Consider the following 461,373-nt stretch of genomic DNA (forward strand, 5'->3'; position numbering starts at 1 on the left):
GCGTAGCGGGTATCGAGTTGAGAGTTGAGAGTTGAGAGTTGAGAGTTGAGAGCAGGAGCCGGTTGTCGCTCTTACTCGTTACTCGTTACGCTCAACTCGTTACACCCCCACCAGCCTCCATTCGCGCGCAGGCGCGCTCCTACAACATCAACAGCGCGTGTGGATGGAGGTTCGATGACGACGCCTTTCGCCGAACAGTCCCTGCCTCCCTGGCGGCGTGCGGTCCTGAAGGTCGGTAGCAGCCTGCTTACGAACGCCGATGGCGCGTTGAGCGGTGAGCACGCCGAAGCGCTCGCGGACTTCGTGACCGCGAGTCGCCGGGCGGGCAGGGAAGTGATCATCGTCTCGTCGGGGGCCGTCGCCGCGGGACGCGGCCTGGCGTTGCCGGCGGGTGGCAGTGGTCTCACTGGTCGCCAGGCCCTTGCCGCGCTCGGCCAGACCCGTCTCGTCGCGCTGTGGCAGGGTTTCTTCGACGCGCCGGTGGCCCAGGTCCTGCTCACCCACGACGACCTGCGCAACCGCCGTCGCTACCTCAACGCCCGTGCGACGCTGCGCGAACTGCTGACGCTGGGGGCGATCCCGGTCATCAACGAAAACGACACCGTCGCCGTCGACGAGCTGAAGCTCGGCGATAACGACAACCTGGCCGCGATCGTCGCGGCACTGGTCGATGCCGACGTGCTGTTCATCGCCTCGGATATCGCCGGCCTGTACACGGCCAATCCCCGGCTGGATCCGCTCGCCGCACCCGTGCACGAGGTCCTCGAGGTGACGCCGGCGCACATGGCGAGCGCCGGCGGGGCCGGCAGCGCGGCCGGCACGGGTGGGATGCAGACCAAGCTGGAGGCGGCGATCAAGGCAGCGGCCGCCGGGATCGAGACCCTGCTGTTCGACGGGCGCGATTCGGCAAGCATCGCCCGACTCGCCGACGGCTACCTCACCGGGACCCGGCTGCACGCCCCGCGGTCGCGCCTTGCCGCGCGGAAGTATTGGCTGCGTCACGCCCCGGCCCTGGGCAGCGTCAGCGTCGACCCGGGCGCGGTGGCGGCGCTGCTCGAACGGGGTGCGTCATTGCTGCCCGGTGGGGTTCTGGGGGCGGTGGGGGAGTTCGCCCGCGGCGACGTCGTCGACGTCGCTGTGGATGGCCGGGCGGTCGCGCGTGGCATCGCCCAGTACGCCGCCGCGGACGTCCGTCGCATCGCCCGTCGGCATACACGTGACATCGAGGCCACGCTCGGTTACAGCTATGGGGAGAACGTCATCCACCGCGATGACCTGGTCGTCCTGCCCACAACATGAGGTCCTGATGAGCGCGCTTCGAGACCATGCCCTGGCTTGCCGCGACGCGGCGCCGGCGATCGCCGCGCTGGATACGGCCGCCAAGCAACGCCTGCTCCACCGCATGGCCGATTACCTGGCCGCCGACGCGGCCGTGGTTCTGGAGGCGAACGCGCGCGACATGGACGCGGCACGCGAGGGCGGTACCGGCGCGGCGATGCTCGATCGCCTTCGCCTCGACGGCCAGCGACTGGCTGGCGTCGTCGCCGCCATCCGCCAGGTGGCGGGCTTGCCCGACCCGGTAGGGCAAGTGACCCGCAGCGAAACGCGACCCAACGGTATCCGGGTGGAGCGCGTGCGGATCCCGCTCGGCGTGATCGCGATGATTTACGAGGCGCGGCCCAACGTGACCGCGGACGCCGCTGCGCTCTGCCTGATGGCCGGCAACGCGGCCATCCTGCGCGGTGGGTCGGACGCCATGCATTCGAACCTGGCCATCGCCGCGTCGTTGCGTCGTGCCCTGCGTGACGAGGGCTTGCCCGAGGCCGCGGTCACGGTGATCGACGACACCAGCCGCGAGGCGATGGTCGAGCTGCTCCAGCTCACCGATATCGTCGACCTGGCCATCCCGCGCGGCGGCGAGGGGTTGATCCGGTTCGTCGCCGAACATGCGCGCGTGCCGGTCATCAAGCACTACAAGGGCGTCTGCCACCTGTACGTCGACAGGGACGTGGACGACACGCTGGCCATCGACCTGCTCATCGACGGCAAGACCAGCCGACCCGGCGTCTGCAATGCGCTGGAAACGCTGCTGGTCCACCACGACATCGCGCCATCGTTCATTCCGAAAGCCGTCGCGGCGCTGCATGCGCGTGGGGTGGAAGTGCGTGGCGACCACCTGACCCGCATGCTCGCCCGCGATGTCGTGCCGGCCTCGGATGAGGACTACGCGGCGGAGTTCCTCGATCTGGTGATCGCCGTACGCGTCGTCGCCGATATCGACGAGGGCATCGCCCATATCCGGCGCTACGGCTCGGACCACACCGAAGTCATCGCGACGACGGACACCGTCGCCGCCGATCGCTTCGTCAAGGCACTGCGCTCGGCCGTGGTCATGGTCAACGCGTCATCGCGCTTCAGCGACGGTGGCGAACTCGGCCTCGGCACGGAGATCGGCATCTCCACGACGCGCCTGCATGCCTACGGCCCCATGGGTGCGGAATCGCTCACGGTGGAACGCTTCGTCGTGCGCGGGAAGGGGCAGACGCGCCACCTGGCGTGAGTCGCGTGGGTTCGCGCCTACGCGGATTCGCGACGTATCCTGATTTCGACCTGGCCTCGACCTGCCGAACATGGCGGGACGTCGGGATGAGGCCAGGAAAGGACCGTGCACATCAGAGCCACGATCACCGCGCTCGCGCTCGCGGTGCTCCCTTGCGCAACACGAGCAGGCGGCAAGTCCGTTGATGGCTATCGTCACGCGGCAACGGACCCCGCCGTCACGCGCGCGGAAGCCGGACTCCGAGCCGCTCGGGAAGACGTGGTACAGGCCGAGGCACGACGCCTTCCCACGATCGGGTGGCGCGCCGGTTGGTCACACAAGCTCGTCCACGACCATGCCCTGGCGTGGGATCGGCTGCGCCGTGGCGACGTCGGCGAGGCACCATCGGTCGCCGCCTCCCATGGGCTTACCACCCGCACGATGTCCCTGCATGTTGCCGTGCCGGTCTGGAACGAAGAAGCGCGACAGGACGTCCTGGCCTCCCGGGCCGCCCTGGCGGCACGCCATGCCCGGTTGGAAGCCGAAGGGCTAGCGGCAGCGGCACGCTTCGCTCGTGCCCGCCTGACGGTCGAGGTGGCCCGGGAGCGACAGCGCATCGCCTCGGACAGCGAACGGAACCTGCAAGCCGTGGCCCGGCTGGCCCGCCTGCGTGGCGAGGTCGGCACGCTCGGTTTCGGTGGCGTGGCGGAAGCCGCAGCGCGCCACGCCAGCTCGGTGAACGACCTCGCCGATGCATCCGTCCGCCTCGCCGACGCCCTTGTCGCGCTCGGTCTCCTCGGTGGCGCTGGTTCGACGCGCGGTGCACCCGGGGCAGCCGGCTCGGTCATGCCCGCAGCGTGCGTCTCGACGGGAGAGCAGGCGTCCCGGATGTCGCTTTCGCATCCCCGCGTCGAAGCGGCGCGCCACGACATAGCAACCGCCCACCACCGCGTGGCATCCATGCGAGCGGCCCTGCTTCCGACCGTAACGCTGCAGGCCGCCTACGCGACGACGACCTCATGGGCGCTGCATGGTGGACGCTCGGCGGCACGCGTGCCGAACAATGGCCGGCCGGTGGCATCGGTGGCGATCACGTTCGCGATGCCGTTGGGCGAGTCGCTGAGGGGCTCATCGCGCCTACGGCAGGCCATCCATCGTCTCGACCAGAGGCAGGACGACATGGCGATCGTCCGTACCGAAGTGGACGTCGCTGCGCGTAGGGCACTCAGGAGGGTGCAGTCATCGGTACGCATCGTTCGGGCACAACGCGATGCGCTGGAGGCCGTCAACGGGTCGACGGCTGCCGCAACCGCGGGCCTGTCCGTGGGGCTGCGGAGCATGTCGGATCTCCTTGCCGCAGAGACGCGGGTCGTGAGCCAGCGACTGGCGTATCTTGGCGCACGCGAAGTGCATGAGGGGAACGCGATTTCGTTATGGGAAGCGATCGGCGGCTGCTGGTCGCCGCGCGTGCCTGGGGTCGAGAAGCATCTCGAGCGTCGAAGCACGCCTGGATGGTTGAGACATTTCTCGGCGAACACGGCCGCGCGGCAAGCGACCGATCGCCAGTGATGGGCGCCGAGCCGCTGATATTGACGGTGAGGATGGGCCATTCCGGGTGGCGAGCCTCATTCGTGTATGGTCTGGCGTCCGTTCCAGGTTGCCCGGTTCCTCCCCTATGACCTTGCGTTCCCCACCTACCGGCGCGAGCGGCCCCGCCGCCAGCAAGAATCGCCTCAAGTCCATCATCGGCGGTTCCACCGGCAACCTGGTCGAGTGGTTCGACTGGTACGTGTACGCCGCGTTTACCCTTTACTTCGCACCGCACTTTTTTCCGAAAGGCGACCAGACAGCGCAGCTGTTGAGCGCCGCCGCAGTGTTCGCCGTGGGCTTCGTGATGCGCCCGATCGGTGCGTGGATCATGGGCGTCTACGCCGATCGACGCGGGCGCAAGGCCGGCCTCACGGTGTCGGTTACCCTGATGTGCGTCGGCTCGCTGATCATTGCCTGCACACCGTCGTATGCAACGATCGGCATCGCCGCACCGGCCCTGCTGGTACTGGCGCGCATGATGCAGGGGCTGTCGGTCGGTGGCGAGTACGGTGCCAGCGCGACCTACCTGTCCGAGATGGCGGGCAAGGACCGCCGCGGCTTCTTCTCCGCGTTCCAGTACGTCACCCTGATCTCCGGACAACTGCTCGCCATCCTCCTGCTACTGGTCCTGCAGACCGTCATGGCCAGGGAGACGCTGAACGATTGGGGCTGGCGCATCCCCTTCGCGATCGGTGCCGTGCTCGCGATCGTCGTGTTCCGCATTCGTCGCGGCCTGGCCGAAACCGACAGCTTCAAGAACGCGCAGGGAACGACCGCACCGAAGTCGGGTTTCCTCGTTCTGTTCCGTGAGCACCCGAAAGAGACCCTCCTGGTCATGCTGCTCACCGCCGGCGGCACGCTGGCGTTCTACGCCTACTCCATCTACATGCAGAAGTTCCTGGTCAACACCAGCGGCTTTAGTCGGGAGACGGCAAGCCAGATCAATGCGGTAACGCTGTTCGTCTTCATGCTGCTGCAACCCGTCGCCGGCGCACTCAGCGACCGCATCGGCCGCAAGCCCTTGATGATCGCCTTCGGCATCCTCGGCGTGCTCGGCACCTATCCCATCTTCAGCACCCTGGAGACCACCCGCGATCCGGTCATCGCAGGCCTGCTGGTGATGGCAGCCCTGGTCATCGTGACCGGGTACACCTCGATCAATGCGGTGGTGAAAGCCGAACTGTTCCCGGCACACATCCGCGCGCTGGGCGTCGCCCTACCGTATGCGCTAGCCAATACGATCTTCGGTGGCACGGCCGAGTACGTCGCGCTAAGCCTCAAGGACGCCGGATGGGAGCAGGGCTTCTACTGGTATGTCACCGCGATGATCGGTATATCGCTCCTGGTGTACCTGCGCATGCGCGATACACGAACGCAAAGCCTCATCGTCGAAGATTGACCGGGACCTCCTAGCAGAGGCATTCGTAGGAGCGCGCCTGCGCGCGAATGAAACGCATGGCGGCAAAGCCGCAGGGGCTATCCTCTGCCATGGCCCGAGCGCTGCGAGGACGGCCAATCGCGCGCAGGCGCGCTCCTACAAGAGCCGTCGCTGCGTCGGGATTGCCCGTGCGTCGGCTGTCCCACCCAGCTCGCGACACGGATGAAGAGAGCCCTCGGTGCCTACCCTCGAGGCGAGTTCCGCACAAGTGAGCGCCCGTAGGGCAATAAGTACATGGGCCGCGGCTGCGGCCAACCTTGTCGAGCGCGGAGGACCTGTCTGAGCAGCGAGGGTAGGCACCGAGGGCTGTCCTGCGGCCACGCATGAGCGCCGCGCGGACGGCCATCGCGCGCAGGCGCGCTCCTACAGGGGGGCGGTTCGGCCGGAGGCCGGGAGGCATGCGCCGCAACGCGGCGAACCGCATTGGCGACGCGTTACAGCGCGCCGCGCAGGATCGCCCGGATGCGTGCGGCGACCTCGGCCATGGCCGGCCAGCAGCGTTCCAGCGCCGCGAGGAACTGCCCGCGATCGATGGCCACGGTCTCTGCGCGGCCGCCTTCCTCCGGCGGAAATTCGATCAGCAGGCGGCGGCCGTCGATCCACGACTGCGTGCCGGCGAGGAAATCCGGATCTTCGTAGCGCGAGGAGCCTGCCGCCGGCGGCATCGCAAACGCGGTGCGGCCCTCGGCGGGCGCATGCTTCAGCAAGTCGATGGCGATCGCATACGAGCCGTCATTGTCTTCCAGGTCCAGGTTCACCCGATCCAGGTTCGGACCGAGGAACAGATCCATCGTGCCGTTCAGCGCCACGTGCTTCGTGTAGCCGTCCAGCCGGGCACGCCGGTCGGTCAGGACCGGGCGCAACAGCGCCGCGTAGCGATCGGTCAACTCGGCATGGTCGCGCAGCCAATCGCTGCTGACATCGATCACGCCAACCTGATGGTCACCCCGGCTCACCTCCAGCCCGCGATGGCGGACGGCGTCGGGCAGGTCCGGCAGCGACACCGGCAGGCCGCCGGCCTTCATGCAGAACAGCGTGCGCCCCGGCACCAGGCGCAGCCAGTGCGTGGTCGCCTGCATGGCAAAGCCATCGCCGCGCTCCACGTGCGCCGCCGGATAAAGATCGCCGATGCTCATGCGTGCTTCGCGCGCCAGGCTTCGATCGCTTCCACGGCGCCCAGGCAATCGGCGAAGCGGTTGTAAAGCGGGGTAGGCGACAGGCGGATGACGTCGGGTTCGCGCCAGTCGCCGATCACGCCGCTCGTTTCGAGGTGGGCGAACAGCGCACGGCCCGCCTCGCGTCCGGCGCGCACGCGCACCGAAAGCTGTGCGCCGCGCTGCGCTGGATCGCTGGGCGTGACGATGTCCAGCGTGTCGTCCAGGCGCGTGCGGATCAGCCAGTCGAGGTACGCGGTGAGGCGCCGGCTCTTCTCGACCAGGCGTGGCATGCCGGCACGCACGAAGATATCGAGCGAAGCCCGCAGCGGCGCCAGCGCGAGGATCGGAGGATTCGACAGCTGCCAGCCGTCCGCGCCCGGGGTCGGCACGAAGTCCGGGCCCATCTGGAACCTGGTGGTCTTGTCGTGGCCCCACCAGCCGGCGAAGCGCGGCACGTCCGCGTGTGCGTGGCGTTCGTGGACGAACGCCCCGGCGACCGCGCCCGGGCCGGCGTTGAGGTATTTGTAGGTGCACCACACCGCGAAGTCCGGGCCCGTCGCATGCAGGGACAGCGGCAGGTTCCCCGCGGCGTGGGCAAGGTCGAACCCGACCATGCAGCCGGCGGCGTGGCCCAGCTCGACGATCCGGGCAAGGTCGAACACCTGGCCCGTGCGGTACTGGATGCCCGGCAGCAGGATCAACGCCACGCGATGGCCATGCTCGGCGATCGCCGCCTCGATGGCATCCATCGACAGCGTGCCGCCGGGGCCGTCGGGCTTCAGTTCGATCAGGTCGGTCGCCGGGTCGAAGCCGTGGAAGCGCACCTGCGATTCCAGCGCGTAGCGGTCGGTCGGGAACGCACCGGCTTCCATCAGGATCGCCGGACGCGAGGCGGTCGGCCGATAGAAGCTCACCATCATCAGGTGCAGGTTCACGCCCAGCGTATTCATCGCGACCACTTCATGCGGCTTCGCGCCGACCACGTCGGCCATCGCGTCGCGTACATACTCGTGGTAGTGCATCCATGGCGAGCGGCCGCGGAAATGCGCCTCGACGGCGAGCTCGGCCCAATCGTGCAGCTCCGCTTCGATCGCCGCACGCACGCTCTTCGGCTGCAGGCCCAGCGAATTGCCGCAGAAATACAGCGTCTCGGCACCTTCGTGCGGCGGGATGTGGAACTCGTCGCGGAAGCGGCGGAGCGGATCGTCGGCGTCCTGGGCTTCGGCCCAGGCGCGCGTTGCTTCAAAACCGGTCATGACGAAAACCTGATGGATCAGTTGGGCATGGAGCTGGCGACGGATGCGCAAGCTTTGTCGAACGTGGCAGCGAATTTGGCATCGGCGGCAGGGCGCACGCAGCGCAACTGCACGGCGTATCCGCTGGTGAAGAAATAGCGCTCGTAGTAATCGAGCTTCACCGTGCCTTCCTTCGCGGTGTAGACATTTTCGGTCGGTGCCTTCGGCTTGCCGGCCGCGTATTCCTTCAGGTTCGTGGCGCGATTGCGCAACTCCCCGGAGAACTGCTGGAACGCGACGAGGTTCGCCGCCGGCTTCATGGTGATGGTGACGCGCGCGAGGGTCGCGTCCGCATTGCTGGCGCCCGGTACTTCGAACACCTGCGATTCGCCGTCACCGTTGGACTGCATGATCAGCGTCCAGTTGTCCGGCACCGTGAAATGGACATTGCCGCCACCCATGGCGACATCGGTCGCCCCGATGGCCGGCGCGGCCAGGGCAAGGGCAAGCGGAAGGGCGCGCAACTTGCGAAGCATCGGACGTGTTCCCCCGTGAAGATTCGCCATTCTGGCACAGGCATCGCGGCGTGGCCGCGACGCGGGTGTGCGCCAGGTCACGCCACGGCGGCGACGGGCTGGAAGCGCGAGAGCGGGACGCCCAGCCAGTCCAGCGCGGTGCCGTGGAACAGGCGGGCACGCGTGGTCTCGTCCAGGCCCAGCGCGTCGATGCCGCTGCCCGGTTCCTGCTCGCCGAGCGGGAAGGGGTAGTCGGTACCGAGCATCACCCGGTCCGTGCCCACCGTGTCCAGCAGGTAGCGCAGGGCGGCGTCGTCGTGCACGCAGGAATCAAAGAACAGCCGCTTGAAATAGTCGCGCGGGTTACGCGCGTTGTCGGTCGCGACCAGGTCGGGGCGCATGCGGAACCCGTGCTCGATGCGGCCGATGGAGTAGGGGAAGCTGCCGCCACCATGGGCGAGCATTACCTTCAGGTCGGGCAGGCGTTCGAGGACGCCACCGAAGATCAGCGAACACGCCGCGCGCGACTGCTCGGCGGGCATGCCAACCAGCCAGGGCAGCCAGTACTTCGGCATGGAATCGGTGCCCATCATGTCCCACGGATGGACCAGCACCGCGGCACCGAGGTCGGCGGCCGCTTCGAAGAACGGGAACAGTTCCGGCGCGTCGAGGTTCCAGTCGTTGCAGTGCGAACCGACCTGCACGCCCTGCAGGCCCAGCTCGCCGATGCAGCGCTCCATCTCGCGGATCGCCAGGTCGGGCGACTGCAGCGGCACCGTACCGATGCCTGCGTAGTGCCGCGGGCGCGCCTCGCAGACCTCGGCCATGGCGTCGTTGAGATGGGTATGCAGCTCGAGCGCCTGGTAGCCCTTAGCCCAGTACGAGAACATCACGGGCACCGTCGACACCACCTGGACGCCCACCCCGAAGCGGGCGTAGTCGGCGATCCGGTGATCCATGTCGAAGGCGGATTCCCACACTTCGCGGAAGAACTTGCCGCCGCGATAGATGCGGTGGTGGCCGCCGCTGTGGGTCATGACCGGGAAACGATCGTCGCCGAAGCGCGAGGCCAGGTCCGGCCAGTCCTTCGGGAGGATGTGCGCGTGGGTGTCGATCTTCAGCATGGCCCGAGTGTAGGGCCGGCACGGGCCGGGCGCCTCTGGCGGTGCAGCAAACCCACCGCGGGCGTGCGCTGGCGCCCGCTCAGGCCGGTGCGGTGCTGCGCCGGTTCACCACGTGGGCGATGGTGTCGACGTTGTCGGTCAGGCGGTCGGTGAGGCGTGCGACGGCATCGGCGAACTCGCGATCGGGATGGCGCGACAGGGCCTCCACCAGGGCGCGTTGCTGGTCGCGCAGGCCGGGTGGCAGCTCGACCGGCTCGGCGAGGGTGAGAGCTTCGCCCTGGCGGCGAAGCTCGGAGGCGGCCTCGCGGATGAAGGGCCCGACGTGTTCCCAGCCATCCGGCACCTCGCCGACGTCGATCAGCGCTTCCAGGGTCATCCCGGTGCGCGCGACACGGTTGCCGTTGGCGAACAGGGTCTCCGCCAGCTCCTGCAGCAACACAGGCGTGCCCGGTTCGGCGCGCATGCGATCGACCGAGGCCTGCGCGTTGGTGCGGGCGGTACGCACGGTGGTGCGCACCTGGTGGCGGGTGGCGCGGTCGTCGGGCTTCACCAGCGCGTCGAGGTAATCGCCGTAGGCGCAGAGCATTTCCGACAGTGCGGTGCGTGCACGGTGGCGTTCCCAGGAAGGCCATAGCACGTAGGCAAGCAGGGCCATCGCACTGCCCAGCGCCGTGTTGAGCACGCGGTCGGACATCGCATTGAACGGGTCGACGCCTTCGAACGAGAGCAGCACGACCACGGTGCCGGTCAACGCGGCGACGGCGATGCCGTAATGCGCACCGGCCAGGTAACGGAAGCCGACGCAAAGCACCGCCATCACCGCGATGTGCGCCCAGGCGACGTCCGGCGAAAGGCGCAGGACGAAGGTGGTCAGCATCAGGCCCAGCACGGTGCCGACGACGCGGAGCAGGCCGAAATTGAACGTGGCGGCGAAGTCGGGCCGCAGCACGATGGCGGCGGTCATCGGCAGCCAGTAACCATGGGGCAAGTGGAAGTACCGCGACACGACGAAGGCCAAAGTGAGCACGACCGCACAGCGCACCGCGTGGCGGAACGCCACCGATTGCGGGGTGATGTTCGCGCGTAGCGTGGCCCACGGCGAGGTGCTGCGCAGTGTTTCGGGCAGGGCGGTTTCCTCGCGCTGGGCACGCAGTTCACCGCGGCTGCCGGCCCAGTTGGTATTACGCACCACGGCGGCCAGCTGGCCGGACAGGGCCTGGATGTGTGCGGTGAGGCCCATGCCCGTGGCACCGGCGGAGAGCAGGGCGCGCTCGCTGGCCTGCAGGGTGGCCAGTGCACGCTGCGCGCGCTCGGGCGGCTCGGCGGCATCGAGGGCCGCGGCGGTGGCCGCGAGCACCCGGGCGGCGTCCTGGCGGAACATCTCGCCCATGCCGTCGCGACGAGTCTCCAGCTCGGCCATGGCGACCAGCTCGAGGCGGATGCGCTCGGCCAGCTCGAGCAGGACGCGGAACGCTTCCATCGCGCGGCCGCGCGCATGGTGGCGGCCCAGCAGGAAGTTCTGCAGGTCGTTCATGCCGTCGGACAGGCCCGGCGCTTCGCCGTCCTTCTGCGGTTTGCGCGCGAGTTCGGCCAGGCCGCGATACACCGTCGCCAGCGCGCGGCGTTCGGGCAGGTAGCGCTGCAGTGGCCATGCGGCCACCGAAAAAAGCGCGAGCAACATGCCGCCGGCGAAGATCAGGCTGCCACCGGCCAGTGCATCGCGCCAGTCCTTCGGTACCGCGGCGCAGATCACCAACAGCAGCATGCTGGTCATGCCGACGCGGGCGATGTCCGGGCCGAACACGACCAGCAGGCCGCCGAAGAAGCCGCAGGCGATGCAGGCGATCGCCATCAGCGCGACCTGGTCGCCGATCATGAAGCCGACGAGGCCGGCCAGGCCGGCGGACAGCGCGGCGAGGAACAGCCGGCTCAGGCGCTGCTGGTACGGTCCCGGCTGGTCCGAGAACATCGTATCCAGCGCGCCCGCGGCAATGCCGATGCCGACCTGTGGATAGCCGGCGTAGAGGCCGAGGATGAGGGGAAGGATGACCGCCGCCGTGTTGCGCAGCGCGACCCGCATCGGTACGTCGGGCCGCTTCGTCCGGATCAGCGTCTGGACGACGCTCGCACGAAGCGAGTAGGTCGGTGATCCCATCCCGCCACTGCTCCCGGTTAGGACGCGCGCCCCGCGAATTCACCCGTGAGGGTATTCACCGTGACCTTCTCGCCGTTGGTGATGTACTCGGGCACCTGCACTTCGATGCCGGTGTTGAGCTTCGCCGGCTTGTTGCGCTTGGTTGCGCTGGAGCCCTTCAGTTCCGGGGCGGTGTCGACCACGGTGAGCACGACGCTGCTGGGCACCTGCAGGCCGACCGGCGCATCGTCGATCACCTGGATGTAGTAACCCTCGGCGTCCTCGACGATGTAGCCGGCGTTGTCGCCGACGGTGGACGCATCCAGCGTGTACTGGGTGTAGTCCTCGTCGTCCATGAACACGAACGCGTCGCCGTCCATGTACGAGAACTTCGCCTGGCGGCGGGCGAGGTCGACTTCCTTCAGCTCGTCGTCGGCGCGCACGCTGAGGTCGAACTTGCGGTTGCCGGGGATCGAATACAGCGTGAAACGGTAGGTGACGTTGCCGCCGCGCGCCGAGGGCGAGCTGCGTTCGATGTCGCGGACCTGGTACACGGTGCCGTCGTTCTCGACGACGTTACCCTTCTTCACTTCGGATGCTTTCATGGCGTTGGCGTTGTCAGGTGGTGATTATTTCGGGGCGAGGCGCACGGCGCCGTCGAGGCGGATCGTCTCGCCGTTGATGTAGCGACTGGACACGATGAAGGCCACCGTATCGGCGAACTCTTCCGGCTTGCCCAGGCGCGACGGGAACGGAATGGAAGCGGACAGCGATTCCTGCACCTGCGGCGGCATGCCGTCGACCATCGGGGTCCAGAAGATGCCCGGGGCAATGGTGTTCACGCGGATGCCGAAGCGGGCCAGTTCGCGGGCCATCGGCAGGGTCATGCCGACCACGCCGCCCTTCGAGGCGGAGTAGGCGGCCTGGCCGATCTGGCCTTCGTACGCGGCCACCGATGCGGTGTTGATGATGACGCCGCGTTCGCCGTCGTCGCCGGCGTGGTTGGCCTGCATGAGCTGCGCCGCGGCCTTGGCCACGTTGAAGCTGCCGATAAGGTTCACCATCACGGTGGTGCTGAAGGTGGAGAGCGGCATCGGGCCTTCCTTGCCGAGCACGCGGCCCGCGCCGAGGATACCGGCGCAGTTGACGACGACGTTCAGGCCGCCCATCGCCTTCGCGGCAGCGGCGATGTTCGCGACCACGCCGTCTTCGGAGGTGACGTCGGTGCGCTGGAAGCTTGCGTGGGAACCGAGCGTGGCAGCGGCGGCATGGCCCTTCTCTTCGTTGACGTCGAAGAGGGCGACCTTCGCGCCGGCCGCGACGAGGCGCTGCGCGACGGCGTGGCCGAGACCGGATGCGCCGCCGGTGATGACGGCCCTGACCTGTTCGAGCTGCATGGAAAACTCCGGGGATAGCGGGGTAAAGACACGCAGTTTAGCCGAGCGCGGCAGCGTGGATGTGTCGCGCTGCCGCAAAAGGCGGCAATGGATCGACCGGCTTTCGCGCGCAGGCGCGCTCCTACAGGAGCAGGTCGTCGAGTTTTGCGCTGGCTGCCAGCGTGGCGAAGGGGATCACCGGGACGGGAGGCACGGCGGGTTCGCCCATGAACTTGCTCCACACACCGACGTCCCACCACTGGCCGAGTTTGTAGCCGGCCTTCGGCCACACGCCGGCGGGGGCGAAACCCATCGCTTCGTGCATGGCGACGCTGGTGTCGCCGGGCAGCGTGATCACGCCGACGGCCTGGTTGATGCCCTGGCGGTGCATGGTTTCCAGCAGCACGCCGTACAGGCGGCGGGCGATGCCGCGGCGACGTGCCTTTTCATGGACGTAGATGGATGTCTCGGCGATCCAGTCGTAGGCCGCGCGTTCGCGGAAGCGGCCACCATAGGCATAGGCGATCACTTCGCCGGCGTCTTCCCAGACCAGCCACGGATGCGTGCGCAGGCGGGTCGCGATGCGCTCGGCCATGACCGCGTCGCCGGGCAGGTCGGTTTCGAAGGTAATGGCGCTGCTTTCGACGATCGGGGCGTAGATGGCGTGGCAGGCGGCGGCGTCGGCGATGGTGGCGATGCGGATCAAAGCGGCTTTTCCATGAAGATGCTGGCGGGGCTGGCGCGATGATCGCCGAACGGCGGGCAGCGGCGATAGCCGGCGCGCTCGTAGAGTTCGATCGATTCCGTCTGCGCCGTGCCGGTTTCGAGCCGGACCAGCCGGCTTCCGGTGCCGCGCACCTGCGTTTCCAGCGCTTCCAGCATCTGCTTGCCCAGGCCCATGCCGCGGCAGGCGGGCAGCACGTACATGTAGTTCAGTTCCACGTAATCGCCGTGGTCGAGGCTGGCGCCGCAGGCCAGCGGGGTGCCGTCCACGCGCGCCGTCATGAACGTCACGTGCGGCCGTTGCAGGCTGTCGACGGTGACCGAGGCCGGCACGGCGGGGTGCCGGTCCAGGTCGGACAGGTAGCCATGCAATTGCTCGATCAGGGCGAGCACGTCGGGCTTGCCGGGATCGTCGATGGCAAAGGCAAGCGAAGGCGGCTTCGGCGCGACGATGAGGTCGCCGTCGTTGAGCCCGCGCAGGAAGAAACGATCGCAGCTGAAATGGCCGGTGCCGCCCATCGGTGCATCGATGCGGGTGAAGCCGTGGCGCATGTACACCGCCTGCGCCGCATCCATGCCGGTCAGGGTTTCCAGGTAGCAGCGCGTGAAGCCTTCGCGCCGCGCGGCGTCCAGGCACAGCCGCATCAACCGCGACGCTGCCCCGGTACCGCGTGCCTGCGGAAGGAAATACATCTTGCGCAGCTCGCAGGTTTCGTCGTCACCGCCTTCCAGCGGCGCGATGCCTGCGCCACCGACCACGCGGCCGTCGATTTCCACCACGAAGTACGCCTTGCGATGCCCCCGGTACGCGGCGGTCATGCTGTCGACCTCCGCGTCGTGGATCGCAAAACCGGGGCCGTCGGCGCCGAATTCAGGCATGACGGCACGGATTACCGCGGCGACCTGGGCGTCGTCACGCGGCTCGATGGGGCGGAGGATGGGGTCGGGGGTCGGCATGGGGTTGGTCGCGGTGACGTCGGGGCGATGGGGAGGAGCGTTGAGAGTACCGGGTTGAGAGTACCGAGTTAGAGCCGGAGGCGGGCGGCCCCGCTTTTCACCCGGTACTCTCAACTCGATACTCGATACGCTCCTACTTCGCCGTCCGGGCCCGCGTCACCCGGCTGGCCGTCTCCTTGCCCAGTTGGGCTGCCAGCCACGCGCCGACCTGGACGAGCTTGTCGAGGTCGACGCCGGTGGCCATGCCCATGCCGTGCAGCATGTAGGCGACGTCTTCGCTGGCGACGTTGCCGGTGGCGCCCTTCGCATACGGGCAGCCGCCGGTGCCGGATACGGCGCTGTCGACGACGCGTACGCCTTCCTCGAGGCAGGCGAGGATGTTGGCGAGGGCCTGGCCATAGGTGTCGTGGAAGTGCACGGCGAGGGCGGCCATCGGCACCTCGGACGCGACCGCGTGCAGCATCGCGCGGGCCTTCGCGGGGGTGCCGACGCCGATGGTGTCGCCCAGCGATACCTCGTGGCAGCCCAACTCGTGCAGGCGCTTCGCCACGCGGACCACGTCGGCGACGGGGACCTCGCCCTGGTAAGGGCAGCCGAGCACCGTCGACACGTAGCCGCGTACGGCGACGCCATCGGCGCGTGCCCGTTCCATCACCGGGACGAAGCGGTCAATCGATGCGTCGATGCTGGCGTTGATGTTCTTCTGGTTGAACGCCTCGGAGGCGGCCGTGAACACGGCGACCTCGCTGGCGCCGACCTCGCGGGCACGCTCATAGCCCTGCAGGTTGGGCACGAGCACGGGATAGACGACGTCGGGCGCCTTGCGGATGGCGCGGAAGACCTCGGCGGCATCGGCCAGCTGCGGCACCCACTTCGGGCTGACGAAACTGGTGGCCTCGATCGTCTGCAGGCCGGTGTCGGAAAGGCGGTCGATCAGCTCGATCTTCACCGCCGCGGGCAGCATCGCCTTTTCGTTCTGCAAGCCATCGCGCGGGCCGACTTCGACGATGCGGACATGGTTGGACGGGGACATGCGTAGCTCCGGTCAGGCCGATTCGGCGAAGCGGACGAGGACGCTGTCGGCGTCCACGAAATCGCCTTGCACGGCCGAGATGGACTCGATGAGGCCGGCACGCGGCGCCTTCAAGGCTAGTTCCATCTTCATCGCTTCCATCACCAGCAGTTCCTGGCCTTCCTCGACGGTGTCGCCCACGGCGGCGCGGACCAGCACGATGCGTCCGGGCATGGGTGCCACGACCTGGCGGGCATGGCTGCCGGCGGTGCCCGCCCAGGCAAACGCGGGCGCGCGCTCGAACAGCCAGCGGCGGCCTTCGGCGTCGTGCACGCGAACCCGCGGGCCGTCGGCCTGGAGGGGGATGCGCCGGGCCTGCCCGTCGAAACGCGCCGACAGGGCGCCGTCGGCAAGCCGCGCACCGTCGACGGTGCAGGTCGCGTCGCCGTGGCGGAGCACGTAATGGCCGGCATGGCCGTGCGCGTCCACCTCGTGGCGCACGTCGCCTTCCTGCAGCGCCATCACGCGCTTGCCGGGATGGCCCAGTCGCCACGCATCGGCGCCGCCCCAGGGAGAATGCGGGTCGCTGGCGACGTTAAGCGGCGTGGCTTCGTCGGCCATCAGCAGGGCGACGGCGGCGGCGAAGCGCTCGGTATCGCCGGCCTTCGTGTTGCCCGCAAGGAATTCTTCGAGATGGCGATCGAGGTAGCCCGTGTCGATGCGGCCTTCGACCACCACCGGATGGCGGACCAGGCGCTCGAGGAAGGCGACATTGGACTTCGGGCCCACGATGTTGACCTGGGCCAGCGCCGCGCGCAGTCGCTCCAGCGCATCGACACGGTCTTCGCCGTAGACGATCAGCTTGGCGATCATCGGGTCGTAGAAGATCGTCACGGTGTCGCCGGCGACCACGCCACCGTCGAGCCGGACATGCCGTGAAGGAGTGGGCAGCGACAGCGACAGCAGCTTGCCGGAGCCGGGCAGGAAGTTGGCTTCCGGGTCTTCCGCGTAGAGGCGAACCTCGATGGCGTGGCCGTGCGCCTTGACCTGCTCCTGCACCAGCGGCAGGGCTTCGCCGGCGGCGACGCGCAGCTGCCATTCGACCAGATCGAGCCCCAGCGTCTCCTCGGTCACCGGGTGTTCCACCTGCAGGCGCGTGTTCATCTCCATGAAGAAGAACTCGCCGTCCTGGCCGACGATGAATTCGACGGTGCCGGCGCCGACGTAGTCCACCGCGCGTGCGGCGGCGACGGCCGCGTCGCCCATGCGGGCGCGGCGCGTGGCATCGAGGAAGGGCGAGGGCGTTTCCTCCAGCACCTTCTGGTAACGGCGCTGGGCGGAGCACTCGCGTTCGTTGAGGTGGATGATGTTGCCGTGAGTGTCGCCGAACACCTGGAATTCGATGTGTCGCGGATGCTCGACGTAGCGTTCGAGGATCACCCGCGTGTCGCCGAACGCGTTCGCCGCTTCGCGCTGGGCCGATGCCAGCGCCTCGGCGAAGCCCGCCGCATCGCGGACGATGCGCATCCCCTTGCCGCCGCCGCCCGAGGCGGCCTTGATCATCAGCGGGAAGCCCGTTCGCGCAGCCTCCGCGGCGAGCGTCGCCGGATCCTGGTCGGCACCGTGATAGCCCGGCACCAGCGGCACCGCGTGCTGCTCCATCAGCGCCTTCGCCGCGGCCTTGGAGCCCATGGCGTCGATGCTCTCCGGGCGCGGCCCGATGAAGGCGATGCCGGCGGCGGTGCAGGCGCGTGCGAATTCAGTGTTTTCGGAGAGGAACCCGTAGCCCGGATGGATGGCCTGGGCGCCCGTCTTCAGCGCGACCTCGATGATCGCCTCGCCGCGCAGGTAGGACTCGGCGGGGCGGGGGCCGCCGATGGGCCAGGCCTCGTCGGCCAGCCGCACGTGCTGGGCGTCGGCGTCCGCGGTGGAATAGACGGCGACGGTGCGGATGCCCAGGCGGCGGCAGGTCCGGATCACGCGGCAGGCAATTTCGCCGCGGTTGGCGATCAGAATGCAGTCGAACATGGGGCTCCCGGCGGGACGGCGATGGGGTGGGGAAAAGCGAGAAAACTAGCAGATCCGGGCCGACTGGCGGGTTGCGGCGCAGCATCCGGAGGCCTCCGGATTTGCACCGCGGCGGCGCCTCCCCTAGCCTTGGAACCACGCCGGGGACGCCCTATGTCTCCCATCCCCCTCCCAGAACGAGATTTTTTCATGCAGATCGGCAATCGCAACGTCGTTTCCTTCCACTACACGCTGACCGACGACCAGGGCAACGTCATCGACAGCTCGGAAGGTCGCGAGCCGCTGGCCTACATCCATGGCGAAGGCCATATCGTCCCGGGCCTCGAAAAGGCGCTCGAAGGCCGCCAGGCTGGCGACCAGTTCAAGGTCGACGTGACCCCGGAAGAAGGCTACGGCCTGCGCCATGACGAACTGATCCAGGTCGTGCCGCGCGCCGCCTTCCAGGGCGTCGAAAACCTCGAGCCGGGCATGCAGTTCCAGGGCCGCAACGACCAGGGCAGCATCAACGTCACCGTGTCGAAGATCGAAGGCGACAACGTCACCGTCGACGGCAACCACCCGCTCGCCGGCCAGACCCTGCACTTCGCCGTGGAAATCACCAACGTCCGCGAAGCGTCGGAAGAAGAGCTGTCGCACGGCCACGTGCACGGCGAGGGTGGGCATCACCACTAAGAGTAGAGCGTACCGGGTACCGGGTATCGAGAAGCGGGTAAGAGCGAACAAACGTCGCTCTTCGCTCCCACTCGATACCCGGTACTCGAAACTCGAAACGCTCTAAGACGCTCTCAGTACCAATCAAGCAACGACACACCCACGCCCAAATACGTGGCCCGGTGGTTGTAATCGATCATGCTTTCGCCGTAGCCGTTGAACACTTCCAGGTAGCCGCGGAGGTTGTTGACGACGGGGAAGCTCCACGTGCCGCGTAGCGAGCCGTGGGAACGGTCGCCGCTGCGGAACGAATGGCGTGCCGTGAGGCCGAATTCGTTGCTGCCCATCTCGTGCACGACCTGGATTTCGCCGCGACCCATGTAGTCCTGGATATCCGGGTTGTCGTCGTCCTTGCGGGCTTCGGGAATGCGCCACCACGGGCGCAGCATCACCGTCCAGCCTTCGCGTTCGAAGCCAAAGTCAGCCACGACGCGGTTCCAGCTGCGCGAGAGCGGATCGGGGCGGCCGTTGGACTGGTGGTTGATGCCGATGTCGACCATCCGGCCATTCCAGCCGAAGATATCGTAATGCGTGGCGAACACGAGCAGTGCTTCCGGCTCGTAGTTGGTTTCGCGGAACGGGCGCGAATTGTCCTTGTTGTAGACCTGCCAGCGGGACGACTGGGTGTAGCCCACCCACAGGTCGCCGTTGTCGCCGAACAGGTTTTCGATCGCCTTGGTTTTCAGGCTGATCTGGAACTTTGCCTCGACATTGTCCAGCTGCTGCGGAGCCGGCACCGTGTGGTCGGGCGCGGGGCTGTGCGGCGTGTTGTTCTGGTTGGTCGTGCCAAAGAAGGGCAGAACGTACGTCGGCTTGTAGCCGCGCAGGTTGAGCGTGCCCAGCTTGGATTCGGGCGACAGCTCCCAGCGGCTATCGAGCAGCGATAGCGGACGCGCGACATTGCCCGATTCACGGGTGGCGAGGTCGACGCTGACCGAATTACCCTTGGCATCCTCTTTTTTCACAGCCTGCGGCATCTGCGTCCGGCCGACGGCCTTGTCGTAGCAGAGCAGGCGCTGCGAGTCCGTTTCGATCGCCGAGCACGCGCGGATATCGGTCGGGCTCGGATTCTGCGCCAGCGCGGCGCCGGCGTGCAGACACGCCAAGGCGCCCAGCGCGCCCATGGCATAGGTACGTTTCATGCGGTGTTACTCCTTCAAGCCCCTGCTTGGACGAAGGAGTTTATCTGCCGCAAATGTGTGAAAAACGTGTTTAGCGCAACTTCGTGCGACGCGGGCCCAGGATCGGGCCCGCGCCGGGGGTGAAGCGTTCAGTCGTTACTCACCGCCACCTGCACCCGAGTGGGCAACCCACTTGGTGTACTCGGCCTTGCTGATCCGGCCGTCGCGGTTGCTGTCGGCGTACTGGAAGTCGTTCGCCAGCAACGGATAGGCCGAAGCCTGTTCAGGCGTGATCGACGCCTTGCCGCCGGAAAGCGTCTTGAAGTCCGGCGCCGGGCCGGCCGGCTTGGCCGCTGCCGGACCACTGTTCACCGAGACCTGGCCCTGCGGCGTGGGCATGCTCGTGCCGCTGGTCATGCCGGTATCGCCCGGCGGCGGGGGAGGCGTCGGCGGGCCAGGCGGCATGGGTGCCGGCGGGCCGGGCGGCGGCGGGGGCGGCGGCGGTGCATCGCCGGCCGGGGGCGGCATCGCCGGATCCGGAGCCTGGGTGGTGGTCGGCGTATCGCTCGGCGGCGGCGGGGGCGTGGCTTCACCCGGCGGCGGAGGCGGCACGGTCTGGCCCGCGGGCGGAGGCGGCAACGGCGGGTTGTTAGGCATGGTGGACTGTGCGAACGCAGTGCCTGCCAGGAGCAATGATGCGCCGAAGGCAACGGCGCGTACTTGCATCTTCATCGAAAAGCCTCCTCTCGTGGACGTGGTGGGGCATCGCGAGGCGGTGCTTCGCGACATCATTGCCGACGCTAGCAAGGGGCGATTTAATGGCTGCCCAACTGCTGGAAGGCCTCCACCGTGGCATCACGCGTATCCGACGGCACCTCCACGGGGAGCGTGGTCCGGCTTTCGCCGCGCTCCGCGCAACTGCTGCACCTTGCCGCGCAAGGCCTGTTGAAACGCGCGACGCGCAAGGCGCGCAGGCCCGACGTGCCGGCCACCATCGCCCGGATGGGCATGCTGCAGATCGACACCATCCATGTCGTCGCCCGCAGCCCGTACATGGTGCTGTTTTCCCGACTGGGTGCCTACCAGGCCGACTGGCTGGACGAAGCGCTCGCGGACGGCCTCCTCGCCGAAGCCTGGGCCCACGAAGCCTCGTTCGTGCCCTCGGCGGACTACCACTTCCATCGTGACTACCGGCGCGGGCGGGCAGGACACTGGGCGCACAAGATGGCCGAGCGCACGCATGCCGAGGCGCGCGCCGACATGGACGGCTTGCTCGATCGCATCCGCAGGGAAGGTCCCCTGCGTGCCGTGGACTTCGAACGCGATGCGCCGTCCAGCAAGGGCTGGTGGGGATGGAAGCCGGAGAAGCGCTGGCTGGAGGCGTGGTTCGCCCTGGGCGACCTGATGGTGCTTCGCCGCGACCGCTTCCAGCGTGTGTACGACCTGGCCGAGCGTGTCGTGGCGCGCTGGCCGGAGCCGATGCCCTCCGGCCAGCAGGACGAAGCCGCGGTACGCACCCATTTCATCGAGCGCAGCGTGCATGCGCTCGGCATCGCGCGTGCGCGCTGGATCGCGGACTATTACCGGCTCAAGCCGCGGGTCACCGACGACGAACTGCTGCCGCTGGTTGCCGATGGCACGCTCATCCGTGTCGACGTGGAGGGGTGGGACGAACCCGGGTATGTGCACGCCGACCATGCCGGCCTGCTTGACCAGGCCGTGGGCAACACGTTGCGGGCCACGCGCACGACGCTGCTGTCGCCGTTCGATCCGGTCGTCTGGGATCGCGCACGCGCCATCGACCTGTTCGACTTTGAGTACACGCTGGAATGCTATACGCCGGCGCCGAAGCGGCGGTACGGCTATTACGTGCTGCCGATCCTGCATCGCGGCCGCCTGGTCGGGCGGCTCGACGCCAAGGCGCACCGCAGCGCCGGGCTGTTCCAGGTGTTGGGCGTCTGGCTGGAGGAGGGCGTCGCGCCGACGCCGGCGGTGATCTCGGGCATCGCATCGGCGATCTGCGAATGCGCGACGTGGCATGGCACGCCGCGGGTTGCCGTGGAAGGTGCGCAACCGCGCGGGCTGGCTGCCCAGCTCAACCGGGCGTGCAAGGGCTGAGCGACCGGGAGGCCCGGCCGCTCACGGTGCGCAGGTCAGCGGGTCGACGCAGGCGCCGGAGTGTCGGCGCACGACTTACCGTGCAGCGCATCCTTCAGCTGGCTAGCCAGCGAGACGCAGCGGTTCTGCAACTGGTCGCGCATGTCCGGGTCCTGCGACTGGCGGAGCAGGCTGGTGCGCATCATTTCGTAGCGCGGTTCGATCTGGTCGCGGGCAAAGATGCCAGCGGCGAGATGGCAGCTCTTGTAGCTGGCGAGGTATTCGTCGCACGAGGCAATGCCGGTGCTATCCGGCAGCGGACCGGCCTTCGCGGCGGCGGCAGCCGTGGTGCCGGTCTTCTTCGCGGCCGGCGTGCTCGTGACCGAGGTGGTCGCCGTGCGCGGCTTCGCGGTGCTGGACGGGGCAGCCGTCACGGTCTGGGTGGCGGTCGGCTTCGGCTTGTTGTCCGAACAGCCAGCGAGCGCGATGGCGGCGAAGGCCAGCGGAGCGAGGTATTGAATGGCGGTTTTCATGGCAGGTCGGTCCCCCTTGTGGATCCTGGCTCGTAGTGTGCGTCAAATCGCACCGGGGGGTGCGACGCGACCAACGATTTGCCTGAACAGGGGTGAACGTGGCGTTATCGAACCACGACGAAAAACCCGGCATCGCTATTTCTCGCTGGTGAGGGTATGATCCGCCCGCTGTGTTTGCCGGGGTCATAGAGTTACGTTGACCCGATGCCGCTGATCACGGATCTGCCACATCGCTTCGCTCCTCGCGTTTCCTTGCACACCAGTAAGCGGCAGCTTATTCCTAAGTTGCTGGTTCAATTAGTTATTTCGTTTGGAGTGTTACTATGTCGGATCGTGAGATCGGCACCGTTAAGTGGTTCAACGACGCGAAGGGCTTCGGCTTCATCTCGCGCGAGAACGGCCCGGACGTTTTCGTCCATTTCCGCGCTATCCAGGGCAACGGCTTCAAGTCGCTGGCCGAAGGCGAGAAGGTTTCCTTCAAGGTCGTGAACGGCCAGAAGGGTCTGCAGGCTGAGGAAGTCCAGAAGGCGTAAGCCCTCGGATATCCGAACCGCATGGAAGAAGCCCGGCATCCGCCGGGCTTTTTTTATGCCCGGCCCCCAGGCCGATCGCGGCGCGCCTAGGTAGAAATTCCTAAGAAAACGACCGATTTCGCGTTTCCTTCACGTATTTCGACGTGATGGGCGTCAAAAATTCGTCCTATGTAGGCCTTCCCCTACAGAAACCTCGCCGAATGTGGTTATCATCGATCGTACTGTGTCTGCGCGGTCACGCGAGTGACCCGATGTGCGCGCGTTTGCTCACGCTCCATCGCCTCACCCGGTCCTGCATTCCCAGTAAGTCGCCGGCTCGCGAGCCGGGTTTTCGAGTGTGAGTCTAGAGGTGTGTGTGATGGCAACTGGTACGGTTAAGTGGTTCAACGATGCGAAGGGCTTCGGCTTCATCACCCAGGACGGCGGTGGCCCCGACGTTTTCGTGCATTTCCGTTCTATCCAGGGCAATGGGTTCAAGTCCCTCCAGGAAGGCCAGAAGGTCGAGTACGAAGTGACCCAGGGCCAGAAGGGCCCGCAGGCTGACAACGTCGTTCCGAAGTAACGACTTTGCGGCTGGCACAGCCAGTCGCTTTGCAGGAACCTTGGCTCCGCCGGCGCCCCTGTCGCCGGCGGAGCCTTTCCATGTCTGGACCCCGGTAAATGCATGAGCGAACCTGTCCCTGGCGGCATGCGGACGACGCTGCCGTTGCGCATGGCCGATGGGGCCCGCGCCGACCTTCTCCTGTTCCAGCCCGTGGGCCCCGCTCGCGCCGTGCTGCTCTGGGTCCCTGCGCTGGGCGTCGCCGCGCGCCACTACGAGCCGTACGCGCAGGCCCTGGCCGCCCTCGGTGTCGCCGTGGCCGTCCACGAGTGGCGTGGGCATGGTTCGAGCGATCGCCGCGCCGGCCGTCGTAGCAACTGGGGCTACCGCACCCTGCTCACCGACGACCTGCCGGCTAGCCTGGCCGCGCTGGTCGCCGCCTGCCCGGGGCTGCCGACCTACCTCGGTGGCCATAGCCTGGGAGGGCAACTGTCCTGCCTGCTGGCCGCCGCCACGAAGGTGCCGCTCGCCGGCATCGTACTGGTGGCCAGCGGTGCACCGTACTGGCGTCGCTTCCATCCCTGGGTAGGCCTCGCCTACGTGGCCGCGCCCCTGCTTGCCCACGTCGTCGGTCGGCTGCCGGGCCGGCAGATCGGCTTCGGTGGTAACGAAGCGCGTGGGGTCATCGCCGACTGGGCGCGGACGGGTCGTACGGGCCGCTATGCAGCCCGCGGCTTGCCCGCCGACCTTGAGGCAAATCTGAGGCGTCAGCATGCCCCCGTGCTGGCGCTGCGCCTGCGCGACGACTGGCTCGGCCCCGAGCCATCCTTGCTGTACCTGCTGGACAAGATGCCGGATGCCCCGCGTACGCTCGGTGTCGTGGCGCCGGAGGACCTCGCCGGCAGCAAGGCCGACCACTTCGCGTGGATGCGCGTGCCGTCGCGAATCGCCGCGCGGGTCGCCGCATGGATCGAGCAGGCCTGATCGGCTGCCGGTCGTCGGCCGGCGGTCATCGGCCAGCGGTGATCGCCCCGCCATCGGTTAGGCTTGGCGCATGAGCACCGACTTCATCGATGGCAAGCAGCGCGACCTGGGCGATGGCTTCACCGTGCGGCGCATGCTGCCGCACCTGAAAGCCCGCCACGTGGGTCCCTTCGTCTTCTTCGACATGATGGGCCCGGCCCACTTCGGCGAGGACAGCGGCATGGACGTGCGTCCGCACCCACACATCGGCCTGGCCACGGTCACGTGGTTGTTCAGTGGTGCGATCCGCCATCGCGACAGCCTTGGCAGCAACGTCGACATCCACCCGGGCGACGTGAACTGGATGACTGCCGGGCGCGGCATCGTGCATTCCGAGCGGACGCCGCCGGACGAGCGTCACCACGGACAGGACCTGCACGGGATCCAGGTCTGGGTAGCCCTGCCGAAGAGCCACGAAGACATCGCCCCCGAATTCCACCACCATCCGGCCGCTTCGCTACCGACGGTCGAGGTGGAGGGCGGGCGACTGGTGGTGATCGCCGGCGATGCCTTTGGCGTGACATCGCCTGTGCGGGTGTTCGCGCCGATGTTTTTCGTCGAGGCCCGGCTGGAAGCGGGCGTGCAACTGCCGATGCCCGTACAGCACGCGGAGTGGGGCGCCTACGTGGTCGAAGGCGCGGCGCGCTTCGGCGGCCTCGCGCTGCAGGCGCTGGACATGGCCGTGGCGCACGACGGCGAACCGCCCGTGCTGGAGACCACCGAACCGTCGCTGGTGATGTTGTTCGGCGGCGCGCCACTCGATGGCGAGCGGCACCTGTGGTGGAATTTCGTGGCGAGCTCAAAAGAGCTGATCGAGGCGGCGAAAGCCGACTGGACCGAACAGGCCGGACGCTTTCCCATCGTGCCCGGCGACGAGCACGAACGGATCCCGCTACCCACCTACTGACGCGGAGTTGTGCATGGCCCGGTTCGCCACGTTTCGCGACTTCTATCCCTTTTACCTCGGCGAGCACGCGGAAGTGCGCTGCAGGCGCCTGCATTTCGCCGGCAGCCTGCTGGTGATCCTGGCGATCGCCCTTGCCATCGCCACCGGCCACCTGGCGTGGCTATGGCTGGCGCCGGTGGGCGGCTATGGCTTCGCGTGGATCGGCCACTTTGTTTTCGAAAAGAATCGCCCAGCCACCTTCCAGCATCCGCTCTACAGCCTCATGGGTGACTGGGTCATGTTCTGGGACATCCTGCGCGGGCGCGTCACGCTTCGCTGAGTGCAACGGACGCGCGCCGCGCCTCGTCAGGCCACTTCGAACGATGCGTTGCGCGGTTCACTGCGCATGCGTCGACGGCTGGCGCTCCATGCCGGCAGGTCGAGTTCGTCGCGCGCACGACGGCACGCGCTGAGCAGGTGTTCCACGTCCTCGTCGTCCATGCCCGCATTCAGGGTCAGGCGCAGCAACGACCGGTTCACCGTGGTCGCCGGTGCGCTGAACACTGAGCCGAACACGCCATGGTTTTCCATGATGTCGCGGACGCGGCCGGTCAGGATTTCCTGGCCCGCCTCGAAGGCGATGATCTGCTCGGTGCCGTCACCGATCGGGAAACCCAGGGCGGTCAGTTCCGCGCGTACATGGCGGGTCACTTCGCGCAGGCGCTCGCGGCGCCAGCCTTCCGACTGGATCACCTGGTGCGAGGCCGACAGCCCGGCCAGCTCGAACGGCAACAGCGACGAACTGAAGATCGCCGGTAGCGCTTCGCAGCCGAAGTAGTCCTTGAAGCGGGTGGTGCAGGCGATGAAGCCGGCGCGCGAGCAATAGGCCTTGGCCAGGCTCGCCGTGATGAAGTGCACGCGGTCGTTCAGGCCGAGGCTGGCGACGAGGCCTTCGCCACGCGCGCCGTGCGTTCCCAGCGAGTGGGATTCGTCGACGACCAGCACGCAACCGTTGGCTTCGGACAGGTCGGCGATGTCCTCCAGCGGCGAGAGGCTGCCGTTGGTGCTGTACACGCTGTCGACCACGATCACGCCCGGGCCATGGCGCAGGATCTGTCGCGCCAGGTGCTGCACGTCGTTGTGCAGGATCGACACGGCCTTTGCCCCGGCGCTGCGAATACCCTCCCAGAGCGAAGCATGCGCAAGCATGTCGACGTAGACCGGCACGCGCTCGCCGGCGATGGACTGGATCAGCCCCACGTTCGCGGCGAACCCGGATTGGGCGAGGATGCCGTCCTCGCTACCCACGGCACGGGCCAGCTCGGCTTCCACGCGATGCAGTGGCTGGTCGGCGTCCTGCTGGAACAGCGCCGACATCATCATGCCCAGGCCGCCGGATGCCAGCGCCTCGCGTTGGGCTTCGACGATCGCCGGATGCCCGGCGATGGCGAGGTAATCGTTGCTCTGCAGCATCAGGTCGCCTGCGCGGGATGTGCGACCGCGCAAAATGTGACGACCACCCCAGTCAATGGCGACCCGTTCTTGGTGAAATCGCTCCACCCGGCGCTGCACGAAATCGGGAAGCGTCGGTGCCCTGGCGATGCGCTGCGCCGCAATAACATGGTCCATGTTTTATCTCTCTCTCGTTGGGGGAATGTCGGGCGATATCGACGGCGCCGCCCGATGGACGACGCGCGCACGCCTGCCTCGCCCAGGCCGGCGCGTGAAATCGAGAGAGGCGATCCGCTCCGGCCCTGGACGTCAGGCGCGGCACGTGCCTGCTGTGAGAGAGGTCGCGCGGATGAGGCGGTCGCAGCGACGACAGCCCGAGCATACGGCCACGCACGCCCGACGGGGCCAGTGAATCCGGCAGCCCCGGGGCGTCAGTGCAGGCAGGTTTGGCTTAGGGTCAGATAAAGCGCGGGCGGCTGTCGGCGGACAGGCTCAGGTCCTGTTCGCGAAGCCAGCTGCGGTACGACTTGACGTGCTGGAGGCGGAAACGCTCCACGTCATCGATGAGGGCGTAGTAATACCACTGCTCGCCGGACACGGCCGTGGCCGCGTACATGTGCGCCTCGGGATTCTCGACGCCCTTGTGGTAGAAACCGTCGCGGGAGTTGAACCAGGGCAGGGCCTCGCCGCTGCGCAGGGCCTCGAGCACGCCCGTGGGAGCACCCAGGTCGGAGGCGATCTCGTAGTGGGTGCGCAGGTCTTCGTCGGTCTGCACCAGCAGGAATCGGCCGATGCCCCACGCATCCACCAGCAGCAGGCCCGTGGGGTTGCAGTGCACGTAGCACTCCACCGGCTGGAACGTGGCGGTGACGCTCTGCAGGACGTCGCGGAAGGCCGGGTCGCGCAGGAAGCGGAAATTGCCCAGGGCGAGCGTTTCCGCCACGAAGGCGCTGGCCCGCTCGAAATAGCGCCGCTGCAACTCGACGATCGCGGTCTGCAGCTTTTCGATCGCCAGGGGATCGTTCTTGCGGATGAAACGGTCGATCACGCCCGAGTTGAAGGCATCGATCGCCGTCGCGTCGTCGGCCCGGCCGGTCAGCAGGATCTTGCCGATATGCGGGTTGGGCAGCCGCTTGCAGAAGGTGATGCCGTCCATTTCGGGCATCGCCTGGTCCACGACCACGACCGAGATCTCGGCGAACCGCTCCGGGTCGTAGACCACCCGGTGGATCGAGTCGATGTCCAGCGCCACCAGTTCCTGGGTTTCGGACGGGCGGTCTTTCCAGCGGTAGAGCCAGCCACCGCCCGGCACCGGGCGGCTGCCATTGTTGCCCATCATCGCCAGCGCGCTGCGTGGCGAACTGAAGGTGCGGACCCGGACCATGGGGTCGAGCAGCAACGGGACGACGTCGAGGTATTCCTCGTGGTCGTCCACGAGGACCGTGGTCGTCGGGAAATGGAAGGGCTGGATATCACCCTGCGAATTCAGCGTCATCACTGCCGGACCCCGGTCTCCGTGCGCGGAAAGGTGAGGGTGAACTCCGTGAATTCACCCAGGTTGGTACGGCAAACGATGCCACCGCCCATATGCTCCATCGCCGCGCGACAAAAAGCGAGTCCTATCCCAAGGCCGGTGATGTTCCCGGTACCCGCGCTGTCGCTGGAATACGAGTAAAAACGGTTGAAAATCCGGGGTAGTACGTCCGGGGGGATGCCCGGGCCGGTGTCGTGCACCGTGATGTGATTGCCGTTTTCGCCTGCTTCTATGAACACCCGGATATCGCCCTTGCCGGCGCGATCGGTATGGAAAAGCGCATTGCGCAGCAAATTGAACAGGACGTGGACCACCAGGGTCTCCTCGCCCATCATCGGGAAATCGCCCGTGGAGGAGAGCGTGATCCGCTCGCGCTCGGCCCGCGAGCCGTAGGGGAACCGGCGCAGGGCCTGCTCGACGCAGTCGCGCGCGCCCAGCAGGGTGAGCGGCACTTCGCCGATCGGCCGGGCCGACAGCAGCAACATGTCGATGATGGTGTTGGCGTAGGTCACCTCGCGTTCCATTACGCCGATGCTGCGCTCCAGGGCATGCAGGTTCTGGGTCCGCATCTCGGGCACGGCCAGGCCTTCGCCCTCGGCCAGGCGATGGCTGCGGATCAGGTCGGGCATGTAGCGGGCGACCGCGCGGGCGGCGATGCGCAGGGAGCCCAGCGGGGTGCGCAGCTCATGGGCGATGTTGTTCGAGGCGGCGGTGAGCGCGTCGATCCGGCTCTGTTCGGCCATGTTGGAGGACACCGTGCAGGTGGCACCGCCGACCATGCCGAACAGCAGCAGCGGGATGTATTCGAGCATCGTGCGCGTGTGCAGCACGGCGTCGGGGGATAGGGCGAAGGCGATGCCGGCCAGGATCGACCCGGTGGTGAACACCAGCAGGAAACTGGTCAGGTCGAACAGCATCATCAGCAGCATGACGCAGGCCATGTGGGTCATGAGCCACGGCGGCGTGGCGTTGCGCAGGGTCATGTAGCCGACGAAGAACGGCATCGCGACGGTCATCGCGAAATACCAGTACGTGGGCAGGTAGGCGCGCAGCCGGCGTGGCCACCACGGCAACAGGGCCAGCGGTATGAAAGTGGCACTGCAGGCCAGCCGCATCGGCAGGTTTTCGTAGGGCTGCGGGAACAGGTAAGCCCACACCGGGTAGTACACCGCCAGGCAGAAGCTGCCGACCACGCCGATCGCGACCATCTTCGGCTGCGAGTAGCGCGTACGCAGCCACATCGTGGTCTCGAACCGGGCCAGCGCGCGCAGCAACAGCCACAGCTGCAGCCGCAGGAACGGCAGGCGGGGCGTGGGCTGGTCGTCCGGAGGGAGCGGGGACATGGGTGGCGTGCGCAGCGTCAGCGGTATTGCTGGTGGCAGGACGAGCAGGCGTCGCCGACCGGCTTGAGCGCCGTGGCGAGGGCCTCGCACGTCGCCGGGGCAGCCGCGATGGCGCCGTCCAGGGCCTGGGTCAGCTTGCCCGCCGCCTCGCCGAAGCCGGCGTCGGTACCCGGGAAAGCCTCGCCGATGTCGCCGGCGTCCTGGCGCATGCGGGCCAGGTGCAGGGCCGATGCCTTGCCATCGCACTGCTTCGCCCGCACGTTGCCCCGGAGCGCGCCCATGTGATGCTGCATTACGGCCATCACGCCGTCATGGAACGGCGTGGCCTGGCGCAGGGCGGAGATCGCGAAGGTGGCGCCCAGCGCGCCTACGACAAGGCCCAGCACGACGAGGAGCAGCGCGCGCATCGGTATTCCATGGCTTGAGACGCAGCCAGCATAGCGGACAAACCCGTTGTTTCAATATGAGATAATGCACATCGAACCCCAGACAGAGACTCAAGTGAGCACGGCCCAGGCCGAACGTTTCGCCGGCATCGAGCGGCTGTATGGCCGCGGCACCCTGGACCGCCTTGCCCACGCGCATGTCTGCGTCATCGGCGTGGGTGGCGTTGGCTCGTGGGCGGCCGAGGCGCTGGCCCGCAGTGGCATTGGCCGGCTGACCCTGATCGACGGCGACGACGTCTGCCTGTCGAACACCAACCGCCAGATGCATGCCCTGGATGGCCAGTACGGCAAACCCAAGGTGGGCGTCGTGGCCGAGCGCGCGCATGCGATCAACCCGACCTTGCGGATGGAGGCGATGGAGCGTTTCCTGACCCCCTCCAGCCTGGACGAGTTGCTGGACCGCAATTACGACGTCGTGATCGACGCCTGCGATGCGATGAAGGTGAAGCTGGAGACGATCGTCTGGTGCCGTCGGCGCAAGGTGCCGCTGGTGACCGTGGGCGCCGCGGGCGGACGTACCGATCCGACGCTGATCCGCGTGCGCGACCTGTCGCGCACGGAGCACGACGCGATGCTGAGCACGATCCGCAAGCGGCTGCGCCAGGAGTACAACTTCCCGCGTAACCCGGATCGGTTCTTCGGCGTGTCGGCGGTGTATTCGTTGCAGAACGTGCAGTATCCGCAGGCGGATGGCAGCGTCTGTGGCGTGCGCCCGCCGGGTAGCGATGCGTTGAAGCTGGATTGCGGCGGCGGCCTCGGTGCCGCGACGCATGTGACCGGTGCGTTCGCCTTCGCCGCCGTTGGCAAGGCCCTCGAGAAGCTCACCACGCGGCCCTGATCGCGCGCAGGCGCGCTCCTACCGGGGGCGGGGCGGGGTGGTGATCGCGCGCGGGCGCGCTCCTACAGGAGGGTGGCGAGTATCTGGAGCGCTTGCGCCAGCCGTTCGGGGCTTTCCTCGGCGGCGAGGCAGAGGCGAAGGCCGCGGCCGGCCTTCGTGTCGTCGGCGTTGAGCGGCACGGGCGGGGTGACGCGAACGCCTGCGGCGAGCGCACGGGCGTAGGCACCGTCGGCATCGGGATGGGGCAGCCATGCATGCAGCCCGCCGGCGGTTTGTAGCGCCGGGCCCAGCGCCTCGCGGGCTTGCGCATGGCGTTCGCGAATCGCCTCGATGAGCGCATCCAGTAACGCGTCGGCCGTGCCATCGGCCATCCAACCGCCGACGATCGCGGGGAGCAGGGCGGGCAGGCCATCGGTGTCCACGCGGATCGACTCGGCGACGTGGTGGTGGATGGTGTCGTCCGGGGAAAGCAGCCAGCCGATGCGCAGGCCGGGGCCCAGGATCTTGCCGATACCACCGGCATGGAGCACCCGTTCCGGGGCAAGGTCGGCCAGCGCGGGCAGGTGGGTGTCGTCATGCGTGCGCAGCGCGCCGTAGACATCCCCCTCGATCAGGGTCAGGTGGTTGCGCCGGGCGACATCGACGATCGCTTCGCGGCGTGCGGGCGACATCGTCGCCGTGGTCGGGTTGTGCAGGGTGGGATGGACGTAGGCGACCCTGGCGCCGGTCCGGCGTGCCGCGGCCTCGAGCGCGTCGGGGAGCATGCCTTCGCCGTCGATCGCCACCGGCACCGGGCGTGCGCCATGGGCGATGACGGCCTGGCGGTAGCCGGCGTAGGTCAGCTCTTCCATCAAAAGCGCGTCGCCGGGGGCGCAGGATTGTGCGAGGGCGAGCACCAGGGCGTGGCGGGCGCCGTTGGTCAAAACCAGGCGGCGCGGATCGACTGCGCTGAAGCCGTGGTGGCGGCGCAGCCACGCGGCGATGGCTTCGCGGACGGCGAGGCTTCCTTCGGCGGCCGGGTAGCCGAGCAGGCTGGTATCCACGGGAAGATTGGCGAGGGCGTCGCGCAAGCGGGCGGCGGGCGCGGCGCGCAGCGGAAGGTTCACGGCGAGGTCGTAGCTCATGGCCGCATTATGCTGTGCGCATGTGGTACGTCTATCTCATCGAATGCCGGAACGGCGCCTGGTACGCCGGGATCACTAATGACCTGGAGGCCCGGTACGCCGCGCATGCCGCCGGCCGGGGTGCGCGATTCACCCGCGCCAATCCGCCGGTTCGCCTGCTCGGCGCGCGGGCATTCCCCGATCGTTCGGCCGCCTCGAAGGCCGAGCACGCGGTGAAAAAGCTGCCACGGGGCAAGAAGCTGGCGTGGCTGGCCGAGGTTTCCCTACCGCCCAGCCCAACCGATGCAGGGGTTCAGTCCGGCAGCGTGTAGGCCAGGTCGTAGGCGTGTGCGCCATCGGGGCGGACGTCGATGCTGAACGTACCGGCGATCCCCTTCAGTTCGTCCGACCCGGAATCCGGGACGATCGTGATCAGGAGCTCGCGCTTGCCGCCAGCCTGGATACCGCGATGGACGAGCGCGAAGCTGCCCTTGCGGCCGTCCACGGTGCCGGAGAAGCGTTCCACGGCGACGTAGGCGGCCGAGTCGGCCTTGTCGGTGCTGGATGCGGTGAGCATCGTGCCCTTCGAGTTGCCGAGCATCGCGCCCTGGAAGGTCTTGTCGAGGGACAGCTGGCCGAGTGCCGAGCCAGCACCGGTGTCCGGCTGGCCCGTCGGGGCGATTTTTACGTCGAAATGGCCTCTGGCATGGTGCGTCACGGTGGCTCCCCAGGCGATGGTGGCAAAGGCTGCCAGGCCGACCAGCGCCGGCACGCGTACCTTCAATGACATACGACCCCCCGGTCGTTGCACAATGGCGCCATGCACGCACGCCGACATACCAAGGTTACCCCGGATTGGCATCGCTGGATCGGCGAGGCGCTGGCCGGGGGCAATGCGCCCGCTGACCTGCTGGCGACGATGAAAGAGCACCATTTCGACGAACGCACGGCGCGCGATGCGATCGCCGACGCGGTGTTCGGTGGCACGGCGCCGCCGGCCGTGGCGTCGGTGGACATGGTGCCGTTCGCCAGCCGGCTGCAGGCAGGCCACGTCATCCGTGCCCCCGATCGGGAGGTCCGCGTGCTGGTCCGTGTGGCCCGCCCGGTCATCGCCGTGCTGGACAACGTGCTGTCGGCGGAAGAGTGTGACGCGCTGCGCAGCATGGCGGCGACCCGGCTCGCCCGCTCCGCGGTAGTCTCGCCGGACTCCGGCAAGAACACCGTGATGTCGATCCGGACCAGCGAAGGTGCCTATTTCCAGCGGGCCGAGAACGCGCTGGTCCAGCGCATCGATGCGCGCACCGCGGCGATCATGGGGTTGCCCGAGGAACATGGCGAGGGCCTGCAGGTGATGCGCTACGGCGTGGGCGGCGAGTACATGCCGCACTTCGATTACTTCGCCCCCGATGAAAAGGGCAGCGCGCCGCACATCGCCTCCGGCGGCCAGCGCGTCTCGACCCTGATCATGTACCTCGAGGACGCGGCGGCCGGCGGCGAAACGATTTTCCCGCGGATCGATTTCAGCTACGTACCGCGCAAGGGCCAGGGCCTGTACTTCGAATACGCGGCCGCCGATGGGTCGCTCGATCCACTGTCGCTGCACGGCGGTGCGCCGGTGTTGTCGGGCGAGAAGTGGATCCTCACCAAGTGGATGCGCGAGCGTGCCTTCGCCGGCTAGAGGCTTGACGGCCACCCGTGACCTCTGGCCTATATCAGCTGCATGACGCGTCCAGCAATCTCGCTGGATCATTGGGGGAGATAAGCAATGCGCCGCAAGGCAGCCAGGGTCGTACTTGTCGTCATCGCGGGGGCACTCAGCTGCGCCACCGGCGCATGGGCCCAGAGCCCGCCACCCAGCGTCCCGGCGCCCGCACCCGCCGCAACGGTCGCCGCGCCCGCCGTCCCGGTGGAGATTCCGTTCGCATCGCCGCATGCCGCCTTCGTTCGTACGCCAAGCGCGCCCGATGCATGGGGTGGCCCGCGTACCGGCAACGAAGCGACCCTGTCCGACCGCGTGGTCTCCTATCGCATCCAGGCGAAGCTCGACCCGGAAAAGCACACCGTGGACGGCCAGCAGCAGCTGACCTGGCGTAACCGGAGCAGCCAGCCGGTCTCGTCCATCTACATGCACCTCTACCTCAATGCCTTCGAAAGCGAGGGCAGCACGTTCTTCACCGAGCGCAACGTGCTCGCGCCGCATGGTGGCTCGCGTGGCATCGGCAAGGTCAAGAAGGGCGAATGGGGTTACATCGACCTGGGCAAGGTCGAGCAGGACGGCGCCGCCCTGAAGTGGTCCTACGTGCATCCCGACGGCGGCCCGGCGACCGACCACACGGTGGTCCGCGTCGACCTGGCCCAGCCGGTCCCGGCAGGTGGCAGCGTCACCCTCGACATGGATTTCCACAGCCAGTTGCCGCGCGTGATCGAGCGCACCGGCTATGTCGGCAAGTTCCATCTCGTCGCCCAGTGGTTCCCGAAGATCGGTGTGCTCGAACTGCCGGGTGAGCGCGGGGCGACGGCGCCGCGCTGGAACGTCCACGAATTTCATTTCAACAGCGAGTTCTACGCCGACTTCGGCGAGTTCGACGTGCACATGTCGGTGCCGAAGGACTACACCGTGGCGGCCGTCGGCGAGCAGCAGGGCGAGCCCGTCGCCGAGGGCAATGACCTCAACTGGCACTTCACCCAGGCCGACGTGCACGACTTCGCCTGGATGGCCGCGCCCGGCTTCAAGACGGTCGAAACCACCTGGTCGCACCCGGGCAGCCCGACCGTGAAGGTCAAGGTGCTTTACCCGCCGGAATACGAAGTCGATGCCCAGCCGGTGCTGAAGGCGACGACCGACTCGCTTACGTATTTCTCCGACACGCTCGGTCCATACCCCTACAAGACGATCACCGGCGTGGTCCCGCCGTTCAACGCCAGCGAAGCCGGTGGCATGGAATACCCGACCTTCTTCACCGCGGATAACGCGGCGGTGATCAAGGCGAAGACGCTCGCGGTCTGGTTGATCGACTTCGTCACCATCCACGAGTTCGGCCATGGCTACTTCTACGGCCTGCTTGCGTCCAACGAGTTCGAAGAGCCCATGCTGGACGAGGGCCTGAACGAGTACTGGGACGAGCGCATGCTGCGCGAGCGCAAGCAGGACGTGTACCTGACCAAGCCGTTGTGGCAGTTCTTCGGCGTGGAACCCGCCGTCGGCGTGTTCGCGCTCGAGCGCCTGATGGCGTCGCTGGCGAAGCCTGCCGACCCGCTGGGCGAGAACTCGTGGGACCGTTTTTCCAGCGAACAGTACGGCACGGTCTATTCGCGCACGGCCACGGCCATGCACGATCTCGAAGAGCGCCTCGGTAAGGACGTCACCGAGAAGGCCTTCCGCCAGTACTACGCGACATGGCATTTCCGTCACCCGTCGATCGCCGACCTGCAGGCGTCCATCGCCGAGTCGTCCGGCAAGCCCGACGTCGTCGCCCAGGTGTTCGAGCAGTATGTCTACGGCACCCAGCGCATCGACGACCAGGTCAAGGACATCACCAGTGACGAAGTGCTTCCGCTGGCGGGTTCATCGACGAAGGACGGCAAGCGCGTCGAGCTGAGCAGCGACGATAACGACGACGCGGTCGACAAGCAGCGCGACGCGTGGAAGAAAGCAAACCCGAATGCGAAGCCGGGCACCGGTCCGTTCCCCTACCGCACGACGGTGACGGTGTGGCGCGATGGCTCGCCCGTGCCGCAGGTACTGAAGGTGACCTTCGCCGACGACTCGGTGAAGACCGTGCGCTGGGACGACCAGCGGCGCTGGGCGCGCTTTACCTTCACGACACCGGTGCAGGCGAAGTTCGCCGAACTGGATCCGGAAAAGAAGATCTATCTCGATCACAACAAGCTCAACGACAGCCGCACGGTGGAAGCGAACCACGCCGCCACGAATCGCTGGACGTCCGACTTCGCCGCCCTGTTCCAGGGCATCTACAGCATGCTGGTGACCCTATGAACGGCCAGGTCAAACGTTCCGCTCTCTCTGCGCTGGGCATGGGTGCGCTAGGCGGCGTGCAGTGGCGCGTCATGTTGCTGTGGATCCTGGTGACCCTGCTGCCCACCGCCGTGGTGGCGCTGCCGATGTGGTCGTTGCTGGACGGCATGCTTGGTTACAGCGCGCATGCCGATAGCTACGCGGCGCACTTCGACGGGCTGATGTTCGGCGACGTGATGCAGGGCCTTGGCCGCGATAGCAGCGTCACCGGCATGGCGTTTTTCGCGGGGATCATCCTCACGCTGGCCATCTCGCCGTTCCTCACCGGCATGGTGGTGGCCACGGGCCGGGCAGGGCGTTCGCTGAGCTTCGGCGCGCTGCTGCAGGGCGGCGCGACGGAATACGGCCGGATGCTGCGCCTGTTGCTCCTGTCGCTGGTGCCTTATGCGATTTTCGCCGCGGCGGCGCATGGCATGTCGTCGTTCGCAAGCGACAAGGCCGACGCGGCGTTGCTCGAGTCGAGCGCCGATACCTACGCGCACATCGCCCTTGGCGTTAGCTTGCTGGTGTTTGTGATCGCGCAGTGCATCGTGGAGTCGGCGCGCGCGGCGTATATCGCGGACATCACCTTGCGTTCGGCGTTTCGCGCGCTGGGCCGTGGCTTCCTGCAGTTCATCCGCCGGCCGTTCGCGACCTTGCTGGTGTACGTGGTGATCACGCTGGTAGGCGCCGTGCTTGCGGTGTTGATTGCGTCGTGGCGTGGGCATACGACGGCGACGGGTAGCGGTGCGCTGGTGGCGTTCCTGATCGTGCAGCTGGGCGTGGTCGTGGTGGCCTGGATGCGCACGGCGCGCCTGCTGGCGCTGTCGCGCCTGGCCGCCGTGAACCCCCACCGCCGCCGCCGCACCGACTTCGCCCCCGCCCTGTAGGAGCGCGCCTGCGCGCGATTGGATGTGCCGTCGAATCCAATCTCCGCGCGGCGTTCGTACGTGGTCGCAGGAAGAGCCCTCGGCGCCTACCCTCGCTGCTCAGACAGCGTTCTGGCGTGCGAAAAGGCGGGGCTGCTCCGCAGCCCGTTTATCTATTGGCCTACGGCCGCGCACCGGGTGCCGGGCGGAGGTTTCTGACTCGACATCCTGTCTCGGCAGAAACGGCCGGCCATCCTGGCCGGCCCCCTGCGGGCTTTTCCCGCCCGCCACCCTCGCCGCCACGAACTCGCCTCGAGGGTAGGCGCCGAGGGCTCTTCCTCCACGTTCCCGCACGCTGGGTTGGACGGCCCGACGCGACGGCCGCTCTTGTAGGAGCGCGCCTGCGCGCGAATTGAGACTGCCCAACGACATCAAATTCCAGAGCCCAGGATCATCATTTCAAAGTGATTCGAAGGCGTTCCACGAGTCTTTGAATCGGTTCCATCGTCCCCGCCCCGTTGGATTTTCGCGCGCAGGCGCGCTCCTACACGCAAATCTCGCGCGGGCTGCAAGAACAGACCTCGGCGCCCACCCTCGAGGCGAGTTCCGCACAAGCGAGCGGCCGTAGGCCGATCAAGTACATGGGCCGCGGCTGCGGCCACCCTTGTCGAGCGCGGAGGACCTGTCTGAGCAGCGAGGGTGGGCGCCGAGGGCTGGTCCTGCGAGAACGCCCGAGCGCTGCGCCTGCGACCACGTCCGAGCGCCGCCGTCCCGCGGCCACGCCCGAGCGCCGCGCGGTTTAGCCGGCGCGGCGGACTTCGCGGTGTGGGGGGTAGTAGGCGAAGAGGTGGGTCGCGCCGCCGAGGAAATCGATGTTATCGATGTGCTCGCCACCGAGGCGCTCGGCGACGTGGTCGGACGCCTCGTTACCGATGCGGACCAGGCTGATCACGCGCTGGGCGTGCATCTCATTCCATGCGAAGTCGAGGATCGCATTGCCCGCCTCGGTCGCATAACCGTGGTGGCGGTGCTCCGGCTTCAGCATCCAGCCCAGTTCCAGGTCCGGCCAACCCTCGGGCTTCATCAGGCCGGCGCGGCCGATGAATTCGCCGGTGTCCTTCAGTTCGATCGCCCACATGCCACAGCCACGCAACGCCCAATGGCCCAGCAGCATGGCCATCGAGCGCCACGCATTCATGCGGTCGAGGGGCTGGCCGTCGCCGATCCAGCGCGTGCTTTCGGCATCGGCCAGCATGCTGGCGTAATCGTCGAAATGGCGTTCGGTGAGCGCGGTGAGTCGCAGTCGCGACGTTTCCAGGACAGGGATATCTGAGTTTGCCATCGAGGTGACCAAAGGTTTCAACCGAGCAGGGCAGCCAGAGCGTGTGTGCTCAGCCGAAGGCTTTCCTGCCAGGACAAGCCGGTTATTTTCTCACCAGTTGCGGCGTCTTCAAAGGCTTCTTCCTGCCCCGGCGCCAGCAAATGCCGGTAATCGACTGTAATTTCAGTGCCTTGCGGCAAGTCTTTGAGAGCGAAAATAAATCCCAGGTGCCAGAGGCCCGTGGGCTGGAAGCTGTGGTTCACGTAACACTCGTCCGGCCAGTCGGGCGACAGCGTGTAGCGGTCCTCGAACCAGCGCGCGGCGGCGTGGAGGTCGGGGGAGCCCTGGATATCGTGCCAGGCGTGGGTCGAGTCGATGGCGTCGGGTGCCGTGACGATGCGCCCCGCGGCGACGGATTCCTCGACGAACAAACCCTTGCCGGCCCCCGGTATGGAGGACTCGGCGATGCGGTAACGCGGAAGGATCATTGGATCTTCAGGCCCCTGTGTCCTGCGCGCGGGCGATTGGCCCCGGCATGGGGCGCGAGTGTAGCGCTTCCACCGCCCAGTGGAAGAGGCCGTCCCGCCCATGCCGGCCTCTCCACCGGACGCCCGGCTCAGCCGCCGGTGCCCGCGGCGGCGGCCTTTTTCGGTTTCGGCGCCGCCGGGGCCTTGGTGGGGGCGGCTTTCGCCGTCGCCTTGCCGCCGTCGACCTGGATCGCATCGCGGTTGCGCTCGACCAGTGAGGGGCCGATGCCCTTCACCTCGGTGAGCTGGTCGGCCGAGTCGAACGGCCCGTTCGCTTCGCGCCACGCGATGATGGCCTGCGCCTTGGCCAGGCCGACGCCATCGAGTGACTGGGCAAGCGTGCCGGCATCGGCGGTGTTGATGTTCACCGGCGTGGACGCGAAGGCGGGCGCGGCGAGGAGGGTGGCAGCGAGGACGAGAGATCGCACGATCATGGAAGAAGCTCCTTCATAGGCTTGGCGCCGGATGGCGCAGGAGAACTTTGCAACCGTGCCAGCCGTGGCATAACCAGCGCCCACGGTAGCGGCGTGTGCGCCGCGGTCGCCGCGCCACGCAGGCCCCGGCCGACATCCCGAAGGCCGCCGCCGTCGGCGCTGCTACAATCGTCCTTTGCCCCACTGAGCAAGGCGTGCCATGGATACCTCTCGCATCAACTCCTTCGTCAGCGGCCTCTGGGACGCGGAAATCGTCCCGCAGCTGGTCGAATACATCCGCATCCCGAACAAGTCGCCGATGTTCGACGCGCAGTGGCGTGAGCACGGCTACATGGAGCAGGCGGTGACGCTGATGGAGACCTGGGCGCGCAGCAAGCTGCCCGCGTTCGACGGCGCCACGCTGGAAGTGGTGCGCCTCGAAGGCCGCACCCCGCTGATCTACATCGACGTGCCCGCACAGGGCATCAACGGCAAGGGCACCGACGAGACCGTCGTGCTCTATGGCCACCTGGACAAGCAGCCGGAGATGACCGGCTGGGCCGACGACCTCGGCCCGTGGACGCCGGTGATCAAGGGCGACAAGCTCTACGGCCGCGGTGGCGCCGACGACGGTTACGCCATCTTCGGATCGCTCGCCGCCTTGCTGGCGCTGCGCGACCAGGGCGTGCCGCACGCACGCTGCGTGATCATGATCGAGGCCTGCGAAGAGTCGGGTAGCTACGACCTGCCGTACTACGTCGACCACCTGGCCGAGCGCATCGGCAACCCCGCCCTGGTCGTTTGCCTGGACTCGGGCTGCGGCAACTACGACCAGCTGTGGCTGACCACGTCGCTGCGCGGCATGACCGGCGGTAACCTCACCGTGCAGGTCCTGGACGAGGGCGTGCACTCAGGCGACGCATCGGGCGTGGTGCCGTCGAGCTTCCGCATCCTGCGTGACCTGCTCAGCCGCCTCGAAGACCAGGAGACCGGCCGGATCGTACCGAAGGAACTGTACGTCGACATCCCGGAGCAGCGCGTGGCCCAGGCCCGCAAGTCGGCCGAGGTGCTGGGCACCGACATCTATGACAAGTTCCCGTTCGTCGAGGGCATGAAGCCGGCCGCCGACGACCTGACCGAACTGGTCCTCAACCGGACCTGGCGTCCGCAGCTGGCCGTGACCGGCGTGGGTGGCATGCCGCCGCTGGAAAGCGCCGGCAACGTGCTGCGCCCGAAGACGTCGGTGAAGCTCAGCCTGCGCGTGCCACCGACGCTGAACGGCGCCGAGGCCGGCAAGTTCCTCAAGCAGTTGCTCGAAAAGGATCCGCCCTATGGCGCGAAGGTCACTTTCGCGCTGGAAAAGGACGGCAGCGGCTGGAACGCCCCGGCGCTCTCGGCGTGGCTGGAAGAAACCGTGGCGCAGGCTTCGCAGGATTACTTCGGCCAGCCTGCCGCGTACATGGGTGAGGGTGGCAGCATCCCGTTCATGGGCATGCTGGGCGAGAAGTTCCCGCAGGCCCAGTTCCTGATCACCGGCGTGCTCGGCCCGCATTCCAACGCCCACGGCCCGAACGAATTCCTGCACATCCCGACCGGCAAGCGCGTGAGCATGGTCGTGGCGAGCGTGGTTGCCCGCCACTTCCAGGAAGCGGCCGGCGCATGACCGACGGCCTCGACACGCTCGCTGGCCGCCTGGCGGCCGTGCGGGCGGGGATCGACGCGGCCTGCCACGCGGCAGGCCGCGACCCGGCCGGGGTCACCCTCTTGCCGGTCAGCAAGACGTTCGACGCCGGCGTGGTCCGCGAGGCCAACGGCCTTGGCCTGCGCCGGTTCGGCGAGAACCGGGTGCAGGAGATCCAGTCCAAGGCGGCCGAGCTGGACGCCCCTGGCCTTGAATGGGTGGTCATCGGCCACCTGCAGACGAACAAGGCGAAGGCCGTCGCCGCGCTCGCCAGCGAGGTGCAGTCGCTGGATCGCCTTGACCTCGCCGTCGCCCTGGACAAGGCACTGCAGGCCCAGGGCAGGGCGATCGACGTGCTGGTGCAGCTGAAGACTTCCGGCGAAGAGAGCAAGACCGGGTTGCCGCCGGGTGACCTGCTGGGCTTCCTGGCCGAGCTCAAGGCCTTCCATTCGTTACGCGTCCGCGGCCTGATGACGATCGCCGAGCATTCCGACGACGAAGCGTTGGTCCGGGCCAATTTCCGCAGTGTGTATCAGTGGCGTAACAGCGCCCGCGACGCCGGTTTCGAGCTCGAGCGGCTGTCCATGGGGATGAGCGGCGATTACGCCCTGGCGATCGCCGAAGGCAGCACGGAAGTTCGCATTGGCAGCTCAATATTCGGGGCGCGGAATTACAAGTACTAATCAGTTCAATTAATCCGTTCCGGCAATCGAGCGCCTGTGACAGGCCCTTTATTCGCTCACATACGTGAAGCAAGTGCCTAAATCTGTTCAGTATTGTGAGTGAATCCGCGTTATTTATTGCGGATTCTCTGAATATTTCCTAGGAATGGCCGTTTTTAACTTTATGCCAACAACAGGGGGGAAGGGGTTTGCTAACTTCACCACTCGTTCACGGTCGTCTCACCTAAACGGCGGCTTAACTTTCACGATGACAGGCCTTCTCGCTCATGCATTTCAAGCGACTGACCGCTCTCGCGCTAGCTACCTGCTGTATCGGTGCCGTTACACCTGCTTTTGCTGACAACGTCCAGGCTCCACAAGGCCTTGACCAATCCGCGACGCTTTTGCTGACCGACCTCCCGGTGTTTGCCCCGGCCACTGGCCTGGCGCAGTCGATCATCCCGGACGTCACCTCCCTGACCGCGCCGAAGCCCAGCACCACGGTGGCTGCGGCCCAGGCTGAACAGGAAGCCGACGCCGTCGACGGCGACGATGACGACGATAGCCTCGTCGCTGCCGCCACCGCCCGCCTCGCCGGCCACGTCGACGGGCATGCCCGCGAAGCGCTGCTCACCTTCGCCATGAAGCTGCGCGACATCCGTTACCACCGCGGCGGCCGTACGCCCACCGCCGGTTTTGATTGCAGCGGCTTCGTCCGCTACGTGTTTGCCCACAGCATCGGCCTCGACCTGCCGGCCAACTCGGCCAGCCAGTTCCTCGCCGGTCTGTCGGTGAAGCGCAACGACATGAAGACGGGCGACCTGGTTTTCTTCCGCACCCGCGGCAAGGCCATCTCGCACGTCGGCATTTACATCGACAACGGCCAGTTCATCCACTCCCCGTCGGCTGGCAAGACGGTGCGCGTGGATAGCCTCAACGAGGCTTACTGGTCGAAGCACTTCGCGGGCGCCAAGCGTCCCGAAGGTATCGCCAAGATCTGACGGGTCCCTTCAACGACTTTTCCGAAACGGCATGCCCAGGCATGCCGTTTTTTTTTGGCCTCCGCTAACGCGGTAGAAATCCACCGACGATGAGCCACTGCTCGAGCAGGTCCGGCCACGTCCGCAGGGCGCGCTTGTCGGCGGCCAGGCCGGTGCCGTGCACGCCCTTCTCGTACACGTGCAGCTCGGCTGGTACACCGGCGCGCTTCAGCGCGAGGAAGTACTCGACGCTGCCTTCGACCGGAATCGTGTCGTCGTCGGCCGTGTGGTAGATGAAGGTCGGCGGCGTTTTCGCCGTGATGTGCCGGATCGGCTGGTAACGCTCCAGGTACGCCGACGTGCAGGTCGACGCGGGGATCTTCAGCGCCTTGCAGTACGCAAGGCCCTTCTGCGCACTGTCGAACATGGAGAAGGCGGGGTAACCGAGGATCACGAAATCCGGCCGCGGGCTTTGCCGGGCGATGGCGTCGTCAGGGCCGCCCGGCACCGGGCCGTCGGCGGTCTCCAGCACGCCGCCCAGGTGGCCGCCCGCCGAGAAACCGATGTAGCCCACCTTGTCCGTTGCGACGCCGTAGTCCTTCGCGTGGGCGCGGACGTACTGCACGGCGCGTTGCGCATCCATGAGTGGCGTGGGCATGGGGTACGTGTTGCCCAGGCGGTAGCGCAGCACGAAGGCGGTGACACCGCGGCTGGCAAACCAGTCCGCCACTTCGCGGCCTTCGAGATCGCCGGCGAGCCCGAGGTACGAGCCGCCGGGTGCGACGATGACTGCCGTGCCGTTGGGCGTGCCGAACGGCGGGAAGATCGAAAGCGACGGGATGTCTTCAACGGCGTGGCCCTTCGCGCCCGGGGGCGTGCCGTTGTAGAGGGGCACCGTGGCCAGGTGCAGCATGGGATCGCCCAGGGGCGTGGCGTCCTGCGCATGGGCGCAGGCGCCGGCGAGGAGGGCGGTCATGGCAAGCAGGCGTGCTTTCACTGGCGTGGGATCCTTCTCGCGGGTCGCCATGCGCGGCGTGGACCGTCGAGGGTACGGTAAAATCGGTCCACGATGCCCAAGCCCACCCACACACCCACCTTCGGCCTTGCGCGGGTCCTCTCCAAACGCGGAATCTGTTCACGCAGCCAGGCCGAAAAGCTGGCGCGGGAGGGCAAGGTGCGCGTGGATGGCAAGGTCGTGCGCGATCCCGAGTTCCGCATTCGTGGACCCGAGCGCATCGAGATCGATGGCGCTGGCGCTACGGAGGCGGCGGCGACGGTCTACCTGGCAATGAACAAGCCGCGCGGCATCGTGGTGTCGGCATCCGACGAGCGCGGGCGCGACACCGTGTATTCCCTGCTGGAAGGCGCGGGGTTGCCGTGGCTGGGGCCGGTCGGACGCCTCGACAAGGCGAGCGAGGGCTTGTTGCTGTTGTCCAACGACACGGTGTGGGCGGCGGGCATCACCGACCCGGCGACGCACGTGCCGAAGACATACCACGTACAGGTCGCCGGCCATCCGGGCGCATCGACGATCGACGCGATGCTCGCGGGCATCGTCGACGAAGGCGAGTGGCTCAAGGCGGGCGCTGCGTCGTTGCTGCGGCAGGGCGAGAAGAACGCCTGGCTGGAGGTGACGCTGGACGAAGGGCGCAACCGACACATCCGCCGGCTGATGTCGGTGCTCGGCTTCGAGGTGCAGCGCCTGGTGCGCGTGGCCATCGGTGGGCTGCCGATGGGCGAGTTAGCCAAGGGTACGTGGCGGCACCTGACGGCAACGGAAGTCGAGGCGCTCCGCCGCCGCTAAAGGCATCTGTAGGAGCGCGCCTGCACGCGATGGGGGATAACGCGACCACCCATCGCGCGCAGGCGCGATCCAACAGCGCCAGTTTTATCAGGCCTTGAGAATGCCGAGCTTCTTGCCAACCCGGGTGAACGCGGCAATCGCCTTGTCCAGGTGTTCGCGGGTGTGGGCAGCGCTCATCTGGGTTCGGATGCGTGCCTTGCCCTGCGGTACCACGGGGAAGAAGAAGCCGGTGACGTAGATGCCTTCATCGAGCAGTTCGCTGGCCATGGCCTGGGCCTGCTTCGCGTCGTAGATCATCACCGGGACGATCGGGTGCACGCCAGGGCGGATGTCGAAGCCGGCCTCGGTCATCTTCTCGCGGAAATAACGGGTATTTTCCTTCACCTTGTCGCGCAGGTCGCCGGCGGCGGCGAGCATGTCGAACACCTTGCTGCCCGCGGCGACCACGTGGGGCGGCAGCGAGTTGGAGAACAGGTACGGGCGCGAGCGCTGCCGCAGCATCTCGATGACTTCGCGTCGGCCGGTGGTGAAGCCGCCGAGCGCACCGCCAAGTGCCTTGCCCAGGGTGCCGGTGACGATGTCGATCTTGTCGAGCACGCCATGGAATTCCGCCGAGCCGCGGCCGGTATCGCCGAGGAAGCCGGTGCAATGGCATTCGTCGATATGGACCAGGGCGTTGTACTTCTTCGCCAGCGCGGTGATCTCATCCAGCGGCGCGATGAAGCCATCCATCGAGAACGCACCGTCGGTGGTGATCAGCTTGGTCCGCGCGCCGGCGGCGTCGGCAGCCTGCAGCTGCGCTTCCAGGTCGGCCATGTCGCAGTTGGCGTAGCGGAATCGCTTGGCCTTGCACAGGCGGATGCCATCGATGATCGAGGCGTGGTTCAGCGCGTCGGAGATGATCGCGTCTTCTTCGCCGAGCAGCGGCTCGAACAGGCCGCCGTTGGCATCGAAGCAGGCCGCGTAAAGGATGGTGTCTTCCGTGCCGAAGAAGTCGGCGATCTTCGCCTCCAGTTCCTTGTGCAGGTCCTGCGTGCCGCAGATGAAGCGCACGCTGGCCATGCCGAAGCCGTGGGTGTCGAGGGCGTTCTTCGCGGCGGCGATCACTTCCGGGTGGTCGGCCAGGCCCAGGTAGTTGTTCGCGCAGAAGTTGAGCACCTTGCGGCCGCCTTCGAGCTCGATCTCGGCGGACTGCGGGGAAACGATGATGCGCTCGGCCTTGAACAGGCCCTGCTCGCGGATGGAGGCGAGCTCGGCGGCAAAGCGTTCCTGGGCGGGATAGGTCATGGGGGCGGCGTCCAGTCGATTGGCGAAAGTCGGATTGTAGCGTGGCCGCCCGGCCAGGCGGCCTTTCCCGATCAATGGAGGCCGAAGTCGACGCGGGTGGTCTTGCCGGGGTCGTCGATGCCCTTGGGATCCAGCTTGGGCGCCTGGACGAAGACGCGTTTATCGTCGACCTTGCCTTGCAGCCACTGGCGCACGGCGTTTGCGCGGCGTTCGGCGAGGTGGCGCAGGGCGTCTGCGTCCACCGGCATGTTGGTTTCCATCAGCGTGCGCATTTCTTCCGGCGGTTGCGACTTCGTCAGGCCGATGATGTTCTTCGGCTTGGGGAACGACGCATGGCGGTAGGCGCGTTCGAGGTACTTGTCCTGCTGTTCCGGCGTGGGCGGGGTGGTGTCGTCGCCCTTGTCGTTGACCTGTTCCTGGTGGACCAGGTCGTCGACCATCACCTTGCGCAGGCCGGCTTCGTCCTTGCTCGCGTCGACGCGGCCGATGATGTCGAGGTTGATCGACGGTTTGTTGGTAAGCACCTTGGCCAGTTCGCCGAGCTTGGTCGCGGCCGCGGGGTCCAGCGCGTCGGAGCCTGGCGCGAACTCCACGTAGCCGAGGTCTTCGCGGCCGCCGCCGGCGGAGGCGAGCAGGCGGAACGGCGAGGTCACGGCCTTGACGATCAGGTTGCCGATGGCGCGCCACACCAGGCCGCCGACGCTGAAGTGCGGATCGTCGAGCGAGCCGGTGACCGGCACGTGGACGTCGATGCGACCTTCGCTGTCGCGCAGGAGGGCGACGGCGAGCTTCACCGGCAAATGGCTGATGCCTTCGCCCTCGATGCGGTCGCCGAAGGTCAGTTGGTCGATGAAGATGTGGTTGTCGGCGTTGAGCTTGCGTTGGTCCAGCGCGTAGTGCACGTCGACGTTGAGCCGTCCCTGCGTGATCGGGTAACCCGCGTAGCGGCCGGAATACGGCGACAGGTTGGTCAGCTGGATGCCTTCCGCCTTCGCGGTGATGTCGAGGAAGGCCACCGGTGCGAGCGGATTGATCGTGCCTTCGATGTCGACCGGGGCATTGCCGTCGAGCCGGCCTTGCAGCGTGAGCGCGGCCGGCGGGGCACCGGCGACGGTGCCGAACGCGCCGATCTTGCCGGTGAGGTCCGTGACGTCGGCGGTGTAATTCGGCTTGATGAAGTTATCGGTGTAGTTGAGCCGGCCCTTGGTGAGGGTGACCTGGCCAATGCGGATGTCGGCTTCCGGCCCCGCGGCGGCCGGTACGGCGACGGGCTCGTCGGTCTTTTTCGGCGCGGGGTTGGCTTGCGCCTGTGTCACGGAGACGGCACCCGGCGCTTCCGGGCTGGCGACGACGTCCTGCAGGTTGAGGCGGCCGGTCGCGTTGACGATGACGCGGGCATAGAAGTCGTCGAGCGCCAGGCCGCCGATGTCGACCCGTGGCACGCCTTCACCCAGCGCAAGCGCCATGTTCGTTGCGCTCAGGGAATTCCAGCGCAGGAAGTCGTCGTTGGTGACCTTGTCCTGCACGCGCACGCGGCCGAGCGTGGCCTTGCCGCGATAACCGATGCGCGCGGCATCCTTCCCGCGATCCGTGTAACGCGCCTGCCCGTCGAGGCTGAGCAGGCCACTGGCCACCGTGACGTTCAGCGGTACGGTGACAAGGGTCTGCAACGGCGCGATATCCAGTTGCGTGGCCTGCAGCGTCAGGTCCGCGTCGAGCGGCGCGGGGCGGACCTTGCCGGTGACGGCGAATGTCCCGTCACCCAGCGCGCCCTTCAGGTCCAGCGCGATGGGCTTGCGCAGGTCGTCGGAAAGGCCGTCTATCCCGAAGGCGCTGGCGGTGAGGTTGATGCCGTTGCGCTTGCCCGGTGCCTTAGCATCGCGCAGCGTCACCCTGCTGTTGCCCAGTCCGACATGGCCGACGCTCCAATGCCAGCCCTGGCCCGCGGGATGCGCCGCACTCGCGTTGGCGGGGAGCAGGCTGAGGATATCGACGTTGCCGTTGGCGAGGCGCTTCACGTCGAGTGCGAGCCCTTCAAGCAGCAACGTATCGATGCGCGCTTCACTCGTGGCCATGTCGACCGTGGCGATCGTGGCCGTGAGCGACTTCCACGTGATGGGCGAGGCCCGGCCGCCATGCGGCACCAGGTTGAAGCCATCGAGCCGGGCTTTCGCCCGTTCCAGCCGTACCGTGGCGGCCTCATGCCAGTCGGCCTTCAACGCGCCATCGGCCGTGAAGCTGCCGCCGGTGATATCGGCGTCGAGCATGGGCGGCGTGAGCGGCATCAGCGGCGCCAGCGACACCTGCCTGACCTCCACCTTGCCGTCGTAGTGGCTTGCAGCCAGGTCAAACGCGCCGACGGTCGACAGCGAGCCACTGGCCAGGCTGGCGGAGACGTGGAGTGCGGCCGGCGGTGCCTTCACGGTGCTCAGCCCGCGCAACGTACCCGTCAGGTTCTCAAGGGTGAGGTGCGCCGGCGCGGGCGCGGCGAGGTCGGCGTAGTCGATGCGCGTGCTTGCGAGCGTCAACGTGTCGATGCGCACGTCCGTCGGCACGGCCTTGGGTTCCGGCTTCTCCGGGCCACCCATCAGCGCGTCAAGGTTGCTCTTGCCGCCGGGCAGCCGCGCGTAGCGCAGGGCGGCATCCTTGATGGTGACCGCACCGAGCCGATAGCGCGAGGTGATCGGGTCCAGCACGGCAAGTTCGGCCTCGCCGCGCCCGATCGCGAGCAGCGCACCGCCATCCTTGCCGGTGACCTTGAGCCCATCCAGCCCCAGCCGACCCTTGATGCGCACGATCGGCTGCTTCTCGCCCATGGCGAAATCCACCACGAGCACGCCGGACAACTTGCCCTCGGGGACGCTGACCGGCAGCGGCGTGGGGATGAAGCCGATGTAGCGGGGCAGGTCGAGCTGGTCGAGGTGGAAGGTGATGGTCGACTCGTGGCTGTTTGCGAAGGGCTTGGTCTGGCCCTGCGCCCTGAACGGGCTTCCGTCGATGGTCATGGCCAGCAGGGGCTGGACGAAAATATCGGTGTCGCTGGGCAGGCTGGCGATGAACGGAATGCCGAGTTCGAAGTGATCCACGCGGTGCTGCGCGTTGAGCACGCGGTCGTCGAAATCGATCTGTCCGCCGTGGATGGCGATGTTGGACAGCGCGAAGCGGGCAGGGCCGGTATCGGGCGCGGCAGGCTCGCTATTGAGGCGCTGGAGAATGTCGGTGAAGTTGAACTGTTGCGGCGCGGTGCGCTGCAGGTGCACCTGCGGGTTGTCGATCCGCAACTCGTCGAGGATCGGCGCCGCGCGGAACAGTGACGCCCACGACGCGTCCGCAATGATCCGCCCGACATCGACGAAAGCCGTCTTGCCGTCCGCTTCGGCCACGTGCACGCGTTCGAGGGTGAGCCGCAGGGTGAAGGGGTTGAAACGTGCGTCGCCCACGCTGACCGGGCGGCCCAGGGCGGCGCTGGCGCGCGTAGCGATCTGGGAACGGATGATCGAGGGGGCGGCGAGGAAGCCGAGCAATGCGAAAAGGACCAGGGCGATACCCAGGCCGAGGGCGATGCGCCGGGCCCGGCGCGACCGGTAGGTAGCGAGGGCGCGGTCGCGTGCGTCCCCCCAGGGGAGGTTCCGCCAGCCTTTGCGAGTGTCCATGCCGACGACCTCTTTCTACGCGTTACCCCCGGCGGAAAGTGTACTCGCCGGGGGTGCGCATGGAATGGGGCGAACTCCTAAAAGCTGCCGCTCCCGTAGGAGCGCGCCTGCGCGCGATCGCGCGCAAGCGAGCTCCTACGGGGATGGGGTCAGGTCCAGCTGCAGACGACCTTGCCGCAGACGCCGGCGTCCATCAGGTCGAAGCCCTTCTGGAAGTCGTCGATCGCGATCTGGTGGGTGAGCACCTTCTGCAGCGGGAAGCCGGTGAGCACCATCTGGGTCATCTTGTACCAGGTCTCGTACATCTTCCGGCCGTAGATACCCTGCAGGGTCAGGCCCTTGAAGATCACCTTGTCCCAGTCGATGCCGGCGCCGCGCGGCATGATGCCGAGCATGGCGACCTTGCCGCCGTGGTACATGCACTCGAGCATGTCGTTGAAGGCGCGCGGGTTGCCGCTCATCTCCAGGCCCACGTCGAAGCCTTCGATGTGCAGGTCCTTGACCACGTCCTTCAGCGACTGGTTGGCGACGTTGACCACGCGGGTGGCGCCCATGTCGGCGGCCAGCTTGAGGCGGTAGTCGTTGACGTCGGTGACGACGACGTTGCGGGCGCCCACGTGCTTGGCGATGCCGGCGGCGATGATGCCGATCGGGCCGGCGCCGGTGATCAGGACGTCCTCACCGATCAGGTCGAATTCGAGCGCGCAATGCGCGGCGTTGCCGTACGGGTCGAAGAACGCGGCCAGTTCCGACGGGATCTGGTCCGGGATCGGCCACAGGTTCGAGGCCGGCATGGTCATGTATTCGGCGAAGGCGCCGTTGCGGTTCACGCCGATGCCGACGGTGTTCGGGCACAGGTGCTGGCGCCCGGCACGGCAGTTGCGGCAATGCCCGCAGACGATGTGGCCTTCGGCGGACACGCGGTCGCCGATCTTGTAGCCGGTGACGCCCGGGCCGATCTCGGCGATGCGGCCGACGAATTCGTGGCCGATGGTGAGGCCGGGGGTGATGGTGCGCTGCGACCACTCGTCCCACTTGTAGATGTGCAGGTCGGTGCCGCAGATCGCGGTTTTTTCGACCTTGATCAGCACTTCGTTCGGGCCCGGGGTGGGGACCGGCACTTCTTCCATCCAGATGCCTTGTTCGGCGTGGCGCTTGACCAGCGCTTTCATCGTCTGCTGCATGGGCTTTCAGGTTCTCGTGGGGGAGGGGCCGCGGGGGCAGGCCAAACCCCGATTATAAGTCCTCCCGCCCCGGCCTGCTGGCTCGACTGGCCTGGCTCCCAGCGGCGCTCGGGCGTTCGGGCACGAAGAGCCCTCGGCGCCTACCCTCGCTGCTCAGACAGCGTTCTGGCGTGCGAAAAGGAGGGGCTGCTCCGCAGCCCGTTTTCCTATTGGCCTTCGGCCGCGCACCGGCTGCCGGGCGGCGGTTCTTGATTCGGCATCCTGCCTCAACAAGAACGGCCGGCCATCGTGGCCGGCCCCCTGCGGGCTTCTTCCGCCCGGCCCCCTCGCCGCCACGAACTCGCCTCGAGGGTAGGCGCCGAGGGCTCTTCCTCCACGTACCCGCACGCTGGGTTGGACGACCCGACGCTACGGCGGCGGCTCGTGTAGGAACGCGCCTGCGCGCGAATGGGATTGCCTAAACACAGCAGGTACCAGAGCCCACGATCATCATTTCCATGTGATTCGATCGCGTTCGCATCATTCGATGAATCAGGTTCCAGCATCCCCGCCCTGTCGCCCAATCGCGCGCAGGCGCGCTCCTACAGACAAGGCTTGCGGCGGGCTGCAAGAACAGACCTCGGCGCCCACCCTCGAGGCGAGTTCCGCACAAGCGAGCAGCCGAAGGCTAATCAAATACATGGGCCGCGGCTGCGGCCACCCTTGTCGAGCGCGGAGGACCTGTCTGAGCAGCGAGGGTGGGCGCCGAGGGCTGGTCCTGCGACCACGTCCGAGCGCTGCTCCTGCGACCACGCCCGAGCGTCGCGCAGAGGTCGGACCCCGAGGCAGGCGCAGGGCGTTGCCAGCGGATGGCGGGCCCCTCTAGGGTGGGCCAGCTTTGGAACCGACGGGACAGGTGAGACGATGCGAATCCGAACCATGATGCTGGGAGCCGCCATGGCTTTGGCGCTGGAAGCAAAGGCAGACGAAGGCATGTGGATGCCCTCGCAACTGCCTTCGATTGCGAAAAACCTCAAGGCTGCGGGCTACAAAGGCAACGCCGCCGACCTCGCCGACCTGACGAAAGCACCCCTCAACGCCGTCGTCCGCGTTGGCGGCGGCACCGGCTCCTTCGTCTCCGCCGACGGCCTGCTGGTCACCAACCACCACGTCGCCTTCGGCGTCATCCAGTACAACTCCAAACCCGACCGCGACCTCATCACCAACGGCTACGTCGCCGCCGACCGTGCCGGCGAACTGCCCGCCAATCCGGACTACCGCGCCCGCGTCACCGTCGGTTTCGACAAGGTCACCGATCGCATCCTCGCCGACGCGAAGGGCAAGACGGGCAGGGCGTACTACGACGCCATCGACGCCGCCAGCAAGGCGCTGGTCGCCGAGTGCGAAAAGGAAGACGGCATCAAATGCAGCGTGGCCAACATGTTCTACGGCCGCGACTTCTACCTCGTGAAACAGATGGAGCTGCGCGACCTTCGCCTGGTCTACGCCCCGCCGCGCGCCATCGGTAACTACGGCGACGAAACCGATAACTTCATGTGGCCGCGCCACGCCGGCGACTTCACCATCCTGCGCGCCTACGTCGGGCCGGACGGCAAGCCGGCCGACTACTCGCCGGACAACAAGCCCTACCACCCGCCGTCGCACCTGCAGATCGCCACCGAAGGCGTGGCCGAGGGCGACTTCGTGATGCTGGCGGGTTACCCGGGCATCACCTATCGCCATCGCACCGCGGCGGAATTCGCCGACCAGGTGGAGTGGCGCCTGCCGACCTCGGTCGCCGTGCTGAAGGCGCTTCAGGACGTGATCGAAGCACAGGGCAGGAACGACAAGGACGCCGCGATCCGCTACGCCTCGCAGCTGCAGTCGCTGAAGAACGGCATCAAGCGCTTCAGCGGTGAGCTGGAAGGCCTCCAGCGCAGCAACGCCGTGGCCACGCGTCGCGACGACGAAGCCGCGATGCTGGCCTGGCTGGCCACCCAGCCGGAGGCGGCGACGCTGAAGCCGCGGATCGACCAGGTCGTCGCGTTGATCGCCCAGGGCAAGGACGTGCGCGAGCGCGACCTGCTGCTCGGCTTGCTGTCGAGCCAGACCCAGTTGATGCGTGGTGCCCTGAACGTCGATCGCCTCGCCGTGGAGCGGCCGAAGGCCGACGCGGCCCGCGAGAGCGGCTACCAGAAACGCGACGAGGAACTGATCCAGAGCCAGCTGAAGCAGATCCAGCGCCGCTATGACCCGACCGTCGAGAAGGCCCTGGTCACCTCGTTGCTCACCCGCTACCAGAAGCTTCCGGCCGCGCAGCACGTGGCCGAGGTGGACGCGGTGTTCGGCACGACGCCGGCCGCGCTCGCCCGAGCGCTGGAGCACATCTATGGCGCGACGAAGTTCGGCGACGAAGCCGAACGGAACCGCCTGTTCGCGGCGAGCCCGGCCGAGGTGGAAAAGAGCGATGACGCGTTGCTCGTCGCCGCCCGTGCCCTGCGCCCGGCGTTGCTGCGCATCGAGGACGAGAAGAAGGGTCGCGATGGCGACCTGATGCGCCTGCGCCCCGCCTACATGCAGGCGTTGATCGGCTATCGCGAGAAGCAGGGCAAGGCCGTCTATCCCGACGCCAACTCGACGCTGCGCGTCAGCTACGGCAAGGTCACGCCGCTGGCGGCACGCGATGCGGTGAGCTACGCGCCGCTGACCACCGTGCAGGGCATCGTCGAGAAGAACACCGGCGTCGCGCCGTTCGACGCGCCGAAGCCCCTGCTCGACGCCATCGCAAAGGGTGACTTCAAGGGCTACGCCGATCCGGCGTCGGGCGCCATGCCGGTCGACTTCCTCTCCAACCTCGACACCACGGGCGGCAACTCCGGCTCGCCGGTGCTCAACGCGAAGGGTGAGCTGGTCGGGCTGAACTTCGACAGCAACTGGGAGGCGGTCAGTGCCAGCTGGATGTACGACCCGCGCTACAAGCGGGCCATCCACGTCGACATGCGCTACATGCGCTGGCTGATGGACAAGGTTTACCCGTCCCCCGCGCTGCTCAGGGAACTGGGCGTGCCCGCACGCTGAAACGCGGACCCATGACCTCCGGCACATAGGCGCCGGAGGCCGTGGCCTGCGATTGTTATGTTGTAACGTTTTTCAGGAGGAATACCCATGCGTCGCCTTGCCCTCGCCGCGGCCCTTGCCGCCGGCCTCGTTCCTGCCGCCCACGCCGTCGAAGGCATGTGGCAGCCCGCGCAGTTGCCGAAGATCGCCGGCATGCTCAAGCAGCATGGCCTGAAGCTCGATCCGGCCACGCTGACCGACCTGACCGCCTACCCGATGGGCGCGATCGTCAGCCTCGGCGGCTGCACGGCGTCGTTCGTGTCGCCGGACGGCCTGGTGGTCACCAACCACCATTGCGGGTACGGCGCACTGCAGTACAACTCGACCAAGGAGAAGAACCTGATCGAGCAGGGCTTCCTAGCGAAGACCCTCGCCGACGAGCTGCCGGGCTCCCCGGACATGCGCGTGTTCGTCACCGAAGAAATCCGCGACGTGACGAAGGACGTCAACGCGAAGCTCACCGCCGGCATGAGCGGCAAGCAGCGCTTCGACGCCATCGAATTGGCGAAGAAAGAGCTGGTGAAGGGCTGCGAAACCGACGGTTATCGTTGCGACGTCTACACGTTCCATGGCGGCTACAGCTACCAGCTGATCAAGCAGCTGGAGATCAGGGACGTGCGCCTCGTCTACGCGCCGCCCGAGTCGATCGGCAAGTTCGGCGGCGACGTCGACAACTGGATGTGGCCGCGCCACACCGGCGACTTCAGCTACCTGCGCGCGTACGTCTCGAAGGACGGCAAGTCGGCCACGTATTCGAAGGACAACGTGCCCTACCACCCGAAGCACGTGATCAAGGTCAACGCCGACGGGCTGGACGAAGGCGACTACGTGATGGTCGTGGGCTACCCGGGCCGGACCAACCGCTATCGCCTCGCCCAGGAAGTGCAGGGCTCGATCGACTTCACGTATCCGACCCAGATCAAGCTCTACCAGGAGCAGCTCGACACGATCGCGGCGAACGGGAAGACGAACCCCGACGTGACGGTGAAGTACGCCAGCCTCGTCGCCGGCCTCAACAATTACCTGAAGAACTTCGGCGGCCAGCTCGAAGGCCTGCGCCGTGCCGACGCGGTGGCCGTGAAGCAGAAGCAGGAAGCCGACCTCGACGCCTGGCTGGCGAAGCAGGGTGGCGCGGAGAACCAGTCGCTGCAGCAGGACATCGCCGCGCTGAAGGCGAAGCTGAAGGAAGGCGATGCGACGCGTGCCCGCGATACCGACCTCGCATTGATCGCGCGCACCCAGCTCCTCTCCAGCGGCATTCGCCTTGCGCGCCTGGCCCACGAGCGGACCAAGCCGGACATGGAGCGCGAATCCGGCTACCAGCAGCGTGACGAAGTACGCATCGAGGGCGCGCTGAAGCAGATGGAGCGCCGCTACGACGCGAAGACCGACCAGGACCTGTTGACCAACGCGCTGGTTCACTACGCCAGCCTGCCGAAGGAGCAGCGCCTGCCGTCGCTCGACCAGTGGCTGGGTGGCGCGAGCACGCGACCGGCGATCCAGGCCAAAGTCGTCGCGCTGTACAAGGGCAGCAAGCTGGGCGACACCGCGGAACGCATGAAGTGGTTCAAGGCCGATGAAAAGACCCTGGCCGCGAGCAACGACAGCGCGCTCAAGCTGGCCACCGCCGTGTTGCCGGACCTGAAGAAGATCGAAGACGCCGACGACGCCCGCGATGGCGAACTGGCGAAGCTTCGTCCGCGCTACATGCAGGCGATCATCGCGTGGAAGGAATCGCAGGGCCTGCCGGTGTATCCGGATGCGAACAGCTCGCTGCGCGTGACCTTCGGCAACGTGCAGGGCGTGGCACCACGCGATGGCGTGGCCTACGCCCCGTTCACCACGGCGGAAGGCATCGTCCAGAAAAACACGGGCGAAGATCCGTTCAACGCGCCGAAGGCCGAGATCGAGGCGATCAAGGCCAAGGCGTTCGATGGCTACGCGTCGAAGAAGCTCGGCACGCTGCCGGTCGACTTCCTGGCGGACCTGGACATCACCGGCGGCAACTCCGGCTCCCCGGCGCTCGATGCGCAGGGCCGCCTCGTCGGCCTCGCCTTCGACGGCAACTGGGAATCGGTGAGCGGCGACTGGCTGTTCAACCCGAAGCTCAACCGCTCGATCCAGGTCGACGTCCGCTACATGCTCTGGGTCATGCACCACCTCGACCACGCCGATAACCTGCTCAAGGAAATGGGCGTTCCCGCGAAGTAATACGCGACGCCGGTGCCCTCCCACGGTCCCTCGGTCCGTGGGAGGGCATTCTGCCGGCGACTGACACGTCCGGCTGCTGGTCTCACCCGAAAACCTCAGTCAGCTTCAAAAGCGCAAACGCGGCAGCATAAAATCCTGCCGATGCCACGAACGGATACCAGCGCGCTTCTGCGTTGATTTTCGACGTCTCGGCAAGGATCTTGAACATTTCCGCGCGGATCTTCTCGCGATCTTCTTCGTCGCGTGCGGCATAACGTGATTCGAATGGAGTGGACATGGACGCTCCGGATGCGTGGATGGGGCTTGACGGCAGTTTGCCGTTACCAACGCGCCGAAGATGTAGGCGAATGACGATCCGGCTTGTCATCCCGCCTTGGGAGTACGGACTTTCGGCAGGTGCCGCCGACCCCTGGGCGGCCTAGGATGGAAGCTGAACGGGGAAGTGACCATGGAAGACATACTCAAGGGCGCGATCAGCGCATGCTGGTTATTCCTCCTTGCTTGGTGGGCCATCAGCGCGTGGGGAAACAAATCTGCCGTGCGCGGCGAACCGTGGCTCACCCGGGTTGTCCTCTACTGGCTCCCGCTCGCGTTGGCGTTCGCACTGCTTGGGCCGAATGCCTGGTTTCGCGGCACCTGGCTCGTCGAGGCATTCGTCCCGCATACCGATCCGGTGTTTGCTTTGTCGCTGGTCCTGGTTGCCTCCGGCGTGGCGCTGGCGTGCTGGGCGCGCTACCTGCTGGGAAAAAACTGGAGCAGCGTGGTGCAGATCAAGCAGGGGCACGAGCTGATCGAGGCCGGGCCGTATCGTTACATTCGCCATCCGATCTACACGGGTTTGTTGCTGGCCTTCGTCGGGTCGGCGCTGAAGGTGGGTGACGTGCGCGGGATTATTGCCGTGGCGATCGTCTTCGTGTCGTTCTGGCGGAAGCTGCGGATGGAGGAGCGGATGCTGGGGGAGACGTTTGGGGACGCGTACGTTGCATATCGGGGGCGTACGAAGGCGTTGATTCCCGGGGTGCTCTGAATGGTGAGGGGTGGGGTAACCTTGTGCGGATGAGTCGTGATCTTCGTCCGCTTGCCATCTTTCTCATGGGCCCGACGGCGTCGGGGAAGACGGCGCTTGCCTGTGAACTGTCCGATCGCTTCCCGTTGGGATTGATCAGCGTCGACTCGGCGCTGGTGTATACGGGGCTCGACATCGGTTCGGCCAAGCCGGACAAGGCGACGCTGGCGCGCTATCCGCATGAACTGATCGATATCCGCGACCCGGCCCTGCCGTATTCGGCCGCGGATTTCGCCGCGGACGCCACGGCGGCCATGCAGCGCGTCGCCGAACGGGGCCAGGTGCCCTTGCTGGTCGGCGGCACCGGCCTGTACTTCCGCTCGCTCCAGCGTGGTCTGTCCGACTTGCCGGAGGCGGACCCGGCCGTGCGCGAGCGGCTTGCCGCCGAAGCGGCCGCCATCGGCTGGACGGCGATGCATGCCCGCATGGCCGCGATCGACCCCGCGGCGGGCGAACGGATCCGGCCGGGCGATGCGCAGCGGATCCAGCGCGCGCTCGAAGTCTTCGAACTCACCGGCCGGCCGATCAGCGAGCTTCAGAACGCGCCGCGCAAACCGTTTCCCTGGCGGGTGCTGAAGCTGGCCCTGCTGCCGGCGGATCGCAAAAGCCTGCATGAGCGGATCGCGCTGCGCTTCGACGCGATGCTGGCCGACGGCTTCCTCGACGAGGTGCGCGGCCTGAAAGCCCGTGGCGACCTCCACCCCGACCTGCCCGCGATCCGCGCCGTGGGCTACCGACAGGGTTGGGAATTCCTTGACGGACAAGGAGATGCCGCAAGCTTCCGTGAGCGTGGTATCTATGCCACGCGGCAGCTCGCAAAACGCCAGGTCACCTGGCTGCGGAGCGAGCTCGACGCACGAACGTTCGATCCGGATCAGGGGGATTCGTTGCCGGAAGCGGGCAGGGCGGTTGGGCAGTTCCTCGGAATGCCGACGTCGTCACGCTGACCGCTTCCAGCAGGCGTTTAAAAGCAGTTAAGATTCAAGGCACTTGGGCCGGGGCGCCGTTTGGCGTTTTTTTACCCGGACCCGTACGAGAAGCGTAGGGGAGAAGAAGAAATGTCCAAAGGGCAATCGTTGCAAGATCCGTTTCTGAATGCGCTGCGGCGCGAGCGCGTGCCGGTCGCCATCTACCTGGTGAACGGCATCAAGCTGCAGGGCACGATCGAGTCGTTCGACCAGTTCGTGGTGCTGCTGCGTAACCAGGTGAGCCAGATGGTTTACAAGCACGCCATCTCCACCGTGGTGCCGAGCCGGAATGTCCGGGTCGGCGGGCACGAGAGCCACGTCGAAACGGCGGGTGGCGACATCGAGGGTTGAGGGGCCCTCGGGCGGAACCCATATAGATACGGAAGGATGCGTGTGGGCCAGCCGGCCCGCACGCAATCCTTCTCCATCCATGAGGTCAATCCCCTAAGTGTTCGATAGGCAAAAGAAAGGCGATCGCGCCGTGCTGGTGCTCCCGCATTCCCGGGGCGAAGGCGATGCGATCCGCCGTGGCGAAGAATTCGCCGAACTGGTGTCCTCGGCTGGTGCCGAGATCCTCACCAGCATCTCAGCGCGCGTCGCTGACCCCAATCCGCGTTTCTACATCGGTACCGGCAAGGCCGACGAGGTCGCCGAGGCCGTGCGCGCGCTCGAAGCCGACGTGGTGCTGGTCGACCACGTGCTCACGCCCGTGCAGGAACGCAACCTCGAAAAGCACCTGAAGACCCGCGTGGTCGACCGCGCCGGGCTGATCCTCGACATCTTTGCCCAGCGCGCCCGCTCGCACGAAGGCAAGCTGGAAGTCGAACTGGCCCAGCTCAAGCACCTGGCCACGCGGCTGGTCCGCGGCTGGACCCATCTCGACGCCCAGCGCGGCGGTGCCATCGGCAACCGTGGCCCGGGTGAAACCCAGCTGGAAACCGATCGCCGCCTGCTCGCCGAGCGGGTGAAGATGCTGAGCAAGCGCCTCGAAAAGGTGCAGGTGCAGCGCGACCAGCAGCGGCGTTCGCGGCTGCGTAACACCGTGCCGCGCGTGGCCCTGGTCGGCTACACCAATGCCGGCAAGTCCACCCTGTTCAATGCGCTCACCACCGGTGGCGTCTACGCGGCGGACCAGTTGTTCGCCACGCTGGACCCCACCGTGCGCAAGATCGACGGCCTCAGCTGCGGCCCGGCCGTGGTCGCCGACACCGTCGGATTCATTCGCGAGCTGCCGCATGACCTGGTCGCCGCCTTCCGCGCCACCCTGGCCGAGGCGCGCGATGCCGACCTGCTGATCCATGTCAGCGACGCGGCCGACGAAGAGCGCGACCTGCTCCGCCGGGTGGTGAACTCGGTGCTGGAGGAGATCGGGGCAGGGGACGTTCCCCAGCTTTCGATCATGAATAAGATTGATCTCATCGAAGGGCTCGAACCTCGGGTGGATCGCGACGACGAGGGCAAGCCGCGCACGGTGTGGGTATCGGCCCACTCCGGGGCCGGCATCGACGGGCTGCGCGACGTGCTCGGCGAGCTGCTCGGCGGCGACCGGATCCGGGCGGAAATCCGCCTGCCGCTGACCGCAGGCCGCCTGCACGCCCGCCTCAGGGCCGCCGGGGCCATCGCGGGCGAGGCGGTCGACGAGAACGGCTGGCAGCTGGATATCGACGCCCCGCGGTCGGTGCTGGCGCCGCTGGTGGGTGACGATGCGCATGGCTTGCCGTTGCGCGAGCTGATCGATGCCCCGCTTGCCGAGCATTGATCGGCGAGCATCTGGTAGAATTCACGGCGTTTGCGTGCCCGTTTAGGCGCGATGACGGGCGTTTGCGCGCCCGTTGCCGTTCCCCCCGCCACGGCGGGTACGCCCTGAGCCTTTCCGGCCGCCCACCCCCAGTCCCCGAAGGAGACTGCCGACCATGCCCTGGAATGAACCCGGCAACGGCCAGAAGGACCCCTGGAACCGCAACCGGCCCGGTCGAAGCAAGTTCGACCTGGACAGCCTGCTGAAGCAGCTCACCTCCCGGCTCGGCCGGTTCGGTGCGGGCAGCGGTGGCGTGCTGGCCATCCTGCTGGTTTTCCTGGTGGCCTGGCTGGGCGTCTCGAGCGTCACCGTGATCGACGCGCGCCAGGTCGGCGTGGTGCTGCGCTTTGGCCAGTTTGCCCGCGTGCTCACGCCCGGCTTCCACCTCAAGGCGCCCAGCCCGATCGAGACGGTCACCAAGGTGGAAACCACCCAGGTGCGCACGGTCTCGGACACGGTGTCCATGCTGACCCGCGACGAAAACATCATCTCGATCGATTTCAACGTGCAGTACCAGGTCTCCGACGCCCGCAAGTTCCTGTATTCGAACGCGGATAACGCCGAGAACATGCTGAAGAACGCCGCCGAGGCGGCCGTTCGCTCGGTGGTCGGCGCGAATGCGATGGACAACATCCTCACCACCCCGTCGGCCGACGCGCCGGTCGCGCCGACCCAGGCGCCGGGTGCGGACGCGTCGCCCGAGGCGAAGGAAACCCTGCAGCAGCAGACCCGCGACATCCTGCAGTCCACGCTGGACATGTACGACTCGGGCATCGCCATCACCGGCGTGAGCTTCCAGAGCGTGTCGCCGCCGCGCGAGGTGAAGGACGCCTTCGACGACGTCAACGCCGCCCGCGAAGATCGCCAGCGCAGCGAAAACGAAGCCCGTGCCTACCAGAGCAAGCTGCTGCCCGATGCGCGTGGCCAGGCCGCCATCATCGCGGCCGAAGCCGAGGCCGACCGCGTCGATCGCGTGGCCCGCGCCAATGGCGACGCCGAGCGCTTCAACCTGCTGCTGAAGGAATACCGTGCCGCGCCGGACGTGACCCGCCGCCGGCTGTGGCTGGAAACCGTCGAGGACGTGATGAGCCGTAACCAGAAGATCATCGACGGGAGCAACGGCAAGAACCTGATCCAGGTGCCCGTGGAAGGCGGCAACACCAGCGTGCGCAACGTGCCGGGCGTCGGCACCGTGGTCCAGTCCGCGACCACCGATGCCACGCCGGCGCCGCAGGGAGGTGCCCAGTGAAGATCATCTCCGGCCTCGTCGTCGTCGCCCTGGTCCTGCTCGGCTTCAACAGCGTGTTCGTCGTCAGGGAAGGCGAGAACGCGTTGCTGCTGCAGTTCGGCCGCATCGTCCGCTCGGATTACCAGCCGGGCCTGCACTTCAAGGTGCCGCTCGCCCAGCAGGCGGTGCTGTTCGACAGCCGCATCCTCGGCCTGGATGCGCCGCCCGAGCGCTATTTCACCCAGGAGAAGAAGAGCGTCACGGTCGACTTCTACGTGAAGTGGCGCATCGCCGACAGCGCGGCGTACTACCGCGCCACGTCGGGTGATCCGACCGCCGCCATCGGCCGCCTCACCCCGGTGGTGAAGGACGCGCTGCGCGACGAGTTCAACGCCCGCCCGCTGGAAGAACTGATCAGCGGTGGCCGCAAGAACATCACCGAGCGCGTGCGCCAGCGCACCGATGCCATCGCACGCAAGACGCTGGGCATCAGCGTGGTCGACGTGCGGATCAAGCGCATCGACCTGCCCGAAGAAGTGAGCACGTCGGTCTTCAAGCGCATGCGCACCGAACGGACGCGCCTGGCCAACGACCTGCGCTCCACCGGCAAGGAGAACGCCCAGCGGATCCAGGCCGACGCCGATCGCGAGCGTGCCGTGATCCTCGCCAACGCCAACCGCGATGCGACCACCGTGCGCGGCGACGGCGATGCGAAGGCAGCCGCCATCTACGCATCGGCGTATGGCCAGGACCCCGAGTTCTTCGCCTTCTACCGCAGCATGCAGGCCTACAAGAAGGCCTTCAACGACGGCAAGGCCACGCTCGTGCTCAAGCCCGATTCCGAATTCCTGCGCTACCTCAACGACGGCCCCGGCCGCCAGCGCTAAACACCGCCTCCACATCGCCCTCGCGGGCAACGCAACCTAAGAGAACCACCACCATGGGTAAGTCAGTAGTTATTCTCGGCGCGCAATGGGGCGACGAAGGCAAGGGCAAGATCGTCGATCTGCTCACCGAGCGCGTCGGCGCCGTCGCGCGCTTCCAGGGCGGCCACAATGCCGGCCACACGCTGGTGATCAAGGGCAAGAAGACTGTCCTGCACCTCATTCCCTCGGGCATCCTGCGCGACGACGCGCTGTGCCTGATCGGCAACGGCGTGGTGCTCTCGCCGGCCGCGCTGATGAGCGAGATTGCCGAGCTCGAGGCCCAGGGCGTCGACGTGCGTCCGCGCCTGAAGATCTCGCCGGCCACCCCGCTGATCATGCCGTACCACATCGCCGTCGATAAGGCGCGCGAAGTGGCGTCCGGTGCGAAGGCGATCGGCACGACCGGTCGTGGCATCGGCCCGGCCTACGAAGACAAGGTCGCCCGCCGTTCCATCCGCGTCGCTGACCTGATGTACCCGCACGAGCTGCCGGAGAAGGTGCAGGCCGCCGTCGAGTACCACAACTTCGTGCTCACCCAGTGGCTGAAGGCCGAGCCGGTCGACTACCAGACCGTGCTGGACGAAGCACTGACCTGGGGTGAATACCTGCGTCCGATGGTCGACGACGTCGCCACCATCCTGCACGACGTGCGCCGCGAAGGCGGCAACATCCTGTTCGAAGGCGCGCAGGGCGCACTGCTCGACATCGACCACGGCACCTACCCGTACGTCACCTCGTCGAACACCACCGTTGGCGGCGCACTGGCCGGCACCGGCGTGGGCGCGCGCGACATCGACTACGTGCTGGGCATCTGCAAGGCCTACGCCACGCGCGTCGGTGGCGGTCCGTTCCCGACCGAACTGAACGACGAGATGGGCGAGCTGCTGCGCAAGAAGGGCAACGAGTTCGGCGCCAGCACCGGCCGTCCGCGCCGCTGCGGCTGGATCGACCTGGTGGCGCTCAAGCGCGCCGTGCAGATCAACGGCATCGACGGCCTGGCCATCACCAAGCTCGACGTGCTCGACGGCCTGGAAAGCATCAAGGTCTGCATCGCGTACGAATACCGCGGCAAGCGTCGCGAGCTCGCGCCGCTCGACGCCGACGGCTGGGCCGAGTGCAAGCCGGTCTACCTCGAGTTCCCGGGTTGGGAAGAGTCCACCGCGGGCATCCGCGACTGGAACAAGCTGCCGCCGGCGGCGCGCGCCTACCTGCGTGCCGTGGAAGAACTCTCCGGCTGCAAGCTGGCCCTCGTGGCCACCGGTGCCGACCGCGACGACACGATCATCCTCGACGATCCGTTCGGCGGCGCCGACTGCTAAGCCCCCCGCAGCGCGCTCCTAGCTACCCATGTAGGAGCGCGCCTGCGCGCGATCGACCTGCCCATCGCGCCCATCCCCTGCGGCACCCCGCGCATCCCCCGCACCCGCATGCAACGCATGCAAGTCAATCTCCGCCACGGAGATCGGCCGGAAATCCTCCCCGAACGCCACCTCGCCCAGCCGCCAGCCGGCCCTGCAGGTAACCGCCCCCCAGAACCGCCGGAACGCCGCCCAGTGCAGGCCCACCAGGTGCTTCTCGTTATCCGAGTCAACCATTGGATCGCCCACGCCCGTGGGACGGATCGGCTCGCCGTGCAAGGCGGTGCCGAACAACGAATCCCAGAGCGAAAACACCTGGCCGAAGTTGCAGTTGTGCAGGGTAGGGCGATCGGGGTCCACCAGCATGTGGTGCAGGCGGTGGAACGTCGGTGAGACCAGCAGGCGGTCGAACACCGGCCCGAATCGAACGCGCACGTTCGCATGCGAGAAGTTCTGTACCAGCTCGCCGAGCAGCACCAGCCACGCGAAATCCGTTGGCGCCACGCCGATGACTACGCCCACGCCGGCCAGCACCATCGACTGCAGGAAGCCATCGACCAGGCTGCCCCGGTCGTTGGTCCAGCAGCTCATCTGCCGCGTGCTGTGGTGCATGCTGTGCAACGCCCACCACCACGGCAACGCGTGCTGCAGCCGGTGCATCCAGTAATAGACCAGATCGTAGATGACGTAGTAGACGACGAAGAGCGCGAAGGGATGGCTGCGTAGCGCCGGCAGCCAATGAACGATGCCCAGCAGCGAGTCGTCGCCCGGCCCGGTGTCGGGACCACCGAAGTAATTGCTGATCGGGGTCAGCACCAGGTAGCTGAACAGGGGAAAGATGCCGACCAGCATCATCAGCGTGTATTGCCAATCGACCCGGGTGAGTTTGCGATCGGTCCAGCGTTCGGCCGGGATCACGGCCTCGAGCGGACGGAACAGCAGCCCGATGATGGCCACCTGCAGCAGGGAGATAAGGATTGCTTCGGCGATCTCGCGCGGGTCGCCCGCCAGGCCACCCAGGCGTAGCCAGGTGAGCAGCGGCACGATGGCGTGGACGCTGGTCCAGTCGACCAGGTGGGACCATGGGGCGAACATGGGTTCCTCGGGCCTCGCAACATGACGCCGTGCAGGTGCGCACGAGCGGCCCGGCTATTAAGCTTCACGCCTCTTTCGTAAGGCTTTCCGGCATGCGCGCTATCCCCGGCATCGAGATCACCGTGCACGCAGGGCAGGCCATCCTCCCCGTGGTGGACGAGCTTGCCGGCCTGCGTATCGCCGTGTTCCGCGACTGGCCCTATCTGTACGACGGTGACCGCGACTACGAACGCGACTACCTCGCCGCCTACGCGGCCTCGACGCGCAGTGTCTGCGTGGTCGCCCGCAGCGTGGCCGGGGAGGTCGTCGGTGCGTCCACCGGGATGCCGCTCGCCGAAGACAGCGATGCCTTCCAGCAGCCCTTCCTCGACCGCGGCATGCCTCTCGACGACGTCTTCTACTTCGGCGAATCGGTGCTGCTCGCGCCGTGGCGCGGGCGTGGCATCGGACACGCGTTTTTCGACGCACGCGAGGCGCATGCGCGTGGCGCGGGCGGATTCCGTTCGACCGCGTTCTGCTCCGTCCGGCGCGACCCCCGCGATCCCCGCGCACCGGCGGGCCATCGGGCCAACGATGCGTTCTGGCGCGGTCGCGGCTACGCGCCCGTGGCCGGGATGCATTGCACGTTGTCGTGGAAAGAACGTGGCGACGATGCCGCTTCGCCACACCTACTGGATTTCTGGATGCGCGACCTTCACCGCGCGGAGGCTGGCGCATGACCCGCACGCTCGACGAATGGCTGGCGTACCAGGAAAAGACCCATCCGCGCGACATCGAGCTGGGCCTCGACCGCGTCCGCGCCGTATGGGAGTCGATGGGCGCGCCACGCCCGGCGCCCCTGGTGATCACCGTGGGCGGCACCAACGGCAAGGGCTCCACGGTGGCCTTGCTCGAAGGCATGTTGCGCGCGGCGGGCTATCGCACCGGTTGCTACACCTCGCCGCACCTGCTCCGGTACAACGAGCGCGTGCGGATCGACGGCATCGACGTGGCTGACGACGCCTTCGTCGCCTCGTTCGAACGGATCGAGGCGGCGCGTGGAAGCATTCCGCAAACCTATTTCGAGTTCGGCACGCTCGCCGCGATCGACCTGATGGCGCGGGCGTCGGTGGACGTGGCCATCCTCGAAGTGGGCCTGGGCGGCCGCCTCGACGCGGTCAACATCATCGATGCCGACCTGGCCATCGTGACGACGATCGGCCTCGACCACCAGGACTGGCTGGGCGGCGACCGCGACAGCATCGGGCGGGAGAAGGCCGGGATCGCACGGGCCGCGCGGCCGGTGGTGGTCGGCGAGCTGGATCCGCCGGAGGGGTTGCTGGAGGCGTTGCGTGGGCTGGGGGCGGTGGTGGAGCGGGCGGGGTCGGTGTTTTGGTGGGAGGTTGAGGGCCTGGGGCCTTCGCGCGCGGGCGCGCTCCTACAGGGGCTGAGCACGGGGCGGTGGCGGTGGACGCATCAGGACGGGGCGGCGTTCGACTTGCCGCGGCCGGCGCTGGCGGCGCCGGTGCAGTTCGCGAATGCGTCGGCGGCGATCGCCGCGCTGCATGCGCTGCGCGACCGCGTGCAGGTGCCACAGGCGGCCATCGCCCACGCGCTGGAGACGGTCCGCGTCGGTGGACGCCTGCAGCGTATCGGCGAGCACCCGCTCACCCTGGTCGACGTGGGCCACAACCCGCAGGCGGCGCGCGCGCTGGCCGCCTGGCTGGATGCACGTGCGCCGGGCGGTCGTGTCCTGGCCGTCTACGGTGCATTGGCCGACAAGGACGTCGCCGGCGTCATCGCCGCGCTGGGTTCGCGGGTGGACCACTGGTTCCTCGCCGGGCTGGAGCGCGACACGCCGCGCGGGCTGCCTGCCGAGGCGCTCGCGCAGGCGCTTGCAGCCACCTTGCCCGATGCGCCGCATGACGCGTTTCCGGACGTGGCCTCGGCCTGGCAGGCCGCGAGCGCCCTCGCTGGCGAGGCCGACACGCTGCTGCTGTTCGGCTCGTTCTTCGTGGCCAGCGCGGCGCTTTCGACGCCGAGGTGAACGTCGCGACGGGCAGGGCATCGAGCCCCGCCCAATGCCGGTTATAATCGCCGCGATCCGCAATGCGCCGGTCGAATGGAGCTCTCCTTGAAAACACGCCTGCTGGGTGCCGCCGTCCTCATCGCCTTGCTCGTCTTGTTCGTGCCGATGCTGTTTTCCAACGCGCCGCCCAAGAGCGATGCCGACCAGACCGTAAGCCTCGAGATCCCGCCTGCACCGGATCGCGAGCTGCAGTCGCGCACCCTGGACGTGTCCCCGAACGGCAGTGCCACCCCGGCCAACGCGCAGGCGCCCGCCGCCGCCGCGCCAGGCCCGGCGGGTTCGCCGTCGGCCACCCCGAATGCCGCGCCGGCCGCCGTGGCACCGACCGCGCCGACCCCGCCGCCTGCCGCGGTGACCCCGGGTAGCGGCAGCCGCCTTGCCTCGGTGGACATCGCCTCGCGCAAGCCGGCCGATGCGCTGCCGGAAGATTTCGCCAAGCCGGCCGCCACGCCGACGGCCAGCAAGCCCGCGAAGCCGACCCCGGCTCCCGCGCTGGCCACCCCGGCGCCGGCGGAAACGCCCGTCGCCCAGCCGGCCGGTGCCGCCGCGCGAGGCAGCTATTCGATCAACCTCAGCGCCTATGCCGACCACAGCAAGGCCGATGCGCTGGTGCAGAAGGTCCGTGCCCTGGGTTACCCGGTATCCACCACCGCTGCCAACCAGGCCGGCAAGGCCCTGACCCGGGTGAGCGCCGGACCGTTCGAGACCCGTGCGGCGGCCGAGGCCGCGCGCCTGAAGATCACCGCCGCGGTGCCGGGTGCGCCGGCCTCGCTCTCGTCGAAGCCGGAAACCCAGACCGCCGACGTGCCGGCCCCGCCGAAGCCGGCCGCCGCCGCGCCGGCAGCCCAGGCCGCTGCCGTGCCGACCGCCGCGCCCCGCGCCGGTGGCTTCGCCGTGCAGGTGGCTGCGGTCAGCAGCGAGGCCGAAGCGACCCGCCTGCGCGACAAGCTGCGTGGCGCGGGCATCCCGGGCTACGTCGACAGCATGGCCTCCAGCAGCGGCGCGAAACTCTGGCGCGTGCGGGCTGGCCCGCAGACCCAGCGTGACGACGCCGTGCGCCTGAAAGACCAGATCAAGGCCAAGGTTGGCCTGGACGGCGTCGTGGTCTCGGCCCCGTAAGGGGGCGGGCCGGGCGCGGGTCGGCATATGGGAAACTTCGACGTGAACTGGGCCGACTACGCCATCCTGGCCGTGCTCTTCATCTCGGTCTTGATCGGCCTTGCGCGCGGCCTCATTTCAGAGGTGTTGTCGCTGGTGATCTGGGTCGCGGCGTTCTGGCTGGCCTGGGCGCTGGGTCCCCACGTGGCGGAGATGTTGTCCGGCTCGGTGTCCAACGGCACGGCGCGCGCCGCGATCGGTTATGGCGTCGTTTTCGTCTCGGTGCTGGTCATCGGCGGTATCATTCGCTTCCTGATTTCACGCCTTGTGGCGAGCACGGGCCTTGGTGGCACCGATCGCCTCTTCGGCATGCTGTTTGGCCTGCTGCGCGGCGTGCTCATCGTCAGCCTGGTGGTGTTCATGCTCGGCTTCACGCCGTTGCCGAACGACCCCTGGTGGCGTGAATCGGCCATGCTGCGCCAGTTCAGCGGTCCGGCCGAATGGATCGGCCAGCAGATCCCGGCGAACGTGCGCGATTACATGCACCCGCCGGCCGCGTTGAAAGACATGAAAATGCCGGACGTCAACCTGCCAAGCCGCGACGATCTCATGAAGCTGCGCGACCTGCCGATCCCCGGGCAATCGCGCGACAATAACCAGGCTCACCCTGCTGCCGCCTCCACGGCAGCCTCTTCGTAGAAGGCAACACCATGTGCGGAATCATCGGCATCGTCGGTACCACGGAAGTGGCATCGGCCCTGTATGACGGCCTGACCGTCCTGCAACATCGTGGCCAGGATGCCGCCGGTATCGCCACCGTGGATGGCGCCCGCCTGCGCCTGCACAAGGGCAATGGCCTGGTCCGCGACGTCTTCAACTCGGCGGGCGTGGGCAAGCTGCGCGGCCGCATCGGCATCGGCCACTGCCGTTACCCCACGGCCGGTTCCGAAGGCACCGAAGAGGCCCAGCCGTTCTACGTCAACTCGCCCTACGGCATCGCTTTCGCGCACAACGGCAACCTGGTCAACACCGAACAGCTGCGCAAGGAGATGTTCGAGGACGACCGTCGCCACATCGATACGGACTCCGACTCCGAAGTGCTGCTCAACGTGCTCGCCCACGAGCTGCAGCTGGACGACCGCGGTGACCTGAATCCGGAGCACGTGTTCGAAGCCGTGTCGCGCGTGCATGCCCGTGCCCGCGGCGGCTACGCCTGCATCGCGCTGGTGCTCGGCTACGGCCTCATCGCTTTCCGCGATCCCAACGGCATCCGTCCGCTGGTGCTGGGCGAGCGTGCGACCGCCTCCGGTCGCGAGTACGCCGTGGCCTCCGAGTCGGTGGCCCTCGACGTGCTCGGTTTCACCCGCGTGCGTGACATCGAGCCGGGCGAAGCCGTGATCATCACCGATGGCGGCGAACTGCATGCCAAGCGTTGCGCCGAGGGCGCGGTGCATGCTCCGTGCATCTTCGAGTACGTGTACCTGGCCCGTCCGGACTCGATGATCGAAGACGTCTCGGTGTACAAGGCGCGCCTGCGGATGGGCGAGAAACTCGCCGAGAAGATCCTGCGCGAGCGCGGCCCGGACCACGGCATCGATGCGGTGATCCCGATTCCCGACACGTCGCGCACGGCGGCCAGCTCGCTGGCCCAGGCGCTCGGCGTGCCGATGCGCGAAGGCCTGGTCAAGAACCGTTACATCGGCCGCACCTTCATCATGCCGGGGCAGGGTGAGCGGGTGAAATCCGTGCGTCGCAAGCTCAACGCCATCGACCTGGAATTCCGTAAGAAGAACGTGCTGCTCGTCGACGATTCCATCGTCCGCGGCACCACCTCCAAGCAGATCATCCAGATGGCCCGCGACGCGGGTGCGAAGAATGTTTACTTCGCTTCGGCCGCGCCGCCGGTGCGCTTCCCCAACGTGTACGGCATCGACATGCCGGCGGCGTCGGAGCTGGTGGCCGCTGGCCGCACGGTGCAGGAAGTCGAGAAGATCCTCGGCGCCGACTGGCTGGTCTACCAGGATCTGGAAGACCTGGTCTGGGCCGTCAATGACGGCAACGAAGAGCTGACCCGTTTCGACACGTCGTGCTTCTCCGGCGAATACGTCACCGGCGTGGATTCCGCATTCCTCGAGCAGCAGGAAGCCCTGCGTTCGGACAATGCCAAGTCCGAGCGCCGCACGGCCTGACCGGTTGCGCGGCACGCCTCGCGCGTGCCGCGCCCGTTGACCGATGGACGACCTGCACGCTGCCGCCCGCCGCTGCCTCGACGCAGCCGATCCGGCGGAAAAAGTACGCCTCACCTTCGACACGTTCGCCCGGCTGGGCGAAGGCACGCTCGTGCCCGATCCGGCCTCGCCGGCGGCCGAGCCGATCGCATTGCCGGGGCGCCCCGAGCGACCCCGCCTGGTGTCGTCGCGCGAGCTTGCACAGCGCGGCCTGGGCTCGCTGGAAGGGCGCATCGCGCTGGTGCATGCCATCGCGCACATCGAGTTCAACGCCATCGACCTCGCGTGGGACGCGGTCTATCGCTTCCGCGGCAAGCCCGACGCGTATTACCGCGACTGGGCCTCGTGCGCCAACGACGAGGCGCGGCATTTCATGATGCTGCAGGGGCGGCTCGGCGAGCTCGGCCATGCCTACGGCGACTTCGATGCGCACAACGGCCTGTGGGAAATGGCCGAGAAGACCGCGCATAGCGATACCGCACGCATGGCGCTGGTGCCGCGCGTGCTCGAAGCACGCGGGCTGGACGTCACGCCTGGCATGATGGAGCGATTGCGCCGCCAGGGCGACGAACGCACGGTGGCGGTGCTGGAAGTGATCCTGCGCGAGGAAGTCGCCCACGTTGCCGCCGGCACCCGCTGGTTCCACTGGTGCTGCGCGCGCGACGGCATCGAGCCGGAAGCCACCTTCGCCACGCTGCTCAACGACTACATGAACGGGTCGCTGCGCGGGCCGTTCAACCTGGAGGCACGCCGCGAAGCCGGTTTCTCCGAAAGCGAACTCACCTGGTTGCAGAACCTCAACGCCCTGTAGGAGCGCGCCTGCGCGCGATGGTTTCCAGGGCCAGCGTCAGGCGCTGAGGCCGCGCAGGGCGACGCCGTCGGGATCGACGACCAGCACCGAGCCATGTTCGTACCAGTCGCCCAGCACGATGCGCTGCGCCGCCGTGCCGTCGAGCGTGAAGTCGTGGATGGCGGGGCGGTGGGTGTGTCCGTGGACCAGGCGCGTCACGCCGGCCTGGCGCATGGCGTCTTCAACCGCGCCCTGGTTCACGTCCATGATGGTCTCGTCGATCCGACCCGTGCGTGACTTGCTGTCGTTGCGCGCCTGGGCGGCGAACGCGCGGCGCGCGGCCAGCGGCATCGAGAGGATCTGCTGCTTCCAGGCATCGGTGCGCACCTGCTTGCGCACGGCCTGGTATTCGACGTCGTCCGTGCAGAGCACGTCGCCGTGCATCAGCAAGGTAGGCACGCCTTCGATCTCGTGCACGGTGCCGTCGTCGAGCAAGGTCATGCCCGCACGCCCGGCGAACGATTCGCCCAGCAGGAAGTCGCGGTTGCCGACCATGAAGTACACCGGCACGCCGGCATCGCCGAGGCCCTTCGTCGCCGCCGCGATGCGGTTGGGCAACTCGGCATCGTCGTCGTCGCCGATCCATGCTTCGACCAGGTCGCCGAGGATGTAGAACGCCCGCGCGGCGCGGGCCTCGTCCGAGGCGAGGAACCGTTCGAACAGGGTGGTGATGTCGGGGCGGGCGTCGTCGAGGTGGAGATCGGCGATGAACAGCGTGGTCATGGCGTGGTCTTGGCGGCCGGCTTCTTCGCTGCCTTCTTCGGCGCGGTGGCGGGCGTGGTCGCCGGTGCGGCGGCGGCTGGCGCCGTGCTGGCCGCCGGTTTCGCGGCCGTCGCCGACGGCGCGGGCACCGCCTTTTCTTCGCCGACGACCTGGGCCGAATTGATGATGACCAGCGGGTTCGGCACGTCACCCACGAACGGGCCCTGCGCGCGGGTCGGCAGCTTGGCGATCTTGTCGACCGTGTCCATGCCCTGCACGACCTTGCCGAACACCGCGAAACCCCAGGTCAGGCCGCTCTGGTTGCTCACGTAGTCCAGTCGACGGTTGTCGACCAGGTTCACGAAGAACTGCGACGTGCCCGAGTTGGCATCGGCACCACGCGCCACCGCGACGGTGCCGCGCAGGTTGGAGAGGCCGTTGTCGGCTTCGCTGGGAATCGGGGCGCGCGTGCGGCGCTGGGTCAGGTCGCGGCTGTAGAGGCCGCCCTGGACCATGTAGCCGTCGACGACGCGATGGAACACGGTGCCGTCGTAGAAGCCGTCACGCACGTACTGCAGGAAGTTGGCGACGCTCTTGGGCGCCTTTTCCGGGAACAGCTCCAGGGTGACGTCGCCCTGGCTGGTGTGCACGATCACGCGCGGGTGGTCCATGGGACCCGGCGCGGGGGCCGCCGGCTTGGCCTGCGGCTGCGCCAGGGACGCGGCGGGCAGGACGAGGAGGAGGCTGGCGAGGACGGCTTTCAGCATGGTTTGCAGGTCGTGGCGGCGGACAACCCCACCATGATACCCCCCTTGGCGGCGGGGATCGCCTTCATTCCGTAACGATCTCGAGCTCGAGGCCGAGTTCGGCCAGCGGTTCACGCTCTTGCTCAAGGTCGGCCTCGGTCAGCGGATGCTGGTCGAGCCAGTCGGCCGGCACGGTCAGCCGCAGGCGCTGGCGCGTCGCGGCGACGCGGATGCGCGGCAGCGATTCGGCACGGCGTGCGCGACGGAACAGCACGGCGAGGCGGAGCAGGGTGGTGATGTGCCGGGCCAGCGGGCGGTAGCGCACCGGCAGCGCGCTGATGACCGGTTTCTCGGGCTTGCGGCGGTGCGATTCGACGATGGCCGCGAGCAGCTGCTGTTCCTGCCGGGAGAAGCCCGCCATATCGGCATGGCGCAGGATGTAGGCCCCGTGGCGCTGGTGCTGGCTGTGCGCGATGGCCAGGCCCAGCTCATGCACCCGGCAAGCCCAGGAGAGCCATTCACGCGCATCGTCGTCGAGCTTCCACACCTTGGCCAGCTGGTCGAAGAGCGACAGCGCGGTGGTTTCGACGCGACGGGCCTGGGCACGATCGACGCCATAGCGGTTGGCGAGCGAGTCGACGCTGGCCATGCGCGGGTCCGTGCCGGCAGAACGGCCGAGCAGGTCCCACAACAGGCCTTCGCGCATCGAGCTTTCGGATATGCGCAGGCGTTCGATGCCGAGGGCTTCGAACGCGGCCTCGAAGATCGCCACGCCACCGGCGAACACTTCGGCGCGGTCTTCGGCAAGGCCCGGCAGTTTCAGCGGCGCACCGGCGGCGCCCTGTTCGATCAGGGCTTCGCGCACCGCCGCCAGCGCATCGGGCGTCACGCCGTCGTCGGACAGCTTCATCGCGCGGACCACCGAACCGATCGCCTTGGCCGTACCTGACGAGCCGTACGCATCGGCCCAGCCGGCCTCGCGGTAATCCTCGGAGAACTGTTGCAGTAGCACGCCGATTTCGCGACGCGCCTTCTGCCAGCGCTTGCGGGTGATCTTGCCGCCCGGGAAGAAGCGCAGCGTGGAGGCGATGCAGCCCACCTGCACGCTTTCGGTCAGCAGCGGCGAGGTACCGCGGCCAATGATGAATTCCGTGCTGCCGCCGCCGATGTCGATCACCAGCCGGTGGTCGCGCGACGCCGGCAGGTCATGTGCGGCGCCCAGGAAGATCAGGCGGCCTTCTTCACGACCCGACACGATTTCCACGGGATGGCCGAGCGCGGCCTCCGCGGCCGACAGGAAGGCGTGCGGTGACGCGAGCCGGCGCACGGTATTGGTCGCCACGGCGCGCACGTGCAGCGCCGGGATGCCGGCGATGCGCTGGCCGAAGCGAGCGAGGCTGGCGAGGGCGGCGGCACGATGCGCGGTGTCGAGCGTGCCGTCCGGGCGCAGGCCCACGGCCATGCGCACGGAATCACGGAGACGGTCGACCACGCGGGGTTCGCCGTGCTCGTAACGCGCCACCACCATGTGGAAGCTGTTGGAGCCGAGGTCGACGGCGGCGAGGAATTCGCCATCGTTGATCTGCGATTTTGCTGATGAGGCCAAGGGAGATGTCCGCAGCGGCGTATCGGGGAATTCTGGCACGGGTGGGACCGGTATGTCGCGGACGTTGCCGCCGTCACGCTTTCCTTACGCGCGATTTGGGCATCGCGGATAGCGCGAAAAGGAGGATGCAGAGGAAGCCGAATACCCAGTAATCGGTGGGGGCCGGTCCCCACCAGTGCCTGTGCCACGGCACGTTTTCGGGGTTGAAGCGGGCCAGCCCGAAGGCGGGGTTCAATACGAACCACAGCCCGTCTTCGGCGACCCAGAACAGCATGATGCAGGCGATGATCCGCACCTGTGCACGCCAGCTCCAGAACCCGCGGAATACCATGGGGAAATGGAAGCACAGCGCGATGAAGGGGAACACCCAGGCGTGGTAACCCGTCATCGGACGGCCGCCCCAGAGCAGGTCGAGCAGCCAGTGGTTCTCGACGCGCCAGGTCGGCAGGCTGGTCGCCCAGCCGTGCGACCCTTCGATCTCCACCTCGACATGGGCGAAGAAGAACGCCATCAGGAAGGTGAAGCAGAACGTCGCCAGCACCGAGGCGACGCGTCGACCGGGTGAATGGCTCATCGATGGCCCAGTTGTGCGAGCACGATGTCGATGACGTCGCGCGCGGCATGTGGCCGGCCGATCGCCCGTGCGTTCGCGGCCATGCTGGCCAGGTGCGCGGGATCGTCGCGTAGCGCGCCGACCCGCCAGGCCAGCGCCACGGCGTCGATCGCCTTCCACGCCGCGCCCTGTTCGAGCAGGTAATCCGCGTTGCGTTCTTCCTGGCCGGGGATCGGTGCGTTGACGATCATCGGCAAACCCATCGCAAGGCATTCGGACGTGGTCAGGCCACCGGGCTTGGTGATCGCGAGGTCGCAGCACGCCATCAGCCGCTCGACATTTTTCGTGTAACCCTGCGGGAACAGCCGGCCCGCGTGCTTGCCGGCGGCGAGCGCGCGCAGGCGCTCGAGCATCTCGGCATTGCGCCCGGCGAGCACCACCAGCTGGAAATCGCCGCCAGCGGAGAGCAGCGTGTCGGCCAGTTCGTCCAGCGCGCCGACGCCCGCGCCGCCACCCATCACGAGGTAAGCGGGACGCGATGGGTCCATCCCGAACCCCCGCGCCAGCGCCTCGCGATCATGTGGCTCGGCGAAGGCCGGCATCACCGGGATGCCGGTGACGTGGACCCGGGCCGGCGCAAGGCCTACCGCGTGCATGCGATGGGCGATCTCCGGACTGGCGGCGAAATAGCCTGCCATCTCCGGGATCACCCACATGCGGTGCAGGTCGAAATCGGTGACCTGGAGATACACCGGTGCCGTGACCCGACCCTTGCGGATCTGCCGCATCAGCATCTCGGCGGGCAGGAAGTGCGTGCAGACGATCGCGTCGGGCGCGAACGCCGTGATGGCCGCGCGCAGGCGACGCGTGTTCAGCCGCTCGATCGTCCGGCGCATGCGCTGGGTCACCGCGTCGGGGCGGGCATCGCCGGTGATGCGATAGAGCATGCCCCACAGGCGCGGGTAGCGCGTGATCAGGCTCAGGTAGAAGTCGGCGTAGATGCGCCGGAAGCTCGAGGGCACGAAGTCCATGACATCGAGGTGCTTCGCCTCGACCTCGCCACCGGCGGCGGCGAGCGACGTGACGGTGGCCTCCAGCGCGTCCGCGGCACGCACATGGCCCGCACCGGCGGACACCGACAGGAGCAGGATGCGCCGCTTCACCCGCAGTAACTTGCCAGGAGGGCCTGCTGCGCGGAATGCGGCAGTTCGCCCTTTGCGGGATGGCGGCGGGTGTAGCGGCCGTCGGCGCCAAGCATCCACGCCTGGGTGTTGTCGCGCAGGTAGTTATCCAGGGTTTCGTCATAGACGCGCTGGAACAGCGCGGGTTCGAGGATGGGCACGCCCACTTCGATGCGACGCATCAGGTTGCGCTCCATCCAGTCGGCGCTGGCACAGTAGAGCTCCGGCTCACCGTCGTTGCCGAACCAGTAGACGCGGCTGTGCTCGAGGAAGCGACCGATGATCGAGCGCACGCGGATGTTCTCCGACACGCCCTTGATGCCCGGGCGCAAGGTGCATGCGCCGCGGATGATGAGGTCGATCTGCACGCCGGCGATCGAGGCGCGGTAAAGCGCTTCCACCACGTGCGCTTCGTTCAGCGCATTGAGCTTGGCGACGATGCGGGCGGGGCGGCCGTTCTTCGCGTGTTCGATCTCGCGTTCGATCTTGCCCATCACGCTGCTGTAGAGCGTGAACGGCGAATGCAGCAGGCGCTTGAGCTGGATCATCGGGCCCAGGCCCGACAGCTGCTGGAACACCTTGTGGATGTCTTCGCCGATTTCCGGGTTGGAGGTCATCAGGCCGATGTCGGTATAGCCGCGGCTGTTGCCCTGGTGGTAGTTGCCCGTGGACAGGTGCACATAGCGGCGCAGGCCGCTGCTTTCGCGGCGCACGATCAGCAGCATCTTCGCGTGGGTCTTGTAGCCGACCACGCCGTAGACGACCTGCACGCCGGCTTCCTGCAGGCGATTGGCCAGGCCGATGTTTGCTTCTTCGTCGAAGCGCGCGCGCAGCTCGATCACCACGGTGACGTCCTTGCCGTTGCGCGCCGCGTCGACCAGCAGGTCGACCAGCGGCGAATCCTTGCCCGCGCGGTAGAGGGTCTGCTTGATCGCCAGCACGCCAGGGTCCTGCGATGCCCGGCGCAGCAGTTCGACCACCGACGCGAACGATTCGTAGGGATGGTGCAGGAGCACGTCGCGCTCGCCAAGCACGTCGAACTCGTTCACGCCCTTGGCGAACGCAGGGGTCAGGCGCGGGGTGAAATGCGGGAATTTCAGTTCCGGCCGGTCGAGCTGGTCGTAGATCACGCCAGCGCGGATGATGTTGACCGGGCCATCGCAACGGTAGATGTCGGCATCTTCCAGCTGGAAGTTCGCCTTGAGCATGTCGGTGATCGCGCGGGGGCAGTCGGCACCGACTTCGAGGCGCACCGGGCGGGCGTAACCGCGGCCGGCGAGCTCTTCGCTCAGGGCGCGAGCAAGGTTTTCGACCTCGGCTTCCTCGACCACCAGTTCGCTGTTGCGGGTCACCCGGAACTGGTACGCGGCGCAGACCTGGAAGCCCGGGAAAATTTCATCGGCGAAGCTTTGCAGCACTTCGGCCAGGAAGACGAAATCGCCATCGCCACCGGACACTTCGGCGGGAAGGCGGATGATCCGCGGCAGCGAGCGCGGCGCACGTACGAGCGCCATGTGGCCCTCGCGACCGAACGCATCACGGCCGTTGAGGACGACGGCGAGGTTGAGCGTCTTGTTGAGGATGCGCGGGAACGGATGGGCCGGGTCCAGGCCCAGCGGCGACAGCACCGGCATGACCTCGTTCTGGAAATAACCCTGCAGCCAGCGGCGCTGTTTTTCCGACCAGTCGTCGCGCTTGAGGAAGCGGATGCCGGCGTCGTTCAGTGCCGGGCCCAGTTCGTCGCGCCAGATCCGGAAGATCTCGCCGACCAGCTCGAGCGCGCGCTCGCGGATGCGGCCCAGGATCTCGCCGGAGCCGAGGCCGTCGGCGCCAGGCCGTGCCGCGCCCAGGGCGTGCTTGTGCTTGAGCACGGCGACGCGCACCTCGAAGAATTCGTCGAGGTTGTTGCTGACGATGGTCAGGTAGCGCAGGCGTTCCAGCACGGGAACGTCGGGATCGTTCGCCTGGGCCAGCACGCGGAAGTTGAATTCCAGCGCGGCCAGCTCGCGGTTGATATACAGCTCGGGCGCGCCGAGATCGACCTGCTCGCGCCTGGATTCGACGATTCGTTTCATAGCCGCCGATGGTGGACCATCGCTGGCTGCCGCGGAAAGAGGCAACGCAGCAACCGGTGGGCGGCGGGAAGCCATGCGTTCAGGCCGGCGCCCCGGCCACGTCGTGCAGGCGGGCGCCGTCGAGCAGGCGGTCGCTGCCGAAAACGCAGGCGAACGTGGAGCCCTTGCCCGGCTCGCTGTCGATCGTCAGGCGAGCCTGGTGCAGGTTGAGCACGTGCTTGACGATGGACAGGCCAAGGCCGGTGCCGCCGGAATCCCGCGAACGGCTCGACGAGACGCGGTAGAAACGTTCGGTCAGTCGCGCGATGTGCGCAGCCGGGATGCCGAAGCCGGAATCCTGCACCGAGAAGCGGGCACCGCCTTCTTCCTCGGCCCAGCGAATGGCGATCTTGCCGCCCGTGGGCGTGTAGCGCACGGCGTTGCTGACGAGGTTGGAAAACGCGCTGTGCAGGTCCTTCGGCGAACCCAGCAGGTCGTAGCCGGTCGCGACGTCCAGGCTCACCACGTGGCGACCCTGGCTGAGCGCCTCGGCTTCCTTGCGCAGGCTGGCCAGCATCGGCGCCATCTGCACGTGTTCTTCGGCGACATGGTCCTGGGTTTCCAGGCGCGACAGGGTCAGCAGGTCTTCGACGATCTGGCCCATGCGCTTGGACTGCGCGCGCATCTCGTCGAGCACGGGCGCCAGTTCGGGCACGTCTTCCGGGTCCAGCAGTTCGAGGTAGCCGTGGATCACCGTGAGCGGCGTGCGCAGTTCGTGCGACACGTTGGCGACGAAGTCGCGGCGGATCTGCTCGAGCCGGGTCAGGTGGCTGGTGTCGCGGGCAAGCAGGACGCGCTGGCGGCTGCCAAACGGAAGCAGGGTGGCCGTGACGTGGCGATTCGGGTGGCCCGGGGCCGCCGCGTCGGTAAGCGGTTCGCGCGCGCCGTCGTCGAGCCATTCCGACAGCTCGCTGTTGCGCAGCACGTCGGCAAGGAAGCGGCCGCGGTCGCGCTGGCGCTTCAGGCCAAGCAATTCTTCCGCCGCGTGGTTGAACCAGCGGATGTGCTGCGCGTGGTCCAGCAGGACCACGCCATCGGGAAGGGAACCCGCCGCGCTGCGCAGGTCGCGAAGGCGGGAGGCAATACGGCGGGTGCGAGTCATGAGACGGTCATGTTCAGGGCGGGTCGACACAGGCGGTTGCAACATTGGCCCCGACTTGTGACGGAACAACGACAGGAACACGACGATTTCCAGCAGCGCGACGAGCAGCACGCCAGCGGTCGCCGCGCCCACGAGCGCACCCACCACGCCACCCGCGACAAGCAGGGCAGCGCAGGTGGCGGGCAGTCGCCAGGAGGTGAGGAAACGGGTGGGCATGACGAGGGTGGCCGGCGTGGTCTGGTGGCTTGCACCTTAACGCGGCAACCCCGCGTTAGCCTAGGTACTTGCGGAGAAGCGATAGCCCGCGCCGCGTACGGTCTGCACCATATCGTCGAGCTTCCACGGTTCCAGCGTCTTGCGCAGGCGGCGGATATGCACGTCCACAGTGCGCTCTTCCACGTACACACTGCCGCCCCACACGTGGTCGAGCAGCTGGGCGCGGGAATAGACGCGCTCCGGGTGGGTCATGAAGAAGAACAGGAGGCGGTATTCGGTCGGGCCGATCGGCACGGCGTCCTCGCCCGCGAACACGCGGTGGGCCGGGCCGTCGATGCGCAGGCCGCCCAGTTCCACGATGCCCGAACCGTCGTCGCCCTGGCTGCGGCGCAGCACCGCCTTGATCCGGGCGATGAGTTCGCGGGTGGAGAAGGGCTTGATCACGTAGTCGTCCACGCCGGCCTCCAGGCCGTTCACGCGGTCCATCTCCTCACCGCGGGCGGTGAGCATGATGATCGGGATCTCGCGGGACAGTTCCTCGCGCCGCAGGCGCCGGGCCAGTTCCAGGCCGCTGGTGCCCGGCAGCATCCAGTCCAGCAGGATCAGGTCGGGCACGCGTTCGGAGATCGCCATCTGTGCGGCGCGGGCATCCGCGGCGTGAGCCGCATCCATGCCTGCCTTGCGAAGCGCGAACGCGACCATGTCACGAATCGATGCCTCGTCTTCCACGATAAGGATGCGCTTATGCACGCTGGGGGACCGCCGTTGGCTGAGACCGTCATATTGCAGCCTTGTAGTGTTACAGGGCAATGACAGGGGCGGGAGGAGCGTATCGGGTTGAGAGTTGAGAGTTGAGAGTTGAGAGTGTCGAGGGAGGAGCAGCGCGACCGGCCCGCTCTCAACCCGAAACGCTCAACTCGGTACCCGAAACGCTCTTATCTTTGGGTTCTTCCGTCCGGATTGTCGTCCGTGGCCACGCGGCGCTTGCGCAATTCCAGCAACAAAGGCGTCAAATCGGCAATCCGGGCCTGGATGCGCGAACGTTGGTAATAGTCGAGGTCGTCGCGCTTTAGCAGGCGGCGCAGCTGTTCCATGGCGTCGAACGGGCGGCCTGCGAGGTAGGCGCTGTCGGCGTAGGCCTCGGCGGAGCGGACGCCGTCGCCGGCGCGTTCGCTGGCCTGGGCGTACGTGCGGAAGATTTCGGGGTCGTCGCTGTTGTCGAGCATGGGCCGGAGCAGGCTGGCGGCCTGGCGGGCGTTGTCGATGTTGCCGGTGCCTGCGAGGGCTTTGGCGTAGCCGAGCGTCACCGCGACGTTGCGCGGCGAGTTCGCGTGCAGCGCCTTATAGATGGCCATGGCGTCGCCCGAGCGGCCGGCGTCCACGTAGGCGTCGGCCATGGCGAGGCGGAGGACGACGCTGCCGGGCTGGCTGTCGAGCAGGCCTTGCAACTGTTCCACGGCCTGGCTGCCCTTGTTCGTGCGGATCAGCGCCACGGCGTAACCGTAGTGGTTGGCCGCCGTGTCGAAATCCTTTCGTTTGAGGTTCGTGGCGTAGTACGTGGCCAGCTTCGCCGCGTCGCCGGAGAGCACGCGCACGCGCTCACGCATCAGCGCGTAGGTATCGCTGGCGCTGTCTTTTGGCGGGTTGCTGCCGACGGTAACGAGCGAGGTGGGGTCCTTGACGTAAAGCACGGGCGCCGTGCTCTTCTCCCACGCGGCCTTGTCCAGCGTCGGCAGCTTCGGCCGGTTTTTCGCCTGGGCTTCGAGGCCGTGGGCGCGGGCACGCGCATCGCTGATGCGGTCGAGGGTCACCGGATGGGTCTGCAACAGAGCGGGCAAGGCATCTTCGCCTTCGCCCACGCGCAGGGTGTCCTGCATGCGGCCGAAGAAATCGGCCATGGCCTCGGGATCGTAGCCGGCCCGCGACAGGGTCTGGATGCCGACGCGGTCGGCCTCGATTTCGTCCTTGCGGGTGAAGTTGATCTGCCGCTGCATCAGCAGGCTCTGGCCGCCGACGAGGACGCCGGCCGCGGCGTCGCCACCGGCGCCGCCCGCCGCGATCGCGCCGAGCAGCACGAGGGCCAGCAGCGGCGCGTCCTTCTTCGAGGCCTCGAAGGCGCGGTAGAGGTGGTTCTGGGTGATATGGCCGATTTCGTGGGCGATGACGCCGGCCAGTTCGCTCTCGGTCTGGGTGATGTTGATCAGGCCGGCGTTGACGCCGATGTAGCCGCCCGGCGCGGCGAACGCGTTGATCTGCGTGTCGCGCACGATGAAGAACTGGAAGTGGTCTTTCGGGCGGTCGCTGGCGGCCACCAGGCGAAAGCCCAGGTCGTTGATGTACTGGTCGAGCAGGGCATCGTCCAGGGTCAGGTCCAGCGCGTGCATCTGGCGGAGCATCTGCGCCCCGTAGTCGTCGGCCTCGCGCGGGCTGATCAGGGCGTTGGCCGAGCTGCCCAGGTCGGGCAGGCGGACGGCGTCCTGGGCGCCGATCGCGAAGGTGGCGGCGGCCGTGGAGGCGAGGAGCAGCAGGCGGGGAAAGGGCAGGCGCATAGGTACGGCGACGATACCACCAGGGGCTTGTGAAGGGCTTGGACCACGGCCGGGGGCGCCGGGTTCGCGGGGTTGTAGAATGTGGGGGTGGCCGCCATCTTGCGGTTATCCGGAGTCTGGAGACACCTGTTCCATGAACACCCCCGATATCACCATTTATTCGACCGCCGTCTGCCCGTACTGCGTCGCCGCCAAGAACCTGCTCAAGGCCAAGGGCCTGGGCTGGAACGAGGTGCGCATCGACATGGATCCGGTCCAGCGCGACATCATGCTGGAGAAGAGCGGTGGCCGTCGCACGGTGCCGCAGATCTTCATCAACGGCACGCACGTGGGCGGTTTCGACGACCTCGCCGCGGCCGACCGCAGCGGTCGCCTGGCCGAAATCCTCGAGGCGGCGCACTGATGGCTGGCGATACCACCCGCGTGGAAGAGTTCACCGCGTTCCGCAAGCGGATGAACGAGCGCATCCTGTCGGAAGACAACCAGGTCGTGCGCCGTTTCTTCGCCCTGGATACGCAGACCTATCGCGAGGGTGCGCTCGACGTCAAAACCAAGGAGATGCTGGGCCTGGTCGCGTCGATGGTGCTGCGCTGCGACGATTGCATCAGCTATCACGTGGCCCAGTGCAAGGAAGCGGGCGTCAACCGGGACGAGTTCTTCGAGGTGTTCAGCGTCGGGCTGGTGGTCGGCGGATCGATCGTGATCCCGCACCTGCGCCGGGCGGTGGATTTCCTCGACACGCTGGAAGGCGAGGGCGAAACGGCCGACGCCGCGGCGTGTGGAGACCACGCGGGCGGCTGAGCGGCCGATCCTTGATGGATGTGGGCAAAATCGCCGATAATTGGGCGATTTTTCTTCCCCGGCACGCCGTTCGCGTGCGTGCCACGCCCCGCTTCCTCCAGGAGTATTCCCCATGAGCAAAACCATTGCCGTGATCCCCGGCGACGGTATCGGTCCCGAGATCATGGACGCGACCATCCGCGTCCTCGATGCCCTCGATTGTGGCCTGACCTACGATTACGTGGACGCGGGCATGGTAGCCCTCGAGAAGCACGGTGACCTGCTGCCGCAGGCGACGATCGACGCGATCGCGAAGCACACCGTGGCGCTCAAGGGCCCGCTCACCACCCCGATCGGCGGTGGCTTCACCTCGATCAACGTCACCCTGCGCCGCAAGTTCGACCTGTACGCCAACGTGCGTCCGGCGATCAGCTTCCCGGGCACCAAGGCGCGCTACGACAACATCGACATCATCACGGTGCGTGAAAACACCATGGGTGCGTACATGGCCGAAGGCCAGACGCGCGAAGGCACCGGTGCCGACGAGGTGGCCGTTTCGGTTATCCGCAACACCCGCCCGGGCATGGAGCGGATCTGCCGCTACGGCTTCGAAATGGCCCGCCAGAAGGGTCGCAAGAAGGTCACGGCCGTGCACAAGGCCAACATCATGAAGACTTCGTCGGGCCTGTTCCTCGACGTGGCGCGCGAAGTGGCGAAGGATTTCCCGGACCTCGAGTTCCAGGAAATGATCGTCGACAACGCCTGCATGCAGCTGGTGATGAATCCGTACCAGTTCGATGTGATCGTGACGACGAACCTGTTCGGCGACATCCTCTCCGACCTCTGCGCCGGCCTCGTCGGCGGCCTGGGCCTTGCCCCGGGTGCGAACATCGGCAAGGACGCGGCGATCTTCGAAGCCGTGCACGGCTCGGCACCGGACATCGCAGGCCAGAAGAAGGCCAACCCGTGCGCGCTGCTGCTGGCCGCGGCCGACATGCTCGACCACCTCGACATGGTGACCAAGGCGACCCGCCTGCGCGCCGCCATCAGCGACACGATGAACGCCCGCGACCGCACCACGCCGGACGTCGGCGGCACCGGCACCACCGACACCTTCGGCGACGCCATCGTCGAGCGGATCAAAGCCACCGCCTGATAGCCAGTAACACCCTGTAGGAGCGCACCCGTGCGCGAAACAACCCGCCGCAGTGCACGAGGCCCAACCTCGTCCACCCGGCGGGTTTTTTGTTTCCCGTTTCCCTTTTCCATCCCCCGCCTCCCATCCCCCATCCCACCCAAAACGCCCCCCGCGAAGACCACCACCCCACCAACTTCACACCATCCCAATGGACACGCGGCGACGCTGTCGGCATGTCGCCAACCGGGGAGAGGGGTCATGGCCAGCGCAAACACACACAGCCACGTCAGCACCATCGGTGCCATGGCCGCAGGCAAGCTGCTGGCCAAGGCGACTGGCGGGCGCTGGGGCCCGGCCATCCTGATCCTCGCAGGCATCGTCCTGCTGCGGCGAGCGGCCGCTGCGCACGCGGCGAAGAAGGCGCGCAGCCGCGTCGCGTTGAACGGCCCGGGATGAGAACCGCCTCAGACTGTGTCTAGTGCAAGCGGGGCTTCCTGCGTCGCTGCGCGTGGACGACGGGCGTCTGCATCTCGCCCGATAACAACGGTGTCACGATCGCCATCCACCCTTCGGCGAACGCCTGGATATCGGAGGGTCGGCGCGTGGGGTGGTAACTCGCCATCGCTTCGCACAGCGCGACGGCGAGCGCCGCCGGCTCCGGATGGGTCGAGATCGCGGCTTCCAGCGCGGATTCGAGGGCGGCAAGCTTGCCGAGCAGGTACGTACGATCGTCCATGATGCTTCCTTGGCCTACAACGTTACACGCCAGGCGATGACACGAAGAGCAGGAAATGCCGCCTCGCTCAGCGCGAATCCCGCCGCTATCCGAAGCGCGGGCACTGCCCGATCATAGGCCCTGCGCTGGTTGTCCCGCCTGCACATCTGGCATTGTATGCACCCGCAGGCCGTGCGCAGAGTCGCGCACAGAAGTACAGTCGGCCCAGGGAGGGCAAAGAATGATTAGTGTTGTATTGGTCGACGACCACGAGCTGGTCAGGACCGGCTTCCGGATGATCCTGCAGCAACAGGCGGATATCCGGATCAGGGGAGAAGCTGGCTCGGCGGAAGAGGGCCTGCGGCTCATCCGTTCACAGTCGCCGGATATCGCCCTGGTCGACGTGCACATGCCGGGCATGAGTGGCGTGGAACTCACCGAACGCGTCATCCGCGCGAAGCTTCGCACCAACATCGTCATCCTGACGGTGGTGGACGACGCACGCTTTCCGAAGCGCCTGCTCGATGCCGGTGCGCTGGGCTACCTGACCAAGGGTTGCTCGGCTGAGGAACTGCTCAGCGCAGTGCGCTCCGTGGCGTCCGGACGTCGCTATCTCGCGCCGACGGTGGCGCAGCAGCTTGCCCTGGCCACGCTCGATGGATCGGATTCGCCGTTCGATACGTTGTCCACGCGCGAGATGGAAGTGTCCATGATGCTCGTGCGCGGCATGCCACTGACGAGCATCGGCGAACGCCTGAACCTCAGTCCGAAGACGGTCTCGACCTACAAGCAGCGGCTGATGGAAAAACTGCACGTCGACCACGTGGTGGGGCTGGCCCACCTCATGACGGTGCATGGCCTTCTCGATACGCATAACCATCAGGTCGGTAGCTGACGGCGCGCCATCGACCTTGCGTCGCTGGCGATAATTCGGTGACCTGAACGAAGTGGGGAGGCCGAAGCCTCCCCACTTTTTTAGTGCTTACTGCTGGCCGTCGTGCGGCTCCTGCCGCGGGCGGGTGAGCAGGTCGCCCTGGGTCGGCGGCGTCCAGCCCGGCTGCTCGACCGGCGGTGCCGGCGTATGCGAGACCGGCGAGACGTTGGAAGCCTCGGGCGACTTCGGCGTCACCGGCTCGGTGGCGACCGGCTTCGGCGCGTCGACCTTCGCGGCGTCAACCGGCTTCGGTGCTTCGACAGCCTTCGGAGCTTCGGCAGCCTTCGGAGCTTCGACAACCTTCGGCGCTTCGACAACCTTCGGAGCTTCCTCGGCCTTCGGCGCTTCGACAACCTTCGGGGCTTCGACAACCGCCGGGGCTTCGACAACCTTCGGGGCGTCCGGGAGGATGCCACGCGCCGGCGCATCGAGCGGCGACTCGTGCTGCTCGGTAGCCACCGGGGTGGCGGGCTGCAGGGTGTCCTGCGGCTCGACGGCCTTCGGCGCGGCTTCCACCGGCGCGGCGTGGGCCGGCTCGGCGTGCACCGGTTCGACGTGCGCAGCGGCCGGGACCGGCGCGTGAGCCGAGGCCACCGGCGCGGTCTTCAGCGGTGCGTCGGATTCGGTCTGGCGACGTTCGCTGGTGCGGACATCGACCGAATCGGCCGGGCTCACGGTGTCGTGCTGCTTCACGTGGGTGTCCGCATGCGCGGAGGCACCGGGGATCGGCGGCAGCTTGGGCAGGGAGGGCAGGGTGAGGGCCGACGGGACGTCGTCTTCATCGCTGCTTTCGGCGGGGATCGTGGCTTCGGTACGCGGCGGCGTCAGCTTCACGGCGTTCGCGGCGGCTTCCGGGGTGTCGAGGATCGGCGGCACGCTGGCGCTGTCGCGACCGGTACCGATGTCTTCGTCACCCTCTTCGTCGTCGAGATCGCCTTCGATCGCAGCGCCGGAGGCATCGACCTGGCCACCGTCTTCCTGGCGACGGCGGCGACGGCCACCACGACGGCCGCGACGACGGCGCTGGCCGCCTTCACCGGCCTCGCGGGTGCCTTCACCCGGCGCGGTGTCGTCACCGGCCAGCGACTGTGCGTCACCGTTGGCCAGCGACGCGTCGTCGGCGGACGCCGGCGTCGTGGTCAGCAGGGTTTCGTCGGCCAGCACGGCAGCGGCAGCGACCGGCTTCTCACCGGAGGTGCGCGGTGCCTGGGCGACGACGGCCTTGTCGGCCTTCTCGACGCGCTCGGCCTTCTCGCCCTGTGGCTGGCGTTCGCCACGCGGCTGCTGCTGGCGGCGGTTCTCATTGCCGGCCTGCGCCTTGTCCTGCGGCTCCTGGCGACCACCCTGGCGGCCACCCTGGGCCGGCTGGGCGTCTTTCTGGCGCTGCTGCTTTTCTTCGCCCTGGCGCTGCGGCTTGTCCTGTTTCGGCGCCTTCGGTTGCTGCTGGCGTCCCTGGGCGTTGTCCTTGTCCTTGCGCTGGCCCTGGCGGCCTTCGCCCTTGCCACGACCTTCGCCGCGGCCTTCGCCACGACGCTCGTCGCGGCGGTTGCCGTTGCGGTCGTTGCGATCGTTACGCTCGCTACGGCCACCCGGGCGCGACTCTTCGCGACGGGCCGGAGCCGGCTGGGCGGCGGCCGGGGCCGGCTGCGTGCCGCCACCGAACAGGCTGCCGAACAGGCGCGAGAAGAACCCGCCGGTGGGTGCGGCCGGGGCGGCCGGGCGTGCCTGCTGGACCGGGGCGGCAACCGCTTCCGGTTCCTCGTCACGGATCGGCGCCGGCGAGGCCGGGACGACACCGGTGACCAGCGGCTGTTCGCCGCTACCCAGCATCTGGCCCATCTTCGGCAGGGCCGTGGCGACCACCGGGGTGGTGCGCTCGTAGCTCGGCTTGCTGTGCTCGCCCATGTCCGCTTCGCGGATGCGGGTGATCTCAAGGTGCGGCGTCTCCAGCTTGTCGTCGGCGACGACCACGACGTGGACGCTATGGCGCAGCTCGATTTCGACGACGCTGGCACGCTTCTCGTTGAGCATGAAGTTGGCGACCGCCGGGGGCGCCTGCACCAGGACCTGCCCGGTGTTTTCCTTCATGGCGTGCTCTTCGATCAGGCGCAGTGTGCTCAGGCCCAGCGACTCGACGCTGCGGATGTGGCCGTGGCCTTCGCAACGCGGGCAGACGTTCTGGGTGGCTTCGCCAAGGCTCGGGCGCAGGCGCTGGCGGGACATCTCCAGCAGGCCGAAGCGGCTGATGCGGCCGATCTGGACACGGGCACGGTCGGCCTTGAGGGCGTCTTTCAGGCGCTCCTCGACCTCGCGCTGGTGGCGCGGGCTGTCCATGTCGATGAAGTCGATGACGATCAGGCCGCCGGCGTCGCGGATGCGCAGCTGGCGGGCGATTTCGGTCGCCGCTTCAAGGTTGGTGTTGAACGCCGTCTCTTCGATGTCGCTGCCCTTGGTCGCCTTCGACGAGTTGATGTCGATGGCGGTGAGGGCTTCGGTCTGGTCGATCACGATGGAACCGCCCGAGGGAAGGCGGACATTGCGCTCGAAGATGGACTCGATCTGCGTCTCGATCTGGTAGCGCGAGAACAGCGGGGTCGGGTCCTGGTAAAGCTTCAGCTTCCGCAGGTTGTTCGGCATCACCTGCTGGACGAAGTCACGGGCATCCTGGAACAGGGATTCCTCGTCGACCAGGATTTCGCCGATGTCGTTGCGCAGGTAATCGCGCAGGGCGCGGATGAACAGCTTCGATTCCTGGTAGATCAGGAACGGCGCCTTCTGCGAATTGGCCGCGGAGGAAATCGACTTCCACAGCTGGAGCAGGTAATCCAGGTCCCACTGCAGCTCTTCGGCGTCGCGGCCCATGCCGGCGGTACGCACGATCAGGCCCATCTCATCGGGCACTGAGAGGTGCTCGAGGGCTTCCTTGAGTGCCTGGCGGTCTTCGCCTTCGATGCGACGCGAAACACCACCCGCACGCGGGTTGTTCGGCATCAGCACCATGTAACGGCCGGCGAGGCTGATGAACGTGGTCAGGGCGGCGCCCTTGTTGCCACGCTCTTCCTTCTCGACCTGGACAATGATCTCCTGGCCTTCCTTCAGCAGTTCGCGGATGTTGGATTTACCTTCCGCGTTCGGATTGAAGTAATCGCGGGAGACTTCCTTGAGCGGCAGGAAGCCGTGGCGCTCGGCACCGTAATCAACGAAGCAGGCTTCGAGGGAAGGTTCGACGCGGGTAATGCGTCCCTTATAGATATTGGCTTTTTTCTGTTCCCGGGACGGGATTTCAATGTCGAGGTCGTAAAGGTTCTGGCCGTCGACGATAGCAACGCGCAACTCTTCTCGCTGAGTCGCGTTGATCAACATACGCTTCATTGTGGGTTCCTCGGCCTTGCCGCGCGGCCGCGCGCCGCGGTGGCGCCCGAATGGCGGCCTGCCGGGGATCGCGCCGCAGCGGTGAGGCTTCTAGCGGCATGGTTTCCGGGGCCGATATTTGGTCCCGGCGTGATTCGTGATAAGCGCCTTGCAACCGGCCCGTTTCTTACGGACAACCGGACAACTGCAACCCGAACCGTTACGATGTGGGGTGTCGCAACCTTCCGACCCCTCGGACGGAATGGCGCGACACTCGCCTTGCGCGACGGAACCGGCACCCCGCGAGAGATTAAGTCTCAGCGAAGCCTGGCGCTCGCCGAGTATCCTATCAATAACGAGTTTTATCAATGCAGACGGCAACTTCCCTCGACGGCGGCCAAGGTGTGCGCCAGGTCGAAATCGGGCCCGAGAGGGACGGCCAGCGCGTGGACAACGCGCTGATGACCCTGTGCAAGGGCGTCCCGCGCAGCCTGGTCTACCGGATCCTGAGAACGGGGCAGGTGCGTATCAATGGCAAGCGCGCCAAGCCGGACACCCGGCTGGCCTTGGGCGACATGCTGCGGATCCCGCCGATCCGCATCGCGGAGCGCGAGGAAACCGTCGCACCGTCGGGCATGGTCAAGGCCGTGGCCGACTCGGTCATCTTCGAAGACAAGCACTTCCTGGTCATCGACAAGCCCGTGGGCATCGCCGCCCATGGCGGCAGCGGGGTCAGCCACGGTGCGATCGAGCTGCTGCGCGCCGCGCGCCCCCACGAGCACCTGGAACTGGTCCACCGCCTGGATCGGGACACCAGTGGCGTGCTCGTCCTGGCCAGGAGCCGCTCCGGCCTGACCGGCCTGCAGGCGCTGATCCGCGAGAACCAGGTGGTCAAGCAGTACCTCTGCCTGATGACCGGCACCCCGCGGAAGGCCAAATTCGACGTGAATGCGCCGCTGCTGAAGTCGGTGATGCAGGGCGGCGAGCGCCTGGTCCGGGTCGACGACGCGGGCAAGCCCTCGCTTACCTTCTTCCAGGAAGTGGAGCAGTACCCTGCGTCCCGCCTGATGCGCGCGACCCTGGGCACGGGCCGGACCCACCAGATCCGCGTGCACGCCCAGTACGTCGGGCATCCGCTGGCGGGCGACCCGAAGTACGGCGATCCGGAGGCCAACAAGCGGTTCCGCGCGAAGGGGCTGAAGCGGATGTTCCTGCATGCGTCGCGGATGAGCTTCGACCTGGACGGCAAGAATTACGACTTTTCGGTGCCGTTGCCGGATGATCTGAAGGTTTTCCTGGATAATCTGCGCGGTTAGGCGCGCTTTCGTGTTTTGGGTCGCGCGCAGGCGCGCTCCTACATCAGGTTAGGTAGCGGGCGCTGACTTCTAGGGAGCGCAGGACGTCGCCGGCCAGGCAGGCCTGAAGGATGACGGCGCAGGCTGCGTGGGCCAGCGCCACGGGTAGCAGCGAGCGGTGGTGCAGGTACCACCAGGCCCAGCCCAGCTCGGCGACGAAGCACAATTGCATCAACAACCCGTTGGGCGTGTGCAGTAGGGCAAACGCCAGTGCGATAAGCAGCACCGCGAGCGGGCGTGGCAGGGCGCGGGCCAACAGGCCACCGACCACGGCCAGCATCAGCCATTGCTGGAACAGGGCCCAGCCGACATAGAGAAGCGCACGCCCCACGGGGGGCCACGCTGGCGCATGCCCCGCCACGACAGCGAGGGCGAGGGCGACGGGAATCGCCAGCAGCGGCCATCCCGCCATCCGCCATCCACCGCGCCAGTGCCAGTGGGGCAGGGCTCGAATCCAGGTGAGGAAGACGCCGTAAGCCACCCCGCCGGCGAACATGGCGATCCCGCTGGCGGTAGGTCGTGCGGTCAGGCCGAGGCCGGCGATGAACCACAAGGGACCCAGCAGGGTAAGGGCGGCGTGGGCGAGGTTGGTCGCGGGCGTCGCCGGGTTCGGGGCATGGCTCGGGGCCTGGGCTGGCGCTGAGTCTGCGGCTATGACTGCGGCTGGGACTGCGGCCGGCGCGCTGGTGGTGCGCCGACGCAGGAAGACGCCGCCGGCCAGCAGCGTGGCGTAAACCGCGGGGGCCAGCCAGCCACGCCAGGGCGGCACCGCTTCGGGTGCCGCCGCGTTGCCCAGGGTCACCAGCGGATTGCGACTGCGCTGGCGATCGCGCCACTGGAGCAGGGCTTCGCCGGTCAGTCCGCCGGGGATGGCGACGCCGGACACCGGCAGTGTCGCGCCCGTCCGGGCCAGGCCGGCACCGCGCAGGAGCAGCGTCGCGCCATCGGGCAGGTCGAAGCCCAGCCGCAGCATCGCCGCCCGGCCCGGTGCCGCGACGGGGTGGCCCGCCGCATCGTGCCAGGCCAGTTCGTCCAGGGAGATGGTCGGGGGCAGCACGTCGCCGGGCAGGTCCGCCCGGACAAGCGGTGACGTGAGGGTCGGCCGGACCGACAGCGCGTAGCGGGCGGCGGGACTCGCGGCGTCGACATGTAGCTGGTCCAACTGGCGAAGGTCGGCCTGTCGGCTCAGGGGCAAGCCCACCTCGCCATGCCCGGTGAGCGCCAGGCCGCCGTCGGCGGGCTTCAGCGACGCCGGGCCGAACGCCTTGCCCGCCACCACGTCGTCCGCGCGACGGAAGCGCCACGACCACGGCGAGTCGCCGCGGGCATAGGCCGCGCGATCGGAGGCACCGCCCGCTTCCAGCGCGCCACGAACCACCGTGGCCGCCAGCTGCGGCAGCACGAAAAAGGCGGCGAGTGCCAGCAAGGCGCTTGCCAGCGCCCACGCGCGGTAGGGGCGGCCAGGCACGATCAGCGGTCGAGCAGGGCCTCGACCCGCGCGGCGCAGATCATGTCGTTCAGCGACAGGCCGCCGACGTCGTGGGTGGACCACAACACCTGGCAGTGCCCGTAGCCGGCTTCCAGGTCGGGGTGGTGGTCTTCCTGGTTCGCCATGAACCCCACGGCGTTGATGAAGCCCAGGGTGTGGTGGAAGTCCTTGAAGCTGAAGTCCTTCACGATGGCCTTGCCGTCGGCGCTCACGGTCCAGCCCGGCAGCGAAGCGAGGTGGCCATCGATGGCGGCACGGTCGAGGGCGTGTTCCGCACCCTTGCGCGGCTGGCAGTGCTGGGTGGCGAGCGGGGAAAGGGTCATGTCGGCTGGTCCATCCGGGGAAAGGACGGAAGCCTCCGTGGTCGCGGTTGAATTGTCCAGAGGACGCGCCCAGATCGAAACCGTACTAAAATGGTCTTCTTTCCGGCGATCCCCACGCCGGGCATGGCTCCGGAGCAAGCATGATCGACATCTCGGAACGCGCACAGGCGCATTTCCAGCGCCTGATTGCCCAGCAGGGCGAAGACAGCCTCGGCGTGCGCCTGCGCGTCGTCGCGGCCGGCACGCCCTCGGCCCAGTGCGAACTGGAGTTCTGCTCCACCACCGAACTCACCGGCGACGAGTGGACCATCGAGTGCACCGGCTTCAACCTCTATGTCGACGGCGAAAGCATGCGCTGGCTCGATCCGGCCACCATCGACTACGAGATGACGCCCACGGGCAGCCAGCTCAACATCCGCGCGCCGAAGATCAAGGGTGAAGCGCCGGGCGAGGGTGCCGGCCTGGTAGAGCGGGTGAAGTACGTGCTGGAGACCGAGGTCGCGCCGGGCATCGCGTCGCACGGCGGGCGCATCTCGCTGGTCGAGGTCACCGCCGAGGGTGTGGTCGTGCTGCGCTTTGGCGGCGGCTGCCACGGCTGCGGGATGGTCGACGTCACCTTGAAGAATGGGGTGGAGAAGACCTTGCGCGAGCGCATTCCGGAAGTCACCGAAGTGCGGGATGTGACGGATCACGAAACGGGCGAGAAGCCTTATTTCGAGAGGAAGGCCGGTTAAAGGTCAACATGCGGGGCGCGCTTGCGTGCAATCGCGCGCAGGCGCGCTCCTACATGGGCGATCGGGTGCGGGGCGCGCGTGCATGCGATCGCACGCGGGCGCGGTCATGCAGGGAGTGGGTTAGTCGCCCTGGACGTGGCCTTCGAGACCGCTGAGGCGGGTCGGCATGGTGTGGAAGTAGGCCGAGATGTCTTCGATGTCCTGGTCGGACAGCGTGGCGGCGAAGCCCTTCATGATCGCGTTGTCGCGCTTGCCGTTCTTGTACTCGTGCAGGGCCTGGCCGAGGTAGTCGGCGTACTGGCCCGCGAGGCGCGGATACTGCGGATCGACGGAGTTGCCGTCCTTGCCATGGCAGGACACGCACGTCGCCACTTTCTTCGCGCCCGCGGCGGGATCGCCCGAGGCCATGGAAGCAGTCGAGACGAGCGCCAGGGCGGCGGCGATGGAAATCAGGGAGAACCCACGGGTCATCATTCGTCCTCGGCGGCTTACTTGGCGAGACTGGAAAGGTAGGCGGCGATGTCGGCGATGTCCTGGTCCGACAGACTCTCGGCCTGGGCACCCATCGTCGGGTGCGAGCGGCCGGAGCCGGGCGCCTTGAAGCCCTTCTGGTAGTCCTTCAGCGCGTTGACGATGTACTGCTCGTTCTGCCCGGCGATGTGCGGCACGTGGTACGACGGGTACACGTTGGAGTAGCCCGGCACGCCGTGGCAACCCTGGCAGGTGTAAACGAGCTGGCGTCCCCTGGATTTATCCCCTTCGGCGTGCACCGCGGTGGCGGCGCACATGGCTACAGCGATCAGACCTGACAGATACAGACGCTTCATCAATGATTCCCTGGGTGCCGGGCGGGGCCGGGGGTGAAAGCAGCCGTTGGAGTATAGAGGCGGCTTCCGGCGGCCGACAACCGGGGGTCAGAGCAAGCTGCGGATGATGTGGATCCCGGCGATGTACTCGCCAGCGATGGTGCCGATGCAGACCAGGAAGAAATTCAGCAGCGTGCGCGCCACGCGATTCTTCCACCAGCCGGTCCAGTGGGTGATGTCGTCGCGCAGCTGTTCGAAGTCGACGACGCGCGGCTTGCGGATCCAAGCCTCGACCATCGCACTGACCGCGCCGGAGGGAATGCCCGGCCGGAAAGGCTTGACCGGGCCGGCGATGAATGCCGCGAGGATGCTCAGCGGATGACCGCCTGCGATGAGTGCGCCCAGGGCGGAAAGACCGCCGGTCAGCAGCACCCAGTTGAGCAACGCGTCCTTGCCCAGGCTCGGGTTGCGGTAGAAGGCGTAGCCGATCACCGCGAAGATCGCGAGGACGACGCCGACCGCCAGGTACTTCGGCCACTTCGCCGCCGGCGGCGTCACCGCCAGCTCGTCGGACAGCGCGCGGGCATCGCCGTGCTGGCTGGCCAGCTCCGCGCTCATGCCCTTGAGGTGGCCGGCACCGATCACTACCAGCACCTTGCGGCTGGGTGCCGACGGGTCCATGCGGTCGCCGTGCTCGCGCAGCTTCGCGGCCATGAATTCGTCGCGCTCGGCGATCAGCGCGCGATACAGCGGCGCCGAGCCTTTCGCAAAATCGCTGAAAGCGCTTTCGAGCAGGTCGGACTGCTTGAGCTTCTCGATGTCTTCCTCGGCGATGTCCTCGCGCTCGAACACGCTGCCGAGCATGCCGGCCATCAGGCCGAAACGCTGGAAGAAGCCTACGCTGCGCCACGCACGCTTGAGCGTGGTGCCCACTTCGCGATCGACCAGCCACACGGGGATGTCGCGTGCATCCGCGCCATCCATCGCCGCCTTCATCTCCGCGCCCGGCTCGATGCCGTACTGCGCGGCAAGCCGCTTCTGGAACGAGCCCAGCACGAGGCTCGCGGCCACCATGCCGGCCTTGCCCTGGCGGATCACCTGGAACAGGTCCATCTGCTTGAACGCTTCCGGATCGCGGATGCCATGCGCACGGCTCGCGCACAACTCCACCGCCACGGCATCGAAGTGCTCGGTCGCCAGCAAGGCATCCACCGCATCCACGCTCGCCCGCGAGACGTGCGCCGTGCCGAGGATGACGTAGTCCACGCCGTCGCGTGTCATGCGCGTGATCGGCTGGCCGGTGAGGGCGGTCGCTTCGTTGTGGGTGGTCTCGTCCGGGAGCATGGGGGCCTTGGGGTGGGGTGGGAGGAGCGTTTCGAGTACCGGGTATCGAATAGAAGCAACCGCACGGGGCGTGGGCGCTCCTACTCGGTACCCTGAACTCTCAACTCGTTACGCTTCACTCAATCACGATAGCGCTTCACGAGATCCCCATACGCATCAATCCGCCGATCCCTAAGGAACGGCCAGATCCGGCGTACGTGTTCGCTGCGTTCCATGTCGACGTCGACGATCAGCAGTTCGCGCTGGTCGGTGCCGGCCTGGGCGAGGAATTCGCCCTGCGGGCCGGCGACGAAGCTGGAGCCCCAGAACTGGATGCCGCTGCCCACGCCCGACGGGTCGGCTTCGTAGCCGGTGCGGTTGCAGGACAGCAGGGGCAGGCCGTTGGCGACGGCGTGGCCGCGCTGCACGGTGATCCATGCTTCGCGCTGGCGGGCCTTCTCGGCGTCGTCGTCGTTGGGATCCCAGCCGATGGCGGTCGGATAGAACAGGATGTCGGCGCCGGCGAGCGCCATCAGGCGCGCGGCTTCCGGATACCACTGGTCCCAGCAGACCAGCACGCCGAGCTTGCCGACCGAGGTCTGGATCGGGTCGAAGCCGAGGTCGCCGGGCGTGAAGTAGAACTTCTCGTAGAAGGCCGGGTCGTCGGGGATGTGCATCTTGCGGTACTTGCCCGCGATGACGGCCGAGCGATCGAAGACCACGGCGGTGTTGTGGTACAGGCCGGTGGCGCGCTTCTCGAAGATCGACGCCACGATCACCAGCCTGAGTTCCTCGGCGAGCTTGCCGATGCGCTCGGTGCCCGGGCCAGGGATCGTCTCGGCGCGATCGAACTCGGCCACGCTCTCGTGCTGGCAGAAGTACGGGCCGTTGTGCAGTTCCTGCAGCAACACCAGCTCGACGCCGGCCTGCGCGGCTTCGCGGATGCCTGCCTCGATCGCATCGAGGTTGGCGTCGCGGCTGCCGCGGTCGGTGTCCTGGAGGAGGGCGACCTTGAGGGTCTTGCGGGTCATGGCGATGTGTCCTGGAGGATTACTTGGCGATGTCGGCGGGCAACTGCATGGTGATGCAGTGCAGGCTGCCGTTCTGCCAGATCAGCGGGCGGCACGGCACCTGCACCACTTCACGGCCCGGGTGGGCCATCCCGATGATCCGGGCCGCTTCCGCGTCGACGCGGTCGCCATAGGCCGGCACCAGCACGGCGCCGTTGACGATCAGGTAATTCGCGTAGGAAGCCGCGAGGCGGCGCCCTTCGTCGAGGATCGGCTGGGCCCACGGCAGCGGGTGCAACGGGTATGGCTTGCCTTCCGGCGAGCGCAGTTCGGCGAGCTCCGCGGCCATCTGGCCCAGTTCGGCGAAATGCGGATCGCTGGCGTCGTCGCAGGCCTGGTAGACGATGCCGCCATCCGGGCTGAAGCGCGCGAGCGTATCGATATGGGCGTCGGTGTCGTCGCCTTCAAGGTAACCGTGCTCCAGCCACAGCACGCGGTCGGCATGCAGGGTGGTGGCGAGCGTATCGGTCATCGATTCGCGCGACAGGTCCGGATGGCGCTGGACCAGGCACTTCCAGGTGGTGAGGATGGTGCCGCGGCCGTCGCTTTCGATACCGCCGCCTTCCAGTGCCCAGTCGATGCGCTTGTGCGGCAGGCCGCTCAGCACGCCGCGCTGGAGCAGGCCGGCGATGATCGCGTCGTCCTGCTCGGCGCCGAACTTGCCGCCCCAGCCGGTGAAGCGGTAATCGTTCAACAGCACGCCGTCGGGGCCGGTCAGGGTGATCGGACCCGAGTCACGCAGCCAGGTGTCGTCGTAGGGCAGCTCGATGAAGTGCACCCGCGACATGTCCGCGCCGGCTTCTTCGATCGCCAGCCGGGCGCGCTCGCGCAGCGTGGCATCGGCCACGATGATGTGCAGCGGTTCGAAGCGGGTGACGGCGGCGGCCAGGGCGACGTAGGTCGTCTCGACCTCGGCCAGGCGCTCGGCCCAGTCGGTATCCGCGTGCGGCCACGCGATCAGGACGCCCGCCTGCGGTTCCCATTCGGCGGGCAGGCGGTAGGAGGCGGTGTGGGTCATGGCGGGCAAGGCAGTCCGGGGAAGCCGCCTATTGTAGGGGTTCCCGATGACCAATGCCCGCGCGGGTTATTGGGCGCCCTGCGGATTCGTGTTGTTGCCCGCCGGGGTGTTCAGCACCGTGTGGATCACATGGCTGTGCTCGAAATAAACGATGTAGCCGGGATAGGTCCAGCGGTTGATCGTCGGCTGCTTCGCGCTGCCGCCACCGCGGGGATCCAGCTTCGACGACGGCGCACCGAAGCGGCGCTCGACCTCGGCCATGGTCATGCCTTTCTTAGGCAGGTTCATGCCCTTTTCCTGCTGCACGCGCTGCATCAGGAGGCTGTCCGCGCGGGCGGACGGTGCGGCGGCAACGGCCACGATGGCCAGGGCGATCGCGGTGAAAACAGGCTTGAAGGTGTTCATGATGGCTCCGTCGCGCTCCCCATGCGGCGCAGGACAGCGTTTTAACAGATCGCCCGATCCGGCGCCATGGGCGGTGCGTGGCGGCCTTCACGGCTGTGCCCTGCGTCGCATTCGGGCGACGCGGGTGGGGTAGGGCGGCTATCATGCGCAGTCGCCTTTCGCCTTTTCTGGCCCGCCATGATCTCGTTTCGAAACCTCGCCCTGCGTCGGGGCACCCGCACCCTGCTCGATAACATGGACCTGACCATCCAGACCGGGTGGAGCCTGGCCGTCATCGGCCGCAACGGCTGCGGCAAGTCCACACTGTTCGCCGCCCTCAAGGGCGAGCTCGAGCCGGAGAAGGGCGACCTCGACATGCCCTCGAAGGTGCGCATGGCGTCCGTGGCGCAGGAAACCCCGGCGCTCCCGGATGCCGCCATCGACTACGTCCTGGGTGGCGATGTCGAAGTCGCCGCCGCGCTCAAGGCCGAGCAGGACGCCTACGACGCCGAAGACATGGAAGCCGTGGCCATGGCCCACCTGCGCATCGAGGAAGTGAACGGCTACGACGGCCGCGCCCGCGCCGGCCGGCTGCTGCACGGCCTGGGCTTCTCGCCGGAAACCCATGAACAGGCCGTTGCCTCGTTCTCGGGTGGCTGGCGCGTGCGCCTCAACCTGGCCCGCGCGCTGATGGCCCCGTCCGACCTGCTGCTGCTCGATGAGCCGACCAACCATCTCGACCTGGATGCCGTGCTCTGGCTGGAAGAATGGCTGCGCCGCTACCAGGGCACGCTGCTGATCATTTCGCATGACCGTGAGTTCCTCGACGCGGTCACCACGCACACGATGCACCTGCACGACGGCACCGCGAAGCTATACACGGGCAACTACTCGCAGTTCGAACGCCAGCGCGCCGAGCACCTGCGCCAGCAGCAGATCGCGCACGTGCGCGAACAGGCCGAGCGTGCGCACCTGCAGTCCTTCATCGACCGCTTCAAGGCCAAGGCCAGCAAGGCCAAGCAGGCGCAGTCGCGGATGAAGCGCCTGGAGAAGATGAGTGGTACCGAGGCGGTCCGCGCCGAGCGCCCCTTCAGCTTCAGCTTCCCCAAGCCCGAGCGCCTGCCCACCTCGATGCTGCGCCTTGACCACGTGGATGCCGGCTACGGCGATCGCGTGGTGCTCAAGGACATCGCCTTTGGCCTGGAAGCCGGCGACCGCATCGGCCTGCTCGGCCCCAACGGCGCGGGTAAGTCGACCATGGTGAAGTCGCTGGTCGGCGAGCTCGAGCCGATGAGCGGCGAGCGTCCGTTCCATAAGGACATGAAGATCGGTTACTTCGCGCAGCACACGGTGGAGAGCCTGCACGATGGCTGGAGCGCCTTCGACCACCTGCAGGAAAAGGCGCCGAACGCCGGCCAGCAGGTCTTGCGCGACTACCTCGGTACCTGGAATTTCCCGGCCGATCGCGTGTTCGAACACGTCGACGCGTTCTCCGGCGGCGAGCGCGCGCGCCTGGCGCTGGCGCTGATCGCGTGGGACAAGCCCAACCTGCTGCTGCTCGACGAACCGACCAACCATCTCGACCTCGACATGCGCGAGGCGCTGGCCGATGCGCTGTCGGACTTCGACGGTGCGCTGGTGCTGGTCTCGCATGACCGCCACCTGCTCGGCATGGTCTGCGACGAATTCTGGCGCGTGGCCGATGGCGACGTCAGCCCGTTCGACGGCGATCTCGACGACTATGCCAAGTGGCTGCGCACGCGTGCCACCACGCGCAAGACGGCCGCCGTCGCCTCCGCCCCGGCCGATGCGCCGGTGAAGGACAAGCCGAAGGAAAAGCGCAAGCAGACCGCGGAAGATCGCGAGAAGGAAAAGCCGCTGCGCGCCCGGGTGAAGAAGATCGAGGCGCTGGTGGAGGGCATGGACAAGGAGCTGACCAGCATCGAGACGAAGCTCGCCGATCCCGCCGTTTACGAGGGTCCCACCGCCGAGATGAAGCGTCTCGGCCAGCGCCAGGCCGAACTGCGCGGCGAAAAGGAAACGCTCGAGTTCGAGTGGATGGAACTGCTCGAACAGATCGAGGACTGAGCATGTCGGCGACGCTCAACGTCCTGCTGCCCGGTTACGACAAGCTGCGCTTCCTCGATGTGTTCGCGCAGTGGGTCGCGCGCGGCACCGAGCGCCCCGCGGCGCCACCGGGTTACCTGCACGCGCTGGCGGAGCACTTCCGCTGGCCGGCTGGCCCGCTGCCGGTGGCCGCGCTGATCCGCCAGTCCGTGGCGGGCGACGCCGGCGATGCGCTGTGGGTCTGTGCCGATCCGGCATGGGTGCAGCCCGAATTGAGCGGCGCGCGGCTGCTGGCGTGTGGCAACCTCGCCGTCAGCGCCGCGGATGCCGCGAGCATGGTCGACGCGCTCGGCGAGACGTTCGCCGAAGAGGGCATGGCCCTGTTCGTCGGCGACCCGCAGCACTGGCAACTCAAGGTGCCCAGCTACGTGCAGGTGCCCGCGTTCCCGGAGCCGGAAGAAGCGCTCGGCGCCGACCTGTTCGAACAGCTGCCCAAGGGCGACGACGGCCGCCGCTGGCGCGCCCTGATCAACGAAGCGCAGGTGGTGCTGCACAACCACCCCGCCAACGCCGACCGCCAGTACAACGGCCTGCCGCCGGTCAACAGCATCTGGCTGTGGGGCGCAGGCGCGTTGCCCGACTGGGTCGAATGCGGCCAGTCGCACATCTACAGCGACGACCTGCTGGTCTGGGCCCTAGGCCAGAAATCCGGCACCGACGTCCAAGGCAGGTCAGCCCTTGTAGGAGCGCGCCCCGCGCGCGACCCCCGCCCGCCCCAAACGCCATCTCCAACGAACACCCCCTCCACCGTAACCCTCCTCGATCTCCAGGACATCCAGCCCGGCGACTTCGCCCAGACCTGGTGGCCCTTTCTGGAAGCCCGCCTCGAAGCCGGCAGCGAACTCTGCCTCTCCTTCGCCGACGGCCGCCGCACCGTCGTGCACAAACGCCATCGCCTGCGCTTCTGGCGCAAGGCGAAAACGTGAAAACCTGGCGCCAGCGCAGCGCCGCCGACGCGCCCAGCGGTTGGCCGAACCACGTCCATCCGGTGATCCAGCGCGTCTATGCGGCCCGCGGCGTCAGCACGCCCGACGGTGCCGAGCACAAGCTGGCCCGCCTGCACCCGCCCGCCTTGCTCGGTGGCATGGACAAGGCGGTGGCCTTGCTGCTCGACGCGATCGACCGCGGACAGCACATCGTCATCGCCGGCGACTACGACTGTGATGGCGCCACCGGCGCGGCGGTCGCCGAGCGCGGCCTGCGCCTGCTGGGCGCGCAGCATGTGCGGCACGTGGTACCCAACCGCTTCATCCACGGCTATGGCCTCAGCGAAGCGCTGGTCGCTTCGCTGGAGCCCGCGCCGGACCTGATCGTCACCGTCGACAACGGCGTCGCCAGCGTCGCCGGCATCGCCGCGGCGCATGCGCGCGGCATCCGCGTGCTGGTCACCGACCATCACCTGCCGGGCGACACGCTGCCAGACGCCGACGCGATGGTGAATCCCAACCTGGCCGGCGACGGCTTCCCGAGCAAGGCGCTCGCCGGTGTCGGGGTGATGTTCTACCTGTTGCTGGCGCTGCGGGCGGCCATGCGTGACGCCGGTCGTTTCGAACACGGCGAGCCCGACCTGGCCACGCTGCTCGACCTGGTGGCGCTGGGTACGGTGGCCGACCTGGTCCCGCTCGACTTCAACAACCGCGTGCTGGTCGACGCCGGCCTGAAGCGCATGCGCGCGGGCAGGGCATGCGCGGGGATCACCGCACTGATCGAGGCGAGCAATCGCTCGGTCGCTACCGTGACAGCCACCGACCTCGCCTTCGCCATCGGCCCGCGTCTGAACGCGGCAGGGCGCCTGGAGGACATGTCGCTCGGCGTCGGCTGCCTGCTCACCGACGACGTCGGCATCGCGCGGCGCTACGCCGAACAACTCAGTGCCATCAACCAGGAACGCCGCGAGATGCAGGCGGGCATGGTCGAGGAAGCCGAGGCGATGGTGTCGCGCGCGGCGCACGTCGATGCCGTTGGCGTCGCCTTGTTCGATCCGGGCTGGCACGCCGGCATCGTCGGCCTGGTCGCCTCGAAGCTGAAAGAAAAGCTGCACCGCCCGGTGATGGCCTTCGCGCCGGCCGGCGACGACACGGGCGAGCTGCGTGGCTCGGCCCGCTCTATCCCCGGTTTCCATATCCGCGATGCGCTGGCGGAGATCGATGCGAAGCATCCCGGGCTGATCCTGCGCTTCGGCGGCCACGCCATGGCCGCGGGGCTCAGCATGCACGGCCACGATTTCGAGCGGTTCGCCGCGATCTTCGACGCCGTGGCACGGGCACACCTCGACGAAGAGCGCCTGCAGGCGGTGGTCCACACCGACGGCGAGCTCGACTACCGCGACCACACCCTGGACCTCGCCCGGCAGCTGCGCCATGCCGGCCCATGGGGCCAGGCCTTCCCCTCGCCGTTGTTCGAGAACATCTTCGAATGCGCGTCGTGGAAACCGATGGGCAGCAAGCACCTGCGCTTCCAGCTACGCCACGGGCAGGGCGGTGCACCGCTCGATGCCGTGATGTTCGGCTGCTACGACGGCACCCCGCCACCGCAGCGCTTCCGCGCCGCCTACGAACTCACGGTCAACGACTGGCAAGGCCGCGAAAGCCTCCGCCTGCTCATCACCCACCTCGAACCCCTCTAAGCCTCGTAAAGGCGCCCCCCCTGTAGGAGCGCACCTGTGCGCGACCCAAGGTCATGCGCAACCAACCGTTGTGCGCGACCCATAGTCGTGCCCGATCCACAATCCAATGAGATCGATCTCACATAGCCATCCAAACGCCCATCCAACGGCAAGCCCAAACCCAACACCACCGTGAACCCCCATTCAGTGTGAAATCCCCACACCGCACGTCGCCCACACCCATTGCGACGCAACAATTCCGCCTGTGAAGGCCCGAATATTCTGAGCACTTTCCGCGTGTATCGCGTGACATTCCACCGCCTACGAATGTCCTGAAAAGCTTGCCACCGACATCACATCCGTCGCAGTTTTTTGCCTCGACGCAACAAAACGGGCAGAACCTCATGGCAACCGATACCCACGACGCGGTCCTCCGGGAACGCTTCTTCATGCACTTTCGCAACCACGCGATCGTCGCCGCCGTTGTCGCGGCGAGCGCCGTCGGCGTGGTCTGCATCGACCCTCCGCATCGCCTGGATTTGTGGGTCGCCGAATTCGTCGGCACGGCCCTGGTCATCGGCGCGATGCCGTTGATCCTCGCGCGACTTTTCCGGGTGCGCGACGCGAACGTGATGCTTGGCTCGGCCATCGTTGCCGCCTTGCTGGTGGCCTCGCCCGACCTTCGCCGGGATGCACAGGCGCGCGAACCGGTGCGCGGTGCGGATGGCAAGCCACTACCCACGGCCTCCGACGGCTTCGGTGCCTACATCCGCGCATCGTCCGATCCGCAGCAGCCCCTCACGCATTCGCTCTAGGAGACACGGACATGCTGGTACCCGGCCACGCGCACGCAAGCCATCTCTGGCGCTACATCAGCGGCCCCCTCGTCGTGCTTTTCTGCTGGGACGTCCTCATCACGGCGGTGTGGTGTTACACCGAATCATCCTGGGAATGGTTTCCCGCGCTGCCGGTGACGCTGTTCGGCACGGCGGTCGCGATCTACCTCAGCTTCCGCAACGCCACGGCCTATTCGCGCTGGTGGGAGGCACGCATCCTGTGGGGTGCCATGGTCAACTGCTCGCGTACGTTGGTGCGCGATGCGGAGACGCTACTGAACGACAAGGTGCTGGCCCGGGATATCTCGTACCGGCAGATCGCCTACGTGCATTCGCTGCGGCTGCACCTGCGCCGGCAGAAGAACTGGGACGAACTGTCTGGCCTGTTGCCGGACGACGAACTCGCCCACCTGCGTACCGTGGCGAACGCACCCAATGCCATCGCGCTGCGGACGGGTTCGCTGCTGAGCGAAGGCTCGCCGGACTCGATCATCCGCGCCACGTTCGCCAAGACGCTTGCCGAGATCTCGAACGCTCAGGGCGGCATGGAACGCATCAAGAACACGCCGCTGCCGCAGCAGTATTCGGTGTATCCGGTGGTGTTCACCCACGTGTTCTGCGCGCTGCTGCCGTTCGGCCTGGTCGAGCAACTCGGCATCTACACGCCGCTGGGTTCGACGGTCGCCGGCATCCTCTTCCTTGGCTTGCTGCAATCGGGCAACGACCTGCAGGATCCGTTCGAAGACAAGGTGAACGACGTCCCGATGAGCGCCGTCACCCGCGGCATCGAGATCGACCTGCGCGACGGCCTGCGCGAACAACACCAACTCCGCCCCTTCCCCATCGAAGCCGGCGTCCTCAAGTAAGCCCCTGTAGGAGCGCGCCCGCGCGCGAAAATCCTCCGCGATAACCCATCCAAAAAACCAGAAACCAACCCCTAAACCACCACCCCCAAAAACCGAGCCGGCACCCCCTGCACAAGCCAAACCAGGTTATCCGCCCGATAGAAAACGAACCCCTGCGCATGCATCGCACCCGCATCCACGGAAAGCACCACTGGCCTCCCATGCCTCTGCCCCACGGCCACCGCCGTTTCGACGTTGGCCGACAGATGCACGTGGTGGCGCTTTCCGGCCTTCAGGCCTTCTGCCTGGATCGCATCGAGGAAGCGCGTCGCCGTGCCATGGAACAGCCGATCCGGCGGCACCACCGGCTCGTACGCGATGGCCACGGAAGCGGTGGTGTGGCCTTGTGCGGCACGGATGCGCCGTCCGTCATCCGAGATCGAAAAGCGTTTCTTGTCGTTCTGCGCCGTGATCGTCTCGATGATCTCGCGATCGATGGCACGGCCGTGGCGGCTGGCTCCAGCGATCAAGGCATCGATGTCGGCCCAGCCTTCGGTGTCGAGATCGAGTTCGATCGACTGCGGCTCGTGGCGCAGCACATAGCTTAAAAATTTGCTCGCTTCGGTAAGTTTCTTGTCCATCGCTAGTCCTCCATGTCGTACGACGCCGGCGTGTACGGGCGCTCGGCCGGTAACAACGCCGCCGCTGCCGCAAGATCGCCGGTATCGACGAGCGCCTTGATCGCCTGCGCGTCCGTCGTGATGTCGGTGATCCGCCGGATCCACTCGTTGACGTAGCGTTTCACGGCGTCACCGCCGATGCCCATTTGCAGGGAACGATGGTCGAGCGGATTCAGGCGAAGATCCCGCTCCGGGTCCCACTGGATGCGCACCGGGCAGCGAGCTTTCTTCGCCCCCCATGCGTCGGCCGGCATGCCCGGCTCGGGGTGGCTGGCGCAGCTGTTTTCCAGGGCCCATTCGAAGCCCGCGCGATCGATATCGATGGCGAGGATTCGTCGTTGGCCATCGTCTTTTTCGCCCCAGCCTGAGCGATACATCATCCACAGGAACGAGGGCTTGACCCAGGTCATGCGCGACATGCTGAAAGGCGGGGAAACGAAGGTCTGGTGTGCCAGGGCGGCATCGGCGATCGGGTGGCTGTAAGCCTGGTAAACCCGGATCGTGGCGTCGTCATAGACGGCGCGAATCTGTCTCTTGGGGACAGTCTTTTCGGTTGTCATTGGCGCGGATCATACACGGAATGCAGGGCTGCACCCCGCCTCGCAGCCGCGCCCGACGTCCGATCGTTGCCCCAGCCCCGCCCGCAAACGGCCATCCCCGGGCGTCCCGTCACCCGCTAAGATCCACGGCACGGGACAAGGGGGCAGGGAATGATGGATCGATGGCGCAGGACGCTGGCGTGCCTCGCGGGCTTGCTGGGCACGACGACCGCATGGGCCGACGTACAGGCCCAGTTCGAGTCGCCGTTGCCCGGCCTCGCGATCGGTTACATCGCCGACGATGGCCACGGCTTGTATGCCTGGCTCGCCACGCGCCACCGGGAAGGCGGCGTAGCGTGGTCCGGTGACGTCGAGAAGGCGTGCGCAGCACATGGCTCGCTGTGGATGTTCGATGCCGCGACGCCGGTGGTTTGCGGTGAAGCCAGGTTCGCGGACGAAGACGGCGCCACCTATCGGATCAAAGGCAGCCATGGCGTGGCCGCTTCAGGCCTGGTGCTTTTCTCGATCCGGCCGCTGCAATCGGTCGCGCCGCTGGAATCCGACGCCCCCCGTCCAGCCGGCGTCGATGCTGTGCTGCCGCCGAACCTGCGCAGCGTCCGGCACAGCGCGATCTTCACCGTGCCGGGCCGGATCTTCTATGCAGTGTCCCCGGTGATCAGCAACTACCGTGAGCCTCCCGAATGGACTGCGGCGACGATCGTCGAATGGACGGCCGGCAAGGCGACCCGGCTTGGCGAGGTGGGAACCATGCCGTCGCGCATCATCGAAAACGCCGATACGCCCGGTCCGGTCGCGTGGGTGCCGGGCGGCTGCGGCCTCAGCGCCACGCTGGTGACGCTCAACCCCGGCCTTAAGACCGTTGCGACATACGACGGGCCCGTGGAATGCGAAGGCAACGACGGCACGCCCGAGGCCATCCCCGGCACGATCCGCTGCGACAGGGCAGGCGCGGGCGTCGACGCGGTGATTTGTTCCCGCGACATCCTCGTCGCGGTCGATCGCAGCGTCGCCCGGTCGTATGGCCAGCAACGCGATACCCACGAAGGCGCGGCGCGCGACGCCATCGTCGCGTCGCAGAAAGCCTGGATCAGGCAACGCAATGCGTGCGCGGATCCGGCCGTCGCCGCGCGATACACGGATGGCGAGGTCGGTTGCCTCGGCACCGTGATGTCCGAGCGGGTCGAGGGCCTGCAGGGCGCCAGCCACGCGACAAACGATCGATAGTCATACCTGCCCGAAGGGGCCAAAGGGAGTAACACATGGCAAGCAGTGCGCAGGAACTGGAACGTTTCGTTTACGCCGCCCTCAAGCGTGGCAAGACACGGCAGGAGATCGAGCAGGCACTAAGCACGGCGGGTTGGTCCGCCGAGCAGGTGCGGCCGGCGCTGGCCGCGTACGCCGACACGGACTTCGCGATCCCCGTGCCACGCCCGCGTCCGTACCTGTCGGCCCGCGAGGCATTCATCTACCTGGTGATTTTCACCACCCTCTACCTCAGCGCCTTCCACCTGGGCTCGCTACTGTTCAGCCTGATCAATCGCGCGTTCCCCGATCCCACGGACACGTATGGCTATCTTCGCCTCGGCCCCGACCTGCGCTGGTCGCTGGCGTCGATCATCATCGCTTTCCCCGTGTTCCTCTGGCTCACCGCGCGTAACGAGCATGAGCTCGCCCGGCAGCCGGCGAAGCGCCAGTCGGCGGTGCGGCGGTGGCTGACCTACCTGACCCTGTTCGTCGCTTCGGTCGCCCTGATCTGCGACCTCACCACGCTTGCCGACCACCTGTTGGGCGGCGAGATGACGATACGCTTCGCGTTGAAGGTGCTGGTCGCCGGCGTGATCGCGGTGGTCGGTTTCATGTACTACCTGCGCGACCTGCGTCGCGACGAGGTGAAGGCATGAGCGGGCGGCGGAGCCTGGGCATCGCCGTCAGCGTGGTGATGGCGGTGGCGGTCGGCGCGGGCCTGTGGGTGAACGGCACGCCGATGCATCAACGCCGGCTGGCACAGGACACGATGCGCGAAAGGGCATTGACCAACCTGGCGACCCGGATCGATTTCTATGGCGACAAGCACAAGGTGGTGCCTGCCACGCTGGCGGAGATCGCGCCGGCCGCTGGCGACCGAATGGACCCGGTGACACAGGTGCCCTTTACCTACGAGGGCCACGCCAGGGAATACACCCTCTGCGCGACGTTCGAGGCGGCGGGCATGGAGGCACCGCCCACGTCGGGTGAACGGTTTGCGCAGCATCCGCAAGGCCGGGCGTGTTTCCATCGCTCGCTCGATGGCGCGGACGATGCACCGACGCCCTACACCGGCGAGGGTGATCCCTGATCCCTGATCCGGATCAGGAGCTTGCAGGTGTTTCTTCAGGCTAGCCGCGCACGGCGTCCACATATCTGAGACTGGCCCGGCGTAGCGTCTGGCCCATGGCGATGGTGCACTGGGTCCAGATGGGCGAACGGCAATACGCGATCCTGGAAGGGACGTCGCGGGCGTTTGCCCGCGTCAGCCCGGAGGGCGACCGTTGGGTGGTGCGCTGGCGGTATGGGCCGAAGGCAGGGCAGGGCCTTACCCTGCGCGGCGTGTCGCTGATGCAGCGGATGATCATGCGCTGGGCGGAGCACAACGAGGCCGCCTTGCGGAAGCGCATTCCCGCAGCGAGCAAGCCCTACGAGCCGCCGAACGCGCAGGAGCGGTATTTCTACGATGCGGTCTGGCCCGGCTACGTACCGGCTTCGCGGCGGCCTCGCCGCATGGTGCGTGAAAACCACTGATCCGGCGGGGGATTGAGCCCGGGGCGGGCGACACCATCTATGGGGCATCCCCCATTCCCCGGTAACACTCCCATGAATGCCGAACGTTTCGTTCAGGCCCTGCAGGATGCCGTGGTTCGCGACAACCTCGCGGTCTACGCGGATCTGTTCAGGATGTCGCCCGAGCAAGCCGTGGACCCGCACTGGGTCCGCGCCCTGTCGCTGTTCCAGAACCTGGACGCGGAGGGAAAGGCCACCCTGATGGACATCGTCTGCCAGGTGATGGTCGAGACCACCGCGAACCTGCTGGGCATTGCCGATGGCTGCTGCCCGGTAGCGGGTGTGAAGGGCTCGGTCGGGCTGGTGGTCGACGGCATGTCGATGGGTGGCGAACTGCAGGAGCTGTTCCTGGAACTCAACGAAGCGGCTGACGCCCCGCCTGCGCGACTGGCATAGTCGGGGTTCGTTTCCCCGTAAGGTTTGCCATGCGTTCCACTGCCCTGAAGGCTGTGGCGATCGCGCTGCTGTCGGCGCTGTTCTTCACGTTCACCTACGTACTTAACCGTGCCGTCGTCAGCGGTGGCGGCCACTGGCAGTGGGCGGTGGTCCTGCGCTACCTGTTTACCCTGCCGTTGCTGGCCATCGTGTTGCCGTTCCAGGGTGGCCTGGGCCGGCTTCCTGCTGAACTGCGCGCGCACCCGCGGGCGTGGCTGGGCTGGAGTTCGGTCGGCTTCGTGCTGTTCGGCGTTCCGCTGACCTGGGCGGCAAGCAGTGGGCCGTCGTGGCTGGTGGCCGGCAGTTTCCAGATGACCGTGCTGGCGGGGCCGTTGATGGCACCTTTCATCTATCGGGACGAACGCGCCCGCTGGCATGTCGGTGCGCTGGGCATCGGTGCCCTGATCGTGCTGGGCGTGATGCTGTTGCAGTTCGGTCATGCGCGCGGCTCGCTCGACGCCGCGGCATGGCTGGCCGTGGGTGCGGTGGTGTTCGCAGCCTTCGCCTATCCGCTGGGTAACCGGAAGATACTCCTGCACCTGGAGCGTACCGGGACGAAGCTCGGCCCGGTGCAGCGGGTGTTCGGCATGACTTTGGCGAGCTGGCCGCTGTGGCTGGTGTTAGCCGCCGGCAGCTGGGCGACGATCGGTCCGCCGTCGTGGCGCGAAGTGGTGCTTGCCGCGGGCGTCGCCTTGTCGTCGGGAGTGATCGCCACCGTGTTGTTCTTCCACGCCACCGAGATGGTCGGCCGCCAGCCCACCGCGCTTGCGGCGGTCGAAGCGATGCAGGCGGCGGAGCTGCTGTTCGCCACGATCATCGGCGTGACCTTCCTCGGCGAGTCGTGGCCAGACGCCCTGTCCGGCCTGGGCGCCATCGCCATCGTCGTGGGCATCGCGCTGTTCGCCTGGGTGAGCGGACGCGAGGGTGGGGGCGAGGAAGCGGGGGATCGCGGGGCTTGACGCTGCGCCGACGGTGGCAACGCGTACGCTGCGTGCATCTTCGGGAGTCCACCATGAAAACCGCCGCGCTTGCCCTTCTCCTCGCGTTGCCCCTTGCCGGCCATGCCATGCCTCCGCCGGGTACGCACGGCGAGCCTGCGCCGGCCGCCGAGCCGATGAAACGATTCGCGTGGCGCGACGAAGCCGCCGGTTATACGTTCGTCGCGCCGCCGCGTTGGGCGGGCAAGGTGAAGGCCGTGCCGCTCACCTCGGCCGCGTTGGCGAAATCCGGCGCGACCAGTGGCGTGACCTTTGTCGCGGGGTCGAAGACGCTGCTGGTGCTGCTGGCTTCGGACGACGAGCGGGCCAAGTCGGTCACCGACGCAGGCAACCGGGAGCTGTCGCGGCATGACGGGCACATCGTTGCCGTGCATGCCGAAGCCGACGCGGGAGCGCTGGCGCTGACCGACGAAGAGCTGGCCAATGCCGTGCAGTGGGATGGTGCGGCCGAGGGCGCGGCAGCTCGCTGAGCGTGGGCGCTGCCGCGGAATCATTTGCCAAAGCTATCGAACCACACATTTAGCGGTATCGATTCGACTCAATTCAGGGGCTAGCCTACGCACATCGGCTAACTCCCTGGAGGTCCCTCGTGGACGGCTCGTCCCCCACCGCGCCCGTGGCCATCGACCGGCGCATCCGTCACGGCACACCGGCCTTCCGGCGTACCAACCTCGCGCTCTTCTCGTCAGGTTTCGCGACCTTCGGCCTGTTGTACTGCGTACAGCCGCTGATGCCCGCGTTCTCCGCCGACTTCGGCGTGGATGCGGCGACCAGTTCACTGTCGCTCTCGCTGACCACGGCGGTGATGGCGGTGGGCATGTTGTTCGCCGGGGCGATCTCGGATGCGCTGGGTCGCAAGCCGGTGATGTTGTTCTCGCTCCTGTCGTCATCCGTGCTGGTGTTGCTCACGGCGGTGTCGCCGAGCTGGACGTTGTTGCTGGTCGCGCGCGCCTTGCTCGGCGTGACGCTGGCCGGCTTGCCTGCGGTGGCGATGACCTACCTGAGCGAGGAGGTGCATGGTGAGTCGCTGGGTTTCGCCATGGGCCTCTACATCGGCGGTAACGCCATCGGTGGCATGAGCGGTCGCCTCATCTCGGGCTTCACCGCCGACCACGCTTCATGGCGTGTCGCGGTGGGCGTCATCGGAGCGCTTGGCCTGATCGCAGCCTTCCTCGTGGCAAAGGGCCTGCCGCCGTCGCTTCACTTCGAGAAGCGTGCGGCGCGTCCTCGCGCACTGATCGCATCGTTTGGCGAATTGCTCAGGGACAAGGGCTTGCCGTGGCTGTTCGCCGAAGGCTTCCTGCTCATGGGCGCCTTCGTCACGATCTACAACTATGTCTCGTTCCGCCTGCTCGCCCCGCCGTTCTCACTATCGCAGTCGCACGTCGGCGCCATCTTCATGGTGTACCTGATCGGCGTGGGCGCGTCCGCGTGGATGGGCTCGCTGGCCGGAAAGCTTGGCCGGGGCAGGGTGATGTGGACGAGCTTCGTCATCATGCTCGTCGGCGTCGCACTGACGTCGAGCTCGGCGATCTGGGCGATCGTCCTGGGTATCGCCATGCTGACCTTCGGTTTCTTTGGCGGCCATTCGATCGCCAGCGGGTGGGTCGGCATGCGCGCGAAGACGGCAAAGGCACACGCGTCGTCGATGTACCTGTTCTCGTACTACATGGGCTCGAGCATCGCCGGCTCACTCGGAGGCGTCGCCTGGGTACACGCCGGATGGCCGGGCGTCGCCATCTACGTCGCCATTCTTGTCCTGGCTGGCCTGGTTATCGCGTTGAAGCTGCGTGCGATCAAGCCTTCAGCATCAACCGCATGAATGACTTCACCAGTGGCGAGGCATCGCCGCTGCGATGCACGAGGTACAGCGCGCTTGCTGCGTCCGGCGAATCGATCGGGACGTAGGCGACGCCTTCGACGTGTACGTGGCTCATCGACTGCGGCAGCACGGCAACGCCGAGGCCCGCGGCGACCAGGCCGACCATGGTCGCGGATTCGCCCGCTTCCTGCGCAATGCGTGGCGCGAAGCCGGCGTTACGGCACATGGCCTGCACCTGCGACGCGACGCCCGTGCCAGCATTGCGACTGAAGACGACGAAGGGCTCGCCTGCGAGGTCGTCGACCTTCAGGCGAGTCTTGCGACGTTTCACCAGCGGATGGTCTGCGCGCATCACGGCGACGAGTGGATCGTCGACCAGCTTGCGGGCGACGAGGGTCGGTGGCAGGTCGGTGCCACGGATCAGGCCGACCTGCTGGCTGCCGTCGAGCAGGCGCTCGATCTGCGCGAGCGTGTTGTTCTCTTTCAACACCAGGCGCACCGCGGGATACGCTTCGCGGAACGCGCGCACGGCGCGAGGGAACAGCGCGATCAGCGGCGTGCTCTGGGTGAACCCGACATGTAGTTCGCCGATCTCGCCGCGCTCGGCTCGGCGCGCCATGTCGCCGGCTTCGTCGACGCGCGAGATGATGTCGCGCGCCGCATCGAGGTAAACACGCCCCGCATCGGTCAGCTCGACACGGCGGTTGGTGCGCCGGAGAAGGCGCACGCCAAGCTGCGCTTCGAGGTCGCGGATCTGCTGGCTGAGCGGCGGCTGGGACATGCCCAGCCGCTCGGCGGCACGACTGAAATGCAGCTCATCGGCCACGGCGATGAAGTAACGCAGGTGCCGCAGCTCGATGTTCATCGGCTTAGTCGGGACGAACGCGGATCAGGCCTTCCTGCGCGGTGCTGGCGATCAGCCGGCCGTCGCGCGTGTAGATCATGCCTCGGGCCAGGCCGCGGCCACCCTGCGAGGTCGGGCTGTCGAACGAGTAGAGCAGCCAGTCGTCGATGCGGAACGCGCGATGGAACCACAGCGCATGGTCCAGGCTGGCCATCTGCATGTTGCGGGTGAGGTAGGAAATCCCGTGCGGCAGCGTCGCCGTGCCGATCAGGTGGAAGTCGGAGGCGTAGGCCAGCAGGGCCTGGTGCAAGGAAAGCGTGTCGGCGATCGGTGCGGTCAGGCGGAACCAGATGTGCTGGTACGGCGGACGCTTCGCCGGGCGCAGTTCATCGCGCGGCCACACATGGCGGAACTCGAACGGACCATCCTTGCCGAGCCAGCGCTGGGTCTTTTCCGGCAGGCGAGCGAGCTGCTCGTCGGACATCGCCGGCATCGGCTCGACATCTTCCGGCGCCGGCACTTCGGGCATCGACATCTGGTGTTCGTAGCCGTCTTCCGGCACCTGGAACGAGATGGAGCCATTGAGGATCGGCTGGCCGTGCTGGATGGCGACGACGCGGCGTGCGGAGAACGAGCCGCCATCGCGGGTCCGTTCCACGCTGTAGACGATCGGCGCATCGATATCGCCGGCGCGCAAGAAGTAGGCATGCAACGAGTGCGCGACGCGGTCGGGCGCGACGGTGCGCTGAGCGGCGGACAGGGCCTGGCCAAGCACCTGGCCACCGAAGACGAACTTCGTGCCGATGTCGCGGCTCTGGCCGCGGAACAGGTTGTCTTCGAGGCGTTCGAGTTCGAGCAGTTCGACGAGTTCGCCGACGTGGTTGTCCTGCATGGGTATCCCTTCGGAAGAACGGTGCGCGATGGACGCCAAGTGTAAAAGAATCAGGCCCTGATCCGGCCAAGCCGGCCGGCGTCGAAGGCACGGGCCCACGGGAACTGCGGGCCGGGGTCGCGCTTGCGCGGCACTTCGTTCTCCGGGTCGTCGCTGGACGGCACCATGGCGGTGTCCAGGTCTTCATGGCCGGCGATGTGGCGCAGGGACGGGAAGCGTGCCACCAGCTCGTCCAGCAGGCCGCGCAGGGCGGTGACCTGGGCCGCGGGATAGGGTTCGGTCATTTCCTGGTTGGCGGAGTGGAACCAGTCCGGGTAACGGCCCAGGTTGACCAGTTCGATGCCGATCGAGCGCGGGTTGTAGCCACGGGTGTGGTTGGCCACGCGCAGCGGGTCCACGTAGCACAGGACCGAACCGTCGCGATCGATGTAGTAATGCCCGCTGGCGCCCGTGCCGCGGTCTTCGTACAGCACCCGCTCGCCGTATTCCCGGGCCATGGCCAGGTCGGGCAGTTCGGTGCAATGGATGACCACCAGGTCGATGGTGTCGCCCTCGCGCACGGGCAGGCGGGATTCGTAGGGCAGGGGGGCGTGAAGGATGTCGATCATCCCGCTTTGATAACATAGCCAGTCGATCCGCGTACGGAGACCGCCATGCGCGGACACATCATTCTTTCCCACGGGTCCGATTCCGGTCCCGATGCCACCAAGGTCAGTGCCCTGGCCGCCCTGGCCGAGTCCCTCGGCTGGTCCACGCAGCGCCCGGACTACCGCGAGGACGACCTGAACGGCCATGCCGGTTCGGTCGCCCCGCGCCTTGCCCGCCTTGGCGCCGCCATCGCCGCCTCGCCGGTGCCGCCCGTGCTGGTCGGCTCGAGCATGGGCGCGTTCGCCTCGGGGCTGGCCTCGCTGGACGCCCCGGTGGCCGGCCTGTTCCTGCTGGCGCTGCCGGCGGCCATCCCGGGTTATCCGCGTGACTTCGCCGCCGCGACTGGCGTGCCGACCTTCCTCGTCCATGGCTACGCCGACGACGTCTGCCCGGTGGAGGGCGCCATCGCCTTCGCCCGCGGCCAGGGCGCGCCGCTGTTGCTGGTACGGGACGACCACCGCCTCGGGGCTGCGTTGCCCGCGATCGAGGCCGAATTCCGCCACTTCCTGGAAGGCCTGGCATGAACTTCTTCGCCACCTGCCCGAAGGGCCTGGAATACCTCCTCAAGGACGAACTGGTCGCCATGGGCGCCGAGGACGTGAAGGAGTCGCTCGCCGGCGTCGCCTTCGGCGGCGGCATGGAGATCGCCTACCGCGCCTGCCTGTGGTCGCGCATGGCCAGCCGCGTGCTGCTGCCGCTGGCGGAGTTCGATGCCGCCACGCCGGAAGACCTGTACCAGGGCGTGCAGTCGATCGACTGGTCCGAACACCTCGCGCCGCACGGCACGCTGGCCGTCGGCGCCAACACGGCGCTGAGCAAGCTCACCCACAGCCAGTTCATCGCGCTGAAGACCAAGGACGCCATCGTCGACCAGTTCCGCACGGCAAGCGGTTCGCGTCCTGACGTCGATCCCGAGGAGCCGGACGTGCAGGTGAACGTCCGCGTGCGCCGCGACCGGGCCACGCTGTCGATCGACCTGTCGGGCTCGCCCCTGCATCGGCGCGGCTGGCGCGAGCGCCAGGGCGAGGCGCCGCTGAAGGAGAACCTGGCCTCGGCCATGCTGATGCGCGCCCAGTGGCCGCGCATCTACGCCGAGGGCGGCGCCCTGGTCGATCCGATGTGCGGCTCGGGCACCCTGCTGATCGAAGGCGCGCTGATCGCCGCGGGCGCGGCCCCGGGCCTGCGGCGCGGTTACTTCGGCTTCCTTGGCTGGCGCAAGCACGACTACACCCTGTGGAAGTCGCTGTGGGAAGAGGCCAAGGCGCGAACCGACGAAGGCATGCGCAACCTGCGCCCGGTCTTCTTCGGCAGCGACTCCGACGCCAACATGGTCCAGACCGCCAAGCGCAATGCGCAGACGGCGGGCGTGGCCGGCTTCATCCACCTGGACCGTCGCGATGCGATCCATGTCGAGCCGCCGCCGGAAACCCCGCTGGGCCTGGTCATCACCAACCCGCCCTACGGCGAGCGCCTGGGCGACCGTGCCGAGCTGCCACAGCTGTACCGCCAGCTGGGCCAGGCGCTGAAAGACCGCTTCCCCGGCTGGCGCGCGGCCGTGCTTGCCGGCGACGAGGAACTGGGCAGGGCCATGCGGCTTTCCCCGGACAAGCGCTACGCGCTGTACAACGGCGCGCTTGAGACACCGCTGCTGACCTTCAGCCTGCGTGCGCAGGGCGAGGCCCCGGCCCGCGAGGCGAAGCCGTTGTCCGACGGCGCGCAGATGCTGAAGAACCGGCTGGAAAAGAACGTCCGCCACCTGCGCAAGCGGCTGGCGCGCGAAGGCATCACCTGCTGGCGCGCCTACGACCAGGACCTGCCGGAATACGCCGCCGCCATCGACGTCTACGAAGACTGGCTGCACATCCAGGAATACAAGGCGCCGCAGGAGATCCCGGTCGACGTGGCGCGCAATCGCCTGCGTGAAGTGGGTCGGGTGGCCTCGGAAGTGTTCGGCATCCCCCGCGAGCGCATTTCGGTGAAAACGCGCGAGCGCGGCAAGGGCGGCTCCAAATATGGCCAGTTCGACCAGCAGGGCCAGTTCGTCGAGGTGCACGAGGGCGGATTGAAGTTCCTGATCAATCCGACGGATTACCTCGATACCGGCCTGTTCCTCGACCACCGGCTGGTTCGCGCGAAGATCCGGGAACTTGCCGCCGGCAAGCATTTCCTGAACCTGTTCGCCTACACCGGCACGGCCAGCGTGTACGCGGCGGCGGGCGGGGCTCGCGACACCACCACCGTCGACCTGTCGGCCACCTACCTGGACTGGGCGTCGAAAAACCTCGCCCTGAACGGCTTCACCGGCAACCGCCACCGGCTGGTGCAGGAAGACGCCGTGTCGTTCCTCGAGAAGCGCTCGATGCAGTACGGCGTGATCTACGTCGATCCGCCGACCTTCTCCAACTCCAAGCGGGCCGACGACTTCGACGTGCAGCGCGACCACGTGAAGCTGCTGCTGGCCTGCGCCGACCGACTGCTACCTGAAGGGGTGATTGTTTTCTCGAACAATTTCCGCCGCTTCCAGCTTGATCGGGTGGCCCTCGAACCCCATCTTTCCATTGAAGACTGGAGCGCGCCGAGCATTCCGTTCGACTTTGCCCGCCGGCACGATATCCACGGTTGCTGGCTGCTTCGCAAGCCGTTCGTGAACCCGTGGAAAACGTGAACGGCCGGTGCAGAAAACTTCAGTCCGGATTCAGTGGCCGGGCGCGAATCTGCGCTCACCTGAGGAGGTAACTGTCATGAAAGCCAAGTTCGTCAAGTCCGCCATCGCCCTCGCTGCCGTGGGTCTCATGGCGTTCGCACCGGTCACGTTTGCACGCGGCTGGGGCCACGGTGGTGGGTACTACCACGGTGGTGGCGGGTATTACGGCGGTTACCACGGCGGTTATCACCGCGGTGGGTATTACGACCACAGCGGCCGCTGGATCGCCGGCGCCATCGTTGCCGGTACCGTCGGCGCGCTGGTCTACAACGCCACGCAGCCGCGCACCGTCGTCTATGACAACGGCCCGGCCTACTACGCGCCGTCGCGCACGGTGGTCTACGACGATGGCCCGGTGGTCACCCGCCGCGTCACCACGACGACCACCACGTATGACGATGGGTATTCCAGCACCCGTTATGTCCGCGACGACGGTTATTGATCGATCGCAGCGTTGAGTGACGAAAAGCCCGGCTTATAGCCGGGCTTTTTTTGTGCCTCGCTTGCGCGCCGCGGTGCGAGTCGCCATCGCTTGCGCGTTACCTGACGGCACCGCTCGTGCCCGGGCCTGCGCCCTTGTGCTTCGCGCTTTTTTCCAGCTGCTGGTAGGTCGCCTTGTCGATCACCTGCACCGTATCGATCTGGCACGGCGGGTCGTCGCGACGGACGATCTGTTCGTTGATGCTGTTGCAGATGCGCATCGGCGCCACGGCCTGGATGTTGGCGGCGGCCTTGAAACGGATGCCGCCACCCAGGTCCATCCGCGGGCAATCGACGTTGGTGGTGATCTTGTAGAAGGTCGGGCCGTTGGCCACGATCACCGTGCGGTTATCCACCATGGCCCAGTTCGAAATCCGGTCGGTGCGCATGCAGTCGTTGATGGGCAGCTCGTGGCGCTCCGGGGGAGGGGCGTCGGCGGCCGAGGCCGCGGCTGAGATGAGGAGCAAACAGGCAGCGGTCAGGCAACGCGCGTTCATGGTGAAACCCTCCGTCATGGGGAATACCACGTTAAGCCGACTGGCGAAGAAAAACGAGAGGGGGCGAGGGTTTGGTCCACCTGCCGTTAAGGCCGTGGACGCAACCACTCACGTTCGTTGAACGTTTCCTCGGGCATCGTCATGCGTCATGGCTGACGGACCCGTCGGCCGTTGCAGGAACCACGCGCATGACCGCAAGACCGCTCGGCATCGTCCCCTCCACGACCGTGGCCACGGCCCTCGCCGAACGTTTCCTCCGTATCCGCCAGCGCACCCTTGGCCTGGCCAGCCGGCTGAAGCCCGAAGACACCGTGATCCAGTCCATGCCGGACGCCAGCCCGACCAAGTGGCACCTGGCGCACACGACCTGGTTCTTCGAGCAGTTCATCCTCGGCCGCGACGACGCGTACGTCTCGCCCAACCCCGAATGGTTCTACCTGTTCAACAGCTACTACCAGTCGGTGGGACCGATGCACGCGCGCCCGTCGCGCGGGATGATCACGCGGCCGACGCTCGATGATGTGCTGGGTTATCGCGCGCGCGTGGACGACGCGGTGGCCGAGCGCATCGCACGCGGATCGGACGAGGCATTGTCCACGCTGGTCGAGCTGGGGCTGCAACATGAGCAGCAACACCAGGAACTGCTGCTGACCGACATCAAGCACGCGTTCGCGCAGAACCCGCTGGAGCCCGCCTACGCCTCCGACGCGCCACGTGCGCTGTCGATGGCCGCGCCGGCGCTGCGCTTCGTGCCGTTCGACGAGGGCATCGTCGAGGTCGGTCATGCGGGCGACGGATTCCACTTCGATAACGAAGGGCCGCGCCATCGCACCTATCGGCAGGCGGGTTCGCTTGCCAATCGTCCTGTCACGAACGCGGAGTACCGTGCGTTCGTCGACGATGGCGGCTACCGCACGCCGACCCTGTGGTTGTCCGATGGCTGGGCAACCGTGCAGGCCGAAGGCTGGCAGCGTCCGCTGTACTGGGACGACGCCTGCGAGACCGAATTCACCTTGCAGGGCCGGCATGCCATCGACCCGCATGCGCCGGTGTGCCACGTCAGCTATTTCGAAGCCGATGCGTTCGCCCGCTGGGCCGGTGCGCGGCTGCCCACCGAAGTGGAATGGGAAACGATGGCAGCGGATGTGCCGGTCCGCGGGAACCTCCAGGAGAGCGGCGTGTTCCAACCGCGTGCCTCAACCTTTGAGACAGACCTCGGGCAACTTTACGGCGACTGTTGGGAATGGACGATGAGCCCCTATGTCAGTTATCCCGGGTTTCGTCCGCTCGAAGGCGCACTCGGTGAATACAACGGAAAGTTCATGAATGGGCAATGGATCCTCCGCGGAGGTTCCTGCGCCACACCTGCAGATCACGTGCGTGCGACGTATCGCAATTTTTTCCCGCCCCACGCCCGTTGGCAGTTTTCGGGGCTACGACTTGGAAACGATCGATGAGCGCTCAACCGAAAGACATCCGCCTGGATGATCGCCACCCGGATGTCGAAGACACCCTGGACACCGTGCGCCGCGGCCTTGCCGCGAAGCCGAAGAAGCTGCCGTCGCGGCTGTTTTACGACGAGCGCGGTTCCGCGCTGTTCGAGGCCATCTGCGACCAGCCGGAGTACTACCTGACCCGCACCGAGATCGGGATCATGCGTGACCATGCCGGCGACATCGCCGACGCGCTGGGTCCGGATGTCCGCCTCGTCGAGTACGGCAGCGGCAGCGGCATCAAGACGCGCATGCTGCTCGAACACCTGCAGACGCCGGTGGCCTACGTGCCGGTGGAGATCTCGCGCACCGCGCTGATGGAAAGCGTCGCCGAACTCGCCACGCGTTTCCCCGACGTGCCGATGCAGCCGGTCTGCGCTGACTTCACCCAGCCGCTGCGCCTGCCGGTGTCGTCGCGTTCGCCGCGACGCACCGCGATCTACTTTCCCGGTTCCACCATCGGCAATTTCGAAACGAAGGATGCGATCAAGATCCTTCGCCAGATGCGCACCGAGATGAGCGACGGCGGCGCCATCATCGTCGGCGTGGACCTGAAGAAGGATCCCGCGCAGATCGAAGCTGCGTATAACGATGCCGCAGGCGTGACGCGTGATTTCACCCTGAACATGCTGGTGCGCCTGAATCGCGAAGTCGGCACGGATTTCGACGTCGATGCCTTCCGCCACCGTGCGCGCTACAACGCGCTGGCGGGTCGTATCGAGACGACGCTGGTCAGCACCAAGCGACAGGAAGTGCATGTCGGCAACGATGTGTACGGCTTCCGCGAAGACGAAGCGATGCAGGTGGAATACAGCTGCAAGTATTCGCTGGACGACTTCGCGCAGATGGCGGCGAAAGCCGGCCTGTCGGTCGAGAAGGTCTGGATGGACGCCGACGAGCGCTTCAGCGTGCAATACCTCGTGCGCTCCAACCCCTCAGCCTAAAAACCGCGACCGTAGGAGCGCGCCTGCGCGCGATGGGTGGTGTGGTAATCCCCCATCGTGCGCAGGCGTGTGCATATATGGTTTGGCGCAGGCGCGTACATATATGGTTTGGCGCAGGCACGTCCGTATACGGTTTGGCGCAGGCGCGTCCGTATACGGTTTTGCGGGTGCAGGGGTGTCGTAACCCCAATCGCGCGCAGGCGCGCTCCTACAGGGTCAGGTGGGGCGGCGGGCGCCTAGCGCGACCAGCGTCTCCTGCGCCGTCCTGATCCGCTCGGCGCTCCCGGGCAGTTCCATGATCACGCGCAGCTTGTCCTGCCCGTCCAGCTTGAACACACGCGGCTGTTGCTGGATCAGCTTGATCAGCGCCATTGGATCGATGTCGGGCTTCTCGCGGAAGGTGATGCGGCCGCCGGCCGGTCCGAAGTCCACCTTGCGGATACCGAGCGGGGTGGCCATCAGCTTCAGCTGGGCCACGGCGAACAGGCACTTGGCCTGGTCGGGCAGCAGGCCGAAGCGATCGATCATTTCCACCTGGAGTTCGCGCAGGCCGTCGTCGTCGCGTGCGCTGGCGATGCGCTTGTACAGGGTCAGGCGGGTGTGGACATCGGGCAGGTAATCGTCGGGGATCAGCGCGGGCAGGTGCAGTTCTACCTCGGTCTCGTGTTCGGAGGTGAGGTCGAAGTCCGGGATCTTGCCCGAGCGCAGCGCGCGCACGGCGCGATCCAGCAGCTCCGTATAGAGCCCGAAGCCGATCTCCTGGATCTGGCCTGACTGTTCTTCGCCGAGCATTTCGCCGGCGCCACGAATCTCCAGGTCATGGGTCGCGAGGGTGAAGCCCGCGCCCAGTTCTTCCAGCGACGCCAGCGCCTCGAGGCGCTTTTCCGCATCGGCGGTCATGACCTTGCGGTCGGGCACGATCAGGTAGGCATACGCGCGATGATGCGAGCGGCCCACGCGGCCACGCAGCTGGTGCAACTGCGCGAGGCCGAAGCGGTCCGCGCGATTGACCACGATGGTGTTGGCCGTGGGGATGTCGATGCCCGATTCGATGATCGTCGTCGACACGAGCACGTTGAAGCGCTGGCGGTGGAAGTCCGCCATCACCTGCTCGAGTTCACGCTCGGGCATCTGGCCGTGCGCCACGCGGATGCGCGCTTCCGGGATCAAGTCGCCCAGCTCGCGGGCCTGGCGTTCGATCGATTCCACTTCGTTGTGCAGGAAGTAGACCTGGCCGCCACGAGCCAGCTCACGCTGGATGGCTTCGCGGATCAGCGCCGGCTGCCAGGACGAGATCAGCGTACGCACCGCCGTACGGTGCGCAGGCGGGGTCGCGATGATCGACAGGTCGCGCAGGCCGCTCATCGCCATGTTCAGCGTGCGCGGGATGGGCGTGGCGGTGAGCGTGAGCAGGTCGACCTCGGCGCGCAGCTTCTTCAGCTGTTCCTTCTGGCGCACGCCGAAACGCTGTTCTTCGTCGACGATCACCAGGCCCAGGTTCTTGAAGCGGATATCCGGCTGCAACAGCTTGTGCGTGCCGACCATGACATCGACCTGGCCATCGGCCAGTCGCTCCAGTGCGTTGTCGACTTCCTTCTTCGATTTGAAGCGTGACAGCACCTCGACGCGCACCGGCCAGTCGGCGAAGCGATCGGCGAAGTTACGGTAGTGCTGCTGGGCGAGCAGCGTGGTCGGCACGAGGACGGCGACCTGCTTGCCGGCCGTCGCGGCGGCGAAGGCGGCACGCAGGGCGACCTCGGTCTTGCCGAAGCCGACGTCGCCGCAGACCACGCGATCCATCGCACGCGGCGCCGCGAGGTCGACGATCACCGCATCGATGGCGCGCTGCTGGTCGAGCGTTTCCTCGAAGGGGAATGTGGCGGCGAATTCCTCGAGCATCTGCCGGTCGACCGGCAAGGCTTCGCCCTGTTTCGCTTCGCGCTGTGCATAGATCGCGAGCAACTCCGCGGCCACGTCGCGGACCTTCTCGGCGGCCTTCTTGCGCGCGCGTTCCCAGGCGTCGCCACCCAGCGAATGCAGCGGGGCCAGTTCGGGCGCCGTGCCGGTGTAACGGCTGACCAGGCCGAGCTGCGCCACCGGCACGTAGAGCTTGTCGCCCTTGGCATACTCGATGGTCAGGAACTCGCCGGGCATGTCGCCGACGTCCAGGCTCACCAGGCCCTGGTAGCGGCCCACGCCATGGTCGATGTGGACGATGGGCGACCCGATCTGCAGCTCGGTCAGGTCCTTGATGATGCTTTCCGGATCGCGCGCGGCACCCGCGCGGCGCCGCCGGTCGGTGCGCACGCGCTCGCCGAACAGTTCGCGTTCGGTCAACACGGTCAGCGCTGGCTTCGTAAGCGCGAAGCCCTGTTCGAGCGAGGCGACGGTGATGGCCAGGGTGTCGTCGCTGGCGAGGAAGGCCTTCCAGTTGTCGACGTTGACCGGCTTCATGCCGGCACCGGCGAGCTGTTCGATCAGGGCCTCGCGGCGTCCGGCCGAATCGGCGGCGACCAGCGTGCGCCCTGGGTAGTGCGCAAGGAAGTGGCGCATGGCCGTTCCCGGTTCCTCGCCCTTGCGGTTGAGCGGCAGTTCGGGCGCGGGCTGGGTGCCGAGGTCGACCGCGTGCTCGTGGCCCTTTTCCACCACGTCGACGCGGACCTGCCTGTTGAGCTGTTCGCGCAGGTGTTCGGGCGGAAGATAGATCTCGGCGGGCGGCAGCACGGGGCGTTCGATGTCGTGCGCGCGCTGGTCGTAGCGGTCGCCGACCTGCTGCCAGAACGCCGCGGCGGATTCGAGCACGCCTTCGCCAAGGACGAACATGGCGTTGCTGGCGATGTAGTCGAACAGCGTTTCGGTCTTCGCGAAGAACAGCGGCAGGTAGTACTCGATGCCGCCGGGAGTCACGCCTTCCTTCATGTCCTGGTACAGCGGGCAGCGACGCACGTCGATCGGGAAGCGATCGCGCAAGGCGGTGCGGAAGGCCTTGGCGGCTTCGTCGGTGACCGGGAATTCGCGGGCCGGGAGCAGGTCCACGCCTTCGACCTGGTGCTGGGAACGCTGCGTCTCGGTGTCGAACGTGCGGATCGATTCGATCTCGTCGTCGAACAGTTCGATGCGGTAGGGCTCGCTGGCGCCCATGGCGTAGATGTCGATGAGCGCGCCACGTACGGCGAAGTCGCCCGGTTCGGTGACCTGGGGCACGTTGCGGTAGCCGGCCGCTTCGAGGCGTCGCTGTTCGGCGCCGATGTCGAGTTTCTGTCCCTTGCGCAGGACCAGCCCGGAGCCGGTGATGTGCGTGCGCGGGGCGATCCGCTGCATGAGGGTGGCGACCGGCACGACGAGCACGCCGCGCTTGACCGTGGGCAGGCGGTAGAGGGTGGCGATGCGTTGGGAGACGACTTCGGGGTGGGGGCTGAAGACGTCGTAGGGCAGGGTTTCCCAGTCGGGGAAGTGGAGTACCGGGAGTTCGCCGGCGAAGACGGCCAGTTCGCTTTCGAGGTTGTCGGCGCTGCGGGTGTCGCGCGCGACGACGACGAGGAGGCCGTCGTGTGCCCGGGCGGCTTCGGCGACTTCGAGGGCCCAGGCGGAGCCGTGGGGCGTGGCCCAGTAGCGGCGGGTCTTGGCGTTGGCGGGAAGCGGCGGGCTGGGGAGCACTACGGGCATCGGTCTGACGGAGCCTAAGGGCGGGTGAGCCGCCTATTGTACAACCGGCACGTATGCACCCTGTCCCCGGCCTCTGCGCGGCGCTCGGGCGTGGTCGCAGGACAGCCCTCGGTGCCTACCCTCGCTGCTCAGACAGGTCCTCCGCGCTCGATAAGGTTGGCCGCAGCCGCGGCCCATGTACCTATCGGCCTACGGCCGCTCGCTTGTGCGGAACTCGCCTCGAGGGTAGGCACCGAGGGCTCTCTTCATCACTGGGGCAAGCTGGGTGGGACAGCCGTGGCACCGGCATTCCCCACGCACCGGCGGCTCGTGTAGGAGCGCGCCTGCGCGCGAATCGAAAACATGGCGGCGCAGCCGCAGCTTGGGCGCACGGGGCGCCCGATCACGTTACAGCCCTGGTGCGATCAATCGGTGTAATCAGGTTCGAAGAAGCTCCAGCGCACGTCTTTGAAGTGGGCTTTGAAATCGGCTTCGACGATGTTGATTGCTTCGATCATGGCGCGGGGGGTGGGGGTGGCGGCCATCCTGGCTTTGGTCGCGACCATGACGTCGGTGCCCATTTGCAGGGTGAGCAGGTTGTAGACCTGGTCGATTTCCGGGCGTGCCTCGAGGAAGGCGACCATTTCGGCGCGGCGTTTGGGTTCGACGCCCTGGCCGATGAGGAGTGCCTTGACTTCGCGGGCGACGGCGACGGCGACGACGATCAGCAGTACGCCGATGCAGATGGTGCCGATGGCGTCGAAGACCAGGTTGCCGGTGAGCATGGTCAGGCCGACGGCGAGCAGGGCGAGGCACAGGCCGACCAGGGCGGCGAGGTCTTCGCCGAAGATCACCAGCAGTTCGCTGGCGCGGGTTTCGCGGAACCAGGTCCACAGCGGCTGGTCGCCGCGGGCTTTGTTTACTTCCTGCATGCAGCCGTGCATCGACACGCCTTCGGTGACGATGGAGAACGCCAGCACGCCGACGGCGAGCCATGGCCAGCTCAAAGGCTCGGGGTGGGTGAGTTTGTGGATGCCTTCGTACATTGAAAACATGCCGCCCACGCTGAACAGCAGGATGGCGACGAGGAAGGACCAGAAGTACAGCGCGCGGCCCCAGCCCAGGGGGTAATCCGGGGATGGCGGGCGCTTGGCCTGCTTCATGCCGAGCAGCAGCAGGCCCTGGTTGCCGCAGTCGGCGAGCGAATGGACCGCTTCGGCCAGCATCGCGCCGGAGCCGGTGAAGATCGCCGCGACCAGCTTGGCGACGAAGATCGCGAAATTGGCGCCGAGGGCGAGGAAAATGGCGCGTTTGGAGTCCGCGTGACCTGACATGTGTGTCCCTACGCCCGATGGAATCGCAAGATCTTAGCGGATGACGCCGACGCCCAGGCCAAAACTGATGTTCGGATGCCCGCCCTGCATCTCCTTCGCGGTCCACACGTGCGACTGGTTCACCGACACGAGCGGGAAGGTGTAGGTGGCCTGGCCGACATTGCCCGTGCGGGTGCCGTTGAGGCGGCCGGAGACGGTGACCAGCGATCCGGCGGGGAAGTCGAGGCTTTCGACGTAGCCGGGCATGGCGGCGATGAAGCGGCCGTTGCCGGTGTCGTCGGCCTTCGGCCGCTGCGAGCTGTCCAGCGGGTAGGCCAGCACTTCCACTTCGCTGTGGTCGGCGAAGTTACGCACCTGGACGATACGGCCACCCCAGATCACGTCCGAGGAGCCGTAGCGTTCCGGCTCACGCGCGACCTGGGCGGGCGGCACGGCGAGGTTGTTCGCCGTGGGCTTGTAGATGGGCGACGGTGCGCAGCCGGCGAGGGCGAGGGTCAGGAGGGCGGCGGGGGCGGCGAGACGGGTGATTGACTGGCGCATGGGTCGACTCCTGGCGTGTAGCGTGACTTTATCGCCTTGGTAGCGAACGCGGTGGATGCGCGATGTGTAGGGCAGCCGGATCCTTGCCTTCCTCGACCAGCCAGGTCAGCCGGTATTCGGCTTCGCCCGGCTCACCCAGTAGTTTGGGCAGGGCCTTCAGGCCGTCGCGCAGGGCGTCATCCAGCTTCCACGGCGCGTTGACGATGACCATTCCGCTGCCGTTGAGGCGTAGCGGGGAGTCGTCCTTGTGCAGCAGCAGTTCGGCGGCGAGCACGCGCTTGGCGCCACTCTTCACCGACAGCCAGCGGTGGAATGGCTGCACGTGGCTGCGTAGCTTGATCGGGTACCACACGGCGAAGATGCCGGTGGGCCACTTTTCCATGGCCGCCTTGAGTGCTTTCTCAATGACGCGGAATTCGTTGTCCTGCTGTTCGAACGGCGGGTCGATCAGCACCAGCCCGCGCTTTTCCTTCGGCGGCACGAGGGCGCCGAGCGCTTCGTAACCGTCGCGGTGGTGCACATGCACGCGCTTGTCGTTGTGGAACAGCTGGCGCAGTTCGCCGGCTTCCTGCGCCTGCAGTTCACACAGCTGGGCCGAATCGTTCTCGCGCATCTGGTGGGCGGCGAACCACGGCGAGCCCGGGTAGAAACGGAAGGTGTCGTCGCCTTCGTTGCAGGCACGCACGGCCTCCAGCCACTTCCAGGCCAGCGGAGGCAGGCCGGTGGCGGTTTTCAGCGCGCTGACGCCGTCGTCTGCCTCGCCGGTCTTGCGGGCTTCGCGGCTACGCAGGTCGTAGCGGCCGCTTCCGGCGTGCGTCTCGATGTAGCAGAACGGTGTCGGCTTCTGCTTCATCGAGTCGATCAGGGCCACGAGCACCATGTGCTTCATGACATCGGCAAAGTTGCCGGCGTGGTATGCGTGGCGATAGTTCATCAGCGCAGTATAGCCGGTGCAGCCCGGCGGCCCGTTCAGAACCGCGTGTAGGAGCGCGCCTGCGCGCGATGGGGGCCAGAAGCCAGCTAGGAGCGCGCCTGCGCGATGGAGGCCAGAAGCCAGCCTGGGTCGCGCGCAGGCGCGCTCCTACACCTCAATACGCCAGCGTAATCCGCTTGCGGGCGGCATCGCCCTTCTCGATGCGGTCGAGCAGGCCGATGGCGTAGTCGGCCTGGGAGATGTGGCTGTTGCCCTGGGCATCGACCAGCAGCTGGTCGCCGCCGACGCGATAGGTACCGGTGCGCTCGCCCGGGGCGATCATCGCGGCGGGGCTGATGAAGGTCCAGTCGATGTCGGCCTTGCTGTTCCGGAACACGTCCAGCGCCCTGACCATGCCCATGGCCGAGTCTTTCCACTCGGCGGGGAAGTGCGGGTCGTCGATGACGCGGACGCCCGGCGCCACTTCCAGCGAGCCGGCGCCGCCGACCCAGGCAAAACGGCGCACGCCGGCCTTCGACAGGGTGTCCAGCAGCACTTCGGCCTGCTTCGGCACGTTGTCCGGGTTGGGATCGTTGACGCTGGCGACCGCGGCATCCTGGCCGGCGAGGGCGGCGACGTAGGTCGACGGCGTGAGCAGGTCGCCCTTGGTGACGGTCAGCTGCGGGTGGGTCACGCCGAGCTTCGCCGGGTCGCGAACGATGGCGGTGACGTGGTGGCCACGGGCGAGGGCCTCGTCGAGGATGACCTTGCCGATATTGCCGGTGGCGCCGAACAGGACGATTTTCATGCGGGATCCCAGGGGGTGAGGGCAACGAGGTGATGGCGGGCAGGATGCGCCATGGATCGTTGCGTGGGAATGGACTTTTCGGCGATTCATTGTGTAGTTTAGGTTTACAATCGCTGGCAAGCTATCCGAAGCCAGGGCGAGGTGACCGCGTGGAAGTGAATCTGAACCGGCTGGGGGTGTTCGTCGCGCTGGTGCGCGCGGGCTCGTTCACGGCCGCCGCGGAGCAACTGGGTACGACCAAGGCCATGGTGAGCCAGCATCTCGCCCGGCTGGAAGCCGAGGTGGGTATGACCCTGGTGCTGCGAAGCACGCGGAAGATGTCGCTGACCGACGCCGGTGAACGGTTCTACGAGGACTGCGCGCGCGTCGTCGCCGACGCCGAAGCCGCCGTCACCCGGCTGGGCGAATGCCGCGACACCCCGATGGGTAGCCTGCGCGTGGCCGCCTCGGGCGACCACGGCCCGGCGATCGTCGCGCCGGCGCTGGCCGAATACGTTCGCCGCTTTCCACAGATCCGGCCGGAGCTGGTGGTGAGCGATGCACTGGTCGACCTCATCGCGGACCGCATCGACGTCGCCATCCGCGTCGGCTTCCTGCGCGATTCCGCGCTGCGTTCGGCGAAACTGTCCGACATGTGGCAGTGCCTGGTGGCGTCGCCCGCGTACCTCGCCGAACACGGCACGCCCGTCGCGCCGGAAGACCTCGCCGCCCATCGCTGGGTCGCACACACGATGCTGCCGTCGCCCACGCGCTGGACCTTCAGCGATGGCAGCGGCATGAAGCGCGCCGTGCAGGTCGACGCGGTGGCCAGTGCGAACAACACCCGTGCCGTGCATGCGCTCGTGCTCGAAGGCATGGGGCTGTCGGTATTGCCCGATTACGTGGTCGACGACGACCTCAAGGCTGGGCGCCTCGTCGCCTTGCTCCCCGGCCACGCCTTGCCGGTCGCTGGCGTCTACGCGGTGTATGCAGGGCAAGCGACGGTCAAGGTCCGCGCCTTCATCGATATCCTCAAGGAACGTACGGCGCAGCCAGGCTAGCGGCGATTCCGTCCAAGCCACGACCACGCTCCCGGTGGAACCCTTCGCGCACCACACCGGCGCAGGGCCAGCCCATGAAAGCAGCCTGGATTTCCGACGCGAAAGCGGGCGACCTCTCCATCACGGTCGGTGAAACGGCGGCCCCGGCGGACGCCGATGACCGGCTGCTGATCGACGTGGAGGCGGTGGGCCTGACCTTCGCCGAGCCGACCTGGGTGACCAACGGGACGATGCCCGTGCAGGACGGCAGCTGGCGCTCGCTGCCGGTGATCATCGGCCACGAGTTTGCCGGCCGCGTGGTGGGCGCGGGTCGCGCGACGCACGGCTTCAGCCCGGGTGATCGCGTGGTTGGCCTGATCGACTTCTGGCGCAATGGCGCCGCGGCGGAACAGGCCAGTGCGCTGCCCGCCGAGGTCGCGCGGCTGCCCGACGGCGTGACGTCGATCGAAGCCAGCACGCTGCCGATCGGTGCGCTGACGGCGTGGCAGGCCTTCTTCGACCACGCCCGGCTGGTGCGAGGCGAGACGGTGCTGATCCACGGTGGTGCTGGCGCCGTGGGTACGTTCGCCATCCAGATTGCCAGGGGTGCCGGTGCGCGGGTGATCGCGACGGCGCGCGGCAGCGACGCCGTGCAACTCTGCCTCGCGCTGGGCGCCGACGTCGCGATCGACACCCAGGACGCTCGGTTCGAAGAACACGCCGGGCACGTGGACGTGGTGTTCGACACGGTGGGCCACGACCTGCTCGAACGCAGCTGGCGGTTCGTCGAGCCGAAGGCGCGCCTCGTCACGATCTCGGGCGAGGCGGAAGACGCGCCGTCGCCGGAACGGGCGCGGCAGCTCGGCATCGAAGCTTTCTGGTTCATCGTGCGGCCGGACGCGGCGCAGCTGGCCGAGATCGTCGGCTGGGTCGCCGACGGCCGGATCAAGCCCCAGGTCGATCGGCTGTACCCGCTGGAGGATGCCGCGCGTGCCTACGCCGAAGCGCCCGCCAGGCAGAAGAAGGGCAAGACCGTGCTGACCCTGTGACGGCCTTGCCGGGCGTTACATCACCTGGTTGCCGAGCCGCAGGTTGATGCCGAGCGCCGTGGCCAGCACGCGCATCTGCTCGTCATCGCGCGACGAAGTGATCCAGCCCGCATAGGCATCGTCTTCGTCGGCCTCGCGCGACCACAGCGTGTAGCCGCGCTCGTTCAGTGCGTCGTAGGCACGCGAGAAGATCTCCGGCCCATCGATGTCGTCATGGAACTCGTCTTCGTCCGGATCGCCGCCCCAGTCGATCTGCAGGTTCCAGCGCACCACCAGTTCGTTGATCGCCTCGACCAGCGCACGCGTATCGTCGGCTTCCACCTCGAAGGCGGAACGCCAGTCGGTCACCTGCGTGACGATGCGCAGCGGATCGTCCTCGCCTTCCTGCTCCACGGCGTCGCGATACGCGGTGAACTGCTGCAGGGCGGCGTCTTCGTCACCCGGGTTGATCAGCAACAACAGGTGCCAGACTTGCGATTCGACGCTGTCCTCTTCGTCGTCGTCGCCGTGCTCGCGCTCGTATTCGTAATCGTCGTCGTAATCGCTCATGGGGATGGGCCTCGGATGTCGGTGCGAATGATGACATAGGCACTCGTCGGCATGACGGCAAGACGCATGAAGTTGACAAATGCACGACGCGGTGCAACAAATGGCGTGCGGTACGTGCTCCATCGACCGCGGCCCACTGCCAACCGCCGCCCTCGGGCGGCAACAGCCAGGCGACATCCTCTCCCAGTGAACATCATCGACCACAGCACGCCCGATTCCCCGACGACGTCCGCGGCCATGCCGCGATGTTTCGTGGTGCGCGCGTGTTGTTGTTGCCTGGGCTGATCCAGCGCCTCTTCGCGCCTTTGCCACGTTGACGCATCACTGACCGCGGGTTCGCCCCGCGGCTTGCGTCGCCGTCCGCCTTTTTCGTCCATACCGTCCCGTTGCCGGCTGCGCCCATGCGTTGCCGCGGGCGGCCATTCGCCTCGACCAGGCTCTCCCCAGGGGAAGTACAGCTCATGTCCCACCGTTTCATCCGCCATCGCTCGCCTTTGTTCCTCGCCGTGTCGCTCGCACTCGCCAGCGCCGCCACCGCCACCCATGCGCAGGACGCATCGAGCCAGTCGCCGGAGGCCGCGAAGGCCAGCAAGCTCGACACCGTGATCGTGACCGGCACCCGCAGCACAGAGCGCACCGTGTCCAGTTCGTTGCAGCCGATCGACGTCATCACGCCCCAGCAGCTGCAGCAGACCGGTGCCACCCAGCTCACCGCCGCGCTGGCCCGGCTCGTGCCCTCGCTCAACTTCCCGCAGCCGACGACGATCAGCGGCGCGGAAGTGGCACGCCCGGTGACCCTGCGTGGGCTGAGCCCGGACCAGGTCCTCGTGCTGATCGACGGCAAGCGACAGCACGCAGGCGCGTTCCTCAACCTCGGTGGCGCCGTCGGCCGCGGTTCCAACCCGGTCGACCTCAACGCGATTCCCATCTCGGCCATCGAGCGCATCGAAGTGCTGCGCGATGGCCAGTCGGCGCGCTACGGTTCCGATGCGATCGGCGGCGTCATCAACGTGATCCTGAAGAAAGGCGGGGAGGGCGGCCAGGTCACGGCGAAGTTCGGTGGCTATTCCGCTGGCGATGGCCTGCAGCGACAGCTGAGCGCGGACACCGGCTTCCGCCTGGGTGACAAGGGCTCGATCCACGTCGCGATCGATACGCAGAACAACGACGGAACCAATCGCGCGGGCCGCGACCAGACCGCTGCTTCGGTGGGCACGACCTACGGCAGGAAGGTGTACTGGCTGGGCGATCCCGCCGTGCAGTCGAACAAGGTCTCGCTGACCGGCCAGTACGAGTTCAACAAGGCGGCCGAGGTGTACTTCACGGCGATCTACCGGCGCGACCGCGACGAAACCGCCAGCCTTTACCGCCATCGTGGCGACTCGACCAACGTGGCGTCGATCTATCCGCAGGGCTACCTGCCGGTCAGCATCCCGATCGTCAACGACACCACGCTCACCGCCGGCCTGCGCGGCGAGCTGGGCGATGGCTGGCACTACGATGTCTCGGCGACGCACGGTTCCAACGAATACGACCAGCGCAGCCATGCGATCAACGCCGACTGGTACAAGGCCTACGGCTACACCCCGTTCTTCATCCAGGGGGCCGATTACAAGACCCAGCAGCAGACCGGCAACGTGGACATCAGCAAGGAGTTCACTCCGTCCTGGCTGCCCAATTCGGTGAGCGTATCGTTCGGGCTGGAATACCTGCGCCAGGCGTACAAGGTGACGCCGGGCGATGCGGTGTCGCAGTACGGCGCGAACGGCGGCATCACCGGCGACCTGCAAGGCAACTGGCAGCGGCACGACGTGTCCGAGTACATCGACCTGGAGACCAACCTGACCGATCGGTTCGCCGTGTCGCTGGCTGGTCGCCACGAGCACTACAGCGACTTCGGCGGGACCACGTCGGGCTCGTTGTCGGGTCGCTTCGACTTCACCCCACGGGTCGCCTTGCGTGGCAGCGTCGGCACCGGCTTCCGCGCGCCCACCCTCGTCCAGCAGCATTACGCCGACATCTCCTCGCAGCTGCAGGACCTCGGCCAGGGCCAGGTGCTGGTGCAGTCGGGCACGTTCCCGGTCGACGCGCCGGCGGCGTCGCTGCTGGGCGCGCAGGCGCTGAAGCCGGAGAAGTCGCGCAGTGCCACCGTGGGCCTGGTGCTCGAGCCGCTGGATGGCTGGAACCTCAGCGCCGATGCGTACTGGATCAAGATCAGCAATCGCATCAACCTGTCGTCGAACATCCCGGTGAACACGCCGGCGGTGGCGGCGTACCTCGCGGCGAACGGCGTCGATGCGAACTACCAGTCGATCCGTTACTTCACCAACGCCGTCGACACGCGTACGCGCGGCCTCGACCTGGTCAGCCAGTATGGCTTCGACTTCGACAACGGCGACCGCCTGAACAGCACCGTGAGCTGGGCGTACAACGAGAACAAGGTGACGAAGGTGAAGCCGAACCCGGCCATCCTCGATGAACTGGGCGTCGCCGTGCAGCGCGTCGAACGCCGCGAACGGCTGGGCTTGCTGGGTGATACCAACCCGCGCACGAAGCTCGACGTCGGTTTCGATTACCTGCATGGGCGGTGGGCGGGACATGCCAACGTGCAGCGCTTCGGCAGCTACACGGTATTCAGCAACAGCGGCGTCGCCCTGGACCAGGACTTCGACCATCGCTGGACGCTCGACCTTTCCGCGGACTACACGCTGGATAACTGGACCTTCGCGGTCGGCTCGGACAACGTTACCAACGCACGCCCGGAGCAGGTGAAATACGCCAACTCCACGAGCGGTAACTTCAAATACAGCCTGTTCTCGCCGATGAGCTGGAACGGCCGGTACGTCTACGGCAGCGTGACCTACCGATGGAAGTGATGCCGATGCGTAGCGTGCTTGCCGCGTTCCTGTTTACCGCCGTCCCCGGCGCCGCCATGGCGCAGGAGACTCCCCTCATCGGTTTCGGCCCGGCCTCATCGACCAGCGAACGCGATGTCGAAAAACGCGTGGACGCGTCGATCGACCGCGCCGACCTCGACGGCTGGCTGAAGCGCCTGGCCTCGGCACCGAACCAGGTCGGTTCGCCGCACGACAAGGCGAATGCCGATTTCATCGCCGCCAGCCTGCGCCAGTGGGGCTGGGACGTCTCGATCGAACCGGTGCGGGTGCTGGTCGCCTATCCGACGACCCAGCAGCTCGCATTGACCTCGGCGGACCGATACGCGGCGGACTTCAGCGAGCCGGCGGTGGCCGGCGACCCGGACACCTCGCGGCGCGAGGGCGTGCTGCCGGGCATGGAGGCCTACAGCCCGGATGGCCGCGTCGATGCGCCGCTGGTCTTCGTCAACGAAGGGCTGGCCCGCGACTACGACGAGCTGGAGCAGCTGGGCGAATCGGTGAAGGGCAAGGTGGTGATCGTAAAATCCAGCGGGGCAGGCCGCTGGGTCAAGCCACGCCTGGCGCAACAGCATGGCGCGCTGGGCGTGGTGATCTATTCGGATCCGTCGGAGGATGGCTACCCCAAGGGCGACGTCTATCCGGCTGGCGCATGGCGCACCGAGCGCACCGTGCAGCGCGGCACGCTGGGCATCGATAGCGTGCTCGACGCGGCCACGGCGAAACAATTGCAGGCCGCGCACCGCACCGCCGATCTGTCGATTCCCGTCGTCACCATCGGCTACGGCGATGCGACGCACTTCCTGCAGGCACTCGGCGGCAAGCCGGTACCGCTACGCTGGCAGGGCGGGTTGCCGTTCACCTACCACGTCGGCGGCGATGCCCCGGTGCATCTCGAGGTGCGCTCGCCGTGGGAGTGGCAGACGCTCTACAACGTCATTGCCACGCTGCGCGGTAGCACCTGGCCCGACGAGTGGGTGATCCGTGGCGTACACCACGATGCCTGGGTATATGGCGCGTGGGATCCACTGGCGGGCACGACGGCGCTGTTGGCGGAAGCGAAGGCCGTGGGCGAGCTGGCACGTGCGGGCCAACGGCCGAAGCGGACGCTGGTGTTCGCCAGCTGGGATGGCGAGGAGCTCGGTATCCTCGGTTCGAAGGCGTGGGCGGAGCGACACGCCGCCGACCTGGCGAAACACGCGGTGTTCTACCTCAACAACGACACCACCGGGCGTGGCTTCCTTGCCGCCGGTGGCGATCCGTCGCTGGCCAGCCTGGTCGACGGCGTCGCCGCCGACCTGCGCGATCCGGAGACCGGTGCCAGCGTGCAGGCGCGACGCCTGGCCAAGCGGGCGGTGGATGCGGCGGCGAAGGGCAAGGATGCCGATGCGGCGATCGTGCCGACGCGGCTCGGCACAGGTTCGGACTACCTGCCGTTCGCCCATCGCTTCGGCGTGCCTTCGCTGCACGTGCGCTACGGCTACGACCGCGATGGCGACGAGGAAAGCGTGCCGGTGTACCACTCGCTGTACGACACCTACACGCACTACCAGCGCTTCGGCGACCCCGGGCTCGCCTACGTCGGCCTGCTGGCGAAAACCAATGCGCGGCTTGCGTTGCGCACGGCGAACGCGGACGTGCTGCCCTGGCGCTACACGGCATTCGCGCAGGCGTTGGGCAAGGACATCGATCGCCTGCAGGCCGGCGCGGAAGCGGCGCATCGCGATGCACAGCGACACAACACGCTGCTGGCGTCGGATGCCTACCGGCTGGCTTCGGTGGCGTACCGGGAGGTGAAACCACCGGTGCGGGTGGACGATGCGTGGGAGCCGGTCGACCTCGCATCCTTGCGCGGGGCACAGAAGGATCTGCTCGACGCGGCGCAGGCGTTCGACGCGAAGGCGTCGGCGGCAGGCGACCTGCCGGCGGCGAAGGCCGCGGTGGTGAATGCGAAGCTGCGTGCGTTCGCCGTGGCGTGGCTGCAGCCGGCGGGCCTGCCGCAGCGGCCGTGGTACCGGCACCTGCTGCAAGCTCCGAGCAAGAAGGAGGGCGAGGACGTCGCGCCCTTGCCGGGTATCGGCGATGCGCTGGACACGAAGGACTGGGTGCAGGCGCGGGCCGAAGTCGCCGCCACCGCGGAGGCAACGACGAAGGCCGCCAGGATCTTGCGAGAGGCGACGGCCGGGCTTTGATGGCTCGATGGGAACGCAGCTATAGTCCGCGCCATGACGACCAAGCCGCGTTCCCACATCGCCTGGCCCCGGCGCTACATCCATGCCCGGCCGCGTTTCCTCGTTGGCGCGCTGGTCGCCGCGGTGTCGGTCGCGGGGCTCGCCGCCTGCGGCGTACCGCTGCGGCTGTCCTTCCTGCTCGGCTTCGACATCGGCACCGTGGTCTACCTCGGGCTGATCCTCGGGATCTTCCTGCACGCCAACACCGCGACGATGCGGCGACAGGCAAGGCAGCAGGACGTCGGCCGATGGACCACCCTGATGGCCGGCACCGTATTGTCGTCGGTGGTGCTGGTCGCGGTCAGTACGGAGCTGCAGTCGTCGGACAAGGGCGGGGCGGCGGCGATCGCCATCGCTGCCTCAACCATCATCCTGGCCTGGGCGTTCATGAACTCGCTGTTCGCCCTGCACTATGCGCACGGTTTCTACGGTGAGTTCGGCAAGGACCACCAGGGCCTGGATTTCCCCGGTAACGAAGACCCCGATTACTGGGACTTCGCGTATTTCTCCTTCACCATCGGCATGACCTTCCAGGTCTCCGACGTCCAGATCACCACCCGTTACCTGCGCCGCATCGCGCTGATGCACAGCGCCATCGCGTTCTTCTTCAACGTCTTCATCATCGCCATCAGCGTGAACATCGCGGCGGGCAAGGCATAGCCGGGCGCTACGCGCGCGCCGGCCGGTGGGCGTGGAGGCAGGTCACCACGCTCAGGCCCACGCATGCCATCGCCACCCATTCGGTGGCCGCGGGCCAGCGGCCTTCCCACAGGAACCCGTAGAGCAGGGCGAACAGGGTTTCGAAGAGGATCATCTGCCCGACGAGGGTTAGCGGAAGCAGGCGGCTCATCCGGTTCCAGAAGCCGTTGCCGAGGATGGAGGCGAATACCGCCATGCCGGCGCTGATCCCGGCGAAGCGGGTCCACGCAGCCATCGTGTGCGTGCCGCCGTCGAAGTACATCGCCGCGGGGACCAGCAGCAGCGACAGCGCGCCGGTGACCAGCCCGGTCAGCAGGTTCCAGTCGTGGGCTGACACGTGCGGCAGCCGGTGCAGCCAGCGTGCGTTGCGCAGCGCATAGATCGTCCACGAGACCAGCGCCGCGATCGCGCACAGGAACCCGGCCACGCCGCGCCATTCGACGCGCCCCGTGCCATCGCCGGCCAGGGCCTGCCAGCCGATGCAGGTGATCGCGACGGCGCTGAAACACAGCGACGGGACCAGCCGGCGCAAGGGCACGGCGCCGACGGCGCGGCTACCGACCACGGTAACGACGACCGGCAGGAAGCCGATCACCAGCGACGCCATCGCCACGCCACCCCATTGCACGGCCGTGGCCAGGGCGACGTAGTAGACGATATTGGCCAGCAAGCTGAGGCCGACCAGGGCGCGCCAGTGACGGGCTTCGAGCCAGCCACGCAGCATCGGCCAGCGCGGCACCAGCAGCATCGCCGAGATGGCGCCATAGACGAGGTAACGGCCGGCTGCCAGTTGCAGCCCGGTGAAGTCGTGGGCGAGTTGTGGTGCTACGAATACCGTGCCCCAGAGCGCGCCGGCTACGATGCCAAAGGCGATGCCCAGGGGGATGTTGGCCTTGCCGTCCATGCGGACTCCCCGAACGACCGTCCGTGATCCCGGGCGGCCAAAGGCCCATTCTAAGGCCACCCGCATGCGTATTTTTCTTATTGACGCGCTGCGGCAGCCGCGCGATCTTCCGTTCAGCCGTCCATACGGCAGGCCCTTCCGGGGCTAGTGACAGGGGGATACCAGCATGAACGTGCAGACTTTCATCCGGGCGACGGGGGTCGTCCTGGCCGTCGCGTCCGTCAGCGGACCGGCTTTCGCGCGTGGCGACGAATCGCCGCCAGACAGCATCTGTACCGTGCTCGGCACGGCGCAGCGCTACGTCGGCACCACCGTCACCGTGCGTGGCATCGCATCCAGCGAGGGCAAGATCACCACGCTGGCCGATGCGCAGTGCAAGGGTGGCGTGGCGCTGACCATCGACGAAAGCACGAGCCACAAGCGCGACGTCTCCGCTTTCCGGCGAGCCATGGCGTCGAAGAGCGCCCGGGCCGACGCCACCATCTTCGGTCGTTTCACCGCGACCGGCGATACGACGTCGCCCTACGCGATCGACGTCTACAGCGTGCGCGACGTGGTCGAAGCGCCCGCCGACGGTACCTGACGGCGTCGCGTCACACGGCCGGCCGGCGCCATGCCGCCGGCCGCCACGCCGTGGCCAGTGCCAGGGCCAGCAGCGGCAGGATGCTCCACGCCAGCGCGCCCGCGCCGGCGTGGTCCAGCACGGCACCGCCGAGCATGCCGCCGAGGGCGAGCGCGACATTCCACCCGGTGACCAGCAACGACTGCGCGACGTCGGCCGACTCGCCGGCGTTGCGCGCCAGCGCGGTCTGCAGCAGCGTGGGCGTCGCACCGAAGCCAAGTCCCCACACCGCCAGCGCGATGGTGAGTACCGGCAGCCGGGTTGCGAACAGCGCGATCGACAGCGCGGCGACGAGGAACGCCACCACGCCACCGACCACCAGCGCACGCATGTGCCGGTCGCCGAACGCTCCGGCTAGCCAGATCCCGCCGACCGAGGCCAGCCCGAAGACCAGCAGGTAGCGGTCGACCGCGGCACCGGCACCGGCAGTGGCCAGCAGCGGCGCGATGTACGTGTAGACCACGTTGTGGGCGAGCACGAAGACCAGCAGGGTGCCGAGCACCTGGGCGACGCTGGGTAGCGCGATCACCTTGCGCAGGCGCAGCGGGCCCGGGTTGGCCAGGCCGGGGAAGTCGGGCAGCGCGAAGCGCGCCCAGGCGAACAGCAGCACGCTGAAGCCGGACATGATGCCGAACGTGGCGCGCCAGCCGATCGCATTGCCGAGCCAGGTGCCGGCGGGAATGCCGAGCGAAAGCGCGAGCGGCGCACCGACCAGCGCCACCGCCATGGCCCGGCCCTGGCGTTCGCCCGGCACCATGCGCAGGGCATGGCCGGCCACCAGTGCCCAGAGCAGGCCGCCGCTGACGCCGCCGATGAGGCGTGCCACGAGGATAAGGACGTAGGCGTTCGACAGCGCGGTGACGGTGTTGGCCACGGCGAAGCCGGCAATCGCCGTCAGCAGCAGGGGGCGTCGGTTGAACCGGCGCGTGTACGCCACGACGGGTATCGCTGCCAGCACCGAGCCCAGCGCGTACACCGTCACCAGCTGGCCGATCAGTGCCTCGCTCACCCCCAGGCCGGCGCTCATCGTAGGCAACAGCCCGGCAGGCAGGGCCTCGGTGATGATCGTGATGAAGCCCGCTGCGGCGAGGCAGAGCAGGCCGGTCCAGGGGAAGGTCAGGGGCACGGCAACGGCGTCCCGATGCATCCGGGTCATGTCGGAATTCCTTTGCAAATCAATGTTCGCCAGTCTAGGTGGCTCGCGATAAAGGATAAAGAAGGGTAGAGTTCGGCGCATACGGGACAAAAACGTCCGCAATGGAATGAGCACGTGGAAAGCCTCGGCAGCCTCTACACCTTTGTCCGCGTGGCGGAGACCCGCAGCTTCGTCGACGCCGGCAGGGCGCTTGGCGTCTCGGCGGCGGCGGTCGGCAAAAGCGTGGCGCGGCTGGAAGCGTCGATGGGCGTGCGCCTGTTCCACCGCAGCACCCGCAGCATCACGCTCACCGCGGAAGGCCACCTCTTCCTGGTCCGTTGCCGGCGGATCCTCGCCGAAGCAGAAGCGGCCAAAACGGAACTGTCCGAACGCGTGGGTAATCCGCAGGGGCGGCTGCGGGTCAGCCTGCCGACGGTGAACGACCTGGTCCTGCCGGTGCTGGCCGACTTCGTCGCCACCTATCCCGACATCGCACTGGACCTCGACTTCACCGATCGGATGGTCGACGTCATCGAAGAAGGCTTCGACGCCGTGCTTCGCGTGGGCGAACCGGCAGATTCGCGGCTGGCCGGACGCTACCTGGGCAGCTTCAACCGCTATCTCATCGCGTCGCCGGCCTACCTGCGCGAGCACGGCACGCCGCGCACGCCGGGCGACCTGCTCACGCACAAGTGCATGCATTACCGCTATCCGAGCACGGGCCGGCTGGAGACGTGGCCCCTGCGTGACGCAGCGGATCTGCGGTTACCCGAATCGCTGGTCTGCAACGACATCCTCAGCCGCGTGCACTTCGCCTCGCGCGGCCATGGCATCGCCTTCGTCCCCGACCACTCGGCACGCCAGGCGCTGGCCAGCGGCGCCGTCGTGACCCTCCTCGAAGATCATCTCGACGCTGCCAGCAGCTTCCACCTGCTGTGGCCATCGGGCCGGCACGTCCTGCCCAAGCTCAGGGTGTTCATCGATTTCTTCAGCGAACACATGTTCCCGGATGGCGCGTTGCGCCGCGATTCGCGATAAGTTACGCCCCGGGGATGCCACGGACGGGGAACGGATGAAGCTCGGATCGATTGCCATGCTGGCCGCCATGCTGGCCGGGACCGCGACAGCGGCCGACGCACCGTCGGAGGTGTACAAGCCCACGGCCGCACAGATCGCGCTGGCCGACCAGCTGCGCATGCCGCCGCAGCCACCAGGGCGCAATGCCTACCCCTTGCTGTGGTCGTTCGATTACGACCTGGCTCCGGGGCAGGTCGATGCGGCCTACGAAGCCGACCGGAAGAAAGCCGCCGCGTGGGCGAGCGAAGCCTATGCGACGTTCGAGCGGACGGATCACTTGCCGCCGTTTCCGCACAGCGCCGCGTCGATGGCCGCGCCGTTTGCCAGGGTAACGCGCGAGGAATACGCAGCGCTTTGTGGCAAGGAAACGCCCTCGTGCCTCGGGCACGTACGTGGCCACGTGGCCGACGTGCGCACGATCCTGGGCAAACACGCCGCGCTGCTTGCGCGTGTTCGCAGCCTGGCCTCGTACGACACATGGTGGAACACGATGCCGGCCGACGTGGCCCTGCCGATGCCGCGCGTGCAACCCGCATTGCAGTTCTGGACGTCAGCCGCCGCGCTCCGCGTAGTCGACGGCGACGTGGTCGGTGGACTCGACGAGGCGTGCACCGCAGCGGGTACCTTTCGCCGGTTGCGCGCCCACGCGAACACCCTCGTCGATGCCATCCTTGCCGAAGCGGGAGCGCGGCGGGGCATGCACCTGGTCGTCGAAATCCTCGCGATGGCGCCGGCGGGCGTACCTGTCCCGCAGAGCTGCCGCGACGCGGTCGCCGCCCCGACGCTTGCCGACGTCGACACGCGAGGCATGGCCGCGTACGAACACCAGTTCCTGAATCGCACGAGCGAAAGGAGCGGCATGGGCGGCATGGACTACGCGATGGTCGGTTTCCACGCCGCGCTCGCCAGTGAGGCAACGCAGCGCGCCATGCTCGACGATGCTGTCCTGCCGGATGCCGTGCTGGCAAAGGTGCGCCGCGACCTGCCTGCGATGCAGGGTGTGGAGTCGCCGAAGGAGATACGCGAATACCTGGTCAGCTCCCTCAACGGCCAGGTCGATCGCGAGGCGGACTATCTCTCCACGATACGGATCGCCGGGCTTGCCCTGTGGTTGCGCGAACACCCATCCGACAAACCACTGGACGCGCGGATCGCCGCGGCGCCCGCCGGCTCGCTCGCGAAGCGCCTCACGGTTGCCTGCGAAGGCAAGTGCATCGAGATGTCGGAGCGCTGGAGACCGGTGCAGGGCAAGACATGGTCCGTCCACGAATGAGGGTCAGGATGAACCCCGGATCGATCGCCATGCTGGCCGCCATGCTGGCCGGGACCGTGATGGCGGCCGATGCGCCGCCGCAGGGGTACAAGCCGTCGGCCGCGCAGATCGCGCTGGCCGGGCAGCTGCGCATGCCGCCGCAGCCGCCGGGACGCAATGCCTATCCGTTGCTTTGGTCGTTTGGTTTCGATCTTTCGACGACGCAGGTTGACGCTGCGTACAAGGCCGATCGGGCCATTGCCCTGCGCTGGACGGACGGCGCGCACGCGGAGCACGAGCGCACCGGGGCGTGGCCACGCTTCCCGTACGCCGCGGCGACGGTGGGCAAGCCCTCCAGGTCGGTGCCTGACGGCGACTACGCCCTCTTATGTGGTCTCGCCGTTTCTTCCTGCCTCGACCAGGTCCGCGCACGGCGCGAGGCGATCCGCGCGGTGCTGGTACGCAACGCGGTCCTGCTCGCCCGCGTGCAGTCCCTCGCCGGCTACGACACGTGGTGGAACACCATGCCCGCGGATTCCATGTTGCCCGTGGCCGGGGCCTTGCCCGCACTGAAGTTCTGGGCGAGCGCCGCCGCGCTCCGCTTCGTCGATGGCGATGCCGTCGGTGGCCTGGACATGGCATGCACCGCCGCGGCGACGTTCCGCCGCCTGCATGCCCACGCGAACACGGTGCTCGATACCGCGTTCACCGAAACGGGTGCACGAAGCCAGGTCCATCTGGCCGCGGAGATGATGGCCGCGCTGCCGGAGGGCGCCCAGGTGCCCGACGCATGCCAGGTCGCGATGGCGCCGGTTGTGGCGGCGGATGTTGATTATCGTGGCGCGGCGGCATTCGAGTGGGCTTTCGCCGTCCGGTCGAACGAGGTCGGTGGCCATCCGGACGACGCCTTCGCGGTTCTCGGTTACATCGTTGCCCTGGGCGGGGTGCCAGGACAGAAGGCCATGCTCGACGATACCGCGGTGCCGACGGTAGATCCTGCGAGCGTGACCTTCGACCAGAACTATGCCGACCTCCTCTCGGGCCGGATCGCGCGTGGCGCCGATTACATCGCGACGCTCCGCATGGGCGCGTTGGCACTGTGGCTGCAGGCGCATCCCAGCCACGACCCGCTCGAACGGCGGCTAGCCACGGCACCGGTGGGCGCGTTGGCAAAGCGGCTGACCGTGGCGTGCGCAGGGCACTGCCTGCGGATGGAACATCGCAGCGAAGGGTTCGCGTCCGGGAGGACCTGGCCGATCGCGACGCCTTAGCCCGATCAGACCAGCTGCACTTCCACGCCCTGCTCGCGCAGGGAGTCCACCGCGCCCTTCGGGGCGCTGGTATCGGTGATCACGACGTTCAGGCCCGCGATCGGGGTGATCACGGCGAGGCTGCGCTGGCCGATCTTGCTGGCGTCGAGCACGGCCACCACCTCGCGCGAACACTTCACCATCATCGCGTTGAGGCTGGCTTCCTGCGGGTCGGGCGTGGTGACGCCGACCACGGTGTCCAGGCCGTCCACGCCGAGGAACAGCCGGTCGGCGGAAAGCCGGGCGAGGGCGCGCTCGGCGTCCATCCCGACCAGCGAGTACGAGGTCTGTCGCAGCATGCCGCCGAGCATCATCACCCGCACGGTGGACAGCCCGCTGAGTTCGAGGGCGATGTTCAGCGCATTGGTGATGACGGTGAGCGACTGCCACTTGCGCTGGCGGATGCAGCGCGCGATTTCCACCGTGGTGGAGCCGGAGTCGAGGATGATCGTCTCGCCGTCGGCCACCATGCGTGCGGCGGCTTCGCCGATGCGGCGCTTCTCCGCGAGGCGACGGGCTTCCTTGATCGGCAGCGGCACGTCCTGGGGCGATGGCTCGGCGGGCACCGCGCCACCGTGCGAACGCTTCGCCGAGCCAGACAACTCCAGTGCCTCGAGGTCGCCGCGGATGGTCACGGCCGACACGCCGTAACGCACCACGAGATCGTCGACGGTGACCCGGCCCTCGTCGCGCAACAGGTCGACGATGGCGCGCCGGCGCTCTTCGATCAGCAGTTTCTTCGGCGGCGTTTTCGCGCGTCGTTCGCTCATGTGTTCGCTTATCAGGCCAGGTGCAGCAGGCGCGCCGCGTTGTCGTGGTAGACCTTGCGCAGGATAGCCGAAGACAGGCCCAGGCCGTAGATCGACCAGCGCCCCTGGGGCGGGGTTTCCGCCGGCGCGTAGTCGAAGTATTCGTCCTCGGTCTCGAGGAAGCGGTAATAGATCTCGTAAAGCTCGTCGCACAGCAGCTGCTGGGGCACGGCATTGCCAAACGGCGGCGGCACCGCATCGGTGCCGAACAGCACGCGGTCCTGGAAGCGTTCGATGAAGGCCCGGCTGCGGCGGGGCTGGCGGCCCAGCTCGCCGATCCGTGCGCTGATGTCGATCATCGTGTTGGGGTAGGCCGCCAGCGTCTGCGCGAGGTCGTCCAGTCGCTCGCCCTGGTTGCCGACGTGGAGCAGGACGAAGGTCGTGCGCGGATGCCGTGCGATCACCCGGTCGCGCGCCTGCATCAACGCGGCGTGGCTGGGGTAGTCGGCGCCGTAGAAGGACCAGTCCGGGTGGTGGGCGAGCTCTTCGTAACGCTCGTTGTGCCGGTCGGTGGGCTGGAAGAACGCCAGTGGATCGGCCGTGTGCAGGAACACCGGCAGGCCGTGCGCGGCGCAGGTCTCCCACATCGGATCGAAGCGTGGATCGTCGAGGCCGACCAGCGCGCCGCTGTCGATGCCTTCGCGCAGGTAGAGCCCGAGCGTCTTCAGCAGCTTCAGCCCACGCGCGCCCAGCCGCGCCGCCGCGGCCAGCGCATCGGCCTGGCGGGCAGGGTAGTCGGGCTCGCCGAACAGATGGAACGAGGGCTCGGTCAGGGTCAGGAAGCGGCCCGGCGCGGCCTGGTCGAAACGCGCGATGGAATCTTCCAGCCCGCGACCGACGCCGCCGGTGAGGTTCACCATGCAGCGGATGCCCTTGCGATCCATCAAGGGCAGCAGGTCGGAAGGGCTGGTGAACTGCACCATCTCCTCGCCCAGCGACACACCGCCGCGGGTGTGCTTCATCCACGTCAGGTGGGTGTGCATGTCGATCACCGGGAAGCGCGGCGTTTCGATCCGCGTCGCGCCCGCGGCGAGCATGCTGCGCGGGGCGAAGTCGACCAGGCGCAGGCTGGCATCGACCGGTGCCGTCTCCAGCGGATTCTTGCCGGCCTCGCCGCCACCCGCGGCACGCGCGGCGGGCGGCGAACAGCACAGGCAGCCGGCCCAGCTTTCGTCGTGGCGGTCGTCGGTCATCCGATAGCCTTTCAGCGCGAATAGCGCTGCATGATCCCATGGACCTGGCGGGTCAAGGCCACGGCCTGCTCGAACGGACGCAGCCACATGTTGCGGCCGAACATCACGCCCGTGGCGCCCTGCTGCATGTAGAACTCGACCTTGCGCAGCACCGCGTCGTCGTCGTCGTTCTTCTCGCCACCGGAGAACAGCACGATGGTGCGGCCAGCGGACCGCACGACGCGCGACGTGCGGCCGGCGGCGTCTTCGTCCAGTGAGGCATAGGGGCCGGGCACGCCGTCGCGGCGATCGTCCGGCTCGTGCAGCTTCACGATGTCGGCGCCGACTTCCAGCGCGACGCGCGCGGCGTAATCCTGCGCATACAGCGAGCCCTTGCCACCGCGCGTATCGATCGCCGCGCCGCGCGGATAGGCCCACAGCACCAGCGGCATGCCGAAGCGATCGCAATCCTCGCGCACCTGGCGCAACTGGCGCAGTTCGTCGTGCTGGCGCGGCGAACCGACGTAAAGCGTGTAGCCGACGGCATCGGCGCCCAGGCGCACGGCATCTTCCACCGAGGCGAACTGCGGCGAGGTCGCGTCGCCGTCGTCGGGGATGTTGGTCTTGCCGTTGAGCTTGAGGATCAGCGGCACGCGGCCGGCGTATTCGCCGATGTACTTCTGGGCAAGGCCGATGCCGAGCGCGATCGCGGAGAACCCGCCGGCCTCTGCCAGGCGGAACTGGTAGCTGGGGTCGAGCGCCGGCGGATGCGGGAAGAAATCCGTGGGGCCGTGCTCGAGGCCCTGGTCCAGCGGCAGGACAAGCAGGGTGCCGTTGCCCGGGCCGTGGCCGTAAAGCATCCGTTGCAGGCGCGTACGCTTGCCGGGCGGGAGGTCCAGGGTGGCGAGCGTGGGGGCTTCAATCGTCGGGGCTTGCATGTCGTGATTCCTCGGGGCTACTCTGCAATCGAAAGTTTCGTTATCTTTCGTTTTCAACCTATCGTAAGTCAAGCCCCACGATGACCCTTCCGTCCAACGATTCCCTTCCGACCCTCGCCAGCCTGCGCGGGATGACCGCAGCCCAGCAGCAAGCCCTGGGCTGCGCCGACACCCTGCGCGAGATCCTGCAGCAGCCTGCCACGTGGCGGGCGACGGCCGGATCGCAGGGCGCCCTGCATCGCGCCGCCCTCGATCATGCGCTTGCCGCGCGTCCGGCGCAGATCGCGATCACCGGCTCGGGCAGCTCGGTGTACGTGGGCGAGGCGCTTGCCCCGGTCCTGCAGGCCGAGCTGGGCATCCCGGTGCGTGCCGTCGCGGCGGGAGACCTGCTGACCCACCTGCAGGGGAGCCTGCCCATGGCGTCGGCCGGCGGGCGCAGCGGGGCGGTCGATGGCGCCGATGGCCTGCTCATTTCCATCGCGCGCTCCGGTGACAGCCCGGAAAGCGTCGGTGCCGTGGATGCCGTGCTGGCGCGTGCGCCGGGCTGGCGCCACCTGGTGATCACCTGCCATGTGCAGGGCCGGCTGGCCACGCGCTATCGCGACGAACCGCGGGTGGGCGTGGTGGTGCTGGATCCGCGGACGAACGATCGCAGCCTGGTCATGACCAGCAGCTTCACCAACATGTTGCTGGCCGGTAGTGCACTGGGCGCGACACGGCCCGCCGATGGCGCCGCGGCGCTGGTGGAACGGGTCTTCGATCTCTACGCCGACGCGCTGGCCGCGATGGCCGCGGGCGAGCGCGATACGGCGGTGTACCTCGGCAGCGCCGGCGCCTATGGCGCGGCGCGCGAGTCGGCGCTGAAGATGCTGGAGATGAGCGGCGGCGACACGGTGACGCTGGCGGAAACCTTCCTCGGTTTCCGCCACGGGCCGATGGCCTGGTTGAACCGCGGCGGCGTGCTCGTCGCGTACCTGTCCGGCGATGCCGGCATCCGCGCTTACGAGGCCGACCTGCTACGCGAACTGGATGCGAAATCGCTCGGTGCCACGCGCATCGTCGTCGGCGAAGACGTCGGCGCGGACCTTGCCGGTCCGCACGGGCTGGCCATCGAGCTGCCCGGTCTTTACGCGTTGCCGCCGGCCCAGCAGTTGCTGGTGCATACCGTGGTCGGCCAGCTGTTCGCGTTTTTCCGCTGCCTGCAGCTGGGCCATCGCCCGGATACGCCGTCCGAAGGCGTGCTGACCCGCGTGGTCGGCGAGTTCACGCTGCATGACGGGGGAGCCGCCGCGTGAGCACCGTCGTCGTCGCCGGCGAAATCAATGTCGACCTGATCCTGACCGGGATCGAGCGCTTGCCGACCTTCGGCACGGAGATGCTCGCGACGGGCGCCGCCCAGGTGCCGGGCAGCTCGTCGATGATCTGTGCGTTTGGCCTGGCCCGCCTCGGCAACACCGTGCGTTTCGCCGGTCGGGTCGGCGACGACGAGCGCGGCCGCTTCTGCGTGGACGCCATGCGCGCCGCCGGCATCGATACCACCGGCGTCGTGATCGATGCGCTGCACGAGACCGGCCTCACCGTCGCCTTGTCGGGCCCGTCGGATCGCGCCCTGGTGACGTTCCCCGGTGCGATCGCCGAACTGCGTGGCGCGGACATCGCCGACGCCACCCTGCACGGCGCCGACCACCTGCACATCTCCTCGTATTTCCTGCAGACCCACCTGCATGCGGACATCGCTGGCCTGGTCACGCGCGCACGCGCCGCTGGCCTAACGGTGTCGCTGGATCCGGGTTTCGATCCGCGCGGCGAGTGGGATGCCGGGCTGCGCGAAGCCCTGCCGCTGGTCGACGTCTTCCTGCCCAACGCCGTCGAGGCGTGTGCGCTTGCCGGCACGGACGAAGTGGAGACGGCCTTGCGTCGCCTCGCCGTGCGCGGGCCGATGGTCGTGGTCAAGCACGGGCGCGATGGCTGCCTCACCCTGGAGGGCGACAGCGTGCTGCGCATGCCCTCGTTCCCCGTGGACAGCGTGGATACCACCGGCGCGGGCGACAGCTTCGACGCTGGCTTCCTGCACGCCTGGCTGCGCCACCAGCCGATGCGCAGCTGTATGCGCTGGGGCGCGGCATGCGGTGCGCTGTCGACCCGCTCGCTTGGCGGCACCGGTGCGCAGGCGACCGCCGCCGACGTCTTCGCCCTGATCGGCCACGACGCATGATTACCGTCGCCGGCTACAACAGCGCCATCGATCGCCTCGTCGACGTGGAGTCGTTGCAGCCCGGCGAGGCCAACCGTGCCGGTGGTGCCGACGAGCGCCCAGGCGGGAAGGGCGTGCACGTGGCCCAGGCCATCGCGGTGCTGGGCATGCCGGTCACCCTGGTGGGCCTGACCGACGATGCGCACGCCGACGAATTCGCCGAACGCCTGCGCCTGCGCGGCGTCGATTTCCGCGCCGTGCGTTCGCCGGTGCCGCTGCGCCAGTGCCTGGCGATTCGCGAAGCCGACGGTCGCATCACCGAGATCCTCGAACGCAGCGAAGATCCCGGTGAAGACACGCGCTTCGTGCTGGACCAGGTCCTTCGCCACTGGGTGGACGAGAGCGACGCGCTGGTCTGCACGGGCAGCCTTCCACCTGGCTTCGACGACGATTACTACGCGCGGCTCGCGACCGAAGTCCGCGTGCCGTGTGCGATCGATGCCAGCGGCAACGCCCTGCGCGCGGCCGCCCTGGCCTCGCCGTGGCTGCTCAAGCCCAATGCGGCCGAAGCGGCCGACCTGCTCGGTACGCCGCTGGCGGACGTGGCGGATGCCGCCGCGCTGGCGCGCCGCCTGCATGACGCCGGCGTGGCGAACGCGGTGCTGACCCTGGGCGGCCTCGGTGCCGTCGGCTGCGACGCGCAGGGCGCGTGGCACGCCGCGCTACAGGTCACCGGGGTCCGCAACACCGTCGGCTCGGGCGATTGCTTCCTCGCCGGCCTCGTCGTGGCCCTGACCCGCGGCGAAGCCCTCGGCGATGCGCTGCGCCTGGCGGTGGCATGCGGCGCCGCGAACGCACTCGGTGAAGAAACCGGATTTATACGGCGTGACACGGTGGATGGCCTGCGGCCGCTCGTCCGCGTCACGTCTCTGGACGTCTAGCAAGCTCGGGAGAAAACGAATGGGGAAGGCAGGACTTCGGATGCGCATGTTGGTGGGTGCCTGCGCGATGACGCTGGCGCCACTGGCCGCGGCGGACGACTTCGGCAAGGGCGCGATGACCCTCGCGTGGAAGGTAGCGGACGGCAAGGTGACCGATGTCGTCGCCACCGACCACATCAACCAGCGCGAGCTGCCGATCGCCGTGCCCTTCCAGCTGACCCTGGCCGACGATAGCGTGCTCGGTCCGAACGACTTCCGCCTCGACGGCAAGCTGCGCACCGAAACGCTGAAGGCCGACCCGAAGGCCTCGCGCGCCGCCGAGCGCCTGCCCGGCAAGGCCCTGGACGCGCGCTATGTCGACAAGGACCAGCGTTTCCGCGTCGAGGTCCGTTGGGTGCAGCGCGAGGGTTCCGATTACCTGCGCGAAATCGTCACGCTCACCGCGCTGAAGGCCGACGAGCCGGTGCGCCGCGTGGACCTGCTCCAGGCGAAGCTGCCCGACTCGGAAGTGGTCGGCAGCGTCGACGGGTCACCGGTGGTTTCGCAGCACGACTGGCTCGGGCTCGAGAACCCCTTGTCGAAGACCCTGGTCAGCGGCGGCACGAAGGTGCAGATGTGGGTCGAACGCGAGCTGCCGCTGCGCAAGGGCACCTCGGTGACCTATTCGGCGGCGATCGGCGCGACCCACGATAACCAGTTGCGCCGTGACTTCCTGACCTACATCGAGCGTGAGCGCGCGCATCCCTATCGCACCTTCCTGCACTACAACTCGTGGTACGACATCGGTTACTTCACGCCGTACACCGAGCAGCAGGCACTCGAACGCATCCACCACATCGGCGACGAGCTGGCGACCAAGCGCGGCGTGACGCTGGACTCGTTCCTGTTCGACGACGGCTGGGACGATTACAGCGGCAGCTGGGCCTTCAGCAAGGACTTCCCGCGCGGCTTCAAGCCGCTGGCCGATGCCGCGAAAGCCTACGGCGCGGCGCCGGGCATGTGGCTGTCGCCCTGGGGTGGCTACGGTCCGCCATCGAAAGAGCGGGCGCGGCGTGCCGGCGAAGCGGGCTATGAGATCGTCGACAAGGGCATGGCTCTTTCCGGTCCGAAGTACTACCAGCGTTTCCACGACGTGACCATGGCGCTGGTGAAGGACAACGGCGTCAACCAGTTCAAGTTCGACGGCACCGGCAACGCCAACAAGGTGTTCCCCGGCAGCGTGTTCGACTCCGATTTCGATGCCGCGATCCACCTGATCGACGACCTGCGCACGGCCAAGCCCGACCTCTTCATCAACCTCACCACGGGCACGCTGGCGTCGCCGTTCTGGCTGATGTACGCCGACTCGATCTGGCGCGACGGCGAAGACGACGAACTGGTGGGCGTGGGTAGCAAGCGCGAACGCTGGATCACCTACCGCGACCGCGAGACGTACCACAACATCGTCGAGAAGGGCCCGTTGTTCCCGCTGAACTCGCTGATGCTGCACGGGATCATCTACGCCCGCGAGAACCGCAAGCTGAATACCGATCCGGGCCACGATTTCGCCAACGAAGTGCATTCGTACTTCGGCAGCGGCACGGCCTTGCAGGAGCTGTACATCACGCCGGAGCTGCTCTCCACCGGCGACTGGGACACCCTGGCTGAGGCCGCGCGCTGGTCGCGTACGAACGCGAACGTGTTGCGCGATACGCACTGGGTTGGTGGCGATCCGGGCCGGCTGGATGTCTATGGCTGGGCATCGTGGACGCCGGCGAAAGCGATTCTCACCCTGCGTAACCCTTCGGACAAGGCCCAGGCCTTCGTCGTGGACCTCGACCGCCAGCTCGAGCTGCCGCCGGGCGCACCGCGCCGGTTCAAGGCGCGGAGCCCGTGGAAGGCCGATGCAGCGGTGCCGGCGCAGACGCTCGATGCGGACGCGCCGACCACGCTGACCTTGCAGCCGTTCCAGGTCATGACTCTTGAACTGACGCCTTAACCACACGCGCCCCCGTGCCGTGGGGGCGTTCGACAAAGCCGGTCCATAGCGAACGCGGGGGCTCCATCGCGAGGGACGGGTGTTGCCGCCATTCCGGGAAATGCCGGGTGGCTCATTGCACGGGGAGAGCAGGGCATGAGGTATCGCAAGCGCGTTCTGGCCGCGGTGATCGCGGCGGGCCTGGCCAGCGGGGGAGTGCTGGCACAGTCGACCACCGGCACGATCAGTGGCCAGGTGGCGGCAGGCACGGGTGATTCCGTGCACATCGAAAGCGGCACCGGATTCCAGCGCGACGTACCCGTCGATGCACGTGGCCGTTACGCCATCGCCCAGCTGCCGCTGGGCACCTACACGGTGACGCTGCGCAAGGCGGGCGCCGCGGTGCAGAGCCACGAAGGCGTCGCGCTTCGGGTCGGGGTGGCGACGGACGTGTCGTTCGCGGCACCGGCTGCTGCCGCCGCGTCCAGTACGCAGGACCTGGAAGGCGTGTCGGTGTCGGCCAATACCTTGCCGCCGATCGACGTCGCCAGCGTGTCCTCGCGCACCGTGATCACCTCGCAGCAGCTGGCCAAGCTGCCGCTCGGCTTCAGTGCCGAGGCGGCGGCGCGGCTGGCGCCGGGCGTGGTCGGAAACGCGGGTGGCTTCACCGGTCCCACGGGGCAGTCACTGATCAGCTTCGGTGGCTCGGCCGCCAATGAAAACGCGTACTACATCAACGGATTCAACACCACCGATCCGTTGCAGTCCGCGGGTGGCCTGACCCTGCCGTACGGATCGATCGACCAGGAAGAGGTGTACACCGGCGGCTACAGCGCCCAGTACGGCCGCTCGGACGGCGGCGTGCTCAACATGGTCGGCAAGCGCGGCACCAACGACTGGCACTTCGGCGGCAAGCTGAGCTGGGATCCCGCGTCGCTGCGCTCGTCCTACGACAACACCTACTACCAGAATGGCCTGCCGCCGGTGCCGGTCGCGGGCAACCTCTACGTGCCGCGTAGCAAGAACAGCAGCTGGAACACGGTGTACGACGCTTACGTGGGCGGCCCGCTGGTCAAGGACAAGCTGTTCTTCTTCGCCTCGGGCGAGTGGGCGAAAAGCGAGGGCGACCGCCTGGGCGCGGTGACCTCGACCAGCCCATACACCTCGTATTCGTACAACATGCCGAAGTGGTACGCGAAGCTCGACTGGAACATCAGCGACAGCAACATCCTCGAGCTGACCGGTGCGTCGAATACGCGCGAAACCCGTGGCGACATCTACAAGTACGATTTCAACGCGTTGCAGCGTGGCGAGGAGATCGGGCACGCCGACACGATCAAGACCGGCGGCAACCTGTGGACTGCGAAATACACCGGTTACCTGACCGATACGCTGACGCTGAGCGCGCAGTACGGCAAGATGCACACGCGCAATTTCGAAGCGCCGGTCGGTTACGACGACGCGCTGACCTATGTGAGTGGCACGGAGAACCAGAACCCGGCCGTGACGGGCGGATCCCCGCGGACGGCCGGGCAGACCGTGTCCAGCATCTACGATCCCAACCAGGGCAATCGTTCGAACAATCTCCGCGTGAGCCTCGCCTGGCAGCTGGGTGACCACACGATCACCGCGGGTATCGATAACCTCACCGCCACGGCCGAAGACCAGGGGGCACGTACGTCGGGTCCGGGCTATTCGTGGTCGTACGGCTTCACCACCCGGCCGGGCAACAGCCCCGCGCCCAGCCTCGGCGTCGCCGCGCCGAACAGCACGGCCGACGGGGCGGGCGGCTATTACGTGATGAAGAACGTGTCCTCCGCCGTGGCGACCGTTCGTAGCACCGAGCGTGCCCAGTACCTGGAAGACCAGTGGCAGGTGAGCGATCGGCTGTTGCTGTCGCTCGGCCTGCGCAACGACCAGTTCACCAACTACAACAGCGACAGCCAGCCGTACATCACGCAGACGAAGCCGCAATGGGCGCCGAGGCTGGGCTTCAGCTGGGACGTGGAGGGCGATGCGTCGTTCAAGGTGTACGGCAACGCCGGTCGGTATTACCTCGGCTCGCCGCTCGCGCCGGCCCTCAGTGCGGCGGCGGGCTACACCAGCACGACGCAGTACTTCACTTACTCCGGCATCGGCGCGGATGGCACGCCGACCGGCCTGACGGCCTTGTCGGGGCCGGTGTCGGCCAACAACGCCTTCGGCGTGCCGCCCGACCCGCGCACGGTCACGGCCAAGGGGCTGAAGTCCGAATACCAGGACGAGTACATGCTCGGCTTCAGCAAGAGCATCGCCAACGAGTGGGTCTACGGCGCCAAGCTGTCGCGTCGCGTGTTGCGCACCGGCATCGATGATTTCTGCGACGTGGACCGGATCACCGATGCCGCCGCCGCCCAGGGCATCACCGTGGGCTCGGTGAACAGCTGCTACCTGATCAATCCGGGCAAGGCGAACACGTTCGTGGTGCTCGACGACGCCGGCCAGGCGCACGACGTGAAGCTCAGCAACGCCGAGATGGGCTTTCCACGGATCAAGCGCAATTACTACGCGCTGGACAGCTTCTTCGAGCATCCGTTCGACGGCACCTGGTACGGCCGCGTCGATTACACCTACTCGCGCAGCTACGGCAACACCGAAGGGCTGACCCAGTCGAACGTGCAGTCCGACGGCCCGTCGCAGTCGGAAGACTGGGATTTCCCGGCGCTGATGGTCTACAGCAACGGCCTGCAGGGTAACAACCACAAGCATCAGCTGAAGCTGTACGGCTATTGGCAGCTCACGCCGGAATGGATGGTCTCCGGCAACCTGTCGCTGATCTCGGGCAGCCCGTCGACCTGCCTGGGCCTGTTCGGCGACGACAACTCCGATCCGGCAGGCTACAACTCGAACTACCACTTCTGCGATGGCCGCCCCGCACCGCCGGGATCGACGGGCAACATGCCCTGGCAACGCCAGCTCGACCTCGGCCTGCATTGGACGCCCGCGTTCGCACAGCACAAGCTGGGCCTGAACCTGGACGTGTTCAACGTCACCAACGAGCAGGCGGAGTTGAGCATCAACCCGCATTACTACCTGGATGCGACCGGTTCGCCCAACCCTCTCTACCGCACGCCGCTGGTGCTGCAGGATCCGAGGTACGTACGTTTTTCGATTACTTACGACTACTGAATGCCACCGAAGCGGTGGCCGGGAAGCCCGGCCACCCGTTGAGTTCGCAGAATCGATCGAGCTCGATGACCAGCCTGTCGACCACGCGACTCGCATGCAAGGACATGATCCTGGAGGAATCGTGTTTCGCACTCCAGTAGCGGCCGTGCGCGATCCAGTGTCTGATAGCCAGCCACGGAGCATATGACCCTATGGCGCGGCACACGGATGCCTCGCCGAGCGACCACGCCTCATGTTTCCACGCGTCAAGGATTCCGTTCTCGTATAGGGGGACGGCCCAGTCCTTTCGGGCAAGGGAGTAGAGATGTTTCAGGCGCACACCAACGGGGCCGCTCGATGCGGCTGTGGATGCTCTCTGCATCGCGTCGAGACGCAATTTACCCTCCATGGCGGCGGTAATCGAAAACGCACTCGAGAGTTCGAGCTCCCACTGGGATGACCTGAAATACTCTCCGATGTCCTGGCACGGACTCGTTGCCAGTGCGGCGCGAATCAAGTCGCCGGGCAACGCGCCGCGGTCACCTGCATTCACCGCCTCCGCCAGTTCGCGGTCCAGTCCGGCGGCGCAAAGCTCCCGCCAGTGAAGGACTTCGATGGGCCGAAACGCCAATGGATCGGAAAAAAGCATCGTCAGTAACCGAGGCCGAGGAGGTCGAGGAGAACACGTTGAAACGTGTCGCGATCTAGCGGAGCAAGCGGGCTTCCGCTGGAGGCATGGACGAGATACCACGTCGCATTTTTCCAGGGGTCGGCGGCCTGGGTGCCGGTAAGGTTCAAGAGCCGAAATGATGCCGTCCCCAAAGGGGTCTCCAGCTCAGCGCAGCCGAAGCCTCCAACGATGAGCGTTCCTTTCGGGACGACTTTCACCGATGCCCTTCCTAACTGGATGTTGGCCTGTGCTACGCAATAAATGCCCACGGAGCCCTCTTCGAGGCAAACGGCCGTTTTTTCGAAGCCGACCGCGCCTTCGGCGATGAGCGGCGACAGCCAGTTCGCGATGGATTCCGTCAACTCATCCATTTTTCCGATCCACCAATCGCGGCGGGGCGCCCACTCGTACCAGGGATCCTCGCGATTCGAATTGATGAACCAGCGGATGCTTTCTTCAAAGCCGTCTGAACACACTTCTGAATAGTCCATGGCAATCCTGTCCAGTGGCGGAGTCTAGTGAGGCAGGATCAGTCTAGGTTTCACGTACGCTCCGGCACAGTCGGCGAGCGCCGACGAACGATGTAGTCCGCCTAGAAGCCTGAGGCGATTCGTAAGCCAGGGCCGCCGACCACACAGGGCCGCCGTCCTCGCATCGCCGGCCCGCGTGGGTTATGCTCCGGGCCCTTCGACCCATCCCGAGACCGTCCCGGTGCTTACGCCACCCTGAGACATCGCCGTTCACGATATGACGGCCGCGGCCACCCGCCGCGGGGTTGACGCTTGCCGGCGTGGCGCCGGCGCACATGGACAACATCATGCATACCACTCGTTGGAACCAGCAATGGTTCTTCAACGTGCGTGGCGACGTGCTTTCGGGCCTCGTCGTCGCGCTCGCGCTCATTCCCGAAGCGATCGCCTTTTCCATCATCGCCGGCGTCGATCCCAAGGTCGGCCTGTACGCCTCGTTTTCGATGGCGGTGGTCATCGCCTTCGCCGGCGGCCGTCCCGCCATGATTTCGGCGGCCACGGGCGCCATGGCGCTCCTCATGGTCGGCCTGGTGAAGGAACACGGGCTGCAGTACCTGTTCCTCACCACCATCTGCACCGGCGTGATCCAGATGGCGATCGGCGCCCTGAAGCTCGGCTCGCTGATGCGTTTCGTGTCGCGCTCGGTGGTCACCGGCTTCGTTAACGCGCTGGCGATCCTTATTTTCCTTGCGCAGCTGCCCGAGCTGATCGGCGTGCCCTGGCTGGTCTACCCGATGTGCGCGGCGGGGCTGGCGATCATCTACCTGTTCCCGTATGTCACCCGGGCGGTACCGTCGCCGCTGGTCGCGATCGTCGTGCTGACCATCGTCGCGATCGTTTTCCGCATGGACATCCACCGCGTCGGCGACATGGGTGCACTGCCGGATTCCCTGCCACGTTTCCTCTGGCCCGACGTGCCGCTCAACCTCGAGACCTTGAAAATCGTGCTGCCGCACGCGCTGACGATGGCGGTGGTCGGCTTGCTCGAATCGATGATGACGCTGCAGATCGTCAACGACATGACCGACACGCGCGCCGACAAGAACCGCGAATGCATGGGCCAGGGTCTGGCCAACGTGGCGACCGGCTTCCTTGGTGGCATGGCCGGCTGCGCGATGATCGGGCAGTCGGTGATCAACGTGAAATCCGGTGGCCGCGGCCGCCTCTCCACCCTGGTCGCCGGCGTCGTCCTGCTGGTGCTGGTGGTGTTCGGCACGCCGTGGGTCAGGCAGATCCCGATGGCCGCGCTGGTCGCGGTGATGATCATGGTTTCGCTCAGCACCTTCAGCTGGCGCTCGCTCGCCGCGCTGCGGTCGCATCCCTCGTCGTCGAGCGTGGTCATGCTGGCGACCGTGGTGGTGACGGTGTGGACGCATGACCTGGCCCGCGGCGTGCTCACCGGCGTCCTGCTTTCGGCGGTGTTCTTCGCGACCAAGGTCGGCCGGATGCTCGACATCGACAGCTCGCTGTCCGACGACGGCGTACGCACGTATTCGGTCAGGGGGCAGGTGTTCTTCGCGTCGGCGGATGCCTTCACCGAAGCCTTCGACGTGCGTGAGGACGGGCTGGCGAGCGTGGTCATCGACGTCGAGGACGCGCACGTGTGGGACCTGACCGCGGTGGGGGCGCTCGATCGGGTGCTTCAGAAGTTCCGCGAAAACGGCGTCGCGGTGGAACTGCGCGGGCTCAACCAGGCCAGCGGTGCGCTGGTCGACCGGCTCGGCGCCCGCGACCCGGACGGGGCGCCCGGCACGGCCGCCCATTAGCGGGCGCTTCGCCTTTGACGCGAGTCGTGCAAAATGGGGCCCACGCAGAACCTGGAGCTCCCCCGTGAACATCATCGTGGTCGAGGACGACGAGCAGCTTGGCGCCGCCATCAAGCGGGCGCTGGAGCGGCTTACCCACGCGGTTACCTGGCTGCGGACGGGCAACGAAGCGCTCGAGGCGCTGCGCCAGGAGAACGTGGACCTGGTGCTGCTGGACCTGGGCCTGCCCAACAAGGACGGCATCCAGGTGCTGCGCGAAGCCCGCCGGGCCGGCGTGCGCACGCCGGTGCTGGTGATGACCGCACGTGACAGCGTCGAATCGCGGGTCGAAGGCCTGGACGCCGGTGCCGACGATTACCTGGTCAAACCGTTCCACCTCGATGAGCTGGCGGCGCGGATCCGTTCGCTCGCCCGCCGTGCGCAGGGCCTCGCCGACAACTTGCTCGAAGCCGGGCCCGTACGGCTCGATGTCGGGCGCATGGAGGTGTCGCTCGCGGGGGAGCGCATCGAGCTTACCCGGCGTGAATTCGCGCTGCTGCACGTGTTGCTGGAGCGGGCCGGGCGCATTGTCCGCCGGGAAACCATCGAGCGCTCCGTCTACGGCAATGAGTCCGACGTCGGCCCCAACGCGCTGGAAGTGCTGGTCCACTCGCTGCGCCGCAAGCTCGGCCAGGACACGGTTCGCACGGTGCGCGGCTTCGGCTACATGGTGCCGCTGGAACCGGTGTGAGCACGCCCACGCTCCAGCACTCCCTGCGTCGCCGCGTCGGCCTCGCCGTCGTGCTGGTGCTGCTGCCGTTGGGGATCCTGGGTGCGTTCCGCACCCTGTCCGAACTCAACGAACTCTCCGACGTACGCCTGCGCCAGACGGCGGAGACGCTGGACGCGCTGGTCCGACAGACCGGGGTCACCGCGTCGCCCAACGAACCACGGCTGGAAGCCTTGCCCTCGGTGCCGGTGGTCGCGAACGGTGCGGGGCCGGTGTCGACCTACGAAGCGGAGGTCGGCTATCGGGTCACCAATCGGGACGGCGACATCCTGCTGGTCACCGACAACATGCATGCCCTGCCACGCGACCTGCCCACCGACGGGCGGATCGTGTCGCTGCAGTTGCGGCGCCGGCGCTGGCATGTGTACACGCAGGTCGACCCGACCCTGGGCGTGACGATCACCGTGGCCGAGCGGCACGATACCCGGCGCGACGTGACGAATGCCGTGGCGCTGGAGCGCACGCTGCCGATCCTGCTCGGCCTGCCGCTGTTGTTCCTGGCGTTGCGCTGGGCCGTGCGTCGTGGCGTGCGACCGCTGGCGACGCTGGCGGACCTGCTCGCCGCCCGCCGCGCCGGATCGCACGAACGCATCGAGCTGGCTAATCCGCCGCGCGAGATCCGGCCCATCGTCGATGCGTTGAATACCCAGATCGAAGCGATCGAAGGCGCGCTGGAACGCGAGCGACGTTACAGCTCCGACGTCGCCCACGAACTGCGTACGCCGATCGCCGCCACGATGATCAACCTCGACAGCGCCTTCGCCTTCGGTACGGCCGACGCCTGCGCCGCGTCGCTCTCCGACGCGCTCGACAGCCTGCGCGTGCTGGCTCGCCGTACCGACCAGCTGCTGGTGCTGGCCCGCCTGGACGACCATGCACGCGTGCCGCTGGTGCGGGTCGACCTGGTCGGAGTGGTGCACGAGGTGGTCGGGGAGTGGTCGCCCACGGTCGACCTGAGACGCTTCGACCTGCAGGTCGACGTGCCCGAGGAGCCGATGCGTGTCGTCGGGTATCCGGCGGCGCTGGCCGCGATGCTGCGCAACCTGCTGGAGAATGCCAGCCGCCATGTCCCTGATGGTGGTTGCGTGCGCGTGATGGTGCGTGCGGACGACGACGTGGCGGTGCTCGACGTCGACGACGATGGCCCCGGCATAGCGCCGGCGCAGCGCGCTGACGTCTTCACCCGTTTCCACCGCGAATCGACCAGCCTGGGCGATGGCTTTGGTGTCGGCCTCTCGATCGTGCAGCGCGTAGCGCAGTTGCACGAAGCGTCAGTCAGCCTCGAGGACGCGCCGTGGGGGAAGGGCCTGCGTGTGCGTGTGCGCATCCCGCTGGCGATCGAGGTGCTAAGGGACGTCTAAGCCCCGCCGGCTACCGTCCGCGCATGCCTGGATTTGCCCTCGACTATCCGCTCTTCGCGTTCGTGCTCTTTGCCTGCACGGTGGTCGCCTTCGCGATCAGCGCCGTAAGCGGCGGTGGCGCCGGCCTTGTCCTCATGCCTGTGCTGAGGACCGGACTTGCGATGGCCCAGGTTCCCGTTGCCTTATCGCTGGGTAGCGCCATCAGTTCGCTGGCACGCATCGGGGTCTTCCTGCGGCACATCGACCTCGCCATCGTTCGCTGGTTCGTGCCGTTCTCGCTGCCCGGCGCCGTGGCCGGCGCATGGACGCTGCAACACGCAAGTCCTGTATACGCCGAGTGCGTGGTCGGTCTCTTCCTCGTGGCGAACCTGCAGATGCTGTGGCGAAAGCCACGCGCGGCCAATATGGTGCACAGGCCGTCGCGCATCGGCCTCGCAGCGATCGGTGTGCTTGCGGGTGCCGTTTCGGGCTTCACCGGCGCGGTTGGCCTGCTGTTCAACGGCTTCTACGCTAGACAGGGCTTATCCGGTGAGCGAATGGTCGCGACGCGCGCGGCCAATGAAGCGCTTCTCCATATGGCCAAGCTCGCCCTGTACGCATACTTCGGCCTGCTGACGCGCGATGCGGTCGTCGCGGGCGCCATCGTCGGCGCCGCCGCCGTGTTGGCGACGTTCGTTGTCCGTCGCGTCTTGCCCTACCTGCGCGCATCGCTCTTCCGCCGTGCGGGGTATGCGTCGATGACCGTGGCAGGCATCGTCATGCTGGGCGGCTCCGTGCCCGATATCGCGCAACGCCACGACATCGCCCTCGGTGCCCAGCGCGTCAGTGGCGGGTTCGATGCGCGTCTCGCCGGTTTCGGCGGCGGCGCCACCCTGCGCTTCCGCCACCTCAGGCCGATGAAGGTCGCTTACGCGGTGCAAATCGACGACCTTCCGCGGCGCGCCAGGCGACGTGCGGAGCGCCTCTCCGCCGGTGCGGACCGCGTTGCGCTCGAAGCGGTCCAGTCGCTGACGCGCCGCACGTTTCGGCTACAGCTGTGGCGTGGCGACGCCATGGAAACGCACGTGCTTTAGCATCACCCATCAACCTCCACGAGCACCTCCAGTTCGACCGGCACGCCCAGCGGCAGGCTGGCCACGCCGAGCACCACGCGCGGTGACAGCTTGTCGTCACCGAAGACCTTTGCGAACAGTTCCGATGCGCCGTCGGCTATCGCCGGGTGTTCGCGGAAATCGCCGACCGTGGCGATGTAGATGCCTAGCTTCGCGACCGCCACGACCTTGTCCAGCGAACCGAGGAACGCCCGGGCGGCGGCAAGTGCGCTCAACGCCGCCATCTCGGCGGCCTGCCGTCCGTCCGCCACGCCCAGCGTCTCACCGATGCGACCGAGCAACGGCAGGTCGTGGCCCACGGCGGGCAACATCCCGCTGAAGTACACCATCCTGCCGATCTGCACGGCTTCCACGTACGCGCCGAAGGGCGAAGGCGGCGGGGGCAGGGTGATGCCCAGCTCCCGCAACCGCTGCTCCGCGCCGGTCGCTACTACCTGCGCGGCGCCCATCACCACTTGCCCACGTGCGCGCCGCCGTCCACGCGGAGGTGTTCACCGGTGATGCGCGGCGCTTCGGTGAGGAACAGCACGGCATCTGCGATTTCCTGGATGCTCGAGATGCCATGGATCGGCGACAGCGTGGCGAGCACATCCTTCGGCCCGTTCGCGTGCATCGGCGTGTCGACGATGCCGGGGCCGACGGTGTTCACGCGGATGCCTTGTGCCGCGTATTCCATGGCCAGGTTCAGCGAGGCTGATTCGATGCCGCCCTTGGTGATCATGGCGATGCTGGCGGGGACGCCGGCGATCGGATGGTCGGCGAGTGGCGAGGTGATGCTGGTGATGGCGCCACCCGTGCCCTGCGCGAGCATCTGCTTCACGACGCGCTGGGTCATGTAGACGAAACCGTCGAGGTTGATCGAGACCAGCGATCGGTAGTCTGCTTCGGTGGTATCGACGAAGGGCTTGGCGACGAAGACGCCCGCGTTGTTGACCAGTCCGTCGACCGAGCCGAAGGCTTCCAGGGCTGAGGCGACGACGGCGTCGGCCGTCGCCGCGCTGGCGACATCGCCATCGACACGTACCAGGCGGTCGGAAACGGGCAGGTCGGTCGACTGGCTGACGCTGCGCGAGGTGGCGACGACGTTGTAACCGCGGTCGAGGAAGCTCTTCGCGATGCCTGCGCCGATGCCCTGCGAGGCGCCCGTGACGATGATGGTTTTGCGGTTCATGAGGACTCCGGATCGATGGGGAAGGTGTCTTGCTGGAGCGATAGCTTCCGCCGATCCGGATTGATTTATTAGACGGAAAAGTGTGGAATCTCTTTTCCATCGGTGCAAAAGTACGCCTATGCTCGATCTCAACGACATCGGCATCTTCGTCCGGGTGGCCCAGCTCGGCAGCTTCAGCCGCGCGGCCCAGGTGCTGGGCATGCCCGTATCCACCGTCAGCCGGCGGATCACGGCGCTGGAAGACGCGCTGGGCGTGACCCTGCTCCAGCGCACCACGCGCAAGCTGAGCCTGACCGTGCAGGGGCGGGCGTACTACGACCACTGCAGCGAGCCGCTCGCCGAACTGAACGACGCGGAGCGCGCGTTGACCCAGGCGCAGAAGGCGCCGGAAGGGCTGTTGCGCGTGTCGGTACCGGTCATCCTGGGCCAGCCGGCGTTCTTCGCCTTCGTGTCCGATTTCATGCGCGACTACCCGCGCGTGCAGGTCGACCTGTTCATCACCAATGCCTTCCTCGACCTGATCGGGGAAAACGTTGACGTCGCGATCCGCTACGGCGAACTCAACGACTCGTCGCTGGTGGCGCGGCCGATCGGCAGCAGCGTGCGCTATCTCGTCGCCACCCCTGGCTATCTCGCCGGACGCCCGCTGCCGACGAAGCCGCGGGACCTTGCCGGGCATGCGTGCGTGATGATCAACGCGCGGAACAACCAGTCGGAATGGCTGATGGTGAAGGGCGGCAAGACCGAGCGCGTGCACGTCACCGGACCGCTATCCAGTCGCGATTTCAATTCGGTCAGTGCGTTCGTGTATCGCGGCCACGGCATCGGCTTCCTGCCGTCGGCGTATTGCGACGAGCAGATCGGGAAGGGCGAGCTGGTGCGATTGCTACCGGAGTGGGCGTCGCCCGAATTCCCCGTGCACGCGGTCTATCCCACGCGACGCTACATGCCGCAACGCCTCCAGGTGTTCCTGGAAGCGCTTGCGGCATGGCAAAGCCCGTCATGGCGACGGGACTGAAAGCCCGGGCGGGCGGTGCGGCTGGATGGGATCAGCGCAGCCGGCGTTCGGTGCGGCGTGCCACGACGCGGACCGGCCGCGGCTTGCGCATCACGGAAATCCAGAACGCGCCTTCGAACAACGCACCCGCGGCAAACAGCGCCATGGCGCCGGTCACAAGGCCAGCCATGTAGAAGGCGATGGCCAGGGCAAGGATGGCGACCAGGATCGTGTAACGCTTCATCGCAGATTCCTTAGGTGTTTGCGCTTGTGCTCAAACTTGGGGTCAGCATGGCACGAAAGCGAGCCCCCGAACTGAATGGCCCGGAAAGGCCCTGCTTGAGACGATAGCGCCAGATCATGCGCTAAGAGCCTCTAAAACTCCCATCTCGACCGGCAGACCATAGGCACCAGTCAGGGCGAACCCGCCCGCCATCCCTGGAGCCCCCATGAACACCGTGTTCCGTTCCGCGCTGGAACGCTTCGTCCGCCTCGAATCGCTGGGCCCGAGCCTCGTCCGTGTCGCCATCGCCATCGTCTTCATCTGGATCGGCGCGCTGAAGTTCGTCCCCTACGAGGCCGACAGCATCACCCCCTTCGTCGCCAACAGCCCCGTGATGTCGTTCTTCTACGACCACCCAACCGAGTACAAGGCGCACCTCACCCATGAAGGCCAGCTCGTTCCCGAGCAGCGCGCATGGCAGGTGCAGAACAACACCTACGGCTTCTCGCACGGCCTCGGCATCGTCGAACTCAGCATCGCCGTCCTCGTGCTTTCGTTTCCGTTCTCGAAGCGGCTGGGCCTGCTCGGCGCCTTCCTTTCCTTCGGCACGACCCTGGTGACCCTGTCCTTCCTGTTCACCACGCCGGAGGCCTGGGTGCCCGCGCTGGGCGATGCGCAACACGGCTTCCCGTATCTCTCGGGCGCCGGACGGCTGGTGATCAAGGACACCCTGATGCTCGCCGGTGCATGGGTCATCGGCATCGATGCGGCGAAGCGGATCCTCACTGAGTGAAGCGTTGGGTGACGTCGAAAGGTCGGGCGCTGAGCCCCACCGAGCGCTCGCTTGGATGCCGGTCGGCCTCGATCCGAAAAGAAACCGCGGAAATATCTTGCGGCAGGCCACGATGGTTGACACCTCTGATAGCCGACGGCGGTTCTTCAGTCCAGGCGCTTGCCGTCGAAACGTTTCAGCTTAAGGAGCCGTTCGTCGTCGGAGAAATCGCGAGACCGGTGTAATCCTTTTCCCGATCTACCGTCGCTTCGCGCCTACTTGGCTGTCACGCCACGATTGTCGGCGACCTCACAACCCACTGATTTCGAGACGAATAGTTCTCGACGAATCCGATTCTTCTCGACCATTCGAGGCATTGGGATCAGCGAGACGACGAGACGAGCATGCTCCTCTAGCTCGGTAGATATTGCGAAATATCGGATCGACTGCGCGTGGGCCTCACGGAAGAATTTTTCCACGTCGTGACCACCTGTGGGGGGAGTGGGCGGCGTCCTCGGTAGAAGGGGTCTACTCCGCAGAACTGGAAGAAGAGATGGATGAGTACGATTTTGAGAAGTCACTCGAAGGGTGCCAAGAGATACGCAAGAAAAGTGCATGTTCGGTTCGCATGTGCATTCCCGGCGATGGACAGGTGGAGGGCGGATGGATGGACCGCTGGCTCAGTACCTTTTTTCGATCCGGTATCTGATCTCGTCACCTGAAAGTAGTGCGCGCACCGCGCGGTGCGCGCACTTGGACCGCCGATCTGTTGGGATAGAAAGTATGGTGTACGAGGGTTTCGCTAAGCCTTATCTCGAAAGTTGGCTTCCTTGGCTCTACGTGGAATCTATCGGCTGGACGTGCGTGGGTTTGGTTGGTGCGTGTCTCTTCACTAGTCGGTTCCTGGTTCAGTGGTTCCTGTCAGAGCGACGGGGAAAGCTTGTCGTTCCCCCACTGTTCTGGCACCTGAGCTTCTGGGGCAGCCTGGTCAGCCTCGTCTATGCCCTGCACCTGGATAAAACACCCATAATTCTTAGCTACGCCTTCCTTCCCGTTCTCTACGGTCGCAACCTGTGGCTGCTTCGCCGTGAACGCCGCGAGACGCCTGCTTAGAAGCGCATCGCCATGTCGTCAAGCGCTGCCGTCACGGCGTTCCGTGACCTTCGTCCAGGCGTGACTTCCGGCGCACGCGCGCAGTGACAGTCACCGCTACGTTGCGTACCGGGCATGCGCCCGTTCTGGAAGCGATGGCATGGAAGAGGCAGTGGATACGTCCGCGGTGCGCCTGGCGCTGCTCGAGAAGAAGCTCGCGCGTGCCGATATCTCGATCAAGTTGCTGGGGATCGCCGTGCTCGCCCTGGCCGGGCTTGCCTTCATGCGTACGCGATCGGCGACGGTCGACTCGCTTGAAGTGCACCGATTGGTCATGCGCGACGACCACGGCGTGAAGCGCGTTGAGATTGCGCAGGACGACACGGCATGGCGCCGTGCCATGTCGGCGGGCGTTCGCATTTTCGATGCGAAGGGCGACGAGCGAGGCGGCATGTCGACCTTCGCGGACGGCTCGGTAACGCTGTCGCTGGACGCGCCCAAGGGCGTCGGCGCATCGATGTCGGATCGTGGCGGCCTCGTGGTCGATGCGGATGGCTCGGCGAAGTTGCAGCTCCTGGCCAACGACACCGGTGCCGTCGTGAGCCTGGCCACCGATGGCAACAAGGGTGGGCTGGAGCTTTATCGCTTCGACAAGACGGCGAACGCCGCTTACATCCGTCGCGTGACCTATGCCGGCGAGGAGCAGGAGAAGTTCGACCTCCCGGCAAACCAGTAACCGGATCCGGGTCTATACACCCGGGTAAAACGTAATAAATTGTGACCGGCATCACATTTTGGTGCTAGGTTAAACGCTCGCCTGCCCGGATATCGAAGCAGGCGCGTGCCTTGTCCCGGCGGGGGTGGATGGGGTGCCCTCCGCTTTGCCGTGGGGACTGCACGCGTGCTTGGGGAAGGTTCGCCGCCGGCGCTGCGCTATCGCGCCTTCATCAGCTACAGCCACCGGGACAAAGCCTGGGCGGCATGGCTGCATCGCGCGCTCGAAACCTATGCGATCCCGCGACGCCTCGTCGGCGAGGAGACGCCCGCGGGCATCGTGCCACGCCGGCTTGCACCGATCTTCCGCGACACCGACGAACTGGCCACCGCGCGCGACCTCGGCCAGAAGGTCGACGAAGCCCTTGCCCAGTCGGCCTGCCTGCTGGTGGTCTGTTCGCCTGACGCGGCCCGCTCGCGTTGGGTCGACGAGGAGGTGCGCAGCTACCAGCGCATGGGCGGCAGCGAGCGAATTTTCTGCCTCGTCGTCGGCGGCGTGCCCAATGCGAGCCAGGCGTCCGATCGCGCGCTGGACGAATGCTTTCCACCATCGTTGCGCCGGCGTTGCGACGCGCAGGGCAACCTGGTCGACGACGTGATCGAACCGCTGGCCGCCGACGTGCGCCCGGGCGGCGACGGCAAGCTCGGTGCCCGGCACAAACTCGTCGCCGGGATGCTCGGCATCGAGTTGGACACGCTACGACGCCGCGACCTGCAGCGTCGTGCCCGGCGTGCCATGGCCCTGTCGGCCGTGGCCGTCGCGGTGATGGTCGTGACCACCGGCCTGGCGATCAACGCCACCATCGCCCGTCGCGCAGCGGTGCAGGCAAGCCACGTCGCGGAACGCCGGCAGAAGGATGCCGAAGACCTCGTCGCCTTCATGCTTGGCGACCTCAACGACCGGCTGGCACAGGTCTCCCGGCGGGACATCATGGAAAGCGTGGACGACCGCGCCATGGCGTATTTCGAAGCGCAGCCCACTGATGAAACCAGCGACCGCGCGCTGGCCCAGCGGGTGACGGCGCTGCAGCGGATCGGCAGCGTGCGGCTCGACCAGGGCCGGCTGGACGCGGCCATGGCCTCGTACCAGGCCGCGCGCGTGGTGGCTGCACGGCTTGCCGCTTCGTCACCCCGGGACCTGCGCCGGCAGATCGCGCTGGGCGAGGTGGAGTCGTTCATCGGCATGGTGTACTGGCGGCAGGGCAGCCTGGACCACGCGCAGGCGTCCTTCATGCAGGCGCAGTCGGTGCTCGGGCACGCAGGCAGCATCGCGCCGCAGGACCATGCGCTGGGTTTCCAGCTGGCGATGCTCGACAACAACATCGGCCATGTGATGGAAGCGCGCGGCGAGCTGGAAACGGCGGCCCTGCAATACCACGCGATGCTCGCGCTGATGCAGGTGCTGGTCGCGGCAGAACCTGCGAACGGAGACTGGGCCGAATCGCTCGGCTCGGCCTACAACAACCTTGGCAAGCTGGCCCTGCTGCGCGGCGAACTCGCCACCGCGGTGTCGAACTATGCGGCCGAAGAAAACATCCTCGCCAGGCTGGCGCAGGTCGATCCCAAGGATGCGAACCTGCGCGACAGCCTGTTGACCATCCACGCCATCCTCGGTCGCACGCAAGCGCTGGCCGGTGACGTGCAACAGGGTGTCGAGCGCCTGCAGCGCGCCGTCGACATGGCCGGTGAGCTGGCGCTGCTGGACCCGAGCAACACCGAAGCGCAGGAACACCTCGCGCTGTATGCCACCCAGCTGGCTCGCCTGCGCCGGTTGCAAGGTGATCTTCCCGCGGCGGCCGCGTTATCCGGCAGGGCGTTGCCGATCTTCGCCACGCTGCGCAAGCACGAACCCGATAACACGGCATGGCAGCGCGAAGACGCCGAGGCGCGCATCGAACACGCGGCCCAGGCTCGCGCACGCCGAGAAATGGCGACGGCACTGGCGTCGGCGAACGAGGCGCGGCGTGCGCTCGAACCCTTGCTCGCCGGACAGCCGGACGACCGCGCGACACTGCTCGCCACGCTGGCGGCGCGACTGGCCGTCGCCGCGGCGACGCCGGACCCACTGGCGGCGCAGTCCCTGCGCGAGGCCGTGGTCCACGACGTAGCCGGCGTGAAGAGCGGGCAGGGCGATCCGCGCCTGCTCGCCCTGCAGGTCGAGGCTCTGCTGGGCCTGGGCCGTCATCGTGAAGCCGACCCGCCGGTACGCCAGCTCTGGAACGCCGGCTACCGCGACCTGGCGCTGGTCCAGCGGCTGGCCTCCGCACGCATCGATTACCCCGTCAACACCGCCTTCCAGCGTGAGCTGGTCGCGGCCACGGCGGGAGGAAACCGCTAGCACGGAGCGCTTCCGATCCACCCACCGCTGCAGGAGACGATCATGGCGAACAACCCCAACGACGCACCGACCAACGAAGACGATAGCCGCCGGCTTCGTGAGGACGAAAACGGCCCGGACCTGGAGCGCGACATCGCCAGGCCCGGCGATCCGTCGTCCAACGTGACCACGTCGCCCCGGATCAAGAACAACTGAACGATCGCGCCGGCGCCACGGGGATCGGCAGGCTCCCCGCGGTGTCGTGCGGCTGATTTTTAACGCTTGCGGACATCGATGCATGATCCCCCTGGTCGTCGGCGTCACCAGTCACCGCGATATCGCGGCCAGCGACAGCGAGGTCGTGCGCGAACGCGTGCGCACGTTCTTCGCCACGCTGCGCGATACGTTTCCCAACCTGCCGCTGCTCGTGCTGTCCGCCCTGGCCGAAGGCGGCGACCAGCTGGTGGCCGAAGAAGCGCTGGCGATCGGTGCGCGGCTGGTGGCGCCGTTGCCGCTTCCCCCCGATCTCTACATCGACGACTTCGACGACGCCGGTGTGCGCGCGACGTTCGAGTCGCTGAGCAAACGCTCGGAAGTCGTCCTGCTGCCGCGCCTGATGGAGGCGCCACGCCACGTCGTCGGGCTACCCGGCGCGGGGCGTGACCGGCAGTACGCGAAGGCGGGTGTCTACATCGCCAGCCACTGCCACGTGTTGCTGGCGCTGTGGGACGGCAAGGAAGCCAACGGCGTGGGCGGTACGGCGCAGATCGTCCATTACCATCTCACCGGCGCCTTGCCCGGGCCGAGCCTGCGCCATGCGCACGCCCGGCATATCCTCGGCGGGGGCGACGAAAGTCTGCTGTATCACGTCGTTTGCCCGCGTGCGGGCGAGCCGGTCGCCGATGGCCTGCAGGCGGGCGAGGCCGGATGGCGCAGCGTCGAGGACATGGCGTTCCGGGCCGACTTGCCGGACGACTTCCGGCTGATGTTCGAGCGCATGGCGGAGTTCAACGTGGATGTGCAGCGGCACGCGGCGGAGATCGCCGATGCGCCGCGCAGCCTGCACGGCAGCCCCTGTGGCGCCACCGCGACCATCGAAGCGGTGTTCCATGCCGCCGACTGGCTGGCGGTGCACTTCCGCAAGCGGGTGGTGCTCGCCTTGCGCGGCACCTATACGGTGGCCGCATTGATGGGCATCGCGTTCACCTTCTACGCGCACCTGCCCGGGAATAACTCGCTGATCTATTTTTTCCTGCTGCTCTTTGCCACCGGCGGCTTCGTGGCCATGCTCGCGGGCCGGCGTGGCTGGCATCGCAAATACCTGGACTACCGGGCGCTGGCCGAAGGTTTGCGTATCCAGTCGTGCTGGCGGCGGGCGGGCATCGCCACCAGCGCCGACCACGAGTTCGCGCACGACAACTTCCTGCAGAAGCAGAACATCGAGCTGGGCTGGATCCGCAACGTGATGCGCGCGGCTAGCCTGTACCCTTCGACCCACCCGGAAGAGCCTGACGAAACCAGCCTGCGCGAAGTGATCGCCGAATGGGTTGGCGAATCAGGCCGTTCCGGGCAGTTGCACTACTACGAGAGCAAGACCGCGGAACGTACCGGCCTGCACCACCTCACCGAAACCATCGGGCGGATCAGCCTGTGGGGCGGTATCGCGATCAGCGCCTTCCTCGCGGTGTTTGCGCTGCGCCTTGAAGAGGGCACGAAGGTCACGCTGGTGACGGTCATGGCGGTGTTGTCGATCGTCGCCGCGGTGCGCGAGGCCTACGCGTATCGCAAGGCCGACCGTGAACTGATCCGTCAGTACTGCTTCATGCAGCACATCTTCACCCGCGCCCGCACGGCACTGGACCGGACCCACGACCCGGCGCAGCAGCGGGCGATCCTGCTGGCCCTCGGCGACGCCGCCCTCACCGAGCACGCCGAATGGACCCTCATGCAACGCGAACGCCAGGTCGAGCACAGCAAACTGTAGGAGCGCGCCTGCGCGCGAAAGGACTACACATCCACCCATCGCCCCCAATACCCACCAACCCACCCATCGCCCCCCCGATACCCCCAAACCCGCCAACTACACCCCTGCGTCCGCCCCACGGTCCACCGCCTAAGTGAAGCGTAAGCCTCCCCGTCTAAAGTAACCCCGACGCCCCCTGCCACCGTCAGCGCGGCGCCCATCCCCGGTTTCCAAGGACGTTCCCGCGAATGCTTCACGCGAAGGCGCCGCTAGCCGCCGCATGCTTCTCCAGCCTGCTGCTGTCCGCATGCGCGCATTACACCCGCTTGCCGCTGGACACCCATGCGCACTACGCACCCAGCGTAGCCGCGCTGCATGGTGCGCCCGCGCAGGCCGCGCCCCTCGACGAAGCCGACGTCGTCCGGCTCGTCCTGCAAAACAACCCCTCGCTGCAAACCTCGGCGCTGCGCACGCAAGAGGCACGCATGCAGGGCGACGCGGCGGCGCGGCCGCCCAACCCGTCGTTCGCCGGCAGCCTTGGTTACCTGATATCCGGCGCGGGTAACGCCACGGCGTGGACGGCCGCGCTCTCGCAACCGGTGAATGGCTGGATCACGCTACGCGCGCGTCGCGACGAAGCGCGGGCGAGCGTGGCCGAGGTCGACGCGACGCTGGCATGGGAAGCATGGCAAGCCGTGGCGAAGGCCCGGCAACTCTATGCGAGCATCCTGTTGAACGAGACGTTGCAAGCCGTGCAGATCGACACGGCGGCTATCCTGCAGCGGCAGGCGCAGGCGATGCAGGCGGCGCTCGCGCGTGGCGACGTGGACATGGCGTCGGTCGCACCGATCGCGCTGGCCACGAGCGAAGCAACGCTCGCACGCGACGAGACCGGCCGGACCTTGCTCGCGCAACAGCGCGAATTGCATGCATTGCTTGGCCTGTCATCCAGCGCGCCGCTCGAACTCGGTCCGCTGCCCACGCTTGCGCCGCTGGACGCCGCCGCGATGGCACAGGCGATCGACGACCTGCCGCGTCATCGGCCCGACCTGGTCGCCCTCGCCATGGGCTACGACGCGCAGGATGCCCGCTTTCGCGCGGCGGTGCTCAGTCAGTTCCCCGCGTTGACGCTCGGCTACGACGCATCCCAGGACAACAGCAAGGTGAGGAACGGTGGCCCGGCGGCCAGCATCGACCTGCCCGTGTTCGATACCGGCCGTGCCGGTGCCGCCGCGAGCGAGGCGACGCGGCAGCGCCTGCACGACGAATACGCGGCGCGCATCGCCGATGCGACCGACGAAGCGGCGGCGTTGCTGCGCGCGAACCACGCCGATGCGTCGCCGGAGGCGGCAGATACATCGCAGCCCAGCGCGCCGACCACGACTGCGTTTTCGCTAAACGATCCATCGACGCCGGCAGCGCGTGCGCTCGCCCGTGGCGACATCGATCGGGCGGCCTACACCGACCTGGCCATCGCATCGCTTGCGCGGCGTGCCGCCGTGGTTCGCACGGAACTCGCGCTGCGTGAGCAGCGCATCGGGCTCGAAGCCCTGCTGGGCATCGGCATGCCCGCGTTCGACATCGACACGAAGGTTCACTGATGGATAGCCGTCTTACCGCCATCGCCATGGCCGCCTGCCTGCTACTGGGCGCATGCCGCGACGACAGCACCGACGAGGTGGCCCACGAGGTCGCCTCCGCCGCCGTGCGCCTGGACACGGTGCGCCAGGGCAGCCTGCCGCGCACGGTGCTGGCGTGGGGCGACGCCGGCACGGGAGCCACGCTGCAGCACGCCGTTGCGCTGGGCGTCGACGGCGCGTTCGTGTCGTTCGCCGTCAGCCCGGGCGATGCCGTGCACCGGCAGCAGCTGCTGGGGACCTTCCAGCTCACGGCGAACGCGCTGGCGGCCCTGCGCCAGGCCCGCTCGGCGCTCGACGCTGCCGTGCAGTCGCGCGATCGGCTGCTTCGGCTGCGCCAGGACAACCTGGCGACCGACGAACAGGTGGCGCAAGCGGGGAAGGGCGTCGACGATGCCCGGGCGACGCTGGCGACGTTCCCCGCGGGCATGGGCAAGGATGGCCGCCTGGCGCTTCGCGCGCCGGAGGACGGCACGGTCGCCTCCATCGCCGTGGCCACCGGCCAGTCGGTGCCCGCGAACGCGCCGCTGTTGATGATCAGTCCCAGCCAGGGTGTCGAGGTGGTCGGCAGCATCGAGCCAGCGAGCGCCGGCCTCGCCGCGCCGGGCATGCCGGCGCGGCTGACCCCGGTCGCCGGCGGTGAGGTCACGGAAGGACGCGTCACCCACGTCGGGCGCGCCATCGATCCATCGACGCGCGGCGTCCCCGTGCAGGTTCAACCAGCGCAGCCGGTGATGCCAGGCAGCACGTGGCGCATCGAGATCGTCGTCGGCCACGCCGACGGATGGCTGGTGCCCGCCGACGCGCTGGTCGACGAAGGCGCCGGCCGGGCCTTGTTCCAGGTACGCCGCGGCAAGGCCCATCGGGTGCCCGTGCACGTCGTGTTCGAAGAGGCGGGACAGGCTATCGTCAGCGGTGACGTCGATCCGTCGGAAGCGCTGGTCACGGTCGGTGCGCCGCAGCTGGCCGAAGGCATGACCGTCGTGTCGACCAGCGAGGCACGTCGATGATGGTGTCGCTGCTCGGGCGCCACGCCCGCGCCTTGCTGGTGATCGCGTTGCTGCTGGCGGCGATGGGTGCGGTGGCCGCGATGGGTTTGCCGGTCGGCCTGTTCCCGCAGGTCTCGTTTCCACGCATCGTCGTCGACCTGTCGGCCGGCGACCGTCCCGCGGACACGACCTCGCTGCTGCTGACCCGGCCGGTGGAGGATGCCATCCGTTCGGTGCCCGGGGTCGAAAGCGTGCGCTCGGAGACCTCGCGTGGCGAGGCGCAGGTTTCGGTCGACTTCGGCTGGGGCCGGGACATGATCGCGTCGACCCTGCTGGTGGACGCGGCACTCGCGCGTGCGCTGCCCGATCTTCCCGCGGGCACGCGCTACGACGTGCGGCGGATGGACCCGACGGTGTTCCCGATCATTTCCTATGCGCTGCGCTCGGACACCCTGTCGCCCGTCGCGCTGCGCGACCTCGCGCAATACCGCATCGCTCCGCTGCTCGCTTCGATCCCCGGCCTGGCCCGCGTCGGTGTCCAGGGCGGCGACACGGCCGAGATCCAGGTCGAGGCCGATCCGCATGCACTCGCCGCGCACGGCCTGGCGATGCCGGATCTGGTCGCGGCGATCGGCGCGGCGAACACCATCCAGTCGGTGGGACGCCTGCAGGATCGACACAAGCTCTACCTCGTCGTCGCCAACGACCCGCTGAAGGATGCACGGGACGTTGCCGCGATCACCCTGCGCAACACCGCTGGCGGCCGTGTCACGCTGGGCGACGTGGCCAGCGTGAGCATGGGCGTGGCGCCGCAGTGGACACGCGTCGTGGAAGATGGCCGTCCAGCCGTGCTGTTGAACGTCTACGAGCAACCCGACGGTAACGCGGTGAAGATTGCCGCTGCCGTGCGCGCCACGCTCGCCCGCATGCCCCTGCCACCCGGCGTCGGCCTGAAAAAATGGTATGACCAGAGCGAACTGGTGACAGCGTCGGCGGCCAGCGTACGCGACGCGATCGCCGTCGGCATGCTGCTGGCGGCTGCGGTGCTGTTTGCGTTCCTGCGTAGCTTCCGGCTCGTCGTCATCGTGCTCGTGGTTGTGCCGGCAATCCTCTGCGCCACCGTGCTGTGCCTGCGCGTGGCCGGGCTTGGTTTCAATATCATGACGCTGGGCGGGATGGCCGCGGCGGTGGGCCTGGTCATCGACGACGTGATGGTGATGGTCGAGCACGTCGCGCGCCGGGTCGTGGCAAGCAAGCATCCCACGGACGCGCGGCCGATCATCCACGCCGCGGCGCGCGAGTTCCTGGTGCCTCTGTCCGGGTCCAGCCTGGCCACGCTGATCGTATTCGTGCCGCTCGCCTTCCTCGATGGCGTCACCGGTGCGTTCTCGCGCGCGCTGTCGGTCACGATGGGCGCGGCACTGATCGTGTCATGGCTGATGACGGCACTGGTGGTGCCGGTGCTGGCGGGACGCATCGCGCGGCCGGACAGCTGGCAACACGAACCGCGCCGCTGGGAACGCGCACTGGAGGCCGGCCACGGCAAGATGTTCGACCTGGCGTTGCGACGTCCGTGGCTGGCCGCGTTGGCCGTGCTCGTCGTGCTGGTGCTGGGTGGCATCGGCTACCAGCACGTGCCGACGGGTTTCATGCCCGAGACCGACGAGGGCGGCTTCGTCCTCGACTACTACACCGCGCCGGGTACCTCGCTGGTGGAAACCGAGCGCGAGGTGGCGCAGATCGAATCGCTATTGCGCATGGACCACGACGTGGAGACGTTCTCGCGGCGACTGGGTACCGGTCTCGGCGGCGACCTTGGCCAGTCCTACCACGGCGATTTCTTTGTCCGCCTGGTTGCAGGCCATGCGCGGCACACGGTGGACGCCATGAGCGACGTACGCGATCGCATCCTGCACAACGTGCCGGGCGTGCAGGTCGAAGTGGCCCAGCTCACCGAAGACCTGATCGGTGACCTCACCGCGGTGCCACAACCGATCGAAGTAAAGCTCTATGCCGACGACGTGGGCGCGCTCGTGCCGCTGGCGGAGAAGGTCTCGGCGTTGCTGGCCAAGGTGCCTGGGCTGGTCGACGTGAAGAGCGGGGCGCAGGTGGCTGGCGATGCGCTGGACGTGCACGTCAACCCGGATGCCGCGCTGGCCGAGGGACTCAGCGTGCAGGCGATCAGCCAGGCGATCGCCGACAGCCTGACCGGCGTGATCGCGACGGAACTTCCCGGTGCGACCAAGGCCGTCGGTGTCCGCGTTGCCGCGCAGGGTGCGCGGAACTGGGGGATCGAAGATCTCGACGCGCTGCCGATCCGGTCACCGGACGGACATCTGTTCCCGCTGTCGCGCGTGGCGACGCTGACGCCGGTGGCTGGCCAACCGCAGATCACCCGGGAAAACCTGCAGGACATGGTGCCGGTCACCGCGCGCATCGAACATGGCGGCATCGCGGCGGCCGTGGCCCGCGTGCGTGCGGCGCTGGCCAAACCAGGGGTCCTGCCGCCGGGAGTCCGCTACGAACTCGACGGCCTGTACAAACAGCAGCAGGTGGCGTTCGCCGGCCTGCGCAACGTCTTCGCCGCCGCGCTCGCCGCCGAATTCATCCTGCTGATGTTCCTCTATCGGCGGATCGGGGTCGCGTTGCTGGTGATGGCCACGTCGCTGATCTCCGCCTGCGGCGTGTTCTTTGCGCTGTGGATCGCAGGGGTGGACCTGAACATCACGGCGATGATGGGCCTGGTAATGGTGCTCGGCATCGGTACGGAGATGGCGATCTTCCTGGTCTCCGAATACATGGCCGTGGGCGTGCGCTGGGGCTGGCGCTCGGCCATGCGCCGCGCGGTACGCAATCGCCTGCGTCCGATCACGATGACCACGCTGGCGGCGATCCTGACGCTGCTGCCCCTGGCGCTTGCGCTGGGCCAGGGTGCCGACATGCAGCAGCCGCTGGCCGTGGCTATCGTGGCGGGATTGCTCGTGCAGTTCCCGATGGTGCTGGTGGTCTTGCCGGTGGCGCTGCGCCTGCTCGATGGCCCGCGGCGGCCGACGCCCGGCTAGCGGGCGTTGCGCTGCTTGAGCACGTGCGAGGCGACCCGGTGCGCCGAGGTGGCCGCATCGTCGTCACCGGTCCACACCGCGGCATTGGCGCCGCCATACGGTGCGTAACGTTTCGGATCGGTGCGCGCGAACAGGCCGATCGTGTGCGCACGGGTGGCCGCGGCGAGATGCATCACGCCGCAGTCGGCGCTGACGTAAAGCCCCGCGGCGTCGATGAAGGCGGCGAGCTTGCGCGGATCGCTGGTGAAGAAGGTCGGGTAGCGGTTGCCCACCCGCGACACGCCGTCGGCGGCAACCAGTTCGACGATGCGGAACTGGCCCGCGCTGCGTTCGAGCTCGGCAAGGAAGGTGGTCCACCAGGCTTCGTCGTAACGCTTCGCGCCGGTGGCGTTGGGGAAGATTGCCAGCACGGGGCCATGCGCGACGCTGCCGGCACCGAGCACGCGCTCGAGCTTCGCGCTGCCGCAGGCGCGTTCTGCGTCGGACAGGCGCAGGTCCATCGCCGGGACCGGTTCGGCGTCGTCGACGCCCAGCGCCCAACGCAGGGCGTGCACGGGACGAGCGGCGAAATGTGCCGGTGCGCCCTGGCGGGCGGCGTCGGCACTGAGATGGAAGCGGGAGCGCGCCATGGAAGCGACGAAGCGGCCCGACGACGAACCCGACGCCGCGTCGATCACCAGGTCGTAGCGCTTTTTACGCAGCGCACCGAGCAATTGCAGGGTCGCCAGCGGATGGCGCACCGCGCGCCGGTCGAGCACGTGCAGGTCACCGAGCGCGACGAAGCCGCCGTATACGCTGGAGGCTGCGGCACCCGCGCTGAGCACGTCGATTTCGGCACCGGGATAACGTCGCTCCAGTTCCACCATCAACGGCGTGGTCAGCACGGTGTTGCCCAGCCGATGGTTCGGCCGGCAGACGAGGATGCGCTGGATGCCCGCAACGGGAAGGGTGCCTTCACGCACTTCATTGGAGGATGGCGGGAGGAAGCGCCGTACCATCCAGCTCGCGAGCTGTCGCCGGAACGCTTGCAGCTTGCCGTGGCGGGGTGCCCGGGCCGGCGTGAGGGACACTGTGCGTGCGGGGGCGTGCGCGCTCGACATGATTCACCATGGTTCACCCGGACCGTCCGGGCGCTGGCGGTACGATGCATCGGCGACCTTAGTCGTTGCTGACGGCGGTGTGACGAAACGAAGTCCTGTTCATCGGGCCGTTCATCCAGGCATCCGGCTCAGCGCGGCATAAGGTAGCCCATGCCGCGGATCGTCTTGATGCTGTCCGGCCCCACCTTGCGGCGCACGCCATGCACCAGCACTTCCAGCGCGTTCGGGCTCACGTCCTTGTCGTGGCCGTAGACGAGTGTCTCGAGGATGTCACGATGCACGATGCGGCCGGCGCGTTGCATCAGCGCCTGCAGCAGGTCGAATTCGCGCGGGGTCATGTCGATGCGCGTGCCGAGCACCTGGACATCGAAGGTGTCGAGGTTGATCCGTACGCTTCCGGATTCGACCACGTGGTCGACATGGTCACGCGTGCGCCGGGCGACCGAGCGGATCCGCGCACCCAGTTCATCGAGGTGGAAGGGCTTGCCGAGGTAATCGTCGGCGCCCGCATCCAGGCCGCCGATCTTCGAGGCGATGTCGTCGCGAGCGGTCATGATGATGACCGGCAGCGTGACGCGTGCGGCACGCGCCTGGCGCAGTACGTCCATGCCGTCCATGTCGGGCAGGCCAAGGTCGACCAGCGCCACGCCGTCTTCCTGCTGTTTCAGGCGCGCAAGCGCCTGTGCCCCGGTGCGCTCCCAGGTCACCGCGTGGCCCATGTTTTCCAGCGCACGCATGATGGCCTGGCCCAGGGCGACATCGTCCTCGACGACAAGGATTTGCACGAGGAAAACCTCCGGGGATGGCGTGCGGCAGGCGGATTTTCCGCCGCACGCCTTAGCCCGCCCTTTCGCGGCCGGATGGCTCAGGAACGCTTGCGTGGTGCCTTCTGCGCGGGCGCCGCGTTAGCGCCGGCATCGATGATGCTGCGCGTCGCATGCAGCACTTCCCTGGACAGGGCGCCGTCATGCGTCGCGACCGCGCGTGCCACCGCGAGCGCACCGATCTGCGCGGCGAGGGTCGCAAGTGCAGCCTGCCGGCGATGGGCGGCAGGCAGTGCGGGATCGAGCGACGCCTCGATCAAGGCCACCTCCGTCGCAAACGCGCTGGCGAAGTTCTCGCTCATGGCGGGACCGTGGCGCGACGCTTCGCTGGCGGACGCGACCATCGGGCAACCTTCGCCTACGCGGTCGCGCGCGCGTTCCGAGAACAACGCGTCGAGGTAATCGCCGAACGATGGCTGGCGGCCCGCCGCCCAGGCCCCGATCGCCGCAAGGTTGCCAGCGAATCCTTCGGAGAACGCCGCCGCGGCCAGCGCGTCCTTCGAAGGGAAGTGGGCGTACAGGGCGCCGTGGGTCAGCCCGGCTTCCTTCGCCACCTCGGCGACGCCGACGCCGTCGACGCCCTTTTCACGAAACAGGCGGCTGGCCGCTTGCAGCAGCTTGCCGCGGTTTTCTTCGGCTTTTTCTTTCGAAACACGCACAGCTGAATTCCTTCCAAACGACGGCGGGATTATACGTTGCGATCGCCATCAAAATAATTATAGTTATGGTCGCAATCAAAAGCGAGTGCCGGTCCGGCCTCGCGCTTGCCTCGCTCGCACCTCAACCGATCAAGGAGATTACCGATGTCCAAGGTTTCCCACACGCTCGGCGCCGCCGCCCTCGCCATCGGGCTCGCGCTCGCCGGGCAGCGTGCCCACGCCGCCGATGCCGTTGCGAAAAGCAGCGCCCCGATCAGGAACGTGGTCCTCGTCCACGGCGCCTTCGCAGACGGGTCCGGCTGGCGTCCCGTGTATGACCTGCTGGTGAAGAAGGGCTACAAGGTCAGCATCGTGCAGGAGCCCGAGACCAGCCTGGAGGCGGATGTCGCCGCCACGCGTCGCGTCATCGACATGCAGGACGGGCCCGTGGTGCTGGTCGGGCATAGCTGGGGTGGCCAGGTCATCACCGATGCGGGTGCCGATCCCAAGGTGAAAGCTTTGGTGTACCTCGCCGCGCTGATGCCGGACGTGGGCGAGAGCACGGAAACCCTGGAGACCAAGCCGCAGTTCCCCGCGCCGAACAGCGACGTGAAGGCCACGGCCGATGGGTTCTACTACATGGACCCGGCGAAGTTCCACGAGAACTTCGCTGCCGATTCACCGGCCGAGCTCGCCGACTTCATGGCGGCGTCGCAGGTGCTGCTGTCGGTCAAGGCGTTCAAGACGCCGGCGAAGGCCGCGCCGTGGAAGACCAAGCCGACGTATGCCGTGGTCCCCACCGCGGACAAGACCATCAACCCCGACCTCGAGCGCTGGATGTACAAGCGCGCGAAGGCGAAGGTCACCGAAGTGCCGGGCTCGAGCCACACCGTGTTCCTCTCGCACCCGGACCTGGTGGTGTCGGTCATCGAACAGGCCGCGGGCCAGTGAGCCGCGGGGAGGACAGGGGCATGCGTTATCGCGTCCTGGGAGAACACACCGGCCTGCGCGTATCCGAGCTGGTGCTCGGCACGGGTAACTTCGGCACGCGCTGGGGCCATGGTGCGGAACCCGCCGAAGCACGGCGCATCTTCGATGCGTATGCCGACGCGGGCGGCAACTTCATCGATACGGCGGACACCTATCAATTCGGCGAATCCGAAGAGATCCTTGGCGAGCTCCTGCAAGGCCGTCGCGACGATTTCGTGCTTGCGACGAAATACACACAGGCAGGCGGGCAGGGTGCAGGCATCCTCGCGACCGGTAACAGCCGGCGTGCGATGGTGACCTCGGTCGAAGCGAGCCTGCGCCGGCTGCAGACCGACCGCATCGACCTGTATTGGGTGCATTTCCCCGACCAGGTGACGCCCGTCGAAGAAATCCTGCGTGGATTCGATGACCTGGCCCGTGCCGGCAAGATCCTCTACGCGGGGCTATCGGACTTTCCTGCGTGGCGCGTGGCGCGTGCGGTGACGCTGGCCGAAGTGCGCGGGTCGTTGCCGATCGCGGCATTGCAGGTCGAACACAGCCTCGTCGAACGCACCACCGAGCAGGAGCTTTTGCCCGCGGCCGCCGCGCTTGGGCTCGGTGTCGTCGCGTGGTCGCCGCTCGGCGGCGGCCTGCTCACCGGCAAGTACCGGCGTGGCGAAACCGGGCGCAAGGAAGGATTCGGCGGCCGCGTGTTCCAGGACGAAGACAGCAGCCAGCGCACGCGGATCGTCGATACCCTGCTGGCCATGGCCGACGAGACCGGCATCGCGCCCGGCGAATTGGCCATCGCCTGGGTGGCGGCGAAAGGCCCGCTGCCGATTATCGGGCCGCGTTCGGTGGCGCAACTGGATGGCAACCTGCGTGCGGCATCGGTGCGCTTGTCCGAAGCGCAGGTGGCCCGCCTCGACGAAGCCAGTGCATTGCCTCGCGTATTCCCGCACAGCCTCATCGAAGATCCGGCCAACCAGCAGGCCGCCACGGGTGGCCAGTGGGATGCGCTGGTGCGACCGAATACGCCGGTCGCGTGACCCCAGTCAGGCGAAGGGGATCATCGGGCGCGCGCGGGGGGCTGGAAAAGCCGCCCCGCCGCACCCATGACGCAACGATACCCGCCTGCTGAGGATCCCCATGACCGCTTACGTCGTATTTACCCGCCTTGCCACCAAGGACAAGGCCGAGATGGAAACTTACGCATCGATCGCCAAACAGGCGGGCGAAGGCCATCCGATCACCCGGCTGGCGTTCTACGGCCCGATCGAAACCCTGGAAGGGCCGGAGCTGGAAGGTTCGGTGATCCTCTCGTTCCCCACGGCCGACGAAGCACGCGCCTGGTACAACAGCCCGCTTTACCAGGAAGCCAGGACCCATCGCCTGAAGGGCGCCGACTACCACGTGTTCATCGCCGAAGGCATCTGATCGGCCCTGGCGTCCGGCACGGCGTTCGTGCCGGACGCGCTCCCGCGTGATCCGGTATGGTGGGGGCAGGACGCAGGGAGGCTCATGTGCGATGGCGCTGATACAGGGCGTTTTCTGGCTGGCGATGCTTGTGCCCGTGGCCATCGCCGAGCCGATCGGCGCGATCAGGCTACGTGCGGATGCGATCAACGACTCCCGGTCGCTGGAGCCCGCCGCGAAGGCGCGCGAGCTTTCCTCGCTGTATGCCAGGGATGTCCGGCCGTTGCAGCATGGCCTTGCCGACCGCGCGTCGCCCGAACTGCACGCGCTCTTTTACCTGGCGCAGCTCACCTTGTTCTATGCGAGGTTCGGCGGGGAAGTAAGCGCGGCAGACGCGTTCAGCGCGTCTCGCGACGACTATGCGGAACTCGAACGGCGACACGCAGTGACGCGCGATGAGACGGGGCAGGTCTACGACGGCCTGGTCAGCGAACGCGACTTCGTCGCAGCGAACGCATTCCGTGCGCGGCATCCGGAAGCGAAGCTCGATCCCTTGCCGCCGATATCCGTCTCGCCGTCGTTCCGTCGTGACCGCCCTGCGGTATTCAGCCTCGGCAGCGACGGCAGGACGCTCGACCTGCACAACGTCAGCCTGGACCACGAGGCCCAGGTCGTCGTGGTGGCACAGTGTCATTTTGCGCGCGATGCCGCGCGGGACATTGCGAACGATCCCGAGCTCGCCGAAGCCTTCGCGAAGGGGCACGCCGTCTGGGTGGAGGACACCACCGCCCCGCTCAGCGCTGGCGAGCTCGCCGAATGGAACGCGTCGTTCCCTCGCCAACCGCTGGCCATCGTCTACGACGGCGCCGCCTGGCAGGGCGTCGATTTCGCGTCCAGTCCCACCTTCCACTTCTTCAAGGCAGGGAAACTGGCCGCCCGGCAGGTTGGCTTTTCCCGAAATGAAGCCTTTCGCAGCGAGCTGAAAGCCTCGCTGCGCGCGTTGGGCGCGATGGACTGAGCCGTGCGCCAGTTAGGGGTACCCCGATTCTTCCGGTATAAACGGCTAAAGGGCACCGTCCCCCTGCCGTTACAGCAGTTTGCTTGCGTGTTTCCGGGAGGCACGGAGCCTGACGCCGCCGCAAGCCGTGACCTGGGGAGGGCACATACGATCCATGGTTAGCGTGCTGCCCATCCGTCGGATCGGCCGTGTGGCCGTCGCCCTCGGGCTGATGCTGTGTGTTGCATGCCCTGCCGTGGACGCGGCGGGGCTCGTGCCGGCCACCGCCGGCACCGCCGGGCCCTCGCAACGGCTGGTCCAGGTCAACGCGATCCGCACGAAGGACCACCCGCGCTTCGTCGAGCAACTGGCCGAACTGCATCGCGACGAGGCCTCGCTGGGCCCGGCCGACCGCTGGTACCTGCGTTTCCTCGACGGCTGGCAGGTGAACTGGGACGGAGGCTATCCCGAGGCCGAGGCGATCCTGCGCGACGTGATGGCGCATGCCGACAGCGACGTACTGCGTACGCGAGCCACCGCCTTGCTGATGAACAACCTGAGCGCGCAGGGCAAATACGCCGACGCCTATGCGATCTCGACCCGCGCCGTGGAGTCGCTGCCGCACGTCACCGACCCGGATGCGCGGTTTGGCCTCCTGGCCAACTTGTCGCTGATGCTGACCTTCGCCGGCCAGCCCGAGCTCGGCCTCAAGTACGCCGACATGATGCTGCGGGCCACGCCGCCGGGCGAGTCCGCCTGCCAGGCGATGGTGCAGCGGGTGACGGCGCTGGAGGGATCGCGCCGGCTGACCTCGAACAGCCCCGACCTGCTGCGGACCATCGACATCTGCATGGCGGATCGCCAGCTGGTGTTCACCAACACGATGGAGCTGGTGCTGGTCGACCGCCTGCTGGACGAGCACAAGCTGACGGAGGCACTCGCGGCAAACCAGCGCCTTGCGCCCGCCGTGAAGGCTACCGAGTATTTCCCGCATATCGTCGCGCTGAGCAGCCAGCGCGCACGCATCTACGAGCAGATGGGTGACCTGGTACAGGCGCGCAAGGCCGCGCTGGACGCCGTTGCCTTGAGCCACCCGGGCGACATGAACGAGTCGCTGCGCTTCGCCTACCGGATCCTGTACACGATCGACAAGGCGAAGGGGCATGCGGCCAGCGCGCTGGACTACTACGAACACTACGTCGTGCAGGACCTGGGCTACCTGCGCGACTCCGACGTACGCAACGCCGCCTACCAGGCGTCAAGCCAGCACTTCGTCGCGGAGAAGCTCGAAGCGGAAGGGCTGAGCAAGGAGAACCGCATCCTGCGCCTGCAGCAGGCGCTCGACAGCAAGGCCGTCGAGACCAGCCGGCTGTATATCCTGATGATGGCCCTGGTCCTGCTCTCGATCGTGTTCTGGCTGGTCCGGATCAAGCGTTCGCAGCTGCGCTTCAAGCGACTGTCGTCCTATGACGGGCTCACCGCGACGTTCCATCACCAGCACTTCCTCAGCGAAGCCGACCGCGCGCTACGCTTTCTGGAAAAACGCAGCGGCGAAGCATGCCTGGTCTTCCTCGACCTCGATCACTTCAAGCAGGTCAACGATATGCACGGGCACGCCGTGGGCGATGCCGTGCTGAAGCATGCGGTGGCGATCTTCAGGGAACAGCTGCGCAAGGCCGATTTGCTCGGCCGGCTCGGCGGCGAAGAGTTCGGCATGCTGTTGATGGACACCTCGCGGCGGCAGGGCGGCATCGTCGCCGAGCGCATACGCACGGCACTGGAAGCCTCGCCGCTGGGCGTGGAAGGCGCGTTCGTGAACATCACCGCCAGCATCGGCGTGGCATCGGTCGACGGGGTGGGCTACGACGTGCAGCGGCTATGCCGCGCGGCCGACGCGGCGCTTTACGAGGCCAAGCATCGCGGCAGGAACCGCGTCGTCGTCGACGACGGCGATGGACTGGCACTGGTGGTGTTGTAGGAGCGCGCCTGCGCGCGATGGGGGATTGCTGGAAATTCCAATGGGTTGCGATTGCGATTGCGGTTTTGATCGCTTTCCATTGGAAGTTTCGGCACCTTCCATCGCGCGCAGGCGCGCTCCTACATCGGCCTGCCGGGTTACTTCGGGTCGCTGGCGGCGCGGATCGTGGCTTCGTTGATGGCGCGCACCTTCGCTTCGTCGACCTTTTCGACCTTGCGGTCGTAGGTGTAGAGGCCGTTGTGTTCGCCTTCGACGTCGGTGATCTGGGTGTAGACGCTGCCCGAGACGCCGATGCCTGCCGCCTTGTCGCGAAGCACGGCCGTGTTGGCGACGTAACCTGCGTTGAGCGCGTCGTTGTCCTTCACGTCGCCGTACGGGTTGATCGCCGTGTTCGGCCACACGTGGCCGGGAACGCCGAGGGTCAGGCCACCATGCTCGCCATCCATGGACGCACGCTGCGCATCCGGGGCGGGCAGGCCCGGTCCCTGGTAATCATGGATGTCGATCATGTCGCCCGCATGCGGGTCGCCCTTGGTATCGCAGCAGTTCGCGCCGCTGCGTGCGTTGACCAGGCGGGACGGATCCAGCTTCTTGATCTGGCTGGCCAGTTCGCCGGCGGCAGGGATGCTCCACTGGCCCCAGCCTTCGTTGAACGGGATCCAGCCGATGATCGAGGTCTCGCCCTTGAGCTGGTTGACGATGGCGGTGACGTCCTTGCGGAAGCCGGCCTTGGCAGCGTCGTTGAGCTTCTCGTTACGGCCGTTGGGCAGCGAGGGCATGTCCTGCCACACCATCACGCCGATGCGGTCGGCCCAGTAGAACCAGCGTGCGGGTTCGACCTTGATGTGCTTGCGGATGGTGTTGAAGCCGAAGTCGCGGGTCTTCTGGATATCGAACTTGAGCGCGGCGTCGGTCGGTGCAGTGTAGATGCCGTCCGGCCAGAAGCCCTGGTCCAGCGTGCCGAGCAGGAAGGTGGTCTTGCCGTTGAGCACCACGCGGTTCAGCCCGTTGACCTTCTTGATGCCGATGGTGCGCAGGCCCGCGTAGCTGGTCACTTCATCGTGCTGCTTGCCCTGTGACAGGGTGGCCTTGAAGGTGTACAGGAACGGGTCGTCCGGGCTCCACGTGCGCGGATCCCTGATCGCGATGCGCAATGGCTTGCCGGCCGGGCCGTTGGCCTCGCCGACCGGCTTGCCGTCCGCATAGGCGGTGACGTGCAGGGTGGCGTTCGCCGCGCTGCCGCGCAGCGACGAGGTGACGGTAAACGCGTCCAGCGTCGTCGCCGGGGTGAAGTCCAGCTGCGCAAGGCTGGTCGCCGGCACCGGCTCCAGCCACACCGACTGCCAGATGCCCGAGGCGGCGGTGTAGAAAATGCCGTCCGGCTTCAGGCGCTGCTTGCCGACCATGACGTCGACGCTGTCGACCGGTGCGTGCACGGCGACGACGATCTCCTGCGGACCGCTCGGCTTCAGCGCCTGGGTGATGTCGGCACTGAACGACGTATAGCCGCCCGTATGCTTCGCCACCTGCTTGCCGTTGACGTAGACCACCGCATCCTGCGCCACGGCGCCGAAGTTGAGCAGCACATGCTTGCCCTGCGCGGTGAAGTCGGCGGGGACGTCCACCTCGCGGCGGTAGAACATGTCGTCCGCGTGCTTCTGCACGCCCGACAGCACGGACTCGATCGGGAAGGGGACCAGCACCTTTTCCTTCAGCGTCTGGCCGAACGGCGGCGCGGCGTGGCCGTCGGCCGCCTGGAACTGCCACAGGCCGTTGAGGTTCATCCACTGCGGATGGTCAAGCGACGGGCGGGCAAGCTTCGGGCGCGGGTATTCGGGGAGCGCGTTGGTCGGGCTGACTTCGGCGGTCCACGGCGTGGCCAGCGGGGCGGGTTTGCCGCTCCAGGTGGCGTTGGAGTCGGTGGCGGCGATGGCCAAGGGGGTGGCGCCGAGGGCGAGGGCCAGGGCTAGCCAGGTGCGGGTGCGGGGGAGGGGGGACGGTCGGGGGCGGGTGATGGGGGTGGTGATGGGCATGCGATGTCCTTTGGGGCGTGTCGCGGGGTGTGGTCGCGCGCGGGCGCGCTCCTACAGGGGGGTGGAGTGGGATGTGGGAGCGCGGCGCCGGGGAGGGCGCCGCGTTCGGTCAGGGGGTGGCGGCGGTCATCGACGGCGGGGCGTCGCTGGCGCTGGTGGCCCAGGTCTTGCTCGGCTGCGGGCCCATGGTCAGTTCCAGCGTGGCGCCGTTGGCGATGTCGGCGTGGCTGAACCATGCCTTGTTCCACGGCTTGCCGTTGAGCTTCGCCGACTGGATGTACTTGTTCGCCTCGGAATTGTTGCGCGCGACGATCTCGAACACCTTGCCGTTACCCATCGTCAGCCGGACACGGTCGAACAGCGGGCTGCCGATGATGTATTCCGGGCGCGACGGATCCACGGGGTAGAAACCCATGGCGCTGAGCACGTACCACGACGAGGTCGAGCCCTGGTCGTCCATGCCGGGGAAACCGTAGCCAGTGGCATCGCTGCCGTACATGTCGGCGAGGATGCGCCGGACCAGCGTCTGCGTCTTCCACGGCTGGCCGCTCCACGCATACAGGTAGGCCGCCTGCTGGTCGGGCTGGTTGCCCTGCACGTACTGGCCGACCAGGCCGGTGCAGTCGCGGCACACACCCTTGGCGGTGTACGGCGTGGAGAAGAACGCATCGAGCTTGGCGTTGAAGGCGTCGCGGCCACCGAGCAGGTTCATCAGGCCCTGCACGTCGTGCGGTACCAGCCACAGCGTGGACCAGCCCGAACCTTCCTTCATCATGAAGTTGTAGTAGGGCTCGCCCGGGTCGAACGGCGAGATCCACTTGCCGTCTTCGGTGTGGCCGCGGAAGAAACCGACCGAGGGATCGAACACGTTGCGGTAGTTCGCGGCGCGCTTTTCGAACATCGCCGCGTCGTCGGTCTTGCCCAGGCGGCGGGCGAAGTCGGCGAGGGCATGGTCATCCCAGGCGTATTCCAGCGTGGTCGCCACGCCGGCCTTGCCGCCTGCGTACGGCGGGCTCGGGTTGCCGTCCGGCACGATGTCGGAGATCCAGCCACGCTTGTCGTACTCGGCAAGGTAACCACGCGGGCCCTTCGGGTCGGTGGCGTTCTTGCGCAGGTACTCGTAGGCCGCGGCGTAGTCGAAGTCGATCCCACGCTGCCACGCGCCGTCGTACATGAACACGGCATGGTCACCGTGGAACGACGTGTTCATGTAGCCGCGTTCGCGCGCGCGGTCCAGTTCGGAACGCATGATGTCCTTCACGACATCCGGTTCCATCAGCATCAGCAGGGCGATCTGGTTGCGGCCGGTGTCCCAGAACGGCACGGGGCCGTAGTGGTCGTAGTCCGCGACCTGGTCGTGCCCGTCACCATCGGTGTAGTGCTCACCCTTGCGGGCGATCATCCGCGGGCTGGCGAACGAGTGGTACAGCGTGGAGTAGAACAGCATGCGCTGCTTCTGCGTGCCACCGGTGACGTCGACGCGGGCGAACAGCTTCGCCCATGCCTCGCGTGCCTTCGCATGCACGCGGTCGAAGTCGGCGTCGCTGTCCTGCGCGCGCAGGCGTTGGTCGGCTTCCTCGGCGCTGTGGCCGTGGGCGATGCGCACGGTGACCTGGTCGCCGGCCTTTGTGTCGAAGGTGAGGTAGGCACCGGCGTAGTCACCGGAGATCTTCCGGCGGCCCGCCTGCACGTCTTCCCGGCCGAGGCCTTCGCCCTTCTCGGTGACCTCGGAATGGAACGTGCCGAAGCTGGCGAACGGACGCGAGAACTCCGCGACGAAGAACGGGCCGTCGGCATCGCGATCGCGGCGCCCGGCGGTGGCCACGCCACGCACGGTGCGATCGCCGACCACTTCCATGTCACCACCGGCGCGACGCAGGTTGATCACGACGTTGGAGCGGTGGCTGGCCGGGAAGGTGAAGCGCATCAGGCTGGTCCACTGCGTGGCGGTCAGCTCGGCCTTCGTGTGGAACGTGGCGAGGTCCACGGCGTAGTAGCCGGGCGAGGCCTTCTCGGTGGCCTTGTCGTAGTACGACACCGCGTAATCCGGCGGCACCGTCCAGTCGCCGACCACTGGCATCACCAGCGGTGCGCCACGCGCGCCGTAAGTGGAACCACCGCCACTGAAACCGAGCATGGTCGGGCGGCGATAGTCGTAGGCGACCGGCACGCCGGTGGCGAAACTGAGGTCGGCGTTGATGTTGACCGGCGCGGCTTCGGTGGCGCTCTGCGGCAGGCTGGCGCCGGGCGTGGTCATGCCCGTGTACAGGGGTTCGCCGGGCGGCGGCGAATTGCCGATCAGTTCCTGGCGATCGAGGGGTGCGGTGCCGACCAGCGGATTGGCCAGGTCGACGCTCGAGGTGGCGGTAGCGGCAGGCTTGCCGTCTTTCGCATGGATCGCACCGAGCGTGCCGATCGCGGCCATGGACAGCGCAACGACGAGAGCACGGCGGGGTACGCGTGCCTTGGATGAATTCATGAGGGATTCCTGCGACGGAGTGGGGATGCATCCGTTGGAACGAAGATGGGGCCAGGCTTTCGCCTGGCCCCATCGGTTTGCTTACTTCTTGTCGCTGTCGCCACCGAACTTGTAGGTCACGCCTACGTAGTACTGGCGGCCCGGGTACATCAGCTGGACCAGGCGGGAGCGGGTGTCGCCACCCAGGTACGTGTGCGGCGTGGACTTCGTCAGGTTGATCACCGAGGCGGTGACCATGAAGTGCTTGCCGAACTCGTAGTCACCGTTCAGGTCGATCTGGTGGTACGGCTGCGCGTAGACCGGGAGGCCCGAGGCCAGGCCGGTCATGGTGCGGCCGGTCCAGTTGTCGCTGGCGCGGAGCAGCAGGCCATCCTTTTCGTAGAACACCGACACGTTGGCGGCGTACTTGGCGCTGCCGATCAGCTCGGCCTTGCCCACCTGCGTGTCGCCGAGGGAGACCGCCGTTTCGTTGGTCTTGTTCAGCGTGTAGTTGAGGATGTAGCCGAAGCCGTTATCCCAGGTCTGCTGGTTGTAGATTTCCACGCCCTTCGAGGTGCCCGAACGGCCGTTGGCGTTGGTGCTGTACTGCAGGAAGTTGGTCTGGGTACCGCCCACGTCGACATTGATGTTGTTGACGGTGACCGGGACGACGAAGTTCTTCACTTTCTTCTGGAAGAGATCGACGCCGACGACCGAATGCTGCATGTAGTACCACTCGCCGGCCAGGTCGAACTGGGTGGCCGTGAACGGCTTCAGGTCGGCGTTGGCGCCGCTGCCGTACCAACCGGGCAGGGGAGCACCGAACTGCTTGCGGTCGTTGTAGTAGTCCTGCGTGTTGTTGGTCAGCTGGCCGAGCTGGGCCAGGTCGGTGTAGTTCGCGCGAGCCATCGCCTGCGAACCGGCGGCGCGGAGGATGAAGTCATCCGCGATGGTCCAGGCAATGTTGAAGCTCGGCAGGAACTTGTTGTAGCGCTTGGTCGTCGTCGAGTTGGTGAAGTTCTCGACCACGGCCACTTCGCGCGGCAGGTACTGGAAGTCACCCGGGGCGCAGGCACCGCCGCCGGCGTTCACGCCAGAAGCCGGGCAGATCAGGATGTTGCCCGAGGCGTCGTGGTAGTACACCGCGTTGTTGGTGGTGACCTGGTTGGCGACGGTCAGGTCCTGCTTCGTGGTCACGAAGCGCACGCCGACGTTACCGCGGACGACGCCCGTGTCGAAGTTGGCCTGCACGTAGGCCGCGGCGATCTTCTCGCCGATCGACGACTTGTTCTGCGGCTTGTTGTAGAGCACGCGGTCATAGGTGTCGTTGAGGTGCTGGTAGTAGGCCGGGAAGTTGATCGCCGGGAAGATGCTGTCGTCGTAGGCCTTGTTGGTACCGTCGAGGTAGCCCGGGAGCAGGAAGCCCGGCGGCAGCTGGCCGGCGTTTGGATCGCAGGTCTGGAACTGCAGCTCGGTGCCCTTGCAGTACCAGCGCACTTCGTTGCTCTGCTGTTCGGCATTGGCATCGGTGTACTTGCCACCGAACTGGATCGACTGCAGCCAGGTGGAATCGAGCGACCAGGTGAAGTCGGCCTGCGCGAAGTTCTGCGAGTTGGTCGTGTTGACCATGTTCGAACCGGTGGAGCCGAGGTCGACCTGGCCGGCGCCGGCGAGCATGTTCTGCAGCACGGAGTCTTCGGCGGTGATGCCCGGCTTGCCGCTCAGGTTCCACGCCGCGCCGTTGCTGCCATCGACCCACTGGCCGTTGACGAAGTTACGCGGCTTGGCAGCCATGCCCAGTTCGATCGACGGACCGCCCTTGGCCCACGTGCGGCCGACGTTGAACGAGCCGCTGAGCGAACCGCCGTTGTCCCACTCGCCTTCAAGGTTGAGGGTCTGCGAGGTGGCCTTCTCGACGGAGTAGTTACCGTTGAGCCACGGGATTTCCGTGGAGCAGACGTCGACTGCCTGGCGCGCCGCGCCGGTGACCGGGTTGACCTGCGAGTTACAACCCGTGCCTGCCGGCGGCAGCACGTAGTTCGCACCGGTGACGATGGAACCGGACTTGTCGAAGGTCAGGCCGTTCGGGGCAAGCAGGCGACCGTTCTGGTCGGCGAAGTTGCTGTTGTTCGGCAGGCCCCACTCGGGGATTTCCAGCGTGTTGGTGATCTGGGTCTGCTGGCGCTCGAAGCGGAAGTAGTTACCCGTCAGCAGGAAGTGGTCGCTGGGCTTGAACTGCATCGTGGCCTGGGCGCCCTTGGTCTTCAGGCTCAGGTCGTTGCGGCTGGTGGCGAACTGCTGCGGCATCCAGAAACCGTTGGAGACATTGCCGGCCTGGTCGACTACGCCGTTGCCCCACAGGTCGATGTTGTTGTTGACCGCGGCGTCGTAGCCGTTGCCCTTCACGTCGACCGGCGGCTGGGTGCAGGTGGTGTGGTCCTTACAGGCGTCCGACCACCAGTGCCAGCTGGAGGCGTCCGACTCGTAGGTCGTCGCCTGGCGCTTCTGGTACGAACCGGCGACGAGCACGCCGAACGTCTCGTCCTTGTTCTTCCACGACCACAGTGCCGAACCCTGCGGCTCGATCTTGCCGCTGGTGTCCGAGCCCGCGCCGGTGGCGGTGACGAAGCCTTCGTTCACGCCCATTTCGAGCGGACGGCGGGTACGCAGGTCGACGTTACCGCCGATGCCGCCTTCGTCCAGGCGTGCCTCAAGGCTCTTGTAGAGCTTGATGTCGGAGAACATGTTCGCCGGGAACAGCGTGTAGTTGAACGAACGGGTCAGGCCGGCCGAGGTATCGGCCGAGGCGACGTAGTTGCCGTTCAACTCGGTGTAGGTCAGTTCTGGCGCGAGGCCGCGGATGCTGACGGTCTTGCCTTCGCCGGATTCGCGGCTGATGACCACGCCGGGCACGTGGGCGAGGGCGTCCGCGATGTTCTTCGCCGGGAACTGCGCGATGTTCTGCGCGTTGATCACTTCGACGATGGAGTTCGCGTCGCGCTTGTCCTGCACGTTCTGGTCGATCGACTGGCGATAGCTCGTCACCACCACGGTATCGAGGTTGATGGTGCTCTGTTCGCCGTTCTTATCTGCCTTCCTGGTTTTCTGGTTTTGACGTGCCGTGGCGCTGTCGGTCGTCGGCGCGGCATTGGAGGTCTGAGCATTGGGTGCGGCCGTCTGGGCAGAGGCGGACGCGGGCACGCCCACGTAGCCTGCGAGCGACAGGGTGGCCGTGGCGAGCGCAGCGTACAGCGGCTTGCGCTTGAGCAGATAAGGCAGATAAGTCATTGCTTTGTACTTCCCTCAGTGGTGTTGCGCCCTTGTGGAGTCGGCGCGGAGATCCCCCGTTTCATCACTTCAGATGCCCGGTTTATCGCTGCACGCGTCCCCCTTCTCCACGAATTGGATCGATCTAAATTTCAGGTTGCCGAATGGCCCCGCGCGCGAAGGCGACGGATGGTTCCAGTGTCAAAGGGACTAGCGGAGAAGGGCGGTGGTCACACCGTCGGAAGGTCGCCTCGAACGAACGGCAGCGGTCTGCACGAACGCCGGCATGCAAGCCGGTTTCATGGACATACGGTCGGATATCGAATTCACGTGGCGACTCCCCATTCCCCTCGGTTGGCCTGGTGGAAGGTAGCCATCAGCCGGGCCACGCATGACGCGCAGAACCCGTGACTCTCCCCACCTCGACAAGCCTGCGCACGACAGCCAATGGAATGCCTGACATGACACTTGCTTGGATCGATCTAACTCCCCGGGGCGAATTAAGACGCCGAAGTGACAAGGTGTCACGCTGCGCCGCAAAAAATCTCAAGCCATCCGGTGAAAAACTGAGTCCTATCAATACGAAAGATCTCAAAACCCGTAGCAACCTGCGGGGCTGAAAACGTCTTTCTAACGGGCGATGTTGCAGGGCAAGCGGATACGGATGACCATGCAGGCCCCTCGGGACCCCCCGGACAGAAGCGAATCCCCGTGACACAGGACCATCGGCCGACCGCCGTTTTCGACCTCGATGGCACCTTGCTGTCCGCCGACTCGACGGCCGAATGGCTGAAGTGGCTGTTGCGTGAGTCGTTACTGAAAGGACTTGCCGGCCTGGCCGTCCTTCCGTTCGCGCTGCCTCTGGTGACCGTCGCACCCCTGCGCCGGCATGGCGGTTCCCTGCTGCTCTGGATCGCGTCGCACGGGTTCGACGAAGGGCGGCTCAAGGCGAGCATGGATGCGTTCGTGCGCCGCTTCGAAGCAGGCGAGGCGTCGTTCCGCTGGTATGCCGAGGGCATCGCCACGCTGGATCAGCACCTTGCGGCGGGGCACCGGGTCGTGGTGGTCACGGCTGCGCCGCAGTGGCTGGCCGAGCGGCTCCTTGCGCCGTGGCTGGAGCGCCTGACAGTGATCGGATCGAGCCTGCGCCGGGTGGGCCGTGGGTGGGTCGTCGACCAGCACGTGCGCGGTGCGCTCAAGGCGCAGCGGCTCGCGGAAGAAGGCTTCGGCAAACGCTGGTCGTGGGCTTACAGCGACAGCGACGACGATGCGCCAATGCTCGCGCCCGCGGAACAGGCGTTCCTGGTGAATGCCGGCGCGGGGAAGCACCGGCGCACCGCGGCAAGGGGGTGTGGGCATGCCGTGGGTTTGCGTTGGCGGTAGGGCCGGACTTTCGGACGGCATCGAAAGACCCTTTGCACGGTGGTTGGCGCGAGCATGCATGCGTACCTCCATCACGGCAAAGGGAGCGACACCATGGCGATGCTCAACGATTACGAATTCGTGGTGGCGGAGCGAGAGCGACGGGAACTCGCCTTCCTCCGCTGGGCCCTGGTCGTCGTCTTCCTGTGGTTCGGGGGCATGAAGTTCACGGCCTACGAGGCAGGGGGCATCGCGCCCTTCATCGGTAACAGTCCGATCATGAGTTGGCTCGGCACGTTCGGCATCCAGGGCCAGAGCCATGTGATCGGCGTCATCGAGTTGTGCACCGCCGCGGCGCTGATCATCGGCGCTTTCCTTCCGTTCTTCTCCACCCTGGGCGCGGCGATGTCGATCGCTACCTACGCGATCACCCTGACGTTCTTCGCGTCGACACCGGGCGTGGCCGAAGCCACGGCAGGCGGCTTCCCGGCCATATCGGCTGCCCCCGGGCAGTTCCTCTTGAAGGATCTCGTCCTGCTCGCGGCGTCGGTGGTGCTGTTCGTCAACTCAATAAGGCGGAAGCGCGGCGCGGCGCGCTGAAATCGCGGTGTTCGGGGCGGAGGCAGCCGGGCCCCCGGCAACCGGGCACCTGCCGCTTGACTCTGGACCTAGATAAAGGGTCTAGACTTGCCCGCATGACCACCCAAGCCTCCCTCACCATCGGCCGCATCGCCCAGACGGCGGGCGTCGCCATCGACACCATCCGGTTCTACGAGCGCGAAGGGCTGCTGCCCGAGCCACGCCGCCGGCCGTCCGGTTACCGCGAATACGACGCTTCGGCCGTTTCCCGCCTGCGCTTCATCCGCCGGGCGAAGGACCTGGGTTTCACCCTCGAAGAGATCCGCGAGCTGCTGGCCCTGTCCGCCGACCGCCACGGCGGCGTCGAGGGCGTGCGCGAGCGCGCTGCCGCGCGCCTGACCGCGATCGACGAGCGGATCACCGAGCTGCAGCGGGTCCGCGATGGCCTGGCCGAACTGGTCGAGGCCTGCCCGGGCCACGGTGCCCCGGAGGATTGCCCGATCCTCAAGGCCCTGGGGGAGCCGACGGCATGAGCCACGCCTGCTGCTCGCACGGCGCCGCACCGGAAGCGGTCGCCGCGCTGGATCCCGTGTGTGGCATGACCGTCGATCCGGCGAAGACCGCGCACCACGCCACCCGCGACGGCCACGACTACCACTTCTGCTGCGCCGGCTGCCGGACGAAGTTCATCGCCGATCCGGCGAAATACCTCGGCCCGAAGGAACCCGAAGCGCCGATGCCGCCGGGGACAATCTACACCTGCCCGATGCATCCGGACGTGCGCCAGGAAGGCCCGGGGTCGTGTCCGAAGTGCGGCATGGCGCTGGAACCGGCGATGCCGTCGCTCGACGATGACGACGGCGAAGTGCGCGGCATGGCCCGCCGTTTCGCCAGCTTGCTCGCGCTGACGCTGCCGGTGTTCCTCGTGGCGATGGGTCCGCATCTGTTCGGCTGGACGTGGCCCTCGCCGTGGGACGCGATCGCCCGTTGGGGCGAGGCGTCGTTCGCCACGGTCGTCGTGCTGTGGGGTGGGGCGCCGTTCTTCGCGCGTGGCTGGCGCTCGCTGCGACCCTGGTCGCCGAACATGTACACCCTGATCGCGCTGGGCACCGGCGTGGCATGGATCTATAGCGTGGTGGCGCTGCTGGTACCCGGCCTGTTCCCGCCGGGCATGCGCGACATGCATGGGCATGTGGACGTCTATTTCGAATCGGCGGCGGTGATCGTCACGCTGGTGACGCTCGGCGACTTCCTCGAGCTACGTGCCCGCCGGCAGACCGGTGAAGCCCTGCGTGGCCTGCTCGGCCTGGTGCCGAAGACGGCCCGGCGCATCGACAGGGATGGCCGCGAAGACGATATCCCGCTCGACCACCTGCGCAAGGGTGACCACCTGCGCGTGCGTCCCGGCGAGAAGGTGCCGGTGGATGGCACCGTCCTCGATGGCGAAAGCCATGTCGACGAGTCCATGCTCACGGGCGAGTCCATGCCCGTGGTCAAGCGCGCGCACGACCGTCTCACCGGCGGCACGCTCAACCAGCACGGCGCGCTGACCATGCGCGTGGACCACATGGGCGCGGATACGGTGTTGTCGCGCATCGTGGCGATGGTCGCCGAGGCGCAGCGTTCGCGTGCACCGTCGCAGCGCCTGGCCGACCGTGTCGCCGCATGGTTCGTGCCGGCGGTGGTCGCCGCCGCGCTGCTCGCGTTCGGTGCGTGGTGGCTGGTGGGCCCCGAGCCGGTGCTCGGCCACGCACTGGTCGCCGCCGTGTCGGTGCTGATCATCGCGTGTCCGTGTGCGCTGGGACTGGCCACGCCGATGTCGATCATGGTCGCCAGCGGAAAGGGGGCGCAGGCCGGCGTGCTGTTCCGCGATGCGGCCGCGATCGAACGCCTGCGCGACGTCGATACCCTGGTGTTCGACAAGACCGGCACCCTGACCGAGGGCAAGCCTGCCCTCGTCGATGTGCGCGTGTTCGGTCGCGAGCGTGCCGAGGTGCTGGCCTACGCGGCCGCCGTAGAGCGGCCAAGCGAGCATCCGCTGGCCGCCGCGGTGGTTGCAGCCGCAGACGCCGAAGGCCTCGCGACGCCGAAGGTGGCCGGCTTCCGCATGATGGTCGGCAAGGGCGTGGCAGGGCGTGTCGACGGCCACGACGTCGCCGTCGGCAATGGCCGCCTGATGGACGACGAGCGCGTGGATGCCGCCGCGGGTCGCGACATCGCCGAGAAGTGGCGGGCGAAGGGCGCGACGGCGATGTATGTGGCGATCGACGGTCGGCTCGCGGCCGTGCTGTCGTTTGCCGACCGGATCAAGGCGTCGACCAGGCCCGCCCTGGACGCGCTGCACGAAGCGGGCGTGCACCTGGTGATGCTGACCGGCGACAACGCGGCCACGGCGAAGGCGGTGGCCTCCACCTTGCCGATCGACGATGTCCACGCTGGCGCGACGCCCGAAGACAAGGCACGCATCGTCGCCGGGTTGAAGGCCGGGGGCAGGGTGGTCGCCATGGCCGGCGACGGCGTCAACGATGCACCGGCGCTCGCTGCCGCCGATATCGGCATCGGCATGGGCAACGGCAGCGACATCGCGATCCAGAGCGCGTCCGTGACCCTGCTCAAGGGCGACCTTGCCGGCATCGCCCGCGCTCGCGCCCTGTCGGAAGCGACGGTGAAGAACATCCGGCAGAACCTGTTCTTCGCCTTCGTCTACAACGCCGTCGGCGTCCCGCTGGCCGCGGGCGTGCTCTATCCGATCCTGGGCATCACGCTGTCGCCGATGGTGGCGGCGCTGGCGATGAGCCTCAGCTCGGTGTCGGTGGTGGGCAATGCACTGCGGCTAAGGAAAGCGGCGATCTGACACCGACCATGTATGTAGGAGCGCGCCTGCGCGCGATGGCCAACGAAGCGACGATGCGAAAAGCCATCGAATCAACGATCCGAAAAGCCATCGAATCAACGATCCGAAAAGCCATCGAATCAACGCTGCCAAAAACCATCGCGCGCAGGCGCGCTCCTACATTTGCCCAGGCGTACCGGATTATTTGTGATCGAACGACGGCGGTGCGTCCTTCGCCTTGCTTGCCCAGGCCTTGTTCGGCTTGTCGGACAGGTCGAACTCCAGCGTGCCGCCCTTGGTCGCAAAGCTTTCCGGCAGCCACGAACGGTCGCTCGCCTTGCCGTCGACTTTCAGCCCCTGCACATAGGGTTTCCCGGCACCGGCGTTCGGCGCGAGGATGGTCACGTCGCCGCCTTCGCGGTGGATCGTGGCTTTGCTGAAGATCGGGCTACCGACGATGAACTCGGCACGTCCGGGAATGTTCGGGTAGATGCCGAGCGAAGCGAACACGTACCACGAGGACATCTCGCCCAGGTCGTCGTTACCCGGGATGCCGTTGGGTGCATTGACCCAGATCGTGTCGAGCACGCGGCGCACCAGCTCCTGGGTCTTCCACGGCTGGCCGGCGTAGTTGTAGAGCCACGGGCCACCGATCGACGGTTCGTTGTCGAGCTCGGCGTGCAGCGGGCCGGACTTGGTGACGGCGAACTTGCCGTCCGGCTGGTAGAAATAGCCGTCCAGGCGCTTGCGTGCCTTGTCCATGCCACCCATCGCCTCGAACAGGCCGTGAACGTTGAACGGCACCATCCACACGTACTGCGCGGCGCTGCCTTCGACGAAGCCGTCGCCGGTGGACGGCGTGAACGCATGGGCTTCCTTGTCGTCGTCGTCCTTCACCAGCGCCCAGCTACCGTCGGCGTTGCGATTGCGGATGTAGCCACCTTCCGGCGTGGCCTTCGGATCCCACAGGTTGCGCCAGTACTGCGCGCGGCCGAGGAAGCGATCGGCGGTGGCCTTGTCGCCGAGGCGATCGGACAGCGCGCTCAGCGCGAACTCGGCGGCGACGATCTCCAGCGTGTCGGCCGCGGGGCCCCACGCCGGTGCGCCGACCGGGATGTAATGCAGCTTCAGCCACTGTTCGAGGCCGGGACGCTGGCCGACGCATTCCACCGGGCAGCCATCCATCGACTTGTCGAGGTCGGTCGGGTTGTCGGCGGCATGGACCAGCGAGGCGAACGCACCCTTGACGTCGAAGTCCCTGCCGCCGAACGCATAGATGCCTGCGATCGACGGGGCAGCCGGATCGCCGTTCATCACGTGCGTGGCGCCGTTGTTATGCGTCCAGCGATCCCACACGCCCTTGTTCTGCTGGGCCTGGTTGTACAGGCTCTGCGCGATGTCGCTGCCGGTCTTCGGGTCGAGCCAGGTCACCATCGGCAGCTGTGAGCGATACACGTCCCAGCCGGAGAAGTTCGCGTACTGCGCCTTCTGTGTGCCGGATACCTTATGCACCTGCTGGTCGAAGCCCATGTATTCGCCGTTGACGTCGCTGAAGACGTTCGGCGTCATCGAGGCGTGGTACAGCGCGGTGTAGAACACCGTGCGCTGGTCCGGCGTGCCGCCTTCCACCTCGATGCGGTTCAGCTGCTTGTTCCACGCGGCGACGGCGTTGTCGCGCACGGTCTCGAACGCCGTGCCCCTGGGCACTTCGGCGTCGAGGTTGGCCTGCGCATTAGCGGCGCTGGTGTACGAGATGCCGACGCGGATGTTCACGTCCTTCGTACCCTTGGCGAAGCCGACCCAGGCGCCCGAGCCGTTACCTTCCTTCGGCCAGCCCTTGTCGCCGTAGCCAGAACCGCCTTCGCTCTTCGTGCCGCCCTTCGTGACGGTCGTGTCCTTCCACGTGCCCGTGCTGGCGAACGGTTGGTCGAACTCGATGACGTAGTGGACGGTGTAGTAGCTATGCCGGTCGGCCTTGTCGATGTAGCCGCAGAAGTTGCCGCTGGTGACCGAGCCGCTGATGCGGTGGTTGGCCTTGTCGACGTTGACGGTGGCGTTTTCCGAGCCGACTTCCGAATCGGAGGCGCGGACGAGGATATTCGCGGGCTTGCCGGCGGGGAACGCGAAGCGCGCGGCGCCGCTGTGCAGGGCGGCGGTGAGGTCGGCGGTGACGCCGTTCTCCAGCGCGACCTGGTAATGCCCGGCCTTCGCGGTTTCCTTGTCGTGGCTGAACTTCGATGCGTAGGCATGGCGGAAGTCGGAGCTGGGCGACACGCTGACGTCTTCGGTGATCGGCATGATCGGTACATCGCCCGAGCCGCCACCGCAGCCCCAGCCTTCGACGTTGGTGAGGGCGAAGCCGCGGATGGCGTCGGCGCGGTATTCGTAGCCGCCCGGCGCGGCGATCGGCGATTTCTTGCCCGGTAGCGGCGAGGCTTCGGGGGTGAACTGGAACATGCCAAAGGGCACCACGGCTCCCGGGAAGACGTTGCCCCCGTTGGTCGTGCCGATCATCGGATTGACCGCGTCGGCGGGCGCGGTAGCGGCGCCGGCCAGGGCGGGGAACAGGGCGGCGGCAAGGACGATCGGCTGGAACGCGCGCAAGGGGTAGCCTCCACGGCAACGGGATTTATATCGATTGAAATCGCTGGGGCACCCGGTGTCGTGTCCCAAAGGTCATAGCTGCGCCGCAACATCCCGGGCCTTGCGTGGGGGCGCGCGGCGCTCGGGCGTGGTCGCGGACACCCTCGGCGCTCGTACGTGGTCGCAGGACCAGCCCTCGGCGCCCACCCTCGCTGCTCAGACAGGTCCTCCGCGCTCGATAAGGTTGGCCGCAGCCGCGGCCCATGTACTTATTGCCCTACGGGCGCTCTCTTGTGCGGAACTCGCCTCGAGGGTGGGCGCCGAGGGCTGTTCTTGCAGGTCGTGGCGGGTGGGGTGCGGTGCTCGAACGTTCGTTGGTGTTGCTGACTTTGAATTGTCCGGATTTCTCATCCCTGGTCGGTCAGGACTGTGGAATCATGCGCGCCCTTTTTTCGATGTGAAGGTGCGTCTTGCTGAACTGTCGTTTTTCTCTCAATGGCCTCGACATGAGCACACTGGTGGTGGGGTCGAACAGCTTTCCAGCGTTCTCCGGAAACGGCAATTACATCAACAAATGGTCTGCACAATGCCTTCCCGGGTTGGGCCCAATCCCCGTCGGGACGTATTACACCGTTGATCGGCTTTCGGGAGGTCTATCCGCAGCGCTTGATCCGTATCTCAAGAAGGACGTGTGGTTTGCGCTGTATCCCGCGGACGACGCGATCGACGATGAAATGTTTTGCGATCAGATCATGCGCGGGCGTTTCCGCCTGCACCCGGCAACGGGCTCTGGCGGCAGCATCGGCTGCGTGACCCTGCCGTTCTTCATGGATTTCGTGCGCCTTCGAAAAATCATCCTGGACGCGAAAGTCCATCCGATCCCCGGTAGCGACGTGACGACGTACGGGCGGCTGATCGTCTCGTGAAACGGTGCATACGCGGCGTTTTGCTGGTCCTCTGGTGCGGTTGCTTCGCTGCGGCGATGCTCATCGTGCGAGAGATACTCGGTCCATGGCCGCCCATGCGACTGGAGCTTGTTGGACTCGTCACTGAAACCCTTTGGCCAGTCTCTGCCGGCGCGGGGGAGGACTTGCATCTGATCGCGTGGGCGATTGGCTGGACGATTGTCTTCCACGTCTCCGTCGGCGTTGCCTGGTGGGCCTTCAGGTACGCATTCCTTCGATGATCCCGTCGTCTGGCGAATTCGGTCGCGCGCAGGCGCGCTCCTACACACAAGACTTCCGGCAACGTTGGAGAACAGCCCTCGGCGGCCACCCTCGAGGCGAGTTCCGCACAAGAGAGCGCCCGTAGGGCAATCAAATACATGGGCCGCGGCTGCGGCCAACCTTGTCGAACGCGGAGGACCTGTCTGAGCAGCGAGGGTGGCCGCCGAGGGCTGGTCCTGCGACCACGCCCGAGCGCCGCGGGAAATTCGGATGGAACAGCAGGACCCAATCGCGCGCAGGCGCGCTCCTACGAGAGGATGCCGTCGGTGGGTTGGACGGGGGAGAGGCCGTGCGGCTCGCCGAGTGCGTCGCGCAGGTCGATCTCGATCGCGCGGGTGAGGGTCGTCATCGGCACGTCGTCGTCGAGGTTCTCGAACGGATTCTGCATATCGTTGCCGATCTGCAGCAACGCGAGGAACAGGAAACCGGCCACCGTCGAGCCCAGCGGTGTCCACAAGCCCAGCGTCTCGACCAGGCTCACCGGCAGCAGCAGGCAGAAACCATGGGTGAAGATCGCCGGATAGGTCGCGTACTGTTGCGGCAACGGCGTGTTCTTGATCCGCTCCATGCCGCCCTGCGCATTGGAGATATCGGCCATCGTGCGGGTGAGCGCGGGCATCAGCACCGGCTCGGGCTTCGCCGCAGCGATCAGCTCGCCAGTGCGGCCGTGGATCGCGTTGGGAATATTGGCCACCCGGCGCAGGCGTTCCACCTCGTCGGCCGGCAGGCGCGCGGACAGCTCGTCCCAAGGGGCCTGGCGGCGCAGGTGCAGGCGCAGGGCGTGCACGTAGGCGACCTGGCGATGGACGATGGCGACGGCCTGTTCGCGCTCGGGCAGCAGGGTGAGCACCTCGCGCGCCAGCGTACGCGAGGCGTTGACCATCGCGCCCCACAAGGTCCGAGCTTCCCACCAGCGCGCGTAGGCCGTGGTGTTGCGGAAGCTCAGGTAGACGGCGATGGCCGAGCCGAGCAGGGTGATCGGCAGGGCGGGGAACTCGGCGGTCCAGCGCGGGTGCGCGTAGAGCCAGAAGGCGGTCACCGCGACGTCCCACGCGAACAGCAGGCCCAGCGGCCTGCCGACGTAACGCAGGATGTGGCCGACGTGTGCCCGCCCCGGCAGGATCACGCCTTGTGCTCTCGCTTGATCGCCTCGGCTAGCGGGATGAACGCGTCGTGGGCCTGGTCGAGCACCGCGACGGTGCCGTCGCCGATGTCGTACACCCAGCCCTGCAGCGTGATGGCCTTGTTGGCCAGCGCGGCGGTGACGGCCGGATGGGTGCGCAGGTGGGCGAGCTGCAGGCGGACGTTTTCCTGGGTTACCGCTTTCAGCAGCTCCGGGCCTTCGACCTTGCGTGCGAAGACCGCGCTCTTGGCGGCCGCGGCGTTGCGCAGCCAGGCTTCGACCGTCGGCAGGGCCTTGGTCGATTCCGGGTTGAGCAGCCCCTTCATGGCACCGCAATCGCTGTGGCCGCAGATGACCACGTGGCGCACGTGCAGCACGGCGACCGCGAATTCGACCACGGCGGACACGCCACCGAGCATCTCGCCATAGCCCGGCACGATGTTGCCGATGTTGCGGCAGACGAACAGGTCGCCCGGCTGGGTCTGGGTGATCATCTCCGGCACCACGCGGGAATCCGCGCAGGTGATGAAGAGGGTATGCGGACTCTGGCCTTCGGCCAGCTCGCTGAAGAGTTCCTGCGTCTCGGGGAAGACGTTGGCGCTGAAGTCCTCGACGCCCTTGAGCAAGCCCAGCAGGCTGTCGTCGCGCGGGGTTTCCTGGGTCATGTGCTCACCTTGGAATATGCCGCCAGCAAGGCGCCGGGCGGTCTTAAGGGGAGCAGTTTATGCCAAACGGGGGCGGGGGGAATGCGCGGCGGTATGGAATGGCGGGGCGGCCTGCGCGCGATGGGGCGGTGCGGGGACCGGGCCATCGCGCGCGGGCGCGCTCCTACAGGGTCGAGGGGGATCAGGCCTCGGCGTCTTCCTTGTAGGCGTCGATCGGGATGCAGGCGCACATCACGTTCTTGTCGCCGTAGACGTTGTCGACGCGGGAGACTGGCGGCCAGTACTTGGCGAGCTTGAGCGACGGCAGCGGGAAGGCGGCCAGTTCACGCGGGTAGGCGTGGTTCCACTCGGTGCCGGTCACCATGGTCGCGGTGTGCGGGGCGTTGCGCAGCGGGTTGTCTTCGCGGTCGAGGCGGCCATCTTCCACCGCCGCGATTTCCTCGCGGATCTGGATCATGGCGTCGATGAAGCGGTCCAGCTCGTGCTGCGATTCGCTTTCGGTCGGCTCGACCATCAGCGTGCCGGCCACCGGGAACGACAGCGTCGGTGCGTGGAAGCCGAAGTCGATCAGGCGCTTGGCGACGTCTTCCGCGCCCACGCCGGTGGCGTCCTTGAGCGGGCGCAGGTCGAGGATGCACTCGTGCGCCACCAGGCTGTTACGGCCGGTGTACAGCGTCTCGTAATGCGGGGCGAGGCGCTTGGCGATGTAGTTGGCGTTGAGCAGGGCGACCTGGGTCGCCTTGCGCAGGCCTTCGGTGCCCATCAGCGTGATGTACATCCACGAGATCGGCAGGATCGAGGCCGAGCCGAACGAGGCCGCGCTGACCATGCCCACCTCGCCTTCGCCGCCGAAGGTGCGCGGCAGGAACGGTGCCAGGTGCGACTTCACGGCGCACGGGCCGACGCCCGGGCCACCACCGCCGTGCGGGATGCAGAAGGTCTTGTGCAGGTTGAGGTGGGAGACGTCCGAACCCCACTTGCCCGGCTTGGCGACGCCGACCAGCGCATTCATGTTCGCGCCGTCGGTGTACACCTGGCCGCCGTGCTTGTGCACGATGTCGCAGATGGCGACCACGTCTTCCTCGAACACGCCGTGCGTGGAGGGGTAGGTGATCATGATCGCGGCGAGGCGATCGGCGTACTTCTCCGCCTTCGCGCGGATGTCGTCGACGTCCACGTTGCCGTTCGCATCGCAACGGGTGACCACGACCGTCATGCCGCACATCTGCGCGGAAGCCGGGTTGGTGCCGTGCGCCGATTCCGGGATCAGGCAGATGTCGCGATGGCCTTCGTTGCGCGAGCGGTGGTAGGCGCGGATCGCCAGCAGGCCGGCGTATTCACCCTGGGCGCCCGAGTTGGGTTGCAGGCTGACCGAGTCATAGCCGGTGCACTCGACCAGCATCGCTTCGAGTTCGTCGATCAGCTGCTTGTAGCCCTGGGCCTGGTCGGCCGGGGCCAGCGGATGGATGTTGGCGAATTCCGGCCACGTCACCGGGATCATCTCCGCGGTGGCGTTGAGCTTCATGGTGCACGAACCGAGCGGGATCATCGTGCGGTCGAGCGCGAGGTCCTTGTCGGCGAGGCCACGCAGGTAGCGCAGCAGTTCGTGCTCGCTGTGGTGCGTGTTGAACACCGGGTGCTGGAGGAAGTCGATCGCGCGCACGAGCGACGACGGCAGGGCGTCGGCGGTAGCCGCGTCCAGTGCGTCGATGTCGCTGGCGTCGGCGCCGAACAGCGTGGCCAGCGCGGCGATGTCGGCACGCGTGGTGGTTTCGTCCAGGCTGATGCCGACCGACGACGCGTCGATCGCACGCAGGTTGATCGACGCGGCGGCCGCACTGGCGTGCAGCGCCTTCGCATCGACGCCGGTGACGTGCAGCGTGTCGAAGTACTGGTTGCCGACGGCGACGCCGGCCTTGCCCAGCGCGCCGGCGAGGATCGCCGTCATGCGGTGGACGCGACGGGCGATGCGGACCAGGCCTTCCGGACCGTGGTAGACGGCATACATGCTGGCCATGACGGCGAGCAGCACCTGCGCGGTGCAGATGTTCGAGGTCGCCTTCTCGCGGCGGATGTGCTGCTCGCGGGTCTGCAGGGTGAGGCGGTAGGCTGGCTTGCCCTCGGTGTCGATGGACACGCCGATCAGGCGGCCCGGCATCGAGCGCTTATAGGCGTCGCGGCAGGCAAGGTAGGCGGCGTGCGGGCCACCAAAGCCGTAGGGCACGCCGAAACGCTGCGTGTTGCCGACGACGATGTCCGCGCCCCAGCTGCCCGGCGAGGCGATCAGGGTGAGCGCGAGCAGGTCGGTCGCGACGCAGACGATGCCGCCACGGGCATGGGTCGCGTCGGCGAGTGCCTTGTAGTCGTTGATCCGGCCGAAGGTGTTCGGGTACTGCAGCAGCACACCGAAGCTGTCGACGTTGCCGGCATCGGCGTCGTCGCCGACATGGACTTCGATGTCCACGCCATCGGCGCGCGTGCGCAGCACTTCGATGGTCTGCGGATGGACGTCCTTCGAGACGAAGAACACCTTCGACTTCGACTTGGCCGAACGCTTGGCCAGGGTCATCGCTTCGGCGGCGGCGGTGGCTTCGTCCAGCAGCGACGCGTTGGAGATGTCCATGCCGGTCAGGTCGGTGACCATGGTCTGGAAATTGATCAGCGCTTCCATGCGGCCCTGCGAGATCTCCGCCTGGTACGGCGTGTACGCCGTGTACCACGCCGGGTTCTCGAGCACGTTGCGCAGGATGACGTTCGGCGTGAGCGTGCCGTAGTAGCCCTGGCCGATGAAGCTGCGGAACACCTGGTTGCGGTCGGCCACCTTGCGGATCTTGGCCAGCGCCTCTTCCTCGGTCACCGCGCGGGGCAGCGCGAGCGGGGCCGGCGACTTGATCGAGCCGGGGACGATGGCGTCGGTCAGCGCATCGAGCGAGCCGTGGCCGACGACGGTGAGCATCTCGGCGATCTCGGCGTCATTCGGGCCGATGTGGCGCTCGATGAACGCGCCGTGGTTCTCGAGATCACGCAGCGAGGGGGTGGTTTTCATGGCGTAGAGGCGTCCGGAAATACGTGCCGTGCCGGCACGTGGGGCGCCCCTCTGTCCTTTTGCCTGAGAGTTTGGGGGTGGGGTACCCCTTGCACCTTCGGCGCCGGATCGAACCGGTCTCTCCAGAGTGATGTCTCGCGCGGTGGTATGGGAGCCTGAGCGATTACGGGCGTTGCGCCTTCGGCAGCGGGTCCATCCGCTTCTCCCACCGTACGGTAGGGCGTCGATTATACAGGCCATGCCAGCGCTGTGTAGGCGCCCATCCTTGGGCACCGGTACACAAAATCGCGCGCAGGCGCGCTCCTACAGGGGGGTTACCAGGGGGCGGGGCCTTCGCGGCCGGTGAACGAGCCGCTCGGCGCCGGGTTGGCGGTCGAGGCCAGGCGGACGATCTCCTCGGCGCCTTCTTCCACGGTCTGCGGGCCGCTGTTGCCGTTGAGATCGGTGGCGGTGTAGCCCGGGCAGGCGACGTGGACGGTGATGCCGGTGTCCTTCAGCTCGTCGGCGAGGATCACGCTGAACATGTTCAGGGCGGCCTTGGAGGCGTTGTAGCCGATCATCTTCACCGCGGCGTATTCCCAGGCCGGATCGGCGTTGTAGGTGATCGAGCCGAGCCGGCTGGAGACGTTGATGACGCGGCCGGACGAGGCTCTCTTCACCAGCGGCAGCAGGGCCTGGGTGACGGCCACCGTGCCGAAGTAATTGGTGTCGAAGGTGCGCTTGACCGCATCCAGGTTGGCGCCGGAGGCATTGCCGTCGCCTTCCAGCGCGACGCCCGCATTGTTGATCAGGACGTCGATGCGGCCTTCGTTGGCCTCGATGTCGGCCGCGGCTTTCGCCAGCGAGGCCGTGTCGGCAAGGTCCAGCGGGATGAAGCGAACGTCGAGGCCCTCGCCGCGCAGCGTGGCTTCCGCGGCCTGGCCGCGACCGGCGTCGCGGGCGCCGAGCAGCACGCGATGGCCGGCCTTGCCCAGCTGGCGGGCCACTTCCAGGCCGATGCCCTTGTTGGCACCGGTGATGAGGGTGACGTGGTCTGGCTGATTCATGGCGGTTCCTTGTTGAATAAGAGAGGGGTAGCCCCATCCCTTGATCTAGGTACCCCCATTGGCCTTTTACATTCGCATATGCCGGTAGCCCCTACAGACGCGCTAAAACCCCGGAAAACCCCACGCCAGGCCCGCTCGGCGGCCACGGTTGAGGCGATTTTCGAGGCAACGATTCAGGTTTTGCGCGCCGATGGCGTCGCCGGCCTTACCACCACGCGGGTGGCCAGCCGGGCCGGCGTCTCCGTGGGCACGATGTACCAGTACTTCCCGCACAAGGAAGCCTTGCTCTACGCAGTGCTGGAGGATTATCTGGAGGATGTCGCCGTGGCGATCGAGGCGGCGGCCGAGCGCTTCCGTGGCGCGCCGCTGGCCGGGATGGCCGATGGCCTCAGCAAGGCGTACCTCGATGCCAAGATGCGCCACCTTCCCGGTTCCCAGGCGCTTTACATCGTCGCCGCGGAACTGGAGACCTCCCGCCTCATCGACGACATCGTCCGCCGCTGCGACGACGCCATCGCGCGCCTGCTCGCCACGGCGGCCGACGCACGCTTCGACGACGTCGGCCACGTGACCCTCGCGCTGCGCACGATGCTCACCGGCACCGTGCGTGCCGTCCTCGAAAACGATGCGTCGCCCAAGTCACTCGCGATGCTCCGCGCCGAACTGCCGGTGATGTGCCGCGCTTACCTGCTGGCGGCGTCGCGTCAGGTCGGCGTGTCGACCTGATCCCAGTCGGCGTCCTCGAAGCGGACCAGCCAGTTCAATGCATGGTGCCGTTCGACCACCACGCCGGGGATCACGCCAGGGACCGGTTCGCGACGCCCCAGTTCCGCCTCGCGCGTGGCCCAGTGCAGGCGATAGATCCTGTCCAGCGCGTCGAGGATCTCGCCGGCAGGGCGTAGCCGGGCCTGCCGTTGCCACTCAGGCGTCACGGTATCGAGCACGGTGCCGCTGAGCGTGGCCACGTCGCAGATCGCATCGGCGCCGCCCAGCGTGGGCCAGATGCCCGCCGCCCAGGCAAGCAGGGCGAGGCTTTCGTAACGCCAGCCGAACTGGTTCACCGCGTTGTCGTCGGGCTCGGCGGCTTCCAGGAAAGCGAGCTCATCCGTCGAAAGGTGGTCGAAGGCCATGGGCAGGCGCTCGCGTACCATGCCGAGGTCGAGCCGTTCGTTTTCGCGCACGCTTTCGGCGTAAGTGCTGACGACGAGCAGGGCAGCGATGCGGCCGGCCACCTCGGCGGCCGAACGCCAGCGCACTTCGTCGCCACCGATCACCGGCGGCAGGCTCTCGGGCACGCGAATGCCCTGGCCGGCCAGCCACGCATCGCCGGCGGCCTTGCGCTGCCACGCATCGGCCGGATGGGGCACGCTCGCGCCGTCGTCGCCGGCACCCTGGCCATCGATCAACACCCGCCCAAACGCATCGCGCACGCTACCGTCTTCGACGAAGACCACGGCGTTGGCCTGCGCCGCCCACGCCGCGAAGGCGTCCATCGACGCATCGGGAACGCGCAGGCTGACGTGGTGGCGCACGCGCTGGAGATGGCGCATCAGGTGATAGCGCGTGCGCGTCATCTGGCCGTCGCCGCGGCTCAACACGTAGCCGATGAAGCCACCGAGGTGTTCGCGCAGTGCGGGGTCGTCGAGGTCGCGCTGGCCAGCGATCGCATGCGTGAACGCAAGGGCTGGCAGGGGGCTGGTCGTAGCGTAGACGTTGTAGAGGCCGCCGCCGTTGCCAGGCGTATCCTCGGTGCCCGCCGCGGGCGCGTTGCCGCGAAGAAGGGATTTCAGGCGATTGAACATGGCGTCCTGCACTGTTTGCGCGAGATTTGCGCGATGATACACGGGCGTGTGACATCCACCATGGGAGGGGAGATGGGTAAGCTTTGGAACAAGCTGCGCTCGGCGCTGGGAAAAAACGGGGACGGGTCGCCGTCGGCGGCAACGACGCCCGCCGTGGATCCCGCCGAGGCACGTTGGCAGGAGGTCTATGCGGCGCGTGCGCGCTTCTATGAAGACCATGTCGGACCCTTGCCGGACGACATCCTGAAGATCGGACACATGTTCGGCGTGTGGCCCGGGGGCGGTCTCTTCGTCATCCCCGCCGAACGGCTCGCACCCGGCGCATGGGCCTACACCACGTTTGGTTTCACCAACCCCGACATGCCGACGGAAGTCGCGGCATCCAACGTGGCCGTCAACCATGACGACCAGGGCAGGGTGACGCAGTCGTCGGCCGCGCTCGTCGCCAAGGTGCGCGCCGAGGCACCGGAGGGCAGCGCCGGTTATGGCTATGAGTTGCTGGTGCTGGCCCGCGAGAACGCGCAGTGGCCGCTGTGGATCCTGCAGTGGGCCGCCCAGGCCGAACTCGCCGGCGATGCGGGCATCCTCGCTCGCGTGCGCCAGTACGACGGCCTGACGGTGGAAAGCGTGCGCATCGGCACCCACGACTACGGCCACCTGCTGTTCTCGAAGGCCGTGTTGCCACTTCCGGACGGCGTCGCGCTGCCCAACGGACGCATGGAGCTGATCGTGGCCACCGTGATCACCGAAGAAGAAATGCTGTGGTCGAAGGAGCACGGGCGCGGCGCGCTGCTGGATCGCCTCGTGGCCGCAGGGGTAGGGCAATTCAGCGAACGCGCACGCGCGTCCGTCATCTGACCAGGGAGAGGAACATGACAAACGCATTTCGCACGGGCGCGTGGATCGTCGGCGTGGGCCTGGCCGGCGCGTGGCCTGGCATGGCGGCGGCAGCCACGGCGGCGCCGGGCCTTTCCGCGGACGCCTACGCCGTGGCGGCAGCGGTGCTGCGCGATACGTACCCATCCGACGCGAAGAAAATCGTCCTGCTCGGGACGCGCACGGCCACGTTTGCCTGCAACCCGTCCGCCGACATCGGATTCGATGTCGGCGGTTGCAGTGGCATGCGCGTGGCCAGCGCTACGGCCGACGAGGTGATGGATGCTGTGCAGGCCCAATTGCCCACGGTGGCGGGTGAGCTAAGGCAGAAGCTGATGCGGGAGGTGGCGGTCTCGTCGCCGATCGACCAGGCGCTGCCGACCGACGTACCGCAATACGTCGCCGCCGCACCTGGCGGCAAGAAGACATCGGGAGATCCCGAATTCGCCTTCTACATGTCGCGCCCCGCCATCTCGGCCGACGGCAAGCGGGCCCTGATCTACGTAGGCATCGTCCGCTGGAACGCCAACCTGGAGGGTTCGGAAGGGCGGTATGTCTACCTTGAGAAGGGCAAGGCCTGGACGGTGAAGGGCTCGGCGCGGGTCTGGCGGATGTAACGGCTGGCAGCATCGCGGGTCGCCGATTACCCGAATCCGTGTAGGTGTACGCCGCGTCGCCGTGTCGGAATGGGACGTCATGGCGACGCCATGCGCGCGGTTCCACCTGCGCATGTTCGGCCAACGGCACGCAACGTCGCTGCATCCCACACCGCGCCCACCCGGGCGCGGTGAGTTTCGTCTCAGTGCATCGCTGTCAGCGATCGGTATGTTTCGCCCCGGACATACCAACAAGGAGACGTTATGAAGTCCGACGCACTGAAGCGCCATGCCCTGACCGCCGCCGTCAGCTTTTGCCTGGTATGCGCCACCGCGCATGCGACGACGGCACCGCCCAACGAGAGCGCGCACCTGATGCAGGTGGATGCCGCCGACCTTGCCGCTACCACCGAGCGGCGCGCCGAGGCCATGCAGCATTTCGCCGCCGGGCGACCCCTGCTGGTTCGTATCGGCGAGGGCGATCGCGCCGCGGTGACCCGCGCGTTCGGCGCGGCTCCGGCCATCGGCGATGCGATTTTCATGCGGGGTAGCGAGGGTGCCCTGACCATCCTTCGCCAGCCCGAGGGCAGCACGGGCTGGACACCTCGTTGGACGGCGGCGACGCAACGCGCCTTCGGTGCCTTCGAGCGGCAAGCTGCCGCCATTGTCGGCACGCGCGCCATCGCGGGTGCCGCCAACGGCGACGAGCTACCCGCAGGCCTGCCCATGCTGCGCGTCCACGAGGGTACGCTCGCCTCGGGCTCCGACGAGATGACCGGCACGTGGACGGTCACCGTCTACCGCTCGTCGACCGTGAACGAAGACGACAAGGAAATCCATGTCGAGGCATGGCCGGTGATCCGTCCCGCGGGTGCCGGCATCGATAACGGGCATGCCGAGGGACGGAACCTGTCCGCGGCCTACCTGCCGTGGCGCTATGTCGTCAGGCACGCGGTTACCACGGACGATACCGCGCCGGCTCTCGTCAGCTTCCTGCCCAAGAGCGACCAGCGCACGGAATTCGAGAAAACCGAGACCAACCGCAGCAAAGTGACCTTCGGTGGCAGCCTTGGCAACGCGGTTTCCGAAGACGGCAATCCGGATGCCGGGCTCGCGGCGAAGCTGCCTTTCAACCTGTCCGCGTCGTTCGAGCGCGAGGTGGGCGAGGAACTGAAATTCCGCTTCCACGACTACAGCCTCGACGCCTCGACCAACGCGCAAGGGTCGCACGTGGTATGGAGCGCGCTGATCGATCCCAGCCTGAAGCACGTCCTGGTCGAACGGCCCCGTGTGGATGGCGTCGACCTGACCGAAAAGAAGATGACCCCGATGATGCGCAGCGCGAGCCTGGCGACCTCGTCGACGTGGGAGCTGCCCGGCGACTACGAAGGCATGGCACGGGTCACCGTCAGCGGTGGATACGATTTGAACGAAAAAAAATGGTGGTGGGACGCCACCGAGTGGAAACACGCGGAGACCCAGCGCGAGACGTCACACCAGGCGTCGATCGACATCGACCTGGGCCATCCCTTCCTTACCCGCGAGACGACGGTGTTGCTGCGCTCGGCGGACGCCGCGGGCGCCTGCCTCGCGCAACGCGAGGGCGAGGTCGTCATGGCACGTTGCGACCAGGCCGATCGCGGGCAGATGTGGGGGCTCGACAGCGAGGGGCGTTACATGAATCGCGCCGACGGTCGTTGCCTCGAAGCCAATGTGGATAGCAAGCGTCTCGGCATGGCCCGGTGCTCGCTGGACAATACCCAGGTGTGGGAATGGCGGGCGGACCGTATCCACAGCGGCTATGGCGACAAACGCCATCGGCTGCACGTCGATGGCAACGGGGCGCGTTTCTTCGTCGAGTCCGCCCAGTTCGACGACGTGCCGGTGAACCCGCACCATCCCGCGCTGAAGCCGTGGGCAGGCTATCCGAAGGCACCGATCGAAGGCGAGCTGGTACCCGCCCCGTTCGGACGCCAGGCCGGACACGTTCCCCGCCAGTGGTCGGATGACTTCGGCGCCGTGGGCACGACCCAGCGCTGGACCCCGGTGATCCTGCGTGCCGGCATCTGACGCATCGTCCGATCGCGCGGGTGCTTGAATCCAAACACCCGCGTCACCGCATCCAAGCCCCTGAGACCGGGATCGCCGCCCTTCGGTGGCGTCCCGGCACAGCCACGTTGGAACAGGGGCAGGATCCATGAATCGTTCGTATCGCGCACCACGCAAAAGAAGGCCGCTGGCACTAGCCGCCATGGCGCTGGCGGCCTGTTGTGCATCGTCGGCAGCATTCGCCACCAGCACTGCGCTGCCCGCCACCCCGGTGGGCAGCATCGCCGGCGAGCTCGTCCAGCACCTGAATACCGATAACCCGACGCAGATGCAGCAGTGGCTGTCAGGCGTCCTCGCAGCGTCCCTGTCCAGGGAGGATCGCGATGACCTCGTGGCAAACCTGGTCAAGGCGGTCGGCCGTGGCGAGCACTACGACGTGTTCGACGTGCAGACCGATCCACGGCGACCTGGCCTGCTCGAACTCGTCGTCAGGGCAGGGCATGCGAACAAGCTCGGCCTGTTCTTCCTGATGGCCGATCCGTCCCACCCTGGCCAGCTGGGCCAGGCCGGCGTCGCCCCGATGGACGATCCGGCGCTGTACGCGGGTTGGCCCAAACAGGTCGATTCGCCCGCGGCCATCGCGCCGTTGCTGCACGCGACGTTGGAAAAGCTCGTTGCCACGGCGGATTTTTCCGGCTGCGTCACCGTGGTGCAGGCCGGCAACACGGTCTTCAACGCGTGCCGCGGCCTCGCCGAACGAAACTTCGCCGTTCCGATCGATGCCACGACGCGCTTCCACGTCGGATCGCTGGACAAGATGTTCACCGCCGTGGCGATCGCCCAGCTGGTCGAGGCGGGCAAGCTGTCGTGGGACGCGACGCTGGCGGAGCTGGTCCCGGAGTATCCGGATCAAGTCGCGGCGCGGCACATCACCGTATGGCAGTTGCTCCACCACACCGCCGGCCTGGGCGACTTCCTCGTGCCTGGGTATCTGCAGCACAGCGAGGCCTACCTGGAACCGCGCGACTACCTTGGCCTGATCGCGAAGCAACCCGTGCAGGCCGCGCCCGGCAAGCAATGGATCTACAGCAATGCGGGCTACATGCTGCTGGGGCGCATCGTCGAGAACGTATCCGGCGAGCGCTACGAAGACTATGTGCAACGACACGTGTTCACGCCGGCGGGGATGCACGACACCGGCTTCGATCGCCTCGACGAAGTGACCCCGAAGCTTGCCGTGGGCTACTACCGCGACGGCGTGTTCGCGTCGCAGTGGAAACCCGCCTGGTCGAAGCTGGGCGTGAAGGGCGGCCCGGCCGGTGGCGGATATGCCACCAATGCCGATCTCCTGCGTTTCGCCGGCGCGCTGCGCGACGGCAGGCTGGTCAAGGGCGCGACCCTCGATAAGATGTTCGCCGACGAAGTGCCGGCGGGTCCGGGTGCGTATGCTGCCGGCTTTGGCGATCGCCCATCGCACGGCGATCACGTGCGTGGCCATGCCGGCGGCATCGAGGGGACCACGGCTAGCCTGCAGATGGTGTGGAATGCCCACGCCGCGATCGCCATCACCAGTAACGAAGGGCCGTCGGAAACCTGGATGCTCGCCGAACACATCGCCGACCTGCTCGCGAGCCTGCCCCCGGCTTCCACCCCTACCCAGACGCCTTGAACGGAGCACGACCATGGAAGCTTTCCTGATCATTCCCCTCATCACGATGGCCGCGCCGGTGCTCATCGTCCTGATCGCCATGCGTTACCGCTATGTGCAGACCCAGGCGCGCTATCGCACCTTGCTGGCACTCGCCGACAAGGGTGTCGCCTTGCCGCCGGAATTGGTGACGGAAGCCAGTGCGCCGTTCTCCGAACGCCGCCGGGCGCTTGTGCTGATCGGTGCCGGTGTCGGCATCAGTCTTACCGTGCTCGTGCTTCCCGGCCACTTCGACAACGGCCAGGCGTTGAGCAGCTTGTGGGGCCTGGGCCTGCTGCCCTTGATGACGGGACTTGGCTACCTCGCCAGCTGGTGGCTGAACTGGCGCGGCAACGCGCGTGGCTGACAGCGACGCCGGGTCGCGCATCGACCAGGCGCTCGTCGCCCGCGTGCTGCTGGGCGACGACCGTCGCGCGTTCGAGCAACTGGTGCGACGCCACCAGGGCATGGTCCGCGCGCAGCTCGGCCGGCTATGCCACGGTGACATGGCCGCGGCCGACGACATCGCACAGGAGACCTTCCTGCTGGTGTGGCGCAAGCTCGACCAGTTCCGCCAGCAGGCGAAGTTTTCCACGTGGGTGTATCGCGTTGCGTATACCTGTTTCCTGCAGTCGCGCAGGAAGTCATCGGTGGTGGATCCCGACGCCTCCGACGCGGCGATGGAGCATGCACAGGCGCCCGCGCATGACCTCGACCTGCGACTCGACCTGGCCCGGGCCATGCGTCACCTGTCCGCGCCGGAGCAGGCCGTGTTGGTGCATTGCGTGCAAATGGGACTTAGCCATGACGAAGCGGCGTATGTGCTCGACTTGCCGCTCGGCACGGTGAAAACCCATGTGTTGCGCGGCAAGGCCAGGCTCAGGGAGCACCTTGCCGCATGGCGTCCGAATGAAAGCGAGGAGTCTTCACCATGAATCACCCTGACGATTCGATTGATGCCCTGCTGCGGCAGGCGTTCGATGGCCCCGTGGCGGACGACGGCTTCGTCGACCGGCTGATGCCGCGCATCCCTACGCGGAAACCACGCCGCGCGGCATGGCCGCTGCTGGCCGGTGTCGCTGGTGGTGGGGTAGCCTGCTTCCTCAGCTTGCAGCAGGTGCCGCTGTGGCGGGGCGCCTGGCACGACCTCATGGCCGGCCGGCTCTCGGCGGGCGTCGTGGTGGTGGCGGGATGCATGGTCGTGATGGCGGTGCTTGCGATGACGTGGTCGTTGTTCGAGCTGGAGGACCGCTGAGGTTTCCTCGTCGCCGGGCGCCGCGTGGATGGGCCGGGCCCGGGGCAGGCTAGCCAGCAAGCATGCGCCATGGCATCGTGCGGTCAACCAAGGGGAGTCAGGGAATGATGAAGCGCTGGATCGTTTGGACGATGGTTGCCGCGATGGCGCTGGCGGGATGCTCGAAGCACCCCCCGATGAGCAGCGCCCCGATGGCCGGGCAGAAGGCGAAGCAGGAAGCGCTGCTGGCGTATTCGCACTGGATGGACGTGCGATTGCCGGCGGAAGCGATCCCGGCACGCATCGATGCGGTGCGCAAAGCCTGTCTCGATGCGACCTTCGGCGCATGCAACCTGCTCGCGGTGGACGAAAGCGACGCTAGTGGCTCGATCACCGTGCGGATCGTCCCCGACGGCGTCGAGGGGTTGACGTCCCTTGGCTCGAAGGGCGGCAAGGTCGCCTCGCGCCGTACCTCGGCGGAAGACATTTCCCAGGCCGTCCACGATACACAGCGTGATCGGGATCAACTGGAAGCGTACGCGAAGCGGCTCGACGACATTGCCGCGCGCAAGGATCTCGGTGTCAGCGACCTGCTGACGGTCAGCCACGAGCAGGCTGAGGTGGCGCAGAAACGCCGTGCGCTGGAAAACACTGCCGCCGAACAGAAACATCGCCTCGATACCAACGAGCTGCGCATCAGTTACAGCGATCCGCGTGTCCATGCAAACCGCCTCGGCTTCTCCGACCTCGGCGACTCCTTGCTGGACGACATGATCGAAGGCCTGCAGGGCGCGCTGTCCGCGCTCGCCCAAGGCCTGCCGTTCCTGATCCTGGGATTCCCGCTCGCCCTGCTGTGGTACTGGCTGTGGCGCAAGGCGACGCGCCGGTGGCGAACGCCGCGGTGATGGATCAGGGCGGGAAGTGCACCTCTTCGAAGTCATGGATGATGTCGAAGAGCGTCGCATAAAGGCTGTTGCTGGGGTGCGCCTCGTGCATGGCACCGTGCTCGATCAGATTATCCATGACGCTCATGGCGAGGTCGTATTCGGCATGCGTCGAAAGCGGTCGCCGGTCGGCGAGGAAATCGGGTTGAACCCAGGTGTCCACGGGCGCCTCCTTGATCATGGCCTGCTTCATCCACTGTCTCCGGTCGTATTGAGCGTGCGTGAGGACGGCTTTGACGCAGCAACATTGTCGTGTGAAATCAATGCCGGTGATAAGTCGATACCGGTTGCCACGGATATCGAATACGAAACGATTGCCAACGACATCGACGCTTCCGAACATGGAGCGAAGATCGGAGAAGCTGGTGAACGGGCGCGATCGCATATGCTCTCGCCACGTTTCCAGTGCCGCGTTAGCGTCGGGATAACTCTGCGAAAAAGCCTTTAGCAGGCCACTTCCTGTCACACGCACATGCTGCTCCCGCCGTTAGGAGCGTTAATGTGCCGTGTGGCTCTGCTGGCGAATATCGGCGGACGCCGAAGGTGGGCGTAGGAGTCCGCTGACGATATGCGGTTTGCGTGTGAGCTATTGCCCACGCTATGTCAGATCCGTATACGATGGACACTCACTCCACGCGCGTGAGGCCAGCCATGGCGTTCCGGGTTCTGATCATCGGTGGCACGGGGCAGGTGGGCGCCGCCGTGATGCGGGCGCTGGTTGCCGATTCGGCCTGCGTGGAAGCGGTCATGGTCAACCGGCGCGACATTCCGGTCTTTGGCGACGACCGGATCCGCCAGGTCACGCTGGATACGTCGGCGCCAGGATTCCCCGACGAGATCGCCACGATCGCGAAAGCCATGCTCGCCCACGGCGACCCGGTGTACGCCGCCTCATGCGTTGGGGTGGGCGCAGGCAGCATGAAATGGAGCGAAGACGAGCTGAAGGCGCTGGAAATCGGCGTCGTCGGTGGATTCGCCCGGGGGTGCCACGCCGGTGGCATCACCCACTTCTCGCTACTCTCGGCCGTCGGCTCGACGTCGAAGAGCCGCTTCCGCTACGTGCGCGTCATGGGCCTGAAGGAAGAGGCGATCGAAGCCGTCGGCTTCAAGCGGGTGGCGATATTCCGGCCGGGCATCATCGCGGGCAACATCCACACGCCGGGTTACGTCGCATGGCTGGGCAAGCTGGTGCCTGGCCGGTTCGGCACGATCGAGCAGGACGATATCGGGCGCGCGTTCCTGGCTGAATTCAGGCGCGGGTTGGCGGGCAGTGGCGTCGAATACTTCGAGAACGCCGACATGCGTCGCCTGTCGCGGCAGGGCTAGCCGGCGCTGTCGGACGCGGGGACGCCGAGGCGTTCGATCCATCCGAGCACGAAGCCCTCGAGCGTGACGCGCGGTGGGACCAGCTGGCCGCTTGCGTGGACGAAACCTTGCGCGGCTTTCAGGAAGGCCTGCTTTGCCCTGGCGGAGTCGATCCGCGCCGTCGCCTGACGCTGGCGCAACTGGACGATGTGGGCCGATGGCTGGCCCGGCTTCGAGAACTTGGCGTAACGCCGCAGCTCGTCGGCTGCCGTGGTGGTGTCGCGCGCGGCGCGATCCATGGCGGCGCGGGCCGTCGCCGCCTGGCCCAGTAGCGCAAAGGCCTCGGCGCTGAGCTCGGGCGGCGTATCGTGCGTGTCGGGGGCGTTGGGCTCGGTCATCCGCCCATAATAGCGATGTGGCGGTATCGCTGGCCTTATCCGGCGCAGGCGCGGGGCGGTAGAACAGGAAGTAAGCGGCCGGCACGTAGTAGAACAGCATCCAGTGGCCCGAGAACGCGCGCAACTGGGTAGCGTTGAATGCGCTGAACTCGGCTTGCGTCAGCTTGCGCACGACGTGGCCGTGGTCGAGCAGCACGAACTCGTTGCCCTGTGCCGTCGCATGGCCTCCCTGCATGGCAATCATCGACACGGCGAAGTTCACCAGCGCGTAGACGAAGACGCCAGCCCCTACCGTGGCGACCCACGGGGGCAGGGCACGCGCAATGGTGAGCAGCGAGAAACTGGCCGCCTGTTCCTTCCTGACGATGAACACGAAGGGAAGGAAGACGACGAAGATGCCGATGTGCAGTCCCCATACGGCAGGAAACCGGCTGGCGACATCGATGCCTGCGAGCGCGGCGACGTGCACGGCCACGGCGGCGACGAAGCCTGCGCCGGCAACGGCGCCGACCAGCTCACGAGCAGTTCTTGCCACGGTCATCGAGTGCATCCTTGCGAGTGGGTATGGGCGGCATTGTCGGGGACGGGGTGCTGGATTGCACCGACTCAATCGACCGATCCGTGACCGATTCCGGCTTTCAAACCCCGGAAACAACAAAGCCCCGCATCGCTGCGAGGCTTTGTCTTATAATTGGTGCCCAAGAGAGGACTCGAACCTCCACGGTTTTACCCGCTAGTACCTGAAACTAGTGCGTCTACCAATTCCGCCACCTGGGCAGGTGTCCCGGTAGCAGAAATGACTGCCCCGTGAGCCGCGTAGATTAGGCAGGTCGGCTACACTTGTCAACGATTTTTCAAAACGGGAGTGAAATATTTCACTTCCCCCTTCCAAGGTCCTTACGTGACGAAGAAAAACAAAGGTTCCGGTGATCGCAACGGTCCCCGTAAACCCAAGGCGAGCCGCCCCGGCAAGGCGCTGGCCAAGTTCAACGACCGCATGCCGCAGGCAGTGGTCGACCCGCACGCCGCGCGCGAAGCGCAGCGCTATGACACCCCCATCCCCAGCCGCGAGGCGATCCTGGCCCTGCTGGAAGAACGCGGCGAGCTGATGTCCGCGGAGGACATCGCCCGCGCACTGCGCCTGTTCACCGATTACGAGATCAACGCGCTGGACAAGCGCCTCGGCGCGATGGTTCGCGACGGCCAGTTGCTGCGCAACCGCCGCAACGGCTACGCCCCCGCGCAGAAGCTCAACCTGATCCCCGGCCGCGTCATCGCGAACGCCGAGGGCTACGGCTTCCTGCGCCCGGACGAGGGTGGCGACGACCTCTACCTGTCACCGTCGCAGATGCGCAGCGTGCTGCATGGCGACCGCGTGCTGGCCAGCGTCGTCGGCATCGACCGCCGTGGCCGCCGCCAGGGCGCCATCGTGGAAGTGCTGGAGCGCCGCTCGCCGCGCCTGGTCGGTCGCGTGGTGGTCGAGAACGGCGTGATCCTGGTCGAACCGGATGACCGCCGCCTGCACCAGAACATCATGATCCCCGCCGGCCGCGAGTCCGGTGCCCGCTCGGGCGAGATCGTGGTGGTCGAGATCACCGATCCGCCGACCCCGCACCGCGGACCCCTCGGCACCATCCGCGCCACGCTGGGCGAACGCCTGCAGCCGTCGCTGGTGGTCGAGATGGCCATCGCCAGCCACGACCTGCCACACGAATTCCCGCCGCAGGTGGTCCGCCAGGCCGAGGAAGTCGAACCGAAGGTCACGGCCAACGAGCGTAAGGGCCGCACCGACATCCGCCACCTGCCGCTGGTCACGATCGATGGCGAGGATGCCCGCGACTTCGACGACGCGGTGTATGCGGAGCCGTTGAAGCAGGGCGGTTTCCGCCTGATCGTCGCCATCGCCGACGTCTCGCACTACGTGCCGGTCGGCACGGCGCTCGACGTCGAAGCCTACGAGCGCAGCACCTCGACCTACTTCCCGGGCTTCGTCGTGCCGATGCTGCCCGAGACGCTGTCCAACGGCATCTGCTCGCTGATGCCCCGGGTGGATCGCCTGTGCATGGTCTGCGACATGGAGATCGATGCCGAGGGCGAGGTGCAGCACGCGAAGTTCTACGACGCGGTGATGCATTCGCACGCGCGCCTCACCTACAACAAGGTGTGGCAGGCGGTGGGCGAGCGTAACGCCGACGTCCGCGACGAGATCGCCGACGTGCTGCCGCAGGTGGAGAACCTGCATCGCCTGTACAAGGCGATGGCCAAGGCGCGCAAGCGTCGCGGTGCGATCGACTTCGAAACCCCGGAAGTGAAGTTCCGCCTCACCCCGTCTGGCGACGTGGTGTCGATGGGCGCGAGCGACCGCAACGACGCGCACAAGCTCATCGAAGAATGCATGATCGCCGCCAACGTGCAGGCGGCGAAGTACCTGTCCAAGCGCAAGATCCCCGCGCTGTACCGCGTGCACGCGCCGCCGCCGCTGGAGAAGTACGAAGACCTCCTGCAGTTCCTGCGCGAGTTCAAGCTGAAGATGCCGCCGAACGATGAAGTGACGCCGGCCGACTTCTCCGCGCTGCTGAAGAAGGTGCACGATCGCCCCGAGGCCGAGCTGATCCAGTCGGTGCTGCTGCGCGCGCAGAGCATGGCCGTGTACCACCCGGAGAACCAGGGCCACTTCGGCCTGGCACTGGATGCGTACGCGCACTTCACCTCGCCGATCCGTCGCTATCCCGACCTGCTGGTGCACCGTGCTATCCGTTACGCCCTGACCAAGGGCAAGCCGTCGGAGTACGTGTATTCCGAAGCGCAGATGGAAAAGATGGCCGTGCATTGCTCGCAGCGCGAGCGCCGTGCCGAGGAAGCCGAGCGCGACGTCGACGAGCGCTTCAAGTGCGCGTGGATGGAGAAGCACGTTGGCGAGGAGTTCGCCGGCACCATCACCGGCGTCACCTCGTTTGGCCTGTTCGTCGAACTGGCGGCGTCGCGTGTGTCGGGGCTGGTCCATGTCTCACAGTTGCCCAACGACTATTACAAGTTCGATCCGGTCCGCCACCTGATGAAGGGCGAGCGCACCGGTGCCAGCTATCGCCTGGGTGACTACGTGAGCGTGCAGGTGCTGCGCGCGAGCATGGAAGACCGCAAGATCGACTTCCGCCTCGTCGCCCGCCTGCAGTCGCTGCCCAAGCCGGTGGCCCCGCCGGTGGTTGCGCCGACGGCAAAGCCGGCGAAGAAGACCGGCACGGTGGCCGGCGTCGGCAAGGCGTTCGGCCGGATGGTGAAGAAGGCCGCGGAGAAGCTGACAGGCGGCAAGCGCACGAAGAAGGTTGCCGAAGCGGTGCCGGTCGCGGATCATCCGCTGCCGTCGCTTCCGCCGGTGCCTTCCGAGCGTCGCCCGGCGGCGAAGAAATCCGCTGGCAAGCGCGTCGCCGAAGCCGCACCGGCACCCGCGCCGGCGCCGGCGGCAAAGGGCGGCTCGCGTCGCTCCGGGCCGCGGCGCGGCGGTGCCGACGACGCCGGGTCGAAGCAGTCCGCGCCGAAGCCGTCGTCGGGTTCCGCGCAGCCGTCCTCGTCGCGTCGTTCCGCCCAGGAACCTGCGGCGCCGGTGAAGCCCACGGCGAAGAAAGGTGCCGCCCCGCAGCAGGCGGCGGTGAAGAAGGTGGCCGCGAAGCAGGCTCCCGCGAAAAAGGCCACGGCGAAGAAAGCCGCGGCGCGTCCCCCCAGGAGCAGGTCGTAAGTCATGACAGAGACGTGGATCGTTGGCATCAATCCGGTCGAAGGCGCCCTCGCCAACGATCCGGAGCGTGTCCGTGAATTGCTGGTTGAGCAGAACTCGAAAAACGCACGCGTAAACGAGATCGTCGCGCTGGCGCGCAAGCGTGGCATCCAGGTGCGCACGATGGGCAAGGAACAGCTCGAGAAGACGAGTGGCGAAGCCCGCCACCAGGGCGTCGTCGCGCGCTACGAAACCCCGCCGATGCTCGGCGAGAACGATCTGGACGGCCTGGTCGAGGCAGCCGGTCCGGATGCGCTGGTGCTGGTGCTGGATGGCGTGACCGATCCGCACAACCTGGGCGCGTGCCTGCGCAGCGCGGCGGCGGCGAAAGTCACTGCCGTGGTGGTGCCGAAGGATCGCGCCGTGGGCCTCACGCCCACGGTGCGCCGTGCGTCGGCGGGCGGCGCGGATCTCGTGCCGATGGTCGCCGTCACCAACCTGGCCCGCGCCCTGCGCGCGTTGAAAGATGCCGGTGTGTGGATCACCGGCCTCGCCGGCGAAACCGACAAGTCGATCTACCAGATCGACTTCAAGGGGCCGGTGGCGCTGGTGCTCGGCAGCGAGGGCGATGGCATGCGCCATCTCACCCAGGAAACCTGCGACTTCGTCGCGAAGATCCCGATGCCGGGCAGCATGGAGAGCCTCAACGTCTCCGTGGCCACCGGCATCGTCCTGTTCGAAGCCCTGCGCCAGCGAGGTGTGAAGAAATGAGCAGCCTTCTGTGGCACGACTGGTGTGGCCTGGTCGGCGTGGCGCTGGTGCTGGTCGCGTTCTTCCTGCTCCAGGCGCACAAGCTGTCGGGGCAGGGCTATCCGTACCAGGTGATGAACCTGGTCGGCGCCTTCGGCATCCTGCTCTCGCTGATCTTCGGCATGTTCAACCTGTCGGCGTTCCTGCAGGAAATGGCGTGGTTCCTGATCAGCGTCTACGGCATCGTCCGTGGCGTAAGGGCACGCAAGGCCGCGCAGATCATTCCTTGAGATAACCGTGTAGGAGCGCGCCTGCGCGCGATGGGTTATTGCGCAGGCACGGCATCACCGCTGTGTTGGCTTTCGCGCGCAGGCGCGCTCCTACATCGGTCGTGGGCGTGGGCAATGGGGTTACACCGGGGTCAGCTTCGTTTGGTAAAATGCCCATCGACCCTGCGCAATGCGGGGTTCCGCCCGGGGACGACCCCTGGCCGGCTTTCGACTTCGCGGGGACGACCCCGCCCTGGCGGAGCCTTTTTATGTACTGGACGATGCTACTTCTGGCCGGTCTGTTCGAGATCGCCTGGGCCGTTGGCCTGAAATATTCCGAGGGTTTCACCCGGCTCTGGCCCAGCGTGCTCACGCTGGGCGCGATGCTGGTCAGCATCGTGTTGCTGGCCATGGCGGCGAAGAAGCTGCCGTTGGGCACCGCGTATGCGATCTGGACCGGCATCGGCGCCGTGGGTGCCGTGACGCTGGGGATCGTGCTGTTTGGTGAATCGGCACAGCCGCTGAGGCTGGTGTGCGTTGGGTTGATTGTTCTGGGGATCGTGGGGTTGAAGGTGACGGCTGGCTGAGCTGGCAACGAAAGAGGCCGTGCGCGACATCTGGGTTGATGTTGGGCACGGCCTCTTTTGTTTTTTACGTCCTTGGGGGGTCGCGCGCGGGCGCGCTCCTACAGGGGGGTGGGGATTACGGTTTGGCGGTGAAGTCGGGGCTGGCGGTGTCGTCACGCTTGAGGCGCGGCGCGACCAGCGGTTCGCCGTGGACGACGAACCAGACGTTTTCCGCGATGTTGGTCGCGTGGTCGCCGATGCGTTCGATGTTCTTGGCCATGAACAGCAGGTGGGTGCAGGGCGTGATGTTGCGCGGGTCTTCCATCATGTAGGTAAGCAGGGCGCGGAACACGACGGTATAGGCTTCGTCGAGGTCGGCGTCGGCTTTCCACACTTCGTAGGCCGCTTCGGCGTCCTGGTCGTGGTAGGCCTTGAGCACGTTGCGCAGCTGCTCGGCAGCCAGTTCGGCCAGGTTGGCCAGGCCGCCGGCGGCGGTGATCGGGGCGACGCGGCTGAGCGGGATCGAGCGCTTGGCCACGTTGGCGGCGTAGTCGCCGATGCGCTCGATGTCCGCGGCGATGCGCAAGGCGGCGAACACGTTGCGCAGGTCGCCGGCGATCGGCGCGCGCAGGGCGAGCAGGCGGACCACGTCCTGGCTGATGTCGTGCTCGAGCGCGTCGAGCGCGTCGTCGTTGTCGACCACGCGCTGGGCGGCACGCTCGTCGCGGCGCTGGACCACGTCGATGGCGGCTTCGAGCTGCGTCACCGCCAGCTCGCCCATCCTCACGATTTCGCCGGTCAGGCGCTTCAGCTCGTCGTCGTAGCTCTTGATGATGTGCTGGTGCGGGGTGTTCATCGATTGCCTCGGAATAGGGTGGCTTAGCCGAAACGGCCGGTGATGTAGTCTTCGGTCTGCTTCTTGTCCGGCTTCGTGAAGATCTTCTCGGTCTTGTCGAACTCGATCAGCTCGCCCATGTACATGAACGCGGTCATGTCCGAGCAACGTGCCGCCTGCTGCATGTTGTGCGTCACGATCACGATCGTAAAGTCTTTCTTGAGTTCTTCCACCAGCTGCTCGATGCGGCTGGTCGCGATCGGGTCGAGCGCCGAGGTCGGCTCGTCGAGCAGCAACACTTCGGGCTTCAGCGCGATGCCGCGGGCGATGCACAGGCGCTGCTGCTGACCGCCGGAGAGGCCCAGCGCGCTCTGCTTGAGCTTGTCCTTCACCTCGTCCCACAGCGCGGCGCCGCGCAGGGCCTGCTCCACGCGCTCTTCCATCGTCGAGCGGTTGAGCTTCTCGTGGTGGCGGATGCCGTAGGCCACGTTTTCGAAGATGGTCATCGGGAACGGGACCGGCTTCTGGAACACCATGCCGACCTTGCTGCGCAGGCGGTTCATGGAGTACTTCGGGTCCAGGATGTTCTCGCCGTCCAGCACGATCTCGCCCTCGGCACGCATGCCCGGGTAGATCGCATAGATGCGGTTGAAGATGCGCAGCAGGGTGGACTTGCCGCAGCCCGAGGGACCGATGATGGCGGTGACCTTCTTCTCCGGCACGTCCAGCGCGATGTGCTTCAGCGCGTGGAATTCGCCGTAGTAGAAGTTCAGGTCACGCACGGTCATCTTCGGCGGAACCTGGCCCAGGTCCATGCCACCGTGGTGCGGCGACGTACCGAAGCCCGGCTGGGAAGCGACTTGGTTCATGTTAGTCATGGGACACCTTGGAGCGGAAGGCGAAGCGGGCGATGAGGCTGAGCGCGAGCACGAACATGGTCAGCACGAAGGCACCGGCCCAGGCCAGGACGTTGATGTCCGGGCTCGGATCCTTGGTGTATTCGTAGATGACCTGCGGCAGGCTCGGCATCTTGTCGATCGGATTGAACGTCATGAAGTTGTTGCCGAAGGCCGTGAACAGCAGCGGGGCGGTTTCGCCGCTGATGCGGGCCAGGGCCAGCAGGATGCCGGTGACGATGCCCGAGCGCGCCGAGCGCACCAGGATCTGCATCGTCAGCTTCCACTGCGGCACGCCCAGCGAGAGCGCCGCTTCGCGCAGCGTACCCGGCACCAGGCGGAGCATTTCGTCGGTGGTGCGGACGATGACGGGCAGGGCGATCAGGGCCAGCGCGATGCCGCCGGCGATGCCTGAGAACGTGACGTCACCGTTGGTGAGCCACTTCGAGGGCAGCACCACGATGGTGTACACGAACAGGCCGAGCACGATCGACGGTGCGGACAGCAGGATGTCGTTGAGGAAGCGGATCGTCGGGCCCAGCTTCGAGCGCAACGAGTACTCCGCCAGCCACGTGCCCGCGGCCACGCCGATCGGGGTGGCGATCAGGATGCCGAGCACGTTGAGGATCAGGCTGCCGACCATCGCGTTGGCGAGGCCGCCTTCTTCGCGATAGGCGGTGATCTTGGTGAACAGCTGCGGCTTGAGGCCCGCGATGCCCTGGCTCAGGGTTTCCCACAGGATCCAGGTCAGGAACAGCAGGCCGATCACGGTGGCCAGCATGCTCATCGCCATCGCCAGGATGTTCTTGATCCGGCGCTTGGTGTAGAGGGACGTCGACATTTACTTGCCCTCCCTGGTCTTCAGCCGGCGCAGCATGAGGCGGGCGATCAGCAGCACGATGAAGGTCACCACGAAGAGCAGGAAGGCGATGGCCATCAGTGCCGAACGCTGCAGGCCCTGTGCTTCGCCGAACTGGTTGGCGATGGTGGAGGCGATCGAGCTGCCCGTTTCGAGGAACGACAGCGAGAACTTGAAGGTGTTGCCCAGCACGAACGCCACCGCCATGGTTTCACCCAGGGCGCGGCCAAGGCCGAGGAAGATGCCACCGATGACCGCGGTGCGGGTGTAGGGCACCACGATGTCCCAGACCACTTCCCACGTGCTGGAGCCCAGCGCGTAGGCCGACTCCTTCAGCCGGGTCGGCACGGTCTGGAACACTTCGCGCATCACCGAGGAGATGAACGGGATGATCATCACGGCGAGCACCAGGCCCGCGGTGAACACGCCCGCGCCGAAGAACGGGTATTCGCTGGAGAAGAACTTCGCGATGCCCGGCACGTGCTGGACCAGCCACGAGACCTTGCCGTCCGGCGGGTCCGCGCTGAAGTTGTTCATCAGCCAGGGCTTGATGTGCTCGGCCACGAACGGGGCGAAGATGAAGAGGCCCCACATGCCGTAGATGATCGACGGGATGCCGGCGAGCAGTTCGATGGCGGAGCTGACCGGACCCCGCAGCCACTGCGGCGCGATCTCGGTAAGGAAGAGGGCGATGCCGAAGCTCACCGGGACGGCGAACAGCAGCGCGATGAATGCGGTACCGACGGTACCCATGACCGGCACGAGCGCGCCGTACTGGTCGTTGCTCGGATCCCACGTGGCGCTGGTGAGGAAGCCGAAGCCGAAGGTGCGGAACGCGTCCATGCCCAGCCACAGCGTGGAGCCGGCGGCACCCACGAGGGAAAGCAGGACGATGAGGGCGCAGGCCTTGAGGACCCAGCCGAAGATGCGGTCGTCGCGCGTATCCTTCGCGTTGCGCGCCGCTTCTACGGTGCGGTCGGCGCTCGGAACGTCGGTGCTGACGGAGGCTTGCATGCGGAAGAGGTTTCCTGGGGCCTGTGCAAACTCATGGGCCGCCGCCCCCTAAGGGACGGCGACCCGCTTGGGTTGATACTGGCCGCCCAATGTGTCAACCGGGCGGCAGTGTCAGCCGGTCTTACTTGTTGCCGAAGTCCGAAGCCCAGTAGCCTTCGATCTGCTTGACCAGCGTGTCCGGGAGGGCAACGTAGTCCAGCGAGGCAGCCTGCGACTGGCCCTGCTCGAGCGACCACTTGAAGAAGTCGAACGCGACCTTGGTGTGCGAGGCGTTCTTCGGCTTCTTGTACATGATGACCCACGTGGTGGCGGTGATCGGCCACGCGTTGGCGCCCGGGGCGTTGGTCATGATGACGTTGAAGTCCTTGGCCGACTTCCAGTCAGCCGTGCCAGCGGCAGCGGCGAAGGTCTCGGCGGTCGGCTGCACCCATGCACCCGAAGCGTTCTGCAGCTGGGTATAGGAGATGCTGTTCTTCTTGGCGTAGGCGTATTCGACGTAACCGATCGAGCCCGGGATCTGGCGCACGTACTGCGACACGCCTTCGTTACCCTTGCCACCCACGCCAGCCGGCCACTCGACAGCCGTGCCGAACTTCACCTTCGACGCCCACTCCGGGCTGACCTTCGACAGGTAGTTGGTGAAGTTGAACGAGGTGCCCGAACCGTCCGAACGATGCACGACGGTGACCTTCACGTCGGGGATCTTCACGCCCGGGTTCAGGGCGGCGATGGCCGGATCGCTCCAGCGGGCGATCTTGCCCATGTAGATGTCGGCGAGCAGCTTGCCGTCCAGCTTCAGCTGGCCAGCCTGGACGCCCTGCAGGTTGACGATCGGCACGATGCCGCCGACCACGACCGGGAACTGGCCCAGGCCGAACTTGGTGAGGTCTTCACCGCTCATCGGGGCGTCGGACGCGCCGAAGTCGATGGTGCCTTCCTTGATCTGGGCGATACCGGCACCCGAACCGACGGACTGGTAGTTCAGCTTGTTGCCCGTCTTTTCGGCGTAGGTAGCCGACCACTTCGACAGGACAGGGTAGACGAAGCTCGAGCCAGCGCCGGTGATATCGGTGGCCTGGGCGGCACCCATGCCGAACAGGGATGCGGCCACCAGGGCGGCGATGCGGAGTTTGCGTGTCAACACGGTGTAGTCCTCGGAAGAATGAGTGTCGGGCGTGGCCCGCCCGGGGCCGTATTCCAGCCCTGCCGTGTTGCAATGAAATGTGCCGAATGTTTCAGAGGTATGACAGCAGCCAATTTGCTGTCATATTCAAAAGCTTACGAAATGGCTCAAACTGCGACGGACGTCACGCCATCGCGCTCGGCAAGCTCCAGCCGACGCCAGCGGTTCACGATTTCGCAGAACAGCTCGGCCGTGCGCTCGGCATCGTAGATGGCGGAATGCGCCTCGCGCGTATCGAAGCTTAGCCCGGCGGCGATGACAGCCTTGCTAAGCACCGTCTGGCCGTAGGCGAGCCCGCCCAGGGTGGCGGTGTCGAAGCAGCTGAAGGGGTGGAACGGATTGCGCTTGTGCCCGACCCGGCGCACGGCCGCATTAAGGAAGGCGAGATCGAAGGCGGCGTTGTGGCCGACCAGCACCGCCCGCTGGCACTCCGCGGCCTTCACCGCGTCGCGCACGGCGTTGAAGACGTGGTCCAGCGCCTGGCGCTCGGGCAGGGCGCCGCGGAACGGGTGGTCCGGGTCGATCCCGGTGACCTCGAGCGAGCGCGGATCGATGTTGGCGCCCGGGAAGGGCTCCACGTTGGCGAAGACCGGGGGCTGCGGCACCAGCAGGCCGTGCTCGTCCATCTTGACGGCCACCACCGCGATCTCAAGGAGGGCATCCCGCTCCGAATCGAACCCGCCGGTTTCGACGTCCACGATGACGGGCAGGAACCCCCGGAAGCGCTGGGCCATCGCCAAAGCGGTGCTGTTACTCGTCGTATCCATGATGTGAAGGATACCAGCCCGGGCCGAAACCGGCACCGGAAGTTAAGGCCGTGTGCGGCTGTAAGCATCCTGTAACAAAAAAACCATCGAACCGTAAAACCCTTCACCCATCCTTCGCGCCGTTGGCCCCGCTTGAGGAATTTCGGACAGAAATAACTCAGCCGGGGGCACAGGGGTCCACACACACATCCTTATCTAGCGGAGAAATCCCATGCGTTCCAAGTTGCTCACGGTGGCCATCGCTGCCGGTCTGGGCGTGACGAGCCTCTCGGCGATGGCGGCTACCAAGTCGTCGCAGCCGGCTCGCGTCACGGTCGACGCCGCCACCCTCCAGCAGCTCCAGGCTCAGCTGGCTGCCCTCCAGGCACAGGTCGCCGACCTGCAGGCCAAGCAGGAAGCCCAGGCTGACGCGCAGATCGAAACCGCCAAGTCGGTCAACGATGTGCAGGTCGCTGCCGCCAAGCCGGCCGACGAGCTGGCGAAGAAGCTCGACGCGCTGAACAAGCTGGTCGACAACACGCACATCGGCGGCACGATGTTCTTCGACGTGACCAACCAGGATCACAAGGAAGGCACCGGCGCGAACCCGGTCGTGAAGAAGGACGGCCACGGCTCGACCAACGGCACCGGCTTCGACGTCAAGCGCTTCTACCTGACCGTCGACCACAAGTTCGACGATGTCTGGTCGGCCAACCTGACCACCGACTTCAGCTACCAGTCGTCGCTGTCGTCCACCAGCCTCTTCGTCAAGAAGGCCTACGTGCAGGGCAAGTTCGATCCGCTCTTCACCGTCCGCTTCGGTGCGGCCGACATGCCGTGGATCCCGTTCGTCGAGAAGTGGTACGGCTACCGCTACGTCGAGAACACCATCACCGACCGTTCGTTTGAAGGCGGCCGTAGCGGTGGTACCGCAACCGCCGGCGGCGTTGGCGCGTTCGGCAACTCGTCCGACTGGGGTATCCACGCCCTCGGCGCGACGACCGGCGACAACTCGGTCAACTACCAGGTGTCCGTCGTCAATGGTCGCGGCTACCGCAACCTGAGCCGTTCGAAGACGGTCGACGCCGAAGCCCGCTTCGGTTACTCGCCGATCGAGCAGATGGTGATCGCGGTCGGCGGCTACAGCGGCAAGCGCGGCAACGAAGTCGAAGCCGGCGCCGACACCCGCACCGCGACCCGCGGCGACGCGATGATCGCCTGGCGCGACAAGACCTGGGGCGCGGGCGTGGAATACTTCCACACCGAGAACTGGGACGACATCCTGAAGTACCAGGGCGTTGGCAACGGCGTCGGTGCCGCTGCCGGCACGACCAAGGACAAGGCCGACGGTTACTCCGCGTGGGCTGACTGGAAGTTCATGGACCAGTGGGCTGTCTTCGCCCGCTACGACAACCTGGACTACAAGTACAACAACCTGGTCAACGCCGAAGAGAAGATCAAGGACAAGTACTACAACGGCGGCGTGTCGTACGACGTCCTCAAGAACCTGAAGCTGGCGCTCGTCTACAAGCACAACAAGCTCGACGGCCCGATCGCAACCCCGTACCACTACAAGACGAACGAAGTGGGCGTCTGGGGCATGCTGAGCTTCTAATCGGTATCGCAACGGAGTTCTACTCAGGGACGAACCAAACGGCGGGCGCAAGCCCGCCGTTTTTCTTTTCGTGAAAACGCAACACCCGCCCCCTGTAGGAGCGCGCCCGCGCGCGAACCCTCAACGCCGCAACCGCGAACGATGCCATGCCCCACATCGTTTTCTGTCCACGCTCAGAATCGTCTCACTATTCCCAGCCCCATTGGGACGTCCAAATCCTGAACCATCCGCGCGCGTTTTCATGTCGCTCGTCGCGCCAAGCCCCTGTTTTTAAGATCTTTAGAAGACCTCAGTCCCCACACCCTGAACCTCCCGCACCGCAACACTTGCAACTGTCACACACGCTGGCTAGGTTCGCCCCATGGGTCTTTCCTTCGCCACCGCCATGCGCCGCGCCGCCAGCACCTGCCTCGTGCTGCTGGCGCTTTTCGTCGCATGCGTGCCGGCGTCGGCGATGACGCAGGCCTCGCACCACGCCGGTGACGAGATGCACGCCGTCCACGTGATGGCCGCCGCCGACGAGCTTGCGGCGGCCGACGAGATCGACCCGTCGCCCTCGATCGAGGACAACACGGTCAACCTCGACGACACCTTCGATGTTCCCCGCGAGCACGTCGTCCCGCTCGCCCGCGTCGCCGCGCCCACGCCAGCCAGCCTGGATCCGGCCCCGCACGCGCACCACCACAGCTTCGAGCTGCGCCCCCCGATCGCCCTGTAGGAGCGCGCCTGCGCGCGAACGCTCCTGGCGAATCCATCGGGAATCTCCGAGGCTAACTCCCCCTCCGCCCTGGTTTTCCTTGTCTGGCTTGGCTTGTCTGGCTTCGCTTGTCGTGTGACGTTCCGCCAATAGCGGTCGCGCACGGGTGCGCTCCTACACCTCACGTTTCCCCTTTGCCGTTCCCTTGGCATGGCGCCTGGCGCCATGCCCGCGGCCCCGCGTGGCCGCGAATCCCCTATCCCCCGAAAGAGAGAGAACCATCATGGATCGTCTTATCCAGGGCTTCGACCAGTTCCGCCGTGAAATGACCACCGAGCAGCGCGAGACCTTCGCGCGCCTCGCCAACGGCCAGACCCCGCACACCATGTTTATCACCTGCGCCGATTCGCGGGTGATGCCCGAACTGATGTTCAACGCGCAGCCGGGTGACCTGTTCGTCTACCGCAACGTGGGCAACATCGTGCCGCCGTACGCCCAGCACGTCAGCGGTGTCGTCGCCGCCATCGAATACGCCGTCACGGCGCTGAAGGTGCAGCACATCGTCATCTGCGGCCACTCCGACTGCGGTGCGATGAAGGCCCTGCAGAACCCGGCCGCCCTGAAGGGCAAGCCGTCGGTGGAGCAGTGGCTGAAGCACGCGGACGTGGCGCGCTACGTGGTCGCCGAAAACCGTCCCACCATCCAGGGTGAGGAGGGCTTGCGCTACCTCACCGAAGAAAACGTCGTGGGCCAGCTGGAGCACATGCGCACGCTGCCGGCCGTCGCCGCCGCCATGGCCAATGGCAGCCTGCGTATCCACGGCTGGATCTACGACATCGCGAAGACGGAGATCACCGCCTTCGATCCGTCCGAGGGCCGCTTCCGTCAGCTTGCGACGGATCCGGCCGATGTTCGCGACGCTACGCCGCACGCCCGGTTCTCGATGCCGGTGTCGGTGGCGTCTGCCGCTTAAAAGGAAGTCTCACATGCGCGCTTATTTTTCCCAGGGCCTGTTTGGCCGCGACCTCCTCGGATCGGTGGTCGTTTTTCTTGTCGCACTGCCATTGTGCATGGGTATCGCCATCGCATCGGGCATGCCGCCCAGCGCGGGCCTGATCACCGGCATCGTGGGCGGTCTCGTCGTAGGCGCCATCGCCGGTTCGCCGCTGCAGGTCAGCGGACCGGCGGCGGGCCTTGCGGTCCTGGTGTTTGAACTGGTGCGCGAGCACGGCGTGGCCGCCCTTGGCCCCGTCGTGCTGCTTGCCGGCCTGATCCAGGTCGTGGCTGGCCTGTGCAAGGTAGGCGTGTGGTTCCGGATGACGTCGCCGGCCGTCGTGGCCGGCATGTTGTCGGGTATCGGCATCCTGATCGTGGCATCGCAGTCGCATGTGCTGATGGATGCGTTGCCGAAGGCACGCGGCCTGGAGAACTTTGCCGCGTTGCCGGGTGCCGCCCTCGAAGCCGTCACTGGCGCCGGTGAAGGGCAGGGCGTCGCCGCGCTGATAGTCGGCCTCGGCACCATCGCGATCATGCTGGGCTGGGAGAAGCTTCGCCCGGCCAAACTGCGTTTCGTCCCGGGCGCGCTGCTCGCGGTCGTGGCGATGACGCTGATCGCGCAGTTCGGTGCGCTCGACGTCAAGCGCGTGGACGTGCCGGCCAACCTGTTCTCGGCCGTGACCCTGCCGAGCTTCGGTAGCCTGTTCGGCCTGTTCGACAGTTCGCTGCTGGTGGCGGCCGCCACCTTCGCCTTCATCGCCAGTGCGGAAACGCTGCTGTCGGCGGCGGCGGTGGATCGCATGCACGATGGCGTGCGCACCCAGTACGACCGCGAACTGACCGCCCAGGGCGTGGGCAACATGGTCTGCGGCTTCCTCGGCGCCTTGCCGATGACCGGCGTGATCGTGCGCAGCGCCGCCAACGTGCAGGCCGGTTCGGCCACGCGCATGGCGACGATCTTCCACGGTACGTGGCTGCTGGCCTTCGTGATGCTGCTGCCGTGGCTGATGCGGATGACCCCGGTCTCCTGCCTCGCCGGCATCCTGGTGTTCACCGGCGTGAAGATGGTCAACCCGAAGCAGATCAAGGAACTGGCTGCCTACGGCAAGGGCACGGCCGCGGTGTATGTCGCGACGACGGTTGCCATCGTCGCCACCGACCTGCTCACCGGCGTGATCCTCGGCTTCGGCCTGTCGCTGTTCCGCCTCGCGCTGCTGTCGTCGAAGCTGAAGATGGACGTGAAGCACCACGACGAACCGGGCCATGCGACGCTGCACCTCGAAGGCTCGGCCACGTTCCTGAAGGTGCCGACCATGGCCCGCACCCTCGAAGGCGTGCCGCCGAACACGCGCCTCAACGTGGCGATGGACGGCCTGCAACACGTCGACCAGGCCTCGCTGGAACTCCTGCGCGAATGGGGGCGGAACGCCTCGAAACGCGGCTGCGAACTGGTCGTGGACTGGCAGGAGCTGGATCGCCGGGTGGAAGGCAACCGCCAGGCCGCCTAGCGACTTTGTAGGAGCGCGCCTGCGCGCGAATGGGTTCGCGGCACCACCCATTCGCGCGCAGGCGCGCTCCTACATTTCTGCCTTGGTTTTGTGTTTGTACTTGCACAGGTCGGCAATCGCGCAGGTCGGGCATTCCGGCTTGCGTGCCTTGCACACGTAGCGGCCGTGCAGGATCAGCCAGTGGTGGGCGTCCTGGATGAATTCCTTCGGGATGACCTTTTCCAGCTTGTCTTCGACCTTGCGGACGTCGGCGCCGGGGGCGAGGCCGGTGCGGTTGGCGACGCGGAAAATGTGCGTGTCCACGGCGATCGTGGGCTGGCCGAAGGCGGTGTTGAGCACGACGTTCGCCGTCTTGCGACCGACGCCCGGCAGCGACTCCAGCGCTTCGCGTGACTCGGGCACCTCGCCGCCGTACTGGTCGACGAGGATCTGGCTCATGGCGATGAGGTTCTTCGCCTTGTTGTTATAAAGACCGATGGTGCTGATGTAGGTCTTCAGCTTCTCAAGGCCCAGGTCGAGGATCTTCCGCGGCGTGTTCGCCACCGGGAACAGCTTGCGCGTGGCCTTGTTCACGCCGACGTCGGTCGACTGCGCGGACAGCGCCACCGCCGCGAGCAGTTCGAACGGCGTGGTGTATTCCAGTTCGGTCTTCGGGTGCGGGTTGAGCTCGCGCAGCCGCGTGAACAGGTCGACGATGTCGGCCTTCTTCATGGCCCATCCTTTTTCTTGGCCCTGGCCCGCGCCAGTGCGTCGAGCACGGCATTGCGTGCCTTGGGCGTGGCGACATCGCGCTTGCTGGCGGCCAGCTGTTCTTCGCGCACGCTGCGTTCGCGCGCCAGCCGCGCTTCGCGACGCTGGAAGCGCAGCCGCGCGCTGTCGGCATGCGCGCGGTCGTCGGCCTGGGCGAGCGGCATCGGATCCAGCGTGATGCAGTCCACCGGGCACGCCGGCACGCACAGCTCGCAACCGGTGCACAGGTCGCTCAGCACGGTATGCATGACCTTGGCGGCACCGAGGATCGCGTCCACAGGGCAGGCCTGGATGCACTTGGTGCAGCCGATGCAGTCGGCCTCGATGACTCGGGCCAGCGTGCGTGGCTTTTCCACGCCGCGCGAGGTATCCAGCGGAACGACCGGCTGGTCGAGCAGCGCGGCCAGCCGTTCGATGCCCAGCGCGCCGCCGGGCGGGCAGCGATTGATGGGGGCATCACCACCGGCGATGGCCACCGCGTACGGGCGGCAGCCATGGAATCCGCACTGCTCGCATTGGGTCTGCGGCAGCAGGTCGTCGATGCGGTCGGCAAGCGTTGGCGTCATGGCTGGCGCAAGGCCGAGGCGGTTTAGCGGACGGTGGCGCCCGGCGCCGCGCCCTGGTCGGCGTCCAGCAGGAACAGGTCCGCGCCACCGTCACCGGCGGAGAGGATCATTCCCTCGGACAGGCCAAAGCGCATCTTGCGCGGGGCGAGGTTGGCGATGAACACCACGTTGCGACCGACCAGCGTCTCCGGCTCGGCGTAGGCCGCGCGGATGCCGGAGAAGATCTGGCGCTTGCCCAGCGGACCGGCGTCCAGTTCGAAGCGCAGCAGCTTGTCCGAACCCTCGACGAACTCGCAGGCCAGCACCTTGCCCACGCGCAGGTCGAGTTTGGCGAAGTCGTCGATGCCGATCGTCGGGGTGGCCGTCGTGGCGGATTCGGTCGGGGCGTTGGCGTCGGTCATGGCTTTGGGTGCTTCTTTGGGCTTGGTTTTCTTGCCTTCCGCCACGGCCGCTTCGCGGGCCTGCTCGGCGGGGCTCAGGGATTCCTTCGACGCGTCGACCATGGCCTCGATTTTCTTCGGATCCAGGCGGCTGAACAGCGGCGAGAAGGCATTGACGGTGTGGCCGAACAGCTCGCGACGGGCGTCGGCGAACGTGGCGATCGGCGCGCCAAGGAACGCTTCGGCGGCGGCGACGGTCACCGGGATGATCGGCTTGAGCAGGCCCGAGAGCAGGCGGAACGCGTTCAGCGCGAAGGTGCAGACCTGCTGCAGCTCGTCGCGGCGCGCGTCGTCCTTCGCGATGACCCACGGCGCCTTCGCCGCGATGTAGCCGTTCACGCTGTCGGACATGGCGACGAAGCGACGGGTCGCCTCGGCGTATTCGTCGGCTTCGTAGAGGCCTTCGATGCCTTCGTACTGGGCGAGCAGGCCCTGCCACAGCGCGGTGGCCTCGTCGTCGAAACGATCGGCCAGCTTGCCGGCGAAATGGGTGTGCACGAAGCCCGCGGTGCGGCTGGCGATGTTCGCCCACTTGCCGACCAGGTGCGAGTTGACCCGCTCCTCGAACGACTTCAGGTCGAGGTCCACGTCCACCGGCGTCGGGCCGAGCATGGTCGCGAAGTAATAACGAAGCGCTTCCGGATCCAGCCCGGCATCGAGGAACGTGCGCGCCTGGATGAAGGTGCCGCGCGACTTGGACATCTTCGCGCCGTTCACCGTCAGGTAGCCGTTGACGTGCAGGGCAGTCGGCACGCGCAGGTTCGCGCCATGCAGCATCGCCGGCCAGAACAGACCGTGGAAGTTGATGATGTCCTTGCCGATGAAGTGGTGCATCTCGGCCGTGCTGTCGGCACCGAGGAAATCATCGAAGGCCAGGCCCTTGCGCTCGCACAACGCCTTGAACGAGGCGAGGTAGCCCACGGGCGCGTCCAGCCACACGTAGAAGAACTTGCCCGGCGCATCGGGGATCGGGAAGCCGAAGTAGGGCGCGTCGCGGGAGATATCCCAGTCGCGCAGCCCGCCATCGATCCACTCCGCGAGCTTGGCCGCGACGCTGCTGTCGGCGACCAGCTTGCCGTCGGTGAGCTTGCCGGCGAACCAGTCGCGCAGCAGCTGTTCGAACTTGCCCAGCTCGAAGAAGTAATGCTCGGAGTCACGCAGGATCGGCGTGGCACCCGACATTACCGAGTAGGGGGTCAGCAGCTCGGTCGGCGCGTAGGTCGCGCCGCAGTTCTCGCAGTTGTCGCCGTACTGGTCGGGCGTGCCGCACACCGGGCAGGTGCCCTTGATGTAACGGTCCGGCAGGAACATGTCGCGCGTGGGGTCGTACAGCTGCTGGATGTCGCGCCGGGCGATGTAGCCGCCGTCGCGCAGCTTCAGGTAAATCGCAGTGGCGATTTCCTGGTTCTCGGGAGAATGCGTGGTGTGGTACTGGTCGTAGCTGAAGTGGAAATCGGTGAAGTCCGCTTCGTGGCTCGCGCGGATGCCGTCGATGTATTCCTCGGCGGATTTCCCGACCTTCTCGGCGGCGAGCATGATCGGCGTGCCGTGGGCGTCTTCACCCGCGACGTACCAGACCTCGTTGCCCTGCATGCGCTGCGCCCGGGCCCAGATGTCGGCTTCGATATAGCCCAGCATATGGCCAAGATGGAGCGGGCCATTGGCGTAGGGGAGGGCGTTGGTAACGAGGATGCGGCGGGCCATGGTCAGCACGGTCGGCGGTAGGACCGGCGATTATGGCATGGCGGTGAGTCGCCCGCTTTCGCGGACGACTCGTGGCATTACTCGGCGCGGAGCCATTCCTGGCTGCGGCCGATCAGCGAAAAGCCGATATAGCCGTGGACGTCGAGCTTCTTGCCGCCGTCGACCAGTTTCAGGGTCACCTTGTAGATCTTGCCCTTGGCCGGGTCGAGGATCTGGCCGCCGGACCACTCGTCGTCGTCCTTCTTCAGGCCCCACATGATGGTCATGCCTTCGATGGGCTTGTTCTTGCGCTCACCGTCGCACTCGTCACAGACCGGGTGCGGACCCTTGTCGGACTTCAGCACCTCGAGCACCTTGCCCTCGAGCAAGCCGTTGTGTTCGGTGATCTCCACGATGGACTTCACTTCGTGGGTCTTGTCGTCGATGGTCTTCCACTTGCCCACCGGCGTATCGGTGGCCGCGAAGGCGGGAACGGCGGCCAGGGCGAAGGCGAGGGCGGTGGCGGTGCGGATCAGGTGCTTCATGGACTGGTTGACTCCCCATACGGTCAGGTACGGCCCGAGCCTGACGAAACCGGCATCCGCACGTCAAGCTGCAACGCGCCACCCGGCGCGCGCCCATGCGGGGGTGGGGGTGTCATAATTGGCCATCTTAAGGATCTCCTCATCCCCATGTCCCAGCCCACCGAAACCCTCGTACGCGGCGTGCTCGACCGCGTCGTCGATCCCCATTCCGGCCAGCCGCTGGGCGCCTCCGTGCGCGCCGTGGGCGTGGACGGCGACCGTGTGTCGGTCGATATCCAGCTCGGCTACCCGGCCGAAGGCTACGTGGCCCAGGCCGCGGCCGACGCGAAGGCCGCCCTCGAAGCCGAGCCGGGCATCGCCGCGGCTGCCGTCTCGGTGACCTGGCGCGTGCATGCGCACAAGGTCCAGGGCCAGCTGGCGCCGATGCCGGGGGTGAAGAACATCATCGCCGTGGCCTCGGGCAAGGGCGGCGTGGGCAAGTCCACGGTGTCGGTGAACCTGGCCCTGGCGCTGGTCGCCGAGGGCGCCAGGGTAGGCATCCTGGATGCCGACATCTACGGTCCCAGCCAGCCGCGCATGCTCGGCCTCACCGGCAAGCCGGTGTCGCCCGACGGCAAGAGCATCGAGCCCATGCGCGCCCACGGCCTGCAGGCCATGTCCATCGGCGTGCTGATCGAGGAAGACACCCCGATGATCTGGCGCGGTCCGATGGTCACCCAGGCCCTGATGCAGCTACTCAACGACACCCGCTGGGAAGAGCTCGATTACCTGATCATCGACCTGCCGCCGGGCACGGGCGACATCCAGCTGACCCTGTCGCAGAAGGTGCCGGTCTCCGGCGCGGTGATCGTCACCACGCCGCAGGACATCGCCTTGCTGGACGCCCGCAAGGCCTTGGGCATGTTCCGCAAGGTGGAAGTGCCGGTGCTGGGCGTGATCGAGAACATGGCCACCCACGTCTGCACGAACTGCGGCCACGAGGAGCACATCTTCGGCCACGGCGGCGGTGCGCGCATGGCCGAAGAGGCCGGGATCGCCTTCCTGGGCGAGCTGCCGCTGGATATCCGCATCCGCCAGCAGGCCGACGAGGGCAAGCCCACCGTGGCCGCCATCCCGGATTCCGACCTGGCCCAGCGCTATCGGGCCATCGCCCGTTCCACGGCCGCGAAGCTGTCGCTGCAGGCCCGGAACAAGGCCATCACGTTCCCGAAGATCGTTATCCAGAACACCTGATTGGTGGCGTGTTCGCCGCCGTTCCGATACCTTTCCCGCTTCAGCGAGGGAGACCGTTAGTGAGCATCAAGTCCGACAAGTGGATCCGCCGCATGGCCGAGCAGCACGGCATGATCGAGCCGTACGAACCCGGCCAGGTCAGGGAGCGCGACGGCCACCGCCTCGTGTCGTATGGCACGTCCAGCTATGGCTACGACGTTCGCTGCGCCGACGAGTTCAAGGTGTTCACCAACATCAACTCCACCATCGTCGACCCCAAGGCCTTCGACAAGGGCAGCTTCGTCGACATCAAGTCGGACGTCTGCATCATCCCGCCCAATTCGTTCGCGCTGGCCCGCACCGTTGAGTACTTCCGCATCCCGCGCAACGTGCTCACCATCTGCCTGGGCAAGAGCACCTACGCGCGCTGCGGCATCATCGTGAACGTCACCCCGCTCGAGCCCGAGTGGGAAGGCCATGTCACGCTGGAATTTTCGAACACCACGCCGCTGCCCGCGAAAATCTACGCCAACGAAGGCGTGGCGCAGATGCTGTTCCTGGAGTCCGACGAGGTCTGCGAAGTGTCCTACGCCGACCGGGGTGGCAAGTACCAGGGCCAGCGTGGCGTGACCCTGCCGAGCACCTGAACGCTTTTTCGTGTCGCATCCGCGCCCGACACGACGGCGCGGTAGACTTTCCTTTTCCGCCGTTCCACCGATCCACGGAGACACGCATGATCCGAGTTCCCACCCTGATGGCCCGCGCCGCCGCGGCGATCCTCCTCGCCAGCATGCTGGTGCTTGCCGGCTGCCATCGTGGCTCCTCGAAGACGGACCACGTCAGCACCGCGCAGGGCCAGTTCGACTACACGATCGAGGCCTACAAGAGCGGCCAGTTCAAGGTCGACGGTGCCGTGCTGTCGGCATCCGACACCGGTAGCCACTTCGCCTACATGAAGGACCAGGGCAAGCTGCCGAAGACGGTGCTGCTGCTGCCCAGCGACGACTCCAAGATCCGCGACAACCACCTGGGCTTCATGGCCCGCATGGCGCTGGATTACGGCTTCGCCGTGTACTACGACAAGAAGGGCGAACTCGTCCGCCTGAACGCCGTCGAAAGCGAAGCCCGCCAGCTGGAAGACACCCCGCACAAGGCCGACCTGCCCGACCGCATGAAGGGCAAGGACGCGTCCAGCGGCGCCTACGACCCGCAGACGCAGCAGTAAGCGAAAAGGCCGGCGCAAGCCGGCCTTTTTCATTTCAGTCGATGTGCAGGGCCGCCTTCAACGTCGCGGCCACGCGATCGATATCCTCATAGGCCCCGGCCTTTCCGGACCCCCACACCGGCCCCGGCCACGCCGCATCGCCCTCGACGCGCGCCACCACGTGCACGTGCAGCTGGCGGACGATGTTCCCCAGCGCACCGATATTGAGCTTGTCGCAGGGCCCGGTCGCACGCAGCGCGGCGCCGGCGAGGTCGACCTCGCGCCACAGCGTGGCCCGGTCTGCCTCGGCCAGGTCGGCCACTTCGACCAGCCCCGCCTGGCGCGGTACCAGCACCAGCCAGGCAAACCGGCTATCGCGCATCAGCAATACGCGGCATAGCGGCAGGTCGCCGACGACGACCGTGTCGCCGGCAAGCCGTGGATCCAGTTCGAACGACGCGCTCACGCCAGTTCGCGGGCGAAGAAGGCGAGGGTGCGTTCCCAGGCGAGCGTCGCGCTGGGTTCGTCGTAGCTGCCGCGCACGTCGCAATTGAAGCCGTGGTCGGCCGGGTAGACCCAGGTGTCCATTTCCGGCTTGAGCTCGCGGTGCTTTTCCACCATCTCCGGCGGGATGGAGTGGTCGCGTTCGCCGAAGTGGAAGATCACGTTGGCCTTGGCCGGTTCGCTGAGGAACGGCACGTCGCGCGAGCCGTAGTAGCTGGACGAGGGCAGGGCCAGGCGCAGCGCGGCGAGCATGGCGACGGTGCCGCCCCAGCAGTAGCCGACGGTGCCGACCTTTACCTTGTAGGTGTCGGCGAGGTAGGCGGCGGCGATGCCGACGTCCTGCTGGGGGCGGAGCAGGCCGAGTTCGGCGACCTTTTTCACGCCCTTGGTCATGCCTTCCTGGTCGTAGCCGGTTTCGACGCCTTTCTCGACCGGGTCGAACAGGGCTGGGGCGAGGGCGACGTAGCCTTCGGCGGCGAAGCGGTCGGCGATGCTGCGGATGTGGGCGTTGACGCCGAAGATTTCCTGGATGACGACGATGGCGCCGCGCGGGGTGCCGGTGGGTTCGGCGAGGTAGGCGTCCATGCTTTCGTGCGGGCGGGAGGTGTCGAGGATCAGGGTGTGACCCATGGGGGAATCTCCGGATTGGTTGAGAGCGATCCCGCAAGCGTACCAAGCCAGACCGGTTGCCGCTTCGCGGCCGTGCCTCACGGCCTCCGGCCGAACCTCGGCCCTGTAGGAGCGCGCCTGCGCGCGATGTCGTCCCCGCGGCGCTCGAACGTGGCCGCAGGATAGCCCTCGGTGCCTACCCTCGCTGCTCAGACAGGTCCTCCGCGCTCGACAAGGGTGGCCGCAGCCGCGGCCCATGTACCTAATCAGCCTTCGGCTGCTCGCTTGTGCGGAACTCGCCTCGAGGGTAGGCACCGAGGGCTCTCCTCATCCTTGCCGCGAACGGGGTGTGACAGCCGCGGTATCGGCATCCCCGACGCAGCGGCAGCTCTCGTAGATACTCTCTTCCCGGTCAACCCTGCCTAAGGTGCTCTGGGCTAAAAAGCTTGGTGACGTCGAAGTTTTCGTTGTCGCGCAGGCAAGCCCAGAGCCCGGTGAGGTATTTGCGCATGACTGCCGCGAGGGCCTGGCGCTTGGCCTTTCCGCGACGAAGCAGCTGTTCGTAGAAGGCTTTGACCAAGGGGTCGTAGCGCACGGCAACCAGCGCAGGCATGTACATGCCTGCGCGCAGGTAGGTGTTTCCGCCCTTGCTTAGCCGCGGCCGTCCGTGGACGCTCGTGCCCGATTGGGTGTGACAAACGTCCAGGCCCGCATGGCGGCTGACCTGCGGCGCTTTCATAGTGCTGGGAAGCATGGCCAGTTCAGCGAGTACCGCCATCGCCGAGACCTCGGCGATGCCCGGGGCTGCGGTCATGTGGCGAAGCTGGGCTTGGCGCACCGGATCGGTGTCGATCTGCTGGCGCATCGCACCGCGCAGGCGTTCGATGCGCCGATCGAGGGTGGCGACGGCCTCGGTTTCGTCCTCGAGCAGCAGCACATGCGTGCCCTTCTTGGCAGTCAGGGCGTGCAGGCGGTTCTTCGCGCGGACCCGCTCCCCCAACAGCCGGTTCACCTGCCGTCCCAGGTCCCGCAGGGCCAGGTCCGCCTGCTCCGGTGCGATCCAGCGTGCCGGCTTGAGCGCCTCGCCATACTCGGCAAGCAACCCCGCATCGATCGTGTCGGTCTTGGTGCCCTTGAGCTTGAGCTGGGCGAACCGCTTGGCACTGCGCGGGTTGATGACCGAGACCGGCAATCCAGCCCGATCCAGCGCGATGGCCAGGTCCAGGTGATAGATCCCGGTCGCTTCCATCACCACCCAGGAAGGCCGTAAATCCAGAAGCTTCCTGGCCAGCCGTGCATGTCCTGCCGGGGTTTGCTCGAACTTCCCCAGCGCAACACCCTTGCCGTTGTCATACGAGGCCACGGCGCAGTCGCGCGCGCTGACGTCCAATCCGATCGACATGACCATCCCTTACATCCTCCGCGAGTTAGCGTGAGAATGGATCCGGCTCCCCGACCCCGCATTTTTTGCCCCTGCAACCTTGTATGCGAAGTCCCTCGCGGGCTTCTGGATACTCTCCGCAGTTGGCAATGGGGCGGGGGCCACTCTACAGGCGAAGTCAGGAACATCCTGCTTCAAGGAGCGCGCGGCCTCCCCGGAATCCTTCGCACACCCCCCGGATGGGAGGCACCGCCAAGATACAAGGAGCGCGCCTGCGCGCGAACAGCCGACGGAGCGGTTTAGCCGGAATGTTTGTAACTGACTCGCCGGAGCGTTCTGAACTTCAGTCGAAACGATGGTTTTGGCTTCACAGTCGAATGCTACCGAATCCGCGTTCGCGCGCAGGCGCGCTCCTACAAAGCCGTCGGGTCGCCAGGCAGGGCCACGGTGCGCCACTCCACCCGTCGCGGCAGGCGCGCTCCTGCAGACAAGGCTTGCGGCGGGCTGCAAGAACAGACCTTGGCGCCCACCCTCGAGGCGAGTTCCGCACAAGTGAGCGGCCGCAGGCCGATAGATGCATGGGCCGCGGCTGCGGCCACCCTTATCGAGCGCGGAGGACCTGTCTGAGCAGCGAGGGTGGGCGCCGAGGGCTGGTCCTGCGACCACGCCCGAGCGCCGCGGGTCCTGCGACCACGCCCGAGCGCCGCGGGTCCCGCGACCACGCCCGAGCGAGGAGGGGCTATAATGTTGGGTTTCCCCTCTCGGTACCCAGGCAATGGCTCAGGCCGCACAGACCCAGAAGATCGGATTCGTCAGCCTTGGCTGCCCGAAGGCGCTCGTCGATTCCGAACGCATCCTCACCCAGCTCAAGGTCGAGGGCTACGAAATCGTACCCAGCTACGACGCGGCCGACGCCGTGGTCGTCAACACCTGTGGTTTCATCGACTCGGCGGTGCAGGAGTCGCTCGATGCCATCGGCGAGGCGCTGCATGAGAACGGCAAGGTCATCGTCACCGGTTGCCTGGGCAAGCGTTCGGAGCTGATTCGCGATAGCTATCCGGAAGTGCTGTCGATCAGTGGCCCGGCGGACTATGCCTCGGTGATGAGCGCGGTGCACACGGCGCTGCCGCCGGCGCGTAACAAGTTCCTCGACCTGGTGCCGGATACCGGCATCAAGCTCACCCCGAAGCACTACGCGTACCTGAAGATTTCCGAGGGCTGCAACCATCGTTGCAGCTTCTGCATCATCCCGTCGATGCGTGGCGACCTCGTCAGCCGTCCGGTTGACCAGGTGCTGATGGAAGCGGAGAAGCTGGTCCGCGGTGGCGTGAAGGAATTGCTCGTCATCTCGCAGGACACCAGTGCCTACGGTGTCGACATGCGTTACGCCGAGCGTGAGTGGCGTGGCAAGTCGTACCGCACGCGCATGACCGAACTGTGCGAAGGGCTTTCCGAGCTTGGCGTGTGGACGCGCCTGCACTACGTGTACCCGTACCCGCACGTCGACGAAGTCATGCCGCTGATGGCGGAGGGCAAGATCCTTCCGTACCTCGACATCCCGTTCCAGCACGCCAGCCCGCGCCTGCTGAAGCTGATGAAGCGTCCGGGCAACGTGGACAAGACCCTCGAGCGCATCCAGAACTGGCGTCGCCAGGTGCCGGACCTGACCCTGCGCAGCACCTTCATCGTGGGCTTCCCGGGCGAGACCGACGCCGAGTTCAACGAGCTGCTCGACTTCCTGCGTGCCGCCGAACTCGATCGCGTGGGTGCGTTTGCCTACTCGCCGGTCGACGGTGCGAAGGCCAACGAGCTGCCGGGCCAGGTCGACGAAGAGCTCAAGGAAGATCGCCTGGAGCAGTTCATGGCGGTGCAGGCCGAGATTTCCGCGGCGAAGCTGCAGCGCAAGGTCGGTAAGACCGTGAAGGTGCTGGTCGATGAAATCGACGCCGATGGTGCGTGGGGCCGTTCCAGCGCGGATGCGCCGGAGATCGACGGTGCCGTGCGCATCGACGACGGCCAGCTGCTCAAGCCGGGCCAGTTCGTCGACGTGATCGTCGAAGAAGCCGACGCCCACGACCTCTACGGTCGCCTGGCGTAACGTCCATGCGGTACGTGGCGCCCACGCGCGACGCGTTCGATCGTCGCGTGCTCGCGGCGCCACCGTTGTCGCACTGGGGCGAGTTCTCAAGCTATATCGACGGTGATGCGTGGCCGGATGCGGCCGCGCTGAATGCGCTGTGGCCGGCCGATGCCGGCGTGCGCTTCGCCACCCAGGACAAGGCGTTGCTCGACGATGGTCTGCACTACGAAGAGCGCATCGCCCGTGGTGCCATCGCCACGCGTCCGGAGAACTGGCACGACCTGTTCAATGCGTTTGCCTGGTTGCGCTATCCGACCTTGAAGCGCGCGTTGAATGCGCGGCAGGTCGCGGAGATCGGACGGATGGGTCCGCGCGAGCGTTCGCGCGCGCAGTGTGCGCTGACCCACTTCGACGAAGCCGGCATCCTGGTCACGCTGCGCGATGCGGCGATGGTCGCGGCCTGGGATCGGCACGACTGGCATGCGCTGTTCTGGACACATCGCGAGGCCTGGCTACGTGGCGAGGCACGCGTTGAGATCTTTGGTCATGCCTTGCTGGAACACGCCCTTACGCCCGACAAGCTGCTGGTTGGCAAGGCGCTGGTGGTGCTCGACGAGGGCGATGGCGTCGGCGTTGACGTCGGCGTCGGTGGTGGTGGCACTGGTACTGGCAGTCGCGGGCACGCAGACATCGTGACGATATGCGCCGAGGCGATCGCGAGCGGCGCCATTCTCAACGACCCGCAGGAATTGCGTCCGCTACCCGTATCGGGCGTGCCGGGCTGGCACGAGGGCACCGGTGATGCCTCGTTCTATCTCAGCGCCCCGTGCTTCCAGCCGGTAAGGGAAGGGCGGGTTTACCCGCCCGCCCTGGTGGCTTGTCAGAGCAAGCCGTGATCGCGCACGTAGTCGCCTAGCAGGCTGTCGTGGTCGACGCCGAGCTTGCGCATCGCATCACGCTTCTGCCGGCTGATGGTCTTCACCGACTTGCCTTCGCGGTCGGCGATCTGCTGGAGCGACATACCGGCGACGAAGGCCTTGATGACTTCCTTCTCACGCGGCGACAGCGGTGCGCCCGGCATCGCGACGGAGTTGTCGTCGGCTTCGTTGAGAATATCCAGCAGGGTTTCGCTGAGATAAGTCTCACCGTCGCGCACCGCTTTCGCGGCGACCGCCAGTTCGTCCATCGGCGCGCGTTTGTCGACGATGCCGCGTGCCCCGCGGGCCAACATCGACTGTAGGGCCGCGGGCCGGTTGATCATCGTGAGGACGATGACGGCGAGGTGCGGATATTTCTCAGCAATGGTGTCGAGCAGGGCGAATCCGTCGTCCTGTCGATCGCTCGGCATGAGAAAATCCGTAATCACCACGTCGCAGGGACGGTCCGCCAGCATGGCGAGCAGTTCGTCCGCGGCTTTCGCCTCACCCACGACATCGATGTGTGCGTTACGCAGCGCGAGGGCGCCGCCTACGAGCACCAGTGGATGATCGTCTGCCAGAATCACGTTCAGTGGCATGCCTTGTGTTCTCCTTCGTTCTGAGCGACGCCCGTGCGTTTCGATCCGATTATGCCCATGATGGTTCCCCCGACGAAGCCCGCCTGTGACCCGATACCTGCTTCCGTTAATCCTTCTCTTCCTGTCGGCGTTCGCCTACGCCACGCCGGAGACGCCTTTGGGCAAGGAAGACGAGGCCTGGCTTCGGCACCATCCGGTCCTGACAGTGGGAGCCTACCGCGAAGGCTACCCGCCGTTCGAAGAGGTCCGTGACGGCGAACTGGAGGGCCTGGGCCCGGATTACCTGCGCCAGATCGCCGGCGAGCTGGGCCTCACCCTGCAAACCCGGGTGTTCGACACCTGGCCGCAGCTGCTGGCGGCCCTGTCCCGGGGCGAGATCGACGTCGCCACCAGCGTGACCCCGCTGGAGCAGGGGATGCCGGGCATCCGCGTGGGCGCGACCTACTTCGAATCGCTCCCCGCGCTGGTCCAGCGGATCGACACACCGATCATCCATCGCCCGGGTGAGCTGGCCGGCAAGCGCCTGGCCGTGCATGCCGGCTATTTCGACACCGTGGCCCTGCGCCGGGAGCTTCCGAAGACCACCCTGGTCGAGGTCGCTTCCACCGCCGACGCGCTGCAGCGCGTCCGCACGGGCGATGCCGCGGCTTACATCGACAATCCGTATTCCGCCCGCGAGTTCGTCGGCCGGCTGGGCGAGGAGCACGCCCTGCGCGTCGGCGACCCGCTGGCCCTGCCGATCAGCGCGCTGGCCTTCGCCGTGCCGGCCAGCGAGGCGCCGCTGGGCCGGGCGATCGACCACGCCCTGGGCGAGCTCACCGCCGCCGACCACGGCCGCCTGCGTGCGCCCTGGGTGGGCCGGGACATCGCCCCGCGGCCGCGCCAGTTCGCCATTCCCATCAGCGAGCGCGAAAAAGCCTGGCTGCGTGGCCTGCCGCCCCTGCGCCTCGGGGTCGACCCCAGCTACGCGCCTTTCAGCCTGATCACCGAGAAGGGCCAGGCCGAAGGGCTCGCCCTGGATTACGTCCGCGAGATTGCCGCCGAGCTCGGCCTGCGGGTGACCCAGGTGCCCAGCGCCAACTGGACCGGCACCGTGGAAGACGTGAAGCGCGGCGACGTCGACCTGGTCGCCGCGATCAATCCGCAGAGCGCCACCTGGCCGTGGCTGGAGCCGAGCACCGCCTACCTCGACTTCCCGATCATGATCGTGACGCGCGAAGGCGCGCCGACCATCGCCGGTCGCGACGACCTCGCCGGCAAGCGCGTGCTGGCCAATACCACCCGCGAACCGATCCGCCGCCTGCTCGCGCGCGTGCCCGGCGCGCTGGTCGTGCCGGTGGATACCGAGGTCGAGGGCTTGCGACGGCTGGCGGCGGGAGAGGGCGATGCCTTCGTCGGCAACCTCGCCTCGGTCGATTACCTCATCCGCGAGCAGTTCCTCGGCCAGCTGAAGGTGGCCGCGCCGACCGGCGACAGCGAAGCGATCGCCATCGGTGTCCGCCGCGAACTGGCGCCGCTGCTGCCGCTGATCAATCGCGTACTGGTCAACCTGCCGACGCATCGCCAGCAGGAAATCCGCAACACGTGGTTCGCCTCGCATTACGTGGTCGGGCCGACCTGGCGCGAGATCGCCAGCCGCGTGCTCCCCTTCGTCGCCGTGCTGCTCGGCTCGCTGATCGCGATCAGCTACGCCTACCTCAACCTGCGTCGCGAAACGCGGCGGCGCGAACGCACCGAGCGACGGCTGGCCGAAGTCACGGCCCACGTGCCGGCGGTGGTCTACGAAGCCGTGCGCGACACCGCGGGCGAATACAGCCTCGCCTACGTCGGCGGCGATCCGCAGACCCTGCTCGGCATGCAGCCCAACGAGCTGCTGGCCGGTGGCGACAGCCTGCTCGCGCCGGTGGCGCCGGAAGATCGCGAAGCCCTGCGCCAGGCCTTCGAGCGTTCCGCGCGTGACACCTCGCCGCTGCACGTCACCGTGCGCGCACAGGTCGGTGAGCGGGTGCGTTACCTCAGCTCCGACGCGGTACCGCTGGCGGCCGCCGACGGCAGCGTGCGCTGGAACGGCTACTGGGTGGACGTCACCACCCAGGAACTCGCGTCGCGCAACCTGTCGCGCGCACGCGACGACGCCGAAGCCGCGACGCGTGCGAAGAGCGATTTCCTGGCCACGATCAGCCACGAGATCCGCACGCCGATGAATGGCGTGATCGGCCTGCTCGACGTGCTCGAACGCACGCCGCTGGATGGCGAGCAGCGCAAGATGGTGTCGACCATCGAACACTCTGCCGAAGCGCTGCTGCACATCCTCGACGACGTGCTCGACTTCTCCAAGATCGAGGCAGGCCATCTCGCCCTGGATCCGCGACCGACCGATCCGCGTGCGATCGTCGAAGAAGCCGTGGCGATCATGTCCGCGCAGGCGGAGGCGAAGGGGCTGCGCATCGACGTGCACATCGACGAGGCGATCGCCGCGGCGGTGCTGGTCGACGACGGCCGCCTGCGCCAGGTGCTGCTGAACCTGCTCGGCAACGCGATCAAGTTCACCGCCAGCGGCGGGGTGCGGGTCGATGTCCACGTGGACCAGGAGCACGCCGGTCGCCAGCGCCTGCGCTTCGTCGTCACTGACACCGGCATCGGCATCCATGCGGCGAAGCTGCGCCATGTGTTCGCGCCCTTCAGCCAGGCCGAGTCGTCGACGACGCGTCGCTTCGGCGGCACCGGGCTGGGCCTGAGCATCTCGCGACGCCTGATCGAACGCATGGGCGGGCACATCGTCATCCAGAGCGAGCCCGGCAACGGCACCGTGGTGACGGCGACGGTGGAATTGCCCATGGTCGACCCGGCGACGGTCGTTCGCGGCGAGGATGGCGGTGTCCACGCGGCCGCGTTGCCGCACCGCCGCGCCGTGCGCATCCTCGTCGCCGAAGACCATCCGGTGAACCAGCAACTGGTCCGCGCCCAGCTCGCGCTGCATGGCCTGGATTGCGACATCGTCGACGATGGCGAAGCCGCGATGGCCGCACTCGAACGGGTCGACTACGACCTGCTGCTGGTCGACTGCCACATGCCGCGGAAGGACGGCTATGCCGTCGCCCGCGAGGTGCGCCGGCGCGAGGCGGGCAGCGACCGGCACCTGCCGATCGTCGCGATGACCGCCGACGCACGCGCCGACCAGCGCGAGCGCTGCCTGGACGCCGGGATGGACGACCTGTTGCGCAAGCCGATCCGGCTCGAGGCGTTCCACGCGGCCGTGTCGAACTGGCTGGGCCGGGCCGGCGACCTCGAAGGCGCTGGAGGTGACGAGCCGGGCTCCGGTAGTGATTCGGACACCGGCACCGATACCGACACCGACTCCGACTCCGGCACCGGCACGGAAGCAGGCGCGGGCATCGACATCGAGCGCCTGCGCCGCGCCTTCGGTTCCGACGACAACGTCGCGACCGTTATCCGCGCAGGCGTCGATGCCACGCGCGACGCGCTGGCCCGATTCGACGGCGTCTTGGCCACCGGCGACACCGAGCGCGTGGCAGGCTGGATCCACCACGTGCTGGGCGGGGTCAACGTGTTTGGTGAATCGGCCGTCGCCCGCGAGGGCGAGTCACTGGAGCGGGCGTTGCGCGAAGGCGCGCCGCTGGAGGAAGGCGCCGTGCGCGCGTTCGCGGCGAACGTCGATGCGTTCACAACGAACCTCGCGCGACTGGCTCACGCGTAGCTGACGGCGACCACCGCGAAGCGGGTCGGTCCACCCGGCAACACGGCTTCGAACTCGTCGTCCACGCGTTTCTTCAGCACCGCGCGGGCCAGTGGCGAATCGATGCTGATCCAGCCCAGCTTCGCATCGGTCTCGTCGGGGCCGACGATGCGGTAACGAAGCATGTCGCCGCTGTCGACGTTCTCCAGCTCGATCGTCGCGCCGAAGAACACCGCATCGGCGTTCGACGGCGTGGCCTCGACCACCTTCAGCACGGGGATCCGCTTGCTGAGGTAACGCACGCGGCGATCGATCTCGCCGAGTTGCTTCTTGCGGTAGGTGTATTCCGCGTTTTCCGAGCGATCGCCTTCGGCGGCGGCCGCGGCGAGGGCCTTCACCACTTCCGGGCGCACCGTATGCCACAGGTGGTCGAGCTCGGTCTTCAGCCGTTCGAAACCCTCGCGGGTGATGATCGCGGTGGACGAGGGCGCCGGTGGACGCCAGCGGCTCATGGCGCCACCTTGCGCGCCGGATCCAGCGTGTCGAGCAGGGCGTTGATGTCCTGGGTCAGCGGATGCCCCTCGTAGGACGCCAGCAACGAACGGGCGAGATGTGCCGCCTTGTCGCGCTCTTCCAGCTGCAGGTGCATGCGTACGGCGAGCAGGCCGTAGTGCGGCGCGCCCATGTCGCCCGGCCACAGGCGCAGGTAACCGAGGGCGAGCTGCAGGGCCAGCCGCGGCATGCCGGCGTGGGCGGCGGTATCGGCGAGCGGTCCGCAGGTGTTCGACGCGTCCGGCACGAAGGCCGGGTCCACGCCAAGGCAGTCCTGCACCACGCCCAGCGCGCGGCGGGTTTCGCCGCCGGCGACCAGCGCAGCGATCCAGATCTGCCCGTGCACGAGCAGCTCGGGCAGGCGGCCCTGCGCACGCAGCAGTTCCCGGTAGCGGGTGTGCATCGGTGCTGGCGTGATGCCTTCGCGGATGCGTTCGGTAAGGATGTCGGTCGCCGCGGGCACGTCGTCGCGCGCGATCTGGTTCACGTGGTCGAGCAGGGCGACGTCGTCCGCCGGGTTGGCCATCTCCGCCAGCACCTCGGCCTCGGGGCGATAGCCGAGCTTTTCATGGTGGTGGTGGATCAGCGCGCCCATCAGGTGGAAGTTATAGATCGCGAGGTAGTTGGCCACGAGGTAGTACGCCGCGGTGCCGAGGAACAGCGGGCCGCGTTGCTGCATCGCGTACTGCGCGCCGGTCTGCAACAGGCTGGTGGCCAGCATCACGCCGAACAGCTTGAAATAATCGCCACCGATGCGGCCGATCGCTGCCACCCAGGTCAACGGGTTCAACGCCGCGCCGACGCCGTCGAAGGTCAGCGACATCGTCACCACCGGCAGCACGAGGGCCACTGCGACCGAGACCAGCAGGCCCGGCACGCCGAAGAACAGCGGCGCAAGCAAGGCCATCGCATTGCCGAACAGCTGGATGATGATCAGCGCCCGTGCCGCCTGGTCTTCCGAGTTCATCGCCATCTCGGGCGGGTTCTCGAAGCCGTCGGCGGTATGCCGCAGGCAGGCAAAGGCGTAGGTGTACAGCGCGACCCAGCCGAGGCCGATCACCAGCAGGCGCAAACCCATCATCGGGATATAGGCGAGCAGGTCGAACGCGGCGACGGCGAGGATGGTGATCGGCGCCGAACCGCGCATCGGGTAGCGAAAGCCACTGACGATGCGCTGGTTGAACGGGATCGATGCATCGGCGAGGGCGACACGCGGCATGCTCAGCGCTTCCCGCCGAAGATGCTGCCGAGGATGCCGCGGACGATCTGCTGGCCCGCGCGCGATCCGGCGGTGCGCACCATCGACTTGGCCATCGTTTCCAGCATGCCCTGGCGGCGGCTGGTGCCGAGCACGGCGTCGCGCACCGTGTTGCCCCAGCCCGAACCCTGGTCGTCGCCCTTGCGCGCGTCCTTCACCGGCGGCGCATCGTCGGCGTTTTTCGCCGTCGCACGTGCGGCCAGCATTTCCTCGGCCGATTCGCGATTCACCGCGGCGTCGTACTTCGCACCCACCGGCGAGCGCGAACGGATGGTCGTGCGCTCGTCCAGCGTGAGCGCGCCGATGCGGCAGGTCGGTGTCGACACCAGGATCTTCTGCACCGGGCTGGGCACGCCGCCATCGCCGAGCGTGGACGCCAGCGCTTCACCGGTACCCAGCGTGCCGATCGTTTCCACGACGTCGAGCTTCGGGTTCTTCGCGAAGGTTTCCGCCGCGGCCTTCACCGCCTTCTGGTCGCGCGGGGTGAACGCACGCAGCGCATGCTGCACGCGGTTGCCGAGCTGGCCGAGGATTTCGCCGGGCACGTCGTCGGGATTCTGCGAGCAGAAATACACGCCCACGCCCTTGGAGCGGACCAGTCGCACCACTTGTTCCACCCGCTGGCGCAAGGCGGCCGGGGCGTCGTCGAACAGCAGGTGCGCCTCGTCGAAGAAGAACACCATCTTCGGCACGTCCAGGTCGCCGACTTCCGGCAACTGCTCGAACAGCTCGGAGAGCAGCCAGAGCAGGAAGGTGGAATACAGGCGTGGCTTCAGGATCAGCGTGTCGGCGGCCAGCACGTTGATGACGCCGCGGCCGCTCATGTCCTGGCGGATCAGGTCGCTGAGTTCGAGCGCGGGTTCGCCGAAGAAATGGTCGGCGCCGTCCTGCTCCAGCTTCAGCAGCGCGCGCTGGATCGCCGCGACGCTCTGCGCGCTGATCAGCCCGTAGCGTGCCGAAATGTCCTTGGCATGTTCGGCGGCGAAGCCGAGCATCGCGCGCAGGTCGGGAAGGTCGAGCAGCAGCAGGCCTTCGTCGTCGGCGACGCGGAAGACCACCTCGAGCACGCCTTCCTGGGTGTCGTTGAGTTCGAGGATGCGGGCGAGCAGGGTGGGTCCCATCTCCGACACGGTGGCGCGCACGGGGTGGCCGAGCTTGTCGTAGATGTCCCAGAACACCACCGGGTTGGCCTGCGGCGCCCAGCCGGTCAGCCCGAGCCTGGCCAGGCGATCCTTCAGCTTGTCCGAGGGCGCGGCGGCCGCCTGCGCGAGGCCGGCGAGGTCGCCCTTGGCGTCGGCGAGGAAACACGGCACCCCGAGCCGGGAAAACCCTTCGGCCAGCAGCATCAGGGTCACCGACTTACCGGTGCCGGTGGCGCCGGCGATCATGCCGTGGCGATTGCCATAGCGCGGATCCAGTTCAACGGCGGTGTCGTCGCTGCGGCCGATCAAGATGCCTGGCATGGGTCTGTCCTTAAGGATGTCCTGAACAAGTTTACGCAAGGATGCGCCACTACGGAGATTTTTCCGCGGGAGCGCTTGAGTCACGTAGGCTTACGGCGTAATGTCGCCGGCATTGCCTGATCTGGTCCACTGCATGTCGCTGCGCGTTTCCCACGCCCTTTTCCTGCTTCCCCTCGCGGTCCTCGCCGGCTGCGCTTCCGGTGGTTCCACCCGTCCCGGCAAGGCATCACCGCAAGTGAATGCGTTGTACGACCGGATGAACCAGGCGAGCAAGGGGTATGAGTCGGCGATCGACCAGGCCCGTCGCGGCGATACCGCCCAGGCCGCGAAGACCCGCAAGCAGTCACTGGACCAGCTCAAGGACGCCTCGGCGCGCTGTGGGCTGACCCCCGGCTGCGACCCGCAGCGTTTCGCCGCCGTGTTCGACCGCCTGCTGCGTCTTAAGGATGGCAGCTTCATCGAAGGCGAAGATGCCGACGATACCGAGCAGACCGCCGAAGTGGGCGCCCAGCCCGGCGATGCCGCCGGCTCGGTCGTGGTCAATGCGCTTCCGCAGGCCCAGCGCAGCGTCACGCTGCTGAAGGGCCAGCAGTTTTCCGACCTGATGGTGATGAACGGCCCGGTCAAGGCCGCGCTGGAGATGTGGCTGACCCAGCTGCGCCCGAACCTGATGGATGCGTACGTCAATTACCAGATGATGCGCTACAAGATGTGGCCGGCGTACCAGAAGGGCGACCTGCCCGAGGCGCTGCTTTTCGGCATCATGGCCAAGGAATCCGGCGGCAAGGTGCATGCCGTGTCGCGTTCGGGTGCCTCCGGCCCCTTGCAGTTCATGTACGCCACCGGCCTGCGCTTCGGCCTGTCCAGCGACAGCGGCTTCGACCAGCGCTTCGACCCGACCATGGCTGCCCAGGCCAACGCCGAATACATCAACGAACAGCTGGGCGCCTTCAACAACAACCTCGAGATGACCCTGGCCGCCTATAACGGTGGCGAAGGGCGCATGCGCCGCATCGCCGCGGCAAGCCCGGGCGCCGGCTTCTACGATCCGGCCATTTACGGGCAGATGTCCGCCGAAACGCGCGACTACGTGCCGATGGTGCTTGCCGCCGCATGGCTGTTCCTGCATCCGGACAGCTACCACCTGAAGTTTCCGAAGGTGGATGGCGTGCCCGGTTCGATCACGCTGACCCGCCCGGCGTCGCTCAGCGAACTGACGGTGTGCCTTGGCTCGGTCGACGAGATGCCGCAAGGCTGGTTCCGTACCTTGCGCAACCTCAACCCGCGGCTCGATCCGCAGGTAAGCCAGCCGGCGGGAACCCGCCTTGACGTACCCAAGCAGCTTGAAAAAGCCTACATGGCCAGCTGCGCGGATGGTCCCTGGCCGATCCTCGCCAGCGACCTGCACAACGCGGTGAAGATCATCGCCCCGCCGCCGCCGGCTGCGACCTCGGCCGCACTGGCCAGTGGTGGTGGCAGTGGTGGCGGTGCGAACGGACCGAACGGCCCGGGCCCGCAGTACAGCTACGGCAGCGGCGGTGGTTCGTCGTCGTCGTCGTCGAAGGGCTCGTCCGGCGCGAAGAGCTACACCGTGCGCAAGGGCGACACGCTGGTCAGCATCGCGCGCAAGAGCAGCTGCGCCGACGTGGAAGACATTGCAAAGATGAATGGCCTCAAGGGCCATGCCCTCAAGGTGGGGCAGTCGCTGAAGGTGCCGGTCTGCCGCTGAGGCAGGGGCTCAGGCGAGGGCGGAGGGTTCCATCCAGTCGGTGGTGCCCAGCTCGCGGCGATCGGGAGCGGAAAGCTCCTTGATCTGGCGCATCAGGCGCAGCACCTGGCGGTGCAGTTCTTCCATGCCCGGGCGACGCGAATCCAGCGTCTCGTGGTACACGGCGGCGATCCACAGGGCGACGCCACGGGTGGCGATCAGCGGATTTTCCGAGCGCGCCTTGCCCAGGCCCAGGTCGGGGCCGTGGCCATACGTGCTGTAACGCTCTTCGGGGGGCGTGCCGTAGAGGTGCGGGAAATCACATGCGGCGGCCTGTTCCATCTCACGGCGAACCAGTTGCTGCAGGTCCGCATGGGTGCGAACGGGCAGCGCAAGCACCACGCGCTCGATGTCGGCCAGCTGGCGACGGAGGCGGATCTCGCGGTTGACGGCGATGAGATGTGTGACCAGACGCATGACGGCTCCCCTATACGACGACTGCGTACGACGACTGCGTGTCGGACGTGGCCATGAGCCCCCTTGCGTCCGAGGAAGGGAGCATACGCCGGCGATGCGTCAAATGTAAGACGTTTTCGTCACAAAGTGACGCGTAAGGTCATGCGGCCGTGCCGCCCCGCGCCCAGCGCCCGATCCGCTGTCCAACCGTAACTTGTTGTTGCGACTGGAGATCGTCGAATTCGTAGCCTTCGGGGAGCAGTAGAATTACGGTAGAGCCCATGTTGAAACGGGCCATTTCGGCAAAGCGCTCGAGCGTGAGACCGCGGCCGCGACAATCGCTGCGAATGATCTCAGATGCGTAAGGCGGAATCGCCAGGCCGTCCCACACAGTGGCGACGCTGGAGACCAGGATCGCGCCGACCATCACCGACACGAACGGACCGTGCTCGCCATCGAAATGGCAGACCAGGCGTTCATTGCGGGCGAACAGGCGCGGGATCGCCTCGACCGCGAACGGCGCGACGCTGAAGATGCGACCGGGCACATGGGTGGTGCCGGTCAGGGTGCCGGCCAGCGGCATGTGCACGCGGTGGTAATCGCGCGGCGACAGGTAGATGGTCGCGAAGCTGCCGTTGCGGAACGGCACGGCGGCTTCTTCGCTGCCCAGCAGTTCGGCCGCGGTGTACTCCTGGCCCTTGGCCTGGAAGATCCGGCCGTCGCGGATCGGCCCTAGCTGGCTGATCCGGCCGTCGGCGGGCGAGAGGATCGCCTGCGGGTCGGGATCGGCCACGCGCGCGCCCGGCTTCAGCTTTCGGGTGAAGAACGCATTGAAATGCGGGTAGGCCAGCGGGTCCGGTTGCGCGGCCTGGGCCATGTCCACGTGGTAGCGCTGGACGATCTCCCGGATCAGGAAGTTCTTCCACGGGACCCACTCCCAGCGCGTCGCCTGGTAGACGATCCGCGACAGGAAGCGGTGCGGGAGGATGTACTGCAACAGGACGCTGGGTTTCATCGGCGGGAGTATAGGGGAGTCGCGCCGATCGGCCACCATCCGGCAAACGCTTGCATCCGGCCCGGTGAATGCACGTTTTCTTCATCCCGGCCCTCCTATAGACCGTAGCCGGAGACGAAGCGCAGGCAAAACCTGCGCTTCGTCGCTCTGCACGGAAGGCCCTGGCGCCGGGAGTGGGAGCGAAGGAGGGGGCCTTTCGCCGTACCCGGGCAGTGATTGCCAACTGTGTGCCTAGCCGCTCCGGACGGCGGCGCCAGCGGGGATATGGATCATGAAAACCTGTGCTGCGCTCCACCGTCGCCCGGTCATGGGTGGCTGCCGCCACGCCGTGCTCTTCGCCTGCATCGCCGCCGTGCTGGCCCCCTGGCCCGCCGCCCATGCGCAGGCCGTGCTCGCTCCCTATAACCCGGTGGACAACGATGCCGAGGTCGGCCGCCTCGACGTGCCCGCCGGCACCACGCTCACGCTGACCGGGCCGCAGCAGTTCGCCGCGGGGCAGACCGGGGCCCAGGACACCACGCTGCAACAGCTCAGCGACGAAGGCCGGCTGGTCTCCGGCCAGCAGTGGATCGGCGCCGGGCGGCTCAATCCGGGAAGCCAGAACCTGGGGATCACGGTGAAGGATCCGATCACCGGGACCAACCGGGTGGTCTCGGTCTATAACAACAACAACCTGTTCGCGCTGCCGCCAGTGGCTTACTCGACGGTCGTGCCCGACCTGGTCAACGTCGGCGACAACCAGTACATCGACGCGCGCGTGGGCCAGGTCGGCCCGGGTGGCGGCACGCTGGACGTGGCCATCGGCACGGGCGCGAACAGCCAGGCGCCGACCAACGCGTGGACCATGGCGGCCAAGCAGACCGACCTGTTCTATGCCGACGGCACCGGCACGGCGGCAAGCAACCTCAACTGGCAGGGACAGAACCGGATCACCTTCAACGGCGAAGTCGCCGACCCGACCCAGCCACGCAGTTTCGGCGTGAGCTTCGTGGCGCACTACGGCGGGACGTTCAATGTCACCACCGCAGATGGCACGGCCGCGCACACCGTGACCAACGATGCGCAGCTGCGCGACTACAACAGCTTCCTGATCGCCCAGATCCAGGCCGGCAAGCTCGACCCGGCACAGTACGTGACGCTGTTTGCGCTGGCCTATACGTCGACCACCGAGCAGATCGTCTACGGGATCACGGCGGACAGCCCACCCGACGATGTCGCCCAGCCGATCGGCGATCGCATCGCGATGCGCCTGGTCGGGCCGAACGCGCACGGCAGCATCGCCCAAGGCGCCGTGCTCGAGGTGGTCAACGCCAATGGCGGCGCCGTGCGTGCCGACGGCGGTGCGACCTTCATCAACCAGGGGTCGCTCGGCAGCCAGCGCAGCAGCGGCGACGGATCGGCACTGGTCCTTACCGGTGCGAGCAGTGGCAGCAACGCCGGGGTGATCAACGGCAACTTCTTCCCGAACGCCGGTGGCGGCATCAGCAGCGGTTCGCTGGGCGCGAACATCGTCGACGTGCAGTCGGGCAGCCGTTTCGACAACGCGGCGAACGGCATCATCAACCTGTCGCTCGGCATCACCAACGGCGCGGGCAAGTCCACGGGGATCCGCGTCGGCGCGGGCGCGGTCGCGACGAACGAGGGCACGGTGAATGTCGGCGTCACCGGCTCGCGTTCGAACGGTTCGGCCGACGGCGTCTACCTCAACGATGCCACGGCGAGCTTCACCAACGGCGCGGATGGCATGATCTATATCGGCCGCGGCCCGCAGTACACGCCCGGCGCGGTAGCCGCCGACGTGGCGCTCAACCAGGGCACGATCACCACGGGCATCAACGTGCCCACCGCGGCGACCGTGCTCAACCAGGGCACCATCACCATCGGCACGCTGACGCAGAACGCGGCTGCGATCCTGGTGACGGCACCGGCCGCGAATGTCACCAACGCCGGCACGATCAACATCACCGGGCGCGCGGCGGCGGTGCCGCGCGAGAACATCGGCATCTCCGTGATGAACGCGGGCGCGACCGGCCCGGGCATCCGCAACACCGGCACGATCAACGTCACCGGTGTGAATGGCACCGGCATCAAGGCGGTGTCCACCGCGGGGACGCCGTCGCTGGTCCATTCCACCGGCACGATCAACGTGGCCGGCGGTGCGGATCCGGCGAGCGGCACGCGCAATTATGGCGTATGGGTCGAGGGGCAGGGCAGCGCCACCGCCACGGGCGATATCCAGGGCGCGGTGAACCTGCAGGGCGACGGTGCCATCGGCATCCACGCCCGCGGCCGGGCGACGGTGAATGTCGCCGCGGGCGCGGCGCCGAGTTTCCAGGCCGGCAGCAAGCAGATCGGCTTCTTCGCGTTCGGCGACAACGCGAAGATCAACGTCGCAGCGGGCTCCGTGCTCGACGTGTCGACCGCGCAATCCACGCTGTTCCGGCTCGATAGCGGCGCCGACTTCGACGGTACCGGCCTCACGCTCGGCGTCTCCGGTGCCGGGGCCACGGGCGTGCTCGGCTCGGGCACGGGCTCGGTGCTGAGCACCCGCAACGCGAACATCGCCGTCACCGGTGCCGGTGCGCAAGGCGTCGTGGCCGAAGGTGGGGCGAAGGGAACGATCGATGCCGCCACCACGATGTCGCTGACCGGCGCCGGTGCGGTGGCAGGCGTCGCGGACGGACAGAAGCACGACCTCACCGGTGCCGCGACGGGTGCGGTGTCCACCGCGACCTCGTTGAACAGCCTGGCGACGTTGAGCTCGTCGTCCGATGGTGTGATCGGACTGATCGGCCGCAATCGCGCGACACTGGTCAATGCCGGGACCCTGGATTTCAGCGGCGCGAACACCACCGGCCTGATCGTCGAGAGCAATGCGATCGCGACGAACAGTGGCGTCGTCAACCTTGGCGGACCCGAGGCCACCGGTGCGATCCTGCGCACGGGCGGCACGCTGGCGAACACCGGCAGCATCCACGTCGCGAACGGCACCGGCGTGCGCATCGAAGGCACCGGCACGCAGCGACTGAATCCCGCCGGGACGATCGACGTCGACGACGGACATGCCGGCGTGTTGCTCACGGCCGGTGCGGGCCTGGTGCTCGGTAGCGGCGATTCGGCGATCACGACCCGGGGCAGTGCACACGGTATCCTGCTCGACGTGGGCGCGACGTCGCTGGCTGCGACGGGCACGACGATCACCACGCTGGGCACGGGCAACGCCATCGAAAACACCGCGGAAATCGGCGCGATCACGTTGTCCGGCGTCACCCTGCATTCCGGTGACGGCGCAGGCCTGCGCACGGCCACCGCGATCGACCCCGCGTCGACGGCGACCTTCGAGGTGGATGGCGCGGGGGTGGGCTACGCCTTCCGTCGCGCCGACGGATCGGCGACCAACGGCGACCTGCTCATCGGCAGTGGTTACACGATCCACGGCAATGCGGCGGGTAGCACGGGGATCCAGGCGCTGACCACCGGCGCGGTCAGTGTCGGTGCCAGCGTCGACATCCTCGATCCCGCCGGTGGATCGGCGTTGATTGCCGGTACGGCATCCTCCGTGGCGAACACCGGCACGCTCACGTCGGCAAGCACGGTCGCACCCGTCGTCGACCTCGCCGACGGCACGGGTACCACGCTGGTCAACAACGGCAGCATCACCGCGGCCTCGCCGGGCGCGATCGCCGTGCGCGGCAGCGCGGGCAGCGATGCGCTGACGCTCGCCTCGGGCAGTGTCCGTGGGGAGATCGCGTCGGGTGAAGGCGGCGATACCTTCGACTGGACCGGCGGATCGCTCGACGGCGGCCTGGTCATGGGAAGTGCGAACAACACCGCCACGCTGGGCGCGGTCGATACCTCGACGACGTACCACCTGCTGGCCGGCAGCGGCGGCAACAATACGCTGACCTTCGATGGCACCGAGGCCCGCGGTGGCACGTTCGCCGTCGACGACCTCGGTAAAGGCATTAACGTGCAGGGCTGGAACAGCTTCAACCTCGTGCATGGCGCGGCCTTCACCCTGACCGACAACCTGCTCCTGGCCGGTAGCGACGTCAACATCGATCCCGCGTCGACGCTGTTCGCCGGCGATGGCGTGCATCCGGTCATTTCGGCGGCGACACCGGGTGGCGCCAGCGTGACCAACGCCGGCACGATCGACCTGACCAACGGCAGCGGCTCGCCAGGCAACACGCTGACGGTGGATGGCGACTACACGGGCAACAACGGCACGGTGAAACTGGTCACCACGCTCAACGCCGGTGGCGCGCTCGCGGTGCAGGCGACCGACCGCCTGCTGGTGCAGGGCAATGCCAGCGGCCAGACCGTGCTCGACATCACGCCGTCTTCGCTCAGCACGGGCGCGCTGACCGACCTCAATCGCAATGGCTATGTCGGCCCGGACGAGGGCATCTCGGTGGTCCAGGTCGCGGGCAGTTCCAGCGGCGATGCGTTCCGCGTCAACGGTGGTTACGTCGCGTTCGGTCCCTTTCAGTACGGGCTGTACGCGTTCCAGCCGGGCTCGAGCAACGCGGCGCAGCGCGTCGTCGGCGGGACCACGACGGGGAACACCTTCTGGGATTACCGGCTGGCCAACGTGCTGGTGTGCAACGGGCCATGCCCGGCACCGACGACCGACACGCCCGCGCCGACCCCGCCGCCGGGCGAACCCTATGTGCCGCCACCGCCGCCGGCCACGCCATCCACGGGCGGCGACCTGCCGGTGGCGAGCGTGCCCGCGGCCGAAGCACGCCCGGCCGTCGTGCCGCAGGTACCCGCATCGATCGTGTCGCCCTCGGCGATCGCGTTCTTTGGCTATCGGTCGCTGGACAACCTGCATCGCCGGCTGGGCGAGGTGCGCGACATGGATGACCTCGGCGAGGGCCTCGGCGGCGAACCGTTCGTCCGTTACTTCGGCGGCGACTACCACTATTCGACGAACCGGTCGTTCCAGGATTATGGCTACGACTACGACGTGGAAACGCGCGCCGTGCAGGTCGGCGTGAACCTGTTCGCACTGGACGCCGACCGGTCGACGCTACGCGCCGGTGTCGCCTATACGCACGGCACCACCCGGCTGGATCCGAAGGCGGCCGACGGCTACAGCCACGTGAAGCTGGACAGCAACAGCATCGCGATGTTCGTGACCTGGCAGCACGTGAGCGGCTTCTATGTCGACCTGATCGCCTCGGGCGACCGGCATGCCGGCGACATCGACACACTGCGCGAGCGCGGTACGGCGCGCGTGCGGGGGTCGGGTTGGGAGGGTTCGGTGGAGGCGGGTTATCCGTTCCGTTTCGACGGTGGCTGGGAGCTCGAGCCGCAGTTGCAGCTGGTCCGCCAGCATGTCGCGTTGCGCGACCAGGTCGACGTGGATGCGGTGACGACGCATTACGAGCCGCTGGAGCAGACGGTCGGTCGCGCGGGCCTGCGTTTCGATCGCACGTGGACGACGGCGGCGGGGAGCAGGTTCACGCCGTATGCGCGGGCGAATTACATCAAGGGCTGGGGTGGGGTGTCGAAGGTGGACGTGGGGGCGGAGGGTTTCGATGTGTCGCAGCAGTTTGCGGGTGGGAAGTTTGGGCAGATGGTGGAGCTGGGCCTGGGTGGGACGTGGGCGTGGCGGAATAAGGTGTCGATTTACGGCGAGGGTGACTGGCAAAACAGCGTAGGCTCCGCTGGCGCCCGCGGCTGGTCGGCGAACGTCGGCCTCCGCTGGGACTTCTGAACCGGTTCGCCGCAGCTGCGGCGCGTGCCTCACTCACGGCCTCCGGCCGAACCTCGGCCCTGTAGGAGCGCGCCTGCGCGCGATTGGGTCGACGCGGCGCTCATGCGTGGTCGCAGAAGAGCCCTCGCTGCCCACCCTCGCTGCTCAGACAGGTCCTCCGCGCTCGATAAGGTTGGCCGCAGCCGCGGCCCATGTACTTATTGGCCTGCGGCCGCTCGCTTGTGCGGAACTCGCCTCGAGGGTGGGCACCGAGGGCTCTCTTCATTGTCGTCGCGATCGGGTCGGAGCACCGCTGTAGGAATGCGCCTACAAGTGTTGGGGGATTGGTGACGTGCTTCGTCGGGTTTTCTGCGTGCACCGCTCAGCGTGGGGACGCGTTCGTGCTGCGAGCCGGGTTTGGGCTAGCGCGACACAATGATTTCGAGGAGTGGCGATGGTGTTCTTGCTGGTCGCGTTCGTTGTGTTTCTGATCCTGGGAATGACGTGCTGGTTCGCCGTGGTTGTGTCGCTGATCGGCGTTTTTCCGCAATTTCGAAAATAACTCCGATCGCTTCTCCGCCCGCACGATGTGGAATCCACTGAATGCGCTTTTGAATCCGGTGCTTCTCACCGAGCGAGGATTGCTATGGCGGCAGCGTGCCATTCGAGGCGCGATTGGTTTCGTCATCTTCTGTGGAATGGGGGCGCTTATGGGGCTTTGCGCGAAGCTCTTGTACGCGAGATGAAGCCACAAGTTGCGAGGGATGGAAACGAGTAGCCGCGATGAAGGACCCGATGCAGCGGAAGGCAATGTCGATATGGAAAGTGGCGGAGCTTTCGGCGGTTCGGTTGCAGGGGAAGGTCCGGAACGTGTGAGGTTGCGCGGGGGGGCGTTGAACGCAGTCGGGTTCGGCGGTGCGGTCTGATTTTTCTGGAATGCCGCGGTTGTGGTTGCGTTGCCGTGGTTTCCGGTCGCGCGCAGGCGCGCTCCTACAGGAGCTGTGCGGCGTGCAAGAACAGCCCTGGGCGCCCACCCTCGAGGCGAGTTCCGCACAAGCGAGCGGCCGAAGGCCGATTAGGTACACGGGCCGCGGCTGCGGCCAACCTTATCGAGCGCGGAGGACCTGTCTGAGCAGCGAGGGTGGGCGCCCAGGGCTGGTCCTGCGACCACGCCCGAGCGCCGCGCAGAGCAGCGAGGGTGGGCGCCCAGGGCTGGTCCTGCGACCACGCGCGAGCGCCGAGCGTGTCCGCGACCACGCCCGAGCGCCGCGCAGAGGTTCAGGGTGCAGAAGTGACCGGCAACTCCAGGTACGTGCCGTTGGTGCCGTCACGGAGGATGGACTGGGTTGCCTTCACGTAATCGGCGGGCTTGGCGTTGAAGATGTTCGGTACGAACGTCTGCGGATTACGGTCGTAGAGCGGGAACCAGCTCGACTGGATCTGCACCATCACCCGGTGGCCCGGCTGGAACACATGGTTCACCGTCGGCAACGGAAAGCTGTACGCCAACGCCTTGCCCGCCTCGATCGCCTTCGGCTTGTCGTAGCCCTCGCGATAGCGGCCGCGGAAAATCTCCATCGCCACCGGCAACTGGTAACCGCCCATCGACGGCTTCTCCTCCACCTCGTCCGGATACACGTCGATCAGCTTCACCACCCAATCGCTATCCGTACCCGTGGTCGACGCCAGCAAGTGCGCCAGCGGCTCGCCGGCCACGCCCATCGGCTTGTCCAGCACCGGCGACACATAGGTCAGCACGTCGGTGCGGGTCGCGAACTGGCGCTGGTCGTCGACCAGCCATTCCGGCCACGAATCCTCGCGATCGGCGACGCCGTGCGACCACGACTGGATCGGGCGCACGCGGTACGGCACCGGCTTGGCGGGGTCGGACACGTAGTCATCCGCGCCCTGCGTCGGCACGGTCGTGCCGAAGCGGCCGTCGGCTTCGGCGTACCAGCGCTGCGTGGTCGGCGTGCAGCCGTTCGTGCACGACGACGGCCAGGTATCGAGCTTGCGCCAGGTGTTCTCGCCGGTGACGAAGGCGTTGACCGGGGCGATGTTCGCCTTCGGTGCGTCGTCCTTCAGGTACTGGGCGAGGAACGGGCGCAGCATGGTCTGGCGGAAGGTGGTGCCGGTGTTGCTGCCCAGGTCGATCGCGCCGATGGTGTTGCCGGCTTCCCAGGTCTTCGCGTGGCGCCACGGGCCGAGCACGAGCCACAGCTTTTCGTGGGATGGGTCGCGTGGGGCGAGGGCGCGGTACACGGCCATGTCGCCGTAGTTGTCTTCCTGGTCCCACAGGCTGTGCACGAGCATGGTCGGCACGGTCATCGGTTCCTTCGCCGCGATCCGGTCCAGCGCCTGGTCGGACCAGAAGCTGTCGTAGGCGGGGTGGGCGAGCAGCTTCTGCCAGAAACCGAGTGCTTCCATGCCGTAGGCACGGCCGATGTCGCCGGCCGAGCCGCCGTGCAGGTAAAGGTCGTAGTCGTCGCGGTAGCCGGAGGTCCAGCCGATGTTGCTCTGGCGCGAGTTCACCATGCCGTAGATGTAGGGGATCATCTGCTGGCGGAAGGCGCCGCGGTGGAACCAGTCGTCGCCCATCCAGCCGTCGATCATCGGGTTGATCGGCACGGCGACCTTGAGCGCAGGATGCGGATGGATCGTGGCGATCATCGCTTCGAAGCCGTCGTACGAGATGCCGATGATGCCGACCTTGCCGTTGGATTCGGGGACGTGCTTCACCAGCCAGTCGATGCTGTCGTAGATATCGCTGGATTCGTCGATCTTCGTGGGATTGCCGTGGCCGATCGGTGGGCGGTTCATCACGAAGTCGCCTTCGGAGCCGTTCTTGCCGCGGATGTCCTGGATGACCCGGATATAGCCGTCCTGGACGACGATGTCGGCGGGGTTGTCGTAGCCGCGCAGGGTGGGCCCGAGGTGCGGGCTGTCGGCGCGGTGGCCCATCCCGTCGGCGCCGTAGGGCGTGCGGGTGAGCAGGATGCCGGCGTGCGTGGCGCCCCTGGGCACCAGGATCACGGTGTGCAGCTTCACGCCGTCACGCATCGGGATGTCGACGGTGCGGCGCTCGTAATCGAAGCCCTGGTTGGCCGGCGTGAACTTCGCCGGGATTTCCGTGGGCAGGTCTTTGTAGGTCTTCTCGCCGCCGACCGCCGGGGTCGCGAGGACCCCGGCGGCGAGCGCGACGATACCCAGTCGCAGGAGTGGATGCATGGACGCTCCGATCAGAAGTCGTAGGTGATGCCGAAGCGGGCGTAGCGCGGCTGGGTGTAGCTGATCACCTGCTGGTAGCCATCGTTCACCGAGTTGGTGCTACCCGAGACCGGGTTGGTCCGCTGCGAACGCTGCTGGTTGAGGATGTTGAACACCGACACGCTGAAGGCCAGCTTCTTGTCGGCCCAGAGCGGACGGTACTCCGTGCTCACGTCGACCAGCTCTTCCCACGGTTCGCGGCCCTTGGCGCCATACGCCGACGGGACGCCGAAGCAGAAGTGGTAGTAGCTGCCGTAACCGGACGGATCGCCCTCGTCGGCGCCGTAACGGCCCAGGCACGACTTCGGCAGGCCCGACTGGATCAGGATGTTGGCCGAGACCAGCCATTCCGGGGCGACCTGGTAGGAGCCGTAGATCTTCAGCTGGTGCTTGCGGTCGTTGCCGAGGTCGCCGTTGGCGTAGTTCATCAGCGTGGCGTAATCCCAGTCACGCGATGCCGCGACCGAGCCCTGGCCCACGTCCGAACGGACCTGGCCTTCGGTGTTGCCGTAGCTACGCGAGTAGAGGTAATCCACCTTGCCCGACCACTTGCCGTCGAACGGATGCGACAGGTACATGTCGAGGCCGTAGTAGTTGCGCTTGAGGTGCGGGAAGCCGAAGTCGGCGTTGGTCACGGTCACGTTGGTGTAGCCACCGTTCGCGTTGGCCAGCTGGTAGACGTTGGCGCGGCCCGGGTTGGACAGGTAGCAGCTGCCCACCGTCACCGCGTCGATGTCGGCGCCCTGGGCGATCGCGGCGCGGGTGATCGCACCGTTGTCGCAGACGTCGTCCAGCGCGTTGCGCAGGTGGCGGACCGTGGCCTTCGCACCGGCCACCCAGTCGGCGTTGATCTGCTTGTCCGCGCCCAGGATGTACTCGTCCTGGTACTCCGACTTGATGTTTTTCGCGCTGACGGTCTTCGGATCGGGCGGCTGGCCGTATTCACCGTTGGGTGATACGGCGCCACCGGTGGCGGAGTTGACGAAGGTCACGCCGGTCGGCATGCCGCTACCGTCGATGCCGGTGTAGGTGAAGTACTGGTTGGTGGCGAGCGAGCCGGCCGAGGTACGCAATGCCACGGAGGCCGGCATGGCGAGGAAGTAGCGGCCGGCGTTGCCGTAGATCTTCAGCGACGAGTCGCCTGCGACGTCCCAGCTGAAGGCCAGGCGCGGTGCCCACTGCGGGGTGGTGAGCCGCAGGTACGGCTGGCCCGAGGGGTTGTAGTTGGTGAACTGGTCGTTGCGGATGCCCAGCGACAGCAACAGGCGGTCGGAGACCTGCCAGTCGTCCATCACGTACTGGGCGCGCTGCTTCACGCGCACCGAGGCCAGCGTGTTGTAGTGGCGGTAGTAGCCGTAATAGCCGGTCTGGCCGCCCGGGTAGTTCGCCGGCTTGTCGACGAACGGGCTGTCGCTGATGTTGAGGTTCGGATCCTGCTTGCCGTACCAAAGCTCGTAACCGACGCCGCCGATGGTGGTGCCGTCCTGGATGTCATGCGAATCCTGGTTATCGATACCGGCGGTGATCGAGTGGTTGCCGATCTTGTAGTTCAGGTCGACGCGCAGGTTGCGGTTGGTCGACTCGTGGTCCGGGTTGTCCACGGTGTCCAGCGTCTGGCCGTTGCTGATCGGCGTGCCGCCGTTGAGCGCCGGGTTCTGCCCGCTCAGGTTGCCGATGAACGGGCCGACGATGCCGGTGTCCGGGGCTTCGTTGTAATAGGTGAGCTTGGACTTGCCGTACAGCGCCGTGAGGGTGAGGTCGTCGGTGATGTAGCTGGTGTACTTGGCCACGTAGACCATCGCCTTGGTCTTGTACGTGGTGTCCTGGCTGGTGTAATCGCCGACGCTGTCGGTGTCGTAATCGTAGGCGTACTTGTTGCCGTTGGAACGGTGGGTCTGGTTGACCCCGGTCAGCTCGAGGATGTTGCTGTCATTGATGTTCCAGTCGAGCTTGCCGTACCACTTCGGATCCTTGTACGTGTACTTGGTGTCGTAGGCGTGGTTCACGTCGCCGATGCTGTTGCCCTGGCTGCGTTCCATCTCCACCGCGGCGAAGGCATAGAGCTTGTCCTTGATCAGCGGGCCGCCGGCGTAGGCGCTGATCGTCGAGGTCCACTCGTGGTTCTCGTCGTTGCGCTGGTTGATCGAGCCCGGGGGCGCCGGGTTGTCGTGGCCGTAGGTGATGTTGCGCGCGCTGGCGCGGGCGAAGTCCGGCTCCCACAGCACCTGCGCACCGAAGTGCCATTCATTGGTGCCGCGCTTGCCGACCTGGCTGATCACACCGCCATCGGAACGGCCGTACATCGCGGAGTAACCGCCGCTCAGGATTTCCTGCTGGTCGATCGCGCCGTAGGGCAGGGTCACGCCGCCGAAGCCGCTGAGCGGGTCGGTCGTGTTCATGCCGTTGATGTAGTACGCGTTCTCGGTGACCGCGGAGCCGGCGAAGCTGACCGTGCTGCCGCCGAAGGCGTTCTTGAAACCGGTGTAGCCCGGCGACGCGCCCGGGGCGAGCAGCGCGACCGCTTCGGCGGAGCGCTGCAGCGGCAGGCGGGCGAGGTCGGCCGAGGTGATCACGGTGCTGGAGGCGACCGTGGCCACGTCGATCTTCGGCAGCTGGTTGGCCGATACGGTGACCTGGCCGAGGTCCTGCGCATCCGCGCTGGAGGCGGCGGCACTGCCGGCGAACGATACGTCGGTGGCGGCACCCACGCGCAGGGTGATGTTGTCGCGCGACTCGACGGCGGCGCCGTTGGCCTTCAGCGTGACCTTGTAGGTGGCGAGCGGCAGCGACTCGGCGCTGTAGCGGCCACGCGAATCGACGGCGACTTCGCGGGTCAGGCCGTTGCTGCCTTCGATCAGGACTGTTTCGCCGGCCGTGGCGGGGGCGCTACCGGCGATGCGGCCGGTGGTGGCCTGGCCAAAGGCCACCCCACTGAAGGTCGCCGCGACGGCGGCGCACAGCAGGGTACGGCGGAGGATGGGAAGCGAACTCATGGTGATGCTCCGGAAAGGCTCTGTCTGTGTTTGGGAGGTTTTGATCGATTTAAGCAACAGGCGAAAAGCGGCCTTCCTGGCGCGTTCTTGTGTGTGGATCAGGCCAGCGCGACCTCGCCGACGGCCTTGCGGACCGCGGCGAACGCGCGTGATTTTTCAGATTTGCGATCGGTGACGAGCACGTCGATGCGATCGGGGTCGCACCAGTTCACGCGGCTGCGTACGCCGATCTTCGAGTGGTCGGCGGCGATGACGATGCGACGGGCGTTCGCACACATCGCGCGTGCCACCTCCACTTCGTCGAGTTCAAAGCTGCTCGCGCCGGCCTTCGCGTCCACGCCGACTGGCGAGAGGATGGCGACGTGGGCCTGGTAGCGATGGATCTCGGCGATCGTGCCCGCGCCGTTGGTGCAGCCGATCTGCGCGTTGAAGCGTCCGCCGAGCAGGTGGACCTCGTTGTCCGGGCGCGCGGCAAAACGCGCGGCGACGTCAACGGCGTTGGTGACGATGGTGAGCCCGCTGCGCGTGGCCAGCGCTTCGGCCACGAGGTTCATCGTGCTGCCGGCGTCCATGAAGATGGTCTGGCCGCTTTCGACCAGGCTGGCGACGACCTTGGCGATCGCCCGCTTTTCGCGGACGCGGGTGGCGTGGCGCACGTCGATCGGCGGTTCGTCCGAGGTCAGCACGGCGCCGCCGTGCACGCGGCGGATCTCGCCGCGCTCGGCCAGTTCGACCAGGTCGCGGCGGATGGTCTCGCGCGATACACCCAGTTCGGTGACGATCCGTTCCACGGACACCTGGCCGCTGGTGCGCAGCAGGTCGCGGATGCGGGTGTGTCGTTCTTCATGCCACATGGCGTCGTTCCTTGATGATGTGCAGGAGCAGGCGCATCGCGCCCAGGGCGAGGGCACCAGCGACCACGACGCACATGGCGTATGCGGCGGCCTGGGCCAGGAATCCGTTTTCGTCCAGGCGCATCACGGTGACCGAGGCCAGGCCCGTGTCGGCGGTGACCAGGAAGATCACGCCGGACAGCGTCACCATCGAGCGCATGAACAGGTAGAAGAAGGTGGCGATGGCGGCGGGTGCCACGAACGGCAGCACCGCGTCGCGGAGCACGTGGCGCGTGCTGCCACCGAAGGCGGCGACCGCGTCGTCCAGCGCATCGGGCACGTCACGCATGCCGGTCTGCATCGTGAGGAAGGCCTGTGCGTGGTAGTGGTAGAGGCTGCACGCGGCGATCACCCACAGGCTGCCGTGCAACCAGCCCGACCACGGGCCATGGTTGAAGGCCAGCACATAGCCCAGGCCAATGACCATGCCGGGCACGGCGGCCGGCAGCGTGGCGATGAATTGCAGCGGCCTGGCCAGCAGGGGCGGGGCCTTGCGCAGCGCCGCGGCCAGCGCGAACACCAGTACGGTGCCGGCCACGGCGGCCATCAACGACATGCCGAGCGAGGCCAGCACCGGGCGGAAGCCTTCGGTCATGCCAGTGTAGTTATCGAGGGTCAGCGCGGTCTGGTACGGCCACAGCTTCACCAGTGAGACGTAGGCGACGGTGCCGACCACGGCGAGCATCGGCAACAGCGCGAGCCATGTGACGATGCCGAGGCAGGCGTCGCGCACGGCGTTCGGCGTGGCGACCAGTCCACGGCCGGGGCTGGCGTCGCCGCTGTCCTGGCGACGGCGTGCCATCCGCGCGACCCAGACCGAGAGGATGGCGGGCAGCAGCAACACCATGCCGAGCGTCGCGCCCATGGCGAAGTCGAGCTGGCCGACCACTTCGCTGTAGATCTCCATCGCTAGCACGCGGTAGTTGCCGCCGACGATCACCGCGCTGCCGAAGTCGGTGAGCGTTTCGGTGAAGACCAGGAAGGCCGCGGCCAGCAAGGCGAAGCGCAGCCGGGGCAGGGTGACGTCGACGAACTGCCGCCACGAGGTCGCGCCCATCGATGCGGCGGCGTCGTAATGGCGGGCCGGCGTGCGGGCCAGCGCGGCCGACACGATCAGCACCACCTGCGGCAGGCCGTAGAGCGTGTTGGCGATCACCAGCCCGGGGAACCCGTAGATATCGGTGGGCAGGCCGGTCAGGCGATGGACCAGGCCGTTGCGGCCGAGCAGCAGGACCAGGCCAAGGCCGAGCACCAGCGACGGTGCCAGCATCGGCAGCAACAGCGTGGCGCGGATCAGTGCCTTGCCCGGCAGGCGTGAGCGGTGCAATGCCATCGCGATGCACAGGCCGAGCGAGACCGTCGCCAGCGTGGTGGCGATGCCGGTCACGATGCTGTGCCACGCGGCGCGCGGCAGGCCGGGATCGTCCAGCAGCCGCGCGTAGTTGCCGAGCGTGGGCACGCCCGAGGCGTCGCTCAGGCTGCGCCATGCCACGGTGAGCAGCGGGAACAGGAAGAACACCGCCAGACCCACGCAGGGCACCGCCGCCAGCAGCCACGCGGCGTAGCGCGTCCGTGGCCGTGCGCGTGGGATGGCGATGCTGTTCACGCGCTCACCCAGGCGCCGTGCGTGGCGTCGATCGCGACTGTCTCGCCCGGCAGCAGCGTGCTGCGCCCGTGCAGCTCGGCGACGACCCGCTGGCCACGCCAGTCGATCGCCGCGCGGGTCAGGTTGCCGAGGAAGGTGGTGTCGGTGACCACGCCGTGGCCGCGCGGATCCGGCTGCACCACCAGGTCTTCCGGGCGCAGGCACAGGTCCCACGTCGCGTCGGCACCGGGTGGGCGGCGTTCGAGGAAGCCGGGCATCGCGTCGCGCACGAAGGCGGTCGGCAACAGGTTGGCGCGGCCGATGAATTCGGCGACGAAGCGCGACGCGGGCCGTTCGTAGAGGTCACGCGGGGAGCCGATCTGTTCGATCCGGCCCGCGCGCATGCAGACGATGGTGTCGGCCAGCGCGAGCGCTTCGTCCTGGTCGTGGGTGACCATGATGGTGGGGATCGCCAGCGAACGCTGCAGCGAGCGGATCTCGCCGCGCAGTTGCGCGCGGATGGCCGGGTCCAGCGCCGACAGCGGTTCGTCCAGCAACAACAAGGCGGGTTCGGCGGCGAGGGCGCGGGCCAGCGCGACACGCTGCTGCTGGCCACCGGACAGCTCGTCGGGAAAGCGTGCGCCGAGCGAACCCAGGCCGACCCGGGCCAGCAACTCGGTGCTGCGCGCGGCCATCGTGGCCGAGGGCACGCCGCGCAGGCGCATGGGGTAACCGATGTTTGCCGCGGCGGTGAGGTCGGGGAACAGCGAGTACGACTGGAACACGATGCCCATGCCGCGTTCGCGCGCGGGCAGGCGGGTGATGTCGCGGCCGTCCAGCACGATGCGTCCGGCGTCGGGCGTGGTCAGGCCGGCCACCGTGCGCAACAGCGTGGTCTTGCCGCAGCCGCTGGGGCCGAGCAGGCAGACGAAGTCGCTGGCGCCGGCATGGAACGACACACGGTCAAGCACCGTATGCCCGTTCCAGGCCTTGCTGATCTCTTCGATGCGAAGATGCATGTACCCCGTTACTCCCCAACGACGCGCGCGTCAGCGCGTCATTCGCTTGAATCGTGCGATGAGCGCGGCGCGTTCGCGCGCCGCCGCGTCGAAGTCGCGGGCGGGAAGGCCTGCGACCACGTTGGCTGGCAAGCCAGCGCGTCGTTGTTCGTCGGTCGGCACGCTGCCGGGCGCGGCGACGATTTCCTTGTAGCCGCGATACAGCGCGGCGGCGGCCGGCGAGGCCGTCCAGTCGAGGAAACGCTTCGCGTCGGCGCTGTTGGTCGCGCCCTTCATCAGTGCCGAGCCTTCCAGTTCGTAGCCGGTGCCGTCGCTGGGCAGGACCATCGTCACCGGGTAGCCCTGGCGGATCGATTGCATCGCCGAGAAGGCGAACGACACGCCGATCGGGAATTCGCCGATCCGGGCCAGCTTGCACGGCGCCGAACCCGACAGGGTTTCCTGGCCGACGTTGGCGGCGATCGCGGCGACCAGCTGCATGCCTTGCGCGCTGCGCCCGGCGTCGCTGAGCGAGGACAGCACCATGTAGCCGGTGCCGGACGAGGCCGGGTCGGGCATCGCCAGCTGGCCGCGATACTTCGGCGAGGCCAGGTCGCGCCACGTCCGCGGCATCGGGAGCCCCCGTTCGGCGAGAGCTTCGCGGTTCACGCACAGCGCGGCGAGGTAGCCGGTCGGCGCGAACCAGCGGCCGTCGCGGCCACGGAAGCGCGCGGGCAGGGCATCGATGGCCGGGCTGTGCACGGGCTGGAGCAGGGCGGCGATCCGAGCGTCGAGCAGGTCGGTGGCGGCCATGCCCCAGACCACGTCGTTGCGCGGCTCGGCCGATTCGGCGATCAGGCGCGCGGCGAGGTCGCCGCTGGACAGCCGCAGCACATGGATGTCGACCCCCGGCAAGGCCTGGCGCGCGCCTTCCAGGTACGTCGCGATCTCGTCGCTTTCCAGCGCCGAATACACCGTGAGCGTGCCGGCCTGTGCACTGGTGCACACGGCGAGCAACGCGATGACGCTGGCGATGTGTCGTTCTGGACGCACGGGCTGCCCTGGGTTATCACGGTGCGGAACACGAGGGGACAGTACACCCATTCGTGTGGCGATTTGGGTATATTTGCAAACGTGTGGCGTCTTCGTCCACAGGAATATTTGCGTTTTTGTCATTAATCCGAAACGTGCGAACGCTAGTCAGCGCGCGTTTCCGCCGGAGTTCCCAGTGACCCTCAGTGCCACGTTGTCCGCCGCCGAGCGGATCGAATTCGAAGCGTTTGCCGTCGGCATCGCCAACAATGCCCGCGCTTTGTCACTGCCACGTTTCCGTCGGCCGGTGGACGTGCTGCTCAAGGGCGACATGAGCCCGGTGACCGCGGTCGACCGCGGGGTGGAGTCGATGCTGCGCGAGCGGATCGGCCTGGCCTGGCCCGGCCACGGGCTGCTCGGCGAGGAATACGGCGCCACCGACGTGGATGCGGAGTTCGTCTGGTCGATCGACCCGATCGACGGCACCCGCAGCTTCATTTCCGGCTGGCCCCTGTGGGGCACGCTGATCGCGCTGCTGCGCAACGGTCGCCCGGTGCTGGGCGTGCTCGACATGCCGGTGCTGGATGAGCGCTGGATCGCCCATGCCGGCGTGGAAACCCGCATGAACGGCATCCCGTGCAGCACCAGCGGTTGCACCCGCCTGGCCGAGGCGACCCTCTACACGACCACGCCGGACATGTTCACGCCCGACGAGTGGACCCGTTTCGACCGCACCAGCCGTGCCGCGCACGCGCGCCGCTTCGGCGGGGACTGCTACGGTTACGGCATGCTGGCGTCCGGTCACATCGATGCGGTGATCGAGTCCAACCTCATGCCCTACGATTACCTCGCCATCGCACCCGTGGTGGAGGCCGCCGGTGGCGTGATGACCGACTGGGAAGGCCGCGCGCTTGGCCTGGACAGCGGTGGCCGGGTCGTCGCCGCGGCCACGCCCGCCCTGCATGCCGAACTGATTGCTTCGCTGAAGGACTGAACGCCATGTTTTCCCGCGATCGCCGTCGCTTCCTGCAAGGTGCCGGCGGCACCGTCGCCGCTTCGCTGATCGCGCAGGGCTTCCCGGCGTCGATCGCGCGGGCCCTGGCCACGGCGCCGGACCGGCGCACGGGCAGCATCGCCGACGTCGGCCACGTGGTGATCCTCATGCAGGAAAACCGTTCGTTCGACCACTATTTCGGCAGCCTGCGCGGCGTGCGTGGGTTCAACGATCCGCGCGTGCTGGAACTCGGCAACGGCGACCCGGTGTGGAAGCAGCCAACGACCGCGGCGCATACCAAATTCTGGAAGCCGCGTGGCACCGGCGCCGACACGGCGTGGGTCTACCCGTTCCACCTGGATACGCGGACGAGCGGCGACCACCACGAAGGCACCGACCACGGCTGGAGCACCGGCCACGGCGCATGGAACCTCGGCCGCAACGATCGCTGGATCGAGCAGAAGCAGGACGTGCTCACCATGGCCTACCTGCGTCGCGACGACGCGGCGTTCCACTACGCGCTGGCCGATGCGTTCACCGTGTGCGACGCGTACCACGCCTCCGCCCTCGCCGATACCGCGATCAACCGCATCTATCTGTGGAGCGGCACGTCCGATCCGTCCGGCCGCCTCGGCACGAAGCCGAACGGCCCGGGTAGCGAGGAGCGTGCGAATACCAATGGCTATACGTGGACGACGTACCCGGAGCGGCTGGAACAGGCCGGCGTCAGCTGGCGTGTGTACCAGGGTGGCACCGGCGAGCCTGGCTCGCCGACCGACAACTACACCGACAATTCGCTGGAATTCTTCGCCGCCTACCAGGTGAAGGAAGGCGCCGACCCGGCAAGCGCGCTGGTGCGCAACGGCGTATCCACGCACACGCTGCGCGACCTGCACGACGACGTCGTGCACGACCGCCTGCCGCAGGTCAGCTGGATCGTCGCGCCGTACAAATACAGCGAACATCCGACCTCGTCGCCTGCCGATGGCGCCTTCTATATCCGTGCCGTGCTCGATGCACTCACGGCGAACAGCAAGGTCTGGAGCCGCACCGTGCTGTTCCTCAATTACGACGAGAACGACGGTTTCTTCGACCACGTCGTGCCACCCGCGCCGCCACTGGCGAACGGGGAGGGCGGAAAAGTCTCCGACGCACTCGTGGCGAGCCTGCGCGACGAAGTGATGGACCTGGACGCACATCCGCGCATCTCCAGCCCGCTGGTGCCCGGCAGCGATCCGAAGGGGCTGCAGCCGGTCGGCCTCGGCAACCGGGTACCGATGATCGTGGTCTCGCCGTGGACCCGCGGCGGCTGGCTCTGCTCGGAAACCTTCGACCACACTTCGGTGCTGCGCTTTCTCGAAACCCGCTTCGGCGTGCATGAGCCGAACATCAGCGACTGGCGCCGCGCCATCTGTGGCGACCTCACCAGCTGCTTCGACTTCGCCGGTCGCCACGACGACCACGTGCCCACCATCGCCGTACCACGCGGCTCGGACGGCAAGGCGCCGATCGCGGTGCCCGCCGCGCAGGCGATGCCGACGCAGGAACCCGGCCAGCGTCCCGCGCGTGCGCTCGGCTACGGCTTCAGCGTCGAGCATCGACTGGAAGGCGGCGCAAGCCACCTGGCCTTCGCCAACACCGGCACGCTCGGCACCGCCTTCATGGTCTACGACGGCCTCGACCGCGACGCACCGCCACGCCGCTATGCCGTAGCGGCCGGCGATCGGCTGGAGGATGCGTGGAAGGTGCGGGAGAAGGGCGACGGCTATAGCCGGCGTATCCACGGGCCGAATGGCTACTTCGCCGCGCTGCGAGGATTCGCCGACGACACCCTGGAAGTCGTGGTCCGCGGCGTGCCCGGCGAGCGACGGGTCGAAGTCGCTATCACCAGCACGGCGGCCGTCCGCACCGCATGTCGCGTGGCGCAGGCCTATGCCGAGCCCAGCGCCGAACCCAACGCCGAACCGCAACACGTCAACGTCGACCCCGGCAGCACGGCGAAGGTCACGTTCGACCTTACCCAGGCAGCGGGTTGGTACGACATCACGGTCACTACGCCGGAAGCACCGCGCTATCTGCGTCGCTTTGCCGGGCACCATGAGGATGGCCGGCCTTCGATGAGCGATCCGGGGTGAAAGCGGTTTGCGATTCGTGTCCCGGCATTCCAGTCTACAGCCGGGCCGACACTCACATGGTATTCACGGGCTGGCGCGCTCAGGTTCGACCGATGCCGAGAAATAGCTGACCACATCCTTGCTGAGATACAGGTAGCCAGCAATAGCCGCAGTCAACAAGGCTACGAATAGAGATGTGGGTACGGACAGCGGCACGTCGATGTGTAGCAGTCGGGGCCCTACGTAAACGGCGGTAGCCATGAGCACCCATCCCGCGACATGGACGGAGCGCCCGTTGCGGGATCGCAGCAAGAACTGGACGGAAGACACGCCAAGGGCGATGGCGCTCGGGATAAGGATTGCGGCGAGACCACTCTGCCAGAGGATGCCTGGACGAATCGTCTGGCCAAAAACGTCTACGCCGCCCGACAACATCTGGCTCAAGGGGATCAGGCAACCTGCCAGGCCGCCAAGGGTCAGCAGTCGAAGGATTCGGGGCATCGAGGAAAAGCGATCCATCATTTCCAGCTCCTGAATGGGCTTGATGCCCCAGCAATTCAGCTTTCACCGACCGGGTCAACGGCAGTCACTGAAGCAAGTGCCGGTATTAGAGATCCCGGCAGTGCTAATTTCAACGATGCGCCACCTGCGCCTCCGCCGCCGAAACACCCCGTAGCGCCCCTGCGCGCCCCGGCGCCTGTTCCAGCGATGCACGGAACGCCACCAACGCAAGCGCGGGCTGCTTCTGTTCCAGCAAGAGCTCGCCCAGCTGCTCGCGTGCCGGCACGATCGGCCCCGGCGTGACCGGACGCTTTTCCACGGCATCTTCGGCATCCGCGGCGCGCGTCAACATCGCCTTCGCCGCCGAAGCGTTCCCCGCGGCCTGGTCAGTCCAGGCGGTAACTTCCATGCCCAGAACCCGTGTCTGGGTCGCCCAGTAGTCATCCCCGGCGGCCGTGAGTTGAGCCGCGATCGCGTCGAGCTTCGCGGCCTGAGCACGCGCGTCGTCCGCGTGGCCGCCCCGTGCCAGGCCCAGGCCTTTCGACCACACGGCAATCGCGACCACCGAGGAAGGCGCGCCCGCGAGCGGCTCGATGGACGCTGCCGCCGACCAGTCCTGCTGCTCGACCGCGACCCGGATCGGCATGGCCATCGCCGCGTACGCGATGGCGAAGTTGTCCATATCCAGGTTGGGCAGCGCTTTAGCCGCCGTGACGACACCACGCGCCTCGGCGACATGGCCCGTCTGCAGGTAGGCATAGACGAGGTAGTCCATAGCATGCAGCTCGCCCATCGCGTCGCCGTGCGTCTGCGCCGCCTTCTCCGACGCGAGGTTCGAGCGGATCGAGTCATCCCACAGCCCCAGCCGCGTGAAGATATGCGAAGGCATGTGCAGCGCATGCGGCGCCGACGGCGCGATGCTCGCGTACTTCCGCGCCGCGGGCAGTCCCCGCTGGGCCAGCTCCGCGCTGTCGCACGCGTGGATCAGGTAATGGGCGATACCCGGATGATCGGGCCAGCGCGCGAACAGCGGCTCCAGGATCGCCACCGCCTGCTTCTGCCGCGCATGGGTCTTATCCGACATCGGCGCATCCGCCAACAACGCCACCGTGTAAAACACCTGCGCCTCGACATCCTGCGGATAAGCCTTCGCCACCTGCGCCATCGCCTGCTCGTAAGCCAGCGTCCGCTGCCCCGGCTTCAACGCCGGATCCACCTTGAACAATTGCGACAACGCCTGGATATAACCCCGCTCCCGTGCATCGCCCCCTGCAAGCCGCAGGGCCTCCTGCATCTCCTTCTGCCCCTCCGCAAACGTCTCCGGCGGCAACGCCGGCTGCCACACCGGATGGAAATACGTCATCGCGACCCCCCAATGCGCCATCGCACAGGACGGATCCTTCGCCGCCACCTCCCTGAACGCCTGCGTCGCCGGCCCATAGGCAAACGAATGCAACAACGCCACCGCCCGATCAAACGACGCCTGCGAGCCCGCCGCACACGAAATCGGAAACGACACCTTCCCCAGCTTCTCCGGCACCCCATGGTCATGCATATCCATGTCCATCCCCCGCGCAGGACACGAATTGGCAGCACCCACGAGACAGGCAGCGAGCAACAGGGGGCGAAGGCGATAGGGCATGTCTGGATCCTTCAGGTGGGCAGGCTTGCGGGCCGTAGAACCTTACGCCGGGGTGGAGGGGGTGGGTATTTGTCTTATGGCTATGGGTGCGGGATGAAGTTCGATGGGATGGAATTGGATGGGTCGCGTGGCTTGGACGCGGTTCGGCGGGCGGCTGCGTTCCGGTGTCGCCCGTTCGCGCGCAGGCGCGCTCCTACATGGGCTGGGCGGGGTGCGAGAGCAGGCCTCGGGGGCCACCCTCGAGGCGAGTTCCGCACAAGCGAGCGCCCGTAGGGCAATAAGTACATGGGCCGCGGCTGCGGCCACCCTTATCGAGCGCGGAGGACCTGTCTGAGCAGCGAGGGTGGCCGCCGAGGCCTGATCCTGCGACCACGCCCGCGCGCCGCGCAGAGGTCGTCCCCCGAAGCCCCAGCAGATCGCAGGCGGTAACGGGTAAGCGAGGCTATACTCCACGGTCAGTCCTAGAAAAGCACCGCGCCGTGACCAGCGAACTCACCTCCATCATCGATTTCATCCGATACGGCGCCAGCCGCTTCTCGGCCGCCGGGCTCACCTTCGGGCACAGCCACGACAATCCGATCGACGAGGCCACCCACCTGGTCCTGGCCGTACTACACCTCCCGCCCGACCTGCCGCCCGCCTACGGCGCCGGCAAACTGGTCGCCGAAGAACGCGAAAAAGTCCTCGCGCTCATCGAAAAACGCATCGTCGAACGCGTCCCGGTCGCCTACCTCGTCGGCGAAACCTGGTTCGCCGGACTCAAGTTCAAGAGCGACCGCCGCGCCCTCGTGCCGCGCTCGCCCATCGCCGAACTGATCGAAAGCGGCTTCAACCCCTGGCTCGACGACCGCCACGTCGAACGCGCCCTCGACCTGTGCACCGGCTCCGGCTGCATCGGCATCGCCATGGCCGAGTACAACCCGCACTGGCAGGTCGACATCGTCGACATCAGCGACGACGCCCTGGCCCTCGCCAACGAAAACATCGCCTACCAGCACGTCGAAGAGCGCGTCCGCGCCGTCAAGTCCGACCTGTTCTCCGGCGTCAAGGGCGAGGTCTACGACCTCATCGTGTCCAACCCGCCGTACGTCACCAACGACGAATACGCCGCGATGCCGGCCGAATATAGCCATGAACCGGTCCTCGGCCTGACATCCGGCGATGATGGACTGGACATCACGCTGCGCATCCTGGACGAAGCCGCCGACCACCTCAGCGAAGATGGCTTGCTGATCGTCGAGGTGGGCGACAGCGAACATGCCCTGGTCAACCTGCTGCCGCGCCTGCCGTTCGTGTGGCTGGAATTCAAGGTCGGCCAGATGGGCATCTTCGCCCTCGAACGCCGCGACCTGGTCGAGCACGCAGCGGACATCGCCGCCGCGCGCGCCGCGAGAAACTAAAACCCAACGGAAGTACCGTGTCCTCCAATACGTTCGGCAAGCTTCTCTCCGTCACAACCTTCGGCGAAAGCCACGGCCCCGCGATCGGGTGCGTGGTCGACGGTTGTCCCCCCGGCCTGCCGCTGGACGCGGACGAGTTCCGCGCCGACCTCGAGCGGCGCGCCACCGGCCGCTCGCGACACACCTCGCAGCGCCGCGAGGCGGACGAGATCGAGATCCTCTCGGGCGTGTACGAGGGTGTCACCACCGGTACGCCCATCGCGTTGCTGATCCGCAACACCGATGCGCGGTCGAAGGACTACGGCAACATCCTCGACACGTTCCGCCCCGGCCACGCCGACTACACCTACTGGCAGAAGTACGGCGTGCGCGACCCCCGCGGTGGCGGCCGCTCGTCGGCCCGCGAAACCACCATGCGCGTGGCCGCCGGCGTGATCGCCAAGAAGTGGCTGGCCCAGCGCCACGGCGTCACCGTGCAGGGCCACGTCAGCCAGATCGGCGAGGTCACCCCGCGTGGCTTCGACCCCGGCGCCATCGAAACCAGCCCGTTCTTCTGGCCGGATGCCGCCCAGGTGCCCGAGCTCGAGGCCTACATGGATGCCCTGCGCAAGTCGGGCGATTCGGTGGGCGCGAAGGTCACCGTGGTCGCCGACGGCGTGCCGGCAGGGTGGGGCGAGCCGATCTACGGCAAGCTCGACGGCGAACTGGCCGCGGCGATGATGTCGATCAACGCGGTCAAGGGCGTCGAGATCGGCGACGGCTTCGCCGCCGTGGCCCAGCGCGGCACCCAGCACCGCGACGAGATCACCGCGCAGGGTTTCCTTTCCAACCACGCCGGCGGCATCCTCGGTGGCATCGCCACGGGCCAGCCCGTCGTCGTCTCCATGGCCTTCAAGCCCACCTCCAGCGTGCTGATCCCCGGTCGCAGCGTCGACCGCGCGGGCCAGGCCACCGAAGTGGTCACGAAAGGCCGGCATGATCCGTGTGTCGGGATCCGCGCCGTGCCCATCGCCGAGGCCATGCTGGCCATCGTGCTGATGGACCAGGCCCTGCGCCACCAGGCCCAGTGCGGCGACGTGGGGCCGGTCGCCCCGCGCATCCCCGGCACGGTCCAGGAGTAAATGATGAGCAAGCCGAAGGTCTGGGTCTCCCGGCCATTCTTCCCCGACATCGTCGACCGCCTGCGCGAGCATTTCGACGTCAGCGCCGAAGCGACCGAGCGGCCGTTCTCGGCCGAGGAACTGAGCGCCCGCCTGGCCGATGCCGACGCCGCGATCGTCGGCCTGGCCGACCGGATCGACGCCAGCGTGCTGGCGAAGGCGCCGAAGCTGCGCTTCGTGGCCAACCTCGGGGTGGGCTACAACAACCTCGACCTCGATGCCCTCACCGAAGCCGGTGTCGGCGCGTCGAACACCCCGGACGTCCTCAACGAAACCGTCGCCGACTACGCCTGGGCGCTGATGCTGGCCGCCGCGCGCCGGGTCGGCGAAGCCGAGCGCTGGCTGCGCGACGGGCAGTGGAAGGGCTCGCGCTTCGAAGGCTGGCTGGGCGCCGACGTGCACGGCAAGACCATCGGCATCCTCGGCATGGGCCGGATCGGCCAGGCCATCGCCCGGCGTGCGCTGGGCTTCCGCGCGACCGTGATCTACCACAACCGTTCGCGGCTGGACGCGGCGATCGAACGGGAATGCGGTGCCAGCTACGTCGACAAGGCCACGCTGCTCGCCCAGTCCGACCACCTGGTGCTGGTGCTGCCGTTCACCCCGGCCAACCGCCACGCGATCGGCGAAGCCGAACTCGCGGCGATGAAGCGGACGGCCACGCTGACCAATATCGCCCGCGGTGGCATCGTCGACGACGCGGCCCTGGCCCGCGCCCTGGCCGCCGGGACCATCGCGTCCGCGGCGCTGGATGTGTTCGAAGGCGAGCCGCAGGTGCACCCGGCCCTGCTCGAACTCGAAAATATCGTGCTCAGTCCGCACATCGCAAGCGCAAGTCGCGACACACGTCGCGATATGGCGGCGCTGGCTGTGGACAATGTGCTGGCGGCGTTCGGGCATGGTCCTCACGCCGGCCAGCCACCCTCGATCCTCAATCCGGGTGTGCTGGCCGACGCCAGCTGACCCTCTACCCACGTCAACAAGAGCGAAGATGAGCAAGAAGACGAGTTACAAGGTGGCCATGGTGGGTGCGACCGGCGCGGTCGGCGAAACCCTCCTTTCGATCCTGGCCGAGCGGGACTTCCCCGTCAGCGAACTGATTCCCCTGGCGAGCGAGCGCTCGGCGGGCGGCACGGTCGACTTCGCCGGAAAACCTTGTGTCGTCAAAGACCTGGCCAAATTCGACTTTGACGGCGTCGACATCGCGTTCTTCTCCGCCGGCGGTTCGGTCAGCCGCGAGCACGCCCCGCGCGCCGCCGCGGCCGGTGCCGTGGTCATCGATAACACCTCGGAATTCCGCTACCAGGACGACATCCCGCTGGTGGTGTCCGAGGTCAATCCGCACGCCATCGCCGACTACACCGTGCGCGGCATCATCGCCAACCCGAACTGCTCGACGATGGGCATGCTGGTGGCGCTGGCGCCGATCTACCGCGAAGTGGGCATCGAGCGGATCAACGTCGCCACCTACCAGTCGGTGTCCGGTGCCGGCCGCAGCGGCCTGGAAGAACTGGGCAAGCAGACCGCGCAGATGCTGAACTTCCAGGACGTCGAGACGGCCAAGTTCCCGAAACAGATCGCCTTCAACGTCATCCCGCACATCGACGACTTCCAGGCCAACGGCTACACCAAGGAAGAAATGAAGATGGTCTGGGAGACCCGGAAGATCCTCGAGGATCCATCGATCCAGGTGAACCCGACGGCCGTGCGCGTGCCGGTGTTCTACGGCCATTCCGAGGCCGTGCACATCGAGACCCGCGACAAGATCACCGCCGAGCGTGCCCGCGAACTGCTGGAGCAGGCCGAAGGCGTGGTGGTGATCGACGAGCGCGCCGCGGGCGGCTACCCGACCCCGGTGAGCGACGCCGCGGGCAAGGACCCGGTGTTCGTCGGCCGCATCCGCGAGGACATCTCTCACGAGCACGGCCTCGACCTCTGGGTGGTCTCGGACAATATCCGCAAGGGCGCGGCGCTGAATGCCGTGCAGATCGCGGAGATCCTGATCCGGGACTACCTGTAATGAACCGCCGCGCCGTCCTCGCTTGGCTGTGCCTGCTGCTGTCGCCCCTGGCGTCGGCGGCGGGGCAGGTCGGTGCGAAGGCGGCGCGGGCCGATACACCCGAGGTGGCCCGCGCGAAGCTCGACGCGACGCAAGGGCAGGCCCAGGCCGAAGGCCGCAACGTGCAGGACCTGAAAAAACGGGTCGACACGCTGGAGACCCATTCGAAGGCCTCGAAGAAAGCCCTCGAGGAACGCGACCGGAAGATCGCGGAGCTGGAACGGCAGCTGGAAGCCGAGCAACACCCGTAGCGGCCCCTGGCCTCTATGGAACATGTAAGGGGGGCGTGTACAGGCCTCGCGACGGAATCAAGCTTGTCGCGTAAATGCCCGTAGGCGCTATTGTTAGTTGTTGCTGGGGTGCTTTACAGTGGCGCCTTCGCGGCTGACCGTCCGGCAGAGGCGGGCCGCCAGCATGATTTGTTCGGGGGATGCCACTGATGAACCGTACTTTGAAGTTGTCGATCATGCTGGCGCTCACGATGGGGGGCAGCCAGGTCCTCGCCCAGAGCCTGGGTGCCGTGCAGGTCCACTCCACCATGGACCAGCCGCTCTCGGCCGACATCCCGCTCACGGGCGTGTCAGGCAACCCGAACGATATCCATGTCGCGCTGGCCTCCGATGAAGCCTTCTCGCGCGCCGGGCTGAACAAGTCCGGCATGCCGGTCCCGCTGTCTTTCAGCGTGGGCAAGAACGCCAGCGGCCAGCCGGTGATCCACGTTTCCAGCAGCGCGCCGATCCGCGATACCTACCTCGACTTCCTGGTCGAAGTCGGTGCCAGCGGCCAGACCGCGATCCGCGAAGTGACCATGCTGCTCGACCCGCCGGGCACCCCGGCCAGCGCGCCTGCCGTGCCGGCCGCCCGTCCGTCGCGCACGTCCGACGTGCCCTCGCGCGTGCCCGCCAAGGCGGAAAGCCGCGCCGAGCGGACCGAGCGCGCGCCGCCGGCCAAGCCCGCACGCAGCACGGCCGCCGCCGCACCGGCACCGTCGGGCGGCAGCAACATCGGCCCCGTGCAGCGTGGCCAGACGCTGTCGACCATCGCCCGCGAAAACGCCGGCAGCAACGATTTCAACCAGGTGCTGGTGGCCTTGCACAAGGCCAACCCGGACGCCTTCTACCGCGACAACATCAATGCGCTGAAGACCGGCGCGGTGTTGCGCATGCCCTCGCAGGACGACATCCAGGCGCAGACGGCCGCGGCCGCGCTGGCCGAAGTCCGTCGCCAGAACGAAGCCTGGCGCACCGGTGCCGCCCGCACGCCGGCCACCGTCGCCGACGGCGCCGCCACCAGTACATCGTCGTCCACGCCGGGCAAGGCCGCGGCCGCGAAGAGCGACCGGCTTGCCCTCGTCCCGGCGAAGGAAGGTGGCGATGCCGCGTCAACCCGCGCCGGCGTCAAGGGCGGCACGGGCGATGCCCAGGTCGCCGGCCTGAAGCAGGAACTGGCCACTTCGCAGGAGTCGGTCGCCTCGCTCAAGCAGCAGGGCGCCGAACTGAAGTCGCGCGTGGGCGACCTCGAAGCGATCAACACCAAGAACGAGCGCTTGCTGAGCCTGAAGGACAGCGAGATCGCCGAGCTGCAGCACAAGCTCGCCGAGGCACGCAAGGCGAAGGGTCAGCCGGCCGCGTCGTCCAGCGCACCGGGCGCCGCCGCGGCGGCAACGCCGACGCCGGCCGCTTCGACGCCGGTCGCCGCCGCACCGGTGGCTGCACCGGCCGCCGCCGCTTCGGTAGCCACGCCGGCTCCGGCACCCGCCGCCAGCGTCGCGGCCGTGCATGCGGCCAGCGCATCGACCGCCGCGGCACCGGCATCCTCGGCCACCGTGGCGACCACGCCGCTGGCGAGCCCGGCCAGCACGCCGGCGCAGGCGGCCTCGACGCCGCACGCGAAGCCGGCCACGCCGCATGCCGCGCCGACCCCGGCCAGCACCGAGGAAGATCCCTGGTTCATGCAGCCGTGGGCGTGGGGTGGCGGCGCGGTCGTCATCCTGCTGCTCGTCGCCGCCGTGTTCGGTCGTCGCAAGAAGGCCACGGCCGCCGTGCCGCCGAGCTCGCTGGCCGATCGCTTCGGCCAGGAACCGACCTTCGGCAACTTCGATCCGGACCATCTGGACCATACCGAAAGCATGGACCAGGACCAGCGCGAGATCATCGACGCGCTGTCCGAGCACCCGGACGACATCGGCCTGCACCTGGAGCTGGTGAGCCTGTATTACGGCCGCCGCGACGTCGATCATTTCGAAGCCGCCGCGGAAGCCATGTTCGCCCACGTCGCCGATCCGGACCAGCCGGAGTGGCGCGAGGTGGTGATGATGGGCGAAGACCTCGCCCCGACCCATCCGCTGTTCGGCGGCCAGCCGGGCGACGTGTTCGACGAACCGTACGAAGGCGATACCTATCATCCTGCGCATGGCGAGCCGGTCCACGGCGATGCGCTGGAAGAGTTCGACCTCGGCACCTACGTGACCAGCCCGGACGACGAGGTCAAGCCGGCGCCGCAGAAGCACAGCGAATACCACTTCAATTTCGACCTGACCCCGTCGCAGCGCAGCGAAGCCGAGCATCGCCCGCACGCGCCGGAAGTGTTCGACGTGGACGCGCCGGAATCGCCGTACACCGAAGCCCGCGCCAGCGACGAGCCGCTCGCCTTCGGCGATATCCTCGCCGGGGAAAAGGCGCCGACCGAAGAGCGTTCCACCTGGTCGTTCGACGACGAAGACGAGCACGCCACGCCGGCGACCCCGGCCGAGCCGCCGCACTTCGACGAACCGCCGCGCTTCGATGAGCCGCCGCGTTTCGACGAAGTCCCGCGCTTCGACGAACCGACGTTCCCGGATGAAGAGCCGGCGATCGACCACACCGGCCCGGAAAGCTTCAGCGACGACCCGGTCGACACCAAGCTGGACCTGGCCCGCGCCTACCTCGACATGGGCGACGCCGAAGGCGCCCGCCTGATGCTCGACGAGGTGATCAGCGAAGGCACCCAGATGCAGAAGGACACCGCGCGGCGGATCCTCGACGGCATCGTCTGACCCGGCGGGAGCGGGTTGGCGCGTGGGGCCCGGGAGACCGGGCCGGCATGTGCGAACTCGCTCCCACGGTCGTTACGGGGTAACCTTCCCGGTTTCCCCCGCCCAGATTCCCCATGCGCATCGCCCTAGGCGTCGAATACGACGGCACCGACTTCTTTGGCTGGCAGAAGCTCAGCCATGCGAAGACCGTGCAGGGTGCGCTGGAACAGGCGCTGTCCTTCGTCGCGCACACCCCGATCGAAGTCACCGCGGCCGGTCGCACCGACGCCGGCGTGCATGGCCGTGGCCAGGTGGTGCATTTCGACACCGACGTGGTCCGCGACATGCGCGGCTGGATCCTCGGCGCCTGTTCGAACCTGCCGCGCAGCGTCGCGGTGACCTGGGCGCAGCCCGTGTCCGAGGAATTCCACGCGCGCTTCTCCGCCCGTATGCGCCGCTACCGCTACCGGTTGCTGCCGCGTTTCGTACGGCCGGCGCTGGATGCGCGCTTCGTGGCCTGGGAAAAGAAGGCGCTGGATGCCAGCCGCATGCATGCGGGGGCGCAGGCGATCGTCGGCGAGCATGATTTCTCCGCGTTCCGCGCGATCTCCTGCCAGGCCGCGCATGCGCGGCGCAACGTGCGTGCCATCCGCGTGTTCCAGGACGACATCCACGTCGTCGTCGAGATCGAAGCGAACGCCTTCCTCCACCACATGGTGCGCAACATCGTCGGCTCGCTGATCCCGATCGGCCGCGGCGAGCAGCCGGTCGAATGGATGGCTGAACTGCTGGAAGGCCGTGACCGCGACGTGGCGGGCGCGACCGCGCCGGCCGAGGGCCTGACCTTCCTCGGTCCGCTGTACGAAGCCCACTGGGGCCTGCCGCCGGAGGTGACGTTGTGACCCGCGTGAAATTCTGCGGCTTCACCCGGGTGGACGACATGCTGGCCGCCGCGCGGATGGGCGTCGATGCGGTGGGTTTCGTCATGACCCGCAAGAGCAAGCGCTTCGTCGACATCGGGCAGGCCGTGGCGCTGCGCGATGCCGTGCCGCCCTTCGTCAGCAGCGTGGTGCTGGTGATGGATGACGATCCGGCGTATGTCGACGAGATCGTCCGTCGCGTACGCCCGGACATGCTCCAGTTCCACGGCAACGAGACCGACGAGGCCTGCGCCGCGCACGGCGTGCGCTACCTGAAGGCCATCGCGATGGGCGAAGGGGAGGGTGCCTTGCCGCGCCTGCGTGCCTACCCGCGAGCGGCTGGCCTCTTGCTCGACGGCCACGGCCTGGGTGAGACCGGCGGCAGTGGCCAGCGTTTCGACTGGTCGCGGATGCCGCGCGACCTGGCGCAACCGCTGGTGCTCGCCGGCGGACTCACCGCCGATAACGTCGCCGAGGCCATCGCCACGGCACGGCCCTGGGGCGTAGACCTCTCCAGCGGCATCGAGACATCGCCCGGCATCAAGGATCGGGCTAAGATGGAACGCTTCCTCGCCGCCGTGCGCGCTATCCCCAGCGCCTGAGCGGCCTTTCGCACCTACCGGTACCGCAATGACCCAGATCACGGATTTCCACGCCTTCCCCGACGCCCACGGGCGCTTCGGCGACTACGGCGGCATCTACGTGGCCGAAACGCTCATGGAGCCGCTGGCCGAACTCACCGCCGCCTACGAGCGCCTGCGCCAGGATCCGGCCTTCATCGCCGAGCTCGACCGCGACCTCAAGCATTACGTGGGCCGGCCCAGCCCGGTCTACCTCGCCGAGCGCCTGACGAAGCATGTCGGCGGCGCACGCATCGTGCTCAAGCGCGAAGACCTGAACCATACGGGCGCGCACAAGATCAACAACACCGTGGGCCAGGCGCTGGTCGCCCGGCACATGGGCAAGTCGCGGATCATCGCCGAGACCGGCGCCGGCCAGCACGGCGTGGCCAGCGCCACCGTCGCGGCGCGCATGGGCCTGAAGTGCGTCGTCTACATGGGCGCCGTCGACATCGAGCGGCAGAAGATCAACGTCTACCGCATGCGCCTGCTCGGTGCCGAGGTCATCCCGGTGACCTCCGGTTCGAAGACCCTGAAGGACGCGCTGAACGAAGCGATGCGCGACTGGGTCACCAACGTCAACGACACCTTCTACATCATCGGCACCGTGGCCGGCCCGCACCCGTATCCGCAGATGGTGCGTGACTTCAACGCCATCGTCGGCCGCGAAGCACGCGAGCAGACGCTGGAGCAGTTCGGTCGCCTGCCCGACGTGATCACCGCCTGCGTCGGCGGCGGTTCCAACGCCATCGGCCTGTTCCATGCCTTCCTCAACGACCGCGACGTGCGCATCGTCGGTGCGGAAGCCGCGGGCGACGGCATCGAGACCGGCCGCCACGCGGCGTCGCTGGCCGCCGGCAAGCCGGGCGTGCTGCACGGCAACCGCACCTACGTGCTGTCCGACGCGAACGGTCAGATCATCGAGACCCACTCGGTGTCGGCCGGCCTGGATTACCCGGGCGTCGGTCCCGAGCACGCGTTCCTGAAGGACGCGCGCCGTGCCGAGTACGTCGGCGTCACCGACGACGAAGCCCTCGAAGCCTTCCACCTGCTGGCGCGCACCGAGGGCATCCTCGCCGCGCTGGAGTCGAGCCATGCGATCGCCCAGGCGATCAAGCTGGCCCGCGAGCTGCCGAAGGACGGCCTGGTCCTGGCCAACCTGTCCGGCCGCGGCGACAAGGACGTGCACACCATTGCTGCCCGCGAAGGGATCGAACTCTGATGAGCCGCATCGAAAGCCGCTTCGCGGCCCTGAAGTCCGCCGGCCGTACCGGGCTCGTCACCTTCATCACCGCGGGCGACCCGTCGCCGGAAGACGTGGTCTCCCTGCTGCACGGCCTGGTCGCCGCCGGCGCCGACGTCATCGAGCTGGGCGTGCCGTTTTCCGATCCGATGGCCGACGGCCCGGTGATCCAGCATGCGTCCGAGCGGGCGATCGCCAAAGGCGTGGGCCTGGCCAACGTGCTGGCCTGGGTCGCGGCCTTCCGTGAGACGGACAACGAGACGCCGATCGTCCTGATGGGTTACCTCAACCCCGTCGAGATGTACGGTTACGCGTCGTTCGCCGAAGATGCGGTCGAAGCCGGGGTCGATGGCGTCCTGATGGTGGATTGCCCGCTGGAGGAATCGCATGTCCTGCAGCCGCTGCGCGACGCCGGCATCGACCAGATCCTGCTCGCCTCGCCGACCACGGCCGACGCCCGCCTGGGCAAGCTGTGCGAGGCCGCATCGGGCTTCCTGTATTATGTGTCGTTCGCTGGCATCACCGGCGCGGCCCAGCTGAGCACCGGCCAGATCGCCGAGCGCGTCGCCGGGATCCGCGCCCGCTCGAAGGCACCGGTCGCAGTCGGCTTCGGCGTCCGCGATGCCGCCTCGGCCCGGGCCATCGGCGAATTCGCCGACGCCGTGGTCATTGGCAGCGCGCTGGTCGAGACGCTGTCCGCAGCCACCTCGGCCGACGACGCCGTGGCCAGGGCACATGCTTTCCTGGCCCCGATCCGCGCAGCCCTCGACGCCGCCTGATCGAACCAGCTGTTACATGTAGGAGCGCGCCCGCGCGCGACCGCACCACCATCCGTAGCAACGCGCCCACGCGCGACCAGCACCACCATCGGGAGACACACATGAACTGGCTGCAAAAAATCATGACGCCGAAGACCCGCGCACCTGCCGCGGCCGGTGGCAAGGGCAAGGTCCCCGAGGGTGTGTGGGAGAAGTGCGCTGGCTGCGGCACCGTGCTGTACAAGCCGGAGCTCGAGAAGTCGCTGATGGTCTGCCCCAAGTGCGGCCATCACCACGCGATCCGTGCCCGTGCGCGCCTCGATGCGTTCTTCGACCAGGGCACCACGACCGAGCTGTGGGCGAAGATGGAAGCCGTCGACGCCCTGAAGTTCAAGGACCAGAAGAAGTACAAGGACCGCGTCGCGGCCGCGCAGAAGTCGACCGGCGAGAAGGACGCACTGATCGCGATGTCCGGCAAGCTGCTGGGTCGTCCGCTGGTGTCGGTGGCCTTCGAGTTCTCGTTCATGGGCGGCTCGATGGGCTCGGTGGTGGGCGAGAAGTTCACCCGTGCCGCGGAAAAGGCGCTGGCGGAGAAGAGCGCGCTGGTGTGCTTCTCGGCGACCGGTGGCGCGCGCATGCAGGAAGGCCTGTTTTCGCTGATGCAGATGGCGAAGACGTCGGCGGCGCTGGCGCGCATGCGCGATGCGGGCGTGCCGTACATTTCGGTGCTGACCCATCCGACCACGGGTGGCGTGTCGGCGTCGCTGGGCATGCTGGGCGATCTGAACGTGGCGGAGCCGAAGGCGTTGATCGGCTTTGCCGGTCCGCGCGTGATCGAGCAGACGGTGCGTGAGACGTTGCCGGAGGGTTTCCAGCGTCCGGATTTCCTGGTCGATCACGGTGCGATCGATATGATCGTGGACCGTCGCGAGATGCGCGACAAGCTGGGCGCGATGCTCGGCATCCTCGAAAAGATGCCCCGCGTCGACGCAGCATGATCGGAGGGCCGCCCAAGGGCGGCCTTCTTCTTTACGGCCTCCGGCCGAACCGCCGCCCTGTAGGAGCGCGCCTGCGCGCGAATGCCGTCCGCGCGGCGCCCGGGCGTGGTCGCAGGACCAGCCCTCGGCGCCCACCCTCGCTGCTCAGACAGCGTTCTGGCGTGCGACAGGGAGGGGCTGCTCCGCAGCCCGTTTTCTTATGGGCCTACGGCCGCGCACCGGGTGCCGGGCGGCGGTTTCTGACTCGACTCCTGTCTCGGCAGAAACGGCCGGCCATCGTGGCCGGCCCCCTTCGGGCTTTTCCCGCCCGGCCCCCTCGCCGCCACGAACTCGCCTCGAGGGTGGGCGCCGAGGCCTGTTCTTGCAGCCCGCACAGCTCGTGTAGGAGCGCGCCTGCGCGCGATGGCCAACAACGCGGCGATGCAGCTAACCCGAATGCCCTCAATTCGCATCGAATGAAGGTCCAGGCATCATCGCTTCGTGGCCTCGTAGGCGATGATTTCGATCAACGTCGAGGGTGCTGGCAATGACGAATGAACAACCGTGTCGTTGCGTGAACCGCTGGCCTGCATCAACGCATAGCCTCATTCGCCCGAATCGAGGTTGACGGTTCGCGCGCAGGCGCGCTCCTACGCCTGATGCCGATGCCAGCCCATGCCAGTGTGCTGGCGTTTGGCCGTCCGCCCACGTCGCGGCAAGGATGAAGAGAGCCCTCGGTGCCTACCCTCGAGGCGAGTTCCGCACAAGCGAGCGGCCGAAGGCTAATCGAATACACGGGCCGCGGCTGCGGCCAACCTTATCGAGCGCGGAGGACCTGTCTGAGCAGCGAGGGTAGGCACCGAGGGCTGTCCTGCGACCAAGCCCGAGCGCCGCGCACAGCCCGATGACGCCGAACCCCGGATCAGCGCGCAGCAGCGACGACGGTCGACGGCAGCTGCGGTGCGCTGGTGGTCACGAAGGCACCCATCGTCAGGACACAGGTGAACACGACGACGGCGAAGAGGGACTTCAGCAGGATGGTTTCAGCTTTCATGGTGGTTCTCCTCGTTTTGGCGGGTGGGCCTCAGGGCCCTTCGCTTGAGAGGTTGCATCGGGCGTGCCAACGTCGTTGGAGCGCCTGGAATGGCGGTTTTGGGCCATTTCTTGGGGTGCGGGATGTGCTTTGAATCGTGTCCGCGGACAGGGGGTGTCCGAGGCGGTGTGCGGGCGTGCGGACACAAAGTATCGGACGGTATCGCGGGGTGGGGTCGCGCGCGGGCGCGCTCCTACAGGGGCGGGGCTGTGCGTCGGGGTCTGGAGTGGGGCGGGGTTAGAAGATGATGCGTTCGATCCAGAGCGACAGGGTGCCGAGCAGGCCGCCGATGGCGGTGGCGGCGAGGACGTCGCTGGGGTAGTGCAGGCCGAGGATGACGCGCGATGCGCCGATCAGTGCGGCGAAGCCGATCAGGAACGGGGCGAGCACCGGGTAGTGGGCGACGGCGACGACGGTGAAGGCGACGGCCTGCAGGGTGTGGCCGGAGGGGAAGCTGAATTCATCCAGCGGCGGCACGTGGGCGATCACGCCGGGGCATGAGCGGAATGGGCGCGGGCGCTTCGTCCAGCGCTTCAGCACGCGGTACAGCATCAAGGCGGTCAGGCCGGTGAGGGCCATCTGCACCGCGACGGCCAGGCCATGCAGGCCGCCGACCAGTGCCATCACCGTCATCAACGCATACCAGAACACGCCGTCGCCGAGCCGGCTGACCAGGCCGAAGAAGATGCCGATGGCGCGGCGTGCGCCCCAGCGGTTGGCGGCGACGCACATGCGGCGGTCGAGGTTAGCCCTACGCGGCGATCGCGGTGCTGCGTTCATGGAGCTTCTCCTCGGCGAGCGAGTGCATGATGGATTCGAATTCCGACACGACCGACTCCGGCGACAGGCCGGCGACGGAAGCGCGGGCGGCACGGCCCATGGCGACGAGCGCCGTGGGATCCGCGCCGAGGGTGGCGGCGCGTTCGACGAGGCCTCCTTCGTTGCCCGGTGCGACGCGGATGCCGTTCTGGCCGTTGCGGATGAACTCGCGTGCGGCGGCTTCGGCGTAGGCGACCACGGGGATGCCCGAGGACATCGCTTCGAGCACCACGTTGCCGAAGGTTTCGGTGAGGCTGGGGAACACGAAGAGGTCGGCGCTGGCGTAGAACGCGGCGAGGTCGTCGCCGCGGCGGGTGCCGGCGAAGATCACGTCCGGGTGCGCGGCTTCCAGCGCGGCGCGGCCGGGGCCGTCGCCGACGATGACGCAGCGTGCGCCGGGGACGCGGCGTTCGAGCGCGCGCCAGGCGTCGATGACGACGTCGAGGTTCTTTTCCGGGGCGACGCGACCGACGCTCAGCACCACCGGCGTATCCGCATCGACGCCCCACGAGGCGCGCAGTTCGTCGCTGCGGCGTTCCGGATGGAAACGCTGCGTGTCGACGGCACGGCGCAGCACGCGCACGTCGTGCACGCCGAGGTCGTTCAGTTCGCCGGCGAGCTGGCCGGTCGGCACCAGGGTGGTGTGGGCGCGGCGGTGGAAGCGGGCAAGGTAACGGCGGACCAGCGGCGTGAGTGCGCCGAAGCCGTAATGGCCAACGTAGAAATCGAAGCGCGTATGGAAGCCGGTCGCGACCGGGATGCCGAGGCGGCGGGCGGCGCTCACCGCGCTCCAGCCCAGCGGGCCTTCGGTCGCCACGTAGATCGCATCCGGCCGCTCGGCTCGCCAGCGGCGTTCGATGCGGAAGCGGGCGGGCAGGCCGAAGCGCAGGCCGGCGTAGCGGGGGACGGAAGCGCCTTCCACCTCGAGGACATCCATGCCCGCATCGGCCAGCGGCGGCGTGGCGCCATGGATCGGACGAATGAGGTCGACGGCGTGGCCGCGACGGACAAGGCCGCGAGCGAGGGACTGGACGGTCAGCGCAACCCCGTTCACGTCCGGTGCGTAGGTCTCGGTGACGATGCCGACTCGCATGGCGGTGCCCCTTCTGGCCTCTTTGACGCATGGTTGCGCGCGGGCGTGTCGGGCGGGTTATTCGGGGATGACAGGGGCATGACACGGAGGTGGGGGATGGGAAGTGGGGGCGCACGATTGGCGGCGCCGGGGGGCCTTCAGTGCTTATCCGGCAACGTCGCACGGCGATGCGACGTCTCGTGCTAGCGCCCCCACTTCCCATCCCCCACCTCCCGCACCGCCCCTTACGCTAAAATCCCCCTCTTGCCCCAACCCGCGATCACTCCCCATGCCCGTCCGCACCCGTTTCGCCCCCAGCCCCACCGGCTACCTCCACATCGGCGGTGCCCGCACCGCGTTGTATTGCTGGCTGGAGGCGCGTCGCCGTGGTGGCGAGTTCATCCTGCGGATCGAGGACACGGATCGCGAGCGTTCGACCCAGGAAGCCGTGCAGGCGATCCTCGACGGCATGAACTGGCTGGGCCTGACCCATGACGAGGGTCCGTATTACCAGACCCTGCGCATGGACCGGTACCGCGAGGTGGCGGACCAGCTGCTGCGCGAGGGCAAGGCGTATTACGCCTACGAGACGAAGGAAGAGATCGAGGCCATGCGCAACGCCGCGATGGCCGCCGGTGAGAAGCCGCGTTACAACGGCTATTACCGCGATCGCAACGAGCCGTTGCGCGACGATCCGAACCGGGTGATCCGCTTCAAGAACCCGACCTCGGGCAGCGTCGTGTTCGACGACAAGGTGAAGGGCCGCATCGAGTGGGCGAACACCGAGCTCGACGACCTGGTGATCTTCCGTTCGGACGGGTTCCCGACCTACAACTTCGCGGTCGTGGTCGACGATATCGACATGGGCATCACCGAGGTGATCCGCGGCGACGACCACGTCAACAACACCCCGCGCCAGATCAACATCTACAAGGCGCTGGGCGCGCCGGTGCCGGAATTCGCGCACCTGCCGATGATCCTCGGCCCGGACGGCCAGAAGCTGTCCAAGCGGCATGGCGCGGTCAGCGTGATGCAGTACCGCGAAGACGGCTTCCTGCCGCACGCGCTGCTCAACTACCTCGTCCGCCTGGGCTGGTCGCACGGCGACCAGGAGATCTTCTCCGTGGGCGAGATGATCGAGCTGTTCGACGCGGCCGACGTGAACAAGGCGGCGTCGCGTTTCGACGTCACCAAGCTGTCGTGGCTGAACCAGCATTACCTGAAGACCGACGATCCGGCCACGCTCGGCAACGAGCTGGCGTATCACCTGCAGCGCATCGGCATCGACCCGGCGACCGGCCCGAACCCGGCTGACGTCGTCGTCGCGCTGCGCGATCGCGTGCAGACCTTCGTCGAGATGGCCCAGCGCGCGGCGCTCTGGTACGGCCCGATCGTCGAATGGGATCCGAAGGCGATCGACAAGCACCTGCGCACCGAAACGGCCCCGGCCGTGCTCGCCCGTGCGAAGGAAGAGCTTGCCGCGCTGCCGGAGTGGACCCCGGAAGCCGTGCACGGTGCCGTCGAGCGCACCGCCGCCGCGCTGGAGCTGGGCATGGGCAAGGTCGCCGCGCCGCTGCGCGTGGCGATGACCGGCACCCAGGTCTCGCCGTCGATCGAACACACCATCTACCTGTGCGGCCGCGACGTCGCCCTGGCCCGCATCGACGACGCCGTCGCCAAAGCCGCCTAAGCACCCTTGGACGAACTGCTCGCCAAAGCCACCGCCGGCGTCGACCCCCAGGCGCCGGGCGCGTTCATGGTGATCTTCATGAACCTGATGCGGCTCGTCCCGTGGGGCGAGCTGATCCTCTGGCAGGTGGTTTTCATCGTGGTCGGCGCCCTGCTGGGCTGGTGGCGCGGGCGTTTCACCGCCACCGTGGTGGCCTCGCTGGTCCTTGGGCCGTTCGGCTGGGTCGTGCCGTTCCTGCCGCGGAAGCCAGCCGGGCCACCGCCCTTGCCGCCGCCGTTGCCGGGCTCGAAAAAACGCTGACGGGCCCTCATGTTAGAATGATGACCATGAGCTCCCACGCCGGCCACCTTCATCCGCACAACCACCAAAACGATGCCCGTGGCTTCGTCGAAGCGGTTGAGCACGCCTCCAACGAGCGTGGCCTGCGGCTGACGCCGCTGCGTCGCGAAGTGCTCGAGCTGGTCGCCGACGCCGGCAAGCCGGTCAAGGCCTACGACCTGCTGGACCGCCTGCGCGAAAAGCACGGCAACGCCGCGCCGCCGACGGTGTATCGCGCCCTGGATTTCCTGCTCGAGAACGGCTTCATCCACAAGCTGGAATCGATCAACGCCTACGTCTCCTGCCACCATCCGGCGGAGTTCCACCAGGTGCCGTTCCTCATCTGCGACAAGTGCCAGTGCGCGCAGGAAGTCTGCGATGTGCGGGTCGCCGAGCTGATCGAGGCACAGGCGCAGGCGCTGGGCTTCCGGCCGCAGGCGCAGACGCTGGAAGTGCACGGGATCTGCAAGAACTGCCGCGAGTCCTGAGGTCGGCGGCATCGCGCTGCTGCTAGGGCCTGATCGGGCCGGTCGATATCTTCACCTAAAAAAACGGGGCACCGCATCACTGCGGTGCCCCGTGCTGTTTCCGGCACCTGCCGGGGAGGGAGGCGGGGGCTCAGGGGCCGGGAACGGGGGTAGGAGCATCGCGGTTGGGCGTGGTCCTGGTGGGTGTTGTAAGGGCATCGCGCGCAGGCGCGCTCCTACGTGGGGTGGGAAGGGGTTAGAAGTAGGCGCGGATGCCTACGGAGACGTTGCGGCCGGGCATGGGGGCGACGTCCTTGAATAGCGACGTGGCGGGCCGGGCGGTCTGGTTGGTGAGGTTGTTGCCGTCGACGAAGGCTTCCCACTGGCTGCGGTCGTCGTTGACGAACTGCCAGGCGAAGTGGGCGTTGACCAGCGTGTAGCCGGCGGTGTCGGTTTCGAAGGCGGCGATCTTGTCCTGTTTCATGTAGCGCACGGCACCCAGGCTGGCGCGCAGGCTGTCGGCGCTCCAGCTGAGCGTCGAGCCGACGCGGCCGGCGGGGATGCGCGGCACGTTGCCGCCACCGTCGGAGAGCGTCGCGCGCACCGTGTCGCCGAACACGCGCAGGTCCCAGTGGCCCGACGGTGCTTCGGAGAGATGGAAGGTCGCTTCGGCTTCCGCGCCGCGGAACGTCGCGTCGTTCTGCGACCAGGTACGCACGGGCAGGTCGTCTTCGATCTCGCCGGTGTCGGCGAGGTAAATGAAGTTCTTGTACTTGTTGTAGTACACGGCGACATTGCCCTCGACGACATCGCCGTGGAAGTGCAGGCCGAGTTCGGCCTGGTTGGACTTTTCCTTGCCCAGGTCGCTGCCGATTTCAAAGGTGTTCGAGGCTTCGTGCGGGCCGTTGGCGAAGAGTTCTTCTTCGGACGGTGCGCGTTCGGCGTGGTCGAGGTTCAACGACACATGCCACTGGTCGGCGAAGCGGTAGGCGAAGCCGGCGGAGAAGCTGTTCGGAGAGTAATTGCGCTTCGCGCCATCGATCGGCTGCACGCTCTGCTTGTCGTGGCGCGCACCGAGTTCGACCTTGAGCGGACCGAAGTCGCGGGTTTCGGTGAGGAATGCGCCGACGCCCTTGGTGGTCGTCGCCGGCACGAAGGTTTCCTCACCGACGGCGGCGAACTGGCGATGCTGGGTCTGCACGCCGAACGCACCGACCCATCCGGCCAGTTCGTCGTGGGTCACCACCATGCGACCCTGGTTGCTCTGCGTGGTGAAGGTCGTGCCGGGTTCGTCGCCTTCGTATTCCACGTGCTGGTAATCGCCGTGGCCGAGGCTGAATTCGACCTTGCTGATGCCGTCGATCGGCTGCACCAGGCCACCCTTCAGGGTGTAGTTGGTCTGCGCCATCTTGATGTGCACCGGCGCTTCGCCTTCGGCCGGGTCACCCGGTTCGGCGGGGCTGCCGTACAGGTCCATGAAGCGCGAGATCGACAGGCCGACGTAACCCCACGAACCGAGCACGGAGGCACCGACGGCGCCGGAGGTGGTCTTCACCGCGCTGTTGGCGAGCGTGCCGCCGGGGATGTCGTAGTCCTTGTTGTCGCGGTGCATGCCGTCGACGTGGATGGCGAACTGGTCGTTGCCGGCGTCCATGCGCAGCAGGCCGGTCTTGCCGTCGGAGACGGAGTCGGTGCGCACTTCGGCGCGGCCGTCGAAGCCATTGGTCGGCGCCTTCTCCGGCACGCGGCCATCGACGACGTTGACCACGCCGCCGATCGCGCCGGAGCCGTAGAGCAGGGTCGCCGGGCCCTTGAGGACTTCGATCTGATCGGCGAGGAACGGCTCGAGCGTGACGGCGTGGTCCTGGCTGACGTTGGAGACGTCCTGCGAGGACAGGCCATTCTCGAGCACGGCCACGCGCGGGCCGTCGAGGCCGCGGATTACCGGGCGGCCGACGGCGGTGCCGAGGGCCGAGGTCTGCACGCCGGGGATCGAGGAGACGGTTTCGCCCAGCGACTCGCCCTTGGCGTCGTCGAGGGCCGAGCCGGCCAGCACGGCCACCGGGGCGACGATCTGGTCGGCGTTGCGGCCGCCGGGCACGGCGCTGACGACGATGCCTTCCAGCTTGTCGACATGCTTGCCGCGGGCCTTGCCCTTGGCGTCGGGGGCGTTCCCTTCAGGGGCCGTGGCGTCCTGGGGCGCGTCGTCGGCCATGGCGGGCATGGCGTTGCCGAACGTCGCGGCAAGGGTCAGGGCGAAAAGGGTTCTACGCATCGGGTGGAGCTCCATCGGTTGGACTTTGCAATGTTATAAAGTATCATCACTTGCCTCGACCTGTGCAAAAAGTCACGCTATGCACTCCATGACCGACACATCGCTTCCGCCTGAAACCCGCCGCCGCTGGTGGCACGTCGCCGACAGGCTGGGAGCGACCGCTTCCTTCCTCTGCGCCGTGCACTGCGCGGTGCTGCCGTTCGTGCTGGCGCTGCTGCCGTTCATCGGCCTCGGCTTCCTCGCCTCGCATGCGTTCGAAGGCGTGTTCGTGAGCTGTGCGACCGTGCTGGCGAGCTTCGCGCTGGTCTCCGGGTATCGCCGGCACCACCACGTGCTGCCGCTGCTGCTGGCGGGTCCCGGCCTGGTCCTGCTGATCCTGGGTGTCACCGTGCTGCACGATCGCTCGTTGTTCGTCCACGCCCTGGTCGTCACCTGCGGCGGCCTGCTGGTCGCCACCTCGCATTTCATCAACCTGCGCGTCGACCGCAGCGGCCACGCCGGGCATATCCACGGCCCCACCTGTGCCCACCCGTGATTGTGTAACCGCACGCGCTGCACCTAGCCTTCGCCCCATGGCACACGACCACGCACACGCGCACGGCCACTCCCACGGCCACGCGCACGATCATCCGCACGACCATGCGCACTTCGAAGGAAGCAGCGAGCGGAAGCTTTTGTTCGCCTTCGTCCTGACCCTGGTCATGCTGCTGGTGGAAGCCGCGGGGGGCCTTGTTTCAGGCTCGCTGGCGCTGCTGGCGGATGCGGGCCACATGCTGGTGGATGCGCTGGCGTTGCTGCTGGCCTTCCTCGGTGCGCGTTTCGCTGCGCGTCCGGCGGATGCGCAGCGTACGTACGGCTATGGCCGCATCGAGGTGTTGGCCGGCTTCGTCAATGCGCTGACCCAGTTCGCGCTGGTGGCTTTCATCGTCTACGAGGCAGCCCAGCGACTGTTCCATCCGGAGCCGATCCTGTCGGGGATCATGTTCGTCGTGGCGCTGGTGGGCCTGGTGGCGAACGTGGTGGTGTTGCGCACGCTGCATGGGCACGACCCGGACGACGTGAACATCGCTGGCGCGAGCCTGCATGTGCTGGGTGACCTGCTGGGCTCGGTGGCGGCCGTGCTGGCGGCGCTGGCGGTGCGCTGGATGGGCTGGCTGTGGGCCGATCCGGTGTTGTCGATCCTGGTGTCGCTGTTGATCCTGCGCAGCGCGTGGTCGCTGCTGCGGCGGTCGGGGCACATCCTGCTGGAGGGCACGCCGGATGGGGTGCACCTGGATGAGGTGACCCGGACGCTGCGTGAGTGCGATCCGGCGATCGTGGATATCCACCATGTGCATGTCTGGCAGGTGACGGCGGGGTCGCGGATGGCGACGTTGCATGCGGGCCTGGCGGAGGGGGCGGACCAGGGTCGCGTTCTCACGGCGATCAAGACGGTGCTGAGCGAGCGCTGGCAGGTGGGTCACGCGACGATCCAATTTGATCCGGGTCCGTGTCCGGATGAGCTGGAGGGTTGTGCCCAGGATGGCCGGCATGGCCATTGATGGGGCTTCCTGAACGGGGAGGCTTGCCATTTGCGCGGCCGCTGATACGATGATCGGCCGTTTCCCTCTACTTTTTTCAGAATCAAGGAGTTTCCCATGGGCAAGGGCGATCGTCGCACCCGTCGCGGCAAGATCTACCGTTCCAGCTATGGCAATGCCCGTCCGCACGTCGACGTCGTCACTGGCGCCGCTGTTGCCAAGTCGGCTGCCGCCAAGCCGGCTGCTGCCAAGAAGGCTGCCGCTCCGCGCAAGAAGGCCTAAAGCCTCCGCTGCGTGAGATGAAGAGCCCCGCATCCGCGGGGCTTTTTGTTATGTGGGTCGCCGCTTTGCGGCGCATGTCTCTCGGCCTCCGGCCGAACCGCCGCCCTGTAGGAGCGCGCCTGCGCGCGAATGCCGTCCCCGCGGCGCTCGGACCCGCCCGCAGGACAGCCCTCGGTGCCTACCCTCGCTGCTCAGACAGGTCCTCCGCGCTCGATAAGGTTGGCCGCAGCCGCGGCCCATGTATTTGATTGCCCTACGGGCGCTCGCTTGTGCGGAACTCGCCTCGAGGGTAGGCACCGAGGGCTCTCCTCATCCGTGTCGCGAACTGGGTAGGACAGCCGCGCCACCGGCATCCCCGACGCAACGGGGCTCTTGTAGGAGCGCGCCTGCGCGCGAAAAGCCAACGAAGCGGTTTAGCGGAAGGATCTGTAACCGACTCGTCCGAACGCCCTCTACTTACATCGAAGCGCACTGTCCCCTGCCAGCCCATGGCGGCCACTGCCAAAGACCTCTTAAGATGACTGGCTCCCCCTCGACAAGGAACGATGAGTGGTGAATGACCTGATCGATGCGCTTCTTGCGTATCCGTGGATCGCGCTGGATCCGCCACCGACTCCGGCCGAGCGTTCGTTGCTGGAAAGGCGCGTCCCCGTTCCTTTGCCTGCCGATGTCGACGCGTTGCTTGCCGTGGCGAGGGGGTTTTCGTCGCCGTCGCTGGGGCGGATCGACGTTGCTGGCGCTTCGCACGATTTCGAGTTCCTTGATGTCTTTCCGCATGGCGTGCCTGTCGCCGCCTGTGATGGGAATTTCTGGGTCGTTGACGTGCGCGATGACGGTAGCTGGGGGCAGGTATTTTTTGTTTGCCATGACCCCGCGGTTGTCGTGGTGCAGTGTCTTTCGCTGCGCGATTTCCTGTTGCGCTTGCTGGATGGCGATGCGCTGGGCGACGAGGCCCTGGCACTGGCCATGGCCGTGTGGGACCGCGATCCGGTGTCGTTTTCGGGAACCGATGCGCTTGCTTCGGGCGATGTCGAACTTGCGGCATTCGCCGGGTCGCTCGATGAGTCGTTCGACATCGTGGATTTGCGTGCGGCTGGCGTGGGCGATGGATTTGCCTGGGGTCGGGCTGGGCCGACGACCTCCTGCAGGCGTCATGCGTCGAACATGCTGTTCGGCGTGGAGCGGCCCCGTGCGCGTACCGGTTGGCTCAGTCGGCTGCGCGGAAGGTTTCGCCTCAGGGACTCGGCATGAGCGGTCGTCGGATCGCTTTCGGCTTGTATGGCGTGGTGAGTGCGCTGGTTTGTGCCTATTTCATTTACGTCTGGAAGCCGCTCTGGATCCTGTTCGGCGGCATGGCGGCGTACTTCGTGTTTCGTGCGTTTCGACCCAGTCCAGCGCAGGGGCGTCGGGTGGTAGAGGCGGGAGAGCCTGCGGTAGTGGCGTTCGGGCGGCTGGGCATGTACGCGGTCGATGGCGACCGGGAGCAAGCGCTCGGCATGTACATTCGTCTTGGTGGCCGAGCCGTGTTCATTGATATCGCGCAGGACGGCTTGTTGGATGGGCGGATCGCGTATGCGCATCGCTTGTATGCGGCGACCGATGTGCTGGAAGCGGGGCTCGGCGCATTCGTGCAAGCGAACCGCGAGTTCGCAGGCCGGCGGGTGGGGACAATCGGTTTGCATTCGCGCAAGGATGCGGAGCAGGGCGAAGTGTTCTGGGATCCGGATGGGTATACGTTGCTGAAGGGTACGACCTTCGTCAGCTAGCTTTACCGATGTTGTTTGTAGGAGCGCGCCTGCGCGCGAAATGGCGGAGCCTGTATTTTCGATTTGTGTGGATGTCCTCTGTTTGGAACGAGGGCATATCTTTGTTTTTTAGTTCAAAGCCTCATTCGCCCGATGCGATGTTGAGGGTTCGCGCACAGGTGCGCTCCTACACGGGAACGAACACGGGTGCTGTTGCGGGTTAGGGGGCGTAGGTGAGGCGGACGATGCCTTCGCAGATGTCTTCGCTGCCGAGGAATCGGAGTGGGGGTACGGGGCCGGCGAAGTAGGGTTTGCCGCTGCCTAGCACGACGGGGTGTAGGTACATGCGGTAGGTGTCGATGAGGCCGCTGGTGGCTAGGCTTTGCGCGAGGACGGTGCCGCCGAGTTCGAGTTCGCCGGTGAGGCCGGCTTTGAGTTGGCGCAGGGTGGCTTCGATATCGTCGCGCAGCAGGGTGGCGTTGGGGCCGACCGACGTGAGCGTTCGCGATACGACCCATTTCGGTTTGCTGCGCCAGGCCTCGGCATAGGCGCGTTCGGGCTCGCCCCAGTCGGGCTGGTCGTCGTCCCAGTAGCGCATGATCTCGTAGAGGGTCCGGCCGTAGACCATGCCCGCGGCGCAGCGTACTTCGTCGATGAAATGCTGGAAGAGCGCGGGTGGCGGGGCGAAGCGGTCGTGGTCGACGTAGCCGTCGAGGGACTGGTTCAGGGCGTAGACGAGGCTGGCCATGGCGGGTGTCCGCTGCGGGGGCAGGCACCCATCCTATCCCTGGTGGCGGCGGTCGCGCTGCATCGCCACCGCCATCAGCTCGGTAGCCATGCCGAGAACCACGGGATGGCGACATCGAACGCGCGTTCAACGAACCATCCCGCGGCGATGGCGACGATCAGCCACGAGCCCCAGCGCACGACGCCGACCTGGTAGAAGCGTGTGCGGCGCAGCGCGAACGCGAAGGGCAGGAAGGCGAGCACGATGGCTTCCTGGCCGACCTCGACGCCGACGCTGAAGCCACCGAGCGAGGCGGCCATGGCGCCGGCGGGTAGCTGCAGGCCGGTGAGCGCGCTGGCGAAGCCGAGGCCGTGGATGAGGCCGAACGCGAAGGCGATGAGCCACACGCGGCGATGCACCAGTGGGAACACGTTGTTGAGCGCGGCGACGAGCACGGAGAGCGCGATGCCCGATTCGACCAGTCGGCTCGGCACGTGCACGATGCCGAGGACGGCCAGCGACAGCATGATGGAGTGCGAGATGCTGAAGGCCGTGACGATCTTGATGACATCCAGGCAGGCCGACCAGAAACGCGTGACCGGCACGCGGTGGCGGCCTGTCGTGACGCTGGTGGCCAGCACCGCCGGGAACAGCAGCGAAAGCAGGAACAGGATGTGGTCGATGCCCGTCCAGATGTGCCAGATGCCGTCGACGAGGAAGCTTTTGAACTCGCCCCAGCGGTCGGGCTCGCGCAGTTCGAGGCTGGCTTCCGGCTGGGTGGGGCCGAGGGCGGCGCCGGCCGTCCGGTCGCCGGCGTGGATCGTCACAATGCCGCGGTGGTAGGGGTCGATGTCGTACATCAGCGTGTAGACGACGGTGAGCTTGCTGGGGATGTTCTTGTCGCAGGTGGCGTCGAAGAGGATCACGGCGTAGCTGCCGTCGGTGTGTTCGTCGATGGCCTGGCCAGTGGCGGTGAGCTCGCAGGTCAGTCCGTCGCCTTTCACGACGAGCCGGGGCAATGCGTAGGCCTCGATGGCCTGCCGGTGGGCTTTGACTTCGCCCCACGTGATCGCGCCGTCGTGGTTGCTGTCGATGCCGATGGCGTAATCGAGGTCACGCAGGGCGATATCCCACTGGCCATGCATGCGATGATCGTCGGTCGCATCCGTGCGCAGCGTGAGATACGCGTCGCTTTCCTTGTGCGCGAGGACAGGCGATGCGACGAGCATGCCGAGCCAGCCTACGATGACGAGGACCCAGCGCTTCATGGCTGCACGCGGGGCAGTAGCGCATCGACGGCGGGGTCGCGCATCCCGCTGGCCTTGACGAAGGCCAGCACGGGAGCGGCCGCGCCTGGCTTGCCGGCGGCGATCGCGGCTTCGAGGTAGATCCGTGCATCCTTTGGTGCGCGCTGCGTTGTCCAGTTCAACGCGGCTAGGCGGAGTGCCTCGTTGGCATCGTGGTGGATGTGCAGCACGAAGGCGGCTTGTTCGCGCAGGAACAGGTGGTCGCCGCGTTGTTCCATCGCGGCAAAGCGGGCATCCATCGCCTTGATGTCAGCGTCCGCATGGGCATCGCCGAGCGCGACCTCGGCGGCGACGCGGATGAGGAACGAGGTGTCCGACTGCGTCTCCGCCGCGACCAGCGCGAGGGCGTCGGCGGGGCGTCCCGTGTCGAGCAGGAACTCGCCGTAGTCTGCGAGCAGGAAATTGTCGCCGGGCGTCCAGCGCAATGCTTCGCGGAAATGCGCGTCGGCGAGATCGGCCCGGCCGGTGCGTATCGCGGTGTCGGCCATCAGCCCCTCGATCCACGCGCGGATATCGGCGGGTGCCTTCGGGCCGGGGTCTTCGATGAGCCCGAGCAGGGCGTAGGCCTGGGTGGCGTGGCCATCGAGCGAGCGCAGCGATGACGTGCAGGCCATGCCCATGAAACCGCCACCGGCGTTGGTCAGCTGTACGCAGGCACGGTTCGCCGTGGGGTAATCGCCTTGCACCATCGCGACGCTGGCCAGCGTGAGCCATGCCTGTGCGCTGTCGGGATCGCGGCGGAGGATGGCCTCCAGTTCGCTGCGCGATGCATCGAACGCGTGCCGGCTCTGCAGGATCGTGGCGTGGGCCAGGGCGACGGGTATCGGTGGCGATGCCGTTGCCATGAACGGGCTGATCACCGCCATGGCGCGACCGAGGTAGCGTGCATCGCCGGTCGAGCGACCGTAGTTGATATAGGCCTCGGCGAGCGCGACGGCACGCGCGGGGTCCGTGGGATGCGCGGCGGCGTCGGTGCGTAGTACGTCGAACTGGCGCACCCGTGGATCGGTGTGCGGTGGTACGTGCTGCAGGACAACGTCGTCGCGGTCGGGGATGTAGGGCGTGCTGCGTTGCGCGGCGACCGGGCCGCAGGCGAACGACACGATGAAGAGGCACGACAGGACCCACCATGCCGCGGGGCCTGCCGTGCGTGGGCTAATCGGGCCGGTGGTGGGCATGTTTACCATCCGGCCTGGGCGCCCCAAGACTTACTGTGCTGCCACGGCGGGGTTCACCGAGCCGGGGACTGGTGTGTTGAGGTACGGGAAGTGGTCCAGGTAGGTATCCGCAGCCGACTCGCTTCCGGTCGCGGGTGAACTGGTCGCCGTCGCGCCTGCCGCGCGTGCGCCGTCAGTGAAGGGTGCGCCGTTGTTGGGGTCCGCGGTCTGGTCGCCACAGGTGCCGATCGCGGTGCTGCACAACGCACCTTCTTCGGCACGCAGTGCGATGTCGACCACGTCGTCGTACGGACGCCGGCCGTTCGGGAAGCCGGCCAGGTCGTTGCCGAGCACGCCCAGGTCGTTCTGTGCGGTTGGCGGCGTGGCTGCGATCGAGGTGTTGAGGCGCAGCTCCTCGGCGGGCACCACGTTGGCAGGCTGGTTGAGGCCGGCGACACCGGTGAGGAAGACGCTGACCAGATCGTTGCGTGGCGTGTGTGGCACGTTGACGCCGAACAGCGCGTTGAGCAGGACCGGCACGGTCGGCTTGGTCACGTAGCTGAGGAATTGTTTGTCGGCGGAAGGCTGGCTGCCGTTGAAGCGGTCCTTGTCCTTCAGGCCGATGACCAGTTCGTTCACGAGCGGCGAGCCCAGGCGCGAGACCTGGACGAAGTCGGCGAAGCTGTAGGGCACGTCGGCGTTGTTCAGCACGCGGTAGCGCGGCTGGCTGGCGGTGGTCCAGCCGCCCACGATGGGCTGCCTTGCGGTCGCGCCGAGACAGGATGCCGGCACTTCGAGGGCGAGCGTGGTGACGTTCTTGCGCGTGAGCGCGTTGGGCGTGCCGTCGCGTGGGCCGAGCGGATTGAGGTTGACCAGGTCGAAGATGGCGCCGAGGTCGGCGACGAAACCATCCTTGCGCTGGCCGGCGAAGACACGGCCGGTGGCGGGGCAATTGGGGATCCTGACCTCGTAGACGTAGTGGCTGGCGTAATCCTCGTAGTTAGCGATGGATTTGTTGCCGATGTTGTCGACAGGCTTGGTGAAGACGTTGCCGCCCTTGACGTTGCTGAGCGGTTGTCCGCGCCAGACCGGGCTGTCGCCCTTCATCACTTCCACGGAATAGGTTTCGAGGCGGTTGAGGTTGCTCTGGTCGGCGGCGGTCACCGGCCCGATGTTGAGCAGCGGCTGTGACTGGTTGACGCCACCGGCGGGCACGGTGAGGTTCTTGTCGTGGTTGTTAAAGCGGAAGCGGAAGGTGAGGTCGGGCTTGCCCCGGCCGCTGCTGTCGATGTGGAAATCGTAGACGGCGTTTTCGTCGAGGAAGTGGAAGTTGGGGCCGCTGTAGGCGTCCTGCAGGGGATCGTAGTTGGCGATCAGCGTCACGTAGCCGGCCCGGTTGGCCTCGTAGCTCATGAACATGTAGAAATCGCTGGCGTCGACCTGGGGCTGGGTCGCGATGAAGGGTGCTTCGCGGTGGCTGGACGCCGTGGCGAGTGCGGGCGCGAGCGCCGCCAGCACGGCAAGGCAGGTCAGGGTGATCTTCACGGTAGGTACCTCACGTCGTTACGGTGGACCGGTCCCGGTCGGGACGCGGCCGTACTGGCACGGAAGTGCTCCCGGTTATCCGTCGTGGGCAGCCAGCAAGCCGTCGTCGCCCCTGCCGGTGCGGCGGCGGCTCGTGAGCCCTGGCGTCCTGCGACCCCCCTGGTCGGTCTGCCTGTTTCCGTGGCGGACTCTGGTGGTTACGGCCCCGACTGGCCCCCGGATGCAAAAACTACCTAGGCCAAACGATATAGACCGCCTCCCTCCATACACGCCCCCCCCCCTGTAGGAGCGCGCCCGCGCGCGAAAGCCAACGAAGCGGCGGAGCCGAAAACCCGCCACCGCCCAACCTCAAACCTCCACCAACCCCTCAAACTCCACCCCACTAGCCGCACTCGCCGCAATCACATTCGACGCGACGATGCCGGGGAAGATGTTCCTCGCGGCCCCCGCATGGTTGTCGGCGTTGTAAAGCATCGGCGCATGCGACCACACGCGATAATCCAGCGCCTTCAACGCGGCCACTTCGCTTTCCGCCTCCGTGGGACCGCTCAATCGCGCATACACCAGCGGCGCATGTGTCTTGATTACCTGGCTCGCGCTGACCAGCGCATCGACCAATGCGTTCGCCAGGTTGACCTTGAGCAGGTGCAGCGCCGGTAGCGCGAGATCATCGATCGCGAGGCAGCGCACGGGCGCGCCGTCGGCTTCGATGCCGTGCTTCGCGCGTCCCGCCCACGCCTGGTGTGCATGAACGTTCGGCAGCTGGTTCAGCGCCACGTTCGCGCAAAGTTGCTGGAATCCGAGGCGGCTTGGCTCGAACGCATGCACGGCACCGCTGTCGCCGACCGCGCGTGCGAGCCATAGCGTGTGTGCGCCGTGGTCGCCGCCGATTTCGACGACGTGGTGGCCGTCGGTCACCAGCCCACTGAGCAGGTCGGTTTCGCGTTCGGCCCATTCGCCGTAAAGCGCGAGCGAGCGGGCGACGAGCGCGTTGCCGGGAGCGGGGGCGGCGATGCCGTAGCGGGTGGTGAGCAGCGGGGAAGCGGTGGCGCGGGTCATGGGGATCCTGGGGAGCGGAGGGAGTGACGGGTGTCGGCGAGTTCGCGACGCAGGGTGGCGACGATGTCGGTCGCCGGGTGTTGCCCGGGGAGTGCGTCGTGGGTGAGCTGGATGGCCAGGCGGGCTTCGAGCGAGGCGAGCCGCCAGGCGGGGTGTTGTCCGGCCGCGAACGCGTGTGCGAGGGCGAGCGAGCAGGCTTCGACTGCGGCGTCGTTGACAGTGGTGGTACCCGCGTCGCCATGTGAAGCAAGCAGCGGTGCCCGCTGGTGGGCGCAGGCGGCGATGGCGAGGGACAGCGACGGGTCGCCGTCGGCGTTTGCGGCGGTGTGGTAGGCCGCGAGTGCGCTGTCGAGATGGGCGAGCCTTGCGTCGGCCCTGGCGATCGCTGCGCGCTGCATCGCCACGTCGCCGCGGCGACGCGTGGCGCGCGTGCCGTCGCCTGCGGCGGCCAGCCGGTCGCAAAGCGCATCGGCCGTGCCGAGCCGGGCCTGGGCGGCGCCGCCGATGAGCCAGCCGGCCCAGGCGATGTGGATGTCGATCCATGCGTCGAGTGGCGCGGCGGATCGCTCCTCGGCGTCGCTGCCGAGGTCGCGCAGGGCGAGCAGGCGGGTGGCGCCGGCGAGGCGGGACAGCCGCGCGAGTTCAACGCGCAGGCGCTGCGCTCGCCAGTGTGCCTGGTCGATCGGCGCTGCCGATGCCAACGCGGCCTCGCAGCATGCGATCGCTTCGGCGAAGCAGCCATCCGCCGCTGCCTTGTCGAGATACGGCGCACGCAGGCAGAGCAACGCGGGCAGCAGCCAGCGGGCGAGCGCACCGTCGGCGTCGTCCTGCGCGTATGCGTCGCGCAGGATCGCTTCCCATGCGTTGAAGTCGTCGGCGTGCTGGCCGACATGGCGGAGAGTGGGGTGCCGTTCGTCGCCGCTCAGGAAAAGCACGCGCGGTAGCTCGGGTGCATGCAGGCGCGACACCAGCGATACCGTTTCCACGCGCACGGTTCGTGGCAGAAGGTCGACCGGCTCGAGGTTGAGCTGCAACGGGGGCGTCTCGTAGGCGCTGCTTTCGTACTTCCAGTCAGGCATGGGTGGCTCGGGTGCCTCAAGTGGCGATGGGGGAAGAGGCTGCTGAACCGGAGGAGTCGTCGGCGTCGTCGAAACCGTCGGTGCCGTCGGTGTCGTCGTAAGCGTGGGAGGTGTGGGATCGGCCTGCGTTGAAGCGTCCGCAGGGTCGGCAGCCAGCAGCTCCGGCGCTGGCTGCACTTCGACCGGTGCCTCAATGAACGCCACGTCCACATCTGCATCTGCATTCGCGTCGGCGGCGGCGTCAGGAGCCACCGCAGCGGCCGCAGCAGCCGTTGCCTCCGCAGCCGCGGATGCATCCGCCGGCGCGAAGCAGTCAGCGATCGAGACCGCAGGCTTCGCCGGGGCCGAAGCCTTCCGGCGTCGCAAGCGGCGCACGAACAGCGCGCACACCAACCCGATCGAGAGCACGCCGACTGCGATCGCCAGCGCCGTCTTCCACGCCTTAGCGAGGTAACCGCCCGGCCCGCGCGTAGCCTCGGCCTGCACCACATCCGCCGATGCGCTGCCGCCCGCTGCCGTCGACACGCTGGTCGCAGCCGCCGCGCGCGCTACTGGCGGCAACGGCAACAACGGCATCGCTGCCGCATCCGCGTCGCCCTCGGGTGCGGTTTCCATGGCATCGAGCATGCGTGAGACGTCGCGCATCTGGCGTGCGCGAGTGGCCGCTTCGGCCTTGTCGTCGGTGTCGTCGGCGCAACCGGTCGCGAAGGCGCAGGTGCTTAGCAGGGACACGATGAAGCTGGCGCGGGGCAGAGCCCTGCGATATGGCGTTGGGACGTTCAAAACCCTTCCTGGCGACGCGCGGTGGCGAAGGCGCGGCTACGTCCGGCGATGTTAGGAAGGGAACGTCGTCAAATCGATGGAAGGATTCGGAAAGTGGTTGCGATGTTTCTCAGCCGATCCGTTCTCCGCCGACCCAGGTCTCGCGTAGCAGGCCGCCACCGATCCAGTAGCAAAGCTCCGGCAGGTGCTGGATGTTCCACACCGCGAGGTCGGCGCGCTGGCCGACGGCGAGCGTGCCGCGGTCGTCGAGGCCGAGCGCCTTCGCGCCGTGCAGCGTGGCACCGCGCAGCGCTTCTTCCGGGGTCAGGCGGAACAGGGTGCAGGCCATGCCCATGGCAAGGCGCAGCGAAAGCAGCGGCGACGTCCCCGGATTGAGGTCGGTGGCGACCGCCATCGCGACGCCGTGTTCGCGGAACGAGGCGACCGGGGGCGGCCGGGTGTCGCGCAGTGCGTAGTACGCGCCGGGCAGCAGCACGGCGACCGTGCCAGCCGCCGCCATCGCCTTGACCCCTTCCTCGCTGGTCCACTCCAGGTGATCGGCGGACAGGCCGTTGAAACGAGCCACGAGTGCGGCGCCACCGAGGTCGGACAACTGCTCGGCATGCAGTTTCACTGGCAGGCCGAGCGAGGTGGCCTTCGCGAACAACCGCTCGGTTTCCGCATGCGAAAAGCCGATGCCTTCGCAGAAGGCGTCCACGGCATCGACGAGTTCTTCCTCGGCCAGCGAGGGCAGCATCGTGTCGCAGACCAGCGACACATACTCGTCGCGGCGACCGGCGTATTCCGGCGGAAGCGCGTGCATGCCGAGGAAACTGGTGCGCACGTCGATGCCCAGCTCGACGCCGATGCGCCGGGCCACGCGCAGCATGCGTCGCTCGGCGTCGGGCTCGAGGCCGTAGCCGGACTTGATTTCCAGCGTGGTCACGCCGTCGGCGAGCAGGGCGCGCGCACGTGGCAGCGACTGCCGGAACAGTTCGTCTTCCGAGGCGATGCGCGTGGCGCGCACGCTGGAGACGATGCCGCCGCCGGCACGGGCGATCTCTTCGTAGGTGGCGCCTTCCAGGCGCATCTCGAATTCCTTCGCGCGATCGCCACCGAACACCAGGTGGGTATGGCAATCGACCAGGCCCGGGGTGATCCACGTGCCCTGCAGGGATTCCACACGGTGCGCCACGCTATGCGGATCGCCGGGCAGGTCGCTGCGCGCACCGGCGAAGGCGATGCGGCCGTCCTTGATGCCCAGCGCGCCGTCGGCGATGGCCCCGTAAGGCTCGCCGTTGTCGGTGAGCGTCGCGAGACCGGCGTCGAGCAGCAGGTAGTCCCAGCGGGTGTCGGTGGTCATGGCGTGGCAGGTTCCTGCGCGGGTGCCGCCTCGCGCCTCAGGCGTTCGTCTTCGTATTGCGCCATCAGCACGTCGGCCAGCGCCTTGTAGACCGGCACGCGGCAGACCAGGCCCGAGGCGCCGCGCGCGAGCAGGCAGGCGGCCATGATCGGCAGGGCCATCTGGTGGTTGGCGGTGAGTTCGAGGGAAATCACGGCGGCGGTCAGCGGGGCCTGGGTCACGCCCGCAAGGTACGCCGCCATGCCGAGCAGGACCACGGCGGAGACATCGGCGCCGGGCAGCAGGTGGGCGATGTTGCCGCCCAGTCCCGCACCGACCGCCAGGGCCGGCGAGAAGATGCCGCCGGGGATACCGGCCCACGAGGAGGCGATGTTGCCGAGGAACTTCAGCACGCCGAACAGCGGGCCGGTGTCGGAATGGCCTTCTAGGATGGCGCGGGCCTGGGCGTAACCGGTGCCGTACAGGCCGTTCGCGCTCATCAGGCTGAGCAGCACGAGGGCGAGGCCGCAGAAGGCCGCGAACACCACCGGCTGGCGGCCGCGCAGGCGGGCCAGGGCACCACGGAAACCGACGGCGGAAGGAATGATCAAACGTGCAAACAGGCCACCGGCGAGGCCGCCGACGATGCCGGTGAGCAGCACCGCGAGCCACGCCTTGCCCAACGGCAGGGAAGCGGTGATGTCGCCGAAGTAAGCGTAGTTGCCGACGATGCCGAGCGAGACCACGCCGGCGACGATCACGGCGGTGAGCAGGGTGCCGCTCATGCGGTGTTCGAAGGTGCCGGACATTTCCTCGATGGCGAAGACCACGCCGGCGAGCGGCGTGTTGAAGGCGGCGGCGAGGCCGGCGGCGGAACCGGCGAGAATGAAGCGGCCGGCCGCGGTGGGGTCGTCGAAGCCGAAGCGTTTGCCCATCGAATACAGCAGCCCCGCGCCGACGTGCACGGTCGGTCCTTCGCGGCCGACCGATGCGCCGCCGAGCAGGGCGGCGAGGGTGAGTGCCATCTTGCCGCCGGCGACCTTCAGCGAGAGCAGGCGCGTGCGGAAGCCGTCGTCTTCGATCTTCAGCGCGGCGATCGCCTGCGGGATGCCCGAGCCGCGGGTGGCCTTCAGCGCGCCCTGGGTGAGCCAGCAGAGCAGGGCGAAGGTCGGCGGCGTGATCAGCAGCGGCACCCACCAGCCGTGGCTGGCAACGCCGTGGAACAGCTCGAACGCGTAGTCGGCCGCCTTGGCGAAGAACACCGCGGCGAGGCCGACGATGATCGCGCCGGACCAGAACAGGATCCGCCGCCGCCATTGCTGCGGCGACAGCCACTGGTGCTGGCGCAGGCGAGTGAACCGCGAGTGTGGGGCACCGTCTCCGGGAACGGCGCTCATCGGCTGTCCGGCGTCCGTGCCCAGCGCACCTGGTAGAGGTCGTAGCGACGATCCTTCAGGTTCTGCACGGCGCCCGAGTTGCGCGCCTTCGCGAGGTTTTCCAGGCGCAGGTCGGCGAACAGCACGGTTTCGATGTTCGGCGTGGAATCCGCGGCGATGCCGTCACGCGCGAACGGGAAGTCGCTCGGGGTGAGGATGCAGCTCTGGCCGTACTGGATATCGAAGTTGTTCACGCCGGGCAGGTTGCCGACGTTGCCGGAGAGCACCACGTAGCACTGGTTTTCGATGGCGCGGGCCTGCGAGCAGTAACGCACGCGCAGGTAGCCTTCGCGCACGTCGGTGCAGAACGGCACGAACAGGATCAGCGCGCCCTGGTCGGTGAGGTGGCGGGCCACTTCGGGGAATTCCGAGTCGTAGCAGATCATCACGCCGATCGGGCCGCAGTCGGTCTGGATCGTCGCCGCGCTGTCGCCGCCGGTGATGTTCCAGACGTTCTTCTCGCTCGGCGTCGGGTGCAGCTTTTCGCGCTCGTGGATCGAGCCGTCGCGCAGGCACACGTAGCAGACGTTGTGGATATCGCCGTTGGGCTGGCGGGTGGGATGCGAGCCACCGATGATGTTGATGTTGTAGTGCACGGCCAGGCGGTGGAACAGCGCCTTCACTTCGTCGGTGTACTCGGACAGTCGCCGGATCGAGTCCACCGGCGAGAGCTCGGCGTTTTCGATCGACAGCAGCTGCAGCGTGATCAGCTCGGGGAAGGCAACGAAGTCGGCGTCGTAGTCCGCGGCGATGTCGACGAAGTATTCGACCTGGGTGGCGAATTCGGCGAACGAGGTGATCCGGCGCTGCTGGTACTGCACCGAGGCGACGCGCACGGAGTCGGGCAGCCGGTGGCTGTGCGAGACGCGCGGGGTGTCGGGGTGGTTGAGCAGGTGCGGGTTGCGCCAGACCAGGTGGGCGGCGTAACCGAGCGATTCGTGGTCGGAGGGCACGTATTCGCGGAGCAGGCCGATCACTTCGAAGCCGTTGCGTAGCTGGAAGCTCAGGGTCGGGTCGCGGCGGCTGCCGTCGACCACGGCCTGCACGTAGGCTTCCGCGCTGCCGTAGCGGCTGACGGCGCGGGACAGCCCGGGCATGCGCCCGCCGAAGACGATGCCGCGCAGCTTCAGGTCGGTGCACAGGCGCTTGCGGGCCATGTACAGGCGCTGGCCGATGCGCATGCCGCGGTAATCCGGGTGGACCACCACTTCCATGCCGTAGAGCCAGTCGCCCTTGGGATCGTGCCGGGCGGCAAAGCCACCGCCGGTGATCTGCATCCACGTGTGCGGCGCGAGGGCGAGTGCTTCGTTGATGCGAAAGGTGGCGCAAAATCCGACGATATGGCCTTCGTATTCGACGACGAACTGGCCTTCGGGGAAGTTGTTCTGCTGGCCCTGCAGCATTTCAGCCGAATGACCCCATTCCGCGGTGTAGACCCGGGCGGTCAGCGCGACCAGCTCGGGGACATCGGCGGGGCGCGCCAGGCGCAGGGTCAGCTTGGGATTCTGGGCGGGGGTCGTCTCGGTCATGCCCCTTATTATGCCCGGCCAGCGTGAAGCCATTCATAAGGGCACGCTATGCTGTGTGGGCGCGCCTGTCTTTGCTGTAGGAGCGCGCCTGCGCGCGAATGGGTCTCGCCAGGCCTGATTCGCGCGCAGGCGCGCTCCTACATGGTTGTTTACCCAAGGTGCCCGTGATGACCTCGACCGATTTCACCGCCGATTTCCTCTGGTCCGATGGCGCCTGGGCCGAGGCGGGCCTCACGGTACGCGATGGCCGTTTCGGCGCACCGGGCAGTTCCGGTGGTGACCGCATCGGTCGCTTCGTGCTGCCGGGCATGCCGAACCTGCATTCGCACGCGTTCCAGCGCGCCATGGCCGGCCTGGCCGAGCGTCGCGGCCCGGGCGAGGACAGCTTCTGGACCTGGCGCGAAACCATGTATGCCTTCGCCGAGGCGATCGATCCGGATGACCTGAAGGCGATCGCCACCCAGCTCTACGTCGAGATGGTAAAGGCGGGCTACACCCAGGTCTGCGAATTCCACTACCTGCACCACGGTCCGCGCGGCGTGCACTACGACGACAAGGCGGCGATGTCGCTTGCCCTGATCGAAGCGGCGAGGGATGCAGGTATCGGCCTGACGCTGTTGCCGGTGCTGTACATGACCGGTGGCTTCGATGGCCGGCCGCTGACCGAACGCCAGCAGCGTTTCCGCCATGACGTCGGCCAGTACGTGTCGTTGCTGGAACGCCTGGTGCCGATGCAGGACGACATGCTGAAGATCGGCATCGCCCTGCATTCGTTGCGTGCGGTGCCGGAAGAGGCGATGCGTTCGGTGCTTGCCACCGGCGTCGCGCGTGACCTGCCGATCCACATCCACATCGCCGAGCAGATCGGCGAAGTGCAGGATTGCCTCGCCGTGCGGGGTGCGCGTCCGGTGGAATGGCTGCTCGACCATGCGGACGTGGACCAGCGCTGGACCTTGATCCACGCGACCCACCTGACCGGTCAGGAAACCCAGCGCATCGCGAAGAGCGGTGCCGTCGCGGGCCTCTGCCCGACGACGGAGGCGAACCTGGGCGATGGCCTGTTCCCGCTGGCCGACTTCATCGATGCCGGCGGCACGCTGGGCATCGGTTCGGACTCGCATATTTCCGTGTCGCCGGTGGAAGAACTGCGCTGGCTGGAATACGGCCAGCGCCTGGTCACCCGGCATCGCAACGTCGCTGCCCGGCAGCCCGAGGAAAGCGTCGGCACCGCGCTGTGGCAGCGCGCCCTCGACGGCGGTGCACGTGCATCCGGTGCGGATATCGCACGGCTGGGGCAGGGCGCACGTGCCGATCTCCTCGTGCTCGACGATCGCTCGCCCTTGCTCGCGGCACGCGACGAAGCGGATGTGCTGGATAGCTTCCTGTTCGCCGGCAACACGCCGCTGGTGCGGGACGTGATGGTGGGTGGTCAGTGGCGGGTGCGTGGGTTTGCCCACCATGCGGAGCAGGCGGCGGCGGATGCCTATCGGAGGGTGGTGGAGAGGCTTGCGGCCAGTTGAGGGCAAGTTGGCCCGCTGAGGACGTGTTGAAAGGTCCGGGAAAGATTCGACGGGACTAAATGCCACGGCAGACGGAGCGGCACCGACGATTCGCCGGATCGCGCACCAGTACTTGCCAGGGGGCAGAACAGGGATGTTCGATCGTAAGGGTGATATCGCAGCGCGGCACTATCATGCCGCACCTCGGAAGGTGGCACTGTTCCTCCGTCGTGCCTTCGTAAAGGCTCTTCTGCTTTCTATGCCGTTCTCCGCGACCGTCGTGGCGGGCTCGGTAACGATGCGGACAGTTACGAATCTCAATGGTCCTGTATGTGCGGCGCTCAAACGCATGATCGTCGGTGCGAATATCCAGCGTATGTCCGATCAGGACTTGTGCACGTTTCGATTCTCGAAGCTGCCGCCATCGAAAACGGAAGGTTTCGTATTTCCCCGATGGAGTGAATTTACGGTTTCGGACCCTGTCGCCACATTCACGACGTTCCTCAAGGGCGATCGATGGTCGAGCAGCGGCGAAACATCGCCAATGGACTTCACCGCCCCGAATAGATCTGTCTCGCCGTCGCAACTGGCCGTCTTACGTGGTCTTACGTTTTCCAGGACGCAGGTGAGGCTGTTGGGAGCGAAAGAGGAGATGACCCTCGTATCGGTTGATGTGCCCGGCTGTCGGAATGCTGCGATCGAAAACGACATTGCCGTGCCAGCGATCTTCGCGTTCCGCGATGATGGCCGGGTATATCAAGAGCAGACGCGGCCTACATCTCGCGAGACTGGTGGCGAAGAAATAGCTTTTTGGAAAGGTAACATTCCCGTTCGCCTGAGCATCTTCAATGCCTGGGTCCGCCCGAAAAACCTGGATACTTCGGGAGTTGTGATTGAGCTCATGGAGCTATCACGTCGAGGGGATTCCTCGCAGGGTGAATACTTATTTGCCTACCCGACCTGCGCATTCAGCTTAGAGAAGAAGGTTTGAGCCTTTCAGGCGCGCCTGCGCCTGGGTTGACGTGCAAGGACTCGCAGGGCGCGATAGGGAGGTTTGAGTCCTGCGGTATGGTGTCGGGATACCTGCCGTGTCGAATGCCCGTCACCTCGTCATCGCTGCATGGCTGATGCCATGCCGGTTCAGTGCTTCCCCGCAGGCATAACGACCGGCGCGGTAGCCGCCGGCCCCGACGCACACTTCGTCTTCCCATAGAGCCCCTCGGCCGACGGCTCGTTCCGCTTCATCGCATCCGGCGACGAGTAAATCGACACGCCGAGATCGCAGCCGTTTTCGCGCAGCGTGAAACGCACCGTATCCATCCGCGTGCGCGGCTGGTCGCCGAGGTTGCACATGCTTTGCTTCGCAAGGCGGATCACCAGCGTGTTGCCGCTGGCTTCAACGACGTCGAAATGCGCGGCCTTGCATTCGCTCCAGTCGAGCGATCCCTGCCTGGCGGTCAGCATGCCCAGGCCCTGGAAAGCATTGCTGTAGGGCTCCCAGTCGCCTGGGAACCACGTGGGCATGGGCTGCGCCGTCGACAGGAGCATGAGCGCGAGGATGGGTTGCATGGGGCGTCCTCCGGTGATCGATGGATCGGATTCTAGGGGTGTTGCATCGCAGCGCGAATCATGATCTAGTCGAGCCATGATTCGCATCGCCGCCAATAACGCCAATACCAATAATGCCCGGAACCTCGGGAGGGTCGGCGTGTAGGCGGTTGCAAGCGAAACCACCGGATACACGAAAGGCCCGCCCTCACCAGGCGGGCCTTTTTCTTTGCGCGTTTTCTCATCCAGCGATCCAGGAGCAAGGCATATGTGTTCGATCTTCGGGATGTTCGGCCTCGCCGCCGGCGACGACCTCCAGGCACTGCGCACCCACGCCATGGAACTCTCCCAGCGGCAGCGCCACCGTGGCCCGGACTGGAGCGGTGTCTACGTCGACGACGGCGCGATCCTCGTCCACGAGCGCCTGGCCATCGTCGATCCGGCCAGCGGCGCGCAACCGCTGCGCTCGAAGGAGGGCGACCTCGCCCTGGCCGTCAACGGCGAGATCTACAACCACCGCGAACTGCGTGCCGCCAGCGACTATGCCTTCACCACCGGCTCGGACTGCGAGGTGATCAACGCGCTGTACCGCGAACACGGTGCCGACTTCCTCGGCCAGCTCAACGGCATCTTCGCCTTCGCCCTGTGGGACGCCGGCCAGCGCCGCTTCCTCATCGCCCGCGATCCGGTCGGGGTCTGCCCGTTGTACTGGGGGCATGACCGGGCAGGGCGCCTGTGCGTCGCCTCGGAAATGAAATCCCTCGTCGGGGTCTGCGCGGACGTCGCGCCGTTCCCGCCCGGCCACGTCTACGACAGCGCCACGGGTGAAGCCGTGCGCTACTGGACACCGGGCTGGCGCGACTACGACGCCACCGAAGGCAAGACGATCGAGCCCGCGGCACTGCGCGGGGCCTTCGAAGCCGCGGTGCACCGCCAGATGATGACCGACGTGCCCTACGGCGTCCTGCTCTCCGGCGGACTGGACTCTTCGCTGGTCGCCGCCGTCGCGGCCCAGTTCGCCCGCCGCCGCATCGAAGACGACGACCGCGACGAAGCCTGGTGGCCGCGCCTGCATTCCTTCGCCATCGGCCTGGACGGCTCGCCCGACCTGAAGGCCGCGGAAGTGGCGGCGGAAGCACTCGGCACGGTCCACCACGGCTTCGTCTACACCTTCGAAGAAGGCCTGGATGCCTTGCCCGAAGTGATCCGCCACATTGAAACCTACGACGTCACCACCATCCGCGCCTCCACGCCGATGTTCCTGCTCGCCCGCCGGATCAAGGCGATGGGCGTGAAGATGGTCCTGTCCGGCGAGGGTTCGGACGAAATCTTCGGCGGTTACCTGTATTTCCACAAAGCGCCCGACGCCCGCTCGTTCCACGAAGAAACCGTGCGCAAGCTGGATGCCTTGCACTATTACGACTGCCTGCGCGCGAACAAGTCGATGGCGGCATGGGGCGTGGAAGCCCGCGTACCCTTCCTCGACACCGAATTCCTCGATGCCGCGATGGCCTTCGACGCCGAGGCCAAGATGGTCGCCCGCAAGGGCATCGAGAAGGGCATCCTGCGCGAAGCCTTCGACGGGGCCCTCCCCGAATCGATCCTGTGGCGGCAGAAGGAGCAGTTCAGCGACGGCGTCGGCTACGGCTGGATCGACGGCCTGAAGGCCCACGCCGAGGCCATGGTCAGCGACCGCGAGTTCGCCGCCGCGGCCGCCCGCTTCCCGCACAACACCCCGGCCACCAAGGAAGCCTACTTCTACCGCACCGTCTTCGAACGCCATTTCCCCGGCGAGGCCTGCGCCGCGACCGTCCCCGGCGGCAAATCGATCGCCTGCTCCTCCCCGGCCGCCCTAGCCTGGGATCCGTCGTTCGCCGCCGCCGCCGACCCCTCCGGCCGCGCCGTGCGCGGCGTGCACCGCGAGGCCCTGGCCTGAGAGCGGAGGTGGGGGATGGGAAATGGGGGCGCTTGTGCGACCGCTTGCGGGGCCTGGATGCGTTGTGAGGGTTTCATGCAGGCACCCCCATTTCCCACCCCCCACCCCCGCTTTTGCTACACTCACCTGTTGACGCCGACGCACTCCGCCAGGCTAAGACAGGCAAAAGAATCATGATCGAGACGAATCCGATCCTTGCGCAGATCGCGGACCTCAAGGGCCGCGTCGAGTCGCTTAGGGGGTATCTTTGACTACGCCGTCAAGAAAGAACGGCTAGAGGAAGTCAACCGCGAGCTGGAAAATCCCAAGGTCTGGGATGATCCCAAGCGCGCGCAGGACCTGGGTCGCGAGCGTGCCCAGCTCGACACGATCGTCACCGGCATCGAAGAGATGACCGCGTCGCTGGACGATGCGAGGGAACTCCTCGACATGGCCGCGGCCGATGGCGACGAAGAGACCGTGATGTCCGTCGTCGACGACGTGAACAAGGTCGACGCACGCATCAGCAAGCTCGAATTCCAGCGCATGTTCTCCGGCAAGCTCGACGCCGCCCCGGCGTTCGTCGACATCCAGGCCGGCGCCGGCGGTACCGAAGCCCAGGACTGGGCCGAAATCCTGCTGCGCATGTACCTGCGCTGGGCCGAATCGCGTGGCTGGAAGGCCGAGCTGATGGAAGTCTCCGGCGGCGAAGTCGCGGGCATCAAGTCGGCCACCTTCCGCGTGGAAGGCGACTACGCCTATGGCTGGCTGAAGACCGAGATCGGCGTGCACCGCCTGGTCCGCAAGAGCCCGTTCGACTCCGACAACCGTCGCCACACCAGCTTCACCTCGGTGTTCGTGTCGCCGGAAGTCGACGACGACATCGAGATCGACATCAACCCGGCCGACCTGCGCACGGACGTTTACCGCTCCTCGGGCGCCGGTGGCCAGCACGTCAACAAGACCGAATCGGCGGTGCGTATCACGCATATCCCGACCAATACGGTCGTGGCCTGCCAGACCGAACGCAGCCAGCATGCCAACCGCGACCGCGCGATGAAGATGCTGAAAGCCAAGCTCTACGAGCTGGAAGTGCAGAAGCGCAACGCCGAAAAGGATGCCCTGGAAGCCACCAAGTCCGACATCGGCTGGGGCAGCCAGATCCGCAACTACGTGCTCGACCAGTCCCGCATCAAGGACCTGCGCACCGGCATCGAACGCTCCGACACCCAGAAGGTGCTCGACGGCGACCTCGACGAATTCGTCGAAGCCAGCCTGAAGGCCGGGCTCGAGGCCGGTTCCAAGCGCGTCGACGCGTGATGAAGTGGCGGCGTCCAGGAGGGCGCCGCCTGTTTTGTACTGAGGAATCACACGGAGGTGGGAGATGGGAAGTGGGCGCGCTGCGTTCGCGAGTTTCCGTGATCTGGAGGCTTGGCAGGAAGCTATGCAACTCGTGGTTTGCGTGTATCGGTTGGCGGATCGGTTTCCGGTCACCGAGCGATTTGGTTTGATTTCCCAGGTCAGGCGCGCTGCCGTATCCATTCCCTCGAATCTCGCGGAAGGACATGCCCGAGGTGCGACGCGGGACTTCGTGCGGTTCATCGGCATAGCGCGTGGATCGTTAGCCGAGGTTGAAACCCAGGTTCACCTTGCGGCCCGTCTGGGGTACATCGATAAGTCTGAAGAAAGCACCACCATCGCTCGCTGTGACAAACTCGGAAGAATCATGCGAGGCCTGCGCAAATCGCTGGAGCAAAAGTTGCAGAACCAGTGATCCATGCGCCCCCACTTCCCACCCCCCACTTCCAAACGCATCCCAATGACCGAACAGCCCATTTCCGCCCAGACGCCCAAAGAAGCCGCAGCTGAGGAAAACCGCCTCATTGCCGAGCGCCGCGAGAAACTCAAGGCGCTGCGCGAGCAGGGCATCGCGTATCCGAACGACTTCAAGATCGACAGCTTCGCCGGCGACCTGCAGGCCGAGTTCGAAGACAAGGAAACCTGGACCGCGGAAGCCATCGAGGCCTCGCCGCGCCAGGTCGCCGTGGCCGGCCGCATCATGCTCAACCGCGGCCAGGGCAAGGTCAGCTTCGTCTCCATGCAGGACGGCACCGGCCGCATCCAGCTGTTCATCCACCAGGGCACGCTGGGCGAAGAGGCCTACAACGCGTTCAAGCGCTGGGACCTCGGCGACATCGTCGGCGCCACCGGCATGCTGATGCGGACCAAGACCGGCGAGCTGTCGGTCAAGGTCGAAAGCATCCGCCTGCTGACCAAGTCCCTGCGTGGCCTGCCGGACAAGCACCACGGGATGGCCGACGTCGAGCAGCGTTATCGCCAGCGCTACGTCGACCTGATCGTCACCGAAGAGGCGCGCCGCACCTTCGCGCTGCGTTCGAAGATCGTCAGCCACGTGCGCCGCTGGCTCGAAGCCGAGCCGCGCCGCTTCATGGAAGTCGAGACGCCGATGATGCACGTGATCCCCGGCGGCGCCACCGCGCGGCCGTTCACGACGCACCACAACGCGCTGGATATCCCGCTGTACCTGCGCGTGGCGCCGGAGCTTTACCTGAAGCGCCTGGTCGTCGGCGGCTTCGACCGCGTCTACGAAATCAACCGCAATTTCCGCAACGAGGGCGTGTCCACCCGGCACAACCCCGAGTTCACGATGCTCGAGCTGTACCAGGCCTACGCCACGTACCACGAGATCATGGACATCACCGAAGGCCTGATCCGCACCGCCGCCACCGACGTGGTCGGCAGCACCGTCATCGAATGGGATGGCGCGCAGGTCGACCTCGGCCCGGCGTTCCGTCGCTGGCGCATGGAAGACGCGGTGCTCGAGCTCAACCCGGAAATCAAGGCCGGCGAGCTGCGCGACCGCGAGGCCATGGCCGCGCACGCGAAGCGCCTGGGCATCCAGGTCAAGCCGTCGTACGGCTGGGGCAAGCTGCTGCTGGAGATCTTCGAAGCCACGGTGGAGCACACCCTGGTCCAGCCGACCTTCATCACCGACCACCCGGTGGAAGTCTCGCCGCTGGCCCGCGAGAGCGACACCGACAAGGGCATCACCGACCGCTTCGAGCTGTTCATCAACGGCAAGGAACTGGCCAACGGCTTCTCCGAGCTCAACGACTCGGAAGACCAGGCCGCGCGCTTCCAGGCCCAGGTGGACGCGAAGGACGCCGGTGACGACGAAGCCATGCACTTCGACGCCGACTACATCCGCGCGCTGGAAGTCGGCCTGCCGCCGACCGGTGGCCTGGGCGTCGGCATCGACCGCCTGGTGATGCTGCTGACCGGTTCGTCGTCGATCCGCGACGTGCTGCTGTTCCCGACCATGCGCCCGGAGGCCTGAGCCATGTATTACGCCATCACCGGCATCGACCACCCGGATTCGCTGGAAAAGCGCCTCTCGGTGCGCCCGGCCCACGTCGCCCGCCTGTCGGCGCTGAAGGAAGAGGGCCGCCTGAAGCTGGCCGGCCCGTTCCCGGCGATCGACAGCGAAGACCCGGGCGAGGCCGGTTTCACCGGCAGCCTGATCGTCGCCGAGTTCGAAAGCCTGCAGGCCGCCCAGGCCTGGGCCGATGCCGACCCGTACATCGGCGCCGGCGTCTATAAGGAAGTGACGGTCCGCCCGTTCAAAGTGGTCCTGCCGTGACCGCCGAGAAGGTCGCGATGATCCGCCAGCGCCTGACCGAGGCGCTGGTACCGCTGGAGCTGGACGTGATCGACGAGGGGCACAAGCACGCCGGTCACTCGGGCGAGGGCAAGGGGCATTTCTTCGCCCGGATCGTCAGCGCCGCGTTCGCCGGGAAGAATCCGATCCAGCGGCACCGGATGGTGTATGAGGCGTTGGGGGACATGATGCCTGGCGGGATCCATGCGCTTTCGATTGAGGCTCGGGCGCCTGGGGAGTAAGCGGGTATCTTGCTTCGCGCGCGGGCGCGCTCCTACATTTCAATAGCTTACCTTCGCTTCTTCGCGTACTTTCGCGTATTGCGCCGCGACCCCCTCACTGGCAAAGTGACCGATCAGCCAAGGGGTGGCTGCCGCTTTCCTCACGGAACCCAACATGCGTCTGACCACGATCAAGCTGGCGGGGTTCAAGTCCTTCGTGGACCCGACCACGCTGCACCTGCCCACCAACATGACCGGCGTCGTCGGTCCGAATGGCTGTGGCAAGTCGAACATCATCGACGCCATCCGCTGGGTCATGGGCGAATCCGCGGCCAGCCGCCTGCGTGGCGACTCGCTCACCGACGTGATCTTTTCCGGCTCCAGCGCGCGCAAGCCGGTCGGCCAGGCCGCGGTCGAGCTGATCTTCGATAACGGCGACGGCACCATCCAGGGCGAATACGCCAGCTTCGCCGAGATCTCGGTCAAGCGCATCGTCAGCCGCGACGGCCAGTCGTCCTATTACCTCAATGGCGCGCGCTGCCGCCGCCGCGACATCACCGACCTGTTCCTCGGCACCGGCCTGGGCCCGCGTTCCTACTCGATCATCGAGCAGGGCATGATCAGCCAGATCATCGAGGCGGCCCCGGAAGAACTGCGCACCCACCTGGAAGAGGCCGCCGGCATCTCCAAGTACAAGGAGCGCCGCAAGGAAACCGAGAGCCGGATCAAATCCACCCGCGAAAACCTCGACCGCGTGCGCGACGTGCGCGACGAGGTGGAAAAGCAGCTGGACCACCTCAACCGCCAGGCCCGCGCCGCCGAACGCTGGAAGGCCTTCAAGGAAGAGCAGACCCGCCGCGAAGCCGAGCTGCGCGCCCTCGAATACCGCACGCTGGATCGCCAGCGGCAGGGCGAAGGCTCCGGCCTGCGCGAGTTCGAGCTGGAGATCGAAAAACACACGGCCACCCAGCGCCAGGTCGAAGCGCAGATGGAGACGGTGCGCGAGCGCCACCAGGGCGCGAGCGAACACCTCAACCAGGTCCAGGCCGAGGTCTACAAGGTCGGCGCCGAGATCGCCCGCGTCGAGCAGCAGGTGCGGCACAACCGTGACCTGGCCGAGCGCCTGACCCGGTCCAAGGCGGAGACCGAGCGCGAGTTGGGCGAGCTGCAAGGCCACATCAGCACCGACCGCGAGCAGATCGAGACGCTGCGCATGGCGCTGGCCGAGGGCGAACCGAAGCTCGAAGCGCTGCAGCAGGTCCAGGAAGAAACCGGCGAGCAGCAGCGCGCCACCGAATCGCGGCTGGCCGACTGGCAGCAGCGCTGGGACACCCACACCCGCGGTGCGTCCGAATCCACCCGCGCCGCCGAAGTGGAGCGGACCAAGCTCGCCTACCTCGACCGCCAGGCGGTCGACCTGGCCCGTCGTCGCGAGGCGCTGGAAACCGAGCAGCGGGCGACCGACGTCGCCGCGCTCGACGCCGCCGCCGAACAGCTCGATATCGAACACGACACCCAGCGCGAACGCGTGGAGCAGATGGGCGGCGTGCTCGACCAGCACAAGGTCGCCTACGAGCGCGTGCTCGACGACGAACGCCAGGTGCAGTCGGCGTTGAACGACGCCCGCCAGCAGCTGCAGACCGCACGCGGCCGCCAGGCCTCGCTCGAAGCCCTGCAGACCGCCGCGCTGGGCCAGGAAGAATCCGCCGCGACTGGCTGGCTGAAACGCCTCGGCCTGGCCAGCGCGCGCCGCCTCGGCGAAGCGTTGCAGGTCGACGCCGGTTACGAATCGGCCGTGGAAACCGTGCTGGCCGGCGTGCTCGACGGCGTGCTGGTCGATGCGCCCGCCGCGCTCGTCCCCGAGTTCCCGAGCCTCGGCGACGCCGACGTCGCCCTGTTCGCCAGCGAGAAGGGTGGCCCCGGTGCCGCCGGTACGCTGGCCGGCTATGTGCGCGGCCCCGCCGCCGCCGTGGCGCTGCTCTCCAACGTGTTCGTCGCCGACTCGGTCGACGACGCCGCGGCGCGCGTGTCGTCGTTGTCGCCGGGCCAGTCGGTGATCACCCGCGACGGCGCCTGGATGGGCCCGGGCTGGACCCGCGTGCTGCGCGCGCAGGGCAACCAGGTCGGCGTGCTCGCCCGCGAGCGCGATATCCGCCAGCTCGCCGAACAGATCGAAAGCCTCGAAGCGACCATCGAGGAACGCACCGAACAGCTCGAAGACCTGCGCACGCGCAAGTTCGAAACCGAACGCCAGCGCGACGACGCGCAGCGTGAGCTGTATGCGGCGCACCGTCGCCTCTCCGAACTGGCCGGCCAGCTGCAGAGCCAGCGCGGCAAGATGGAGACCGCGCGTGCGCGCGCCGAGAAAGTCGGTGGCGAAATCAGCACGCTGGTCGACCAGCTCGACGAACTGGAAGGGCAGACCCGCGAGGCGCGTGCGCGCCTGGACGAAGCCGTCGGCCACATGGGCGATCGCGAAGACGAACGCCGCGGCCTGGAGAACGAGCGCCGCGACCTGCTCGAGGCCCGCGAAGAAGCCCGCATGAATGCCCGCGAGGCCGCGGACCAGTCGCACCAGCTGGCGCTCGGCATCGAATCCAAGCGCTCCGCGCTCAGCTCGCTCGAACAGGCCCTCGGCCGCCTCGACACCCAGCTGCGCCAGGTGACGATGCGCCTGGACGAGATCGAAGACCAGCTGGCCGCCGGCTCCGATCCCATCGTCGAGCTGGAAGCAGAACGCCAGACCTACCTCGACCAGCGCCTGCTGGTCGATCGCCAGCTGGTGGAAGCACGCCGCGCGGTGGAAGACTGCGACGCCGAATTCCGCCGGCTCGAACAGGAACGCCAGCGCGTCGAACACGTGCTCGGCCAGGTCCGCGAAAGCGTGGCCGAGAAGCGCCTCGCCGCACAGGCGCTGCAGTTGCGCGCCGAACAGCTGGCCCAGGCGATCGCGGCCTCCGGCCTGGAACTGGAGGCGCTGCTGGCCGAACTGGCCGAAGACGCCGAGCCCTCGCAGTGGCAGGGACAGCTGTCCGACCTCGCCTCGAAGATCGCACGCCTGGAGCCGGTCAACCTCGCGGCGATCCAGGAACACGCCGAGCAGTCGCAGCGCAAGGAGTACCTGGATTCGCAGCTGCTCGACCTGACCAGCGCGATGGAAACCCTGGAGGGCGCGATCAAGAAGATCGATCGCGAGACCCGCCAGCGCTTCAAGGAAACCTTCGACCGCGTGAATGCCGGCGTGCAGGAGCTGTTCCCGCGCCTGTTCGGTGGCGGCCATGCCTACCTCGAACTCACCGGCGAAGACCTGCTCGACACCGGCGTGGCGATCATGGCGCGCCCGCCGGGCAAGCGTGTATCCAACATCAACCTGCTATCCGGCGGCGAGAAAGCGCTCACCGCCGTGTCGCTGGTGTTCGCCATCTTCGGCCTCAATCCCGCCCCGTTCTGCCTGCTGGACGAGGTGGACGCACCGCTGGACGAAGCGAACGTCGGTCGCTTCTCCGCCATGGTGCGCGAGATGAGCGAGAAGGTGCAGTTCATCTTCGTCAGCCACAACAAGGCCACGATGGAAGCCGCACATCAGCTGTGTGGCGTTACCATGCGTGAGCCGGGCGTGTCGCGCCTGGTCCAGGTCGACCTGGCCGAGGCATCCAAGCTCGCCGGCGTTGCCTGAGCACTACCAAAGGAATCACTGCTCCCATGAATCCCGCCATCGGCCTCGCCTGGAACCCTGCCGTCGGCATCCCGATGCTCTTCGTCGGCATCGTCGTGCTCGTGCTGCTCTGGCTGTTTGGCCAGCCGCGCAAGGAGCAGGGCCGGCGCAAGCCGATGCCCGAACAGCCCGAGCGCGCGCGCGAACGCCGCGAACCCTCGTTCGGTGGCGATGAGCGCCAGGGCGACGACAACCTGTCGTTCAGCGCCCGCGACGACGCCTTCGACGCGCGCGACTACGACAGCCGCGAGCCGCTGGCCCGCGACGACGACGCCAACGACCCGCTGTTCCGTCCGTCGCCGAAGCAGGGCGAGCTGGACGTCGACCTGCGCGCCGAACTCGAACGCCTCGGCGCCTCGCTCAGCGACCAGCGCAACCCGGCCGCCGATCCGCGCACGCCGATCACCGACCCACGCAGCTCCTCGGCTGCCGACATGGATCCGTACGAGCCGGCCCCGCGCGCTGGCCAGCGCACCGAACCGCGGATCGACTTCGACCTGCCGTTCGACCTCGACGAACCGGCCGGCGGCGCCCGCGCCCCAGCCCAGCCGGCCGGCGGCCCCCGCGCACCGGCTTCGGCCCAACCGACGGGCGGCGCCCGCGCACCGGATCCGACCCAGTCGACCGGCCACGCACCCACGCCGCCGCCCGTGCAGCCGCCGGTGACCCAGGCCGCCGCACCGGCCCCGGTCCCGATGCCGCCCAAGCCGACGCCGGCGCCGGTGAAGACCCCGCCGCGCTCGGACCTCGGCCGCCGGCCGCCCAGCGCCCCGGTCGAACGCATCGTCAGCCTGTATGTCGTCTCGCGCGAAGGCCAGCGCTTCCAGGGCTCCGACCTGGTGGTCGCCGCCGAGAAGGCCGGCCTGGAATTCGGCGACATGGGCATCTACCACCGGCTGGTCGATGGCCACCCGGAAAAGGGCCCGATCTTCAGCGTGGCGAACCTGGTGAAGCCGGGTAACTTCGACATGGCGCGCATCGCGACCCTGCAGACGCCGGGCCTGTCGTTCTTCATGGCCCTGCCGGGCCCGATCGCTGCGCTGGATGCCTGGGATGCGATGCTGCCGACCGCGCAGCGCCTGGCGGAGCTGCTTGATGGCCTGGTGCTGGACGAGGAGCGCAATGCGCTCGGTCGCCAGCGCATCGCGCATATCCGCGATGAGCTCCGCGGCTGGGACCGCGGCCACGAAGGCGAAGAAATCAAATTCGGGCAGTAACACGACGGCCGTCGGGCCGGCCTCTGCGCGGCGCTCGGGCGTGGTTGCGGGAAGAGCCCTCGGCGCCTACCCTCGCTGCTCAGACAGCGTTCTGGCGTGCGATAGGGAGGGGCTGCTCCGCAGCCCATCTTCTTATTGGCCTGCGGCCGCGCACCGGGTGCCGGGCGGAGGTTCTTGATTCGGCATCCTGCCTCAACAAGAACGGCCGGCCATCGTGGCCGGCCCCCTGCGGGCTTCTTCCGCCCGGCCCCCTCGCCGCCACGAACTCGCCTCGAGGGTAGGCGCCGAGGGCTCTTCCTCCACGTTCCCGCAAGCTGGTCTGGACGGCCGAGGCACCGCGGCAGCTCTTGTAGGAGCGCGCCTGCGCGCGATTCAACGATACAGCGGCATATCAACGATACGGCAGCGTAGAACCACACGAGAAATGCGCCTGCGTTCGCATAGCCAACGACGTGATGACGTTGGCGCCTGTCGCTCCGACTCGTACGAACGTACTCGACGTACATCGAATGAATATTCCTACATCGAATGGATATTTCGATGTACTCGTCGCCGTCGTCGCACACCCCAATCGCGCGCAGGCGCGCTCCTACAACAGCTGGTGCGTGGTGGCGTGGCCGTCCAAACCGGATCGCGGGAAGGGTGAGGAGAGTCCTCGGTGCCTACCCTCGAGGCGAGTTCCGCACAAGCGAACGGCCGCAGGCCAATAAATACATGGGCCGCGGCTGCGGCCACCCTTATCGAGCGCGGAGGACCTGTCTGAGCAGCGAGGGTAGGCACCGAGGGCTCTCGCACCGTAGCGCCCGAGCGCCGCGCAGACCCACACCGTGCCGACACCTCCGGCCACGCCACAGGCCAATTCACGAAACGGCAACACCCCCATGCGCCAATGTGAGTGCTCCGCGTGCCCGGGTCATTGGCACGATGCACACATCCGGCCCGGCATGCTTGTGTCCAATCCCCGAGGGAACACGAGGCAATGTCGTCGAGCATGCGTGCGCCTTTCTGCATTTACTACCTGCACCCACTCATCGCCGGCCCGATGACGGCCTGGAATGCGTGGATCGACCACGCGGCTAGCCTCGGCTTCCGCCAACTCCTGATCGCACCCCCGTTCGAACCCTCCGCCACCGGTGACGTTTTCGTCACGCGCGACTTCGACCGGATGAACCCCGCGCTGGGTAACGACGGCGATGCCACCACGCGCCTGGAACAGCTTGCCAAGGCCTGTCGTGCGCGTAACCTCGAGCTCTGGCTCGACCTGCCGCTGGACGAACTGGCTTCGGATGCGCCCGTGCGGGCGCAGAATCCCGAGTGGTTTCGCGCCGTCGCCACCGAGCACGGCACGCCCGATCCGCGCTGGACGCCGAGTGAGAGCGATAGCGCGCGCTGGCGCCTGAACGATCCCGATGTCGCCGTGGCCGCCACGACCTGGTGGACCGAACGCCTGCTGCGCTGGGCGAAGGCTGGCGTGCTGGGTTTCCGCCTCATGCATCCGCAGCGGCTGAAGGCGAGTGCGTGGAAGACGCTGATCGATGCCGTGCATGCCGAATCGCCGGGCGTTGGCTTCGTCGCATGGACCCCCGGCAGCTCGCCGGAGGATCTTGCGGCGCTGGTTGGGTCGGGTGTCGATGCGGTGGTCAACTCGGCGGCGTGGTGGGACTTCCGTTCGCCGTGGTTCGCCGACGAGGCCGCGCGGCTGCAGGCGATCGCACCGGCGATGGCCTGCACCGAGGAGCCGTTCGCTGCGCGCCTCGGCGATGAGCTTGGCGAAGAGAACCAGCTCGACCATGCCTACCGGCGCGCCATCGCCTTCGCGGCCACCGCGCCGGCGGGCTGGCTGATGCCGATGGGTTTCGAATATGCCGCGCACGATCCGCTCGATCCGCGTCGTGGCCGTTCGCTGACGCCGACGGAGCTTGCCGCCAATGCACCGGACGACCTGACCGACACCGTGAAGGCGGCGAACCAGGCCGTCGGCGAAGACGTGCCGGGCTTGCCGACGATCCATGCGCACGGCGGCGTTGCCTCGTTCCTCAGCGTGGCGGGTGCCGATCCGCGCACGGCCGCGCAGGCGACGCTCACGTTGGTCAATGCCTCGCTCGATCGCGACGTGCTGGTCCGCGCGGGCGACGCGCTGGCCGGCGCCGCCAGTCATTTCGCGCCCTGGACGAGTCCGGATGGGCGCAAGGTTTTCGACCAGGGAGACGATGTGTTACTTGAACCCGGCGCAGTACTCACGCTTACCGGCACGCCGGGTAGCCACGTGAAGCGCAAGCTTGGCGCCTCGGCGCAGAAGGAATGGCTGGCCGCATCCACCAGTGCGCCGCGCGTGGTGATCGAAGCGGTGCAGCCGACCGTCGATGGTGGCCAGTTCCCCGCCAAGCGCGTGGTCGGCCAGCCGGTAGTCGTCACCGCCGACATCTACATCGATGGCCACGAAGTGCTGGCTGCCCGGCTGCGTTATCGCACCCAGGACGAGAAGGCCTGGCGCGAAGTGGTGATGGAGCCGGTCAACAACGACATCCACACGGCGACCTTCACGCCCACTCGGATTGGCCGTTACGAGTTCCAGGTGGAAGCCTGGCGCGATCCTTACGGCAGCTACCACCACGAACTGGAAGTGAAGCATGCCGCGGGCGTGCCGATCGCGCTGGAGCTGGAAGAGGGCAGGTTGCTGGTCGAGGCCCGTGCGAAGGATGCATCGGGGCCGAAGGCCAAGGCGCTGCGCACGCTGGCCAGCAGCGTCGCCAAAGCGCAGGGCGAGGAGCGTGTCGAGCTGTTGCTGGCCGACAGCACCGTCGAACTGATGGCCGCGACCGACCCGCGCACGCGGATGACCCGCACCGATGCCTACCTGGTCGAGGTGGATCGCCGCGAGGCGATGTTCGCCAGCTGGTACGAGCTGTTCCCGCGCTCGATGACCGACGACAAGAAGAAGCACGGCACCTTCCGCAACACCATCGCGCGCCTGCCTGCGGTGCGCGACATGGGTTTCGACGTGCTGTATTTCCCGCCGATCCACCCGATCGGCACCGCGTTCCGCAAGGGACCGAACAACACGCTCACGCCGGGCCCGGACGATCCCGGCAGCCCGTACGCGATCGGCTCACCCGACGGCGGCCACACCGCGCTGCATCCGCAGCTGGGGACCATGGACGACTTCCGCGCGCTGCGCGATGCCGCCCGCGACCACGGCCTCGAGCTGGCGATGGACTTCGCGATCCAGTGCTCGCAGGACCATCCCTGGCTGAAGGAACACCCGGAATGGTTCGACTGGCGCCCGGACGGCAGCATCAAGTACGCCGAAAACCCACCGAAGAAATACCAGGACATCGTCAACGTCGACTTCTATGCCGACGGTGCGATCCCGTCGCTGTGGCAGGCGCTGTGCGACGCGGTGTTGTTCTGGGCCGCCGAGGGCGTGCGCACCTTCCGCGTCGATAACCCGCATACCAAGCCGTTTCCGTTCTGGGAATGGATGATCGGGCGCGTCCGCGCGAAGTACCCCGACACGCTGTTCCTCTCCGAGGCATTCACCCGGCCCAAGCCGATGTATCGCCTGGCCAAGGTCGGCTTCAGCCAGTCGTATACGTACTTCACCTGGCGCAACTCGAAGCAGGAATTCGTCGACTACCTCACCGAACTGACGACCACGCCGCCGAAGGATTTCTTCCGGCCGAACTTCTTCGTCAACACACCCGACATCGATCCGTATTTCCTGCAGACCTCCGGCCGGCCGGGCTTCCTGATCCGTGCCGCGCTGGCGACGACGCTGTCCGGCCTGTGGGGCATGTATTCCGGATTCGAGATCTGCGAATCCGCACCGATGCCGGGCAAGGAGGAGTACCTGGATTCGGAGAAGTACGAAATCCGCATCCGCGACTTCGACGCGCCCGGCAACATCGTCGCCGAGATCACCCAGCTCAACCAGATCCGCCGCGCGCATCCCGCGCTGCAAAGCCACCTGGGCGTTCGCTTCCTTCCCGCGAACAACGACCAGGTGCTGTTCTTCGAAAAGCGCTCGGGCGACGACGTCGTGCTGGTAGCCATCAGCATGGACCCGCACAACGCCCAGTCCGCCGACCTCACCTTGCCGCTGGGCGACTGGGGTTACGCAGGCGACGCGACGCTCGACATCCACGACCTCCTCCACACCCAACCCATCGCCTGGCGCGGGCCGGTACAGCATGTGTGGCTTGGCCTCGGCCAGCCTTATGCGATCTGGCATGTGCGGCTACCCGGAGTCTGATCCATGGCAACACGCGGCAAAGCCCCCAAGCAGGCCAAGGCACCTGAGTTCTCGAAGGATCCGCTCTGGTACAAGGACGCGATCATCTACCAGGTGCACCTCAAGTCGTACTTCGACTCCAACGATGATGGTGTCGGCGACTTCCAGGGCCTGATCGACAAACTGGACTACATCGCCGACCTGGGCGTGAATACGCTCTGGCTGTTGCCGTTCTATCCCAGCCCGCGCCGGGACGACGGCTACGACATCGCCGAGTACAAGGCGGTGCACGAGGACTACGGCAAGCTGGCCGACGCGAAGCGCTTCATCGCCGAAGCGCACAAGCGTGGCCTGCGCGTCATCACCGAGCTGGTCATCAACCACACCTCGGACCAGCACGTGTGGTTCCAGCGTGCGCGGCATGCGAAGAAAGGCTCGGCGGCGCGCAACTTCTACGTCTGGTCGGACACCGACCAGGCCTACGACGGCACGCGCATCATCTTCCTGGATACCGAGAAGTCCAACTGGACCTGGGATCCGGTGGCCGGCCAGTATTTCTGGCATCGCTTCTTCTCGCACCAGCCCGACCTGAACTTCGATAACCCGGCCGTGCTCAAGGCGGTGCTCGAAGTGATGCGTTTCTGGCTCGACATGGGCGTGGACGGCCTGCGCCTGGATGCCGTGCCGTACCTGATCGAGCGCGAGGGCACCAACAACGAGAACCTGCCCGAGACCCACCACATCCTCAAGCTGATGCGGGCGGAGATCGACCAGCACTATCCCGACCGCATGCTGCTGGCGGAAGCCAACCAGTGGCCTGAAGACACCCAGGATTATTTCGGCAAGGGCGACGAATGCCACATGGCATTCCACTTCCCGCTGATGCCGCGCATGTACATGGCGATCGCGCGCGAAGACCGCTTCCCGATCACCGACATCATGCGGCAGACCCCGGCGATCCCGGAGAACTGCCAGTGGGCGATCTTCCTGCGTAACCACGACGAGCTCACCCTCGAGATGGTCACCGATAACGAGCGCGACTACCTGTGGCAGACCTATGCCGCCGACCGGCGCGCGCGCATCAACCTCGGCATCCGTCGCCGCCTGGCGCCGCTGCTCGAGCGTGACCGTCGCCGTATCGAACTGATGAACTCGCTGCTGCTGACGATGCCGGGCACGCCCGTGCTGTACTACGGCGACGAGATCGGCATGGGCGATAACATCCACCTCGGCGATCGCGACGGCGTGCGTACGCCGATGCAGTGGTCGGTCGACCGCAACGGTGGTTTCTCGCGTGCCGATCCGGCCAGCCTGGTGCTGCCGCCGATCATGGATCCGCTGTACGGCTTCCAGGCGATCAACGTCGAGGCCCAGCAGCGCGACCCGCATTCGCTGCTGAACTGGACCCGGCGCATGCTCTCGGTGCGTAACCGCTACAAGGCGTTCGGCCGCGGCACGCTGAAGTTCCTCTACCCGGGTAACCGCAAGGTGCTGGCGTACCTGCGTGAGTTCGGTGGCGAGCACGTGCTCTGCGTGGCGAACATGTCGCGCACGCTGCAGGCGGTGGAGCTGGACCTGGCCTCGTTCGACGGCCAGGTGCCGGTCGACATCGTCGGTGGCACCTCGTTCCCGCCGGTCGGCCAGTTGCCCTACCTGCTCACCGTGCCGCCGTACGGCTTCTATGCCTTCCAGCTCTGCCCGAACGCGCAGATGCCGGAGTGGCACGAAGTGCCGGCCGAGCCGCTGCCCGATTACGAAACCCTGGTCGTGCGCGGCCCGCTGATCGAAGGTCCGGTGATGGAACACCATCGCGGCGTGATCGAGCGGCAGGTGCTGCCGGGTTACCTGGGCGTGCGTCGCTGGTTCGCCGCCAAGGACCGCGGAATCGAATCCGTGCACGTGCTGTACGCGGTGCCGTGGCCGGATCGCGGCGACGACCTGATCCTCACCGAGGTCGAAGCCACGCTCGCCGACGGTGGCAAGGAGCGCTACAGCCTGCCCGTGGGCATCGTCTGGGAAGAAGACAACCCGACCGCGCGTGCCCAGCAGCTTGCGCTGGCCCGCGTGCGCCGTGGCCGTCGCGTCGGCCTGCTCACCGATGGCTTCGCGCTGGAAGAGTTCGCCTCCGGCCTGCTGATCGGCCTGCGCAACGGCACCGAACTGCCGGTCGATGGCGCCGTGGTGCGCTTCGAAAAGACCGAGGCGTTCGACACCACGCAGTTCGACCCGGCGATCGAAAACCGCTGGATGACCGCGGAGCAGTCGAACAGCTCGATGATCCTGCACGACTCCGGCGTGGTGAAGCTGTTCCGCCGCACTTCGGCGGGGATCAACCCCGAGGTGGAAATGGGCCGGTTCCTCACCGAACACGGCTACGCCAACACCTCGCCGTTGCTCGGCGAAGTGGTGCGGGTCGGTGCGCAGGGCGAGCGGACCACGCTGGCCGTGTTGCAGGGCTTCCTGCGTAACCAGGGCGATGCATGGCGCTGGACGCTGGATTACCTGCGCCGCAGCTACGACGAGTACAGCCATTCCTCCGACGACGAGCGCAAGGCCGAGATCGAAGCCGGCTACGACGCGTTCGCCGCGGCGGTGGGTACCCGCCTGGGCGAACTGCATGCCTTGCTGGCCACCCCGTCCGGTATCCCGGCGTTCGAGCCTGAAGTCGCGGATGCGGCGACGGACGATGCATGGGCCGCCGGCGTGCGTGCCCAGGTCGGACGTGCCTTGCTCGCCGTCGACAACGTGCGCGAGCTCAGCGACGAGCTGCGCGCCGACGTCGAGGCTCTGCGTGGGCTGGCCGGCGCGATGGAAGATCGCATCGGCCGTCTGGCGAAGGCAGGGAAGGGCGCCGTGCTGACCCGTATGCATGGCGACTTCCACCTCGGCCAGGTGCTGGTCGTGCAGGACGACGCGTACATCATCGACTTCGAAGGTGAGCCGGCGCGGACGCTGGAAGAACGCCGGGCGAAGAGCACGCCGCTGCGCGACGTGGCCGGCTTCCTGCGCTCGCTCGACTACGCGGCCGCCATGGCGCGTCGTGGCGAAGACGGGCTGGCCCCGGTCGAGGATCCGGGCTTCGGCGACTACCTGGCCCGCTTCCGCGAGCGTGCCTCGCTGGTCTTCCTGCGCGCCTACCGTGGCGTGCTGGACGCGGCGAAGCACCGCTGGGTCAGCGCCGATGCGCTGGCACCGCTGATCGAGCTGTTCGTGATCGAAAAGGCCGCCTACGAAGTGAACTACGAAGCGGCTAACCGTCCGGCGTGGCTGGACGTGCCCTTGCGCGGCCTGCTGCATGCCGCGCAGGGCGACACCGCACAGGAACTGGAGGAAGACACGTGATCGATCCGCGCACCCATGGCCTCGGCGACACCGCCGCGGTCGACGCCCTGGTTGAAGGCCGTCACGGCGACCCGTTCGCCCTGCTTGGGCCACACACCGTGGAGGGGCGTCGTTCCGTGCGCACGCTGCAGCCGGGGGCGCTGGGTGTCGAGGCGATCGATCCGGCCGGCAAGGTCATCGCCGAGCTGACCCGGATCCACGATGGTGGGCTGTTCGTCGGCTTCGTCGACGGCGATACGCCGTATCGCCTGCGGATCCGCTGGCCGTCGGCGTCGCACGACACGCATGATCCCTACGGGTTCGGCGTGTTGCTCGGCGACGACGACCTCGGCCGGCTCTCCGATGGCACCCACATCGAACTGTTCCGCTGCCTCGGCGCGCACCCGACCACCCGCGATGGCGTGAATGGCGTGCGCTTCGCGGTGTGGGCGCCGAACGCGCAACGGGTCAGCGTCGTCGGTGACTTCAACAGCTGGGACGGTCGCCGCCTGCCGATGCGCAAGCGCGTGCCGGCCGGCGTATGGGAGCTGTTCGTCCCCGGCCTGTTGCCCGGCGCACGTTACAAGTACGAGATCTGGGGTGCCGACGGATCGCTGACCCAACGCGCCGATCCGGTGGCGCTGGCCGCGGAACTGCCGCCGGCGACGGCGTCGATCGTCGCCGACCCGCAGGCCTTCCGCTGGACCGACGACGAGTGGCTGCGCCACCGCGGCAACCTGCATCACGCCGGTGCGCCGATCTCGATCTACGAGTTGCATCCCGGTTCCTGGCTGCGCGGCAAGGATGGCGCCGACCTGCACTGGGACGAGATCGGCGAGCGGCTGATTCCCTACGTCGCCGGCATGGGCTTCTCGCACATCGAGCTGTTGCCAGTGTCCGAGCATCCCTTCGGTGGTTCGTGGGGCTACCAGCCGCTGGGCCAGTTCGCGCCCGCCTCGCGATTCGGCACGCCGGAGGCATTCGCGCGCTTCGTCGACCGCTGCCACGAGGCCGGCGTCGGCGTCATCGTCGACTGGGTGCCGGCGCATTTCCCGACCGACATCCACGGTCTGGCCCACTTCGATGGCACGCCGCTGTATGAGCATGCCGATCCGCGCGAAGGCTTCCACCAGGACTGGAACACGCTGATCTACAACCTCGGCCGCAACGAGGTGTCGGCGTTCCTGGTCGCCAGCGCGCTGGCCTGGCTGGAGCGCTTCCACATCGACGGCCTGCGCGTGGACGCGGTGGCCTCGATGCTCTACCGCGACTACTCGCGCAAGCACGGCGAATGGGTGCCGAACATCCATGGTGGCCGCGAGAACCTGGAATCGATCGCCTTCCTGCGCCGGGTCAACCAGCTGATCGCCGAGCGCCATCCGGACTGCATGACTATCGCCGAGGAATCCACGGCATGGCCGGGGGTTACCCGGCCGGTCAACGAAGGCGGGCTGGGTTTCACCTTCAAGTGGAACATGGGCTGGATGCACGACTCGCTGGAATACATGTCGCGCGATCCGATCCACCGTCGCTGGCACCACGGCGAGATGACCTTCAGCATGGTCTACGCGTACTCCGAGAAGTACGTGTTGCCGCTGTCCCACGACGAAGTGGTGCACGGCAAGCGCTCGCTGCTGGGACGCATGCCGGGCGATGAGTGGCAGCGCTTCGCCAACCTGCGCGCGTACTACGGCTTCATGTGGGCGCACCCGGGCAAGAAGCTGTTGTTCACCGGCGGCGAGATCGCCCAGCCGCACGAGTGGAACCACGACGCGCAGATCGCGTGGGAACTGCTCGATGCGCCCCTGCACCTGGGCGTGCAGAAGCTGGTGCGCGACCTCAACCGCTTCTACGCCGCCACCCCGGCGATGCACGGCTGGGATAGCGACGACCGTGGCTTCCGCTGGGTGATCGGCGACGGCGCCGAGCACAGCGTATTTGCCTGGCTGCGTTACGCCGAGGGCGGCAGGCCGGTGCTGGTGGTCTGCAACATGACGCCGACGCCCAGCCACGGCTTCCGCATCGGCGTGCCCGAAGGCGGTCGCTGGCGTGAAGCGATTAACTCCGACGCCACCGAGTACGGTGGATCCGGCGTCGGCAACGAAGGCGAGCGCCATGCCCAGGGCGTGGCCTCGCACGGTTTCGACCAATCCCTGGTGCTTAGCCTGCCACCCCTGTCCACGCTGATGTTCGTGGCCGACTGAAGAGGATCTAGATGCCCGCACTTCCCGAACGCATGCAATCCGGATCGCCGTATCCGCTCGGCGCCACCTGCGATGGCATGGGTACGAACTTCGCCGTGTTCTCCGCCCACGCGGAGCGCATCGAGCTATGCCTGTTCGACCCGTCCGGCAAGCGCGAAATCGCGCGTTACGACCTGCCCGAATGCACCGACGAGGTCTTCCACGGTTACCTGCCGCGCGTGCGTGGCGGGACGCTGTACGGCTTGCGGGCGCATGGCCCGTACGTGCCGGAGGAGGGCCACCGCTTCAACCCGAACAAGCTCCTGCTCGATCCCTACGCACGCCTGCTGCACGGTCAGGTGCGCTGGAGCGACGCCTTGCACGGTTATCGCGTCGCCTCGCCACGCGCCGACCTTTCGTTCGACCGCCGCGACAGCGCGGCGGCGATGCCCAAGGCGGTGGTGGTCGACGAGCCGATGCACTGGACCCAGGGCAACCGGCCGCACACGCCGTGGAACGAAACGGTGATCTACGAAACCCACCTGCGTGGGTTCACCCGTACGCTGAAGCGGATCCGCCAGCACGAACGGGGCACCTTCATCGCCCTGGCCGATCCGTATGTCATCGACTACCTGGTCAAGCTCGGCGTCACGGCGGTGGAACTGCTTCCCGTGCACGCGTTCCTGCAGGACCGCCGCCTTGCCGAGATGAAGCTGCGCAACTACTGGGGCTACAACACCCTGGCGTTCTTCGCGCCCGAACCGGCTTACCTGGCCGAAGGCGCGCTCAACGAGATCCGTGCCGCGGTGCAGGCCCTGCATGCCGCCGGCATCGAAGTGATCCTCGACGTGGTCTACAACCACACCTGCGAAGGCAGCGAGCTGGGCACGACGATGTCGTTCCGCGGCCTGGACAACAAGAGCTACTACCGCCTGATGGCGGACAACCCGCGCTACTGCATCAACGACACCGGCACCGGCAACACGGTGAACACGGCCCACCCGCGCGTGCTGCAGCTGGTGATGGATTCCCTGCGCTACTGGGCGAACACCTTCCACGTGGACGGCTTCCGCTTCGATCTCGGCGTGAGCCTGGGCCGCGAGGAACACGGTTTCGATCCCAACTGCGGCCTGTTCGACGCGATGCGCCAGGATCCGGTGCTGGCCAACGTCAAGCTGATCTCCGAGCCGTGGGACATCGGCCCGGGTGGCTACCAGCTGGGTAACCACCCGCCGGGCTTCGCCGAATGGAACGGCAAGTTCCGCGACGACGTACGCAAGGTCTGGAAGGGCGACTCCAACATGCGCGGCGTCCTCGCCGGACGCCTGCAGGCCTCGGGCGAATTGTTCGACCACCAGAAGCGCAAGCCGTGGGCGTCGGTGAACTTCATCACCGCGCACGACGGCTTCACCCTCGAAGACCTGGTCAGCTACAACGACAAGCACAACCTTGCCAACGGCGAAGACAACCGCGATGGCGGCAACGACAACGAGAGCTTCAACCACGGTGTCGAAGGCCCCAGCGACGATCCGGCGGTGCGCACCGCGCGCGACCGGGTCAAGCGCGCGATGCTGTCGACGATGTTCTTCTCGCACGGCACGCCGATGCTGCTGGGCGGCGACGAGTTCGGCCGCACCCAGGATGGCAACAACAATGCCTACTGCCAGGACAACGAGCTGTCCTGGTACGACTGGAAGCGCGCGAACTCGGACGCGGGCAGGGAACTGACCGACTTCGTCGGACGCCTGGTCCGCCTGCGCCAGCAACACCCGACCCTGCGTGCCGCGCACTTCCTGCGTGGCGACACCGAGGTCGTGCCGGGCATGCGCGAGGTGGCCTGGTTCGACGAGAGCGGCTCGGAGATGACCCTGGATACCTGGGGCTACACCGAGGGCCGCCTGCTCGCGCTGCGCCGCGCCCAGGCCTATGGCGAGCGCCGCGCCGACGTCACCCTGGTGATGATCAACGCGACGGCCGAGATGCACGTGTTCCACCTGCCGCAGCCCGCGGCCAGCTGGCGGCTACGCTGCAACAGCGCGCAGCCGACGACGGCCGAAGTCGCCTGGAGCGAACCGACGATCGAAGTGGAAGGGCATAGCGTGGTCCTGCTCGCCGCGACGGTGCGGATGGACCCGGCATGATCGGCAAGTTCCATCACGCCATGCCGTACGGTGCGCGCCTGCTCGCGGATGGCAACACCCGCTTCCGCCTGTGGGCACCCGACGTGGACAGCGTCTCGCTGGAATGCGCCGACGGCCATGTCGCCGAGATGCGTGCGCTCGACGACGGCTGGTTCGAATGCATCTGCCCGCGCGGCGTCGATTGCGCCTACCGCTTCCGCATCGGCGCCGACCTCGCCGTACCCGATCCGGCCTCGCGGCGTCAGCGCGACGGCGACGTGCACGGCTACAGCGTCGTCGTCGATCCCGGCGCCTACACCTGGCGTCACGCAGGCTGGCAGGGCAGGCCGTGGCGCGACACCGTGCTTTACGAATTACACGTCGGCGCCTTCGGTGGCTTCGCCGGCGTGGAGAAGGCCTTGCCCGGCCTCGCCGCGCTCGGTGTCACCGCGGTGGAGCTGATGCCGATCGCCGAGTTCGCCGGCTCGCGCAACTGGGGCTATGACGGCGTGCTGCCGTATGCACCGGCCGCGGCCTACGGGACCCCCGACGAACTGAAGTCGATGGTCGATACGGCGCATGGGCTGGGCCTGATGGTCTTCCTCGACGTGGTCTACAACCACTTCGGTCCCGACGGTAATTACCTGCACGCCTACGCGTCGGGCTTCTTCGACGAGGGCGCGGACACCCCGTGGGGTTCCGCGATCGGCGTCGCCACGCCGCAGGTCGGCGACTACTTCGTCCACAACGCGCTGTACTGGATCGAGGAATACCAGCTCGACGGCCTGCGCTTCGACGCCGTCCATGCGATCGGCAATCCCGGCTGGCTGTCGTCGCTGGCCTCGCGCGTGCACGCCGCGGTCGGTGGCGAGCGGCACGTGCACCTGGTGCTCGAGAATGAAGCCAACCAGGCTAACCTGCTGGGCCGCGGCCGCTTCGACGCGCAGTGGAACGACGACTTCCACAATGCGTTGCATGTGCTGCTCACCGGTGAGCAGGAGGGCTACTACGCCCACTACCTGCCGCCGATGCCGCGCCTGTTGCGGACCCTGCGCGAAGGCTTCGCCTTCCAGGGCGAGCCGATGGGTGGCAAGCGTCGCGGCGAACCCAGCGGCCATCTGTCGCCGCTGCGCTTCGTCAACTTCCTGCAGAACCACGACCAGGTCGGCAACCGCGCCTTCGGCGACCGGCTGACCACGCTGGTCGAGCCGGCGGTGGTCGAAGCCGCGCTGGCCTTGCTCCTGCTCGCACCGTTCGTGCCGATGCTGTTCATGGGCGAGGAGCACGGCAGCCGCACGCCGTTCCTGTTCTTCACCGACTTCCCCGGGGAAGACCTGCGCAAGGCCGTGCGTGACGGTCGCCGTCGCGAGTTCGCCGCGTTCACGCAGTTTGGTGGCGAAGAGATCCCCGATCCGAACGAACACGATACCTTCGGCCGTTCCGTCCCCGAGCCCGACGCGGCGCTGGGCGCTGCGCGGAATGAACTGGTGAAGCGCCTGATCGCGCTGCGCTCGAAACATATTGCGCCACACCTCGACGACGCGACGAGCCGCGGCGCGGAGGCGCTGGGCGAGAAGGCGCTGCGTGCAGCGTGGACGCTCGGCGGCGGCACGCTGTCCCTGTACGTCAATCTCGGCGACGTCGACGTCACGGTCGCCCAACCACCATCCCCCGCGGCGGCGTGGCTACACGGCGACGCGGCCGACATTGCTTCCCTTTCGCGCGGCCTGCTCCCCGCCCGTCGCGCGCTTGCCTGCCTGGAGTCCTGAGCCGTGAACGCCCCCCTCGACGATCGCCTCGCCCTGCTGGCCGAACAAGCGGGCGTGGACGTGCACTGGCGCGATGCGCTGGATCGTCCGCAATCCACGCCTGCGAATACGTTGCGCGCCGTGCTGCGCGCCCTCGACCTGCCGGCGGACAACGCCGACGACGTCGAGGAAAGCCTGCGTCGGCTCGAGCAGGAACGCTCGGGCAGCCGCCTGCCGCGCATGCTGACGGCCGATGCTGGCAGCGAACTCGAGGTGCCTCCCGCGCCGCGTGGCCGCGCGTGGAAGATCGCGCGCGAAGATGGCAGCCTGGTCAGCGAAGGCGAACTGCCATCCAGCGAAGTGCGCCTGCGCGCGCCGGCCGAGCCGGGCTACTACACGCTGTTCCTCGACGAAGCCGATGTCACGCTGGCGGTCGCGCCGCCGCGTGCGTTCGGCGTCGGCGACATCGCCGGCTTGCACCGCCCGTGGGGCGTCGCCGTGCAGGTATCCGGACTGCGCCGGCCCGGCGATGGCGGCATCGGCGACTTCACCGCGCTGTCGTTGTGCGCACGTGCGGCGGCCGAGAAGGGCGCCGACGCGCTGGCGATCAGCCCTGTGCATGCCCTGTTCGCCGCCGCGCCGGAACGCTATAGCCCCTACGCGCCGTCGAGCCGGTTGTTCCTCAACGGCCTGTATGTCGACCCGGTGCAGACCAGCGGCGAGCAGACCGTGCGTGCGGTGATCGACACGCACAACCTGCGCCAGGAGCTGGCCGAGCTGGAGTGGCTGGACCTGATCGACTGGCCGCGTGCGGCGCGCGCGCGGATGACCATCCTGCGTTCGGTGTTCGAATGGGCATCGGTCGACCTCGCGCACGCCGATCGCTTCGCCACGTTCCGCCGCGAACAGGGCGAACCGCTGGAGCGCCACGCACGTTTCGAAGCCCTGCATGCGGACTTCACCGCGCACGGCCGTCCCGGCGGCTGGCAAGGCTGGCCGAGCGGCTTCCACGACCCGGCCAGCGCCGACGTCGCCGCGTTCGCCCGCGAGCACGCGCGCGAGGTGAGCTTCCACGCCTGGCTGCAGTGGCTCGCCGCGCGCGGCCTGTCGGCCGTGCAGAAGGACGCCCGCGACGCCGGCATGAAGATCGGCCTGATCGCCGACCTCGCCGTCGGCGCCGACTCCGGCGGCAGCCATGCATGGGCGCACCAGTCCGAGATGCTCAGTGGGCTGTCGGTCGGCGCGCCGCCGGATGCGCTCAACCGCCTCGGCCAGGACTGGGGCCTCACCACCTTCTCGCCGCGCGGCCTGCGCGAGACCGGCTTCCGCGGCTTCATCGGCATGCTGCGCGCCGCGCTGGCGTATGCCGGCGGCGTGCGCATCGACCATATCCTTGGGCTGAAGCGCCTGTGGATGGTCCCGCACGGCGCGGGCGCCACCGAAGGCGCCTATGTCCGCTATCCGATGCACGACCTGCTGCGCCTGATCGCGCTGGAAAGCCACCTGCATCGCGCGGTGATCATCGGCGAAGACCTCGGCACCGTCCCCGCCGACTTCCGCAAGGCGATCGGCGACAAGGGCGTGCTCGGCATCCGCGTACTCTGGTTCGAACGTGCCGCCGATGGCGGTTTCGTCTCTCCAAGCGAATGGTCGGACAACGCCATGGCGACCACCAGCACGCACGACATCCCCACCGTGGCTGGCTGGTGGAGCGGGCGCGACATCGCCTGGCGCAAGCAGACCGGGCTGGACGACCCCAGCGTGGATGAAGTCGCCCAGCGCGAAGTCGACCGGGCGCGCCTGTGGCGTGCGATGTACGCCTCCGGTTCGGCCTGGAACGAGGATGCACCGCCGGCGCCGGACGATATCTCGCCGGTGGTGGTCGCCGCGGCGAAACATGTCGCGCTGGCACCGGCACCGATCGCGATCTTCCCCGTCGAAGACGTGCTTGGCCTGCATGAGCAACCCAACCTGCCCGGGCCGACCGACGCGATCCATCCCAACTGGCGCCGGCGCATGCCCGATTCGTCGGCGCGCCTGTTCGACGGCCCGATCGCGCATGCCGTGAGCGGCGCGATCGACCAGACCCGGAACCGCTCGTGAGCCCACCGCGTTCGCTCGCCCGCCTGCAGTTCCACGCGGGCTTTACCCTCGACGATGCCGTCGGCGTGGTCGGTTACTACGCGCGGATGGGCGTCAGCCACCTGTACGCCTCGCCGATCCTGCGCGCCCGGCGCGGTTCCACCCACGGCTACGACGTGGTGGACTGCAACGAGGTCAATCCCGAGATCGGCGGCGAAGACGCACTGCGTCGGCTGGTGGCCCGGCTGCGCGAACACGGCATGAGCCTCATCGTCGACATCGTGCCCAACCACATGGGCATCGGCAGCGAAAACGCGTGGTGGATGGATGTCCTGCAAAACGGCCGCGACAGCCGCTACGCGAACCATTTCGACATCGACTGGACGGCGCCCGATCCGCTCGTGCGCGGCCGCGTGCTGCTGCCGATCCTCGGCGCGGGTTACGAGGAGACGCTCGAATCCGGCCAGCTACGGCTCGGCAAGCGCAAGGACGCATGGGTGCTGCGCCTGTACGACGACTTCCTGCCGCTGTCGCCCGCCTCGGTGGCGACGCTCGGCGACGATGCGGAGCGCTCGCACGATCCGAAGGACGACAAGGGCAGGGCGCGCCTGCATGCGCTGATCGAGAAGCAGCATTACCGGCTGGCCTTCTGGAAGCTGGCCAGCGACATGGTCAACTACCGTCGCTTCTTCGACATCAACGAACTCGCCGGCCTGCGCATCGAGCGCACCGCGGTGTTCGAAGACACCCATCGCACGATCTTCCGCCTGTATGCCGAAGGCCTCATCGATGGGGTGCGTTGCGACCATGTCGACGGGCTGGCCGACCCACGTCGTTACTGCCGACAGCTGCGCCATCGCCTGGAACGCCTGCGCACGCAGCGTCCGCCGGGCGCGCCGCGCGACGGTGCCTACCTCGTCGTCGAAAAGATCCTCGCCGACGACGAAACCCTGCGCCTGGACTGGCGCACGGATGGCACCACCGGTTACGAGTTCATGGCCCAGGTTTCCGCCGTGCTGCACGACGAGCGCGGCGAACCGCCGTTGACCGACCTGTGGCGGCGGCTCACCGGCGACGCGAGCGACTTCGCCACGCAGGCCGTGCAGGCGCGCCGGCAGATCCTCGTCGACAGCTTCGAAGCCGAACTGGATCGCACCGCGCGTGCGCTGTTCGCCGCCGCCCGTGCCGACGTCGCCACGCGCGACGTATCGCAGGCGGCGATCCGCCGCGTGCTGACCGAGCTGCTCGTGCATTTCCCGGTCTACCGCACCTATGCGGGCGGGGCAGGGCGCGACGCCTTCGACGAAAGCGTGTTCGCCCGCGCGGTGGAAGGCGCCTTGCGCACGCTGCGCATGGAAGACGCCGACCTGCTGCACCTGGTCGCCCGCTGGCTGGGCGGCGAAGCGCCGCGCAGCCTTCCGCCGGGAACGGTGCGGCGCGCCCGCGAGCGTGCCATCGCGAGTTTCCAGCAGGCGACCTCGCCGGTCGCGGCGAAAGCAGTCGAAGACACCGCCGGTTATCGCTACGGACGCCTGCTCTCGCGCAACGAAGTGGGCGTAGACGCGGCGCGGATGGCGATCCCGCCGACCGCCTTCCACGTGCACTGCCACGACCGCCAGGCCACGCTGCCGCACAACCTGTTGGCCACGGCCACCCACGACCACAAGCGCGGCGAAGACCTGCGCGCCCGCCTGGCCGTGCTGTCCGAGGTGGCCGAGCGCTGGGTGATCACCGTGGAGCGCTGGCGGGTCCGCCATGCCGACCTGCGCCAGCGCGTGACCGATGGACGCATGGCGCCGTCGGCCCCCGACGAAGCGATGCTCTACCAGATGCTGGTCGGGGCCTGGCCGCTGGGCCTGGCACCCGACGACGACGAGGGCCTGGAGCTGTACGCGACCCGCATCGCGGCCTGGCAACGCAAGGCCTTGCGCGAGGCCAAGCGCTGGACGCGGTGGACCTCGCCGAACGAGCCGTACGAAGACGCGTGTGAGGATTTCCTGAGGGCGATGCTGTCCGGCGAGTCCGCGGCCGAGCTGCACGCCTTCGCCGAATACATCGCCACCCCGGGCGCGGCGAACGGCCTGGCGCAGACCGTATTGCGGCTGACCACGCCGGGCGTGCCGGACCTTTATCAGGGCACCGACTACTGGGATTTCAGCCTGGTCGACCCGGACAACCGGCGGCCGGTGGATTTCGTCGCCCGCTCGGCCTCGCTCGAACGGGCCGCTTCGCCCACCGACTGCCTCGCCACGTGGCGGGACGGCGCGGTGAAGCAGGCGGTGATCTTCCGGCTGCTCTGCGCACGCAAGGCCCACCCGGAACTGTTCGCCCGCGGCAGCTATCGGCCGCTGGAAGCCACCGGGCCGGCTGCGGAGAAGGTGCTGGCGTTCGTCCGCGAGCATCGCGGGCAGCGGCTGGTGGTCGCCGTGGGGCGGCACCTGGCGCCATGGATCGCCGGGTCGTCGGCGCCGGCGATCCGGGCAGGGCACTGGGAGGGCACGTCGCTGGCCTTGCCGGCGGGGAAGTGGTCGAGCCTGCTGACCGACCGGAAGCTGGACGGGGGCGAGGTGGGGGTGGCGGAGGTGTTCGGGGAGTTGCCGGTGGCGGCGTGGGTTTCGGGGCGGTGAGTGGTCGCGGCGCGATGATTGGTCGCGGGCGTAGGTTTTGACGTGGTGATCGGTCGCGGGCGTGGGGCGCGTGGTGTCACCGATCGCGCGCAGGCGCGCTCCTACAGGGGTGTCGCGGGCCCCTAACCCCCCAACGCCCGCACCAACCGGACGTAATCCCGCATGGCGTCTTCGCGCGACGTCCCCCGCAACTTCGCCCACGCCTCGTACTTCGCCGTGCCCACGAAATCGAAGAACCCCGGCTTGTCCCCCGTGACGTCGCCTTCCGCGCCCTGCTTGTAAAGGGCGTAGATGCGCAGCAGGGTGTCGTTGTCCGGCCGGTGGCCCAGCCGGGTGATGTCCAGCGAGGCCTGTTCGAACTGGCTCTGGAGATCGTCGGACATGGGGATGCGTGCTGCCCGTGGCGCGGAGGTTGGGGGCTTGTAGCATGGGGCCGGGGGGCTGTCCATCCGAAGAATGGCGGGCGCCGACGCGCTATCATGCCGGTTTCGTGACTCAAGGTTTCCCCATGGCCCACCCGCCGGTCGTCCCCGTCCTCACCATCGACGGCCCCTCTGGTTCCGGCAAGGGCACCATCAGCCGGCTGGTCGCCGACCAACTGGGCTGGCGCATGCTCGATTCGGGCGCCCTGTACCGCGCCGTGGGCTATGCCGCGGGCGCCGAAGGCATCGACCTGTCCGACGTGGACGCCGTCACCCGCTGCGCCCAGCACATCAGGATCCGCTTCCAGGCCAGTGCCGACGGCGGTGAGACGCATGTGCTGGTCAACGGCCACGACGCCACGGACGAGTTGCGCACGGAAACGGCAGGGGCCGCCGCCTCGGCGATCGCCGTGATCCCGGCCGTCCGGCAGGCCCTGGTCGACCTCCAGCTGGCTTTCCGCAAGGCCCCGGGCCTGGTGGCCGACGGCCGCGACATGGGTACGGTGATTTTCCCCGACGCCCCGTTCAAGGTCTTCCTCACCGCCAGCGCGGGCGAACGCGCGAAAAGGCGCTATAAGCAGTTGAAGGATAAGGGCCTGAGCGTTACACTTGCAGGCCTGCAACGGGAAATCGAGGCCCGCGACCAGCGTGATGCGTCGCGGCCTGTTGCCCCGTTGAAGCCCGCCGAGGGCGCCGTCGTCATCGATACGACCGGCATGCCCATCGAGGTGGTGGTGGCAAAAGTTTTCGCCGTGGTGCGCCCGTAGGGCGCATTCGGCATAGCGCTCGCGCAGTGTGCGCGGGTTCTTGGCAACGGTGCCGGGCGGCTGCATATCGCATCCCTCCGTCGCACCCACAACCGGTGGGTCCCCTGACCGCTCGCGTTCACTGATGCACGCTTGCGCCGGGTACGGCCTTTCATAACCCTGGAATCAACATGACTGAAAGTTTTGCCGAACTGTTTGAACAGAGCCAGCAGGCCATTTCGAAGCTGAAGCCCGGCTCCATCGTCACCGGTATCGTTGTGGAAATCCGCAATGACGTGGTGGTGATCAACGCCGGCCTGAAGAGCGAAGGCATCGTTCCGATCGAGCAGTTCAAGGACGAGAACGGCGCCCTCGAAGTGGAAGTTGGTGACGAAGTCAAGGTCGCGCTCGACGCGCTCGAAGACGGCTTCGGCGAGACCAAGCTCTCCCGCGAGAAGGCCAAGCGTTCGATGGTGTGGGACGACCTCGAGCAGGCGTTCGACAAGGAAGAGACCATCACCGGCAAGATCTCCGGCAAGGTCAAGGGCGGCTTCACCGTCGACATCAAGGACGTCCGCGCATTCCTGCCGGGCTCGCTGGTCGACGTGCGTCCGGTCCGTGACCCGGTCTACCTCGAAGGCAAAGACCTCGAGTTCAAGATCATCAAGCTCGACCGCAAGCGTAACAACGTGGTCGTCAGCCGCCGCGCCGTCGTCGAGACCGAGTTCTCCGAAGAGCGCGAGAAGCTGCTCGAGCGCCTCACCGAGGGTGCGGTCGTCAAGGGTGTGGTCAAGAACCTCACCGATTACGGCGCATTCGTGGACCTCGGCGGCATCGATGGCCTGCTGCACATCACCGACATGGCGTGGAAGCGCGTCCGTCACCCGTCGGAAGTCGTCAACGTCGGCGACGAGCTCGACGTCCGCGTGCTGAAGTACGACCGCGAGCGCAACCGCGTCTCGCTCGGCCTGAAGCAGCTCGGCGACGACCCGTGGGTTGCCATCGCCCGCCGTTACCCGGTCGGCAGCCGCCTGTTCGGCAAGGTTTCGAACGTGACCGACTACGGTTGCTTCGTCGAGATCGAGCCGGGCGTGGAAGGCCTGGTGCACGTTTCCGAAATGGACTGGACCAACAAGAACGTCAACCCGGCCAAGGTGGTTCAGGTCGGTGACGAGACGGAAGTCATGGTCCTGGACGTGGACGAGGAGCGTCGCCGCATCTCGCTGGGTATCAAGCAGACCCGCTCGAACCCGTGGGAAGCCTTCGCCGCCATGCACAAGAAGGGCGACAAGGTCTCCGGCCAGATCAAGTCGATCACCGACTTCGGCATCTTCATCGGCCTGGAAGGCGGTATCGATGGTCTCGTCCACCTGTCCGACATCTCGTGGCAGGCCTCGGGTGAAGACCTCGTCCGCAACTTCAAGAAGGGCGACGAAGTCGAAGCCGTGGTCCTGGCGGTCGATCCGGAGCGCGAGCGCATCTCCCTCGGCATCAAGCAGATGGAGCAGGATCCGTTCGGCCAGTTCATGGCCACGAATCCGCGCGGCACCGTTCTGAACGGCACCGTGAAGGAAGTCGACGCGAAGGGTGCGATCATCGACCTGGGCGAAGGCGTCGAGGGCTACATCCGTGCCAACGACATCGCCAAGGAACGCGTGGAAGATGCCACGCAGCACCTGAAGGTCGGCGATGCCGTCGAGGCGAAGTTCACCGGTATGGATCGCAAGGGCCGTCAGCTGCAGCTGTCGATCCGCGCGAAGGACGAGGAAGACCTGGCCGATACCATGGCCGACTACCAGTCCGCTGCCGGCGGCACGACGAAGCTCGGCGCGCTCCTCAAGGAGCAGATGAACAAGGCCGACTAAAGTCGGAGCGAGGGGCGGTGATCCCGCCCCTCGTTGTTGTTGTAACCTGTTGTTTGCGTCAGCTTTATCGAAGAACCAGGGGACCCATGACAAAGTCGGAACTGATCGAGGCGCTGGCGCGGCGCCAGACCCACCTTGCCTTCAGCGATGTGGAACTCGCCGTCAAGAGCGTGCTCGAGCAGATGAGCCATGCCCTTTCGACGGGTGAGCGCATCGAGATCCGCGGCTTCGGCAGCTTTGCTCTGCACTTCCGTCCGCCGCGCATGGGGCGCAACCCCAAGACCGGCGAAGCGGTTGCCTTGCCGGGCAAGCACGTGCCTCATTTCAAACCTGGCAAGGAATTACGCGAACGCGTAAACCTCGCCCTGGAGAACGCCGCATCCTGATGCGGCGTTTTTTTTTGGCCGTTGCGCGGGATCCGACCTCCGCGCGGCGCTCGGGCGTGGTCGCGAACTCCCGCGGCGCTCGGGCGTGGTCGCAGGACCAGCCCTCGGCGCCCACCCTCGCTGCTCAGACAGGTCCTCCGCGCTCGATAAGGGTGGCCGCAGCCGCGGCCCATGTATTTGATTAGCCTTCGGCTGCTCGCTTGTGCGGAACTCGCCTCGAGGGTGGGCGCCGAGGGCTGTTCTTGCCGGCCGCGCGCGACATGCGGGAGAGCAGGCCTGCTGCCTCGCCCGACACTGCCATGTTGTTGTAGGAGCGCGCCTGCGCGCGATTGATGGTGCCAAATGGCGGCCAACGCCAAAGCCGAAAGCATCAGCCAAAGCCCAAGGCATCGTTCTCGACGTGAGTCGACGCTCATCGAGCGGGTCGGTTCAACAGCGTCCGCCTACACCGCGCCTTCGCCCATTACACGCAACCGCATTTCCATACGACCGCAACGCCGCCGTATCGTCGATTCGCGCGCAAGCACGCTCCTACACGCAAATCTCGCGGCAGACTGCAAGAACAGCCCTCGGCGCCTACCCTCGAGGCGAGTTCGTGGCGGCGAGGGGGCCGGGCGGAAGAAGCCCGCAGGGGGCCGGCCACGACGGCCGGCCGTTTCTGCCGAGACAGGATGTCGAGTCAGAAACCTCCGCCCGGCACCCGGTGCGCGGCCATAGGCCAATAAGGAAACGGGCTGCGGAGCAGCCCCTCCCTGTCGCACGCCAGAACGCTGTCTGAGCAGCGAGGGTAGGCGCCGAGGGCTGGTCCTGCGACCAAGCCCGAGCGCCGCGCAGAGTCCGAGGTTACTGCACCCGCTGGACGTTGCCCTTTTCGTCGATGATCACGATGTCGCCCGTGCGGATCGCCGAGGCATCGGCCACGGTCACGTTCGTATAGCCACCCGAACCCATCTTCACCCGCAGCGTATAGTTCTCACCGCCGCCGCCCTTGCCGATCGCGTTACCGGCAAAACCGCCGCCGACCGCACCGGCCACCGTCGCCACCTTGCGGCCATTGCCGCGGCCCACCTGGTTACCCAGCACACCGCCGGCAATCGCACCGATCACCGCACCCGCCGTACCGTGGTCACGGCCCTGGGTCACGTTCGTCTCGATGCTCTGCACCACGCCACACTGGTCACAGCGCACGTAGATGCCATCCGGGCGGGTCATGGTCGCCGCAGCGGCCGGGAGGGCGAAGGCCGAAGCCAGCAGGGCGGCCATGGGAATGGCGAGGAACGACTTGGTATTCATGGAATCTCCTATGGCGTGCGGCGGAGCAATGGGGCCGCGCGTAGTGACAGTCTAAGCATTCCATCTGAACGGAATTAGATCGGTATTCGCATTTCACGCACGGCGTGGATACTAGGTGCATGACTACCGCCATCCTCTGGTTCCGCCGCGACCTGCGTCTTGCAGATAATCCCGCCCTCGTGGCTGCCCTGGAGGCCCACGAGCGGGTCATCCCGCTGTATATCCACGCCCCGGACGAAGAGGGTGAGTGGGCGCCGGGGGCGGCTAGCCGGTGGTGGCTGCATCATTCGCTGGAGGCGTTGGATAAGCGCCTGGGGCGGCACAGGGGGCGGTTGCAGGTGGGGGTCGCGCGCGGGCGCGCTCCTACAGGGGAACAAGGCAGCCTTGCCGTCCTCAGGGCGGCGGTGGAGGCGACGGGGGCGGTGGCGGTTTACTTCAACCTGCTTTACGACCCGCTGATCCGCAAGCGCGACGAGCAGGTGCGCAAGGGCCTGGAAGCCGACGGGATCGACGTCGCGTCGTACAACGGGTCGCTATGGTGCAACCCGTGGGAAATCGCCACGCAGGAAAACCAGCCGTATCGCGTGTTCACCCCGTTCTGGCGCAACCTGCGCACCCGGATCGACGACCAGGCGCCGTTGCCGGAGCCGGTGTCGCTGCCGCTGGAAAGCCTTCCGAGCAGCGCGACCATCGCCTCGCTCGACCTTCTGCCGAGCCTGGACTGGGCGAAGGGTTTCGACGAGTGGACCCCGGGCGAAGCCGGCGCGCACGAGATGGTCGACCTGTTCGCCGACGATGCCGCCAGCCACTACGTGGAAAGCCGCGACATCCCCTCGCGCCACGGCACCTCGCGGCTGTCGCCGCACCTGCATTTCGGCGAGATCTCGCCGCGCCAGGTCGCCGACCACCTGCATCGGCGTTTCGCCCGGCGCAAGAACGCCGCCGACATCGAACCCTACCTGCGCCAGCTTGGCTGGCGTGAGTTCGGCCACCACCTGCTCTGGCATTTCCCGGACACGCCGAAGAAGAACTTCAACAGGAAGTTCGACACCTTCCGCTGGGAGAAGCGCGACGCGCACGCGTTGCGTCGCTGGAAACAGGGCAAGACCGGCATCCCCATCGTCGATGCCGGCATGCGCGAGCTGTGGGCGACCGGCTGGATGCACAACCGCGTGCGCATGCTGGTCGCCAGCCTGCTCACCAAGAACCTCCGCCAGCACTGGCTGCTGGGCGAGAAGTGGTTCTGGGACACCCTGGTCGACGCCGACCTGGCCAACAACGCGATGGGCTGGCAGTGGGTCGCCGGCAGCGGTGCCGATGCCGCGCCGTACTTCCGCATCTTCAACCCGGTCACCCAGTCGGAAAAATTCGATCCGCAGGGCGCGTACATCCGCCGCTGGGTACCTGAACTGAAAGACGCCCCGGGCCGCCTGGTCCACGCCCCGTGGGAAGATGCGGCCTTCCTGAAACGCTCCGGTTACCCAGCGCCCATCGTCGACCTGAAGGACAGCCGCGAGGACGCGCTCACGGCGTACCAGGCGTCGAAGACGGCGACCTGAGCAGCAGGGACAGGATCGGTGGCGTGACCATGGCGGTGAGCAAGGACATCGCCACGATCACCGCGTAGATCGTTTCGTCGAACACGCCGGCGGCGAGTCCCAGGCTGGCGATCACCACGCCGACCTCGCCGCGCGGGACCATGCCGAAGCCAACGATCAGCGCGCTACGCTGGCCGAGCTTGCCGGCACCGACGATCGCACCGAGGTAACCGCCCGCCAGCTTCGAGACGATGGCGATGACCGTCACCACGGCCAGCGTCAGCAAGGCGCTGCCGCTGCCCAGCGCGGCGAGGTTCACCTTCGCGCCGGTGACGACGAAGAAGAACGGGGTCAGGAAGGCGAGCAGGGGCGCCGTCTGTTCTTCCAGCTGATGGCGCTGCCGGGTTTCCGAGGCGATCATGCCGGCGAGGAAGGCACCGATGATCGCGGCCAGGTGGAAGCGCATCGACAGGTAGGCGAGGCCCAGGCACAGCGCGAGCACGATCGCCAGCGGCGACATCGGATGGCTCGGCTTGTCCAGCCAGCCCGAGCCGCGCCGCATCACCCGCGTGCCACCCCAGCCGATCACGGCGACGAAACCCACCGCGCCGAGCAACGTGCCGAGCAGGCCGCCGACGTCCACGTCGCCACCACCCTGCAGCGATGAGACCACGCCGAGCAGCAACATGGCGAGGATGTCGTCGATCACGGCGGCGCCGAGGATGATCCGCGCCTCGCGACGTTGCAGCACGCCCAGCTCCTGCAACACGCGGGCGGTGATGCCGGCCGAGGTGGCGACGAAGGCCGCGGCGACGAACATCGAGCGGATCCAGTCGAAGCCTGAGCCATGCGCCCACACCGCGCCGAGCGCGAAGGGGACGAGCACGCCGAGCACGCCGACGAGGACCGCGCTGGTGCCGACCTTCTTCAGGTCGTCGAGTCGCGTTTCCAAACCCACTGAGAAAAGGAGCAGGATGACGCCGATTTCGGCGAGCACATCCAGCGGCGTCCCGGTGGCGATATCGGGCAGCGCGACCCAGCCCAGCGCGCTCGGGCCGATCACGCAGCCGGCGGCGATTTCGCCGACGACAGCCGGTAATTTAAGCCGTTGCGCGAGTTCGCCACCGACCTGCGCGGCGACAAAAATGAGGAAAAGCGAAAGCAGGATGGCGGCGGAGTCGTGCATGGCGATCGTTCCTGATCAAAGCCGCGCAGGAGTGCACGGTGTCCCGAGCGTACCCGCTAGTCGGCGGCGTTGGCGACCGCCGGTTCACGCGTATCGCGCAGGCGGCTGAAGATCCAGCTCGCGGCCAGCGTGATCAGCCCGAGCACGATCACCGACCAGCGGAACGCCCACACATACGGATGCCGGTCGGACGAGCCGAGGAAGCCGGCCATCAGCAGGGTGGCCAGGGCGATGCCGAAGCTCATCGACAGGTATTGCGCCGTGGAGGCCATCGACGAGGCCATCGAGGCCTGCTTCACGTCCACATCCACGTAGGCCAGCGTGTTCATCGAGGTGTACTGCACCGACATCACCGCGCCGTAGACGTAGACGAAGCCGGCGATCAGCCAGGTCGGCGAATCGGTATCCAGCAGCGCGAAAGAACACAGCACCACGCTCACCGTGATGGTGTTGCCGAGCAACAGCTTGCGGTAACCGAAATGGGTCAGCAGGCGATGGATGAAGGGTTTGACCGTGATCGAACCCAGTGCCTGCGGCACCATCATCAGGCCGGCCACCAGCGGCGACCAGCCGCAACCGATCTGCAGGAACAGCACCAGCAGCAGGTACATGCCGGACACGCCGAGCCGGGTGAACAGGTTGCCGGCCAGCGACACCCACACGCTGCGCACCTTCAGCAGCGACAGGTCGCTGACCGGGAACGGCGTGCGCCTGCTGTGCCGCACGTAAAGCGTGGCCAGCGCGAACGCGCCCAGCACGTAACCGACGATGGCCAGCACGCCGCCGTGGCCACCGAGCGTTTCGGCGGCGAGCAGGGCCAGCGCCGAGGCGCCGGCGAACAGCAGGAAGCCGGTGGTATCGAACGGATTGGCGCGGTCCGGCCGGTAGTCCGGCATCTCGCGACGATTCAGCAGCAGGCCGACGATGCCGACCGGCACGTTGATCAGGAAGATCAGCCGCCAGTGGGTGAACTCGACGATCGCACCGCCGAGCAGGGGCCCGAATACCGAACCGAGCAGGCCGAAGGTGGCCACCGTGCTCATCGAGCTGACGAAGTCGCGGCGGTCGATGCTGCGTACCAGCACGTAGCGGCCGACCGGCATCAGCGCCGCGCCACCCAGGCCCTGGACGATGCGCGAGGCGACCAGCTGGGGCAGCGACTGGGCGATGCCGCACAGCAGCGAGCCCAGCGCGAAGACCATGATCGCACCGCCGAACACACGGCGCGTGCCGAAGCGGTCGCACAGCCACGGGCTCATCGGGATGAAGATCGCCAGGGTCAGCACGTAGCTGGTCAGCGCCGTGCGCATGCTCAGCGGGGTGACGTCCAGCGCGTGCGCGATCGACGGCACCGCCGTGTTCACGATCGTCGAATCGAGCGCCTGCATGAAGAAACCCGCCGCCACCAGCCAGATCAGGCCGCGGTAACGCGCCTTGCTGGAGGGTTCCGCCGGGGCCAGGGCCGGCCGGTCGGAGGGGAGGGCATGCGCGTCGGCGTCGGTGGGGGTGGGAAGGACGTCATCAGCGGGCATGGCCGGTGCATTATAGCGGAAGCGGGTTCTTGCTTTTGGCGCGCCTTCGGCCGAAAGTCCCCTGTTGCCTACGCCACGTGTGTTCATCACGGACCTTGCACATGCCCCAAGCCATCGCCCCCGTCGACGCCGTCGAACGCGCCACCGAACTGCGCAAGCGCATCGAGGACGCCAACTACCGTTACCACGTGCTCGACAACCCGGAAATCCCGGATGCCGACTACGACCGGATGATGCGTGAGCTGGAAGCACTCGAAGGCCAGTACGCGGACCTCGCGGCTGCCGACTCGCCGACCCGCCGCGTCGGCGCGCGTGCGCACGGTGGCTTCGCCGAGGTCACCCATGCGGTGCCGATGCTGTCGCTGGGCAACGCCTTCGAACAGGACGGCGAGAACGATCGCGAGAAGTATCGCGAAGTGGCGGATTTCGAACGCCGGATCGAACAGACCCTCGGTCGTCGCCAGCCGGTGTTCTCGGTGGAACCGAAGCTGGATGGCCTGGCAATCAGCCTGCGCTACGAAGACGGCGTGTTCGTGCAGGGCGCGACCCGTGGCGACGGTTCGGTCGGTGAAGATGTCACCGCGAACCTGCGCACGGTGAAGGCGATCCCGCTGCGCCTGCGCGGCGAAGGCTGGCCGCGCGTGCTGGAAGTGCGTGGCGAGGTGATCATGCCGCGCGCCGCCTTCGAAGCCTTCAACGAACGCGCCCGCGCCGCCGGCGACAAGCCGCTGGCCAACCCGCGCAACGGTGCCGCCGGTTCGCTCCGCCAGCTGGATCCCGCGGTGACGGCGAAGCGGCCGCTGGCGTTCTTCGCCTATGCCGTCGGCCGGGTCGAGGATGGCGAACTGCCCGACACGCATTCCGCCACGCTGGCGAAACTGCGCGAGTGGGGCTTCCCGGTCTCGCCGGAAGTGTCGACCGCGAAGGGCTTCGAGGGGCTGATCGCCTACTTTCGCAGGATCGGCGAAAAGCGCGACAGCCTGCCGTACGACATCGACGGCGTGGTCTACAAGCTCGACGATTACGATGGCCAGCGCGAGATGGGCTTCGTCTCGCGCGCACCGCGCTGGGCGATCGCACACAAATACCCGGCGCAGGAACAGATGACCACGGTGGAGGCGATCGAGATCCAGATCGGTCGCACCGGCGCGGCGACGCCCGTGGCCCGGCTCACGCCGGTATCGGTGGGCGGCGTCACCGTGACCAATGCCACCCTGCACAACGCCGACCAGGTCGCGCGCCTCGACGTCCGCGTCGGCGATACCGTGATCGTGCGCCGTGCGGGCGATGTCATTCCCGAAGTGGCCCGCGTGGTCGAAGAGCATCGCCCGCCGAACACCACGCCCTGGCACATGCCGGCGACATGCCCTGTGTGCAACTCCGAGCTGGTCCGCGAAGAAGGCGCCGCGGCCTACCGCTGTTCCGGCGGACTGATCTGCGCTGCGCAGCGCAAGGAAGCGGTCATCCACTTTGCCTCGCGCCGTGCGATGGACATCGATGGCCTGGGCGATCGCTTCGTCGACGCGCTGGTCGACCTGGACATGGTCAAGACACCGGCCGACCTGTACGGCCTCACGGTGGAACGCTTCGTCGAGATGAAGCGCCGCGCGGATGAACGCGACGGCACCACGCCGGAGACGGTGAAGCAGGGCAAGGTCGCCACGAAGTGGGCGGAGAACCTCGTCGAGTCGATCGAGGCGAGCAAGCGTTCCACGCTGCCGCGCTTCCTGTTCGGCCTGGGCATCATGCACATCGGCGAAAGCACGGCGAAGACGCTGGCCGCGTGGCTGGGTTCGCTGGCGATGGTCCGGCGCACCCCAGCACCGGTGCTACGCGTGTTGCCGGACATCGGTGACGAAGTGGCGACCTCGATCGCCGCCTTCTTCGAACAGGAAGGTAACGAGGCCGTGGTCGACGCGCTGCTCGCCGCCGGCATCCAGTTCGCCGACGAAGGCGCGCCGTCGCCGAAGCTGCGCGAACGCCTCGGCCTCGACGTGTTGCTGGATTCGGCGAAGGTCGCGAAGCTCGGCCCGAAGAGCACCGCCTTGCTGGCGAAGCAGTATCCGTCGCTGGAAGCGCTGGTCACCGCGGGCGAGCACCAGTGGATCGTCGCGGGCGTCCCGCAGGCCGCGGCGTCGAACCTGAGCCTGTACCTGTCCAACCGCGAACATGCCGCTTCGCTGGCGCGCAGCGACTGGGCGATGCGCAGCCTGCTGGACGCCTTGCCGGCGAAGGCCGCCGCGGCGCTGCCGCTGGAAGGGCAGACCTACGTGATCACCGGCACGATGGAGACGCTGAAGCGCGACGACGCCACCGAGCGTCTGGAATCGCTCGGCGCGAAGGTCGCCGGCTCGGTGTCGAAGAAAACCACCGGCGTGTTCGCGGGCGAGGCGGCCGGGTCCAAGCTGGACAAGGCCAACGAACTCGGCGTGCCCGTGCATACCGAGGCCGAGCTCATCGCGCTGCTCGCCGAACACGGAGTGGCACCTTGATCGGCGAACTCATCAAGCAGCTGCAATTGCGCGCGGCGACGTATGCGCGCATCCGCCGCTTCTTCGCCGATCGCGGCGTGCTGGAAGTGGAAACGCCGATGCTGTCGGCGGCTGGCAACACCGATCCGAACATCCAGAGTTTCCACACGCGCTTCAGTGGCCACGTCGACGCCGGCAACCCACAGCGCTGGATGCGCACGTCGCCGGAGTTCCCGCTCAAGCGGCTGCTCGCCGCGGGCGTCGGTGACTGCTACGAGCTGGGCCGCGTGTTCCGCGACGGCGAAGCCGGTGGCCGGCACAACCCCGAATTCACCATGCTGGAGTGGTACCGGGTGGGCTGGGACGACAGCAAGCTCGCCCGCGAAGTGCTCGACCTGCTGGAACAGCTGATGGTCCAGGCAGGCCGCACCATCGACATGGTCGAAACCACCTACCAGGGCCTGTTCCGTGACGCACTCGGCGTCGACGCCTTGAACGACCCGGTGGAAACCCTGCAGGCCGCGCTGGGCGACGTCGGCCTGGATGGCGAAGGGCTCACCCGCGACGACTGGCTCGACCTGCTGATGACCCATCGCATCCAGCCGGGCTTCACCCGCGACCGGATCACCGTCGTTTCGGACTTCCCGGCAACGCAGTGCGCGCTCGCACGGATCCGCACGGGCGAGCCGCCCGTGGCCGAGCGCTTCGAGGTGTACATGGGGCCGTACGAAGTCGCCAACGGTTACCACGAACTCAACGACCCGGTGGAACAGCGCGCGCGCTTCGAACGCGACAACGCGGTCCGCCGCGAACGGGGTGCGCCGGAAGTGCCGCTGGATGAAAACCTGCTCGCCGTGCTGGGCGACATGCCCGATTGCGCGGGCGTGGCCCTGGGCATCGAGCGACTGCTGATGGTGCTCGCCGACACCGACCGGATCGCCGACGTACTGGCGTTCCCGTTCAACGAGGCCTGAGCCCCATGCTGACGTCGATCCACCACGTCGCGATCATCTGCTCGGACTACCCGCGTTCGCGCGCGTTCTACACCGAGGTGCTCGGCCTGCGCATCGTCCACGAGGTGTACCGCGAGGCACGCGACTCGTGGAAGCTCGACCTCGAGGTCCGCCCCGGCGTGCAGATCGAGCTGTTCTCGTTCCCCTCGCCACCGCCCCGCGTGTCGCGCCCGGAGGCACAGGGCCTGCGCCATATCGCGTTCGCGGTCGACGACCTCGATGCCGCCGTCGCACGGGTAAGCGGGCACGGCGTCTCCTGCGAACCGATCCGCGTCGACGAATACACCGGCAAGCGCTTCACCTTCTTCGCCGACCCCGACGACCAGCCGATCGAGCTCTACGAAACCTGACGCCACCACCCGGCCAACCGCGGCCACCTGACCAAACGCGGCCGGGTCAGAACTCCAGCTCTTGCGCGGCGCAGAGGTAGTCGACCATCGGCGCGAGGCGTTTGAAGTTGTCGACGATGAACGGCAGCAGCTCGGTGGAGCACGCCATCGCTTCGTCGAAATCCCGCCCGGCGGCGTAGTTCTTCCGCTTCAGGTCTTCGATCAGCTCGTGGTTCGGATCGTAGCCACGCGGCGGCCGGACGAGGCTTTCGCCCCACCAGCCAAAGCGTTCCTGGAAGGCCTTCGTATGCGTCGCGCGCTTCCACGCATCCGGGTTATCCGACAGGAACTCGCGCAGCTTCTTCAGCACCGGCGGTTCCGGGTGCCACATGCCGCCGCCGACGAAGCAACCTTCGGGCTGGATGTGCAGGTAGAAGCCGGGCGCCTGGATCTCGTGGCGGCGCTCATGGAAGAAGCGCGAGCCCTGCCAGTTCTTGTACGGCTGCTTGTCGTTGGCGAAGCGCGTATCGCGGTGCAGCCGATAGAGCGAGCCACCGACCTTGCGCGGGTCGGCGCGGTAGTGCGGGCTGATCTTCGCCAGCGGCGCCTGCAAGTCGGTGATCAGCGCGATGAACGGATCGCGCACGTGGCGTTCGTAGTCGGCCTTGTGATCGTGGAACCACTCGCGGTTGTTGTTGCGCGCGAGCGACTTGAAGAACTTGAAGGTAGCGGGCGAAAAGTAGGCGGTGTGCGGCATCGTTGGGCTCAGAGCAGGGTTTCGCCCCACGCATCCAGCTGGTCGAGCAGGGCGAGCGGGGCATCGGGCATGAGGCGCAGGGCGGCCAGTTCGGTGCGGTAATCGGCGAGGGTCAGGGTGGTCAGCGGGCCCTGCCGGGTCAGGCGGTCGACCCGGAACGCTTCCCAGCGCGCGTGTTCGTCCACGCTCAGGGTGTCCGGCCAGTTGCGCGCGCGATAGCGGAACAACAGCTCCGCGTAACGCGGGTCGCGGAAGGTGAAGCGGCCGCTACCCAGCTGTCCGGGTGGGGTCGCGCGGACCTCGGCCAGCAGGCGGCGGTCGGCGTCGGGCAGGAAGCCACCGTACAGGGCCAGCTCCGGGTCCTCGGCGGGCGGCATGCCGGCGGCCTGGCCGTAGATCCGGCGCAGCTTCTCGGCCAGCCCCGGCGCGTCGCGCAGCGCGGCCAGGTGTCTGTCGACGAGGGCCATGTCCAGGCCCAGCCGCGCGTGGTCGGCGCCCTTCAGCACGGACAGCGGGGCCAGCGCCGGCGCGTGGTTGGCGCGCACGGTGCGCAGCGCGATCCGCTCCACGCCCTCGGGCAGGTCGGCGCGCGAGGTGAAGACACGGTCGGCCACGTCCTCGTCGGCCAGGCTCAGCAGGTCGGTCGGGTCGGCGGTGAGGTCGTACACGATGATCTCGCCCTGCCGGGTCGGATGCGCCGACAACGGCACGATCACGGTGAGGCACTGCCGGCTGGCTGGGTAACGCGACGAGACGTGCACCACCGGCGTCATCGCCGCCACGTCGAGCAGTTCGAACACGCGCTGCTTGCGGCGCAGGGCGAAATACCAGTCCCACAGCTTCGGCTGGTGGGTGCGGATCAGCCGGGCCAGCCCGATCAGCGCCTCCACGTCGGACAACGCGTCGTGCGCGCGGTCCTGCTTCAGGTGATTGGCCCTGGCCAGGTGCTCGAGCTTGAAGCTCGGCGTGCCGTCCTCGCGGGTCGGCCAGGCGATGCCCTCCGGGCGAAGGGCCTGGCACAGCCGGACCAGGTCGATCAGGTCCCAGCGCGAATTGCCGTTTTCCCACTCGCGGCCGTAGGGCTCGTAGAAATTGCGGTACAGCAGGTGCCGGGTGAACTCGTCGTCGAAGCGCAGCGAGTTGTAGCCGACCCCGCAGGTGCCCGGCAGGCCGAGCTGCTCGTGCACCACCGCGGCAAATTCTGCCTCGGACAGGCCTTCACGTTCGGTCAGCTGCGGGGCGATCCCGGTGATCAGGCAGGCGGCCGGCTGCGGGGGCATGTCCCGCGGCGGCTTGCAGTAGACCATCACCGGCTCGCCGACGATCTCCAGGTTGGCATCGGTGCGGATGCCTGCGAACTGGCTGGGGCGGTCCCTGCGCGGGTCGGCCCCGAAGGTTTCGTAGTCGTGCCAGAAAAAGGTCGGTTCGGCCATCTGGCCATGATCGCATGCAGGGGGAGGGCGAGGTAGACTGCCCGGTACTCAAAGGAATCCCCATGACGCGAGCGCACGACGATAACCTCATCTGGATCGATCTCGAGATGACCGGGCTGGACACGGACAACGACTCCATCCTGGAGATCGCCACGATCGTGACGGACAAGGATCTGAACGTGCTCGCCGAGGGTCCGGTCTTCGCCATCAGCCACGCCGACGCCCGCCTGCAACAGATGGACGCCTGGAACCGCAACCAACATGGCCGCTCCGGCCTCTGGCAGCGCGTGGTGGAATCGGACGACAGCGTTGAGCTCGCCGAGCAGTCCACCATCGACTTCCTCGCGCACTGGGTGCACCCGGGCAAGTCGCCGATGTGCGGTAACTCGATCTGCCAGGACCGTCGCTTCCTGCATCGCGAGATGCCGAAGCTGGAACGCTTCTTCCATTACCGCAACCTCGACGTGTCCACGCTGAAGGAACTCTCGCGCCGCTGGTCGCCGGATATCGCGCGCGGTTTCTCGAAGGACTCGGCGCACACCGCGCTGTCCGACATCCGCGATTCGATCGACGAGCTGCGTTACTACCGTCGCTTCATGGGCCCGATGGCCGGCACGATCCCGGGCTGAGCCGATGAGCTTCGATCCCTTCGCCATCTCGCTGGATTGCAACGGCCGCGCCCTGGTCCTAGACCGCCCGCGCGTGGCTGGCATCGTCAACGTCACCCCGGATTCGTTCTCCGACGGCGGCCAGCACGCGTCGCTGGAAGCGGCCTATGCGCATGCGATGCGGCTGGCGGAGGAGGGCGCGGACATGCTCGACGTCGGCGGCGAATCGACCCGCCCCGGCGCGGACGATGTGTCGGCGGAGCAGGAGATCCGCCGCGTGGTGCCGTTGATCGAGCGTCTTGCGGCGGCGACCACGCTGCCGATCTCGGTGGATACCTCGAAGCCGGAAGTGATGCGTGCGGCCGTGGCCGCGGGCGCCGGCATGATCAACGATGTGTTCGCGCTGCGCCGCGACGGTGCGCTGGACGCGGCGGCGGAGTTGCGCGTGCCGGTCTGCCTGATGCATATGCAGGGCGAGCCGCGTGTCATGCAGGACGATCCGAGCTATGACGACGTGGTGGGCGAGGTGCATCGGTTCCTGACCGATCGCCTGTTTGCCTGTGAGTTGTCCGGCATCGATCGGCGCAAGGTGTTGGTCGACCCGGGTTTCGGCTTCGGCAAGAACCTGGAGCACAACCTGGCGTTGCTGCGTGCGACGGCGCGCTTCGCGGAGCTTGGCGCGGGTGTTTACATCGGCCTGTCGCGGAAGAGCATGATCGGCCAGCTGACCGGTCGCACGGAGCCGGCGGCCCGCGGTGCGGGTTCGGCGGCGGCGGCGTTGATCGCGGTGCAGCGTGGCGCGGTGATCGTGCGTGTGCACGACGTGGCGATGACCGTGGACACTCTGGCGGTCTGGCAGGCCGTGAAGTCCGGCGACTCGGCCCCCCGCATCGACAAGCCCGCCACCCCCCGCTGGCCCGACGACGAATAGCCCGGCCCTGTAGGAGCGCGCCTGCGCGCGATGGCCGTCCGCGCGGCGCTCGGGCTCGGTCGCAGGACAGCCCTCGGTGCCTACCCTCGCTGCTCAGACAGGTCCTCCGCGCTCGATAAGGATGGCCGCAGCCGCGGCCCATGTATTTATTGCCCTACGGGCGCTCGCTTGTGCGGAACTCGCCTCGAGGGTAGGCACCGAGGGCTCTCTTCATCCGTGTCGTGAGCTGGGTGGGACAGCAGTGGCAACGGCATCCCCCACGCAGCTTCAGCTCGTGTAGGAGCGCGCCTGCGCGCGAAAAGCCGACGAAGCGGCGTAGTCGGGATACTTCCACCATCGCGCCCGGCAGCCCGGCAGCCCGGCAGCCCTCAGCACACATCGACCCAGTTTGCTCACACAACCCGTGACTTGCGGATGGCCGCGGTAGGCAGCACGCGATGCACACGCACGTCAGGCGCGTGCCACGTGATGATCGCGAGCTCCGAATAGAGGATCGGCACGGTCAGGCCTTCCTGGCGTCTGCTTCAAGCTCAGCCCAGGTGTCGTCATGGTCTTTCCAGTTGGAACGGCCCTCGGCTTCGTCCTGAAAGGCCTCTTGGACGCGCGACCGGAACCATTCGTCGTATTCCAACACGTTGATACCAAGTGACATTCATTGGGCCTCTGGGCAGTGCCAACCCATTGAGCCACGTAAGCAAATCCGGATCTGTCGGCCCCCACCAGTCATCCACGTCATCCAACCCCCATCCGTGTAGGAGCGCGCCTGCGCGCGATTGGCGTGGCTGGGCATTGGCGATAACCAAGGCCCAGGGAATCGTTTCGATCTGATTTAGGCGCGATCATTCGGGGCGGTCACACAGGTTTCTGCATCGCCGCGTTGTCGGCAAATCGCGCGCAGGCGCGCTCCTACGGGAGCCGACGCGGCGTCGGGATGCCCGCGGCGCGGCCGTCCCAGCCAGCTCGCGACACGGTTAAAGACAGCCCTCGGTGCCTACCCTCGAGGCGAGTTCGTGGCGGCGAGGGGGCCGGGCGGAAGAAGCCCGAAGGGGGCCGGCCACGATGGCCGGCCGTTCTTGTTGAGGCAGGATGCCGAATCAAGAACCTCCGCCCGGCACCCGGTGCGCGGCCGCAGGCCAATAAGTAGATGGGCTGCGGAGCAGCCCCTCCCTGTCGCACGCCAGAACGCTGTCTGAGCAGCGAGGGTAGGCACCGAGGGCTGTCCTGCGACCACGCCCGAGCGCCGAGCCCCTATGCCCTCCGCCCAGTCCCTCCGCCCAGCTATCCAGTCAGTCGGGCCGGGGTATGATTCCCGTCCCAGGAAGGATTTAGAACCATGAGCGAACGTAAATACTTCGGAACCGACGGTATCCGTGGACAGGTTGGCAGCTACCCCATCAGCGCCGATTTCATCCTCCGCCTCGGTCGTGCCGCCGGTGCGGTGCTGGCCCGTCGCCGGGCGGCGGACAAGCGCACCGTCCATTCCAACGGCGAGCGCCGCGATCCCGCGCGCAAGATCATGGTCGTGATCGGCAAGGACACCCGCGTCTCCGGCTACATGTTCGAATCCGCCCTGGAAGCGGGCCTGGTCGCGTCCGGCGCCGACGTCCGCCTGCTTGGCCCCATGCCGACCCCGGGCGTCGCCTACCTGACCCGCTCGCTGCGTGCCGACGCCGGCATCGTCATCAGCGCCTCGCACAACCCGCACCAGGACAACGGCATCAAGTTTTTTTCGGGGCAGGGCGAGAAGCTCGACGACGAACTGGAAGCCGAGATCGAGGCCGAGCTGGAAGCCGACTTCGCCACGGTCGCCTCCGAAGCGCTGGGCAAGGCCAAGCGCGTGGACGACGCGGTGACCCGCTACGCCGAATTCTGCAAGTCGACCGTGGCCGACGATTTTTCGCTGGCCGGCATGCACATCGTGCTCGACTGCGCCCATGGCGCGACCTACCAGGTCGCCCCGATGGTCTTCCGCGACCTGGGTGCGGACGTGACCACCATCGGCGCCGAGCCCGACGGCCTCAACATCAACCGCGGCGTGGGTTCCACGGCCCCGGAAGCGCTGGCCCGTGCGGTGGTGGAACGCGGCGCCGACCTCGGCATCGCCTTCGACGGCGATGGCGACCGCGTCCGTATCGTCGACAAGGACGGGACCGTGACCGATGGCGACGACATGCTCTTCGTCATCGCCCGCCACTGGAAGCGCAAGGCGACCCTGCCGGGCCCGGTGGTCGGCACCCTGATGAGCAATTACGGCCTGCAGCGCGCGCTGAAGCAGATGGAGATCCCCTTCGTCCGCGCCAACGTGGGCGACCGCTATGTGTTGCAGCAGCTGAAGGAACACGGCGGCGTGCTCGGCGGCGAGACCTCCGGCCACGTGCTGTGCCTGGACCGTTTCACCACCGGCGACGGCATCGTCGCCGCGCTGGCCCTGCTGGAGACCCTGGCCGAGGCCGGGGAGACCTTCGCCGACGCCCGTGCCGGCCTGGTCAAGCTGCCGCAGACGATGCTCAACGTCCGTGTCGAAGGGGCCAAGGCCGCGCTGGGCACGGAGACGGTCAAACAGGCCCTGGCCGAGGTGGAGGCTGCCCTGGAGGGCCGTGGCCGCGTCGTCCTGCGCGCTTCCGGTACCGAGCCGCTGGTAAGGGTCACGATCGAGGCCGCCGATGCCGCCGAAGTCGAACGACTGGCGGGGCAGCTGGCAGACGCCGTAAAATCAGCGGCCCAGGCTGTCGCCTGAGTCAATTGACGCCTCCGGCCGGCGCGGTCACCCCGCGCCGGCTTTTTCATGCCCGCAAGCAGGTCTTACGATGAAGAAGGTTCCCACCCTCGATATCCGCCGCTACGACACCGATCGCGACGCCTTCGTCGCCGAGCTCGGCGCCGCGTATCGTGAATTCGGTTTCTGCTGCATCAGCGGCCACGGCATCCCCAAGGACGCCGTCGACGGTGCCTACGACGCCTTCAAGGCGTTCTTCGCACTGCCGGACGAGACCAAGCGCCAGTACCACGTCGCCGGTGGCGGCGGTGCGCGCGGCTACACCCCGTTCAAGGTCGAGACCGCGAAGGACTCGAAGTTCGCCGACCTCAAGGAGTTCTGGCACGTCGGTCGCGAGATCCCGCGCGACTCGAAGTACGCCGACGTGATGCCGCCGAACGTGTGGCCCAGCGAGATCCCCGGCTTCAAGGACCAGGGCTACGGCCTCTACCAGGCGCTGGATGACCTCGGCAGCCGCGTCCTCCGCGCGCTCGCCCTGCACATCGACCTGCCGGAGAACTTCTTCGACGACAAGGTCAACGTCGGCAACTCGATCCTGCGGCCGATCCACTACCCGCCGATCACCCAGACCGACGTGCCCAACGTCCGCGCCGGCGCGCACGAGGACATCAACTTCATCACCCTGCTGGTCGGCGCAAGCACGGCGGGCCTGGAAGTCCTCACGCGTGAAGGCGAGTGGCTACCGATCACCAGCGAAGGCGACGCCATCGTGGTCAACATCGGCGACATGCTCCAGCGCCTGACCAACCACGTGTACCCGTCGACCACCCACCGGGTCACCAACCCGCAGGGCGACGCCGCCCGCCAGCCACGCTACTCGGTGCCGTTCTTCCTGCACCCGAACCCGGACGTCGTACTCGACGTGCTGCCCTCTTGCGTCACGCCGGACAATCCGAAGCGCTATGAGACGCCGATCACGGCACACGAATACCTGCAGGAACGCCTGCGCGAGATCAAACTGATCTGACACCGCGTTAGCGGGTTTTTCACCGGGAGGGTCGCAGAGTCGATCCTCCCGGCCGTCGTTCCCCCGGAGATACCCGCCATGACTTCCCGCCCGCGAGCGCAGGCCAAGCGCGCTGCACCCCGCAAAAAGACCACCACCCGCTCACCCGCCGCCCGCGCCCGCCGCCTGCGCACCGTAAAAGCCCGCGGCCGCGGTTAACAGCACATCGGCCAACCACGCTCCCACACCCCTGTAGGAGCGCGCCTGCGCGCGAACGAACGTGGCCGCACAACTTCCAGCGTTTGCTCAACCGCTCAAAGCGCCACAAGATCCTCAAGGCGCCACAATATCCGAAGCCCCAGCCCGCTCCCCCCGGTGCAGCCAAGGATGCGCAAACACCGCCGCCAAAATAACGGCCACCCCCAGGTAAAACGTCCAGCCCAGCTCCCGCTGCTCCCCCAGCAGCGGAATCGCCAGCACGATCGCGTAAACCGGCTCGAGGTTCGTCACCATCTGCGTCGCAAACGCCGACAGATGCCGTAACGCCGACAACGCCAGCGCAAACGGCAGCAACGTACAACCAAACGCCAACACCACCAGCAACAGCGCGTCATGCCCATCGGGCAACACGAACGCCGCCCCCGGCAACAACGGCGCCGCCAACGTCAGGAACACCGTCCCCGCACCCAGCTCGACGAACGTCACCGTCAGCGAATCCGCGTGCTCGATATACCGCTTGTTCAACGCCCCAAAGAACGCAACGAACAACGCCGACAACACACCCACCGCCAGGCCCACCCGCATATCCCCCGGCAAACCACCCGCCACCAACGCCACCCCCGGGATCACCGCCGCACCCAGCAACAACTCACGCAACTCAAACGGCCGCCGCGCAATCCACGGCTCCACCACGGAAAGAAACGCCGGACACATCGCAATACACGTCGCCGCCACCGACGCATTCGCCAGCTTGATCGCCCCGTAAAACGTCAACCAATGCAACGCCACCACCACGCCAATGCCAGCGTAGATCAGCAACAACCGCGGCGACGTCGAACGCAACCCCCGCCACACCCGCGGCACACAAAGCAACGCCACAGACACCAACAACATCCTCCACCACACCAACGGCAACGCAGACAGCGTGATCAGCTTGCCCAGGATGGCCGTAAAGCCCCACAGCAAGACACAGAAGTGAATCTGGAAAAGAGCTTTACGGGCAGGAAGAGACATGCGGCAACTTTAGCCGCAAAGCTCGCGGCAGCCTACATGGGCTCAGGGCGAACGGACCTCTTCGCAGCATCGGCCAATCGCGCGCAGGCGCGCTCCTACACGGGCCACTGCTGCGTCGGCGCGGTGCCGACGCTTTCCCACCCAGCTCGCCGCAAGAATGAAGAGAGCCCTCGGTGCCTACCCTCGAGGCGAGTTCCGCACAAGCGAGCAGCCGAAGGCTAATCAAATACATGGGCCGCGGCTGCGGCCAACCCTGTCGAGCGCGGAGGACCTGTCTGAGCAGCGAGGGTAGGCACCGAGGGCTGTCCTGCGACCAGGCCCGAGCGCTGCGGGGACGTCAATCGCGCGCAGGCGCGCTCCTACAGGGCCGAGGTTCGGCCGGAGGCCGTGAAGGCATGCGTCGCGAAGCGGCGAACCGCTTCACTTGCTGTTGCTCTTGCCCGGCGGCGGGGCCTTGGGCGGGGCGCTCTTCAGGTCATCCAGCAACGGCTGGCACGTCACCGCGCTCGCCTTGCCACTCTCCGGCACCATCAGCGGCGCCAACGCCGCCACCGGCGCCGCAAAGAACAACGCCACCGCACCACCGCCACGCAGGATCAACGGACCCGCATGCACGCCCGGCGACGGATTTGCAAACGTGCCATGCACGTACAGCGGCGAACGCAGCGAAAACACCCGGAAACCCTTCGTATGCGGCACGATATCCAGGTTCAGCTTCTCATCCTTGAAATTGATATCGCCATTGACGTTGATCAGCGCCTTCTCCGTGTCCAGCGCGAACACCTTCGATTCCATAACGCCGTCGGTGGCGACCAGATCCGCCGCCATGCAGTTGATCTTCACCACGTCATCGCCGAAGAAACGATTCACGACGTAGCTACCCACGTTAAGACCGGCCAGCTCCAGCAGCGACGAACTCACCGCACCGTCGTTGATCAGCAGCTTCAGCTCGCCATTCGACGTGCCCAGCAACGCCGCCGGTGAATTGCCCACGGCGGTGAACGACGCATCGCCATTCAACTCGCCGAACGCCGTCTGCATCGGCGCGAAGGTCGGGAACAACTCCTTGAGCTTCAGGTGACGGGCACCGAGGTTGAAGCGACCCTTCAGCGGTTCCTTCGAACCATCCAGGCGCAGGTTGCTGCCCACGGTGCCACCGGCCACGCCGAACTTCAGCGGGTCGAGCGTCAGCACCGCGTCCTTCATGATCAGGTGCGTCTCGACGTTCTTGATCGGCAGTTTTTCACCGTGGACGATGTTCGCGCCGACGAAGCGCACGTCGGCATCCATCGCGTTCCAGCGATCGGTCTTGAACGGTTCGACCGGCAGGACCTTGCCGTTCGGCTGCGCCTTTGCATCGCCACGCTCGGCCTTCTCCTTGTCGGTACCACCACCGATCAGCGGCGCGAGGTCGCTGAACAGCAACTGGTTGGACTTCAGGTCGCCGGTAAGGCTCGGCCGTGCGCCGCCGGTGCGGAAGGCGAGGGTGCCGCCCAGGTCGCTGCTACCGACCTTGCCGGTGAAGTTCTCGTAGGTGAAGGTGCTGTCGCCCTTCTTCAGGTTCGCCTTGAGGTGACCCTCGGTCGCGAAAGGCGGGGTGTCGGGCAGGGTCACGCCGGTGAGGTCATACAGGTGCGACATGCTCGTACCCGAGAACCACAGGCGCACGTCGAGCGCACCGAGGTTGATCGGATCGGTCAGCGTGCCGACGAAGGCGATATGCGTGTCGCCGAAGCGAGCATTGGCCTGGACGGGGAAGGGACGGTTGCCATCGCGCAAGGCCAGCACGCCACCGGTCTTGGCCGAGGCCTGCACCGTGGACTTCTTGTACGTGCCCTTGGCCTCCCACGCGAACATGTAGACCTGCTTGCGCTTGGTGTCGTCCTGGCGGTCCTTCTCGTCGGCATCGCTTTTCGCCATGGTCTTCGCGCTGGCGCCGGTGGTTTCCTTCGCCTGTGCGCGTGAGTCCTTCTCCTGCTGCGCCATGATCTCGTCGAACGGGATGCCCTTGCCCAGCGGCGTCACGTCGATGCCCATGTTGACCTGCACCTGGGCGTCGTCGAAGTCGATATGGCCCTTGTCGAAGGCAATCGCGTTGAGTTCCAGCTGCCATTCCGACGGGCCGCTGCTTTCCGGCAGCTTGAAGGTCCAGGTGTTGGTGCCGTCCTTCTGGCGCTGCAGGGCGATGGTCGGATGGCCGAGGCGGATCTCGGGGATGACGATGCGGTGGGCGATCAGCGGGAAGGGCGCAAGGCGGAAGTCGATCGAGTCCAGGTGCGCGAAGCGCCCGTTCTTCGCCCAGCTCGGGTTCGTCACCACCACGTCGCGGGCGGTGAAGTGCGGCCACGGGATCAGGCTGACCAGGCCGCCCTGGCCCGGTTCGCGTGCCCAATGGGCAGTGATGTCGCCCTGGATCGCGAAGGGACGGCCGATCGCCTCGGTCACTTTCTCGTTGATGGTTGGCTTCAGCCGGTTCCAGTCGAAGAAGGCGATGAACAAGATGACGGCCACGACCAGCACCACCAGGACGCCGATCACCCATGCCAGGATTTTCCTGCCTCGCCGCATCGCCTCTCTCCCATCACCTTTTGACATGAAGAGGTATCGCGGGGGGCGACAACGTTATGTGTTCAAGGGGTCCTTCGGTTAAGCAACGTGTGTGCCCCGTGACGGTCAGGCAAAAAATTCCTGCCTAATACGCTTAGTCAGTTGCTGCATTCGTGCAGTCGTACCGCAGGCGCTTTGCCACTCTGCCAGCCAACCATGGACATGGCAGGGGTAATTCCAATGAACAAGCGCGCGACGACCGTACCTTCTCTTCCACGCCGCAAAGGTATCTACCTCGCGCTGGCTTCCCTCATGGGTTCCGCGGTCCTGCCGAGCGTCGCGTCCGCGAATTGCACCCAGGTCACGACGACGGTGACCTGCTCCGGCTTCTCGGCCATCTCGTACTCGATACCCACCAATAACGTCGTGGTGAGCATCGACGGCACCGGCCAGCTGGCGGCGCCGTTACTTGGCGGCCCGGTGCTCACCCTGAGCGGCAACAACGTCACGGTGAACAACCAGGGCCAGATCGACCCGAACCTCGGTGGCGCGCTCAGCGTGGTGTCCGGTGGCCTGGTGGTCGGCAACGGCAACGCCAGCACGATCAACATCAATAACCTGCCGGTTAACGGGGTGACGCCGGCCGGCTCGATCAAGGGCCTGGTCAACCTCGGTTCGCTGCTTGGCATCGGTGGCCAGGCGATCCTCGCCCAGAACGGCACCGGTGGCACGACCAACATCACCAACAACGGCACGATCGACATGAACGTGCTGGGGTTGGGCTTGCTCAACACCTCCGACGCGCCGGCGGTCGTCTCCTACGGTGGTGCGCGGACCAACATGGTCAACACCGGTTATATCCGTGGCCGGATCGGTTTTGCGCCTTCGCTGACCGCAGGGCAGGGCAACACGTTCGTCAACTCGGGCCTGATCAGCGGTAGCGTCAACCTCGGCGATACGGCGACCGGCAATACGTTTACCGCCGTCTCCGGTTCGAGCGTCGCCGCGGACGGCCTGTCGCTCAACGTCCTCAACCTCATCGGTGTGAGCGTCAACCTCAGCGGCAAGGGCATCGTCGATGGTGGCTCGGGCACGGGCCTGAACAATTTCCTCGTCCTGCAAAACGACGTGCAGACGGCGGGATCGGGTACGGGTGGTGCCGTCACCACCATCGATGGCGCGCAATACATCCATTTCCAGCACCTGCGGGTGAACAGCGGTACGTGGAACCTGCTCGGTCCGGTGGCGCTCGCCGACACGACGATCAACGACGGCCTGGTCAACTTCAACAACAACGCCGTGTTCGGCCCGGGCACGCTCAGCGCCAACGGCGGCGCCATCGCGGCATCGACCGCCGGCCTCGCACTGGCCAACAACGTCTCGCTCAATACCGGCCGGCTCAACCTCACCGGCACCAACGCTTTCGCGCTCAATGGCGTGATCTCGGGGGCGGGTGGCCTGACCGTCACCAATACCGCGGTCACCACGCTGGGCGGGGCGAACCTGTTCAGCGGTGGCGTGAACCTCAACGCGGGCGGCCTGCTGCTCGGTAACGCGGGTGCGCTGGGCACCGGTGCGTTGACGGTCGGCGGCAACGCGACACTGAACACCACGGGTGCGTTCAACCTCGCCAACAACATCGTCGTGAACGGCGGTAGCACGTTCAACCTGCTCGGCGGCCAGGCGCTCGGCCTCAACGGGTCGCTGTCGGGCGCGGGTAACGTCGTCAAGAGCGGGGCGGGGACGCTCACCCTCAACGGCGCCAATACGCTCACCGGCGCCTTCAGCGTCACTGGTGGCGCGCTGGCGGTGGGTGCCGGTGGCTCGCTCTCGCCGACGGGTGCGCTCGTGCTCGGCGCAGGCACAAGCATGGATCTCTCGGCCGCCGCGAACCAGGCGACCGGCTCGCTTGCAGGCACCGGCAACATCAACCTGGGCGCGCAGACGCTTACCCTCAACGGCCTGGGCAACACCGTGTACGGCGGCGTCGTCTCGGGCACGGGTGGCCTGGTCAAGCAGGGCGCCGGCGTGCAGACGCTCGCGGGTAGCAGCGTGTTTACCGGCGGCGTGGCACTCAACGGCGGTGGCCTGTTGCTGGGCAACAACAACGCGCTGGGCACGGGCGCACTGTCGGTGGGTGGCGTCGGCGTCACGCTGGACGGCACTGCCGCGCTCACCCTGGGCAACGCGGTCAACCTTGGCACCGGTGCGTCGCTCAACCTGCTGGGCGGCCAGCCGCTGGTCTTCAACGGTCCCATCGTCGGCGCCGGCGCGCTGGTCAAGAACGGTGCTTCGCTGCTGACCCTCAACGGCGCGAACACCTTCAGCGGCGGCGTCACCGCCAACGCCGGTGGTCTGCTGATCGGTAACGACGCGGCGCTGGGCACGGGCACGCTGGCGGTGAACGGTGCGGTGACCGTGGACGGTTCGGCGGCGCATACGCTCGCCAACAACGTCAGCCTCGGTGCCGGCGCTTCGCTCAACGTCCTCGGCGGGCAACCGCTGACCTTCGGTGGGGCCATCGGTGGCACCGGCAGCCTGGTGAAGAGCGGCGCATCGACGCTGACGCTCACCGGCGCGAACACCTTCACCGGCGGCCTCAACATCAATGCCGGCACCGTGGCGATCGGCGCGGGCGGCAGCCTGGCCGCCAACGGTGGCGTCACGCTCAATGGCCTCGGCAGCATCTTCGACATCTCGGGCGCGGGCAACCAGACCATCGGTGCGCTGTCCGGCATCACCGGCACGGGTGTCACGCTCGGCGCCAACACGCTGACCTTCGGCGGCGACAACAGCAACCAGGCCTTCGCTGGCGTCATCTCCGGCACGGGTGGCCTGGTCAAGACCGGCACGGGCACGCAGGCGCTGACCGGCGTGAACACCTTCACTGGCGGGATGAACCTCGCCGCGGGCGGCTTGCTGCTCGGCAACGCGAACGCGCTGGGCACGGGCCTGTTCACGGTCAGCGGCGCGGGCCAGCTCGACAGCGCCACCGCGCTGGCACTCGCCAACAACATCAACCTCACCAACACCGGCAACCTCACCCTCGTGGGCAGCCAGGCGACCACGCTGGGCGGCGTGATTTCCGGTGCCGGCAGCCTGACCAAGAACGGCGCGAGCCAGCTCACGCTCACCGGCGCGAACACCTTCACCGGTGGCGTCAACCTCAACGCCGGCAGCCTGTCGATCAACAACGGCAGTGCCCTCGGCGCCGGTGCGCTGAACGTCGGTGGCGCCGCGACGCTCACCAACAGCGCCGCGCTGAACCTCGCCAACGCGATCAACCTCGGCAACACGCTCACCCTCACCGGCGGACAGAACCTCGGCCTCGGCGGCGTGATCAACGGCAGCGGCGCGCTGGTCAAGAACGGCGCGGGCGTGCTCACGCTCAGCGGCAACAACAACTTCACCGGCGGTGTCGCGCTCAACGCCGGGACCCTGGTCGCAGGCAACGACAACGCGCTTGGCGTCGGCGCCCTGTCGGTCAACGCCGCGGCAACTCTCGACAGCACGGCGGCGGTGAACCTCGCCAACGCCGTGCAGCTCAACGCCGGTTCGGCGCTGACCCTTGCCGGCAGCCAGAACCTCGGCCTCGGCGGCACGATCTCGGGCACCGGCGCGCTGGTGAAGAACGGCGGATCCGTGCTGACCCTCGGCGGCGCGAACACTTTCACCGGCGGCGTGAACCTCAACGCGGGCGGCCTGGTCCTCGGCAACAACGGTGCACTCGGCACGGGCGTACTGAATGTCGCCGCGGGTACCACGCTGGATACCAATACCGCGGTCACGGCGGCGAACAACGTGAACCTCGCCGCCGGCGCGAACCTCAACGTGCTCGGCAGCAACGGACTGACCCTCGGTGGCGTCGTCGCCGGCACGGGCGGCCTGGTCAAGAACGGCACGGCCACGCTGACCCTCACCGGCGCGAACACGTACACCGGCGGCACGATCATCAACGGCGGCACCGTGGCCATCGGCCTCGGCGGCAGCCTGTTCAACACCGGCGACGTGAACCTCGCCACGGCCGGTGCGGCGTTCGACATCTCCGGTGCCGGCAGCAACCAGACCATCGGTTCGCTCAGCGGCGTCGCCGGTACCAATGTCCTGCTCGGTGCCAATTACCTAACGTTCGGCAACGCCACGAACCGCACCTTCGACGGCATCGTCAGCGGCACCGGCGGCCTGGTGAAAGCCGGCGCGGGCGTCGAGACGTTCAACGGTGCAAACACCTACAGCGGCGGTACGACACTCACCGGCGGCGGCTTCATCGTCGGCAACAACAGCGCACTCGGCACGGGCACGCTCACCGTCGCCAACGCGGGCACGCTGGACAGCAACGGGCCGATCGCGCTGGCCAACGCCATCGCGCTCAACGCCGGCCTGACCGTGCTGGGCAGCAACGCGCTGACCCTGAATGGCGCGATCAGCGGCGTGGGCGGCCTCACCAAGAACGGCGCCGCCGTGCTTACGCTCAATGGCGTGAACACCTACACCGGTGGCACCAACGTCAACGCCGGCACGCTCGCGCTCGGCGCGGGCGCCAGCCTGGCCTCGACCGGCACGGTCAACCTCGGGGCGGGCACCACGCTGGATCTCTCCGCGGGTAACGGTGCGCAGCAGATCGGCACGCTGACCGGCACCGGTGCGGTCAACATCGGCGCGAATGCGATCACCCTGGGCGGACCGACCAACGGCACCTTCGGTGGCGGCATCGCCGGCAGCGGCAGCGTGATCAAGCAGGGCACCGGCACCGAAACGCTGACCGGCACGAACACCTACACCGGTGGTACGACGATCAACGCAGGCACGCTGGCGATCGGTGCCGGTGGCAGCCTCGCCGCGACTGGCGCGGTGAACGTCGCCGCCCCGGGCGCCAGCTTCGATATCAGCGCGGGCGGAAACCAGACCATCGGATCGCTCAATGGCGTCGCCGGCGGCAACGTCTCGCTCGGCGCCAATGCGCTGACGATTGGCGGCAATGCAAACGGTGTCTACAACGGCCTGATCGCGGGCACCGGCAGCGTGATCAAGAACGGTCCGTCCAGCCAGACGCTGGGTGGCGCGAACACCTTCAGCGGCGGCGTCGCGCTCAATGGTGGCACCCTCGTCGTCGGCAACAATGCGGCGCTCGGCACGGGCGCGCTGACCGTCGGCGGCAATGCCGCGCTGGACAGCAACGCGCCGGTCACCCTCGGCAATGCCGTCGCCCTCACGGGGGGACATACGCTCGACGTGCTCGGCAGCAACGCGCTCACGTTGAACGGTCCGATCGCCGGCGCGGGCGGCCTGGTCAAGGATGGCGCCGCGACGCTCACCCTGGGCGGCCCGAACACCTACACCGGTGGCACCACCGTCAACGCCGGCACGCTCGCGCTCGGCGCGGGTGGCAGCCTTGCGGCAACCGGCGACGTCAACCTCGCCAACGCCGGCGCGGCGTTCGACATCGCCGCCGCGGGTAACCAGACCATCGGCTCGATCAGTGGCGTGGGCGGCAGCAACGTCAACCTCGGCGCGAACAGCCTCACGTTTGGCAATGGGTCGAACCACGTTTTCAACGGCGCGTTCAACGGTAGCGGCGGCCTGGTCAAGGTCGGCGCGGGCGTCGACACCCTGGGTGGCGCAAGCACCTATAGCGGCGGCACCACGCTGAATGCCGGTGGCCTGGTCGTCGGCAACGATGCCGCGCTGGGTAGCGGCACGCTCACGGTCGGTGGGGCTTCCACGCTCGACAGCACCGGTTCGGTCACGCTCGCGAACAGCATCGCGCTCAACGCCGGCCTCACCGTGCTGGGCACCAACAACCTTACGTTCAACGGGGCACTCACCGGCACGGGCAGCCTGACCAAGGAAGGCCTGGCCATCCTTACGCTCAACGGCGTCAACACCTATACCGGCGGCACCAACATCAACGCGGGCACCCTCGCGCTCGGTGCCGGCGCGAGCCTGTATGCCGGCGGCATCGTCAACCTGGCCACCAACGCGACGCTGGACCTGTCCGCCGGCAACGGTACGCAGCAGATCGGCACGCTGGTCGGCAATGGCACGGTCAACCTCGGCGCCAACTGGATCACCCTCGGTGGCCCCACCGACGGCACCTTCAGTGGCTCCATCGCCGGCACCGGTGGCCTGGTCAAGGAAGGCACGGGCACGGAAACGCTCACCGGCAGCAACACCTACACGGGCGGCACGCTGATCAACGCAGGCGTCCTCGCGATCGGCCCCGGCGGCAGCCTCTCGGCTACGGGCCCGGTCACGCTGACCGCGGCGGGCACGGGCTTCGACATCAGCAGCGGCGGCAACCAGGCGATCGGCACGCTCAATGGCGTGGCGGGCAGCACGGTCACGCTCGGCGGCAACGCACTCACGCTCAATGCCACCACCGATGGCACCTATGACGGTGTCATCGCGGGCACCGGCAGCCTGGTGAAGAACGGCGCGAGCGCCATGGAGCTCGGCGGCGCGAACACCTTCAGTGGCGGCATCACCCTCAACGCAGGCACGCTGGTCGCCGGCAACGACGGCGCGCTGGGCACCGGCGCCCTCACGGTCGCGGGCAACGGCGCACTGGACAGCAACTCGGCCGTCAACCTCGGCAACGACATCGGCATCAACGCCGGCATCAACCTCGACCTGCTCGGCAGCAATGCGCTGACCCTCGGCGGCACGATAAGTGGCGGGGGTGGCCTGGTGAAGGACGGTGCGAGCACGGTCACGCTCACCGGCGCGAACACCTATACCGGTGGCACTACGATCAACGCGGGCACCCTGGCGCTCGCGGCGGGCGGCAGCCTGGCCCCGACCGGCACCGTCAATCTCGCCGGTCCCGGCGCGTTCGACATCAGCGGTGGCGGTAACCAGACGATCGGCCTGCTCACCGGCGTCGCTGGAAGCGGCGTCTCGCTCGGCGGCAACACGCTCACCCTCGGTACGGCCGCCGATGGCGAGTTCGACGGCACGATCGGCGGTGGTGGCGGCCTTATCAAGAACGGCTCGGGCGTGCAGACGCTCGGCGGCGCGAGCACCTTCGCCGGCGGCACCCAGCTCAACGCGGGTGGCCTCGTCGTCGGCAACGACGCCGCGCTGGGCCTGGGCGACCTGACCGTCGCCGGCGCCAGCACGCTCGATAGCAACGGCCCCGTGACGCTGGCCAACAACGGCGTGCTCAACGCCGGCCTCACCGTGCTCGGCAGCAACAACCTCACCCTCAACGGCAATTTCTCCGGCACGGGCAGCCTGACCAAGGAAGGCAACGCCACGCTGACCTTGAACGGCATCAACACCTACACCGGCGGGACCAACATCAACACCGGCACGCTGGCGCTCGGCGCGGGCGCGAGCCTGGCCGCATCGGGCATCGTCTTCGTCAACAACGGCGCGATGTTCGACCTGTCCGCCGGCAACGGCAACCAGCAGTTCGGCACGCTGACGGGTTCCGGCACGGTCTTCCTGGGCAACAACAACATCGAGGTGGGCGGCCCCGCCGACGGCACCTTCAGCGGTTCTATCGACGGCACCGGCGCGCTGACCAAGGTCGGCACCGGCACGGAGACGCTGACCGGGAGCAACACCTACACCGGCGGTACCTTCATCGATGCCGGCATCCTTGCCATCGGCGCGGGCGGCAGCCTGTCGCCCACCGGTGGCGTCACCCTCAACGGCGTGGGTAGTGGCTTCGACATCAGCACCGGTGGCAACCAGGCCATCGGCGCACTCAATGGCGTCGCCGGCAGCAACGTCACGCTCGGCGGCAACGCGCTGACGATCAACGGCAATGCCGACAGCGTGGTCGACAGCACCATCAGCGGCACGGGCAGCCTGGTCAAGAACGGCGTCTTCCGGCTTGCGTTGCGCAGTGCCAACACCTTCAGCGGTGGCGTCACGCTCAACCAGGGCACGCTGGCGGTCAGCAACAACGACGCGCTGGGCACGGGTGCCCTCACCGTCGGCGGCGCATCGACGATCGATGCCGATGCAGATACGACGCTGACCAACGACGTCATCCTCAACGCCGGCCTGACCTTCGCCGGCAGCAACCCGCTGACCCTTGGCGGCATGGTCTCCGGCGCGGGTGGCCTGACCAAGGACGGCGCGGCGACGCTCACGCTCACCGGCGCGAACAGCTATACCGGTGGCACGACGATCAATGCCGGCACGCTGGCGATCGGTGCGGGCGGCAGCCTGTCGAACACCGGCAACGTGAACCTCGCCAACGCAGGCGCCGGCTTCGACATCTCGGCCGGCGGCAACCAGGCGATCGGTTCGCTCACCGGCGTCGCTGGCAGCAACGTTGCGCTCGGTGGCAACACGCTGGCGCTTGGCGGTGCGACGGATGCGAGCTACGACGGCAGCATCGGCGGCAGCGGCGGCCTGGTGAAGAACGGCGCGGGCGTGCAGACGCTCAACGGCGCGAACACCTTCAGCGGCGGCGTGGCGCTCAACGCTGGCGGCCTCGTCGTCGGCAACGACGCCGCGCTCGGCACGGGTGCGCTTACCGTGGCGGGTGCATCGACGCTCGACAGCAACACCGCGGTGGCGCTTGGCAACGACATCAACCTCAACGCCGGGCTCGACGTGCTCGGCAGCAACGACCTGGTCCTCAACGGCAACCTGTCGGGCGCCGGCAGCCTGACCAAGGATGGCGCGGCGACGCTGACCCTCAACGGCAGGAACACTTACACCGGCGGCACCTACATCAACAGCGGCACGCTGGCGCTCGGCGCGGGCGCGAGCCTCTATGCCGACGGCGTGGTCAACCTGGCGACAGGCGCGACCTTCGATCTCTCGGCAGGCAACGGCAACCAGCAGTTCGGCACGCTGGTCGGCAGCGGTACGGTCAACCTCGGCGGCAACGACCTCACGGTCGGCGGCGCGGCGGACGGTACGTACAGCGGTTCCATCGCCGGCACTGGCAGCCTGACCAAGGTCGGCACGGGCATCGAGACGCTTACCGGTGGCAACACCTATACCGGCGGTACGTACATCAACGACGGCACGCTGGCGATCGGTGCGGGCGGCAGCCTGGCACCGACCGGCGTGGTCTCGCTGACCGGAGCCGGTGCGACGTTCGACATCGCCGGCGGCGGCAACCAGCAGATCGGTTCGCTCAGCGGCGTGGCCGGCAGCAACGTGACGCTCGGCGCGAACGCACTGACCATCAATGGCAATGCCAACGGCACGGTCGACAGCACGATCAGCGGGGCAGGCGGCAAGCTGATCAAGAACGGCGCGAGCACGCTCGCGCTGCATGGCGCCAACACCTTCAGCGGCGGCGTCGACCTCAACCAGGGCACCCTGGTGGTCGGCAACGACGCGGCGCTCGGCACCGGCGTGCTCGCGGTGAACGGCGCGGCGACGCTGGATGCCGATGCACCGGCGACGCTCGGCAACGCGGTGACGCTCAACGCCGGCCTCACCGTGGCCGGCACTGACGACCTCACGCTCGCCGGCAACGTCAGCGGGGCAGGCGGCCTGACCAAGGACGGCGCAGCGACGCTGACGCTGTCCGGTGCCAACAGCTACACCGGCGGCACCACGATCAACGCCGGCACGCTGGCGATCGGCGCGGGTGGCAGCCTCGCACCGGATGCGGCGGTGAACCTCGCCGGCACCGGCACCTTCGACATCGGCGCCGCGGGCAACCAGGCCCTCGGTTCGCTCACCGGCGTCGCCGGCAGCACCGTGAACCTCGGCGGCAACGCGCTGACCCTCGCCGGTGCCACGGATGACACACTCGACAGCACGATCGTCGGCGCGGGCAGCCTGGTGAAGAACGGCGCAGGCGTCCTCGAACTCGGTGGCGCGAACACCTTCGGTGGCGGCGTGACGATCAACGCCGGTGGCCTGCTCGCCGGCAACGACGCGGCACTCGGCACCGGCACGCTCACCGTCGCCGGTGACGCCACGCTGGACAGCACGGCGCCGCTCACCCTCGCCAACAACGTCACCCTCGGTGCGAACCTCACCGCGCTGGGCAACCAGGACCTCACGCTCAACGGCAGCATCGGCGGCGCGGGTCGCCTGTTCAAGATCAACGTCGCCCGCCTCACCCTCAACGGCAACAACACCTACACCGGTGGCACCACGGTCACCGGCGGCACGGTGGTCGTCGGCAACAACAATGGCCTTGGCACGGGTGACCTCGCCATCGACGGCGCGACGCTGGAAGCGGGCACCACGGTGACGATCCCGAACAACGTCAGCGTCGGCAGCAACGGCGTCACCGTGGACGGTGCGCAGGACCTGACCGTGAACGGTGCGCTCTCCGGCACGGGTGGCCTGGACAAGGAAGGCACCGGCACGCTCACCCTCGGCGGCTCGCTGGCGGACTACACCGGTGGCCTGACGGTCAACGGCGGCACGCTCAGCGCGACCGGCAACTACACCGGCGGCCTCACGGTCGGCAGCGGCGGCACCGCCACGCTCAACGGTGGCGACAACAACGTTACCGTCGCCGGCCCGATCGCTGGCACGGTGAACCTCGGCGGCGGCGACCTCAACGTCAGCTACGGCAACCTGCCGGGCGTGACCGGCACGGTCAACGGCACGCCGGGCACCACGCTCAACGTCACCGGCGATGGCGAAGGCACGCTGCCGAACGGCGTGTTCAACAACGTCGGCAACCTCACCACGACGGCGGGCACCTTGTCGGTCGGCGCGGGCACCTCGGTGACCTTCGCCGGCGGCAGCACGATCGGCGGCAACCTCGCCGTGAATGGCACGCTGGGTGGCCCGGTGACGATTGGCAGCGGCGGCGGTCTCGTCGGCGGTGGCACGATCACCGGCCCGGTGACGGTCGGCGGCACCATCGCGCCGAGCGGCATCGACGGTGCGACGGGCGCCGCTGCAGGGTCGGGCACGGCGGGCACCACGCTCACCACCGGTGGCCTCACCCTGGGCGCCGGTTCCACCACCGCCGTGCGGATCACGCCGGACGGCACCAGCGACAGCATCGTTTCCAACGGCACCACCACCCTCGGTGGCACGCTGGCGACGAAGCCGACCGGTAAGGGTACGTTCAAGCCGGTCACGCGTTACGCCATCGTGCGCTCCAACGGCGGCCTTGCCGGCACCTACGCCAGCATCGACAAGGGCGACCTGCCGTTCCTCGACGCGGGCGTGACCGAAGAAAACGGCGTTGCCTACCTGACCCTGAGCCAGGCCGGCACTGGTGGCCCGACGACGCCGGGTGGCGAAGGCGTCGCCTTCAACGACCTGCCGGGCCTCACCGGCAACCAGGTCAACGTCGCGACGACGCTGCAGGCCATCGCGGGCTCGGGTGGCGATCCGCTGCCGACCCTGCTCGGCACGCTGCGTGGCCTCGACGCCGCGCAGGCCAGGCACGCGTTCGACACACTCACCGGCGAAACCTACACGTCGGCTGCGCAGGCCGAGCTCACCGGCCAGCAGGCTTACCAGGATTCGTTGTTCGAACGCCTGCGCCTGGCCCGCGACACCGGCGAGCAGGGCGTGGCCGCCTTCGCGGTCCCGTACACCTCGTCCAGCGACCTCTCGCGCAGCGCCGACGTGGCTCGCTCGGACTACCGCATCCACGGCCTGATCGTCGGCGTCGACAGCAACGTGTCGCCGGACCTGCGCCTGGGCGTCCACGCCAACTTCGCCAACTCGCGCAACGAAGTGCATAGCCGCGGCGATTACACCGACGTGGACCAGGCGGCGATCGGCCTGCATGCGGCGTACTCGAACGACAAGCACTGGTGGGCCGAAGCCATGGCGTCGTACGGCTGGTTGAACGGCAACAGCACGCGGCACATCGCCGTGGGCGACTACACGCCGTCGGCCTCGGGCGATAACGATGGCAAGACCACCAACGCGGCACTCCAGGGCGGCTACCGCTTCGACATCGGCCAGGGCATGCACCTGGAACCGTTCGTCGGTGCGTACTACACGAAGGTGAAGTACGACGCCTTCACCGAGAAGGACGCCGGCGACGCCAACCTCCGCGTTGGCGGCACCACGGCACGCGCCGTGCAGTACGGTGGCGGCCTGCGCCTCACCGGCGACGTCGACCTCGGTGCGAACAACGGCACGAAGCTGCATCCGATCGTGGTGGTGCGCTACCTGCACAACACCAAGGACGACTAGGTCACCAGCACCAATGCCTTCGCCGCCGAACCGGGCGACACCTTCACCGTGCAGGGCTCACGCCCGTCGAAGAACACCTGGCAGGCCGGCGTCGGCGCCAGCTTCGACATCACCCCGAAGGCCAGCGTCTTCGTCTACTACAACAAGGACATCGCCGAGCACACCAAGAGCGACGCCGTGAACCTCGGCGCCCGCTGGAACTTCTGAGTTCGTAATGCGTGAATCGTAAATCGTAAATCGTCAGGCGTTCGCGCGGCCCCCTGTAGGAGCGCGCCTGCGCGCGACCGTAACCCCCATCGCATGGCACCCCATGCCATGCGATGGGGCGCCAGGTTCGCCCAATCAGCAATCACAGCGACCTCAGATGCTCGCCAGCGCGGCCTCGACGCAGCTACGAAGCTGCGGATCCATGGTCGCATCGCGCTGTGCTTTCAGCTGGGTCAGTGCGCGATGCTGCCGCGGGTCGGGCTTCCACCATGCCTTGCCATCGCGCGACATCCGCAGCAACGCGTGGTCCACCCATGCGCGCTGCCCCTCCGTCAGCGGCACCGCTGCGCAGAGCAGGTCGAGCCGCTGGTTCGGCCCGACGGTGAACATCACCCGGTCGCGCAGTTGATCGCGCACGGGCAAGGTAAGTCGCATCAGCCGCGGTGCGTCGAGGGGAAGCACGTCGCGATGGGCGATACGCAACCATGCGTCGACGACGCGGTTGCTCGGATCGGTCAGCGCCTTCAGGGCGAGTGCTTCGTCGATCGGCAGGCCGATCCGCGCGATGGCTTGCAGCGCGCTGGCGCGAACGATGCCGCGCGGACTGTCGAGCATGGCGGTCAACATCGCCGCGTCGTCCGCGGTGGCCGTTTCGCTGAAACCCTGGTTCACCGGAGGCAACGCACCCAGTTCCGACGCCATCCATTCGCGGTAGATGCCCACGGCGTCGATGCCGTGGCGGGTGCGCAGCAGGTAGATGGCGGCAGCACGCATGCCGCCGGAGCGGTCGCCGAGGGCGAGGGTGAGATCGTCTTTCGAAAGCAGGCCTTGCGCATCCAGCGTACGCATCGCGGCGAGGCGTACGGTCGGGTGTGCTGCCATGAAGGCGCGACGCAGCCACGGCATGCGTTCGTAGTCGGCGAGTGCCGTCGTTTCCTGCAGGCCGCGCAGCGCGACCGCGGGATCCGCATCGGCGAGGGCGCGCGGCACGAGGTCGGCGTGGTCGATGCCTGGCAGCGCGAACGCCCCGTCGTACGCCCACTGGCGTACGGGACCCGAAGGATGGCCCAGCGCCGCGTCAAGGTTGCCCGGCTGCTTCAGCCAGGCGAGAAGGGCCTGGGCGATGGCGGCCTGGTCGACGCGGCTACGCAGGCGCAGGCGCAGCAGCAGGGGCAACACTTCCACGACGCCGTCGACGGGCGCGCCGGGCAACGACGTGACCAGCGACTCGGTCGCAAGCGCGCGCACTTCCGGCACCCAGTCGGACAGGCGCAGGATCGTCGCGATCAACTGCAGGCGTGACGGATACGACCGCGACTCACGCAGCGCACGCTCGCGGACGTGGCCATGGCGGCTGGTCGATTGCACGAACAGCGCCGCGTCGCGTAGCGCGGGTGGGGCGCCAAGCGCCGTATCGATGAAGGCATGCCGGATGTCGAATGGGATCCCGCTGTCCCAGTGGCGCACACGCTCGTCCAGGGCCAGCAGGTTGGCAGGGGTCATCCGCGCCAGCAGCTCGACGACCGACAGGGGGCCTTTCGCCCCCTCGGGCCATTCGGTGACGCCGACGGCCATCGCGTGGCGCGTCAGCGGCTCGATGTCGCCGGGGGCGACGAACGCTTGCGCATTCGGGTCGCGGCGCATCCACGCGGTCAAACGGTCGGTCCATGAACTCACTCGCGCAATCCTTGCTATGGAGATGGTGGCGCGAGTCTACCGAAGTTCAGGCCTGCCAGTAGCCCGTGGCCTTGACCCAGTCCTTGTCGATGCCGCGCTGCTCTACCAGCAGCGAGCGCAGGTTGCGGGCCCGCTTCGATTCGGTGGCGACCCACCAGAAGGTATCGCCGGGCGGCAACGGCAGGGCGGCCAGTGCCTCGTCGAGCGAGGGCGAGGCGCCGCGGATGAACCACTGCACCTCGCGGGCGAGGTCCTGCTTTTCGTCCGCCGAGGCGATCTCCGCGAGCACGGTGACCGGGGTATCCGCCGGCATCTCTTCCAGCCAGCGGCCGATGGCGGGCAGGGCGGTTTCATCGCCGACCAGCACGTAGTGGTCGTAGTCCGCCGGCACGATCATCGAGCCACGCGGGCCGCCCACGCCGAGGGTGTCGCCGACCTTCGCCTGCTCCGCCCAGGTGGAGGCGGGGCCGTCGCCGTGGATGACAAAGTCGAGGTCAAGCTCGAGCGTGTCGGCGCGGAACTGGCGCGGGGTGTAATCGCGCGCCGGGGACGGTTCCTTGCCTTCCGGATAGACCGGGCCGTCCGGCGTCATCGTCGGCAGGTTGAACTCGCCGCTGGACGTGGGCAGGAACACCTTGACGTGGTCGTCGGGCGAGGCGGAAGGAAAGCCTTCCAGCTCCGGGCCCTGCACCGTGATGCGGACCATGTGCGGGGTGAGCGATCGCACGTTCACCACGGTGAGCATGCGCATGCGCACCTGGTGGCGCACGCGCTGGATCAGGTGCTTTTCGCTCATGCCTGGCGCTCCGCGATCTGCTTCGCCGCGGCGGCGACGATGGCGGCGACGCGCAGCGTTTCGGCCTCGTCCCACGCCTTGTGGTGGTTCATCAGCTGGTGCTTCAGCACGTGCATCGCGTCGCGCACGCCGTCGGGCACGGTCATCCGGCGCATGTGCCGCGACATCACCTGCAGGCGTTCGGTCAGCGCATCGAGCGTGTCGCGATTCTCGGTGAGGAAGGCACGGCCTTCGTCGGTGATCGCGTAGAGCTTCTTGCCGCCGGTCTCGGCCTCGACGCGCGCGTAGCCCAGCTCTTCGAGCATGGTCAGGGTCGGGTAGATGGCGCCCGGGCTCGGGCTGTACTGGCCGTTGAACATCTCTTCGATGGTGCGGATCAGCTCGTAGCCGTGGCGCGGCTGCTCTTCGATGAGGGCGAGCAGCAGCAGGCGCAGGTCGCCAGTGCCGAACATCCGGCCGCCGCCGAAACGACCGCCGCCGCGGCCGCCGCGACCGCCTTCGCGATCGTCGAAGCCGAACGGGCCGCCGCCGCTGAACCGACCACCGCCCCGGCCGATGCCGAACATCGTCCAGCGGCCGTGGTGGTGATCGCCGTGGTGGCCATGGTGGCCGCCGTGATGGCCGTGCTGCCCGTGATCGCGCTCGCCGCAGCGCCCACGGCCGAACTCGGCCTGGGCGCGGGTGTCGTCGCCGAACAGCTCATCGAGGTGGCGGGCGTCGTGGCGGCCGTGGTGGGCGTGGAGGTGGTCGCGGAAGTGGCGCCTGGCGTGGTGGAAAAAGTGCATGGGGGTTCTCCGATATATCGTACGTAGTGGTCGTACGATATATCGTGAGATACGGTCTTAGCAAGCCCGTCGTTTCGCTGGGGCGGGGCGTTGTAGGAGCGCGCCTGCGCGCGATGGGCCCGCATCGCCGTCCGATGGATCGCCGTCCGATGGCTGGCCCAGACGTTTTCGCGGAGTGTCTTCGCGCGCAGGCGCGCTCCTACGGGGGCAGTGGTGGGATTTAGCCGAAGGTGAAAGTAAAGGCGTGGAAGTTGGCTTTCGGGATCTTGATGGTGAGGACGTGGTCCTTGTAGCCGTCGCCGTCGAACAGGGTGTAGAGCTGGGATTTCTGCACGGTGACGGGGGCCATGGGCTTACCGTCGACGGCGATCTCCAGCGTGACCGGGTCGTTGGCGCTGGCGACCATGTGGACCTTCTTCGCCTTGAAGTGCAGGCGGATTTCGCCGTTGGCGCTGTCCAGGGTGGCGTTCTGCCGGCCGATCTCCCAGCGTCCGACCAGGGCGAACTGGTTCAGCTCCAGCCGCGAGGGCGCGGTGAAGTCGCGGGTGCCGGTGCGGTCGCCTTCGGGGCTTGCGTTGTTCTTGCTGCGGTCGCTGCCGAAATACATCTCCGGCGAGCCCAGCTGGTTGAAGTCCGGCGCGTCCTTGTCGGTTTCGGCCTTGTCGTCGGCGAGGCGCGGCAGGCCAAGCAGGGTGCGGATGGCGTTCTCCATCTCGGCGTAGTTGCCTTCGCCGAAGTGGTGGGCGATGACGTTGCCGCGCTGGTCCACCAGGTATTCGGCCGGCCAGTACTGGTTATCCCACGCGTCCCAGGTCTCCAGATCGTTGTCCTGCGCCACCGGGTAATGGATGTTGTACTTCTGGATCGCGTCGCGGACGTTGCCTTCCTGCTTTTCGAAGGGGAATTCCGGCGAATGCACGCCGATCACCACCAGGCCCTTGTCCTTGTACTGGTCGTACCAGCGGGTGACGTGGGGCAGGGTGCGCAGGCAGTTGATGCAGGAATACGCCCAGAAATCGATCAGCACGACCTTGCCGCGCAACTGCTTCATGGTCAGCGGCTTCGAGTTCTGCCACGCGGCGATGCCGGCGAATTCAGGGGCGACCTGCGCGGCGGCGGCCGGCCGGGCGAGGCCCGCGACGGCGGCCACGAGGGCCAGGGCGAACAGGGCGGTGCGGAAGCTGGAACGCATGGGAACTCCGTTGGGCGGGGGTGCCTGGACATAGACCGGGGAGGGCCCGGTCACCTTACACCGCCGTGGTGCGCTAAAATTGGCGTTTGCCAGCCCACAGCGAGCCAGCGGTAGCACCATGACCTCGATCAAGCAGGACGACCTCATCCAGAGCGTCGCTGACGCCCTCCAGTACATCTCGTACTACCACCCGGTCGACTACATCCGGAACCTCACCGCCGCCTACGAGCGCGAAGAGTCGGCCGCGGCGAAGGACGCCATCGCCCAGATCCTCATCAACTCGCGCATGTGCGCCGAGGGCCACCGGCCGATCTGCCAGGACACCGGCATCGTCACCGTGTTCCTCAAGGTCGGCATGAACGTGCGTTGGGACGATGCCACGATGAGCGTGGAAGACATGGTGAACGAAGGTGTTCGCCGTGCCTACAACCACCCGGACAACAAGCTGCGCGCATCGGTGCTGGCGGATCCCGCCGGCAAGCGCACGAACACGCGCGACAACACGCCGGCGGTCATCAACGTGTCGATCGTGCCGGGCGACAAGCTCGACGTCACCGTCGCCGCGAAGGGTGGCGGTTCGGAAGCGAAGTCCAAGTTCGCGATGCTCAACCCGTCCGACTCCATCGTCGACTGGGTGCTGAAGACCGTGCCGACCATGGGCGCCGGCTGGTGCCCGCCGGGCATGCTCGGCATCGGCATCGGTGGCACCGCCGAAAAGGCGATGCTGCTGGCGAAGGAATCGCTGATGGAGCCGATCGACATCACCGAGCTGCAGGCCCGTGGCGCATCCAACCGCGCCGAAGAACTGCGCCTGGAGCTGTACGAGAAGGTCAACGCGCTGGGTATCGGCGCCCAGGGCCTCGGTGGCCTGACCACCGTGCTCGACGTCAAGGTCAGCGACTACCCGACCCACGCCGCGAACCTGCCGGTGGCGATCATCCCCAACTGCGCCGCCACCCGCCACGCGCATTTCGTGATGGACGGTTCGGGCCCGGTGATGCTCGATCCGCCGTCGCTGGAAGACTGGCCGAAGCTCACCTACGACGCGTCCAAGGGCCGCCGGGTGAACCTCGACACGATCACCCGCGAAGAAGTGAACAGCTGGCAGCCGGGCGAGACGATCCTGCTCAACGGCAAGCTGCTCACCGGCCGCGATGCCGCGCACAAGCGGATGATCGACATGTTGAACCGCGGCGAGACGCTGCCGGTCGACTTCACCAACCGCTTCATCTACTACGTCGGCCCGGTCGATCCGGTGCGCGATGAAGTGGTCGGCCCCGCTGGCCCGACCACGGCGACGCGAATGGACAAGTTCACCCGGCAGATGCTGGAGACCACGGGCCTGCTCGGCATGGTCGGCAAGAGCGAGCGTGGCCCCACCGCCATCGACGCGATCCGCGACAACAAGGCCGTCTACCTGATGGCCGTTGGCGGCGCGGCGTACCTGGTCTCCAAGGCGATCAAGTCGTCGCGCGTGCTCGCCTTCGACGACCTCGGCATGGAAGCGATCTACGAGTTCGACGTGCAGGACATGCCGGTCACCGTCGCCGTCGACAGTGCGGGTACCTCGGTGCACCAGACTGGGCCGAGGGAATGGCGTTCGAAGATCGGGAAGATTCCTGTGGTCGTCGAGTAAGACTGGGCTTGCGTGCGGTGGGGGTTGATGCGACCCCCATCGCGCGCAGGCGCGCTCCTACAGGGGGGTGCGAGGTGGGCGGTGTGGCGGGCGATCTGCGCGTCTTCTTCGGTGGGGATGACGCGGCTGGCAAAGTCGCCCATCCACTGCAGCCCGGCAAGGATCGCATCGCGGGTTACCGCATCGTTTTCACCGATGCCGCCGGTGAACACCAGCAGGTCCACGCCGCCCAGCGACGCCACCATCGCGGCGATATGCTTGCGCGCCACGTGGACGAACACATCCTGCGCCAGCCGCGAGGCGGCGTTGTCCATCGCATGCAGCTTGCGCATGTCGCTGGTTCCGCCGGATAGCCCCTTGAGCCCGGACTCCCGGTCGACCAGCGTCTCCAGCCGCTCCGCGTCGTAACCCTTCTCGCGCATCAGGTACAACAGCACGCCCGGGTCGAGGTCGCCCGGCCGCGTACCCATGACGATGCCGCCCGTCGGTGTCAGGCCCATGGTCGTATCGATCGACTTGCCATCGCGCACGGCGCACAGGCTCGCGCCGTTGCCGAGGTGGGCGATCACCACGCGCGAAGGGATCGCCGCGCCGAGCTGGCGGACGATCGACTCGTACGACAGCCCGTGGAAGCCGTAGCGTTCGATCCCGCCCTCGCGCAGCGCCGCAGGCAGCGGCAGGGTTTTCGCCACGGCGGGCATCGTCGCGTGGAACGCGGTGTCGAAGCAGGCGACCTGCGGCGCATCCGGGAAGGCCTTGCGTGCGCGCTTCACCATCTCCACGGCGGGCGGCACGTGCAACGGCGCGAACGCCTTGGCTTCTTCCAGGTGCGCCATCAGGGCATCGTCGATCAAGGCATGCGCGCGCACGTTCGGGCCACCGTGGACGATGCGGTGGCCGATCGCATCGGGCATCGGCAAACCCTTCCCGCGCAGCGCCGCGGTGATCGCGGCGACCGGGTCGGCATCCTTGCCGGGGGCATCGGTCTGGTCGGAGAGCAGGGTGTCGACCTGGTCGCCGTCGACGGCGTATAGGCCGTATTTGAGGGAGGAGGAGCCGGTATTGAGGGCGAGGATGTGCATGAAGATCCGTGTCTGTTTTGTAGGAGCGCGCCTGCGCGCGAATTAGCTCACCGCAAGCCTCATCGCGCGCAGGCGCGCTCCTACTATTCGGCTTGCCACTGCCAGTCGCGGACGTCGGGCAGGTCCTGGCCGTGTTCGCTGACGTAGAGCTTGTGCCGCTGGATATCGGCCCAGTAACGCTGCGTGGCTTTTTCCCGTTCACCGGCGAAGCGTGGCACGCGGTTGATCACGTCGAGGGCCAGCTGGAAGCGGTCCATGTTGTTCAGCACCATCATGTCCAGCGCCGTGGTGGTCGTGCCTTCTTCCTTGTAGCCACGCACGTGGATGTTGTCGTGGTTGTGCCGGCGGTAGGTCAGCTTGTGGATGATCCCGGGGTAGCCGTGGAAGGCGAAGATCACCGGCTTGTCCTTGGTGAACAGGTCGTCGAACACGTCGTCGTCCATGCCGTGCGGATGTTCGTCCGGCGTTTCCAGCGACATCAGGTCGACCACGTTGACCACGCGGATGCGGATGTCGGGCACGTACTCGCGCAACAGCATCACCGCGGCGAGGGTCTCCACGGTGGGTGCGTCGCCCGCGCTGGCCATCACCACGTCCGGATCGTCGCCACCGCGCCCGGCCCATTCCCAGATGCCGGCACCGGCGGTGCAGTGGCGCACGGCGGATTCGATATCCAGCCACTGCCAGTCCGGCTGCTTGCCGGCGATGATCACGTTGACGTACTGCCGGCTGCGCAGGCAATGGTCGGCCACCGAGAGCAGGCAGTTGGTATCCGGCGGCAGGTAGATCCGCACGATCTCCGACTTCTTGTTCGCCACGTGGTCGATGAAGCCCGGATCCTGGTGCGAGAAGCCGTTGTGGTCCTGGTGCCACACGTGTGAGCTCAGCAGGTAGTTAAGCGACGCGATCGGCGGACGCCACTCCATCTTGCGCGTGGTTTTCAGCCACTTCGCGTGCTGGTTGAACATCGAATCGATGATGTGGATGAAGGCTTCGTAGCAGGAGAAGAAGCCGTGGCGGCCGGTGAGCAGGTAGCCTTCCAGCCAGCCCTGACACTGGTGTTCGCTAAGCATCTCCATCACCCGGCCATCCGGCGCGAGGTCTTCGTCGACGGCCTCGTACTCGCCCAGCCAGGTCTTCGGGCTCGCCTCGTAGATCGCTTCGAGCCGGTTGGACGCGGTCTCGTCCGGCCCGAACACGCGGAAGGTGCGCATGTTCTGCCGCATCACCTCGCGCAGGAAACGACCCAGCACGCGGGTCGCCTCGGCCTTATGGTCGCCCGGCGTCTTCACCTCTTCGGAGAATTGCGCGAAGTGCGGCATATGCAGCTGCTTGAGCAACAGGCCGCCGTTGGCGTGCGGGTTCATGCCCATCCGGCGCTGGCCTTTCGGCGCAAGCGAAGCGAACTCTTCGCGGAACGCACCACGTTCGTCGAACAGCTCGTGCGCGTCGTAGCTCTTCATCCAGTCTTCGAGCAGCTTCAGGTGTTCGTCGTTCTCGAACTTCGACAGCGGCACCTGGTGCGCGCGCCACGTACCTTCCACCGGCTTGCCGTCGACCACCTTCGGCCCGGTCCAGCCCTTCGGGCTGCGGAACACGATCATCGGCCAGCGCGGACGCTTGGCGTTGTCGGCGCTTTCCTCGCGCGCTTCCTTCTGGATCCGGCGGATTTCGTCCAGGCAGGTATCCAGCGCAGCGGCGAAGGCCTGGTGCATCGGCTCGGGCTCGTGGCCTTCGACGAAGTGCGGCTCGTAACCGTAGCCACGCATCAGGTCGCGCAATTCCTCCGGCTCGATGCGCGCAAGCACCGTGGGATTGGCGATCTTGAATCCGTTGAGGTGCAGGATCGGCAGCACCGCGCCATCGCGCACGGGGTTGAGGAACTTGTTCGAATGCCAGCTCGTGGCCAGCGCGCCGGTCTCGGCTTCGCCATCGCCGACCACGCAGGCGACGATCAGGTCCGGGTTGTCGAAGGCGGCGCCATAGGCATGCGACAGCGAATAGCCGAGTTCACCGCCTTCGTGGATCGAGCCCGGGGTCTCCGGCGCGACGTGGCTGGGGATGCCATAAGGCCACGAAAACTGGCGGAACAGTTCGCGCATGCCGGCCTTGCTGCGGTCGATGCGCGGATAGATCTCGGTGTAGGAACCTTCGAGGTACGTATGGGCCACGGGGCCGGGGCCGCCGTGGCCGGGGCCCATCACGTAGATCATGTTGAGGTCGCGCTCGACGATCGCGCGGTTGAGATGGGTGTAGATGAAGTTGAGGCCCGTGGTGGTGCCCCAGTGGCCGAGCAGGCGGTGCTTGATGTGCTCTTTCTTCAGCGGCTCTTCGAGCAGCGGGTTGTCGCGCAGGTAGATCTGGCCAACGGTAAGGTAGTTCGCGGCGCGCCAGTAAGCGTGCATGCGACGAAGGAGGTCGGCATCGAGCGGCTCGGTCATGGGCTAGGTCCGGGGTGGGCAGGGTCTCGCCCCAGCCTAGGCCCGCCGTGATGGCAAAGGCGTGAACGTACGTGCCTTGCCTAGTAGCCGCCGACCTCGCGCGTGTTGCGCTCCATCACTTTCAGCGCATCCTCGTTTTTCTTGCGACTGGCGCTCTCGTCCTGCTTGCTCAGGCGTTCGCGCTCCGCCAGCTCGCGAACGAGGCTGGGCGACATCGCCGGTTCGCGCGAACGCGGCAGGATGATCCGCGTACCGGGTGCGACCGTGACCCCCACCGATGCGGTGGGGGCGGGCGCCAGCGCGGGTGTCTCGGCGACGACCGCCTGGGTCGAGGCCGGGGCCGGCGCAACGACCGAGGCGGTCGATGCGACGGGCGCCGGGGGGGCGGCGGCCGGGGCCGGCGTCGTCACCGGGGCGGCGGCGATCGCCTGCGGCGTGTCATGGGTGCCCACGGCGCGCCAGATGAATAGCCCGAACAGCGCCACGACCACCACGCCGATGGCGATGGGCATGGCCCTCGGCCGGTCCTTGCGGGCGCGGCGGCGGGCCACCGCGGCCTTCTTCGCGACCTTCTCGGCCGGACGGGAGCCGGGCGGGGCGACGTCAAGGTGGTCGGGCAGCTTCAGCAGCACCCGCAGCACGTCGCCATCGACCAGCTGGATCCGCGGCTGGCGGCGCACGGCGGCCTGGGCGGCCGGGGTGAAACGACCGCGGGTGACCAGCACGCCGCGCGAGGCCGCCTCGTTCAGCATGTCGCTGATCAGCGTGTTGACCTCGTCGACGTCGACCTCGATGGCATCCCAGTGGCCACACTGGACGATGCTGGTCTCGCTGCCACGGCGCAGGCGCAGGTCCATCCCGGCGTGGGAAAGCGCCTTCAGGTCATGAGCCGTCACGCGTTCCACGCGGAAACCCTGCTCGCGGTAATACTCCGCGAGCAGATGCTCGAAGTCTTGCCAGCTCAGCCGCGCAAGGGCATCACCGGCTTCGCTGGGGCGTGCCGAAAAGACCAAACCAGGGAATCCTGCCAGGGATTAGAACGTCGATATCATACACTTAACTGGCTATTTGCCGGAAATCCGGCCGCCCTGGGCCGCCTCGACCATGCAGTCGATCGCGTTTTCGATCTGCTCGTCACGCGCCTCCGGGTGGACCACCACGCAGAACGCCGTGTCGCCGAGGGCGCGCATGGCCACGGGGCAGCAGACGAGCCCGTCCGCCGCGCGCATGGGCGGCGGGGAAGCGCGTGCGATGTCGAAGGCCCGGCTGAACTGCTGGCCGTCCTGCGGGCCGCCGGCCATCAGGGTGATCCACTTGTGCATGAAGATCACTATCGGCGGTGTCCGGGCGCCGCGTAGGGCGTTTCCGGCACTTTCACTATGGCGTTTTCGGCAGATTGTGCAGGCCGGCACCGGGGCCGCCGACAGGCTTCGCCGCCGGCCGCCTTGCAGGTACAGTACGCGGCTCGTTACAGGGGACCCAGGGGTTAATGCACGTGATGAAATATGTAGTGGCCGCCGCCGCGGCCGTGATGCTGTCCGGCTGCGGCGGCAAGACGATGATCGAAGCCGATGCCAGCCGGATGGTTGCCGCGAGCCCTTCCTCGCCGTGGCTTACCGTGGAAAACAAGCTCGGCAGCGTGGTGACCGTGAAGGGGCTGGAAACCAGGGCCCACGTCGAAGTGACCCCGGACACCGTCTCGGTGATCCAGGCCCAGCTGCGCACCTCGCTGCAGCCGAAGTACTTCACTGACCTGATCATCGGCTGCCGCAACCTGGGCCTGTCGGTGACGGCCACGCCCAAGGCGGACGAGCCGGCGACCACCATCGACCTGCAGGCCGACTGCCGGATCGTGGCGCGCGGCAAGATCGTCGTGAAGGGTTATCGCGTGCAGAAGGCGGTACCGCTGCAGGCGGACGAGCCGCATCTGGCGACGGTGGTGCCGGGCCTGCTGCAGGCGGCGTCGGCCGACCTGGCGACCCAGGTCTGGGCCGACGTGGTCGCGACCGGGGCCGCGCGCTGACCTGACGCCCTAGGCTTCCGCGGTGGCGGGGGCGCGCAGGTCGTTGCGGGCGGCGAGCAGGCGTTCCTGGCTGAAGCCCTGCGCCGGCGTGGCGAGCAACACGCTCTCCGCGTCGGCGACGCCTTGCTCGACCAGCACATCCAGCATGGCCGTACGGCTGGCCGCGAGCAGCGACCGGCCCAGCGGCGTGCGCGCGCCGGCATCGGCGGGGTCCGCGCGCTCGGCCAGAGCCTGCACGACGCGGGACGGGAATTCCCAATGGCGCGCGGCATGCAACGACAGCCGCTCGACCTGTTGGCCCACGGCGGCGACGAACGGCCGGCTCAGGCTTTCCTGGGCCAGGCCCGCGGCGTCGAGCTCGAGCAGGATCGTCTGCGCACCGGCCTGGCTGACCAGTCCGGCGAGGAAGGCTTCGAACGGATCGGCGGCCGGACGGCTGAGGAACACGCAGGTGCGGGCGCAGCGCTCGGCGTGCTCCCACAGGCGTTCGCCGGCGGCGCGGCTGACAGGGTCGGTGTCCGTGCGCAGGATCGGCCGCATCACCAGCTGCATCACCACCCGGCGCAGGCCGGTCTGGCCGAGCAGGGTGATCGCCTGGGGCAGGCCGGTAACCGGACGCGAGGTACGGAAATAGGCGCTGTTCGCGACGCGGATGATTTCACCGACCAGCACGGTGTCACGCGCGATCAGCTCGGCCAGCGTGCGGCTGCTGCTCTCGTCGTTGCGGAGCTGGCGCATCAGCTGCGGCACCACCGCCGGCAGGCGCGGCAGCGTGCCGACGTCGAAACGCTCGGCGCCGAAGGCATCGCGCAGGCGGCGCAGCGCGGCCTGCTCGGTCGCGCTCATCGCCGGCTCGCTCGACGGCGCCAGGCCCATCAACAGCCGATAGAAGCGATCTTCGATCTCTTCGGCGACGATCGCATTGGAAGCCTCGACCGGCGACGGCACGGCCACGGCGACGAACGCGTGCTCCGGCTCAACGGCAGCAGGCGCGGGCGTGCCGGCGCCGAACAGCTTCCTGAAAAACTGGCCGATCACGGGCGCAGCGACCTCAAAACGGGGTGGGGATGTAGGGATGAGTATATGCCCATGCCAGCCACCGCGGCGTCTTGCGCGTGCCGACCTTTTCGTGCGTTTCGCCGTGCACGGGCATCCGGCGTTCGCCCACGCGCGCCGCGGCAGGCAAACTACCCGCCATGCACCCGCTCCCCGCCAGCCGCGTCGTCCTGCCATCCACGGGTTGGCACAGCGTGCTCGACTTCCTCTGCGAACGCTTCCCCGCGATCGATCGCGCCACCTGGCAGTCGCGCATGGCACGCGGCCTGGTCGAAGGCCCGGACGGCCCACTCGACGCCGACGCGCCCTTCGTCCCGGGCCTGCCGCTGACCTACCGTCGCGAAGTCGCCGCCGAACCACGCATCCCGTTCGAGGAAACCCTGGTCTACGTCGACGACGACCTCGTCGTCGCCGACAAGCCGCATTTCCTCCCGGTGATGCCCGCCGGCGCGTACGTCGAGGAAACCCTGTCCGTGCGACTCGCCCGCCGGCTCGGCAACCCCGACCTCGTCGCGCTACACCGACTCGACCGCGCCACCGCCGGCCTCGTGGTGTTCTCCGCACGCCCCTCCAGTCGCGACGCCTACACCCGGCTGTTCCGCGAACGACGCATCGAAAAGACCTACGAAGCCCTCGCGCCACCGCTGCCGGGCATCACGTTCCCCCATGTCCGCGAAAGCCGCCTCGACCGCGGCGAACCGTTCTTCCGCATGCAGGAAGTACCCGGCGAAGCCAACGCACGCACCCTCATCGACGTGATCGAACGCGGGGCAGGGCAGTGGCTCTACCGACTGAATCCCGTGACCGGGCGCAAGCACCAGCTACGCGTGCACATGGCCTCGCTCGGCGCACCCATCGTGGGGGATGTGATGTATCCGGTGTTGCGCGAGGAGGCACCCGGCTTCACCGAACCGCTCGGCCTGCTGGCCCGCGAACTACGCTTCGTCGATCCGTTGTCGGGGCATGAACAAGTCTTTAGAAGCGAACGCACGTTGCACGGCTCTGCTAAAATGCGCGTTCCCCCGCCGCCTCCGCCCGGATGACCACCGCCCCTGGCTTTCGTACCGTTGCCCTGATCATCGCAAGCGCGATGTTCATGGAGCAGTTGGACGGCACGATCCTGGCGACCGCGCTGCCGGCGATGGCGGAATCGTTCGACGTCTCGCCGCTGCACATGAGCGTGGCGCTGACGTCCTACATGCTGAGCCTGGCCGTGTTCATCCCGGCCAGCGGCGCGATCGCCGACCGTTACGGTTCGCGCAACGTCTTCCGCGCAGCGATCGCCCTGTTCACCGTCGGCTCGATTCTGTGTGGTGTCGCCGGAAGCCTTCCGCTGCTGGTGTTGTCGCGCCTGTTGCAAGGCATCGGCGGCGCGATGATGGTACCGGTCGGGCGCCTGGTGTTGTTGCGCTCGGTGCCCAAGTCGGAACTGGTCAGCGCCATGTCCTGGCTGCTCGTCCCCGCGCTGATCGGCCCCGTCGTCGGCCCGCCGCTCGGCGGCTTCATCGTCACCTGGGTCTCGTGGCGCTGGATCTTCTACATCAACGTCCCGATCGGCCTCGCCGGCATGTGGCTCGCGACGAAGTACGTGCCCGACGTGCGCCTCACCGAACGCGTACCGTTCGACCGGATCGGCTTCGTCCTGTCCGGCATCTCGCTCTCGTGCCTGGTCTTCGGCCTGGAAATGGCCAGCCGCGGATCGTCGACGTTCTTCGGCTCCACCGGCCTGATCATCGCCGGCATGCTCGCGGGCGCCGGGTACCTGATGTACTCGCGACGCATCGCCAACCCCATCCTCGACATGTCGCTGATGCGCTTCACCACCTTCCGCCTCTCGGTGATCGCCGGCTCACTCACCCGCATCACCGCCGGCGCCGTACCCTTCCTGCTGCCACTGATGATGCAGCTCGGCTTCGGCCTGTCCGCCGCACACAGCGGCGTGATCACCTTCGTCTCCGCCCTCGGCGCCATGCTCATGAAAGCCACGGCCGCCCCCGTCCTGCGCCGCTGGGGCTTCCGCGCCACCCTGGTCTGGAACGGCGTCTTCTCGATGATCTGCGTCGCCCTCTGCGCGCTATTCCGCCCCGACTGGCCCCTGTGGATCATCTACGCCGTACTGCTGCTCTCCGGCTTCTTCCAGTCACTACAGTTCAGCGCCTACAACACAGTCGCCTACGCCGACGTACCCAGCGAACGCTTCTCCAGCGCCACCAGCTTCTACACCACCTTCCAGCAACTCATGCTCTCGCTAGGCATCTGCGTCGCCGCCGCCGCCCTCCACGTCTCCGTCGTCTGGCACGGCCGCGAACACGCCGCGCTACCCGACTTCAGCCTAGCCTTCCTCGTCGTCACCTTCATCTCGCTGATCGCCGCCCCGGTATGCGCCTTGCTGCCGAAAAACGCCGGCGCCGAAATGAGCGGGCATCGCGGGCGGTAAGCCATGCGCGATGCCATCGCGAAAACAATCGCGATGTCTGTTGGCTGTTCGCGCGGGTATTTCCAGGTTGCGGCTGCGCCGCCGTGTTTTGGTTCGCGCGCAGGCGCGCTCCTACAGGAGCCCGCCGCCGGTGCCGTGGCTGTCCAACCCAGCCCGCGGCACGGATGAGGAGAGCCCTCGGTGCCTACCCTCGAGGCGAGTTCCGCACAAGCGAGTGCCCGTAGGGCAATAGGTACATGGGCCGCGGCTGCGGCCAACCTTGTCGAGCGCGGAGGACCTGTCTGAGCAGCGAGGGTAGGCAGCGAGGGCTGTCCTGCGGCAAGGCCCGAGCGCCGCGGGGACGGCATTCGCGCGCAGGCGCGCTCCTACAGGGGCGGCGGTTCGGCCGGAGGCCGCGGGGCATGCGCCGCAACGCGGCGAACCGCTTAGATCGACGGCAGCGGCACCGCCGCCTTGATCCACGAACCCGGCGCGCCCGGCATCGCCGCCAGGCGACGCGCCTGCGCCACGAACTGACGACGCGGCACCTCGACCGCACCCATCGACAACAAATGCGAATTCGTCACCTGCGCATCCATCAGCGGAAAACCCCAGCCATGCAACAGCTGGCACAACCCCGCCAACGCCACCTTCGACCCCCCCGGCTGCGCACTGAACATCGACTCACCACAAAACAACCGACCCACCGCCACGCCGTAGATACCACCCACCAGCGAGCCGCGATCCCACACCTCCACGCTATGCGCATGCCCCAGCCGATGCAGCTCCTGGTAGGCAGCCATCATCTCCTCGGTGATCCACGTCCCCGGCTGGCCATTGCGCGGCGCCGCGCACGCACGCATCACCCGCGAAAACGACGTATCGGCCGTCAGCCGCCACGACGACTTCGCCAGCTGCTTACGCATGCTCCGGCTCAGGTGCACGCCATCGGTACGGAACACGCAACGCGGATCCGGCGACCACCACAGGATCGGCTCGTCCTCGTTGAACCACGGGAACACCCCCTGCGCATACGCGGCCAGCAGGCGTTCGGCCGACAGGTCGCCGCCCCACGCGAGCAGGCCATTGGGTTCCTCCAGAGCCTGTTCGGCATCCGGGAACAGGTGGGGGCGGGCAGGGTGGAGCTGGGGCAGGCGAATCATCGTTCCGCGTAAGGCGAATGAGTCAGCAACTCGGCGCGGTAAGCCTCGCGGTGTTCGGCCTCATGTTCAAGCGCCTCGGCCACGGCACGGCGAAAACCGTCGTGGGCGATGTAGTGGCGCGAATGGGTCAGCGTTGGCAGGAAGCCACGGGCCAGCTTGTGCTCGCCCTGCGCGCCGGGTTCGAAACGGGACAGCCCTTCGGCGATGGCGTACTCGATGCCGCGGTAGTAACACAGCTCGAAATGCAGGCCGGAGACCTCGACGCTCGCGCCCCAGTAACGCCCGTACAACGCATCGCCGCCGCGCATGAACAGCGCCATGGCGACGATATCGCGATCGTCGCGCGCCATCGCCACCTGCACCTGGTTGCCCATGCTGCGGCCGAGGTACTGGAAGAAGCGGGCGGTCAGCGCCGCGTGGTTGCCCTTCATGTCGAAGGTCAGCTCGTACAAGCCGTGGATCTGCCGCCATTCGGCATCCGACAACGTATCGCCCGCGCGCATCTCCAGGGTCAAGCCGGAGGCCTGGGCATAGCCGCGTTCCTGGCGGATGTTCTTCCGCTTCTTCGCGGTCAGCGCGGCGAGGAAATCGTCGAAGCCCGTGTAGCCGCGGTTATGCCAGTGGAACTGATAGTCGGCCCGGACCAGCCAGCGGTCGTCGAAGGCGTGCAGGTCGGCTTCGGGCAGGAAATTGGCGTGGATCGAGGACAGCCCAAGGCGGTCGGCCTCGTCGACCAGGGCGGCCGTGAGCTGGTTACGCAGGATGTCGGCGGCGACGCCTTCGCGCACCAGCAGGCGCGGCCCGGGCACGGGTGAGTAGGGCGAGGCGACCAGCATCTTCGGGTAGTACTGGCCGCCGGCGCGTTCCCACGCGGCCGCCCAGCTCCAGTCAAAGACGAACTCGCCGTGCGAATTGCCCTTCAGGTAGGTCGGGGCGGCGGCGACCAGCCGGCCCTGCTCGTAAATGGCCAGGTGGTAGGGCGCCCAGCCGTAGTCCTCGCGCAGGCAACCCTTCGACTCCATCCCGTGCAGGAAGGCGTGCGACACGAACGGGTTGCCGTCCGGGACGAGCGCGTCCCAGTCGGCGGCGGGGACGCTGCCCAGGCCTCGCAGGAAACGGACGTCGGTCATGGCAGGCAGCCCCGCGCGGCGGGGCGCGCGGGGCCGGGGCCCATCAGTCGAGCTTGTGGTTCTGGTCGAGCCAGCGCTCGGCGTCCAGCGCGGCCATGCAGCCGAAGCCGGCCGAGGTGATCGCCTGGCGGTAGACGTGGTCGGCCACGTCGCCGGCGGCGAACACGCCCGGGACCGAGGTCGCCGTGGCCATGCCGGCCAGGCCGGACTGGATCTGGATGTACCCGTCCTTCATGTCCAGCTGGCCGTCGAAGATGCCGGTGTTCGGGGTGTGGCCGATGGCGACGAAGAAGCCCTGTACTTCGAGGTCGCGCTTCGCGCCGGTGTTCACGTCCTTCACCCGCACGCCGTTCACGCCGGAGTCGTCGCCCAGCACTTCGTCGATCGCGTGGTTCCACAGCAGCTCGATCTTGCCGGCCGCGGCCTTCTCGAAGACCTTGTCCTGCATGATCTTTTCGGCGCGGAGCTTGTCGCGGCGGTGGACCAGGTAGACCTTGCGCGCGATGTTGGAGAGGTACAGGGCCTCTTCCACGGCGGTGTTGCCGCCGCCGACCACGACCACGTCCTGGTCGCGGAAGAAGAAACCGTCGCAGGTGGCGCAGGCGGAGACGCCGCGGCCCTTGAACTTCTCTTCCGAGGCGATGCCCAGGTACTTGGCGGTGGCGCCGGTGGTGATGATCAGTGCGTCACAGGTGTACTCGCCGCCGTCGCCCTTCAGGCGGAACGGGCGGTTCTGCAGGTCCACGTTGTGGATGTGGTCGAACACCATCTCGGTCTCGAAGCGCTCGGCGTGCTCGGCCATGCGGCGCATCAGTTCCGGGCCCTGGACGCCCTTTTCGTCACCCGGCCAGTTGTCCACCTCGGTGGTGGTCATCAGCTGGCCACCCTGCTGCAGGCCGGTCACCATCGTCGGCTTGAGGTTCGCACGGGCCGCGTAGACGGCGGCGGTGTAGCCGGCGGGGCCGGAGCCGAGGATCAGCAGGCGGCTGTGCTTGGGGGTGCTCATGTATAATCCTTGAGGTTTGCTGCGGCTGTTTCAGTCGTACCGCTCGCCTCTTGCGGCAGGAAGCTAACGCCGTGTCGAGGTTCCGCGAGATTGCGTCGACCCGGAAGAATGGGGAAGACGAGTGTGCGATTCAAGACATTCCGCTTTATGCCGGTGGCCACCATGTCCCCACATGGGGGCTTAATTCTGTACTTTCAGGATCTTCCTCAAGATGCGCATTGGTATCCCCTCCGAAACCAAGACCCTCGAAGGCCGCGTGGCCCTCATTCCCGCCGCCGCGGCCGACCTGGTCCATCGTGGCCATGAGGTCTTCATCCAGTCCGGCGCCGGCACCAAGAGCGGCTACGCGGACAGCGACTATTCGGCCCTCGGCGTCACCGTGGTGCCCGACGCCGCCGCCCTGTACGAAAAGGGCGAGCTGATCGTCAAGGTCAAGGAGCCGATCGAAGGCGATCTCAAGCTGCTCAAGAAGCACCACCTGCTGTTCTGCTACCTGCACCTGGCCGCCGAGCCGGCGCTCACCAAGAGCCTGCTGGACATCGGCCTGACCGGCATCGCCTTCGAGTCGGTGGACGAAAACGGCCTGCTGCCCCTGCTGCTGCCGATGTCGGTCATCGCCGGCCGCATCGCCACCCAGATCGGCACGACCCTCCTGCACCAGCCCAACGGTGGCAAGGGCAAGCTGCTCGGCGGCATGGCCTCCACCCCGCGTGGCAAGGTCGTGGTGCTCGGCGCCGGCGCCGCCGGTGGCAACGCTGCCGCCCTGGCCGCCCAGGCCGGTGCCAACGTGGTGGTGTTCGACAAGCGCCAGGACCGCCTCGCCGAGATGATGGCGATGGGCCCGAACGTCACCGCGCTGTACCCGTACGAGTCGTCGGTGGCCGAGGAAGTGCGTACCGCCGACATCGTCGTCGGCGCCGTGCTGATCCCGTCCGCCAAGGCCCCGCGCGTGGTCACCGAAGCCATGGTCAAGACGATGGAGAAGGGCTCGGTGCTCGTCGACATCTCGATCGACCAGGGCGGCTGCTTCGAAACCTCGCGTCCGACCACCTGGAAGGAACCGACCTACGAAGTGCACGGCGTGACGCATTTCTGCGTGACCAACATGCCGGGCGCCGTGCCGCAGACCTCGTCCACCGCCATCTCGGCGGCCATCCTGCCGTACGTGCAGCGCCTGGCGTCGGGCAACGAGTGGCGCGACTACGCCCCGCTGGCCGCCGGCATCAATATCGAAGGCGGCAAGCTGATGCACCCGGCGCTTCAGGGCATGGCATGATGCCCCGGTCCAAGACCGAAGTGGTTCGCTAAGTGGCGCGCAGCGCGAAAGTAGTAAAAAAACAGGCCCGGGCGAAGGCCCAGGCACAGCAGGAGGGCTTGAGCGAGGAGCTCAAGCGCCGCCTGCGCGAAGCGGGGGCACTCTTGCTGCTCCCGCTCGCGCTGTACCTGCTGGTGTGCCTGCTCAGCTATAACGACCAGGATCCCAGCTGGGGTCACATGGGCGTGGCTGAGCACGCCACCAACTTCGGTGGCGCGGTGGGGGCGAACATCGCCAACCTGCTGCGCTACATCTTCGGCCTGGTCTCTTATTTCTTTCCGCTGCTGCTGCTTGCCCTGGGCATCCAGGTCATCCGCCACCGCGGCGAGCGCGTGGTCCAGCCCTGGGAACCTTCCCTGCGGCTGATCGGCTTCGTGTTCTTCTTCATCACGGCGCCGGCCCTGGTCTACCTGAATGTCGATTCGCCGATCCTGCCGGAAGGCCCGGGCGGCATCGTCGGCAAATGGGTAGGCAACGGCCTGCATCGTGCGTTTGGCGATAAGGGTGCACCGCTGCTGTTGCTGGCGGTGTGCCTGATCGCGATCACGCTGGCCACCGGCCTGTCGTGGTTCAAACTGATGGATTCAACCGGCGAGCTGGTCATGAAGATCGGCGGCTGGTTCGGCGGCAAGGTGCGCCAGGCCCCCGAGGTCATGGCGGCCCGTTCCGCCCGCGCCGAGCGCGAGGTGGTGAAGAAGGCCGAGGCGGTCAAGCAGGCCAGGCGCGAGCCCGTCCGCATCGAGACCCCGGCGCCGATGGTCGTAAAGAGCGACCGTGCCGTCCGCGAAAACCAGATTCCCCTGTTCACCGGCGCGTCGATGGATGGCGAGATTCCGCCGTTGTCGCTGCTGGACGAAGCCCCGCCGCAGGGCCCGGGCTATTCGGAAGAAACCCTCGAGGTGCTCTCGCGCCAAGTCGAGCTGAAGCTGCGCGACTTCCGCGTGGAAGCCCGCGTGGCCGGCGTCTACCCGGGCCCGGTGATCACCCGTTTCGAGCTGGAGCCCGCCGCCGGCGTCCGCGGCAGCCAGGTCTCCAGCCTGGACAAGGACATCGCCCGCGGCCTGTCCGTGGTCAGCGTGCGCGTGGTCGACGTCATTCCCGGCAAGAACGTCATCGGCCTGGAAATCCCCAACACCAAGAAGCAGATCGTCTACCTCTCGGAGATCCTCAAGTCCGAGCGCTACGACCAGGTGAAGTCGCCGCTGGCGCTGGCCCTGGGCAAGGACATCGGCGGCAAGGCGGTGGTCACCGACCTCGCCAAGATGCCCCACCTGCTGGTCGCCGGTACCACCGGTTCGGGTAAGTCCGTGGCGGTGAACGCCATGGTGCTGAGCCTGCTCTACAAGAGCAGCCCGAAAGACGTGCGCATGATCATGATCGACCCGAAGATGCTGGAGCTCTCCGTTTACGAGGGCATCCCGCACCTGCTCGCGCCGGTCGTCACCGACATGAAGGAAGCCGCCAACGCGCTGCGCTGGTGCGTGGCCGAGATGGAGCGCCGCTACAAGCTGATGGCCGCGGTGGGCGTGCGTAACCTCGGCGGCTTCAACAAGAAGGTGCAGGAAGCGGAGAAGGGCGGCCAGCCGTTGCTGGATCCGCTGTTCCGCGCCAACCCGGACATGCCGGGCATGGTCGCCGAACCGCTCGAGCCGCTGCCGCACATCGTCATCATCATCGACGAATTCGCCGACATGATGATGATCGTCGGCAAGAAGGTCGAAGAGCTGATCGCCCGCCTCGCGCAGAAGGCGCGTGCGGCCGGCGTGCACCTGATCCTGGCCACCCAGCGTCCGTCCGTGGACGTCATCACCGGCCTGATCAAGGCGAACATCCCCACCCGCATCGCGTTCCAGGTGTCGTCGAAGATCGATTCGCGGACCATCCTAGACCAGTCCGGCGCGGAAGCCCTGCTCGGCCACGGCGACATGCTCTACCTGCCGCCGGGCACGGCCACGCCCGAACGCGTGCACGGTGCCTTCGTGGACGACCACGAGGTGCACAACGTCGTCGAGTGGCTGCGTGCGCAGGGTGCGCCGAACTATATCGAAGGCGTGCTGGAGGAAGTGCAGAGCACCTCCGACGGCAAGATCATCAACGACGCCGGCCTGCCGCAGGAAGCCGACGGCGATGGCGACAGCGACAACGCGTTGTACGACCGCGCCGTGCGCGTGGTGACCGAGACGCGCCGCGCCTCCATCTCCGGCGTGCAACGCCACCTGCGCATCGGCTACAACCGCGCCGCCCGCCTCGTCGAACAGATGGAGCAGGACGGCATCGTCAGCGCGCCCCAGCACAACGGCAATCGCGAAGTGCTGGCACCGCCGCCCCCGAAGGACTGACCCATGAATGCCCTGAAGCCGGGTGCGCTGCGCCAGCGCCCCTGGAGCCTGCTCGTCACCGGTGACCTCAAACCCACCCGTGAAGTGCTGGACGAGGTCGAAAACGTGTTCGAGCTGAACCCGTCGATCCCCGGCCTCGAGCTGCGCGGCGCCGACGGTACCACCTGCACCCTGGTCCGCGAATACCCCGCCGGCCACACCGCCGAAGTCGACGACGCGCTGGAAGTGATCTTCGCCGAGCAGGGCGAGATCGCCGAAATCGTCGTGCTCGGCCAGGAAGCCCGCCCCGCCCACGTCGCCACCCGCAGCGCGCCTTACTGGCACCGCGACGGCAAGGCCATCGCGGACATCAGCGAGAAGATGGAGGCGGGGGAGATCTCGCCGGCTGAGGCTATTGATATGTTGAAGTCGTTGTTTGAGGTGGGTGGGTGAAGCGTCAATGGTTAAGCGTTAGCTGTGTAGGCTGGCGCCGGACCGTATGCTCCGCTCCGTTCGCCGGCGGTTACTGACGATTGACCATTTACGCTTTACCGAGCCACTCTCCGCACGAATCCTCGAGACTGCCCCCCATGAAACGTTTCCTGCTTGCCGCTTCCCTTTCCCTGCTTGCCTTGCCTGCGTTTGCGGCGGGTCCGGCGCGTGAGCGGCTGGATGCGTTTGCGAAGGGGCTGCATTCGTTGACGGGGCGGTTTAGCCAGACCTTGTTCGACGTGAATGGTGGGCCGGGGAAGACCTCGACGGGCGTGGTGTCGCTGGAGGCGCCGCGGCAGTTCCGTTGGGAGGTGTTGTCGCCGAGCAAGCAGACGATCGTCGCGGACGGTAGCCGGGTGTGGCTGTATGACCCGGACCTGGACCAGGTGACGGTGCGTAAGCAGAGCACGGAGGAGGCGCAGAGTCCGCTGACGGTGCTGACGGATCTGTCGCAGCTGGACAAGGGTTTCTTCAAGGTGGCGGAGCAGGGCGAGCACGACGGGATGCAGTGGCTGCGTCTGTCGTCGACGTCGAAGGATCCGGCGTTCGATTACGCGGATCTTGGTTTCGATGCGGGTGGCCTGGCGCGGATGGAGTTCAAGGATCAGCTGGGTAATACGACGCGGATTCTGTTCACGGGCTGGCAGAAGAATGTGGCGCTTCCGGCGGAGACGTTCAATTTCGTGCCGCCGAAGGGTGCCGACGTGATCGGCGACGCCCCCGTCCTCCAGACCCAACCCGTCCACTAACCGCCCTGGCGCTCTGTAGGAGCGCGCCTGCGCGCGAATGCCGTCCGCGCGGCGCTCGGGCCTGCACGCAGGACAGCCCTCGCTGCCTACCCTCGCTGCTCAGACAGGTCCTCCGCGCTCGACAAGGTTGGCCGCAGCCGCGGCCCATGTACTTATTGCCCTACGGGCGCTCGCTTGTGCGGAACTCGCCTCGAGGGTAGGCACCGAGGGCTCTCCTCCATCTTGCCGCGAACTGGGTTGGACAGCTGCCAGGCGGCCCCTGTAGGAGCGCGCCTGCGCGCGAATGGAGGTCACGGCGGCGTAGCCGCAACTCCGAGACGCATCTTCGCGCTATCAAATCCATCGCTACGCAGCCTGGCCCGAATCCCAACCGCAAACCAAACCCACCCCCCACTGTGCAGCTTGCCCGCGCCCGGTTATAAAGCTCGCCTTGGACAGGGGGATAGCGGATGTCGTTTTGTGTCGTGATCGCTGGGTCGTTGCCTGGCGCCGTGGACGAGCTTGCTGTGTGGGCGGCTGTCGCGAGGGGTTTTCGGATTGACGTGGCGGAGTTCGAGCAGCGGATGCTGCCGCGTTTGCCGTTGGTGGTGAAGCAGGGGTTGGATGAGGCGGCTGCGCGGGCGATGGCTGACGGCCTGGTTCGTTCGCATATCGATGCGCGTGTGGTGGCCGACGACGGTGTGCTGGCGGTGTTCGAGCGGGCGGGGTCGACCCGTGGGCCGGTGCCGTTGGCGGGCCTGGGTGAGTTCATCCTCAATGGCGAGCGGTATCGGCGGCAGGGTGACAGGGAGTGGTCGGTGTGGGTTGAGCCCGTATCGACGGCTGTCGAGGAACCGGTTGTCGAGGACCGCGTCGAAGTGCCGGTTGGCCTTGTGCTGGAACCCATGACGCCTGCGGTAGAGCCCGACGCTTCTGAGCCGGGTATCTGGATTGCGCGGCAGGGTGAGCCGCATGGGCCGTATCCGGCGTCGACGATCCGGCATTGGCTGAAGGACGGCAGTATTTCGCTGGATACGCTTGCGTGGCGTTCGGGGTTGCCGGCTTGGGTGGCGCTGGCTGCGGTGTTGGGTGAGCCGTTGCCGGCGGGTGGGTCGGTGCCGCCGCCGTGGGCGGGTGGGATGGAGGGGTTTTCGGCGGGGCCGCGGCATGGGTCTTCGCCGATGGATGGTCGGCGTGCCTTCCCGCGCCCGCCGGCCTTGCATTGGTTCGTGGTGGCGTTGCTGTCGACGGTGTCGTTCGGTCTGTTTATCTGGGTCTGGGTCTTCGTGCAGTCGACCTGGGTGAAGAAGATCGACCGCACCAGTAGCGCGACGACCCTGTTGCTCATCGCGTTGGGGACGGCGTTCTTCGGCGGCGTGCTCGCCGGTGGCATGGGTGGCACGGCCGGGGCATCGGTCCAGTCGCTGTTTTCGCTGGCCGCCGGCATCCTGATGATCATCGCGAGCTTCCTGATGGCGAATTCGGTGGCGTCCGAAGCCAAACGGCTGGGCCTCGACGTGGGCTTCGGCGGCATCACGCTGTTCTTCTTCAACGTCTTCTACCTGCAGGGCACGCTGACCTGGCTTGCCCGCTGGAAGGACACCGGCCAGACGACGCCGAAGCCGCCCAAGGCGGTGTTGTGGTGGCTGTTTGCCGTGCCCTTCGTCGTGGCGGTTGCCGCGGCGATCGCGATCCCGCAGTACCAGGGTTATGTGATCCGTAGCCAGGTGGCCGAGGGCGTCACGCTGGCGGGTGAGTTGAGGACGCCTGTGCTGACCTACCGCGCGCAGCACGGGACGTTCCCGGCGGACAACGCGGCGCTTGGGATGAAGGATCCGGAAGCTATCCATGGCAGGTACACGGAGAGCGTCAGGGTGTCGGCAGGCACGCTCTACGTGACGTATGGCGATCAGGCCAACATCAAGATCCGTGGGCGGTCGCTTTCCCTCAGCCCCGTGCAGCGGCCTGACGGGGTGACCTGGCAGTGCGCTTCCAACGATATCCCGATGGCGTACCTCCCGCCGTTGTGCCGCTGACGCCACGGCCAGGGCGCCAGGCCATGTCTCCCAGCGGCATGGCCATAACGGCACGAGCGACTTTCGTGCAAGACTCCGCACCACGACATCGGACGTGTTGAGGTAGCAAGGGCATGTACGTGGTGTGGGCTATCGTGGGGGCCATCGTCGGCGGGTTGATCGGAGAGGGCATCCCTGGTGCCTGCGCCGGCTTCGCCATCGGTCTGCTTTGGGGACGGTTGTCGCTGACCCGGCGTGAGCTGGACGAGCTGAAGGCGCGTGTCGGCCTCCTGCCGGAGCCGGCGACCTCGTCGTCGGTAGCCCGCGACGCCCGCGATCCGGCCGCATGGCCGGCTGCCGATGCGGCCACCCGTACCGCGCCGCGTCCTGCCGACGTGTCGCCCGTCGCTGCCCCGCAAGCCACCCAGCGGCCGCCAGGCTTCCCGGCGCAAACATCCGACCTTCCGCCTTCCGCGGGACCGGTCAGCGCGCCTGGCGACGGCCCGTTGCCGCCGCCGATGCCGGGCGGCACGGCGCCTTCCATTCCTCCGTATGCGCGTCCCGCGGCCCACGCCGCATCGGTCTCTGCATCGCAAGGCGCCATGCCGCCTCCACCGCCTGCGCAGCGCCCGATCCCGTTCGAACCGGCTGGTCCCTCGGCCATCGAGCGCTTCTTCGACACCGCCAAACGCTGGTTCACCGAAGGCAATGTCCCGGTGAAGGTCGGCATGCTGGTGTTGTTCGCTGGTGTTGCCGCGTTCCTCAAATACGCCTCCGACCAGGGCTTGCTGCACGTGCCGGTGTCGGTGCGCCTGAGTGTCGTCGCGCTCGCGGCGATCGCCGGCGTGGCCTTCGGCTGGTGGCAGCGCGATACGCGCCGGGCGTTCGCCTTGTCCTTGCAGGGCGGTGCGCTGGGCGTGCTGGTGATGACGGTGTTCGCGGCCTATCGCCTCTACGGGCTGATCGACGCGTTGCCGACCTTCGTGTTGCTGGTGATCTTCGTCGGATCGCTTGGCGTCCTCGCCGTGTTGCAGGATTCGCTGGCGCTGGCGGTGCTCGGCCTCATCGCGGGGTTCGCCGCACCGATCCTCGCGTCGAGCGGGCACGGCAACCATGTCGCCCTGTTCTCGTACTACGCGGTGCTCAACCTCGGCATCTTCGCCATCGCGTGGAAGCGCGCGTGGCGGGTACTCAACGTGCTCGGTTTCGTCGCGACGTTCGGCGTCGGCACGGCGTGGGGCGTGCTCGGTTACCGCCCGGAATTCTTCAACAGCACCGAACCGTTCCTGGTCCTGTTCTTCCTGCTCTACGTCGCGGTGCCGTGGCTGCACGTGTTGCGTTCGCCGCGTCGCGACCGCGCGATCCTCGATGGCTGCCTGATGTTCGGCACGCCGATCGTGAGCCTGTTGCTGCAGGGTGCGTTGCTCGACTGGAAACCGATGCCGATCGCGATGTCGGCACTGGTCGCGGCCGCGCTGTACGTCGCCATCGCCTTCGCCGTGCGCAAGCGCGAGGACATGGGCCTGCTGCGCGAAACCTGGGCCGTGCTGGCCGTGGCCTTCGCAACCACCGCGATCCCGCTGGCGCTCAGTGCCAGCGTCACCGCGTGCATCTTCGCGCTGGAAGGCGCGGGGCTGGTCTGGCTGGGCTTCCGCCAGCAGCGCCGCCTGCCGCGCTGGTCGGGCATCTTCCTGCAGCTGGCCTCCGGCGTCGCGTGGACGCTCGCCGACTTCCCGCATGCGGCGCTACGCGACATCCCCTTCGTCAACGCGTACTTCGTCGGCGCCATGCTGATCACCGCCGGCGGCGTCGCCTGCCTGTGGCAGTACGACCGGCACAGCGCGTCCAAGGGCATCGGCAGCCTGGCCCGCGGCGGTTTGCTGCTTTGGAGCGTGGCGTGGTGGCTGCTCGGCTTCGGTAGCGAGGTCGATCATTTCGTCCTCGCCGACGCGCCGCGCTGGGCCGCGTTCATGGCCTTGTTCGGCGTCACCGGCTGGGTGCTGGCCGTGGCGACGCGCTACGTGCGCAAGCTGGACCTGGGCGTGATGCTCGCCGGTGCGGTGCCGCTCGCCTTCGTGGCGATGATCGCGCAGGCGCTTTACGCGGACAGCGACAGCATCCAGGTCTTCATGGGCTGGCCGTTGCTCGCGGTAGCTGTTGCGGGCGTGTCGGCGTGGTTCTCCCTGCGTGCGCTGGTGACCCAGGGCGTGGTCGCGCATGGGATCACCGCGGTGGCGGCCGAGACGCTGTGGTGGGGTATCTGGCTGGCTCTGGCTTACGTGGGCACGCATCAGGCGTTTGGGTATCGGCCCGGTGTGGGCGATGGGTGGCAGGTGTTGGCGTATGTGGCGCCGGTGCTGCTGCTGACGAAGCTGGCGTTTTGGGTGCCTTCGGTGGCTACCGTGCCGTTGTCGGTGGGGCTTTCGCGCGCGGGGCGCGCTCCTACAGAGAGCGGTGGTGGCGCGCATGTGCATGGCATGAACCTCGGCGATGCGGTGGCGATGGCGCGGCGGGTGATCGCGTTGGGCGGGTTGTCGGCCAGCGTGGTGATCGGCGTGATGGCCGCCTGCGTGGATGGCAGCGCGCAGCCGTTGCCGTTCATTCCCGTGTTGAATCCGCTGGAGCTCGTGCTGGTCGCCGTGTTCGGTCTGATCGCGCGGGCCTTGTGGGATGCGGAGACGCCGGTGGCGTTCCGTCGCGTGCGTCCGGCGATCCTCGCCGTGGCGTTCTTCGTTATCGCCACCAGCATGACCCTGCGCGCCGTGCATCACCTGGGCGGCGTGCCGTGGGACGAGCGCATGGGTAACTCCAGCCTCGCCGAGCTGTCGCTGACCATCGTCTGGAGCGTCATCGGCGTGGTCGCCTGGGTGCTCGGCTCGCGTCGTGGCCAGCGCCTGCTGTGGATCGCCGGCGCCGCCTGCATGGGCATCGTTTTGGCCAAGCTTCTTCTCGTCGACCGTGGCCATCTGGGCAACCTGTTCGGCATCGCTTCGTTCATCGCCTATGGCCTGCTCTGCACGGTCATCGGTTACCTCGCACCCGCTCCGCCAAGGCAGGCACCTGTTGAACCCGAAGAGTCTCCCCATGCGTCGTGATGGCCGGATCGGCCTGTTCGTGATCTACGTGACCGCGCTGGGCGCGGTGCTTTCCCCGGCGCAGGCCGATAGCGTGCCGTCTTACGCGTATGCGTGGCCGGTGCAGGCGACGCCGGGCGCGCATGCCAGCGCCTACGTGCTGGAACTGCCGCGCGAGGCCTATGCGTGGGCCGAGCCCGATGCCGGGCTCGCCGACGTGGTGGTGGTCGATGCGAAGGGCCGCGAGGTTGCCTCCGGGCCGTACACGCCGGCGGCGCCGACCTCGCACCCGGTCACCCTCGATGCACCGCTGTTGCCCGTGCCCAACGGCAGCGATGGCGTGGCCGGGCCGAGCATCCGCCGCAGCACCAACGGCGACATCGTGATCGAGCCGGGCGCGGCGCCGGCCAGCGGCCATGTGCACGAATGGCTGTTCGACGCACGCAACGCGATCGCCCCCGAGCGGCTCGAATTCCCGCCGACGCAGCGCGACGTGAAGCTCAGCGTCGACATCGACGCGAGCAGCAACCTGCAGGACTGGCGTCCGCTGGTCGCCGGCGCGTCGATCGTCGTGCTCGGCCATGGCGACGGTGCGGTCGATGCGCGCGTGGTCAAGCTCGATGGCGGCCCGGCGCGGTATTACCGCGTGCGGACCAGCAGCGACGATGCGCCGTGGGGCGCGTCGACGACGGACGAGGCCACCGCGAAAGTCACCTTGTCCGGCAGTGTCATCGACGCTGCGGCGCGTGACGACGCGAAGCGACAGTGGCTCGACGTCACCGGGACCCAGGCGGCGACCAGCGGCACGGGCGTCGACTACGACTACAAACTCCCGGCGGCCCTCCCGGTCGACGGCATCCGCGTGACCCTGGGCGCGGGCGATAGCGTCGCCCGGCTGGAAGCGGTGGCCGTGAACGGGCCGATGAGCGGGGAATCGCTGGGGACGATCGTGGTGACCCCGGGCCAGGACGACACCCGGCCGCTGGGCGTCGCGGCCACTCGCCGTGACCTGATCCGGCTGCACTCGGCCACGCCGCTGCGCAACCCGCCGAAGCTCAGCGTCGGCTGGCGTCCGGACCGCATGGTCTTCCTACCCGAGGGCGATGCGCCGTACCGGCTGCAGGTGGGCAGTGCCAGCGCCCGCCGGGCGGCCTGGCCGATCGGCGACGCCATCGCCGCGCTGCGTACCCGCAACGGCCCGGCCTGGCGCCCTGACGGGGTGACCCTGGGCGAGGCCGTGCTGCTGGATGGGAAGAAGGCCCTGACCACCCGGGCACCGTTCGACTGGACCCGGCCGATCCTGTGGATCGTGCTGTTGCTGGGCGCGGCGCTGGTCGTCGGCATGGCGGCCACCCTCCTGCGCAAGCCGCCGCCGGCCGATCCGGACGCCCATTGAGGCAGCGTGCACGGGGAAGGGCGATAATGGTCGTTCCCCGCACGTATCGTGAGCCATGCCGTCCTACCAGACCCCCGGCCTGTTCGCCGAACCCGAAGCCCTGAAGCCCCTCGCCGAGCGGATGCGCCCGCGCAGCCTCGACGAGATCGTGGGCCAGCAGCGCGTGGTGGGCGCGGATAAACCGCTGCGCCGCGCACTGGAAGCCGGCAAGGTCCACTCGATGATCCTGTGGGGTCCGCCCGGTTGCGGCAAGACCACGCTGGCGCTGCTGGTGGCGCGCTATGCCGACGCCGACTTCCGGGCGATCTCCGCCGTTATGAGTGGGCTGCCCGACGTACGCAAGGCGCTGGCCGAGGCCGAGGGCAACTTCGCCCAGGGCCGCCGCACGGTGTTGTTCGTCGACGAGGTGCACCGCTTCAACAAGGCGCAGCAGGATGCGTTCCTGCCGTACATCGAACGCGGTGTGATCATCTTCATCGGCGCGACCACGGAGAACCCGTCGTTCGAGCTGAACTCCGCGTTGCTCTCACGCTGCCGCGTGCACGTGCTCGATGCGGTCAGTGCGGACGACATCGTCGCCGCGCTGCGCCGTGCGCTCGGGGATAGCGAGCGGGGCATCGGTGATCTGCACCTGGACGTCGACGATGCGACCCTGAAGCTGATCGCTTCGGCCGCCGATGGCGACGTGCGTCGCGCGCTGACGCTGCTGGAGATCGCCAGCGAACTGGCCGACGGCGGGCGCATTGACGACGCCACGCTCGAACAGGTGCTGGCCGATCGCACGCGCCGTTTCGACAAGAGCGGCGAGCAGTTCTACGACCAGATTTCCGCGCTGCATAAGTCGGTGCGTTCGTCCGATCCCGATGCCGCGGTGTACTGGCTGACCCGCATGCTGGATGGTGGCTGCGATCCGCTCTACCTGGCCCGGCGGATGACCCGCATGGCGGTGGAAGACGTCGGCCTCGCCGAACCCCGCGCGTGGCGCATGGCGCTGGATGCGTGGGACACCTTCGAACGCCTCGGCAGCCCCGAAGGCGAACTCGGCCTCGCCCAGCTCGCCATCTGGCTGGCCATCGCCCCGAAGAGCAACGCCGCCTACATGGCCTTCAACAAGGCCAAGGCCACGGTGAAGCAGATGGGCACGCTCGACGTGCCGATGCACCTGCGCAATGCGCCGACCAAGCTGATGAAGGGGTTGGGCTATGGCACGGGGTATCAGTACGACCATGACGCCGAGGGTGGTGTCGCGCTCGACCAGGTGTGTTTGCCGGATGAGCTGGTCGGGACGACGTTCTACGAACCGGTGGATCGTGGGCTGGAGCTGAAGCTGCGCGAGAAGTTGAATGCGTTGCGTGCGGCTCGCGCTGCTGCGCGCGGCGACGGGTAACCTCGCCCTCGTACATGGTCGCGAAAAACGGTCGCGCGCGGGCGCGCTCCTACATTTGGGATTGGGCGGGGACAGGGAAACGGAATGGGGTCTTACAGGGGTATGGGGCTGGTGGCTGGGCTTGTGTTGGCGGTGGCGGGTTGCGCCACGGCGCCGGTAGTCACCGATCCGATGGCGGCGAAGGTCAGGCGGCTGGTCGACGACACCACCCATGAACGCCGCGAGGCACAAGCGTTCGCTTCGCTGGAACAGCTTGGCCCTCCCGCCGTGCCTTACATCGTCGGGCAGCTGGGTGACATGCGGAAACTACCGATCGAGCAGATTGACCTGGCCAATCACGCGCCGGATGCCTTCGAAAGCATTCGCCACTACGGGCCCCAGGTCGTGCACGACGCATTGGCAGCCATCCTCAACCAGGTTACCGGGCAACACTTCGGCTTCGTCTACAACGGCGCGACCGATGCGCAGCGCGCCGACAACCGCCAGCAATGGGTCACGTGGTGCGTGGCAACCTACCCAGCCCAAGCCACCACCTGCCGCGGCATGTAGGAGCGCGCCCGCGCGCGACATCTGTTCGCGATCATGTCCCAGGGTTATTTTTTTCACGCCTCAGGTTTAGTGTTTTCACGCCCAGGTTCGTTGTTTTTCTGGTGTGCCGCCGGGCGATAAAAAACCATCGCGCGCAGGCGCGCTCCTACAGGGGTGACGCAATGTTCAGCGTGCGGCAGTGTTGCGGCGGTAAAGCTTCGCCAACTCCCCCACCTTCCCGCGTATCACCTCCATATCCGCCCCGACCAGCTCGGCGGGCGTCAACTCCCGCCCAAAGAAGTGCTTCAACAATTCCTTAGGCGGTGCATCGAACCCCTCAGCCATCATCGCCGCATAGCGCTTCTGGAAATCCGCCGGGTCTTTCGTCGCCATCGCGAACATCTTCGTCGCCCATAGGCCGGCGTAGAGGTAGTTGGCGAGGTAGAGCGGATCCTGGTACATCAGCCGCTTGCCGATCCATGCGTGGGATAGCTGGGGATCGATCGCCGGCCAGATCTCGAATTTCTTCGTGATCTCCAGCGTCAGCGCATCCATCCCGGCGGCGTTCTTGATCTTCCCCGCGACGACGCCATCGTAGATGCCTTCTTCCAGCTGCGCTTCCTCGGCGGAGGTGAAGATCTCGAAGGTCATCTCGTCGAGCTGGGCCTGCAGGTAATAGGCCTTCGCCGCCGGGTCGTCGGTGTGGCGGTAGAGGTATTCGTAGAACAGCATCTCGTTGAGGATGGCGATGCCTTCGTGCATCCAGCTCGGGCCGTGGTTCAACAAGGGTGACACGCCGTGTTCGTTCATCAGCTGCGAGTGGATCGCGTGGCCGCCTTCGTGGGCGACGATGCTGGCGGCCTTCACCGTCGGCTGCCAGGTGCCGAGGAACAGCGTCCCGGGTGCGCCCGGTGCCGTGAGCGAGAAGTTGTCGTCCTCGCGGTTGCCCTGGGTGGTGGAGAGGTCGGTGCGCTTATTCGCCGGATCGAGCAGGGCACGGAAGCGCGCGGTGTAGTCGCTGCCGAGCGGTGCCAGCGCGGCGGGAATCACCGTGCGCAGCTTCGCCTCGTCGAAGGCCGGCACGGTGAAACCGGGCAGGGGCACCGACAGGTCCCAGCTGTGCGCCTGGTCGATGCCGAGGCGCGTCGCCGTCTGTGCGGCACGCAGCTTCTGGTAGTCCTGCAACACCGACGCCTGCGCCTCGACCGCCTTCGCCGTCGCATCCACGTCGGCGCGATCGAACAGCCGATGGAAATACTCCGCCTCCGGCGCATCCTTGAAATGCTCCAGCTTCGCCACGCGGTCGCCGAGCCGGACGATGCCGATCAGCGTCGCCGCATACGTCTCCGCCTGCGCGGACAAGGCGTCCTGGCGTTGCTTCCACGCCTGCTCGCGTACATGCCGATCCGGATCCTTCGCCAGCGCGTCGGCGTCCTTGTTCGCGTCGAGGTCACCCTTCGCGGTGTGCACCGTGCCGTAAGGCGCCGCGCGGCGGGTCTTCTGGTAGATCGCCCAGAACGAGGCCGCATCCTGGCCGGAGAGCGACGACAGCACCGCCTGTTCGCCCTCCGGCAGTTCATGCGGCAGCACGCGGGTCGCGCGTTCCAGCAACCAGCGGTACTTACCCAGCGCAGGCACGGCGGCGACGTCGGAGGCGAAGCCCGCGTCGCCCACGCTGCGCAGGGTCTTGCGGGTGCGTTCGGCCAGGGTGCCGGCCGCGTCGGACATCGCCGAGCTGACGTCGTCGGCCACGTGGTCGTCGATGTCCAGCGCCGTGCGCAGGTGCAGGTAGACCTCATGCTGCTGGCTACGCGCGGTGAGTGCTTCCACGCGATGCAGGTAGTCGAGCAGTTCAGTTGCGCCGGGCTTGTCCAGCACCGGCAGCGCATCGATGTCCGCGATCAGCTGCGTGCGATCGGTGGCCTCCACGGCCGGCGTGGCGAACCACGGGCTGGGATCGATGCGCTGGTCGTCGGCATGGGTCGGGGCGATGGCGAGGGCGAGCAGGCAGGCGAGGGTGCGTTTCTTCATGGGTGGCACCGTAACAGCCACCCGGCGCCGACGCTTTACACGGATTAGCGCGACGCGCGGAAGGCCGACGGCGTGGTCGCGTGCACCGCGCGGAACGAACGCGAGAACTGCGCCGCACCGGCGAAACCGCATTCCAGCGCGATCTCAAGCAAGGGCCGGCGGGTGTTGCGCAGGAGCACCGCGGCACGCTCCACGCGCAGGCGGCGCAGGTAATCGCCGGGCGTGCAGTGGTGGAACAGGCGAAAGCTGCGGGCCAGGTGCACGGGGTGGCGGCCCGCGACCACGGCAAGGTCGGCGAGGGTGACCTCGCGTGCCGGGTCTTCGTGCAGGTATTCGCGGACCCGACGCAGCCAGCCCGGTTCCATCAGCGTGAGCTCGGACAGGCCGCGGGCGGTCTCGGCGAGCACGTCCAGGGCGAGCGATTCGGCGCTGAGCGCGGCGTGGTCGTCGTCGACGGCCAGGGCATGGATGATCCGCCGGCCCATCGCGCGCAGGCTCGCCGAACGCTGGACCAGCGGCCGGCCGTCGAGGCGGGCGCGGTGCTCGGCGAGCAGGTCGTGCACGGTGTCGTCGGGGGCGAAGATCACCTTGCGTGCGCCTTCCCGGCCAAACCGCTGGCCATGGCTCGCATGGGCGGGGCAGAACAGCAGGTCGCCCGGGCCGTGCTCGTTGCGCATGCCGAGGATGCTCTCCTCGTAGGTGCCGTCGACCACCAGGCAGAACCACGCCTCGTCGTGCCGGTGCATGGCCATCTGGCCACCGGGGCGGTATTCGGAGATGTGCAGGTCGGTCAGGCTTTCCACGACGCAGTCCTTCGCTGTGTGGGTCGATCATAGCCTGACCCCAGCCAAACGGCCGATTCCCTAAAGCCACCGGCCGCCTTACCCTCCCCATGGCACCCCCACGGGAGACTTCGCCATGCGCCTTGTCATCGCCGCCGTGATCGGCGGGTTGCTGATGTTCCTCTGGGGTGCGTTCGCGCACATGGTGCTACCGCTGGGCGAGTTGTCGATGAAGGCGCCGCTGGACGAGACGCGGATGCTCGACACCCTGCGCACCGCGCTACCGCCACAGCCGGGCATCTACGTGGTGCCGCACTTCGACATGGCCATGCGCAACGACGACAAGGCCGTGCAGGCCTACATCGCGAAGACCGAAGCCAATCCCTACGCCTTCATCGTCTACCAGCCGCAGGGCCGCAACCCGATGGACATGGGCCACAACCTGTTCCACCAGTGGTTCAGCGACACGCTCGCGGCGTTGATCCTTGCGCTGGTGCTGATGACCGCCGGTGCCGGCGTACGCCGCGGCCTCGTCTTTGGGCTGGGCTTCGGCGTGTTCGCGTGGCTGAGCATCAGCGTGCCGTACTGGAACTGGTACCGCTTCCCGATGCCGTTTACCTTTGGGTACCTGGCCGAACAAGGCATCGGTTGGCTGATCGCCGGCGCCGCGATGGGTGGCTGGCTGGCGCGGAAGAAACGGATCTGAACAGGCCTGGTTCCCTGGGCCCTCGCCGGAGGTGAACCATGCACGACGTGCTGATCGCAGGTGCGGGCCCCACGGGCCTGGTCCTCGCCCTCTGGCTCACGGCCCAGGGCGTCAAGGTGCGGATCGTCGACCGCAAGGACGGTCCCGGCGATACCTCGCGCGCCATGGTGGTGCAGGCGCGCACGCTGGAGCTCTACCGCCAGCTGGGCCTGGCCGATCGCGTGATCGCCGACGGCCATCCGATGGTGGCGATGAACATGTGGACACGCGGCCGGCATGCGGCACGCGTCGCCTTGAACGACGGCGGCAAGGGCATCTCGCCGTATCCGTACGCGCTGGTCTATCCGCAGGACCACCACGAGCGCCTGCTCGGCGAACGCCTCGAAGCCATGGGCGTCTCGATCGAACGCAGCACCGAAGTCGTCTGGATGGAACAGGCCGGCGACGCGGTGAACGTGCGCCTGCGCAAGGCGGACGGTAGCGAGGAAACGACCAGCGCGCGTTACCTCGCCGGTTGCGACGGTGCGCGTTCATTCGTGCGCGAAGCGCTGGGGATCGGTTTCGAAGGCGGGACGTATCGTTCGCTGTTCTACGTCGCCGATGTGAAACTCGCGGGACTTGAGCAGCCCACTGAAGGCCATGTGTCGATCGAAGGCGGCGACTTCGTGCTGGTGCTGTCGTACGGCAAGAGCGGACGCTCGCGGCTGATCGGCAATGTCGCCGGCGAGCTTTCCGACCGCAGCGACGCCGTGGAGAAGCTGACGTTCGACGACGTGAGCCAGGACGCACTGCGGCGCCTGGGGGCCACGGTGGAAGACGTCAGCTGGTTCTCGACCTATCGCGTGCATCACCGCGTCGCCGACAGCTTCCGCAAGGGCCGCGTGTTCCTGCTCGGCGATGCCGCCCATGTGCATAGCCCGGCGGGCGGGCAGGGCATGAATACCGGCATCCTCGACGCGATCAACCTCGCCTGGAAGCTGGCCGCGGTGTTGCGTGGCGATGCGCCGGATGCCTTGCTCGACACCTTCGTGCACGAGCGCCAGGGTTTCGCGCGGCAGCTGGTGCAGACCACCGATCGCGCCTTCACCTTCATGACCGCCGGCGGCACGCTAGCCAATTTCCTGCGTGTCTACGCGATGCCGCACGCGGCCAGCGCCGCGTCGCGTTTCGGCAAGGCGCGGCAGATGGCGTTCAAAACGATTTCGCAGACCTCGCTGGCCTACCACGACAGCCCGCTGAGCGAAGGCGAGGCCGGCCACGTACGCGGCGGCGACCGCCTGCCGTGGGTCGATGCCGACGGCGCCGACAACTTCGCCCCGCTGCCGAACATCGCATGGCAGCTGCAGGTCTATGGCAAGGCCACCCCGGAACTGACGGCCTGGTGCCTGCAGCGCGGCGTCGCCCTGCGCGTGATCGAGTGGCAGGCCGTGCACGGGGAGGCGGGGCTCAGCGAAGGCGCGGCGTACCTGCTGCGGCCGGATACGTGGGTGGCGCTGGTGGAGCCGAACGCGGACGTCGCCGTGCTGGACGCGTACTTCGCGCGCCGTTTCGGGCCACACGCCTGATCATGGCCGCTCAGGCCGTCGCCAGCGCGCTACGCAGCACTTCCTTCAACGTGGTCGGCCCCTGGTAGATCCGCCCTGCGCCGGGCTCGACATCGACCAGGCCGCCTTCGTTCTTCGCGTCGTTCGCGCGGATCAGCAATCCGGCAAGGGATGCTGGCATCGCCTGTTCCAGCACGGCGTTCCATTGCCTGCGCGGGATCGCCTGCGCCGTGATCTCGCGACCGGTGAGCTCGCGCAAGGCGCTGGCCACGTCGCTGGCGCTGTAACGCCGCGGCCCTTCGGCATGGATCACGTGCTGGCCGTCTTCGCCCCGTGGTCGCAACAGGAGGTCGGCGGCGATCGCGCCAAGGTCGGACGCGGCGATGGTCGGATGTGCCGTGTCGACCGGATCCTGGAACGTGTGCAGGATGCCCGTGTCGATGGCATCGCGTGCGGCGCGCAGCCAGTTGTGCATGTGCTCGGCCGAGCGGAGCACCAGCCTTTCGCCGTCGAGGCTGCGCAGGCGGGTTTCCATGTCGTGGAACAGCGTCGGCATGCCGATATCGTGCGGCACGTGCGCGCCATAGTCGGAAATCGCGAGGATTCGACCAGGACGCGCCCACGCCAGCGCCTTGGCCAGCTGGAAGATGGTCTCGCGCAAGGCCGCCGCGGGATCCGCCGCCGAAGGCGTCAACGGCGCGATGACCTGCACGGCGTCGGCACCGTCGATGGCATCAGCGAGGCCGGCGGCGTCGTCGATGTCGGCCGTGGCGATCTCGCAGCCGAGCTCGACGAGGGGCGCGGCTTTCGCGGGGTTCCTGACGATGGCGCGGACGGGTGCGCCGGCGTGGCGTAGCGCCCTGGCAGTGGCAAGGCCGACTTGGCCGGTGGCGCCGATGATGGCGATCATGGGGATGGCTCCGTACGAAGATTGCCTGGCAACGTACGGGAAGGCCTTCGATGGATCGCTCAGGTTCGGACCGGTTTTTGCGGATTCGGGCGGAATTCGTCTTACGGGCGGGCGATGACGCCCGGCGTGTGGCCGAGGATCCGACGCATGGTCGTCGCCATGTGGCTCTGGTGGGCGAAGCCGACGGCGAGCGCGACCTCGCTGATCGGCATCCGGGTGGATGCGATCATGGCGCGGGCGCACTCGATCCGACGGCGCAACACGTACTGATGCACCGGCATGCCCGTGCTGTTGCGGAAGACCATCTTGAAGCGGGTGACGCTCATGCCTGCGATCGACGCAAGGTCGGCGAGGTGGAGTTTCTGGTGGAGGTTGGCTTCGATGTACTCGACCAGCAGCGCCAGCTGGCGACGCGACATCGTCGGCGCACGCTCAGCATCCGGGCGGGGGCGCGGCGCAGTGGTGGTCTCGATGACACGGACGGCGAGGGCGTGGGTCAGGTGCTCGATGTACAGCGGATCGGACGGGTCGTCGGCCTCGAGGTCGGCCTTGATCGCCCAGCCGATCGCTTCCAGGCGTGCATCGCGCAGCTGCAGTTGGGGCAGGAGGTCAAGCGTCGCCGGGTTCCGGCCCAGCTCGGTGGCGACGCTGTCGACCAGCGTGGCGGAGAGGCCGAGGCGCAGCAGCCGGCACGACCGGTCGTCTTCCCACGTGCTTTCCGCACCGGCGGGGACGAAGCCGATGTCGCCCGGTCGCTGGATGCGCTTCAGGCGCAGGCCATCGCACGAGCAGTCGGCCTTCACCGGCGGCCCGAAGTGCATCCCGAGGACATGCTGGGCCGGGGCCTGCACGCGGGCGAGACCGCGCGGAATCTCGACGAAGGCCGCATCCAGGTGCATCCAGCCGCGCCCGGCGCTGGAGGCGAGGATCCGTGGGTGCGGGTTCGAGGATGGCGTCATGGGGTGGAGTGGCCCGAGCGGGTAGGTGTGGGGCGGCCGGTGGCGACCATTGCCCGTGCGGCCATCATGGGCGTGCGGGCTGGGCGATGTCCAATGCGGGCCTGCGCGGGGGTCTGCGCCGCCCCGATGGCGCTTTTTTGCCATAATCCCCCTTCGCCATCGAAGGAAAGCCCCACCATGCTGGACCCCGCCCTCCTGCGCGGCCGCCTCGCCGAAACGGCCGAGCGCCTGCGTACCGCCCGCCATTTCGACCTCGACGTTGCCACCATCGAGCGCCTGGAATCGGAGCGCAAGTCTCTGGCGACCGAGACCCAGGAGCTGCAGAACCTGCGGAACACCCGTTCGAAGGCCATCGGCCAGGCCAAGGCCAAGGGTGAGGACGTTGCGCCGCTGATGGCGGAAGTGTCCGGCATCGGCGACAAGCTGAAGGCCAACGAGCAGGCGCTGTCGGACGTGCAGGCCCAGCTGGCCGACATCTCCCTGGGCCTGCCGAACCTGCCGGACGCGAGCGTCTCGATCGGCAAGGACGAGAGCGAGAACGTCGAGATCCTCCGATGGGGCCACCCGCGCGCGTTCGATTTCCCGGTGCAGGACCACGTCGACCTCGGCGGCCGCCATGGCTGGCTGGACGCGGACGCCGGCGCGAAGCTGAGCGGTGCGCGTTTCACCGTGCTGCGCGGCCAGCTTGCCCACCTGCATCGTGCGCTCGCCCAGTTCATGCTGGACCTGCACACCACCCAGCACGGTTACCTGGAACACAACATCCCGCTGATCGTGAATGCGGACGCGATGCTGGGCACCAGCCAGCTGCCGAAGTTCGCGGATGACCTGTTCGCGACCGAAGTGGGCGAGACGAAGCGTTACCTGATCCCGACCGCGGAAGTGGCGCTGACCAACCTGGTCCAGGACACGATCGTCGAGGCCGACCAGCTGCCGATGCGGATGACCGCGCACTCGATGTGTTTCCGTGCCGAGGCCGGCAGCTACGGCCGCGATACGCGCGGCATGATCCGCCAGCACCAGTTCGAGAAGGTGGAGATGGTGCAGATCGCCTCGCCGGAGACGAGCTTCCAGCAGCTGGAAGAGATGGTCGGCCATGCCGAGGCCGTGCTGAAGGCGCTGGAACTGCCGTACCGCAAGGTGATGCTGTGCACCGGCGACATGGGTTTCGCGGCGGCGAAGACCTATGACCTGGAAGTGTGGCTGCCCAGCCAGAACACCTACCGCGAGATCAGCAGCTGCTCCAACTGCACCGATTTCCAGGCCCGCCGCATGCAGGCCCGCTGGCGCAACCCGGCCACGGGCAAGCCGGAACTGGTCCACACCCTCAACGGCTCGGGCCTGGCCGTCGGCCGCTGCCTGGTCGCGGTGATGGAGAACTACCAGCAAAAGGACGGCAGCATCGCCGTGCCGGACGTACTGCGTAAGTACATGGCCGGTATCGAAGCCATCGCCTGAGGGCTTCGGGTACAATCGTCGCGCTGGGTTCGCCCGGCGCGCCGGTGTGACAAGCCTCGACTGCAAGGGTCGGGGTGCAGGAAATCCGGAGGGATGGCCGAGTGGTTTAAGGCAGCAGTCTTGAAAACTGCCGTAGGTGAAAGCCTAGCGTGGGTTCGACAAGGCGGCGCAGCCGCCGCAGGACGCCCGAAGGGCGGTCCCGACCAACGGGAGGGATTCGTCGCGAAGCGGCGAACAATCCCACACGGCGTCCGAGCCACCTCGACGGCGATCGGAGCAAGCGTAGAATGCGGGGTGCGCAAAGCGCCTCAGACAATACGGAGAGATGGCCGAGTGGTTTAAGGCAGCAGTCTTGAAAACTGCCGTAGGTGAAAGCCTACCGTGGGTTCGAATCCCACTCTCTCCGCCAACGCTCGCTAACAGCGTTTTGTCGAGCCCTTGAATTCCCACACTGCTTGCTCAGCCGCACTTTGCTCGGGACCCCAATTCTTCAACGCCTCCCGTTCTTGGGCGCACGCGGTGGCATCAACGTGCCGGGGTCGCAGTAGGGCAACATCGCTTTCCGTCTGTTCGAACACCATCCGATCTGCGTTCTCCACCAAGATACGCCGGATGGATTGAGCGGCGGGCTCAGGCATGACGCTGCCGCGCCGTGGCGGACGCTCGCCGACCTTGGTGTAGAGGAGGGTGGTTGGACTCAAGGGCATAAGGATCTCGCCGTTGGGCCGTCCCCAGCCTCCCTTCAGGTCGTAGTGACCGGGCCCGTAATAATTCAACCGCACCACCGGATTGTCCGAGGTTGGCCACGTGATTCCGGGTGGCGCGCGCCAGATGGTCCAACGGTGGCGCATCAATCGCTGGACGGTGGAGGTGAGCAGCATCCGGCAGCATTCGATCCACATGCGTCGTCCAATGGTGGTCTCTACGCTGACCGTAGCCATGTCCTCTCCGGTGTCCGTGATCCTGACCTGAAATAAGTCAGGGGCGAGGGCCAACTGTGGATGAGGCGGCTCCGCATGGTCCCTCCAGGATCCACCTTGGAACTTCCGTACACCCTCAGCCAGCGTGCGCTCCATCAACTGAGGCAGCGATTGCGCCTGACGATCGATGAATTCTTTGAGTCGTCGCGGCGTGCGAACGTCCTGAGCTGCCGTGAATCGTACGAGGGTTTGCCAATCCGCGACCGACATCGGCGCGCCACGGAGAGCCCGCGCGATCACCGGCTCAGCGGGGGCCTCAAACGTCCGGTCGAGCCACGTTTCGAACTCATCTGTTTCACCGCTCTCGCCAACATATGTGTAGAGGTTCCGGTGATGCGCGATCCCCTTCAGTGATACGGACTTCCACAGATGGACTCGTTCGTGAGGGACCAGCAATCGATAGGTCTGCACCATGCCATTGGTCGCCCACTGCTTGAGGTAGACCGATGGGACGTAATGGTTGTTACGCTTGATGGGGCGGCTATTCGGCATCTGCGAAATTGAATTGCTGTCGAGCTTACGTTACAGCTAGGCCGGGCTCTCGTCCGATGAGTTTTTTTTGCAATATCAAGCCAAGACCCTGGCGGCGTTGCAACTTGGGGTCGGATCACTGCGGCACACTAGGCTAGTCAACAATTTGCCTGAATTGCACATGCGCCAGATCGGCGTTGACCTTCAGGGTTGCGGCGTAGCCGGAAGCGTGGACCACGGTGTCGCAAAAGTGGTTGTGGTACAACGCAAGCCAAGCGTACTTGGCAAACACATGGGCGTTACCCTCGAACGTCTTCAAGGCAGTTTCGATGTGGTCGCGGTGGCTGGCAAGTCCACGGCTTTCGCGTTGGCAGGTAACTTGAACATGCCGACAAGCTGGATGGCATGCGTCGTCCCGCCACCGCTGTTGGAGTAATCAACGCGGCCGGTGACAACGCCGCAAAAGGCACCTGAGCTTCCCTGTACGAGGTCGCCCGTAGAACCGACAGCGGCGAAGCGATAAATCGTGCCAGACTTGTCGACGAGGCCGCCGAGATAAATCTTCCCCGCATCAGAGCGCTCGGCCGTGATTTCGACAATTTCCCCTGCGGCACAGAGGAGCTTGCCGCGCTGCTCGTCAGGGTCCTTGAACACCAGCGGCGCCTTGGTCCGGGTCAGTCCCATAAGCTCGTTCCATTTCATGGGCGCGGCAGTGGCCCAGAATGCGAAAGCTGCCGTGCCAGGGCTGGTGTCATCGACCGTGTCAGTCATGGCCGGACGCGTGGTCTCGATGGCTTCAGTGAGGTCCATTTTCCTGGCAATATCTATGTTGGACTCCGGGGTGGCCCCGGTCGGGGCTGACTCGGGCTTCGCCGTCTCCGCAACCTCAGCAGTCGGCGTGCTGGCGCGTGCAGCAGGGTTCTCGTCCGAGTGCGCAGCCATGAACCAGATTGCGCCCATACCTATAGCGAATAAGCCTATCGACTGGCCTTTGGTGAGCTTCTTTGCCATTCCGTTGCCCTGTTTGTCTGAATGTTCTGGCCATCCCGGTCTGCGCCTGACGTCGGCAAAACGGTCGCGGCGCGGAGTATAGCGGGAGTACGAAACGCGTCATACGTTGACGGTAGGGCAGGTGGCTCGGTTAGTAGTGGCTGAGCCTCAACCGATTCACGTGCTTGTCCAGGAACGAGGTCCCCTCACTCAGCAAGCATGCACGGACCGCTCGCCTCTGGATCCACAGATCGACCGCACCAAAGGCTGGCGTGCGGGCCAGATTCGACTGGGACAGGGCGATGTCGCGAAGCGACGCAGATACGTGAAGCCGCCTTACGCACGATGCGATACCAAAATCAGGCGTTAAAGCCCGTTAGCCGCTAAGCTGTTCCAGCGGTAGTTGTTCGACGCCATTAGCGCCGAATAGTTTAACTGCTGTCTTCAGGGCATTTTCTGAAAGCGTTTGAGTAGCAAGAACGGCCAGTTTCTTTCTCGGCCGAGAAATAGCGACGTAGAAGAGATTACGAGCTCTAAGGAAGCCGTTGGTGTTCTTGTTGTCCAAGGCTTTTGTCTCAACCAACTCTAAGAAGCGCGGCCAATTGTAATGGTTCCAACCGCCTCCAAGAACGACCAGCACATTATCGAATTCTGCGCCTTTGACGCTGTGCTGAGTTGCAAAAGGCGTTGACCCCTCAATGAATTTCAGAAGCTCAGTCACCTCGGTGTAGGGGACCTCTCGAAGCCTCTGGTGCCGCTGCAAGGACTCGTTTTCCTCAGGGACAGGATTCCCTTTCAAAGCGATAAGGTCTTCCTCGCGCTTGAGCACGCGAGAGGAGAGTGGAGGCCGACAGGTCGCCTTCAAGTGGTCAATCACGTTACCGATGTTGCCCTCTAGACGTAGCTTCAGCAACCCATCCATATCGGTCCGCCACGAGACCTTATCTTCATGAGCGCGCAGGGTAGGACCCTCACCATAGGCGGCAAACATCTCGCCATAGTTTGAAGCGGTGTATGCCGCACACATGGGCTCGACAGTTTCGGCGAACATCTTAAGTGCGGGGTCTTCCAGTTTGACGAACTGATCATTCCACCCGGCGGCTGCTGCAGCGATCCCTGGGTAGCCTTGCTCTGCCGCAAGGACATTGTGGGTGAGCATCAAGATTTTGGTTCGAGAGCGATCCCAGCCTTCACGTTCGAGTCGCGCCATGAGCTTTTCGCGAACCACGCGCGCCTGATCTGGTAGCAAGTCCTGTTTGGAATGAGAGGTGTTTGTCCGCTCGCCGACAAAGGCGTTCGCATGGAAAAACCTTGCTTCGCCGGGTGCCCTCGGATCGCTGACCACCTGCTCAAGTTCGGGTCTTAGTACGTTTAGAACGTTGACGATGGGCTGCACCGACCGGAAGTTTGAGCCCTTGTCAATGGCTTGGATCGGATAGTCCGCCAGATCGTATTCGCTGCGGTGAATCGTCTGCCAGTGATCCCCAAATAGTCCGACAAGCGGTGAGCCTTCGGTGCCGAACATGTAGGTGTTGATCGCCTCCATAAACTCACGGTTCGTGTCCTGGTATTCGTCGATGAAGATTACTGGAAACTTCTGGGTAAGGAGCCGGCGAAACTTCGGCAATGCGATCAGTTTCGCCATGAAGACCGGCACGTCGTCGTGGTGCAGCGTTATCTCGTCGTCACGAACGTTGAAGTGACCAAAATCGTATTGGACGGGCTTTTCTCCGACGCCACCACCGGCTTCGATTTTATCGACGGCTTTGCCGCCCTTGGCGGCGACCAACTCTCTCAAGGCTGGCTGGAACGGAGCCATGAAGGCCCAACAGAAGGCGTGGATGGTCTGGACGAGGATCGCCGGGTGGTCTTCAACCTCTTGGGCGATCTCATTGCGCGCCACCTCCGTGAAGGTAATGCAGGCTACCTGTTGACCCGCCTGGAGGAGCGATGGACCGCGTTCGGCGATGAGTTTTTTCAAAGCCTCCACCAGTGAGTACGTCTTGCCGGCGCCGGCGCCTGCTTCCAGCCGAAAGCTCTGGCGGGCGTCCAGACACGCCTCCACCTTGGCCTGGGCCTCTTCGGCGGCCTGAAGCGCTGGGGTGCTCATTCGGTATCCTCAGAACTCTCATGCACCTCTTCGTCCGCCGAACTTTCTTCGTCGGCGACGCCTTCAATAAGAGGCGGAGGGGCGGTCGGCGGAGGGGGGGGGTCTGACAACCAGGTCAGCCCTTCGCGAATGTATCTCGGAACGGCCCACTCCTTTTCGTTGATCGCATAGCGCAGGGCGATGTCGGCCTTGGATTCGGCGCTCGCCAAATCTTCGGCCTTTTCCCAGGCCGAGCCGGCATCGACATCCTGCGGCAGTCCGAAGCGTTCAGGGTTGGCGAGAATAAGTGCGTCTTCGAAACTGCGAGCGCAGTGACCGGGATCTTCAAGCTCGGGGACCTGATAAGCGATGCGGCGTGAGCCCCTAATTTTTTGGTTTGCGTTTAGCTTAAGCAGCTCCTTGGGTTTGAACTGCGGCAGCTCGTCTTCGCCGTCCTCCCTGAAGAAGTGACGAATGGCGCTGTTGGCGGTTCGCTCTCCTTCAATGACCGGGCATTTAACGTATCGAATTGCGTCCTTGCCGTTCTTGTCGGGCTTGGCGACGCCTTTAGTAGAGTCCAGGTCAGTAATGATCAGTGTCTTGAGCTCGAGGAAATCGACAAGGGGATATAGCAGGTGAGCGAAGGCTCCCCCGACCTCGATCGTCGTCACATACTGCCTCGCAAGCTTGCGGCCATCCTGCAAGGTCTCGTCCACGAGTTCGCGTAAGCGCGGCATCAAGATTCGCTCGGTGGCGCCCTCCACCATGATGGCCTTGTCCGCGAAGTAGAGGTCGCATTTGGTCAGCGTCATATATTGGTGCAGAAACCCCTTGTCGGGGGCGGGAATCAAGGCTGCACCCTTCTTGAAATCTTTCACCGTCGTGTGGCGAAGTTCGCCTGCGTCGGGTGGATTGTTCAAGAAATAACGGACGGCCTCGAAGGTCGCGGCGTTCGCGACATGCGGTGAATGGGTCGTGATGACGAACTGAACCTTCCATTCTGGCTGGTCCGGGTATTCTTTGGACAGTTCCTTCACCGCCTTCTGCAGCTGGGCAATGAACACCTCTTGCATCTGAGGATGGAGATGAGCTTCAGGCTCTTCCACGAAGATGAGATGACTCGTCGGTCGCGGCTCCTTGGTTCGATACTCCTTGTGGAAGCTCTGGAGCTGCAACAGCATATAGATGAGATTGCGGGTGCCGAGGCCGTTGTAGCCCTCGGGCAGATGAACCCCATCCATGCTCCTATATACGACCCTTGTATGGTCGTTCAGCAACGCCTCGACCTTCAGGGACGTCTCGGGCATGAGTCTGGCGTCGTTGGCACCAGGAAAGCCGACAATATCCATCGCTGGCAGCAACTGATCCAGCAGCTGGTCGAAGTCCTTCTGAACACCACGCTCAATAGATTCAACGGAAAGCCTCAATCTATCCGCGAGCTGCCGGTCGGAAACTGCGGCCGAGGGTGATTTGGCTGTCTTGTAGAGCGCGCTAAGTAGCTTGCCGATAACATCGGCATCGCCTTGGTTCGCGTGATCTAGTGTACGTTGAGCGCGTACGAAATTGGTCTGAAGTAGAGCGGAAAATTTAGCCTCATCAAGCTGACGGCGATTATCGGAGTTGGTCGGGTCTATCGCCCAAACTTGCACTCCATAGGCAGCCGGAATTACGTCGTTCAAGTGCCTGAAGAACGCGTCCTTCCAAGACGGTGCTAGATCACTGGGGGCGACGTCTGCTTCTACGGCGTCCACAGGCTGGAGTGCCGGCAGTTCCTCCGCTGCGAGGGGCACGGGTTCACCTTTCCCATCGGTTGCGGCCTCGCCCTCACCTGGCAGCTCTAGCAGGGCTGCTAAGGTCTTGAGTGACGGCGCATATTCAAGACGCGCTATGACCGACGTCGATTCCGTATCGAGGTCGATAAGGAAGGGTGATAGGGGCCCAACGTCTTTCGCTTGCTTGTCGTAAGCGAAGGTTAGGGTGACCGCTATGCGAGGAAGCATCGCCAGCACGACGGCCGGAGCCTTGCCGGCCAATCGCGCCTCTCTGGCATCCACGAACAGACCGCGATTGGCTGCGGAAAAGTCTTGGAAGCGAAATGACGGGCCATTGGGTGTAAAACGGTCAAAGACGTCAGTGAGCGAAGTCTTTCCGCTATTGTTGCGGCCGACGATTACCGTCGATGAAGGCTCCATTAGAATTTCGATGTTCCGCAGAAGACGAAATCCCTCGACCTGAATCTTGGCAGCACGCATGCTTCTTCCCCCTGGACGTCCACTGGTCCTTGGTCCGATGATAGCGCGACGCGGCACAAATATTACCTGTGGAGCTGACTGCTCCTCCATGGACGGCACGTGAGTGAGGGCGCTGCCCAATTGAACTTGGCCGAGCTTGTAGTCTTGGACATCTAGGTTTTGTTACGCAGGAGCACGCGCGACCATCCTAGGAATGACGACTAGATAGCGGACATTGTTTTCCCCGAGATGGCCGCGCTTGATTTCAAGGGACCACACTTGAGCGCAGATGCAAACCTTCAACCGCAATTGCGGCAATTGATCCTCGGGGCATACGAGGAAGTCGAAGCCGCGATCGGGGAGCGGCTGGCCGCCGGTAACCGGCCCTCGCGTCTTCACAGATTTCCGCGGCTTTCGTTGCGTATAAACGGCATACCGTCCCTGGACGACGGTGCTTGGAGTGGCGATGGACCGCTAGAATACTCCTCATTGCTTGAGCCGCCCTACGGCGACGATGAAGCGCGAAAGCTTGGCAAATTTCCCCCGGCCCGCTTTCCCGCCGTGGCGGCTTTGGTTTCCTTCGCCCTTGCGCACCCTAGTATCGTTCGCATGGATCAAGAATACAGCGGGCCTGAAGACATTTTTACTAAGATCGGCATTGATCTTCTGATCGCGCGTGCGGTGGACTTTCGATATCTGCGTTACGGCGAGGCGCCAGTATCCCACGACGTCCGCGAAGCAGTGCTAAGGCCGATTTTCAAAGGGCTCTTCGCAGACCGATTGAACTTTGCGGTGCTGGCGCCGATCGCACTTGTGCACTTCGACTTTGATCGAATGCGTATCGCGCCCGATGCTTATCTAATCCGTATGTCGCCAGATCTCCAGCGTGCGCGCTGGAGTGCGAAAGCGTACGGGTTGGCGGGCCACGAGCAAGTTTTGGCTGCGGCTACGCACACGTTCGTGCTCACCGGGTGGGGTATCGACAACGGCGACTCTTTCGGCCTTTACAACTCACTTTCCAACTTCAATCCCGAGGCAAGAGAACGAATTAACGCTCTCTTCGCGGCGCTGCGCATCGCGACGGGGGTGGAGACGGGTTACGCGCAAGAGGTTCGTCTTTCGCGTGGTTGGCGGCACCGACACAACTACGGACTTCCAGATGTTCACGCAGCCGGTGCGCGTCTATATCCGGAGCACTTCGACGACTTTGGGTGGAATCGGAACGATCTGCCTCGAGTCGTAAGAGACCAAATGCGGAGCGTACCGGCTCTGTTCGCAGCGCTGACTACGTCAAGCAATGACCGGCTGGAACTAGCACTTCGTCGGCTCAACGCCGCCATGACCAGAAGTGATGTCGCTGACGCGATCTTGGACGCAACGATCGCACTGGAAATCCTACTCGGCGACGGGGACGGACAAGCAATCAACTGGAAGCTTAGGATGCGCGGGGCCGCGCTCGCCGGGCTTGACGGCGACCAAAATGCGGGTGAGGCGATGCATGTCGCTATAGGCAAGGTATATAGCGCTCGCTCATCGATCGTGCATGGGGGCAGGAGGCGCAGCGATGGGCTGGACGAAGGAAGCGCCCGCCAACTCGCCATCGAGACCTTGCGCACGATCCTTAGCATTGTCGCCCGCCGTAGCGAATATCTCGATCCGCTTCGGATCGACGCTGAGCTATTGCGGGCGCCACCCTTCCAGACCAAAGTTCAAATCCCAGCATCGCGTGCGGACTAGGCAGGGCGCTCGCATGCGTCAGTTCAGATTTCCGGCGCAGCCTAACGATGTGCGAGGAATTCGGCGAGCTGTTGGCTGTCAGGTTCCTTGTGCTGGAACTGCAGTTCGCCGCTGATCGCGGTACCGTCGAACCGATAGATTCCCCAGTATTCGAGTTGGCCACCCCAGCCGCTGCGATGTGGACGACCACCATGGGCACTCTTCTCGCCTGTGAGGACCCAGATCAGCTCCATATCTTCTCGCGCTAAGAACGCTGCCAAGGCAGCGCGATCGACAACGGCAGCACTGTGTCCTGGAGTATCTGCGGACGGGTCCTTGAATAGTACGTGGCCACCGGCATCGCAATAGGAAAGCGAGAGGCCCTCGGCCAGGCGCAAGTCAAGCCCGAGCATGAGACGCGGTCCGGGGATGGTCAAGTTGAAACTTTCGACGACCGCGTAATTATGGCCGGAGCGCTCGACGTAGCGGTCAGCGACGGTCGCGAATGCCTCGATCTTGCTGCGGCCAATCTCCCATTCATCGCGAATATCATCATAAGCCGGATGCCAGCGGTACTCACCCAAGTAGGCTCGCCAAGGCAGATCGATCTCGGGCAGATGATCGCGGTCGCGCTCGCATCGGCGCAACAGCCTGATCAGGCGATCAGCGTCGCCGCTCGGGACGAGCAGGGAGTGAATCTTGTGCCACGTCATGCGCAGCATGACATTTTCGCCTTCTTCGATCACCGATTGATTGCGGCCTGCGGAAAGGTCGAGCATCAGCCAGCGTCTGCCATGGGGATCAGTGACATCCAGCTGAGCCAAAGCATCCGGGATGTCGCGGCTTTCGTCCCTCATCCAGGCGATGCGAGCCTGTGGCGGATCTTCGCGCCATCGCGGCGCATGGGGTGACCACCAGGTGGGAGGCTGCTTGCTCGAGTCCAGGGCCTCGGTGCGGGTAACCAGAATTGTCGGGTCCATCTCACGAGTATCGACCTGCCAGGGCCCCCGATAAGGCTGCGGCTCGTCGCGATAGCTGCCATCGACAGCATAAAGGTCTGACAGCCGGCCGGTTAGTTCGTGGAACGCGATCCACTGATATTTCTTGCCGACCCGCTCGATAAGATGATCCCCGCGGTCGCGGCCCCGCATGTTGCGCTCGAGCAGCGCAAAGCGTTCGGGTGTCCACCCTAGGTCATGCGCCCGCCATCCCACCCAGCGCCGCGCCATGTCATGGCAAATATTGGGATGGTGTGGCGGAGCGCCGGAATCCGACATCGCGCGTTCTATCCACCCTTCGGCGTAGATTTCGAAGTCGCGCCGTTCGGCTTCGTCGAGCAACAACCTGAACGCCGAGGCGGCCGCATCGCGCTCCGCTTTCACTTCGTCGCGGGTCGGTCCATCATTGCATGAAGCATTGGTGCCCGAAGGGTTCCGCCAATCGTCGTGATGGAGGTTGAAGTCATGCGGCATGGCGTTCAGCCGGCTCGAAAGACTGATCAGCTCGCCGAGTGCATCCTCGCGCTCCTTATTTCTTACGATCGCTCGCGCATGCCATTCATCGTAGCGCGTCTCGTTCGATCGTCCGACTTCCTCTCGCGGAAGTTTCAAGAACCGGTTGGCGAGTGGATCGATTTCATACCGCGCAAAATCTCCGTCCTCGACCGCGGACCCTATGATGTCGTCGCTGTAGGACGATCCGCCCTGGTAGGTCTGTACGTAGCCAGCGAGCGTGACATCGTCGATAAACTCGATGGGAGCGCCGGCCGGATAAGGCGGGCGAGCACGGTCGAGCGAAACCGATGCCGGCAAGACGCCGCGATGGGCGGCAAACTCGATAATGCCGCGGGCATGATCTCGGACTAGTGCGTGTGGCGGGATCGGGTCATCCGCGAAGATTGCGGCATATGCAGCCTCCGCCAGCGCGGCGAGGCCTTCGTCGCTATCACTGCGCGTTGCCGCGCCATAACTGGCAGCCAGTACTCGATCGATGACATAAGGATCGTTCAGACCGCCAAATTCGTTAATGAGCTCCCTTGCCAACTCGCGGCGCCTGACGAGTAGAACGGCCAGCGCCTTCGTCGCCAAGTCTCGAACGGCGCGGTGACTAAGGGTCGTGAGCCACGCCAGCGTGATCCCTGCCAGCCGGGCGCGCGCTTCTTCGATAGGCTTCAATCCGTTGACCAGCACCCATTGGATCAGGGTGTCGATCGCGTTTCCCTCGTCCTGTGCATGATAGGTGGCGCGCACAGACCAGAGCTCATCGCGCTCCGGCAGCGTCATCGGGCGCAACCAACCATCCAGATGGTCGGCGTTGAACGCATTGGCAGGCTCGGTCGCAACAGCAATCATTGTGTCCAGCCAGAGGTCGCCCTTCAGGTGATCAGCATTCTCTTCAAGCAATTCGACCGTGCGGGCGTTGAAGGCATCCTGGCGCCGCCACAACAGGCTGGCGCGAAAGCCCGGCAAGTGATCATATGCCGCGCATTCGTCGTCGATCAGATCGAGAAGCTCGGTCCCGTATCGCTCCGGTAGCTGGACGGCGAAGGCCTCGGCGATCCCGGCGTAGCGATACGCATCTTGGCCCGTAACATAGTCGCGAAGCGCGCCGCCAGGTGCGAAGGCGAGTGCCGGATCGGCGCCGGTGATCTCGGACTCCAACAATGCCTGCGCGATGCGGTGATCGCTCAGCCGCTCGAAGGTGAAACGAACCATCTCTGTGGTCATATGACCCTCGACCACCGGTTCGACGGTTAGCACACCTTCATTCTCGAGTTGGAAGAAGAGGCTTTGCTCTGTGTGGTTACTTGATGCGTGTAGGCCTTCGAAAAGTGCGACTGCGTCGTCGATCGGCAAATAGCCGCTGCGAGCAGTAACCATTGCGGAAGTTATTGCCTTCAGGGCCCGTTCGACGATCCCCATGCGTGGGAACAGCTGCATTCTTGCCGTGACGGCTTCCGAAACGGCGCCGAAATAAAAGTCGAAAACACCTGAGACCCCGGCGAACCCGCGTGGGAGCTCAGTCTCGCCTCGCCGTTCCAGCGCATCGCAGCAAGTCCGAAGGAAGAGGGGATTTTCGAACTCGGACGAGAGATTCGGCGCTGCCATGCGTACGATCCCGCGCTGGTCGAGATAAAGCTGTGCAGCTTCCGCAGCTCGCCCGGCAAAGCCCGGATGAGAGAGTCGCGGCAGTACGCTCTCATCGATATCGGCGACAATGTAAGGCAGGAAGGTCGTGCGGCAGGACAGGACCACCGCCACATGCTGGAACCGGTCCGCAGTTGCCAGAAAAGCGGTCAGACGCTCCTTCCAGATCGCGATCCCCCCGCGCTCATTGATCGCATCGATAATGATCAGTGCGCGTGTACCCGCAGCTTCACCCGCAGCATCAAGAGCGCCAAGAAGCTCGTCCGGTCTGACATTGGTCAGCCCGAGCTGATCGCCGACCTGAGGCCAAATTTCGCCATCGACAAAGCTCCCGCCGAGCACCATTACCGCCGGATAGTTATGAGTAATATGGTGCTTCGCCACATCCGCCAGCAGGTGCGACTTTCCTATACCTGCCTCGCCCGTCACGAGCAGGCGATGCGCATTCGCTAGCCGCGCCTCGTGGCGGCTTACCGAGTCGGAGACGGCGTGAAGCGCCTCGTAGAGCTGATTTACGTAGTAATGCCCGCGTTGGATGGATTCTCGGTCACCTGAACTCTCGCTGCGCAAACTCCAGACCTCAGCTGCACAGTTCTCCAAAATCGTGCTGGCTTGATCGATTGTCCGCAACCACCGGTCGAACGGTATGATATCGGCCGGGCCCATCGCGCTCGTCCGGATGTCGCGACTGATCGCGCGAAAAGCGGCATCGAGCCCAGAGGCGGAACCATTCGAAAGCAATTTAGCGATAGCGCCGGCGCCGCGGTGCCGGGCCGCATCTACATCGTCGGCGAGCGCGCAGAGGCCCTCGACAAAGGTAGGATCGCGCGCGATTGCGAGCAGCCCGCGCCGAACCGGTAGCTCGATATTGAGTTCTGGAGTATATCGCTTACCGAGCGCGGCGCGGGTGATTCCGAAACGAGTCTGAAACCAGTCTGGCGTAAAATGTAGCAGATCGAACCAGTAGCGGCGCCGACCGGCATGGCGTGCATCGGTGCGCGTCAGGCGCTCGATCAGCTGGGTCTCATCCCATAGCTCGATAGTGATGATGCGCGGAAAGATGGCCCCGGCGCGCGCCGCTACCCAATCGTTCCAGCGATCTTTTTGCGACTTGCGGTTTGCCGCCCGCCCATCCGGAAGGTTGAACGGCATGCTGACGATGAAGCGTGAAAGACCAGGATGATGGAGAGCCGCGCGATCGAACGACTCTCTCAGCTGCGATCCTTCGTCGCTTCCAAATTCGAAGAAATATTTTGCCTGCCAGCCAGTTTCCGAGCCATCGGCCTCTGTACGGTAGCATTCTAGTCCCGCATCGGCGCCTTCCCCCTTGCGGTAGAAGGCGAGGCCAGGAAGCGTCTCTAACGCTGCCAATTGACAGGTCAGCTCTTCGAAGCCGCTATGCTGGCTCCCGTGATGTGGTCGAATTGTACGGAAGTCTATCGTGGGTGATGGCATCGTTTCTATCTTCGAATAGGTTAGCGCTTTGGTTCTGCGGATGGCCGTAGGAATTAGCCGTCTGGCAGCGTAGCGACCTGTTTGCGCAGGGCTGAGGGTACTCCGAAATTGTCCTTCATCTCGTCGACGAAACTGCCGGCGGCTTCACGAGTACTCTCTCTACGTTTGCCTCTCAAGATTGCCCGGCGAATGGATTCAGGCGTTGCTTCATCGTTCCCGAATCTGATGAGAACCTGGTCGTTGTAAGCCACGACCCGTCCCTCGAACTCAGCCTGGAGTGACTCAACCTCGCTCGGAATGGCGAAGGCGTGAGGTACGACCAGCGTCAGGCGATTGTCCCAGGCAAGCGTTGCGGCAAGCCTCGTCGCAACCGCCGCGCCGACGACCATGGCTCCCGTCATTACGGTCACGTCACCGTCAGCTCCCTGCAAGGTAGGGGTGTCCGCAAGTGCATGGCTGAGTTCCTGCTCGACGGGCGGCTGGACAGAGCGATGCACGATGAGTTCGACAGCCGCGAAATCAGCGGACGGCGACAGCGCATACCCAAGCTGGCGTCGAGCAAGATCCTCCATGATCATGTCGACTATGGAATCTCGCTGGGACGCACTTGGGTGCAGGACTTGAATCAACGCGCGTCCACTCGCTCCAGCGTAAAAACAAACCGCTCGAAGTCGGGCTCAGGCCCCGTATCCGTACAGTGATGCCGGAGCCCGCCAGGAATCTTTTCGATTCGCATCCCACTCATCCGAAGCTGCGACCGACGCCTGCCGTCTACCTCCCACACGTTGTACAGGTGTAGGAGTCCGTCAGAACTCTCGCAGGAGAGAGTGACGTCATGCGGTGCGTCGTGAAAGATGAGCGTCTGCTGAGTTGATCTTTTGTCACCCACTTCGACCGCGACATTTGCACACAGCCAGATGCCCTGCGGACGCAGTGGGGTCACCTTCTCGATCCTCAGGCGGAACGACGCACGCTGACCCATCTCGATGACATGCCAAAGAACAACGTCCGCTTGCCCCAATTCTGCGAAATAGGGGCTCGGTGCCGACGAGGTAGGGAAGAGGGAAGTATCAGAGGTCATTGGCACTCCCGGGCGTGTACGGCGGAGTGTACCCGGCAGCGGACGCCCCTTGGTATGAAGGCGATGGGACCTTTGACACGACCTCGCGACCCGCTACGATCCCGCAAAGCCGCCAGGTACACACCGAGCGCTCTCCAGGGACAGGACGATGAACCAACGCAGCCTTCGACGGATCGGCATGGCATGGATGGCCGCCTTCGGCCTCCTGGCCGGGTGCTCCGGCCATCCCGACGGCACTCCTGAAAGATCAGGCAAAGACACGGCAGATCGCGAAGCGCTCAAACGCGCGGTGATTACCCGCATCGCCAACGACCATCTCTTCATCCCAGCGGACATCACCGCGTCGTCGGCCGACGTGACCGACCTCGGGCCGCAGGGTGGGTACACATCGGCAGCCTACCGCGTCACGGGCACCTTCAGCGTCGACTCGACCACGCCGTCAACGATCGCCGAGGCAGCCACACAGCGCGTCGAAGCCCACCAATGCCTCGTTACCCCCGATCACTGCCAGCACACCCACTTCCACCACACGGCGCGTTTCGACGTCACCGCACGGCGGGTAAATGCCCCCGACGGGTCGGTGAAGCTGACAGTCGACGGTCCAGTGTTCATCGACGAGAAATCGGGTGAAGGGCAGGCGGCCGACACCCCGCCACGCCCTCGTAGGGTCAACACGGCGGTCTCCACCGCCGATGCCCATCCCCTCGTCCCTGCGGCCCCCGTGGTGCAGGCCGCGATCGTCGACCGGCCCGTGCCCCCTTATCCGCCCCAGGCCATCCGCCAGCACCACACCGGCACCGTGACCTTAGCGATCACCATCGATGCGAATGGCCAGATCGTCAACGTCGATGTCGTCCAAAGCAGCGGCTTTCGCGAACTCGACCACGCCGCGCAAATGGGCGTGATGCACTGGACCTTCCGGGCAGCCACGCAGGGTGGTATCGGGGTGGGATCCATCCTGCGAGTGCCGGTGACCTTTGATCTCGGTGGCTTGCCTTCCGCGCCCGCGGCAAGTACCGCGGCCGAGGACCGGCCCTAACCGGAATACGCCGATGCGGTCCGCAAGGAGAGCGTCGAACCACTCAAGGAAGAAAAATGAGCTACAAGACAATCTCTCTGCTGGTCATCGCCTTGCTGCTGCTCGGCCTGGGCTACGTAACCGAAAAATGGCTGGATATGTCCGTGTCCTACGGCTACACCTCAGCGGAAGAGAAAGATCTCTTGGCCGAAAACAAGCGGTTCAGACGGATGTTGCTCACTGCACTTAGCGGTCAGGAGAAGGGGCGTTTAGTCTCGCTCTTGAACGAGGATGCCAGGGCGCATCCCGAAGAACACAGCGTCATCAAGGACGAGGGACGTTTGGTGTTCTACGACGACCAGGACTTCCGATTCAGCGAGAAGGGCCTGCTGGAAGGCATCGGGCGAGGCGTAGGCGTCCCGTCACCCAGCGCTTGCGGCGGCCCCGAGGCGCCGAAGAACGCGCCCTGCCTGGCGCCTTAGTCGAGCGTTCAGTGACGGCCCCCGGGCCAGGCACGCCGGCGTGGACGTGGCGCCTGGTTCCTTCTCTTGCGTAAGGGGCGTCCAGGGTGCGGCGGCGTAGACCGTTACGGTGTACCTATCCTTGTCCATGTGCGTTTCTCCATTATTCGCCGGTGTTGTAATAGTCGTCTACGCGTACCGTGGTGGCGACACCCTTGAAAGCGGGCATCGGCTCGATCGTCGAGATCTCGGCGATGTAATGACCATCGCGCGTGGCGTAGAAACCACAGGCCGAGAGATTCGACTGGTCATCGGCCCCTGCGTAGAGATGGAGGCGGCACACGGACGGGTCAGCGCGCGGGCGTGGCTTATCCGTGTTCCCGGCGATGATCGTTTCAGTGTCTTCGGTCTCGATCGGCACATGGGTACCGTGGTCGTCGTAGACGATGCGGACACGGAGGAGCCGGGCATGGAGTCGGACGTCGTCCACGGCCGGGAAGTCCGGCGCATGGGGCACATCCACACCGATCATAAGATGCCGCTTGGCATCCACATGGCCACTACGGACGTCGAACGGGATAGTGATGCTGTTGCCCGAGGCATCGAGCGCAAACGGGACTGCCACGGGAAACGTACCCTGCGCGCTGCGAGATTCAGACGTGGCATGGGCTCCCGCTCCGATGCTTATGGCACAGGCGAACAGCAGGCCAATAGCGGCTCTGTTACGCATTTTCGGCGACCTCTATCCTGTGATACTGAGTGGATACTCGCATACCTGACCGACGGGAACTCGGGTTCGACGAGGTGGCCGTTGACACTCGAACCAACAAAACGCCGGACAGAGCATCTCCGCCCGGCGCCAGTCCCATCGCGAAACGAATGAACCTTACTTCCCCGCAGCAGCCTCGATAATCGAAGCCACCTCGCCCGGATGACTGATCATCACCGCGTGTGACCCACCGGGCACAACCACCGTCTTCTTGGCCCCCGCGCGTTCCGCCATGAAAGCCAGCGTCTTCGGCGGAATCATCTTGTCGGCGTCGCCGTAGATGTGCCAGGAGGGGATGTGCTTCCACGCCGGCGCGGACGCCGGTTCACCGAAGGCCGCGTCCTTGATCGGGCGCTGGTTCACGGCCATGAAGGTCGCTTCGTTGTTCGGCACGTCCGCCGCGAACTGCACCGGAAACTTCGCCTGGTCGATATAGAGATCATTGCCGCCATCGGCGAGCGGCACCGGCTGCGCCAGCGTGGGCCCAACGGTGCTCCCCGGGAACTTCGCGGTCAGCGCGGCGGCGCTCTCGCCTTCATCGGGCGAGAAGGCAGAGACGTAGACGAGGCTGGTGACATTCGGCTGGCCTTCGGCCGCTTCGGTGATCACCGCACCGCCGTAGGAGTGGCCAACCAGGACGACCGGGCCCTTGATGCTCTTGACGAGGCTGCTGACCGCCGCGGCATCGGTCTTGACGCTGCGCAGCGGGTTGGCGGCCGCGATGACGTGGTAGCCGTCCTTGTGCAGCCTGGCGGTCACGCCATCCCAGCCGCTGGCATCAGCGAAGGCACCGTGCACGAGCACGATGGTGGGACGTTCGGCAGCGCTGGCGGCGCCGGAGAAGCTGACCGCAGTGGCCAGCACGGTGCTAAGTAGCGAACGAATCATGGTGGGTCCTTGGAGGGTTCATTGCACGGCACGCGTCGCGGCTGCGCCGCGTGGACACCGTGAGCTTGCGGGCGAAGGAGGCGCCACGCTTGTCACCTTTCGCGTCACGTGCGCAAACCGGCAGCGCCGTCAGTCGCCTGCCGGAAACAGTCATCACCGGCTGAAACGGACAAGCATGCGTGCCGGCCGCGGGGGACCTTGTCCTGGACAACGGAGGACGAACCATGGCACTGACAGTAAACGGCATCTCCATCCCCGACAGCCAGCTGGCACGGGAAATCACCGAGCTCGTGCGCGACGAAAGCACCGAGCTTCTCTTCAACCACTCCTCGCGCGTGTATTACTTCGGCGCACTGCAGGGCAAGCGCCAGGGCCTGAAGTTCGACCCCGAGCTCCTGTACGCCGGCGCGATGTTCCACGACATGGGCCTGCTCAAGGCCCACAGCTCCGACAACGAGCGTTTCGAGGTGGACGGAGCCAATGTGGCCCGCGACTTCCTCAAACGACACGGCATCGCCCAGACCGACATCGACCTCGTCTGGACCGGCCTCGCATTGCACACGACGCCCGGCATCCCGGTCCACATGCACCCGATCGTCGCGCTGGTGACGGCCGGCGTGGAAATGGACGTCCTCGGCCTGACGTACGACGAGTTCGCCGACACCGAGCGGGATCCCGTCGTCCACGCCTATCCGCGGACGCCCCGTTTCAAGGAAGACATCATCCAGGCGTTCTACGACGGCATCAGACACAAGCCACAGACCACCTTCGGGAACGTCAAGGCCGACGTCCTTGCCGACAAGGACCCGACCTTCGTCCGCGGAAACTTCTGCCAGGTAATCCGTCACTCGCATTGGCCCGCCTGACGCCAGGGGGAGCATATGGACCTGACAGGCAACACCGTGCTCATCACCGGAGGCGGAACCGGCATCGGCGCCGGTCTCGCCTCGGCATTCCACCATCTGGGCAACAAGGTCATCGTGGCGGGTCGACGGGCAGGTCCCCTGGCGGCGATGGTGGATACGCATCCGGGGATGACCGCACTCGAGCTCGACGTCATGGATGCCGCGTCCGTGCATCGGGCTGCCATGGACGTCGTGCGCGATCATCCCTTGCTCAACGTGCTCATCCATAGCGCGGGCACGATCGTGGGCGACGATCCGGGCAGCCGGATGGATGAGGCCGCCATGGCGGCCGAAATGGAGACCAACTTCCTCGGTCCCGTTCGACTCACCTCGGCGTTGATGGCGCATCTGCGTCGGCAGCCCAGGGCACACCTCGTGTATGTCAGTGCGATCGCCGGCTTCACCCCCGTCGCGCTGTTCGCGGTCTACTCGGCCACCAAGGCAGCGCTGCACTCGTACGTGCTTTCCCAGCGCTTCGCCCTGAAAGACAGCCGGGTGACGGTCCAGGAAATCATCCCGCCATGGGTGGCGACCGGCTTCATCGGAACGACCGACCATGAGCTTGCCTTGCCGCTAGAGGCCTTCATCGCGCAGACCATGGCCGATCTTGCGACGGATGAACCGGAGTCGGTCGCGAAGGAGGGGAGCGCGTGCCGTAACAACCCGGGACGTCGCGAGCACGCCTACGTCGATCGCTTCAACACCTTCCTTCTGGGACAGTCGTTCTGACAAAGGCCCGTGGGCAGCCGGGCCCGTGCCAGACAGTTTCCGCACGCTAACCCGTGACCTGGGCCAGTGCTTCGGCGACGCCCGCGCCGTACTCCGGGTGCACCAGGGTGCAATTGGCTACGTGTCGCTGCTTGACCGGCTCGCTTGCCCCGCGCATCGCGCGTGCCGTGTTGGCAAACAGGCGTTGCCTTTCCTCCGGCCCCATGAGTTCGAACAGGCGACGTGGCTGGGAGTAGTAATCCTGGTCTTCCCGGTGGTTCCACCGCGTGGCGACCTGGCCGGCCTGCATCGCCGGCTCCGCATAGGCCGGCTGCGGCTGGAGTGCACCCCGGCTGTTGGGTGCGTAGTGGGTCTTGCCACCGCCGTTGCCGTCGACCCGCATGGCGCCGTCACGGTGATAGGCGTTGACCGGGCAACGCGGTGCATTGACGGGAATCTGCGCGTAGTTGACCCCGAGGCGGTAGCGTTGGGCGTCGCCGTACGAAAAAAGCCGGCCCTGCAGCATGCGGTCAGGCGAGAAGCCGATCCCCGGGACCACCACGGCAGGGGCAAAGGCGACCTGTTCGATGTCCTGGAAGAAGTTGTCCGGATTGCGGTTGAGCTCGAGGACACCGGCTTCGATGAGCGGGAAGTCCGCGTGCGGCCACACCTTGGTCAGGTCGAACGGGTTATAGGGGAGCGCCTCGGCCTGGGCCTCGGTCATCACCTGCACGTACATCGTCCAGCGCGGGAAGTCCTTGCGCTCAATGGCCTCGAGCAGGTCGCGCTGGTTGCTTTCGCGGTCGTTGCCGATAAGCGCAGTCGCTTGCTCGTCGGTCAGGTTCTCGATGCCCTGATGCGTCTTGAAGGTGAACTCGACCCAGTGACGGACGTTTTCTGCATTGACGAAACTGAAGGTGTGGCTGCCGAAGCCATGCATATGCCGGAACGAACGTGGGATCCCCCGGTCGCTCATCACGATGGTGACCTGGTGGATGGCCTCGGGCAGCAGGGTCCAGTAATCCCAGTTGTTGTCGGCGCTGCGCAGGCCCGTGCCCGGGTCGCGCTTGATGGCATGGTTGAGGTCAGGAAATTTCAGCGGATCGCGGATGAAGAACACCGGCGTGTTGTTGCCGACCAGATCCCATTTGCCTTCCTCGGTGTAGAACTTCATCGCGAAGCCGCGGATGTCGCGCTCGGCGTCCGCGGCCCCGCGTTCGCCGGCGACGGTGGAAAAGCGCATGACGACTTCGGTCTGCTTTCCCACCTCGGAAAAGATCCTGGCCTTCGTGTACGCGGTGATGTCGCCCGTGACGGTGAACGTGCCAAAGGCGCCCGCGCCCTTGGCATGCATGCGGCGCTCGGGAATCACCTCGCGATCGAAGTGTGCGATTTTTTCGAGGAACCACACGTCCTGAAGCAGGGCAGGGCCGCGCGGGCCCGCCGTCATGGTGTTGTCGTCGTCAGGTACGGGTGCGCCAAAGGCGGTCGTCAGCTTGTCCACGGCGTGCTCCTCTCGGTGATGGCATGCGCTGGCCACCGGTGGCCAGGCTAGCTGCAGCATCGACCAGGAGCAGGTCATCGGCATTGACCGTATTCGGCGAATGCATCACATCCGGACGAAACCTTCCGCCGCGATTCAGACGGTGATCATGCCGCGCTTGATGGCGATGGCGACGGCATGGGCGCGGTCACTCGTGCCGAGCTTCGTGGCGATGTTCTTCATGTGCTGCTTGATGGTTTCGACGCTCACCGAGAGCTTCTCGGCCACCTCGCCGTTGGAGTTGCCTTGCGCAACGATTTCCAGCACGGCGATTTCCCGCTCCGTGAGCGTGTCTTCGGCGAGGTGGATGGCGATGGCCGCCGCGACTTCCTGCGTGATGTGCCGCCGACCGGCGTGGATAGCGCGGATGGCCGTCGCCAGGTCCGTGGGCACGGCGTCCTTGAGGATGTAGCCGCGTGCACCGGCGCGCAGGGCGCGGATGGCCTGGACGTCGGTTTTATAGGTGGACAGGACGAGGATGCGGGCGCCTGGAAACTCCTGGCGGATGAGTTCGATCGACTCGACACCGCCCAGCGTGGGCATCTGCAGATCCATGATCGTGATGTCGGGTTGCGACTGCCGGAACTGTTCGAGGGCGTCGTTGCCGTCGGCGGCGACCCCGACTACGACCATGTCCGTGCTCGCGTTGATCACCGTCCGGATGCCTTCCCGCATCAGCGGGTGGTCGTCGACGACAAGGACTCGGATGGGACGTTCGGACTGCGACATGGATGCGCCGGTGGAGGTGACGTGTCATTCCACCCCACGTTCCCGCCGTCGCCAGGCTCCCGGGCTGGACCCGACCCTTCGCAGGAAACTGTGGTTGAAATGGCTTTGCTCCGCAAACCCGCACTCGAGAGCGATGTGGGTCAGCGACAGCGACGTCTGAAGCATAAGGGTCTTTGCGTGTGCAAGTCTTGCATCGACGCGCCACTCCTGGGGCGTACATCCAAATTTGGCGCGGAACGCGCGGCAGAAGTTGCCCACGGTGGTGCCGCAGGCCGAAGCGACCGCCGGGATGGGTACGCAGGGGCCGGGGTTGCCGAGCAGCGCCGTGGCCAGTGCTTCCTGCCAGGGCTGGAGGGCGACGCCGGGGCGGCTCGACATGTCGTCCGTGTGTCCCAGTTCGGTCAGCCGTGCAACGATGGCGCTGACCATGCAGGCCAGGACCGTTGCGTCGACCTTCGGAAGCCGCATGCACCCGGCAAGGATGCTGCCGAGTTCATCGAGCAGGGCGTCATGCCGCGCCAGTGCCAATGCCGGGTGGCTTCCGTCGGCTCGGCTTGCCATCACACACCGGCCTCCAGCGTGTTGAGCGGGTTCCCTGCCGTGGTTGCGCCGAGGTTGGCTGCGCGTGCGGCAGGCCTGACGATGCGCCGCCATTCGCTGGGACTCATGCCGGTCAGTTGGCTGAAGACACGACTGAAATGACTCTGTGCAGTGAAGCCTGCGCGGCGTGCGATCGTGGCGAGGGACTCGTCGCCCTCGGCGAGTTGCCGGCGGCAGTCGCGGATGCGTCGCTCCTGACGCCACTGCTGGGGCGAGATCCCCGTGCAGAGGCGGAAGGCCCGACGGAAATGCCCTTCCGAAACACCACACGCTGCGGCGACGTCACTGACGTAAAGGGCTTTTTCCAGCCCGCTGCCCAGCAGCCCGTAGGCGATGTCTAATTGCCGTGCCGACAATGCCGTGCTGCCTGACGGGCAGGCTTTGCCGAGGACGGCGTCGAGTGCGCTGGCGGCATCGCGCAGATGCCGTGCTGCGGACGAGCCTTGCGTGGAGCCGACATCGAGTCGCTGGCCGAGGGCGCGCATGCGTGACGCAAGCTCCGTGCTCGACGGGTCTTTCTCATGCGCGGCGACCAGGTGATTGGCGACCAGGCGCCGGTCGTCGGCCTCGAAGACAAGGCCGAGCAGCCAACCCGTGTCCATCGGGGTGAGATGGCCAACGCCTGCATGGTCGCCCAGTGGCGCGCTCGAGCTTGCGGGAATTCCGGCAACGAGGTGCATGGCGCGTCTCCTCCACATGTGAAGGAACGATAAAGTCGCGCGGTGTTCGTCGCTATCCTAGGTTACGGGAGCCGGGCCGTCCCCCGATTGGGGGATGGCCTTTGCCCCCTCGGGAGGTAGCTGTCCTGCCATGCCGATGGACGCCGCTCGATTCCGGCACGGCAGCGCAGTGCGCACAAGCCTGCCGCGAGGCATCCGATTACGGTCACACACTGGGGCCTCGTTGCCGACGCCGATACATCGCCCAGGAAGACCATGAAATCGTTCGCCACCCATTTAGTCCTTGCCTTGACCGTTGTGCTTGCCTTGCCCGCCAGGGCGTCGGTGGCGGTCGTCATCGATACGTCGGCCGCGCATGCGGTGCTCGACGCCCTCGACAATCCCGCGCTGTCGATGGACGACGCCCGGCGCATTGCCCATCTCCCGGACAACAAGGGGCCCATCGACAAGCTCCGCGAGTTCAAGATCAACGTCACCGAGGAAGACCTTGCCCGTGCGTTGTATGCCACGGCGCACGGCGTGCCGGTGACCAGGCGCGAGGAGGCCGCCTTCCTGCTCGACATGATGAAGCCGAAGGTCGCAGGGGCCAAAGCCCTCCTGCAGGCGATGGACGACGACCCCGCCACGTTCCAGGACGCCATTCGCCAGCGCATCGCGATGTACTCGCCGCCGGGTTCGGACCTGAAGTTGACGGGCCATGTCGTGGCCGTCGGCGATGGCGGTGGCTATTCCTTCGGCACCACCGACTTCTATCTCAACCTCGTCATGACCGACGATATCGCCATGGCACGCAGCACGACGACACACGAGATGTACCACGCGGTGCAAGGCGTGTTTGCCAGGGCGCGGATGCCGTCGGTGGCAGATGGCGACGCGGAGACCGGATGTCCTGCCGTCCGTCGCCTGTTCGATGCGGTCTACCGCGAAGGCTCGGCGGTCGAGGTCGCCGACGTGTCGCTCATGGCCCAGTTCCGTACACCGAACGCCTTGCGCCAGAAGACCGACATGGACGATGGCCGAAAGCATCTGGGCACCAGCGTGGCGCTCCTGGAGATGTCGGTCATCTCGCTCGAGGCGAAGCCGGGCATGTCGTACGACGACGTGTACGGGATGGGGTTCTACGGACACGCCATCCTCTACAACATCAGTTACGCGATGGCGCGGGCCATCGTCGAGGCGGACGGCGCGTCCGGGCTCGCCACGTATCTGAAGCGGCCGGCGTCGGCGTTCATCCAGCGCTACACGCAATTGCCCACGTACGGAAAGGACGACCAGCATCCGCGCCTCGGTCCCCACACCGTGGCAGCGCTTGCGCGGGTCGGCAGCTGTCACTGAGGGCCTGGCGGCATCAGGCCGGTTTCGTCCAAAACGTCGGACGGGTGTGCATGGACAGCGCGATGGCGTTGTATGACCCTGCAGGAGGCTGCCTCGGCAACCTTTGAATGGTCAATACTTGAAGCGCGTCCACTCATCGGGCGACGGAACACCCCATGGTCGACACGAGTATCGCCCGCACGGCGCATTTCTTCCTCTTTGCCTTTCTCCTGCTGGTCGCGCCGGCGGCGGTCGCCGCGGTGGCATCGCCGCCATCGGGCGTGCTGCTGTCGCAGTTACGCCACACCATTTTCCTGCCCGAGCAGGGCGCTCCTGCGGCGGTCGAGGTCATCGCACAGGCCCCTGACGGGCTTTTGTGGTTGTGTTCCGGCACGGGTCTGGTGAGCTTCGACGGGACGACGTTCGACGGCACGCTGACCGACAGGATGACGACCCCCGCATGCCGGGGCCTGTATATCGAGCCGTCCGGAGACATCTGGGTGGGCCATAACTTCGGGGGCATCGAGCGCATCTCCCACGGCGTCGTCGAGCACGTCGGCACCGAGGGTTTGCCCCCGGGGACGGCCTTCGACTTCGCGCGACGGCAAGGGGTGCTCTGGGTCGCCACGACCCATGGCCTCGCCACCCTGGACGACGCAGGCAAGTGGCATCGGGTGGGTGCGGCCGAAGGGTATCCGGGAGGCAATCCGGAGGGGATGATGCTCGACCCGTCCGGCACGCTCTGGGTGGCCGACGCGACGCAGACCTGGAAGCTCCTGCCGGACGGGCACCGTTTCGAGCTCGCCGGCACGATGATCGTCATGGATCGGATCTACGCCCACCTTCCGCCCGACTCGACGCGGCTGGGCGACGGGCACGATGGCGAAGCGCTGGTCGACAGCAGTGGAGCCTTATGGACGGCCACCGACAACGGTCTCTCCCGCAGCGTCCCGTTGGCTGACGGCCGCAGTGTCACGGAGGAGATGACGCCGAAGAACGGATTGAGCAGCGACTACGTGCTGTTCTTCCTCGAGGACCGCGAGCACGACATCTGGGTGGCGACGCATGCGGGCCTCGAACGGTTCCAGCCGACACGGTTCACCCGCTTTCCGTTGCCCGGACACATCACCGATCCCACCGTGCTGGCCGACGGTGGGCAAGGCCTGTTTGTAGCGTCCATCTGGCAGCCCCCGCTGCACATCACGCCCGATGGCGGGTGGACGCATGTAACGGCGCATGAGGCGTCCGTGATGGCGAACGAGCCGTCCGGGGCGACGTGGTTCGGTGGTGGCCCTTCCTTGTGGCGCGCGAGCGAAGGCAAGGTCACGGAGCTCGGCCTGCCGAAAGAACTCGGCGACCCGAGGCGTCTTGTCGATGGCCTGGCCCCCGTTACGGCGGACGATGTCTGGATGAGCGTCCGCCAGAAGGGGCTGTTCCGCTTCCACGACGGGCATTGGCAAGCGCAGGCTGGCTTGAACGGCTTGCCGCAGGACGAGCCTCGTTCCGTGCGCCGGGTGGCGGATCATGTCTGGTTTGGCTACGCCGATGGCGCCCTTTACCGCTGGAGCGCGGCGGACGGGGTGGGCCACGTGCGCGATCTCGATGGCCCGGTGGGCACCATCGCGAGCGTGAGCGAAGCGCCTTCCGGATTGTGGGTCGCAGGCAGGAAGGGCGTGGCGTGGATCGTTGGGCAGCACGTTGTGTCGGTGGTTCGCCAGGAAGGGCAGGCTTATTCCGACGCGACCGACGTCCTCGTGAGCAAGCAGGGCGACGTCTGGATAACGACGTCGGCGGGCCTCTATCGCATCCGGGCGGCCGATGTTCCGAAGGCGGCATCGGATGGCACGGTCCGCGTCGCCAGCGATTTCGTTGCGCCCACGGACGGCCCGGGTGACTTTACCAACGGCACCAACGCGTCAGACCGGATCGCGGAATCGTCGGACGGTCGCATCTGGGTCGCCACGGTCGAGCACCTGTCGTACATCGATGGGGGCAAGCTGGCGGACCTCCCGCCGTTGCCGGCGCCGCACATCACGGGCCTGCTCGCGGATGGGGTGCACTATCCGGTAGCCACGACGCAGCTGCCGCCGCGTGTGCGCGACATCCGTGTGGGGTATGCGGTCACCTACCTCTCGCATCCGGATCGCGTGACCTTTCGCTACCGTCTGCGTGGCTACGATGACCGCTGGCAGGACGTCGGGTCGCGGCGGGAAGCGGTGTTCACCAACCTCGACGATGGTAACTACACGCTCGAGGTGCAGGCGAGGCTCGATGGGTCCGAGTGGCGGGGCGCCGTCGGCACGCTCTCGTTTTCGATAAAGCCCGCGTACTACCAGACCTGGTGGTTCAAGGTCCTTGCGGCGCTGGTGGGTGTAGGCATCATCCTCGCGCTGCAGTGGGGATGGCGCCGGGTCACGGCGCTCGAGGCCCACGCCCGGGTCGACGAGCGTGCACGCGTGGCTCGCGATCTCCACGACAACTTCCTGCAAAGCGTGCAGGCCTTCATCCTGCGGACGCACGCGGCGATGATCTCGACGCTTACGCCCGAACAGCGGCAGGAGATGCTCAAGAGTGCGGTCATCCTCGCGGAAAACTCCATGCGCGAGGGACGGGAGAAACTCGGACATCTTCGCCTTCCAACGTTCCCCACCGACCTGGCCGACTATCTGCACGTGGTCGCCATGGACCTTGCCGAGGAGCATCCGGCGGTCTTCGATGTCGAGACCAGGGGCGAGCCGGTCTCGCTTGTACGCCCCGCGTTCGAGCAGCTGCAGCCCATCTGCAGGGAAGCACTGATCAACGCGTTCCGTCACGCCCATGCGTCAGCGATACGCGTCCTTGTGACGTTCGAGCGGCGGTACCTGACCGTGTCCGTGCAAGACGACGGCGTGGGGATCGAGCCGGCCGTCCTCGAGCACTCACGTCCCGGCCATTGGGGCCTCTTCGGCATGCGCGAGCGTGCAGCTGCCCTGGGTGCCCGCCTGCGTATCGAGACGGCGCCGGGGGCAGGGACGAGGGTTGAGGTGCGGGTGAGGGCGCGGCGGATATATAGCTCACGCCGCCAGGCCGTTGCCGAGGTGGTGGCGGGTGTGCCCGGCTCCGGGTAGGCGCAAGGGACAGCCCAGTCAGGATCCCCCCAACCACTCCGGTTATGATCCGGTCTATCCGATTCGTCTCGATCCGCTTCGGATTCCCGTCCCGGAGCCCCGATGCGCGTCCAAGAACGAAACAATGTCCGCCAGTTCGGCGATGGCCCGGCCACCCTGGTCTTCGCCCACGGCTTTGGCTGCGACCAGAACATGTGGCGCCTGGTGGCATCGGCGTTCTCCGACCGGTTCCGGGTGGTCCTGTTCGATCTGGTGGGTAGCGGCGGTTCCGACCTTTCCGCCTACGACCGCGACAAGTACGACAGCCTCGATGGCTATGCCGACGACCTGATCGAGGTCGTCCAGGCCTTCGGCCGCGGCCCGGTCGTCTTCGTCGGGCATTCGGTCAGCGCCATGATCGGCGCCGTGGCCGAGCTGAGGTCCCCGGGGCTCTTCGCCGCCCACATCATGATCGGACCGTCGCCGTGCTACATCGACGACGGCGACTACACGGGCGGCTTCAGCCGGGACGACATCGATTCCCTGCTGGAAACCCTCAGCGGCAACTACCTGGGATGGTCGAGCACCATGGCCCCCGTCATCATGGGCGCGCCCGACCAGCCGGAGTTGGCCGAAGAACTCACCAACAGCTTCTGCCGGACCGATCCGGAAGTCGCCAGGCAGTTCGCCCGGGTCACCTTCCTCTCCGACAGCCGGCGGGACATCCCCCGGCTGGCAAGCCCCTGCCTGATCCTGCAGTGCTCCGACGACATCATTGCCCCCATGGCGGTCGGCGATTACCTGCATCGCGTCCTGCCCAACAGCACGCTGCGCGTCATCGACAACGTCGGCCATTGCCCGCACCTGAGCGCCCCGCGTGCCAGCATCGAGGCCATGAACGCGTTCCTCGCCACCCTCGACCTGCGCGATGCCTCCTGAGCCGCCCGCACTTCCGTCGATAGGCGAACTCTACGCCGCGGCGCCGTGTGGGCTGCTGCTGACCGACCCCGACGGCACCATCCGCCATGCCAACGCTACCTTCTGCGAGTGGATGGACTCCGAACCCGCCGAGATGGTCGGAAAGCGCCGGATCCAGGACCTGCTCACCGTCGGCGGACGCATCTTCCACCAGACCCATTGGGTGCCCTTGTTGCAGATGCAGGGGAGCATTTCCGAGGTTAAGCTCGAGCTGAAGCGCGGGGATGGGCGGACGTTCCCGGTCGTCCTCAACGCGGTGAGCCGTGCCCACGGCGTGCAGGTATTCCACGAGCTGGCCTTCTTCATCGCCGAAGACCGCCATCGCTATGAGCGCGAGCTGATGCATGAGCGTGCCCAGGCACAGCAGCTGCTCGCCATCCACCTGGAAGCACAGCAGGCGCTGGCGCTATCGGAGGCGCGCCTGCGCCTGGCGATGGAATCGGCACAGCTGCATGTGTGGCACGTGGAGCCGGGCAGCGCGGTCCGTTGCTACGACGACTCGGTCGCGGAGCTGCTGGGCTACCCGCATCCCCAGCCCATCGACAGCCAGCGTTTCCTCGCCCACATGGATGTCGCCGACCGGGAACGCGAGGCTGCGGCATTCGCCGAGGCGATGGATGTGAGCAAGGGTGCTTACCGCTGTGTGTTTCGCCTCAACGGTGCCGATGGCATCCAGCGCACGGTCCGCGCCACCGGCGATGCGGCGTTCGACAATGACGGCCAGTTCCTGCGCCTGGTCGGGGTGTTGCTGGACATCACCGAACTCAGCCGCCAGCGTGCCGCGGCCGAGGAGCGCGCGAGGTTCGCCGAGCAGATGATGGGCATCGTCAGCCATGACCTGCGCAACCCGCTGACCGCGATCAAGATGGGCACGCAGATGCTCTCGAACCCGGGCCTGGCGCCGGAGCGGCGGGATCGCATGGCCGAGCACATCGACGCCTCGGTGGACCGTGCCCGACGGCTGATCGACGACCTGCTGGATTTCACCCAGGCCAAGATCGGTTCGGGCATGAGCGTCACGCCGACGATGCTCGACCTGCACGGCCTCGTCCGCGTCGCCGTCAACGAGCTAAGGCTTTCCTTCCCCGGACGCATCCTCAGCCATCGCGAACAGGGCGTCGGCGATTGCCTGGCCGATGCGGGGCGCCTGACCCAGTTGCTCGGCAACCTGGTCGGTAACGCCATGGCCTACGGCGACAGGGAACAGGCCGTGACCATCACCTCGCGGGTGGACGCGGACACCTTCGAACTCGAAGTCCACAACTGGGGCACGCCGATTCCCGCCGAGCTGGTGCCGGTGCTCTTCGAGCCGATGATGCGCGGCACGGCGGTGCCTACCGACCAACGCAGCGTGGGGCTGGGCCTGTTCATCGTCAATGACATCGCCCGGGCGCATCGGGGAAAGATTTCGGTCAGTTCAACGGAGGGGGCGGGGACGGTGTTTCGGGCGATCTTTCCGCGTCGGGCGGCTGCCTAGTTCCGCCGCAGTGGTTGGTCGGGACTCTTCATCGACACGAGCGGTCGCATGCAACGTCCGCGCCCATGGGCAGCGTCGCGGATCGACCGAACGGCCGATGGCGGGCGACGCCGCGTTACTTCAATCATGCACGAGCAGGGGAGGCGGCCGATGAGACTCAGCCGGGATGCATCGCAATGACAGTTCATATTCGCGCAGGTGTACACCGAGTAATCCCATTCCTGCTCCTGATCGCCGGCATGGATGCTATTGCCGACGATCTCGACCTGTCTAAAGAACGTTGCAACGTCTTCATCGGGCCGGTGTGCATGGCGCTTCCGAGGGACGCCTCGATGTTCATGGACGCGCCTGTCGATTTCCAGAGATACAGACTCTCGAACGGCGACAACATCATCATGTTTGCCTACGTCCAGCATTCAGCGGGAGAAATCGAAGGTACGCAGTCCTTCGCGAAAGACGTCCGGGGCTTCGCGATAAAGGGTTACATTTCCACGCGCTATGGAACGCAAAGGATGGATGTTGTCTTTGTGCCACGATCGAGCAAGGTGTCAACAGTCCACGTTTACGCCGATGTCACTGGCGAGCGCCGAGATGCTGTCGGTGAAGCCCTCGCCGGTCTGCGTCCCTGCACGCAGAAATCGCTCGGCGATATCTCGTGTCCGTCGGAAAGCACCGTAGGAACGGACCTGGTCCGCTGGTTGAGGGAATCATCTGGAACTACTTTTACTGCTCGGCCGTGAATTATGGAACTGGATAAGCATGCGCTCGCGACCGTTGATCTCTATCCTCCGGAGCGCAATGGTCGGCCGATTCCTATCCTGCCGGGCATGTGGCGTGCAGATATTGCCTTTGACATGCGAGATGGGCAGTTTGGTTTCGCAACCATTTTGGATCGGGAACTGGATCATGGTGAGGTTCGTCAGGTTTACCTGACGTTCCGTCGTCCCGACCTTGTGATGCCCAAGCTCAGACGTGGGTTGCGTTTTTTCTATTGCACCGGCCATGCGATCGGCGAAGGTACGATCATCGATTTTGATCCGGACGGTCTTGTCGTCGCCGGCTGAGAGACCGATAGCGCCTCGCATTCTGGTGAATCACACGGCCGGGTCTGAATCGACCGAGGTGCCCTCGCGTACGGTGATCCCTTTGATTAACGCGACGACCCACGCACCGTAGCTCGGTGCGATGGAGAACAACTGATATCCCCCGCTGGCGACAAGGGCGCGTAGTTTCTCGAGGTGCTCCTCTCGCGCTCCGCCATGGTTCAGTGCAACGAGAATGTCGGTAGCTATGTCGGTACTCGCCGACACCTCGCAGTCGAGGATGATGTTTCCCTCCGCGAAGCCGTCGACATTCAAGCGCTTCACGCCAGAAAGAATCAAGGTAAAGGGCGCGCCGGCGGCCGTTTGCACGAAAATCCTCGCTTCCTGGTCTTTGACGAGCAAGCCCGTGAGGTGCCCGTCGTGCAAAGGAGGAATCGAATCCATGTGGTGGGTCATCGCGCTCTGCCTATCGACTATTTCGGTCACCACATCAGAACCGTCTTTCCTTCACGAAGCAATTCAGCGATCTCGACCGTGCGTTGCGAGTCCTCGTCCAGCGGAACCGAAAGCCGGCCGAACTCTCCGAAGTCAATGTGTACCGCTACGCCTTCGATTTCGCGGACCGACGTCACGTCACGTGCAATGAAGGCGCACAGTTGGTCGCGAAAGCCGCCCTCCGGATCCTGTTGAAACGTGGCGATCGGCAATGAATACACGATCAGGTTATTGCCGTCGAATTCGAACCGGAAGTAGTCCATCACGAAGGTCACGGCTGAGAGCTGCCGTCCGATGAGCGCTTCTTCGAGGATCTCGTTTGCGATGGGCATGCCAGTGCTCGACAGTTTCGATAGGGGAGCCCTTGCTCCTGGGCTTAGGGATCGTCGCTTGCGGGGCTCGGCGGCGCAAGCCTCTGGCCCGTGGACGCTGCCGCCCAATTTCGGCAGACGCCACGGCGCAGTCGGATGCCCTGGCGCGAAGTGACCCAGGAGGCCGCTGGTAACGAAAGCACAATCAGGCGATCGACCCACCACCGTCGATCATGATCGTCGACCCGGTTGTAAACCCGGTACCAGCCGCATACAACACCGCGTTCGCAATATCGCCCGGCTCACCGACGCGCTTGGCCGGGAGCTTGCCAGCCGCCGATGCGAAGAACGCGGCCCGGGTCGAATCGTCCATGCCGTTCCACAGCGGCGTGCGGATCACGCCCGGCGACACGGCATTGACCCGGACGGGTGAAAGCTCCAGGGCAAGCCCACGCACGAGGCTCTCAAGCGCCGCATTGATCGCCCCCTGCAACACCGAGGTCGCGCTGGGACGCACCGACAGGAAGCCGCTCACCAGCGTAAGCGAGCCGCCGTCACGGATGTTCGCCGCACGGGCCACCCGGTACGCACCCCAGAACTTGCTCTCCATGGCCGCATAGGCGTCGTCGAGGGCGAGCTGGCGCACCGGACCGCCCGGGGTCTGCGCGGCCGAGACCACCACGTGGTCCCACGTCTGGCCGCCGGCCAGGGCTTCCACGGCGGCGTTGTCGGCCGTATCGAGGACGACGGTCTTCACGCCGTGCCCGATCGCCTCTGCCGCCTCGGCAAGCTTGCCTGCCGACCGCGACGCGATGGTCACCTTCGCACCCGCGGCGGCGAACGCCTGGGCGGTGGCGAGGCCGATGCCGGAGCTGCCGCCGACAACGAGGACGTTCTGGTCAGTGAAGGTATGCATGGGCGTTCTCTGCGAGGTAGAAGGGAGGAACAAAATATGATCCGGGTCGCCGGCCGGTAGAAGGCCCGGGCCGCTGAATCACTCTTTCTGGACGAGCGACAATGCTGGATAACCTGCTGGAACTGACCATCTTCGCCCGCATCGTGGCCACGGGAAGCCTCTCCGGGGCGGCGCGCGACCTGGACCTGTCCCTTGCCGTGGTCAGCAAGCGGCTGGCCGCGCTCGAGGAGCGCCTGGGCGTCCGCCTGCTGCAACGGACCACACGTCGGCAGTCGTTGACCGAGGAGGGCGAGGCCTTCCACCTGCGTTGCGTGCGTATCCTCGCGGAGGTGCAGGAGGCGGAGGCCGCGGTGTCGCGCACGCGCGATGCGGTGACGGGAACCCTGCGTATCGCGGCGCCCCGGGCGTTCGGTCGACGCCGCATCGCACCGCTCGCCGTCGCGTTCCGCGCACGCCACCCGGACGTCTGCATACAGCTGACCTTGAGCGAGGCGTTGGTCGATATCGTCGAGGAGGGCATCGACGTCGCGATCCGGTTCGGCGCCCTGGCGGATTCGTCGCATATCGCACGGCGCCTGGCCCCCAATTACCGGATCCTCTGTGCCGCACCCGCCTACCTTGCCCGGCGTGGGATCCCACAGGAGCCGGGGGCACTGGCGACGCACGACTGCATCATCTTCGGCGAGCATCCCACGCGCGAATGGACGTTCCAGCACGCCGACGGCGAGACTTCGGTCCGGGTGAATCCCGCCTACGTCACCAATGACGGCGAGGCAGCGCATGCACTGGCCCTGGCCGGCGGCGGCATCGTGCAAAAGTCCATCTGGGATGTCGGCGACGACCTGGGCAGTGGACACCTGGTCCGGATACTGCCCAACCACGCCATACCTGCCGCGCCGCTGCATGCCGTTTACGCCAACGCCGAGCACCTGGCGCCGAAGGTGAGGGCGTTCGTGGCGTTCTGTGCGGAGGCGCTGGAGCAGGATTGGCGTTGGGGTGAGTGAGGGCGAGGACAAGCATGCTTTACACCGTTCCCGGACCGGCATAGAGTAAAGCTTGCTTTACATGGGCCACGCCAATGTCCGTCGACTCCCTGCTTCCGCGCAAGGTTGCCTTCAACCTCCTTTGTTTCCAGGCCGCCTTCTGGATTTCATTAGGCGTTTCGGCGTGGATGTGGCGTTTCCTGCCGGATGGAACGATCCGGACATGCCTTGTCCTGATCCCGGTCCTCCTTGGCTTGCTCATCGCCGCCAACGCCTTCTGGGTCTACGAGGCCTGCGACGAGTTCATTCGCCTGAGGATCCTCAAGTGCGTCGTGGTCACGGCCATGGTCGTGGCCGCGTGCAGCCTCGGTTATTTCTTCCTGGAACTGCTCGGGTTTCCGCGCCTGAGCATGCTGGTGGTCAACCTGTTTGGCTGGAGCGTATTCAACCTGTCGCTTCTGTACGTGGTCAGCCGCTCGCGATGAAGAATATCCTTCCAGCCCTGCGCGCCGAGCGCGGCTGGACCCAGAGTGACCTGGCTGCGCATCTGAACGTTTCGCGGCAAACGGTGAATGCGGTAGAGACCGGGCGGTATGAGCCCAGCCTGTCGCTCGCGTTTGCCATCGCAGAGCTGTTCAAGCGGCCTATCGAGGCGATCTTCCGGGTTCGATGACTGGCCAGCTCCGACTACGGTCGTGCGGCCAGCCTGGCTTCGCACCGTCCCGCCGGCTTCCACGTACTGACCCGCGTCGTCGCCGGTAGCGTCGAATCGTGTACGACGACGGCAAATCCACGTCGAGGCGTGCTGCCGATCGCCATCAACAGCATCGGTTCGCCACCCGGCATGACGGCTGTGTTCCCGGGACCGGTGCCGACATGCGCGCCGCCGGGCATCTCCACGCAGGTGTCTCCGTCCACGGCATAGAAGCCTTCGGGTCCGGAGTGTTTGTGCGTCGGCGCGCTCATCCCGGGCGCGAAGAACGAATGCACGTATTCCGCACTGAAGGAGGCTGCCTCGGTCATCGGCAGCGGACCCACGCTGGCGGCGTGCTCGCCGCCCCTCGGCCGCCACTCTTTGCCCGCGATGGTGAAGAGCCAGACCTTCCCGAAGTCGGTGACGACCACGCCGTTCGTGCCCCTGGCGGCCGTGGCACTGGCCACGCTCGGGAACACATCGATATGCCAGTAGAGCGGGGCGCTCGGCAGAGGCCCGAGATCCTCGTGGGCGAGAAGACAGGCCGGCCCCGGCGTCGGCGCTGCGCCATCGAAGGCACAGGGCACGGACGTGACCACCTGGCCGGGATCCTGGGTCTGTGCGAAGCAGGGCGTCGAGAGCGACCCCGCGGCGATCAATCCGGCAAACAAGGCGATGCGTGTGCGGCACGGCAGGGTCTGGCGCATGGACGATTCCCGAGGCGTTTGCCCGAATGTAAGCGATTGCTTCGGTCCGGCCCATCGGCCAAATGGCAAGGCGGGGCCTGCCGGGTTCCTTGACAGGGTCGCCTGCCGGATGGATATCTATCGCTCGACGGATAAGCCCGCAGGGATGGACTGGTCGATGAGATCTGTATTTGCCGCACTCGTCCTATCGGCGCTGGTGAGTGTTTCTGCTTATTCGGCAACGCCCGTGCCGAACGTCATCCAGGGCCGCATCACGGAAGTGACCGATTTTCCGCCCGTCGGGTCTGGTTACATCGTTACCTGGATAGGCGTGACCGTCTTTCGTGACGACACGCTTCAAACCAGCGAGGTGCTGATTCCATACGCATCGGACCATGAGGAGCTTCCGATTGCCGGCGAACGCTGCATGTTCAAGGTGCACGACGGGATGGCGGGTGGTTGGATCGGACGTCGCTCGGTCAGGACGCACCCAGCCATCCTGGTGGACTCGTTTCGCTGCGGAAAACCGGGCACGCATAGTGCCGCCGACCTGAACGAGAACAGGGCAGCGTTCGATGGAAAGGAAGTAACCGTCCGGGGGTATCTCTGGATAGGTGCGGAGCAGTTATACATCGTCGATCGACGGTTCTACGCCGACGATGCGTGGAAGACCAATTCAGGCTGCTTGAGCCTATTGAACATCGGTGCCTTGTACGAGCGGGCCGATGTGTTCAACGGAAAATATGTCGAGCTCAATGGGAAATTTGTTGAAAACAGGGATTCGTATGGCGTCAGCCTGATGGCATGCGGTGAGACAGGTATCGACTTGCATGCGAATCCCGGAGCGGCGATCAGGTTCGTGACGCCAGCGGCGCCGTTCCGATGAGGGAGCTTCCAATGAAGAAATTCTTCTCATCAAGCAGTAGCGCAACGGATAAGCCCGGACGGATTGTCTACACGACAATCCGCTCGCTGTTGCTCGCGATCCTGGCCCTGACCACCTCGTCGGCCATGGCAGGCGTCGCAGGTGCGCCCGAGCACGTCAACGCGCGCGTCGTCACCGTGTCGGCCTTTCCGCACAGTATGTCCGGCGTGGTCATCACCTGGGTAGCGCTGACGGTGGCACCGGATGGCGGGGACGAACGCCGCGAATTCCTGATGCCTTTCCTGTCCGAGGATCAGCCTCAACCGAAGGTAGGCGAGGACTGTGTTTTTACGGTCCACCGAGCCAAGGCCGGGGGCACTGTCGGGCGAGCCGTTGCCCCCACCCACGACGCGATCGTTATCGATACGTTCGAATGTGGGCCGCCCGGTATGGGACCATCGCCGGGCACGCACAGTGCCGCCGACCTTAACCAGAACAGGGCAGCCTTTGACGGAAAGGAAGTTACCGTCCGGGGGTATCTCTGGATTGGCGGCGAACAGATGTACCTGGTCGACCGACGCTTTGATGCCGATGATGCATGGGCGCCCGACTCGGGCTGTTTGAGCCTGTTGAATTTTGGCGATCTCGACGAGCATGCCGACTCATTCAGCGGTAAATACGTCGAGCTGAAAGGCAAGTTCGTGAAGGACAATAAACCTTATGGACCGAGCTTGATGGTTTGCGGTGCGACCGGCATCGACCTGCATGCCAATACTGCAACGGCGATTAGGTTAAGGGAGTGACCATCCTCAGGGGGCGCTGAGTGGTTACCCTGGTTGTTCCTCACGCCAACCGGGCGGTGAATATCGCAGCCGGAGCAGCTTGTGATCTATCCCATAAGGAACATGATGAGCTACCGAACAATCAGCCTGACCGTCATTGCCACACTCTTGCTGGCCTTGGGCTACGTGACCTATCACTGGATAGATATGGCCATATCGAACGATTACTCATCGAAGGGAGAGGATGAGGCGCTTGTCTCTAACAAGCAGTTCAGGCGGCTGCTGTTGGTTGCACTGAAAGGGCAGGACAAGGCCCATGTCGTTTCGCTCCTGAATGACGACGCGAATGCGCACCCCGACGAACACATCTTAATCAAGGACGAGGGACGATCGGTCTCCTATGAGAACCACGACTTCAGGTTCTCGAAAGACGGCATCCTCGAGGGGATCGGGCAGGGCGTCGGCGTCCCTGCGCCGGACGCTTGCGGCGGTCCAGAAGATCCGAAGGGTGCGCCTTGCACGGCGCCGTGACCGACGGGTCGTCCTGGGCCGGCACGTCTCAATAACAGGAAGGATCCATGTCAATCCGTCGCGTCGCTGTTGCACTATCTGTTCAACTGCTTGTGTCAGGCATGTTCTTCGCGGGGCCGTGCCGGGCGATGAGCGACGATCCCGTGATGTTGAATGCTGATCTCCAACTGACGACAGCAGAGCAAGCCTCGCTCGCCATCGACGCCATGAAGGGTTCGCCAACGGCCGCACGCAAACTCGGGACATATCACTTCACCTACCGTGGTGACCGGACACAAGCCCTGAAGTGGTACACCGTCGGTGCGGAGAACGGAGACCTTGCCAGCGCCTTCGGCCTCTACAGCATCCTCAATGCAAGTAAGGACGAGGAGGAAAGGCTGCGTGCCATGTTCTGGCTACATAAGGCTGCCGATGGAGGCTTTGGCTACGCCCGTGATGAGTTGAAGGCGCTGGGTCAGTAAGAACTACCGGACAATGGCTCGATTCCTGACCAGGGCCTCGCGAATGGCTTTCGGATCGAACTCGCTGAGGGCAATCCACGGTAGGGTGGCGGGATAATCGAGCACCGACTTAAAAACCGTAACTCCGCCTTCGGTATTCTGGACTGACGTTGCCTCGACGTGCTGGAGGTTCCAAGCGGCTTTCGCTGGATTCCAGGCAAACGTGAAAGTGGTGCCGCCGCGCGTCAGTTCGTTGAAATACGAGACAGACGTAGGCGTGACTTTCAAGTTGTCGAGCAACCCCATGGCGGCGGCAGATTTTGCGGATTCGTTATAGCGGCAGTCTACGATATGCTCGTTTCGAGCGGCGACCCTGGATGTAGTTGCGTCCGTCTGAATCAATAACAGTTCGCACGGGTTACTGTGCGAATCGTTGGCTTGAGTGTGCCTTACGAGAATCACGGTGCCTGACGAAGTGGCGCCCAGCGGTTGTGCGCTCTTGAGGGCGAGGATCGTGTCGTCTTTGTTAAGCAAGCCTTCAATGCCAGTCGGAATCGGCGGAGCGTCCAATGCCAAAAGTTCGAAACTGACGACCATCATGCTCGCTGCTGAAAGGTGTATCAGGCTTCGCACGAAGCATTCCTTAGGCGGATGTGGATAAAACTGAAGATCAATGTCCAGCGAAAAACCACCGGCTACCTTCCCATCCCGCCGTGAGACATCACGGGGCTCTGCATCTGTGCCTGAGCTTGGTCCTGAGTCGTCTGCTGAGCTGCCGCCTGCTGCTGTGTGTGCTGGAATTGCTGCATGGCATCTGGCCACTTAGCGGCACTTTGTTCCATAGGCGTCATAGCGGCACTTGTCGGGACGCTGGTCTGGAGGTCGAACAAGTGGTCCGTTCGGCCCGGCGGGGTCTGCACGGCCCATAGACGGTCGCCGTTGACAGACAAAGCGACTTGGTCAATGCGACTCAAACCATCGGACCTAGCCTGGATGGTCAAGGCGGAAGCGATCTGATCGGTATGCTGGTCTGACGTGCGGCCCAGGCTTTGATCCAGTTTTTCAACATGACCGCGCGCCTGTTGGAACATCGTATGATCGGGATGCGTTGCATCATCGAGCCGTATAGAGTCGGGAGGAATTGCGCTCTCGCGTTCGACCGGGACGTACTTGTACTGATCCCGACCATCGCTGGTGTGATCAAATTTATGAGGCGTTGCCGGCTGCGTGCTGCTATCCAGATAAGGAACCGGTTGCTGGGACGGAAGGCTTAGACCTGCCATTTCCATCATGTCTTCATGAAGCCCAGCGTGCGCCATGTTGATTTGCACCTGGGGCACCGGCCCTCTGCGATGCACAGCAACGCGTTCTTCGGCGCCAATGGTCGCTACCGCCCAGCTTGCGTAATAATTTGGATAATCTTCGATGTGCCCGTGGCCGAGCCCCATGGGGTTTCGAGTGTCACCTGGTTGTAGGTAGGCCGCGGTAGGCCGATCAAAGTAATTCTTTCCCATGGCCGCGACGTTTGCTGCGGTTGCGCTCATGGTGAGATCTGCATTCAGTTGGACGTTCGGGTGGGGTGCCCACTTGCGGTGATTAAGCTCGATGAAGTCGGCTGCGCGCATCGGAGCCGCCACACTCATGTCGGCGAGCGATACGCTTCCCTGATCATGCTGGACCCGGCTGCGCAGGGCGTTCCAGCCTGCAATCTCCGCGCTAGCTTCGTCTTCGCGTCCTGACTGAATGTGACGCTCGACTAGCGTGGTGTAGTCGTGTATCGGCCCGGGCGTAGCGGCCAGGGATCGCACATCGTTGATGAAGTTCGTTCGGTCCTGATCGGCTTTTTGTCCATTAAAGCCGTGTTGGACTTCGTGCCCAATGACAAACGTAAGGTCATGCGGATCGAAGCCGCGTTGGCCAGATCCTGGGGGAACGGTTGTCAGCGATTCGCTGACCAGGTTCATGGCGTGGCCTTGCGAATTGAAGCTTCCCCCCGTCCCCGAGCCAGGCTTGGCGTAGGCGAATGCTTCGAGGATCCGGTGATTTGGCTGGAGCGGATCGGGCGTGGTCGAGGCACGTTTCACCTCATGAGCCAGATCGGGGGACGCATTCAGCGTGCCTTGTAAGTTGTTCAACATATCCGCCGACGTCGCGCGGGTCGCACCGTTCGCATCGACGTAGGTCTTCCCCGCGAAATCGACCACCATCGACTGGACGCGGAGTACCGCGTGAAGATCAACGACGCCTGAAGCCGATAAGGCGTTTGCGGGTAGCGTGACAACGCGGTTGGCGCTGTCGTATTCGCCAATCGGCCGGTCCGGCGCTCCCGGATTGCCAGCAGCGAAACCGTGCAGAACACCTGACTGTGCAGCCGTATCAAGGCGGTGCGATAGATCCGGGTCGCTGGCGACTGCAGCGCGCAGTGCGGATATTTGTTCCGGAGTAACTCCCGGTTGCTGAGCGAACTGATTGACCAGCGCGTCCAGGGCAGAGTATGACGTAGCCATAGCCAATCCTTCGCTTAGTGTCCGCCCGAGACCTGCAGGGAGATGATGCACTGTACGTCGCCGCTTCGAGCGATGTCTCTCGGGGTCAGGACCAAGACAAGCTCGCGTTTTGCGAATTCAAGGCCGAGGACGCTGCCGATCTCTGTAGGTACGGTGCGTTCGACCCAGCCGTGCGATGCGAGCATGGAGCGAAGATGATCGACGGGTAGGGAGCACACGGGAGTGGGATCTGCGTCACCGCTCTCGTGCTCGAACCAGAACCTCAGGCTGGGCTTGAGGGGAGGCTTGGGATCAGCGTGCTGGACGCCGAAGTGCCATCCGAAACCAAGATCGGGACTTTCAAAGATTGACCAGCCCTTTCCAGCTTCCGGGTCCGGGGCCAAATTGATTCCCATCGCACGGTTGATCTCGTTCGTGCCGATATCAGTGGTCGACGCGGCTCCGGACAATAGGCTGAGTACGCGCTGGGTGATGTCGCGAGCAGCGGGCAGCGGCACGCTTCCATGAGCGAACGATTGCATGGATTGATCCTGGTCGGCGTTAATTTGGGGCCGCGCTGCGGCGATAGAACTGGCGTTCGCGGCCTCGGATGTATCATGGGCTGGGGTAGCACATGCGGTCAGAAAGAGGGCGGCTGGGAAAAGCAATGCAATAGAAGAGCGAGTCACGGAGTCCACGTCCTTGGTTTCCTTCAATCAAGCCGGTTGTCGACGGGAATGTCTGGCATGGTAGTGGCATCTAGTGCGCGGTTGGGCGTGGCCAATTGGAATTCCTCTTGCGGTCAGCGACCGTCACTAGTCTGCAGAGTCAGCACACACGCGGTGCCATGTACGTCCGCACCGTCGCGTGGAGTGAGAGTTACTACCATGTCGGCCTTGGCGAATTCCACGGCCAATACACTGCCAAGTTCTGACGGCACCGGCCTCTCCGCCCAGCCATGAGTCGTCAGTGCCACGCGCAATCGATCGAAGGGAAGGGCGCAAACCGGGCCGGCATCGGCAGCAGGGTCGGCGTGATCGAACCAGAAGCGAAAGCCGGGCTTCATCGTCGACTCGCCCGCGGCAAACTGGACCCAGTAGGTCCACCCACGGCCCAGGTCCTGACTGTGATAAACGGCCCAGCCCGCGTCGTTATTGGGATCCGGGCCGAGGGTTGCACCCATCGCACGACCGATGCCGTCGGGTGTGAATGCCGCGGTGGACGGCGCATGGGTCAGGAAGGAGATCACGCGTTCCCCGGCGTCGCGTGCTCCAGGCAGGACTGTGAGCATGGCTTGATCGCTGGCAACCTGAGGGCTGGCATGACTGGCCTGGGGCTTATCGCGCGCCGGTGCGGCACAAGCCAGTAACAGCGCAACGGATAGGCCTGTCTTCGCGGCAAGCGCCCGCTTCATCGAGGCATCTTCCATGGCTCCTGGGCGTTGGCCGCACCGGTGCGGCCGGGGACCCATCGTAAGGGACCGGACGGGCGGAAACATACCGATCGATACACGGTTTCGGCGAGCGGTGTGACGGCCGTCGACGTAAACATCCTGGATCGTTGGCTCAACAAGGCTCACATGCCATTTGCCGTTTGAAAACTCACGACACACACCTTTCCATCCGATATCGTAACGACGTCGTGTCGTGTCAAGGTGAGGCGGATGTCGCTCTTGACGTACGTCAGGAATTCGACACCGCCGATCTCGGAAAGAGTCTCCTGTTCTTCATAGCCGTGCGACATCAATCCTTCACGCACGGCATCAAACGTCGCGCCACAGACAGTGGCGGGAGACGCGGATCTGTTCTCGTTGAAAAACCAAAACCTGAGACCGGGTTTCCTCGCCCTCGATGCCGCCCAGTGGGCGACGGTATAGGTCCAGCCCGCCCCAAGGTCCGGGCTCTGATAGATGGATTCGCCGGGCTCGGAGCCCTGAAGCAATTTGATCCCCATGGCCTGCTCCAGGAGGCCCGGTGTCAGGTCATTCGTCGACCGCAAGCCATCAAGGACAGCCTGGATACGGGCTAGTGCTTGCCGTGCGGCGGGAGAGACTGGGACCTGTCCGTCGGCCACGGAAGCTGTCTGGGGCTCTTTGGCCGAACCTGGGTTTGTCTGTCCATCGCCCGCGTCCGATGCCGCGCTCGTTGCGCCTGACGCTGCCATGGCTACGGCTGCAACGATCCTGATCAGCTTTCGCACGAGTCTGTCCCTGGCTTTGCGAAGGCAAGACTGTATCGCGGGTGAGGCATGGTTTGCCACGCACCAGGACGCAATTCCGCTGCGCACATTCGGAATTCCAACCATTGACCGAGCCTACGCGCTACGGACAGGGTGGCATCGTGTCGGTGTTACCCATAGCCCCCGTATGAACCGTTATTACCAAAACAAGCATTCGCCCTCGACACCTGACCCTCTACCGTCCTCGGCATAGGATCGAGCGAGGAAAGGTATGCGGCGTTACGTTCTCCCGATGGCAACGGCGGCGCTCTTGTCCTCCCTGCCGGCTGCCAGCGCAGATGTACCCGCCGCCACGCCCATGGCCTCCCCATGGCAAGCCATGGCCCGTGCCGACGTCGAATTCATCCTGCAGTGGACACGCAAGGAGCACATCCTTGCCGTCTACCCGGACCCCAAGGCGTTCGAAGGGCTCCTCCAGCGAGCGAAGGCCCAGGCCGATGCCGATATCCCCCGGATCCAGAGCTTCGTCGGCTATCGCCACGCACTCAATCACTTCTCCTCGGTGTTCAGGGACGAGCACTACAGCGTATCCTTCAACCTCCTGCAGCGCAGGCTGCAATGGCCGGGTTTCCTCGCCATCTACATCGACGGCGGCTACCAGACCGTCGCCGGCGACGGCAGCGTCGCGGCGGGGCAGGTGATCTCCGAGTGCGACGGCAAACCGTTGAATGACTGGGTCGACGAGATCGCACCCTATGAAGGATCCATTCCCGGGCTGGAGTCCACCCGCTGGGAAGTCGCCTCGGACATCTTCCGTGACGTACAGAGCCCGTTCTACAAGCGTCCCGTGTCGTGCACCATCGGCGGCAAACCGGTCAAGCTCGACTGGAGACCCCTCGAAGCCACCGCTTTCGCCCAACAGCGGGCAAAGCTGCTCGGCGATGCCGACCTGATCGACCACATCGAACCGCTCGGTGCGGACGGCGCCTGGATCTCCCTCGAAAACATCTCGCCGCACACCGCCAGGGAAGCCGACGCGCTGAAGGCCGTCATCGCCCAATTGCCCAGCCTGCGCTCGAAGAAGCTGATCGTCGTCGACGAACGCAACAACCACGGCGGCCCCTATGAGTGGTTCATGGCCTTCCTTCGCGGGCTTTACGGGACGCCATACACCGACTACTACGCGCGGGCGCGCCTGCAGATCAGCGCCGTCTACCGCACCACGCCCGAGATCCTTGACGCCTTCGGCGGCCCGCCGGAGAACTACAAGCCCCAACCGATCACGATGCCGCCCGACGGCCGCACGTTCGACGCGGACAACCGGCTTTTTTCCGAGGCCCTGGCAGCGCACAAGCCGGTCCTGCACAGCCCGGTCAACAGCGTCCAGATCCCCAGGCCCGCAAGCCCTCCCGACAACCCCGTGCATGCCAGGGTCGTGGTCCTCACGGGATACGCCTGCGCGAGTGCATGCATCGGGCTTATCGACGAGATGAAACGCTTGCCCGGCGTCACCCAGGCAGGGGTCAACACCTTCGTCGACTCGCGTACCGGCACGCCGTTATCCGCAAAGCTTCCCAGCGGCAACGGCGAGATCTCGGTGCCGGTTATGACCCGCGATGGCCGC

The 461,373-nt window shown here is 66.8% G+C and carries 380 protein-coding genes, 3 tRNA genes, 16 pseudogenes and 1 riboswitch (1 of these 400 running past the window's edge); of the genes and pseudogenes, 228 read left to right on the top strand and 171 right to left on the bottom strand.

The window, feature by feature from the left end; genetic code table 11:
• The first annotated feature begins 174 nt into the window (after nt 1-174).
• The 4 genes from proB (at nt 175) to KPL74_02645 (ending at nt 5,528) form a co-directional block, all read left to right on the top strand.
• A complete protein-coding gene (gene proB, locus KPL74_02630; GenBank protein ID QWT20915.1) occupies nt 175-1,299 on the top strand; it encodes a glutamate 5-kinase in 1,125 nt (374 codons plus the stop codon).
• Between the two features lie 7 nt (nt 1,300-1,306).
• Entirely contained in the window at nt 1,307-2,560 is a 1,254-nt protein-coding gene (locus tag KPL74_02635) for a glutamate-5-semialdehyde dehydrogenase (protein QWT20916.1), read from the top strand.
• Between the two features lie 105 nt (nt 2,561-2,665).
• Nucleotides 2,666-4,108, top strand: coding sequence for a TolC family protein (locus KPL74_02640; protein ID QWT20917.1), 1,443 nt, complete (start codon nt 2,666-2,668; stop codon nt 4,106-4,108).
• Nucleotides 4,109-4,214: 106 nt separating this feature from the next.
• Nucleotides 4,215-5,528, top strand: a complete 1,314-nt coding sequence (locus KPL74_02645) for an MFS transporter (GenBank protein QWT20918.1) — start codon at nt 4,215-4,217, stop codon at nt 5,526-5,528.
• A 473-nt stretch (nt 5,529-6,001) separates the two neighbouring features.
• On the opposite strand, the gene KPL74_02650 is transcribed toward KPL74_02645, so the two are convergent.
• The 11 genes from KPL74_02650 to KPL74_02700 all read right to left on the bottom strand — a co-directional run bounded on the left by KPL74_02650 (nt 6,002) and on the right by KPL74_02700 (nt 17,828).
• On the bottom strand, nt 6,002-6,703 hold the full coding sequence (locus KPL74_02650) for a hypothetical protein (GenBank protein ID QWT20919.1): 702 nt from the start codon (nt 6,701-6,703) through the stop codon (nt 6,002-6,004).
• Complete coding sequence (gene kynU, locus KPL74_02655) at nt 6,700-7,980, bottom strand: kynureninase (GenBank protein ID QWT20920.1); 1,281 nt, start codon at nt 7,978-7,980, stop codon at nt 6,700-6,702. The genes KPL74_02650 and kynU overlap by 4 nt, the downstream gene beginning before the upstream one ends.
• A gap of 17 nt (nt 7,981-7,997) precedes the next feature.
• Nucleotides 7,998-8,495 carry a hypothetical protein gene (locus tag KPL74_02660; GenBank protein ID QWT20921.1) on the bottom strand — a complete coding sequence of 166 codons (498 nt, stop codon included), beginning with the start codon at nt 8,493-8,495 and terminating at the stop codon, nt 7,998-8,000.
• 77 nt (nt 8,496-8,572) lie between these two features.
• Nucleotides 8,573-9,598, bottom strand: a complete 1,026-nt coding sequence (locus tag KPL74_02665; GenBank protein ID QWT20922.1) for an amidohydrolase — start codon at nt 9,596-9,598, stop codon at nt 8,573-8,575.
• Between the two features lie 79 nt (nt 9,599-9,677).
• Nucleotides 9,678-11,753 (bottom strand): FUSC family protein, encoded by a 2,076-nt coding sequence (locus KPL74_02670; GenBank protein ID QWT20923.1) that lies wholly within the window; start codon nt 11,751-11,753, stop codon nt 9,678-9,680.
• A 17-nt stretch (nt 11,754-11,770) separates the two neighbouring features.
• Nucleotides 11,771-12,337 carry an elongation factor P-like protein YeiP gene (gene yeiP / locus KPL74_02675; GenBank protein ID QWT20924.1) on the bottom strand — a complete coding sequence of 189 codons (567 nt, stop codon included), beginning with the start codon at nt 12,335-12,337 and terminating at the stop codon, nt 11,771-11,773.
• A gap of 24 nt (nt 12,338-12,361) precedes the next feature.
• The gene (locus KPL74_02680) at nt 12,362-13,129 is read right to left on the bottom strand and encodes an SDR family oxidoreductase (protein ID QWT20925.1); all 768 of its coding nucleotides are present in this window, start codon (nt 13,127-13,129) and stop codon (nt 12,362-12,364) included.
• 121 nt (nt 13,130-13,250) lie between these two features.
• Entirely contained in the window at nt 13,251-13,814 is a 564-nt protein-coding gene (locus KPL74_02685) for a GNAT family N-acetyltransferase (protein QWT20926.1), read from the bottom strand.
• On the bottom strand, nt 13,811-14,788 hold the full coding sequence (locus KPL74_02690; GenBank protein QWT20927.1) for a GNAT family N-acetyltransferase: 978 nt from the start codon (nt 14,786-14,788) through the stop codon (nt 13,811-13,813). The genes KPL74_02685 and KPL74_02690 overlap by 4 nt, the downstream gene beginning before the upstream one ends.
• A gap of 133 nt (nt 14,789-14,921) precedes the next feature.
• On the bottom strand, nt 14,922-15,821 hold the full coding sequence (locus tag KPL74_02695) for a hydroxymethylglutaryl-CoA lyase (GenBank protein ID QWT20928.1): 900 nt from the start codon (nt 15,819-15,821) through the stop codon (nt 14,922-14,924).
• 12 nt (nt 15,822-15,833) lie between these two features.
• A complete protein-coding gene (locus KPL74_02700) occupies nt 15,834-17,828 on the bottom strand; it encodes an ATP-grasp domain-containing protein (protein QWT20929.1) in 1,995 nt (664 codons plus the stop codon).
• Nucleotides 17,829-18,017: 189 nt separating this feature from the next.
• Here KPL74_02700 and KPL74_02705 point away from each other — a divergent pair, with 189 nt between their 5' ends.
• Nucleotides 18,018-18,500 carry a peptidylprolyl isomerase gene (locus tag KPL74_02705; GenBank protein ID QWT20930.1) on the top strand — a complete coding sequence of 161 codons (483 nt, stop codon included), beginning with the start codon at nt 18,018-18,020 and terminating at the stop codon, nt 18,498-18,500.
• Nucleotides 18,501-18,613: 113 nt separating this feature from the next.
• Here KPL74_02705 and KPL74_02710 read toward each other — a convergent pair whose 3' ends face one another.
• Together KPL74_02710 and KPL74_02715 are read right to left on the bottom strand one after the other, a co-directional pair.
• Nucleotides 18,614-19,681, bottom strand: a complete 1,068-nt coding sequence (locus KPL74_02710) for a phospholipase A (protein QWT20931.1) — start codon at nt 19,679-19,681, stop codon at nt 18,614-18,616.
• 411 nt (nt 19,682-20,092) lie between these two features.
• Nucleotides 20,093-20,320 (bottom strand): annotated as a pseudogene (locus tag KPL74_02715) (spore coat assembly protein SafA).
• A 189-nt stretch (nt 20,321-20,509) separates the two neighbouring features.
• Here KPL74_02715 and KPL74_02720 point away from each other — a divergent pair.
• Complete coding sequence (locus KPL74_02720) at nt 20,510-21,778, top strand: winged helix DNA-binding domain-containing protein (protein QWT20932.1); 1,269 nt, start codon at nt 20,510-20,512, stop codon at nt 21,776-21,778.
• 35 nt (nt 21,779-21,813) lie between these two features.
• Here KPL74_02720 and KPL74_02725 read toward each other — a convergent pair whose 3' ends face one another.
• Nucleotides 21,814-22,290 (bottom strand): hypothetical protein, encoded by a 477-nt coding sequence (locus tag KPL74_02725; protein ID QWT20933.1) that lies wholly within the window; start codon nt 22,288-22,290, stop codon nt 21,814-21,816.
• A 323-nt stretch (nt 22,291-22,613) separates the two neighbouring features.
• Between KPL74_02725 and KPL74_02730 the strand changes: the two genes are divergently transcribed.
• The 5 genes from KPL74_02730 (at nt 22,614) to KPL74_02750 (ending at nt 25,613) form a co-directional block, all read left to right on the top strand.
• Nucleotides 22,614-22,823 carry a cold-shock protein gene (locus KPL74_02730; protein ID QWT20934.1) on the top strand — a complete coding sequence of 70 codons (210 nt, stop codon included), beginning with the start codon at nt 22,614-22,616 and terminating at the stop codon, nt 22,821-22,823.
• A gap of 358 nt (nt 22,824-23,181) precedes the next feature.
• Nucleotides 23,182-23,385 carry a cold-shock protein gene (locus KPL74_02735; GenBank protein QWT20935.1) on the top strand — a complete coding sequence of 68 codons (204 nt, stop codon included), beginning with the start codon at nt 23,182-23,184 and terminating at the stop codon, nt 23,383-23,385.
• 102 nt (nt 23,386-23,487) lie between these two features.
• Entirely contained in the window at nt 23,488-24,348 is an 861-nt protein-coding gene (locus KPL74_02740; protein ID QWT20936.1) for an alpha/beta fold hydrolase, read from the top strand.
• Nucleotides 24,349-24,418: 70 nt separating this feature from the next.
• Nucleotides 24,419-25,294 carry a pirin family protein gene (locus KPL74_02745; GenBank protein QWT20937.1) on the top strand — a complete coding sequence of 292 codons (876 nt, stop codon included), beginning with the start codon at nt 24,419-24,421 and terminating at the stop codon, nt 25,292-25,294.
• Nucleotides 25,295-25,307: 13 nt separating this feature from the next.
• Nucleotides 25,308-25,613, top strand: a complete 306-nt coding sequence (locus tag KPL74_02750) for a DUF962 domain-containing protein (GenBank protein ID QWT20938.1) — start codon at nt 25,308-25,310, stop codon at nt 25,611-25,613.
• Between the two features lie 26 nt (nt 25,614-25,639).
• On the opposite strand, the gene cqsA is transcribed toward KPL74_02750, so the two are convergent.
• The 4 genes from cqsA to KPL74_02770 form a co-directional block, all read right to left on the bottom strand.
• The gene (gene cqsA / locus KPL74_02755) at nt 25,640-26,902 is read right to left on the bottom strand and encodes a quorum-sensing autoinducer CAI-1 synthase (protein ID QWT20939.1); all 1,263 of its coding nucleotides are present in this window, start codon (nt 26,900-26,902) and stop codon (nt 25,640-25,642) included.
• 280 nt (nt 26,903-27,182) lie between these two features.
• Complete coding sequence (locus tag KPL74_02760; protein ID QWT20940.1) at nt 27,183-28,220, bottom strand: response regulator; 1,038 nt, start codon at nt 28,218-28,220, stop codon at nt 27,183-27,185.
• A complete protein-coding gene (locus KPL74_02765; GenBank protein ID QWT20941.1) occupies nt 28,220-29,602 on the bottom strand; it encodes a HAMP domain-containing histidine kinase in 1,383 nt (460 codons plus the stop codon). The genes KPL74_02760 and KPL74_02765 overlap by 1 nt, the downstream gene beginning before the upstream one ends.
• A 17-nt stretch (nt 29,603-29,619) precedes the next feature.
• The gene (locus KPL74_02770) at nt 29,620-30,009 is read right to left on the bottom strand and encodes a cytochrome c (GenBank protein QWT20942.1); all 390 of its coding nucleotides are present in this window, start codon (nt 30,007-30,009) and stop codon (nt 29,620-29,622) included.
• A 94-nt stretch (nt 30,010-30,103) separates the two neighbouring features.
• Between KPL74_02770 and KPL74_02775 the strand changes: the two genes are divergently transcribed.
• Nucleotides 30,104-30,886, top strand: a complete 783-nt coding sequence (locus KPL74_02775) for a tRNA threonylcarbamoyladenosine dehydratase (GenBank protein ID QWT20943.1) — start codon at nt 30,104-30,106, stop codon at nt 30,884-30,886.
• Nucleotides 30,887-30,948: 62 nt separating this feature from the next.
• Here KPL74_02775 and KPL74_02780 read toward each other — a convergent pair whose 3' ends face one another.
• The gene (locus tag KPL74_02780) at nt 30,949-32,010 is read right to left on the bottom strand and encodes a PLP-dependent aminotransferase family protein (protein ID QWT20944.1); all 1,062 of its coding nucleotides are present in this window, start codon (nt 32,008-32,010) and stop codon (nt 30,949-30,951) included.
• A 20-nt stretch (nt 32,011-32,030) separates the two neighbouring features.
• Between KPL74_02780 and KPL74_02785 the strand changes: the two genes are divergently transcribed.
• Complete coding sequence (locus KPL74_02785; GenBank protein QWT20945.1) at nt 32,031-32,321, top strand: GIY-YIG nuclease family protein; 291 nt, start codon at nt 32,031-32,033, stop codon at nt 32,319-32,321.
• Here the strand turns inward: KPL74_02785 and KPL74_02790 are convergent.
• On the bottom strand, nt 32,303-32,779 hold the full coding sequence (locus tag KPL74_02790; protein ID QWT20946.1) for a DUF3224 domain-containing protein: 477 nt from the start codon (nt 32,777-32,779) through the stop codon (nt 32,303-32,305). The genes KPL74_02785 and KPL74_02790 overlap by 19 nt on opposite strands.
• 30 nt (nt 32,780-32,809) lie before the next feature.
• On the opposite strand from KPL74_02790, the gene KPL74_02795 reads away from it, so the two are divergent.
• The 3 genes from KPL74_02795 (at nt 32,810) to KPL74_02805 (ending at nt 36,894) form a co-directional block, all read left to right on the top strand.
• Nucleotides 32,810-33,667: a 2OG-Fe(II) oxygenase gene (locus tag KPL74_02795; protein ID QWT20947.1), complete on the top strand. Its 858-nt coding sequence runs from the start codon at nt 32,810-32,812 to the stop codon at nt 33,665-33,667.
• 87 nt (nt 33,668-33,754) lie between these two features.
• Entirely contained in the window at nt 33,755-35,986 is a 2,232-nt protein-coding gene (locus KPL74_02800; GenBank protein QWT20948.1) for a M1 family metallopeptidase, read from the top strand.
• Complete coding sequence (locus KPL74_02805; GenBank protein QWT20949.1) at nt 35,983-36,894, top strand: hypothetical protein; 912 nt, start codon at nt 35,983-35,985, stop codon at nt 36,892-36,894. The genes KPL74_02800 and KPL74_02805 overlap by 4 nt, the downstream gene beginning before the upstream one ends.
• 778 nt (nt 36,895-37,672) lie before the next feature.
• Here the strand turns inward: KPL74_02805 and KPL74_02810 are convergent.
• The 3 genes from KPL74_02810 to KPL74_02820 form a co-directional block, all read right to left on the bottom strand.
• Nucleotides 37,673-38,215 (bottom strand): GNAT family N-acetyltransferase, encoded by a 543-nt coding sequence (locus KPL74_02810; protein QWT20950.1) that lies wholly within the window; start codon nt 38,213-38,215, stop codon nt 37,673-37,675.
• Nucleotides 38,216-38,232: 17 nt separating this feature from the next.
• Entirely contained in the window at nt 38,233-38,682 is a 450-nt protein-coding gene (locus KPL74_02815; protein ID QWT20951.1) for an SET domain-containing protein-lysine N-methyltransferase, read from the bottom strand.
• A 128-nt stretch (nt 38,683-38,810) separates the two neighbouring features.
• The gene (locus KPL74_02820) at nt 38,811-39,155 is read right to left on the bottom strand and encodes a ComEA family DNA-binding protein (protein QWT20952.1); all 345 of its coding nucleotides are present in this window, start codon (nt 39,153-39,155) and stop codon (nt 38,811-38,813) included.
• Between the two features lie 199 nt (nt 39,156-39,354).
• Between KPL74_02820 and KPL74_02825 the strand changes: the two genes are divergently transcribed.
• The 3 genes from KPL74_02825 (at nt 39,355) to KPL74_02835 (ending at nt 42,478) form a co-directional block, all read left to right on the top strand.
• A complete protein-coding gene (locus KPL74_02825; GenBank protein ID QWT20953.1) occupies nt 39,355-40,797 on the top strand; it encodes a M20 family metallopeptidase in 1,443 nt (480 codons plus the stop codon).
• Nucleotides 40,794-41,498, top strand: a complete 705-nt coding sequence (locus tag KPL74_02830; GenBank protein ID QWT20954.1) for a YggS family pyridoxal phosphate-dependent enzyme — start codon at nt 40,794-40,796, stop codon at nt 41,496-41,498. The genes KPL74_02825 and KPL74_02830 overlap by 4 nt, the downstream gene beginning before the upstream one ends.
• 620 nt (nt 41,499-42,118) lie before the next feature.
• The gene (locus KPL74_02835) at nt 42,119-42,478 is read left to right on the top strand and encodes a C40 family peptidase (protein ID QWT22568.1); all 360 of its coding nucleotides are present in this window, start codon (nt 42,119-42,121) and stop codon (nt 42,476-42,478) included.
• A 64-nt stretch (nt 42,479-42,542) separates the two neighbouring features.
• Here KPL74_02835 and KPL74_02840 read toward each other — a convergent pair whose 3' ends face one another.
• Nucleotides 42,543-43,454 (bottom strand): alpha/beta hydrolase, encoded by a 912-nt coding sequence (locus KPL74_02840; protein ID QWT20955.1) that lies wholly within the window; start codon nt 43,452-43,454, stop codon nt 42,543-42,545.
• A 72-nt stretch (nt 43,455-43,526) separates the two neighbouring features.
• Between KPL74_02840 and KPL74_02845 the strand changes: the two genes are divergently transcribed.
• Nucleotides 43,527-44,261 (top strand): rRNA pseudouridine synthase, encoded by a 735-nt coding sequence (locus KPL74_02845; protein QWT20956.1) that lies wholly within the window; start codon nt 43,527-43,529, stop codon nt 44,259-44,261.
• Nucleotides 44,262-44,348: 87 nt separating this feature from the next.
• Here KPL74_02845 and kbl read toward each other — a convergent pair whose 3' ends face one another.
• The 3 genes from kbl to tdh all read right to left on the bottom strand — a co-directional run bounded on the left by kbl (nt 44,349) and on the right by tdh (nt 50,385).
• The gene (gene kbl / locus KPL74_02850) at nt 44,349-45,548 is read right to left on the bottom strand and encodes a glycine C-acetyltransferase (GenBank protein ID QWT20957.1); all 1,200 of its coding nucleotides are present in this window, start codon (nt 45,546-45,548) and stop codon (nt 44,349-44,351) included.
• 71 nt (nt 45,549-45,619) lie between these two features.
• Nucleotides 45,620-49,201, bottom strand: coding sequence for a DUF748 domain-containing protein (locus KPL74_02855; protein QWT20958.1), 3,582 nt, complete (start codon nt 49,199-49,201; stop codon nt 45,620-45,622).
• Between the two features lie 149 nt (nt 49,202-49,350).
• The gene (gene tdh, locus KPL74_02860; protein ID QWT20959.1) at nt 49,351-50,385 is read right to left on the bottom strand and encodes an L-threonine 3-dehydrogenase; all 1,035 of its coding nucleotides are present in this window, start codon (nt 50,383-50,385) and stop codon (nt 49,351-49,353) included.
• A 918-nt stretch (nt 50,386-51,303) separates the two neighbouring features.
• Here tdh and KPL74_02865 point away from each other — a divergent pair.
• Both KPL74_02865 and KPL74_02870 read left to right on the top strand, forming a co-directional pair.
• Complete coding sequence (locus tag KPL74_02865; GenBank protein ID QWT20960.1) at nt 51,304-53,442, top strand: S46 family peptidase; 2,139 nt, start codon at nt 51,304-51,306, stop codon at nt 53,440-53,442.
• Nucleotides 53,443-53,529: 87 nt separating this feature from the next.
• Entirely contained in the window at nt 53,530-55,692 is a 2,163-nt protein-coding gene (locus KPL74_02870) for a S46 family peptidase (protein QWT20961.1), read from the top strand.
• A gap of 82 nt (nt 55,693-55,774) precedes the next feature.
• Here the strand turns inward: KPL74_02870 and KPL74_02875 are convergent, their stop codons facing one another.
• Complete coding sequence (locus tag KPL74_02875; GenBank protein ID QWT20962.1) at nt 55,775-55,969, bottom strand: hypothetical protein; 195 nt, start codon at nt 55,967-55,969, stop codon at nt 55,775-55,777.
• Between the two features lie 171 nt (nt 55,970-56,140).
• On the opposite strand from KPL74_02875, the gene KPL74_02880 reads away from it, so the two are divergent.
• The 7 genes from KPL74_02880 (at nt 56,141) to KPL74_02910 (ending at nt 62,997) form a co-directional block, all read left to right on the top strand.
• A complete protein-coding gene (locus tag KPL74_02880; GenBank protein QWT20963.1) occupies nt 56,141-56,719 on the top strand; it encodes an isoprenylcysteine carboxylmethyltransferase family protein in 579 nt (192 codons plus the stop codon).
• 29 nt (nt 56,720-56,748) lie between these two features.
• Nucleotides 56,749-57,705, top strand: coding sequence for a tRNA (adenosine(37)-N6)-dimethylallyltransferase MiaA (gene miaA, locus KPL74_02885; GenBank protein ID QWT20964.1), 957 nt, complete (start codon nt 56,749-56,751; stop codon nt 57,703-57,705).
• 111 nt (nt 57,706-57,816) lie between these two features.
• The gene (hfq, locus tag KPL74_02890) at nt 57,817-58,077 is read left to right on the top strand and encodes an RNA chaperone Hfq (protein ID QWT20965.1); all 261 of its coding nucleotides are present in this window, start codon (nt 57,817-57,819) and stop codon (nt 58,075-58,077) included.
• A gap of 97 nt (nt 58,078-58,174) precedes the next feature.
• A complete protein-coding gene (gene hflX / locus KPL74_02895; GenBank protein QWT20966.1) occupies nt 58,175-59,485 on the top strand; it encodes a GTPase HflX in 1,311 nt (436 codons plus the stop codon).
• Nucleotides 59,486-59,639: 154 nt separating this feature from the next.
• Nucleotides 59,640-60,773, top strand: coding sequence for an FtsH protease activity modulator HflK (hflK, locus tag KPL74_02900; protein QWT20967.1), 1,134 nt, complete (start codon nt 59,640-59,642; stop codon nt 60,771-60,773).
• Entirely contained in the window at nt 60,770-61,639 is an 870-nt protein-coding gene (gene hflC, locus KPL74_02905) for a protease modulator HflC (protein ID QWT20968.1), read from the top strand. The genes hflK and hflC overlap by 4 nt, the downstream gene beginning before the upstream one ends.
• A gap of 53 nt (nt 61,640-61,692) precedes the next feature.
• Nucleotides 61,693-62,997: an adenylosuccinate synthase gene (locus tag KPL74_02910; protein ID QWT20969.1), complete on the top strand. Its 1,305-nt coding sequence runs from the start codon at nt 61,693-61,695 to the stop codon at nt 62,995-62,997.
• Nucleotides 62,998-63,015: 18 nt separating this feature from the next.
• On the opposite strand, the gene KPL74_02915 is transcribed toward KPL74_02910, so the two are convergent.
• The gene (locus KPL74_02915) at nt 63,016-64,131 is read right to left on the bottom strand and encodes a sterol desaturase family protein (protein QWT20970.1); all 1,116 of its coding nucleotides are present in this window, start codon (nt 64,129-64,131) and stop codon (nt 63,016-63,018) included.
• Nucleotides 64,132-64,223: 92 nt separating this feature from the next.
• Here KPL74_02915 and KPL74_02920 point away from each other — a divergent pair, with 92 nt between their 5' ends.
• The 6 genes from KPL74_02920 (at nt 64,224) to KPL74_02945 (ending at nt 70,336) form a co-directional block, all read left to right on the top strand.
• On the top strand, nt 64,224-64,850 hold the full coding sequence (locus KPL74_02920; protein ID QWT20971.1) for a hypothetical protein: 627 nt from the start codon (nt 64,224-64,226) through the stop codon (nt 64,848-64,850).
• Nucleotides 64,847-66,157: a bifunctional tetrahydrofolate synthase/dihydrofolate synthase gene (folC, locus tag KPL74_02925; protein QWT20972.1), complete on the top strand. Its 1,311-nt coding sequence runs from the start codon at nt 64,847-64,849 to the stop codon at nt 66,155-66,157. Before KPL74_02920 ends, folC begins: the two co-directional genes overlap by 4 nt.
• Before the next feature lie 87 nt (nt 66,158-66,244).
• Nucleotides 66,245-67,318, top strand: coding sequence for an SPOR domain-containing protein (locus tag KPL74_02930; GenBank protein ID QWT20973.1), 1,074 nt, complete (start codon nt 66,245-66,247; stop codon nt 67,316-67,318).
• A gap of 27 nt (nt 67,319-67,345) precedes the next feature.
• Complete coding sequence (locus KPL74_02935) at nt 67,346-67,996, top strand: CvpA family protein (protein QWT20974.1); 651 nt, start codon at nt 67,346-67,348, stop codon at nt 67,994-67,996.
• An 11-nt stretch (nt 67,997-68,007) separates the two neighbouring features.
• Nucleotides 68,008-69,486 (top strand): amidophosphoribosyltransferase, encoded by a 1,479-nt coding sequence (gene purF / locus KPL74_02940; protein QWT20975.1) that lies wholly within the window; start codon nt 68,008-68,010, stop codon nt 69,484-69,486.
• 43 nt (nt 69,487-69,529) lie between these two features.
• Nucleotides 69,530-70,336, top strand: a complete 807-nt coding sequence (locus KPL74_02945; GenBank protein QWT20976.1) for a ferritin-like domain-containing protein — start codon at nt 69,530-69,532, stop codon at nt 70,334-70,336.
• 36 nt (nt 70,337-70,372) lie between these two features.
• Here the strand turns inward: KPL74_02945 and KPL74_02950 are convergent, their stop codons facing one another.
• The 9 genes from KPL74_02950 to KPL74_02990 form a co-directional block, all read right to left on the bottom strand.
• A complete protein-coding gene (locus tag KPL74_02950) occupies nt 70,373-71,098 on the bottom strand; it encodes a UDP-2,3-diacylglucosamine diphosphatase (protein ID QWT20977.1) in 726 nt (241 codons plus the stop codon).
• On the bottom strand, nt 71,095-71,844 hold the full coding sequence (locus KPL74_02955; protein ID QWT20978.1) for a peptidylprolyl isomerase: 750 nt from the start codon (nt 71,842-71,844) through the stop codon (nt 71,095-71,097). Before KPL74_02955 ends, KPL74_02950 begins: the two co-directional genes overlap by 4 nt.
• A 64-nt stretch (nt 71,845-71,908) precedes the next feature.
• Entirely contained in the window at nt 71,909-73,429 is a 1,521-nt protein-coding gene (locus tag KPL74_02960; GenBank protein ID QWT20979.1) for a Ppx/GppA family phosphatase, read from the bottom strand.
• A 73-nt stretch (nt 73,430-73,502) separates the two neighbouring features.
• Entirely contained in the window at nt 73,503-74,003 is a 501-nt protein-coding gene (locus tag KPL74_02965; GenBank protein ID QWT20980.1) for a hypothetical protein, read from the bottom strand.
• A complete protein-coding gene (locus KPL74_02970; protein ID QWT20981.1) occupies nt 74,000-75,145 on the bottom strand; it encodes a hypothetical protein in 1,146 nt (381 codons plus the stop codon). The genes KPL74_02965 and KPL74_02970 overlap by 4 nt, the downstream gene beginning before the upstream one ends.
• On the bottom strand, nt 75,142-77,238 hold the full coding sequence (gene ppk1, locus KPL74_02975) for a polyphosphate kinase 1 (protein QWT20982.1): 2,097 nt from the start codon (nt 77,236-77,238) through the stop codon (nt 75,142-75,144). Before ppk1 ends, KPL74_02970 begins: the two co-directional genes overlap by 4 nt.
• 79 nt (nt 77,239-77,317) lie before the next feature.
• Nucleotides 77,318-78,595, bottom strand: a complete 1,278-nt coding sequence (phoR, locus tag KPL74_02980; protein ID QWT20983.1) for a phosphate regulon sensor histidine kinase PhoR — start codon at nt 78,593-78,595, stop codon at nt 77,318-77,320.
• A 60-nt stretch (nt 78,596-78,655) separates the two neighbouring features.
• A complete protein-coding gene (gene phoB / locus KPL74_02985) occupies nt 78,656-79,345 on the bottom strand; it encodes a phosphate regulon transcriptional regulator PhoB (GenBank protein ID QWT20984.1) in 690 nt (229 codons plus the stop codon).
• Between the two features lie 185 nt (nt 79,346-79,530).
• On the bottom strand, nt 79,531-81,144 hold the full coding sequence (locus KPL74_02990; GenBank protein ID QWT20985.1) for a M48 family metalloprotease: 1,614 nt from the start codon (nt 81,142-81,144) through the stop codon (nt 79,531-79,533).
• Nucleotides 81,145-81,277: 133 nt separating this feature from the next.
• Between KPL74_02990 and grxC the strand changes: the two genes are divergently transcribed.
• From grxC to KPL74_03010, 4 genes are all read left to right on the top strand, one after another.
• Nucleotides 81,278-81,547: a glutaredoxin 3 gene (gene grxC, locus KPL74_02995; GenBank protein QWT20986.1), complete on the top strand. Its 270-nt coding sequence runs from the start codon at nt 81,278-81,280 to the stop codon at nt 81,545-81,547.
• On the top strand, nt 81,547-81,945 hold the full coding sequence (locus KPL74_03000) for a carboxymuconolactone decarboxylase family protein (protein ID QWT20987.1): 399 nt from the start codon (nt 81,547-81,549) through the stop codon (nt 81,943-81,945). The genes grxC and KPL74_03000 overlap by 1 nt, the downstream gene beginning before the upstream one ends.
• Before the next feature lie 112 nt (nt 81,946-82,057).
• Nucleotides 82,058-83,080: an isocitrate dehydrogenase gene (locus tag KPL74_03005; protein ID QWT20988.1), complete on the top strand. Its 1,023-nt coding sequence runs from the start codon at nt 82,058-82,060 to the stop codon at nt 83,078-83,080.
• A gap of 240 nt (nt 83,081-83,320) precedes the next feature.
• On the top strand, nt 83,321-83,518 hold the full coding sequence (locus tag KPL74_03010; GenBank protein QWT20989.1) for a hypothetical protein: 198 nt from the start codon (nt 83,321-83,323) through the stop codon (nt 83,516-83,518).
• 19 nt (nt 83,519-83,537) lie between these two features.
• On the opposite strand, the gene KPL74_03015 is transcribed toward KPL74_03010, so the two are convergent.
• Nucleotides 83,538-83,798: a hypothetical protein gene (locus tag KPL74_03015; protein QWT20990.1), complete on the bottom strand. Its 261-nt coding sequence runs from the start codon at nt 83,796-83,798 to the stop codon at nt 83,538-83,540.
• 220 nt (nt 83,799-84,018) lie between these two features.
• Between KPL74_03015 and KPL74_03020 the strand changes: the two genes are divergently transcribed.
• Nucleotides 84,019-84,672 carry a response regulator gene (locus tag KPL74_03020; GenBank protein QWT20991.1) on the top strand — a complete coding sequence of 218 codons (654 nt, stop codon included), beginning with the start codon at nt 84,019-84,021 and terminating at the stop codon, nt 84,670-84,672.
• A gap of 87 nt (nt 84,673-84,759) precedes the next feature.
• Here KPL74_03020 and rne read toward each other — a convergent pair whose 3' ends face one another.
• The gene (gene rne, locus KPL74_03025) at nt 84,760-88,083 is read right to left on the bottom strand and encodes a ribonuclease E (GenBank protein QWT20992.1); all 3,324 of its coding nucleotides are present in this window, start codon (nt 88,081-88,083) and stop codon (nt 84,760-84,762) included.
• Nucleotides 88,084-88,430: 347 nt separating this feature from the next.
• On the opposite strand from rne, the gene KPL74_03030 reads away from it, so the two are divergent.
• A complete protein-coding gene (locus tag KPL74_03030) occupies nt 88,431-89,378 on the top strand; it encodes an RluA family pseudouridine synthase (protein QWT20993.1) in 948 nt (315 codons plus the stop codon).
• 43 nt (nt 89,379-89,421) lie between these two features.
• On the opposite strand, the gene KPL74_03035 is transcribed toward KPL74_03030, so the two are convergent.
• Nucleotides 89,422-90,885, bottom strand: a complete 1,464-nt coding sequence (locus KPL74_03035; GenBank protein QWT20994.1) for a hypothetical protein — start codon at nt 90,883-90,885, stop codon at nt 89,422-89,424.
• A gap of 2 nt (nt 90,886-90,887) precedes the next feature.
• Nucleotides 90,888-91,229: a 4a-hydroxytetrahydrobiopterin dehydratase gene (locus tag KPL74_03040; protein QWT20995.1), complete on the bottom strand. Its 342-nt coding sequence runs from the start codon at nt 91,227-91,229 to the stop codon at nt 90,888-90,890.
• 140 nt (nt 91,230-91,369) lie between these two features.
• Here KPL74_03040 and KPL74_03045 point away from each other — a divergent pair, with 140 nt between their 5' ends.
• Nucleotides 91,370-91,963, top strand: coding sequence for an NfuA family Fe-S biogenesis protein (locus KPL74_03045; protein ID QWT20996.1), 594 nt, complete (start codon nt 91,370-91,372; stop codon nt 91,961-91,963).
• A 120-nt stretch (nt 91,964-92,083) separates the two neighbouring features.
• Here the strand turns inward: KPL74_03045 and KPL74_03050 are convergent, their stop codons facing one another.
• The 6 genes from KPL74_03050 to KPL74_03075 all read right to left on the bottom strand — a co-directional run bounded on the left by KPL74_03050 (nt 92,084) and on the right by KPL74_03075 (nt 96,585).
• On the bottom strand, nt 92,084-92,434 hold the full coding sequence (locus tag KPL74_03050; protein ID QWT20997.1) for a cytochrome c: 351 nt from the start codon (nt 92,432-92,434) through the stop codon (nt 92,084-92,086).
• A 17-nt stretch (nt 92,435-92,451) separates the two neighbouring features.
• Complete coding sequence (locus KPL74_03055; protein QWT20998.1) at nt 92,452-92,790, bottom strand: cytochrome c; 339 nt, start codon at nt 92,788-92,790, stop codon at nt 92,452-92,454.
• Between the two features lie 87 nt (nt 92,791-92,877).
• Nucleotides 92,878-94,113, bottom strand: a complete 1,236-nt coding sequence (locus tag KPL74_03060; GenBank protein QWT20999.1) for a TraB/GumN family protein — start codon at nt 94,111-94,113, stop codon at nt 92,878-92,880.
• 119 nt (nt 94,114-94,232) lie between these two features.
• Nucleotides 94,233-95,123, bottom strand: a complete 891-nt coding sequence (locus KPL74_03065) for a carbon-nitrogen hydrolase (protein ID QWT21000.1) — start codon at nt 95,121-95,123, stop codon at nt 94,233-94,235.
• A gap of 19 nt (nt 95,124-95,142) precedes the next feature.
• Nucleotides 95,143-96,180, bottom strand: a complete 1,038-nt coding sequence (locus KPL74_03070; protein ID QWT21001.1) for an agmatine deiminase family protein — start codon at nt 96,178-96,180, stop codon at nt 95,143-95,145.
• Nucleotides 96,181-96,246: 66 nt separating this feature from the next.
• Entirely contained in the window at nt 96,247-96,585 is a 339-nt protein-coding gene (locus tag KPL74_03075) for a hypothetical protein (GenBank protein ID QWT21002.1), read from the bottom strand.
• A 177-nt stretch (nt 96,586-96,762) separates the two neighbouring features.
• Here KPL74_03075 and KPL74_03080 point away from each other — a divergent pair, with 177 nt between their 5' ends.
• The 5 genes from KPL74_03080 (at nt 96,763) to KPL74_03100 (ending at nt 102,998) form a co-directional block, all read left to right on the top strand.
• Nucleotides 96,763-98,652: an ATP-binding cassette domain-containing protein gene (locus KPL74_03080; GenBank protein ID QWT21003.1), complete on the top strand. Its 1,890-nt coding sequence runs from the start codon at nt 96,763-96,765 to the stop codon at nt 98,650-98,652.
• A gap of 2 nt (nt 98,653-98,654) precedes the next feature.
• Entirely contained in the window at nt 98,655-99,617 is a 963-nt protein-coding gene (locus tag KPL74_03085; protein ID QWT21004.1) for a hypothetical protein, read from the top strand.
• Nucleotides 99,614-101,317 carry a single-stranded-DNA-specific exonuclease RecJ gene (gene recJ, locus KPL74_03090; GenBank protein ID QWT21005.1) on the top strand — a complete coding sequence of 568 codons (1,704 nt, stop codon included), beginning with the start codon at nt 99,614-99,616 and terminating at the stop codon, nt 101,315-101,317. Before KPL74_03085 ends, recJ begins: the two co-directional genes overlap by 4 nt.
• Before the next feature lie 383 nt (nt 101,318-101,700).
• The gene (locus KPL74_03095; GenBank protein ID QWT21006.1) at nt 101,701-102,111 is read left to right on the top strand and encodes a hypothetical protein; all 411 of its coding nucleotides are present in this window, start codon (nt 101,701-101,703) and stop codon (nt 102,109-102,111) included.
• Nucleotides 102,112-102,122: 11 nt separating this feature from the next.
• Entirely contained in the window at nt 102,123-102,998 is an 876-nt protein-coding gene (locus tag KPL74_03100) for a hypothetical protein (GenBank protein QWT21007.1), read from the top strand.
• A 71-nt stretch (nt 102,999-103,069) separates the two neighbouring features.
• On the opposite strand, the gene KPL74_03105 is transcribed toward KPL74_03100, so the two are convergent.
• Entirely contained in the window at nt 103,070-103,618 is a 549-nt protein-coding gene (locus KPL74_03105) for an RNA 2'-phosphotransferase (GenBank protein QWT21008.1), read from the bottom strand.
• A 2-nt stretch (nt 103,619-103,620) separates the two neighbouring features.
• Nucleotides 103,621-104,217: a DUF4291 domain-containing protein gene (locus KPL74_03110; protein ID QWT21009.1), complete on the bottom strand. Its 597-nt coding sequence runs from the start codon at nt 104,215-104,217 to the stop codon at nt 103,621-103,623.
• A gap of 150 nt (nt 104,218-104,367) precedes the next feature.
• Here KPL74_03110 and KPL74_03115 point away from each other — a divergent pair, with 150 nt between their 5' ends.
• The 8 genes from KPL74_03115 (at nt 104,368) to KPL74_03150 (ending at nt 110,289) form a co-directional block, all read left to right on the top strand.
• On the top strand, nt 104,368-105,441 hold the full coding sequence (locus KPL74_03115; GenBank protein ID QWT21010.1) for a DUF1311 domain-containing protein: 1,074 nt from the start codon (nt 104,368-104,370) through the stop codon (nt 105,439-105,441).
• Between the two features lie 35 nt (nt 105,442-105,476).
• Nucleotides 105,477-106,118, top strand: a complete 642-nt coding sequence (locus tag KPL74_03120) for a hypothetical protein (GenBank protein QWT21011.1) — start codon at nt 105,477-105,479, stop codon at nt 106,116-106,118.
• Nucleotides 106,115-106,552 (top strand): hypothetical protein, encoded by a 438-nt coding sequence (locus KPL74_03125; protein ID QWT21012.1) that lies wholly within the window; start codon nt 106,115-106,117, stop codon nt 106,550-106,552. The genes KPL74_03120 and KPL74_03125 overlap by 4 nt, the downstream gene beginning before the upstream one ends.
• A gap of 95 nt (nt 106,553-106,647) precedes the next feature.
• Entirely contained in the window at nt 106,648-106,995 is a 348-nt protein-coding gene (locus KPL74_03130; protein QWT21013.1) for a hypothetical protein, read from the top strand.
• Nucleotides 106,996-107,067: 72 nt separating this feature from the next.
• A complete protein-coding gene (locus KPL74_03135) occupies nt 107,068-107,430 on the top strand; it encodes a hypothetical protein (GenBank protein QWT21014.1) in 363 nt (120 codons plus the stop codon).
• A 29-nt stretch (nt 107,431-107,459) separates the two neighbouring features.
• The gene (locus KPL74_03140) at nt 107,460-108,428 is read left to right on the top strand and encodes a multidrug resistance efflux transporter family protein (protein ID QWT21015.1); all 969 of its coding nucleotides are present in this window, start codon (nt 107,460-107,462) and stop codon (nt 108,426-108,428) included.
• Nucleotides 108,429-108,481: 53 nt separating this feature from the next.
• On the top strand, nt 108,482-108,937 hold the full coding sequence (locus tag KPL74_03145) for a hypothetical protein (GenBank protein QWT21016.1): 456 nt from the start codon (nt 108,482-108,484) through the stop codon (nt 108,935-108,937).
• A gap of 152 nt (nt 108,938-109,089) precedes the next feature.
• The gene (locus KPL74_03150; GenBank protein QWT22569.1) at nt 109,090-110,289 is read left to right on the top strand and encodes an MFS transporter; all 1,200 of its coding nucleotides are present in this window, start codon (nt 109,090-109,092) and stop codon (nt 110,287-110,289) included.
• On the opposite strand, the gene KPL74_03155 is transcribed toward KPL74_03150, so the two are convergent.
• Genes KPL74_03155 through KPL74_03165 form a run of 3 tightly spaced genes read right to left on the bottom strand, consistent with a single transcriptional unit; the run spans nt 110,264 to nt 112,633 of the window.
• Nucleotides 110,264-111,154: a LysR family transcriptional regulator gene (locus KPL74_03155; GenBank protein QWT21017.1), complete on the bottom strand. Its 891-nt coding sequence runs from the start codon at nt 111,152-111,154 to the stop codon at nt 110,264-110,266. The genes KPL74_03150 and KPL74_03155 overlap by 26 nt on opposite strands.
• A gap of 4 nt (nt 111,155-111,158) precedes the next feature.
• Complete coding sequence (gene tesB / locus KPL74_03160; GenBank protein QWT21018.1) at nt 111,159-112,025, bottom strand: acyl-CoA thioesterase II; 867 nt, start codon at nt 112,023-112,025, stop codon at nt 111,159-111,161.
• 50 nt (nt 112,026-112,075) lie between these two features.
• Entirely contained in the window at nt 112,076-112,633 is a 558-nt protein-coding gene (locus KPL74_03165) for an N-acetylmuramoyl-L-alanine amidase (GenBank protein QWT21019.1), read from the bottom strand.
• Between the two features lie 45 nt (nt 112,634-112,678).
• Here KPL74_03165 and KPL74_03170 point away from each other — a divergent pair, with 45 nt between their 5' ends.
• The 3 genes from KPL74_03170 (at nt 112,679) to KPL74_03180 (ending at nt 115,819) form a co-directional block, all read left to right on the top strand.
• Nucleotides 112,679-113,197 carry a hypothetical protein gene (locus tag KPL74_03170; GenBank protein ID QWT21020.1) on the top strand — a complete coding sequence of 173 codons (519 nt, stop codon included), beginning with the start codon at nt 112,679-112,681 and terminating at the stop codon, nt 113,195-113,197.
• Nucleotides 113,194-115,338, top strand: a complete 2,145-nt coding sequence (gene rlmKL / locus KPL74_03175; protein ID QWT21021.1) for a bifunctional 23S rRNA (guanine(2069)-N(7))-methyltransferase RlmK/23S rRNA (guanine(2445)-N(2))-methyltransferase RlmL — start codon at nt 113,194-113,196, stop codon at nt 115,336-115,338. The genes KPL74_03170 and rlmKL overlap by 4 nt, the downstream gene beginning before the upstream one ends.
• 76 nt (nt 115,339-115,414) lie before the next feature.
• Nucleotides 115,415-115,819, top strand: coding sequence for a hypothetical protein (locus KPL74_03180; GenBank protein QWT21022.1), 405 nt, complete (start codon nt 115,415-115,417; stop codon nt 115,817-115,819).
• A 97-nt stretch (nt 115,820-115,916) separates the two neighbouring features.
• On the opposite strand, the gene KPL74_03185 is transcribed toward KPL74_03180, so the two are convergent.
• Complete coding sequence (locus KPL74_03185; GenBank protein ID QWT21023.1) at nt 115,917-116,354, bottom strand: hypothetical protein; 438 nt, start codon at nt 116,352-116,354, stop codon at nt 115,917-115,919.
• Nucleotides 116,355-116,542: 188 nt separating this feature from the next.
• Between KPL74_03185 and egtB the strand changes: the two genes are divergently transcribed.
• Together egtB and egtD are read left to right on the top strand one after the other, a co-directional pair.
• Complete coding sequence (gene egtB / locus KPL74_03190; GenBank protein QWT21024.1) at nt 116,543-117,811, top strand: ergothioneine biosynthesis protein EgtB; 1,269 nt, start codon at nt 116,543-116,545, stop codon at nt 117,809-117,811.
• Nucleotides 117,808-118,791 carry an L-histidine N(alpha)-methyltransferase gene (egtD, locus tag KPL74_03195; protein QWT21025.1) on the top strand — a complete coding sequence of 328 codons (984 nt, stop codon included), beginning with the start codon at nt 117,808-117,810 and terminating at the stop codon, nt 118,789-118,791. Before egtB ends, egtD begins: the two co-directional genes overlap by 4 nt.
• A gap of 216 nt (nt 118,792-119,007) precedes the next feature.
• Here the strand turns inward: egtD and mfd are convergent, their stop codons facing one another.
• From mfd to KPL74_03220, 5 genes are all read right to left on the bottom strand, one after another.
• Entirely contained in the window at nt 119,008-122,457 is a 3,450-nt protein-coding gene (gene mfd, locus KPL74_03200) for a transcription-repair coupling factor (protein ID QWT21026.1), read from the bottom strand.
• Nucleotides 122,458-122,861: 404 nt separating this feature from the next.
• Nucleotides 122,862-123,770, bottom strand: a complete 909-nt coding sequence (locus KPL74_03205; protein ID QWT21027.1) for a cation diffusion facilitator family transporter — start codon at nt 123,768-123,770, stop codon at nt 122,862-122,864.
• A gap of 33 nt (nt 123,771-123,803) precedes the next feature.
• Nucleotides 123,804-124,310: a Slp family lipoprotein gene (locus KPL74_03210; protein QWT21028.1), complete on the bottom strand. Its 507-nt coding sequence runs from the start codon at nt 124,308-124,310 to the stop codon at nt 123,804-123,806.
• Between the two features lie 28 nt (nt 124,311-124,338).
• Nucleotides 124,339-125,244, bottom strand: a complete 906-nt coding sequence (gene rlmJ, locus KPL74_03215; protein ID QWT21029.1) for a 23S rRNA (adenine(2030)-N(6))-methyltransferase RlmJ — start codon at nt 125,242-125,244, stop codon at nt 124,339-124,341.
• A 154-nt stretch (nt 125,245-125,398) separates the two neighbouring features.
• Complete coding sequence (locus KPL74_03220; protein ID QWT21030.1) at nt 125,399-126,031, bottom strand: NAD(P)-dependent oxidoreductase; 633 nt, start codon at nt 126,029-126,031, stop codon at nt 125,399-125,401.
• Between the two features lie 149 nt (nt 126,032-126,180).
• On the opposite strand from KPL74_03220, the gene KPL74_03225 reads away from it, so the two are divergent.
• Both KPL74_03225 and KPL74_03230 read left to right on the top strand, forming a co-directional pair.
• The gene (locus KPL74_03225) at nt 126,181-127,071 is read left to right on the top strand and encodes a LysR family transcriptional regulator (GenBank protein ID QWT21031.1); all 891 of its coding nucleotides are present in this window, start codon (nt 126,181-126,183) and stop codon (nt 127,069-127,071) included.
• 74 nt (nt 127,072-127,145) lie between these two features.
• Nucleotides 127,146-128,099, top strand: coding sequence for an NADP-dependent oxidoreductase (locus KPL74_03230; protein ID QWT21032.1), 954 nt, complete (start codon nt 127,146-127,148; stop codon nt 128,097-128,099).
• A 15-nt stretch (nt 128,100-128,114) separates the two neighbouring features.
• Here KPL74_03230 and KPL74_03235 read toward each other — a convergent pair whose 3' ends face one another.
• The gene (locus KPL74_03235; protein QWT21033.1) at nt 128,115-128,648 is read right to left on the bottom strand and encodes a hypothetical protein; all 534 of its coding nucleotides are present in this window, start codon (nt 128,646-128,648) and stop codon (nt 128,115-128,117) included.
• Nucleotides 128,649-129,109: 461 nt separating this feature from the next.
• On the opposite strand from KPL74_03235, the gene KPL74_03240 reads away from it, so the two are divergent.
• The 3 genes from KPL74_03240 to KPL74_03250 are packed head-to-tail and all read left to right on the top strand — an operon-like array spanning nt 129,110 to nt 134,433.
• On the top strand, nt 129,110-131,524 hold the full coding sequence (locus KPL74_03240) for a TonB-dependent receptor (GenBank protein QWT21034.1): 2,415 nt from the start codon (nt 129,110-129,112) through the stop codon (nt 131,522-131,524).
• A 5-nt stretch (nt 131,525-131,529) separates the two neighbouring features.
• A complete protein-coding gene (locus KPL74_03245; GenBank protein ID QWT21035.1) occupies nt 131,530-133,734 on the top strand; it encodes a M28 family peptidase in 2,205 nt (734 codons plus the stop codon).
• Between the two features lie 33 nt (nt 133,735-133,767).
• Complete coding sequence (locus KPL74_03250) at nt 133,768-134,433, top strand: DUF1345 domain-containing protein (GenBank protein QWT21036.1); 666 nt, start codon at nt 133,768-133,770, stop codon at nt 134,431-134,433.
• 7 nt (nt 134,434-134,440) lie between these two features.
• Here the strand turns inward: KPL74_03250 and KPL74_03255 are convergent, their stop codons facing one another.
• Entirely contained in the window at nt 134,441-135,376 is a 936-nt protein-coding gene (locus KPL74_03255) for a DMT family transporter (protein QWT21037.1), read from the bottom strand.
• Between the two features lie 166 nt (nt 135,377-135,542).
• Here KPL74_03255 and KPL74_03260 point away from each other — a divergent pair, with 166 nt between their 5' ends.
• Nucleotides 135,543-135,959 (top strand): hypothetical protein, encoded by a 417-nt coding sequence (locus KPL74_03260; GenBank protein QWT21038.1) that lies wholly within the window; start codon nt 135,543-135,545, stop codon nt 135,957-135,959.
• 10 nt (nt 135,960-135,969) lie between these two features.
• Here the strand turns inward: KPL74_03260 and KPL74_03265 are convergent, their stop codons facing one another.
• On the bottom strand, nt 135,970-137,154 hold the full coding sequence (locus KPL74_03265; GenBank protein QWT21039.1) for an MFS transporter: 1,185 nt from the start codon (nt 137,152-137,154) through the stop codon (nt 135,970-135,972).
• A gap of 114 nt (nt 137,155-137,268) precedes the next feature.
• Here KPL74_03265 and KPL74_03270 point away from each other — a divergent pair, with 114 nt between their 5' ends.
• The 3 genes from KPL74_03270 to KPL74_03280 are packed head-to-tail and all read left to right on the top strand — an operon-like array spanning nt 137,269 to nt 140,733.
• A complete protein-coding gene (locus tag KPL74_03270) occupies nt 137,269-138,171 on the top strand; it encodes a LysR family transcriptional regulator (GenBank protein QWT21040.1) in 903 nt (300 codons plus the stop codon).
• A gap of 34 nt (nt 138,172-138,205) precedes the next feature.
• Nucleotides 138,206-139,483: a hypothetical protein gene (locus tag KPL74_03275; protein QWT21041.1), complete on the top strand. Its 1,278-nt coding sequence runs from the start codon at nt 138,206-138,208 to the stop codon at nt 139,481-139,483.
• A gap of 8 nt (nt 139,484-139,491) precedes the next feature.
• On the top strand, nt 139,492-140,733 hold the full coding sequence (locus KPL74_03280; GenBank protein ID QWT21042.1) for a hypothetical protein: 1,242 nt from the start codon (nt 139,492-139,494) through the stop codon (nt 140,731-140,733).
• A gap of 5 nt (nt 140,734-140,738) precedes the next feature.
• Here KPL74_03280 and KPL74_03285 read toward each other — a convergent pair whose 3' ends face one another.
• The 3 genes from KPL74_03285 to KPL74_03295 are packed head-to-tail and all read right to left on the bottom strand — an operon-like array spanning nt 140,739 to nt 143,691.
• Nucleotides 140,739-141,542 carry a DeoR/GlpR family DNA-binding transcription regulator gene (locus KPL74_03285; GenBank protein QWT21043.1) on the bottom strand — a complete coding sequence of 268 codons (804 nt, stop codon included), beginning with the start codon at nt 141,540-141,542 and terminating at the stop codon, nt 140,739-140,741.
• Nucleotides 141,543-141,553: 11 nt separating this feature from the next.
• Nucleotides 141,554-142,774 (bottom strand): amidohydrolase, encoded by a 1,221-nt coding sequence (locus KPL74_03290; protein QWT21044.1) that lies wholly within the window; start codon nt 142,772-142,774, stop codon nt 141,554-141,556.
• Between the two features lie 11 nt (nt 142,775-142,785).
• Nucleotides 142,786-143,691, bottom strand: coding sequence for a hypothetical protein (locus KPL74_03295; protein ID QWT21045.1), 906 nt, complete (start codon nt 143,689-143,691; stop codon nt 142,786-142,788).
• Nucleotides 143,692-143,771: 80 nt separating this feature from the next.
• Here KPL74_03295 and KPL74_03300 point away from each other — a divergent pair, with 80 nt between their 5' ends.
• The 5 genes from KPL74_03300 to KPL74_03320 all read left to right on the top strand — a co-directional run bounded on the left by KPL74_03300 (nt 143,772) and on the right by KPL74_03320 (nt 151,951).
• Nucleotides 143,772-144,986, top strand: a complete 1,215-nt coding sequence (locus KPL74_03300) for a hypothetical protein (protein ID QWT21046.1) — start codon at nt 143,772-143,774, stop codon at nt 144,984-144,986.
• Nucleotides 144,983-145,906 carry a carbohydrate kinase family protein gene (locus KPL74_03305; GenBank protein QWT21047.1) on the top strand — a complete coding sequence of 308 codons (924 nt, stop codon included), beginning with the start codon at nt 144,983-144,985 and terminating at the stop codon, nt 145,904-145,906. The genes KPL74_03300 and KPL74_03305 overlap by 4 nt, the downstream gene beginning before the upstream one ends.
• Complete coding sequence (locus KPL74_03310; GenBank protein QWT21048.1) at nt 145,903-146,826, top strand: hexose kinase; 924 nt, start codon at nt 145,903-145,905, stop codon at nt 146,824-146,826. Before KPL74_03305 ends, KPL74_03310 begins: the two co-directional genes overlap by 4 nt.
• 40 nt (nt 146,827-146,866) lie before the next feature.
• Nucleotides 146,867-148,804, top strand: coding sequence for a hypothetical protein (locus tag KPL74_03315; GenBank protein QWT21049.1), 1,938 nt, complete (start codon nt 146,867-146,869; stop codon nt 148,802-148,804).
• 135 nt (nt 148,805-148,939) lie between these two features.
• Nucleotides 148,940-151,951 carry a TonB-dependent receptor gene (locus tag KPL74_03320; protein ID QWT21050.1) on the top strand — a complete coding sequence of 1,004 codons (3,012 nt, stop codon included), beginning with the start codon at nt 148,940-148,942 and terminating at the stop codon, nt 151,949-151,951.
• Here KPL74_03320 and KPL74_03325 read toward each other — a convergent pair.
• On the bottom strand, nt 151,935-152,579 hold the full coding sequence (locus tag KPL74_03325) for a hypothetical protein (protein QWT21051.1): 645 nt from the start codon (nt 152,577-152,579) through the stop codon (nt 151,935-151,937). The two genes, KPL74_03320 and KPL74_03325, sit on opposite strands and share 17 nt — an antisense overlap.
• A gap of 2 nt (nt 152,580-152,581) precedes the next feature.
• Nucleotides 152,582-153,091, bottom strand: coding sequence for a hypothetical protein (locus tag KPL74_03330; GenBank protein ID QWT21052.1), 510 nt, complete (start codon nt 153,089-153,091; stop codon nt 152,582-152,584).
• 314 nt (nt 153,092-153,405) lie between these two features.
• Between KPL74_03330 and KPL74_03335 the strand changes: the two genes are divergently transcribed.
• The 4 genes from KPL74_03335 to KPL74_03350 all read left to right on the top strand — a co-directional run bounded on the left by KPL74_03335 (nt 153,406) and on the right by KPL74_03350 (nt 158,099).
• Nucleotides 153,406-154,896 carry a SulP family inorganic anion transporter gene (locus tag KPL74_03335; protein ID QWT21053.1) on the top strand — a complete coding sequence of 497 codons (1,491 nt, stop codon included), beginning with the start codon at nt 153,406-153,408 and terminating at the stop codon, nt 154,894-154,896.
• A gap of 64 nt (nt 154,897-154,960) precedes the next feature.
• Nucleotides 154,961-155,626 (top strand): response regulator, encoded by a 666-nt coding sequence (locus tag KPL74_03340; GenBank protein ID QWT21054.1) that lies wholly within the window; start codon nt 154,961-154,963, stop codon nt 155,624-155,626.
• A complete protein-coding gene (locus KPL74_03345) occupies nt 155,623-157,026 on the top strand; it encodes a HAMP domain-containing histidine kinase (GenBank protein QWT21055.1) in 1,404 nt (467 codons plus the stop codon). Before KPL74_03340 ends, KPL74_03345 begins: the two co-directional genes overlap by 4 nt.
• A 23-nt stretch (nt 157,027-157,049) precedes the next feature.
• Nucleotides 157,050-158,099, top strand: a complete 1,050-nt coding sequence (locus tag KPL74_03350; GenBank protein ID QWT21056.1) for a sulfite exporter TauE/SafE family protein — start codon at nt 157,050-157,052, stop codon at nt 158,097-158,099.
• A 2-nt stretch (nt 158,100-158,101) separates the two neighbouring features.
• Here the strand turns inward: KPL74_03350 and KPL74_03355 are convergent, their stop codons facing one another.
• On the bottom strand, nt 158,102-158,587 hold the full coding sequence (locus KPL74_03355; protein QWT21057.1) for a RidA family protein: 486 nt from the start codon (nt 158,585-158,587) through the stop codon (nt 158,102-158,104).
• Nucleotides 158,587-159,309: an SDR family oxidoreductase gene (locus KPL74_03360; protein QWT21058.1), complete on the bottom strand. Its 723-nt coding sequence runs from the start codon at nt 159,307-159,309 to the stop codon at nt 158,587-158,589. The genes KPL74_03355 and KPL74_03360 overlap by 1 nt, the downstream gene beginning before the upstream one ends.
• Nucleotides 159,310-159,427: 118 nt before the next feature.
• Between KPL74_03360 and KPL74_03365 the strand changes: the two genes are divergently transcribed.
• Nucleotides 159,428-160,327: a LysR family transcriptional regulator gene (locus KPL74_03365; protein ID QWT21059.1), complete on the top strand. Its 900-nt coding sequence runs from the start codon at nt 159,428-159,430 to the stop codon at nt 160,325-160,327.
• Nucleotides 160,328-160,358: 31 nt separating this feature from the next.
• On the opposite strand, the gene KPL74_03370 is transcribed toward KPL74_03365, so the two are convergent.
• On the bottom strand, nt 160,359-160,550 hold the full coding sequence (locus KPL74_03370) for a hypothetical protein (GenBank protein QWT21060.1): 192 nt from the start codon (nt 160,548-160,550) through the stop codon (nt 160,359-160,361).
• 229 nt (nt 160,551-160,779) lie between these two features.
• On the opposite strand from KPL74_03370, the gene KPL74_03375 reads away from it, so the two are divergent.
• From KPL74_03375 to KPL74_03415, 9 genes are all read left to right on the top strand, one after another.
• Nucleotides 160,780-161,322, top strand: coding sequence for a YkgB family protein (locus tag KPL74_03375; protein ID QWT22570.1), 543 nt, complete (start codon nt 160,780-160,782; stop codon nt 161,320-161,322).
• Between the two features lie 642 nt (nt 161,323-161,964).
• Nucleotides 161,965-162,414 carry a lipid-A-disaccharide synthase N-terminal domain-containing protein gene (locus KPL74_03380; protein ID QWT21061.1) on the top strand — a complete coding sequence of 150 codons (450 nt, stop codon included), beginning with the start codon at nt 161,965-161,967 and terminating at the stop codon, nt 162,412-162,414.
• 139 nt (nt 162,415-162,553) lie between these two features.
• Nucleotides 162,554-163,129 carry a hypothetical protein gene (locus KPL74_03385; GenBank protein ID QWT21062.1) on the top strand — a complete coding sequence of 192 codons (576 nt, stop codon included), beginning with the start codon at nt 162,554-162,556 and terminating at the stop codon, nt 163,127-163,129.
• Nucleotides 163,130-163,294: 165 nt separating this feature from the next.
• Nucleotides 163,295-165,505, top strand: coding sequence for a TIR domain-containing protein (locus KPL74_03390; protein QWT21063.1), 2,211 nt, complete (start codon nt 163,295-163,297; stop codon nt 165,503-165,505).
• A gap of 42 nt (nt 165,506-165,547) precedes the next feature.
• On the top strand, nt 165,548-165,700 hold the full coding sequence (locus KPL74_03395) for a hypothetical protein (protein QWT21064.1): 153 nt from the start codon (nt 165,548-165,550) through the stop codon (nt 165,698-165,700).
• A gap of 82 nt (nt 165,701-165,782) precedes the next feature.
• Nucleotides 165,783-167,468: a hypothetical protein gene (locus tag KPL74_03400; GenBank protein ID QWT21065.1), complete on the top strand. Its 1,686-nt coding sequence runs from the start codon at nt 165,783-165,785 to the stop codon at nt 167,466-167,468.
• A gap of 227 nt (nt 167,469-167,695) precedes the next feature.
• Nucleotides 167,696-169,048, top strand: coding sequence for a TolC family protein (locus KPL74_03405; GenBank protein ID QWT21066.1), 1,353 nt, complete (start codon nt 167,696-167,698; stop codon nt 169,046-169,048).
• Nucleotides 169,048-170,094, top strand: coding sequence for an efflux RND transporter periplasmic adaptor subunit (locus KPL74_03410; GenBank protein QWT21067.1), 1,047 nt, complete (start codon nt 169,048-169,050; stop codon nt 170,092-170,094). Before KPL74_03405 ends, KPL74_03410 begins: the two co-directional genes overlap by 1 nt.
• Nucleotides 170,091-173,135, top strand: coding sequence for an efflux RND transporter permease subunit (locus KPL74_03415; protein QWT21068.1), 3,045 nt, complete (start codon nt 170,091-170,093; stop codon nt 173,133-173,135). Before KPL74_03410 ends, KPL74_03415 begins: the two co-directional genes overlap by 4 nt.
• On the opposite strand, the gene KPL74_03420 is transcribed toward KPL74_03415, so the two are convergent.
• The 3 genes from KPL74_03420 to KPL74_03430 form a co-directional block, all read right to left on the bottom strand.
• Nucleotides 173,132-174,097: a hypothetical protein gene (locus KPL74_03420; GenBank protein QWT21069.1), complete on the bottom strand. Its 966-nt coding sequence runs from the start codon at nt 174,095-174,097 to the stop codon at nt 173,132-173,134. The genes KPL74_03415 and KPL74_03420 overlap by 4 nt on opposite strands.
• Before the next feature lie 266 nt (nt 174,098-174,363).
• Nucleotides 174,364-175,020, bottom strand: coding sequence for a response regulator (locus KPL74_03425; GenBank protein ID QWT21070.1), 657 nt, complete (start codon nt 175,018-175,020; stop codon nt 174,364-174,366).
• A gap of 80 nt (nt 175,021-175,100) precedes the next feature.
• Nucleotides 175,101-175,718, bottom strand: a complete 618-nt coding sequence (locus KPL74_03430) for a TetR/AcrR family transcriptional regulator (GenBank protein ID QWT21071.1) — start codon at nt 175,716-175,718, stop codon at nt 175,101-175,103.
• A gap of 144 nt (nt 175,719-175,862) precedes the next feature.
• On the opposite strand from KPL74_03430, the gene KPL74_03435 reads away from it, so the two are divergent.
• The 5 genes from KPL74_03435 (at nt 175,863) to KPL74_03455 (ending at nt 181,057) form a co-directional block, all read left to right on the top strand.
• Nucleotides 175,863-176,648 carry an alpha/beta hydrolase gene (locus tag KPL74_03435; protein ID QWT21072.1) on the top strand — a complete coding sequence of 262 codons (786 nt, stop codon included), beginning with the start codon at nt 175,863-175,865 and terminating at the stop codon, nt 176,646-176,648.
• A gap of 20 nt (nt 176,649-176,668) precedes the next feature.
• Nucleotides 176,669-177,715: an aldo/keto reductase gene (locus tag KPL74_03440; protein ID QWT21073.1), complete on the top strand. Its 1,047-nt coding sequence runs from the start codon at nt 176,669-176,671 to the stop codon at nt 177,713-177,715.
• Between the two features lie 100 nt (nt 177,716-177,815).
• Nucleotides 177,816-178,103 (top strand): DUF1330 domain-containing protein, encoded by a 288-nt coding sequence (locus KPL74_03445; GenBank protein QWT21074.1) that lies wholly within the window; start codon nt 177,816-177,818, stop codon nt 178,101-178,103.
• Between the two features lie 136 nt (nt 178,104-178,239).
• Nucleotides 178,240-179,100 (top strand): hypothetical protein, encoded by an 861-nt coding sequence (locus KPL74_03450; GenBank protein ID QWT21075.1) that lies wholly within the window; start codon nt 178,240-178,242, stop codon nt 179,098-179,100.
• 154 nt (nt 179,101-179,254) lie between these two features.
• The gene (locus KPL74_03455; GenBank protein QWT21076.1) at nt 179,255-181,057 is read left to right on the top strand and encodes a GGDEF domain-containing protein; all 1,803 of its coding nucleotides are present in this window, start codon (nt 179,255-179,257) and stop codon (nt 181,055-181,057) included.
• Between the two features lie 137 nt (nt 181,058-181,194).
• Here KPL74_03455 and KPL74_03460 read toward each other — a convergent pair whose 3' ends face one another.
• The 3 genes from KPL74_03460 to KPL74_03470 all read right to left on the bottom strand — a co-directional run bounded on the left by KPL74_03460 (nt 181,195) and on the right by KPL74_03470 (nt 188,836).
• Nucleotides 181,195-183,090 carry a hypothetical protein gene (locus tag KPL74_03460; GenBank protein ID QWT21077.1) on the bottom strand — a complete coding sequence of 632 codons (1,896 nt, stop codon included), beginning with the start codon at nt 183,088-183,090 and terminating at the stop codon, nt 181,195-181,197.
• A gap of 109 nt (nt 183,091-183,199) precedes the next feature.
• The gene (locus KPL74_03465) at nt 183,200-185,569 is read right to left on the bottom strand and encodes a GH92 family glycosyl hydrolase (protein ID QWT21078.1); all 2,370 of its coding nucleotides are present in this window, start codon (nt 185,567-185,569) and stop codon (nt 183,200-183,202) included.
• A gap of 81 nt (nt 185,570-185,650) precedes the next feature.
• Complete coding sequence (locus tag KPL74_03470; GenBank protein QWT21079.1) at nt 185,651-188,836, bottom strand: TonB-dependent receptor; 3,186 nt, start codon at nt 188,834-188,836, stop codon at nt 185,651-185,653.
• A gap of 690 nt (nt 188,837-189,526) precedes the next feature.
• Between KPL74_03470 and KPL74_03475 the strand changes: the two genes are divergently transcribed.
• The 4 genes from KPL74_03475 to KPL74_03490 all read left to right on the top strand — a co-directional run bounded on the left by KPL74_03475 (nt 189,527) and on the right by KPL74_03490 (nt 193,610).
• Nucleotides 189,527-190,198 (top strand): haloacid dehalogenase-like hydrolase, encoded by a 672-nt coding sequence (locus tag KPL74_03475; GenBank protein ID QWT21080.1) that lies wholly within the window; start codon nt 189,527-189,529, stop codon nt 190,196-190,198.
• Nucleotides 190,199-190,297: 99 nt separating this feature from the next.
• The gene (locus KPL74_03480; GenBank protein ID QWT22571.1) at nt 190,298-190,777 is read left to right on the top strand and encodes a DUF417 family protein; all 480 of its coding nucleotides are present in this window, start codon (nt 190,298-190,300) and stop codon (nt 190,775-190,777) included.
• Between the two features lie 95 nt (nt 190,778-190,872).
• Entirely contained in the window at nt 190,873-191,289 is a 417-nt protein-coding gene (locus KPL74_03485; GenBank protein ID QWT21081.1) for a heavy metal-responsive transcriptional regulator, read from the top strand.
• Nucleotides 191,286-193,610: a heavy metal translocating P-type ATPase gene (locus KPL74_03490; protein QWT21082.1), complete on the top strand. Its 2,325-nt coding sequence runs from the start codon at nt 191,286-191,288 to the stop codon at nt 193,608-193,610. Before KPL74_03485 ends, KPL74_03490 begins: the two co-directional genes overlap by 4 nt.
• Before the next feature lie 180 nt (nt 193,611-193,790).
• Here the strand turns inward: KPL74_03490 and KPL74_03495 are convergent, their stop codons facing one another.
• A complete protein-coding gene (locus KPL74_03495) occupies nt 193,791-196,193 on the bottom strand; it encodes a GH92 family glycosyl hydrolase (GenBank protein QWT21083.1) in 2,403 nt (800 codons plus the stop codon).
• 485 nt (nt 196,194-196,678) lie between these two features.
• Between KPL74_03495 and KPL74_03500 the strand changes: the two genes are divergently transcribed.
• Nucleotides 196,679-197,098: a DUF2778 domain-containing protein gene (locus KPL74_03500; protein QWT21084.1), complete on the top strand. Its 420-nt coding sequence runs from the start codon at nt 196,679-196,681 to the stop codon at nt 197,096-197,098.
• 547 nt (nt 197,099-197,645) lie between these two features.
• Here KPL74_03500 and KPL74_03505 read toward each other — a convergent pair.
• The 4 genes from KPL74_03505 to KPL74_03520 all read right to left on the bottom strand — a co-directional run bounded on the left by KPL74_03505 (nt 197,646) and on the right by KPL74_03520 (nt 203,278).
• The gene (locus KPL74_03505) at nt 197,646-198,524 is read right to left on the bottom strand and encodes a hypothetical protein (protein QWT21085.1); all 879 of its coding nucleotides are present in this window, start codon (nt 198,522-198,524) and stop codon (nt 197,646-197,648) included.
• Nucleotides 198,521-199,186 (bottom strand): carbonic anhydrase, encoded by a 666-nt coding sequence (locus KPL74_03510; GenBank protein ID QWT21086.1) that lies wholly within the window; start codon nt 199,184-199,186, stop codon nt 198,521-198,523. Before KPL74_03510 ends, KPL74_03505 begins: the two co-directional genes overlap by 4 nt.
• Before the next feature lie 181 nt (nt 199,187-199,367).
• Nucleotides 199,368-202,232, bottom strand: a complete 2,865-nt coding sequence (gene gcvP, locus KPL74_03515) for an aminomethyl-transferring glycine dehydrogenase (GenBank protein QWT21087.1) — start codon at nt 202,230-202,232, stop codon at nt 199,368-199,370.
• A 41-nt stretch (nt 202,233-202,273) separates the two neighbouring features.
• A riboswitch (glycine riboswitch) is annotated at nt 202,274-202,368 on the bottom strand.
• Nucleotides 202,369-202,546: 178 nt separating this feature from the next.
• On the bottom strand, nt 202,547-203,278 hold the full coding sequence (locus KPL74_03520) for an SDR family oxidoreductase (protein QWT21088.1): 732 nt from the start codon (nt 203,276-203,278) through the stop codon (nt 202,547-202,549).
• Between the two features lie 180 nt (nt 203,279-203,458).
• Between KPL74_03520 and KPL74_03525 the strand changes: the two genes are divergently transcribed.
• Nucleotides 203,459-204,004: a TetR/AcrR family transcriptional regulator gene (locus tag KPL74_03525; protein ID QWT21089.1), complete on the top strand. Its 546-nt coding sequence runs from the start codon at nt 203,459-203,461 to the stop codon at nt 204,002-204,004.
• On the opposite strand, the gene KPL74_03530 is transcribed toward KPL74_03525, so the two are convergent.
• A complete protein-coding gene (locus KPL74_03530) occupies nt 203,983-205,080 on the bottom strand; it encodes a DUF4272 domain-containing protein (protein ID QWT21090.1) in 1,098 nt (365 codons plus the stop codon). The two genes, KPL74_03525 and KPL74_03530, sit on opposite strands and share 22 nt — an antisense overlap.
• Before the next feature lie 72 nt (nt 205,081-205,152).
• Here KPL74_03530 and KPL74_03535 point away from each other — a divergent pair, with 72 nt between their 5' ends.
• From KPL74_03535 to KPL74_03570, 8 genes are all read left to right on the top strand, one after another.
• On the top strand, nt 205,153-205,938 hold the full coding sequence (locus KPL74_03535; GenBank protein QWT21091.1) for a suppressor of fused domain protein: 786 nt from the start codon (nt 205,153-205,155) through the stop codon (nt 205,936-205,938).
• Between the two features lie 14 nt (nt 205,939-205,952).
• Entirely contained in the window at nt 205,953-206,573 is a 621-nt protein-coding gene (locus tag KPL74_03540) for a hypothetical protein (protein QWT21092.1), read from the top strand.
• Between the two features lie 243 nt (nt 206,574-206,816).
• Complete coding sequence (locus KPL74_03545; GenBank protein ID QWT21093.1) at nt 206,817-208,622, top strand: RICIN domain-containing protein; 1,806 nt, start codon at nt 206,817-206,819, stop codon at nt 208,620-208,622.
• 127 nt (nt 208,623-208,749) lie between these two features.
• Nucleotides 208,750-210,270 carry a beta-lactamase family protein gene (locus KPL74_03550; protein QWT21094.1) on the top strand — a complete coding sequence of 507 codons (1,521 nt, stop codon included), beginning with the start codon at nt 208,750-208,752 and terminating at the stop codon, nt 210,268-210,270.
• A 13-nt stretch (nt 210,271-210,283) separates the two neighbouring features.
• Nucleotides 210,284-210,655, top strand: a complete 372-nt coding sequence (locus KPL74_03555; GenBank protein ID QWT21095.1) for a hypothetical protein — start codon at nt 210,284-210,286, stop codon at nt 210,653-210,655.
• Entirely contained in the window at nt 210,648-211,223 is a 576-nt protein-coding gene (locus tag KPL74_03560; GenBank protein ID QWT21096.1) for a sigma-70 family RNA polymerase sigma factor, read from the top strand. Before KPL74_03555 ends, KPL74_03560 begins: the two co-directional genes overlap by 8 nt.
• On the top strand, nt 211,220-211,543 hold the full coding sequence (locus KPL74_03565) for a hypothetical protein (protein QWT21097.1): 324 nt from the start codon (nt 211,220-211,222) through the stop codon (nt 211,541-211,543). Before KPL74_03560 ends, KPL74_03565 begins: the two co-directional genes overlap by 4 nt.
• A gap of 62 nt (nt 211,544-211,605) precedes the next feature.
• On the top strand, nt 211,606-212,427 hold the full coding sequence (locus KPL74_03570) for a DUF4349 domain-containing protein (protein ID QWT21098.1): 822 nt from the start codon (nt 211,606-211,608) through the stop codon (nt 212,425-212,427).
• 4 nt (nt 212,428-212,431) lie between these two features.
• On the opposite strand, the gene KPL74_03575 is transcribed toward KPL74_03570, so the two are convergent.
• Entirely contained in the window at nt 212,432-212,938 is a 507-nt protein-coding gene (locus KPL74_03575; GenBank protein ID QWT21099.1) for a type II toxin-antitoxin system HigB family toxin, read from the bottom strand.
• Between the two features lie 179 nt (nt 212,939-213,117).
• Between KPL74_03575 and KPL74_03580 the strand changes: the two genes are divergently transcribed.
• Entirely contained in the window at nt 213,118-213,792 is a 675-nt protein-coding gene (locus tag KPL74_03580) for an NAD(P)H-binding protein (protein QWT21100.1), read from the top strand.
• On the opposite strand, the gene KPL74_03585 is transcribed toward KPL74_03580, so the two are convergent.
• A complete protein-coding gene (locus tag KPL74_03585) occupies nt 213,789-214,169 on the bottom strand; it encodes a hypothetical protein (GenBank protein QWT21101.1) in 381 nt (126 codons plus the stop codon). The two genes, KPL74_03580 and KPL74_03585, sit on opposite strands and share 4 nt — an antisense overlap.
• A gap of 103 nt (nt 214,170-214,272) precedes the next feature.
• Here KPL74_03585 and KPL74_03590 point away from each other — a divergent pair, with 103 nt between their 5' ends.
• Nucleotides 214,273-214,794 carry a hypothetical protein gene (locus KPL74_03590; protein ID QWT21102.1) on the top strand — a complete coding sequence of 174 codons (522 nt, stop codon included), beginning with the start codon at nt 214,273-214,275 and terminating at the stop codon, nt 214,792-214,794.
• A gap of 67 nt (nt 214,795-214,861) precedes the next feature.
• Here KPL74_03590 and KPL74_03595 read toward each other — a convergent pair.
• A tRNA-Leu gene (locus KPL74_03595) sits at nt 214,862-214,946 on the bottom strand.
• Nucleotides 214,947-215,070: 124 nt separating this feature from the next.
• On the opposite strand from KPL74_03595, the gene rnr reads away from it, so the two are divergent.
• From rnr to sugE, 4 genes are all read left to right on the top strand, one after another.
• Entirely contained in the window at nt 215,071-217,902 is a 2,832-nt protein-coding gene (gene rnr, locus KPL74_03600; protein QWT21103.1) for a ribonuclease R, read from the top strand.
• A 3-nt stretch (nt 217,903-217,905) separates the two neighbouring features.
• On the top strand, nt 217,906-218,652 hold the full coding sequence (gene rlmB / locus KPL74_03605) for a 23S rRNA (guanosine(2251)-2'-O)-methyltransferase RlmB (GenBank protein QWT21104.1): 747 nt from the start codon (nt 217,906-217,908) through the stop codon (nt 218,650-218,652).
• A complete protein-coding gene (locus KPL74_03610; GenBank protein QWT21105.1) occupies nt 218,649-218,921 on the top strand; it encodes a hypothetical protein in 273 nt (90 codons plus the stop codon). Before rlmB ends, KPL74_03610 begins: the two co-directional genes overlap by 4 nt.
• Before the next feature lie 248 nt (nt 218,922-219,169).
• Nucleotides 219,170-219,487: a quaternary ammonium compound efflux SMR transporter SugE gene (gene sugE, locus KPL74_03615; protein ID QWT21106.1), complete on the top strand. Its 318-nt coding sequence runs from the start codon at nt 219,170-219,172 to the stop codon at nt 219,485-219,487.
• Nucleotides 219,488-219,602: 115 nt separating this feature from the next.
• On the opposite strand, the gene phoU is transcribed toward sugE, so the two are convergent.
• The 6 genes from phoU to rnt all read right to left on the bottom strand — a co-directional run bounded on the left by phoU (nt 219,603) and on the right by rnt (nt 225,020).
• Complete coding sequence (gene phoU, locus KPL74_03620; GenBank protein QWT21107.1) at nt 219,603-220,322, bottom strand: phosphate signaling complex protein PhoU; 720 nt, start codon at nt 220,320-220,322, stop codon at nt 219,603-219,605.
• A gap of 23 nt (nt 220,323-220,345) precedes the next feature.
• On the bottom strand, nt 220,346-221,089 hold the full coding sequence (gene pstB, locus KPL74_03625; GenBank protein QWT22572.1) for a phosphate ABC transporter ATP-binding protein PstB: 744 nt from the start codon (nt 221,087-221,089) through the stop codon (nt 220,346-220,348).
• An 82-nt stretch (nt 221,090-221,171) separates the two neighbouring features.
• Entirely contained in the window at nt 221,172-222,038 is an 867-nt protein-coding gene (gene pstA, locus KPL74_03630; GenBank protein ID QWT21108.1) for a phosphate ABC transporter permease PstA, read from the bottom strand.
• Nucleotides 222,039-223,070 (bottom strand): phosphate ABC transporter permease subunit PstC, encoded by a 1,032-nt coding sequence (gene pstC, locus KPL74_03635; GenBank protein ID QWT21109.1) that lies wholly within the window; start codon nt 223,068-223,070, stop codon nt 222,039-222,041.
• A 121-nt stretch (nt 223,071-223,191) separates the two neighbouring features.
• Nucleotides 223,192-224,214 (bottom strand): phosphate ABC transporter substrate-binding protein PstS, encoded by a 1,023-nt coding sequence (gene pstS, locus KPL74_03640; GenBank protein QWT21110.1) that lies wholly within the window; start codon nt 224,212-224,214, stop codon nt 223,192-223,194.
• A 146-nt stretch (nt 224,215-224,360) separates the two neighbouring features.
• Complete coding sequence (gene rnt, locus KPL74_03645) at nt 224,361-225,020, bottom strand: ribonuclease T (GenBank protein QWT21111.1); 660 nt, start codon at nt 225,018-225,020, stop codon at nt 224,361-224,363.
• Between the two features lie 211 nt (nt 225,021-225,231).
• Between rnt and KPL74_03650 the strand changes: the two genes are divergently transcribed.
• The 4 genes from KPL74_03650 to KPL74_03665 all read left to right on the top strand — a co-directional run bounded on the left by KPL74_03650 (nt 225,232) and on the right by KPL74_03665 (nt 229,815).
• On the top strand, nt 225,232-226,614 hold the full coding sequence (locus KPL74_03650) for a hypothetical protein (GenBank protein QWT21112.1): 1,383 nt from the start codon (nt 225,232-225,234) through the stop codon (nt 226,612-226,614).
• Between the two features lie 361 nt (nt 226,615-226,975).
• On the top strand, nt 226,976-227,332 hold the full coding sequence (locus tag KPL74_03655; protein ID QWT21113.1) for a hypothetical protein: 357 nt from the start codon (nt 226,976-226,978) through the stop codon (nt 227,330-227,332).
• A gap of 262 nt (nt 227,333-227,594) precedes the next feature.
• Nucleotides 227,595-228,284, top strand: a complete 690-nt coding sequence (locus KPL74_03660; protein QWT21114.1) for a carbonic anhydrase — start codon at nt 227,595-227,597, stop codon at nt 228,282-228,284.
• A gap of 13 nt (nt 228,285-228,297) precedes the next feature.
• Complete coding sequence (locus KPL74_03665) at nt 228,298-229,815, top strand: SulP family inorganic anion transporter (protein ID QWT21115.1); 1,518 nt, start codon at nt 228,298-228,300, stop codon at nt 229,813-229,815.
• Nucleotides 229,816-229,884: 69 nt separating this feature from the next.
• On the opposite strand, the gene nth is transcribed toward KPL74_03665, so the two are convergent.
• The 4 genes from nth to KPL74_03685 form a co-directional block, all read right to left on the bottom strand.
• Nucleotides 229,885-230,526 carry an endonuclease III gene (gene nth, locus KPL74_03670; protein ID QWT21116.1) on the bottom strand — a complete coding sequence of 214 codons (642 nt, stop codon included), beginning with the start codon at nt 230,524-230,526 and terminating at the stop codon, nt 229,885-229,887.
• Nucleotides 230,523-231,131 (bottom strand): RnfABCDGE type electron transport complex subunit B, encoded by a 609-nt coding sequence (locus KPL74_03675; GenBank protein QWT21117.1) that lies wholly within the window; start codon nt 231,129-231,131, stop codon nt 230,523-230,525. Before KPL74_03675 ends, nth begins: the two co-directional genes overlap by 4 nt.
• Before the next feature lie 23 nt (nt 231,132-231,154).
• Nucleotides 231,155-233,275, bottom strand: a complete 2,121-nt coding sequence (gene metG / locus KPL74_03680) for a methionine--tRNA ligase (GenBank protein QWT21118.1) — start codon at nt 233,273-233,275, stop codon at nt 231,155-231,157.
• 77 nt (nt 233,276-233,352) lie between these two features.
• The gene (locus tag KPL74_03685; protein QWT21119.1) at nt 233,353-233,799 is read right to left on the bottom strand and encodes a DUF2147 domain-containing protein; all 447 of its coding nucleotides are present in this window, start codon (nt 233,797-233,799) and stop codon (nt 233,353-233,355) included.
• A 147-nt stretch (nt 233,800-233,946) separates the two neighbouring features.
• On the opposite strand from KPL74_03685, the gene apbC reads away from it, so the two are divergent.
• The 3 genes from apbC to KPL74_03700 all read left to right on the top strand — a co-directional run bounded on the left by apbC (nt 233,947) and on the right by KPL74_03700 (nt 236,236).
• Entirely contained in the window at nt 233,947-235,032 is a 1,086-nt protein-coding gene (apbC, locus tag KPL74_03690; protein ID QWT21120.1) for an iron-sulfur cluster carrier protein ApbC, read from the top strand.
• A gap of 59 nt (nt 235,033-235,091) precedes the next feature.
• Nucleotides 235,092-235,658: a dCTP deaminase gene (locus KPL74_03695; GenBank protein ID QWT21121.1), complete on the top strand. Its 567-nt coding sequence runs from the start codon at nt 235,092-235,094 to the stop codon at nt 235,656-235,658.
• 86 nt (nt 235,659-235,744) lie between these two features.
• Nucleotides 235,745-236,236, top strand: coding sequence for a hypothetical protein (locus KPL74_03700; GenBank protein QWT21122.1), 492 nt, complete (start codon nt 235,745-235,747; stop codon nt 236,234-236,236).
• Between the two features lie 34 nt (nt 236,237-236,270).
• Here the strand turns inward: KPL74_03700 and KPL74_03705 are convergent, their stop codons facing one another.
• The 3 genes from KPL74_03705 to KPL74_03715 form a co-directional block, all read right to left on the bottom strand.
• Nucleotides 236,271-236,681: an HIT family protein gene (locus tag KPL74_03705; protein ID QWT21123.1), complete on the bottom strand. Its 411-nt coding sequence runs from the start codon at nt 236,679-236,681 to the stop codon at nt 236,271-236,273.
• Nucleotides 236,678-237,349, bottom strand: coding sequence for a dienelactone hydrolase family protein (locus KPL74_03710; GenBank protein ID QWT21124.1), 672 nt, complete (start codon nt 237,347-237,349; stop codon nt 236,678-236,680). The genes KPL74_03705 and KPL74_03710 overlap by 4 nt, the downstream gene beginning before the upstream one ends.
• Before the next feature lie 391 nt (nt 237,350-237,740).
• Nucleotides 237,741-238,730 (bottom strand): IS110 family transposase, encoded by a 990-nt coding sequence (locus tag KPL74_03715; GenBank protein QWT21125.1) that lies wholly within the window; start codon nt 238,728-238,730, stop codon nt 237,741-237,743.
• Nucleotides 238,731-239,484: 754 nt separating this feature from the next.
• Between KPL74_03715 and rimO the strand changes: the two genes are divergently transcribed.
• The gene (gene rimO / locus KPL74_03720; protein ID QWT21126.1) at nt 239,485-240,807 is read left to right on the top strand and encodes a 30S ribosomal protein S12 methylthiotransferase RimO; all 1,323 of its coding nucleotides are present in this window, start codon (nt 239,485-239,487) and stop codon (nt 240,805-240,807) included.
• 5 nt (nt 240,808-240,812) lie between these two features.
• Nucleotides 240,813-241,685, top strand: a complete 873-nt coding sequence (locus KPL74_03725; protein QWT21127.1) for a DUF3025 domain-containing protein — start codon at nt 240,813-240,815, stop codon at nt 241,683-241,685.
• Here the strand turns inward: KPL74_03725 and KPL74_03730 are convergent.
• Nucleotides 241,670-242,305: a response regulator gene (locus KPL74_03730; protein ID QWT21128.1), complete on the bottom strand. Its 636-nt coding sequence runs from the start codon at nt 242,303-242,305 to the stop codon at nt 241,670-241,672. The two genes, KPL74_03725 and KPL74_03730, sit on opposite strands and share 16 nt — an antisense overlap.
• Before the next feature lie 85 nt (nt 242,306-242,390).
• Between KPL74_03730 and KPL74_03735 the strand changes: the two genes are divergently transcribed.
• Nucleotides 242,391-246,023, top strand: a complete 3,633-nt coding sequence (locus KPL74_03735) for a transporter substrate-binding domain-containing protein (GenBank protein QWT21129.1) — start codon at nt 242,391-242,393, stop codon at nt 246,021-246,023.
• Here the strand turns inward: KPL74_03735 and greB are convergent.
• Genes greB through KPL74_03750 form a run of 3 tightly spaced genes read right to left on the bottom strand, consistent with a single transcriptional unit; the run spans nt 246,014 to nt 249,275 of the window.
• Nucleotides 246,014-246,514: a transcription elongation factor GreB gene (greB, locus tag KPL74_03740; protein ID QWT21130.1), complete on the bottom strand. Its 501-nt coding sequence runs from the start codon at nt 246,512-246,514 to the stop codon at nt 246,014-246,016. The two genes, KPL74_03735 and greB, sit on opposite strands and share 10 nt — an antisense overlap.
• Nucleotides 246,511-247,773: a hypothetical protein gene (locus tag KPL74_03745; GenBank protein ID QWT21131.1), complete on the bottom strand. Its 1,263-nt coding sequence runs from the start codon at nt 247,771-247,773 to the stop codon at nt 246,511-246,513. Before KPL74_03745 ends, greB begins: the two co-directional genes overlap by 4 nt.
• 2 nt (nt 247,774-247,775) lie before the next feature.
• The gene (locus tag KPL74_03750; protein ID QWT21132.1) at nt 247,776-249,275 is read right to left on the bottom strand and encodes a DUF853 domain-containing protein; all 1,500 of its coding nucleotides are present in this window, start codon (nt 249,273-249,275) and stop codon (nt 247,776-247,778) included.
• A 133-nt stretch (nt 249,276-249,408) separates the two neighbouring features.
• Here KPL74_03750 and KPL74_03755 point away from each other — a divergent pair, with 133 nt between their 5' ends.
• Entirely contained in the window at nt 249,409-251,004 is a 1,596-nt protein-coding gene (locus tag KPL74_03755) for a transglycosylase SLT domain-containing protein (GenBank protein ID QWT21133.1), read from the top strand.
• A gap of 9 nt (nt 251,005-251,013) precedes the next feature.
• Here the strand turns inward: KPL74_03755 and KPL74_03760 are convergent, their stop codons facing one another.
• Nucleotides 251,014-251,460, bottom strand: coding sequence for a hypothetical protein (locus KPL74_03760; protein ID QWT21134.1), 447 nt, complete (start codon nt 251,458-251,460; stop codon nt 251,014-251,016).
• Between the two features lie 139 nt (nt 251,461-251,599).
• Entirely contained in the window at nt 251,600-252,436 is an 837-nt protein-coding gene (psd, locus tag KPL74_03765) for a phosphatidylserine decarboxylase (GenBank protein ID QWT21135.1), read from the bottom strand.
• 289 nt (nt 252,437-252,725) lie between these two features.
• On the opposite strand from psd, the gene KPL74_03770 reads away from it, so the two are divergent.
• On the top strand, nt 252,726-258,179 hold the full coding sequence (locus KPL74_03770) for an autotransporter outer membrane beta-barrel domain-containing protein (protein QWT21136.1): 5,454 nt from the start codon (nt 252,726-252,728) through the stop codon (nt 258,177-258,179).
• Between the two features lie 1,257 nt (nt 258,180-259,436).
• On the opposite strand, the gene KPL74_03775 is transcribed toward KPL74_03770, so the two are convergent.
• From KPL74_03775 to KPL74_03800, 6 genes are all read right to left on the bottom strand, one after another.
• Nucleotides 259,437-261,386, bottom strand: a complete 1,950-nt coding sequence (locus tag KPL74_03775) for a CocE/NonD family hydrolase (protein ID QWT21137.1) — start codon at nt 261,384-261,386, stop codon at nt 259,437-259,439.
• An 11-nt stretch (nt 261,387-261,397) separates the two neighbouring features.
• The gene (locus KPL74_03780) at nt 261,398-264,418 is read right to left on the bottom strand and encodes a TonB-dependent receptor (GenBank protein ID QWT21138.1); all 3,021 of its coding nucleotides are present in this window, start codon (nt 264,416-264,418) and stop codon (nt 261,398-261,400) included.
• Nucleotides 264,419-264,516: 98 nt separating this feature from the next.
• Nucleotides 264,517-265,272, bottom strand: a complete 756-nt coding sequence (locus KPL74_03785; GenBank protein QWT21139.1) for a DeoR/GlpR family DNA-binding transcription regulator — start codon at nt 265,270-265,272, stop codon at nt 264,517-264,519.
• Entirely contained in the window at nt 265,262-266,917 is a 1,656-nt protein-coding gene (locus KPL74_03790; GenBank protein QWT21140.1) for an ABC transporter permease subunit, read from the bottom strand. The genes KPL74_03785 and KPL74_03790 overlap by 11 nt, the downstream gene beginning before the upstream one ends.
• On the bottom strand, nt 266,914-267,915 hold the full coding sequence (locus tag KPL74_03795; GenBank protein ID QWT21141.1) for an ATP-binding cassette domain-containing protein: 1,002 nt from the start codon (nt 267,913-267,915) through the stop codon (nt 266,914-266,916). Before KPL74_03795 ends, KPL74_03790 begins: the two co-directional genes overlap by 4 nt.
• A 30-nt stretch (nt 267,916-267,945) precedes the next feature.
• Nucleotides 267,946-268,947, bottom strand: coding sequence for an ABC transporter substrate-binding protein (locus KPL74_03800; GenBank protein ID QWT21142.1), 1,002 nt, complete (start codon nt 268,945-268,947; stop codon nt 267,946-267,948).
• Between the two features lie 175 nt (nt 268,948-269,122).
• Between KPL74_03800 and KPL74_03805 the strand changes: the two genes are divergently transcribed.
• Nucleotides 269,123-269,920 carry an inositol monophosphatase family protein gene (locus tag KPL74_03805; protein ID QWT21143.1) on the top strand — a complete coding sequence of 266 codons (798 nt, stop codon included), beginning with the start codon at nt 269,123-269,125 and terminating at the stop codon, nt 269,918-269,920.
• A 5-nt stretch (nt 269,921-269,925) separates the two neighbouring features.
• Nucleotides 269,926-272,055 (top strand): phospholipase C, phosphocholine-specific, encoded by a 2,130-nt coding sequence (locus KPL74_03810; protein QWT21144.1) that lies wholly within the window; start codon nt 269,926-269,928, stop codon nt 272,053-272,055.
• Nucleotides 272,056-272,118: 63 nt separating this feature from the next.
• Here the strand turns inward: KPL74_03810 and KPL74_03815 are convergent, their stop codons facing one another.
• A complete protein-coding gene (locus KPL74_03815; GenBank protein ID QWT21145.1) occupies nt 272,119-272,556 on the bottom strand; it encodes a hypothetical protein in 438 nt (145 codons plus the stop codon).
• 109 nt (nt 272,557-272,665) lie between these two features.
• On the bottom strand, nt 272,666-274,075 hold the full coding sequence (locus tag KPL74_03820; GenBank protein ID QWT21146.1) for a hypothetical protein: 1,410 nt from the start codon (nt 274,073-274,075) through the stop codon (nt 272,666-272,668).
• Between the two features lie 581 nt (nt 274,076-274,656).
• Here KPL74_03820 and prmB point away from each other — a divergent pair.
• From prmB to accD, 11 genes are all read left to right on the top strand, one after another.
• A complete protein-coding gene (gene prmB / locus KPL74_03825) occupies nt 274,657-275,577 on the top strand; it encodes a 50S ribosomal protein L3 N(5)-glutamine methyltransferase (protein ID QWT21147.1) in 921 nt (306 codons plus the stop codon).
• Between the two features lie 17 nt (nt 275,578-275,594).
• Nucleotides 275,595-276,698, top strand: coding sequence for a chorismate synthase (gene aroC, locus KPL74_03830; protein QWT21148.1), 1,104 nt, complete (start codon nt 275,595-275,597; stop codon nt 276,696-276,698).
• A gap of 3 nt (nt 276,699-276,701) precedes the next feature.
• On the top strand, nt 276,702-277,700 hold the full coding sequence (locus KPL74_03835; GenBank protein QWT21149.1) for a D-glycerate dehydrogenase: 999 nt from the start codon (nt 276,702-276,704) through the stop codon (nt 277,698-277,700).
• Between the two features lie 28 nt (nt 277,701-277,728).
• Complete coding sequence (locus KPL74_03840; protein QWT21150.1) at nt 277,729-278,757, top strand: aspartate-semialdehyde dehydrogenase; 1,029 nt, start codon at nt 277,729-277,731, stop codon at nt 278,755-278,757.
• Nucleotides 278,757-279,047, top strand: coding sequence for a hypothetical protein (locus KPL74_03845; protein QWT21151.1), 291 nt, complete (start codon nt 278,757-278,759; stop codon nt 279,045-279,047). The genes KPL74_03840 and KPL74_03845 overlap by 1 nt, the downstream gene beginning before the upstream one ends.
• A gap of 188 nt (nt 279,048-279,235) precedes the next feature.
• Nucleotides 279,236-281,830, top strand: a complete 2,595-nt coding sequence (locus KPL74_03850; protein ID QWT21152.1) for a hypothetical protein — start codon at nt 279,236-279,238, stop codon at nt 281,828-281,830.
• Nucleotides 281,831-281,943: 113 nt separating this feature from the next.
• Entirely contained in the window at nt 281,944-282,711 is a 768-nt protein-coding gene (gene truA / locus KPL74_03855; GenBank protein QWT21153.1) for a tRNA pseudouridine(38-40) synthase TruA, read from the top strand.
• On the top strand, nt 282,708-283,331 hold the full coding sequence (locus KPL74_03860) for a phosphoribosylanthranilate isomerase (GenBank protein QWT21154.1): 624 nt from the start codon (nt 282,708-282,710) through the stop codon (nt 283,329-283,331). The genes truA and KPL74_03860 overlap by 4 nt, the downstream gene beginning before the upstream one ends.
• Before the next feature lie 28 nt (nt 283,332-283,359).
• A complete protein-coding gene (gene trpB, locus KPL74_03865) occupies nt 283,360-284,571 on the top strand; it encodes a tryptophan synthase subunit beta (protein ID QWT21155.1) in 1,212 nt (403 codons plus the stop codon).
• Complete coding sequence (trpA, locus tag KPL74_03870) at nt 284,571-285,371, top strand: tryptophan synthase subunit alpha (GenBank protein ID QWT21156.1); 801 nt, start codon at nt 284,571-284,573, stop codon at nt 285,369-285,371. The genes trpB and trpA overlap by 1 nt, the downstream gene beginning before the upstream one ends.
• A gap of 101 nt (nt 285,372-285,472) precedes the next feature.
• Entirely contained in the window at nt 285,473-286,348 is an 876-nt protein-coding gene (gene accD, locus KPL74_03875; GenBank protein ID QWT21157.1) for an acetyl-CoA carboxylase, carboxyltransferase subunit beta, read from the top strand.
• A gap of 1,309 nt (nt 286,349-287,657) precedes the next feature.
• Here accD and KPL74_03880 read toward each other — a convergent pair.
• Both KPL74_03880 and KPL74_03885 read right to left on the bottom strand, forming a co-directional pair.
• Entirely contained in the window at nt 287,658-288,200 is a 543-nt protein-coding gene (locus KPL74_03880; protein QWT21158.1) for a phosphatase PAP2 family protein, read from the bottom strand.
• Nucleotides 288,172-289,332, bottom strand: a complete 1,161-nt coding sequence (locus KPL74_03885; protein ID QWT21159.1) for a glycosyltransferase family 1 protein — start codon at nt 289,330-289,332, stop codon at nt 288,172-288,174. Before KPL74_03885 ends, KPL74_03880 begins: the two co-directional genes overlap by 29 nt.
• Before the next feature lie 268 nt (nt 289,333-289,600).
• On the opposite strand from KPL74_03885, the gene gltX reads away from it, so the two are divergent.
• The 3 genes from gltX to KPL74_03900 are packed head-to-tail and all read left to right on the top strand — an operon-like array spanning nt 289,601 to nt 291,807.
• Nucleotides 289,601-291,001 (top strand): glutamate--tRNA ligase, encoded by a 1,401-nt coding sequence (gene gltX / locus KPL74_03890; protein ID QWT21160.1) that lies wholly within the window; start codon nt 289,601-289,603, stop codon nt 290,999-291,001.
• A gap of 6 nt (nt 291,002-291,007) precedes the next feature.
• Nucleotides 291,008-291,301: a hypothetical protein gene (locus KPL74_03895; GenBank protein QWT21161.1), complete on the top strand. Its 294-nt coding sequence runs from the start codon at nt 291,008-291,010 to the stop codon at nt 291,299-291,301.
• 26 nt (nt 291,302-291,327) lie between these two features.
• Entirely contained in the window at nt 291,328-291,807 is a 480-nt protein-coding gene (locus KPL74_03900; GenBank protein QWT21162.1) for a transcriptional repressor, read from the top strand.
• A gap of 235 nt (nt 291,808-292,042) precedes the next feature.
• Here the strand turns inward: KPL74_03900 and KPL74_03905 are convergent, their stop codons facing one another.
• A complete protein-coding gene (locus tag KPL74_03905) occupies nt 292,043-294,061 on the bottom strand; it encodes a TonB-dependent receptor (protein QWT21163.1) in 2,019 nt (672 codons plus the stop codon).
• Between the two features lie 88 nt (nt 294,062-294,149).
• Here KPL74_03905 and KPL74_03910 point away from each other — a divergent pair, with 88 nt between their 5' ends.
• The 5 genes from KPL74_03910 (at nt 294,150) to KPL74_03930 (ending at nt 297,629) form a co-directional block, all read left to right on the top strand.
• Entirely contained in the window at nt 294,150-294,596 is a 447-nt protein-coding gene (locus KPL74_03910) for a MerC domain-containing protein (GenBank protein QWT21164.1), read from the top strand.
• A gap of 37 nt (nt 294,597-294,633) precedes the next feature.
• Complete coding sequence (locus KPL74_03915; protein QWT21165.1) at nt 294,634-295,602, top strand: cation diffusion facilitator family transporter; 969 nt, start codon at nt 294,634-294,636, stop codon at nt 295,600-295,602.
• A gap of 96 nt (nt 295,603-295,698) precedes the next feature.
• Complete coding sequence (locus KPL74_03920) at nt 295,699-295,863, top strand: 30S ribosomal protein THX (GenBank protein ID QWT21166.1); 165 nt, start codon at nt 295,699-295,701, stop codon at nt 295,861-295,863.
• A 552-nt stretch (nt 295,864-296,415) separates the two neighbouring features.
• Entirely contained in the window at nt 296,416-297,114 is a 699-nt protein-coding gene (locus KPL74_03925; GenBank protein ID QWT21167.1) for an SMI1/KNR4 family protein, read from the top strand.
• Nucleotides 297,111-297,629, top strand: a complete 519-nt coding sequence (locus KPL74_03930) for a hypothetical protein (protein QWT21168.1) — start codon at nt 297,111-297,113, stop codon at nt 297,627-297,629. Before KPL74_03925 ends, KPL74_03930 begins: the two co-directional genes overlap by 4 nt.
• A 199-nt stretch (nt 297,630-297,828) precedes the next feature.
• Here KPL74_03930 and KPL74_03935 read toward each other — a convergent pair whose 3' ends face one another.
• From KPL74_03935 to KPL74_03975, 9 genes are all read right to left on the bottom strand, one after another.
• Complete coding sequence (locus KPL74_03935; GenBank protein QWT21169.1) at nt 297,829-298,356, bottom strand: dihydrofolate reductase family protein; 528 nt, start codon at nt 298,354-298,356, stop codon at nt 297,829-297,831.
• A 74-nt stretch (nt 298,357-298,430) separates the two neighbouring features.
• On the bottom strand, nt 298,431-299,603 hold the full coding sequence (locus KPL74_03940; GenBank protein QWT21170.1) for a HupE/UreJ family protein: 1,173 nt from the start codon (nt 299,601-299,603) through the stop codon (nt 298,431-298,433).
• Entirely contained in the window at nt 299,600-300,820 is a 1,221-nt protein-coding gene (locus KPL74_03945; protein QWT21171.1) for a hypothetical protein, read from the bottom strand. The genes KPL74_03940 and KPL74_03945 overlap by 4 nt, the downstream gene beginning before the upstream one ends.
• A gap of 30 nt (nt 300,821-300,850) precedes the next feature.
• Nucleotides 300,851-302,344, bottom strand: coding sequence for a DUF4331 domain-containing protein (locus tag KPL74_03950; GenBank protein ID QWT21172.1), 1,494 nt, complete (start codon nt 302,342-302,344; stop codon nt 300,851-300,853).
• 348 nt (nt 302,345-302,692) lie between these two features.
• Entirely contained in the window at nt 302,693-303,403 is a 711-nt protein-coding gene (locus KPL74_03955) for an FkbM family methyltransferase (GenBank protein QWT21173.1), read from the bottom strand.
• Nucleotides 303,400-305,214 (bottom strand): hypothetical protein, encoded by a 1,815-nt coding sequence (locus KPL74_03960; GenBank protein QWT21174.1) that lies wholly within the window; start codon nt 305,212-305,214, stop codon nt 303,400-303,402. The genes KPL74_03955 and KPL74_03960 overlap by 4 nt, the downstream gene beginning before the upstream one ends.
• A gap of 160 nt (nt 305,215-305,374) precedes the next feature.
• Entirely contained in the window at nt 305,375-306,607 is a 1,233-nt protein-coding gene (gene hutI, locus KPL74_03965; GenBank protein ID QWT21175.1) for an imidazolonepropionase, read from the bottom strand.
• On the bottom strand, nt 306,604-307,983 hold the full coding sequence (locus KPL74_03970; protein ID QWT21176.1) for a chloride channel protein: 1,380 nt from the start codon (nt 307,981-307,983) through the stop codon (nt 306,604-306,606). The genes hutI and KPL74_03970 overlap by 4 nt, the downstream gene beginning before the upstream one ends.
• Nucleotides 307,980-309,551, bottom strand: coding sequence for a bifunctional GNAT family N-acetyltransferase/carbon-nitrogen hydrolase family protein (locus KPL74_03975; GenBank protein QWT21177.1), 1,572 nt, complete (start codon nt 309,549-309,551; stop codon nt 307,980-307,982). The genes KPL74_03970 and KPL74_03975 overlap by 4 nt, the downstream gene beginning before the upstream one ends.
• A 167-nt stretch (nt 309,552-309,718) precedes the next feature.
• Here KPL74_03975 and KPL74_03980 point away from each other — a divergent pair, with 167 nt between their 5' ends.
• Nucleotides 309,719-311,071: a formimidoylglutamate deiminase gene (locus KPL74_03980; GenBank protein ID QWT21178.1), complete on the top strand. Its 1,353-nt coding sequence runs from the start codon at nt 309,719-309,721 to the stop codon at nt 311,069-311,071.
• 133 nt (nt 311,072-311,204) lie between these two features.
• Entirely contained in the window at nt 311,205-312,041 is an 837-nt protein-coding gene (locus KPL74_03985) for a hypothetical protein (GenBank protein ID QWT21179.1), read from the top strand.
• Nucleotides 312,042-312,190: 149 nt separating this feature from the next.
• On the opposite strand, the gene KPL74_03990 is transcribed toward KPL74_03985, so the two are convergent.
• The gene (locus KPL74_03990; protein QWT21180.1) at nt 312,191-312,619 is read right to left on the bottom strand and encodes a hypothetical protein; all 429 of its coding nucleotides are present in this window, start codon (nt 312,617-312,619) and stop codon (nt 312,191-312,193) included.
• Nucleotides 312,620-312,866: 247 nt separating this feature from the next.
• On the opposite strand from KPL74_03990, the gene asnB reads away from it, so the two are divergent.
• The 15 genes from asnB to treY all read left to right on the top strand — a co-directional run bounded on the left by asnB (nt 312,867) and on the right by treY (nt 341,657).
• The gene (asnB, locus tag KPL74_03995) at nt 312,867-314,534 is read left to right on the top strand and encodes an asparagine synthase B (GenBank protein ID QWT21181.1); all 1,668 of its coding nucleotides are present in this window, start codon (nt 312,867-312,869) and stop codon (nt 314,532-314,534) included.
• A gap of 195 nt (nt 314,535-314,729) precedes the next feature.
• The gene (prfB, locus tag KPL74_04000; GenBank protein QWT21182.1) at nt 314,730-315,833 is read left to right on the top strand and encodes a peptide chain release factor 2; all 1,104 of its coding nucleotides are present in this window, start codon (nt 314,730-314,732) and stop codon (nt 315,831-315,833) included.
• Between the two features lie 124 nt (nt 315,834-315,957).
• On the top strand, nt 315,958-316,287 hold the full coding sequence (locus KPL74_04005; GenBank protein ID QWT21183.1) for a four helix bundle protein: 330 nt from the start codon (nt 315,958-315,960) through the stop codon (nt 316,285-316,287).
• Between the two features lie 45 nt (nt 316,288-316,332).
• The gene (lysS, locus tag KPL74_04010) at nt 316,333-317,871 is read left to right on the top strand and encodes a lysine--tRNA ligase (protein ID QWT21184.1); all 1,539 of its coding nucleotides are present in this window, start codon (nt 316,333-316,335) and stop codon (nt 317,869-317,871) included.
• Nucleotides 317,872-317,874: 3 nt separating this feature from the next.
• On the top strand, nt 317,875-318,174 hold the full coding sequence (locus KPL74_04015; protein QWT21185.1) for a YciI family protein: 300 nt from the start codon (nt 317,875-317,877) through the stop codon (nt 318,172-318,174).
• Between the two features lie 17 nt (nt 318,175-318,191).
• Complete coding sequence (locus KPL74_04020; GenBank protein ID QWT22573.1) at nt 318,192-318,434, top strand: BolA family transcriptional regulator; 243 nt, start codon at nt 318,192-318,194, stop codon at nt 318,432-318,434.
• Between the two features lie 154 nt (nt 318,435-318,588).
• Nucleotides 318,589-322,089 (top strand): chromosome segregation protein SMC, encoded by a 3,501-nt coding sequence (gene smc / locus KPL74_04025; protein QWT21186.1) that lies wholly within the window; start codon nt 318,589-318,591, stop codon nt 322,087-322,089.
• A 26-nt stretch (nt 322,090-322,115) separates the two neighbouring features.
• Complete coding sequence (zipA, locus tag KPL74_04030) at nt 322,116-323,345, top strand: cell division protein ZipA (GenBank protein ID QWT21187.1); 1,230 nt, start codon at nt 322,116-322,118, stop codon at nt 323,343-323,345.
• A 979-nt stretch (nt 323,346-324,324) separates the two neighbouring features.
• Nucleotides 324,325-327,597 carry a DUF3416 domain-containing protein gene (locus KPL74_04035; GenBank protein ID QWT21188.1) on the top strand — a complete coding sequence of 1,091 codons (3,273 nt, stop codon included), beginning with the start codon at nt 324,325-324,327 and terminating at the stop codon, nt 327,595-327,597.
• Between the two features lie 3 nt (nt 327,598-327,600).
• A complete protein-coding gene (gene treS / locus KPL74_04040) occupies nt 327,601-330,918 on the top strand; it encodes a maltose alpha-D-glucosyltransferase (GenBank protein ID QWT21189.1) in 3,318 nt (1,105 codons plus the stop codon).
• Complete coding sequence (gene glgB, locus KPL74_04045; GenBank protein ID QWT21190.1) at nt 330,915-333,101, top strand: 1,4-alpha-glucan branching protein GlgB; 2,187 nt, start codon at nt 330,915-330,917, stop codon at nt 333,099-333,101. The genes treS and glgB overlap by 4 nt, the downstream gene beginning before the upstream one ends.
• 11 nt (nt 333,102-333,112) lie before the next feature.
• The gene (gene glgX, locus KPL74_04050; GenBank protein ID QWT21191.1) at nt 333,113-335,221 is read left to right on the top strand and encodes a glycogen debranching protein GlgX; all 2,109 of its coding nucleotides are present in this window, start codon (nt 333,113-333,115) and stop codon (nt 335,219-335,221) included.
• Nucleotides 335,218-336,969, top strand: coding sequence for a malto-oligosyltrehalose trehalohydrolase (gene treZ, locus KPL74_04055; GenBank protein ID QWT21192.1), 1,752 nt, complete (start codon nt 335,218-335,220; stop codon nt 336,967-336,969). The genes glgX and treZ overlap by 4 nt, the downstream gene beginning before the upstream one ends.
• Nucleotides 336,970-336,972: 3 nt before the next feature.
• Entirely contained in the window at nt 336,973-339,051 is a 2,079-nt protein-coding gene (gene malQ, locus KPL74_04060) for a 4-alpha-glucanotransferase (GenBank protein ID QWT21193.1), read from the top strand.
• Nucleotides 339,048-341,657 carry a malto-oligosyltrehalose synthase gene (gene treY / locus KPL74_04065; protein QWT21194.1) on the top strand — a complete coding sequence of 870 codons (2,610 nt, stop codon included), beginning with the start codon at nt 339,048-339,050 and terminating at the stop codon, nt 341,655-341,657. The genes malQ and treY overlap by 4 nt, the downstream gene beginning before the upstream one ends.
• Nucleotides 341,658-341,779: 122 nt before the next feature.
• Here treY and KPL74_04070 read toward each other — a convergent pair whose 3' ends face one another.
• Entirely contained in the window at nt 341,780-342,040 is a 261-nt protein-coding gene (locus tag KPL74_04070; GenBank protein QWT21195.1) for an acyl-CoA-binding protein, read from the bottom strand.
• A gap of 125 nt (nt 342,041-342,165) precedes the next feature.
• Here KPL74_04070 and cmk point away from each other — a divergent pair, with 125 nt between their 5' ends.
• The 3 genes from cmk (at nt 342,166) to KPL74_04085 (ending at nt 345,076) form a co-directional block, all read left to right on the top strand.
• Entirely contained in the window at nt 342,166-342,846 is a 681-nt protein-coding gene (gene cmk / locus KPL74_04075) for a (d)CMP kinase (GenBank protein ID QWT21196.1), read from the top strand.
• A gap of 170 nt (nt 342,847-343,016) precedes the next feature.
• Nucleotides 343,017-344,690, top strand: a complete 1,674-nt coding sequence (gene rpsA / locus KPL74_04080) for a 30S ribosomal protein S1 (protein ID QWT21197.1) — start codon at nt 343,017-343,019, stop codon at nt 344,688-344,690.
• An 86-nt stretch (nt 344,691-344,776) separates the two neighbouring features.
• On the top strand, nt 344,777-345,076 hold the full coding sequence (locus KPL74_04085; protein QWT21198.1) for an integration host factor subunit beta: 300 nt from the start codon (nt 344,777-344,779) through the stop codon (nt 345,074-345,076).
• A gap of 843 nt (nt 345,077-345,919) precedes the next feature.
• Here KPL74_04085 and KPL74_04090 read toward each other — a convergent pair.
• On the bottom strand, nt 345,920-346,369 hold the full coding sequence (locus KPL74_04090; GenBank protein ID QWT21199.1) for a glycine zipper 2TM domain-containing protein: 450 nt from the start codon (nt 346,367-346,369) through the stop codon (nt 345,920-345,922).
• A gap of 119 nt (nt 346,370-346,488) precedes the next feature.
• Between KPL74_04090 and KPL74_04095 the strand changes: the two genes are divergently transcribed.
• Nucleotides 346,489-347,928 (top strand): DNA photolyase family protein, encoded by a 1,440-nt coding sequence (locus KPL74_04095; GenBank protein ID QWT21200.1) that lies wholly within the window; start codon nt 346,489-346,491, stop codon nt 347,926-347,928.
• Here the strand turns inward: KPL74_04095 and KPL74_04100 are convergent.
• Nucleotides 347,894-349,093, bottom strand: a complete 1,200-nt coding sequence (locus KPL74_04100; GenBank protein ID QWT21201.1) for a cation:proton antiporter — start codon at nt 349,091-349,093, stop codon at nt 347,894-347,896. The two genes, KPL74_04095 and KPL74_04100, sit on opposite strands and share 35 nt — an antisense overlap.
• A 56-nt stretch (nt 349,094-349,149) precedes the next feature.
• Nucleotides 349,150-350,625, bottom strand: coding sequence for an MFS transporter (locus KPL74_04105; GenBank protein QWT21202.1), 1,476 nt, complete (start codon nt 350,623-350,625; stop codon nt 349,150-349,152).
• Between the two features lie 101 nt (nt 350,626-350,726).
• Between KPL74_04105 and ligA the strand changes: the two genes are divergently transcribed.
• Genes ligA through KPL74_04120 form a run of 3 tightly spaced genes read left to right on the top strand, consistent with a single transcriptional unit; the run spans nt 350,727 to nt 354,459 of the window.
• A complete protein-coding gene (ligA, locus tag KPL74_04110; GenBank protein ID QWT21203.1) occupies nt 350,727-353,117 on the top strand; it encodes an NAD-dependent DNA ligase LigA in 2,391 nt (796 codons plus the stop codon).
• Nucleotides 353,114-354,070: an EF-P lysine aminoacylase GenX gene (genX, locus tag KPL74_04115; GenBank protein QWT21204.1), complete on the top strand. Its 957-nt coding sequence runs from the start codon at nt 353,114-353,116 to the stop codon at nt 354,068-354,070. Before ligA ends, genX begins: the two co-directional genes overlap by 4 nt.
• A 5-nt stretch (nt 354,071-354,075) precedes the next feature.
• Nucleotides 354,076-354,459: a VOC family protein gene (locus KPL74_04120; protein ID QWT21205.1), complete on the top strand. Its 384-nt coding sequence runs from the start codon at nt 354,076-354,078 to the stop codon at nt 354,457-354,459.
• A 46-nt stretch (nt 354,460-354,505) separates the two neighbouring features.
• Here KPL74_04120 and KPL74_04125 read toward each other — a convergent pair whose 3' ends face one another.
• Nucleotides 354,506-355,195 carry a DUF2461 domain-containing protein gene (locus KPL74_04125; protein ID QWT21206.1) on the bottom strand — a complete coding sequence of 230 codons (690 nt, stop codon included), beginning with the start codon at nt 355,193-355,195 and terminating at the stop codon, nt 354,506-354,508.
• An 8-nt stretch (nt 355,196-355,203) separates the two neighbouring features.
• Complete coding sequence (gene sbcB / locus KPL74_04130; protein QWT21207.1) at nt 355,204-356,628, bottom strand: exodeoxyribonuclease I; 1,425 nt, start codon at nt 356,626-356,628, stop codon at nt 355,204-355,206.
• A gap of 62 nt (nt 356,629-356,690) precedes the next feature.
• Between sbcB and orn the strand changes: the two genes are divergently transcribed.
• Complete coding sequence (gene orn, locus KPL74_04135; protein QWT21208.1) at nt 356,691-357,257, top strand: oligoribonuclease; 567 nt, start codon at nt 356,691-356,693, stop codon at nt 357,255-357,257.
• Between the two features lie 4 nt (nt 357,258-357,261).
• The gene (gene folP, locus KPL74_04140; GenBank protein QWT21209.1) at nt 357,262-358,167 is read left to right on the top strand and encodes a dihydropteroate synthase; all 906 of its coding nucleotides are present in this window, start codon (nt 357,262-357,264) and stop codon (nt 358,165-358,167) included.
• Nucleotides 358,168-358,669: 502 nt separating this feature from the next.
• Here folP and KPL74_04145 read toward each other — a convergent pair.
• Nucleotides 358,670-358,819 carry a hypothetical protein gene (locus tag KPL74_04145; protein QWT21210.1) on the bottom strand — a complete coding sequence of 50 codons (150 nt, stop codon included), beginning with the start codon at nt 358,817-358,819 and terminating at the stop codon, nt 358,670-358,672.
• A gap of 681 nt (nt 358,820-359,500) precedes the next feature.
• Between KPL74_04145 and glmM the strand changes: the two genes are divergently transcribed.
• Complete coding sequence (gene glmM / locus KPL74_04150; protein ID QWT21211.1) at nt 359,501-360,904, top strand: phosphoglucosamine mutase; 1,404 nt, start codon at nt 359,501-359,503, stop codon at nt 360,902-360,904.
• Nucleotides 360,905-360,974: 70 nt separating this feature from the next.
• Nucleotides 360,975-361,910 carry a hypothetical protein gene (locus KPL74_04155; GenBank protein QWT21212.1) on the top strand — a complete coding sequence of 312 codons (936 nt, stop codon included), beginning with the start codon at nt 360,975-360,977 and terminating at the stop codon, nt 361,908-361,910.
• A 312-nt stretch (nt 361,911-362,222) separates the two neighbouring features.
• On the opposite strand, the gene KPL74_04160 is transcribed toward KPL74_04155, so the two are convergent.
• Nucleotides 362,223-363,122 carry a DMT family transporter gene (locus KPL74_04160; GenBank protein ID QWT21213.1) on the bottom strand — a complete coding sequence of 300 codons (900 nt, stop codon included), beginning with the start codon at nt 363,120-363,122 and terminating at the stop codon, nt 362,223-362,225.
• A 420-nt stretch (nt 363,123-363,542) separates the two neighbouring features.
• A complete protein-coding gene (locus tag KPL74_04165; protein ID QWT21214.1) occupies nt 363,543-365,690 on the bottom strand; it encodes an AsmA family protein in 2,148 nt (715 codons plus the stop codon).
• Between the two features lie 195 nt (nt 365,691-365,885).
• Here KPL74_04165 and KPL74_04170 point away from each other — a divergent pair.
• The 17 genes and pseudogenes from KPL74_04170 (at nt 365,886) to KPL74_04250 (ending at nt 377,978) form a co-directional block, all read left to right on the top strand.
• Nucleotides 365,886-367,484, top strand: a pseudogene (locus KPL74_04170) (autotransporter-associated beta strand repeat-containing protein).
• Between the two features lie 192 nt (nt 367,485-367,676).
• Nucleotides 367,677-368,036, top strand: a pseudogene (locus KPL74_04175) (autotransporter-associated beta strand repeat-containing protein).
• 171 nt (nt 368,037-368,207) lie between these two features.
• Nucleotides 368,208-368,597, top strand: a pseudogene (locus tag KPL74_04180) (autotransporter-associated beta strand repeat-containing protein).
• A gap of 171 nt (nt 368,598-368,768) precedes the next feature.
• Nucleotides 368,769-369,116: pseudogene (locus tag KPL74_04185) on the top strand (autotransporter-associated beta strand repeat-containing protein).
• A 174-nt stretch (nt 369,117-369,290) separates the two neighbouring features.
• Nucleotides 369,291-369,647 (top strand): annotated as a pseudogene (locus KPL74_04190) (autotransporter-associated beta strand repeat-containing protein).
• Nucleotides 369,648-369,851: 204 nt separating this feature from the next.
• Nucleotides 369,852-370,193: pseudogene (locus KPL74_04195) on the top strand (autotransporter-associated beta strand repeat-containing protein).
• Nucleotides 370,194-370,691: 498 nt separating this feature from the next.
• Nucleotides 370,692-371,039: pseudogene (locus KPL74_04200) on the top strand (autotransporter-associated beta strand repeat-containing protein).
• A gap of 210 nt (nt 371,040-371,249) precedes the next feature.
• Nucleotides 371,250-371,591: pseudogene (locus KPL74_04205) on the top strand (autotransporter-associated beta strand repeat-containing protein).
• Between the two features lie 522 nt (nt 371,592-372,113).
• Nucleotides 372,114-372,443: pseudogene (locus KPL74_04210) on the top strand (autotransporter-associated beta strand repeat-containing protein).
• A 204-nt stretch (nt 372,444-372,647) separates the two neighbouring features.
• A pseudogene (locus KPL74_04215) lies at nt 372,648-372,986 on the top strand (autotransporter-associated beta strand repeat-containing protein).
• Nucleotides 372,987-373,046: 60 nt separating this feature from the next.
• A pseudogene (locus KPL74_04220) lies at nt 373,047-373,274 on the top strand (autotransporter-associated beta strand repeat-containing protein).
• A gap of 468 nt (nt 373,275-373,742) precedes the next feature.
• A pseudogene (locus tag KPL74_04225) lies at nt 373,743-374,129 on the top strand (autotransporter-associated beta strand repeat-containing protein).
• A gap of 165 nt (nt 374,130-374,294) precedes the next feature.
• Nucleotides 374,295-374,666: pseudogene (locus tag KPL74_04230) on the top strand (autotransporter-associated beta strand repeat-containing protein).
• 216 nt (nt 374,667-374,882) lie between these two features.
• Nucleotides 374,883-375,230: pseudogene (locus tag KPL74_04235) on the top strand (autotransporter-associated beta strand repeat-containing protein).
• 198 nt (nt 375,231-375,428) lie between these two features.
• Nucleotides 375,429-375,779, top strand: a pseudogene (locus KPL74_04240) (autotransporter-associated beta strand repeat-containing protein).
• Nucleotides 375,768-377,771, top strand: coding sequence for an autotransporter domain-containing protein (locus KPL74_04245; protein ID QWT22574.1), 2,004 nt, complete (start codon nt 375,768-375,770; stop codon nt 377,769-377,771). The pseudogene KPL74_04240 and the gene KPL74_04245 overlap by 12 nt, the downstream one beginning before the upstream one ends.
• Before the next feature lie 48 nt (nt 377,772-377,819).
• The gene (locus KPL74_04250; GenBank protein ID QWT22575.1) at nt 377,820-377,978 is read left to right on the top strand and encodes an autotransporter outer membrane beta-barrel domain-containing protein; all 159 of its coding nucleotides are present in this window, start codon (nt 377,820-377,822) and stop codon (nt 377,976-377,978) included.
• Nucleotides 377,979-378,131: 153 nt separating this feature from the next.
• Here the strand turns inward: KPL74_04250 and KPL74_04255 are convergent, their stop codons facing one another.
• The 4 genes from KPL74_04255 to KPL74_04270 form a co-directional block, all read right to left on the bottom strand.
• Nucleotides 378,132-379,655, bottom strand: coding sequence for a hypothetical protein (locus tag KPL74_04255; protein ID QWT21215.1), 1,524 nt, complete (start codon nt 379,653-379,655; stop codon nt 378,132-378,134).
• Between the two features lie 46 nt (nt 379,656-379,701).
• On the bottom strand, nt 379,702-380,451 hold the full coding sequence (locus KPL74_04260) for a siderophore-interacting protein (protein QWT21216.1): 750 nt from the start codon (nt 380,449-380,451) through the stop codon (nt 379,702-379,704).
• Nucleotides 380,448-381,236, bottom strand: coding sequence for a PadR family transcriptional regulator (locus KPL74_04265; protein ID QWT21217.1), 789 nt, complete (start codon nt 381,234-381,236; stop codon nt 380,448-380,450). The genes KPL74_04260 and KPL74_04265 overlap by 4 nt, the downstream gene beginning before the upstream one ends.
• Before the next feature lie 220 nt (nt 381,237-381,456).
• Nucleotides 381,457-382,428 carry a thioredoxin family protein gene (locus KPL74_04270; GenBank protein ID QWT21218.1) on the bottom strand — a complete coding sequence of 324 codons (972 nt, stop codon included), beginning with the start codon at nt 382,426-382,428 and terminating at the stop codon, nt 381,457-381,459.
• Nucleotides 382,429-382,546: 118 nt separating this feature from the next.
• Between KPL74_04270 and KPL74_04275 the strand changes: the two genes are divergently transcribed.
• A complete protein-coding gene (locus tag KPL74_04275) occupies nt 382,547-384,064 on the top strand; it encodes a fumarate hydratase (GenBank protein ID QWT21219.1) in 1,518 nt (505 codons plus the stop codon).
• A 1,165-nt stretch (nt 384,065-385,229) separates the two neighbouring features.
• Here KPL74_04275 and KPL74_04280 read toward each other — a convergent pair.
• The 3 genes from KPL74_04280 to KPL74_04290 all read right to left on the bottom strand — a co-directional run bounded on the left by KPL74_04280 (nt 385,230) and on the right by KPL74_04290 (nt 388,909).
• Entirely contained in the window at nt 385,230-387,587 is a 2,358-nt protein-coding gene (locus KPL74_04280; protein QWT21220.1) for a phosphoketolase family protein, read from the bottom strand.
• Nucleotides 387,588-387,667: 80 nt separating this feature from the next.
• On the bottom strand, nt 387,668-388,600 hold the full coding sequence (locus KPL74_04285) for a restriction endonuclease (protein ID QWT21221.1): 933 nt from the start codon (nt 388,598-388,600) through the stop codon (nt 387,668-387,670).
• 51 nt (nt 388,601-388,651) lie between these two features.
• Entirely contained in the window at nt 388,652-388,909 is a 258-nt protein-coding gene (locus KPL74_04290; GenBank protein ID QWT21222.1) for a hypothetical protein, read from the bottom strand.
• A 176-nt stretch (nt 388,910-389,085) separates the two neighbouring features.
• Here KPL74_04290 and KPL74_04295 point away from each other — a divergent pair, with 176 nt between their 5' ends.
• Complete coding sequence (locus tag KPL74_04295) at nt 389,086-389,610, top strand: hypothetical protein (GenBank protein ID QWT21223.1); 525 nt, start codon at nt 389,086-389,088, stop codon at nt 389,608-389,610.
• A 9-nt stretch (nt 389,611-389,619) separates the two neighbouring features.
• Here KPL74_04295 and KPL74_04300 read toward each other — a convergent pair whose 3' ends face one another.
• Nucleotides 389,620-390,648 carry an HDOD domain-containing protein gene (locus KPL74_04300; protein ID QWT21224.1) on the bottom strand — a complete coding sequence of 343 codons (1,029 nt, stop codon included), beginning with the start codon at nt 390,646-390,648 and terminating at the stop codon, nt 389,620-389,622.
• A gap of 158 nt (nt 390,649-390,806) precedes the next feature.
• On the opposite strand from KPL74_04300, the gene KPL74_04305 reads away from it, so the two are divergent.
• Nucleotides 390,807-391,709 carry a hypothetical protein gene (locus KPL74_04305; GenBank protein QWT21225.1) on the top strand — a complete coding sequence of 301 codons (903 nt, stop codon included), beginning with the start codon at nt 390,807-390,809 and terminating at the stop codon, nt 391,707-391,709.
• Nucleotides 391,706-393,103 (top strand): MFS transporter, encoded by a 1,398-nt coding sequence (locus KPL74_04310; protein ID QWT21226.1) that lies wholly within the window; start codon nt 391,706-391,708, stop codon nt 393,101-393,103. The genes KPL74_04305 and KPL74_04310 overlap by 4 nt, the downstream gene beginning before the upstream one ends.
• A gap of 425 nt (nt 393,104-393,528) precedes the next feature.
• On the opposite strand, the gene aat is transcribed toward KPL74_04310, so the two are convergent.
• From aat to trxB, 3 genes are read right to left on the bottom strand one after another with little or no spacing between them, the layout of a single operon-like run.
• The gene (aat, locus tag KPL74_04315; protein QWT21227.1) at nt 393,529-394,245 is read right to left on the bottom strand and encodes a leucyl/phenylalanyl-tRNA--protein transferase; all 717 of its coding nucleotides are present in this window, start codon (nt 394,243-394,245) and stop codon (nt 393,529-393,531) included.
• Nucleotides 394,242-395,375: a GNAT family N-acetyltransferase gene (locus KPL74_04320; protein ID QWT21228.1), complete on the bottom strand. Its 1,134-nt coding sequence runs from the start codon at nt 395,373-395,375 to the stop codon at nt 394,242-394,244. The genes aat and KPL74_04320 overlap by 4 nt, the downstream gene beginning before the upstream one ends.
• A gap of 43 nt (nt 395,376-395,418) precedes the next feature.
• Entirely contained in the window at nt 395,419-396,381 is a 963-nt protein-coding gene (gene trxB, locus KPL74_04325; protein ID QWT21229.1) for a thioredoxin-disulfide reductase, read from the bottom strand.
• Between the two features lie 211 nt (nt 396,382-396,592).
• Here trxB and KPL74_04330 point away from each other — a divergent pair, with 211 nt between their 5' ends.
• The 9 genes from KPL74_04330 to KPL74_04370 all read left to right on the top strand — a co-directional run bounded on the left by KPL74_04330 (nt 396,593) and on the right by KPL74_04370 (nt 409,655).
• Nucleotides 396,593-397,657, top strand: coding sequence for an alanine dehydrogenase (locus KPL74_04330; protein QWT21230.1), 1,065 nt, complete (start codon nt 396,593-396,595; stop codon nt 397,655-397,657).
• 98 nt (nt 397,658-397,755) lie between these two features.
• Complete coding sequence (locus KPL74_04335; GenBank protein QWT21231.1) at nt 397,756-400,035, top strand: DNA translocase FtsK 4TM domain-containing protein; 2,280 nt, start codon at nt 397,756-397,758, stop codon at nt 400,033-400,035.
• Between the two features lie 3 nt (nt 400,036-400,038).
• On the top strand, nt 400,039-400,467 hold the full coding sequence (locus KPL74_04340) for a hypothetical protein (protein ID QWT21232.1): 429 nt from the start codon (nt 400,039-400,041) through the stop codon (nt 400,465-400,467).
• A 137-nt stretch (nt 400,468-400,604) separates the two neighbouring features.
• On the top strand, nt 400,605-401,255 hold the full coding sequence (gene lolA / locus KPL74_04345) for an outer membrane lipoprotein chaperone LolA (protein QWT21233.1): 651 nt from the start codon (nt 400,605-400,607) through the stop codon (nt 401,253-401,255).
• 542 nt (nt 401,256-401,797) lie between these two features.
• Nucleotides 401,798-403,270: a pilin gene (locus tag KPL74_04350; protein ID QWT21234.1), complete on the top strand. Its 1,473-nt coding sequence runs from the start codon at nt 401,798-401,800 to the stop codon at nt 403,268-403,270.
• A gap of 113 nt (nt 403,271-403,383) precedes the next feature.
• Nucleotides 403,384-406,344: a DUF2339 domain-containing protein gene (locus KPL74_04355; protein ID QWT21235.1), complete on the top strand. Its 2,961-nt coding sequence runs from the start codon at nt 403,384-403,386 to the stop codon at nt 406,342-406,344.
• Nucleotides 406,334-407,719: a DUF3999 domain-containing protein gene (locus KPL74_04360; protein ID QWT21236.1), complete on the top strand. Its 1,386-nt coding sequence runs from the start codon at nt 406,334-406,336 to the stop codon at nt 407,717-407,719. Before KPL74_04355 ends, KPL74_04360 begins: the two co-directional genes overlap by 11 nt.
• Before the next feature lie 55 nt (nt 407,720-407,774).
• Nucleotides 407,775-409,106, top strand: coding sequence for a replication-associated recombination protein A (locus KPL74_04365; protein ID QWT21237.1), 1,332 nt, complete (start codon nt 407,775-407,777; stop codon nt 409,104-409,106).
• Nucleotides 409,107-409,217: 111 nt separating this feature from the next.
• A complete protein-coding gene (locus KPL74_04370; GenBank protein ID QWT21238.1) occupies nt 409,218-409,655 on the top strand; it encodes a hypothetical protein in 438 nt (145 codons plus the stop codon).
• Nucleotides 409,656-409,820: 165 nt separating this feature from the next.
• Here the strand turns inward: KPL74_04370 and KPL74_04375 are convergent, their stop codons facing one another.
• On the bottom strand, nt 409,821-411,665 hold the full coding sequence (locus KPL74_04375) for a hypothetical protein (protein ID QWT21239.1): 1,845 nt from the start codon (nt 411,663-411,665) through the stop codon (nt 409,821-409,823).
• A gap of 44 nt (nt 411,666-411,709) precedes the next feature.
• Nucleotides 411,710-412,468 carry an AraC family transcriptional regulator gene (locus KPL74_04380; GenBank protein QWT21240.1) on the bottom strand — a complete coding sequence of 253 codons (759 nt, stop codon included), beginning with the start codon at nt 412,466-412,468 and terminating at the stop codon, nt 411,710-411,712.
• A gap of 115 nt (nt 412,469-412,583) precedes the next feature.
• Here KPL74_04380 and KPL74_04385 point away from each other — a divergent pair, with 115 nt between their 5' ends.
• Both KPL74_04385 and KPL74_04390 read left to right on the top strand, forming a co-directional pair.
• Nucleotides 412,584-413,153 carry a hypothetical protein gene (locus tag KPL74_04385; GenBank protein ID QWT21241.1) on the top strand — a complete coding sequence of 190 codons (570 nt, stop codon included), beginning with the start codon at nt 412,584-412,586 and terminating at the stop codon, nt 413,151-413,153.
• Between the two features lie 38 nt (nt 413,154-413,191).
• Nucleotides 413,192-414,718, top strand: a complete 1,527-nt coding sequence (locus KPL74_04390; GenBank protein ID QWT21242.1) for an FAD-dependent monooxygenase — start codon at nt 413,192-413,194, stop codon at nt 414,716-414,718.
• A gap of 10 nt (nt 414,719-414,728) precedes the next feature.
• On the opposite strand, the gene KPL74_04395 is transcribed toward KPL74_04390, so the two are convergent.
• Both KPL74_04395 and KPL74_04400 read right to left on the bottom strand, forming a co-directional pair.
• A complete protein-coding gene (locus KPL74_04395) occupies nt 414,729-415,607 on the bottom strand; it encodes an NAD(P)H-binding protein (protein QWT21243.1) in 879 nt (292 codons plus the stop codon).
• 101 nt (nt 415,608-415,708) lie between these two features.
• Nucleotides 415,709-416,566 (bottom strand): AraC family transcriptional regulator, encoded by an 858-nt coding sequence (locus tag KPL74_04400; protein QWT21244.1) that lies wholly within the window; start codon nt 416,564-416,566, stop codon nt 415,709-415,711.
• Between the two features lie 177 nt (nt 416,567-416,743).
• Between KPL74_04400 and serS the strand changes: the two genes are divergently transcribed.
• The 3 genes from serS (at nt 416,744) to KPL74_04415 (ending at nt 418,433) form a co-directional block, all read left to right on the top strand.
• Nucleotides 416,744-418,024 carry a serine--tRNA ligase gene (gene serS / locus KPL74_04405; protein ID QWT21245.1) on the top strand — a complete coding sequence of 427 codons (1,281 nt, stop codon included), beginning with the start codon at nt 416,744-416,746 and terminating at the stop codon, nt 418,022-418,024.
• Between the two features lie 95 nt (nt 418,025-418,119).
• Nucleotides 418,120-418,208 (top strand) — tRNA-Ser (locus KPL74_04410).
• 135 nt (nt 418,209-418,343) lie between these two features.
• Nucleotides 418,344-418,433, top strand: a tRNA-Ser gene (locus KPL74_04415).
• 7 nt (nt 418,434-418,440) lie between these two features.
• Here KPL74_04415 and KPL74_04420 read toward each other — a convergent pair.
• The 5 genes from KPL74_04420 to KPL74_04440 all read right to left on the bottom strand — a co-directional run bounded on the left by KPL74_04420 (nt 418,441) and on the right by KPL74_04440 (nt 424,806).
• The gene (locus tag KPL74_04420; GenBank protein QWT21246.1) at nt 418,441-419,496 is read right to left on the bottom strand and encodes a DUF4238 domain-containing protein; all 1,056 of its coding nucleotides are present in this window, start codon (nt 419,494-419,496) and stop codon (nt 418,441-418,443) included.
• Nucleotides 419,497-419,629: 133 nt separating this feature from the next.
• The gene (locus KPL74_04425) at nt 419,630-419,794 is read right to left on the bottom strand and encodes a hypothetical protein (protein ID QWT21247.1); all 165 of its coding nucleotides are present in this window, start codon (nt 419,792-419,794) and stop codon (nt 419,630-419,632) included.
• The gene (locus tag KPL74_04430) at nt 419,791-420,486 is read right to left on the bottom strand and encodes a hypothetical protein (protein ID QWT21248.1); all 696 of its coding nucleotides are present in this window, start codon (nt 420,484-420,486) and stop codon (nt 419,791-419,793) included. Before KPL74_04430 ends, KPL74_04425 begins: the two co-directional genes overlap by 4 nt.
• A gap of 355 nt (nt 420,487-420,841) precedes the next feature.
• Nucleotides 420,842-422,575 carry a UvrD-helicase domain-containing protein gene (locus KPL74_04435; GenBank protein ID QWT21249.1) on the bottom strand — a complete coding sequence of 578 codons (1,734 nt, stop codon included), beginning with the start codon at nt 422,573-422,575 and terminating at the stop codon, nt 420,842-420,844.
• Nucleotides 422,572-424,806 (bottom strand): ATP-dependent endonuclease, encoded by a 2,235-nt coding sequence (locus KPL74_04440; GenBank protein QWT21250.1) that lies wholly within the window; start codon nt 424,804-424,806, stop codon nt 422,572-422,574. Before KPL74_04440 ends, KPL74_04435 begins: the two co-directional genes overlap by 4 nt.
• 258 nt (nt 424,807-425,064) lie before the next feature.
• Here KPL74_04440 and KPL74_04445 point away from each other — a divergent pair, with 258 nt between their 5' ends.
• Nucleotides 425,065-426,522: a hypothetical protein gene (locus tag KPL74_04445; GenBank protein QWT21251.1), complete on the top strand. Its 1,458-nt coding sequence runs from the start codon at nt 425,065-425,067 to the stop codon at nt 426,520-426,522.
• Between the two features lie 41 nt (nt 426,523-426,563).
• On the opposite strand, the gene KPL74_04450 is transcribed toward KPL74_04445, so the two are convergent.
• Both KPL74_04450 and KPL74_04455 read right to left on the bottom strand, forming a co-directional pair.
• On the bottom strand, nt 426,564-431,102 hold the full coding sequence (locus KPL74_04450; GenBank protein ID QWT21252.1) for an ATP-binding protein: 4,539 nt from the start codon (nt 431,100-431,102) through the stop codon (nt 426,564-426,566).
• A gap of 53 nt (nt 431,103-431,155) precedes the next feature.
• Nucleotides 431,156-431,680: a hypothetical protein gene (locus tag KPL74_04455; GenBank protein ID QWT21253.1), complete on the bottom strand. Its 525-nt coding sequence runs from the start codon at nt 431,678-431,680 to the stop codon at nt 431,156-431,158.
• Between the two features lie 651 nt (nt 431,681-432,331).
• Between KPL74_04455 and KPL74_04460 the strand changes: the two genes are divergently transcribed.
• Nucleotides 432,332-433,222: an energy transducer TonB gene (locus tag KPL74_04460; GenBank protein QWT21254.1), complete on the top strand. Its 891-nt coding sequence runs from the start codon at nt 432,332-432,334 to the stop codon at nt 433,220-433,222.
• Nucleotides 433,223-433,278: 56 nt separating this feature from the next.
• A complete protein-coding gene (locus KPL74_04465; GenBank protein QWT21255.1) occupies nt 433,279-433,683 on the top strand; it encodes an immunity protein 58 in 405 nt (134 codons plus the stop codon).
• Nucleotides 433,684-433,825: 142 nt separating this feature from the next.
• On the opposite strand, the gene KPL74_04470 is transcribed toward KPL74_04465, so the two are convergent.
• The gene (locus tag KPL74_04470) at nt 433,826-434,287 is read right to left on the bottom strand and encodes a hypothetical protein (GenBank protein QWT21256.1); all 462 of its coding nucleotides are present in this window, start codon (nt 434,285-434,287) and stop codon (nt 433,826-433,828) included.
• Between the two features lie 261 nt (nt 434,288-434,548).
• On the bottom strand, nt 434,549-435,319 hold the full coding sequence (locus KPL74_04475; protein QWT21257.1) for an alpha/beta hydrolase: 771 nt from the start codon (nt 435,317-435,319) through the stop codon (nt 434,549-434,551).
• 224 nt (nt 435,320-435,543) lie between these two features.
• Here KPL74_04475 and KPL74_04480 point away from each other — a divergent pair, with 224 nt between their 5' ends.
• Nucleotides 435,544-436,185 carry an HD domain-containing protein gene (locus KPL74_04480; protein ID QWT21258.1) on the top strand — a complete coding sequence of 214 codons (642 nt, stop codon included), beginning with the start codon at nt 435,544-435,546 and terminating at the stop codon, nt 436,183-436,185.
• 15 nt (nt 436,186-436,200) lie between these two features.
• Complete coding sequence (locus KPL74_04485; GenBank protein QWT21259.1) at nt 436,201-436,953, top strand: SDR family NAD(P)-dependent oxidoreductase; 753 nt, start codon at nt 436,201-436,203, stop codon at nt 436,951-436,953.
• A gap of 46 nt (nt 436,954-436,999) precedes the next feature.
• On the opposite strand, the gene KPL74_04490 is transcribed toward KPL74_04485, so the two are convergent.
• The 4 genes from KPL74_04490 to KPL74_04505 all read right to left on the bottom strand — a co-directional run bounded on the left by KPL74_04490 (nt 437,000) and on the right by KPL74_04505 (nt 440,484).
• The gene (locus KPL74_04490; protein QWT22576.1) at nt 437,000-438,496 is read right to left on the bottom strand and encodes a catalase; all 1,497 of its coding nucleotides are present in this window, start codon (nt 438,494-438,496) and stop codon (nt 437,000-437,002) included.
• A gap of 75 nt (nt 438,497-438,571) precedes the next feature.
• Nucleotides 438,572-439,204 (bottom strand): response regulator transcription factor, encoded by a 633-nt coding sequence (locus tag KPL74_04495; GenBank protein QWT21260.1) that lies wholly within the window; start codon nt 439,202-439,204, stop codon nt 438,572-438,574.
• Nucleotides 439,205-439,228: 24 nt separating this feature from the next.
• Nucleotides 439,229-439,765, bottom strand: coding sequence for an AraC family transcriptional regulator (locus tag KPL74_04500; protein ID QWT21261.1), 537 nt, complete (start codon nt 439,763-439,765; stop codon nt 439,229-439,231).
• On the bottom strand, nt 439,765-440,484 hold the full coding sequence (locus tag KPL74_04505) for an AraC family transcriptional regulator (GenBank protein ID QWT21262.1): 720 nt from the start codon (nt 440,482-440,484) through the stop codon (nt 439,765-439,767). The genes KPL74_04500 and KPL74_04505 overlap by 1 nt, the downstream gene beginning before the upstream one ends.
• 255 nt (nt 440,485-440,739) lie before the next feature.
• Here KPL74_04505 and KPL74_04510 point away from each other — a divergent pair, with 255 nt between their 5' ends.
• From KPL74_04510 to KPL74_04535, 6 genes are all read left to right on the top strand, one after another.
• The gene (locus KPL74_04510) at nt 440,740-441,819 is read left to right on the top strand and encodes a hypothetical protein (GenBank protein ID QWT21263.1); all 1,080 of its coding nucleotides are present in this window, start codon (nt 440,740-440,742) and stop codon (nt 441,817-441,819) included.
• A 155-nt stretch (nt 441,820-441,974) separates the two neighbouring features.
• Nucleotides 441,975-444,905, top strand: coding sequence for a hypothetical protein (locus tag KPL74_04515; GenBank protein ID QWT21264.1), 2,931 nt, complete (start codon nt 441,975-441,977; stop codon nt 444,903-444,905).
• Between the two features lie 102 nt (nt 444,906-445,007).
• Nucleotides 445,008-445,823: an alpha/beta hydrolase gene (locus KPL74_04520; protein QWT21265.1), complete on the top strand. Its 816-nt coding sequence runs from the start codon at nt 445,008-445,010 to the stop codon at nt 445,821-445,823.
• Nucleotides 445,813-447,339 carry a PAS domain S-box protein gene (locus KPL74_04525; protein QWT21266.1) on the top strand — a complete coding sequence of 509 codons (1,527 nt, stop codon included), beginning with the start codon at nt 445,813-445,815 and terminating at the stop codon, nt 447,337-447,339. Before KPL74_04520 ends, KPL74_04525 begins: the two co-directional genes overlap by 11 nt.
• A gap of 239 nt (nt 447,340-447,578) precedes the next feature.
• Nucleotides 447,579-448,079, top strand: coding sequence for a hypothetical protein (locus KPL74_04530; protein QWT21267.1), 501 nt, complete (start codon nt 447,579-447,581; stop codon nt 448,077-448,079).
• Between the two features lie 3 nt (nt 448,080-448,082).
• On the top strand, nt 448,083-448,403 hold the full coding sequence (locus tag KPL74_04535; protein QWT21268.1) for a hypothetical protein: 321 nt from the start codon (nt 448,083-448,085) through the stop codon (nt 448,401-448,403).
• A gap of 30 nt (nt 448,404-448,433) precedes the next feature.
• Here KPL74_04535 and KPL74_04540 read toward each other — a convergent pair whose 3' ends face one another.
• From KPL74_04540 to KPL74_04550, 3 genes are all read right to left on the bottom strand, one after another.
• Entirely contained in the window at nt 448,434-448,838 is a 405-nt protein-coding gene (locus KPL74_04540) for a hypothetical protein (protein ID QWT21269.1), read from the bottom strand.
• A 26-nt stretch (nt 448,839-448,864) separates the two neighbouring features.
• Complete coding sequence (locus KPL74_04545; GenBank protein ID QWT21270.1) at nt 448,865-449,209, bottom strand: hypothetical protein; 345 nt, start codon at nt 449,207-449,209, stop codon at nt 448,865-448,867.
• A 184-nt stretch (nt 449,210-449,393) separates the two neighbouring features.
• A complete protein-coding gene (locus KPL74_04550) occupies nt 449,394-450,104 on the bottom strand; it encodes an SDR family oxidoreductase (protein ID QWT21271.1) in 711 nt (236 codons plus the stop codon).
• Nucleotides 450,105-450,205: 101 nt separating this feature from the next.
• Between KPL74_04550 and KPL74_04555 the strand changes: the two genes are divergently transcribed.
• From KPL74_04555 to KPL74_04565, 3 genes are all read left to right on the top strand, one after another.
• A complete protein-coding gene (locus KPL74_04555; GenBank protein ID QWT21272.1) occupies nt 450,206-451,108 on the top strand; it encodes a LysR family transcriptional regulator in 903 nt (300 codons plus the stop codon).
• Between the two features lie 74 nt (nt 451,109-451,182).
• On the top strand, nt 451,183-451,572 hold the full coding sequence (locus KPL74_04560; GenBank protein QWT21273.1) for a hypothetical protein: 390 nt from the start codon (nt 451,183-451,185) through the stop codon (nt 451,570-451,572).
• Nucleotides 451,569-451,760, top strand: a complete 192-nt coding sequence (locus KPL74_04565) for a helix-turn-helix transcriptional regulator (GenBank protein QWT21274.1) — start codon at nt 451,569-451,571, stop codon at nt 451,758-451,760. Before KPL74_04560 ends, KPL74_04565 begins: the two co-directional genes overlap by 4 nt.
• Nucleotides 451,761-451,774: 14 nt before the next feature.
• Here the strand turns inward: KPL74_04565 and KPL74_04570 are convergent, their stop codons facing one another.
• A complete protein-coding gene (locus KPL74_04570) occupies nt 451,775-452,488 on the bottom strand; it encodes a hypothetical protein (protein QWT21275.1) in 714 nt (237 codons plus the stop codon).
• 109 nt (nt 452,489-452,597) lie between these two features.
• Between KPL74_04570 and KPL74_04575 the strand changes: the two genes are divergently transcribed.
• From KPL74_04575 to KPL74_04590, 4 genes are all read left to right on the top strand, one after another.
• Nucleotides 452,598-453,353 (top strand): hypothetical protein, encoded by a 756-nt coding sequence (locus KPL74_04575; GenBank protein ID QWT21276.1) that lies wholly within the window; start codon nt 452,598-452,600, stop codon nt 453,351-453,353.
• Nucleotides 453,354-453,364: 11 nt separating this feature from the next.
• Nucleotides 453,365-454,135 carry a hypothetical protein gene (locus tag KPL74_04580; GenBank protein QWT21277.1) on the top strand — a complete coding sequence of 257 codons (771 nt, stop codon included), beginning with the start codon at nt 453,365-453,367 and terminating at the stop codon, nt 454,133-454,135.
• A gap of 105 nt (nt 454,136-454,240) precedes the next feature.
• On the top strand, nt 454,241-454,645 hold the full coding sequence (locus KPL74_04585) for an immunity protein 58 (protein ID QWT21278.1): 405 nt from the start codon (nt 454,241-454,243) through the stop codon (nt 454,643-454,645).
• A 47-nt stretch (nt 454,646-454,692) separates the two neighbouring features.
• Nucleotides 454,693-455,106, top strand: a complete 414-nt coding sequence (locus KPL74_04590) for a hypothetical protein (GenBank protein ID QWT21279.1) — start codon at nt 454,693-454,695, stop codon at nt 455,104-455,106.
• A gap of 3 nt (nt 455,107-455,109) precedes the next feature.
• Here KPL74_04590 and KPL74_04595 read toward each other — a convergent pair whose 3' ends face one another.
• The 5 genes from KPL74_04595 to KPL74_04615 form a co-directional block, all read right to left on the bottom strand.
• Nucleotides 455,110-455,685, bottom strand: coding sequence for a hypothetical protein (locus tag KPL74_04595; GenBank protein ID QWT21280.1), 576 nt, complete (start codon nt 455,683-455,685; stop codon nt 455,110-455,112).
• Nucleotides 455,686-455,780: 95 nt separating this feature from the next.
• Complete coding sequence (locus tag KPL74_04600) at nt 455,781-457,592, bottom strand: hypothetical protein (GenBank protein ID QWT21281.1); 1,812 nt, start codon at nt 457,590-457,592, stop codon at nt 455,781-455,783.
• Nucleotides 457,593-457,606: 14 nt separating this feature from the next.
• The gene (locus tag KPL74_04605; protein ID QWT21282.1) at nt 457,607-458,113 is read right to left on the bottom strand and encodes a hypothetical protein; all 507 of its coding nucleotides are present in this window, start codon (nt 458,111-458,113) and stop codon (nt 457,607-457,609) included.
• Between the two features lie 260 nt (nt 458,114-458,373).
• A complete protein-coding gene (locus KPL74_04610; GenBank protein ID QWT21283.1) occupies nt 458,374-459,000 on the bottom strand; it encodes a hypothetical protein in 627 nt (208 codons plus the stop codon).
• A gap of 146 nt (nt 459,001-459,146) precedes the next feature.
• Nucleotides 459,147-459,770 carry a hypothetical protein gene (locus tag KPL74_04615; GenBank protein ID QWT21284.1) on the bottom strand — a complete coding sequence of 208 codons (624 nt, stop codon included), beginning with the start codon at nt 459,768-459,770 and terminating at the stop codon, nt 459,147-459,149.
• Between the two features lie 358 nt (nt 459,771-460,128).
• Between KPL74_04615 and KPL74_04620 the strand changes: the two genes are divergently transcribed.
• Nucleotides 460,129-461,373: the 5' portion of a hypothetical protein gene (locus tag KPL74_04620; protein ID QWT21285.1), read on the top strand. 105 nt of this gene lie beyond the right edge of the window; only the first 1,245 of its 1,350 coding nucleotides appear in the window; its start codon is at nt 460,129-460,131; its stop codon lies off the right edge, out of view.

Source organism: Bacillus sp. NP157 (assembly GCA_018889975.1).
Lineage (GTDB): Bacteria > Pseudomonadota > Gammaproteobacteria > Xanthomonadales > Rhodanobacteraceae > Luteibacter.

Excerpts from the sequence above, each read along its gene's own strand:
- proB (QWT20915.1), top strand. The coding sequence starts at position 175 with ATGACGACGCCTTTCGCCGAACAGTCCCTGCCTCCCTGGCGGCGTGCG.
- KPL74_02635 (QWT20916.1), top strand. The coding sequence starts at position 1,307 with ATGAGCGCGCTTCGAGACCATGCCCTGGCTTGCCGCGACGCGGCGCCG.
- KPL74_02645 (QWT20918.1), top strand. The coding sequence starts at position 4,215 with ATGACCTTGCGTTCCCCACCTACCGGCGCGAGCGGCCCCGCCGCCAGC.
- KPL74_02650 (QWT20919.1), bottom strand. The coding sequence starts at position 6,703 with ATGAGCATCGGCGATCTTTATCCGGCGGCGCACGTGGAGCGCGGCGAT.
- kynU (QWT20920.1), bottom strand. The coding sequence starts at position 7,980 with ATGACCGGTTTTGAAGCAACGCGCGCCTGGGCCGAAGCCCAGGACGCC.
- KPL74_02660 (QWT20921.1), bottom strand. The coding sequence starts at position 8,495 with ATGCTTCGCAAGTTGCGCGCCCTTCCGCTTGCCCTTGCCCTGGCCGCG.
- KPL74_02665 (QWT20922.1), bottom strand. The coding sequence starts at position 9,598 with ATGCTGAAGATCGACACCCACGCGCACATCCTCCCGAAGGACTGGCCG.
- KPL74_02670 (QWT20923.1), bottom strand. The coding sequence starts at position 11,753 with ATGGGATCACCGACCTACTCGCTTCGTGCGAGCGTCGTCCAGACGCTG.
- yeiP (QWT20924.1), bottom strand. The coding sequence starts at position 12,337 with ATGAAAGCATCCGAAGTGAAGAAGGGTAACGTCGTCGAGAACGACGGC.
- KPL74_02680 (QWT20925.1), bottom strand. The coding sequence starts at position 13,129 with ATGCAGCTCGAACAGGTCAGGGCCGTCATCACCGGCGGCGCATCCGGT.
- KPL74_02690 (QWT20927.1), bottom strand. The coding sequence starts at position 14,788 with ATGCCGACCCCCGACCCCATCCTCCGCCCCATCGAGCCGCGTGACGAC.
- KPL74_02695 (QWT20928.1), bottom strand. The coding sequence starts at position 15,821 with ATGTCCCCGTCCAACCATGTCCGCATCGTCGAAGTCGGCCCGCGCGAT.
- KPL74_02700 (QWT20929.1), bottom strand. The coding sequence starts at position 17,828 with ATGTTCGACTGCATTCTGATCGCCAACCGCGGCGAAATTGCCTGCCGC.
- KPL74_02705 (QWT20930.1), top strand. The coding sequence starts at position 18,018 with ATGCAGATCGGCAATCGCAACGTCGTTTCCTTCCACTACACGCTGACC.
- KPL74_02710 (QWT20931.1), bottom strand. The coding sequence starts at position 19,681 with ATGAAACGTACCTATGCCATGGGCGCGCTGGGCGCCTTGGCGTGTCTG.
- KPL74_02725 (QWT20933.1), bottom strand. The coding sequence starts at position 22,290 with ATGAAAACCGCCATTCAATACCTCGCTCCGCTGGCCTTCGCCGCCATC.
- KPL74_02730 (QWT20934.1), top strand. The coding sequence starts at position 22,614 with ATGTCGGATCGTGAGATCGGCACCGTTAAGTGGTTCAACGACGCGAAG.
- KPL74_02735 (QWT20935.1), top strand. The coding sequence starts at position 23,182 with ATGGCAACTGGTACGGTTAAGTGGTTCAACGATGCGAAGGGCTTCGGC.
- KPL74_02740 (QWT20936.1), top strand. The coding sequence starts at position 23,488 with ATGAGCGAACCTGTCCCTGGCGGCATGCGGACGACGCTGCCGTTGCGC.
- KPL74_02745 (QWT20937.1), top strand. The coding sequence starts at position 24,419 with ATGAGCACCGACTTCATCGATGGCAAGCAGCGCGACCTGGGCGATGGC.
- KPL74_02750 (QWT20938.1), top strand. The coding sequence starts at position 25,308 with ATGGCCCGGTTCGCCACGTTTCGCGACTTCTATCCCTTTTACCTCGGC.
- cqsA (QWT20939.1), bottom strand. The coding sequence starts at position 26,902 with ATGGACCATGTTATTGCGGCGCAGCGCATCGCCAGGGCACCGACGCTT.
- KPL74_02760 (QWT20940.1), bottom strand. The coding sequence starts at position 28,220 with ATGACGCTGAATTCGCAGGGTGATATCCAGCCCTTCCATTTCCCGACG.
- KPL74_02765 (QWT20941.1), bottom strand. The coding sequence starts at position 29,602 with ATGTCCCCGCTCCCTCCGGACGACCAGCCCACGCCCCGCCTGCCGTTC.
- KPL74_02770 (QWT20942.1), bottom strand. The coding sequence starts at position 30,009 with ATGCGCGCGCTGCTCCTCGTCGTGCTGGGCCTTGTCGTAGGCGCGCTG.
- KPL74_02780 (QWT20944.1), bottom strand. The coding sequence starts at position 32,010 with ATGAGCTACGACCTCGCCGTGAACCTTCCGCTGCGCGCCGCGCCCGCC.
- KPL74_02785 (QWT20945.1), top strand. The coding sequence starts at position 32,031 with ATGTGGTACGTCTATCTCATCGAATGCCGGAACGGCGCCTGGTACGCC.
- KPL74_02790 (QWT20946.1), bottom strand. The coding sequence starts at position 32,779 with ATGTCATTGAAGGTACGCGTGCCGGCGCTGGTCGGCCTGGCAGCCTTT.
- KPL74_02795 (QWT20947.1), top strand. The coding sequence starts at position 32,810 with ATGCACGCACGCCGACATACCAAGGTTACCCCGGATTGGCATCGCTGG.
- KPL74_02800 (QWT20948.1), top strand. The coding sequence starts at position 33,755 with ATGCGCCGCAAGGCAGCCAGGGTCGTACTTGTCGTCATCGCGGGGGCA.
- KPL74_02805 (QWT20949.1), top strand. The coding sequence starts at position 35,983 with ATGAACGGCCAGGTCAAACGTTCCGCTCTCTCTGCGCTGGGCATGGGT.
- KPL74_02810 (QWT20950.1), bottom strand. The coding sequence starts at position 38,215 with ATGGCAAACTCAGATATCCCTGTCCTGGAAACGTCGCGACTGCGACTC.
- KPL74_02815 (QWT20951.1), bottom strand. The coding sequence starts at position 38,682 with ATGATCCTTCCGCGTTACCGCATCGCCGAGTCCTCCATACCGGGGGCC.
- KPL74_02820 (QWT20952.1), bottom strand. The coding sequence starts at position 39,155 with ATGATCGTGCGATCTCTCGTCCTCGCTGCCACCCTCCTCGCCGCGCCC.
- KPL74_02825 (QWT20953.1), top strand. The coding sequence starts at position 39,355 with ATGGATACCTCTCGCATCAACTCCTTCGTCAGCGGCCTCTGGGACGCG.
- KPL74_02830 (QWT20954.1), top strand. The coding sequence starts at position 40,794 with ATGACCGACGGCCTCGACACGCTCGCTGGCCGCCTGGCGGCCGTGCGG.
- KPL74_02835 (QWT22568.1), top strand. The coding sequence starts at position 42,119 with ATGAAGCTGCGCGACATCCGTTACCACCGCGGCGGCCGTACGCCCACC.
- KPL74_02845 (QWT20956.1), top strand. The coding sequence starts at position 43,527 with ATGCCCAAGCCCACCCACACACCCACCTTCGGCCTTGCGCGGGTCCTC.
- kbl (QWT20957.1), bottom strand. The coding sequence starts at position 45,548 with ATGACCTATCCCGCCCAGGAACGCTTTGCCGCCGAGCTCGCCTCCATC.
- KPL74_02855 (QWT20958.1), bottom strand. The coding sequence starts at position 49,201 with ATGGACACTCGCAAAGGCTGGCGGAACCTCCCCTGGGGGGACGCACGC.
- tdh (QWT20959.1), bottom strand. The coding sequence starts at position 50,385 with ATGCAGCAGACGATGAAAGCGCTGGTCAAGCGCCACGCCGAACAAGGC.
- KPL74_02865 (QWT20960.1), top strand. The coding sequence starts at position 51,304 with ATGATGCTGGGAGCCGCCATGGCTTTGGCGCTGGAAGCAAAGGCAGAC.
- KPL74_02870 (QWT20961.1), top strand. The coding sequence starts at position 53,530 with ATGCGTCGCCTTGCCCTCGCCGCGGCCCTTGCCGCCGGCCTCGTTCCT.
- KPL74_02875 (QWT20962.1), bottom strand. The coding sequence starts at position 55,969 with ATGTCCACTCCATTCGAATCACGTTATGCCGCACGCGACGAAGAAGAT.
- KPL74_02880 (QWT20963.1), top strand. The coding sequence starts at position 56,141 with ATGGAAGACATACTCAAGGGCGCGATCAGCGCATGCTGGTTATTCCTC.
- miaA (QWT20964.1), top strand. The coding sequence starts at position 56,749 with ATGAGTCGTGATCTTCGTCCGCTTGCCATCTTTCTCATGGGCCCGACG.
- hfq (QWT20965.1), top strand. The coding sequence starts at position 57,817 with ATGTCCAAAGGGCAATCGTTGCAAGATCCGTTTCTGAATGCGCTGCGG.
- hflK (QWT20967.1), top strand. The coding sequence starts at position 59,640 with ATGCCCTGGAATGAACCCGGCAACGGCCAGAAGGACCCCTGGAACCGC.
- KPL74_02910 (QWT20969.1), top strand. The coding sequence starts at position 61,693 with ATGGGTAAGTCAGTAGTTATTCTCGGCGCGCAATGGGGCGACGAAGGC.
- KPL74_02915 (QWT20970.1), bottom strand. The coding sequence starts at position 64,131 with ATGTTCGCCCCATGGTCCCACCTGGTCGACTGGACCAGCGTCCACGCC.
- KPL74_02920 (QWT20971.1), top strand. The coding sequence starts at position 64,224 with ATGCGCGCTATCCCCGGCATCGAGATCACCGTGCACGCAGGGCAGGCC.
- folC (QWT20972.1), top strand. The coding sequence starts at position 64,847 with ATGACCCGCACGCTCGACGAATGGCTGGCGTACCAGGAAAAGACCCAT.
- KPL74_02935 (QWT20974.1), top strand. The coding sequence starts at position 67,346 with ATGGGAAACTTCGACGTGAACTGGGCCGACTACGCCATCCTGGCCGTG.
- purF (QWT20975.1), top strand. The coding sequence starts at position 68,008 with ATGTGCGGAATCATCGGCATCGTCGGTACCACGGAAGTGGCATCGGCC.
- KPL74_02945 (QWT20976.1), top strand. The coding sequence starts at position 69,530 with ATGGACGACCTGCACGCTGCCGCCCGCCGCTGCCTCGACGCAGCCGAT.
- KPL74_02950 (QWT20977.1), bottom strand. The coding sequence starts at position 71,098 with ATGACCACGCTGTTCATCGCCGATCTCCACCTCGACGACGCCCGCCCC.
- KPL74_02955 (QWT20978.1), bottom strand. The coding sequence starts at position 71,844 with ATGCTGAAAGCCGTCCTCGCCAGCCTCCTCCTCGTCCTGCCCGCCGCG.
- KPL74_02965 (QWT20980.1), bottom strand. The coding sequence starts at position 74,003 with ATGAGCCATTCACCCGGTCGACGCGTCGCCTCGGTGCTGGCGACGTTC.
- ppk1 (QWT20982.1), bottom strand. The coding sequence starts at position 77,238 with ATGAAACGAATCGTCGAATCCAGGCGCGAGCAGGTCGATCTCGGCGCG.
- phoR (QWT20983.1), bottom strand. The coding sequence starts at position 78,595 with ATGCCCACCCGTTTCCTCACCTCCTGGCGACTGCCCGCCACCTGCGCT.
- KPL74_02990 (QWT20985.1), bottom strand. The coding sequence starts at position 81,144 with ATGCGCCTGCCCTTTCCCCGCCTGCTGCTCCTCGCCTCCACGGCCGCC.
- grxC (QWT20986.1), top strand. The coding sequence starts at position 81,278 with ATGAACACCCCCGATATCACCATTTATTCGACCGCCGTCTGCCCGTAC.
- KPL74_03000 (QWT20987.1), top strand. The coding sequence starts at position 81,547 with ATGGCTGGCGATACCACCCGCGTGGAAGAGTTCACCGCGTTCCGCAAG.
- KPL74_03005 (QWT20988.1), top strand. The coding sequence starts at position 82,058 with ATGAGCAAAACCATTGCCGTGATCCCCGGCGACGGTATCGGTCCCGAG.
- KPL74_03010 (QWT20989.1), top strand. The coding sequence starts at position 83,321 with ATGGCCAGCGCAAACACACACAGCCACGTCAGCACCATCGGTGCCATG.
- KPL74_03015 (QWT20990.1), bottom strand. The coding sequence starts at position 83,798 with ATGGACGATCGTACGTACCTGCTCGGCAAGCTTGCCGCCCTCGAATCC.
- KPL74_03020 (QWT20991.1), top strand. The coding sequence starts at position 84,019 with ATGATTAGTGTTGTATTGGTCGACGACCACGAGCTGGTCAGGACCGGC.
- rne (QWT20992.1), bottom strand. The coding sequence starts at position 88,083 with ATGAAGCGTATGTTGATCAACGCGACTCAGCGAGAAGAGTTGCGCGTT.
- KPL74_03030 (QWT20993.1), top strand. The coding sequence starts at position 88,431 with ATGCAGACGGCAACTTCCCTCGACGGCGGCCAAGGTGTGCGCCAGGTC.
- KPL74_03040 (QWT20995.1), bottom strand. The coding sequence starts at position 91,229 with ATGACCCTTTCCCCGCTCGCCACCCAGCACTGCCAGCCGCGCAAGGGT.
- KPL74_03045 (QWT20996.1), top strand. The coding sequence starts at position 91,370 with ATGATCGACATCTCGGAACGCGCACAGGCGCATTTCCAGCGCCTGATT.
- KPL74_03050 (QWT20997.1), bottom strand. The coding sequence starts at position 92,434 with ATGACCCGTGGGTTCTCCCTGATTTCCATCGCCGCCGCCCTGGCGCTC.
- KPL74_03055 (QWT20998.1), bottom strand. The coding sequence starts at position 92,790 with ATGAAGCGTCTGTATCTGTCAGGTCTGATCGCTGTAGCCATGTGCGCC.
- KPL74_03060 (QWT20999.1), bottom strand. The coding sequence starts at position 94,113 with ATGCTCCCGGACGAGACCACCCACAACGAAGCGACCGCCCTCACCGGC.
- KPL74_03065 (QWT21000.1), bottom strand. The coding sequence starts at position 95,123 with ATGACCCGCAAGACCCTCAAGGTCGCCCTCCTCCAGGACACCGACCGC.
- KPL74_03070 (QWT21001.1), bottom strand. The coding sequence starts at position 96,180 with ATGACCCACACCGCCTCCTACCGCCTGCCCGCCGAATGGGAACCGCAG.
- KPL74_03075 (QWT21002.1), bottom strand. The coding sequence starts at position 96,585 with ATGAACACCTTCAAGCCTGTTTTCACCGCGATCGCCCTGGCCATCGTG.
- KPL74_03080 (QWT21003.1), top strand. The coding sequence starts at position 96,763 with ATGATCTCGTTTCGAAACCTCGCCCTGCGTCGGGGCACCCGCACCCTG.
- KPL74_03085 (QWT21004.1), top strand. The coding sequence starts at position 98,655 with ATGTCGGCGACGCTCAACGTCCTGCTGCCCGGTTACGACAAGCTGCGC.
- KPL74_03095 (QWT21006.1), top strand. The coding sequence starts at position 101,701 with ATGGCAACCGATACCCACGACGCGGTCCTCCGGGAACGCTTCTTCATG.
- KPL74_03100 (QWT21007.1), top strand. The coding sequence starts at position 102,123 with ATGCTGGTACCCGGCCACGCGCACGCAAGCCATCTCTGGCGCTACATC.
- KPL74_03105 (QWT21008.1), bottom strand. The coding sequence starts at position 103,618 with ATGGACAAGAAACTTACCGAAGCGAGCAAATTTTTAAGCTATGTGCTG.
- KPL74_03110 (QWT21009.1), bottom strand. The coding sequence starts at position 104,217 with ATGACAACCGAAAAGACTGTCCCCAAGAGACAGATTCGCGCCGTCTAT.
- KPL74_03115 (QWT21010.1), top strand. The coding sequence starts at position 104,368 with ATGATGGATCGATGGCGCAGGACGCTGGCGTGCCTCGCGGGCTTGCTG.
- KPL74_03120 (QWT21011.1), top strand. The coding sequence starts at position 105,477 with ATGGCAAGCAGTGCGCAGGAACTGGAACGTTTCGTTTACGCCGCCCTC.
- KPL74_03125 (QWT21012.1), top strand. The coding sequence starts at position 106,115 with ATGAGCGGGCGGCGGAGCCTGGGCATCGCCGTCAGCGTGGTGATGGCG.
- KPL74_03130 (QWT21013.1), top strand. The coding sequence starts at position 106,648 with ATGGCGATGGTGCACTGGGTCCAGATGGGCGAACGGCAATACGCGATC.
- KPL74_03135 (QWT21014.1), top strand. The coding sequence starts at position 107,068 with ATGAATGCCGAACGTTTCGTTCAGGCCCTGCAGGATGCCGTGGTTCGC.
- KPL74_03140 (QWT21015.1), top strand. The coding sequence starts at position 107,460 with ATGCGTTCCACTGCCCTGAAGGCTGTGGCGATCGCGCTGCTGTCGGCG.
- KPL74_03145 (QWT21016.1), top strand. The coding sequence starts at position 108,482 with ATGAAAACCGCCGCGCTTGCCCTTCTCCTCGCGTTGCCCCTTGCCGGC.
- KPL74_03155 (QWT21017.1), bottom strand. The coding sequence starts at position 111,154 with ATGAACATCGAGCTGCGGCACCTGCGTTACTTCATCGCCGTGGCCGAT.
- tesB (QWT21018.1), bottom strand. The coding sequence starts at position 112,025 with ATGCAGGACAACCACGTCGGCGAACTCGTCGAACTGCTCGAACTCGAA.
- KPL74_03165 (QWT21019.1), bottom strand. The coding sequence starts at position 112,633 with ATGATCGACATCCTTCACGCCCCCCTGCCCTACGAATCCCGCCTGCCC.
- KPL74_03170 (QWT21020.1), top strand. The coding sequence starts at position 112,679 with ATGCGCGGACACATCATTCTTTCCCACGGGTCCGATTCCGGTCCCGAT.
- rlmKL (QWT21021.1), top strand. The coding sequence starts at position 113,194 with ATGAACTTCTTCGCCACCTGCCCGAAGGGCCTGGAATACCTCCTCAAG.
- KPL74_03180 (QWT21022.1), top strand. The coding sequence starts at position 115,415 with ATGAAAGCCAAGTTCGTCAAGTCCGCCATCGCCCTCGCTGCCGTGGGT.
- KPL74_03185 (QWT21023.1), bottom strand. The coding sequence starts at position 116,354 with ATGAACGCGCGTTGCCTGACCGCTGCCTGTTTGCTCCTCATCTCAGCC.
- egtB (QWT21024.1), top strand. The coding sequence starts at position 116,543 with ATGACCGCAAGACCGCTCGGCATCGTCCCCTCCACGACCGTGGCCACG.
- egtD (QWT21025.1), top strand. The coding sequence starts at position 117,808 with ATGAGCGCTCAACCGAAAGACATCCGCCTGGATGATCGCCACCCGGAT.
- mfd (QWT21026.1), bottom strand. The coding sequence starts at position 122,457 with ATGCCCGTAGTGCTCCCCAGCCCGCCGCTTCCCGCCAACGCCAAGACC.
- KPL74_03205 (QWT21027.1), bottom strand. The coding sequence starts at position 123,770 with ATGTCAGGTCACGCGGACTCCAAACGCGCCATTTTCCTCGCCCTCGGC.
- KPL74_03210 (QWT21028.1), bottom strand. The coding sequence starts at position 124,310 with ATGCGCCAGTCAATCACCCGTCTCGCCGCCCCCGCCGCCCTCCTGACC.
- rlmJ (QWT21029.1), bottom strand. The coding sequence starts at position 125,244 with ATGAACTATCGCCACGCATACCACGCCGGCAACTTTGCCGATGTCATG.
- KPL74_03220 (QWT21030.1), bottom strand. The coding sequence starts at position 126,031 with ATGAAAATCGTCCTGTTCGGCGCCACCGGCAATATCGGCAAGGTCATC.
- KPL74_03230 (QWT21032.1), top strand. The coding sequence starts at position 127,146 with ATGAAAGCAGCCTGGATTTCCGACGCGAAAGCGGGCGACCTCTCCATC.
- KPL74_03235 (QWT21033.1), bottom strand. The coding sequence starts at position 128,648 with ATGAGCGATTACGACGACGATTACGAATACGAGCGCGAGCACGGCGAC.
- KPL74_03240 (QWT21034.1), top strand. The coding sequence starts at position 129,110 with ATGTCCCACCGTTTCATCCGCCATCGCTCGCCTTTGTTCCTCGCCGTG.
- KPL74_03245 (QWT21035.1), top strand. The coding sequence starts at position 131,530 with ATGCGTAGCGTGCTTGCCGCGTTCCTGTTTACCGCCGTCCCCGGCGCC.
- KPL74_03250 (QWT21036.1), top strand. The coding sequence starts at position 133,768 with ATGACGACCAAGCCGCGTTCCCACATCGCCTGGCCCCGGCGCTACATC.
- KPL74_03255 (QWT21037.1), bottom strand. The coding sequence starts at position 135,376 with ATGGACGGCAAGGCCAACATCCCCCTGGGCATCGCCTTTGGCATCGTA.
- KPL74_03260 (QWT21038.1), top strand. The coding sequence starts at position 135,543 with ATGAACGTGCAGACTTTCATCCGGGCGACGGGGGTCGTCCTGGCCGTC.
- KPL74_03265 (QWT21039.1), bottom strand. The coding sequence starts at position 137,154 with ATGACCCGGATGCATCGGGACGCCGTTGCCGTGCCCCTGACCTTCCCC.
- KPL74_03275 (QWT21041.1), top strand. The coding sequence starts at position 138,206 with ATGAAGCTCGGATCGATTGCCATGCTGGCCGCCATGCTGGCCGGGACC.
- KPL74_03280 (QWT21042.1), top strand. The coding sequence starts at position 139,492 with ATGAACCCCGGATCGATCGCCATGCTGGCCGCCATGCTGGCCGGGACC.
- KPL74_03285 (QWT21043.1), bottom strand. The coding sequence starts at position 141,542 with ATGAGCGAACGACGCGCGAAAACGCCGCCGAAGAAACTGCTGATCGAA.
- KPL74_03290 (QWT21044.1), bottom strand. The coding sequence starts at position 142,774 with ATGACCGACGACCGCCACGACGAAAGCTGGGCCGGCTGCCTGTGCTGT.
- KPL74_03295 (QWT21045.1), bottom strand. The coding sequence starts at position 143,691 with ATGCAAGCCCCGACGATTGAAGCCCCCACGCTCGCCACCCTGGACCTC.
- KPL74_03300 (QWT21046.1), top strand. The coding sequence starts at position 143,772 with ATGACCCTTCCGTCCAACGATTCCCTTCCGACCCTCGCCAGCCTGCGC.
- KPL74_03310 (QWT21048.1), top strand. The coding sequence starts at position 145,903 with ATGATTACCGTCGCCGGCTACAACAGCGCCATCGATCGCCTCGTCGAC.
- KPL74_03315 (QWT21049.1), top strand. The coding sequence starts at position 146,867 with ATGCGCATGTTGGTGGGTGCCTGCGCGATGACGCTGGCGCCACTGGCC.
- KPL74_03320 (QWT21050.1), top strand. The coding sequence starts at position 148,940 with ATGAGGTATCGCAAGCGCGTTCTGGCCGCGGTGATCGCGGCGGGCCTG.
- KPL74_03325 (QWT21051.1), bottom strand. The coding sequence starts at position 152,579 with ATGCTTTTTTCCGATCCATTGGCGTTTCGGCCCATCGAAGTCCTTCAC.
- KPL74_03330 (QWT21052.1), bottom strand. The coding sequence starts at position 153,091 with ATGGACTATTCAGAAGTGTGTTCAGACGGCTTTGAAGAAAGCATCCGC.
- KPL74_03335 (QWT21053.1), top strand. The coding sequence starts at position 153,406 with ATGGACAACATCATGCATACCACTCGTTGGAACCAGCAATGGTTCTTC.
- KPL74_03350 (QWT21056.1), top strand. The coding sequence starts at position 157,050 with ATGCCTGGATTTGCCCTCGACTATCCGCTCTTCGCGTTCGTGCTCTTT.
- KPL74_03355 (QWT21057.1), bottom strand. The coding sequence starts at position 158,587 with ATGGGCGCCGCGCAGGTAGTAGCGACCGGCGCGGAGCAGCGGTTGCGG.
- KPL74_03360 (QWT21058.1), bottom strand. The coding sequence starts at position 159,309 with ATGAACCGCAAAACCATCATCGTCACGGGCGCCTCGCAGGGCATCGGC.
- KPL74_03365 (QWT21059.1), top strand. The coding sequence starts at position 159,428 with ATGCTCGATCTCAACGACATCGGCATCTTCGTCCGGGTGGCCCAGCTC.
- KPL74_03370 (QWT21060.1), bottom strand. The coding sequence starts at position 160,550 with ATGAAGCGTTACACGATCCTGGTCGCCATCCTTGCCCTGGCCATCGCC.
- KPL74_03380 (QWT21061.1), top strand. The coding sequence starts at position 161,965 with ATGGATGGACCGCTGGCTCAGTACCTTTTTTCGATCCGGTATCTGATC.
- KPL74_03385 (QWT21062.1), top strand. The coding sequence starts at position 162,554 with ATGGAAGAGGCAGTGGATACGTCCGCGGTGCGCCTGGCGCTGCTCGAG.
- KPL74_03395 (QWT21064.1), top strand. The coding sequence starts at position 165,548 with ATGGCGAACAACCCCAACGACGCACCGACCAACGAAGACGATAGCCGC.
- KPL74_03400 (QWT21065.1), top strand. The coding sequence starts at position 165,783 with ATGATCCCCCTGGTCGTCGGCGTCACCAGTCACCGCGATATCGCGGCC.
- KPL74_03405 (QWT21066.1), top strand. The coding sequence starts at position 167,696 with ATGCTTCACGCGAAGGCGCCGCTAGCCGCCGCATGCTTCTCCAGCCTG.
- KPL74_03410 (QWT21067.1), top strand. The coding sequence starts at position 169,048 with ATGGATAGCCGTCTTACCGCCATCGCCATGGCCGCCTGCCTGCTACTG.
- KPL74_03415 (QWT21068.1), top strand. The coding sequence starts at position 170,091 with ATGATGGTGTCGCTGCTCGGGCGCCACGCCCGCGCCTTGCTGGTGATC.
- KPL74_03435 (QWT21072.1), top strand. The coding sequence starts at position 175,863 with ATGTCCAAGGTTTCCCACACGCTCGGCGCCGCCGCCCTCGCCATCGGG.
- KPL74_03440 (QWT21073.1), top strand. The coding sequence starts at position 176,669 with ATGCGTTATCGCGTCCTGGGAGAACACACCGGCCTGCGCGTATCCGAG.
- KPL74_03445 (QWT21074.1), top strand. The coding sequence starts at position 177,816 with ATGACCGCTTACGTCGTATTTACCCGCCTTGCCACCAAGGACAAGGCC.
- KPL74_03455 (QWT21076.1), top strand. The coding sequence starts at position 179,255 with ATGGTTAGCGTGCTGCCCATCCGTCGGATCGGCCGTGTGGCCGTCGCC.
- KPL74_03460 (QWT21077.1), bottom strand. The coding sequence starts at position 183,090 with ATGCCCATCACCACCCCCATCACCCGCCCCCGACCGTCCCCCCTCCCC.
- KPL74_03465 (QWT21078.1), bottom strand. The coding sequence starts at position 185,569 with ATGAATTCATCCAAGGCACGCGTACCCCGCCGTGCTCTCGTCGTTGCG.
- KPL74_03470 (QWT21079.1), bottom strand. The coding sequence starts at position 188,836 with ATGACTTATCTGCCTTATCTGCTCAAGCGCAAGCCGCTGTACGCTGCG.
- KPL74_03480 (QWT22571.1), top strand. The coding sequence starts at position 190,298 with ATGCTCAACGATTACGAATTCGTGGTGGCGGAGCGAGAGCGACGGGAA.
- KPL74_03485 (QWT21081.1), top strand. The coding sequence starts at position 190,873 with ATGACCACCCAAGCCTCCCTCACCATCGGCCGCATCGCCCAGACGGCG.
- KPL74_03490 (QWT21082.1), top strand. The coding sequence starts at position 191,286 with ATGAGCCACGCCTGCTGCTCGCACGGCGCCGCACCGGAAGCGGTCGCC.
- KPL74_03500 (QWT21084.1), top strand. The coding sequence starts at position 196,679 with ATGAGCACACTGGTGGTGGGGTCGAACAGCTTTCCAGCGTTCTCCGGA.
- KPL74_03510 (QWT21086.1), bottom strand. The coding sequence starts at position 199,186 with ATGACCCAGGAAACCCCGCGCGACGACAGCCTGCTGGGCTTGCTCAAG.
- gcvP (QWT21087.1), bottom strand. The coding sequence starts at position 202,232 with ATGAAAACCACCCCCTCGCTGCGTGATCTCGAGAACCACGGCGCGTTC.
- KPL74_03520 (QWT21088.1), bottom strand. The coding sequence starts at position 203,278 with ATGAATCAGCCAGACCACGTCACCCTCATCACCGGTGCCAACAAGGGC.
- KPL74_03530 (QWT21090.1), bottom strand. The coding sequence starts at position 205,080 with ATGTTCAATCGCCTGAAATCCCTTCTTCGCGGCAACGCGCCCGCGGCG.
- KPL74_03535 (QWT21091.1), top strand. The coding sequence starts at position 205,153 with ATGGGTAAGCTTTGGAACAAGCTGCGCTCGGCGCTGGGAAAAAACGGG.
- KPL74_03540 (QWT21092.1), top strand. The coding sequence starts at position 205,953 with ATGACAAACGCATTTCGCACGGGCGCGTGGATCGTCGGCGTGGGCCTG.
- KPL74_03545 (QWT21093.1), top strand. The coding sequence starts at position 206,817 with ATGAAGTCCGACGCACTGAAGCGCCATGCCCTGACCGCCGCCGTCAGC.
- KPL74_03550 (QWT21094.1), top strand. The coding sequence starts at position 208,750 with ATGAATCGTTCGTATCGCGCACCACGCAAAAGAAGGCCGCTGGCACTA.
- KPL74_03555 (QWT21095.1), top strand. The coding sequence starts at position 210,284 with ATGGAAGCTTTCCTGATCATTCCCCTCATCACGATGGCCGCGCCGGTG.
- KPL74_03565 (QWT21097.1), top strand. The coding sequence starts at position 211,220 with ATGAATCACCCTGACGATTCGATTGATGCCCTGCTGCGGCAGGCGTTC.
- KPL74_03570 (QWT21098.1), top strand. The coding sequence starts at position 211,606 with ATGCGCCATGGCATCGTGCGGTCAACCAAGGGGAGTCAGGGAATGATG.
- KPL74_03580 (QWT21100.1), top strand. The coding sequence starts at position 213,118 with ATGGCGTTCCGGGTTCTGATCATCGGTGGCACGGGGCAGGTGGGCGCC.
- KPL74_03585 (QWT21101.1), bottom strand. The coding sequence starts at position 214,169 with ATGACCGAGCCCAACGCCCCCGACACGCACGATACGCCGCCCGAGCTC.
- rlmB (QWT21104.1), top strand. The coding sequence starts at position 217,906 with ATGACAGAGACGTGGATCGTTGGCATCAATCCGGTCGAAGGCGCCCTC.
- KPL74_03610 (QWT21105.1), top strand. The coding sequence starts at position 218,649 with ATGAGCAGCCTTCTGTGGCACGACTGGTGTGGCCTGGTCGGCGTGGCG.
- sugE (QWT21106.1), top strand. The coding sequence starts at position 219,170 with ATGTACTGGACGATGCTACTTCTGGCCGGTCTGTTCGAGATCGCCTGG.
- phoU (QWT21107.1), bottom strand. The coding sequence starts at position 220,322 with ATGAACACCCCGCACCAGCACATCATCAAGAGCTACGACGACGAGCTG.
- pstB (QWT22572.1), bottom strand. The coding sequence starts at position 221,089 with ATGACCGTGCGTGACCTGAACTTCTACTACGGCGAATTCCACGCGCTG.
- pstA (QWT21108.1), bottom strand. The coding sequence starts at position 222,038 with ATGTCGACGTCCCTCTACACCAAGCGCCGGATCAAGAACATCCTGGCG.
- pstC (QWT21109.1), bottom strand. The coding sequence starts at position 223,070 with ATGCAAGCCTCCGTCAGCACCGACGTTCCGAGCGCCGACCGCACCGTA.
- rnt (QWT21111.1), bottom strand. The coding sequence starts at position 225,020 with ATGGATACGACGAGTAACAGCACCGCTTTGGCGATGGCCCAGCGCTTC.
- KPL74_03650 (QWT21112.1), top strand. The coding sequence starts at position 225,232 with ATGCGTTCCAAGTTGCTCACGGTGGCCATCGCTGCCGGTCTGGGCGTG.
- KPL74_03655 (QWT21113.1), top strand. The coding sequence starts at position 226,976 with ATGGGTCTTTCCTTCGCCACCGCCATGCGCCGCGCCGCCAGCACCTGC.
- KPL74_03660 (QWT21114.1), top strand. The coding sequence starts at position 227,595 with ATGGATCGTCTTATCCAGGGCTTCGACCAGTTCCGCCGTGAAATGACC.
- KPL74_03665 (QWT21115.1), top strand. The coding sequence starts at position 228,298 with ATGCGCGCTTATTTTTCCCAGGGCCTGTTTGGCCGCGACCTCCTCGGA.
- nth (QWT21116.1), bottom strand. The coding sequence starts at position 230,526 with ATGAAGAAGGCCGACATCGTCGACCTGTTCACGCGGCTGCGCGAGCTC.
- KPL74_03675 (QWT21117.1), bottom strand. The coding sequence starts at position 231,131 with ATGACGCCAACGCTTGCCGACCGCATCGACGACCTGCTGCCGCAGACC.
- metG (QWT21118.1), bottom strand. The coding sequence starts at position 233,275 with ATGGCCCGCCGCATCCTCGTTACCAACGCCCTCCCCTACGCCAATGGC.
- KPL74_03685 (QWT21119.1), bottom strand. The coding sequence starts at position 233,799 with ATGAAGCACCTGATCCGCACCGCCACCGCCCTCGCCTTCGCCCTGGCC.
- apbC (QWT21120.1), top strand. The coding sequence starts at position 233,947 with ATGTCCCAGCCCACCGAAACCCTCGTACGCGGCGTGCTCGACCGCGTC.
- KPL74_03700 (QWT21122.1), top strand. The coding sequence starts at position 235,745 with ATGATCCGAGTTCCCACCCTGATGGCCCGCGCCGCCGCGGCGATCCTC.
- KPL74_03710 (QWT21124.1), bottom strand. The coding sequence starts at position 237,349 with ATGGGTCACACCCTGATCCTCGACACCTCCCGCCCGCACGAAAGCATG.
- KPL74_03715 (QWT21125.1), bottom strand. The coding sequence starts at position 238,730 with ATGTCGATCGGATTGGACGTCAGCGCGCGCGACTGCGCCGTGGCCTCG.
- rimO (QWT21126.1), top strand. The coding sequence starts at position 239,485 with ATGGCTCAGGCCGCACAGACCCAGAAGATCGGATTCGTCAGCCTTGGC.
- KPL74_03725 (QWT21127.1), top strand. The coding sequence starts at position 240,813 with ATGCGGTACGTGGCGCCCACGCGCGACGCGTTCGATCGTCGCGTGCTC.
- KPL74_03730 (QWT21128.1), bottom strand. The coding sequence starts at position 242,305 with ATGCCACTGAACGTGATTCTGGCAGACGATCATCCACTGGTGCTCGTA.
- greB (QWT21130.1), bottom strand. The coding sequence starts at position 246,514 with ATGAGCCGCTGGCGTCCACCGGCGCCCTCGTCCACCGCGATCATCACC.
- KPL74_03745 (QWT21131.1), bottom strand. The coding sequence starts at position 247,773 with ATGCCGCGTGTCGCCCTCGCCGATGCATCGATCCCGTTCAACCAGCGC.
- KPL74_03750 (QWT21132.1), bottom strand. The coding sequence starts at position 249,275 with ATGCCAGGCATCTTGATCGGCCGCAGCGACGACACCGCCGTTGAACTG.
- KPL74_03755 (QWT21133.1), top strand. The coding sequence starts at position 249,409 with ATGTCGCTGCGCGTTTCCCACGCCCTTTTCCTGCTTCCCCTCGCGGTC.
- KPL74_03760 (QWT21134.1), bottom strand. The coding sequence starts at position 251,460 with ATGCGTCTGGTCACACATCTCATCGCCGTCAACCGCGAGATCCGCCTC.
- KPL74_03770 (QWT21136.1), top strand. The coding sequence starts at position 252,726 with ATGAAAACCTGTGCTGCGCTCCACCGTCGCCCGGTCATGGGTGGCTGC.
- KPL74_03775 (QWT21137.1), bottom strand. The coding sequence starts at position 261,386 with ATGCATCCACTCCTGCGACTGGGTATCGTCGCGCTCGCCGCCGGGGTC.
- KPL74_03780 (QWT21138.1), bottom strand. The coding sequence starts at position 264,418 with ATGAGTTCGCTTCCCATCCTCCGCCGTACCCTGCTGTGCGCCGCCGTC.
- KPL74_03785 (QWT21139.1), bottom strand. The coding sequence starts at position 265,272 with ATGTGGCATGAAGAACGACACACCCGCATCCGCGACCTGCTGCGCACC.
- KPL74_03795 (QWT21141.1), bottom strand. The coding sequence starts at position 267,915 with ATGCATCTTCGCATCGAAGAGATCAGCAAGGCCTGGAACGGGCATACG.
- KPL74_03810 (QWT21144.1), top strand. The coding sequence starts at position 269,926 with ATGTTTTCCCGCGATCGCCGTCGCTTCCTGCAAGGTGCCGGCGGCACC.
- KPL74_03815 (QWT21145.1), bottom strand. The coding sequence starts at position 272,556 with ATGATGGATCGCTTTTCCTCGATGCCCCGAATCCTTCGACTGCTGACC.
- KPL74_03835 (QWT21149.1), top strand. The coding sequence starts at position 276,702 with ATGAGCAAGCCGAAGGTCTGGGTCTCCCGGCCATTCTTCCCCGACATC.
- KPL74_03840 (QWT21150.1), top strand. The coding sequence starts at position 277,729 with ATGAGCAAGAAGACGAGTTACAAGGTGGCCATGGTGGGTGCGACCGGC.
- KPL74_03845 (QWT21151.1), top strand. The coding sequence starts at position 278,757 with ATGAACCGCCGCGCCGTCCTCGCTTGGCTGTGCCTGCTGCTGTCGCCC.
- KPL74_03850 (QWT21152.1), top strand. The coding sequence starts at position 279,236 with ATGAACCGTACTTTGAAGTTGTCGATCATGCTGGCGCTCACGATGGGG.
- truA (QWT21153.1), top strand. The coding sequence starts at position 281,944 with ATGCGCATCGCCCTAGGCGTCGAATACGACGGCACCGACTTCTTTGGC.
- trpB (QWT21155.1), top strand. The coding sequence starts at position 283,360 with ATGACCCAGATCACGGATTTCCACGCCTTCCCCGACGCCCACGGGCGC.
- trpA (QWT21156.1), top strand. The coding sequence starts at position 284,571 with ATGAGCCGCATCGAAAGCCGCTTCGCGGCCCTGAAGTCCGCCGGCCGT.
- accD (QWT21157.1), top strand. The coding sequence starts at position 285,473 with ATGAACTGGCTGCAAAAAATCATGACGCCGAAGACCCGCGCACCTGCC.
- KPL74_03880 (QWT21158.1), bottom strand. The coding sequence starts at position 288,200 with ATGAACGCAGCACCGCGATCGCCGCGTAGGGCTAACCTCGACCGCCGC.
- KPL74_03885 (QWT21159.1), bottom strand. The coding sequence starts at position 289,332 with ATGCGAGTCGGCATCGTCACCGAGACCTACGCACCGGACGTGAACGGG.
- gltX (QWT21160.1), top strand. The coding sequence starts at position 289,601 with ATGCCCGTCCGCACCCGTTTCGCCCCCAGCCCCACCGGCTACCTCCAC.
- KPL74_03900 (QWT21162.1), top strand. The coding sequence starts at position 291,328 with ATGAGCTCCCACGCCGGCCACCTTCATCCGCACAACCACCAAAACGAT.
- KPL74_03905 (QWT21163.1), bottom strand. The coding sequence starts at position 294,061 with ATGCGTAGAACCCTTTTCGCCCTGACCCTTGCCGCGACGTTCGGCAAC.
- KPL74_03910 (QWT21164.1), top strand. The coding sequence starts at position 294,150 with ATGACCGACACATCGCTTCCGCCTGAAACCCGCCGCCGCTGGTGGCAC.
- KPL74_03915 (QWT21165.1), top strand. The coding sequence starts at position 294,634 with ATGGCACACGACCACGCACACGCGCACGGCCACTCCCACGGCCACGCG.
- KPL74_03920 (QWT21166.1), top strand. The coding sequence starts at position 295,699 with ATGGGCAAGGGCGATCGTCGCACCCGTCGCGGCAAGATCTACCGTTCC.
- KPL74_03930 (QWT21168.1), top strand. The coding sequence starts at position 297,111 with ATGAGCGGTCGTCGGATCGCTTTCGGCTTGTATGGCGTGGTGAGTGCG.
- KPL74_03935 (QWT21169.1), bottom strand. The coding sequence starts at position 298,356 with ATGGCCAGCCTCGTCTACGCCCTGAACCAGTCCCTCGACGGCTACGTC.
- KPL74_03940 (QWT21170.1), bottom strand. The coding sequence starts at position 299,603 with ATGAAGCGCTGGGTCCTCGTCATCGTAGGCTGGCTCGGCATGCTCGTC.
- KPL74_03945 (QWT21171.1), bottom strand. The coding sequence starts at position 300,820 with ATGCCCACCACCGGCCCGATTAGCCCACGCACGGCAGGCCCCGCGGCA.
- KPL74_03955 (QWT21173.1), bottom strand. The coding sequence starts at position 303,403 with ATGACCCGCGCCACCGCTTCCCCGCTGCTCACCACCCGCTACGGCATC.
- hutI (QWT21175.1), bottom strand. The coding sequence starts at position 306,607 with ATGACCACCGACACCCGCTGGGACTACCTGCTGCTCGACGCCGGTCTC.
- KPL74_03970 (QWT21176.1), bottom strand. The coding sequence starts at position 307,983 with ATGAGCGCCGTTCCCGGAGACGGTGCCCCACACTCGCGGTTCACTCGC.
- KPL74_03975 (QWT21177.1), bottom strand. The coding sequence starts at position 309,551 with ATGACCGAGACGACCCCCGCCCAGAATCCCAAGCTGACCCTGCGCCTG.
- KPL74_03980 (QWT21178.1), top strand. The coding sequence starts at position 309,719 with ATGACCTCGACCGATTTCACCGCCGATTTCCTCTGGTCCGATGGCGCC.
- KPL74_03985 (QWT21179.1), top strand. The coding sequence starts at position 311,205 with ATGTTCGATCGTAAGGGTGATATCGCAGCGCGGCACTATCATGCCGCA.
- KPL74_03990 (QWT21180.1), bottom strand. The coding sequence starts at position 312,619 with ATGCAACCCATCCTCGCGCTCATGCTCCTGTCGACGGCGCAGCCCATG.
- asnB (QWT21181.1), top strand. The coding sequence starts at position 312,867 with ATGTGTTCGATCTTCGGGATGTTCGGCCTCGCCGCCGGCGACGACCTC.
- KPL74_04005 (QWT21183.1), top strand. The coding sequence starts at position 315,958 with ATGCAACTCGTGGTTTGCGTGTATCGGTTGGCGGATCGGTTTCCGGTC.
- lysS (QWT21184.1), top strand. The coding sequence starts at position 316,333 with ATGACCGAACAGCCCATTTCCGCCCAGACGCCCAAAGAAGCCGCAGCT.
- KPL74_04015 (QWT21185.1), top strand. The coding sequence starts at position 317,875 with ATGTATTACGCCATCACCGGCATCGACCACCCGGATTCGCTGGAAAAG.
- KPL74_04020 (QWT22573.1), top strand. The coding sequence starts at position 318,192 with ATGATCCGCCAGCGCCTGACCGAGGCGCTGGTACCGCTGGAGCTGGAC.
- smc (QWT21186.1), top strand. The coding sequence starts at position 318,589 with ATGCGTCTGACCACGATCAAGCTGGCGGGGTTCAAGTCCTTCGTGGAC.
- zipA (QWT21187.1), top strand. The coding sequence starts at position 322,116 with ATGAATCCCGCCATCGGCCTCGCCTGGAACCCTGCCGTCGGCATCCCG.
- KPL74_04035 (QWT21188.1), top strand. The coding sequence starts at position 324,325 with ATGTCGTCGAGCATGCGTGCGCCTTTCTGCATTTACTACCTGCACCCA.
- treS (QWT21189.1), top strand. The coding sequence starts at position 327,601 with ATGGCAACACGCGGCAAAGCCCCCAAGCAGGCCAAGGCACCTGAGTTC.
- glgX (QWT21191.1), top strand. The coding sequence starts at position 333,113 with ATGCCCGCACTTCCCGAACGCATGCAATCCGGATCGCCGTATCCGCTC.
- treZ (QWT21192.1), top strand. The coding sequence starts at position 335,218 with ATGATCGGCAAGTTCCATCACGCCATGCCGTACGGTGCGCGCCTGCTC.
- KPL74_04070 (QWT21195.1), bottom strand. The coding sequence starts at position 342,040 with ATGTCCGACGATCTCCAGAGCCAGTTCGAACAGGCCTCGCTGGACATC.
- cmk (QWT21196.1), top strand. The coding sequence starts at position 342,166 with ATGGCCCACCCGCCGGTCGTCCCCGTCCTCACCATCGACGGCCCCTCT.
- rpsA (QWT21197.1), top strand. The coding sequence starts at position 343,017 with ATGACTGAAAGTTTTGCCGAACTGTTTGAACAGAGCCAGCAGGCCATT.
- KPL74_04085 (QWT21198.1), top strand. The coding sequence starts at position 344,777 with ATGACAAAGTCGGAACTGATCGAGGCGCTGGCGCGGCGCCAGACCCAC.
- KPL74_04090 (QWT21199.1), bottom strand. The coding sequence starts at position 346,369 with ATGAATACCAAGTCGTTCCTCGCCATTCCCATGGCCGCCCTGCTGGCT.
- KPL74_04095 (QWT21200.1), top strand. The coding sequence starts at position 346,489 with ATGACTACCGCCATCCTCTGGTTCCGCCGCGACCTGCGTCTTGCAGAT.
- KPL74_04100 (QWT21201.1), bottom strand. The coding sequence starts at position 349,093 with ATGCACGACTCCGCCGCCATCCTGCTTTCGCTTTTCCTCATTTTTGTC.
- KPL74_04105 (QWT21202.1), bottom strand. The coding sequence starts at position 350,625 with ATGCCCGCTGATGACGTCCTTCCCACCCCCACCGACGCCGACGCGCAT.
- ligA (QWT21203.1), top strand. The coding sequence starts at position 350,727 with ATGCCCCAAGCCATCGCCCCCGTCGACGCCGTCGAACGCGCCACCGAA.
- KPL74_04120 (QWT21205.1), top strand. The coding sequence starts at position 354,076 with ATGCTGACGTCGATCCACCACGTCGCGATCATCTGCTCGGACTACCCG.
- KPL74_04125 (QWT21206.1), bottom strand. The coding sequence starts at position 355,195 with ATGCCGCACACCGCCTACTTTTCGCCCGCTACCTTCAAGTTCTTCAAG.
- sbcB (QWT21207.1), bottom strand. The coding sequence starts at position 356,628 with ATGGCCGAACCGACCTTTTTCTGGCACGACTACGAAACCTTCGGGGCC.
- orn (QWT21208.1), top strand. The coding sequence starts at position 356,691 with ATGACGCGAGCGCACGACGATAACCTCATCTGGATCGATCTCGAGATG.
- folP (QWT21209.1), top strand. The coding sequence starts at position 357,262 with ATGAGCTTCGATCCCTTCGCCATCTCGCTGGATTGCAACGGCCGCGCC.
- KPL74_04145 (QWT21210.1), bottom strand. The coding sequence starts at position 358,819 with ATGTCACTTGGTATCAACGTGTTGGAATACGACGAATGGTTCCGGTCG.
- glmM (QWT21211.1), top strand. The coding sequence starts at position 359,501 with ATGAGCGAACGTAAATACTTCGGAACCGACGGTATCCGTGGACAGGTT.
- KPL74_04155 (QWT21212.1), top strand. The coding sequence starts at position 360,975 with ATGAAGAAGGTTCCCACCCTCGATATCCGCCGCTACGACACCGATCGC.
- KPL74_04160 (QWT21213.1), bottom strand. The coding sequence starts at position 363,122 with ATGTCTCTTCCTGCCCGTAAAGCTCTTTTCCAGATTCACTTCTGTGTC.
- KPL74_04165 (QWT21214.1), bottom strand. The coding sequence starts at position 365,690 with ATGCGGCGAGGCAGGAAAATCCTGGCATGGGTGATCGGCGTCCTGGTG.
- KPL74_04260 (QWT21216.1), bottom strand. The coding sequence starts at position 380,451 with ATGAGCGAAAAGCACCTGATCCAGCGCGTGCGCCACCAGGTGCGCATG.
- KPL74_04265 (QWT21217.1), bottom strand. The coding sequence starts at position 381,236 with ATGCACTTTTTCCACCACGCCAGGCGCCACTTCCGCGACCACCTCCAC.
- KPL74_04270 (QWT21218.1), bottom strand. The coding sequence starts at position 382,428 with ATGCGTTCCAGCTTCCGCACCGCCCTGTTCGCCCTGGCCCTCGTGGCC.
- KPL74_04275 (QWT21219.1), top strand. The coding sequence starts at position 382,547 with ATGACCTCGATCAAGCAGGACGACCTCATCCAGAGCGTCGCTGACGCC.
- KPL74_04280 (QWT21220.1), bottom strand. The coding sequence starts at position 387,587 with ATGACCGAGCCGCTCGATGCCGACCTCCTTCGTCGCATGCACGCTTAC.
- KPL74_04290 (QWT21222.1), bottom strand. The coding sequence starts at position 388,909 with ATGCACAAGTGGATCACCCTGATGGCCGGCGGCCCGCAGGACGGCCAG.
- KPL74_04295 (QWT21223.1), top strand. The coding sequence starts at position 389,086 with ATGAAATATGTAGTGGCCGCCGCCGCGGCCGTGATGCTGTCCGGCTGC.
- KPL74_04305 (QWT21225.1), top strand. The coding sequence starts at position 390,807 with ATGCACCCGCTCCCCGCCAGCCGCGTCGTCCTGCCATCCACGGGTTGG.
- KPL74_04310 (QWT21226.1), top strand. The coding sequence starts at position 391,706 with ATGACCACCGCCCCTGGCTTTCGTACCGTTGCCCTGATCATCGCAAGC.
- aat (QWT21227.1), bottom strand. The coding sequence starts at position 394,245 with ATGATTCGCCTGCCCCAGCTCCACCCTGCCCGCCCCCACCTGTTCCCG.
- KPL74_04320 (QWT21228.1), bottom strand. The coding sequence starts at position 395,375 with ATGACCGACGTCCGTTTCCTGCGAGGCCTGGGCAGCGTCCCCGCCGCC.
- trxB (QWT21229.1), bottom strand. The coding sequence starts at position 396,381 with ATGAGCACCCCCAAGCACAGCCGCCTGCTGATCCTCGGCTCCGGCCCC.
- KPL74_04330 (QWT21230.1), top strand. The coding sequence starts at position 396,593 with ATGCGCATTGGTATCCCCTCCGAAACCAAGACCCTCGAAGGCCGCGTG.
- KPL74_04340 (QWT21232.1), top strand. The coding sequence starts at position 400,039 with ATGAATGCCCTGAAGCCGGGTGCGCTGCGCCAGCGCCCCTGGAGCCTG.
- lolA (QWT21233.1), top strand. The coding sequence starts at position 400,605 with ATGAAACGTTTCCTGCTTGCCGCTTCCCTTTCCCTGCTTGCCTTGCCT.
- KPL74_04355 (QWT21235.1), top strand. The coding sequence starts at position 403,384 with ATGTACGTGGTGTGGGCTATCGTGGGGGCCATCGTCGGCGGGTTGATC.
- KPL74_04360 (QWT21236.1), top strand. The coding sequence starts at position 406,334 with ATGCGTCGTGATGGCCGGATCGGCCTGTTCGTGATCTACGTGACCGCG.
- KPL74_04365 (QWT21237.1), top strand. The coding sequence starts at position 407,775 with ATGCCGTCCTACCAGACCCCCGGCCTGTTCGCCGAACCCGAAGCCCTG.
- KPL74_04375 (QWT21239.1), bottom strand. The coding sequence starts at position 411,665 with ATGAAGAAACGCACCCTCGCCTGCCTGCTCGCCCTCGCCATCGCCCCG.
- KPL74_04385 (QWT21241.1), top strand. The coding sequence starts at position 412,584 with ATGCGCCTTGTCATCGCCGCCGTGATCGGCGGGTTGCTGATGTTCCTC.
- KPL74_04390 (QWT21242.1), top strand. The coding sequence starts at position 413,192 with ATGCACGACGTGCTGATCGCAGGTGCGGGCCCCACGGGCCTGGTCCTC.
- KPL74_04395 (QWT21243.1), bottom strand. The coding sequence starts at position 415,607 with ATGATCGCCATCATCGGCGCCACCGGCCAAGTCGGCCTTGCCACTGCC.
- KPL74_04400 (QWT21244.1), bottom strand. The coding sequence starts at position 416,566 with ATGACGCCATCCTCGAACCCGCACCCACGGATCCTCGCCTCCAGCGCC.
- serS (QWT21245.1), top strand. The coding sequence starts at position 416,744 with ATGCTGGACCCCGCCCTCCTGCGCGGCCGCCTCGCCGAAACGGCCGAG.
- KPL74_04420 (QWT21246.1), bottom strand. The coding sequence starts at position 419,496 with ATGCCGAATAGCCGCCCCATCAAGCGTAACAACCATTACGTCCCATCG.
- KPL74_04430 (QWT21248.1), bottom strand. The coding sequence starts at position 420,486 with ATGGCAAAGAAGCTCACCAAAGGCCAGTCGATAGGCTTATTCGCTATA.
- KPL74_04435 (QWT21249.1), bottom strand. The coding sequence starts at position 422,575 with ATGAGCACCCCAGCGCTTCAGGCCGCCGAAGAGGCCCAGGCCAAGGTG.
- KPL74_04440 (QWT21250.1), bottom strand. The coding sequence starts at position 424,806 with ATGCGTGCTGCCAAGATTCAGGTCGAGGGATTTCGTCTTCTGCGGAAC.
- KPL74_04450 (QWT21252.1), bottom strand. The coding sequence starts at position 431,102 with ATGCCATCACCCACGATAGACTTCCGTACAATTCGACCACATCACGGG.
- KPL74_04455 (QWT21253.1), bottom strand. The coding sequence starts at position 431,680 with ATGATCATGGAGGATCTTGCTCGACGCCAGCTTGGGTATGCGCTGTCG.
- KPL74_04460 (QWT21254.1), top strand. The coding sequence starts at position 432,332 with ATGAACCAACGCAGCCTTCGACGGATCGGCATGGCATGGATGGCCGCC.
- KPL74_04465 (QWT21255.1), top strand. The coding sequence starts at position 433,279 with ATGAGCTACAAGACAATCTCTCTGCTGGTCATCGCCTTGCTGCTGCTC.
- KPL74_04475 (QWT21257.1), bottom strand. The coding sequence starts at position 435,319 with ATGATTCGTTCGCTACTTAGCACCGTGCTGGCCACTGCGGTCAGCTTC.
- KPL74_04480 (QWT21258.1), top strand. The coding sequence starts at position 435,544 with ATGGCACTGACAGTAAACGGCATCTCCATCCCCGACAGCCAGCTGGCA.
- KPL74_04485 (QWT21259.1), top strand. The coding sequence starts at position 436,201 with ATGGACCTGACAGGCAACACCGTGCTCATCACCGGAGGCGGAACCGGC.
- KPL74_04490 (QWT22576.1), bottom strand. The coding sequence starts at position 438,496 with ATGCTGCAGCTAGCCTGGCCACCGGTGGCCAGCGCATGCCATCACCGA.
- KPL74_04495 (QWT21260.1), bottom strand. The coding sequence starts at position 439,204 with ATGTCGCAGTCCGAACGTCCCATCCGAGTCCTTGTCGTCGACGACCAC.
- KPL74_04500 (QWT21261.1), bottom strand. The coding sequence starts at position 439,765 with ATGGCAAGCCGAGCCGACGGAAGCCACCCGGCATTGGCACTGGCGCGG.
- KPL74_04505 (QWT21262.1), bottom strand. The coding sequence starts at position 440,484 with ATGCACCTCGTTGCCGGAATTCCCGCAAGCTCGAGCGCGCCACTGGGC.
- KPL74_04510 (QWT21263.1), top strand. The coding sequence starts at position 440,740 with ATGAAATCGTTCGCCACCCATTTAGTCCTTGCCTTGACCGTTGTGCTT.
- KPL74_04515 (QWT21264.1), top strand. The coding sequence starts at position 441,975 with ATGGTCGACACGAGTATCGCCCGCACGGCGCATTTCTTCCTCTTTGCC.
- KPL74_04520 (QWT21265.1), top strand. The coding sequence starts at position 445,008 with ATGCGCGTCCAAGAACGAAACAATGTCCGCCAGTTCGGCGATGGCCCG.
- KPL74_04525 (QWT21266.1), top strand. The coding sequence starts at position 445,813 with ATGCCTCCTGAGCCGCCCGCACTTCCGTCGATAGGCGAACTCTACGCC.
- KPL74_04530 (QWT21267.1), top strand. The coding sequence starts at position 447,579 with ATGGATGCTATTGCCGACGATCTCGACCTGTCTAAAGAACGTTGCAAC.
- KPL74_04535 (QWT21268.1), top strand. The coding sequence starts at position 448,083 with ATGGAACTGGATAAGCATGCGCTCGCGACCGTTGATCTCTATCCTCCG.
- KPL74_04540 (QWT21269.1), bottom strand. The coding sequence starts at position 448,838 with ATGACCCACCACATGGATTCGATTCCTCCTTTGCACGACGGGCACCTC.
- KPL74_04545 (QWT21270.1), bottom strand. The coding sequence starts at position 449,209 with ATGCCCATCGCAAACGAGATCCTCGAAGAAGCGCTCATCGGACGGCAG.
- KPL74_04550 (QWT21271.1), bottom strand. The coding sequence starts at position 450,104 with ATGCATACCTTCACTGACCAGAACGTCCTCGTTGTCGGCGGCAGCTCC.
- KPL74_04555 (QWT21272.1), top strand. The coding sequence starts at position 450,206 with ATGCTGGATAACCTGCTGGAACTGACCATCTTCGCCCGCATCGTGGCC.
- KPL74_04560 (QWT21273.1), top strand. The coding sequence starts at position 451,183 with ATGTCCGTCGACTCCCTGCTTCCGCGCAAGGTTGCCTTCAACCTCCTT.
- KPL74_04565 (QWT21274.1), top strand. The coding sequence starts at position 451,569 with ATGAAGAATATCCTTCCAGCCCTGCGCGCCGAGCGCGGCTGGACCCAG.
- KPL74_04570 (QWT21275.1), bottom strand. The coding sequence starts at position 452,488 with ATGCGCCAGACCCTGCCGTGCCGCACACGCATCGCCTTGTTTGCCGGA.
- KPL74_04575 (QWT21276.1), top strand. The coding sequence starts at position 452,598 with ATGGATATCTATCGCTCGACGGATAAGCCCGCAGGGATGGACTGGTCG.
- KPL74_04580 (QWT21277.1), top strand. The coding sequence starts at position 453,365 with ATGAAGAAATTCTTCTCATCAAGCAGTAGCGCAACGGATAAGCCCGGA.
- KPL74_04585 (QWT21278.1), top strand. The coding sequence starts at position 454,241 with ATGAGCTACCGAACAATCAGCCTGACCGTCATTGCCACACTCTTGCTG.
- KPL74_04590 (QWT21279.1), top strand. The coding sequence starts at position 454,693 with ATGTCAATCCGTCGCGTCGCTGTTGCACTATCTGTTCAACTGCTTGTG.
- KPL74_04595 (QWT21280.1), bottom strand. The coding sequence starts at position 455,685 with ATGATGGTCGTCAGTTTCGAACTTTTGGCATTGGACGCTCCGCCGATT.
- KPL74_04600 (QWT21281.1), bottom strand. The coding sequence starts at position 457,592 with ATGGCTACGTCATACTCTGCCCTGGACGCGCTGGTCAATCAGTTCGCT.
- KPL74_04605 (QWT21282.1), bottom strand. The coding sequence starts at position 458,113 with ATGCAATCGTTCGCTCATGGAAGCGTGCCGCTGCCCGCTGCTCGCGAC.
- KPL74_04610 (QWT21283.1), bottom strand. The coding sequence starts at position 459,000 with ATGGAAGATGCCTCGATGAAGCGGGCGCTTGCCGCGAAGACAGGCCTA.